Here is a 461,373-nt window from a genome sequence, read left to right as displayed (position 1 = left end):
ACCCGATGAAATTGTCGAAGTCACTATCGCGCCTTTTGCCACCTGTAATTTGTTCAAAAAAGGGCACCGCATTCGCCTGGACATCGCCAGCAGCAATTTCCCGCGCTTTGACTGCAACCCCAACAGCGGCGAACCGGAAGGTCAGGCAAGATTGAAACAGACGGCGACCAATCAGGTATTTGTCGATTCTCTGCGGCCATCGAGACTGATCATCAGCGTTTTGCCCCTCTGATCAGGCAATGGAAAAATTGTGATTGCGCTGAACGAACAACAACCGTGAACCAAGATTGTGCAGGTTTAAAAATCGCCGACTCACGAACACTGCGGGAAGTGAGAAGGATTTCCTGGAATACAGCCCGGATCTACCGGCCCGCCGGGCTGCAGCGGCTGTGTTGGCTGCCGTGGCTGAACTGGTTGTCTTGGCTGGGCCGGTTGATTGGGCAGCGGAGGTTGTGATGGCTGTCTTGGTTGGATTGGCTGCCCCGGCTGGATGGGTTGCCCGGGCTGTTGCGGCTGGTTAGCCATAACCGCAAATGAGGTCAGCAAAAACAATACGCCCAAAATTCTTTTCATAATTCCTCAGCAATTTTTCTTGAAGCAACTTTCCAAAGGTAATTATAGTGCCTTGCAATTTTCTACGCCGAGCTATTGGCTGACAAGGCATGCTTTAGTGGAAATTTTTATTTTAATCATAGACTTAAATTCCGACTTTCAACTAAAAAACTCATACAAAGGTCCTCTATTCATAATAGATAAACTTACTTAAAAAAACTAACCAATTACTTAAAAGTTAATCACAAATAAATTAAAACAAGCCAAATTGATAAATTAATTTCATATGAAATTTAATGGCATTTGTGTTCAATACGCTAATTTTATGGCAATAAGCAATGATTAGAAAACAAAATTCATCTCAATTAGCTTAATAACACTCATCAGTCAGCACAAATATTTATCGGTTGAGGCTCAAGAAAAGGTAAGGATCTCTTAATACAGCGGCGTGTTATAAGGAAATGCTGGTTAATAATTCTCGAAAATAGTGATTACTTATGGAAGCTTAAGGAATTTGGCCCATCCATAAACATCGTGTAATAAAAACTTAACCTTTGTACATTTCACGAGATAAAAACACTCTAGATAATAAAAAAACAACTCAAAATATCGAAAAATAAAAAAACAAGGTTAAGTACTCATTATCCTATCGATTAACATAAGTTTCCTCGCTTTGAAAATAAATAAGGCTATTGTTGATAACACCTTAACTAATAAATTTTGGAGGTTCTGTAGGCATTTAAAAAAAACCAATTAATTGTTTTAAAAAAACCAACAAGATAATTAAATTCAAAACCGTCATAAAAAAATAAATTATTTAATTAGGAAATTCACATGAATAAAAATATAATTTTTAACCTATTGTTATTATTCATTTCATCACCCGTTTTCGCGGCCACAGTCCCACCTTCCGTCACTTGCCTGCCTGAAAATCAAACCAATTTTTCGAATGCTATCCCCTGTTACAGGCAGAATCTGGCTGCAACCCCCCTGAATTATACTTTAACTAGCACTCAGGTTTATGGTGACGTTCAGGTTAATCGGTATCAATTACAATCGCAGTCATGGTCGCCCTCTGGATTGGTGTTACCAGCTCAGTGGGTTGAAAATATTGCCATCGCAATCCCTGCAAACCCAAAGCCAGTACGTGCGTTAATTGCTGCCGATATCAGTGAGGACCTTTTGTACAATGTTGCCGAGGCGACAAGAACGATAACAATTTCAGTCATTTCAATTCCAAGCACCAACCTGATTTACGCAAATGACGGAATACCGCGTAATGAGGATGATAGCGTTTCCCGCAGTTGGCGTTTATTTTTAGATAATCCCGCTCAAAGGCAATTACTGCCACTGCACGTCCCTATGGCTGCCACTATTTCACAGACAATAAGGCTGGCTAAAGAAGAGCTGAAAGAGGAAGGCATTACACAGTTCATAGTAACCGGAGCTTCAAAACGCGGATGGGCTTCATGGTTGACCGCTATATCAGACCCAAGTGTTGTTGCTATAGTACCGTTTGTTGCTGACGTTTTAAATACGCAGCAGATAATGCAGCATATGTATAAAACTTATGGTGGCAACTGGCCTATTGCCTTTCAGGATTATTACAACCAGAACCTTGATACTTTAAGAACCTCCGCCAATTTCACCACATTAATGAAAATAGAAGATCCATTACAATATCTTGGAACACCTTATCAAGCAGGCCTTACTATTCCAAAATATATAATTAATGCAAGTGGCGATGATTTTTTCATTCCTGACAACACAAGATATTTTTATGACCAGTTACCTGGGGTAAAATCTCTTCGGATTGCGCCAAATACTGATCATAATGGGATTTTTAACTTTATCCAACAATCTTTGATAAGCTTTGTTAACCGTATTCAAAATGCTACCGCTTTGCCAATTTTAACCACAACCTATAGCGGGGCTGTTAATAATAAACAAATGACAATAAATTTTTCCGAGAAACCTACACAGGTAGTTCGCTGGACGGCAACCAACACCGCCTCAAGAGATTTTCGATATGCTTGCGGTATTCGTTATCTATCTTCTCCCCTTCAAGTATCCGGAGCTAATACGGTATCTGTTTCATTGACTAATACTAATCCAGGCTGGCAAGCATCGTTTATTGAAGCAACTTTCAGTGATGGTTACGTTGCTACGAGTCAGGTGAACATTGTCCCTGACGCCGTTTATCCAACTGTGGCTCCCCCTTCAGATGGTGCGGCATGCCAAACATTATCCGGTCGATAAATTTAAAATGAAATTAGAGCTACACATAATATTAGCCAAAACTTCAGCAGTTTTGCTCAGCTAAATCCAATACCTAAGTGATTATCCACTGGCTTGCTATTTTGCCATCCTTCGATTTTTTAAAGCTGAAAACTTGGGCCTAAGCAGCATATAATCATCATAAAAGATTAAAAAACCAATAATTGTTTCAACGATTAAAATAATAAGCATTAAAACTCATATTTAACCTTAAAAAGGTAAATTTTCTCGCATTTAAATTTAAGAACAGTCACTCTTATTTGGTTTTTGACTTATCAGGGATGTCCATGATATCTCTCATCAATCTTGAGTTATTCATTCACTACACTGTGAGACTTTTTCTTTAGCATTTCTTTTAATTTTACAGTCCAAATTTAAAACTATTGATTAAGATCTCCATGCATTGATAAAAGAATCTTATAGATGACGAGAGTTAACAATGAGAAATAAAAATGAACAAAGAGCATTTCCTCACAATTCTCTCTTATAAAGGGATCACATTAAAGTTCTTGAACATTATCAAACATGACGATGAACTTTCTGCAGTACTTTTAATTCATTTAATGTTTGAAAAGATTATTGAAGTATGGGTTGAATCAATAACTAATAATCCTAGATTTTTTGCAGGCACTCCGATGACCTTTGCTGCCAAACTGCAAGTGGCACAAAATTTCCAAATGCCAGGGCATATCCTCAACACTTTAATAACGTTAAATAAAATTAGAGACACGTTTGGAAATGAGGGAAGCAAAGAGAATATATCCAACGAAGAAATGATTGAGTTGGGGAAGATTTCAATTACTGTTAAAGCGCATAGCCTTTTCAGAAAGCTGCCAACCTGTAGTGTCATTACTAACGAAGGTAAAAAGATTTATAAGGACTCTGCCAATAATATTAAATTATCAATACTCTTCACTATGCTTTATCAAGAAATAATCATAAATGTAAGAGAATCAGACTAATCGGCCTAAAAGGTAATAGTAACTACATAAACCAACCTTAACATAGAAGATAAAATTGATAATAAATAGGGTTATTATTATGTCTTATAATATGGGTAAAGCTTTAGTTTTCTAATTAATAAATGCTCATTGAACAGTAATTACTTCTGAAGAAACTACCGAATACTTGAAGTATCAAGACAAAATTATTCTTATCAAAGAGCAATATAAAAGCGCGGTAACTAACTCGATTAGCGCGCTTTTAGGTATTTGGACCTAAAAAAAGAGTTCGACCCTTAGCATGATTACTTAGCGTAACCTTCAGTAGAGATAGTCAGGGTGACTGCATCGCCTACGGCTGGAACGAATTTGTCTAGCTTAAAGTCAGAACGCTGGATGGTGGCAGTAGCGTCAAAACCAATCGCCTCTTTCTTCACCATCGGGTGCATGCCCTGCTTGTTCAAGGTAGCATGCAAGGTGACCGGCTTGGTGATACCTTTGATTGTCAGATTACCTTCAACATCAAATTTGTTGCCACCGGCCGCTGTGACTTTAGTGCTGTGGAAAACAGCTGAAGGATATTTAGCTACGTCAAAGTAATCAGCACCCAAGAATTCTTTGGTCAACAAAGGAACGTGGGTATCGATTTTGGTAATTGGCAAGGTCACGTCTACGCGAGACTGCGTAGGATGATCTTTATCAAACACGATAGTACCTTTTGTACCAGGGATATCCGCAGTTGGATGAGATAAACCGAAGTGGTCCCAGGCCACAATGACCGAGGTGTGGTCGGTATCCAGGGAATAGTGCATGGCCGCAGCCTGAGAAAGAGGAGCATACAGACTTGCTGCAGCTAACAATGGCAATGCAATCTTGGTAAAGCTTTTCACTCGGATATCCTTTTTAAAAATAAAACAGTCATTAGACTATGGTTCATATCCTTAGATAGGCATAACGAAAAGTTTTGTCTTTACCCTTCAAATATATTGATAAATACCTATGCGTTATTATTTCAAGAACCAAAAAGTAATTATTAAACTATAACAATCAACACCTTAATAAAAATAATTTAATATTGTTATTATTTCATTTTGATACCTTCTTATAGGAAATAAATACTGTCTATTTATCAGGATAGATAGTATTTCTCCCTACGTGTAGGATCTATATATATTCAAATTAGCTATAAAGATTATCTACTGACCAAATGATGAATGGAAAACACCCAATGGATTGGGACTGCAAAATAACCGTACATAAAAGCCTGTTACAACGCACTCTACAATCCCGCAGTATGATGGCAATCGGCGCACTTTTCACCATGATAATCCTGACCCACTGGACCCTAGATTTTCTGTGTTGGTTTACCAGTGAAGTGGTGTTTAAAGTCTAATATTTTTCTTAGACATCATGTCTCTAAGCTAACTGACAGAATGCTATGAAAATGGGTAATAAAGGGTGGGATATTTTTTCGTTCCGGGAAATGACAAAAGGCCGGGATCCCGGCCTTTTACTAGCAAACAATAACAATTAGTCAGTTGCTTTATTTTTCAGGTCAACAGCGCCCTGCTTGGTTTTGTCCCAAGTTTTCTCTGTACCCTGCTTGGTGCTATGCCACGCTTTCTGAGTGCCTTCGGTAACTTTACTACCTGTTGAATTAGCCTTACCTTCAGCCGCATGCTTAGACTTAAGCTTCATCTCAGAGCCCTTGTCTTGAGCATGATGCAGCTTCTCTTTTGCAGTATCTGCACCTTTGTTTGCCTGAGCAACAGTATCATCGGTCGCTGAACTGGTAGTCGTTGCTGCGAATACAGGAGATGCCAAAAGTAATGCGGACAAAGCCAAAATAGTCTTTTTCATGATTCCCTCATTTTCAGATATGTTAGGTACACGTCATACAGGATGGCACAAATCTGAAAAAAGCTGACTAGGATATAGCTGAAAGATGAAGAAAAATTGAATGTTATAACGAAAAAGTGATCTAGGCAGCTTTGAGAATATAATGTAGTTTACTATGGTGAATTAATGGGTTACGGTTACTTTAGAAAACTCGACTTCCTTCTGGATTAAAATATCAAAACCATTACATTACGCCCAATTTTTGTATTAAAGAATCACCTTTACTCTCACCTTGCATATTTACGCTCATCGGTTGTAGAGAAACCATCTTCAACTTTGTAAGTTTTATTTTCTTGTTAGTCTTTAGCTCAATTCACACCTTTCTAAAATTCCTATTAAGGCTTTTAGCGCCCAGTTATTACCGTCGATTTTTCGTTTAAGATACCCAAAACTTTCTTTTGAAGAAAAAAATAAATCCAGTACAAAATACTTATTTCCAATCCATTAAGTGCAACATTCCTAAGGCAGTTACTTGAATGGCATAGTTTGGGCAGGGGAACTAATTGGCACGATTAGTAATAAAAAGACCAAAATCTTCATATTTACTAAAATAATAAGGTAAAATGCACAATGCTATGCCATGAAGATAAAAAAACGCTTGCAATATATACAGGTCTATCTTTTATTTTTATATACCCTCTTATTTATGCAGGTTTATTTTACCGAGACGATCTGGATAGAGCTATCACTGGTCAATACGGATGGCGAGGTTTAGGAAGGCCGGCAGCTGACATACTGATGCGAATTCTATCTGCCAGTGGCCACTATAATCTTGATCTGTTTCCATACACCACGATTGCGTCGTGCTTTTTTTTAGCTCTCTCAGCTCTAACTTTCAAGAAACACCTCAGTAAGATAGAAGTTCCACATGCAAAATTCGTCGCTTCGCTTTTAATATTCAATCCTTTTTTATTACAAAGTATTTTATATAGATATGACTGCCTAGGTATGGTTTTAGGTTGTCTTCTCTCTGTCGTTGCCTACACCTACAATAATAAGAACACATTCCTAAGAACCGCAGTAATAGTCGTATCTGGTACTCTGTCCTTAATGTTTTATCAGTCATCGTTTAACATTTTCATAGGGTTACTCGCTGTAGATATCATGGTTTCAGGAAGTAAGTCAGAAATAAAAATTCATGATAGTTTAAAATTGATTTTTAAAAAGCTCGTAATTTTTATCTTTATTTATTCTTTATATAGGCTTTTCCTTTTACATAAACATATAGCACGATCGGAGTTAGTTAGCTTTGATATAAATGGTTTAAGGCAGATATTCGATACTATTAGCTCTCTCTACGCCCTTATATCATCTTACTTCTGGGGACCCGTATTTATTTACTTTATAATTCCAATCATTTCCATGGCTTTTTTAGTTATTTTTAAAAGGGGTGTGGAAAATAAAACAAAATTATTATTTTATGCATTTTCATTAATATCTATTCTAATATTTATTTTATCCCTTATGGGACCAATGATACTATTAAAATACTCACCAGTACTTCCAAGAACTCTTTATTCATTTTCAGTGTTACTCATACTCATCGCCATTCCAATTACTTTCTACTTTCCAAAGCTAAGATATTTATCTTTACTGCCTGTAGTCTGTAGCTTTGCATTCAGCGCACAGTTAAGTAGTGCTTTAACCTCACAAAGAAATTATGAGGATTTTATTTTTGGCATGATCGCTAAAGATGTCATAACACACCCTGATATAGTGTCAACCATTACCGTTGGGCAGGTTAATATTAATGAACGAACTCAGTTGATTCTAAATAGTAAGCCGTTGGTAGGTTATTTTTTAAGTCCAGCGACTCAATTTTTGGCATCATTTCAGTTAATAAACAAAGGTCTTACATCGACTACTTATGGGTATGGCGAGGAGGAAAATAACAGCCAAGTCCTGCAAAAATTAATCATTGACGGGGTAAGGCCTGAAATTAAAAATGCAGAGTACTCAATTTACTTCAACAAAAATGTAGCAATTATAAAGTTAGGTTCGACAAAGTAGGATGATCACTGATGCTCTGGGAATTGCTTCTGGAGCGGTGAAGGGAATCGAACCCTCGTATGCAGCTTGGGAAGCTACCGTTCTACCATTGAACTACACCCGCTTCGGTGTGTGATTGGCATTATAACGGGTTACGCGGTGGTGGCAAGGAAGCATCTAGATAAATGTCAGATTTTTAAGCATTTAGATCAAAATAAAGGGATTACCTGCATTGCAGGCAACCCCTTTTAAGTCTATTCAATCAACCTCTACGCTTACTTAAGCGGAAGCAACATTTCGATATTCTGACTGCCCAGCTGTTTTGGATCGGTGATGACGTTTTTATCTTCACGGACCTTTTTAACATCGTCAGCGGTGACCTTATCCCCAGCAGTGTTGCCCCAGCTAGTACGGATAAAGTTCACTACATCAGCAACTTGCTGGTTGTTCAAACGCCAGCCGAATGCAGGCATGGTGACGTTCGACGGGGCACCAATCACGCCCGGCAGAGTGTTACCGGTCAACACGATGTGGATAAGCGAAGCAGGATCTTTCGCCAACACGACCGGGTTGCCCTTAAGCTCAGGGAAGAAGCGTTTGTAACCAGTACCGTCGGTTTTATGGCAAGCGGCGCAGCTGTCTACGTATACCGAAGCACCCGTTTTGCTGTCATCGCCTTTCCACAACGCTTTCGCTTCAGTATCGTCAGGTGTAAAGACAGGCGTGCTGCTGTCTTTAATATCCAATGACTTTAGATACTTAGCGATAGCCGTCGCATCTTCAGGCGTCAGGTATTGCAAGCTGTGCTTAACCACGTCGGTCATGCCACCGAATACGGCGGTGTGGTCATTACGGCCGGTACGCAGGAACTGCACCAGGTCGTCTTCGCTCCAGCGTCCCAATCCGTCACGGTTGTCGCCGCGTAGATTGCTCGCGGTATAGCCGTCAATCGGGGCCGCGCTACCAGACAGGAATTCGTTGCCATCGTCGTTATTCATGGCTTTTTCCTGCATGGTGATGCTGCGAGGCGTGTGGCAAGCGCCACAGTGTCCCAGACCTTCAACCAAGTAGCGTCCACGTGCCAATTGCGGATCTTCATTCATTTTTCCGGCAAAAGGCTGCACTTTTGGAGCAAAAGCGGTTCGCCAGATTGCCAGCGGCCATCTCATCGACAGTGGCCATGGAATATCGCTATCACGGTTTGGTTGCGCCACCGGCTGAACACCGTGCATGAAGTAGGCATACAGCGCCTTCATATCTTCATCGCTGACCACAGAGTAAGAAGGGAAAGGCATCGCCGGATACAGCGTCTGGCCGTTCTTCGCTACCCCTTTTCGCACCGCGTTTTCGAAATCTTCCAGCGTATAGTCACCGATGCCATTAGTTTTATCTGGCGTGATGTTAGTGGAATAAATTGCCCCGATCGGCGTCACCATCTTCAGACCACCAGCGAAAGGTTTTCCGCCTTCCGTGGTGTGACATGCCACGCAGTCACCGGCCTTTGCCAGATATTCACCGCGTTTGATCAAATCAGTACCGGTATTGTCATCGGCCAGCGCGGCAAAGGCCACCGAGCCCAGGAACAAGGCAGAAAGTAATGTTTTCATAGCGATTTCCTTATGCCTGAACCAATGGGCCTGGGTTTTTCAGATAGGTCTCGCGAATTGCTTTTGCAGACCAATAGGTTAACGCAGCAACCATGCCGGTTGGGTTATAGCCCAAACCTTGCGGGAACGCCGACGCGCCTGGAACAAAGACGTTATGCACATCCCAGCTTTGCAGATAGCGGTTGATGGCACTGGTTTTAGGATCTTCACCCATGATGGCGCCGCCATTCATGTGAGTTGTCTGATAAACCGTGCTGTCAAAATGCGTATCGGCAGTTTTAGGCGAGCCAGAGATCAGCTTCGGATTCATCGCAACGGCAATTTTGTGCATTTTGTCGTGCATAAACTGCGACATTTTGATGTCGTTTGGCTGCCAGTCAAAGGTCATACGCAGCAGCGGCTGGCCATAAATGTCTTTGTAGGTTGGATCAAGATCCAAATAGTTCGCGCGATAAGACTGGTGCGCACCGTGGGCGTCCATCGAGACGTTATGGGTGTAAGAGTCCGCTACCGCAGCTTTCCATTTACTGCCCCAGTTCGGCGTGCCCGGAGGAGTCGCCACACCTGAAATTGGTTTTGAACCGGCCTGGTTGACCCAGAATGGTGAACCGCCAACGAAACCGTATTTACCATGGTCAAAGTTGTCGGCGTTAAAATCGTCAACCGCCACACCGTTACCACCGGCACCGATAAAGGTGTTGGTGAACTTGTCGGTCTCAAAGAAGGCTTTGATCGTTGTCAGGTTTTGATAGGCAAAGTTACGGCCTACTACACCTTCATTGGTAACCGGGTCGTAAGGCTTACCGATACCAGACAGCAGCATCAGGTGTACGTTATGGAACTGGAATGCGGAGAGGATCACCAAATCTGCCGGCTGCTCAACCTGCTGGCCAAGTGCGTCAACATAAGTCACGCCAGTAGCGCGTTTTTTATCATCGGTCAGGTTCACGCGCAGCACATAAGAGTTATTGCGCAGCTCAAACTGGGACTCCTGGCGCAGTGAAGGCAGGATGTTGACGTTCGGTGAAGCCTTGGAATACATGTAACACGCGTAACCACTGCAATAACCGCAGAAGTTGCACGGGCCCATTTGCGCGCCATAAGTGTTGGTGTACGGGCCTGAGGTATTGGCAGAAGGCAGGTCGTATGGGTGATAACCCACCGCTTCGGCCGCTTGTGCAAACAGTTGTGCAGAATAGGTACGCTTTTGTGCCGGCAGCGGGAATTTATCAGAGCGGTCGGGAGCAAACGGGTTGCCAGTACCTTGCGCGCCAGGCTGCTGCTGGCCTTTGATGGTCCATGGTGAACCGGAAGTCCCAAACACTTTTTCAGCTTTGTCGAAAAACGGCTCTAACTCGTTGTAGTTAACTCCGAAATCCTGAATAGTCATACCTTCCGGTATAAATTTCTTACCATATCGCTGCTCATAGTGGCTGCGCAGGTTCAATTCGGCTGGATCGACACGGAAATGCACCCCCGACCAGTGTAGACCTGCACCACCGGTACCGGTTCCAGGAAGGAACGCGTTAAGCTGGCGATAAGGCATAGCGGTCTGAGTCATGTTATGACGAATGGTCACGGTGCTTTTGGACAAATCCTGGAACAGCTTTTTACGGATGTTGTAGGTCAGCTCATCCACAACCTGCGGATAGGCGCCGTCTGGATAAGTATCGCGACTTGGTCCACGTTCAAGCGCAACTACGCTCAGACCCGCTTCAGTCAGTTCTTTGGCCATGATCGAGCCTGCCCAACCGAAACCAACGATTACGGCATCCACTTTTTGCATTGTTTTAGACATAGTTACGCTCTTTCACCACTGATAGACACCGGCGGGAACGGATAACGTTCGCCGCGTTCAACCCAGTCCATAAAGTCTGCACGGGCACCGGGGAATCCAATTAACTTCCAGCCGACCATCTGGTGATTGCCACCGTGGATCGGATCGCTGAAGAAGCCTTCTCGAGTGTTTTGCAGTAGGAAAGAGAAGAAAACCTTGCTTGGAACCTGTTTGAACTCGGCTTTACCGCTCTCAAATTCGCCCAGCAGCTGCTCTTGCTGATCATTATTCAAATCTTTGAATACCTTACCGAACTTGTCTTTCGCGTAGTCATTTGCGTCAGCGATACCCAGCTGATAAATGGCGAAAGGCCCCAACGGCAGCTGATAACCGAAGTCGTGCTCGGCCTCCGGGTGGAACGGACCCTGCATATACCAGTTGGCACCGGTTGCGTAAGGCGTATCCATCTGGCGGTCGATAAATTCGGGAACACCGGCTTCCAGCGCGCCAGCGCCGCGATCGTCAGCAGGTATCAAACGCGCGACGGCAGCTTGTAAAAATGCATACTCTTCGGCGGTGAATTTGGTTGGATGATAATCCGGAGCCTTCACGGCAGCCGATGAATCGGACGGTTTCGCATCATTGGCCTGAGCAGGCGCAGACATTGCCATGAAACCGGTTCCATTTAAAGCCACGGCAGGTGCAATTGCAATGGTTTTGAGAAGGAAGTCTCTACGGGAATTTCCAGTATTTTTAGACGACATAGCAGGTGTTGTGATAACCAAAAAGTTGAGGAAATTGTTATACGCCTATTACAAGCGCTATAAGTTGTTAATTTCTTCCTTAGAGAAAAGGAAGAATATGTAAAAATTTTACCACAATGTTAATGAGTGTAATTGGCGATTGATGCCAATAAATGTTTCTTCTTGTAAAATCGTGGTGAGATAATGCAAATTACCTGATAAGTATTACAGATAATTTTTAATGAAATTTGGACATGAAAAGGTTTTCCAGCCGAGCTTGGCCGGTAAAAAACAGATTTACTTCAGAGGGATAGTACGGCAGAAGTGCTCCCCCCTCATTTGCAGAGGAGGGAGTTGCAAAATTATTTCTGTGGGCGCATTGCCGGGAACAGAATAACGTCGCGGATGGTGTGGCTGTTGGTGAACAGCATAACCATACGGTCAATACCAATGCCGAGGCCGGCAGTTGGTGGCATACCGTGTTCAAGCGCAGTTACGTAATCTTCATCGTAGAACATCGCTTCGTCATCGCCTGCATCTTTCGCGGCAACCTGATCGGCGAAACGCTGTGCCTGATCTTCTGCATCGTTCAGCTCGGAGAAGCCGTTACCGATTTCACGTCCACCAATGAAGAACTCGAAGCGATCGGTCACTTCAGGATTTTCGTCATTACGGCGAGCCAGCGGAGAAACCTCTGCCGGATATTCAGTAATGAAGGTCGGCTGAATCAGGTGACTTTCTGCTGTTTCTTCGAAGATTTCACAAACTACGCGGCCCAGACCCCAGCTTTTCTCGATCTTGATACCCAAAGACTCCGCGATAACGGTCGCTTTAGCCATATCGGCCAAGTCTTCCACGTTAGTCTCAGGACGGTATTTCAGAATTGCTTCTGTCATGGTCAGCTTGGTGAACGGCTTGCCGAAGTCGAAGGTCTGATCGCCATACTGCACAACGCTGCTGCCAAGAACAGTTTCAGTCAGGGTGCGGAACAGAGATTCGGTCAACACAATCAGGTCACGGTAATCCGCATACGCCATGTAGAGTTCCATCATGGTGAACTCTGGATTGTGACGCGGAGAGACGCCTTCGTTACGGAAGTTACGGTTAATCTCGAATACGCGATCAAAGCCGCCCACTACCAGGCGCTTGAGGTAAAGCTCTGGCGCAATACGCAGATACATGTCGATGTCCAGCGCATTGTGGTGAGTGATAAACGGACGCGCAGACGCACCGCCCGGGATCACCTGCATCATCGGCGTTTCTACTTCCATAAAGTCCTGCTCAACCATGAACTTGCGGATGCCAGCCATGATTTGTGAACGGATTTTGAAAGTGTTACGCGAATCGTCGTTAGCGATCAGATCAAGGTAACGCTGACGGTAACGGGTTTCCTGATCGGCAAGGCCGTGGAACTTGTCTGGCAACGGACGCAGCGCTTTGGTCAACAGGCGCAATTCAGTCACGTGGATAGAAAGTTCGCCGGTCTTGGTTTTGAACAGCTTGCCGCGAGCGCCGAGGATATCCCCAAGGTCCCACTTCTTGAACTCTTCGTTGTACTGACCTTCAAGCAGATCGTCACGCGAAACATACAGCTGAATGCGACCGCCGACGTCTTGCAGAGTCACGAAGGAGGCTTTGCCCATGATACGACGGGTCATCATACGGCCACCAACGGTAACCTCGATGTTCAGTGCTTCCAGCTCTTCATTTTCTTTATCGCCGTACGCAGCGTGCAGTGCATCGGAAATGCTATCACGACGGAAATCGTTCGGGAAAGCGATGCCTTTATCACGCAAAAGGGCCAGCTTCTCACGACGCGCTTTCAGCTCGTTGTTAAGTTCCTGCGCGTGTTCTGCGCCCTGTGGCTGCTGCCCAGATGGTTGTTGCTCAGACATTTCGGTTCCTTATAACCCGGCTTTCAAACTTGCTTCGATGAATTTATCCAGGTCGCCATCTAATACGGCCTGTGTATTGCGTGTTTCAACACCCGTGCGCAGGTCTTTGATACGAGAGTCATCCAGAACGTATGAACGGATCTGGCTGCCCCAACCGATATCGGACTTGTTGTCTTCGGCCTGTTGTTTATCAGCATTTTTCTTTTGCATCTCAAACTCATAAAGCTTCGCCTTAAGCTGCTTCATGGCCTGATCTTTGTTCTTATGCTGTGAACGGTCGTTTTGACACTGCACCACAATGTTGGTTGGCATGTGGGTAATACGTACCGCAGATTCGGTTTTGTTTACGTGCTGACCACCCGCACCAGAAGCGCGGTATACGTCGATACGCAAATCGGCCGGGTTGATTTCGATATCAATATCGTCGTCAACTTCCGGATAAACGAATACGGAACTGAAAGAGGTATGGCGACGACCACCGGAGTCAAACGGGCTCTTTCGCACCAGGCGGTGAACGCCGGTTTCTGTACGCAGCCAGCCAAACGCGTAGTCGCCAATGATTTTGACGGTGGCAGACTTGGTGCCAGCAACATCGCCATCAGACTCTTCAATGATTTCCGTTTTGAAGCCACGGGAATCAGCCCAGCGCAGGAACATACGCAACAACATGCTGGCCCAATCCTGAGCTTCAGTGCCGCCGGAGCCTGCCTGGATGTCGAGATAGCAGTCGGCGCTGTCGTATTCACCGGAAAACATACGACGGAACTCAAGCTGTTCCAGCTTGGTCATCAGCACGTCGAGTTCGGCTACGGCTTCGTTGAAGGTTTCTTCATCTTCAGCCTCAACGGCCAGTTCCAGCAAACCAGTTACGTCTTCACGACCTTGAGTCAGGTCATCGATGGTATCGACAATGGCTTCCAGCGCCGAGCGCTCTTTGCCCAGCGCCTGCGCGCGTTCAGGTTCGTTCCATACGTCCGGCTGTTCCAGCTCGGCGTTTACTTCTTCGAGACGTTCTTTCTTGGCATCATAGTCAAAGATACCCCCTGATAACCGCGGCTCTTTCGGCCAAGTCCTGAATGCGGTTTTTTACCGGATTAATTTCAAACATGATTTTTTTCGCGTCTTACGTTAAGTCGTTTATGGCACAGCGCCATTCGAACCGCGTATTCTAAAGGAATATGCGGCTGTTTTATACCCTTGTTCCTGCAAAATACCGGACAGTTCCCGCCCGCCAAGTCTGTTAACTTAACGCGGCCACAAATGTTGAATCATCAACTGAACACTGCGATTACCGCGATATTCGTTAATGTCGAGTTTGTAGGCCAGCTGAACTTCGCGCACGCTGCTGTCAGGCCAAAGCGTTGGATCGATATTAAACGCAATGCCATCGAGTAGCGGCCCCCCGCCCAGCGGTTCGATCATCACCTTAAGGTGGCGCTCTTTTAACAGCTTTTGCTGCAAAATACGGAAGGTGCCATCGAAGACAGGTTCAGGAAAAGCCTGTCCCCACGGGCCGCCATCGCGCAGCATTTCTGCTGTTTCCAGCGACATCTGCCCAGACGTGAGTTCACCATCCGACCACACCACGCCTTCAAGATGGGACGGGTCGAGCCATTCACCAACCAGCTCGGCAAAACAATCGCGGAACTGGTCAAACTTGCTTTCTTCCAGCGAAAGCCCCGCTGCCATGGCGTGACCGCCAAATTTCATCATCAGCCCCGGATTCAGCGTATCGATGCGCTCCAGCGCGTCGCGCATGTGCAAACCCTGAATGGAACGCCCGGACCCTTTGAGCACGCCCTCGCCCGCCGGTGCAAAAGCAATGACCGGGCGATTGAAACGTTCTTTCAGCCTCGAGGCCAGAATACCGACCACGCCCTGATGCCATTCCGGGTGATACATCGCCAGCCCCAGCGGTAAATCTTCCGCGCTGGTTTCAAGCTTTTCACACAGCGCCAACGCTTCAACCTGCATGCCTTGTTCAATCTCGCGACGGGTCAGGTTCAACGCGTCCAAATCACTCGCCAACGCTCTGGCCTGTGCCATATCTTCCGAGAGCAGCAGCGCAACGCCAATAGACATATCGTCGAGACGACCCGCCGCGTTGAGCCGTGGGCCAAGCGCAAAACCCAGATCGCTGGCAGTTAGCTGACGCGCGTCGCGCCCGGCAATCTCAAGCAGCGCACGAACGCCGGGACGACACTTGCCGGCGCGGATGCGGTTAAGCCCCTGATAAACCAGAATACGGTTATTGGTATCCAGCGGAACTACGTCGGCGACGGTTCCTAGCGCGACTAAATCTAGCCATTCAGCCAGATTTGGCATTGCCAGTCCGCGTTGTTCAAACCAGCCGCTGTCACGCAGTTTACTGCGCAGCGCCAGCATCAAATAAAACGCGACACCTACCCCGGCCAGCGATTTGGACGGAAACTCACAGCCATGCAGATTAGGATTAATAATCGCTTCTGCGGCGGGCAGCGTGTCGCCAGGCAGGTGGTGATCGGTGATCAGCACCTGAATGCCTTTCTCGTGTGCCAACTCGACGCCCGCGTGTGACGAGATGCCGTTATCTACGGTTAAAATCAGCTGAGCGCCGCGTGCTGCAGCCTGTTCAACCACTTCAGGACTTAGCCCGTAGCCATCTTCAAAACGATTCGGCACCAGGTATTTCACGCTGTCACAACCCATACTGCGCAATGACAATACGGTAAGCGCGGTGCTGGTCGCACCATCAGCATCAAAATCCCCGACGATCATGATTTGCAGCCTTTCGGCCAGCGCAGTTTGTAGCAGGCTGACGGCCGCATCGATGCCATCAAGCTGTTTATAATCGAGCAGGCCGCGCACACCACGCTCGAGTTCCTGACTTTCTTTTACGCCACGCATGGCATATAGACGACGCAGCAAAGGCGACAGGTCGGCAGGTAAATCTGCGCCGTCGTCAACTTCACGGCGTCTGAGCTGGGTCTTCACTGTCACTAAATCAACCTTACAAAGAGTTACCAGAGCGCGCGGCTATCAATCTTCGCGCCCGTAAATTAATTAGGCTTTAATACCAAGCATGGCGGCCATGGCCGCAGGCGGTTGATAGCCCGGAACAAGTGTACCGTCTTCAAGTATCACAGCGGGGGTACCCGTTACGCCAAGCTGCTGGCCCAGCTCAAAATGTTTGGAGATATCAACCTTGCTATCGGCAGTTTTGGCAATCGGCGAAACCTCTTCTCCGCGCATCGCTTCGTCCAATGCCTTATTGCGATTGCCGGTATTCCAGATCGATTGCATCTGTTTTTCGGTTGGCGAATCTAAACCGGCGCGCGGGAATGCCAGATAGCGCACGGTTATGCCGAGATCGTTATAGCCTTTCAGCTGCTGATGCAGGCGATGGCAATAGCCACAGGTAATATCGGTGAAAACCGTGATCACCCTCTGCTCTTTTGCCGCCTTATAAACGATCATCTCATTTTGCAAAGCGTTGAGTTTAGTGATCAATGCCTGATTACTGAGATTCACGGGGCGCTCGCCGCTGACATCGTATAAAGGCCCTTGCAGCACGTACTTACCGTCTTCGCTGACATAAATTACGCCTTGTGGCGTCGTTACTGCCTTCAAACCTTTTACCGGCGAGGCGCTAACTTCAGCATTTTCGAGACCAATCTTGCTAAAAGTCGCCTTCATTGCGGCTTCATCGGCATGGGCAATATTGCTCAGACCGGAGGCTAGCAGGGCCAGCATCATGACACTTTTTTTCATCGTTACGTCCTGTGTTTCCCTCAGGTCAGGCACGAGGGTGATGTTGTTGATGTAGCTGCTTTAAACGCTCCGTTGCTACATGAGTATAAATTTGTGTGGTCGACAGATCGCTGTGACCTAAAAGCATTTGTACCACGCGCAGGTCCGCACCATGGTTCAGTAAATGGGTGGCAAAAGCGTGTCGCAGCACGTGAGGCGACAGTTTTTCGGCGTCAATGCCTGCCAGCACAGCATAATGCTTTATTCGATGCCAGAATGTCTGACGTGTCATTTTTTGGCTGCGATTGCTTGGAAAAACAATGTCTAGTGACTGTCCGTTGAGCAACCAGGGTCTGCCGTGCTCAAAATAGTTTTCGAGCCAGTACACTGCCTCTTCCCCCAGCGGCACTAATCGTTCTTTATCACCTTTACCAATCACGCGGACCACGCCCTGACGTAGGCTGATATCGCTGAGTGTCAATCCCACCAGCTCGGAAACACGCAGACCGGTAGCATAAAGTAGCTCAAGCATCGACTTGTCGCGCAGCTCCAGCGGGATGTCAGTGCTGGGAGCAGCAAGCAGCGACTCCACCTGCGCTTCACTAAGATCCTTTGGCAAGCGCTGTGGCAATTTAGGCGAAGACAACAGCGCGGTCGGATCATCTTCACGCAGCGATTCGCGGTTTAGATACTGGAAAAAACGTCGCATGGCACTCAGCAGGCGCGCTGAACTGCTGGCCTTGTAGCCGCCGTCAACCCGCTCGGCCAGGAACGACTGCAAATCGATAGCCTGCGCCCGAAGCCAGTCGGTATTATGATGTTCAAGCCAGCTTAGCAGCGACTTCAGGTCCAAACGATAGGAAGCCAGAGTGTTTTCGGCGAGGTTTCGTTCCAGCCATAGTGCATCGAGAAACTGCTCGACCAGCATTTGGCCATCGTCTGGTTTAGGCACATTTTCTCCTTTATCCTGTTTCCAGGCATTGCTTACAGTGAAGGTAACACCCGCGCATTATGCCTTAATTTGGCACAAGTCTGGTACACTCAACGCTATTCATTGATTGACTCAGTACGGCAGCAAGAATAATGAAAATCGGTCTTTTCTACGGTTCAAGCACCTGTTACACCGAAATGGCAGCAGAGAAAATTCGCGAAATTTTGGGCGAAGACTTGGTGGAACTGCACAATTTAAAAGATGTCGAGCCATCCAGAATGGAGGATTACGACATACTTATCCTTGGGATTCCTACCTGGGACTTTGGCGAGATTCAGGAAGACTGGGAGGCAGTCTGGGACCAGCTCGCCACCTTGAACCTGCGCGGTAAAATCGTTGCTATGTATGGCATGGGCGACCAGCTCGGTTACGGTGAGTGGTTCCTCGATGCTCTGGGCATGCTCTACGATCGACTGCTTCCTTTAGGCGTGCAATTCATCGGTTTCTGGCCAATTGAAGGCTTCGAGTTCACCAGTCCCAAGCCTCTAAGCGCCGATGGAAAACATTTTGTCGGTCTGGCGCTGGATGAAGTTAATCAGTTCGAAATGAGCGAAGACCGACTGCAAGAGTGGTGCGATCAAATCCTGCTCGAGATGGACGCCCTGCTTTAGTCGCAGCAAATACCTAACTCTGCAAGTTAAAGGCCTTATGAACAAAAGCAAGAACTGCCAGCCGCCTGCGAGAATGCCTAAAGCGGGTGGTGGTGGTTCTTGGCCGGCTCCGAATCGCGCTTGCCGGTAAGCAAAATTTGCCGTAAATGCCGCCATTCAGCCTCGCTCATGCTGTCAGATGCGAGCCACAGTTTCTGTTTGTTGCTGCGAAATATCCGACGCCACCCGCGGCGCTTTTGCTCTCGTGTCAGTGATAACAGTATTCCGCTGTCGATCATCCACACAGGCTGCCTGATACGCCACTCAAGTTTACGCCACAGCAGTCGATCCTGTGCCAACAGTGCTATTTCACCGTGTCTGGCGCTGATGCGGCGTTGACTGCGGATTGCCTGCGAAACCATGATCACCAGCAATACCAACCAGATTATCCAGTCGCCCGGCGGCCACGGCAGCAGCAGAATCAGCAAAATCACCATGCCATGAACAGCCAGCGAAAACAGCTGGCTACGCCACGACACGCGAAGATCACATTGCCACAGGGCCACGGTCTTTATTTCGCGTCTGAATCAGGCTAACAATACGTTTTAACTCGAGATCGTTCGGCTCACCGTAGTTCATCAGCCAGTTAAACAGATCCGGGTCATCACACTCCAGCAGGCGAGCAAACTGCGTTTTATCTTCATCGCTAAGGGTATCAAACTCATACACAAAGAACGGCATGATGGCCATATCCAGCTCTTTCATGCCTCGGCGGCAGGCCCATTGGATGCGGGATTTATTGTTTATATCCATTGTGCGGGTATCCATTTTTGTAGAAATACGGCAAATCTGATTTTTATCATTTCAGGGGGGATTCTATCAGCCCAGGGTCTTGAGGCGTAACTTTTCAGCTCACTGATGCCACAGGATGTTAATTTTTGGACGACATGCCGCAAAAGTTCCGGCATCTCCGGCAACAACTAAGCAATCGATGCGAGACATCCCGTAAAGAGTAGCAATAAGTGTTTTCAAAGCGGGTAAGCTCTTTTACCATGCCTGTATACATCCCTGCATCAGCTGCCCAGGATTAGGACATCACATGACGTACAAGTACCCGTTTCCTCCGCAAAAACCTTCATCTTCGTCGCACCTTCCTCTGACCGTTGTGTCTCTGGAAGACTGGGCGCTGGTCACCATGACCGGGGCCGATACTCTCTCTTATTTGCAGGGTCAGGTTACCGCCGACGTCGAGAAGCTGGCTCCTGAACACCACGTGCTTTGCGCCCACTGCGACGCCAAAGGCAAAATGTGGAGCAATATGCGTCTGTTCAAGCGCGGCGATGGCATGGCGTTTATCGAGCGCCGCAACCTGCGCGATCAGCAGATGACCGAGATGAAGAAGTACGCAGTGTTCTCTAAAATTACCTTCGTTGCCGATGATGACGTGGTCCTGCTTGGCGTCGCCGGTTTCCAGGCTAGCGCGGCGCTGAAAGGTATCTTCGCCACCCTGCCTGACGCAACGACTCAGGTGGTGCAAGAAGATGAATCTACACTGCTTTATCTACCACTGCCTGCCGAGCGCTATCTGATTGTCACTAGCCCGGAGAAAGCGCAGCAGATAACGGAGGAAATCGGCGAACAGGCTCAGTTGAACGATAGCCAACAGTGGCTGGCGCTGGACATTGAAGCCGGATTCCCAATTATCGATACCGTTAATAGTGTGCAGTTTATTCCACAGGCCACTAATATTCAGGCGCTTGAAGGTATCAGTTTTACCAAAGGTTGCTACGCGGGCCAGGAGATGGTTGCACGCGCCAAGTATCGCGGGGCGAACAAGCGAGCACTGTATTGGCTGGCGGGTAAATCCAGCAAAGTTCCGGCCGCGGGAGACGATCTTGAGCTTCAACTTGGCGAGAACTGGCGCAGAACAGGCACAGTATTGGCTGCCGTTCAGCTTAATGATGGCGCAGTGTGGGTTCAGGCGGTGCTAAACAATGATTTAGACACTGACAGTGTGCTGCGCGTGCGTGATGAAGCCAGCAGTACTTTGCGAGTTCAGCCACTGCCGTACTCTCTGGAAGAAGATAAATAATAGGTTAACCAGGCAATCACCCCAGCGCTTCGCCTATGCGCAACGCTGGGGAACAAGTTAGAAGTAGTAATAAATTTTAGACGTAGTAATAAATTGCCAGAAAATGGCAGAAGCACCCGCCCAACACAAAGCCGTGCCAAATTGCATGGCCAAAACGAAAACGCTTGGAAGCATAGAAGATCACGCCAAGCGTATAGATGATGCCCCCGGCTGCCAGCAGGATGACACCTCCTATCGAGAGTTTCATTGCCAGCTGATAAATCACAATCAGCGACAGCCAGCCCATCGTCAGATAAATCACCAATGACAGCACTTCAAAGCGGTGTGCAAAGGCCAGTTTAAAAATCACCCCAAAACCGGCGATGGACCAGATAACGATCATCAGCCCTTTTGCCAACGGGGAATCGAGCCCGACCAACAAGAACGGCGTGTATGTCCCGGCAATCAATAAATAGATTGCGCAGTGATCGAGCTTTTTAAGCCAATATTTGGCCCTTTCATGTGGAATAGCGTGATAAAGCGTAGAGGCAGAGAACAGCAAAATCATGCTGCCGCCGTAAAGGCTGTAGCTGGTAATGGCAGTGACATTGGCATTGACGCCAACAGCCTGAACCAATAACAGCACTAGGCCGACAATGCCTAAAACGATGCCAACGCCATGACTTATGCTATTGGCGATCTCTTCTGCCCACGGATATCGATGTGGTGAAACTTTATCCATTTATTGAGAACCTCGAGACCAGGAAGCTAATAATTACCACGACCAGAAATTAAACAATTTTGTGCATTGGCACTCTAGCTGACAACGATTCCAGTGTACACGTGTAAGCTTAAAAATTGTATATGCCGATGTAACTACCCCTTAAGCAACTTTACAATTTATGTCTGAATGCTGAGGGCTGTGTCTGGGATAATTAGTATCAAATATGCTTAAAGCATGATTTTTTTACTCTTTAGCTTTATCGTATTAACTCAAATGCATTTGAAATGCAGGGTTAAAGGATTTTTCTGAAATAGCCGTCTCTAATGACTAAGGTGTAATTATGTCCGTAGCCTCCCCGGCACTTGATTTCGGCCCGATGACCGAAATTTTTCAATTTCTTATGGAAATCGATAAATTGAAAAGCGTGCAACGCCGTACCAAGGTTCTGGGTACGCAGCGTCAGGAAAACTCGGCGGAGCACAGCTGGCATTTCGCCGTTGCCGCGATGAGTCTGGCACCTTTTGCCGGTAAAGACGTCGATATTCAAAAAGTTATTCGCATGGCGCTGCTGCATGACATCGTAGAGATCGATGCCGGTGACGTGCTTGTCTACGATCTGGCTGCCCGTGAAGCTATTCATTCCAAAGAGGTCGAAGCTGCCTGTCGCCTGTTTGGCCTGCTGCCTGCTCCTTTGAATCAGCAATTTCGCGACCTGTGGGACGAATACGAAGCTGGCGAAACGCCAGAAGCGCGGTTTGCCCTGGTCATTGACCGTGTCTTGCCGGTGGTGATGAACCTTAGCAATCAGGGGCAGAGCTGGGTCGAGAACAACATTCGCCTTGAGCAGGTATTGTCGCGCAACGCCTTTATCAGCGAAATTAACCCGCAACTGTGGGAGCATCTGCTTGTGCACCTCAACCATGCGTATGAGCAGGGCTGGTTAAAGTAATCTCGCTCTAAAAATTTCATTAGACTTTGATTAATAATGAGATTTAAAACGACAAAGCAGCAATTAAAACCCCGGCAGTCTGGAAAATCCAGTAACCGGGGGAAATGTTGAAATATTTATATGGCTGTGGTGCATAAATGACAGCGGATAAATTAAGGCACTTTTAATGCAGTCTGCTGGTTGTATGGCATCATAATTTCATCAGCCTGCTTTTGCGCCGCTGCGGCTGCCGCTTCCGGCGTCAGCTTGGCATCATTCATCAAGGCTCCTAACTGGTTTTCCATTGCCTGACGCACAGCCACTGTTTCATAGGTTGCGTACCACGGTTGAGCATATTTCAGCTGCTGCAAGGCGATTTCCGCGCGCGGATCCCTGGCAAGATAGTCCTTCATTTCCGGCGTGTCGTAAGAAGCGATACGCGGTGAGAAGTAGCCGGTAAATCGACTCCAGCTGCCGTTTACTTTCGGGCTGACAAGGTATTGCAGGAAGGTATACGCTGCCTTTTTCTGATCTTCAGAAATACCTTTAAAGCTCACCAGACTTGCGCCGCCAATGGTCACTGCGTTGCGTACTTCTTTTGGCATCATCGCCACGCCCAGCTCAAAATCCTTGGTATTTTCACGCATAAAGCCCAGCGCACCAGTGCTTAACATCGCCATCCCCAGCTTGCCGGAGAAAAAAGCTGCGCTTATCTGTTTAGAATTCAGCACGCCCTCGGGCATGACTTTGTCGCGATACACTAGATTCTGCCAGAAACGCAACGCGCCAATGGTCGATGGCTGGTTGTAATAGACTTCACCGGGATAATCGGCATTGTAGTAGTTACCGCCATTGGCACGGGTCAGTGCAGACAAAATCCAGGCACCGTAATCATCATTGGTTGAAGGCAGCATCACGCCCCATTGCCCTTTTGACTGGTCGGTCAATTTTTTGGCGTCGGCCAGCAGCTCCGTCCAATCAGTCGGTGGATGATCGATTCCAGCCTTCTTGAACATGTCCTTGTTGTAATAAAGGATTGGCGTCGAGTTATGGAAAGGAATGGCGTAGGTCACGCCATTGACCTGCGCATTTTGACGCATCGCTGGCCAGAAGTTTTCTGTCAGGAACGGCGTGGCTTTTTCATTACCGTATTTGAACAGTTCGTCCATTGGCAGGATTTCATTTTTAATCGCCAGATCGGCAGTAAAGTTGGCAGACATAATCACCAGCGCCGGTGGCTCACCGGATTTCGCCGCTGCTTCGGCCTTGACCTTGGTGGTATCATAGCTGCCAGTAAAAATACCGCGCACCTCGACATCGTTCTGTGACTGGTTGAACTCTTTGATTACTCGAGTCATTTCCATTGTCAGTTTGCCGTCTACCGGCGCGGGAAACATAAAATCGATATTCTGTTTAGCTGATACAGCGCCTGCAGTCATCATGGTGACTGCTAAGGTGAGCGCCTTGATATTACGCATGTGAACTCTCCCGGTGTAAATTTTGCTGGTTTTGGCCTGAAAAAAAGTGAAGGTCTTGCAATGAAAAGCTCAAGCTAACCTGTTGATTGGCCTGTGGTGCATTGCCACGGTTTTCTCTCAGGTAGCGGATTTCGCCGAGCGCCGTTTGTGCATGATTCAGATAATCAGCCCCCAGCAGCTCGCAGTAGGTCAGTGAAGCCTCCAGAATGACCCATTCGTCAGATTGATGAAGTTCCCCGCCGTTGATGCCCACGTTATCGTTGATATGCTCGGGTCTGATGCCCAAATACACCTCGGTCAACTGACGAGCATGAGCAGTATCAGGTAATTTCACTGCCTGATTGGCGACCATCACCACGCCGTCGCGGCAAGGAAGTTTGAAAATGTTCATCGCTGGAGTGCCGATAAATCCGGCAACAAACAGATTGGCGGGATGCGCATACAGCTCCTGCGGCTTGCCTATCTGCTGTAAATGTCCGCCGTTGAGCACCGCAATACGGTCGGCCATGGTCATGGCTTCCATCTGATCGTGCGTCACGTATACGGTGCTGGTTTTTAACTGTTGGTGCAGGACCATAATGCCGTCGCGAACTTCTGTACGGAGACGGGCATCAAGATTCGACAGCGGTTCGTCCATCAAAAACAGTTTCGGGTCCCGAACAATGGCTCGCGCCATGGCCACGCGCTGGCGCTGTCCACCGGAAAGCTTGCCCGGTTTGCGGCCCAGCAGCTCACCCAACTGCAACAAATCTGCGACACGATCCACCCGTGCACGATGCTGTGACTTGGGTTCGTTACGCATGCGCATGCCGAAAGTGATGTTCTGCTCGACGGTCATGTGCGGAAATAGTGCATAGTTCTGGAAAATCATCGAGAAATTACGCTCTCGTGGTTCAAGGTCGGTAATGTCAGTGCCCGCCTGCAAAATCCGCCCTTCACTCACCTGCTCCAGGCCAGCCAGCAGCCGCAGCAGCGTACTCTTGCCGCAGCCGGACGGCCCCACCAGCACCAGAAACTCACCATCGGCGATTTCCAGCGACAAATTATTGACCGCCATGCTGCCTTCAAACTGCTTGCTGATATTTTCCAGACGGATACTCGACATTATTTTTCATCCACCGGGCAGCTGATATTCGCGTCGTAAAGATATGGACCCGCGTACTGCGTCAGGGGATGCAGATAGCTGACCAGACCGGTGTTATTTACCAGGCGATGCATCAGACAGGCGGCGGGCTCGAGGTTGTAATACGGCGCAGGATTTTCGTGGAAGTACGGCACCTGATGCACAGTACCGGGGATGGTAGTGATAATCGCCTGTCGATACTGGGTAAAAATGAGACGATGAGTATGTCCACAAAATACGCGAACCAAAGACGGGAAGCGGTCAATCAGCGCCAGCAGCTGGTCACCATTTTCACAGGCGATGCGGTCCATCTGCGCTGAACCCAGTTTCATGGGTGGATGATGCATAAAAACTGCGGTCGGTTTGTCGCCGCCCTGCTCCAGCTGCGCTTCCAGCCATGACAGCGTTTCCAGCGTCAGCCAGCCTTTGGACTCTCCCGGCAGGCTGGTGTCAATAAACAGCAGGCGCATGTCGAAATCATCGACCGCATAATGCATGTTTTGCGGGTCAGTGCCCAATTGCGGGCACAGCGGGCCCATGGCCTCAAGAAATTGGGCTTTATCGTCGTGATTTCCGGGAATGATATACAGCGGGTAATGCAGATTGCTCAGCGTCTGACGCGCCACCTGATATTCGCTGGCTAAACCGCAGTTAACGATATCGCCGGTAATCACCACCGCATCCGGGCGTTCTTCCAGCGCATTGAGCTGGCTCACCACTTCGGCGTTGCTGCCATTAACGTCAATGAAATCATACAGCTTGCGGCCGTGGCTGCGGAAATGCATATCGGAGATTTGAGCTAGAAACATGTGAAATCCTTATTTGATGCCTGAAAAGCCAAAGCTTTTAAGGAACTGTTTTTGAAAGAGAATAAAAGCCAGCATCAGCGGGAAGCACACCATCAGTGTTCCGGCGGTAATTAATCCCCACTGGCCGCCTGACTCGCCCCCCATGGCAAACGACACCAGACCCACGGTCAGCACCTGCTTGTCCGGATCGTTGAGCACCATCAGCGGCCATAAGTATTCATTCCAGTGATAGGTGATGCTGACGGTGGCGAACGCCATGATCGCCGGCCAAGACATTGGGATCAGTACGCGAAACACCACTTGCCACCAGCGGCAGCCTTCCATCAGCGCGGCCTCTTCAATTTCTTTCGGAATAGCGAGAAATGCCTGCCGCATCAGGAACACGCCAAACGCCGAGGCGAAATACGGCATCATGGTGCCGGTTAGCGTATTCAGCAGGCCTATGTGTTTTAGGATCATCATATTGGGCACCATCATGATTACCGGCATAATCATCAGCTGAATCAATAACAGGTAGAACAGCGTCTGTTTGCCGCGAAATTCGTGATAGGCAAAAACATAACCGGCGGTAGTAATGGTCACCAGTTGAACCAGAAAGGTGCCGAAAGCGAAGAAAATCGTGTTGGCGTAGAGACGCAACCAATCGGCGCTTTCCCAGGCCTGCTTAAAATTGTCTAAAGTCAGCGGAAAACGCGGCAGCATTGAGGCCATATCCGCTGAAAAACTGCTTTCACTAAACGCTGACGACAGCATCCAGATAAACGGCGTTAGCCAAAGCAGCGCGGCACAGCAGAGCAAGATCGGCAGTGTCATACGCGAGCTGCGCCGCAACAGCAGCGAACTTCGACGAGCCGTTGCTCCCACGGCGGCAGACTTCTTCAACAGGGGCTGTGGCGAAGTTTCAACGCTCATGGTGGGCTCCTCTTTCCAGAACGCGCAAATTGAGAACGGAGAAAGCAAACAGCAGCAGCAGGGTGATAAAGGTGGCGGCAGATGCTTTGCCTAAATCGTGGGTGTCATTTGCAAGGCTTTGAATGTAATAGAGCAGCACGGTGGTGGCGTTATTCGGACCGCCCTGAGTCATTACCGCAACGTGGTCAATTTGAGTTATCGAATAGATAAGCGCGATAGTAATTACAAAACTGAGGGTTGGCCGCAGCAGTGGCAGAGTGATATAGAAGAAAACCTGCGTGCGCGTTGCGCCTTCCATCAGCGCGGCTTCGCGGGCTGAAGCAGGAATTGACTGTAATCCGGCGAGGAAAAACAGCATGTAATAACCGGCAAATTTCCACACGCCGATTACGCTCAACGCAATCAGCGCGCTATTGCTCATGCCGAGATAGTTATTGTTTTGCGGACCGAAAAATTTGGCGAGATAATAGTCAAGCAACCCCATGCCGGGCATAAAGATAAACAGCCAAAGTGTCGCGGCACTGACCAGCGGAATAATCATTGGGAAGAAAAAAGCAGTGCGCAGCCAGCGATTCAGGCCGGTGTTTTCCCACAGTGCCACCGCCAGCAGCAAGGCCAGCACGATACCGGGGATCACTGTCATCAGGATATAGGCGATATTGTTGAGCAGCGCGCGCCAAAAGACGCCATCCGCAAACAGGCGTTGATAGTTTTGCAGACCGACAAACGGCGGATTGTCGCTCGCCATGCGGCTGTCGAACAGGCTGTCCATCGCTGACTGCAGCAGCGGGAAGTAGGTAAAAGCTAACAGAAAGACTAGTGTCGGCAGTAAAATCAGATAAGGGAAAATCTTGTGTCGCATCGCTAATTTCCAGCGGGTCTTGATAGGATGCTTACCCTAGTCCTTCTGTATTTCAGTAAAATGTCATTCTGGTGATTATTTACTACCTAAATGTTATTGAACAAGCAGCGGTTGCGCGCTGTTTTGACGCTCCAGGGCTTCTTCATAAGTTGGCATCGATGATGCCGCGCCAGCCCTTTCAACACACACCGAAGCATAAGCCGAGGCAAAAGTTGCCGCCTCAGCCAGCGCTACACCGCTAGAAAGCTGGGCCGCCAATGCGCCGTTAAAGGCGTCACCTGCGCCGGTGGTATCTTTGGGTACTGCCGGGAATGCGGCAACCAGCTGTGTTTCACCCGCCACCGACAACAGCGCGCCCTGCGTGCCCAAAGTAATGATCAGCGCATTAATACCTTTGCCATGTAAAAGCTGCGCCGCCAGCCGGGCAGAAGGCAAATCGTGAACCTGGACTCCGGTCAGCAGCGAACACTCGGTGGCGTTGGGGGTCAGCAAATCGACCTGCCCCAATAGCGCATCGGATACCGGCTGGAAAGGAGCAGGATTGAGAATAATATAAGTCCCCGCCTCTTTGGCGATACCAATGACTTTCTCGATCGCTGGAAGGTTGTTTTCCAGCTGAGTCAGCAGGATATCGGCGGCGGCAATCGCCGGACGACAAGACTCGATCTCTTCTTGCGTGAAAGTCAGATTGGCCCCCGGATCGACAGCGATCATGTTTTCCGCATCGACCCCTGCGACGTAAATCAAAGCATTACCCGTTGGAAAATCACCGGTAGAAAACAGCGTTACCGCGTCAAATCCTGCGCTATCAAGGTGGCGACGGGCAAAGGTACCGAAATCGTCGCGCCCTACCTTGCCGATGTAATGCACCCGAGCTCCGGCGCGCAGCGCGGCGACGGCCTGGTTCGCCCCCTTGCCCCCCGCGCCCATCATGCTGTTATGAGCTATCAATGATTCGCCCGGTTGCGGGAAACGCGACATTCCCGCCACGATATCCAGATTAAATGAGCCAAGAACGCAGACTTTGCCTTTTTTCATGCCTTTCTCCTTACGGGCATTTCTATGCCGGAACCCAATGGTTCACCACGCTGATCGGTGGGCTCAAAACGATGAAAATCTCGCTGCGCCGCCAGACAGGCTCCACGACAGCCGGTCTCGTCAGTCACACCACTGAGCACAATCTTCAGGCCGTTGGCCGGTTGCGGGCCACGCAGATGGCTACGGATCTGCTGCTCCAGCCGCGTCAGCGGGAATCCGGCCATCGACAATACGCCGCCACCGAGGATCAGAATTTGCGGATCGAGAATGTTCATCTCGGTAGCAATCGTCCGCCCCAGTCGCTCCACAAACTCCAACAGATCCGGATGCTCGCCGTAGATAGCAAACACCTGTTCAAAGGCTGTATTGGCAGCATGCTGTCTTTTCCAGCCGGCCAGCCAATTACCCGAAGTCAGAGTCTCGACGCAGCCGGTTTTGCCACAGGGACAAAATGCCGGATTTCCAGCCAGAGGAATGTGACCCAACTCTCCTGCTGCGCCGTGCGCACCGTGATAAAAGTCCCTGTTCAACCACAGACTGTTGCCCATTCCGGTCCCGAGATACAAACCTACTGCCACATCAGGAAGCTGGGGAAGACGGGTTAAATCCCACCACATCAAATGGTTAACGTCTTTATCCATCACTACCGGTAGCCCCAGACGATCGCTGAGCAACACCGCAACCGGCTGGTCATCCAGCGACGGAATAAACGGCAGCGACAGCACAGTCTGCCGGTCGCGCGAAAGGATCCCCGGCAGACCGAGCATAATCCTGGCGACCTGCAGCGTTTTCCCAACCTGATGCAAATAGTCACTGATAAGCTGTTGAAGTCCGTTTAAAGGATCGCTGAGTCCAGCCCAGGACTGCGTCGCGACCTTTTGATATCCTTGAAAATTCTGATTCTCATCCATCAACATCAAACGCGTGTTGGTGCCGCCAATATCTACGCCGAGAAAATGCTGCATACGGCTCTCCTGCCCTTAGGCTGCCTGACGTGCCAGACGCATCTGATCGAGCATTTTGTCCCAGGCTTTATCCAGATCTTTATCCAGATTAAACAGGCCAGAAGTGCCCACGATTAATACCTCTGCGCCTGCGCCCATCAGATCCTGATAAGTGCGCTCGTTGCAGGATCCATCAATTTCGATCAGGTATTTGTAGCCGTGTTTGTTTTTTAGATCACGCAGCTGGCTGACTTTATTAAGCATTTCCGGGATAAATGGCTGCCCGGCATAGCCAGGATCGACAGTCATGATGGTAATTTTATCCAGCAGGTGAATGTAGTGCTGAATGAATTCTACGGGCGTCGCCGGGTTAAGCACGATGCCGACTTTCTTGCCAAACGATCGGATCTGGTTGATCACCCTAAACGCATCGCGATTGATCGTTTCAGCATGCGGACAGATAAAATCGGCACCGGCCTTGGCGATCGCTTCGATGAAATCGGTCGGGTTTTCCACCATCATATGAACATCAAGCACCAGCTGAGTGTGCGGGCGGATCTGCTCGATAAAGAACGGCGACAGTGTGATATTTTTCACGTAATGCCCGTCCATAATGTCGATATGCAACATGTCAGCGCGGCGGTTGAGCACCGATAATTGTTCTTTAATATCAAACAGGCTCATGCACATTAACGAAGGTGAAATTTTATATTCCATGGCGTTTTCCTAAAGGCCCCAGAGGCCGATATACAGGTTAAATGTCGGTAATTTCGATTTAAAGTAAGCTTGCTCGCGCTTTTGCAGCACTGCGGCGACTGGCCCGACGTTGCAAATAGCGGGTGCGGAAGAATTTCACGGCCAAAACCACAATCAGCACCGCGCCCCACATCGCCAGGCTAAAATGCGGGCTGACGTTTAATAGATTTAAACCAGTGGCAATGACCTGCAAAACAATCAGTGACAGCACCACACCACTGACTTTACCGAAGCCGCCAAACGGGTCGGTGCCGCCAAGAATGATCGCCAACACGGTAAGCAGGAGATATGAGTCGCCGTAGCCCATTCGAGCCGAGTTAAAACGAGCCATCATGATCAATCCGGCAATCACGCACAGCATGCTCGACAACACATAAATGGCGATCAATACGCGGTGAGTGTTCACTCCACTAAAGTGAGTAGCGTTGATATTGCTGCCGCTCATATAAATATATTTACCGAGGCGGGTGCGTTCGAGGAACACTGAAATCAGCACCGCAGTGGCGAGAAACACAATCAGTGGGAACGGGATGCCCAGCACGGTTTCGGCACCGATAAAACGCACGATGTCTGGCATACCACTCAGCGCCGCGCCGCGAGACAGGTAAATCCCGATGCCGTTAACCATGGTCATGGTAGCCAGCGTCACCAGAATTGGGTGTGCGCCGATATATGCCACCAGCGCGCCGGTCAAAATGCCAATCGCCAGTGCCAGAATCATTGCTCCAACCAGTGCAATGGTCAGCCACACTGCCTGCATCAGCATGCTGGCATCCGGCGGCAGATAGGTCATAAATACCCAGGCCATCAGCAGACTGGTCAGGTTGGCGGTAGCGATAATGCATAAATTCAGACCGCCGCTGAGGATCGGAATAAACATCGCCAGCGTTAACAGGCCCAGCTCAGGCAGTTGAAACGCCACGCTCATAAAAGTGGCGTCGCTGAAGAAACGTCCCGGCATGGCAATACTGAAACCAATGACCACCAGAACCAGCAGCAGCGACAGCCCCATATTGGTCGGGTCCATTCTGAAGCGCGGGATCTGTGGCAGATTGCCGTCGGTTTTTTGTTTCATATTCAAACTTTTAGATTTGGCAAACATGGTTGCACTCCTTGGAAATCAGGCAAAACCAACGTCGGTTTCTTTGCGTTTTTTGTAGTGCGTAACGGTGATAGCCACCACAATCACGACGCCGATGACCACGTTCATAAAGTAATTGGATACGCCGATCAGGTTGAGTCCGTTTTTCAGGATGCCAATCAGGAACACGCCCATGAGTGTCCCGACTACGCTACCTTTGCCGCCGTTGAGACTGGCTCCGCCGAGCACTGCGGCCGCAAGCACGTCTAGCTCGCCGCCGACCAGCGCGTTTGGCACCACTTCACCAACGCGATAAACCTGAACCAGCCCGCCGATGGCCGCCATCGCGCCAAGATAGCCGTAGGCAAACAGGTGCAGCAGGCCAACGCGAATACCGATACGGCGCGCTGATTCCTGATCTCCGCCAACCGCAAACAGTTGGCGTCCAAGGTGCGTTTTGTTAAGCAGAACCCAGGTCAGCGCCGCGACCGCCAACATCACCACCAGCGGCAATCCTATCTGGTAACTTTGAGTCCCTACGCTAAATGGCAGGATTTTCAGCGGCGTAATCAGCCAGTCGGGCAGGTCATACAGGCTAGTGCCCTTGGTCAGCCACATCAGCATCCCGAACAAAAACGACTGCATACTGATGGTCACAATGATCGATACGATACGCAGGCAGTAAATCAGCACCGCATTCACCATTCCCAGCGTGGTGCCGATGGCGATGGCCAGCACGATGCTGCCCGCTGGATTGCTCATCCCATAGCTTATTGCCAGTGTCGCAATAATGTACTGCACCACCGAAGCCACGGCGGCGAAGGAAATATCAATCCCGCCGGTCACCAGCACGACAAACAGTCCCAATGCGAAAATGCCGCTGACTGCGTAACTTTCGCTGAGATCCAGCAAGTTGCGCAGGGTAAGAAACTGGCTGGTAGATAAAGAGAAAATGATGATTAATACCACCAGCACCCAGGCCAGATAGCCTTCGTTGGTAGAGGGTTTGAATCGATTAAGGCTAAGCATTGACCGCCTCCGCAAGCTGCTGCTGAGTTATCCCGCGAGGGAAATATTCGCCGAGCACGGTGCCTTCGCTAAAGTGCAGCACCCGATCGCAGTTGAAATACACTTCAGGAACCTCATCAGAGATAAGCAAGATTGAGATCCCCTCTGCTGCCAGTTGGTGGATAAGTTGGTAAATACTGGCTTTCGCGCCGACGTCTACGCCCACGGTTGGCGAGTCGAGGATCAGGATCTTCGGCTGTGTCAGGACCCACTTGGCAAGTACGATCTTTTGCTGATTACCGCCGGAAAGCGTCGAGATCGCCTGATTCGGATCCGCGACTTTGACGCCAAGTTTTTCGATCCACTGGTAGACGATCTTGTTTTTGCGATACTCGTCGATCAGGTGAAAACGGCTGCGCAACTGGTCCATGATCGCCAGCACCGTGTTGTCTCCCACTGATTGCTGCTGCACCAGACCCAGCGTCAGGCGATCTTCCGAGACATAGCCGATACCGGATTTGATCGCGTCTTCATGGCCGCGAAAACGCACCGGCTTGCTGTCGAGATAGATTTTGCCGCTATCAGGTTTAGTCATACCAAACAGGCTCAGCGCCAGCTCGGTTCGCCCGGATCCCAACAAACCACAAAGGCCCAGAACTTCACCCTGATACAGTTTGAGATTAACGTTGTGATACTGTCCGGCCCGGCTGAGGTTATCCAGCTCGAGCATGATTCGCTCGTCGTGCTGGTTAGCAGCTTTCAAGGCATAATTTAGCTTGAGGCCGGTCATCAGCTCGGTCAGCCGTTCGCTACTGACTTCGGCGGCCGGGAAAGTGCCGACCTTTTGCCCGTCGCGAATAACCGTGACACTGTCGGAAATCTCCAACACCTCATCCAGGCGGTGACTGACGAACACCACGCTGATACCCTTATTTTTCAAGTAATGCACGGTTCGCAACAGCTGATTGACCTCGGTGCGAGTCAACGATGCGGTCGGTTCGTCCATAATCACCAGACGCGCATCCGCCACCAGCGCACGACAAATTGCCACCTGCTGACGCTGGGCAATCGGCAGTGAAGAGACTTTGCTGTCAAGATTGAGAGTGAAATTCAGCTCTTCAAGAATTCGCTGCGCGGTTTGGCGCAGACGGCCCGGTCGATACCAGCCGAGCAGGCCGTGCAGGTTGTGTTCGAAAGCGATGTTTTCTGCCACGGTCAGATTCGGAAACAGCGACAGATCCTGATAGATCACCTGTATGCCGAAACTACGCGCCTGATCCGGCGTTAAGCGATTAAATGAACGATCGCCCAATGTAATTGTGCAGCCGTTATCTGGCTGATAGACCCCCGAGATAACCTTGATAAGCGTGCTCTTACCGCAGCCGTTGGTTCCGGCCAGGCAGTGCACTTCGCCCGGCATCAGCCGCAAAGAAATATTGTTCAGCGCGCGCTGTCCGCCGAAGGTCACGGAAAGATCCTTGACGTCGATTAACGGCTTCACGCCTGCAACGTCGGTGGTGTCATGCTGGATAATCTCGGAGATCGCCATAATTACAGCCCCATTTTGACCAGTTTCGGCAAGTTTTCTTTGTCGAGACTTTCTGTACGGTTGCCCACAATAGTGTGTGTCGTTTCATCGACTTTCACTTTGCCCATTCCCTCGATATCCATGCCGTCAGTGATTTTCTCGCCTTTGGAAATCATGCCTGCAATACGCACGAAGATTTCGCCTGCCACCATCGGATTCCAGATATAACCGCCGGTAATTGCGCCGCTTTTAACCAGTGAAGACCCCTGACCCGGGCTGAACGGCCCGAATACACAAATATCGCCCGCCTTGCCGCGGTTAAGCACCGCGCGGCCTGCGCCGATGGGGCCTTGCGAACCGATGGCCAAAATACCCTTCAGATCTGGATACTTAGACATCAAATCATTGGTGGTACGAATGGTGTCATCAAGAGATTCGGCAACGCCAAAGCGGTCACCCACCTGATGCATGTTCGGATAATGTTCCTGCTGGTATTTCACCGCTGCGTCGGCCCAAGTCTTGTGGACTGGCACGGTCAGACTGCCGACATAAACTGCATAACTGCCGGTCTCTTTCATACATTTCGCCAGTGCAATCATATGGTTGATGCCGTGCTGCTGTGCATCGACCATTTCAAAATCCCAGTTGGCGTATTTCTGATCCGGTGATTCGTGGGTAATGACTTTGATTCCGGCATCGCGAGCGCGCTTCAGCACTGGCTCCAGCACTTTGGCGTCGTTGGGCACCACGCCGATAATGTCGACTTTCTGCGCAATCAGGTCTTCAATCGCGCGAACCTGCAAGGCTGGATCCGCACCTGTCGGGCCAACCTGCCAGGCATCGATCCCCTCTTTCGCCGCTTCTTGCTTAATGCCGACTTCCATCGCATTGAACCAGGGATTTCCGCCGACTTTAACCACTACCCCCATGCGGATCTTGTCGGCCGCGTGGGCAGACAGAGACAGACATGCCGTGGCAAACAGGCAGGCAAGGACAGTTTTTTTCATGTTATTTACTCCATAAAATGTCAGTTTTTTACCGCAGTCAGTGGATCGCCACGGCTGTTATTGTTGTTGTGACTTATAGGTAAGATGTCATTCAGATGTAGTGGGATTTCCCCGGTGTATCTTGGTGCTGACTTGCTTACTCCTGACCGGCGCAACCTCAATGACGTTGACGTTGCTCCAGGCCAGTTCCTGACGGAATTCGTCGTCTTCCAGCGAATCGGTGATCAGCGTATCTATCTCGCGGTAGTGGCAAATACGAGCGAAAGAGCGGCGACCAAACTTGCTCGAGTCGGCCAGCAAAATCTTGTGCTCTGAAGACAGCAACATTTGCTGTTTAAGCCGCGCATGATGCTCGTTGCTTTCGCGAATTCCGCCTTCATGACTGATGCCATGACAGGAGAAAAACAGTTTGTTAATCACGAACTCTTTTAAAATCTTCTCGGCCAGTACGCCGATAAAGTCTTCATATTTCGCAGAATATTCTCCGCCCAGTCCGATAGTTTTCACGTTGGCCTTGGCGGCCAGAGTCTGGATGATATGCAGCGAGTTGGTCAGCACCACCAGTTGAATATCCGGCAATTGACGCGCCAAAAACCAGCTGGTCGAGCTGCTGTCGAGCAACAGGCAGTCTCCCGGATTAATTAACGACAGCGCTCGTTTGGCGATGCGGGTCTTCTGGTCTGCCGACTGATTGCTACGTTCACGAAATGACTCGCCCTGTTCGATTTGCTCGATATGCGAGGCAACATACAGCTTTTCGCTTTCTTGCTGATTAACAAACACCGCCCCGCCGTGGCTGCGTAACAGCACGCCATGTTTTTCAAGCAACGCCAGGTCGCGGCGCGCGGTTTCCATGGATATTTGGCACATGGCGGCCACTTCCTGCACCAGCACTCGACCACGCTGGCTTAGGACTTCGGTAATAAAGCGATGACGTTCAACAGGCAGCATTTTTTTCCCCTTCCCGATGATTAATAAGATACGCAAGCTGTGACTTTCAGAATGCGCGTTGCCTCAAAGCCGACCGTGCAGTCTTTCTGCTGCACTCATCGTGTGACACACATCTAAATAAAATGAAAAAAGATGAAACGTTAAGCTTGGAAAATGTCGCATCGCACGCATTAGTCAGGAATTATTCTTGCAAGCGGTCATCGTGTTCGCAGCAAACGGTCACAATCCCTCGTGAAACAAAATGACCGTTTATGACCGTTTATGTGGGATTGACCGAATTCGGTCATCATGCAGGGTTCTGTTGAGGAAAAAAGTGACCTGGGTTCGTTAAGACATGTTTAAGATTTATGCCATCGCATTCTCTGCAATGGAAAGAATTAAAAATCGCTCATTTCTTGGCGATGAGCTGTTTTTATAACCAGTGAAACAGAAGGCTGTGATAATGTGTTTATATTGATACGGAGGATGTATGAAATATAAAAAATATCTTGAGAATCGTCACAAGCAACTCTTGGCTTATGCGATATATAAAGCGGACCAGTATTTCCGTTGCCACCTCTCTTTTGGCCGAGTCATTAGCACCTCAAGAGATTGAGCGACGACTTCACCAACTTCATGACTCAATGCTTAACACTCCCGGAATTTAAATTGGGCTGTATTTAAGCGCTGAACAGCTGAGTCATCAGTTAGTTGAAAAGGTTGAAAATAAATTATGGCCCTCTGTAAATTAGCAGAAAAATATCTAAAAACTATTTGATATTAAACCAGAGCCAAATAAATCATTATTACATTCTAATTAAAAAGCGACCTATTAAGGCCGCCTTTAATATTAGAGACACTTTAATGTACTTACATTACTTATAACGGTTTTTTGGCCGTTTCTTTGGCAGCGAATACCGCGAGCAGGGTGATCAGCAGCGTGACCGTGACATACCCAGAAACAGCCAGCGTAGTGCTGTACTCTTTATATAGCGAGGTGATGATCAGTGGCGCAAAGCCGCCGCCAACGATGCCCGAAAGGGTGTAGGCCAACGAAGAGCCAGCGTAACGGACACGGGTTGGAAACTGCTCGGTCACGAAAGCCGCCTGCGGGCCGTACATAATGGCGTGAACCTGTAAACCGCCAATCACCGCCAGGCAAATCAGCACCGGATGCGCACTGTCGAGCAGCATAAAGAATACGAACGACCAGACAATCGCCAGCACGGCTCCCATGATATAGACCGGGCGACGCCCCCATTTGTCTGACAGCGCCCCAAACATCGGCACGGTAATCGCATTACCCAGGGCACCGAGCATGGTTGCAGTCAGCGCCAACGGACGTGGCAAATGCAAAACAGTCGTGACGTAGGTCAGTGTAAAGACTACCACCAGCGCATAAAGCACGTCGGAGCCGATACGCGCGCCACCCGCTACCAGCAACGGGCGAAGATGCTGGGTAAACACTTCTTTAATCGGCGTGTGGGTGGTGTTTTTGCTGCGTTCAAGTTTAAGAAACTCCGGCGTTTCGCCAACGCCACGGCGCAACCATAGGCCAAATAGCACCAGCACCAGGCTCAATACGAATGGGATACGCCAGCCCCATTGCTGGAAATCATCGGCGGAGAGAAACACCGTAGCCAGTGTGATAATACCGGTGCCGATCAGCGTGCCGCATGAAGGGCCGACCTGTGCAAAAGAGGCATTGCGGCCACGTTGCTCGGGCTTGCCGTGTTCCATAGACAACAGTACTGCGCCGGCCCATTCGCCGCCGAGAGCGATGCCCTGAATAAAGCGCAGGGTAACCAACAGCAGCGGGCTCCAGATACCCCAGCTTGCGTAACCTGGCAACAGGCCCATCAGCGCGGTGGTTACGCCCATGATAACCAGTGTGGTAACCAGTACAAATTTTCGACCCAATACGTCGCCTAGATGACCGAATACCATGCCGCCAATTGGCCGTGACACATACCCCACCGCATAGGTAGAGAAAGCCAGAATTGTCCCCACTAGTGGGTCGAACGATGGGAAAAATACGTGGTTGAAGATAAGCGCCGCCATAATGTTATAGACGGTGAAGTCGTACCACTCCAATGCAGTGCCGATGGAACTAGCCGCCGCCAAACGCCCGGTATTAGGCCGTTTATGCCCTACGCTTTCTGCATTTGGGGGCAAAGTTTTGGGATTTTCGGTAGAGGAAAGACTCATGATTTCAACTCCTGTGCGGTAAGTTGCCAGCTGAGGCCGTAATGAATCACGTCAGCCAGTGGGCAGTCGAGAGCGTGACAGGCATGAGCAGCCAGGCGTTGGGAAGCCTCGGCGCTGCTGCTTTCAATCAACATCATCGACAGTAGCTGACGATTGTCTTTAGACTCTTTAGGTAGGGGCGTGCTCAGCGCAGTATCCGGCGTCAGCAGGCTAGAGCTGATAAAACCGGCGTGAGCAAACAGCATTTCACCGAGTTCAGTGATTTGGCTCCCTTCTTTTCCGGCAGTCAGTGTAATAATTGCCAGATGACTGCCGCTGCCAAAACCGACTACGGCATCAATCGCGCAAACCCGGCGCATCGGCGAAATCATTTTTTGCAGATTCGCGACCGACCATGCCGTCTGACGGGTAAAGGCGGCGTGGTAAGCTTCTGAAGTGAAGCTTTCCAACGATTCCGTTTTGTACAGGCCGAGATATTTACGCCCGCCCTGCAAGGACTGATAGCGGGTGCCGGAAAGAAATCCTTCAATACGTACGCGTTCTTCCACGTGCTCGCGGTCGTACCATTGGTTAAAGTCCGCTTCATCCTGAGCGGCCACATTGGTGGCTACAAAAAGCATGCCTGGTTTAGAAGAAGTCATCATCGGTCCTGTATTTATCCAGAGTTGTCGTTACGTGTTGTGTCTTTTTTTTATAAATTTAGGTCTTGAGATTTAAGGCAGCGCTCGATTTCCAGCGCCCAGCTCATTAGCGCTTCGTCCTGCATCGGCAAAGCCGCAACCATTAATCCAACCGGTGCCGCGCCGGATTTCTGGCAGGGTAATGACACCGCACAGCCATCGAGAAAATTGATTACCGAAGGGTTACGCAGTGCTGCACCGTTGACGCGGAAATAGGTCTCCTCGTCGGCTTCCAGCTCGGCAATTGTCGGGGCAATAAACGGCACCGTTGGCATCAGCAGGGCATCATATTGCTGAACTTTACTGCTAATCCGCTGCTGCCAGTCAGCACGCTGTTGCACCAGCTGCACTCGGTCTTTCTCACCTAACGGTTCGCCACGGCAAATACGTGAAACGACGCGAGGATCGTAGCCGTCTGCGCGTGCGGCAATCAGCGGTTTGTGCCAGGCCCAGGACTCCAGCGCGGTAAAGCCGCCGGTGGCATTGATGCTGGCAAGCTCAGAGATTTCGCCAAGTGGGATTTCGCTGATTTTTGCACCGGCCTGTTTCAGGGCAGCAATTGCAGCAGCAAAGGCCGAGCTGACCTGCTCGTCGAGCCCATCCAACACCAGCGTTTGCGGGATAGCGAAATGCGCTGCGGCCAGATCTTTAACGGTGAGTGAAAGAGGTTGCCCGGAGATTGCAGCATCAAGCGCAACGCAGCTGGCTACGTCGTGGGCAATAGTTCCCACCGAATCAAGAGAGGCTGAAAGCGGCAGCACGCCAGCCATCGAGATCCTGCGCGCGGTGGGTTTGAAACCGGTCAATCCGCAGAAAGCGGCGGGAATACGCACCGAACCGCCGGTGTCGCTGCCAACCGCGCCGAAGCTCATCGCGTCACTGACAGACACCGCTGCGCCCGATGAAGATCCGCCCGGAATGCGGCGAGATTCGCGATCCCAGGGGTTTGCAGGCGTGCCGTAATGGGGATTGATCCCTAAACCCGAGTAGGCAAATTCGGTCATATTGGTTTTACCGATAATCACCGCGCCAGCGGCCAACAGGTGGGTCACTATTTCTGCATGGGCTGCCGCAGCGGGGGAATCGGCCAGCACGCGAGATCCCCCTGTCGTGGCCTCGCCCTGCACATCAAACAGGTCTTTAATCGATATCGGCACACCGTCAATCGGCGAAAGCGCCTTATTGGCTGCACGACGAGCGCTAGATGCCGCAGCCTGCTCCCTCGCCCACTGCTCATAAACTTGAGTAAAGGCAAGACTGCCCTCGCCCTCAGTGTCTCGAATATTTTTCAGTGCTGTTTCAGTCAATTGAGCAGAGGTCAGATTGCCTAAAGCCAATTGTTCAATCGCCTGCTGCAAACTTAAAGGAAAAGGAGAAGTCATCACGGTGTTCCTTGCTTCAACTAAATCGGGTTTGATCACCTTTAGGCAACCACGGGCAGTTCAAGGCTTTGGTAGGCATGGCTGATGCTGCGCCCTAAACGCTCATCAACCAGCTCCATACGAAACTCTGTTGCAGGACGAATGCCACCTATGGCTGCGACAGTGCCACAGGTCATACCCAATCCATTCGCCGGAAGCGCTCCCTGATTCAGATAGCGGCTCAGCAAATCCCCTGGTTCGCGCAGAGTGGAAAGTGGTCCTTGTTGATAAAGACGATACTCGCCGTCTTCTTTTATCCATGCGCGCAGAATCAGTTGGTCCCAATGTTCTGCAACGTCGCTCATACGCCAAGCTGTGGTCGCCACGGGTTTAACGCAGAGCTGCTTGGAAAGCGCAACGCTGTGGGATTCCAATTCACGGTCGGTATGGTCGGAAGCTAACGAAACATATAGCTCACCCTGATGAGTAAAAATAAATACTTCGGCTTCGCCAGAGCTGGCAGATCCAATAACTTCTACTGTTTTATTTTGTGTCAGCTGATTTGCAGCTACGCGATAAAACAGCGGCACTGCACTCGGACGGGGCACGCCCAGCGCTTCAAGTTCACTGATATGGTGCATAATCGCTTCAGGATCTCGCCCGGCCCAACCGGCAATCACCAATTGGTCTATATTGACCTCAAGCGTTGCTGCGCTTGGGCTAGCAGGCTGTGTTACCGATAATTCGGCGGGCAGAGTAAAGGTCAGTTTCATGGGATTAGATCCTTGTTTATCGATTCTTTTTAAAAACACAGTGAAATTTCACTATAACTTCATTCATTAAATAAGCGATTTCCGTGCCATGTTTTTGTGTAGAATGTCTAAAAATCTTTTCAGCAGGAGCTGGATGTGAAGACCGATGTCACACAAACGCAGGAAAGACCGGTGGATAAAGCCGCAGGATTATCATTGAACGAGCAGGCTTACCGAGGTTTTAAGCTGGCTCTGGTCACCCTGAGCTATAAGCCGGGTGAATACTTGAATACCGCGCAGGTGATGAATGATTTGTCGATGGGCCGCACGCCTATCAATCAGGCTATTCATCGCTTGGCGAACGAAGGCTTGCTGCAAATCATTCCGCGCAAGGGAGTCATGGTGTCGCCTTTGTCGATCGACGACGCGCTGGAGCTGATTGAAGTTCGTCTGGCAAATGAAATCTTGTGTATGAAGCTGGCCAGTCAGCGTATCTCGCCGCAGGATATCGTCGAGCTTGAAGCCATTAACCAGCAGATTGAGTCGGCCAGTGAGCTGCGCGATCGCAATCAGCTGATGCTGTTGGATAATCAGTTTCATCAGTTGCTGGCGAAAATCACCGGTAATAAAATGCTGATAGATATTCTTAGCGTGCTACACGCACAGGCTCAACGTTTCTGGGCCAGCTCGTTGTCGAAAGAGGGACATATGCAAGAAGTGATCGAGGAGCATCGGGCGATTATCAGCGCGCTGGCGGCTCAGGATGCGCGCTCTGCCGCCGCCGCCGCAGAGGTGCACATTCTTTCATTCCGCAACGCGTTACTGCGCGGGTAACAGTTAACCCGCGCCGGGTAAAACTATCTTCCACCCGCTAAATCGATAAAACTGCCGGTGACGTAGGAAGCAGAGTCGGACAGCAACCAGGCAATGGCCTCTGCGACTTCTTCTGGCTCGCCGCCGCGCTGCATCGGCAGATTGGCTTTCAATCTATCGACTCGGTCAGGCTCTCCGCCGCTGGCGTGGATTTCGGTGTAAATCAAGCCCGGCCTGACACAGTTAACGCGTATTCCGTAGGGAGCTACCTCCAGTGACAGCCCGGTAGTCAGAGTATCAACTGCGCCTTTTGAGGCCGCATAATCGATATATTCACCTGGAGCCCCCAGCCGCGAAGCCGCCGAAGAAACATTGACGATCCCTCCACCCTGCCCGCCATGCTTTTTGGACATCACTTTTACCGCTTCGCGACAGCAGAGAAAATAACCAGTCACGTTAGTACTCATCACTTGATTAATTCGCTCGGCGGTGAGGTTTTCTATCGTTGATTGAGTAAACAGAATGCCTGCATTATTTACCAGCGCGGTCAGCGGCCCGAGTTCACGAGCTATCTGCGTGAACATGGCGACGACTTGCTGTTCATCGGCGATATCAGCCTGAATAGCGATTGCCTGGCTGCCTCTAGCCGTTATCTCGTTAACTACCTTTTGCGCCGCCTGAGCATTATTCAGGTAATTAACCGCGACGCGATACCCCTGTTCAGCCAGCAAAATCGCGGTGGCGCGACCAATTCCACGGCTTCCACCGGTTACTAAAGCAACTTTAATCATCATCTTAAACCTTAAGCTAACGTCATCCATTGATGAATAAAAATAAGGACGTTGTACTGCCCGTTTTTTACCCAATTAAGTATCATGCTTAATGTACTGCCACTAACATAGCCAAAATTAAAGGAATAATTAACAATGAAGCCGATTTATTCTCTGCTCAACTCGCGCGCCATCAACGTACTTTCTGCTTTGACCCGAAAAAATCTTGCTGGCCTGATCCTGGCTTTTACAACTCTCTTCGCAGTAACACTGCACGCGCAAGCCTCTGAAAACGGCAGTCTGCCGGGCCTGATCAACGAGCGGCTTTCTTATATGAAGGACGTGGCAAGCAGCAAAGCCGAGCATCATCAGCCGGTTGAAGCGTTGGAGCAGGAAGAGAAAGTATTACAGGCAACCCAAAAAACCGCCGAAGGTTTGGGACTCGATCCGCAGTCTATAAAACCGTTTATTGTGGCGCAGATGAGTGCAGCGAAGGCGATTCAATACCGCTATCGCGCAGACTGGCTTGCCTCCCCTGAAGATAGCTGGAAACCGCGCCCGCTGGAGGAGATCAGAAAGAGTATTGCTGCGTTGTCGGACCAAATACTACATCGTCTGGCCGACGAGCTGAAGGCCAGCGGTAAGATCTCTCCTGACAGTCAGGCCGAATTTATTGCAGAAATCCAGCAAAAGAATCTTGGTAAAGCCGATAAGGTTCAATTGTTTAAAACATTAGAGCAGGTTCGATTAAAAGATACACATTGATAACAGTAAGTTATGCAATATGAGCAAAAGTTGCTATTTTGTGAGATAACACATTTCGAATCATTTGGTTCAATGTATAATGCGCCGGATTTCTTTCTGCACACCAGGCCTTATATATAATGAAAACCAAATTTTTGACTCTTTCTCCGTTGGCGGCCAGCATTCTGCTCTGGTCTGCGGGGAGCATTGTTCAAGCACAAGCTACTGATTTTCTTAATCAAGATACGTTGACCGGTGACTGGGGTGGCTATCGCACCCAGCTGAAAAACGACGGTGTCACCCTAAGCGGAGAGTATGTTTCTGAAACTGCTGGTATTTTACACGGTGGTATTAGTAACGGCACTCGCTATGCGCAACAGGTAAAAATTGGCGCAACCTTCGATTTGAGCCGCATGTTTGATGTCGAGCATGCAGGTACTTTTCAGCTAACTATTAATGACCGTCGCGGAAAAAGCGCTTCCAACGATCTGGTCGGCAACCGTTTGCCGATGCAGGAAGATTACGGCGGCGAATATACCAGGCTTTCTGAGTTCAGCTATTCCAACTGGCTGCTGACGCCGAAACTGACCTACAAAGTCGGCCTGATGGCGATGGGTAATGATTTTGGCGGTATGCCGATCCTGAGCAACTTTGTGAACGCCGGATTCGATGCTCACCCGCTCAGTTTGTCCGGCGGTAGCGGCTGGGGCAACTATCCGACCGCACATTTTGGCGGTGAAGTCAGATATGACTTTGACTCGGGCTGGTCTATTCATACCGCTATCTTTGATGTTAATCCGCGCACCAATTCGGCCTCTTCAAAAGCCTTCAAGCCGTTCACTCACGGTACGACCGGCGCGATTATTCCTGTCGAAGCGATATATGCCTATCGTGGCGCGTTGCCGGGTCTTTATAAATTTGGCTACTATCACGATACCTCCAAGGTTGCGCGCATTGGCAACAGCAACAGTCGCACCAAAGGCCGTAACGGTGGATACGTATTGGGCGACCAAACCGTTTGGCAATCTGAGACATTAAAATCACAAAACCTGCATGTATTTGGCCAGTGGACCACCGCCGATACTCAGAGCTCGCCTTTCCACCACTGGTATTCTGCCGGTCTGGTACTGAATGGACCTTTCGAGGCGCGTCCTAAAGACTCTATCGCCATCGGCTATGGCAGAGCGGTTTACAACAAGAAAAGCCGCAATGCCGATATTGATAGCATGATTGATGCGGGCAACTATTATGCCGCCGGTGTGGCAGACAATCTGAGCATGGCCGAGAAACTGGTTGAACTGTCTTATAACGTGCAGGCGACGCCTTGGCTTTCTGTTCGCCCAAGCCTGCAATATGACAAGGATCCCGGCGCGTTCTCCAGCAAAAAGATCACTGATGCCTGGGTAGCTGCGGTACAGGTTAAAATCGAACTTTAATCTCGATTCTCCCTGTTGATTTACAGAGATAGATGATTAAAAAAGCAAAAATCCCTGACAGTGATGCCAGGGATTTTTTTATTGCCGACTCTGCTGACTTAAAGCAGGGTTAACTCACGGCGATTATTCGTAATCGCTGATCGGCACGCAAGAACAGAACAGGTTACGGTCGCCGTACACATCATCAAGACGCTTCACGGTTGGCCAGTACTTGTCTTCGGTGCCTGCCGGGAATACCGCCAACTCACGGGTATAATCGTGAGTCCAGTTGCAGACCAGTTCCGCCTGCGTATGCGGTGCGTTAACCAGCGGGTTGTCTTCCAGCGTCCATTTACCCTGCGCGACGTTTTCGATTTCGCCACGGATTGCCAACAGTGCATCGACAAAGCGGTCGATCTCGACTTTGCTTTCAGACTCGGTCGGCTCAACCATCAGCGTACCCGCTACCGGGAAAGACATGGTAGGCGCGTGGAATCCGTAGTCGATAAGACGCTTGGCAATGTCCATTTCGCTGATGCCGGTCGCTTCTTTCAGCGGGCGAATATCCAGAATACATTCGTGCGCAACGCGGCCGTCGCGGCCGGTGTACAGCACTGGGTAAGCATCTTTCAAACGCGTCGCAATATAGTTAGCGTTCAGAATGGCCACCTGGCTCGCCTGCTTCAGACCTTCGGCACCCATCATGCGGATGTACATCCAACTGATTGGCAAAATAGATGCGCTGCCGAACGGCGCCGCAGAAACTGCGCCATTTTGCGTCAGTACGCCATCAATCTGTACCACGCTGTGACCAGGAACGAACGGTGCCAAATGCGCTTTTACGCCGATTGGACCCATGCCCGGGCCGCCACCACCGTGCGGGATACAGAAAGTTTTATGCAGGTTAAGGTGCGAAACGTCGGCGCCGATATAGCCCGGAGTCGTGATACCGACCTGTGCGTTCATGTTGGCGCCGTCGAGGTAAACCTGACCGCCATACTGGTGAACAATCTGGCAAACTTCGCGAATAGTTTCTTCGTAAACGCCGTGAGTCGACGGGTAGGTCACCATGATACAAGACAGCTCGTCGCCAGCCTGCGCCGCTTTCTCACGCAGGTCGCTGAGGTCGATATTGCCCTGTTTATCACAGGCAACGACCACCACGCTCATACTGGCCATCTGTGCCGACGCCGGGTTGGTGCCGTGGGCAGAACTTGGGATCAGGCAGATATGACGGCTGCCTTCATTGCGGCTTTCGTGGTAATGACGAATTGCCAGCAGGCCCGCATATTCGCCCTGCGCGCCAGAGTTAGGCTGCATACAGATTGCGTCGTAACCGGTTAACTGCACCAGCCACTGTGACAGCTGACCGATCATTTGCTGGTAACCGCTGGCCTGCTCAATCGGGCAGAACGGGTGCAGTGCAGCGAATTCAGGCCAGGTGATCGGGATCATTTCTGCCGCGGCATTCAGCTTCATGGTGCAAGAGCCCAATGGGATCATTGCCTGATTTAGCGCCAGATCCTTTTTCTCAAGACGGTGCATATAACGCATCATCTCGGTTTCGCTGTGGTACTTATTGAATACCGGATGAGTCAGGATTGGATCCTGACGCAGCACGGCGGCCGGGATCGAGTTGCTGTCAGTGCTGACAGCCTTGTCCAGCTGTTCGATATCCAAACCGTGATCGTCACCCAGCAGCACGGAGAACAATACTTGCACGTCTTCGCGCGAGGTCGCTTCATCCAGCGTAATGCCTACAGCATGATGAATATCGGTACGGAAGTTCAGACCAAAGCTCAGAGCACGATCCAGCACCGCGGCTTTATCTTGTACTTCGACGCAAAGCGTATCGAACCAGCTGTCGTGACGCAGCGACAGGCCGCCTTTCTTCAGGCCAGCGGCCAGAATATCAGTCAGGCGATGGATGCGACCGGCAATGCGTTTCAGACCTTCAGGTCCGTGGAACACGGCGTACAGGCTGGCAATATTGGCCAACAGCACCTGAGAGGTACAAATGTTGGAGTTAGCTTTTTCGCGACGGATATGCTGCTCGCGGGTTTGCATCGCCATACGCAGCGCGGTGTTGCCTGCGGCATCGCGGGAAACGCCAATGATACGACCCGGCATTGAGCGTTTGAATTCGTCACGGCAGGCAAAGAATGCTGCGTGTGGACCGCCGTACCCCATCGGCACGCCAAAACGCTGTGCAGAGCCGAAGACAACGTCAGCGCCTTGCTTGCCCGGTGCGCCAAGCAGCACCAAAGCCATGATGTCAGCGGCAACGCTGGTGATGATTTTGCGAGATTTCAATTCAGAGAACAGCGCGCTGTAATCGTGGACCTCGCCGGTAGTGCCTACCTGCTGCACCAGCACGCCGAAGATACCTTCGAGATCTAACACTTTTTCTGCTTTATCGACGATTATCTCGAAACCAAAGGTCTCGGCGCGGGTGCGGACCACGTCCAGCGTTTGCGGATGCACATCATCGGCCACGAAGAAGCGGTTAGCATCTTTCAATTTGCTGGCGCGTTTGGCTAACGCCATGGCTTCGGCAGCGGCGGTAGCTTCATCAAGCAAAGAAGCAGATGCCAGATCCAGACCGGTCAGGTCGAGGGTCAGCGTCTGGAAGTTCAGCAGTGCTTCAAGGCGGCCCTGGGAAACTTCAGGCTGATACGGAGTATAAGCGGTATACCAGCCTGGATTTTCCAGCATGTTACGCAGGATAACCGGCGGGGTCAGCACCGCGCTGTAGCCCATACCAATATACGATTTGTAGCACTGGTTCTGGCTGGCAATCGCTTTCAGCTCAGCCAACGCCTGATGTTCGGTAACTGCATCGCCAACAGCCGGAGGGCCAGGTAACTGGATATCCGCCGGAACTATTTGCTGGATTAAGGCGTTCAACGAGCTAGCGCCTACAGTATCCAGCATTTGTTGCTGCTGTGAGGATGAAGGGCCGATGTGGCGACCAATAAAGGCTTCGCTGTGTTCAAGTTGGCTGAGAGTCTGAGTCATTTGCTACGCATTCCTGAAATCTTGCATTGAGGTATCGAGAGCTAACTAAATCTTTATTTAAATCTGCACCTGCTGTTGCGTTTGCAAATGCAACAGCAGCATTTCTCTCTTTCATTGGAGCTACAGCAAGGCAATAAGTCTGAAGAGTCTCCGGGAACTTACTCAAGTAAGTCACCGAGGCCATCAAACGCTGCCAACGCCGCTGCAGCTTCAAGGACGACGAGAAATTTAGTCTTCCAGAGTGGCCTGATATCCGGCTGCATCTAAAAGATTGTCCAGCTCGGCTTCATCGGAAGCTTTAATCTGGAACAGGAAGCCTTCGCCGTAAGGCGCGCTGTTAACCAGCTCAGGTGAGGATTCCAGTTCGCTGTTGATAGCCACAATTTCACCGCTAATTGGCGAATAAATGTCGGATGCGGCTTTAACGGACTCTGCAACTGCGCAGTCTTCGCCCGCGTCAACGGTGCGACCAACCTCTGGCAGATCGACGAATACCATATCGCCCAACAAGCCTTGCGCGTGTTCGGTAATGCCAACGCTATACAGGCCGTTGCCTTCTGAACGAACCCACTCGTGAGAGGTTGCGTATTTCAATTCTGCTGGAACATTGCTCATAAATAATCTCCGAAAAAGTTTGTTCTAAATTTAATAAATATTATTAAATCAAAATTTTAGCTGCGCATTACATCAGGCTTTTACCGTTGCGAACAAAGCCGGCCCTGGTCACTCGAACCGGCATTTCACGATTGCGGATCTGCACAATCGCCTGCTCGCCAATCCCGGCCGGGACACGAGCCAACGCAATGCTATAGCCTAAAGTTGGCGAGAAAGAACCGCTGGTGATCACGCCTTCCTGCACATTACCGGCAGCATCGGTAAAACGCACCGGCAGCTCGTTACGTAATACACCTTTTTCGGTCATGATTAAACCAACCAGCTGTTCGGTGCCAGCGGCGCGCTGTTTTTCCAGCGCATCGCGGCCAATAAACTGACGATCTTCCGGCTGCCAGGCGATAGTCCAGCCCATATTGGCGGCCAGTGGTGAAACGGCTTCGTCCATTTCCTGCCCGTATAAATTCATTCCAGCTTCCAGACGCAGCGTATCGCGAGCGCCCAGTCCGGCAGGCTTCACGCCCGCCGCCAGCAGCTTTTGCCAGAAATCAGCCGCTTCTTCTTGCGGGAGCGCAATTTCATAACCCGCTTCGCCGGTATAACCGGTAGTGGCAATAAACAGAGAACCGGCCTGAACGCCGAAGAATGGCTTCATGCCACTGACGGCCTGTTTTTGCTCGTCGGTAAACAGCGTCTGTGCGCGTTCCTGTGCCTGCGGGCCTTGCACGGCGATCAGCGCCAGGTCGTCACGAACGGTAAGCTCGATTGAATACGGTTTGGCGTGTTCGCTTATCCACGCGAGATCTTTTTCACGGGTCGCGGAGTTAACGACCAGACGGAAGAAATCTTCGTTAAAGAAATAAACAATCAGATCATCGATTACGCCGCCGGACGCATTAAGCATGCCGGTGTAAAGCGCTTTGCCCGGTTGAGTCAATTTTGCCACGTCATTTGCCAGCAGATAACGCAGGAATTCGCGGGTGCGTGCGCCGTGTAAATCGACGATGGTCATATGGGAAACGTCAAACATACCCGCATCGCGACGAACAATATGGTGTTCATCCATTTGGGAGCCGTAATGCAGCGGCATCATCCAGCCGTGAAAGTCGACCATTCGTGCGCCACAGGCAACATGTTGATCATATAACCGAGTCTGCTTTGTCATCTTATTCCTCATTCTTTCCAGAGCGATTTACTCAATTGCGACCCGCCGCTCATCAATGGATGAGTCAAGTGACGGTGCAAGAATTGTGCCGACGCAAACGATACCTTTATCCAGACGTTATCACTGAATGACCCTGCTAACCATAAGTTAAAATATTCGTTGTTCAGGATTTGTCAGAAAATGGCGGAACGTATAATGCAGAGTTTTTCGCTGGAAAAATGCGGTTTATGACGCAATATCTATAATTAAACAGCAAATTGATTGATGTTATATAACGTGAGGGCCAGATTTCGCACCATTTGCAAAGTGAGAAATCCAGCCCCGGATTAGATAAAGTAATGGAAAAAATGCACTGAAATTAGATTATTTCAGCTGAAGTTCTTTGGTTTGTAGATACTCGGGAAGATCGTTCAACCCCATTGCCTGACGCAGCAGTTTTGGCTTCACGCCCGGCAGAGAATCAGCTAGCGTCAAACCAATATCACGCAGTAATTTCTTCGCCGGATTATTGCCGGCAAACAGTTCACGGAAACCTTGCATGCCGGCCAGCATCAACGCCGCGCTGTGTTTACGTTTGCGTTCAAAACGACGCAGGTACATATGCTGACCAAAGTCTTTGCCTTCGCGCTGCAAGCGTTTGATTTCTGAAGCCAACTCGGCAACGTCCATAAATCCGAGATTCACGCCCTGCCCGGCCAAAGGATGCACAGTGTGCGCGGCGTCGCCAATCAAAGCCAAACGCTGGGCGGCAAAACTGCGCGCATAGCGGCCCGTGAGCGGGAAGGTCTGCCGCTCGCTAACCACCTCACAGACACCGAGGCGCAGGTCAAAGGTACTGGCGAGAACTTTGTTAAATTCCGCATCAGACAGTGCCGCCAGTCGCTCAGCCTCTTCAGGCTCGACAGACCACACAATAGAAGACAGATGCGCATCGGACAGCGGCAAAAAGGCCAGAATGCCTTCACCGTGGAACACTTGCCGTGCCACAGATTGGTGCGCTTCGTCGGTGCGAATTGTCGCTACCAGTGCATGATGGCGATAGTCCCAGAAGGTCAGTGGGATATCGGCGTGCTGGCGCAACCACGAATGCGCGCCGTCGGCACCCACCACGAGACGCGTGGTCAGCATGCGGCCATCTTCAAGGGTGATAAAAGCTTCATTCTCGCCCCAGGCGACATTTTTCAACTGCGCAGGTGCCAGAAGCTCGATGTCGTTCAGTTGCTCTGCGCGTTGCCACAGAGCGCGATGAATGACCTGATTTTCGATAATGTGTCCGAGATGGCTAAAGCCGTACTCGTCGCTGCGAAACGCGATTTTGCCAAAGCTGTCGCGATCCCACACTTCCATACCTTGATACGGATTGGCGCGCTGAGCGATGATATTGTCCCAGGCTCCGATATGTTGCAGCAAACGCTCGCTGGCGGCGTTGATTGCCGATACGCGAACGCCGGGAATTTCAGGCAGCGGAGTGTCGTCAGGCTGCTGGTTTTCGAGTACTGCAATACGCAGGCCGCTGCCGCTCAGGCTACAGGCCAGCGCCAGTCCGACCATGCCGCCACCGGCGATAACCACATCAAAAGATTGCATAATTTAATTCATTCCTGTCATTTTCTGCGGTCAGGCTGAGCCTGCGCAAGCGCCTTCAGCGTTCTGTCCAGCCCAAGGTACGGCGGGTAAATGCATCACGCAGCGGAGGGATTCGCTCCATTGCCATCAGGCCAAGATTACGCCCTGCGACCAGCGGCGTATAGCGGTTGGCAAACAAACGCACCAGGCCATCGGTAATGCCGACGGTGGCCCGCTGGTCAGGCTGACGGCGCTGTTGATAGCGGCTTAAAATCTGGTAACTGCCGATGTCCTGCTGTTGCTGCCAGGCTTCGGCGAGCGTTTCGCTCAAGGTCATTACGTCGCGCAGACCAAGGTTGAAGCCTTGACCCGCGATCGGATGCAGCGTTTGCGCCGCATTGCCAACCAGCGCCAGACGATGGCTGATATGCCCGCTGGCGGTTAATAATTGTAGGGGATAACTGTGACGCGCGCCGGTTTGCAGCATTTTCCCAAGACGCCAGCCAAAGGCCTGCTGTAGCTCAAATAAAAACTGTTCGTCGCTCCAGCCCTTCACTTCGGCCTGCTTTTCAATAGGATGGCACCACACCAGTGAACTGCGTCCTTTCGACATTGGCAACAGTGCCAGCGGGCCGTGCTCGGTGAAACGTTCGAAAGCGCGTCCGCCGTGTGGCAAACTCGTGGTGATATTGGCGATCACGCCGACCTGCTGATAGCTCTCGCGCTGCCAACGGATGCCACAGGCCTGCGCCAGTGTAGAGTTTGAGCCGTCAGCGGCCACCAGCAAGCGGGCCTCCAGTGTTTCGCCGTTATCCAGCGTGACGCTGGCGCTGTCCGCGCGGCGGTTCACTGTCACCACGCGAGCCGGACAATGCAAATGCACGCCCGGTGCCTTCGAGAGCAAAGAAAACAGGCGTTGCCCCGCGTCGTGCAGCTCAACGACCTGCCCCAGCGCCTCGACGCCATAATGTTTGGCATTGAGATTTACTGAACCTGCGTGACCGCGATCGCTGACGTGGATATCGGTGATCGGCGTCGCGCAGTTGGCCATAACCGACCAGACGCCAATAGCCGACAGCTGTTGGCAGGTGCCCTGTGCCAGCGCGATCGCTCGGGCATCAAAGCCGGGATGGGTAAAATCTTCCGGTGAGGTCGCTTCAATCAAGTGCACCAGCAGGCGTCCCTGAGTCAGCGAAGAAATCGCCAGCGCCAGAGTCGCACCAGCCATGCCCCCCCCTACAATAATCATGCTCATGCTATTTTCTTGCCGCCGCCATCAGTGCTTCGATATCGTCGGCCTCTTTGACCACGTCGCCAGTCAGGATTTCGATACCCGTTTCAGTAATCACAATGTCGTCTTCAATACGGATACCAATCCCGCGATAGGCTTCCGGCACGTCGGCGTCCGGGGCAATGTACAAGCCCGGCTCAACGGTGAGCACCATGCCCGGCACCAGCGTGCGGCTGCGCTCGACAGTGCCGTAATTACCAACATCGTGGACGTCCAACCCCAGCCAGTGAGATAAACCGTGCATAAAGAACTGGCGGTGGGCCTGCTCGGCAATCAGCTGATCAACGTCACCTTTCATCACGCCAATCTCCACCAATCCCTCAACCATGACACGCACGGCGGCTTCGGTAGCTTCCTGAATGCTGCGGCCCGGTCCAAACACCTCCAGCGCCTTGTATTCGGAGGCCAGCACGATGTCGTAAACCTGACGCTGTGCCGGAGTAAACTTGCCGCTGACCGGGAAGGTGCGAGTGATATCACCGGAATAATTCTGGTACTCGCAGCCGGCGTCGATCAGCACCAGATCGCCATTGCGCAGCTCGCATTCATTTTCGGTGTAATGCAAAATACAGCCGTTTTCTCCACTACCGACAATAGTGTTATAAGACGGCGTGCGCGAACCGTGACGACTGAATTCATAATGAATTTCGCCCTCAAGATGATACTCATACAGACCGGCTCGGCAGGTTTGCATTGCACGGGTATGGCCTTTGGCGGTGATTTCACCAGCGCGGCGCATAATGGCGATTTCCTGCGGAGATTTGATCAGGCGCATCTCATGCACCCACGGACGCCAGTCGGTGACAGTTGCTGGAGCAGAAAGATTCTGGCGAAAACCCTTGCGCAGTTTTTCCATTGCGCAATCGACAATACGGTCAGCGTAAGCGTAATAACCCTGAGCGTGATAAACCACGTCCAGCCCGTTCAAAAGCAGGTGCAGCTGCTCGTTGATATCATCAAACGGCAGCGCGCGGCTAACGCCCAAATGCGCAGGGGCAGCATCCTGACCGAGGCGACGACCAAACCAGATCTCGGCGGTTAAGTCACGTACTCGATTAAATAGCACCGAGTGATTATGATTTTCATCGCTTTTTACCAGCACCAGCGCCGCTTCTGGCTCGTTGAAACCGGTTAGATACCAAAAATCGCTACTTTGACGATACGGATATTCGCTGTCGGCGTTGCGAGTTGCCTCCGGTGCCGCAAAAATAATTGCCGCGCTGCCGGGGGCCATTTTGGCGATAAGTGCCTGACGACGAGCCTCGTATTCCTGCTGAGTAATGGTCACTGTAGTCATCACCTACTCCTGAAATCGGATGTTATCCACGTTAACTGTTTTTATTGTAAGGACTTAAGGCTCAATAGTCTGAGCAATTAATGCAGGGTACGCTGATTCTCGGGTGCCGTCGGATGGCTGCGGCTAAATTCGCCAAAGCAAAGGATTGAAGCCACGCGAACGTATTCGACGACCTCTTCCAGTGACTGAGCCAGCATCTCCTGATCTTCGTCATCATCGTAGCCCAACTGACCAATACTGCGCAGGTCATCAATGGCTTCGCCGACTTCGCCTTTAACTTTGGCAAGCTTGGGCTGCATCATGCCGAGGCCCAGCAGGAAATGGTTGACCCAGCCAGCCAGCGCATCGGCGCGTTCGAAAACGCTGGTATCGTCAGAGGGCATCAGCATCTTAAATTCAAAGCTGTCGTCCTCCAGCGTATCGGCGGTGATTTTTCGCAATTGTTGAAGCATATCGGCCAACTGGTGGCTAAAAGCCATCCCCTCGTTGGTCAGGTCATGCACCATCGTCAGCCAGCTGCCGTCACGGTTGCCGCCGCAAAGTAAACCACTGATAAGCCCGTGCATTTCTGCCGGGGTCAAGGCTACGGACTGCTGTTTCAGGCTTTGATTCAGCGAATCATAGTTTGGATAGGTATTCTCAATAGACATGCGCATTCGCCATCGTTGGCAGGTTAAGTTCGTGTTATGCTACCACCAAGGCAAGTCTCAGTACCAGATTAGCTCGCTATGCTTAAGTGCTTAACGGCGTTGCAAATCAGGAGTGAGGTATATATAGTTGCGCCCGCTTTCGATGTCCTGTGCGTTTCGGCAGTGTTTCAATCGGAGGCCGGCGAATAATATGGCAGGAAGGTGGCATGTCTGCACAACCGGTAGATATACAAATTTTTGGTCGCTCATTAAGAGTAAATTGTCCGCCAGAACAACAAGAAGCGTTGAACATGGCTGCAGAGGATCTTAATCAGCGGTTGCAAGATCTTAAAGTTCGCACTAGAGTCACAAATACAGAGCAACTAGTATTTATCGCGGCATTGAACGTCTGTCACGAACTTGCTCAAGAACGCTTGAAAACTCGCGATTATGCCTCCAATATGGAACAGCGTATTCGGATGTTGCAACAAACCATCGAGCAGGCTTTGCTCGAACAAGGACGCATCACTGAACGTGAAGGGGCGCCTTTCGAATAAGTCAAGCTGTTGATATTTATCTCTTTCTATGAGAGACTGTGTCCACAGTAAGAATACAAAATTTCTCTGAGATGTTTGCCAGCGGGCCCGTCCCCTGAGCCGATAATTAGTACCAACAGAATGTGATGATCCGCAATCGGTGCGCATGCTCGGTCCGCCGAGAAGCCTAAAGATTGTGACTGAACGTTCACCTTGAACCATGGGTTCAAGGGTTACAGCCTGCGGCGGCATCTCGGAGATTCCCCTTTCTCCCCTGCAATATTTTCTCTGGCTTTCTCTATGTCTTTTACAGCTCAACACGCGCTGGTCAGGCAGGCGATTCGTACCGAAGTACGTCAGCGCAGAAAACAACTTACCCAGCAGCAACAGCAAGTCTTTGCCTTTCAGGCAACTCAGCGTATTGCCCGTCATCCCAAAGTTCAGCAAGCTAAAACGCTGTCAGTGTTCCTGTCGTTTGATGGCGAACTCGACACTTCTCCGCTGATCGACCGCCTGTGGCAAGACGGCAAACGACTGTGTCTTCCAGTGCTGCATCCATTCACCGAGGGACATTTACTGTTCTTAAACTACCGTCCTGGCACCAAACTGGTACGGAATCGTCTGAATATTTTCGAGCCGGAGCTGGACGTTCGCGAGATTTTGCCGCTCGGCGAACTGGATATCATCCTGACACCGCTGGTCGCCTTTGACTCAACCGGTCAACGGCTCGGCATGGGCGGTGGCTTTTACGATCGCACCCTGCAAAACTGGCGCGAAAAAGGCCCCTATCCGATCGGCATTGCCCATGACTGTCAACAGGTTGACACACTGCCTAGCGAAGAGTGGGACATTCCGCTACCGGAAATTCTCACCCCAAATCACAGCTGGCAGTGGATAAGCTAAACGCTGGAATGCAAAAAGGGCCTCAATTGAGGCCCTTTTGTTTTGCTTAACAATTTTTAGAACAAGCGTTAAGCAGATTAGTACAGCAGGCGAGCACGAATGGTGCCCGGAATGCCTTTCATCAGCTGCAATGCGGTGTCGACCGTTTCAACGTCGGCTTCAACGTCGATAACCACGTAGCCCACTTCAGGGCTGGTTTGCAGATACTGAGCGGCAATGTTGATACCCTGCTCGGCGAAGATTTTGTTGATGCTGGTCAGCATGCCAGGACGGTTTTCGTGGATGTGCAACAGGCGACTGGCATTTTTGCCGTGCATCGGCAGCGAAGCTTCCGGGAAGTTAACCGCTGACAGCGTTGAACCGTTGTCAGAGTATTTCGCCAGTTTACCCGCCACTTCCAGACCAATACCTTCCTGCGCTTCCATGGTAGAACCACCAATGTGCGGAGTCAGGATCACGTTATCGAATTCACACAATGGTGAAATAAACGGATCGCTGTTAGTCGCTGGCTCTTCAGGGAATACGTCGATAGCCGCGCCAGAAAGATGCTTGCTGCGCAGCGATTCACACAGCGCCGGGATATCAATAACCGTGCCGCGTGAGGCGTTGATCAGCAGTGAGCCCGGTTTCATCTGTGCCAGCTGTTCTACGCTAATCATGTCTTTGGTATTAGCGGTTTCTGGCACGTGCAGGGTCACGACATCGCTGGTATTCAGCAATTCATTCAGTGTCGGGATCTGTTGCGCGTTGCCCAGTGGCAGTTTGCTTTCGGTGTCATAGAAGAAAACGCGCATGCCCAGGCCTTCCGCCAGGATGCCGAGCTGAGTGCCGATGTGGCCGTAACCAATGATGCCCAGACGCTTGCCACGCGCTTCATAAGAACCTACAGCAAGTTTGTTCCAGATACCGCGGTGTGCTTTGGCGTTGGCTGCAGGAATACCACGCATCAGCAGCAGCATTTCACCCAGCACCATTTCTGCTACAGAACGGGTGTTGGAGAACGGCGCGTTGAACACGGGAATACCGCGCTTGGTCGCAGAGTTCAGGCTTACCTGGTTGGTGCCGATACAGAAACAACCGACGGCAACCAGTTTTTCAGCAGCGGCAAAGACTTCTTCGGTCAGTTGGGTACGGGATCGGATCCCTACGAAATGAGCATCACGGATCGACTCTTTCAGCGCTTCGGTATCCAGCGCTCCTTTATGAAATTCAATATTGGTATAACCAGCGGCGTGAAGGGTGTCGATCGCACTTTGGTGAACACCTTCAACCAGCAGAAACTTAATTTTGTCTTTTCCGAGTGATACTTTTGCCATTTCCCGACCCTACTGTTTTATTCATACCGGCAGTAATGCATACCGAAAGTGATTTTCATGCTGAATGCAGACTTCAGAAGTCACTGCTTTATGCAGTTCACAGTCAACATAACAAAATTTTTGCGTGGGGCAATACAAACGATTGCCTGCCCCATAGCACAAGCCCTGAGCGGCTTGGCATTTTTCAGAACTAAACACTCACAATGCAGGCCATGCCGGAGGTAAACATTAAAACTGCGCAGTTATGTGACATAAGTCACCAAATTCGCCGCTTTAAATAAAAGATGATTCAATCTAAAAATTATCATCTTCATAACATTGCATTATGGCTAGCCATCAAGGCAGAGCTTCTGCTTATCGAAAAACGACTATTTAACGATTTTTTTAACGCCGTCCGCCGTACCTACCAGCGCGACATCTGCACCACGATTGGCAAACAGGCCGACGGTTACCACACCGGCAATGCTGTTGATCTTGTTTTCCAGCGCGATGGCGTCGAGGATTTCCAGATTGTGCACGTCGAGGATTACGTTTCCATTGTCAGTGACGACATTCTGTCGATACTCCGGCAAGCCGCCAAGTTTGACCAGTTCACGAGCCACGTAGGAGCGAGCCATCGGAATGACTTCAACCGGCAGCGGGAATTTACCCAGCACGTCGACCTGCTTGGAGGCGTCAACGATGCATACAAACTTGCGCGCGATGGCAGAGATGATTTTTTCACGAGTCAACGCCGCGCCGCCGCCTTTGATCATCTGCATGTGGCCATTGATCTCGTCGGCACCGTCAACGTAAACGTCTAACTCATCGACTTCATTGGTATCAAAAACGTGAATGCCGTAGGCTTTAAGCTTGGCGGTCGAAGCTTCGGAACTCGACACCGCACCTTCAATCTGATGTTTAATCGAAGCCAGCGCGTCGATAAAGTGCGCCGCCGTTGTCCCGGTGCCGACGCCAACAATAGTACCCGGCGTGACATACTCCAGCGCAGCCCAACCTACCGCTTTTTTCAATTCATCTTGAGTCATAATGATTTCTCTCTGGCAAACAACCCGACGTTGTTGAAGTGTGAGTAGTATAAAGCAAGGCTCGAAGGAACGGTGAGCAGACTCTCACAGGAAAAGCATAAGATTTTGTGCGCCACAAATTTAAACAAACTGTGGCATAGTGTCTGAATATGTACTAAATCCCGAACGAGCCAAGGAATAGATTTTCGATGAAACGCCCAGACTATAGAACGCTGCAAGCGCTGGACGCCGTGATCCGTGAACGCGGTTTTGAACGCGCGGCACAAAAGCTGTGCATTACCCAATCCGCGGTTTCGCAACGAATTAAACAGTTGGAAAATTTATTTGGTCAGCCTCTGCTGGTGCGAACCGTGCCGCCTCGACCGACCGAACAGGGTCAAAAGCTGCTGGCGCTGCTGCATCAGGTTGAATTACTCGAAGAAGAGTGGCTCGGCAGTGACAATACGAATGACAGCAATGACACGCCGCTGCTGCTGTCGCTAGCGGTCAATGCCGACAGTCTGGCAACCTGGCTGTTACCGGCGTTGAAATCCGTATTGGTCGACTCGCCAATTCGTTTAAATCTGCAGGTTGAAGACGAAACCCGCACCCAGGAACGCCTGCGTCGTGGTGAAGTGGTAGGTGCAGTCAGTATCCAGCCGCAGCCGTTACCGAGCTGCCTGGTGGATCAACTCGGAGCGCTAGACTACCTGTTTGTAGCCTCAAAAGGTTTCGCCGAACGCTATTTCCCCAACGGCGTCACGCGTTCTGCACTGCTGAAAGCCCCCGCGGTGGCGTTTGACCATCTTGATGATATGCATCAGGCATTTTTACAACAAAACTTCGACCTATCGCCGGGCAGCGTGCCCTGCCATATCGTGAACTCGTCCGAGGCTTTTGTGCAACTGGCGCGCCAAGGCACCACCTGCTGTATGATCCCGCATTTGCAGATTGAGAGAGAGTTGGAAAGCGGTGAGTTAATCGATTTGACGCCGGGATTGTTCCAGCGTCGTATGCTGTTCTGGCACCGATTCGCGCCGGAAAGCCGCATGATGAGAAAAGTCACTGACGCCCTTTTGGCACACGGGCGTCAGGTTTTACGTCAAGACTGATTTACTTTTCGTTCTTCAGCTCGAAAACAACATCGACCTGATCGTCAAAGTGAATGCTTTGCTGCTCGTAGGTTTGAGCGGCATCACTTTGGCCCGCAGCGTCAGCAGTTTTATACATTCTGGCGACCGGCATCGGCTGATAATTGGCGACGTGATAGCGAATGCTGTAAACCTGCCCAAGCTGGCTGTGGAAACCTTCAGCCAGCGCTTTCGCCTGCTGGGTGGCGTTATCAATCGCTTTCTGACGCACCTGATTACGATAGCTGTCTGGATTGGCAACGCCCAACTCTACCGCACGGATCTCGTTCAATCCTGCACTCAATGCCCCGTCCAGCAGTTCGTTAAGTTTATCTAGCTGGCGCAAAGTAACCTGCACTTCACGCACCGCACGATAACCTTTCAGCACGCTGCTACCGTCTTTCAGGTAGTTATAGTCCGGCTGAGTACGCAGGTTGGCGGCATTGATGTCTTTTTTATCGATCCCGTTCTTTTGCAGGAAGGCAAAATACTCGGCAACGCGCTGATCGGCCTGTTTCTTGGCAGAAGCAGCGTCTTTCGCAGAAACATTGACTTCAATAGCCAACGTCGCAATGTCCGGAACGGCATCGACGCTAGCTGTACCTGAAGTTACCACATGCGGTCCCTCTGGAACTTCAGCAGCCTGAAGTGCAGCGGGCAGTGTCCCTAATCCCAACATAGCGGCCATAGCCAATGCTTTCAATTTCACAGTGTTTCCCTCATTCATCTGGTGAGCGACAACCCTAGCATAGTAGTTTGGCAGCGAAATTAAGATTAGTGAGAAATATTTCAAAAATGCAGGTTTTGTAACGCCAGTTGTAGGGCAATTGCCCACATCACAGTGCCGACTACCAGATTAATCGCCCGCTGAGTTTTCCCCTGATTAAGCCACGGTGAAAGCAACGCCGCGAGCACTGCCAGACCAAAGAACCACAGTGTGGAAGACAGCACCGCCCCAAGAGCAAACCATGAACGTTCATCGCTGGCGAGACGCCCGCCAAGACTGCCCAGCACCACAAAAGTGTCGAGATACACGTGTGGATTAAGCCAGGTCACCGCCATCATGCTGGCCACAATGCGCCAGCGACTTTGCCCCATCGCCCTGGCTTCTACCTGCTGCGGGTTAGGAGAAAATGCCGTGCGGAATGCACCCCAGCCAAACCACAGCAGGAAAGCCACGCCACCCCAACTGACGATAAATAACAGTGTCGGATAAGTATCGAGCAGCGCGCTACCACCGAAAATACCGGCGCAAATCAGTGCGATATCGCTAATCGCACACAGTCCGGCAATCATCAGATGATACTGGCGGCGAATGCCCTGATTCATCACAAAAGCATTCTGCGGACCGATGGGTAAAATCATCGCCGCGCTGAGCATCATTCCCTGCAAGAAGATCGAAAACATTGTCGATATGTCCTTAAAACATGTGTCATAGGAGGTAATGATGCAAATTGTAAGGCACGGCCATCATTAGAGGAAATTGATATTTCTAATCGAACATTAGCTGAGCTAATTTCACTCAAGGCCTTTTATATTAAAAAAAAGCAAATTTAATATAAATAAATAATTATGTTTACTGATTAAATAACTTAATTAATAGCTAAAAACACGTCTCCAATTTTAATCAAATAAAGACTTTTAATTGAAAATACATTTGATAACTAACGCTACTGGGGTTTAATAATTTCAGTTAGTTAAATTAGGCCTTCTAAAGAGCTGGCAATATAAACTACGTAAGACAAATATGCCGCCCATCAGCATGATTAATTTTTAGGATAAAAAGGAATATTATGAAATAACTAATTAAACTTTCAGCTATAGCCATTACTATCTGTTCTGTATTCTGCGGTGCAAATGCTTTGGCCACCTATAACAGCAAGGCTTTAACTTCATACCCAGATGAAATAGCAGTAACAGATTCTAGCGCGCTGCCCGTTGCCAATGCAGGTAAAGACCAAATTAAACTTAAGACCAACGGTTGGCCCGGTTCAATGAATTTACTTGACGGTAGATTGAGTAAAAACGCTGTCTCCTATCATTGGGAAATCCTTCACAGCACTGTACCTATGGAGCTAGAATCGGGTGGTTAAGGTCCAATAAAAATCGGTCGCTCGATGGAAGGTAAAACTGTTTTTGCAAATGTTGCAGATGGCACGCAAGATCCGAGGGAAGCTCATCAAAATGAGGCTATTTTCGAATTAACTGTCACCAATAAAGACGGCAAAAAAGCCTCTAGCAGAATGAAAATGATCTTTGTTCCAGCCACGGCCAATATCAAAGGCAGCAGAGTAATTGCTCAAGGTGAACCTTTGAATTTGTCATTTGAAAGCAATATTACCGGCAATGTTAAATATATATGGGAGATTTATGCCAAAGATGTGGACTATTCATTAATTCAATACACAAGTAAAACCCCCGATTTTACGTTCGATACTGCGGCTTTACCTCAGGGTGAATATCAACTGATAGGGTATATTAAGAGAGGTGGAGGCAAGGACTTTCTTGATGCTAAAAAAATCGAAAAGCTGACTATTATAAAAAGAAACATTAAATTAATTTGATGGCACAACCAGGCCGAATCAGCTTGTAACTTATAATTAATAAATAATATAGCAAAAAGCAAAACGCCCTGAGCTCAGGGCGTTTTTCGAACATAGCGGACGTTATTCAGCCTTGGCCAGTGCAGCTTCCTTGGCTTTTGTTTCAGCAGCAATAGTTTCAGCGCTGCGGAACAGATGCACGTCCATTTGCGGATAAGGGATGCCGATGCCGTTAGCATCCAGCGCTTCCTTAAACTGCTCAAGCAGGTCCCAGTTAACGTTCTGGCCATCGGCATTCGTTGTCCAGTAGCGCACGACGAAATCCAGGGTTGAGGCGCCCATGGCGTTCATACGGATCACAATGCCCTTATCTTTCAGAATACGCTCATCGGCATTGGCAATATCACCCAGCACTTGTTTAACTTTAGCGATTTCTGCGTCGTAAGAGACACTGACGATAATATCAGTACGTCGAGTCGGCTCACGGGAGGTGTTGATGATGTTACCGGCGATCACTTTACCATTAGGGATAACAATCACCTTGTTATCAGGGCTCAGCAGCGTAGTTGAAAAAATCTGCACGTGAGTTACGGTACCTGCAACTCCGCCAAGATCGACATATTCACCCACGCGGAACTGGCGGAACATCACCAGTAACACACCGGCGGCGAAGTTTGAAAGTGAGCCTTGCAATGCAAGACCTACGGCCAAACCTGCAGCACCAATAACGGCTATCACCGAGGTAGTCTGCACCCCAATTCGCCCTAAAACAGCGATAATGGTAAAGGCAATAATGGCGTAGCGTACCAGCGCCGCCAGGAAATCAGATACCGTCAGGTCAATATTACGCAAGCGCATTACGCGGCTTACCGTGCCGGAGATAAGCTTCGCAGCCAGCAAGCCGATTACCAGAATAAACACTGCGGCAACGATATTGACCGCATAGTGAATCAGCAATTCCTGATTTTTGGCTAACCACAGTCCCGCACTGTGAAGTCCACCCACTACATTTAAATCTTCCATTTAACACACCCTAGCAAGCAATAATAAAACCAGACATTCGCACTCAATCGCAGGACGAATGATGCCTAAGCCCTTAAGGGTACCCAAGATTTAGCCTGACTGCCAATCGGTGTGGCCGTTATGCAGACTTTTTACACGTTGTTAATTGGCTTTTCGCTGACTCGTTGAACCGTTTTGAATGCTTGTAACGGACCGCGTCCGCTGAGGGTGAAAACTGACACCAGCGTAAACGCCAGCGCAATCAAACCAAGGATAAGATAGGTGCCATGGAAGCCCACTTTGCCATACATATCGCCAGCGAATACTGACATAAAGATCATCGCGATTTGCTTGAAGAAACAGAAACACACCAGATAAATGGTGGCCGAGAAACGCACCTCAAACACCGAGGTAATGTATTTGAAACAGCCGACAATCAGGAACGGGATCTCAAACATGTGCAGCGTTTTCAGTAGCACCACTTCTACCGGCGTGCTGGCGAATGAAGAGCCGATGATGCGCACGGACATAATAGTGCCCGCCAGTAACAGCGCATTCTTGCCGCCGATGCGATTAACGATTGCCGGGGCAAAGAACATGATAAACGCATTGAGCAACTCGCCCAGCGTGGTGATGTAACCGAACACACGCGTCCCCTGATCAACATTGCTGAAGAAAGAGGTAAAGAAGTTGGCGAACTGTTGGTCGAATACTTCATAGGTGCAGGAAACACCAACCACATACAAGCCGAGGAACCACAGTTTTTTATCTTTCAGCAGCTCTGCGGCGAGACGCAGACTAAACGGTTTGGAATTGGCACCCAGCTCGTTGGCGACCTTGGCGGTTGAGCCGACTGCCGGTTTGGCGAGCAACAGCAGGATAGCCAAGATAACCGCACAGCCGGACCCCAACCAGAATACAAACTGGTTGTTAATGGTGAACATAATGCCCACCACCGAGGCGCAAATAGCCCAACCGACGCAGCCAAACATTCGCGCGCGCCCAAACTCGAAGCTGCTACGACGGCTGACCTTCTCGATGTAAGCCTCAATTGCCGGTGCGCCGCCGTTGTAGATGAAGCCGAGGTAAATCCCGCCGACTATCGATCCCATTAGAATATTAGTTTTCAGCAGCGGACCGAACACGTAAATAAAGAACGGCGCAAACAGAACCAGCATGCCGGTGATGATCCACAGCAGATGTTTTTTCAGCCCAAGCTTGTCGGACAACAGACCAAACAGCGGCTGGAATACCAGTGAGAAGAACGAAATACAGGCAAAAATAATGCCGGTATCACTCTGATTGATATGATTAATATCATGCAGCCAAATCGGGAAAAACGGAAAATAGGCACCCATGATGAAAAAGTAGAAAAAGAAAAACAGTCCAAAGGTCCAGAAATTAGTATTTTTTAGATAATTCATTGGTCACTCCTCGGCCGAAACGGCAGCCGTATCCCGCGCTGGAATACGGCAACATGCTTACTTACGCACCCAGATAAGCGAATAGCGATATTCGTTGTCCGTCAGTAAAAAGTCCGGGCTCACACTGGGACTCCACGAATCATCGCCGCCGATACCCATACGGAAGGCGTCGATGTTCAGCCAGGTGCCCTGCTCTTCATGCAGCAGATGGCGATGGCTGGTATCCATCAGCTGGCGCAGGCTGTAACGACTGAGGCCGAAGGCAAAATCGCCCTGCAGCTGCCAGTCACCATAATTTAATTCGTGAGTTCCACCGCGCGAACCGTTTTCAGACGGAAAGACGTAAGGCGTATACAGCTGTTCCAGTGGCAACTGCCAGCGGGAGAACTGTGCCGCCAGTTGGCGATCCGGATAATTTTCGTGCGGCCCCAGTCCCAGCCATTCGACCGTTTCTGCTACCTGGCGCAGCTGGCAACTCAGGCCAATACGCGCCGGAGAAGGCAGGCTGCTGGCAACTTGCACCCGCACGTCAATACGCAACTCTCCCAGTGTGCTGATGTGGTAGTTTTTACGGCTAATCAGCACAATGTTCTGCGCATAGGCAAAGGTGTGCTCAGTTTCAATACTGAAGCCATCGACTAATTGATGAGTTTCGAAACGCAGCAACTGGCTTTCGAGTTCATACATCCCGGCCTTTTTCCAACGCTCGACCCAGGCATTAGGATCGATGCGCGTGGCCTCGCTGACGCCGATGTCATTATCCAGCGGCGCGCGAACAAACTGGTCACGCAGCGGAGAAAGCAGCTGCGCCTCTTCGCCATGCCACCACTGTTCGAGCAGTCCGTTTTGCTTGTTGAACTGCCAGCGCTGATCGCCGACGGCAACCGTGAGCTGATTTTCTGTTGTCGCCAGCTTAGGTGCGCTTGAGTTTTGCTTGACGGCAACAGGCAGTGGAAGCGCGCGCGGAAGTGACCATTGATGCCAGGCAGTACGATGCTCCCTGCCAGACCATTGCGTAGCATCCGGCTGATAAATATCAATATTCAGCCATAGTTGACCCGGTGTTTCGACTGCTGGATAGTCACCGAGCTGAATACGCTGGCGGCCCTGCGGCGGGATATCCAGCGGTTGTTCGCCCTGGCAGACTGCCTGACCATTCAGCTCAACCCGCCAGTTCAGGCGCTCGTTATCGCTATGCCGGAACAGATAATCGCTACGCACCTCAACCACCAGCGGTTCAATGCTGACCAGATCGAAATGGAAAAACTGTTGCGCGCGCTGGGCTTCAAACAGTGCCGGATGCGGCGTGCGATCCTGAAAAACCAGGCCGTTCATGCAGAATTGGCGATCGTTGGGCTTGTCGCCAAAATCACCGCCGTAGGCAGAATAACTGACGCCATCGTCACCGACGCGAGTCAGACTCTGGTCAACCCAATCCCAAATAAAACCGCCCTGCAAACGGGGATAATCGCGAAACGCCTGCCAATATTTGTCAAAACTGCCAAGACTGTTACCCATGGCGTGAGCATATTCACAAAGGATCAGCGGACGGGTTTCGTCAGGCATGCCGATCCATTTTTTGATCGACCATTTAGGCACCGCATCAAACGGCTGATCTTGATCGACGCGGGCATACATCGGGCAAATAATGTCGGTGGCCGCCGAGTTGGCCCCCCCGCCCTCATACTGCACCGGGCGAGTCGGGTCGGTAGATTTTATCCAGCTATATAAAGCATCGTGAGTTGAACCATACCCTGACTCGTTCCCCAAAGACCAGATAATGATGCAAGGATGGTTGCGATCGCGCTGCACCATGCGGGTTACTCGTTCGCTGAAGGCATTGAACCACTGTGGATCGTCGGAAAGGCGGTTCATCGGCTGCATGCCGTGAGTTTCAATATTTGCCTCATCAACTACGTAGAGTCCGTAGCGATCGCAAAGTTTGTACCAAAGCGGATGATTCGGATAATGCGAGCAGCGCACGGCATTGAAATTATGCTGCTTCATCAGCAAGATATCTTGCAGCATGGTCGCCTCGTCGATCGCCTGTCCTTTTTCAGGATGATGTTCGTGACGATTGGTGCCGCGAATCAGTAGCGGTTGCCCATTGAGTTTCAGCAGGCCATTAGAGATTTCAACCTGACGAAATCCCACGTCGTAAGCTTCGGCTTCAATCAATCGATTATCGGCATCGAGCAAGGAAATCACCGCTCTATACAGATGCGGCTGTTCGGCGCTCCATAACAGCGGTTTTGCCAACGGCAGACGCAGCGTCACTTTGTCGAAATAGGCGCCCCGTTCGTCAATAGTTTCGCTGCCAAGTTGCTGCGTTTCATCGGCAACCTTCTGATTACCTTGCCAAAGTGTGACTTGAATTTTGTGCGTACTGGCCTGTACAGGCGTGGCGTTCACCACGATTTTGGCTTCCAGCTCGCCGAGTGTGAAATTGGCATGCAAATGAGTATTTAGCTGGATATCACTGAACTGAACCTCTGGCTTATGCAGCAGGCTGACATCGCGGAAGATGCCGCTCATCCGCCACATGTCCTGGTCTTCGAGGTAGCTGCCGTCGCTCCAGCGCAGCACCATCACCGCAAGGCGGTTATTGCCTGCCTGCAAATAATCGCTGAGGTCAAACTCGGCCGGCAGTCGGCTGTCCTGTGAATATCCGACCCACTCGCCGTTGCACCACAAATAGAACGCAGAATTAACGCCGTCGAAGATAATTCTTGTCTGACCCTGTTTGCGCCAATCCTCTTGAACTTCAAATGTGAGCGAATAACATCCCGTGGGGTTTTCATGGGGTACAAACGGCGGATTTACCGGAATAGGATACTGTACGTTGGTATAAATTGGCGCATCATAGCCCGCCAGCTGCCAGTTGGCAGGAACCTGAATGGTGTCCGACGCGGGCAGATCCTCACTTAGCCACGAAACAGGGACCCTCTCCGGGCTGGTGAAATAACTAAAGGCCCATTCGCCATTTAACAGGTGACGGCTGACGGAATCACGATCTTCTTTAGCTTCTTCAACGCTGCGCCAGCTCTGAAAAGGAGGATGCGCCGCCAGGCGATTAACCTGGGTGCAAACCGGATTCTCCCAATCTCTACGCGCCAGTACCTCGATTAACGGTTTTTTTACCTGATCATTATTACGCTTCATAAATCCACCCAAAAAATGTTATGCGCTCACATTAATGAGTCAAACATGGGGCGATATGAAAATTAAGTAAAGAAAGCAGCGTTCAGAAGGCGACGAGGATCACAAAATCCCCGCCAGATGCGCACGGAAAGGCTTAAAGCTGTTCCAGCTGACGAGCGATTCGTTTGAGCTCTAACGCCAGTGACTTGGCGGAATCGGTCCGCTCACCCGGCGGCGAGGTGGTCTGACGTTCCATCAAAGTGGTATTAAGCAGCAGTGATCCCGGATTGGCCTGCGATGGATTTTCCAGCATCTGCACCAGACGAGTTACACTTTCGCGACCGCTCAGGCGAAAGTCTTGCGCGATAGTAGTTAAAGGAGGTTGAAAATAGGCGCTGTCTTCGGTGTCATCATAGCCAACCACCGAAAGATGCTGCGGTACCGCAATGCCGCACTGATGCGCAGCTCGAAGCACGCCGAGAGCCATCTGATCGTTAGCGACCAGAATCGCCGTCGGCCGCTGCGGCTGGTTAAGCAGAGTCAGAGCCAACTGATAGCCAGAAGCCGAGCTCCAGTCACCGTGCAGCACATTAAAAGGTGTAAGCTGCTGTTCGACCAGTCCGCCAAGCCAGCCCTGATAGCGCAGGCGGGCAGATACTGACTCCAACGGGCCGGTCAACAGGGCAATGTCACGATGGCCCAGCGCCAGCAGATGGTTCAGCCCCTGTCGCGCACCTTCGCTTGGATCAAACAGAATACTCAGCAGATCAGCCTGTGGATCAACATCGAGAAACAGCACTGGCAGATTACCGCAGCACTGCTTCACTTCAAGGGCGTTAGCGGTTTCCAGCGGCACGTTGATCAGAATGCCGTCAACGCGCTGGGCAATCAGTTCGTTTACCGCCGCGCGGCAGGACTGCAACTGCAAATCTTCGACCATCGATATCACCACGTGATAACCGAGCTGGCTGGCCCGGGTTTTAATCGCCGAAGCCCCCTGGGAAGGCGCATTAAGGGCCAGATTAGTACTCGCCAGCCCGAGGGTAAAACTCTGCTTTCCTGCCAGCTGCTGCGCCATGCGGTTCGGCACATAGTTCAGCTCATTCATTGCGGCTTCAACCCGGATGCGCGTTTTCTCAGCCACCTGAGCCGCCTGATTCAGCACGCGCGAAACCGTCTGATAAGAAACACCAGCGTGGCGGGCGACATCCTCGAGCGTAACTGACCTTGGCTTATTCAACGGCGATTTCCTGTCTGGGTTGATAAAAGACAATGGGTCGAGGCGATGTATCCATGCCCCTGACAATGAATTAATGATAACAGATTTCACCGCTGTTCGAAGAGCAGGCGCAGGCAACCCGATGCGTCGCACTAATTTGGTTCAACATTGGTCACTTTCAGAGAGTTTACTGCTCAAATCATGCACCGAATGCCATTTAAAAGCGTAAATCACAGCCTGAGGGGATTATTTACGCATATCCTGCGCATAGCCCTTAAAAATATTTATATAAACATTTCAATATGTTATGAAAATTAAAGTTTTGTGCGTCATGCAATGGCCTGAGAATTGCTTTATCCGCTGCCAATAACAGTTTCTAATTTTGGGGAAAATTAATGGATAAGTTGCAGAAGGATGGTCAGCTGAAAAGAGGGTTAAAAAACCGCCATATACAGCTGATCGCTTTGGGTGGTGCTATCGGCACTGGTCTGTTCCTTGGTATCGCTCAGACGATAAAAATGGCCGGACCCTCAGTACTTTTGGGCTATGCGATTGCAGGGATTATCGCCTTCTTTATCATGCGTCAGCTCGGTGAAATGGTAGTTCAAGAGCCAGTAGCCGGATCGTTCAGCCATTTCGCCAACAAATATTGGGGCAGCCTGGCGGGCTTTATGTCTGGCTGGAACTATTGGGTGCTGTATGTGCTGGTCAGCATGGCGGAACTCACCGCAGTGGGCATTTATGTTCAGTATTGGTGGCCTGAGATCCCGACCTGGGTCTCGGCGGCGGTATTCTTTATCGCGATTAATGTCATCAACATGAGCAGCGTGAAAATTTACGGTGAAGTGGAATTCTGGTTTTCGATCATCAAAGTGGCGGCAATTGTCGGCATGATCGGTTTTGGTGCCTGGCTGTTGGCCAGCGGTCACGGCGGCCCGGAAGCCAGCGTGGCAAACCTGTGGCAATTCGGCGGCTTCTTCCCTCACGGCGTTAAAGGTCTGGTGATGGCGATGGCGGTGATCATGTTCTCGTTCGGCGGCCTGGAACTTATCGGCATCACCGCCGCCGAGGCCGACAATCCGCAGAAAAGCATTCCGAAAGCCACCAATCAGGTGATTTATCGCATTTTACTGTTTTACGTCGGCGCGCTGGCAGTGCTGCTTTCACTCTATCCATGGCAGAAAGTAGTCACCGGCGGCAGCCCATTTGTTCTGATTTTCCATGCGCTTGACAGCAATCTGGTGGCCACTCTGCTCAACGCCGTAGTACTTTCTGCCGCGCTTTCTGTTTATAACAGCTGCGTGTTTAGCAACAGCCGCATGTTGTTTGGTCTAGCTAAACAAGGCAATGCCCCTGCCGCCTTGCTCAAGGTTAACGGTCGCGGTATTCCATTCAATGCGTTGAGCGTTTCGGCAATCACCACCGCGCTATGCGTGCTGCTTAACTATTTGATGCCGGGTCAGGTATTTGAAGTACTGATGTCTCTGGTCGTGGCTGCGCTGGTGATTAACTGGGCGATGATCAGCATTACTCATCTGAAATTCCGTCGCGCGCTGCATATCGCAAAACAGAAAACCAGTTTCCAGAGCCTGGGTTATCCGCTGACTAACTTGCTCTGCCTGCTGTTCCTGGCCGCGATTCTGATCATTATGTATATGACGCCGGGCATGCAGATCTCAGTCTGGCTAATTCCTGTCTGGCTGCTGGTGCTGCTGGTCGGCTATCAGTTCAAGAAAAAGAAAAATACCACTGCGGCGATAAAAGTTGCCTAAAAAATCAATAACCTTGAAACAGGGCTAAAAATGAAAAAGTTATTACCTTGGGTATTGCTGGTCGCCGCCGGGAGCGCCAGTGCAGAATCACATCTTCAAACTGTTATGAAACAAGGCACCTTAAACGTCTGTACCACCGGCGATTACAAGCCTTACACGTTTCTAAAACCTGATGGCAGCTATGAAGGTATAGATGTATCAATGGCCGAGTCATTGGCAAAAAGTCTGGGCGTGAAAGTTAATTTCGTGAAATCCACCTGGAAAACGCTGACACCGGACCTGGTTGCGGGCAAATGCGATATCGCGATGGGCGGCATTTCAGTTACGCTGGCGCGTCAGCAACAGGTGTTCTTTGCCGAAAGAATGGATGTTGATGGAAAAATCCCGTTGGTACGTTGTACTGACGTGAAAAAATATCAAACCCTCGCGCAAATTAATAAGCCAACGGTACGCTTGATTGAACCGGCAGGCGGCACCAATGAGGTGTTTGCACACGCCTTTTTGCCTGAAAGCAACCTAACGTTGTCGCACGATAATGCAGGCATCTTCCAACAACTGGTTGATAAAAGAGCCGATGTGATGATAACCGAGGCTTCCGAAGCGCTTTACCAGAAAAAATCGCACCCGTCCCTGTGTGCGGTAAATCCTGACAAGCCGATGCAGTATGGCGAGAAATCTTACATGCTGCCCACTGACGATATCAGCTGGAAGCTTTATGTTGACCAATGGCTACATCTTGCGCGGGCCACTGGCGAATATCAGAAAATTGTCGCAGGCTGGATGTAATCCGTTTCCGCAGATTTCAGACATAAAAAAGGGGCCGCCTGGCCCCTTTCGTCTGTTTGCACCAAAATGCGCAATTACAGAGTGTTAACGTCGTTCAGCTCTTCGAAAGCCTGTTCCAGACGAGTCACCATAGAGGACTGTGCAGAACGCAGCCATACGCGTGGATCGTAGAATTTCTTGTTCGGCTTGTCTGCGCCTTCCGGGTTACCCAGTTGCGCCTGCAGGTAAGCTTCGTTCTTTTTGTAGAACTGAAGGATACCGTCCCAGTTAGCCCACTGAGTGTCAGTATCGATGTTCATTTTGATAACACCGTAGCTTATAGATTCTTTGATTTCGGCAGCTGAAGAACCTGAACCACCGTGGAACACGAAGTCCAGGGAGTTGTGCGGCAGGTTGTGTTTCTTGCTGACGTAATCCTGAGAATCACGCAGGATAGTTGGGGTCAGTTTAACGTTACCTGGCTTGTAAACGCCGTGAACGTTACCGAATGAAGCCGCGATAGTGAAGCGTGGGCTGATTGCATTCAGTTTTTCGTAAGCGTAATCAACGTCTTCTGGCTGAGTGTACAGCGCAGATGCGTCCATGTGGCTGTTATCAACGCCGTCTTCTTCACCGCCAGTGCAACCCAGTTCGATTTCCAGCGTCATGTCGATCTTGGCCATACGCGCCAGATACTTGCTGCAAATCTCGATGTTTTCTTCCAGCGGCTCTTCTGACAGGTCGATCATGTGAGATGAGAACAGTGGCTTACCGGTAGCTTTAAAGTGTTTTTCACCTTCGTCCAGCAGACCGTCAATCCAAGGCAGCAGTTTCTTCGCACAGTGGTCAGTATGCAGGATAACCGGCACGCCATAGTGTTCAGCCATCAGGTGAACGTGACGCGCACCTGAGATAGCGCCCAGAATCGCGCCGCCCTGTGGAACGTCAGTTTTCAAACCTTTGCCCGCGATAAATGCAGCGCCGCCGTTAGAGAACTGAATAATGATAGGACCTTTGACTTTCGCAGCGGCTTCGAGAGCGGCGTTGATAGAGTCGGTGCCTACGCAGTTAACTGCAGGGAGAGCAAACGCATTTTCTTTAGCTACTGCGAATACTTTCTGAACGTCATCACCAGTGATAACACCAGGTTTTACGAAATCAAAAATTTTAGACATATTACGTTGTCCTGTATCGTCGGTCGTAGATGGATTGAATCGGATTACAAAAATTAGCGTGGGCAGACAAGCAAACTCATCCGCCCTGTATTATTACTTTTTAGCACGCTCTTCCAGCATCACAACGGCTGGCAGCTCTTTTCCTTCAACGAACTCGAGGAATGCGCCACCACCGGTAGAGATGTAGGAGATTTTGTCAGCAATACCGAACAGGTCGATTGCTGCCAGAGTGTCGCCGCCGCCTGCGATGGAGAATGCGTCGCTATCGGCAATGGCGTGCGCCACGATTTCGGTTCCTTTACGGAAGTTAGGGAACTCGAACACGCCAACCGGGCCATTCCACAGAATGGTTTTGGCGTTTTTCAGGATCTCGGCCAGACGCTGTGCAGACACGTCGCCCATATCCAGAATTTGCTCTTCGTCTTTGATATCGCTGGTTGATTTCAGCGTTGCGGTTGCGGTCTCGGAGAATTCGGTCGCTACGCGCACATCAGTTGGAACCGGAATATCGCAGGTTTCCAGCAATTTTTTGGCAGTGCCTACCAGGTCAGCTTCATACAGTGATTTACCCACGTTATGACCCTGAGCGGCCACGAAGGTGTTGGCAATACCACCACCGACGATCAGCTGGTCAGCAATTTTGGACAGCGCGTCAAGCACGGTCAGTTTGGTAGAAACTTTTGAACCACCAACAATTGCAACCATTGGACGAGCCGGGTTACCCAGCGCTTTGCCCAGTGCTTCAAGCTCTGCAGACAGCAGCGGGCCTGCACAGGCGATTGGAGCAAACTTGCCCACGCCGTGAGTCGAGGCCTGTGCGCGGTGCGCGGTGCCGAAAGCGTCCATCACGTAAACGTCGCAGAGGGCAGCATATTTTTTAGACAGCGCTTCGTCGTCTTTCTTTTCGCCTTTGTTAAAGCGAACGTTTTCCAGAACAACCAACTCGCCTTCAGCAATATCAACGCCGTCGAGGTAATCTTTAGCCAGACGAACTTTTGAACCGAGCTTGTCTTTCAGGTAGTTAACAACCGGCAGCAGCGAAAACTCTTCGTTGTACTCGCCTTCGGTAGGACGACCCAGATGCGAGGTCACCATCACGCGCGCACCCTGCTTCAGGGCCGTTTCGATGGTTGGCAAAGAGGCACGAATACGTGCATCAGACGTCACTTTACCGTCTTTAACCGGCACGTTCAGATCCGCACGGATCAGTACACGCTTACCTGCTAAATCCAGGCTGCTCATCTTAATTACAGACATGGTGAATCCTCTCGTTGATTCTTTTAAAGTTGCTGAGGGCGTAACCAGCCGTGGCTGATTTGCCTTACTAGAAACCGCTTGCGGACATGGCCAACGTGGTATCCAACATCCTATTGGCAAAGCCCCACTCATTGTCGCACCAGACCAGAGTTTTGATCAGGCGCTGTCCACTGACCCGCGTCTGGGTGCCATCGACGATGGCGCTGTGCGGGTCATGGTTAAAATCAGTAGAAACTAATGGTAGTTCGGTATAGTCAACAATACCACGAAAAGCACCGTTCGATGCCTTTTGCAGCAGCTGGTTAACCTGCTCAACGTCTACTTTTTTGGAAACAAAAACGCTTAAATCGATAGCAGTTACGTTGATGGTTGGCACACGCACCGAGATCGCTTCAAAGCGGTCACAGAACTTCGGCATAATGCGTGTGATGCCGGCAGACAGCTTGGTATCAACGGGAATAATTGACTGGCTGGCTGCGCGTGTACGGCGTAAATCCGGATGATAAGCATCGATTACCGGCTGGTCATGCATCGCAGAGTGGATGGTGGTGACCGTGCCAAATTCGATGTCGAACGCGTCGTCCAGAAGTTTGATAATCGGAATAATACAGTTGGTGGTGCAGGAAGCGTTGGAGACGATGCGGTGCTCGCGTTTGAGTAGATGGTCATTCACACCATAAACTACGGTGGCGTCCAAATCGTGCCCGCCGGGATGAGCGAAGAGGATCTTCTTTGCTCCGGCGGCAAGTTGGGCTTCACCATCTTCACGACTGCCGAAAACGCCGGTGCAGTCGAGCACCACGTCAATGCTCAGCTCACCCCAAGGTAACAGGCTGGCATCGGGCTGGTGCAGCAAACGGATGGTGTCATCGCCGACTGAAAGCACATCGCCTTCCTGCCGCACGTCCCAGGCGAAGCGGCCATGGCTGGAGTCATACTTCAACAGGTGCGCCATCCCTTCGGGGCTGGCCAGCTCATTGATTGCCACGACGCTGATTTCTGCACGGCGACCAGATTCGTATAAAGCGCGCAATACGCTACGGCCAATGCGACCAAAGCCATTAATTGCGATACGTATTGGCATACTTCTCCCTGTTACACGGTTGTTACCTAATTACGATAACCCTATAGTAATGCAGTGCGCCTTTGCGGTGAATCATCATTGCACCTTATTGGATGCAATTCGGAACTCAACACCCCTTCCAATCTGAACACGTTAACAACCAGCATCGGACGTTCACTAAAATAGCCACAACTGAAACGGTTCAGCTGAGCATAAACCAAACTATAGACAAAGGAAATATTTCGCTGCAATTTGGAGCACTGCCCTTTGCGTTCGCTGAAAAAATCAACAACCCACGCGCTTTTTCCGTTAACAAGATGGCTATTCTATTAAAAAAGAGATTTAAAGGGATTGATGCAAGTCAGGGCACGGGTTTTTTATTCGAATTTAAAACCCAATTTTCAGGCAAAAAAAAGCCCCGATTTTCATCGAGGCTTTTATCACCACGGCGCGTTCAAAGCGCTGTGGCGAGAGTTGATTTTACTTCAACAGTGACTGTGCTTTGGCAACGACGTTATCCACGGTGAAGCCGAACTCTTTGAACAGCAGCTCTGCCGGAGCAGACTCACCGAAGGTGGTCATGCCGACGATAGCACCGTTCAGACCCACGTATTTGTACCAGTAGTCTGCAATGCCGGCTTCCACGGCAACGCGTGCGGAAACCGCTTTCGGCAGCACGGATTCGCGGTAGGCCGCATCCTGCTTGTCGAAGGCGTCGGTCGATGGCAGTGAAACCACCCGCACCTTGGTGCCCGCTGCGGCCAGCTTGTCGGCGGCTTCTACGGTGATGCCGACTTCTGAACCGGTGGCGATCAGAATAACCTCCGGCGTGCCTTCACAGTCTTTAAGAATGTAACCGCCGCGCGCCACGTTGGCCAACTGCTCGGCGGTACGCGGTTGCTGGGTTAGATTCTGACGGGAGAAGATAAGCGTGGTCGGGCCGTCGTTGCGCTCGATAGCGTATTTCCACGCCACCGCAGACTCAACCTGGTCAGCCGGACGCCACAGGCTCATGTTCGGGGTCACGCGCAGGCTGGCCAACTGCTCGACCGGCTGGTGCGTCGGGCCGTCTTCGCCCAGACCAATGGAGTCGTGGGTGTACACGAACACGTTGCGGATTTTCATCAGCGCGGCCATGCGTACTGCGTTGCGCGCATATTCCACGAACATCAGGAAAGTTGCGGAATACGGCAGGAAACCGCCGTGCAGCGCGATACCGTTGGTTATCGCGGTCATGCCGAATTCGCGCACGCCGTAGTGAATGTAGTTACCGGCATTGTCGTCGCCGATGGACTTCGAGCCGGACCACATGGTCAGGTTGCTCGGTGCCAGGTCAGCGGAGCCGCCCAGGAATTCCGGCAGGATTTTACCAAACGCTTCCAGCGTATTTTGCGACGCTTTACGGCTGGCGATGTTTGCTGGTTTGGCCTGCAAACCTTCGATGAATTTCTGCGCCTCGGTTTCCCAGTTCAGCGGCAGCTCGCCGTTGACGCGACGATCAAACTCTTTGGCCAGCTCTGGGTGAGCCTTGGCATAGGCCGCGAACTTGTCGTTCCAGGCGGCTTCTTTCGCTTTACCGGCCTCTTTGGCATCCCACTGCGCGTAGATATCTTGCGGGATTTCAAACGGCGGATAGTTCCAGCCAATCGCTTTACGCGTTGCGGCCACTTCGTCCGCGCCCAGCGCTGCGCCGTGCACTTCGTGAGTACCGGCCTTGTTTGGCGAACCGAAACCGATGATCGTTTTGCACAGGATCAGGGTCGGCTTGTCGGTCACCTTGTGGGATTCTTCGATGGCGGCTTTGATAGCGTCAGGGTTGTGGCCGTCTACGTGGCGGATAACGTGCCAGTTGTAGGCTTCGAAACGTGCCGCGGTGTCATCGGTGAACCAGCCTTCTACGTGGCCGTCGATGGAGATGCCGTTGTCGTCATAAAACGCGGTCAATTTGCCGAGTTTCATGGTACCGGCCAGCGAGCAAACCTCGTGGGAGATGCCTTCCATCATACAGCCGTCGCCCATAAAGGCGTAGGTGTGGTGGTTAACGATGTCGTGACCTTCGCGGTTGAACTGCGCGGCCAGCGTGCGTTCGGCAATCGCGAAGCCGACGGCGTTGGCGATCCCCTGACCCAGCGGGCCGGTGGTGGTTTCAACGCCAGCGGTGTAGCCGTACTCCGGGTGACCCGGAGTTTTTGAGTGCAGCTGACGGAAGTTTTCCAGCTCGGTGATTGGCAAATCGTAGCCGGTGAGGTGCAGCAGGCTGTAAATCAGCATCGAGCCGTGACCGTTTGACAGCACGAAGCGGTCGCGGTCAGCCCAGTGCGGGTTGGTCGGGTTGTGGTTCATATAATCGCGCCACAGGACTTCGGCGATGTCGGCCATGCCCATTGGGGCACCGGGGTGGCCGGAATTTGCTTTCTGCACGGCGTCCATGCTGAGTGCGCGGATAGCGTTCGCAAGCTCTTTACGAGAGGACATGTTCTACTCCAGGTCGGATTAAAAAAGCAGTCGAAAAAATCATTTTCTCAAACTACGGATTAAAACAGCAATCTCTATTACGGCAGGAACACACTTCAGGAAGCGAGCGCTGGGGGTATAGAGTTTTTAGTCTTGCCAACTATATCGCCAGCGCCGACAAAAACCAATCGCGGCACACAGCTTATAAGGAGATGTTGTTTTGGCAACGTTTCCATAAAAATTTTTGCCGCCGTTTTCAGCATTTCACTGCCAAGTTGCCGAATTAACAAACAAAAAAACCCGGCATTGCCGGGTCTCACAAACGTGATATTGAAAACAAGGACGCTTAAGCGCCTTTCTTGTCTGCCTGCACGTGCAGCATTTCAAGAGCCAGCGTTGCCGCTGCCAATGCCGTGATGTCTGACTGATCGTAAGCCGGAGCAACTTCCACGATGTCCATACCGACAATATCGAGGTCCAGATTTTTCAGACCGCGAACCAGTTTCAGGGCGCGATCGGAGGTCAGGCCGCCGATAACCGGAGTGCCGGTGCCAGGCGCGTGAGCCGGGTCCAGACAGTCAATATCAAAGCTCAGATACACCGGCAGATCGCCAACGATTTGCTTAACCTGTGCAAGAATATCGTCAACGGTGCGATCATTAACCTGAGCAGCATCCAGCACGGTGAAGCCGAGATCTTTATCAAACTCAGTGCGGATACCAATTTGTACCGAGTTTTCAGCGGAAATCAGCCCTTCTTTCGGTGCATGATAGAACATGGTGCCGTGGTCGAATTTGCTGCCGTTGGAATAGGTATCGGTGTGGGCATCAAAGTGAACCAGCGCCATCTTGCCGAACTTGCGATGGTGAGCGCGCAGCAGTGGCAGAGTGACAAAGTGGTCACCGCCGAACGACAGCATGCGCTTGCCAGCCGCCAGCAGTTTGTCCGCGTGCTCTTCCAGGTTATCGACCAGAGTTTGTGCGTCGCCGAATTCGTACACCACATCACCGCAGTCCACTACGTTCAGACGCTCGCGCAGGTCGAAATCCCACGGCCAGCGCTTGCCTTCCCACGCCAGATTCACTGACACCTGGCGGATAGCCGCCGGGCCAAGACGCGAACCAGAACGGCCTGAAGTCGCCATATCGAAAGGAATACCGGTAATTACCCACTCGGCATCGCTATCGTAAGGCTCGAAATTCACCGGGAAACGCAGGAACCCAAAAGCGTTGGAAACCAGCGAATTATCAAACTTGTGCCCCAAAGTACTCATCACTTATCCTTTTATAGAAACCTCGCCCGAGCACTGACTCGGCGAGGCTATAGTTCTGTATTGTCTAATCCAGCGAATAGTCTATCGAACAGACTTATTCGTCTTCTAAATAGGTGTAACCGTACAGTCCGCTCTCGAACTCTTCGATAAACTGCGCCTGCAGCTCGGCATCAAGATCGGTTTCTTTAACCTGATCGCGGAAGCGGGCCAACAGCACGTTGGGGTCAAGCTGCACATATTCCAGCATATCGGCAACGGTATCGCCCTCGTCGGACTGCTGTACCTCGATGCTGCCATCAGGGAATACAAACACGTCTACCGCAGCAGTGTCGCCGAACAGGTTATGCATGTTGCCAAGGATTTCCTGATACGCGCCAACCATAAAGAAGCCCAGCGCCGGAGGATTTTCCGGATCATAAGGAGGCATCGGCATGGTAGTTGCTACCCCGTCGCCGTCCACGTAATGATCGATAGTACCGTCTGAGTCACACGTAATGTCGAGCAGCACGGCGCGGCCAACCGGTGGCTTGTCGAGGCCTTCCAGCGGCAACACCGGGAACAGCTGATCGATACCCCAGGCATCCGGCATCGACTGGAACAGCGAGAAGTTGACGTACAGCTTGTCGGCCATACGTTCTTGTAGCTCATCAATGATTGGGCGGTGCGCGCGATTGCTGGGATCAAGCTGCTGCTGGATCACGTTGCAGATATTCAGGTAAATCTCTTCCGCCCAGGCGCGCTGGGTCAAATCGAGAATACCGTGCGCGTACTGAGAATGAACGTCGTGCAGGTCCATCTGACAGTCATGCAGCCACTCACGCAGCGAACGACGGTTTTCTGGATCGTGCATTTCGTTCCAGGTATCCCACAGGCTCAGCAGCGCACGCGGCGCATCTTCGGCAGGGGCAATCGGCGGCGTAAATTCATTGCGCTCAACGCCGATAACATTTGAAACCAGTACCGTGTGGTGTGCCGTTACAGCACGACCAGACTCGGTTATCACTGTTGGATGCGGCAGGCCGTGTTCATTACAGGCATCGCCAATCCCCCAGATCACATTGTTGGCATATTCGTTCAGGCCATAGTTCACCGAGCAGTCAGACTGCGAGCGGGTTCCTTCGTAATCCACACCCAAACCGCCGCCGACGTCGAAACACTGAATGTTTACGCCAAGCTTGTGCAGTTCGACGTAGAAACGCGCCGATTCACGCACACCGGTCGAGATATCTCGAATGTTCGACAGCTGAGATCCAAGGTGGAAGTGCAGCAGCTGCAGGCTGTCTAAACGATCTGCTTTACGCAGCATTTCAACCAGTTGCAATACCTGCGCGGCGGCCAGGCCAAATTTGGATTTCTCGCCACCGCTGGACTGCCATTTGCCAGAACCTTGCGAAGACAAACGCGCACGCACGCCAAGGCGCGGGATCACGTTCAGGCGTTCGGCTTCTTCGAGCACCAGTTTAATCTCGGTCATTTTTTCAATAACCAGATAAACCTTGTGACCGAGCTTTTCGCCGATCAATGCTAGGCGAATGTATTCACGGTCTTTATAGCCGTTACAAACGATCACCGAACGAGTCATGCCCGCGTGCGCCAAAACGGCCATCAGCTCGGCTTTGGAACCTGCTTCAAGACCCAGCGGTTCACCGGATTCAACCAATGACTCAATCACGCGGCGATGCTGGTTAACCTTGATTGGATAAACCAGAAAATAGTCACCCTCGTAGCCGAAAGATTCGCGCGCACGTTTAAAGGCGGCGTTAATCGAGCGCAGACGGTGTTGTAAAATTTGTGGGAAACAGAACAGCGCAGGCAGACGTTGACCATCCTGCTCGCGCAAGTCTTTCACCAGCTGAGCCAGGTCTACGCGGGCCGAAGGTACGTCCGGATCGGGACATACGCTGATGTGACCGAGCTCGTTGATGTCGTAATAGTTATTGCCCCAATAGGCAACGTTATAAGTGCGCAGCATTTTGCTGGCATCACGGTCGTTCACGGCAACCTCCTGCATGGAGCGCAAAGAAACACTGTCGCCCGCATGTGACGGACGGTGGGAATGCATGTCATCAGACATAGTTAATACCCTTTTCTACACTGACAGCATGGCCAGCCACTATTGCAGTAACAACAGGTGAGAACAACCCGGACAAAGCTGATAAACGGCGTGCAAATGCCGGTTGTTCAACCTGGGCGAGAAGTTGATCACTCATATAATTGTAAATCACGTTGTCAGACTCCGTGAAACGAGCCAGTAGAAACCATAGGACATAAGCCCCAAATGGTCGCAGGCTATCTCAATATTTGTGCGGTTGACGGCGTTTAACCGGCCCGAGAATCTTGAGTAGCGCCAAAATGTCTGAACCTGACCTGTCTATAAGCATGCGGCGTTATTACCCGCTGTTTATAACATTGGATAGATGACAGAATTTTTTCACAGTGGTGGGACGCAGAAATAAAATGCGTCTGCTGAGGATGCTGTTGAAATGTAACAAGCGGTAAAAAGTGGGTCATTAACCTAACCACCTCCACAGGTGCCACGCAAAGCCACGGGCATCCGGCCATATAGGGCAAAAAGAGAACAGTAATTACTGGAATACGCTGAGTTAATCCTAGAGTGATGAAACATGCCAGCGCGGGGGCGTTTATACCGATAAGGATGTAAAAATGCAAAATGAAAATGGGGCCAAAAGGGTATTCATCGTTGAATATCACGCTAATTGGGCACGATATGAATACGGGTGCAGTAAAAAAGGGCTGGCAATCACCTCAAAAGCTAGCCTAAAATAGCCATCCAGATGTTAATCCGTCTACTTTTTGCAACCGTCAAACGGCTTCAGGAAGGGCTTCAAATCTGACCTATTTTCATGCTGCCTAGTTTGGTAGCAGTCTCTAACCCGTCGTATGAAAGGTAAAGAAGATAATGGCTAAACACCTCTTTACGTCCGAATCTGTTTCAGAAGGACATCCAGACAAAATCGCTGACCAAATCTCTGATGCCGTTCTCGACGCGATTTTAGAACAAGATCCCAAGGCGCGTGTCGCGTGTGAAACTTACGTTAAAACCGGTATGGTTCTGGTTGGCGGCGAAGTAACCACCAGCGCCTGGGTTGATATCGAAGAAATCACCCGTAACACCATCCGTGAAATTGGCTACGTCAACTCAGAAATGGGCTTTGATGCCAACTCTTGCGCCGTGTTGAGCGCCATTGGCAAACAGTCTCCAGACATCAATCAGGGCGTTGACCGTAGCGACCCACTGGAACAGGGTGCTGGCGACCAGGGCCTGATGTTCGGTTATGCAACCAACGAAACCGACGTTCTGATGCCTGCTCCGGTGACTTACGCTCACCGCCTTGTACAACAACAGGCTGCGGTTCGTAAATCAGGTTCACTGCCCTGGTTGCGTCCAGACGCGAAAAGCCAGATCACCTTCCAGTATGATGAAGGCAAAATCGTCGGTATCGATGCTGTTGTGCTGTCTACTCAGCACTCAGAAGAAGTTAGCCTGAAAGATCTGCAAGAAGCGGTGATGGAAGAGATCATCAAGCCGGTTCTGCCGACCGAATGGCTGAACGCCTCTACCAAATTCCACATCAACCCGACTGGCCGTTTCGTTATCGGTGGTCCAATGGGTGACTGCGGTTTGACTGGTCGTAAAATTATCGTTGATACCTACGGCGGCATGGCTCGTCACGGTGGTGGTGCATTCTCCGGTAAAGATCCATCCAAGGTTGACCGTTCTGCTGCCTACGCTGCACGTTATGTTGCTAAAAATATCGTGGCTGCTGGCCTGGCTGACCGCTGTGAGATTCAGGTTTCTTACGCAATCGGCGTAGCTGAACCGACTTCAATCATGGTTGAAACCTTCGGTACGGGTAAAGTTTCCAACGAGCAGCTGACTCTGCTGGTTCGCGAGTTCTTCGACCTGCGTCCATATGGCCTGATTCAGATGCTTGACCTGCTGCACCCAATCTACAAAGAGACGGCAGCTTACGGTCACTTCGGTCGCGAACATTTCCCTTGGGAAAAAACCGACAAAGCCGCTCAGCTGCGTGAAGCTGCCGGTTTTTAATAGCTTCGCTACTAAAGCCTTCGCTTAGGATAAAAACTGAGCAACAGGTTATGAACCCTGCCTTCGCGGCGGGGTTTTTTTATGTCTGGGATTTGGTCTCGCTTTGATTAAAAACAGACAGAAAATGCCTAAAATGAAAACGGTTACAAGTTATAATCTTTTACGAATTAAGCTATTACACTAATAGTAAATAACAAACGGACAGGAATTGATTGCTTTAAAGCAAGGGATATACTAAAAACTGTAAGCCGCTAACGGCCCACCATAATAAAGTCATAATAAAGCAAGCCCTGACACAGTTACCCGCGCTGGATTAAGTGTAAGCGATTACAACTATGTGATCTGGCGCACTTTTTAGTACTGTAAGGGCCAATAACATAACAGGCTAAGCATTATAGTCATTTTCGGAGGCAGGATGAGTAACTCAACGTCATATAAGGCAGGGAAGCGCTCTAACAAGAGTGTGACTTTTTTTGTCTGTTTTCTCGCTGCATTGGCTGGGCTGCTATTCGGTCTGGACATCGGCGTAATCGCAGGTGCGCTGCCATTTATTAGTCATGATTTCCAGATTTCAAGCCATCAGCAAGAGTGGGTTGTAAGCTCGATGATGTTCGGCGCAGCGGTTGGTGCTGTGGGCAGTGGCTGGATGAACTTCCGCATTGGCCGCAAGTATAGCCTGATGATCGGTGCCGTGCTGTTCGTAATCGGCTCACTGGGTTCATCCCTGGCTCCAAACACTGAAGTTCTGGTTATCGCTCGCGTGCTGCTGGGTCTGGCAGTGGGTGTTGCGTCTTACACTGCCCCGCTGTATCTGTCAGAAATCGCCCCGGAAAAAATTCGCGGCAGCATGATTTCCATGTACCAGTTGATGATTACTATCGGTATTCTGGCGGCTTACCTGTCTGATACCGCGTTCAGCTATAGCGGCGCATGGCGCTGGATGCTGGGTGTGATCACCATTCCAGCCCTGCTGCTGTTGGTTGGCGTGTTCTTCTTGCCAGACAGCCCGCGCTGGTTGGCAGCTCGTGGTAACGATGAAAAAGCCCGTCGCGTGCTGGAAAAACTGCGCGATACCAGTGAGCAAGCGAAAAACGAACTGAATGAAATTCGTGAAAGCCTGAAAGTTAAACAGGGCGGCTGGCAGCTGTTTACCGCCAACAAAAACTTCCGCCGCGCGGTATATCTCGGTGTTGGCCTGCAGGTCATGCAGCAGTTTACCGGTATGAACGTCATCATGTATTACGCGCCAAAAATCTTTGGTCTAGCCGGCTTTGCCAGCAGCGCTGAACAGATGTGGGGCACAGTTATTGTCGGATTGGTCAACGTTCTGGCGACCTTTATCGCTATCGGTCTGGTTGACCGTTGGGGCCGTAAGCCTACTCTGATCCTCGGTTTCCTGGTAATGGCCGTCGGTATGGGCATTCTTGGGACCATGCTGCACATCGGCGTGGAATCAATGGCCGCGAAATACTTCTCGATTGCTATGCTGCTGATGTTTATTGTTGGTTTCGCAATGAGTGCCGGTCCGTTGATCTGGGTACTGTGCTCCGAAATTCAGCCGCTGAAAGGCCGCGATTTTGGTATCACAGTTTCTACTGCGACCAACTGGATTGCCAATATGATCGTCGGTGCAACCTTCCTGACCATGCTGGACAGCCTGGGTAACGCCAATACCTTCTGGGTCTACGGTGCGCTGAACGTGGTGTTTATCTTCATCACGCTGGCACTGATTCCGGAAACCAAAAACGTTTCTCTGGAACATATCGAACGTAATCTGATGAGCGGTAAAGCTCTGAAAGATATCGGCCAGTAATACTCCGCATGCTTGACAAGGCGCTCAATGAGCGCCTTTATTTTTGCCTTGTCAGGCAAGGTAAGAACTTCTTCTATCGCCATTTTTCTTGCCTAAAACCGGCTATCAGATTTATGCTTTACCCATGAAAAGCACTAGAATCCCCATTGCTCTGCAACAAGCCGTCATGCGCTGTATGCGCGAAAAACTTCAGCTTGCCAATCAGAAACTGTCGGCCACGTATCCTGAACCTGAAATCAACTATCAGCAGCGCGGCACCAGTGCGGGCACCGCCTATCTGCAATATTGGCAGATACGCCTCAATCCGGTGTTGTTGATGGAAAATCAGCAGGATTTTATCGATGAAGTCGTGCCGCACGAGTTGGCGCATCTGCTGGTCTATCGCCATTTCGGCCGCGCCGCTGCGCCTCATGGCAAAGAGTGGCGCTGGATGATGGAGTCGGTTCTCGGCGTATCCGCCAGCCGCACGCATCAGTTCACCGTGACCTCGGTGCAAAGCAAAACTTATCCCTATGTCTGCCAGTGTCGCGATCATCAACTGACCGTGCGTCGACACAATAAAGTGATGCGCAAAGAGGCGGAATATCGCTGTAGCCACTGTGGGTCAGTGCTGCATTTTAAGGTTGGGAATACCGGTTAGTCCTCTCGATTAGACCTCTGCCTAACTCGTTAAAATTTATCAAAATTCTCATTGATAGCAAATTTTGCATCCAGTACTCTGCCTGCTTTTGATTATCAGGCTGTCTGGAATATGTCTCGCAAAATTCTGCCGTTGCTGTCTTTGATTATTTTTACTTCTGCCCACGCTTCTAGTGAATCCCTCGATCATCTCAAGATTAACAACTTCAGCCAGGCCAAGGCGGCGGCAGTGAAAATCAACCACGATGCGCCGACGTTTTATTGCGGCTGCAAAGTAAGCTGGAATGGAAAAAAAGGCACGCCTGACCTGCAATCCTGTGGCTACGTGCCGCGTAAAAGCGCCCAGCGCGCCAGCCGTATCGAATGGGAGCACGTCGTTCCTGCCTGGGAATTTGGCCATCAGCGCCAATGCTGGCAAAACGGTGGCAGAAAAAATTGTGCCAAAGATGCTGGCTATCGTCAGATTGAAACTGACCTGCATAATCTTGAACCCTCCATTGGCGAGGTTAATGGCGATCGCAATAATTTCCAGTACAGTCAATGGAATAGCCCGGCGGATCAATACGGTCACTGCGAGATGAAAGTCGATTTCAAAGCCAAGGTAGCCGAACCGCCAGTCCGCGCGCGAGGAGCGATTGCCCGCACCTATTTTTACATGCGTGACCGCTATAACCTGAGCCTGTCGCGCCAGCAAACGCAGCTTTTTAACGCGTGGAACAAGCTTTATCCAGTAACCCCATGGGAATGTGAACGCGACAATCGCATCGCTGTCGTGCAGGGGAATCATAACAACTATGTTCAGCAGGCTTGCCAGCGGGGAAACAGCTAACCTACTATATCTGACTAATACGCCTGTCACGCACGCCCCTGCCCTTTTTGCCTGGCCGGGCGTGCTGCCTAACCGCGCCGAGGCGCTGTTTTTTTATCATAGGATTAAAGCCTCACATGCGAATACCCCGCATTTATCATCCTGAGTTGCTCAGCCCGCATAGCGAAGTCATTCTCGGCGAAGACGCAGCCAATCACGTCGGCCGCGTGCTGCGTATGCAACCAGGGCAGCAAATCCAGCTGTTTGATGGTTCAAATCAGATTTTCACCGCCAGTATTACCGTGGTAGACAAGAAAAGCGTGCGCGTGCAGTTAGCCGAGGGCGAACTGGCTGATAACGAGTCGCCATTGAATCTGCATCTTGGTCAGGTTATTTCTCGCGGCGAGAAGATGGAATTCACCATTCAAAAATCCATCGAATTGGGCGTGAACACTATTACACCGCTGTTTTCTGAACGCTGCGGCGTTAAACTGGACGGCGAGCGGCTGGCCAAAAAACTGCAGCAATGGCAAAAAATCGCCATCGCAGCCTGCGAACAATGCGGGCGTAATCGTGTTCCGGAAATTCGCGAGGCCATGCAGTTGGAACAGTGGTGCGCCGAAGGAGACAACAGCCTGAAGCTAAATTTGCATCCACGGGCCAGCCACAGCATAAATACGCTGCCACTGCCGGTGGAACGTGTGCGATTATTGATTGGTCCAGAAGGCGGGCTTTCCGCCGACGAAATTGCAATGACCACGGGCTATGGATTTACTGATATCCTGTTGGGACCGCGCGTTTTACGCACAGAAACTACAGCGCTCACCGCCATTACCGCCCTGCAGGTGCGATTTGGCGACCTGGGCTAGAAGCCGTCTCTAAAGGAGAGAAGATGATTAAGCTTGGCATCGTGATGGACCCTATTTCATCCATCAATATCAAGAAAGACACCAGCTTCGCCATGTTGCTGGAAGCTCAGCGTCGCGGCTATGAACTGCATTATATGGAGATGAATTCTCTATATCTGCGCGGCGGTGAAGGCCGTGCACACACTCGTAAAGTGCTGGTCAAACAGGATTACGAAAGCTGGTATCAGTTTGGTGACGAGCAGGACATTGCTCTGCAAGACCTCGACGTAATACTGATGCGTAAGGATCCACCGTTTGATACCGAGTTTATCTACGCAACCTATATTCTCGAACGCGCGGAAGAGAAAGGCACGCTGATCGTCAACAAACCGCAAAGCCTGCGCGACTGTAATGAAAAGCTGTTTACCGCCTGGTTCCCCGATCTGACGCCAGACACGCTGGTAACCCGCAATGCCACGCAGCTGAAATCATTCTATAAAGAACATAACGATGTGATCCTCAAGCCGCTCGACGGCATGGGTGGCGCGTCTATTTTCCGTTTGAAGCCGGAAGATGCCAACGTATCAGTGGTGATCGAAACCCTGACCGAACACGGCAGCCGCTACTGTATGGCCCAGAACTACCTGCCTGCGATCAAAGACGGCGACAAACGCGTGCTGGTTGTTGACGGCGAACCCGTGCCTTACTGCCTGGCGCGCATTCCTTCTCAGGGCGAAACCCGTGGCAACCTCGCGGCCGGTGGTCGTGGTGAAGCGCGTCCATTGAGCGAAAGCGATTGGGCGATTGCCCGTGCCGTAGCGCCAACTCTGAAGAAAAAAGGCCTAATCTTTGTCGGCCTCGACATCATCGGCGACCGCCTGACCGAAATTAACGTCACTAGCCCGACCTGTGTCCGTGAAATCGAAGCGGCATTCCCGGATATTTCTATCACCGGAATGCTGATGGACGCGATCGAAGCCCGCCTGGCTGCGCGATAAGCTTAAATCATCATAACTGACTAAAGATCCTTTAGATTTCGTGTTCTGGCAAGACAGCACGCAGAAGCCAACTCAGGTAAGTGACTGCGGCGAGCGAAAGCTACAGCCGGGGCGCGAAATATATTGGATGGACATAAGAAATGAATTTACAGCACCACTTTTTAATTGCCATGCCCGGACTGGAAGAGCCCATGTTCAAACGCTCGGTCATCTACGTGTGCGAACACAACGATGAAGGTGCCATGGGCCTGGTTATCAATAAACTTGTCGATGACTTCACCATTAAAAACGTACTCGACAAGCTGGAAATTGAACCCACTCCACGCGATCCGGCAATTAATCTCGATCGCCCGGTGTTTTCCGGCGGCCCGCTGGCTGACGATCGCGGATTTATCCTGCACACGCCGCGCAAAGGTTTTGGTTCAAGCATTCAGATTTCCGATCAAACCATGATCACCACGTCAAAAGACGTGCTGGAAACTCTTGGCACTCCCGACCAACCGCAAGACGTGCTGGTTGCGCTGGGTTACGCCGCCTGGGAGCAGGGTCAGCTTGAGCAGGAACTGCTAAACAACAGCTGGCTGACTATCGAAGCCAATAGCGATATTATTTTCCGCACGCCGATTGCCGAACGCTGGCGCGAAGCAGCCAAAATGATTGGTATCGAAGTCAGTCAGTTGGCGATTCATGCAGGTCACGCGTAATGGGAAACCGCACGTTATTTGCTTTTGATTTCGGAACGAAAAGTATTGGCCTGGCGATTGGTCAGGAAGTCACCGGCACCGCACGCCCACTGACTTCTTTCAAAGCTCAGGACGGCACTCCAGACTGGCAAAAAATCGAAAAACTGCTTAAAGAGTGGCAGCCTGATTTAGTAATTGTTGGTCTGCCGCTCAATATGGATGGCACCGAGCAGCCGTTGACCGCCAGAGCGCGCAAGTTTGCCAATCGTCTGCACGGCCGTTTTGGCGTTCAGGTCGAGCTGCACGACGAGCGACTCAGTACCGTCGAGGCTCGCGCCGATTTGTTTGAACGCGGAGGTTTTCGCGCGCTGGACAAAGGCAGCGTGGATGCCGCATCGGCAGTGATCATTCTTGAAAGCTGGTTCGAAAATCAGTGGAACAAACCCGAAGCGTAATATTGCCTTACGGTTTCGCTCAACAGGTTATTGCCTAGCCTGCCAGCAACCCGGCGTTGATTCGCTGTTGCCTGCTTTGTTCGAAAGTTTGCATGCCGGCCTCAGCGCCGGTTTGCAGGCTGTCTTGCAACTGATGCGTTTTACCTTCACGAATCAAATTGCACACTGCCGGTGTTGATGTCAGCATTTCGTACAACCCGATTCGACTACCGTGCTGTCCCGGCACCAGCTTTTGGGCCAGAATTCCGCGCAGACTTCCAGCTAGCTGTGCGCGAACATAGGCCTTTTCATCGACAGAGAAAACGTCTACCAGCCGGTCTACCGCCTGCGCAGCATGACGTGCATGCAGCGTTGCCAGCACTAGATGCCCGGTCTCAGCAGCAGTAAGTGCTAAACGAATGGTTTCGCTGTCACGCAGCTCGCCCAGCAATAGCACGTCGGGATCTTCACGCAGTGCCGCGCGAATAGCCTGAGAAAATGACGGCGTGTGCGTACCCAACTCACGCTGCTGAATTAAACAACGCTGGCTGGTGTGCAAGAATTCTATCGGGTCTTCCAACGTGATAATGTGCCGGGGTCGAGTCTGATTGAGATAACCTATCATCGCTGCCAAAGTGGTCGATTTTCCACTGCCTGTGGCACCCGTTATCAATATCAACCCGTCTTCCAGCGCGCTGAGATGCTGCAAAACACTCGGCGTCTGCAAATCCTCAAGGCTGGGGCACGAATGCGGCAAAGGGCGAATCGCCAGTGACAAACCGTTAATCTGCTGGAAAAAATTAACTCTGACTCGACGTCCGTTGACCAGCGTCACCGCAGCGTCAGTTTGTCCCTGCTGCAGTAAATCAATCTGCTGCGCATCGGCAAGCCAGCGCTCGCTAAGGGCTTTAAGCTCTTGGTGCTCAACCAGTGACGAGTCTTGACAGGCAACCAGCTCACCGTCAACGCGTAACATTGGTCGGTGCCCGGTACAAAGGTGCAGATCGGAGGCGTTTTGCTTTACACTAAGCTCCACAAAATTATCGATATCCATTTGAAACACTCCTGAGCCACTATGAATCAACGTCAGCAATCAGCTATTGCAGAAAATCTACAGCAAGTCAGGGATCGTATCGCGTCTTCTGCGGCGCTTTGCGAGCGTTCTCCACAAGAAGTGACTTTACTTGCAGTCAGCAAAACCAAACCTGCGAGCGCTATCGAAGAAGCAATCGCCGCCGGGCAACTGGCCTTTGGTGAAAACTATGTGCAAGAAGGCGTAGAGAAAGTTGCCGCCTTCGCCGATCATCAACCCGCGCTGGTCTGGCACTTTATCGGGCCTTTGCAGTCCAATAAAAGTCGATTGGTGGCTGAGAATTTTGACTGGTGCCATACCCTCGATCGACTGAAGATTGCTCAACGCCTTAACGAACAGCGTCCTGCAGGCAAGGCGCCGTTGCAGGTGCTGATTCAGGTGAATATCAGCGACGAGCAAAGTAAGTCCGGGATTAAACTGAACGACGTTGCGCAGCTGGCGGCAGCTATTGCCGAGATGCCTAACCTCACCCTGCGCGGGCTGATGGCTATCCCGGCGGTAGAGACAGAATATTCGCGCCAGCTGGCAGTTTTCAGTCAAATGAGTGAGGCTTACCAGCAATTGAAGCAGAACTATCCTCAGGTCGATACGCTGTCAATGGGCATGACTGACGATATGCCCGCCGCGATTGCCGCAGGCAGCACGATGGTCCGTATCGGTACTGCTATCTTTGGTGCACGGGATTATTCAGCTTAAAAATTGGAAATTTTAAACGGCTACCCCAACTCACTGGCGTTGTCAGCCGACACATAATGCAGCGACGACCTCAGGTTTGACGGGTATAAAGGAGCAATGATGCAACATCGTAAAATATGCTTTATAGGTGCCGGCAACATGGCAGGCGCCATTATTGCCGGTCTGGTCACCAGTGGATACCCTGCTGATTTGATCACCGTCTGCGCGCCATCAGCCAAAAACCGTGATGCTCTGGCCGAAAAATACGGCATTAACAGCAGCGGCGATAACATTAATGGCGCTAAAGAGGCCGCAGTTGTGGTGCTTTCCGTAAAACCTCAGCTAATGGCTGACGTCTGCACTGAACTGCAAAAGCAGGTCGATTTTGCTGACAAGCTGGTGTTGTCCATCGCCGCTGGCATTAGCGTCGAGCGTTTCTATACACTGCTTGGCAACGGATTGAATATAGTACGTATTATGCCTAACACGCCGTCTCTTGTGGGCAAAGGTATGAGCGGATTATTCGCTCCCGAGCAAGTCAGCAAACAAGATAAAGAATTCAGCGGCGAGCTGATGACCGCAGTCGGCAAGATTTGCTGGGTCGATAGTGAAGCAGGCATCAATCAGGTGATTGCCGCCGCTGGCAGCGCTCCGGCCTATTTCTTCCTGTTTATGGAAGCAATGCAAAAAGAAGCCGAGCGTCAGGGACTGAGTGCCGACAATGCGCGCCTTCTGGTGCAACAGGCGGCGAGCGGTGCAGCCGCGTTGGTCGAGGCTAACCCTGAAACACCACTGTCTACATTACGCGAAAATGTGACCTCTAAGGGCGGTACGACTTTCGAAGCGCTTAAAGTTTTCAACGAACGCCAGCTTCCTGCGATTGTGGCTGAAGCAATGCAGGCGGCCATCACCCGCGCGCAGGAAATGGAAAAGCTTTTTTAGGTTTTGAGATTGAGTTTTAAAGGTTTAGTTTTACATCGGGCCTGCTGCGGCAGGCTTGAAACTAACTAGAGTAAAGCGTCAACGATTCAAAGTGTTGCTTTGAATTTCCGATCACAAGAATAAGGTTATTTATGCTCACGCTGACTTTTCTGGTCAAAACACTGATTGACCTCTACGTCATGGTTTTACTTTTACGCATCTGGATGCAATGGGCGAGAACCGATTTTTACAATCCATTCTCGCAATTTGTTGTTAAAATAACCCAGCCGATTATTGCGCCGCTGCGCCGAATCATTCCACCGCTAGGGCCAATCGACAGCGCCTCGCTGCTGTTGGCATTCCTGCTGATGACAATAAAGTATCCGCTGCTGCTGCTGATTCAGGGAGGAGGGATCGCGCTTAGCCCGTATAACCTGTTGTTCGGCCTGATTGCGCTGGTCAAGTCAGCCGGTTATCTGGTGTTTTGGCTAATCATCATCCGCTCGCTAATGAGCTGGGTGAGCCAAGGTCGCGGCGCGATGGATTACGTGTTAATGCAGCTTACCGAGCCGCTGATGGCACCGATTCGCCGCATTATTCCAGCAATGGGCGGCATCGATTTTTCGGCCATGGTGGTGATCCTTATTCTGTATATGCTGAACTATCTCGGCATGGATTTGTTAGGCGAGCTTTGGTTCCTGTTGTGATCCCCGGCTGCTAAAAACGCCGCGGCCAGGAGCTTTCCTGCTCGCGGCGTTAAATTTTTTAATTCAGGAAGTAGAAATGCAAAAAGTAGTACTGGCCACCGGCAATCCCGGAAAAGTGCGTGAACTCGCGCACTTACTCGCAGACTTTGGTCTCGAAGTCGTGGCGCAAACCGAGCTGGGCGTTGATGACGCAGATGAAACCGGTCTGACCTTTATCGAGAACGCCATTATCAAGGCCCGTCACGCAGCTCAAATAACTGGCTTGCCGGCTGTTGCCGATGATTCGGGGCTGGCGGTAGATTTTCTCGGCGGCGCACCGGGTATTTATTCTGCCCGTTATTCGGGTGAAGGTGCGACCGATCAGAAGAACCTCGAGAAGCTGCTTGATGCCTTGAAAGACGTGCCGGAAGGCCAGCGTCAGGCACAATTTCACTGTGTTCTGGTCTATATGCGCCACGCAGAAGATCCAACGCCGCTGGTGTGTCACGGCAGCTGGGCGGGTGAAATTATTCGCGCTCCGGCCGGTGAAGGCGGCTTTGGCTATGATCCGATATTCTATGTTCCGTCGCTGGGCAAAACTGCCGCAGAGCTGACGCGTGAAGAGAAAAGCGCCGTTTCTCACCGAGGTCTGGCATTGGCTCAGTTACTGCAAGCCATGTCCGGGGCTGCTGAAAAAAATGCGTAAGCTACCGCCGTTAAGCCTTTATCTCCATATTCCGTGGTGTGTCCAGAAATGCCCTTACTGCGATTTTAATTCGCATGCCCTTAAGGGCGAAGTGCCGCATGACGATTATGTCGCCCACCTGCTGGCAGATTTAGATGCCGATGTGCATCTGACTTCAGGTCGCACGATCGACACCATTTTCATTGGCGGCGGGACGCCAAGTCTGTTAAGCAGCGAAGCGATGCAAAACCTGCTCGACGGTGTTCGCGCGCGCCTGCCTGTTTCGCCCAACGCTGAAATTACCATGGAAGCGAACCCTGGCACGGTTGAAGCCGATCGTTTCAGCGGTTACCAGCGCGCCGGGGTGAACCGCATTTCAATCGGCGTGCAAAGTTTCAGTTCTGAGAAGTTAGAGCGTCTGGGTCGTATTCACGGCCCTGATGAAGCTAAACGCGCCGCGCATCTGGCAACCGATTTGGGCCTGCGCAGTTTTAACCTCGACCTGATGCACGGCTTGCCGGATCAGACGCTGGAACAGGCGCTGGACGATTTGCGTCAGGCAATTGCTCTGAATCCTCCCCATCTGTCCTGGTATCAGCTGACCATCGAACCTAACACCCTGTTCGCCTATAAAACGCCGGTTTTACCCGATGACGACGCGCTATGGGACATCTTCGAGCAAGGCGATCAATTGCTCACAGCAGCTGGCTATCAGCAGTACGAAACCTCTGCCTATGCCAAACCGGGTTACCAGTGTCAGCACAATCTGAACTACTGGCGTTTTGGCGATTATCTGGGCGTTGGCTGTGGCGCACACGGCAAACTGACTCAACCGGATGGCAGCATTCTGCGCACGGTAAAAACCAAGCATCCGCGCGGTTATATGCAGGGTCGTTACATGGACAAACAGCATGAAGTTGAGAGTAAAGAATTGCCGTTCGAATTCTTTATGAATCGCTTCCGGCTGCTGGAAGCCGCGCCGCGAGAAGAGTTCGCAATTTACACAGGACTGGAAGAAAACAGCATCCGCTCGCAGCTCGACGAGGCGATAGCCAAAGATTATCTGCTGGAGACGGCGACCCATTGGCAGATTACCGAAAAAGGAAAACTGTTCCTAAATTCACTGCTGGAACTGTTTTTAGCAGACTAAGCGGGTTCACTCCAAAACGGGGGAAGGGATCGCTATCATCCCCTCCCCTATCTTTAATCTAAAACTGCCAATAACAGCCTGCCGTTACAATGCAGCTAACAGAAATTACTTAATATCTGCCAAAAGTTCGCGGCGCTGCTCTTCCAGCGAGGTCACGCGGTTACACACGTTATGACCAAAGCCTTCAAACTCACCCTGCTGACGTTGCCACTCGGCTTTCACTGCCTGCTGCAAGCCGCCAAGGTTGCTCATCATCGCCTGCAACGGATTACCACCGCTGGACAACTGACGGGTGCCCATCTCGTTCATGCTGTCTTGCATTACGCCGCCCATAGTCTGATCAATCAATTGCTGGCCTTGCTGCTGCACCTGATCGATTGCCTGATGGTGGAATACCAGCGAGTCAGGACGTTGCTCGATAATGCGGTTCATCTGCTGTTTGAGTTGGCCATCCAGGGTCTTGAGACGATTACGAACATTGCTTTCAGGGCCTAGCTGCTTGACGATCACGCCGTCCATCGCCACCCGTGCCTTCTCAAGATGCTCTTTGGCGCCTTGATCGATCCACGGTAAATCACGACGCAGCGCTGACTGATAGTCCACAGCCTCCTGACGCTGTTTGGCGTTCAGGGAAATAGATTTGCCGTTCTGGCTTAAATCGCCATTTGGCGAAATCAGCAGGTTTCCGCTAGCCCCCACTACCTGCACGGTATCTTGCTTGATCACTACGTCGTCCTGAGGCTTGGCGCTGCACTGAAATTCAGCATGTGCCTGAAGCGCAGTCAAAGCCAGCAGGCCGATCAGGCCGTTTTTCAATCCCGTTTTTGCTAACATATTTACTCCCTTGAGTACGGACGGCGGCAGGAAATTTTAGCAGCCCTGCCAGCACCCGATTTAGAATATTGAACGGCCAATGCGTTGTGCCAGTATTTCTAAGGCAGCGGTTCCTGCCAAAGAGTTCCCTGCGGCATCAAGTTCAGGTGACCAGACGGCAATACACATCTCTTCTGGCACAACGGCGATAATTCCGCCCCCAACGCCCGACTTGCCCGGCATCCCTACGCGATAGGCGAATTCACCCGCGCCGTCGTACATGCCGCTGGTGACCATGAGTGCATTGATGTGACGCGCCTGACCAGGCTCAAGCAAAGGCTCTTCACTGCCCGGTGCCTGACCTTTGTTGACCAGGTAGAGGAATGTTCGCGCCAGCTCGCAACAACTCATTTTAAGCGAACAGTAGTTAAAATAGGTTTGCAGTACGGTAATAACATCGTTTTCGAAATTACCAAACGACTTCATCAGATAGGCGATGGCCGCATTGCGATCTGAATGCTCGAACTCAGAACGCGCCACCAGCGGATCGTAATGAATATCCTGCTCGCCGGAGAGCTGGCGGACCACTTCCAGCATCCGCTGCTTGGGTGCCGCGAGGCGTGATTGCAGCATGTCGCAAATAACCAGCGCGCCGGGATTGATAAATGGGTTGCGCGGTTTGCCCTTTTCCAATTCCAACTGTACCAAAGAATTAAACGGCTGCCCGGAGGGTTCTTTACCTACGCGCTGCCAAATCTCGTGCTCTTCATAGCGGCCGAGCGCCAGCGTAAGGCTCAGCACTTTGGAAATCGACTGGATGGAAAAACGCGTTTGAGCATCACCGGCAAAAAATTGCTGGCCGTCCACTGTGCAGACCGCAATGCCTAGATTATTGGGATCGACCGAGGCCAGCGCCGGAATGTAGTCCGCCACTTTTCCCTGACCAATCAAAGGCCGCACCTGCAACAGAATTTCTTCCAGCAGCCCGTTATCTAATTCAGTCACCACCGTCGTTCCTTAAGATATTTATAAAATACTTAAAACGATCCCCAAAGTAATTGGAGCGACAGCAAGGCGGCAAACAGACGAAGCCCGATGAGTTTATTTGTAGTTCATAACTACAAGTAAGTGATTCGGGTAAGCAAGAGCAGCCAGCACAGCTGTGGTTTCAAGAACAACGGGGATTAAAATAAAAGCGCCATGAAGGCGCTTTGGATAGCTGCGGATTTAGAAATCAATCCCACCAGATATCGAACAGTTCGCTAACTTCAACGTCCTGCATTTTATGGTCTTCCAACCATTTTTTCACCAGCTCACGATGCTCATCGGTGCAAAGACCGATTTCCTGCAGGCAAACCAGACCTTCCCATTGCAGATAACCGCTGCCGTCAAAAGCCAGTTTGCCTGGCTCGATAGCGCCTTCGATGAATGCGTCCAGAGATTCGTCAATAGTATTAACGTCAGTGCCTTCCGGGAAGCGCCATTTTACTGAGAAACCCAGCTCTTGAAACTCTTCAATGTGTAACTTCTTACGTAAACGACGACTACGGTTCTTAGCCATTATTGCTTCCTCTCAAACATCAGATCCCATACGCCGTGGCCTAAACGCTGACCACGCATTTCGAACTTGGTAACCGGGCGCGACTCTGGGCGTGGCACAAAGTTGCCTTCCGCCGACAGGTTACCGTAAGCCTCAACGCCGCTCATCACTTCGAGCATGTGTTCCGCATAAGGTTCCCAGTCAGTCGCCATGTGGAATACGCCACCCAGCTTTAATTTACGACGCACGAGTTCAACAAACGGGGTCTGAACGATGCGGCGCTTGTTATGACGCGCTTTATGCCACGGGTCAGGAAAGAATAGCTGCACCATGTCGAGTGAGCCATCGGGGATCATGGTTTCGAGAACTTCGACTGCGTCATGGCACATCACGCGCAGGTTCTCGACACCCTCTTCCTTTGCCGTCATCAGGCAGGCACCGACGCCCGGTGAATGGACCTCAATGCCGATAAAGTTATGTTCCGGGTGCTGCTGGGCCATTGTCACCAGCGAAGTCCCCATTCCGAAACCGATTTCCAGCACAGTATGGGCTTCACGGCCAAACAGCGAGGCAATCTCGACAGGCTGCGACTGATACTCAACGCCCATCACCGGCCACAAATTTTCCAGCGCATACTCTTGACCTTTAGTCAGGCGGCCCTGGCGGCGCACAAAACTGCGGATACGGCGCATGGCGCGACCGTTTTCATCAAACTCCGGTGAAATGACGTCATTTTTCATAGTGCTTTCTATCTGTCTGGCGATAAATTTAGGGAAAGGCGCATTATCCAAAGATACCCAGCTTTAGCAAGCGATCGTTTAAAATCGGTCGGGAACATCTGCCATCACCCTTGCATTGCGAAGAATGAAGGTGATAAGGGAAAGTTCCGGTTTACACGCAAACCACTCTATGCTGCAATCCTTAGCTAAATTTTAACCCCGATGGGATCTGTAATACGCCTATGATGGAAGCGCATCGCTTCGCGCCTGCGGTACTCGATTGGTATCAACGTTATGGTCGTAAGACCCTGCCGTGGCAGCTCGAAAAAACACCTTATAAAGTCTGGCTCTCCGAGGTTATGTTGCAACAAACGCAGGTTGCGACGGTAATCCCTTACTTCCAGCGCTTTATGCAACATTTTCCAGACGTCAAAGCGCTGGCCGCTGCCCCGCTGGACGAAGTTCTGCATCTGTGGACCGGACTGGGTTATTACGCCCGCGCCCGCAATTTGCACAAAGCCGCGCAAACTATTGTGGCACAACATAACGGCGAATTCCCGACCACTTTTGAAGAAGTTAACGCATTGCCTGGCGTGGGTCGCTCAACAGCAGGCGCGGTACTTTCTCTGTCGCTTGGTCAGCATCACCCGATCCTCGACGGTAACGTCAAACGCGTGCTGGCTCGCTGCTATGCTATCGACGGCTGGCCGGGAGAGAAAAAGGTTGAAAACCGCCTATGGGAGATCAGCGAAAAAGTGACTCCCGCCGAAGGCGTTCAGCAATTTAACCAGGCAATGATGGACCTTGGCGCGATGGTCTGCACGCGTTCTCGTCCGAAATGCGAGCTGTGTCCTTTGAGTTTTGGCTGCGTTGCCTATGCCAATCATAGCTGGGCGAGTTATCCTGGAAAAAAACCCAAGAAAACTCTGCCAGAGAAAACTGCCTGGATGCTGATGATTCAGCAAGGCGATAAAGTTTGGCTGGAACAGCGCCCGCCGGTAGGACTTTGGGGCGGTCTGTTTTGCTTCCCACAGTTCAGCAATGAAGATGAGTTAATAGGCGCAGGCAAGAAATACGAGGTGCCGCGTAAGTCGATGCAACAAATGGTCGCTTTCCGCCACACTTTTAGCCATTTCCATCTAGATATCGTCCCGATGTGGATAAATATCGACTCGGCAGCAGGTTGCATGGATGAAGGCTCAGGTCTCTGGTATAACTTAGCGCAGCCACAGTCTGTCGGGCTGGCTGCCCCGGTCGAACGCCTGCTGGCGGAGTTGACCAAGGCATTGCCGCGATAGCAATACTTTAACCCAACCTGCTGACAATATTGAATAATTATCCAATCGGCAAGTGGGAAACGGCCCTCGGGGCCAATGACGAGGAATGAGTTATGAGCAGGACAATTTTTTGTACGTTCTTGAATAAAGAAGCTGAAGGCCAGGATTTTCAGCTGTATCCGGGCGAAATCGGCAAACGTATTTATAACGAAATCTCCAAGGAAGCCTGGTCAGAGTGGATGAAGAAACAAACCATGCTCATCAACGAAAAAAAATTAAGCATGATGAATCCTGACGATCGCAAACTGCTGGAGCAGGAAATGGTCAAGTTCCTGTTCGAAGGCCATGATGTCCACATTGAAGGCTATACCCCGCCTTCTGAGTAACATCAATATAATTGGGGCCAGATCCATTTGGATTTGGCCCTATTTTTCATCACGATACGGCTATTAAGATGAAGAAAATTTTAGCGTTGCTAGTGATCGCGCCTTTACTGATTTCCTGCTCGAGCCATAAGAATCAATTTAACGAAGCGTACGTCAAAGATACCAACGGTTTTGATATTTTGATGGGTCAATTTGCCCACAACATCGAAAACATCTGGGGCATTAATGAAGTTCTGATCGCGGGTCCAAAAGATTACGTAAAATATAGCGATCAGTATGAAACCCGCAGCCACATCAACTTTGAGGCGGGTACCATTACTATTGAAACAATTTCAGGTATCGATCCCACTGATAAACTGCGTCAGGCAATCGTCAAAACCTTGCTGGTTGGTGAAGATGCCAGCGGCGTAGACCTTTATTCCGACGCCAACGATATCCAGATCAGCAAAGAGCCGATGCTCTATGGTCAGGTGCTCGACAACACCGGGCAGCCGATCCGCTGGCAGGGTCGCGCCACCAGCTTTGCCGACTATCTGTTGCAATACAAGCTGCAACAGCGCCAGTCTGGCCTGCATATTATTTATTCCGTGACCATTCAGATGGTGCCAAACCACCTTGACAAACGTGCGCACAAATATCTGCCACTGGTGCGCGAAGCAGCAGCCAGATACGGCGTCGATCAATCGTTGATTCTGGCGATTATGCAGACCGAATCGGCATTTAACCCGTATGCGGTCAGTAATGCCGATGCTCTTGGGCTGATGCAGGTGGTGCAACACACTGCCGGTGCCGACGTATTCAGGTCTGAAGGTCACTGGGGTACGCCGAGCCGAAGCTATCTGTTTGATCCGGCTAATAACATTAATACTGGTACCGCCTATTTGGCCATTCTGCAAAACTCTTATCTCGCGGGTATCGCTAACCCTACAGCCAGGCGTTATGCGGTCATTACTGCCTATAACGGCGGTGCGGGAAGTGTGTTACGTGTGTTCTCGAGCGACAAGACTCAGGCATTCAATATTATCAATAACATGTCGGCAGGTGATGTTTACGATACGCTGATCAATCGCCATCCGTCCGCGGAATCGCGCCGTTATCTGTATAAAGTTAACAACACTCAGAGAAGCTATCGTCGGACTGACTAACGAAAATTTCTCGCCTAGTGAAACGGAGACCCTGTGGTCTCCGTTTTTTTTTGCCTCAAGCTCCCCCTTGCAACAGGCCGATGAGATAAATTTATTTTAATTTGGTCGAAATTTGAAAATAGCGGCCGGGAAATCGCTTTATAGTCATTCTGTATGCCTTTAACTAACGTAATGACGTAATTACTTCTTTCAGCTCGCCGATTGCTTCCGTCGGCATTGGTTCATGGATGGATCATGGTCATAAATAAAACCTCATCGCCTGCAATGCTGCGTTCGGTATCTGAATCTTCTATCTATCAATCTACTTGTGACAGTGATTCTACCCATTCGCTGGACTATCTGGATCTCGCGCAAGCCAGCCAACAATTAACCAACAAACTGCTTCTCGCCCTGCAACAGCCCAGTGAAGCTGAAATCACCGCCACGTTAGGAGCATTAAACGAGATTCTCATTGCGGCCGAAAGGCAGGAAAGCGATGATTCGTTTTCCACGTTATCGACTGACGCTCAGCTACTTTGCGACGAACTGAGTCACTATATTTTCGAAAACGAGGCACTGGTTGACTGCGAGTTGTGCAGCAGGCTACGAGATATCAATGACAGTAATCCGCCCCCCAAGAGCCACTACGAGGGATGCTGGATGCGATTAAAAAACGTGCTGTGCATGGCCGCTGACGGTGACGTATGCCGCTATCTGCACAACGCCAGAAATATCGCCGTGCGCACCGTGCTCTGCGTTGCGCTACCTACTCTGTTGCGGCAAATAGTCGCTTATGGAACTGAGTATATATTCAGTGAAGCTTCCCGATTTACTCTGGCGACTTTAGCAGGGACTTTGCCGTTAATCCTGAATCTGGCTGGCGGTGTTCGTGAGTATTTGCAGGGAACCAGTACGGCTGTCAGCACCTTCTCAAGAGCGCTAAATATTGGTGTTTCTGCTGCGGCAATGATTGCGGCAGCCTCGACAGGTGTATTAGCGGGATTAGCCTCAACAATGGTGTCCTTTCAGGCTTATAGCGTGATGCGAGAAGGAGCTCAGTCTTGTATTCGCTTAGACAATCACCTGCCGGTGAAAGCTATCAGTACTTTTGCCACTGCCGGAATGTATATTCCCAATCAGATAGCAACTTCGCTAACCATGTCAGCAATCGCCTCGCCGTCGGGAAGCGCGGCAGCACTGTTGCAGGCCAACTATCGCGACGTCTGGCTCAATGATTTGAGTCGTGCAGCGTTGAATACGCTGGGTGAGGCGGTAGATTTAAGCGTATTTAGTGGATTAAACGCGATGCAAAACAGGATTAAATTACGCAACGAACTAACTATAGGACTGCCGGACAAAAAGCACATGGCTGATACCTTTTTCAATGCCCTGGCCGCACGAATGGCGCTGATGAATACGCCGATCCTGGTCAGTACTGCGCTGAATACTGCTCTGGCCGAATATTTTGACAAGCACACGCTTGGACAGCTCGATGACATAATCTGCGCTGGCGTGCTCGGCTGCCTGTATCCCAGTTTTGTTGCGACCATCGTCGCTCATCCAGATAAACTCGACATATCAGACATATCGGAAGCCTGATTGCCGCATAAAAAAACGGAGCTCGAGAGCTCCGTTTTACTTTTTTAATCAGCCGAAATGCTTTATTCCGCGATGACATAACCCATGACGCGTTTCCAGCCCACGGTTTTTTCAACGTAAACACCCTGCAACTCTGGAGAGAAGCCCGGCAATATGTTGATGCCCTCTTCCAGCGCCATAAAGTAGCGCTGAACCGCGCCGCCCCAGAGTTCTCCCGGCACCACGCAAAGCACGCCCGGAGGATAAGGCAATGCCCCTTCCGCCGCGATACGCCCTTCGGCCTGGCTGATTGGCACCAGCTCAACGTTATCGCGAATAAATTCGCTGTGTGCGTCCTGCGCGTTCATCACAACCTGCGGGAAGCCCTTTTCGCGGAACATCTCTTTTTGCAGCTCTTTCACGTCAAAGCTGACATACAGATTGTGCATTTCCTGACACAGCTGACGAATAGTGTAATCGCGATAACGCTCTTCGTTTTTGCGATACACGGTCGGCAACACTTCGCTCAGCAAGGCATCGTCTTCAATGTAGCGCTCGAAACGGGCAATCTCTGCGACCAGATGCTGCATTTTCGCTGGCGTTTCGGCCGGCGTCAGCAGGAAAAGGATCGAGTTGAGGTCGCATTTTTCAGGAACAATGCCGTTTTCGCGCAAATAGTTGGCCAAAATCGTTGCCGGAATACCAAACTCGGTGTACTTACCGCTGCTGGCGTCAATGCCCGGCGTAGTCAGCAACAGCTTGCAAGGATCGACAAAATACTGCTTCTCGGCATAACCGGCAAAGGCGTGCCAACGCTCGCCAGGCACAAAATCAAAGAAGCGCACGTCGCTGGCCATCTGCTCGGTATCGTGATCTTGCCACGGCTTGCCGTCGATAACCGGCGGCACAAACGGCTGGATCATTTTGCACTGGTCAAGCAGCATTTTGCGGGTATCGATACCCAGTTTCACGCACTCCATCCACATGTGCCTGCCGCTGCCGCCTGCATGCATGCGCGCGTTGACATCCAGCGCGGCAAACAGCGGATAAAACGGGCTGGTCGAGGCGTGCATCATAAAGGCGTTATTGAGTTTTTTATGGCTGCAATGGCGCTTTTGACCCTTGATATGGTTGTCTTTTTTATGGATCTGCGAGGTCTGCGAGAACCCGGCCTGCTGCTTGTGCACCGATTGGGTCACAATAATCCCCGGATCGTTTTCGTTCAGATCCAGCAGCAGCGGCGAGCACTCTTTCATCATCGGAATGAATTGCTCATAGCCGACCCATGCAGAGTCAAACAGGATGTAATCACAAAGGTGGCCAATCTTCTCAACGACCTGACGGGCGTTATAAACCGTGCCGTCGTAGGTGCCAAGCTGGATAATTGCCAGGCGGAACGGGCGCTTTTCTGCCGCACGCTCTGGGGCAACTTCTTGAATTTGCTTGCGAAGGTAGCGCTCATCGAAACAAGCGGCATCAATACCTCCGATGAAACCAAACGGGTTACGCGCGGTTTCAAGATATACCGGCGTCGCACCGGCCTGAAGCAGAGCGCCGTGGTGGTTCGATTTATGGTTATTGCGGTCAAACAGCACCAGATCGCCGCGAGTTAGCAGCGCGTTGGTCACGACCTTGTTGGCAGCCGAGGTGCCATTCAGTACGAAATAGGTCTTGTCGGCGCTGAATACTTTTGCCGCATGCTTCTGCGCATCTTTGGCCGATCCTTCATGGATAAGTAAGTCACCGAGCTTAACGTCAGCGTTGCACATATCGGCACGAAAGATGTTTTCGCCAAAAAATTCAAAGAATTGGCGACCGGCAGGATGACGACGGAAAAATTCGCCCCCCTGATGTCCCGGACAGGCGAAGGTCGAATTTTCCATTTCGACGTATTTTTTAAGCGTGTCGAAAAACGGTGGGAATAATCCCTGCTCGTATTCGTCTGCAGCGGCTTCAAGCTGAGCGGCGTAGAACGCCTGGTTGGCATCGGCCAGCGCAAAAACGCCCTTCAGTGCCGAAAGATAATTTGGGGAAACCTGTTCCGCACCCTGTACTGCAACAAACGCGGGGATGCTGAATCCCAGAGCTTCGACTTCTGCCAGTCTGCCGTTATTAAGGTCATCCACGGAAATCACTATCGCCGCAACGTCGGTATAGTCGGCGTTTTCGAGGGCAACGACGCCGCGCGGTGTGTCGAGATGGGATGCCACGGAGGCGCTTGCTGCTATTTTTAACTGTTTCATATTACAGGACTCTCAAACGGTTAAGTAAGAGGGTGTGCCAACTGGCACGGCAATGAGCAGGTTTGTTTAAAGACACCGGCCCGGCAAAGTGACGTTAGCTAAGTGGTGGAAGTCCAGATTTAATCAGGCAAGGCTTATGATTAAGCCTAACTGTTACAGAACGATGTACCGTCTTAGCTACGTCTGATAGACATCAGTAAAATCAGAGCAACGCTCTATTTTTAATAATGCCTAACAGCAAGCAAAGGGTAGCCTTACCGCATGAAAGGATTTACAACGGGAGAAAAACAGGAAGTCGTGAGGTCACTGCACCCTGGCGTCATCATCAATGTTCTGTGGCACTTGCTGAAAGTGCAATGTGATAAACCGTTCATGTGCCGCAACCCTCTTGAGCTGTCGCGAAGAAAGAAAATAACGCGTCTGATTCAAATAAATCGGCGCAATAATCGCACCTTTTACCCTTGGGTTCAAGCCACAAACTTTATCAAAAAATGATTGGTTTTAAGGTCAAGATTAGCCGTTGAATCTTCAGTGAAAATCCAACGGCCAAGCCGTGTGGCAGGTAATAAAACTTTGCAGAATTAGCCAGATTTTCTCGCCGACTGATCTTTTAACTGGGCCACAAGTCGTTTACGCCTGCAAAGTATCCATATCGATAACGAACCGATATTTCACGTCGCTTTTAATCATCCGTTCATAGGCGTCGTTAATCTCGGGCATTTTGATCATCTCAATATCCGAGACAATGCCGTGCTCGCCGCAGAAATCGAGCATTTCCTGCGTTTCCTTGATGCTGCCAATTGCCGAACCGGTCACCGAGCGACGCCCCATGATCAGTGGCAAAGTGCTCAGCACTGGCGTGATGTCGCCCAGCAGTCCGACAAACACCAGCGTGCCATCCAAGGTCAGCGTTGGCATATACGGATTGATATCATGCTCATACGGAACCGTATCAATAATCAGGTCAAACTGGCCGCTGACGGCTTTCATCTGCTGATCATCGGTGGAGATCACAATATGCTGCGCGCCTAAACGACGAGCGTCATCCTCTTTGCCCGGCGAACGGGTAAAAAGCGTGACATCCGCACCGAGTGCATGGGCGAGTTTCAATGCCATATGCCCCAGCCCGCCAAGCCCGACAACGGCGACCTTACTGCCTTTGCCCACTTTAAAGTGACGCAGCGGCGACCAGGTGGTGATACCGGCACATAACAGCGGTGCCGCCCCTTTCAGATCCAGCCCGTCAGGCATTTTGAGAATGAAATCCTCAGACGCCAGAATAGTTTTGGAATAACCGCCGTAGGTTGGCAGGCCGTCATGACGATCAAAACCGTTGTAAGTCTGCACGCAGCCTTCCTGGCAATATTGTTCAATGCCGTGCTGACAGGGTTGGCAAACGCGGCAGGAATCAACCATACAGCCAATGCCGACGTTATCGCCCGCTTTGAATTTGGTGACGTTTTTCCCCACAGACTTCACACGCCCGACGACTTCGTGACCGGGGATCACCGGATACTGGCTGCCGCCCCAGTCGTTGCGCGCCTGATGCAAATCGGAATGACAGACGCCACAGTATAAAACGTCGACAACCACATCATCGTCTCGCGGACTGCGGCGGGTGAACTCAAACGCAGCCAGAGGAACTTTGGCAGACTGCGCGGCATAACCGAGTACTTTCATCGTCATGTTATTTCTCCTGATTTAGAGGCAACGTTTCAGGCTCGAAGAACCCGAAAGTATTATCACAGCACGTGCTTGTAGGACTTGACTTTTTGACGCAAAACTTGGGAGATGCCGCGTTGTTCGCAGCATAATTAGAGCTTTAAGCAGCAACCTTGTGAATCGCACCTCCACCTAAAATTAATTAAGGCAATGGAAAGGTAGCAGTGATCGGATGCCTGGTACAGGCAACTAGAAAGGTTAAATCTATGAGTTAAACTCATTAATCATGCAGCACCGATTGGCAATCAATTAACACTCCACGTGACGCATCATTGCAGCAATATTCCGTTCTTGATGTTATTAATCAAAAAACAAATCTGAGGATCTCAATGGCTGGTTTATTCTCCACCTTCAAACTGAAAGACGTCACCTTGCGCAACCGCATTGTCATCCCACCAATGTGCCAGTATAGCGCGGTTGACGGCCTGCCGAACGACTGGCACAGCGTGCATTACGCCAGTCTGGCGCGTGGTGGTGCTGGTCTGGTCATTGTCGAGGCAACGGCCGTTTCCCCCGAGGGGCGTATCACCCCCGGATGTCTGGGACTATGGAACGATGAACAGGCTGCACGCCTGGCGAAAATTGCTAAAGAGATCAAGGCTGCCGGTGCCGTACCGGGCATCCAGATTGGTCACGCGGGCCGTAAAGCCAGCGCCAATCTGCCGTGGGAAGGTGACGATCACATTCCTGCCGGTGACAGCCGCGCGTGGGAAACTATTGCCCCTTCAGCGGTCGCCTTTGGTGCCAACCTGCCAAAAGTGCCTCACGAAATGACGCTGGCTGACATTGAGCGCGTCAAGGCCGACTTCGTTGCAGCAACTCGTCGTGCCCGCGATGCCGGTTTTGAGTGGATTGAACTGCACTTTGCCCACGGTTATCTGGCACAGAGTTTCTTCTCGGTACATGCCAATAAACGTCAAGATGCCTATGGTGGCAACGTTGAAGGCCGCAGTCGTTTCCTGTTGGAAACATTGGCCGCTGTGCGCGAAGAATGGCCTGATAATCTGCCGCTGACCGCGCGTTTTGGCGTAATTGAGTATGACGGGCGTGATGAAGAAACCCTGCAAGAGGCGATTGATCTTACCAAAAAATTCCGCGCGGGCGGTCTGGACTTGCTCAGCGTCAGCATTGGCTTCTCGACTCCTGATTCCAATATTCCATGGGCCGCTGGCTTCCTGGCCCCTATCGCCGAGCGCGTCCGCAAAGAAGCACAGATTGCAGTGGCTTCGGCCTGGGGTATCGACTCACCGGTCATTGCCAATGATACAATCGAGAAAGATCAGCTGGACCTGGTGATGGTAGGCCGCGCGCATCTTGCTAATCCTAACTGGCCTTATCAGGCGGCAAAAGCGCTGCAAAAAGAACAGCCTTCATGGGTTCTGCCAGCGCCTTACGCTCACTGGCTTGAGCGTTATAAAACGGCTGAGTAAGCCGCCAGGAAATGAGAAACCCGTCAACTGGCGGGTTTTTTCTATTTAACGCTTAAAGCTCGTCAAACGGCACGCCGCCGCGCGACTTGTTGCTCTTTTTGGTTTCAACAATCGATACCACGACGCGTTCGGCATCAACCTCAAAAGAATCAACCACGGCTTCAGTAATCTTCTTCATCAGCTTTTTTTTCTGCTCATTGGAACGGCCTTCTACGGCATAAACCACGATTTCCAGCATCTTCATCTCCTATGCGCTGACCATTGCGGTCAAATAATAACCCATAAAAAATAATACACTAGCCATTAACCAACACTATTAATTTTAGTAACAATAATTGAACACTTTAACCAAAGGTTATGAAGGGATATTATGGGCAGATTCTAAAATGATTGCGCAAACATTACCCTTTTACGACGCAAGTCGGCTTATGTAACCTGTGGAAAATGCTTTGAATAACGAAAAAAACTCTAACAAAAATCCATCGCGATCCCCAACCCTTGAGGACGTAGCCAAAGCTTCGGGGCTCTCGCCGATGACCGTAAGTCGGGCGTTGAACAACCCTAAAGTCGTTCGCCCCGCAACGATTGCCCGCGTGCTGGAAGCCGTCAATCTCACCGGCTATATCCCCAATATGTTGGCCGGAGGTTTGGCGACCAAACGCACCAAACTGATTGCTGTGGTGGTGCCGCAAATCAATAACAACATGTTTGTTGACACCGTGCAGGCGATTGGCGATGAGCTGGCCTTGCGCGGCTATCACATGCTGCTGTGTATAGTCGGGTATGCCCCTGAATCAGAGACGGAAATTGTCGCAACCTTATTGTCGCGCCGCCCTGACGGCATTGTGCTGACCGGCATCCATCACACTTCCGAACTCAAACGCATTATTTTGAATGCCAATATTCCGGTGGTGGAAATCTGGGATCTCACCCCGACACCGCTGGATATGCTGATTGGATTTTCACATGAAAAAATCGGTCACGCGATTGGTGACTACTTCCTTAAGCAGGGCTTTAGCCGGTTTGGTTTTATTACAGCCAGCGACCGCCGCGCGCAGGTGCGTAATAAAGGTGCAGTTGAAGTCCTGAGCAGAAACTCTGATCACCTGATCCGCGAAATCACCGTGCCAGCCCCGGCGAATATGGCGGTAGGCCGCAGCGCTTTTCGCGAGTTGATTCAACAAGGCCTGCAGTTTGATGCCATTATTTGTACCTCAGATACGTTGGCGCAGGGCGTGATCATGGAAGCCGAAGCTCAGGGGCTAAGCGTGCCTGCGGATCTCAAGGTGATTGGTTTCGCCGACTTAAATTTTGCTGCCCACAATAGACCTGCTATCACCACCGTGAGTGTCGATAAAGAAAAGATAGGCCAGCAGGCCGCCACCATGCTGGCCGATAAAATTGAAGGCTACGAAATATCCGAGAACGTGGTCGATACTGGTTTTACACTCATCGTTCGTGAATCAGCATGAGTCGTTAAGTTTTATCCGCCTGTTCCAACTCAGGAATAGGCGAAGTATTTACCCCCACCTTTAGTAGAATTCCTCCCCTGAATTTAAAATCATCCTGTAGGCTTCCTTATTAATGGTCAATATCATTAATTAACCAGAATACGCCCTCGGTTATTTACCTTTAATTGAAAACCATTCTTATTTGTTTATTTTGTTAGAAATGTTAGCTAACAAAACCAACATTTAATAACAGTGAATTTCATTGTGAAATTATATTAAAGGAAGATAAATCAAAATTAAAATATGTACCAAATGGAACATCATGATACCTGAATACTTTATTTAATACTAAATTCACCAACAAGAGGCATTAAAATAAATCCATATAAAACAATAAAATACAAATAAAAACAGCTTTAATTAAAGCAGGAAGATTTAAGCACCCATAATTAGCATGGAATTTAATAATTTATTTTTAATGTAGCAGTGATATTATAAATTTGTACCCAAACAACAATAAAAACTAACCCCTTTCTAACATTTAAACATGTGAGAGTTGTAATGCTATGCTTCTTCAAAAGAAAACTACTCGTCGTAAATTCTTACTAGGGTCAGTAATGGCTTTGCCTGTGAGTGCAGTCATTATGAAAGGATTCACTGCTGCACAAGCAGCAGAAATGGCAGCACCTGAATTAAGCGATTACAAGCCAGTATTTTTTAGCGCCGATGAATGGCAATTTATTATGGCCGCTGCCGATCGTCTGATCCCGGCTGGCGGTAAAGGTAAAGCCCCGGGCGCACTGGAAACTAACGTGCCTGTTTTTATCGATCAGCAAATGCACGGCGAATTTGGTGAAGAGATCTATATGCAGGGACCTTTTAACGTCCACGCCCCTGCCACTATGGGCTACCAATTACCCTATCGCCCGCAGCAAATCTATAAAATTGGCATCCGACTCGCCAATAGCTGGTGCCAGCAAAATCATCAAAAAGCCTTCCACGAATTGTCTGAAAAAGATAAAGACGACGCCCTGACTCAGTTGCAGAAAAACGGTATTAAATTCGCCGACATGGGCGAGGAGTCTCTGCTGGCTTCGCAATTCTTCAGCGAATTGCTCTCCGATACCAAACATGGCTATCTCGCAGACCCGATTTACGGCGGTAATAAAGGCATGAAAGCCTGGATAGCCATCGGATTCCCAGGGGCGCGAGCCAGCTACACGGAATGGGTCAAGCAGCACAATATCCCTTACCCATTGGGTCCTGTCAGTCTGGCTGGTGCACGCGCCTAACAGACCTGACTGTATTCCAACTTTCCGTTTTTGATGATTTGACAGGATTAATGATGGCACAAGTAACTAAAGAAGAAGTCGACGTCGTTGTTGTCGGCCTGGGCTGGGCTGGCTCGCTGATGAGTATCGAGCTGGCGATGGCAGGACTGAAAGTCCGTGCCTTGGAGCGCGGGGGCGATCGCGGCTATGAAGAGTTCGCCTACCCAAAACCAGCAGATGAATACGCTTACGCGGTCAGAAATAAAGTGATGGCGACTCCGGCAGAGGCCGCAGTTACCGTTCGCTATAATATGAGCGAAACCGCGCTGCCAACCCGAAAATGGGGCGCTTTTGCACCAGGTACCGGCGTTGGTGGATCGGGCCTGCACTGGACGGCGGTACTGATCCGCCCCACACCAACCGATTTGAAACTCAAAACTTATGCCGATCAGGCCTACAAGCCGGGGATCTTGCAGGAAGACATGCGGATCATGGACTTCCCGTTCACCTGGGACGAGATCGAGCCTTATTACACTAAGTTCGAGCACATCTGCGGGCAGTCAGGAAAAACCGGCAACCTGCGCGGGAAAATCATGGAAGGTGGCGATCCGTTTGAAGGCCCACGTTCTGAACCGTTTCCCCTTCCCGCGCTGGAAGATACTCTCAACAGCAGCATGTTTGCTGACGTGGCAAAGAAAATGGGTTATCACCCGTTTCCAAATCCGTCGGCCTGCGTTTCGCGCGCCTGGACCAATCCTTACGGCAACCAGATCGCTCCCTGCAACTATTGCGGCTATTGCAGTAAATATCCTTGCCTGAACTACTCTAAAGCCTCGCCACAAACTGCGGTGATGGACGCACTAAAGCGCATGGAAAACTTCTCTTACGAAGTTCACGCCAACGTACTGAAAGTGGTGCTGCACGACGATAAAAAGACGGCCAAAGGCGTTATCTATATGGACGCACAGGGCAACGAGTGCTTCCAGCCGGCAAAAATTGTGGTGCTGAGCAGCTTCCAATTCTGCAACGTGCGGCTGATGCTGCTGTCCGGGATCGGCAAGCCTTACAACCCGATCACCGAGGAAGGCGTGGTGGGTCGCAACTATGCATTCTTGAGCAACGGCGGCTCGACGCTGTTCTTCAAAGACAAAAACTTCAATCCGTTTGCAACCGCTGGCGCGACCGGGCAAATGATCAACGATATCTCTCCGGGCAACTACGACGGTCCTGGCCTTGGCTTTATCGGCGGTGCAAAGATCCACAGTTCCCAGGCTACCGGCACACCTATCAGCACCGCGTTGCCAAAAGGCACGCCGAGCTGGGGAACCGGCTGGAAAGAAGGGATGGAAGATTGGTACGGCCATTCGATGAAGATAAGTATCACCACTACCTGCCAGTCTTATCGCGATATTTATCTCGACCTGGATCCGAACTACAAAGATGAATACGGCATGCCGCTGCTGCGTATGACTTTCGACTGGAAGCAGAATGAACTCAAACTGCAGCAGTACCTGAAAGGCATCGTCGGCAATATCACCAAAGAGTTAAATCCAGACAGCTACAGCGAAAGCTTCCTGCCGATGGATGCTCACTTTGATCTGACCAAATACGTGTCGACTCACAACGTTGGCGGTGCGGTGATGGGCGATAACCCAAAAACCTCGGCGCTGAATAAGTACCTGCAAAGTTGGGACGTACACAACGTCTTTGTGCCGGGCGGCAATGCTTTCCCGCAAAACTTCCAGGCCAACCCAACCGACACTATCGGAGCGATCACTCTGATGGCCGCACAGGCAATTAAAGATCACTATCTGAAAAATCCCGGCCCACTGGTACAGGTATAAGTGACATGAACATGATGAATTTAAAACGCTTTTTTATTGCTAACGTCGTGTTGATGGGCACGGGCTTTATGGCACATGCGCAGGCCGACGACGCTCAGTTGATTAAACAGGGTGAATACATTTCTCGCCTCGGAGACTGCGGCGCATGCCATACCGTCGCGGGCAAGCCGGCCTTTTCCGGCGGGCTGGCGATTAAGTCAGATTTAGGCACTATTTATTCGACCAATATCACGCCGGACAAAGACCACGGCATCGGAGGTTACAACGAGCAGCAGTTCGCCGATGCGGTGCGCAAAGGCGTATTGCCCGACGGCACCCGCCTTTATCCTGCGATGCCTTATCCTGATTATGCCAAAATCAACGATGAAGATATGCATGCGCTCTACACCTACTTTATGCAGGGCGTGAAACCGAGTGCGGAAGAACCCTCAAAAACCGATTTGAGCTTCCCGTTCAACCAACGTTGGGGGATGCGTTTCTGGAACTGGGCATTTACTTCCGACAAACCATTCAAGCCGATTGAAGGTGCGTCTGCAGAAGTAAATCGCGGAGCCTATCTGGTTGAAGGCCTCGGTCACTGCGGCAGCTGCCACACGCCGCGCGGGCTGGGAATGAACGAAAAAGCCCTCGACAGCAGCGATGCCAAGTTCTTGGCAGGCGGCAGTCTCAACGGTTGGGAAGTGCCCTCTTTGCGCGGTGTTGCTCACTGGAATGAACAAGAAATCGTTGATTATCTTGGTAAAGGCCGCAATGACAAAGCAGCGGTTGGCGGGGAAATGACTTCAGTTGTCGAGAATAGCACCGGTTATATGACTGATGCAGACCTCAAAGCTATCGCGGCTTATGTGAAGTATTTAGGCGGTAATCCACCGGTTCCAGCAGCCAATGTTCAGGCTGCCAGCACGACCGAGGCCAAGCTAACGACAGCCAAAAATCTTAGCGTAGGTGAACGTTTGTATCTCGACAACTGCGGTGCATGCCACTTTGTCACCGGTAAGGGTGCGCCGGGCGTGTTCCCACAGCTGGATCAGGCGACAATCGTCAACGCTCAGGATCCTACCGGCCTAATCCACACAATTCTGGCCGGGGCTCAGCAACCTTCTACCGCGCGGGCACCTTCAACGTTGGCAATGCCAGGCTTTGCGGCTCGGCTATCAGATGATGACGTCGCGCAGCTATCTACCTTTATCCGCCAAGGCTGGAGTAACAAAGCGCCATCAGTTACAGCGGATCAGGTCAGTAAGGTTAGAAAAACTCTGGAAAAATAAGTCCCTAAGCGGATGGAATGAGACTGGTTATAAACTTCAAAAATAGCTCTTGTAAAGTTCGCTGAATTTCTAGCCAGTTTAATTAGCACCTCACGGCCACCTTAACGGGGGCCGTTTTTTTATGCAGCCTCCCCAGCGTGAGATGGCTCACAAAGCTCTCATGCGCAGCAGATTTTTCTATGTTAGCAGCGTCTCTTTACCTCTTTATCAGGATTATTAGCGTTAAATTAAGCCAATAACCCATCGGGGGAAAAGAGGTGGATCGTGCCAAAACTTAATAATAATTATTTCATGTGTTGCCTGTTCTTTTTATTCTTCTTTATTGGCTGGGGAAGTTGTTATCCCTATTTGTCATTATGGCTAACGGATACTATTGGCATAGATTATGCTGATGTAGGGTTAGTTTATTCTTTTACTGCTATTGTTTCTGTCTGCGTGCAGCCTATTTTTGGTTTTATCGCCGACAAGTTGATATTCAGAAAAAATCTAATGTGGATGCTAGCAATAATAGTCACACTTTTTGCACCTTACTGGATCTGGATCTTTGCACCGCTGCTAAAATATAACGTTATTCTCGGTGCATTTGCCGGTGGGGTATATATTGGCTTTGCCTTTGGTGCAGGCTGTGGTGTGTGCGAAGCTTACATTGATAAAGTCAGCCGCATGAGCGGTTTTGAGTTTGGTAAAGCTCGAATGTTTGGCGGTATTGGCGCTGCGATCGCCACATTTCTGGCTGGAATACTCTACGGCATCGATCAGAATTACATTTTCTGGATGGCAAGCCTGGCAGGTGTAGTATTACTGTTTATTGTCTGGAAGACCAACCCAAAGATTTCAATTGCAGATGCCGCGCAAGGCACCAAACGGGCTCCGGTTACTTTACGCGACGTCCGTAATTTACTGAAAATGCGAAAATTCTGGTTCTTCGCACTCTACATGATTGGCGTTGGAGCCGTCTATGAGACCTACGACCAGCAATTCGCTATTTACTATAGCCACTTTTTTTCAACTAAGGCCCGTGGCGCGGAAGTATTCGGTTATCTGTATACGGCGCAAATATTCCTCGACGCCATCGTCATGTTCTTCTCGCCGTGGTTCGTAAACAAAATCGGCCCTAAAAATGCGCTTATTTATTGTGGCTTGATTATGAGTTTACGAATCATTGGCTCTGCTTACGCAGTCGGACCTGTCTCTATCAGCGCGGTTAAAATGCTGCATGGTTTTGAAAGCTCTGTATTTCTGGTTGCCGGATTAAAATATATTTCCAAAAACTTTAATCCCTGGTTATCAGCAACAGTGTATTTAATTGGCTTTCAATTTTCGAAACGATTTAGCGAAATATTTCTGTCCAGCGCCATTGGTCATATGTATAAAAACTTTGGTTTTGCCGACAGCTATCTAGTGCTTGGATTCATTGCATTCTCATTCACACTAATTTCCTATTTTACTCTGGATAAAACACGCGTTTTCATTCATCAAAAGACAATCACTGAATAATATCAGGAGGCAGTATGTCGAAGATTTACTATGGTGTTGCTTATTATGACGAATATATGCCAGAGGACAGGCTGGCAGCAGATATTAGCATGATGAAAGAAGCTGGCATTAACATCGTGCGTATTGCGGAATCAACCTGGAGCACCTTGGAACCGCAGGAAGGGGAATACTGTTTTTATCATATTGATCGGGTACTTAATGCCATGCATGAGGCTGGTATTGCTGTCATCATCGGCACGCCAACCTATGCCATTCCTTCATGGCTGGCCCGTAAACACCCAGAAGTGATGGTCACCACGCTTAAAGGCCAGGAAAAATATGGCCGTCGACAAATCATGGATATCGTCAGTCCGGTATTTCTTCGCTATGCGGAAAATATCATCCGCGTACTGCTGAAACATGTTCATTCTCACCCAGCAATTGTCGGCTATCAGCTAGATAATGAAACCAAGCATTACGATAATGTCGGTCCGGTAATGCAGCAAAAATTTATCGCCAATCTGCGGCAGCGTTATCCCGATTTGAACCAGCTGAATAAAGACTTCGGGCTTGATTACTGGAGTAATCGTATAGATAACTGGGAGGATTTTCCTCCTGTAGAATCAACGATCAATGCTAGCCTTGGCTGTGCGTTTTCAGCCTTTCAGCGTAAAACCGTTACCGAGTATCTGGCATGGCAGAGTCAGATCGTTAGAGAATATTCTCGCCCTGAACAGTTTATTACCCACAATTTCGATTTTGAATGGCGCGGTTTTTCTTACGGCGTTCAGCCTCGCGTCGATCATTTTGAGGCAGCCAAATCATTAACGATTGCCGGGGTAGATATATATCACCCTTCACAGGAGCAGCTTACTGGGCGTGAGATTTCATTTGGTGGCGATATCGCCCGAGCATTAAAAAAGGGAGCCGGATATTTAGTACTTGAAACCGAGGCTCAGGGATTTGCCCAATGGACTCCCTTCCCTGGCCAGCTTCGCCTGCAAGCCTTTAGTCATATTGCTTCAGGCGCGAAAATGGTTTCATACTGGCACTGGCACTCAATCCACAATTCTTTTGAAACCTATTGGAAAGGATTACTCAGCCACGACTTCGCACCCAATCCTACATATCTTGAAGCCAAAACCATTGGGGCAGACCTCGCCAGATTAGCCGACCATTTTGATGGCATGAAAATGAATAACGACGTGGCCATTCTGGTTAGCAATCAAGCGATGGATGCCGTGAACTGGTTCAAGCCCGGTGATGCACAAACTAACGTTTACAACGATGTATTTCGCCGATTTTACGATGCGCTTTATGACAGCAATATCTCGGTAGATATCATCAATGATGTCGATTCAGCCTGTTCACGTTATCGGGTAATTGTCATTCCTGCCCTTTACGCCGCCGATGATGCACTTTTAACACGTATTAATCATTATGTGGAATCTGGCGGCAATGTGCTTATCGGTTTCAAAAGTGGTTTCAGCGATCAGAATGTTAAAGTCAGAACAGTAAAACAGCCCGGTATACTGAATGAAAGTTGCCGAGTGAGCTACAGCCAATTTGTTCTACCTCAGAATGTAGGTTTTAAAAGCTGTGCAGCCGATTTTGAGATAGATGCTGAAGAACGGGCTGAATTATGGATGGAACTATTAACCGCCAATGATTCTGATCAAGTAAAGGTACTTGCAACCTATCAGCATCCTAATTGGGGGAAATATGCCGCAATAACGGAATCACGATACGGAAAAGGTTCAGCAATCTATATAGGCTGCCTGAGCAGTAAAACCGTGATTTCACAGCTGATAATGCGCTTTGGCAAACAGACCACGCTATCATCTTGCCACTCGGCTCACAGTTTTCCAATCATTGTTAAAAAGGCCGTAGCCAAGGATGGTCAAACCCTGACATTCTATTTTAACTATTCTGAAGATGCGCAGCAGATCCAGACGCCCGAGAATGCAGTTTGCCTAATAGGTGACCATATAGCGAATGCCGCCAACTATCAGCAAATTGAACCTTGGGGATTACGTATTTTCCTGTCAGATATTTAGTACTCAATAATTCTCTTACCGGCAACCGAGCAGGACACAATGGAATTAAACCCGCAGGATATGGTGAGCTATTCACCTCTAATGAAAAGCTTTACTTTCAATGCCTATCTGGTTGCCGGTTATACCCCTATTTCGCGAGCCAGCCAGCTCGATTTTTATATTAATCGCCCTGGAGGAATGAAAGGTTATATCCTGCATTTGACGCTAAGGGGAGAAGGAAGGATCAAAGCAGGCAATCGTTATATCACCAGCCGTATAAACGACCTATTCCTTTTCCCACCTGATGTAGCCCACTACTACGGACGTGCAGAAACGAGTGAACACTGGGATCACTTATGGATCTATTTCGATCCACGTCCCTATTGGCTCGATTGGCTACGCTGGGACAGGTTAGAAGATCATATTGGTATAACCCATCTTCATGCCCCTGCATTGTCCGAGATTATTCAGAGCTGTTTTTGGGAAGTTATCCAGCAGAATGCCAGCAATGAATTACTGAGCGAAGCACTGGCAATGAACGCACTCGAACGGCTAATTATATCGTGCTTTAAACTACAACCTTTATCCAACCACCAAAGTCTCGATCCACGAATTAGTACCCTATGCCATTATATCACCGAGCATATAGTCGAGGATCTGAACATTGAACATCTGGCAAAACAGGTTTTTCTCTCTCCCTCACGATTGGCTCATTTGTTTAAAGATCAAATGCAGGAAACTATCTTTGCATGGCGTGAGAAACAGCGTGTTAACCGCGCCAGAAACCTGCTCCAGTCCACGCATCTGACCATCGGCCAAGTTTCTCAGGCGGTAGGTTATGAGGATGCACTTTATTTTTCACGCATTTTCAGGCATCACGTCGGAGTCAGTCCGCGTCAATATAAAAAACGTTATGAACATATGATCTCTATTTAGTAGGATTACTTCTTTGATTTTTTATAAGCTTTTCACATGGGAACCTTTTTCTTGGCATTAAAAATCATAAGTAATCATCACAATAATATACGCAAACAGTTTAACAATTAGGCTAATTATAACGATCTTATATTAACCCCAATAAAACGTTAATTTTAATAAGTTATTTTCGCAGCCTTAATATTAACTTGCTGGTACACTGCTCGCGGGTGCTCTGGATCTTTTTGTCCCGAGCATGATGTCCTGTTTTATACGTTTAGTATTTGCTGTAACCGGTATGCGGAAGACAAAAAGAGAAAAGCCCCGAATTGAAATTAATCAAAACGAGGCCTACTCGATGCGTCAGAAACATCAGGTTAGCCTCTTACCCGCCGAAAGGCAAGGAGTCGGAGTCTATGATGCTGCAAATCCCCAAACTACTTAATCGGATGATCATCTTTATATTGTTCATTATCTTTATATTGGTGGCGAGTAATAGGCTGTGCTTATTACGTATTTCATTAGGCAGCTGCGAGATTGAGGCCATGATGGCCTGCGGTTCTTAACGGTAAGGCAACCCAAAGGCGGGAGTTTTCTCCCGCCCGATGGTGCGAAAGCATGGATTCAAGAGCACCCCTTTTCAGACAATTTGCAGTAAAAAAAGCCCCGACAGTCAATCTGCCGAGGCTTTAATTATTTAACTAACAGCCAAAATCTATTTATTACCCAAGGCATAATTAATAAAACCGTCACTGTAGAGATCATGCCGCTTTTAAAATTAAAAATAATTATCACAATAATATATGCGAACAGTTTAACGATTAGGTTAATTAGAACGATCTTATATTAACCCTAATAAAACGTTAATTTTAATAAGTTATTTTCGCAGCCTTGATATTAACTTGCTGGTACACTGCTCGCGGGTGCTCTGGATCTTTTTGTCCCGAGCATGATGTCCTGTTTTATACGTTTAGTATTTGCTGTAACCGGTATGCGGAAGACAAAAAGAGAAAAGCCCCGAATTGAAATTAATCAAAACGAGGCCTACTCGATGCATGAGAAACATCAGGTTAGCCTCTTACCCGCCGAAAGGCAAGGAGTCGGAGTCTATGATGCTGCAAATCCCCAAACTACTTAATCGGATGATCATCTTTATATTGTTCATTATCTTTATATTAGTAGAAGACAGTTTAACGATTAGGTTAATTAGAACGATCTTATATTAACCCCTATAAAACGTTAATTTTAATAAGTTATTTTCGCAGCCTTGATATTAACTTGCTGGTACACTGCTCTTGGGTGCTCTGGATCTTTTTGTCCCGAGCATGATGTCCTGTTTTATACGTTTAGTATTTGCTGTAACCGGTATGCGGAAGACAAAAAGAGAAAAGCCCCGAATTGAAATTAATCAAAACGAGGCCTACTCGATGCGTCAGAAACATCAGGTTAGCCTCATACCCGCCGAAAGGCAAGGAGTCGGAGTCTATGATGCTGCAAATCCCCAAACTACTTAATCGGATGATCATCTTTATATTGTTAATTATCTTTATATTGGTGGCGAGTAATAGGCTGTGCTTATTACGTATTTCATTAGGCAGCTGCGAGATTGAGGCCATGATGGCCTGCGGTTCTTAACGGTAAGGCAACCCAAAGGCGGGAGTTTTCTCCCGCCCGATGGTGCGAAAGCATGGATTCAAGAGCACCCCTTTTCAGACAATTTGCAGTAAAAAAAAGCCCCGACAGTCAATCTGCCAGGGCTTTAATTATTTAACTAACAGCCAAAATCTATTTATTATCCAGCGAATAGGCAATCACGTAATCACCACGGTCTGGTGACTGACGTGCGCCACCTGCTGAAATAACAATATATTGTTTACCCGTTTTGGGTGAAACATAACTCATCGGGCCGCCGCCGCTGCCTACTGGCAAACGTGCTTTCCAAACTTCTTTGCCTGTTGAAGCATCGAATGCGCGCAGATAATAATCCTGAGTACCCGCGATGAATACCAGGCCGCCCTGAGTTGCCAGAGTACCACCCAGAGTTGGCATACCCACAGGCATCTGCGCCATCATTTTGATCCCGAACGGACCGGTGTCCTGAACAGTACCGGCTGGAACCTGCCAAACGATTTTCTGAGTATTCAGGTCAATCGCAGACAAAGTACCAAATGGTGGTTTCTGGCACGGAATACCCAGCGGAGACATGAAGCGATCTTTATTTACGCCGTACGGAGTTCCTTTAAGTGGAACAGCCCCCATGCCGGTGTTAACAGATTCGCCCCCATTGCTGGCTGCAACTTTGCTGTTGTTCTGCTTGATCATCTGCACCCAAAGGCCCAGACGCATGTCGTTAACAAACATGTAATGGTTGTTCGGGTCTATGGACATACTGCCCCAGTTCATCCCGCCCAGAGAACCTGGGAAGCTCAGAGACTTATCAGTATCTGGCGCGGTGAACAGACCGTCATAACGCATTGATTTGAAGCTAATACGACACATCAGCTGGTCAAATGGAGTAGCACCCCACATGTCCGATTCTGTCAGTTTCTGGTTACCGATTGATGGCATACCGACTGAGAACGGCTGAGTTTTAGAGTACTGTTCGTTAGGGATATCGCGGGTCTTGACCGGCAATTCTTTAACTTCAGTCAACGGTTTGCCAGTGAGGCGATCGAGAACAAAGATCTGACCGGTCTTGGCACCGATAACAACAGCAGGCTTAGTTGTGCCATCTTTAAGCTTGAAATCGATCAAGCTTGGCTGCATAGGCAAGTCAAAATCCCACAGATCGTTATGTACAGTCTGATAAACCCATTTCTCTTTACCAGTAGTCGCATCAACTGCTAGCACGGATGCACCATATTTGTGGTCCAGTGCGTTACGGTTTGCGCCCCAAAGGTCAACAGATGAGCTGCCCATTGGCATGAACACAGTGTTCATTGCCGGGTCATAAGACATTGGTGCCCATGAATTTGGCGTGCTGCGAACAAAAGTCTGGCCCGGTTGCAATTTTGCATTTGGATCAGGATTGCCCGGGTCGAACGCCCAACGCATTTGACCCGTAATGACGTCGAAACCACGGATCACGCCACCCGGCATGTCGGTTTGTACGTTATCCGCTACGCGCCCACCAACAACAACTGTAGTTCCAGCAAGAGTCGGAGCAGAAGTCAGTTGGTATTTAGGATCGGCAGCATCACCCAGGCCAGCCTTGAGATCAACAACACCATTGTTGCCGAAGTCTGCACAGAATTCACCATTATCGGCGTTGATCGCAACCAAACGTGCATCGATGGTGTTCATCAGGATACGACGTTTACAAGTATCACCCGCAGCCAATGAAACCTGAGGTACCGGAGTAGAATTTGGGACTGTTGGTTGTGCAACGGGTTTGGTGGCGTCAAAAAAAGCCAGACCACGACAGCGATTCCAGACTTGTGCCTGTGCGTTGATTTCACGCTTCCAGATTTGCTTGCCAGAATCTACATCAACAGCGATAACGTTGTTGTGCGGAGTACACAGGAAAACTTTGTCGCCGACCTGCAGCGGAGTTTCCTGATCTTCAGCACCGTTGCCCCCCGGGCTGATTGGCGTATCACCAGTATGGAAGGTCCAGGCAACTTTTAAGTCTTTAACATTGTTACGGTTAATCTGATCCAGCGCCACAAAGCGATCGCCACCGGAAGTATTACCCCAGTTACTCCAATCTTTTTGCTGTTTTGCCTTATCAACGGGTATCAAAGGCAGTTCATCGCCTTTGAAAGCAACAGTGGGATGCGGTTGGAACATCTGCGCAAAAGCAGTAACCATGCCTACAACCAATACGGCGGTAAACACGTATGAAAGTTTAGCGAAGCTTGATTTACCCTCTTTTTTTCGCAGTGTTGGCCAGGTCGCGAAACCCAATAGCATAAAGCCTGTCGGAACCATCAGACGAGAAATCAGGGGCCAGAAATCCCAGCCAGCATCGCAGATTGACCAGATGAGCGTGCCGAGGAACACCAGAATGAACAGAACGACAGCGGAGGATTTGGCACGGAAATATTGAATGGCAGAAAGAACCATCACGATGCCGGCAATCAAGAAATACCAGCTACCGCCGAGTGAAACCAACTTCCCACCTTCAATGGCAAAAAACAGGCCACTGACAGTAAGAATAACCCCTAAGATACAACACCATAGCCTGAGTATGGGACTCGACTGGGAATTTAATCCAGACATGCAGGCACTCTCCGAAATTATGTTTTTTGATAGTAATTACAAATGTAATAGTGACGACTAGCCACTCAAGTATGACTAAAATATTATATTTGCGTCAAAACGTGAGCGCGGCATTGTACCACCTGATTCATTTCAGTGTTAACGCTATAACTGTTTAAGAGCAATTTATTAACAACTTTGTACAATACCATCATAAATGTGAGGTTATTCATAAAGTTATCCATGTTAATTGAGGGTTTATCTGTAAGACTAATCGTAGGTAAAACCAGTAACAGAAAAATATTAATGACACAAAATGACAAACTTACCTGCGGTAATAGCATTTTAAAGTTCATTATGAAGGTAAAAGGGCCTAAAAAAATGCCATACGAAACAAAATATTAACCAAACGAACCAACTTAAACGTATTTCTTACACCAGCCCAAACCCTGATGTTTTCACTGGAATTTAGGCTAATATTTATACTTTTTGGCTTGGTACTATTATTGGTCTGGCAGAAGGCATTACGCACATCGGTAACTTAAGCACTGTTAGGGTATGTCTTTAAGAAATTAGGTGTCAGCGCGGTGGCCGTTTTGGGCTTGTTATAATAGGAGAGCTCAGAATGTGTAACAGGCACGCTGTAACTTTTTTGGTAGATGTTTACTGACTAAGCGAGCCAATAAATAATAGAAGATTGATGGGATTTGCTACTAAAGACAATGAGACCCCCTCCCCGAATAACTGAAGGAAATCTCATTAAGCCTTTATTTATAATAATAATTTTAAGTATTAGACTATTTAATCAGGCATTAGCCTGAGGGCTTTCTGAATATTTAGGTACGCTAGACTGTCTGAGCAACGATCTGGTTAGTCAAGGTGCCGATACCGCCGATTTTAACCTCTATGACATCGCCGCTTTTCATAAACAAAGGTGGAGTTCTTTTCTTGCCAACGCCGCCCGGTGAACCTGTGATGATAACATCGCCAGGAGATAGTGGGCTAAAGCGAGAAATATACTCGATAATATCCGATACTGAATGGATCATATTTCCAGTAGTGTCGTTCTGCACACGCATTCCATTCAGGAAAGTCTCGATGGGCAAAGCTTGAGGATCGGTGATCTCGTCGCTGGTCACTAACCATGGGCCGAAGCCACCGGTTTGACGCCAGTTTTTACCCGCCGTAAACCAGGTATGTTGCATATCTCGAACAGTAGCATCCATAAAGCAGCTATAGCCCGCAATATAATCAAGTGCGTTTTCTTTTTTAACTTCGCTGGCATAACGACCAATGATAACGGCTAATTCACCTTCATAATCAAACTCATCGCTACTTGCAGGTTTGATAAGATTGTCTTTGTGCGCGCTGAAAGTGTCTGGAAAACGTATGAATAGAGTGGGTGCATTGTTATTTTCTTCGAACTCTTTTCTTTTATCGGAATAATTCATTCCAACACAAAAGATTTTTCCTGGTGATTCAATAACCGGTAAAAATACAATATCTTCGGTTGGATAATCAACGGGAGAACTAACCAGTTCTTGCAAGATGCTCAACGCATTATCATTCAACAGAGATTGAAGGGTTGAATACTTGTCGCCAAATCGTTTTCCGGCATCAATAATGCCATGTTCAGTAACAATTCCGTATGACTTTTCATTTGACTGTGGGCGATAAAAACTTGCTAATTTCATAAAATTCCTTAGATCTACAGCACAAACAACCTTAATTTCAGTTGCTTATCAGATCTCTTTATTCAGCTAAAATGACCACCTGGTGTAAAAAACCACGAGATGGCGACCGAGCAAATTGCTTCAGCACATCAAGTGTGCGTAATTTTCGCATAGACTTACCCATAATGCACAGTCAAACTTAAGATTATTGATTTATTATTAGTGAAATTAATGGTCTAAACTATTTTTTGTAGAAAATAAATTTCAAAAAGATTAATACAGGCATGCAATTGATTAATTCCATGCCGTGATTATCAGGCATTAAATCTCATCTATTAGACATCCTCTAATTTCACCTCCCTGCATTGAGTCAAGGATACTATTTACCTTAAGAACAAAAAGGCATAATAAAAACTGAGCCACCGCTCTAATGTTTAATTGAGCCAGCAAAAAAAACTCTTAACATAGAGCGCCAAAACCCCACCTCAGAATCAGGGCTATTAGTTTCTGTTATAGTAAAATCAGAGTTAACTTTATATCCTAGACGAGGAATAGTTATAATGAGGTCTTCAAGATTAAGGCTTCTAAGCTCCTTCCTTAACGTATAAATTTTCTGATTAATTGCGGGGGAAAAATCGAAGAGTGCTGCCTTACCCCAAATTATTTGAATCAATAACTCTTTGTTAACGGGTTGCTGCTGCCCATGCATGACAATGAGTTCAAATAACTTCCCCTGAGAATAAGTTAAACGTAAAATAGAACCAGTCTTGTCACAAAAAGCATGTTTTTCCTGACAGTAATAAATATTATTCGTAATGTTTATTCTTTTCATACCCCACCCTCTTCTAATAAATATTTCTAAACTTGGAATTCATCTAAAAAAAAGTTAACCATCAGCTTCCGATGATTTTTAGCCTGATTAACGTTAACTATAAAAAAAGTTAATTAACGTGACTTAAATCAATAGGTTATAATCGATGACATTAGTGAGTGATTTTGAGGTATGATTAGCTTCGTTTACCATCATGCTAGTCGCATACAGCTTGAATCCCTTAATATAAAATAAGATAATTCTTACCAGCACTTCTGGAGTCGTTTTCATTAAAAATAAGAAAAAAAAGTAGTAAATAAGAATAACCAAGACAATCTAAAGAACATTTTTGCAAAAACACCTAAAATAACTCCTTTCAGATAACCTTTATGCTCCTTTATCAGGCTGCCCTACTCTCTATAGCCTCAGGCTATTCAATTGGCAATAAACAAAAGAATAGTAATTTTTTCGATCTACAACCAGATAATTAAAATAGCCAATGTGATTTTTAAACTTTTAGAGTCAATATAATGTTTACCTGATGTAAAGCTTAAAGCATACTTTTAGCCTCAATGGCGGACATCACTTAATCTAAGAAAGGAGTTTCTTATGTCACCACAAATAGGTATAGGAGTTCTTATCTTTCGCGAGGGGAAAATTCTACTAGGTCGACGTAAAGGTAGCCATGGCGCGGGGGATTGGTCTGCGCCGGGAGGCCATCTTGAGTTTGGAGAAACGCCCGAAATCTGTGGGATAAGGGAAGCCTGGGAAGAAACCGGTATTAGCACTGGCAAACTATTAGCAGGACCCTACGTCAGCAATGTATTTCCAGAAATCGACAAGCATTACGTCACACTGTTTATGCTGAGTCTTTGCTCTGAAGGTGAGCCTGTTTTACGGGAACCAGAGAAATGCGAAGGTTGGCAATGGTTTTCTATCGATTCCCTGCCCGAACCGTTATTTGCTCCCTTAAGAACCCTGATTGATCAATACGGCATTCACGGATACAACGGAGTTGTAAACTCATAAAAAATGTTCAATCAATCAATCAATATGATGGGTAACTTATTCTTGAAAACGTACTGGCAGAGTATTTTATAGCTGTCGCGGTCAAAATGTGGGGGCGGGATTTGTAGATCTTTTGCTGCTGCCAACGTTTTGACCGTTCCTAAATAAAACCAGTTATTCAACACGTGAAAATCACTTTGACTACCATTTTTTTCTTCAATCGCAATTCGCCCAGGATAAGGCCAGCTGCGGATTTTTATCGCCTCCAGAGCTTCTTTTAGACGTAATTGATGAACATCAAGGCTCTCCTTTCCACAGCAAACCCCTGCACAACGCCCCAGAGAAAATCGAAAACAGGCTCTATTGGCTGAGAGTTTTTCGAGTCCCAATGCGCCATAGCACAAGCACTTTTCGTCGGCAATTTCTCTCAGTTTTTCAATTGCAGCAAATTTGGTTTTGAATAAGCCATACAAATTTTCGGCGATGGAGAAATCTGTTTCATTACTGAAAATAATATGGGTTTCCCCTGCAGTGACTCTTAGAGAACATAGCTTTCGAGTTATACGCAACCTCTTGTTAAATAAAGGTCGCTGATCTTTTATCATTTTAGACTCAAGAAGTAAGGCCCCAATCTCGCCGACAGTTTCGAAGAAAGCAATACTGCTGGTCATGCGTAGTAATTTGGCCTCGCCAGCCGTTCTAAAATGCGATTGCACACGGCTGCGAATGTTTACACTCTTACCGATATATAGCGGAAAGGTATTATCCTGACCATAAAAAACATAGACCCCACAGCTTGTGGGCAGTGTATCGAGCGTATAGCGTAAATGTTCAGGATATTGATACAGCAGAGACGTGTTTTCGTTTGGCATAGGGTCATTCAAATAACGAGGCGATTACCGAGTGAAAATTAGACAAACATGATAATACTGAATACTCATACAGTATTCAAGATCCACGATGTTCACATCTATTGCAGTTTGATTATCACCAATTTAGAAACACAACTGCTGTGATAAATTTTCAGCTGGGGAAAGGCAAAGTTCTATAAAACTGCCATGCTAATCGGCAAGTAATCCATTTTATTAAGGCAATTCGAGCAACTTTCGAGGGGAAAAACTATGTTTAACGTTTTACGCGCTGAACCAAAATCATCTTTCGAATATGGACCTTTTAAAATTCGCCGCATGAGACCCGGCAGGATTTTCCCTGGCAACGCGGATAATGCACTAGGGCCACTTAGTGTAATCGATCACGCTAACCTGAATATTGGCACAATGGTTAGCATGCATGAACACGTCAATGACGAAATTCTCAGCTATATATGGCAGGGCTCAATGGTCCATGAAGACTCATCAGGAAACCGTACCCCGCTTTCGCCAAAAAAGCTGATGATGATGAACGCAGGCAACAGTTTCTGGCATGAAGAAACTACACCTCTCGTTCCCGTAGAGATGCTACAAATTTTTATTCGGCCACGCGAAGCCAACCTGCCAGGAAGAGTGCAGTTTATGGAACGGCCCAATGGTATTGAAACTGGTGTATGGACCCTCTTAGCCGCGCCCGAAGGTGAAAATACCCCGCTTCAAATCCGTCAGTCAGTTTATATTTATGACACTCGCCTCGAACATAATGACAAAATAGAAGTGCCGCAGCATCAAGGATATGTACAATATTTATATGTTATGGATGGTGAAATAAGTTTCGATAAAACTGTACTTTATAAAGGAGATGCCATTAGCAGCAGTGATATCGCACTGCCAGAAATTGAGTCAACTGGAAATACTACTTTGCTTTGTTTTTTGGTCGATATAGATGCGAAAGCAATCATGGAAGGATCTATTAGTGGACAATAAAAAACTTCATCAGAGACGAACACTTTCATTTAATGACAAAGGCAATTTTTGAAGAACAGTCCTAAAAATTTCAAGGACGGAATTTTTGTTCTAAGCTTTATTCATGTTTAACTCAAAATGGAAGGAGCACCTTATGACCAATAAGCAAAGTCCCCACAAGACATTAATTCAGGACCACGTTGATTCCTATCCTGTTCCACCATTTAAACAGCAAAAACAACCCTTCCCCAGTTTAGTCAGTGAGATGTCACCTGTGCCAGATCATGGAGAAAAAACATATAAAGGCAGCGGCAAGCTTGTAGGCCGTAAAGCACTGATAACGGGCGGTGATTCCGGTATCGGTCGTGCAGTGGCCATCGCCTATGCTCGTGAAGGGGCCGACGTTGCCATTAACTATCTTCCAGAGGAAGAGTCCGATGCAAGACAAGTCATTGCATTGATAAAAGAAGCTGGCTGTAAAGCAGTAGCAATCCCTGGTGATATTACCGAAGAAGCATTTTGTAAAAAATTAGTTAAACAGGCGGCTGAAGAATTAGGCGGTCTGGACATTCTGGTTAATAACGCAGGGCGTCAGCAATTCAGTGAATCAATTAAAGATCTGACGACTGAATCATTCGATGCAACATTTAAGACTAATGTTTACGCAATGTTCTGGATTACCAAGGCTGCCGTAGAATATCTGCCACGTGGTTCATCGATTATTAACACCACGTCAGTACAGGCTTATAAGCCTAGTAATATCCTGCTCGATTATGCATCGACTAAAGCTTCAATAGCTGCTTTCACCAAAGCGCTGGCAAAACAGCTTGGTCCGGATGGTATTCGAGTTAATGCGGTTGCGCCTGGCCCATACTGGACTCCTCTACAAGTATGCGGGGGTCAACCTCAAGAAAAAGTGGAGGTGTTTGGTGAAGAAGCACCACTTGGCCGTCCGGGCCAGCCCGCTGAAATTGCGCCGCTGTATGTAACCTTTGCTGAAACGAACAACAGCTACTCTTCAGGGCAGGTGTGGTGTTCTGACGGTGGCACCGGTACTGTGTAAAGTACTCTTATTTGACTGGAAATTACCTGAATAGCTTGCAGCCTGTATTTCTATTTAGCTTTGATTTATTTGAGCAGCAGTAGTATTTCAGATATGCAACATAAATAATCCTCGGCCTCCATAATGCACATATGCATGCAGTGGCCGAGGATTATTATTTTATAACGTTAGAATTCAAGCTGTATAATTTAAAGATAATAACATAGCCAATTCACATTAGCGGATTTTAATTTGGAGTTACCACCATCACTGATGGTTATTTATTAACAAACCACTTGCGTTAGGAAAAATAAATCAGCTTTGATCTCATGCCATTATTCAATGGCAACGCATTATCATTGTTTTTTTGAGAATCATCAACAGCCTACTGACACATTTATATCATCATATTTGCAAGCACTCTTCAAACTCATTGTTTAGCCTATCATCGAAAGATTTTACCAACATAAGCTCTATTAAATGCCCCTCGAAATTCTTTAAATCCCTTACCACTTTAATTTGTATATATAACACCATTCAATCTTAAATGGCCTCTTTGAACGATATATCGTACTTATAGAATGAATAGGTCCATATTGGGTCCTATAAAATATTGCATGGTTCATTTTAAGACAATTAGACAACCTAGTTGTTAAGATATCCTAAAATCCATATGTTTGAGACATTTAAGTCAAGAAAATCTAAAATTAACGCATCATGATGACTCCCGGTGAGCGCATTAAATTGCGGCGTAAAGAAATGAAACAAACCCAGCGCAACCTTGCTTCCGCTGTGAAGGTTTCTCACGTCACAATTTCACAATGGGAGAGTTGTGATACTACCCCGGGCGGAAAAAACCTCTTCTCTCTCGCTAAAGCGCTCAAATGCTCTCCTACGTGGATTTTATATGGTGATACAGACAATTCACCCGTTCCAGTAGAAGAACTCGCCACCACTTTGTCAGAACGCGAACTTGAGTTGCTGCAACTTTTTGCTTTTCTGCCTGAGTCAGAAAAAGAGCGGCATATGGAAAATCTCAAACACAAAGTCGAAGAATTCAATAAACTTTTTGCTGAGCTGCTTCAGGCCAGGACTGACATTAAAATTTAAAGCGCAATCGCAAAAAAAACTTAAATAATGACTTCAATAAATTTAAAAAAAACTAATAAAATTCCTCCGCAAGTATTTGATACATTTAGCCCGACTTAAAAACAGCTAAAGATAATCTTAGCCCTTATATCCGTTAAGTGCATTGACCTTAAAGGCTGCAAGTCATCCTCTTTCAGTTTATAAATCATTGCTAGTAGCGGATTGTCATATTTAATTTTAATAAACATATAACACTGGGCTTCTAGAAATCACGAATACGACATCATGAGAATATCATTTTAAAAACTCAAAAATTCATTTTTTTAATAAGTGACAAATATTTATAGTGTTATATAAGATGAAAATCCTAAATATTTCAATTTCATTTATTAACTTACCCACGTAATTTAAACAAAAAAACTATAAAACCGTTAACTAAAAGGTTTTATAGTTTTTCTTAACACTGTTCTAAGACGAAGCCAAAGATTAGTTGTTCAACTCACTCATATTAGTGATTTGATCTCGGTTAATCTGCTGAGTTTTACCTGTCTCGGCATCCTGATAAGAAACTAAGCCAGTATCAGAATCAATCTGAGGTTTGCCTTTAGTTACTATGGTTCTACCATCGGTAGTTTTGATGGCCTGGTTGGAAGAACAACCAGCAACAAACAGAACAGATAAGGCTGTTAAAGCCACAGCGGGTAGCCATTTTTTAGTCATACTAATCATCCTATTTTGTAAGCTCAATTTTTGTTAAGTAAACAGTATAGGACAATTTTGACAAATTTCTTGGTTCAAGTTGTTATATCAGTACTTGTTACCTGATCTCCCCCAGCTTTCAGGGCAAAGGTTTTAGCAATTGGCTAAATTTTCAGAAAACACAGTGGTAATTTTAATGGCATTCAGCACATTTACTATCTAAAAAATCGATAGAATTGCGAAGTATTAACCACCTTAGCTTACTAATTATGTGAATTTTGTAGAAATAAGCCAAGATTGGAAGGATGCTTATCTATGTTCAGGATAATATTGTGAAAAATTAATCTTCACATGGCTAATCACTCATTTAACTAAGCAAACTGTGATTATTGAAATTCAGCCACTTTGTATTCTTTATTTTTAATATCGTCTAAAAAAATTATCTTTCTTTAGACGAGTTATCTTGGCAGAAGCTATTAATATAACTTAACACCCACGGGACTTGCATTAGCACCGTCAAATAGTCTTTTATTCAGGCATGGTATTAGAGAGCCAAATAATTTGGCTCTTTGAAAGTTAACGGCGAATCAAAGCTAACCTTATACCTAATCCTATAAAAGTAGTGCCGACAACCCTGTCTAATATTTTCTGAAGCCTGATGCTTTTTGATACAGCCCCTGCTGCTCCCCCAGCTAAAATGGCAAAGGTTACATCGGTAATAAAGGCTATCAATGCATAGATTAAGCCCAGCATCAAGAAAGACAAGGCATGGTTATAACCGTCTGCCGAGACGAATTGTGGAAAAAAAGAAATGAAAAATAACAGTACTTTAGGATTAGTTAACGTCGTGATGAAGCCACGTGAGAGTAAACCAGAAGTACTGATTTTTGTCTCGATCATTTCTGCTCCTGATGACTTTTTACCTAAAAAAGTTCCCAGCAGCATTTTGCTTCCCAGATAAATCAAGTAAGCCGCACCAAGGTATTTGATTACTTGAAACATTATTGGTGATGCCATAATCATTGCGGTTAAACCAACCGCGCTGGCAACAACATGGGTGCAACTACCTAGTGCAACACCAATAGCAGAAATAATGCCTGAACGCTTTCCATTGGCTACACTTTGTCCTACAACATAGGCCAGATCTGGGCCAGGAGTAATACATAAAAAGAAAATAGAAATTAAAAATAGCCCAAAATGAGTGATATCCAGCATCGCAGTCCCTAATAAGTGCCCTAGAATTAAAGTATTTTTCTCAAAAAATTTTTCAACTTACTTTTAATCTATGATTCTAAAATCAAATTTTAAAACATTTTGGACGCAAAAATGCACTCATCTCTCGCTAGGGTGTAATAGATTTCCTAAATAATTTCTATCAGTGATTAACTTGATGTACAGGGTAAAGGGAAACTTTATGACAAGATTTAGCGGCAAAAATATAGTCATTACAGGTGGAACAAGTGGCATCGGCTTTGCTGGGGCAAAACGAATTATTTCGGAAGGCGGTCGAGTTGCCGTTACCGGACTTAATTTAAACAGACTGCTTGCTGCATCTAAAGATCTTTCAGAGCAATCACTAGTATTGAAGAATGATGCAGCTTTGGAAGCAGATATAGAAAATCTGGCTGTGGCATTAGAGCCTTTTGGGAAAATTGACGGCCTCTGGTTAAATGCAGGATATGCTGAAGTCGGCTCTGCAGAATCAGTGACCGCAGAGGCTTTTGATAAAATAATGAACGCCAATGTGCGAGGCCCGATGCTGCAGTTGGCTCGTCTCTCTCAACAGCTTAATAACGGAGCGTCGATTGTTGTGACTTCATCATCATCTACTTATGAAGGTGCAGCAATGACCAGCCTTTATGCAGCAACCAAAGGTGCACTCGTCGCCATGGCTCGAAGTTGGGCTTCAGCCCTGGCCGAAAGAAATATTAGAGTCAACGTGCTGATACCAGGTCCAATCGAAACCAATTTTCGCCACTTTATGCCAGAAGAATCTCGTCAACAGTTTGAAGATTTTGTGGTTAGCCAGATACCTTTAAAGAGAGCCGGTACGCCAGAAGAAGCTGCCGCTGTGGCCCTTTTCTTACTTTCCGACGACTCTTCATACGTTACCGGTAGCCAGTATGCTGTCGATGGCGGGCTCGTACGTTACTGAATTACGATTAAGGATGCTGTGGCGTTTTGCGAATCGCCTCAGGTTCCATAATGCTAACAATCGGCGCATCATAAATTCCGAGGCATACTTTACTATTTCCCCAGCATTCCTCGTATGGATAGCCAATCAACTCCTCCATTACTGCACGAACATCCGGGCGAATGTGATTAATCATTCCGCCCGCTTTTATTCTTGCCACTTCCGCAAGCACCACTAAATGTGATTTTCGATTCAATTTCATCTGATAACTAAAGATCATCCCTACCAAAGCTAAAGCAATTACCCCCACAGAAAAAAGAATGGCAATAGCAGTGACAGCGCTTTCTGGCTGGCTGGATGATTTAGATTGGAAACCATAGAGACTTAAAATTAACCCCATAGAGAAAACAATCACCGAGCGCATTAATTTACCAGAAAAGGTCATTGCCCCGGCATAAATCCCCTCTCGACGCCTGCCAGTAAAGGCTTCATCAATGTCTGCAAGAAAGGTATAAACCGTCCAGGGAATGTAATAAACACCGCCAGTGCCAATACCGAATATTACGGTAATAGCTAGCATAGCTGCAGTTACGTATTGCTGTGATAGGTGTAAAAAATGCAGCAGGCTATAGCAAGCTACTGAAAATATTACAATTCCAAGAGCCATAATATATGGCCTGCTAAAACCTTTTTTCACACAAATACTAATAAAAATTGCTGTTGAGAACAGCTGCAAGATTGAATTTAAACTGTTTAAGCCAGCCACCATTGCAGGATCGTATTGCAATACAAAAATGATGAAGTAGGTAAAGAGTGAAGCAAATAACCATTCGGCACCGAAACCACACAGGTACATTCCCAAATGTTTGCGGAAAACTCGCAAATGAAAGATTGATTTCATATCCCTCATCAGGGTGGTCATATTTTTCACCAACGTCATCTTCGTTTCATCTTTCGGAGCAGTTTCAACCTGAGGTCGCTCCCAAGAAAAAAAGTACAGCATACTGATTGCAATACACAGAATTACTCCATAGGTTAGGGCAGTTAAAAAGAATGGTTCTGCCGAGTTTTTTCCATAAATCAAAATATACTGGCCTGGAATTAATGCTGCGAGAAAGTTTGCCACTTTCCCAAAAATAGCTTTATAACCCGTTAATTTAGAGCGAGCCGAAAAATCTGAGGTCATTTCAGTGGCAAGAGTTTCATATGGAACCATCACCGAGGTGTAAATAAGCTCAAAAATCACATAGGTGGAAAGGTAATACCAGAATCCAAAACCGTTTATCCACAATAAGGGATAAAACATCATTAATGGAATGCCCAGTAAAATAAAGAATCGACGGCGGCCAAATCGTTTTCCGAGACGGGTTTTACCAAAGTTATCAGATAGATACCCCATTATTGGATTGCTTATCGCATCGATAATACTGGCAATTGAAAAAATAGCTGAAGCCTGCAGTAACGAAAGGCCGCAGAAAGTAGTATAGAAGTACAACAGCCAAATACCTGCAATTGCCAGCGCCCCGCTCCCTAGCAGATTTCCACCGCCATAAGCCAGTTTGTGCCTCAATAAAACATTTTTTTCAGCGTTCATTATATGCCTATCGCAAAGTTTATAAAAATGAACCGTCGTTTCATTTTTGTTTGATTTAAGGTTTATATATACATGCCGTGGCAAAAAACGTGAGTGAGTTCAAACTTAAGGCAGAGGGGGATCATTTGTCGCAGAGTTTTGAGATACATGTATCATTCTTAACTATTAAAAATGCAATTATCAGAAAATCTCCTATCGGCTTTTAGCCTGCAAACACCAAAAATTCATATTAAATAATTATATATCAATAAATTACATATAAATAAGTCACCCAAATTTATGCCGTTAACAAGGGCCTTTTAGAGATGCCTTTTCGATAATTATTTAAATACGTGCGTTTATGCTTAACTATTTTACCTCTCGCACGGTCAAAGTTAGGGTGTTTTTTGTGATCAGCTTTGCATTTTCAATAGAACTTAACACATCCCCATTTCACAAATGATAAGTTAATTTTTTTATGAAACATTGTTTCATTTTAATTTTATCGGCTCAAGCTTAGCAGCCCATGAGGTGAGTGATGGCGAAAGGTTCTCAGATACAATTCAAATTCTGCACTGTTCAGGATGCTGACACCGGCGCGCGCATCTGGCGTTTAACACCACCGGATGTGTTGTGCCATCGCAATTATTTTTACCAAAAATGCTTTACCCGTAATGGCGAAAAATTGATTTTTGCGGGTGAGTTCGATGGCAATCGTAACTATTATCTTCTTGATCTAGAGACACAAAAAGCAGTGCAGCTTACTACAGGATCGGGGGATAACACCTTTGGCGGCTTCCTTTCCCCCGACGATCGCTATCTTTTTTACGTCAAAAATGAACGCGAATTGCGCCGTGTATCATTATTAGATTTCAGTGAGGAAACTGTTTATCAGGTACCGGAAGATTGGGTCGGTTATGGTACATGGGTTGCAAATAGCGAATGTACCAGCCTGGTGGGAATCGAGATCCGTCGCGAAGATTGGAAACCGCTCTCTGACTGGAAAATATTCCAGGAGTTTTACCATAGCAATCCGCACTGCCGACTGGTGCGTGTAGATTTGATGAATGGTAAATCTTATGTCATTCATGAAAAAAATGAATGGCTTGGACATCCCCTTTATCGACCGTTTGATGACACCACGGTCGCCTTCTGCCACGAGGGTCCACACGATCTTGTCGATGCACGCATGTGGCTTGTGAATGAAAATGGTAGCAACGTTCGAAAGGTTAAGGAACATGCTGAAGGTGAAAGTTGTACTCACGAATTTTGGGTGCCAGATGGTTCTGCGTTGATCTATGTTTCATATCTCAAAGGCCAACACGATCGTTACATTCGCCGCTTTGATCCTCAAACAGGTCAAGACATTAGCCTGATGGCTATGCCTGCATGCTCACATTTGATGAGTAATGCAAAAGGCACACTGCTGGTCGGCGATGGTTCAGGCACGCCAGTCGATGTAAAAGATACTGCCAACCATACAATCGAAAACGATCCTTGGTTATACATTTTCGATACGAAATCCCGCAGCTATGCCCCTCTTGCGGCTCATAAAAGTTCATGGCGAGTTCTTAATGGAGATCGTCAGGTAACGCATCCGCATCCATCATTCTCACCCGACGACCGCCAGGTTTTATTTACCAGTGATTACGAAGGGCTTCCGGCGCTGTATCTGGCAGAAATTCCAGATGCTTTATTCAGCACGTTACTTAAGGACTAATCCGTGTTCATTTTTAAACAAGATATTCTTCAGCAAGATTTAGGCAAGGGTGTAGGCCGTCGAGTGCTGGCCCACAGTGGATCAATGATGGCGGTTGAGGTCTCTTTTGAGCAAGGCGCAGTTGGCCCGATGCATAATCACGTTCATGAACAGCTGACCTACGTACTTTCCGGGCGCTTTAAATTTACGATCGGTGATGAAACCCATGAAGTGAAAGCGGGTGATACGCTATATAAAAAGCCTTTTATCATGCACGGTTGCATATGCCTTGAGAAAGGGGTTTTGTTAGATACCTTTACGCCACAGAGAGAGGATTTTTTGTAGGGGCAAAAGGCAAAAAACCCGCCATAGGCGGGTTCTTCTAAATATGGTGCCCGGACTCGGAATCGAACCAAGGACACGGGGATTTTCAATCCCCTGCTCTACCGACTGAGCTATCCGGGCAACGGGGCGCATTAAACCGTATTGGCACCTGGTCGTCAACGGCTTTTTAGCAGATTACCCTTCTGCGGCGTTTGAGTGATGTTTTTTAAAGCAAACACTTGCCGAAAAGCCTATTTTACAGTCAAAAATCCCCCAACCGCTATTACCGTCGAGAAAGTTTTACAGCCGAAGTGTTTTACCCACTTCCTGCCCAAGCTGCTGCTTAAGATAATTGATAAATACGCTAATCCGCGCCGGCAGATGTTTACGATAGGTGTAAACGGCATAAATATCCGCCGCGGGGGCCAGATAATCTGTCAATAATGGCACCAGCTCGCCCTGCTGCAAGTTTTTTTGGATATCCCACCATGAGCGCAAAATAATACCGTGCCCGTCACGAGCATAGTTAACTACTGTTTCGCCATCATTGCTGGACAAGTCTCCACTGACCTTTTGCACATACTCTTTGCCCTCTCTGGTGAAACGCCACAGTGAATAATCACTCTCATATTGCCTTAAAACAATACAGTTGTGATGGGCCAGATCGGTCACGCTCTCGGGGATGCCATTTTTATCCAAATACTCTGGGGAAGCACAAACGACTCGTGAGTTACTCATTAGCTTAATGGCAACCAATCGTGAATCAGGAGGCTCACCCACGCGGAGATCAATATCGACACTATTATCCAGAAAATTCAGCGGTTGGCTGGTGAGCTGTATATCAATATCCAGATTAGGATGCAGCCGATGAAATGAAGAAATTAAAGGAGCAATGAAGCGACGGCCAAAACCAAACGAGGCATTAATGCTAAGCCTGCCGGTGAGTAGAGCCTGACTATTTGATACTGCATTCTCAAGTTCGGCCAGCTGGTTAATGATCGGCCGAGCACCCTCGGCGTAACGCTCCCCTTCTACAGTCAAATCTAGCCGACGTGTTGTCCTTAACACCAACTGCACGCCCAAACGCTGTTCAAGCTGAGTTAATCGCTTGCTGACCGCTGGAAGGGTCAACCCCATCTCGCGCGCTACTGCCGTTAGGCTACCGAAGCGGGTAATAAGAGTGAAAAATCTTAGATCGTCGATAGAAGACATCATTATTCACTTTTAGTTAAGAATGCCTTAAATATTTAGCAAATTGTTGCCCGCCTGAGAAGTAATTACACTCAAAAGAATCCAATAATGATAAGAGGCCCTCAAAATGTCTGATAGAACACATAGAATAGCCGTTATTCCTGGTGATGGTATTGGTAAGGAAGTGATGCCAGAAGGCATCAGAGTGATGAAAAAAATCGCTGCCAGACACGGTATTAATATTGAGTGGCAATGGTTTGATTTTGCCAGTGCAGATTATTATCTCGAGCATGGAAAAATGCTGCCAGATGATTGGTATGTCACTCTAAAAGAATTTGATGCAATCTATTTTGGTGCCGTAGGCTGGCCTGATGTCGTTCCCGATCACGTTTCGCTGTGGGGATCATTACTGCAGTTCAGACGAGAATTCGATCAGTATGTTAATTTACGGCCCGTACGCCTGATGCCTGGAGTCAAAGCACCTTTAGCTGGAAGAAAGCCTGGAGACATTGATTTTTACGTCGTTCGGGAAAATACCGAAGGCGAATACTCAAGCGTTGGCGGGATTATGTTCCCTGATACCGCTCGGGAAATTGTAATTCAGGAAACGGTAATGACCCGCACTGGCGTTGACCGCATACTTAAATACGCTTTTGAATTGGCGCAAAAAAGACCCAAAAAGCACCTAACCTCAGCCACAAAATCCAATGGCATCGCTATTACTATGCCTTATTGGGATAAGCGGGTTGTTGAGATGGGTAAAGGTTATCCTGAAGTGAACGTCGATAAGTATCATATAGATATTCTTACCGCGAATTTTGTTCTGCATCCAGATTGGTTTGATGTGGTAGTTGCCAGTAACTTATTCGGCGATATTCTTTCAGACCTCGGCCCTGCTTGCACCGGCACTATTGGCATTGCGCCATCAGCTAATATTAATCCAGAAGGTAAATTCCCTAGTCTGTTTGAGCCGGTGCACGGATCTGCCCCTGATATTGCCGGTAAAGGTATCGCCAATCCAATTGGGCAAATATGGTGCGGTGCAATGATGCTGGAACACTTGGGCTATGAACAGGCAGGCGCAGAAGTGTTGCAGGCTATAGAGAAAGTGCTGAGTCTTGGACCTGATAACGCCCCTCTTACAGGCGATCTTGGGGGAAAAGGCGACACACGTGCCTTGGGGCAGGCCATCGCCGACATGCTGTAAACTTTACAGCTACTCTAACGGCTTAGGGTGCAAGTGAAGTTAAAGTTGTTGAGAAATTCGCTTAAAATATGATTTATCCTAGCCCGAGCGGTGGTGATTTCACTATCGCTCGGCGTCTCCCTGCTGATACAATTCCCACAAGTTACTCGCTAATTTAAACTAAAAATAAGATTAAACTGAGGGAAATCCTATTGTACTGGAATAGCCTGACTTATTTCGGGGACAGTATGCTTTTACTGCCTACCGGAATTATTATTGCCTTTTTTATGGCCTGGAAGGTCACCGGTCGTTTCACGCCACTGGTATGGTTATTTACCTTTGGGATAAGTGGATTCTTAGTCTGCATTTCGAAACTGCTTTTTTTAGGCTGGGGAATTGGCAGCACACGTTATAACTTTACCGGTTTCAGCGGCCATACCACGATGTCAGCCACTATTTGGCCAGTTTTATTATGGCTTTTAAGTGGTGGATTACATAAAAGGTTACGTCAGGTAACGATAGCCGTAGGATTTTTGTTACCCGTACTCATTGGCTACAGTAGAGTAATATTAGGTGCACATTCCCCAAGCGAAGTAATTACTGGATTAATTATAGGGTTGAGTGCTAGCAGCATATTTCTTATTACTCAGCGTCATCAAATAGTTAAAGCTTTCACTTTTTCTCAACTGGCAATAATGCTAATTGTGCCGATTCTATTGGTGAGCAGGGGCAAACAGGCAACGACACAAAATATGATTGAGCAGTTTGCTGAACATATTACTGGCCATCCTGCCTGGACTCGTGAAAAACTACTCAGCCAATTAGGTTAAAAAACTCGACATTGTTATTTATTATACGGTGTCGAAGTTTTAATATTGAGCAACTTTTTTTTCAAGTCCATTTAATGCCCCAAGCCAGAAGCCATTAAGTGAAGGAACCTAGCTGATATGACTGAAGCAATATTCATAAATTATGGAAATGCCGGGATTTTTCCCCGCTTCATCCGTTATCTGCTACTGCCGCTTATTTTATTGATTGTCAGTGGATGTGGCGATAAAGAGCAGGCCCAGCAGCAGGCGTTTACTGACTTTCTACAAACTAGCCTTCTCTCCAGCCAAACGATAAAAGTCCCTGAATTAACTTCAGATCAGCAAATTAAATTTGGGCATTATGCAAAAGACTATAAGATTATTACTGACTTCCATCGCAAGCTCGACACAGAGCTTAATTCATCTTTAGTTCCAGTATTTACCAATATGAATGCAGTGACTTCAGTAAATGCCTTACTGGAACAGCGCAACGATTTACAAAAAATGGCGCAAACCAGTCAGCAATGGCTTGATGAATTAAAGACAATACGTCAGCAGGCTGATGCGCAGCGCGATACATTGAAGCAGCCTGTAGCGGTGAAAAAAGTTTATGACCAGGCCTTTAACAAAGTGGTTTCGCAGCCAGCAGCAGTCGCGGAGAAAATATATACGCTGCTTCCGGAAGTATTAAACCAAATTTTTATCAAGGCCGATTTTATTAAAAGTCAGGGTAAAAATGTCACTATTTCAGGCAGCACACTGCAATTTTCGTCACAGGCTCAACTTGATAAATACGCGGCTATCCAGAAACAATTGGTACCGCTTAATGCTCAGTTGATGGTTCTAAGCCGACAGATGCAGCAGATGGTCAACTAATATTCTTGCGCTGAAAATAGGTAATTCGTTTGGGCGCGACAACTAACCGGTTATTGGCCTATCAAAAAGCTAAACCGATTCTTAGTCAGCCTTGCTTTAATGGCACGCGTGCGCAACCGCTTGATTATTCTCGGCACGACGCCAATCACCCGGCGTTTGCCCAAACTGACGTTTGAAACTGCGGGTGAATGACTGCTGAGAGTCGAAGCCCAGAGAAATGGCTACACTGACGATAGTCTCAGCGCTGCTTGCCAGCATATCTGCCGATTTTTTCATTTTCTGCTGACGAATGTATTCACCCATCGGTAATCCGGTGTGTTCTTTGAACATTCTTTGCAAGTGCCAACGAGAATACCCCGCACGTTTGGCTACGGTTTTAATATCCAGTCGTTCTTCCAGATTGTGATCAATCCAGTCAATAAGATCGTGAATAAAATCTTCAGTTTTCATTTCCGCTCTCCCACTATGGTTTTGCTCCCTCTCAAGGAGAGCATTCGTTAAGGCTGACGCAGTTTTCGATAAAATGCAAGTTTTACTATTGCATTTTAATCGCTTCACGCAGATAGTTACAGCTCCTCACAAAATGGCTTTTCGCTATAGCACATAAAGTGCAACAATAATTCTTGCAGTTTAATAGCGCGCTCCCTACAATCCCCTCGAGTTAATGTATCAGTTATTGATACTTTATTGCACCTATGACAGATGCAAATCCCAAAAAAACGGCGCAGGTGAAGGACGTTCCCCGGTGGACAGGACCGATGGAGTTGCCTGCCGCAGTATTCACTGGAAATAAAAATAATGATTAGCCTGCAAAATTCTTATCTGCGGCCCACTGGTCGTCGCCATGCGGCGCACATTATCGCGCCACTTTCTGGGCTAGCGTTGATGATCGCTTTACTTTCAGGGTGTGATAACAGCGTGGCGCAAAACGCAGCGCCTCCCGCTCCGGCAGTCAGCATGGCCAACGTTTTAATTAAACCTATCAAACAGTGGGACGAATTTACCGGCCGTATCGAAGCAGTACAAATCGTTCAATTGCGGCCACGCGTTTCGGGTTACATCGATAAAGTCAATTATCAGGAAGGCGATGAAGTCAGGAAAGGCCAAGTGCTATTTACCATCGATGACCGTACCTATCGCGCTGCTCAGGAACAGGCGCAGGCCCAACTGGTGCGAGCCAAAAACCAGGCTACTCTGACGCGCAGTGAGTCAGCACGTACAGAAAAACTGGTGAGTTCGGAGGCGATTTCCCGCGAGCTATGGGAACAGCGCCGCTCCGCTGCTGCTCAGGCTCAGTCAGACGTTTTAGCGGCTCAGGCCCAGTTGGATATGGCGCAGCTTAACCTCGACTTTACCCGCGTAATTGCGCCGATTGATGGCAAAGCCAGTCGCGCAATGATAACCGCAGGCAATCTGGTTACCGCGGGTGACAGTGCCAGCGTGCTGACGACTCTGGTTTCACTCGACAAAGTTTACGTCTATTTCGACGTTGATGAGGGCACTTTCCTGCGTTATCAGGCGATTGCGCGGGCGGCCAGGCAGAGCAATGAGCCTCTTCCGGTACACGTCGGTCTAGTCGGTGAAAACGGTTATCCGCATCAGGGCGTGCTTGACTTCACCGACAACCAGTTAACCTCCAGCACCGGTACCATTCGCATGCGTGCCGTGCTCGACAACCACGATCGCAGCTTCACGCCAGGCCTGTTTGCCCGCGTGCAAATGCCGGGCAGTGCCGAATATAACGCCTTGTTAATTGACGATAAAGCCGTACTCACCGATCAAGACCGCAAGTTTGTTTACGTGGTGGATCAGAGCGGAAAAGCGCAGCGCAGAGATATCCAGATAGGTGGCTTGTCAGATGGATTGCGCATTGTGCAGCACGGCTTGCAGGCAGGAGATCGCGTGGTCGTCGATGGCGTACAAAAAGTCTTTATGCCGGGGATGTCAGTCAACGCCAAGAGCGTAGATATGGCTAAAAATCTAACACCCGCTGCCGCTGATCAAGCCCAGTAACAGGATCGACACTCATGGACTTTTCCCGCTTTTTTATCGACCGGCCAATCTTTGCGGCTGTACTGTCGATCCTGATTCTGGTCACTGGGGCTATCGCTATTCCGCTGCTGCCGGTAAGTGAATACCCCGATGTGGTACCGCCCAGCGTTCAAGTTCGTGCCCAATATCCCGGTGCCAACCCGAAAGAGATTGCCGAAACGGTGGCAACGCCGTTGGAAGAAGCAATCAACGGCGTTGAAAATATGATGTATATGAAATCGGTTGCCGGGTCCGACGGCGTGCTGGTCACCACCGTGACCTTCCGCCCGGGTACCGATCCCGATCAGGCACAGGTTCAGGTGCAAAACCGCGTTTCACAGGCCGCGGCTCGACTGCCGGAAGACGTGCAACGTCAAGGCGTGACCACTCAGAAACAGTCCCCCACCATGACTTTGGTGGTGCATCTTTATTCGCCATCAGGCAAGTATGATTCACTGTATCTGCGTAACTACGCCACCCTGAAGGTGAAAGACGAGCTGGCGCGCCTGCCGGGCGTCGGTCAGGTGCAAATTTTTGGTGCTGGTGAATACGCGATGCGCATTTGGCTCGACCCCAACAAGGTCGCTGCTCGCGGGCTGACTGCCGCTGATGTCGTCACCGCGATACGCGAGCAAAACGTTCAGGTCTCGGCGGGTCAATTGGGTGCCGAACCGTTGCCAAAAAACAGCGATTATCTGCTGTCAATTAATGCCCAGGGTCGTCTAAAGGATGAAACCGAATTCGGTAATATTATTCTTAAGACCAGCGAAGATGGTTCGATTGTCCGCCTGCGTGATGTCGCGCGTATTGAAATGGGCTCAGGCAGTTATGCCCTGCGTTCGCAGTTAAATAACAAGGACGCCGTCGGTATTGGTATTTTCCAGGCTCCTGGCGCTAACGCTATTGATTTGTCCAACGCAGTACGCGCCAAGATGGCCGAACTGGCAACTCGCTTCCCTGACGGGCTAACCTGGCGTGCACCTTACGATCCCACCGTATTTGTGCGTGATTCGATAAGCGCCGTGGTGCATACCTTGCTCGAAGCAGTGGTGTTGGTGGTGCTGGTAGTTATTCTGTTCCTGCAAACCTGGCGTGCCTCGATAATCCCACTGCTGGCTGTGCCTATTTCGGTGATAGGTACTTTTAGCATCTTGTATTTGCTCGGCTTTTCACTGAACACCCTTAGCCTGTTTGGGCTAGTGCTGGCGATCGGGATTGTAGTCGATGACGCCATTGTAGTGGTGGAAAACGTCGAGCGTAATATCGAGGAGGGGCTGGCTCCGCGCGATGCAGCCCATCAGGCAATGCGCGAAGTCTCTGGCCCCATCGTGGCGATTGCGCTGGTGTTGTGTGCGGTATTTGTGCCGATGGCCTTTCTTTCCGGGGTAACGGGTCAGTTCTACAAGCAGTTTGCGGTCACTATCGCCATTTCTACGGTTATCTCGGCGATTAACTCGTTAACCCTCTCCCCCGCTCTGGCCGCGCTTTTACTGAAATCTCACGGCTCGCCTAAAGATCTGCCAACGAGATTGATCGACCGCCTGTTCGGCTGGCTATTCCGACCGTTTAACCGCTTTTTCAACGCCAGTTCGCACGGTTATCAGAAAGCAGTTTCTAAAACTTTAGGCCGCCGTGGAGCCGTGTTTGTGGTCTACATTCTACTGTTGGGGGGTGCCGCATTAATGTTCAAAGCCGTGCCAAGTGGATTTATTCCGACTCAGGATAAACTTTATCTGATTGCCGGAGTAAAAATGCCAGAAGGTTCTTCACTGTCACGTACCGATGCCGTTATTCGTAAGATAAGCGCCCTGGGACTACAAACCGACGGCGTGATCGACGCGGTAGCTTTCCCCGGCCTGAACGCCTTACAGTTCACCAATACGCCCAATACCGGTACGGTGTTCTTCGCGCTGAAACCACTGAGTGAACGCACCCGCTCTGCGGCGCAGATCAATGCCGAGATCAATGCCAAGCTTTCGCAGATTCAGGAGGGGTTTGCCTTCTCGATTATGCCACCACCGATCCTTGGGCTAGGTCAAGGTGCCGGTTATTCGCTGTATATTCAGGATCGTGCAGGGTTAGGTTACGGCGCGCTGCAAACGGCGGTCAATACTCTGTCTGGCTCGATCATGCAGACGCCGGGAATGGGCTTCCCGATTTCATCTTATCAGGCCAACGTTCCGCAGTTAGAGGCGAAGGTCGATCGTGATAAGGCCAAGGCACAGGGTGTGTCGCTGGATAACCTTTTCAGCACGCTGCAAACCTATCTGGGCTCGTCTTACATTAACGATTTCAACCGCTTTGGCCGCACCTGGCAGGTGATTGCCCAGGCTGACGGGCCTTTCCGCGAAAGCGTGGAGGACATCGGCAACCTGCGTACCCGCAATGATCAGGGCGAGATGGTGCCTATTGGCAGTATGGTAGACATCACCACCACCTATGGCCCGGACCCGGTAATTCGCTATAACGGTTATCCGGCGGCGGACCTGATTGGTGATGCCGATCCGCGCAAGCTGTCTTCTTCACAGGCAATGACCGAAGTGGCCGCCATGGCAAAAAATCTTCTGCCTAACGGGATGAATATCGAATGGACCGACCTAAGCTATCAGCAATCGACTCAGGGTAATGCGGCGCTTATCGTGTTCCCAATGTCGGTATTGTTGGCGTTTCTGGTGCTGGCGGCGCTGTATGAAAGCTGGACGCTGCCGCTGGCGGTGATTCTCATCGTGCCGATGACCATGCTTTCAGCCTTGTTCGGCGTCTGGCTGACTGGCGGCGACAACAATGTGTTTGTGCAGGTCGGATTGGTAGTGTTGATGGGGCTGGCCTGTAAAAATGCCATTCTAATCGTAGAATTCGCTCGCGAGTTGGAGCTGCAAGGCAAAGGGATTGTCGAAGCCGCGCTGGAAGCCTGTCGCCTGCGTCTGCGCCCCATCGTCATGACATCGATTGCGTTTATTGCCGGGACCGTGCCGCTGATCCTTGGCCACGGAGCCGGTGCCGAAGTCCGGGGGGTAACCGGAATAACCGTTTTTGCGGGCATGCTCGGCGTTACTCTTTTTGGCCTGTTCCTGACGCCGGTATTCTATGTTGCGTTAAGAAAACTGGTCACCCGCAAAGCCGCGCCAGCCGCCGAGCAGGTAACCGCTAGCTAAATCCGCATCTGCCAGAAACAACAAAGGGGACTCGCTATCAGGCAAGTCCCCTTTTTTATTCAGATGTTGTTAATTATTTAACGGACAACTCGGCACCGGTGCAGTTATAGCTGCCATTTTGCTCAAACTCTGCCAGCGCGTCTGCGACGGTATAGCGAGCGAGAACCGCCATCGAAGCCTCTTCGGCCTCATAAACTACCGATTTGAAATAACCACAGGCATTGGCACTTACCAGGCACTTTGCCGACCCTTCCGGTCGAGCGGCCCACAGGCGTTTATCTTCAATGACCGCGGTATAAATATCGCGCAGGGTAATCGCGTCGGCCAGCCGCCCAAGGCGAATGGAACCGGTTCGGCCCAGCGTCGAAACAATAATGCCGTGATGGGTAAGCGGCACCATCAGTTTACGAATAAAGCTGGGATTGGCTTCCAGGCTCGCTGCCAGAGTCGCACTGGTACAGCGCTGTCCTGACTTTTCAGCCAGTGCCACACTAAAAACCATCTGCATTGCTGTCGGAAAGCGAAAATCTAACATGTCGTTATCCTGGGAAAGCGGGATTAAAAATAAACACTTTCGGCAGATAAAAACCTCACTGACGAAGTGCTCAATAATATAACAAAAGCTGGCGTATTTTTGAAGTTTAGGGGCACAGAAAGGCGGTTCGCAGCACAGTTAGTGCAGTTAAATTGCGATAAAACAAGGATTGGGATGCATGGGCTGAATAATTGGGGAATTTTATTTAGGGTGGAGGCATCAGCACCTTCCACCCTGCCCCTCATTCATTGTTGAAAGAGGGATTTTTACGGGATTGGCTCGCGATTACGCGCTCAACCAACCCAATTTGATCACAAACAGAATCGACAGAATAATTAGCGCCGCATTCAGTTCACGACCGCGGCCACTCAACAGTTTTACCAGTGTCCAGGTGATAAAGCCGAAAGCGATACCGTTGGCAATTGAGTAAGTCAGCGGCATAGTCAGTGCAGTGACGGTAACCGGCGCTGCAACAGTGATATCTTTCCAGTCGATTTCAGCCAGACCTGAGGTCATCAGTACCGCAATGAACAACAGGGCCGGTGCGGTTGCAAATGCAGGAACGCTGCCTGCCAGTGGAGCAAAGAACAAACTCAGCAGGAACAGGATACCGACAACGATTGCGGTCAGGCCAGTACGACCGCCCGCCTCGACGCCAGCTGCGGATTCAATATAGCTGGTCGTGGTCGAGGTCCCCAGCAATGAGCCAAACAGTGCTGCAGCGCTGTCGGCAATCAGAGCGCGCCCCATTTTTGGAATATTGCCGTCTGCGTCAGTCAGGCCTGCGCGTTTGGTGACGCCAATCAGGGTACCCGAGTTGTCGAATACGTCGACGAACAGGAAGGCGAATACTACGCTTATCAGGCCAATGTTAAAGGCACCCTTAATATCCAGCTGCAGGAAGGTTGGGGCGATAGAAGGCGGCATCGACATTACGCCACCAAACGGTGAATAACCCAGCGCGATAGACAAAATTGTCACCGCAAGAATACCAATCAGCACGGCACCGGTCACTTTACGGGCTTCCAGCACCACGATGATGATAAAACCGAGGATCGCAAACAGCGGTCCAGGCTTGGTCAGATCGCCAATACCCACCAGCGTGGCCGGATTACCAATCACGATACCCGAGGTTTCAAGCGCGATTAGCGCCAGGAACAGGCCAATACCAGCGGCGATCGCCGAGCGCAGCGGTAGAGGAATACTGCGAATAATCCATTCACGGATTTTGAAAATTGATAACGCGAAGAAAATACAGGCCGAGAGGAACACGGAACCCAGCGCGATATGCCAGTTGTAGCCCATGTGCAGCACAACGGTATAGGTGAAAAAGGCGTTCAGCCCCATACCTGGCGCCAGCGCGATAGGGTAATTGGCAATGAATCCCATTAATGCGGAACCGATTGCGGCAGCCAGACAAGTAGCAACAAATACGGATCCTTTGTCCATACCGGTCGCGCCTAATATAGATGGGTTTACAAACAGGATATAAGCCATTGCCAGGAAAGTGGTCAAGCCTGCCAATATCTCGGTACGCACGTTAGTGCGATGAGCTTTGAGTTTAAAAATTTTCTCTAACATTAGATGTCTCTCGGTCGCGTTGTATGAATTACACGCTTGTTATAAGTTTTGTCTTTCAAAACACGTCCGCGAGCCAAGAGTCAAAATATCAAAGATTCGTCCGACTCTATTTAAAGACACACGGAGTTATGGCGTGTTTTGACGAACCCTGTCATCACTGCTGCTACATTTATAGCCTATTTGTATAAAAAACGTCTGATGTGACTGTTTTACAAAGAACCACCGTACAATCTAGGAAAAATAGGTGATGCAGTCCATAATAGATATCTCACTAATTCACTGCAAAAATTAGTACACCTCTTATGTCACCATTTTCTCGCTTTTCACAATATTTTGTAGAAGTTGCCCGAACGGGAAGTTTACGCAAAGCCGCAGAAACTTTGCACGTTTCCGCATCGGCAATCAACCGGCAAATTTTGCAGGCTGAGCAGACCATGGAAACACCATTATTTGAGCGACTGCCTACCGGTCTTAAGCTGACCTCAGCTGGGGAAGTACTGTTCGATGACATCAAGCGCTGGCGTAAAGAATTCGCCCGAACCCGAGAGCGCTTTGACGAAATGCAGGGCCTGCGCCGCGGACACGTCAGTATCTCGATGATTGCGGCATTGAGCGAAGGTATGGTCGCTCAGCTGATTGCTGACGTTGGCAAAGAATTTCCCTACCTGACCTTTAATATTCGCATCGAGGAAGGGCGCAATATCAGTGAACACGTCAGTTCGGCCGAGGTGGATTTTGGCCTGCTGCTCGACCCGATTGAACATACCGGCCTGGAGGTGCGTGCCTTTGCTGAACTGCCCATTGGTATCGCTTTGCCGATCGGCCATCCTCTGGCCGAAAAAAAGGTCCTCTCTTTCAGTGAAATCACTGAATACCGGCAGATTATTCCGTCGGAACCGCTGATGGTCAACGCCCGCGCCAAGTTGCTTTACAATCGCTATCAACTGCACGAAACGCCGTCGATTGTCTGCAATGATGTGCGCATGATGCGCGAACTAATCCGAATGGGAGCAGGCGTTGGCGTGCTGAGCCTGCTGGATGTGATCCCCGATTTGCAGGAAAAACGCCTGGCGTTTGTGCCGTTGCAGGGGCATAGCGTGAAACCGCTGACCCTTGCCCTGTGCGTTGCACCTCGCCGTCAGCTTTCGCGAGCGGCACAAATCGTGATTCAAAAAGTGATCGTGATGATGGAACAGCTGGTGCTGTAGACCTAAAAAAAGGGCGTAAAGAATCGCCCCTTGGCTTATGGCGGGTTAATCGTCGTCGCGTTTTCGCAAGGCAAACCAGCCCGCAATGGCAGTAAAAATCGCCACCACCAGCACCAGCAACACAAATCCGTGCGGATTGGCAGCCAGTGGAATACCACCGACGTTCATGCCGAAGAAACCGGCCACAATGTTGATCGGCAGCGCCAGCACAGTGATTACGGTCAAGACGTACAGTGAGCGGTTGTTCTGCTCCATCTGACTTGAGGAGATTTCCTCCTGCAACAGGCGAATACGCTCGGTTAGTCCAACCAGGTCGTTAAGTACCACGGTGAATTCTTCGGCAAACTGGCGTAAGTCTCTGACGACTTCAGTGCCAAGCCAGCGTGGCGGTCGATTCATCAGGCGAAACAGCGCAGCCGGTTCCGGTGCCAGCAGACGTTGAAAGCGCAAAAGTTGCCTGCGCATACGACCCAGACGGGTACGATTTTTCTTAACCAACCCGCTGAGTAACCTTTCTTCGATTTGATCGACATAAAGATTAGCCTGGCGAACAATTTGCTCCAGCACGTCTTCCTGCTCTTCAAGCAAATGCACCAACAATGCCGTTGGCGAGCTTGGCGTAAACTGATCCAGCCGTCGAAATAGCCGTTCGATCAATCTTACCGGCTTGTGGCGCGCGGTGATTACCAGTCCGGTGCAACAGTAAAGCCACAGCGTAGCGGTCTCTTCGCCGGAACCGTCCTGATGGAAGTTGGCATCATTGAGCACCGCGAACAGCACATCATTCTGGCTTTCTATCCGCGTGCTGTGCGAGCCTTGGCGTATTTCCTCGAAGAAAAAATCTTCAATCGCAAACTGCTTGCGCAGCCATTTTTCAGATGCAGCGTGATTAAGATTGATATGCAGCCATAAAAAACCGGGAGCATTTTTCTGCTGCTGATATTCATCAAGGATCTGCCCGGAAGTGACTCGCCTTGGGGGCAGATGTTCCTGAAAGACAAAACCATAAATCAGTCCTGTGACTTCGTCGCTAAAGTCTACTTTGTGCGTTTTATCTTCCAGCATATTTTATGGGTAATCTTCGGGAACATTGCTTAATTACGCCAACTGGCAGATAAAAATCAACCTATTTCAGCGCGATTAGATAATATAAATCCCATAATAAATCAGAAACTTAAATGTCATTTTTACTTCATAAAAGTGTCATGTTTATTACCAATAATCCTAGTGGAATTAATTGGCATACAGCAAGACATTTGAGGGAAAGCGTTATGGCTATGCACGAAAACGGTACAGCAGGTGAATTCACCTTTAACCAACGCTTATTACAAGAATTTTATGACAGCTACGATGAAGAGCTGGAAATGGAACTGGACGACCGCCGCCTTGGCGACGGCGAGCCGGATTCAGACGAACAAAAAACCTGGCGCAAACAGTATTTCCGCGAGCTGCTGCGTTTGCAGGGCGAGCTGGTAAAAATGCAAGATTGGGTGATGCGCACCGGTCATCGCATCGTCATTATTTTTGAAGGCCGTGATGCCGCAGGAAAAGGCGGCGTGATTAAACGAATTACTCAGCGGCTAAACCCTCGCACCTGTCGCGTTGCTGCGCTGCCCGCCCCTAACGATCGCGAACGCACGCAGTGGTATTTTCAACGTTATATCGCCCATCTGCCCGCCGCTGGTGAAATAGTCCTTTTTGACCGCAGTTGGTACAACCGCGCAGGTGTTGAAAAGGTGATGGGATTTTGCAGCGACCAGGAATATGAGGAGTTCTTTCGCAGCGTACCCGAATTTGAAAAAATGCTCACCCGCAGCGGTATCCAGATAGTGAAATACTGGTTCTCGATTACCGATGAAGAGCAAGAACTGCGCTTCCTGAGCCGTATTCACGACCCGTTAAAACAGTGGAAACTCAGCCCGATGGATCTTGAGAGCCGTCGACGTTGGGAGAATTATACTGCCGCCAAGGAAGTGATGCTCAAACGTACGCACATTCCAGAAGCGCCCTGGTGGATAGTGCAAGGTGTAGACAAGAAGAAAGCCCGCCTTAATTGCATTAATCATTTGCTGGAACAGGTGCCGTATGAAGAAACAGAGGTGCCAACTATTCAACTGCCGAAACGTACCTATAGCGATGATTATCAAAGAACAATGCTGCCAGAAACCATGATCGTTCCCGATCTTTACGACTGACCCATGTTTTAACGCAGCGCGACAAAATAGGCCGACTCGACGCTGGATGCGCGGTCGGGCTAATTCTCGGTGATCAGCTTTTTTTCGCTCAAAAAGTCGATAAAAACGCGAATTTTTGGCAATAAATGGCGGCTGCTTGGCCAGACTATTGAAAACTTTCCTGCATCATCCAAGTAGTCCTCCAGCACTGAAATTAATTCCCCCGAAGCCAGATACTCTTTCACAATAAACTGCGGCGCATAAGTCAGGCCAATGCCGCGCAGCGAAGCCTGCAACAAACCTTCAAGATTGTTAAACGACAGTGCGGTGGGGATAGTTCCCTGAAATTGGTTATTGAAATCCCAGCTTTGAACATGTCCATTTTTTGGAAAGCGATAACGCAGGCAATGATGCTGCTGCAAATCTTCGGGCACGATAGGCTGCGGGTGGCGTGAAAAGTAATCCGCGCTGCCGACAATCACAAAGCGAAACGGTCCCAGATTTCTCGACATCATTTCCGAATCGGTTAGCTCGCCGCTGCGCATTGCCACGTCAATCCCCTCGGCGATGATATCCACCATACGGTCGCTGAAATCTAATTCCAGCTCGATTTCTGGGTAACGCTGCATAAATTCCGACAAATAAGGCAGCAGTATCCGATACCCTATCGCCGGTAGGCTGACTCGCAGCTTACCGCGTGGTTGAGATGACAGGCGTGAGAGTTCATGTTCTGCCTCCTCTATTTGCGAAACAATTGTCTGGCAGCGTTCAAAAAACAGCTGACCTTCGTCAGTAAGGCTTATGCGCCGCGTGCTGCGATTAAACAGCCTGACGTTAAGTCTAGACTCAAGTCGCGCCACGCTCTTGCCGACAGCCGAGGCGGAGATACCCAGTCGTTCACCCGCTGCTGTAAAACTTTGACACTCGGCGGCGCGCACAAACGCCAGCATACCGTTGATATTATCCATTTAGCTGTTCTCAACGTCCGATTAGAGCGATTTTGTCCTTAATCATCGGACAGATAACCCATTTCAGTCAAATTAAAGACATTTTATCATCATGGGCCTCATCCTCTCTGGAAAATTCTCATGAGTAATCCCACTGTTACCGCCGCGCAGGCGAATAAAACTCCGGTGCTGGTCGCCATCTGCCTGGCGGCGATTATTCTGCCATTGAGCTTCGTTAGCGGTTCCATTGCTACCCCGGTTATCAGCCGCGAACTGGGCGGCAGCGCTCAGGCCCTAAGCTGGATAACCAACGCCTTTATGCTGAGCTTTGGCTGTTTCCTGATGGCCGCTGGAGCGCTGGCCGATGAAATTGGCCGCAAAAAGGTCTTTATCATCGGCGTCTCACTGTTTGCGCTATTTTCTGGACTGATCGGCTTTAGCTCAAGCCTGATATGGATTGACCTGATGCGAGCTGCACAAGGTGTTGCCGCTGCTGCCGCGCTGGCCGGAGGTTCGGCTTCGCTGGCACAAGAATTTGAGGGGCGAGCACAAATGCGCGCCTTCAGTATGCTTGGCACCAGTTTCGGCGTTGGACTGGCGTTTGGACCGTTTCTCGCCGGGCTGCTGATTGCCCATTTCGGCTGGCGCGCGGTGTTTTTATCCTCCATGGTCATCGCCCTGCTTTCACTTTCAGTGGCCGTCACGCGCCTTAATGAGTCGAAAAACCCTAACGCCGCGGGAATCGATTGGCCCGGCACGGTGCTTTTCACCGCTATGTTAGCGTTGCTGACTTGGGGGCTGATGGAAATTCCTTCCAAAGGAACGACCAGTGTCGAGGTGCTGGGCCTGCTCGGCGCAACTGTAGTACTGCTGATTTTATTTGTAGCAGTTGAACGCAAAGTGCGGCATCCGATGCTGGATCTCTCGCTATTTCGTTATGCCCGTTTTATTGGCGTGCAGGCATTGCCACTGTCCACGGCCTTTGCTTTTGTGGTGCTGCTGGTGCTGTTGCCGATGCAGTTTATCGGCATAACGGGTATGAACGAGGAACAGGCCGGACTGATGATGATGGCACTATCGCTGCCGATGCTGATTATTCCAATGTTTGCTGCCTTGCTAACCCACTGGATTTCTGCAGGGCTGGTTTGCACCTTAGGTCTGGTGATTTCAGCGATTGGACTGGGCTGGCTCAGTCAGGCGATTGCCAGTCAGGACATGTTCGCCGCGCTGGCGCCTATGGCGCTCATCGGCATCGGTATTGGTTTGCCGTGGGGCCTGATGGACGGACTGTCGATTAGTGTGGTGCCAAAAGAACGCGCTGGTATGGCAACCGGTATCTTCAGCACCACCCGCGTGGCGGGTGAAGGCATCGCTTTAGCTATCGTAGGTGCAATGCTGGCGGGGTTTGTCGGCCAGGGGATCCAGCAACTTTCTCTTGCAAAAGACAGCCACACGGCAAGCCTGGCCGTGCAGCGCCTGGCAACTGGCGATCTGCATCAGGCGCTGCTGGAATTACCTTCCACCAATGCTTTGCAGCTCACCGCCATTTATGCCAGCGCGTTTCAACACCTGCTACTGTGGCTGGCGGCAATAACGCTAATATCGGCAGCGATTGTTTTTGCGGCACTGTGCCTGAAAACAGTCCCAACCGAGGTTAGTGAAACGCTTTGCGAACCGGATCAGTGAAAACAGTTTAAAAAATTCGCATGCTCCAATCCCATTCGCAACACGAGATCTGCTTGATAATGATTTGAATCTACTCAATAAAGAATTAGATCTCCTTCATAAAGAGTTAGATACGCTGGAGAAACTGCGTCAGGATCTTATTTGCATAGGCGCGGGTAGTTTCGTCCGTTAACTGCCCCTCACTGATCTTTTGGCCCACAAAGGTGATCGCCACTTCCGGCAGCGGATCGAGCTTGCACAGCATTGCGGCCAGCGTTTCACGCAGCTGATACTGCGCTCTGACACCGCCCAGCGCGCCCGGAGAAAGGGTTACGAACATCACAGGCTTGCCGACCATACAGCTGGTAAACGCCGGACGAGAAAGCCAGTCGAGGGTATTTTTCAGCACGCCGGGAATGCCGTGGTTAAATTCAGGCACGACCATCAACACCGCATCGGCGCTGGCGACCAAATCGCGAGCCTGAAGCACATCGACCGGGCCATTTGGCGTGTCAAAATCCTGGTTGTAATAAGGAAGTAAGCCGATGTCCAGATTGGCAAACTCTGACCCGGGCGGCAGCATCTCAGCCAGAGAATTCAAAACAATTTTACAGTAGGAATCGTTACGCAGGCTGCCTGCCATGCCCACAATACGCAAGGGTTTGGTCATGATGTTTTCCTTTTTCAATGGTAATGACCCACTTGTTAACGAATTAGGGGTTGTTAACGAATTAGGGGTTGTTAACAAATAACTACGAGCAGCGAATGAGTGGCATTATGACGCAATCGGTGATAAAAACATTCGCATAAGTGACAACAAGCTTTGAGGTTATGCCATGTTTGTTCACGCCCCGATTGAAGCAAAACGTTTTACCCATTCTGCTGGTACGCAGGTGGCTGAACATTGGCATCCGCAAGGGCAGCTAACCTTCGTCACTCAGGGTACCTCCTCCATTACCACCGCCGAGGGTTGGTGGCTAGCGCCTCCCGGTCGTGCAATCTGGGTCACTCCAGACATGCCGCACACTGCCGCTTACAGCGAGTTTTCGGACGTAATTCAATTGCTAATTCCCCCGTCTCTTTGCGTTACGCTGCCGCAGGCCTGCCGAACATTACAGGTATCGGATTTGTTGCGCGAGCTGGCGCTTGAGGCACTGACCTTTGCAGCACCGGGTCGCAATAACCATGATATTCCGGCTATTTGCCAGCTTATTGTTCATCAGCTTAGCGCTGCGTCGGCAGGGATTGCTCTGTTTATTGCCAAGGGCAAAGATCGCCGACTCAGACAGATAACCAGCCTGTTGCAGCTGGATCCTGGCAAAAATTATTCATTGGAAACGGTTGCCGAGATAGCCGCCTGCAGCCCCCGAACGTTGGCTCGCCTTTTCCAGGCCGAGACCGGCATGAATTTCACTCGCTGGCGCGACCATTTACGAGTCGTCACGGCGGTAGACAGGCTGTCGCGGGGGCAAAATATCACCCAGGTGGCGCTGGAGCTTGGCTATCAAAGCCCCAACAGTTTTTCAACGATGTTCACTCGGCTGCTGGGTGAGCCGCCGAGACGCTTTATGAATAATTTACGCCTGGCGAAAAACCTGCCCGCCCCCAGCTAGAGACTCTTATATTCTTTGATTACTTCAATCACCCGTTGTGCCGCTGGAGACAGCGTATTCTCGGCCAGATAAGTGATACCAAAACTGCGGGTCATAGCCACGTCGTCGTTCAAAACGCGCACCAGTCGAGAGGCAAAAACCTCTTCGGACAGGCTATTCTCAGAAATGAAACTCAGCAATCCACTCTCGGCGATTAGCTCGGGCGCGGCGGCCAGCGAACTTATCTCGATTCGCACATCCAACGCCGGACAATGGTTAGCAAAAAAGTAACGATCGAGCCATTTCCGCATGGCAACACTTTTTGCCGGCAGGATCCAACCGTAGCGACTGAGTTGAGCTGCGCTGGCCTCTTTACCCGCCAAAGGATGATGCCTGCTCGCGGCGACCACCACGCGGTCTTCGGTAACCGGTAGCGTAATGACCGGCCTATCGCCCTTCACAATCGGTCCGAGAATAAAATCCAGCTCATTGCGCCTCAGCATGCCGTAAAGCACGTCATTCATGCCGATTTGTATTTCAAGTTTGATATTCGGGGCCAGCTGCTGCATCACGCGGCATACCGCAGGCAGCAAAAACTGCGTGGCTGAACCAGCACTTCCCAGACGCACTACCCCAGAAAGTCCAGCGCCCATTTCGGCTATCTGGCGAAGGGTTTCATCAAAAGAATTCTGTAATAGCCGACCGCGTTGATAAAGCAATTGCCCCGCTTCGGTCAATTCCAATCCTCGCCCTAGCCGCTTAAAAAGTCGGGTTTGGCACAGCTTTTCGAGTCGAGAAATGGATTTAGACAAGGCTGGTTGAGTTAAATTAAGGTTTTGTGAGGCGTATCCCAAATGCTTGAGTTCCGCCACTTTAAGGAAGTAGATCAAGTCTTTGTTATTCAAATGCTATTCCTTAAATTCATCGGTTTCGTAAAATAATATATTAGACGTAATCAATTCCCACAACAATAATCCAACAACGCCGTGCGCACAACATAACTAATGGACCATACGATTTGATATAAAATGTAACCACCTATTTTTCATAGGCTTAAAAAGTGAAATAAAATAGTGGGTATTGCAAAGCATTAAAGAATAAAAAAGGAAAACTCATGTACCTGGCTCTCATAGGTTATATTCTTATAGCCTTCTTGATGTTTTTCTTGATCAAAGGAAAAGCAGCCCCCATATCTTTATTTATATTTCTTTCAGTTATCGCCGGATTTGTTGCAGGATATTCTCCCGCGTTAATGAATGGTTATATTATTAAAGGCGTGATGCAAACTGCGCCTAATGCGGTCCTATTTACTTTTTCTATTGTATTTTTCAGTATTATGACCGAGGCTGGAGTATTTCAACCGCTAGTTGACTGGCTGACTCGACTGGCTGGAAATAACGTCGTCGCGGTAGTCACCGTGACCGGTATTATTGCGCTGGTCGCACATATTGACGGCTCTTCGGTGCCATCGGTATTGATTACCATCGGCGCCATGCTACCGGTTTACCAGAAGATGAAAATCCGGCCGGTGGTGCTGCTATGCCTGCTTGCCTGCGGAATGGGAGTGACCAACATTACGCCATGGGCCGGGCCGCTGGCGCGCGTTGCTGCGGTTTCCGGGCTGGACGTCAACGAGCTTTATCATCAGCTAATCCCGGTACAGATTATTGGTCTGGTCTGTGTTTTGGCCCTCGGCGTGATATTGGGTTTTCAGGAAAAACGCCGAATTACTAATAATCTGCCTATTCCCGAGACTCTTGAAGAACCCAGTAAAAACGTTGCCGACAGCGAACATGCAACGCTCAATAGCGGCCGCCTGAAGTTCGCTATTAACGTGCTATTAGTTGTTGGTGTCACTGTATTATTACTCGTGACTCACCTACAGGCTTACGTAATATTTATGTGCGCTTTTGCCGCTGCCATGTTACTCAATTACCCATCACTCAAGGGCCAGGAGGCGGTGATGAAAAAATATGCCTACGGTGCTTATATGATTTCAGGCACGGTGATGGCTGCAGGGGTATTTGTCGGTATATTAAGCGGCGGCGGAGATAAATCGATCCTGACTCAAATGGCCAATGTGGTATTAACTGTAATGCCTGATTCTCTCGGCCCGCATTTACATATTATTATGGGTATCGTTGGTGGCCTGATCGGATTTGTCATTGGACCTGATGCCTTCTTTTATGGCATTTATCCATTGGTGGCGAAAGTCGGCACTCATTTCGGCGTTTCGTGGCAGGAGATGGGGCTGACCATGGTGGTAGGCAAAAATATTGCCATGATGATAAGCCCGGTATTTGCGACCACTTATCTGGCGTTAGGTTTGACTGGCGTAGAGTTGCGCGATCATATCCGCTACTCGTTCGTACCTGTGGCAGTAATTTCGCTGATGATGGTATTTTCGCTGGTATTAACCGGGACAGTGCCGCTGTAAATTTGGCATACAAAAAACCCCGGACGAATCAATAAATTGTTCTGTTCGGGGGCAGGTATTTTACAGCGCTTTAAGAATTTTTATCGTCGCGTCAACGTCAATTTCGTCTTCCGAAAACACATAAGTGCTGTTTTGGAAGGTCGTGATCAGCAGCTTTTTGACGGTGCGCGTCGCCGACCTGGTCTCTTCATCTTTCGGCTTGATGCGGTTCATCAACAAGCCTACAGACAATACGGCGTTCTCTTTATCAATTTTTGAATCACCGGGCACTTCTTCGCTAAAGGCCAGGAAAGACTTGATGCTGGTGATTTTGATGCGCTCACCGGCAATATGAATGTGTTTGCTCTCTGGCGCGACTTTCACCGCGAAAGCTGATAGCCCTTTGGTATTGGTGGTCGGCTCAAAGGTCACCACGGCATCTTTTTTGATTAAATCAGGATTGGCGACTTTAATCACATGGAAATAACGGTTATCGCCGTTTTCATCTTTGATAAAGCCAAAACCTTTATCTTCAAACCAGGTTGTGATTACACCGTTCATCGCTCTTACCGCCTAATAAATTCGTTCAAAAATGCCTGCTTTTACCCGTTATGTTTTACGAAACGATGGGGTAAAACAGTGAAGTCGCCTAGTTTAATGCACATTGACCGCGAAGTCCTGCGAATTGCACGTCGATTGCTCGATAAAAATGGCTGTGACTGGCTCATTTAGCGTGCTTTGCGAAAGGTCAGATTAAAGCGGTACTGGCCTGTCAGCGGATGCTCTCCCGCTTTGAGCGGCAAAATACCATGATAACGCAGACGCGCCGGGCCACCCCACACAACAATGTCGCCGTGTGTCAGATTGACTCGTTGCGTTTTATCGCTGCGTTCTAATCCCCCAAACTGAAATACCGCAGGTAGCCCCAGAGAAATCGACACAATTGGCTGGCCCATGTCCTCTTCGTCTTTATCCTGATGCAGAGACATTTTGGCACCAATCTGATAACGATTTATCAGACAGGCATCGGGCATAAAGTCGTTAAATCCGGCATCGCGTGCAGCGTGAATAGCCAGAGTGCGAAAGATATCGGGCATTGCAGGCCATTGACGCTCGGTTTCTGGCGATACGGACTGATAACGATACCCGTGCCTGTCAGTTATCCACCCTAAATCACCACAGTTGGTCATCGCGACCGACATCGCATAACCTCCCGGCGTAGCGCGATACTGAAACGGCACCTCGCTGGCAATGTTATCAATAGCCATCAACAACGCACGATCGTCAGCCAGCGCTGCGCCACGCAAAACGACCGCGCCGGGGCACAGGTCCTCACGCCAGCCTGGATGAAAATCAGGGTGATCGAAAAGATCCAGAGTCATGCAACCTCCTGCAAGAAACGTAGCCTTAAGTATAACAGCCCTGACGGCAGGCAATAAAAAAGCCCGGGACAATGTTATGTTCCGGGCTTCAATTTTTAGCTTATTTAAGCAAACCTTTTAACTGCCGCTTTTCTCTTCGCCGACAAGCCCTACTTTCAAGTAACCGGCTTTACGCAGGTTATCCATCACGCTCATGATAGTCGCGTAGTCCACTGACTTGTCAGCGCGGAAGAAAATAGTCGCCTGTTTGTCGCCGGAGGTTTTCTGATCGAGCATCGAACTCAGATTCGCAGCGGTAATCGCATCATCGCCGAGGAACATCTGGTTGTCCGCTTTTACCGTCAGGAAGATAGGCTTGGGCGGTCGCGGCTGTGCCTGAGCAGTCGAGGCAGGTAAGTTCACCCGCACATCAACCGTCGCCAGAGGTGCTGCAACCATAAAGATGATCAGCAGCACCAGCATAACGTCGATAAACGGCGTGACGTTAATGTCATGCATTTCGCCGCTTTCATCGAGGTCGTCGTTTAAACGAATTGCCATGATTGACTTACCCTACGCGTAACTGATGACCCGACTGAGCGCGCGGTGCTTCTTCAGCACTTGCCGCCAAATCCAGATCACGCCCCTGCAACAGCAGAATTTGTGCTGCCACGTCGCCAACCTGATGGCGGTATGACGCGATGGTACGAGCGAAAATATTGTAAATAACCACGGCCGGGATCGCGGCAATCAGACCTACCGCCGTTGCCAACAGTGCCTCGGCAATCCCTGGCGCCACTACGGCCAGATTGGTGGTTTGCGTTTGAGCAATACCGATAAAACTGTTCATGATGCCCCACACGGTGCCGAACAGGCCGACAAACGGAGAGATGGCACCGATAGTCGCCAAAATTCCGTTACCACGGCCAATATAGCGACCGGCGGCAGTGACTCGGCGCTCAAGGCGGAAACCGGTACGATCCTTGATACCACCGTTGTCGGTAGAACCGGCAGATAGCTCAATCTCGTTTTCGGCATCGCGCAGCATCTGGCTACTGATGCTGTTGTCAGAGAAACTCTCAGACTGTTCCAGCGCTTCCTTCAGAGAACGAACCGGCAGCAGAGCTGATAATTCACGGCGCAAACGACGGCGACCGGCAATAATTTCGGTGCCTTTGCTAAACAGCAGAGTCCAGGTCACCACGGAGGCCAGCAGCAGGCCAATCATGACGATTTTAACTACGATGTCCGCGTGCTGATACATGCCAAGTACTGAGAGATCTTTCGGAATCACAGGCGCTTGGCTGTCTTGAGCCAAAGCTTCACCGTTCATGCTTTGCAGTACTGGCGCTGCGCTACCGTCGGTGGCAGTCGGAGCTGCTGCGCCAGGAGCGGATGAAGAGGTTGACGCCGAAGGAGTCACTGCCTGTGCTGCATTTGAAGAAGGCGTCGCCCAGGCGCTGCCGCTTAACCCTGCCATCAGCACCACTGAGGCCATTACAGTACCGATTTTCGCTGCACCGCTTTTACGCGTACTCATCATCTGTTTTACGTCCGTCAAAAATGACACCGCTTTATTCATCTCAATGCGACACGCTTGCACGTAGCGCCTCCAGCCGTGATCAATAGATTGAATATATTAATAGCGGCAAATGATAACAAATAAAAAGCTATAATTGATAGTGGTTCTCATTATTATTTACATTCCGCATCAGACAGAATAAAAACTACCATGATTATATGAAAAATTTTCACAAATCGCCCAAAACACTGACCCGTAGGAGTGAGCATGTTAACGTTACAAAAACGCCTACTGGCGACGTTAATCAGGTGAAAAAGGCTTATGACATCCAGGAAGATTGAAACTGCGTTGGTGAGCGCAGGGAGAGACAAAAGATTTACTCAAGGTTCAGTCAACGCCGTGATCCAGCGTGCATCTTCGCTGGTATTCGACACGGTTGCCGACAAGAAATTTGCTACCGCCAATCGCGCCAACGGTGAACTTTTTTATGGCCGTCGCGGCACGTTGACCCATTTTTCGTTCCAGGAAGCCATGGTCGAGTTAGAGGGTGGCGCAGGTTGCGCACTCTATCCGTGCGGTGCGGCAGCAGTCAGTAACGCGATTCTGTCCTTTGTGAACAGTGGCGATCACCTGCTGGTCGCAAGCTCAGCCTATGAACCAACACAGGATTTCTGCTCAAAAGTGCTGACCCGTATGAACGTCAGCACCACTTACTATCCTGCTTCGATTGGCGCCGATATTGCTAAACTGATGCAGCCGAATACTCGCATTGTATTTCTGGAATCGCCCGGCTCAATCACCATGGAAGTGCCGGATATTCCCGCCATCGTCAAGGCAGTGCGCGCCGTGTCTCCAGAAGTCATCATTATGATCGACAATACTTGGGCTGCAGGCATTTTATTTAAGGCACTGGAGTTTGATATTGATATCTCGATTCAGGCTGGCACTAAATATATCGTCGGCCACTCTGATGCGATGATTGGCACAGCGGTTTCCAATGCGCGCTGCTGGGAACAATTGCGTGAGCAGTCTTATTTGATGGGGCAGATGGTCGATGCAGATACTGCTTACGTCGCCAGCCGTGGCCTCCGCACTATGGGGATTCGTTTAAAGCAGCATGAGCAAAGCAGCCTGCGCATCGCCGAATGGCTACAAACTCGCCCTGAAGTCGCGCGTATAAATCATCCCGCATTACCCGGCAGTAAGGGGCACGAGTTTTGGAAGCGCGACTTTACCGGCAGCTGCGGTCTTTTCTCATTTATTCTGAACAAACGTCTAACCGATGCTGAACTGGCAAATTATCTCGATCATTTTGAGCATTTCGGCATGGCGTATTCGTGGGGCGGCTTTGAATCGCTGGTGATGGCTAATCAGCCTGAGGAAATTCAGGCTATACGTCCAGGCGAGACGGTGGATTTTAGCGGCACGCTGGTTCGTTTACACATTGGTCTGGAAAACTGCGAAGATCTGATAGCCGATCTCGACGCTGCTTTTGCACGTATTGCCTGAAGAAAAAAATCATTGCGACAGGCCGCGCAAATCCTTACTTATCTGATAGGATTATGTGCGGTTTTTGACCATAATTCGTTAAATACTTATAAAGATTGTAGATACTTATTTTTCCTTTTAATCGTGGCATCAGGTGAATACTGAGGTTTCACGTTTTTGCAGCAACCAGACAGGAAAGCCTATGGCGGTATTCACACAAATTCTTCATGCATTATGGCAACACGATTTTAGTGTCCTGGCCAACCCCAACGTTTTGTGGGTGGTTTACGCTGTCCTGTTTACAACCCTGCTTCTCGAAAACGGCCTGCTTCCGGCTTCTTTTCTTCCGGGTGACAGCCTGCTGCTGCTGACCGGCGCTCTGGTTGCAAAAGGGGTGATGAGCATGTTGCCAACGCTGATTATTCTGGTGGTTGCCTCAAGTCTCGGCTGCTGGCTGAGCTATTTGCAAGGACGGTGGCTGGGACATACACGTATCGTAAAAGGCTGGCTGTTGCATCTACCTGCGCACTACCACGAGCGCGCCCACATATTGTTTACCAAACACGGCTTGGCCGCGCTGCTGGCCGGGCGATTTCTCGCCTTTGTACGCACCTTGCTGCCGACTATCGCTGGCATTTCCGGGTTAGACAATGCACGCTTCCAGCTATTTAACTGGCTGAGCGCACTGTTGTGGGTCGGAGTAATTATGGGCATGGGCTATGCACTGTGTCAGATCCCGCTGGTGCAACGTCATGAAGACAAGGTAATGGCCGGGTTAATGATCCTGCCCGCCCTGCTTTTAGTCACTGGACTTGCCGGCGCCTTGCTGGTGATATGGAAAAACCGCCGCAAAATCGCCTCTTAAAACAGATCTATACCCTATAGATTTCGAGCTGTAGCGCGAATCCACATGAACTTACACAAGTAAGTGATTGGGGTGAATGAGCGCAGAAAGCGCACCTACAGTTTTAAAGATAGGGGTAAATACCCTAAAGATTTCGAGCTGTAGGAAGATTTCAAGTGAGTGAATCCCCATGAGCTTACACAAGTAAGTGATTGGGGTGAATGAGCGCAGAAAGCGCACCTACAGTTTTAAAGATAGGGGTAAATACCCTAAAGATTTCGAGCTGTAGGAAGATTTCAAGTGAGTGAATCCCCATGAGCTTACACAAGTAAGTGATTGGGGTGAATGAGCGCAGAAAGCGCACCTACAGTTTGAAAGATATGGGTATTAGCTGCCAAATACAGTTTCCGTTAACGATAGAGAGCTACTCTCCCGCATACGGGCAATCTCATCGCTTGGCGTCACACCAAAATAGCGTTTAAATTCTCGGCTAAACTGTGACGCACTCTCATAACCCACGCTCAACGCTGCACTGCTGGCCTTTACACCGTCATAAATCATCATAGTCCGCGCTTTGTGCAGTCGATAATTTTTCAAGTATTGCAGCGGCGAGGTGCTAGTTACTGCCTTGAAATTGTGATGAAACGCCGAAACGCTCATGTTTACATCGCTGGCGAGCTGCTCAACGCTGAGCGGCTGGGCATACTGATTTTCAATTTTACGCAGTGCTTTTGCTATCTGGCTGAAATGGGTGTGGCGATTGACCAACGCCTGCAACGCCCCGCCGTTCTCACTGGTCAGAATAAAGAACAGGATTTCGCGGATAATTTGCGGACCTAGCACTTTGGCACGCAGCGGTTTGTCCATCACGTCAAGCAAACGCTCACTGGCGCAGAGAATATCTTCATCAAGCAGTCCCGAGGTGATCCCTGAAGACTGATCCGGCTGATGCGGGAAACCTTCGTCGCCCATTTCAATCAGCAAATCTTGCAACATAACCGGGTCGATACGAATCGACACGCCAGTAACCGGTCGCTCGGGCGTGCCAAACGTCTCACACTCAAACGGCAGTGGAACGGTGAGCATAAGATAATTTTTGGGATCGTAGGAGAAAGTTTTATTGCCCAGATAGCCTATTTTGCTGCCCTGAAAAACAATGGTGACGCTCGGGTTATACATTACCGGTTGGCGAGCATGGTAGCTTGAGTAACACATAAGAGTCGCCTGTGGTACGCTCGACTGAAACTTTTGCGAACTCTCAGTAAGAAGCTCAACTTTTTTTGCCAGCTCGGCGCACAGGCTTTCAACATCTTGCATCACTCTTCTCCGATAAAAAACGAACTGGCAATAATTTTGCCATATTCTCGGATTTTTCTATACCGGCTTACAGGATCAGGCAAGTTTTAAACAGGAATGTGCATCAAACAACAGGATACTTCCTGCCACACTAGGGCATCGAGCTGGTCAATGACGGTTTTCAGATAAATACCTGAAAATGAATCATTAGCAATTTCAGCGGAATGGCTATTCGTTTACTAAACTTACCCAATCAGGCAATAAATGCGTGGATTACGCATTCCCCCAACAGGAGAAATTTATGTCAACGCAATCCATCATAAAGCTTAACGACGGCAACCGGATTCCTCAACTTGGTCTCGGTGTCTGGAAAGCCAGTAACGACGAAGCGACGCATGCAGTAGCAACTGCGCTTAACGCAGGTTATCGCCATATTGATACGGCTGCGGCGTATAAAAATGAGCAAGGCGTCGGTAAAGCCTTGCAGGAAACGAGCATTCCTCGCGACGAGATTTTCGTCACCACCAAGCTGTGGAATGACCAGCAACTGTATGCGCAAAAAGCGCTGGAAGAGAGTCTTGAGAAGCTGAAACTCGACTACGTCGATCTCTATCTTATTCACTGGCCGCTGCCAGATCAGGGCAACTACGTTGAGTCATGGAAACAGCTGTTAAAATTGAAAGAGCAAGGTCTGGCGAAGAGCGTTGGCGTGTGTAATTTCCATATTCCACACCTGCAACGCCTAATTGATGAAACCGGCGTAGCGCCAACGGTTAACCAGATTGAGCTTCACCCTTCACTGGCCCAGCGCCAGCTTCATGCCTGGAATGCCACGCATCGTATTGCTACTGAATCCTGGAGCCCGCTGGCACAGGGCGGCGACGGCTTGTTTGATCAAGAGCTTATCCAGAAATTAGCGAAAAAATACGATAAAACTCCAGCACAGATTGTTATCCGCTGGCATCTAGATAACGGTTTGATTGTTATACCAAAATCGGTTACGCCAAAACGTATCCACGAAAACTTCGAAGTGTTTGATTTCAAGTTAGAGAAAGAAGAACTGGCCGAGTTTACCAAGCTTGATACCGGTAATCGTTTAGGGCCAAATCCTGAAGATAAACTGAATTTCTGATCCAAGAGTCCCCAGAGCATGACACACTGCTATTGTTAATAGTGTGTCATGTTTCAAAGTCGGGGATATCAGCAAAACAAATGCTAATCGCCGCAGATTAGCATTCCATCTGCAATAGCTCTTCCAAACTCACTTTCGCCTGATAATCAACGTCATCAAATCCAAAACCATTCAATGCATTAAACTCTTCGAGATAACCGGCAAAATCGCCTATTTCTTTAAAATTTTCAGCCGTGATTTGCTTTCTATAGGCTTCAACGGCAGTTTGTACATCGCTGCGTAACTCCCAATCGTCAATGCGAATCAAACGTGAAGCATCAGCCACTACCGGCCCAAGTGCAGGGTAAAGTCGAGTAAACATCAAACGATGCATTTGCTCAATGCAGGTTTCGTGCAGACGCTTTTCCTTCATAACCTGATAGAGCAAGGTAATATATAGTGGAAAAACAGGGATATAAGCACTTGCTTTTGTCACTAATGCCTTGCATACGGCAACATACGCCTCGCCATTAATTCTTGTAAGTTGAGTGTTAAGCTGGTCTGCCGTGGCGTGTAAATGCTCTTTGGCCGCACCTAAGGATCCGTCTTTATACAGTGGATAGGTAGATTCTGGGCCGATGTAAGAATAGGCAACAGTCTTAAAACCTTCAGCAAGAACGTCAGCTTGAGTCAGCGTGTCTATCCACAACTTCCAATCCTCTCCACCCATCACTTTTACCGTGTCCTGCAGCTGCTGATCGCTGACTGGAGACAGTGTTTGAGTGCACAGACTCTGCGTTTCAAGATTGAAGCTTTGACCTGAAAACTCGTCGCCCTTCACGCCTAGCGTAGAGCAATATTTAACACCGTCAGGCGCAGTACGGACTCCAGCTGCCAGCGAATAAACAATCATATCAATTTTGCCGCCAAACTCGGCACGAACAAAATCAATGACTTGCTCGCGCATGGTGTCAGAGAATGCATCACCTATAAAATTCTTGGCAATCAAACCTTTTCGCTCGGCTGCTTGCTTAAAGTGAATGTTATTATACCAACCCGCAGTCCCTACCCCTTTTTCGCTCGGCCCTTTCTCGAAAGAAATACCAATCGTGTCAGCTCCACCGCCAAAAGACAGCGCAATGCGCGATGCCAGACCATAGCCAGAGGAAGCACCAATCACCAACACTTTTTTGGGGCCATTAATGGTTTGGGCAGTTTCGATAAAGTCGATTTGTCTTTGAACGGTTTTTTGTAATCCAATCGGGTGGCAATTTTTGGCAATATTTTCTTTAATAATTGGCAAAATAATCATCTTACGCCTCTCTTGAAACAGGTTGAGGCGGCAGCACAGTAGCAATACCTTTTATCACTGCATCACCATGCTGATTAACACAGGTTGTGCTCAAGCGAACCCGTTTTCTCTCAAGATCAATCTCGATTACCTCAATATGAGCAGTGATGGTATCGCCAATGAAGGTTGGTTTTATAAATTTTAGTTCCTGGCCTAAATATATAGTCCCGGCACCAGGCAATTCACTCGCCAAAGCTGCAGATATAAGACCACTGACCAATATACCGTGCACTACTCTATTTTTGAAAACACTTAATTTACCCGCCTCCTCATCAATATGAACGGGATTCATATCACCACTCGCTTTTGCAAAGCTTAACACATCGGCATCAGATATTGTTTTGGTAAAACTCGCTGACTGACCTACAGAAAGCTCTAATATTGTATAAGGCATTTCTTTAAACCATCCATTTAATGTAATCAATTACCATTAAGGTAATCCTTTTTTTGGGGTATTAAAATGGGGTGAGTTAAAAAAATTCATTAATTTAAAAACCATCAATAACAAGAAATTAATTGATAGAGTATTTTTTCAAAAAATAAAACCAACAGCTTACGACTTTCAAGCTCAGCCGCCTTGTGTTAGCTTATCCAATAACTAAAAAGCATAACACCGCTATAATTAAATAAAATTAAAACCTAAATGATGCAACCAAACAATTAATAGGCCAGTAATTGTGAAGTGAGCCCCCATAATAAGCAGTTTTATTTAAATTAAGTAATTTGTATTTTAATAATTTTTAAATTAACGGAGTTATTATTGTGGAAAATATTGAAGTCGTCATTTTAGACGCAGCCAGAACCGCTGTAGGTTCCTTTGCAGGTTCTTTGGCAGGCGTTCCCGCCACCGAGCTTGGCACTACCGTTATCAAAGCATTACTTGAAAAAAACAACATAAGCCCATTAGAAGTGGATGAAGTTATTATAGGTCAGGTTTTAACTGCAGGATGTGGGCAAAATCCGGCTCGCCAAACGTTAATTAACTCCGGCATCCCTGAGTCAGCTTCGGCTCTGACTATCAATAAAGTCTGTGGCTCAGGTCTTAAATCCCTCCAGCTTGCATATCAGGCTTTAAAAAACGGTGACGCAGATTTAATTATTGCGGGTGGTCAGGAAAATATGAGTATGGCACCACATATTCTTCCAGGCTCAAGAAACGGCAAAAAAATGGGTGACTGGACACTGCAAGATACCATGGTTAAAGACGGACTGTGGGAAGCGTTCAATAATTACCATATGGGGATGACGGCCGAGAATATCATTGATAAATATCATATAACGCGCCTGGAACAGGATGAGTTTGCTTTATCTTCGCAGCATAAAGCCGCAAAAGCGCTAGAAACAAATCGCTTTGCCAGTGAAATAATTCCTGTTGAAGTTACAAGGCCGCGTAAAGACCCGCTAATCTTTAAAAGCGATGAATTTCCGCGTCCCCAAACAACCCTTGAAGGGTTATCTGCACTGCGACCGGCCTTTAAAAAAGAAGGAAGCGTGACTGCAGGTAATGCCTCAGGCGTCAATGATGGCGCAGCCATGGTGATTCTCACTACGGCCAAAAAAGCTAAAGAACTCGGTATTACACCTCTTGCCCGCATTGTGGCTTTTGCCAGTGCTGGGGTTAGTCCTGAATTAATGGGAACCGGCCCTATCGCAGCCTCTCGCAAAGTACTCGAAAAATCAAATTGGAGCATCGACGATCTCGACCTGATTGAATCCAATGAGGCTTTTGCAGCCCAGGCCATTTCGGTTAACCGTGAAATGGGTTGGGACACAACGAAAGTCAATGTCAATGGCGGTGCAATTTCACTAGGCCATCCTATCGGCGCATCAGGCACACGGATCTTCGTTTCACTCATACATGAGATGCAGCGTCAGGACCTCAAAAAAGGCCTTGCCACGCTGTGCATCGGTGGTGGTATGGGCATCTCTGTCACCATTGAAAGAGACTGATCTTTTCTTCTGCTTTAAATAAATTAAACATAAAAATCAGGTAATTAATTCATGAAAAAAGTAGCAGTAGTCACCGGTGGCATTCGTGGTATTGGCGCAGCAATATGCAAAAAATTGCTGACTGAAGGTTTTAGTGTAGTTGCTGTTGACATAGATCCGGTCAAAAATGGTGCATGGCTCGACGAGCAAAAAAAAGCAGGCTTTGAAAATGCCGATGTGATGACCTGCAATGTGTCAGATTTTGACCAGTGTCAGGCAGTGGTTAGCGAAATAATTACTAAATATCAACACATTGATGTTTTAGTTAATAATGCTGGAATCACTCGCGATGCCAGTTTTAAAAAAATGAGCCAAGAAAACTGGAATGATGTTATTCAGGTTAACTTGAACAGCCTTTTTAATATGACTAAACCGGTCATTGATAATATGCTGGCCAATGGCAGTGGCCGCATCATTAATATGTCTTCCATCAATGGCCAAAAGGGTCAATTTGGTCAAGCTAATTACTCTGCTGCAAAAGCAGGTGTTCATGGTTTTACCAAAGCTCTCGCCCAGGAAGTCGCGAGAAAAAATATTACTGTAAACACTATTTCTCCGGGTTATATCAATACAGAAATGATGCAAAATATTCCCACTGAAATACTAGATGGGATTAAAGCACAAATTCCCGTTGGCCGTCTTGGTGAGCCAACTGAAATTGCTGAGCTTATTGCATTCCTGATAAATAAAAATTCAGGATACATTACTGGCTCGAACATTTCTATAAACGGTGGTCAACACATGAGTTAAATATCAGGTCCATTTTTAACCTGGTATCAACAATGGCCTTTTGCCTATAAGTACATAGAGTTCACCTGATAGTTTCATTTACTAAATGGCTATCAGGTCCCCATTTAAGGTTTGTCGTAAATGTTGGAATCCCTTGAGTCATTTGTCGAATTAGCAAGAAATAAATCAGGAAAAATAATAGCCGTAGCCGCAGCTGAAGACTCACACGCCCTTGAGGCTATTAAACTAATTATTGAACAACGCTTAGGTAAAGCTATTTTAATCGGTTGTCGTGAAAAAATAGTCAATATTTCAGCGTCTATTTCATTCAATATCGAGAATGTCGAGATTATTGATATACCTGACAAAATGCTCGCCTGTGAAAAAGCTGTAGCTTTAGTCAAACAGGGAAACGCAGACATTTTGATGAAAGGTCTGGTGGATAGCTCAATTTATCTACGTGCCATATTGAACAAAGAACATGGGATTTGCCAATCGAGTCTGGTTACACAGATTGCTTTTATTCAAAGCCCCTATTATCACAAGCTGTTCGCAGCTACCGATGCCGGAATCAACATCGCTCCCACCTTGAGTGATAAAGAAAAAATGCTTAGGCAGTCAGTCGACATATTTCATCTTTTAGGGATAAAAAAACCCAAAGTTGCAGTCATCGCGGCGGTTGAACGCGTCACTAAAGCAATTCCTGCAACTCAGGACGCCGACATGCTTAGCCAAAGTATTTACGCTGACTGCGTGGTCGAAGGTCCGCTGTCCATTGACCTTGCCTTCAGCTTTGAATCCTGTGAACACAAGGGAATATCATCCAAGGTTGGGGGTGATGTTGACCTGATCCTGCTGCCCGAGATCAACAGCGCCAACGTATTTTATAAAACGATGACACAACTTGGCGCTGCAAACAGTGCCAGTTTTTTGACAGGCACCTCGGCCCCAATTGTTTTCACCTCTCGTTCTGATTCAGCCAAAACCAAGTACTTTGCAATTGCCTGTGCTATCGCCCAATGCAAAAGTTAAGTCACAGGAAAATACTATGAATATATTGGTGATTAATCCGGGGTCTACCTCTACAAAATTAGCCGTATATAATAATCTTACTCCCCTTTTCTGCCACTCGATTAACCACAGCGCTTCAGACCTTGCACCCTTCGAAAGTATTGCAGCACAGAAGGATTTTAGAAAGCAGATCATCCTCAACATGCTTAAAGAGCACGGGTATGGGCTGGAGGATATTGAACATTTTGTAGGCAGAGGTGGGTTGGTCAAGAATCTGCAAAGCGGAGTGTATCGTATCAACAAGGCTTACCTTAAAGATGCCAATGAAGGAGTGAATGGTCAGCACGCATCTAACCTGGGCGGGATTTTAGCCTATGAACTGGCTAAAGAAGCTAACGAGAACAACGAGGCCTATACCGTTGATCCTGTTGTGGTCGACGAGTGCGAACCAATCGCCAAAATCTCGGGTATGCCATTGATATCAAGAGTACGAGCTTTTCATGCGCTCAATCATAAAGCTGTAGCTCGTCGCTATGCAACGGAAATAGGCAAACCCTATGAAGAACTCAGTTTGATCGTGGCGCATTTAGGCGGTGGGATCAGCGTGGGCGTACACCAGAAAGGCCGTATCGTTGACGTTAACTCTGCACTTGGCGGAGATGGGGCTTTCTCTCCCGAACGCGCAGGTGGGATCCCGCCTTTAAACCTGCTGGAGATGGCATTTTCCGGTAAATACAGTTATCAGGATCTCTACAAACAACTCATTGGTGAAGGCGGCGTTTACGCTTATCTGGGGACCAAAGATATCCGGGACGTTGAATCAATGATCAGAGATGGCAGCAAACCAGCAAAATTAGTGCTTGAAGCCATGGCTTATCAGATTGCAAAAGATATCGGTGCATCAGCCACAGTATTAAAGGGGAAGGTAGACGCGATAATCATCACCGGTGGAATTTCTTACAGCGTGAAAGTGACGGAGCTTATAAAGCAAAGCATTGATTTTATCACACCTAACGTTGTCATTTACCCGGGCGAGGATGAAATGCTTGCTTTGGCACAGGGAGTCTGTGACACCGTTAACGGTAGTCGCCCTATTTTGACTTATTGATGTGCACAAATTCGGTTATTACCTTGCTTTATAGTCTTTTACTTCGATAAAAATAAGCAAAGTTAAGGAAAATAAATGAAGAACCAAAAAATAACTATTGCTACACAAACCTATTCAACGTCAGAGAAAGGGGTTATTCATCTTTCGTTTAAAAATGAGGCAGTTTCAATTGAAGATGCAACTTTTCAACTTGACCTGCCTTTGGCACAAAAGCTAGTGGCCAACTTACAGTTTTGTATATCAGGATTGTTACTGGAGTCCGAATATAAGTAGTGATGACCAATAAATCGCTTCAAAGAGAGATCATCAAGAACGGCATAGTGTGCCGTTCAACTAAGTCATCGAGCCTCTAAAACACTCGGCTATTTTTAGGGGAATGTGGAGGGTTGTACGACCATTTGCCCCATCGAGCCGCGATCGGCTAGCTCCAGCGTCTGGCTGTAGTAGAAAAACGGGAAATGATCGTAAGAAGGCTGATTCAGGTACACCAGCAGCTCGACTTCGCCGTCTACCCATACCGTGTCCTTGAAACCGGCATCCTCCACCAGCGGGGAAGCGCCGTTAACCGTTTTAACCATAAAGGTTACCCCCTGAACATGGAAAGGTTGCGGCAAATCGGCATGAATAGTCCAACGCTCCCAGGTTCCCTGCATTGCCTGCACGTCAGTTCTGGAAGGGTCAAACACTGCACCGTTGATCCCTGGTTGATTATCGCCCAGACGGAATTCGCGACTGCGCACCACATTACCGGTAATCAGCTGATCGGCCAGCAGGCGCATCGGCAGATTGTCAGTCACCAGCGGCAGCAACCCTGTAGGTTTCAGCGTTAACACGATGGTCGAAACCAGAATGCTCGACGGCTGGAACAGGCCTCGCAGGCGATCCATTATTCCGGCAGCTTCACCGGCAGAAATAGACACTTCATCGCCTTGGGACATATCCACCAGCACTTCCCTTCGCTCACCAGGAGCCAAAGACAGCCGCTGCACGCCAACCGGAGCTGGCAAGAAGCCTTGATCGGAGGCGATAACGTGGAACGGGCGATTGTCGGTCAGCGTTAGTTCATAGCGACGGGCATTGGAGGCATTAAGCAGGCGCAGACGCACCCAGCCGCGCGAAACCTGTACAAACGGGCTTTGCACGCCGTTAACCAGCATGGTGTCGCCAAAAAATCCGCCGCTGGCCGGTGTGTCGTACTGCGGCACGCCGAAGTTATCCAGTCGCTTGTCCTGAATAATGATCGGAAAATCATCTACGCCATAGTGATTTGGCAGTGGCAGACTCTTGCTGACATCATCTTCTACCAGCCACATTCCCGCGAGTCCGTTATAGACCTGCGGTGCCATATGGCCGGGGGTATTGGCGTGATACCAACAGGTTGCCGCAGGCTGGCGAATAGGCAACACCGGAGACCAGTCGCTACCGGCCGACATCAAACGCGCGGCACCGCCCGTAAGTGTTCCGGGAACTTGCAGACCGCTGATGGTCATGGATGCCGGTGACGGCAGGCGGTTACTGTAAATGAGTTTGACGTCGTCGCCGTTGAAAACGCGCACGGTAGGGCCAAGATACATGCCGTTAAATCCCCAGACTGGCGCTTTATTACCGCCCAGGAATGCCCAGTGTGCTTGCTGAAGGGTTAAAAAGAGCGGCTGACCACGGCGAGATTCAATCAGCGGAGGCACAGGTAAAACGGGCTGCGCTCCGCTTGCATTTGCCCTCAGCGGCAACGATCCAGCGGCCAAAGCCATTCCAGATGCCTGTAAAAAACTGCGACGACTGAGGGACATATCTTCTCCATGGGAACAAAATCAAAGCTCAAATTATCCCGCTGACCTTCAATGGTGGCGGACGCTAAATAATCATCGGCTGATGAGAGACAATATATGCTCGCTCATAAAGCAGTGATTAGAATTCCGTTATTTTTTTACTTTCATCTCAGCTTCGCGCCTTGCCACTTCTGCATCTAATTGGGCTATTTTCTCTCCCATTATTTGATGACAGTGTTGCGATAATTCGCGCAGGCGCTCTTTTCCATATTGCGTAGTATCAATCGGCGGCAACATCTCGACAATCGCCAGGCCGTTATTCAAACGGTTCAGCTTTATTTTATTGCTGGTGCTGGATACACAGATCGGCACGATAGGCACGCCCGCAGCAATTGCCGCGTGGAAGGCTCCAGTTTTAAAAGGCATCAAACCACGGCCACGGCTGCGCGTACCTTCCGGGAACATCCAGATTGAGACGTTTTTCTTTTTGATCTGACTGACAACCTGCGAGATGGTGCCATGCGCTTTGGCGCGGTTGTCACGGTCAATAAGCAGATTACCGGCCAGCCAGTACAGCGGACCAAAGAACGGGATCCATATCAGGCTTTTTTTGCCCACGGTCACGGTTCTAGGCTGAACAACCGCCGCCGCCGTCACCATGTCGTAATTGTTCTGGTGATTGGCAATATAAATGCAGTTACCGTAATGCGCCGCTTCTGCAGGAATACGCTTTTCAACCTTGAGGCCAAATATCGGTGCCAGTCCGCCAAAAAGATGGCCGAAAGTCGCTACATGTTTTGGATTTCTTGGGCTGAAAAGGCAGTAAATCGAACCGAAAATGCATAACAGAATTGAGAAAACCACAACATAAATAAAGCGAAAAATAAATAACATAACACCCTCTTAAGCATACAACCGAAGTCAAACAGAGTCTGACCCTGCCGTTCCCTTGCCGCTGGGCTATTCTCGTGCCTCAGCAGTCTCTATACAATATTTATTCTTAACCCGGAGAGGGTTTTTATTAATTCAACCAATGAAGTTTGCAACAAAGATAGTTTATTTGTGTATAAACCCAAAGTCATTAGCCTGGCCGCAAACACAACCAAGACAATTCAGGGCACCTGAGTGCCCTGAATGAATAAACTTACTCTTCACTTTCTCCGACCGATGGACGAGCCGGGCCATCGACTTCAACCCTGTCGATACGCTGCAATCCACGCGGCAACAGGGTGCCCTTACGGCCACGCTCGGCGCGGAATTTCTGCAAATCTTCAGGACGCAGAGTCAGCTTGCGCTTACCAACGTGCAGCGTAATAGAGGTCTGCGGAGCCAGCACCAGCAACCACGCCAGCTTGTCAGCGCCCGACGCCGCGTCAGCAGAAGGGATCGAGACAATCTTGTTGCCTTTGCCTTTCGACAGTTGCGGCAAATCGGCTACCGGGAACAGCAGCATACGTCCTGCACTGGTTATCGACAGCAGCATTTCATCGTCACCCAGCAGCTCGATAGGTGCCAGTGCGGTGGCGTTTTCTGGCAGGCTAATCATGGCCTTACCAGCACGGTTACGTGCGACTAAATCATTGAATGTGCAGACGAAACCATAACCAGCATCGGAAGCCATCAGCAGTTTCTGGTCATCGGCGGCCATCAGTACCTGTTGAATCGTCGCGCCAGGCGGCGGCGTCAACTTGCCGGTCAGCGGCTCGCCCTGCCCTCTGGCAGAAGGTAAGGCGTTGGTGTCCAGCGCATAGCTGCGACCGGTGGAGTCAATAAACACCACTGGCTGGTTGCTTTTGCCTTTTGCGGCGCTGCGGAAACTGTCTCCTGCCTTGTAACTCAGGCCACTCGGATCGATATCATGACCCTTGGCGCTGCGCACCCACCCCATTGCGGACAGCACCACGGTTACGGGTTCCGACGGGATAAAGTCGCTTTCGCTCATCGCCTTGGCTTCGCCACGCTCAATAATTGGCGAACGACGATCGTCACCGTAGGCTTCGGCATCGGCCTGAATTTCTTTGCGAATCAGCGTGCTAAGCTTGCGTTCCGAGGCCAGCAGAGCCTGTAGCTGATCGCGTTCTTTTGCCAATTCGTCCTGTTCGCCGCGAATTTTCATCTCTTCGAGCCTGGCCAAATGACGTAATTTCAATTCCAGAATCGCCTCAGCCTGGGTTTCGCTAAGCGCAAAACGCTCCATCAACACCGGCTTGGGTTCATCTTCACTACGAATAATATGAATGACTTCGTCGATACTGAGGAAGGCAATCAGTAAACCTTCCAGGATATGCAGGCGTTTCAGTACTTTATCGAGTCGGAAATTCAGACGACGGCGAACAGTATCACGGCGATAAGACAACCATTCGGTAAGGATTTCCACCAACCCTTTAACCTGCGGGCGGTTGTCCAGACCGATCATGTTCATATTGATTCGATAGCTGCGCTCGAGATCGGTGGTCGCGAACAGGTGATTCATCACCTGATCCAAATCGACACGATTCGATCGCGGCACGATAACTAGCCGAGTCGGGTTTTCGTGATCCGATTCATCGCGAAGATCTTCCACCATTGGCAGCTTTTTGGCGCGCATCTGGTTGGCAATCTGTTCCAGCACCTTGGCACCGGAAACCTGGTGCGGCAACGCAGTGATTACCGCATCGCCGTCTTCTTTTTTCCACAGCGCACGCATGCGAACCGAGCCTTTGCCGGACTCATAGATTTTACGGATCTCGCTGCGTGGGGTAATGATTTCCGCTTCTGTCGGGAAGTCAGGCCCTTGAACGAATTCCAGCAAATCTTCCAGCGTACTGCCCGGTTTCTCTAGCAAGGCAACTGCGGCATTGGCTACTTCACGCAGGTTATGCGGCGGAATATCGGTCGCCATGCCCACGGCGATACCTGTCGTGCCGTTAAGCAAAATATTTGGCAGGCGTGCAGGCAGCATTTTCGGCTCCTGCATGGTGCCGTCAAAGTTTGGCACCCAATCAGACGTTCCCTGCCCCAGCTCACGCAGCAGCACTTCGGCATATTTTGACAGGCGTGACTCGGTATAACGCATAGCCGCGAACGATTTCGGGTCATCCGGCGCACCCCAGTTCCCCTGTCCGTCAACTAACGGATAGCGATAGGAGAAAGGCTGCGCCATCAGTACCATCGCTTCATAGCAGGCGCTGTCGCCGTGCGGATGGTACTTACCCAACACGTCACCCACGGTACGTGCCGATTTCTTGAATTTAGCGTTATTGCTAAGACCCAGCTCGGACATGGCGTAAATAATGCGGCGCTGTACTGGCTTCAGCCCGTCGCCTATATAAGGCAGTGCCCTGTCCATGATGACGTACATGGAATAGTTCAAATAGGCATTTTCAGTAAACGTATGCAGCGCTAAACGCTCTGTTCCGTCATGAGTCACTTCACTCATTACTTTTTATCCTCAGACTCGCGGCACTGTTGTGCAGGAAAATAAACGTTCTGGAAAATAAGGAGGCCCGCTTGCAGACACGCACGGGCGCTGTCGCACAGGGCGATGATGTCCGCGATAGTACATCATATGGCGTATTGCTGTCACAGATGCTGTGTTCGGGTCGCGCAGGGAATGTGCGAACAGCGGGTAATTAGTCGATAACACCGCCAGATTATTGCTGCATGAGCAACAGTATTGTGCGCTAGCGCACATTTTTCAATGTAATGAACTCAGGTACAATCCTCTCAACAGTTTATTTACGAGGTCTATGCCATGAGCAACATACTGATTATCAATGCCGGAAAAACCTTCGCCCACTCCAAAGGCGCACTTAACATCAGCCTGACTGAAGTTGCCGACACTTTTCTGCGCGATGCAGGCCACGAGGTTCGCGTTACTCACATTGAGCAGGGTTACGACGTTGCGGCCGAAGTGCAAAGCTACCTTTGGGCCGATGCCATCATTTATCAGATGCCCGGCTGGTGGATGGGTGCGCCATGGACGCTGAAAAAATACATCGATGAAGTCTTCACTGAAGGCCACGGCAGCCTGTATGCAAGCGATGGTCGTACCCGTTCGGACGACTCGAAAAAATACGGTTCAGGCGGCCTGATCCAAGGCACTGCCTACATGCTTTCCGTCACCTGGAATGCTCCGCTGGAAGCGTTTGAAGATAAAGATCAGTTCTTCCACGGCGTGGGCGTAGACGGTGTTTATCTGCCGTTCCACAAAGCCAACCAGTTCCTGGGAATGGATACCCTGCCAACCTTTATGTGTAACGACGTGATCAAACAGCCGGACATTGCAGGCTATTTTGCTAACTATCGCGCGCACCTGGAAAACGTATTCGGTCAAGCTGAAAAACCTGAGTAAAACCTGAGTTTGGCAAACCCTGCATTTATTGCCACACTCAGGGTGCACCATTCATGTGAGTAAAGAAGTTTCTAAGGCTCACAAATTTAAAGGGAAATCGAGGTTTTTATGATAACCGTTATCGCTGAAATCATCATTAAGCCGGGCCGTCGCGATGCTGTACTGGAAAAAATTACCCAGTTGCTGCCGAGCGTACTCGAAGAAAAAGGCTGCCATCGCTACGAGCCTTTTCTCGATGTCAAAGGGCAAATCCCCTGGCGTCAAAGTGCGCCAAACTCGATCTTTATGATTGAGGACTGGGAGAGTCTGGCTCATCTGGAAGATCATCAGCAGGCGGCACATATGCACGCACACCGCGAAAATATCAAAAGCGATGTAGTGAATGTGAAGATCAATATTATCGAGAAAGTCTGATTTATTTCTGAGTTTACATTCAGAAGAAACCTTAAAAAAAACCGGAGTCGCTGCGTGCGACTCCGGTTTTTTATGGACTTTATTTCATCCTACTCACAAAGTGGCCCGAGGGATTACAGTGCCATATCGTGTTGTGCAGATGCCGGTGCAGCAGTTTTATCCTGCGATGCAGCTGCGGCCGGAGCCTCGGTGCCCTTCTCTAAAATCTGCAATACCGGTGGCTTGACCAGACCCAGGGTCGCTGCGGTGTCATTCCACACTTGCTGAGTCAACGCCGGATCGTCATTCAGATTCTGGCCAAAGCTTGGAACGATTTTTCGAATCTTGCTCTGCCATGCTGCGGATTTAAACTCTTCAGGGAACAGCTTTTGCATCACGTTCAGAGCAATCGGTGCAGCGGTGGATGCGCCGGGAGAAGCACCCAGCAAAGCAGCTACGGTTTTCTGCTGGTCGGTAACAATCTCGGTACCGAGTTTCAGCACGCCACCTTTACTCTGGTCTTTTTTGATAATCTGCACGCGCTGACCGGCCTGAATCAGCTTCCAGTCTTCTTTTTTGGCATTCGGGAAATATTCCTTCAGTGCTGCAAAACGATCGTCATCACTCAACATAACCTGACCTATCAGATACTTAACCAGGTCGAAGTTATCCAGGCCAACGTGAGACATTGGCAGCAAGTTGTGAGTCGTGGTGGTGCTCAGCAAATCAAACAGTGAACCGTTTTTCAGGAACTTGGTGGAGAACGTAGCAAAAGGCCCGAACAGTACCACGCGCTTGCCGTCCAGGAAGCGGGCATCAAGATGCGGTACAGACATCGGCGGTGCGCCTACGGAAGCCTGTCCATAGACTTTTTCCAGATGACGTTCAGTAATCGCCGGGTTTTCAGTAACCAGGAACGAGCCGCCCACCGGGAAACCAGCGTAATTTTCGCCTTCAGGAATGCCGGTTTTTTGCAGCAGTTTCAAAGCTCCGCCACCGGCCCCAATAAATACATATTTAGCGTCAACTTCGCGCTCGTCACCGCTTTTTGCATCTTTGATGGTGACGTGCCAGGAATTGTCGGCATTGCGCGAGAAATCAGTGACTTCAGACGAGGTTTCTAGCTTGAAATTGTCGTTCTTTTTCAGGCTGCCGATTAGCTGGCGGGTAATTTCACCGTAGTTGACGTCTGTGCCTACCGGCGTCCAGGTTGCCGCAACTTTCTGCTGTGGGTCGCGTCCTTCCATTATCAACGGTGCCCATTGCTGAATCTGGCCGTGGTCGGTTGAGAATTTCATGCCCTGGAACAGCGTGGTTTTTTGCAGAGCCGCGTAACGTTTGGTCAGATACTCAACGTTTTTATCGCCCCACACGAAGCTCATGTGCGGTGTCGAGTTAATAAAGGAGTGCGGATCGTTCAGCACGCCGTTTTTTACCTGTGAAGTCCAGAATTGGCGCGAGATCATAAAGGCTTCATTGATCTCTAACGCCTTGCTGACGTCAATAGTTCCGTCCGGACGCTCCGGGGTATAGTTCAGCTCCATGTTGGCCGAGTGCCCGGTGCCCGCGTTGTTCCAGCCGTTGGAAGATTCCAGCGCCACGCCGTCGAGTTTCTCGACCATGATCTGTTTCCAGCTAGGCTGAAGTTCTTCTAACCAGGTGCCTAGTGAAGCGCTCATAATGCCGCCGCCAATCAGCAGGACATCGGTTTTCTCTGGCGCAGTTTCAGCATGAACGGCTGAACACACGAGCAATGCTGAAAGGGAGAGCGAAGGAAGTAATTTATTGACGTTAATCATTCCGGTTCTACACTTTGTTGTTTGATGACAGTAAAAAAGTGCGTGGAATTTAAGATATTGTTATCGATAAGTTAAAGTATCATTAGTTTTTTAATTAAAAATATTGGTTTATTGTTTCTTTAATTACAAAACCTCGAAGCCAGAACCCACGCCATTTAGCAGGATAATATCGCCCTCCGTGCGCTAATTTTCCATGATAGTCCGCCTTAAATCACCGCGTAGTTTTGCAACAAATACAGTAAACTGCCCTCTTTAAAGAATCTTCAAAGAATCGCCATGACAAGCCAGCAGCCGCAACAAACGCCGGTGCGCAAACGCCCCATTAAACTCAGTACTCTGGTCACGCTAATGATCGGCGCGGTGATTGTCACGGTGCTGCTCAGCGTGCATTTACTGTATTACGTGCAGATTGAAAACTTCACCAAGATGCATCTGCAGGACAAAGCGATGGCGGTAGCGCGCACGCTGGCTTCATCGCCGGAAATCCAGCACGCGCTGTCCCTGCCCGCAGAAAGCAATATTATTCAGCCGATTGCCGCCCAGGTGAAAGATCGCGACTGCCTGCTGTTTGTCACCATCATTAATATGCAAGGTATTCGCTTCTCGCACCCGAATCCACAAAACATCGGTAAGCACTTTGTCGGTGAGGATTTTATTCCAGCGTTAAAGGGACAGGAAAATGTCTCAGTTAATCATGGTGTTCTGGTTGAGGCGCTGCGCGTTTTCACGCCAATTTACAATGCCCGGCGTCAACAAATTGGCGTGGTAGCCGTGGGTATTTCCCTCGATGACGTAACGCAGCAAATCACTCAAAGCCGCTGGAATATTCTCTGGACCGTGCTGTTTGGCGCTCTGGTTGGCCTGCTGGGCATTTTTATTTTGGTTAAAGCCTTGAAACGAATTTTGTTCGGGCTGGAGCCTTACGAAATTTCGACCTTGTTTGAACAGCGACAGGCGATCCTGGAGTCGATCAAAGAAGGGGTGATTGCCGTAGATGAACACTCGCGAGTGACCTTGATCAACAAGGCTGCGCGCCATCTGTTGCAGGAAACAGCAGCGGAAACCCCGCTAACCGGTGATGCGATCCCGGAGTCTTCAATGATGCTTAGCCATCTGCGCGAGGCGCTGCACAACGGAACCGCGTGGCACGATGAAAAAGTAAACGTTGCAGGGCGCGTGCTGATTAGCAATACCGTGCCGGTGCGCAGCGGCCAGCGAATTATTGGCGCGGTGTGTACCTTCAGGGACAAGACTGAGGTCAGTCAACTGATGCAGCGCATGGACGGCATGGTAAACTACGTCGATGCTCTGCGCGAACGCTCGCACGAATTTATGAACAAGCTGCACGTCATTCTTGGCCTGCTGCATATGAAAAACTTTACCCGCCTGGAGGAGTTTATCCTCAAGACCGCCAATAATTATCAGCTTGAAATTGGCGCATTGCAGGGGAAAATTCGCTCGCCTGTCATTGCCGGATTCTTGCTCAGCAAAATTGATCGCGCCAAGAGTTACGGGCATAAACTGCTGCTTAGCGAGGCTTGTGACCTGCCCGATAATGGCAGCGAGCAGCAGACCGCGGTGCTGATTACGGTGTTAGGCAACCTGATCGAGAATGCAATCGAGGCGCTGGACCACCAGCCGCAGGGTGAAATTCACGTTATGCTGCATTACCAGAATGGATGGCTGGCATGTGAAGTCAGTGATGACGGACCGGGCATCGCCGCCGATCGCTTAACGAGCATTTTTGAACGCGGCTTTTCATCTAAAGGCGAGCAGCGTGGTGTAGGACTGTTTCTGGTGGAGCAGCAAATTCACAGCCTGGGCGGCACTGTCACGGTGGAATCAGAACCGGAAGTTTACACTCAATTCCTGGTACAGCTACCGTGGGGAAAAGGAAACCATACCTGATGATTAATGTATTAGTGGTTGACGATGATGCCATGGTCGCCGAATTAAATCGTAGCTACATCGGCCAGGTGCCGGGCTTTAGCTGCTGTGGCGTCGCTGCAACGTTACAGCAGGCGAAAGACCGTTTGCTGCACCATCACCCTGCCGTTGACCTGATTTTGCTGGATATTTATATGCAACAGGAAAACGGGTTGGATTTATTGCCCGAGTTGCGCAGCGCGCAGCACCCTGTCGATGTGATCATCATTTCTTCCGCCGCCGATGCTGCAACGATTAAAAACTCTCTGAACTATGGTGTGGTCGATTATCTGATCAAACCCTTCCAGTTTTCGCGTTTTGAGGAGGCGCTAACCGGCTGGCGACAAAAAAAACGCCTGCTGGAAAATCAGCCGTTTTATCAGCAGGCAGATGTCGATCGCCTGATTCACGGCAATCAGCCTGAAACTGAGCAAAAGAAATTACCCAAAGGATTAACTGCGCAGACGCTGAGAACGCTTTGTCAGTGGATTGATGCTCATCCTGACCAGGAGTTTTCAACGGATGAACTGGCAAACGAAGTGAGCATTTCGCGCGTTTCTTGCCGCAAATACCTGATTTGGCTGGCGCAGATGAACATTTTGTTCACCAGCATTCACTATGGCGTCACCGGCAGGCCGGTTTACCGTTATCGATTACAGTCTGAATATCACGCCTTACTGCAACAATACTGCCTGTAGAAATAGTTGCCAGTAAGGCGTGTTTTGAGAGGTCTATAACAAGAGGCTTAAACCGACAGCTCGGCGGTGTCGCCTTTATCCTGTAGCCAGTTGCGGCGATCTTCCGAGCGCTTTTTGGCTAACAGCATGTCCATCATGCGCAGTGTCTGATCGATATCTGCTTCATCGATAGTCAGCTGTACCAGACGACGAGTGTTTGGATCCAGCGTCGTTTCACGCAGCTGCAGTGGGTTCATCTCACCCAATCCTTTGAATCGCTGGACGTTTGGCTTGCCTTTCTTACGCTTAAGCTGCTCCAGCACGCCGATTTTCTCTTCTTCATCCAGCGCATAGAACACCTCTTTACCCAAGTCGATACGGTACAGAGGCGGCATGGCGACGTAAACGTGGCCACCGCGCACCAAGGAACGGAAGTGACGGACAAACAGTGCGCACAGCAATGTGGCGATGTGTAAGCCATCGGAGTCGGCATCCGCGAGGATACAGATCTTGCCATAGCGCAGCTGGCTCAAGTCTTCACTGTCAGGATCGATGCCAATCGCCACAGAAATATCGTGAACTTCCTGCGAGGCCAACACTTCATCGGAAGAAACTTCCCAGGTGTTGAGGATCTTACCCTTCAACGGCATGATCGCTTGATATTCGCGATCGCGCGCCTGTTTGGCAGAGCCGCCCGCGGAATCCCCTTCCACCAGGAACAGCTCGGTCATTTTCAAATCTTGCGAGGTGCAGTCCGCCAGTTTGCCAGGCAATGCCGGGCCGCTGGTCAGCTTTTTACGCACCACTTTTTTCGCCGCGCGCATGCGTCGCTGCGCGCTGGAAATTGCCAACTCGGCCAGCTGCTCGGCAGCCTGCACGTTCTGGTTCAGCCACAGGCTAAAGGCATCTTTGACTACGCCGGAAACAAAAGCCGCACACTGGCGGGAAGACAGGCGTTCCTTGGTCTGACCGGCAAACTGTGGATCCTGCATCTTCACCGACAGCACGTAGGCGCAGCGTTCCCATATATCTTCGGCAGAGAGTTTGACCCCGCGCGGCAGGATATTTCGGAACTCGCAGAACTCGCGCATTGCGTCGAGCAGGCCCTGACGCAGCCCATTGACGTGGGTACCGCCCTGCATGGTCGGGATCAGATTGACGTAGCTCTCGGTGAGCATTTCACCGCCCTCGGGCAACCACAGCAGCGCCCAGTCGACCGCTTCGGTGTCACCGGCAAAGGCACCGACAAAAGCTTTTTCCGGCAGGGTTATCAGACCGTTGACTGCTTCCATCAGGTAATCGGTCAGGCCGTCCTGATAACACCAACTCTGCTCGGTATTGTTCACCTGATCTTTAAAGGTAATTTCAACGCCAGGACACAGTACCGCTTTGGCCTTCAGCAAATGGCTGAGGCGACTGACCGAAAAACGCGGGCTGTCAAAGAAGCTTACGTCTGGCCAGAAATGTACGCTGGTACCGGTGTTGCGTTTGCCCACGGTGCCGGTCACAGTCAAGTCCTGGACTTTATCGCCGTTTTCAAACGCCATGGAATAGATTTGCCCATCGCGGCGCACAGTCACTTCGACGCGTTTCGACAGGGCATTAACCACCGAGATCCCCACGCCGTGCAGGCCGCCGGAGAACTGATAGTTTTTGTTGGAGAATTTACCGCCCGCGTGCAGGCGACAGAAAATTAGTTCAACTGCCGGAATACCTTCTTCCTGGTGGATATCCACCGGCATGCCGCGACCGTCATCGGTCACTTCAAGTGACTGATCGGCGTGCAGAATAACTTCAATACGACGGGCATGGCCCGCCAGCGCCTCATCGACACTGTTATCGATGACTTCCTGGCCGAGATGGTTCGGCCGCGAGGTATCGGTATACATGCCAGGGCGGCGGCGCACCGGCTCAAGGCCGCTGAGGACCTCAATGGAATCCGCGTTATAAGTAGATTGGCTCATCGTTTATTAATTCGTGGCTCTGGTTGTGAGTGAACGATACTGTTGTTGGCAAAAACTACTCCGCTGCCAACCCCAAGAAATCCACAATCGGTGAGAAATAACGTTCAAACCCGACAAATGCATGATTACCCTCGGGTTCTACGGTCTGGCGGCACGACGTATAATACGACAGGGCCTGACGGTAATCGAGGGTCTCATCGCCGGTTTGCTGGAGTAACCAGAGTAAATCCGGTGACTCTAAAGGCTCGATCTGCATCACTTTGAGATCGTAAACATGGCGAGACTCTAACACATATTGCTGGCCGGTGTAGGGGTTGTGATTCACACCGAGATAGTCGATTAAAAGTTCATAAGGTCTAACCGCCGGGTTAACCACCACCGCGGGTAATGTAAAGCATTGCGACAGCCAGGTAGCGTAAAACCCCCCAAGCGACGAACCGACAATGCCGATCCGCTCGCCGGATTTATCCATCACCAGCTTCTCTAGCTGCTCTGCAGCATCGGCTGGGAATGGCAAAAGCTGCGGCACCAGCATCTCGATGTGCGGGTGATGCTCGGCCAGCCAATTTTTCATCGCCGTAGCCTTGGCAGAATGGGGAGAACTGTTAAAACCGTGCAAATACAGCAAGGTGCTCATTAATAACCTTCCGCATCGGCGTCAGGGCTGAACTCATCGCTTTGCAAACGGCAGACTTCGGTCTCGACGTTTCCGTCAGGATGTAGCGTAAGATACCGCCAGCCGGGTGCCACTGAGTCCAGAGTGAAATTGGTGCAGTGCGGTTTAAACTGCACGCAGGTAGAAGGCGTTGCATACAGTCGCTTGCCGTACCAGTCGAGATCAAGCTCCTGATGGATATGTCCGCAAATCAGCGTCGATACCTTAGGGTAATCTTCCAGCACTGACGCCAGCGTGTGGGCGTTGCGCAGGCTGTGCTGATCCAGCCAGGTACAGCCCGAAGGCAGCGGATGGTGATGGAGCATAATCAGAGTAAAACGCTCGGGGAACTGGTCGAGGCAGCGGGTCATCCATTCAAGCTGATACTCGCTGAGTTCGCCATGAGGCACGCCAAAAACCTGAGTATCGAGCAGCAAAACCTGCCAGTTTTTGCCTAGTAGCACCTGCTTGGACGGCCTGATCTCTGCTTCTGCCAGCGCGTCAACCATCGCCGGTTGAAAATCGTGATTTCCGGGCAACCAGACGCAAGGGGCAGGAAGACGGCTCACGCCCCGGGCAAAATGGTGATAGGCCTCAAGAGACTGATCCTGGGCGAGATCGCCGGTTGCAGCAATCAGGTCAACCTCGCGTTGCTGCGCGCAGATGGCGTCCAGCACGGCTCGATAGCTGCGAAAAGTATTCACGCCCAGCAAAGTCTGGTCTTCACCCGCAAAAAGATGAGTGTCTGTTATCTGCAGTATCCTGACTTTGGCCCCATCTACCAAAGGCAGCTCAAACAGGCTTTCCAAATTCGATCCTTTGTTATCAAAGTCTGTCTAATAAACCGGAACTGGCATAGCTCCATGCGCCAGGCAATAGCGCAACCAATCGGCTAGAAACTGGTTAATTTGATGCTTTTCGTCACGCTGATGCAACTTTTTATTAGGATAATCATAGCGTGCCTTGAAGCGAAAGATCTGTTGGCTCGCACACACTTCAGCAACCATTGCATCATGATAAAGACGCACGCTCATTGAAGGCAGGCTCCAATAGCTGACGGCCGGAACGGTTTGCTTGATCTCGACCAGTGAAGTATAGCGTGTCGATTCCAGAATTTTTAACTGGTAGGTCGCGTTAGTCACCTGATAGGTCACCGTCTGCCCCACTTCATCGTTACGAGGCAGCAAACGGCGCAGCTGTGCAAAGTTGGTTTCGCACAATCGCATCATTTCAGGGAAATCGGGTACATAGCGCTTTATCATTCTTTAGCCCATTCTTTTTTCAAGGATTCATGGTGCAGAGCCAGCCACTGTAAGGCAATCACTGACGCAGCATTATCTATTGCTCCTTCTTCCACCCAGCGGTAAGCCTGTTCCCGGCTAACCACATGCACCTGGATGTCTTCATTTTCAGTTTCCAGACCATGAATTCCTTTTGCCGTTGAGGCATCAACCTCGCCGACCATAATAGAAAGACGCTCACTGGTGCCGCCCGGACTGGCCAGATAACTCAGTGCGGGTTTGCAGCGCCCAACGATGATGCCGGCTTCTTCCGATGCTTCGCGGCGGGCGACATCTTCTACTGATTCACCCTCTTCAATAATACCGGCCACCATCTCGAGTAGCCAGGGGGTGTCGCTGCTTTCCATGGCTGGCAGGCGAATTTGTTCAATCAGCACGACCTCATCGCGGATCGGATCATAAGGAAGCAGCACCGCAGCATGGCCACGTTCGAACACTTCGCGTTCCACCTCGCCGCTCATTTCACCATTAAACAGACGATGGCGAAACCGATACGCGTTAATGGCGAAAAATCCCTGATAGCGGTTCTCAACTGCAATAATCTCGACATCTTTCTTGCCGAGACGCACTGGAGAATGTTTAAAATTACTCATTCGGCCTCGCCCTGTCAGTGGTTAAAGGTAAATTATCTCCAACAGAGATAATTTAGATGAAGACGCGGTAATAATAATCAAGGTTTTTTGTGTTAGATTTGGATTCGCGCGAGTGAGAGGGCACTTAAGGCCACATAATTTGCTCACAGGTCTCTGCTAGTATCCGCGTCGATACCTCAATGGTTAATGACAGCACTAAATAATAACATTGCTGCACTACAAGGAATGCAAATGAAGAAACTGCTCCCTATTCTCATCATGCTGGGCCTCGGCGGCTTCAGCACGGTAAGCCAGGCTGAAAATCTCATGCAGGTATATAAGCAAGCCAGGGAAAGTAACCCGGATTTGCGAGCTTCTGCCGCAACACGCGATGCTGCATTCGAGAAAATTAATGAAGCACGCAGCCCGTTGCTGCCACAGCTCGGATTAGGGCTCGATTATGATTACACCAACGGTTACCGCGATGCCAATGGGGTAAACAGTAAAGTCGCCAGCGGAGCTTTGCAGTTAACGCAGACAATATTTGATATGTCTAAATGGCGCTCGCTGACATTGCAGGAAAAAACTGCCGGCATTGCCGATGTCACCTATCAGACCGCGCAACAGACTCTTATTCTGAACACCGCCACCGCCTATTTCAACGTTTTGAGTGCGATTGATGCACTCACCTATGTCGAAGCTCAGAAACAGGCGGTTTATCGCGAATTGGATCAGACTACCCAGCGTTTTGGCGTTGGCCTGGTTGCCATCACTGATGTGCAAAACGCCCGTTCCTCCTATGACACAGTGTTGGCCAACGAAGTTACTGCCCGTAACGCTTTGGATAATTACATTGAAGTATTGCGTCAGGTTACCGGCGTTTACTATCCACAGCTGGCTTCGTTGAATATCAACACCTTCAATACTCAGCGACCAGAGCCGGTGCAAAAGCTGTTGAAAGAAGGCGAGAATCGCAATCTCACCCTGCTTTCGGCGCGCCTGTCACAGGATTTGGCGCGTGAAGAAATTCGCTATTATGAAGCAGGCCATATGCCAACGCTGGATCTGACAGCGTCGACCGGCCTCACCAACACTAAATATAACGGCAACAGAACCGGTCCGTTAAATGGCTACGATGACTCTATCGCTGGCGATAACAAGGTCGGCCTGAGCCTGACTATCCCAATTTATAGCGGCGGTCAGGTTACTTCGCAGGTCAAGCAGGCGCAGTTGAGCTTCTTGTCCTACAGCGAACAGCTAGAAAGCGCCTACCGTAGTATGGTGCAAACTGTCCGTTCCTCCTTTAACAATATTTCCGCGTCGATCAGCAGCATTAATGCTTATCGGCAGGCTGTGGTTTCTGCGCAAAGCTCTCTCGATGCTTCAGAAGCCGGTTATAAAGTCGGCACGCGTACTATCGTTGACGTGCTCGATGCCACCACGACGCTTTATAACGCCAAGCAGGAACTTTCCAGTGCGCGCTATACCTACCTTATTAATCAGCTTAACGTAAAATCAGCACTCGGCACGCTTAATGAAAATGATTTGCTGGCGCTTAATGGTTTCCTGAGCGTGCCAGTTTCGACCAACCCTGAACAGGTTGCGCCGGAAACGCCACAGCAAAACGCGGCAGCTGACGGCTATGACAATGACGTCACGCCACAGGCCGCGCCACTCCCAACAGCTCCGGTTGTTCGTGCCAGCGATCGAGTTGCTCCTAAAAGTGCTAAAAAGAGCGGTAATCCTTTCCAAAACTAATGTTTATGTCCTTGATAGCCGCTGGCCTGCAGGTATCAAGAATCTAAAAAAACCGCCTTTATGAACTGCACCCCAAAAGTTGGATACCCGACTAAGTAAGGTGCAGTTTTTTATTGGGCGGTTTTTACTTTCTGATTTCGTAAAATAGCCGTTTCGCGAGTTATTTCACGTCTGAACGTAAAGTCTCGTAACGTTTGCCTTTCCTGCTTTAATAGTAAGCATCTTTACCTTATTCTTATTCTGTTACAAATGTAAGTTACTCTGGGAAAGGGCGAAAAAGCCCGTCGATGGGATCTATAAAATGAAACGGACACAAAATATTAATCTGGCTACCTTCCGGAAATCCTGGCGTAGCTCGCGAATTACCCCTGTTGCTGTGGCAATCAGCGCCGTTTTCATGCTCAGCGCCTGCGAAAAAAGCGATGATAAAGTTTCGATGTATCAGAATGCGGATGACTGTTCCAAGGCTAATCCGTCTAACAGCGCGCAATGCACCAAGGCTTTTAGCGACGCAAAAGTTGAAGCTGCTAAAACCGCGCCTAAATATGCCAATCGCGCTGACTGTGTTGCCGAATTCGGTGAAAATCAGTGTACCCAAGCCCCAGCCCAGGCGGGTATGAACGCCGAATCGCAATCGGGCGGCAGCATGTGGATGCCATTGATGGCCGGTTTTATGATGGGTCGCATGATGGGCGGCGGTGGATACGCGCAGCAGCCGTTGTTCACCTCGAAATCAGCGGGCAGCCCGGCGAACGGCAAGTTTGTTGATGCCACAGGTAAAAGCTACGGCCCGGCAACTTCTGGCCGCAGCATGAACGTTCCGCCTTCAGCCATGGCACCAAAACCCGCGACCACCAGCACCGTAACTCGCGGTGGTTTTGGCGAAAGCGTCGCTAAACAAACCTCAATGCAGCGCAGTGCAGCATCGGCAACTCGCACGCCAATGCGCAGTATGGGTGGCTAATAATGAAACGCGTAGCCCTGCAAGAACGCCCGAATTGGCGCGAGAAAGCCACTGAGTTTGGTTTCAATTTTCACACCATGTACGGCGAACCTTACTGGTGTGAGGATGCTTATTATCAATTCACGATGGCCCAGATCGATCAGATTGAAGATGCCACCGCCGAGCTGCACCAGATGTGCCTTAAAGTCGTCGAGCGCGTGGTCAACAGTGATGAATTGATGGCGAAGTTTCAAATTCCCAGGCACGTTTGGGAATTTGTCAGAGCCTCATGGCGCACGCAACAGCCTTCGCTCTACTCGCGGCTAGATCTGGTTTACGACGGCGTTAATCCTCCGAAACTGCTGGAGAACAATGCCGATACGCCAACCTCGCTTTATGAAGCAGCGTTTTTCCAGTGGCTATGGCTTGAAGATCAAATAGCTGCAGGCAATCTTCCGCCGAATGCCGATCAGTTTAATAGCATGCAGGAAAAGCTGATTGAACGTTTTACCGAAGTGAAAAACCAGCACGGTTTTTCGCTGCTGCATTTTGCCTGCTGTCAGGACACCGAGGAAGATCGCGGAACAGTGCAATATTTGCAGGACTGTGCGCTCGAAGCCGGGCTGGCCAGCGAGTTTCTTTATATAGAAGAGATAGGCCTTGGAGAACGCGGGCAGTTTACCGATCCGCAGGATCAGATCATCAGTAATCTGTTCAAGCTCTATCCGTGGGAATTCATGTTTCGTGAGACGTTCTCCACCAAGCTCGAAGATGCCGGTGTGCGCTGGCTTGAGCCAGCATGGAAGGCCATTATTTCCAACAAAGCCTTGCTGCCGCTGTTGTGGGAGATGTTTCCGAATCACCCTAACCTGCTCGAGTCCTACTTTGCCGACGATGCGCATCCGCCGATGAACAGTTATGTAATAAAACCGCTGTTCTCTCGCGAGGGGGCAAACATCCGTATCATTGAAAACGGTAAAGAGCTCGCCAGCGCGGATGGCCCTTACGGTAAAGAAGGAATGATCGTGCAAGAGTATTGCCCGATGCCGCGCTTCAACGACAGCTATACGCTGATCGGCAGTTGGTTAATCAACGACAAACCTTGCGGCATCGGACTGCGTGAAGACAGAGCGCTGATCACCCAGGATCTCTCGCGCTTCTATCCGCACAGCATTATAGATTAGCGATCTTTGACTTAACCAAGCTGCACCGAAAGCATGCTCAGCGAGCTCATCACGATCCCTTCAGTTGGCTTGGTGATGGGCTCTACGCCGTCCCACGATCCCAACAAGTACAGCAAAGGTAAATAGTGATCGGGCGTTGGGTTCGACAGCGCGCCGCCTTCATGCTGCATAAAATTGACCAACGGATGATCCTTCGCTTCACCCTTCCACTCTAAATTATCTTCTACAAACTGCTCGAAGGATTCAGCCCAGGGATAAGGGGCGGCATTGCCTTCCCATTTCACCATCCGCAAATTATGCACCACGTTGCCGCTGGCGACGATCATCACGCCTTCTTCACGAAGTGCTGCCAGCTTTTTGCCCAGTTGATAATGATATTCGGCTGGTTTTGTTCCATCGATGCTGAGCTGGATCATCGGGATATCCGCATCAGGATACATCTTGATCAACACGCCCCAGGATCCGTGGTCGAAGCCCCACTCACCGGTATCAGCAATGACATCAATCGGCTCGAGCAATTCTTGTACCCGTTTCGCCAACGCCGGTGAACCCGGTGCCGGATAACGTTTATCAAACAGCGCCTGCGGAAAAGCGCCAAAGTCGTGAATAGTACGTGGATGTTCCATCGCAGTAACGGCAGTGCCACGGGTGTACCAGTGGGCAGAAACGGCAAGTATGGCTTTCGGACGCGGCAAGTTTTGCCCCAGCGCTTCCCAGGCACGAGTATAAATGTTGTCTTCGAGCACGTTCATCGGGCTACCGTGCCCAAGAAACAGTGCTGGCATGCGTGAGGTGGTCATAAATTTTTCCTTACCGCTCAGATTAGGAGGCAATGGCGCGCTGTCCGGGGTTACACCGCAGCGACCATTCGATAGAAAGAGATTACTCCTTTAGCTTGTCTGAAACAGCCGGATAACTGTGATGAAGATATTCAATAAATTTGAATACTGCTCTCGCATCAGTGTGCTGCCACATCTTCAGGCAGTGATGAAAAGGCCGCCCTCTCAAGATTAAATTTGATCACTGTATCCTGATTTTCACAGCGTGCGTTTGAAAGCATGTCACAAGTGTCATCGATTAACCGATCTTTGATTCCGGTCCATTGTGTAAACAGCGATAAGAAATGCAGTCCGCTTCTGGGTTGGTCAATGACTTTATTCTCACGACTGTCGGAGGAAGTAATAAACATCGGCACTGTGTAATTCTGTTTAAATCGATCATCGTGGTGCAAGCGTGCATAACTCGTATCACTATTTTCAAATGATAGCCCGTGGTCGGCAAAATACATCATTGACCAACGTTCTCCGCTGGCTTTTGCCATTCCCGCAATATCTGAAAGTAATTTATCAGTCTGATTAATACTCTCTATATAACAGGAAATTTCTTTCGATTGGCTAAAAAAAGAGTATTTATTATTCGTTCTGGTGCAAGCTCTGGGATGCGAACCTATAAGATGGATAATAACAAGCTTCAGTGGTCTCTTTTCATTGATTCCGTCGCGAATCCCCGCAAGCATATTACTATCAGGAATGTAGCTATCTTCCTGATAATCTCCTTTTTTCAAGAAAATATTTTTATCTGCATTCATCGCGATAATTGAAACAGGAGTTTCTCCGCTCCCCAACAGTCCTTGATTAGAATACCAATACGTTGCGAATCCAGATTTCTTAGCCAGAGTAATGATATTATTATTGGTTTCATGCTGACCATTTCTGCCTAGAGTCAAGCTATTTAATAACGAAGTCATCGTAGAAGATGCCGCAGAGATGTAGTTCGAGAAAATAACGCCAAATGAGGAACTCATAAACGCTGTGTTATCTGCTTTAAAGCCGTAGGCCTGTAAATAGTCGCTACGAACACTCTCGCCAATAACAAGAATATAAAGCTGATAGGCTGTAGCCCGTGGCTTTGGGTCCCAGCTATCGACTACAGCAACCTGTTGCCTCAGCAAGGTTTGATCTGCGAGCACCTGCCGATAATTTTCAACAGCTTCATTACTGGCTCTGAATATAGGTAAGCCGATATTGAACTCGGATAAGTTCCCATATTTAAAATAGCTTTTAATCCCCGGAGCGCAAAAATACACGATTATAATTAAAACATAGCACCTACTATATTTTAACTTTTCTATTTTAAAACTCAGAGCCGTGATGGTTAACAAAATACCCGGCAAGATCGAAAGAGAGTAAAACCACGGGATAGCTTTTAAAAACTCACCGCTTTCCTGAACACTTGCCTGATAAATGTTCACCACGGCATTAAAATCAGGCTCTCCATAGGTTAATGCCATTGGCATATAGCAAGCAGAAACCAGGCCAATAACCACAACAAAAAATTGATAAATTCTAACGTTTACGTTGCATAAAAAAATCAGAATTAAAAAAAGGCTTAAGGTATGCACTGGCCGAAATTTATAGCCGAAGGAAAGGCATGAAACGACGGAGAATATAAATAAAATAAAAAACGGAAAGTATTTTACCAATGACGTTATAAAGCGCAATTTCACACCAGCATAGGTTATAAGCAATATAATTGACTCTATAGCCTGTATAATTAATAGTCTATTATCCGTTCCTTAAAAACATCAATCATTAGCCATGTAATTTTAATGAATTTTAAAATTGATTAATTGATTTTTATTGTCAACTTAATTGACCTTAACTATCTTATCTGGACGTAAAAAAACCGACGCGCTAACGTCGGCATTTATTAACTGCTCCAGCTCCAGGACTACAGCGACATTTAACCGGCCTGCTGAGTCAGTGCCTCGCGATAGGCAACCAAGTCATCAATGGTAACAACCGGCATATTGTGGCCGTTGGCAAAGCTGATGCATTCTGGCGCGTGGGCCATGGAACCATCGTCGTTAGTCAATTCACACAGCACGCCATACGGACGGAAACCCGCAAGGCTCACCAGATCGATGGTCGCTTCTGTGTGACCACGGCGGGTCAATACGCCGCCATCACGGGCACGCAACGGGAAAACGTGTCCAGGGCGATTAAGGTCTGACGGCTTGGCGTTATCGGCAATCGCCGCACGAATAGTGGTCAAACGGTCGCTCGCGGAAACGCCAGTGGTGACGCCAGCAGCGGCTTCGATAGTTACGGTAAAACCGGTCTGAAAGTGGCTGGAATTGTGCTCAACCATCATCGGCAATTCAAGCTGCTTACGGCGTTCGTCGGTAAGGCACAGGCAAACAATTCCGCTGCCGTGGCGAATAGACAACGCCATCTGTTCAACGGTCATGGTTTCTGCGGCGAAAATCATATCACCTTCGTTTTCGCGGTTTTCGTCGTCCAGTACCATCACACCCTGACCATTGCGCAGTGCTGAAAGCGCACGTTCAACGCGTTCTACGGGTGTACCGAATTCGGAAAGTAAAGTCTGATTCATGGTAAAATAACCTCATTAACACAATGAAAAATAAATGGATTACCAGAATCAGGGCGTCTTGCGGAGTAAGCATAGCCGTACGAATAGCAGGCTATCGCTATAAAATAACGTAGCGGGCAATCAAGCCCGATAAATTCGTTAATCTCTCCCATCCGGACTATAACCGTCGGCCCCGGAATTACACCGGATCTGCTGACCTTGAACTCTCCCTAAAGAGAAACTCAAGCGCTCGCGGGCTTCCACGATGATGAAAGAGTGTTTCACCAATTTACTCTGTGGTTTACCGCCGGTGGGGACTTGCACCCCGCCCTGAGAATAAGCAAAGCAACTATAACGCCAAAAAAACGTCGGGGCAATGACCCCTTTGTGCTATTAAAAGCCAGTACATAGGTTTATAGAATGGCGTTCAGGCATTACACTAAGAGAACGCCACTTTTCTGAAACAGGGTAACGACAATGATCGACACTAAAAAAATTGAACAAATTGCTCGACAGGTGCATGAAGCGCTGCCGAAAGGCATCCGCGATTTTGGGGAAGATACTGAAAAGAAAGTGCGCCAGGTTCTTCAGGCTCAGTTCAGCCGCATGGATCTCGTTAACCGTGAAGAATTCGACGTGCAAACTCAGGTATTGTTGCGCACCCGTGAAAAACTGACCTTGCTGGAACAACGTCTCGCCGAACTGGAAGGTAAGCTGAATACCGCAACGACTGCGCCAGTGCCAAACGTAGCAACCGCGCCAGCTGCGGCTCCAAAAGCAGAGTAATTATACGGTTCGGCAGTATTCAGTCCGTTTAATCCTGCAGAACAAAAAGGCCGGCATCTCGGCTGGCCTTTTTCATTTGTAGAAAATTATTTATTTTTCAGATACTTATAGAAAAATCGTACCAATGGCGACTTAATCTTGCTGCGCTTTGATCTGATTAATGATTTTAGTCGTCGACAAACCGTCCTCGAAGTTCAGCACTTTAACTTCGCCACCGTTCGCCCAAACCTCATCACAGCCTGCAATCTCGTGCGGCTGATAGTCTCCGCCTTTTACCAATAGATCCGGCAAGATACCGGCAATCAGGCGACGTGGCGTATCTTCCTCGAAGCCGACCACCCAATCCACAGCGCCAAGCGCGGCCAATACAGCCATGCGCTGAGCCAGCGGATTCACGGGTCGCGTCTCGCCTTTAAGGCGTTTGGTAGAGGCATCGCTGTTAACGGCGACAATCAGGCGATCGCCCAACTTGCGGGCGTTGGCCAGATATGAAACGTGGCCAGCGTGCAAAATGTCGAAAATGCCGTTAGTCATAACGACGTTCTCACCACGTTTGCGCGCCTGCTCAACCGCAAGCTTTAGCTCTTCTTCGCTCATCACGCCAAAGCCGGTTTCTGAACGGCCGTGGATGGCATTTTCCAACTCGACAGTAGAAACAGTAGACGTCCCGAGCTTGGCGACGACCACACCGGCAGCAACATTGGCCAGGAAGCAGGCATCTTCCAGGCTCGCGCCCGCGGCCAGCACAGTGGCCAGCACGCCGATAACCGTATCGCCAGCGCCGGTCACGTCGAACACTTCCTGCGCCTGCGTCGGCAAATGTAGCGGAGCTTTGCCCGGCTGTAGCAGGGTCATGCCCTGTTCAGAACGCGTGACCAACAGCGCGGAAAGCTCAAAGCCAGCGATGAGCGCCATGCCTTTTTCCACCAGCTGATCTTCGGTTTTGCAAGGGCCAACGACTGCTTCAAATTCGGAAAGATTAGGCGTTAGCAGTGTCGCCCCACGATAGCGCTCGAAATCCGACCCCTTAGGATCGATCAATACGGGAACTCCTGCGGCATTGGCCAGCGCAATCATTTGCTCGATGTCTTTCAGTGCCCCTTTGGCATAGTCTGAAAGCACCAGCGCGCCGGTATGCGGCAGCGCAAGCTTGATTTTTTCAAGCATCGGCTGCAGATCGACATCCTCAAAACCTTCTTCAAAATCAAGGCGAATCAGCTGCTGGTTGCGCGACAAGATGCGTAATTTAGTGATAGTAGGGTGAGTCGGCAAGGCGAGAAAATCACAGGTGACGTTTACTTCGCTCAAACGTTCGTTTAAAGCACGCGCTGCATCATCTGCGCCGGTCAGGCCTATTAGCCGAGAACGCGCACCGAGCGAGGCAATGTTCATCGCCACGTTTGCTGCACCGCCCGGACGCTCTTCAATGGTGTTGACTTTAACCACTGGCACCGGGGCTTCCGGTGAAATACGGCTGGTCGGGCCATACCAGTAGCGGTCTAGCATTACGTCACCAACCACCAAAACACCGGCACGGTGAAACTCAGGCAAAGTTACTTTCATCCCACACTCCAAAACAGATATACCCATCACTCTTGGGCAGAAAACTCGGCAAACAGGCTAACGCAATCAATCGTAGCCAAATACGGATTGTCATCCGCAAAACAATGCGCGCGATAATATCACAGGCCAGATAGTACAGGGCTAAAACCCATTATCCCAGCCAATGCTGCCAGCTCGCCCTGACGTACTCACGCTCGGTGACAAACATATCGACCGCAACTTTTCCATTATGTTCCTGCAATGCAAGATGATGAATTTCATCACGCAATGTCACGTAGGCATGAGTCAGCTGTTCGGCCTCTTGCAGCGGCATAATGTTGTAGCGCGCCATCAGTTCAAAAATACGCACGTTGTCGGACCAGCGCGTCAACTCCGGTTCAATACTGGCGTAACGCAACACTAAATACTGCGCGATAAATTCAATATCCGTAATTCCACCGGGATCCGCTTTGAGGTCAAAAACGTCGCCTTTTTTGCTCGCCAGATGAGTGATCATTTTTTCACGCATTTCGCGCACTTCTTTTTGCAACTGTTCGCCTTCACGCGGTTTGCAGAGAATTTCTCGGCGGATCGCATTGATCTGCCTGGTCATTTCCGGACTGCCGTAAACAACTCGAGCGCGGACTAACGCCTGATGTTCCCAGGTCCAGGCGCTTTCCTGCTGATAATCGTGGAAGGCTGTGATGGTACTGACCAGCATGCCGGAAGCACCGGAAGGCCGCAGGCGATCGTCTACCTCGTAGAGAATGCCTGATGCGGTACGAGTGCTGAACAGGTGCATGATGCGCTGGGCCAGCCGCAGGTAAAACTGACGGCCGTCGATACTGCGCGGTCCGTCGGTCATCACGTCCATCGGGCAATCATGCAGGAACACTAGATCCATATCCGAGCTGTAGCCCAACTCCCAGCCACCCAGTTTTCCATAACCAATGACCGCAAAACCACGCCCTTCGCGCTGCTGTAAATGACCCGGCTGACCATAGCGCATCAGCATGTGATCCCAGGCCTGCTGAATAACCGCCGTAAGAATCGCTTCAGCCAGATAGGTCAGATGATCGCTGACTTTCATCACCGGCAAGACTCCGGCGATGTCTCCTGCGGCAATACGCAGCTGTTGTGACTGCTTAAACTGGCGCAGCGCTTCAATTTGCTGCTCCTCATCGTCCGACGGCACGCGTAGCAGATACTGGCGCAGCTCATCGGGATATGACTCAGGCGCGATGGGATTATAAAGGGTATTAGGATCAAGAAGTTCGTCAAGCAAGATAGGGTGTCGCGCCAGCTGATTGGCCACCATCGGCGAAGCCGCACACAGCCGAATCAGCTGTTTGAGCGCGCCGGGATACTCCACAAGCAGCTCGATATAGGTTGTACGCGTGACGATATTGAGCAGCAAGAGGGTCAGGCGTTGCAGCACCACATCAGCATTGTGGTAAGTACACACTTGCGCCAGCATCCTTGGCATCAGTTGATCAAGCTGGTCACGACCGCGAGGACCGATGGTGCGTTTATCAACATCCTGACGGAACTCGGAAATGGTGCGCAGCAGATTGGTTCGCCCCTGTTCTGGCAGGTCTGCGGCCAAAGTCAGTAAGTCGCTGTCGTCCAGTTGATCGGTCCACAGGCTGTTGAACTGCTCCTGCTGCGGATCGTCCCCGGCATCCGGAGTGTCGTCGCCAATCAGCTCGTCAAACACTGCGCGAACTGCCAGCATGTGCTGCGCTGTATGTTGGCTCAGCTCAGCCCAGGTCTCGAAATTCATGCCCCAGGCCAATCGGGCGCGATTTAGCTCATCTTCTGGCAGTGTTTGCGTTTGCTCATCGGCAATCGCCTGCAACAGGTTTTCCAGTCGGCGTAAAAAGAGATAGCTGTCAGTGAGTTGCCTGACCTGATTCTCAGGCAGTAAATGAAGAGCTTCTATCGCCTGCAGCGTTGGCAAAAGCGATCGCTGCTGAAGCAACGGCTCACGACCACCGCGGATCAGCTGGAATACCTGAACGATAAATTCAATCTCGCGGATGCCGCCCGCTCCCAGCTTGATGTTGTCTTTCAAGCCGCGACGGCGCACCTCTCGAGCGATCATACCTTTCATGTTACGCAACGACTGGATTACGCTGAAATCAATGTAGCGCCGAAACACAAAGGGTTTCAGCATCTTGCGAATTTCCTGACTGCTGGTATCTTCCGCCCCGCCCATCAGCTTGGCCTTGACCATCGCATAGCGTTCCCAGTCGCGGCCCTGCTCTTGATAGTAATCTTCAATCGCCGAAAAACTCATCACCAGCGGACCGCTGTCACCAAACGGCCTCAGCCGCATGTCGACACGATAGACAAAACCGTCGATGGTTGGCTGATCCAGAGCTTTAATCAGCCGCTGGCCGAGACGAGTAAAAAATTGCGCATTTTCAAGCTGACGGCGGCCGCCCTGGGTCTGCCCGTTCTCAGGATAAGAAAAAATCAGATCAATATCAGATGAAAAATTCAGCTCGCCACCGCCCAATTTTCCCATACCGAGGATAAGCAGCCTCTGCGGATCGCCCGCCGCATTGACCGGAGTACCCCATTCGCGGCAGCAAACTTCGTAAAGCCAGTCGCGGGCGCCGACGATCAGTGTTTCAGCCAACACGCTCAATTGTTGCAGCGTTTGCTCACAGCTACTGGTTTGCATCGCCTGAGACCAGCTGATACGCAGCATTTTGGCTTTGCGGAACAGACGCAGCGCCTGCATCAAACCCGGTTCATCGGTAACTTGTGCCAGCACAACTGCCAGCTCGGTTGAATAATGTTGCCATTCGTCAACGCGCGGCGGTTTGGCAAAAATATCCTGCCACCACTGCGGATGAGCGATAAAATTCTCACTAATGAAATCGCTGCTGGCTAATACGCGAAGCGCGCCTTCGTTAAGCGCTGGTGCGTCATTTAACTGCTGTTGTTCGATGCTTTGTTTAAAACGCAGGTGCAACTTTTCGGCCTGAGCTTCAAGCAGCGGAGTGAGAGGCAACATTTTTCGGCTTCCTATAATAATCGGCCTGACATGCAATCAGGCCGGGCTTAACAATTAACGTGGCTGTCCGTTTAGCCAGAATGCTGGCTGAATGACCGCGTGCTGACGAGCCGAGTCTTCCCAGGCGTGCTGTTGCTGAACGATAGCCTGCTGCAGCTCAGTCCATACATTAATGTAGGCCATTGATTCTGCAAGAGGATAAGCACCAGAAAGCAGGTGGAAGGAAATAATCTGCCGTTTCAGGCGGGCAAGCTGATCGCGGAAACCTTCTTCGGTGAGCGACTGGGCAAAGGCTTCTTTCAGATCGGCAGCAGTGCGGCCCAGCATGATGTCAGCAAAACGCTTAAAGGAGCCGTCGAGTTTCTTCTGTGATTTATCATCAACGAATGGCTTCCAGCCTTGATTCGCCAGCCATGAAGTAAGCACTAACTTACACTTCAGATAATCAGCACTCAGGCATACTTCTTGAGCATCCAAACCTTTCTTTTCCAGCTTCTCAGCCAGCTCGGTCAACAATGCGCGGAGCTCGGTGGAGGCTTTACGTGGAATTAGGCCACCAACAATAACCAGCGTCTGACGCACGGCTTCTACCGCTTGCAGAACGGTGATGCGTGCGGTTTTTTCACCGCGAACCCACAGTTCTTCGTGGTATTGCCAGTGGCTCAGCGCCAGCTCAAGCATGCCGCTCAAAGCCTGTTCTACCGTGGTTTTCGCTGCAGGCTGATAGACCGGCAGGCTGCGCGCTTCGCGCAACACATTGCCCTGCGCCAGATGATAGCCACGTGCCGCTTTGCTCAAACCACCAAGACGCAGGCCGCCATTTTTACCCAGCAGTGACGCCAGCTCCAGCAGATCGACCGTGTTGCCTTCCTTGATTTCCAGCTCGATTTCCGCCAACGGTTCATTAAGCTCGCCTGCGGTTACGCTTCCTTGGTCGAGACCAAGCTCAATCTCGCTTTGCTGGTAAGTGATCACCCACTTCTCGCGAACAAAATCAGTGCGGAACAGCGGCGACAGCTCAGCCTGTAACGCGCTGATGTCAAGGCCTTCCGGCCAGATATCCGCCGGGAACAGGCTCAGGTCCAGCTCAGGCTTGTTGATACTGACATTATATTCAGGGCGCTGATGCAAACCCGCGACAACCTTTCCGGCAGTTTTGATTGTCATCTCGTAGCTGTCGTCGAAACCACGAATACGCAGCCCCATATCAAGCTTACGCAGGCGATTATCGGCAGTTTCGTAATAAATATTGGTCAGCTTCTGTGGTGCAGAATGCTGGCTTGAAAACGCAGCCAGCTGTTCTGGCAGTTCGGCAATTGCCGCTGGACTGGCAATAAATTTTAATTCAATTTCTAGGGTCATAAGTCTTGGCACCGGTCTTGGCTGATAAGCCTCTGGGCTTATACGAAAAATTTTTGCGATTCTAGCACACACGCCTGCTGCGAGCCGCATCTCGTGGGATTGTAAGATAGTTCTCATTTAGGTTTATGCGTTGCGTCGTCACACTGTTGCCCTTACTATCGTTCAACTTTAAATTTATCGACAGTCGGGGCACTGATCCGCAGGCCCGCAAACTACGAAGAATGATTAATAATGAATAAACTACGCCTTTTCGGTTTCGCTTTGCTTTCTTTAGGTATTACTTGGGGCGCTCATGCAGATGAAAAGCGCTATATTTCCGACGATCTCATCACCTATATCCACAGTGGCCCAGGAAACCAATTCCGCATCGTTGGCGCACTCAATTCCGGCGATGAAGTGACTTTAAAGAGTGTCAATACCACCACTAACTATGGTCAAATCGTTGATGCCAAAGGCCGTGACGCCTGGATCCCCCTGGACCAGCTGAGCACCGCACCGAGCGTTCGCACCCAAGTACCTGACCTGCAACAGCAGGTGAAAACGCTGACCGACAAGCTTAGCAATATTGATAATAGCTGGAATCAGCGCACCGCAGAGATGCAGCAAAAAGTCTCTTCCAGCGATGGCATTATCAACGGTTTGAAGAAAGAGAATCAGGATCTTAAAAATCAGCTGATTGTGGCGCAGAAAAAAGTTAGCGCCGTTAACGTTCAGTTGGACGACAAACAAAGAACCATTATTTTACAATGGTTTATGTATGGCGGTGGCGTAGCGGGCATCGGCCTGATCCTCGGATTGGTGTTACCACACCTGGTTCCACGCCGTAAGAAGAAAGATCGCTGGATGAGCTGAGGTTTATTCCTCCCCTAATACTGAGCAGATTTAGACCTCCAACGAAAGGCACCTTGGGTGCCTTTTCGTGTTGCTGCTATAAAGGGCCGTAGCGTGTAATAAACCGATAGACAAGAAATGCCATTAACAAATTTGCTACAATAAAGGCTTAAGCCCTATTCCTCTGGTTATATGTTTCAGGAGTTTCCCGTGAAAATCTATCTGGTCGGCGGTGCCGTCCGCGACAGTCTGTTAAACCTTGCCGTTCATGAGCAAGATTGGGTGGTGGTCGGTTCCACGCCCGAGGCAATGCTCGAACTCGGCTATCAACAGGTTGGCAAAGATTTTCCTGTTTTCCTCCACCCTGTCAGCCGTGATGAATATGCCCTCGCCCGCACCGAGCGCAAATCCGGGGCCGGTTACAACGGTTTTACCTGCTACGCTTCGCCCGATGTGACACTCGAGCAGGATCTGATGCGTCGCGACCTCACCATCAACGCCATTGCTCGTAGCGCGGAAGGTGATTTAGTCGACCCCTACCACGGCCAGGGTGATTTAGAAGCGCGCATTCTACGCCACGTTTCCACTGCCTTCGGCGAAGATCCGCTGCGCGTTCTCCGTCTGGCGCGTTTTGCCGCTCGCTTTGCACATCTTGGATTTTCCATTGCCCCTGAAACACAGCAATTGATTACCGAAATGGCCGCCAGCGGCGAACTTGAAGCTCTAACGCCAGAAAGGGTATGGAAAGAGACTGAAAAGGCTCTGCAAACGCAGGATCCGCAAATTTATTTTCAGGTGTTACGTGACTGTGGCGCACTTAAGGTGCTTTTCCCTGAAATCGATGCACTGTTTGGAGTCCCTGCTCCGGCAAAATGGCATCCGGAAATTGATACCGGGATTCATACAATGATGACGCTCAAGCTTGCCGCCGAGCTTAGTGATGACGTTGATATTCGTTTCTCGGCCCTGTGCCATGATCTTGGTAAAGGTCTGACCCCGCCGGAGCATTGGCCAAGTCATCACGGTCACGGTCCTGCCGGGGTTAAATTGGTTGAGGAACTGTGCCAGCGCCTGCGTGTGCCGACTGCAATTCGTGATTTAGCGGTTTTAGTCGCTGAGTTTCATGATCTTATTCACACGGTCGAACGCCTGCGCCCCGAAACACTGCTCAAGTTATTCGATACCATCGACGTTTGGCGCAAGCCGCAGCGTCTTGAGCAAATGATCCTGACCAGCGAGGCTGATGCTCGCGGGCGGACCGGTTTTGAACGCAATCCTTATCCGCAGGGGGATTACTTACGTTCCGCCTTCGATGCAGCCAATAGTGTATCGATTAAAGAAGTCGTCGCGCTGGGCTTGCAGGGAATGGCCATCCGCGAGGAGCTTGGCAAACGCCGTATCGCAGCCATGGCCGAATGGCGAGAAACGCAAAGAATTATGCCGCATTGAAATTGTAGTTTTTAAGCTTTTTGTCATAAAAAAACCCGCCAAGGCGGGTTTTTTTTATTAATCTAACTCATCAGGTCATAAACACCCAGTAAACCAGCCCCGCTACAACGAAGCGATAAATAGCGAAAGGAACAAACGAAATACGTTTGATCACTGCCAGGAAGGTTTTAATGGCGATTAGCGCGACGATGAAAGCAGTAATGAAACCGACGGCAAACATCGGCAAATCTGACCAGCTCAGGATCGAATGATTCTTGTAAAGATCAAGCGCGCTGGCGCCTAACATCATCGGCACAGCCAGCAGGAAAGAGTATTCTGAAGCGGCATATCGGCTGACACCGACGAGTAATCCACCACCAATAGTTGCACCGGAGCGAGAAAAACCAGGCCACAGCGCCAGACACTGCAAACAACCAATCAAGAATGCCTGCAAATAGGTAATATCATCAACACCTACTGCCTTGGGGAATTTCGGCTTTATCCATTCGGCAATTAAAATATAAATACCGCCGACTACCAATGCATACATGACATATTTAGGTTCAAATAGACCTTTGATGTCATGACTAAACAGCAGGCCAATAACTACCGCTGGCAGCATGCCAAGAATAATATGCAGCAGGGTTAAATGACCTTTACCAATGCCTTCGTGTTCGACTTTTTTGCCAAAATGAATGCCTATCAAGCCAAATAAGCGACGCCAGAACATTACAACAACGGCAAGTATGGAACCTAACTGGATGATAACCTCGAAAACTTTCGATTTATCATCTGTGTACCCCATCAGATTACCTGCGATAATTAAGTGCCCGGTAGATGACACCGGCAAGAATTCCGTCAAGCCTTCAACAATACCTAAAATCAGCGCAATTAATAGCTGATGACCTTCAGTTACCATAATATCCCTGCCCCAAATAGAGTGTTCACTTAAAAGCGCAATATGCTCTAACGTCTTAAGGCAAAATTAAGAATTTGCCTACTCTTACTCAAAAAAGACTAATTAATATGATATTAGTAATACATTATTATGACAGCAGTTTTTCAATTATGACTATTTGAATTTAATAATAGTTAAAATTATTGAGTCCTCGTGCCGCGTTCGATAATAACGCCGACATTTGCCGCATGTGCAATGGCACCTGGCTTACTGAGCTTGATCCTCACCCATGGAGTATTAAATCGCGACATCAGCAGGCTGGCGACCTCTTCGGCGACACGTTCAACCAGCGCAAAACTTTGTGAGGTCACGTGCTGGATAACGACGTCACTGACATCTGCATAGCTCAGGCAGTCGTTTACATCATCACTTTTCGCCGATTTACGATTATCCCAGGCAAGCTCAATATCAAACACCAGCTTCTGCTGAATGGTTTGTTCCCACTCAAAAGCGCCTATGGTGGTGATTACATTTAGTTGTTCAATAAATACGATATCCATCACACGATTCTCTGTTTTTGGCCCCGCCAGATTAACCCAAAGGTATACCACTTCCAGCTGAAAGTGCGTATTATCCATGGAAGTAGTGTTTTACACGACCCCCTAATAGACGGAATTGCTTTTATGAGTGCAACCGCGCTTGGAATGATTATTCTCGCCTACCTTTGCGGCTCAATTTCCAGCGCTATTCTGGTCTGTCGCCTGGCGAGATTACCCGACCCCCGAACCCAAGGCTCCGGCAATCCCGGCGCAACCAATGTACTGCGTTTTGGTGGGAAAGCCGCCGCCGCATCGGTTCTGGTATTTGATGTTTTAAAAGGTATGCTGCCTGTATGGCTTGCCTATAAGCTACATGTCAGCCCAATGTATCTTGGCTTGACCGCCATCGCTGCCTGCCTTGGACATATTTACCCGGTATTTTTCCGTTTCCAGGGAGGCAAAGGCGTTGCTACCGCGTTAGGTGCCATCGCTCCTATCGGCTGGGACCTTACCGGCCTGGTGATGGGTACCTGGCTATTAACGGTTCTTTTGAGCGGTTACTCTTCACTGGGCGCAATTGTCAGCGCGCTAATCGCACCGTTTTATGTCTGGTGGTTCAAACCACAGTTTACTTTCCCGGTTGCCATGCTTTCCTGCCTGATATTGCTACGTCATCACGATAATATTCAGCGATTGTGGCGTGGGCAAGAAACCAAAATCTGGACTCGACTCAAGCAAAAGCGCAACGATAAAAAGGCGGCGCAGCAAGTCAAAGACGGCAAATAACAGACATAAAAAAACGACCTCAAAAGGGTCGTTTTTATTTGCTTGCTATAATAGTTTTTTAGAATCCAGCCCGCTTTTAGAATCCAACTTGCTGTTAGAACTCAACATGCTTTTAGAATCCAGCCTGTGTGAGACGTTGCGCGACAAGGCACCAGAAGCTGAGAAAACGCAGCATACATTAGTATGTGAGTATTTCGAAGCGACGCAGTAACGCCGTCATAGCTCGTCTCATACCGGCGTTGTGATATACAAACGCAGTCGTAGCTCACCTCACACGGGCGCGAGCTCGTCCAACGGCCAACGTGGACGAACCGAAATGCCGAGATCCGCTGTTGCGCCCGTTTTCAAACGAACCATTCCAGCATAGGCAATCATGGCACCATTATCGGTACAAAATTCCGGACGCGCATAAAACACTTCGCCACCGCGCTTGCTCATTACTTCTGCCAGTTTGCTGCGCAACGTGCGATTAGCGCTTACGCCGCCTGCCATCACTAGACGTTTAAAACCGGTCTGATCCAGCGCACGTTTACATTTAATGGCCAACGTATCAACAACCGCATCTTCAAAGGCTCGCGCAATATCAGCATGAGTTTGCGGGTCGCTATCATTGCCGCGCACAGTGTTGGCGGCAAAGGTTTTCAGGCCCGAAAAACTGAAATCCAGGCCCGGACGATCGGTCATAGGACGCGGGAAAGTAAAACGCCCTGCAACTCCCTGCTGAGCCATTTTGGAGAGCATCGGCCCGCCAGGATAATCAAGACCCAGCAGTTTTGCTGTTTTATCAAAGGCTTCACCCGCAGCGTCATCCACAGACTCGCCGAGCAGGGTGTATTCACCAATGCCGGTCACGCTGATAAGCTGGGTATGACCACCAGAAACCAGCAGCGCGACGAAAGGAAAATCAGGCGGATTATCTTCCAGCATTGGCGCTAAAAGATGACCTTCCATGTGATGGACGGGAACAGCGGGCACGTTCCAGGCGAATGCCAGCGAGCGGCCAATAGTGGCGCCGACTAATAATGCACCCACCAGCCCCGGACCGGCGGTATAAGCCACGCCATCAATGTCTCGAGCAGTCAGATTCGCCTCTTTCAGCGCTTCCTGAATCAGCGGCAGCGTTTTACGCACGTGGTCACGTGAGGCCAGTTCTGGCACCACACCGCCGTAGTCAGCGTGCACTTTTACCTGACTATACAGTTGGTTAGCCAACAACCCCTTTTCGGTGTCGTAAATTGCAATCCCGGTTTCATCGCAGGACGTTTCTATACCTAGTACTCGCATCACTCTTTCCATCATGTTTTGGCGCCAACTCGCGGCGCGTAGTCTAGCATACAACCTGTCAACGGTAATGCCTGGTCAATGGCGAAGCGGGTGTTAAACAGCCACAATTGCCAGTTTTATGTGCAAAACAATGATTAATATCGAGCAATTCAAGTTGATTGGTATATAATCGCCGGCCGACGCAAAAGCGAACGCACAGTCCCCCGTAATGAGGATTGTAAAACGCCCGTTTCAATTTGCCATTGGGCTTTACAAGGCCAGGCAAAGTGGAGTAAAATTCCGCACCATTTTGAAATGAGCTGGCACAACGCTAGCGAACAAACCGATTTTATCGAGGTGAGAGGCACATGCCTGTAATTAAAGTACGTGAAAACGAGCCGTTCGACGTAGCTCTGCGTCGCTTCAAGCGTTCCTGCGAAAAAGCAGGTGTTCTAGCCGAAGTTCGTCGTCGCGAATTCTATGAAAAACCGACTACCGAACGTAAACGCGCTAAAGCATCTGCTGTAAAACGCCACGCCAAGAAACTGGCTCGCGAAAACGCACGTCGCACTCGTCTGTATTAATTCTTCGGGGGCAACCCCACCCGCGTGATACTGTTTTTTAAAACGCGCAGACCGAGTAGTTGCATACGAAGGCCGTGCTTTCCGAAAGGAATGCGCGGCTTGTTCTCGTTTATAGGCTACCCCCGATAGCTTCAGTAATGCCGCTAATGCTGCAAAACTAAAGATGAAGGGTAAGTGAGTAAGGGGCTTATGGCTGGGAGAATTCCGCGCGTATTTATCAATGACTTGCTGGCTCGCACCGACATCGTCGACTTAATCGATGCTCGTGTGAAGTTAAAAAAGCAAGGCAAGAATTATCACGCGTGCTGCCCATTTCACCATGAGAAAACACCCTCATTCACCGTAAACAGCGATAAGCAGTTTTATCATTGTTTCGGCTGTGGAGCACACGGCAACGCCGTCGACTTCCTGATGAACTACGATCGGCTCGAATTTGTCGAATGCATCGAGGAACTGGCTACCATGCAAGGTTTGGAAGTGCCGTATGAAGTTGGCACCGGCCCGACCCCTATGGAACGCCACCAGCGTCAAAGTCTTTACCAGCTAATGGAACCGCTCAGCGAGTTCTACAAGCAGTCACTTAAGCAGCCTGCCGGTGCACCCGCTCGCGAGTATCTTACGCAGCGCGGTTTAAGCGACGACGTTATCAACCATTTTGCCATTGGTTTCGCCCCTGCGGGCTGGGACAACGCGTTAAAACGCTTTGGCAAATCCGCCGACGACAGAAGCTCTCTGACTGACGCAGGTATGTTGATCACCAATGAACAAGGGCGGAGTTACGACCGTTTTCGCGAACGTGTCATGTTCCCAATCCGTGATAAACGCGGCCGGGTCATTGCGTTTGGTGGGCGAGTACTGGGCGACGCATTACCCAAATATCTCAACTCCCCAGAAACAGAAATTTTCCACAAGGGCCGCCAGCTTTACGGTCTTTATGAAGCACAGGTGAATCACCCAACACCCGCCCGACTTCTGGTGGTTGAAGGCTATATGGACGTCGTTGCGCTGGCGCAATTCGGCGTAGATTACGCCGTCGCCTCGCTGGGAACCTCAACTACGGCTGAACATATTCAGCTGTTGTTCCGCGCGACTGACACCGTGATTTGCTGTTATGACGGCGACCGGGCAGGCAGAGAAGCCGCCTGGCGCGCGCTGGAAACCGCCCTGCCTTATTTGCAGGATGGCCGTCAGCTACGTTTTATGTTTTTACCCGACGGCGAAGACCCCGATACGCTGGTGCGTAAAGAGGGTAAAGAGGCGTTTGAACAACGGATGGAAGAGGCGCATTCAATCTCGACTTTCCTGTTTGACACTCTGATGCCGCAGGTCGATTTAACCAGTCCCGAAGGACGCACTAAACTGAGCATGCTCGCGCTACCGCTGGTGAGCCAGGTTCCAGGCGAGACGCTGCGGCTGTATTTGCGTCAGCAGTTAGGCAACAAGCTTGGGATATTAGATGATAGTCAGCTGGAAAAACTGATGCCGAAGCCGGCGGAAAGTGCAAATAGCTACCAGGCTCCACAGCTAAAACGCACAACCATGCGTATACTGATAGGATTACTGGTACAAAATCCACAACTGGCTACACTTATACCCTCGTTGCAAGGTTTAGAGCAATCAAAACTTCCGGGGTTAGATCTGCTAAAAGAGCTCGCTGACATCTGTAATGCTCAGCCAGGCCTGAAAACTGGCCAGTTGCTGGAGATGTATCGCGATAATAAATTCGGCCCACAGCTTGAAATCCTGGCAATGTGGGACGATATAGCAGATAGGGACATTGCAGAAAAAACATTCCTGGACGCGCTGGATCATTTATTTGACTCGGCATTGGTGCAAAGACTGGAAACATTGATCGCCCGCTCACGAACCGAAGGCTTGAGTGCCGAGGAACGGGAAGAAGTCCGAGCCATTACCGAAGCGCGCAGAAAGCGCTAGAACACAAATTTATACGTTGAGTACCTTTTATTAAAGCTACTTGACGCTACGCAAAGTCATTGAAGTTACAGCAAGGCGGCGAGCGAATGAACCTCTGGAAGCTTACATTAAGTAAGTGACCCGAGTGAATGAACGAAGCTAACAAGGCTGTAGCTTCAAGGACGAAGCGTCACGCAAAGTCATTGAAGTTACAGCAAGGCGGCGAGCGAATGAACCTCTGGGAGCTTACATTAAGTAAGTGACCGGAGTGAATGAACGAAGCCAACAAAGCTGTAGCTTCAAGGACAAAGCGTACAGAACATAACGGCTTAAGTGCCGCAAAATAGCGGGATGCTACCCCGCAAAATGCCGCCATAGTGGGCCGCGGCGAAATCAAATACGCCCCAAATGTTATAGTTGGCGGTTTCGCCGACCGACACCAACCCAATACTCTGAAGTGTGGATACCGTCTTATGGAGCAAAACCCGCAGTCACAGCTTAAGCTACTTGTCACCCGTGGTAAGGAGCAAGGCTATTTGACCTTTGCTGAGGTCAATGACCATCTGCCGGAAGATATCGTCGACTCCGACCAGATCGAAGACATCATCCAGATGATCAACGACATGGGTATACAGGTTCTTGAAGAAGCGCCTGATGCCGATGATTTGATGCTGGCCGAAAATAGACCTGATACCGACGAAGATGCAGCAGAAGCCGCAGCGCAGGTGCTCTCAAGCGTAGAATCTGAAATCGGCCGTACCACCGATCCTGTCCGCATGTATATGCGTGAAATGGGTACCGTAGAACTCTTGACCCGTGAAGGCGAAATCGACATCGCCAAACGTATCGAAGACGGTATCAACCAGGTTCAGTGCTCGGTTGCCGAATATCCTGAAGCTATCACCTATTTGTTAGAGCAATATGACCGTGTTGAAGCAGGCGAAGCTCGTCTGTCAGATTTGATTACCGGTTTTGTTGATCCTAACGCAGAAGAAGAAATTGCACCGACCGCGACTCACGTTGGTTCAGAGTTGTCTAACGAAGAATTAGACGATTCAGACGACGATGAAGACGAAGACGACGATGCCGAAGACGACAACAGCATCGACCCTGAGTTGGCGCGTCAGAAATTTACCGAACTGCGTGAGCAGCACGAAGCGACCCGTTCAGTCATCAAGAAAAACGGCCGCAGCCACAAGAGTTCTGCTGAAGAGATCCTGAAACTGTCTGAAGTTTTCAAACAGTTCCGTCTGGTGCCTAAGCAGTTCGACTTCCTGGTTAACAGCATGCGCTCCATGATGGACCGCGTTCGTGCTCAGGAACGTCTGATCATGAAGCTGTGTGTTGAACAGTGCAAAATGCCGAAGAAAAACTTCGTCAACCTGTTCGCCGGCAACGAAACCAATCAAACCTGGTTCGAAGCGGCACTGGCAATGGCTAAGCCATGGTCTGAAAAACTGAAAGAAGTGACTGAAGATGTACAGCGCGGGCTGCAAAAGCTGCGCCAGATCGAAGAAGAAACCGGTCTGACCATCGAACAGGTTAAAGATATCAACCGTCGCATGTCGATCGGTGAAGCGAAAGCGCGTCGCGCGAAGAAAGAGATGGTGGAAGCCAACTTGCGTCTGGTTATTTCGATCGCCAAGAAATACACCAACCGCGGCTTGCAGTTCCTCGATCTGATTCAGGAAGGTAACATCGGCCTGATGAAAGCTGTTGATAAGTTTGAATATCGCCGTGGTTATAAGTTCTCGACTTATGCGACCTGGTGGATCCGTCAGGCTATCACCCGTTCTATCGCCGACCAGGCGCGTACCATCCGTATCCCGGTACATATGATTGAGACGATCAACAAACTCAACCGTATCTCCCGTCAGATGCTGCAAGAGATGGGCCGCGAGCCAACGCCTGAAGAACTGGCCGAGCGTATGCTGATGCCAGAAGACAAAATCCGTAAAGTGCTGAAGATCGCCAAAGAGCCTATCTCCATGGAAACGCCAATCGGCGACGATGAAGATTCGCATCTGGGTGATTTTATTGAGGATACTACCCTCGAGCTGCCACTGGATTCTGCCACTTCCGAGAGCCTGCGTTCTGCAACACACGACGTACTGGCTGGTCTGACCGCTCGTGAAGCGAAAGTTCTGCGTATGCGTTTTGGTATCGATATGAACACTGACCACACGCTGGAAGAAGTGGGCAAACAGTTTGACGTTACCCGTGAGCGTATCCGTCAGATCGAAGCGAAAGCGTTGCGTAAACTGCGCCACCCAAGCCGTTCTGAAGTACTGCGTAGCTTCCTCGACGATTAATCGATAAGCGATAATGGTTAGTTGAAAACAAAAGCCCCGTCTGGTTATCCCGACGGGGCTTTTTTATGAGCCTCGATCTTAATTCAGCAGGCCAATCTTTTGGCAAGATAGAAAGTGCTGGCTAAATCAGGCCCCAAAATTCGGGTAAATTATTGAATGAGGCTGCCCAATTTAGTTTTAAATTACCAAATAAAGCCCTGCAAAGCCGGTGAGCACTATTTTAGCGCGTCGTATAACTCTTGATAGCTATTTACCAGTGCATCTAATGTCGCGCGATTGAGACCACTTGGATTAGGCAATACCCATACTTGCGTTTCGCCAAGCGTAACAGGTTGCAAACCCCACTCAACCTTGCGAATACCAAACGCACTACTAAATGCCTGCTTGCCCAGCACTGCCAATGCCCGAGGTTGATACTGCATGACCTTGTCTTTCAACGCTTCACCGCCATTGCGCAGCTCGTTGCGCGCCAATTCAGTGGCCTCGACCGTTGGCCGCTCGACCAGCATAGTGATCCCGCAGCCGGTATCCAGCAGATGCTGCTCTTCTTCTGGTTTTAAGAGGCGTTCAGTGAAACCTGCCTGATGAATGACTTTCCAGAAGCGATTGTTAGAGTTAGCAAAATGGAAGCCATGGTGCGCGGTGGAGAGGCCAGGATTGATACCGCAGAAAAGTACGCGAAGATTGTGGTCAATGATGTCTGTGATCATGTTAAGCCTTTAGTAAATTTTAATGTTGCTATCCTAAAAACTCGCAGCAATAACAACAAGCTAAAAGTTGTACATTAATCAGGCATACGGTTGTTTGAGGTGTAGACCTGGAGCAACTAACTGCCGTATAATCTCGCCCCGCGGCCCCTTAGCTCAGTTGGTTAGAGCACGCGACTCATAATCGCTTGGTCACTGGTTCAAGTCCAGTAGGGGCCACCAAATTTTAGCTGTTAAATCAGCATATTAAGCCACTTTCCGAAGTGGCTTTTTTATTGCCTAAGTTTCAAATGGCCACTTAGTGGCGATAGTGAATCTTCATCCACTTTCACGTTGTCAAAAAACCCGCTTTCGCTTCTCTAATAAAATTGTGAGTTTCGTTTTATGCATCAGGGAAAATTTGACGATATTGTTTTGGTTCAAAGATCCTCGTTATACCTCGGTCCAAATAAATAATCAGCCGCCGGTAAAGTGTTCTCGAAGTCTGCAAAAGCGAAAAAATAGGATCTAGCGTGGTGCTAACTTTGGATAAATATCCCCCAAAACCTTCACATGAGTATTTTCTACTTCCCATTGAGCTTCTTTATCAAAATGTACATTTTTAAGCGTAACGCTGAGAGGATGAGCGGGATCATAGCCTCGCATGATCAAGACCCCCGATCCGCCACGGATATTGGCGAGGGTTATATTTTGGAATTGAGGAATTAAATTACCTTTAGCAGCGGGATCATAACGGGTATCGAAATTGATCGGCCAGCGGTTGTGGTGCAATGTAATATTCTCGAAGTCGATATTGTTTACCAATCCTCCCCGGCTGACATCGCTTTTAATCCGCAGGCCAGAAGTAGTCCCGTCCAACGTTAATCCATTAACTAATACATCACTTACTCCGGCTGATGTTTCACTGCCAATCGACATACCATGCCCAGCAAAAAAGTGATTGTCGATAATAGAAATAAAACGGCTGCCGCCTCCACTTCCCGCTTTGATCGCTACATCATCATCCCCTGTACTGATGATGCTGTGTGCGATGGTGACGTCTGTCGCAGCGCCTGGATCAATACCGTCGGTATTTCTCGCCGTGGCAGGCGCGTTGATAGTCACCCCCCAAACTGTAATACCCTCGACGTGGTTCATAGCCATGTGAAAATTAGGGGAGTTCACCAGTCTGATACGATAGAAAACCAAATTTCTGGCGTGTTCAATTTCGATAAGTCGCGGAGTATTCTGTCGGCGATGCTCCTTCTGCGCACGTCGAGCAAGCTGCCACCAAGACTCATTTCGGCCTTTCATAAGTTGACCGCCGCGCCCGTCTATCTCGCCATCGCCAGTAATTCCACCGCCATTATTGCCCTCAAAGGTGATGAATGGCCGACAACCATCTCCGCGGCCAGCTAGTGTTCCGCACAGGCCCTGGCCCCTGTCGTAGGAATGGGGATCGTTCGAGGCCGCCAGGACTGCACCGCTGTCGATCCATAAAGAAACACCAGAACGGATAACTAGTGGCCCACTGATGAAATCTCCCTTGCTAAAACGCACCGCAGCACCTGAGGGGCAGTGGTCAATAGCGGCCTGAATCCTTTGCTGATCGGCGTTTTTATCTTTCATCGGCAACAGTGTTGCGCACACGATTTTAGGCAACTCTGGCTCTAAAACCTTTCTCCTGTCGGCAGCGTGCACGTTGGCAATCAGTAAAAGGCCGATTAGTATAAAAAGAATAGGAGGGAAAACAGTGAGGTCAAAAGCCCGTTTCATAGCTCGTTGCCTTTAAAAAGTCGTCTCTCAGCATGCGGCAAAAAACCGCAACACTAATTAAACACATTTTAAGTAAATCAACACATTCATGCGGTATAAGATAAAAGATTAGGAATCTACTTCAGAGAACAGAGGAACGGATATGCTTGGAAAATGGGTATTCATCGTTTTAGCAGCCGCAGCAATTCTGATTTTCATTAACTGGCAGAAGATTGTCCCTATCGTTGAGCCCTTACTACGGTAATCCGCACCCAATAAAAAAGCCGGACCTGAATCAGGACCGGCTTTGCATAAAACAAGCAGCAGAAGTATTAACTTTTGGTATTAATAAGCGCCATCGCGTTTGAATACTACACCGACAGTTTTGAAAAGAATTGCGATATCATTCCACATTGACCAGTTTTTCACATACCAGGCATCAAAATAGACGCGAGTTTCATAGTCAACGTCACTTCGGCCGCTGACCTGCCAAAGGCCAGTCATTCCAGGCTTGCTTAACAGATAATAATCAACCTGGTCGCGATAACGTTCTAGCTCGGCATGAATAATTGGACGTGGACCTACCAGGCTCATCTCCCCTTTCAACACGTTAAACAGCTGAGGAAGTTCATCCAGACTGGTGCGGCGCAACAGGCTACCAATTTTGGTCACGCGCGGATCGTTTTTAAGCTTAAACGTCTCCTCCCATTCGGCTCGAGCTTCAGCATCTGTTTCCAATAGCTCAGCCAATAATTCTTTTGAATTAATCGCCATGGAGCGGAATTTTAAACACTTAAATGGAATGCCACTCTTGCCGATACGTTCATGGCCATAAAATACGTATATCACCTCCATTATTTTCATCTGTAACTATAAATGCATGCGTTTTACGATGCTATTATCACGCCTCTTGCCATTGGCGTGAATAATCGAATATCTTAATCGAATATCTTTTGACGAAGGCAAGCCCCATCCTAATTAACCATACTGCATACTAATGACTAATGAAGGAATACCCATAATCTAATCTTTGCTTAAAGTAATTCAATATTATTGTGACTAAAATTGAAGTGTATTTCGCCTGCCGTCAGATACGATAAAAGAGCAAAGATTATAAAGTCTGATAAAGACAAGACAAAAATATCATAAATTTACAACACAATTGATCATGTAAAAAATTAAAAGTAAAAAGGGAGAAGGGATGTAATAATAAAAATGCATAAGCTGGAGCTTTCTAATTCGACCCCATATTTAGCACACCCCTCTCTACTTCTGAAACCAATAACTGAAGCATTTACTTTCGGATGTCCAAACTAAACTAATTACATAAATGTTAAAGCAGTGTTTGAAAAGTATAAAAATATAATCCACTCAGTAAATTTTAAAACTACGTTAGTAACAATTCATTACACTTAAAATAAAAAATTAGCACTTAGGAGTTTATATTCTGAATTATTTTTTTGTATACATCTTAAAGTAAGCATTAATTTTATATAGGTCCGCTCATTTTCTGAGTATTTTATCGTACTTACTCTCTCATTGTAGGAAAATTATCATGCACAACACCCGATTTAACAGGCTTGCCCCACCCACTGTCTTTACAATCCCTGAAATGAAATAAATAAAGATTACAGAATGCTAGCTGAATGGAACATTCAACTTAATTATGAGGCATTGGAAATTTGAAGAAAAATTTTGATTATTAGTTTAACCTTAACTGATTCCATTAAATTTCTGCTTTGAAAGAAAGTGCTTTATAATCTGATGGTTGAAATCGTAAAGGTATTTAATAATCCATAATCGCTAATATTTAATGTATTAAAATTTTGGTTTACTTGTCACTTGATGCGGCTATTTTTGTAAATAACTCAAACCTAAATTGTATTAATAAGCAGCTTTATGAATAAATCCTTTAAAAATCGTAAGAAATATAATTTTCAAATCTAAAGCCAAGCTCCAATTATGAATATATTCCAAATCATAATCGACTCTTTTCTCCATTTTTTCCAATGTATCGGTTTCACCGCGCCAGCCGTTAATTTGTGCCCATCCAGTAATACCTGGTTTCATCTTGTGACGTAGCATGTAACCGCGAATCTTCTTACGATACTGCTCATTGTGAGCAACAGCATGAGGTCGAGGCCCAACGATAGACATATCTCCTTTTATCACATTGATAAATTGAGGCAATTCATCAAGTGAGGTTTTTCGTAAAAAGCTCCCTAATTTGGTAATACGTACATCACCTTTGGTAGCCTGAATAACATTATCTCCGTTCTCCATCACGACCATACTTCTAAATTTCCATACAGCAATCCCTTTCCCATCAATGCCATAACGCTGCTGTTTAAATATTATTGGCCCTGGCGAGGTCATTTTAACTAGAAGTGCAATTACAACTAACACAGGTGATATAAATGTCAGTATCATAATTGAGATAATTATGTCTTCTAAACGTTTAACCAACTTATTCACACCAATCATAGGCGTATCAAAAAGAGAAACTACTGGTACACCATTAATTTCTTCTGTTCTTGAATGCAGCAGATTAAATGTAAAGATATCGGGTATCAATACGACCGAACAGGTTGAATCAGATAATTCATCGACAACTTCTTTAATGGTTTTTTCTTGAGTCATAGGCAGGGCGATATAAACCCTGTCAATTTTCCCCATTCTAACGTCAAGAATCAGATCATTATAATTCCCGCATTTAGGAATTTTAGTATCTAAAGGCACATTTTCCTCATCATATATGCCTAATACTTTAAAGCCCATCCAGTGGGCATCTCGTAATGATTCTGCAAGTTTTACACCTGCTGGTAATGAACCCATGATAGCCACATTTCGAGTGTTATATCCCTTGTTACGCAGATAACCAATAGCAAATCTTATAATCAATCTAGAAATTATAAAACCTAAACAAACTATTAAAAACCAGGAACTGCACACATAAATATTCTCATTGACTATGTTGACAAGCGATAACACTCCAAAAGTGATTAGCACTGTTAACACCCAACTTTGCAACACAACTCTCAACTCGAATGTAATTCTGACACCACGCCATGATCGATAAAAATCTGTAAAACCACCTATCATTTGAAATACGATAATTGATGCCAAAACCATAATAATATCTTGCGGCATGAATTTTTCATGGAATAGAATTCGCGTAATATACAACCCTGAAAATATTGTAATAATGTCTGAAAGTCTTTGTATGAGAGATGTGACAGTTGCACTGTAGTGAAACGTTTTTTCACGAAAACTCGTCATGTTTTTTGCCTGTCTGCGAATATGGATACCATGTGCCCATAAAGTGTGATAAGTCAGATCCCAGTCATAAATACAAAACTAGTCTGTGTTATCTTTTCAATCCAATTGATCGAAGTTTTCCCAACCTATCGAGTTCATGGGGCAGTTATAAATTTCAGTACTATAAGATGAAAGTGAGAAAAATAATGCGAAGCATTCATAAGTTAAATAATATCAGACAACCCTCCTTATAAGTAAAGAGCATCTCATTATCTATTTTTTTGGGGAATTTAATATCAAAAATTACTTAGTACGAAAATCCTAGATCAGCAACTACTCAATATTAATAAATTGAAACTCTAACAAATTAAGAATCTATTTCCTTGAAAAAAATATAGGCTAGGATTTTGTCTAAAATTTATAATTTTGCAATTTTTTGTATTTTAAATAATCACATGATAATGCACATTGAGACAACGGACTTATATTAAATATTTAAAAAAATTAATAGCAGGCCGTTGTAATTCAATCGTAAAAATTAATAATATCTTTTATTTTTAACTACTTAACCGCCTAACTTTTTGGACCAACTTAGGCAGGCTTTATCAATTAACTGGTAAACATGTTCAAAAGCCTCACGACTTTTACGATAAGGATCAGGTATCTCTTTTTTTTCTAGCCAGTGGCCTAAAAGCAGAGTTTTACCTCTAGCTTCTATTGCCTGACGTGTCACCTGCTCAATATGTGGCTGCTCCATCACTAAAATTAAATCATACTGACGCGCTAAAGCGGCATTGAACTGCCGCCCTTTATGATCTTCCAGTGAAAGTCCGTGTTTTTCTGCGGTAAATGATGCATCCTGATCGGCCTCATGGTCGACCAAAGCTCCAACACCCGCCGAATCGATCTTCATGTCCGGTAATAACTGGCGCAGTCTTCTTTCAGCAGTAGGAGAACGACAGATATTACCTGTACATACGATTAGCACCGAATTAAACATAAATTATGCCCAGTTGCTTATATTGATTACTGATTCCAATCTCTGATATAACGCATTGACTCGATCTGCAGATTTGCACCGGTAATAGTTGGGACCAACTGTGAAATCACACGGTTCCAACGGTTCAGTGGTGTACTAGTCACATAAACGATATCGTATGGTTGAAGCTGGAACTGTGATGCCATAACCATCGCGGTAGCATCCTTAGCATTGAGCTGATAAATATTGGCTATATGGCCCTGTTTATCCCCACCTTTTATCTGGCGGATAACAAAGACACCGGTAGCATCAGAGCTAATTTGATTAATACCTTCAGCGTTTCCTAATGCCTCAGCAAGTGTCATGCCACTACTGTCGATTTTTTGAGTATTCTGTTTAACAACTTCACCCATAACAAAGACTTTCTGGCTATCATTACGCGGCACATAAAGTATGTCGTCAGGGTAAAGCAAATGGTTTTGGGTCAGGTCGCCTTTCTGCAGTAATGCGGAGAGATCGATATTTTGATCTTTGCCGTTATGCGTCAATATAGCATTACGCCAGTCGGCATCAGCCAGCAATCCACCCGCATCATTTATTGCATCAACCACCGTCAACGGTATGTTCGAAATTGGCAACTGACCAGATTTTGTCACCTCACCTGAAATATAGGCTTTCTGCGAACGGAAAGCGGCAACACTAACGTCAACCTGCGGGCTTTGAATATAAGTCACAAGGCGCTTGGCGACTTCTTGACGAACTTCATCAATAGTTTTACCCACTACGTAAACACTACCAATGTAAGGATAGAAGATATTACCGTCTGCACCGACCCAGTTACCGCTTTCGGCAGCGCTGCGATAAGTGCCCGCGGGAGTAGTTAGCTCGGGGTGATCCCACACAGTAATATTCAAAACATCACCAACACCGATACGATATTGATAACGGCTCAGCAATGCATCTAATTCAGGGTTCGGTCTTGCCACGACAGGCGCTGCACGCAACTTGGCTACCAGTTGCGGTGTCATCGGATAGACATTAATTTTGGAATCCCAGTCTGTTCCGCTGTCAGGTTGCTTAACCTCATTTTTGCCAAGAGTGCTTAAACCCTGACCAGGAATTATCGTACAACCACTGAGAAGTCCTATAAAAACAGCCATCGCTGTCAACTTGAATGCATATTTTTTTGTCATTGAAATTTGTTCAAAGTTAGAGTCAAGTTACGGAAAGGACGCGCTATCACCCATATCCCCTATTTTATTGCCCGACCACGTTACATAACCAGGTAGCTTAGAGGTCTAAAGGTAAATCCAATTTAGCACTGGCCCCAACAATATTACTGTTACTTTTTTCTTCATCGGGTTACCACTGTCGCAGGTTGATTGGCTTACAGCAAGATATAGCTCTATTCAACCAAGCCATGATGCCTTCAGCTTGATTGCCTCATCAAGTCGATAACTTTGACGATAATAACTATTATGATAAATAAGGACAACGCAGCCGTAATTACAAATCTGAAAACTAGTCGTCTCAAAGTAAAAGATAGCTGATCTTTTTTTGACTTCCCACTCTGATCAGCTTCTCACCGATAACACTGATAATCCGTTGCAGGATAATAATGCAGGCGGCTAACCAGGGAAAATTTGTGCGCGAATCATTGATGTGTTGCAGCGATCGGATTGCTGAGGCGCTACCTGTCAACAAGAAGGCAAGGCTGCATATCTCAGAAAAAAGAGTTTTTGAAGGAGCTCGTTTTATCGCCGCTGTTTTTGCCATCAGGTTGCTCTCTTTCCTTTAATGCAGATAAAAGATAGGGCAATTTACGCTGAGTCATTCATCCCGGTCGTCTAAATGGCTAACAAATAGCTCAACGTTTGAAACTTGTAGGTGTCATCGAACTAAATCTTTGCACACGGCCAAGCTGAGACAAAAGAAATCCTGACAATGATAATGCCACAGGCGGGTGATGAGACTACAGATTTTTCAACATACAGTTTTTATTGACGCGTTTTATAAGCACGCTACCGCCATGGCTTAGCAGCAACCATAGCACTGTGGGCTCCTTGCCCGTCAATCGTAGGATAATTGTTCTGGCAATAGAGTAATAAACCAACAAATATCCTAATTTATAGTGTGGTATCGGCCTAAAAAAATCCCTTTTGGCATGAGCCACTATCCTGACCTCTTAACAAACAGCAACACTCGCGAAGAAATCGAAGAAAACAGAAAGACCCATTTTTGATACAATGACTTACTTGCCTATCAGAATATAATGAAACTATCTGAAAATGACATAATTTTTGCCGCAAGCTACGCAAAAACTCTTTCGAGCCCTACATTTCAGACTAGACAATTGTTATCTATTGTCCAAGCACACTCAGTTAACCAAGTTTTAGGATTTTTAACGATAGGATTAAACCGGATTTTCTTATCATCATAAATTTATTATGAAATAACATGATCATCCATTAGCATCAGCCGACAGAAAAACACATTAGCATAAGTAAAATTTAACAGTAAAACGATGTCTATATAACGCGATAATACGCAAGATGTCCTGGATGCCATTAAAAAGGCAGCTCGGTTTGATAGGCAAGCGCAGTCTGATCCGATTTGGAAAAATTATGCCCTTCAAGAGTCAATAAAAAGGCTTTTGCCTCAAGACCACCAGCAAAACCAGTCAATGATCCGCAAGCACCAATCACTCGATGGCAGGGGGCAATAATAGAAATCGGATTCCGGCCGTTGGCAGCCCCCACGGCGCGAACTGACTTGGGATTGCCCAGGGAAAAGGCAATTTGACCGTAACTGCGGGTTTCACCATAAGGAATGTCTAGCAGGGCTTGCCAGACCTGCTTTTGAAATTCAGTGCCTTGAAAATCCAGATCCAGCTGAAACTGAGTCCGAGTTCCGGAAAAATATTCGTTCAGCTGATTTTCGGTTTCAAGCAATATTGGATGGGAGCTGTCTTCTGTTAACACACCAAGCCGGACGCGATTTTTTCGCTCATGTTCCCAAAGCACGGCGGCAAGAGCATTTCCTCGGGCTATCAAAGTTAGCATCCCGACAGGAGACGGCATCAGTTTGAATGTGCATTCCATTTATTCACGTCCTTAAGGCAGCCTGGTCACTTCCCTCAGTATAAGGATTATAGAATGGTGGGGAAACACCCAGGCTGGTGAAGATTACGCAATACTATAATTTAGCCTTGTACTCATAGCCTATTTTTAATAATCCAAAACTATTTCTCGCACCCAATTTTTGCATAACGTTTCTTTTATGCGTTTGTACCGTTTTATAGCTGACGCCAAGATACTCTGATATTTCAATCGGCGTATTGTTATTCAATAATAATGACATCACCCTCAGCTCGCTTGAGGTTAAAGACAGCTGATTATTATCAGCATTAACAACAGCAAGTAAGTTAGAGCTACAGTAATAATCACCCGAAATGCCTTTATCGATAGCGTGCTGAATAGAAGCAATGTCATCTTTTTTAGATATAAGAACGCGGGCCTTACACTTCATTAACTCTTTGATAAGAAAAATATTATCAACATCCGTACAAATAATCAGTGTTACACGATTCCAATGGTGTGCATTGCGTCGTATAAAGTCTATACCATCCATGGGAAATAAATTCGTATCGTATATTTCCATAATGACAATATCGATCATTTCTGCATCAAGCATAGACTGTAGCGGAGGATAACCTTTTAGCGCGCCTCTGATTTTTACATCTTCAGGAATGAGCGTTCTAATAGCCATACAGGTAAAGGAATGCGGTTCCATTAAGACCAAGTTTTTCATAGTTCCCTTAAATATAAAGAGTCATCCTAACGGCCCTTAAAAATATAATTTTAGGCGCACATCATGAATAGGCTTAATTCATTAAATTTGAATTAAGACGTAAACACCCGAAAAAAAGCGCTTATAGCCATTTTTTATATCGACTTTTAATATTTATCAAAACTTCCATCTGGCACTTTAAATCCCGCAGCCAGATATTGCTTAAATTTCATGCAAAAATAGTGACTAAATCCATAAGGTATGACTAGGATTTTTCTTAGTAATTGCGTTGCAACCTAAAACCACTCAAAAAAAACTTATGCTTTATAGTTATAAATTAGTCAAATCCCTTGAATTTGAGACCTAATCGGCTCCATTTCATAAATTTACTTACTCATTCACAAATCTTTGGCCTAAAGAGAATCCAAACTACTGCCACCGATGTTGAGAAAATTCTTAGGCTATCACCCGTAATCAGTTTGACCAACTCAGTTAAATTTTCGTTAAAAAAGTATAAGGTGCATTTTTTAATAACTTTTAGACGATTTATGTCGGTTATTATTCCAGATTGTTTTTTGCACAATTCTAAAAACAGATGATATAATGTGACCTGAATCACACTTTGACACCATTTAACTTTTCCAAACTTCTACCATTACCTATTTAAATTCATGGCTTTGCCATGGAATTATGCCGTTTAGTAAGCGTAAAAGATTGATTGCACTAAGGAATGAGAACCGATGAATACCCTGACTACTGGTTTCATGATGATGCGCTGGGAATTACTGAGCGCCTTTATGATGTTTTTCGCCAGCCAACTCAATGTAGTTTGCCGTCAAACCAGTAAGAATACCCTGGCATTTGTATGCAGTGGCCTTGGCCTGTCGATGACGTTCTGGTTTGTCATGGGATTAATGGGTATGAACTTGAGTATTGAAGCGATGACGCATTTCTGGTTGGCCTCGAAAGACGTATTTATCGATGTGATGAGTAAAACGCCAACCAATTGGCCGATGCCATAACGCAAACCTCTGACGCGTCACTTAGCTATTCCCGCTATTGCCAGACTATTGCGGTATCAAAACACTCGACTGAATGTGTGATACCGTGATTAATCCTATGCTTATCCAATATATACATTGCCATTCCCCCAGCTCCCTATTAAATTCTTCTTCTAATTACCATAAAAAATCTTTCTAAGTTTGCCTGCAATAATTGAGTATTTTTGTCGGTAGGCCGGTGTTTAGATCTAGGATATTTAATGAAAAAGCATTATTTACTCAGTGCAGCATTTTTGATGTTTAGCTCGCCGCTCTATGCTCAAAATATTTCATCAACACCCGCCTCTGCCAATATTCCCCAATTACAGGTGAAACAGCGAGACGCCTTTATCTCCAGTCTGATGAATAAAATGACATTGGACGAAAAGATCGGCCAGCTTAATCTGGTCAGCGTCGGGCCGGATAATCCAAAACAACAGATTATGGCTGACATTCGCGCCGATAAAGTGGGCGGAGTGTTCAACACGGTAACGAAACCCGATATTCGCGCCATGCAGGATCAGGTGCAGTATAGCCGCCTGAAGATCCCACCGTTTTACGCCTATGATGTTGTCCATGGCCAGCGTACCGTGTTCCCCATCAGTTTGGGATTGGCCGCCAGCTGGGATATTAATGCAGTAGCCCTAAGTGCCCGCATCTCGGCAGAAGAAACTGCTGCGGACGGACTCAACATGACTTTCTCACCCATGGTGGATATCACCCGCGATCCCCGCTGGGGCCGCGTGTCGGAAGGTTTTGGCGAAGACACTTATCTGACCTCACTCATGGCTGCCGTTACGGTAAAAGGCTATCAGGGCAATGACCCTTCGGCTCCTGACAACATCATGGCTAACGTTAAACATTACGCCCTGTATGGTGCAGTGGAAGGCGGTCGTGAATACAACACTGTCGATATGAGCCTGTCGCGCATGTTTAACGACTATATGCCGCCTTATAAAGCCGCGCTTGATGCCGGAGCAGGCGGGGTGATGGTCGCTCTGAATTCGGTCAACGGCGTTCCGGCAACCTCCAATACCTGGCTGTTGAAGGATATTTTGCGCGACCAGTGGAAATTCCACGGACTGACAGTCAGCGATCACGGAGCGATTGGCGGGCTGGTTAAACATGGAGTAGCCGAAAACGATCGTCAGGCCGCTGCCATGGCGCTGAAAGCCGGGGTGGATATGGATATGGCCGACAACATGTACGGCAAATATCTTAAAGGGCTCCTCAAGGATGGATTAGTTTCTCGGCAGGATATCGACCGCGCAGTGCGTGATGTATTAACTGCCAAGTGGGATATGGGCCTGTTTGCCGATGCTTATCGCCATCTCGGCCCGGCCTCGAGTGACCCTGCCAATACCAACGCCGAAAGCCGTCTGCATCGTACACAGGCGCGGGAAGTGGCTCGCACCACGCTGGTATTGTTGAAAAACGACAATCACATTTTACCGCTACAAAAGAAAGGCACTATTGCGCTGATTGGCCCACTGGCAGACAGCCAGCGCGACATGATGGGGAGTTGGTCGGCTGCAGGCGTTGCAAAACAGTCGGTTACCGTGCTGAAAGGTATGCAGGATGCACTCGGCAATAAAGCCACCTTGCTGTACGCTCGCGGCTCGAATATTACCAATGACAAAGCGATTTACGATTTCCTGAACTCTTATGACAAAGCGGTCGTCAACGATCCTCGCACGCCACAGCAGATGATTGACGAAGCGGTGAAAACCGCTGACCAGGCCGATGTCATCGTCGCGGTTGTTGGTGAATCTCAGGGCATGTCCAGCGAAGCCTCAAGCCGCACCAATATCGATATTCCGCAAGCACAGCAGGCGCTAATCAAAGCTCTGAAAGCCACCGGTAAGCCGCTGGTGCTGGTGCTGATGAACGGACGCCCGTTGACCCTGAGCTGGGAAAACGACATCTCCAACGCAATGCTGGAAACCTGGTATAGCGGCACAGAAGGCGGCCACGCCATCGCCGATGTGTTGTTTGGCGATTACAATCCTTCGGGCAAGCTACCGATGACTTTCCCGCGCGATGTCGGCCAAATCCCTATCTATAACAGTGAACTCAACACTGGCCGTCCGTTCAATCCGCAAAAACCGGACAAGTACACCTCACGTTATTTTGATACCGCCTACGGCCCGCTATTCCCGTTTGGCTATGGCCTGAGTTATACCGATTTCTCCGTTTCTGATGTCAGCCTGTCCTCCACCACCCTCTCGCGTACCGGCGATATCAAGGCCAGCGTGATGGTGAAAAACACCGGTAAGGTTGCCGGTGCGACTATCGTTCAGTTTTATACCCAAGATGTGACGGCCTCTCTCAGCCGCCCGATTAAAGAGCTGAAAGGTTTCGAGAAAGTCTATCTGCAACCTGGTGAAGAAAAGCGCGTAACCTTTACTCTGCAAGAGAAGGATCTGCGTTTCTTCGACAATCAGCTTAAATGGGCGTCGCAGGCCGGTAAATTTAATGTATTCATCGGACTGGACTCATTGAATGTCAAAGAAAGCAGCTTCCTGCTGCTTTAATGGCCTCCAGCCTCTCAAGCCACCCGTGTTTGAGAGGCCCCCTTTAACAGAATAATTTATGATAGCTGTCACATCCGCAGCGGCCTGTGTTTGAAAGCCACCGCGATGGCGATAGAGTTAACTTCATCTCATCCGACCACTTGGTGATAACTGAGTCTGCGGATCTTTTTGATGGAGTACGTCATGCATAATCAATCCGTCCCCTATCCTCATTTACTGGCTCCTCTCGACCTAGGTTTTACTCAATTAAAAAATCGAGTATTGATGGGGTCAATGCATACCGGACTGGAAGAGCTAAGCGACGGCCCACAGCGCCTGGCCGCTTTCTATGCCGAGCGTGCCGCGGCTGGCGTGGGCCTCATCGTCACCGGCGGCATAGCCCCGAATGAACAGGGTGTGGTCTATCGTGGAGGGTCAGTACTCAATCAGCCAGCGCAAATTGCCCATCATCTGGTGGTCACCGAGGCGGTTCACGCCGCTGGAGGCAAAATCGCGCTGCAAATCCTGCATGCTGGCCGTTACAGCTACCAGCCCGATCCCGTGGCCCCTTCCGCTCTCCAGGCACCGATCAATCGCTTTACTCCCCACGCGCTAAGTGAAAACGAAGTCGAACATACGCTAAATGACTTTGCAGAATGCGCACGCCTCGCGCAATTAGCGGACTATGACGGTGTTGAAATCATGGGATCGGAAGGCTATCTGATTAATGAATTTTTAACCGAACGCACCAACCAGCGCGACGATCAATGGGGAGGCAGCCGCGAGAATCGAATGCGATTTGCGATTGAGGCAGTGCGTCGGGTGCGCCAGGCATGCGGAGCCCACTTTATCATTATTTACCGCCTGTCGATGCTCGACCTGGTTGAACAGGGAAGCAGCTGGCAGGAAACACGACTGTTAGCACAGGCTATTGAAAAAGCAGGCGCGACATTAATCAATACTGGCATCGGCTGGCACGAAGCACGGATCCCGACCATCGCGACCCGGGTTCCTCGCGCGGCTTTCGCCTGGGTCACCAAACGGCTAATGGGCAGTGTGAATATTCCGCTGATTACCACCAATCGGATTAACGATCCGCAGGTAGCTGAAGATTTGCTGGCCGCAGGTTACGCCGACATGGTGTCGATGGCGCGCCCTTTCCTTGCCGATCCAGCCTTTGTGCAAAAGTCCGCCGAGGGACGCGCGGATGAAATTAACACCTGTATCGGCTGTAATCAGGCCTGTCTTGATCAGATATTTGCCGGTGAATTAACCTCTTGCCTGGTCAACCCTCGCGCCTGTCGCGAAACCGAGCTGCCAATTTATCCTACCCGGCAACCCAAAGTTCTAGCGGTGGTCGGCGCTGGTCCTGCCGGTCTGGCATTTGCAACTACCGCAGCATTGCGCGGTCATCGGGTGACACTGTTTGATGCCCAGCCGGAGATCGGCGGGCAGTTCAATATTGCTAAACAGATCCCCGGCAAGGAGGAGTTTTATCAAACGTTGCGCTATTTCTCACGCCAGCTTGCTCTGCTTGACGTGCAGCTAAAACTTGGCGAGCAAGTCGATACCGAGGCGCTGAAAGAGTATGACGAGGTGATCCTCGCCTGCGGAATTTTGCCGCGCCTGCCGGAAATCGAAGGCATCAATCACCCCTGCGTTCTGACCTATCTTGATGTATTGAGAGATAAAAAACCGGTCGGACAGCGAGTCGCCATTATCGGCGCAGGCGGTATTGGCTTTGATACTGCGGAGTATCTCAGCCACGTTGAACCTGCGGCAAGTCTGAACATCGCCGCGTTTAATCAGGAATGGGGCATTGATGAGGATTATCGCCAGCGTGGTGGCCTTGCAGCTCAAGGGGCTGTGCCTCAGCCATCGCCAAGGCAAATCACTTTATTACAGCGCAAGAGCAGCAAAGTCGGGGCGGGTTTAGGCAAAACCACGGGTTGGATACATCGAGCAAGCCTGCTGGCAAGAGGTGTGCAGATGCAAAATGGCGTGAGCTATGAGCGCATTGACGATCGTGGTTTACATATTAACGTTGGCGGCGAAAGCCACTGTCTCGACGTGGATAACGTCATTATTTGTGCCGGGCAAGAATCTCGGCGCAGTCTGTTTGAACCATTGATGCAACAGGGAAAAATCGTCCATTTGATTGGTGGGGCAGATATTGCTGTGGAATTGGATGCCCGTCGCGCAATCGATCAGGGCACCCGTCTGGCGCTGACTATTTAGGATTAATAACCCGCGTTGGTTTTAACCGCACGCAGAATCACAAACTTCTGGTTGGTCGCAATAGTGGTGCAGTTACCGAACAGGCGACGCAATTTCGGATAGTAATCCAGATGGCGGTTGCCCACGATACGCAGTTCACCACCCGGTTGCAGGCAGCGCTTGGCGTCGCAGAACATACGCCATGCCGTGTCATCGCTGATAACTGTACCCTGATGGAACGGCGGGTTGCAAAGCACAGCATGCAGTGATTCGCGCTCAACGCCCGAAAGCATGTTGTTGACTTCAAACTCGCAGCGCTCGAGATCCTGCGGCAGGTTGTTAGCCACGTTGGCGCGACTGGATTCCACCGCCATGTAAGACTCATCGACAAACAGCATCTCAGCATCAGGATTCAGCGCCAACGCGGTGATCCCGATAACGCCGTTGCCACAGCCGAGATCGGCAATACGCCCTTCAATGCCTTCCGGCAGATGCTGCATAAAGAAGCGTGCGCCGATGTCCAGACCGGTGCGTGAAAACACGTTGGCGTGATTGGTGATGCGCAGCTCGCTGTCGTCGAGCGCCCATTCAGTGGTCACCGGCTCGGCAGGCTGTAGATCATTTTCTGGCTGACAGTGGATCAGGCGCGCTTTCTTCCACGCCAGACTGGTACGGGTCGTGCCGAGGATTTTTTCAAACAGTTGCAGCGTCGAGGTATGGATATCGCGCGCCTTGGCACCGGCGATGATTTGCGTATCCGGTGTCACGACTTCGCGCAGCGCTCGCAGTTGTTGTTCCAGCAGCGCCAGCGTTTTAGGGACTTTAATCACCACCAGTCCGGGTGCCTGCGGCAGCGGATCGAGACTGCTCTGGGTAGTAACCATTTCATCGTCCAGAGCATTCAGGCGCAGGTTATAGCGCGTCGCCAGCTGGCTCATGAATGAGTCACCAATGCTAATCGGCGAGAACTCATGCAACGCGCAGGTTAAGGTGCCAAAGCTGTCGTTAAAGATCAGCACAGGACGGCCATTGAGTGTATCGGTGGTCAAGGTCTGCAGCAGATATTCGTCCGCGGCTTCCCACGCCTGCAACGTCGTGGACTCTTCCTGTAACGGATAACGTTCCAACTCAAGTTGCAGTGTACCCAGTTCAAAATGGCTCATTGGCCCTCCTCATATTTCAATTTGCGCTGTTTATCCCTTAAATTGCGCTATCAGTAAAATGTTTTTTCAGTTAAAAAGGGATTATCTGTCACACCTTGCTGCCCGACGGTCGTTCTCGAGCAGATTGCGTGCGGCTTTTACCTCCATTAAAGAGAGCCAAAGCAAACAGTTATGCCAGAATTGACCTATCTGCAAGGATACCCGGAGCATCTTCAAGCTCAGGTGCGCCAGCTAATCGAACAAGAGCGTCTTGGCAGTGTGCTGCTAAGTCGTTACCCCGAGCCTCATGAACTGACCAACGACAAAGCGTTGTATCAGTATACGCTCGACTTGAAGAATCAATATTTGCGCAGTTCGTCGCCGCTGAGCAAGGTGGCTTACGACAACAAAATCCACGTCATGCGTCACGCCCTTGGATTACACACCGCCATTTCGCGCATTCAGGGCGGCAAGCTTAAAGCTAAAGCAGAAATCCGCGTCGCGACGGTATTTAAGAGCGCGCCCGAAGCTTTTCTGCGTATGATTGTGGTTCACGAGTTGGCACATATAAAAGAAAAAGATCACAACAAGGCTTTCTACAGCCTGTGCTGTCATATGACACCCGATTACCATCAGCTCGAGTTCGATACTCGCATGTATCTGACTCATCTTGATTTATTCGGCAAGCTCTACGTCTGATCATCAGATTTTTATCAGTGCTTTTTCACAAATTACTCAGGTCTTTCTCACAAAAATAATAAAGGGAGTAAACCATGATTCGCTTTGCAGTAGTGGGCACCAACTGGATAACCAAAAGCTTTATCGATGCGGCGCATGAAAGCGGCAAACTCAAGCTCACAGCAGTCTATTCACGCACGCTGGAAAATGCCAAGGCACTCGGTCACGACTACCCTGTCCAACACTATTTTGATTCACTGGAAGCGCTGGCCACATCAGAAGAGATTGACGCAGTCTATATTGCCAGCCCAAACTCGCTTCATTGCGAGCAGGCGTTGCTTTTTCTTAGCCATCAAAAGCATGTGATTTGTGAAAAACCACTGGCTTCCAATCAGTTGGAAGCAGAACGCATGATCCGCTGCGCTACAGAAAATCAGGTAGTGCTGTTCGAAGCGTTTAAAACGGCTTATCTGCCCAATTTTCTGCATCTAAAAAGCACCCTAAGCCGCATGGGCACCTTGCGCAAAGCTGTGTTCAATTATTGCCAATATTCTTCACGTTATCAGCGCTATTTAAATGGCGAAAATCCAAATACTTTTAATCCAGCCTTTTCCAACGGCTCGATTATGGATATCGGCTATTACTGCCTGGCGAGCAGCGTTGCCCTATTTGGCGAACCAGATTCGGTGATAGCTACCGCCACTCTGCTTGCCAGCGGTGTCGATGCACAAGGCACGGTGCTGCTGAGCTACGGCAATCATCAGTATGGCGATTTCGAAGTGGTGATTAACCATTCAAAAGTGAGTGATTCCTGGCTGCCTAGCGAGATACAGGGTGAAGACGGTACTTTGCGCATCGAGAAGCTTGCCGAATGCCAAAGCCTGAGTTACACGCCACGCGGCGGGCAGATGCTCGACCTGACGCAGCCACAGCACATCAACAGTATGCTTTATGAAGCCGAAACCTTTGCGACCTTGGTAGAAAGCAAGTTTTACGGTCATCCGGGACTGGAAGTGTCGCGTATTACCGCTAAATTGTTGACTGAAATTCGTCGTCAGACCGGCGTGGTTTTCCCGGCAGATAAATAAACAGTCTACGGATAGACAACCTGTTTTTTGAAGGGCTGCTGAAAAGCCTGTTGATGAAACCATTCGATAAAAAATGTAAGGAGCCAGCATGAGTCAAACCTACCTGAAACCGCTGCTTATTCTGCAAACCGGCCAGGCACCCGAGCCGATCCGCGCGCTGCACGGCAACTTTCCGCAGATGTTTATTCGCCAGGGGAATATGGATAGTCAGCAGGTGGTAATCATCGATTTACAGGCTGGTGAACGCCCGGAGCCACCACAGCATTACGCTGGTGCGGTAATCACGGGCTCACGCAGCATGGTCACCGAGCATCTGGACTGGAGCGAAGACGCCGCCGACTGGATCCGTCAGGCCATGCTGATTGACTTGCCGATGCTGGGTGCCTGCTATGGTCATCAACTGATGGCTTACGCGCTGGGTGGTGAGATCGGCTATCATCCGCAGGGGATCGAAGTCGGAACCGAAGCGATAGAATTATTGCCTGAGGCCGCGAAAGATCCTTTAATTTCAACGCTACCGGCTCACTTCAGCGCAAATTTGATTCATCTACAAACCGTGTTGCAGCCGCCCGCCTGTGCCACCGTATTGGCAAAATCTGCTCACGATCCGCATCAGATCCTGCGCTATGGCCCCAATGCGATTAGCACCCAGTTCCACCCGGAATTTAGTGCGGCAATCATGAAAACTTATTTACCGTGGCTGGACCAACAGGCCGAAGATGACAGCGTTGATTATCAGGGAAAACTGCAAAACATCAGCGACACCCCGCTAAGCCAGAGTCTATTGCTAAACTTTGTCGAGTCTCTTGGTAAACAGCGCGCACTGGCGGGATAACAGGCAAAGTTGTTACAAAATGCTTGACGATAGAAATATTTTGAATTATTTTCGTCGATGCAAAGGGGAGTAACTTCCAAGTCGGCTAATCGTCATTACGGTGATTTTTATCACCCGGTTACCGAGCAACCCGAATTCAGTATTCATGACAATTGGCGTGGTTATCGCGTTAATAAAAAAGAATATTCAGGTTGTGAGTGAGACCTTGCCGGAAGGCGAGGTTGCTTACAATCCAGACAAAAAGTCTGAAAAAGCGGCACACGTCTTCTGACGTTAGCCGTTTTTTTTTGCTTTTTTGAGGGGTAAATAATGATGAATTCCGTGGGAAGTCCGCTGCTGTGGGGATCTTTTGCCGTGGTGGTGGTTGTCATGCTGGCAGTCGACATGCTGCTTCAGGGCCGTAAAGGCGCGCAAACCATGACCATGAAAAGCGCAGCGCTGTGGTCTCTACTGTGGGTTAGCCTCTCTCTGCTATTTAACTTTGCTTTCTGGTGGTATCTGAACGGCGAATTTGGCCGCGAAGTCGCCGATAAACAAGCATTGGCTTTTCTGACCGGTTACCTGATCGAAAAAGCACTGGCGGTCGATAACGTCTTCGTATGGCTGATGCTTTTTAGTTACTTCAGCGTGCCAGCAAGCCTGCAGCGTCGAGTGTTAGTTTACGGCGTTTTAGGCGCGATTGTACTGCGTACTGGAATGATCTTCGCTGGCAGTTGGCTAGTGTCAGAATTCAGCTGGATCCTCTACCTGTTCGGCGCTTTCCTGCTCTTCACCGGTATAAAAATGGCGATCGCCAAAGAGGATGACGGCGCAATCGGTGACAAACCAATCATTCGCTGGCTTCGCGGACACCTGCGCATGACCGATGAACTTTCAGGGGAAAAATTCTTTGTACGCCGCAACGGCCTGCTGTTTGCTACTCCGCTGGTCCTGGTTTTGATCATGGTCGAATTGAGCGACGTCATTTTTGCCGTCGACAGTATTCCAGCCATTTTTGCCGTCACCACCGATCCGTTTATCGTTTTAACGTCTAACCTGTTTGCAATCCTCGGCCTTCGCGCCATGTATTTTCTGTTGGCCAACGTCGCAGAACGCTTCTCAATGCTTAAGTATGGGTTGGCGGTTATTTTGATTTTTATTGGAGCAAAAATGTTGCTTCTCGACCTGGTGCATATCCCGGTGGGGATTTCTCTCGGCGTCGTCGCGAGCATTCTGGCATTGACGTTGATTATCAATGCCTGGGTTAATCATAGAAAAGACAAGCTGCGTCAATCATAAAAATAATAAAAACTTAACAGGCACGTATTTATTACGTGCTTGTTATTATCACTTCAACTATAGCGCCTAAAATAAAAAATCAGAATAATCGATTCCTGACAGTTTCAAACACAGTATTGAGTTATTATCTTGGATTACCCAACCACTTTAATAAGCTAAATTAATGAAACCACTCATAGCCAGTTTATCTTTACGTTCAGCTATATTATTAACAAAAATTGAAGAAAACCCAACCACCAAGAACGTTAATAAATTTATAAAGAATGTCTGTGCGGTTAAAAATAACAACCGATGTTTATTCTCTAAAAAGAATAACAATAACTCTTTTGATTATTCTAAAATACACAGTGATTTGTTAGAGCTAAAACATTGCCAAGCCAACTTTAGCGAAAAGAAATATACTCTAATCAATCAGGCTATAGCCAAAAACCTTAATAGAATAATTAACAGGAAGCTCGATTTCAAGCCGTTATATCACTCTGATTTATCTGTTGGCAGCAATAGCTTCAGTGAATACCTAAATCAGCAAAAGATTGATCCGGCAAACCAAAAAATGAAGATTCCCTACTCAACTTCTACTCTGACAAAAAAGCTGTTTAAAGCGGCGTTCGGTACCGATTCAAATTTGCAAAGTAGCTTTAAACTCATTGAAAAGCACGGCCGTTCAACAGAGTATTACGATTCAATCAGCATCCCAGAGACCCAATCAACCCGCATTGAAGACTCACCGCGCATGCAATATGCCGCAGCAAGGAATGAGAATCTCAAGAAACATCTTGGCGTCACTTTTTATGATCAAGAGGGGAATTGCTACACACACTTCTAAATCAGCGAGTTATGATAGTTAAAAATACCGCCAAAACTTAGGATCTTGAATCAATTTGCCAATATCCAGGGAAATGTAATGAAAGCTATAATGGGCAGTGCAGCAATTCAATCAAGTGTTTTATTTGATCGAGCTGCTGACACGAGAACAGAAAAAAACATAATAAAATATATCAACCATGTCTCAGTTTCAAAAAACAAACCTACTAGTTTACTCGGCAAGCTGGGTCTTAAAAAAGAATTACAATATGACCCAATAGCTTTAGCCAAGTTAAAGGATTTACGAGATCATTTAAGTAAGTATTCTAACCATGATAGCAAACGGCTGAACGCAGCCATTAATAGAATGATGTTCCAGATACCGATTGGCTCAATCAATAATTTTAGTCGTCTGGAAAGATCCGCGCCAAAGCCTGACATTTCTGTTGCTCGGGAAATTTTAGCGCCCAGGGAGGAGGTTATATTTATTAACAGCAACGCTAAGTTAGAAACAAGATTTAATTTTCTTTATCAGAGCGAGACTTATAAAAAAATCAATAGCTTTGAAGAAAAGCGCGCACTGATGAGTAAAAACAACATCATTGTTCATCAAGACAAAGATACCTTAATCGTTGAACCAAAGATAAATCTGTTGGTTAATACGGAAATCCGCACCGCTTCCAACACTCATCACTACAACGTCATCATCAGGCAAGCCTATAATTTTGCTAGTGACTGCCAGCTAAGCATTGATGACACTATCGACCAGATGTATCGAGCGCTGCGGCATAATAGGGTAGAAACAGAAAATCTCGATATTCGATTCGAAGTAAAAGAGAGTGATAAAACCAGCAAGCCAAAAAATAATGCTCGTATGTCTTATAACTCCTATGAAAGCGCATTCGTGGTAACTAAACAAATGGATGCCAAAATCGTTCTTGGCGACGAAAACTATCAACCAACTGACATGCATGAAAATTCTATTTATGGTGATAGCGAGCCACCCGCTTATGATGATATTCAGAGGGAGGAAGGGATTTACGCTAAAATAAATAAGATTGTCCCTCAGGAAAGGAGTTTCGCCTAAAGCGAACGAGTGCCCAAGTCAGTGTTGGTTTAAAATGTAAACACTGCTTTTGAGTGCTCCAATAGCTCTTTATTTGGCCCCAAGAAGCATAACTTCAGGGGCCTAAGGCATATTATACGGCCAGCAGACGAGAATTCTGTACGTCCCAGTTCAGAGAAACACGATCGCCAATTCTCACCGGCGTTTGCGCAGAACTGCGAACAATAAATTTCTCACCACCGGCAAGTGTGACAACGACACGGGTTTCGGATCCCGCATAAACGCTTTCACTTACCAGCCCCTCAAGCACGCCGCTGCCCTGCTCGGCTATGCGCATATGTTCAGGGCGGATCACCAGTGCAGCATTGTCACCGTCACGCAACCCTGAGTTCAATGGAAACACACCGTGGCGAGTATGCAGGCCATCGCCGCGAATCTGACCGTCGAGGATATTCGACAAACCGATAAACTCGGCAACAAAGGTGGTTTGCGGGCGTTCGTAGATTTCCTGTGGCGTGCCAATCTGCGCAATTTTGCCTTCGTTCATCAGGCAGATACGGTCAGACAACGCCAGCGCCTCCTCCTGATCGTGGGTCACGAAAATAATTGTCGCGCCGGACTCGCGATGAATGCGTTTTATCTCCATCTGCATGGTTTCACGTAGCTGGCGGTCCAGCGCGCCCAGTGGCTCATCCATCAGTATCACGCTCGGTTGGTAAACCAGACAGCGGGCCAGCGCGATACGCTGCTGTTGCCCACCGGAAAGTGCGCGAGGCAGGCGAGTCGCTACGTGACCCAGCTCAACCATCTCCAGCACCTGCTTTACCTTTTGATTGATTTCAGCACTGGGCAGATGGCGCATACGCAGCGGAAAAGCAATGTTCTCTTCAACGGTCAAATGTGGGAACAGCGCGTAGTTCTGAAACACTACGCCAATATCTCGCTGGTGAACCGGCGTCCAGGTTTCGTCTTTGCCATCAATCATCAGGCAGCCTGAGGTCGGTTCCACCAGGCCGCAGACTATTTGCAGGAGCGTGGTTTTACCAGACCCCGAAGGGCCAAGCAGAGTCAGCAGCTCACCACTGTGAACGTCGAGATCCAGATCGGCCAATACCTGCGTCTGGCCGTAGCTTTTGGCAATTTTCTGCGCCTGCAGCTTTACTTTTTCATGTTTAAAAGAGGAGGTCGTTGTCATCATCGTTTTCTCATTCTTGTGCATCCGCCTCAGGCGGGATCAGTATCGCGGCGGGCCCTTTCGGCCAGGATGAACAATAGGGTTACAATGGCCAGAATAATCACCGAAGCGGCGGCAAGCGTAGGGGTAACCGATAGCAGCACGTCATCCCACATTTGTTTCGGCAGTGTCTGCTTGACGCCCCCGCCAACAAACATCGCCACCGTCAGCTCTTCAAAAGAGTTGAGGAAACCAAAGATAAATGCCGCCACCAGACTGCCTTTGATAAGCGGCAACGTGACCTCGCGGATCACCCTCCAACGGCTTGCCCCTAGAGTTCCAGCCGCCTGATCCAAGCGCCAGTCGTAGTTTTTGAAGGTGGTCAGGATGATAATAAACACTACCGGAATTGCCATCACAGTGTGGCCGAGCATAATCCCAACGTCAGTTCCCACCAGTCCGATAGTGGCGAACAGATAAAACAGTGCCACGGCGGTGACGATATTCGGGATGATCATCGGCATCAGGAAGGTCATCATAATCAGGCTGCCGCCTTTGCCGCTGTTACGCGCTACGCCAAACGCGGCAATCCCGGCCAGCAGTGTCGCCAGCGCCCCGGAGACCAGAGCAATGCCAAACGAACGCAGCGTCGCGCCGGTCCAGATTGGTGAGTTCAGGTAAGTTTCCATCCAGCGCAGCGAGTAGCCCGGCGGCGGGAATTGCAGGAACGATGAGCTACTGAATGCCATCGGTATGAAAGAAACTACCGGCAGGATCAGCACGGCAATGACCAGCCAGCTAAATAGTGGTAATAACCAGCCAAAACGATGGCCGCGCAAGAGGCTCGCCAGCCCTTCAGTGACTAGATGACTGAGGTAGGCGAAATAGCTTAATAGCGCGTGTCCAACCCGGCGGGTTAAAGCATGGGTATCGATATGTGTTTCACCGCCGGAAATGGCCGACATGCCGAAAATACGGTCATAGAGGAAACAAACCACCAGCGTCGCCAGCAGCAGCAGCATGGCAATCGCACCAGCAAGACGCCAGTTAAGCAATTGTTGCACCTGGGTGATCAGCAACTGGCCAATCACAGAATCCTGCGGGCTGCCGAGCAGCGCGGGAGTAATAAAGAAACCCAGTGAGCCGATAAACACCAGCAGGCACGCCGCAATAGTGCCCGGCATCGACAGCGGGAAGAAAATCCGCCAGAAGGTGTGGCTTGCCGATCCACCCAAGGTTTTACCGGCACGGATTAGGCCACCATCGATGCTGGTCATGCTCGGCAACATGGTGATAATCGCCAGCGGCAGCATGCTATGGGCGATAGCAAACACCACCAGCCCACGGGTATAAAGCACGTCGATTGGATGCGCGGCGCCCATCGACATCAGAATTTCAGACAAAATACCCCGTCGCGACAGCAGCACCATCCAGGCAAAGTTTTTTAGCAGCGCGCTGGTCCAGAACGGCAGCAATACCAGCCACATCAAACGACGGCGCATAGTTTCGCCCTGCTGCGAAAGCCAGTAAGCCACCGGGTAGCCAAACAGCAGGCAGGCAAGCGTGGTTTGCGCGGCAATAACAAAGGTATTCACCATTACCTTAACGTACACGCCCGCGCCAAACATTTGCTGCCAGATGGCCAGCGAGAAATGTCCCTGATCGTCGTTAAAGCTCAGCATCATCAATTTTAACGTCGGATAGGCCAAGAAGATCAGTAAAAAAATCAGGCCCGGCAGCGTAAACCAGGCGGGGTGCAGGCGACGCGTTTTACGGCGTTGCGGTTGTTTAAGCACGGTTGTTTCTAGCAAGCTCAATTCGCCCTCCTCGGGGATCAGGATTAGCGGAGCGCGTTAGCCCCCCGCCGCATGATTTATCCGATAATCCACTTTTCAAAACGTTCTGTGAGAGCAACCTGATTATCACCCCAGTAGTTGGCATCCATTTCACGCAGCCCATTGATGTGATCGGGCGCGGTTGGCAGCAGTGCGGCCTTTTTGGCATCGATAAACTGATAAGCCTTCACGTTGGTCGGTCCACAGGCCAAATCGTTGGTATACATCGACTGACGCTGGGCGTTCATGCAGAACTGAATAAACTGATTAGCCAGCGCTGCCTTTGGATTTCCTTTAGGAATGGTCCAACCGTCAATGTTGTACAGGCCCTGATCCCAGGCGATGGATGCTGGCGCTCCGCCGTCGATAGCGGTTTGCGCGCGGGTGCTCCAGATACTCATCATATCCAGCTCGCCGCTTTGCAGCATTTGCGTAGCCTGCGCGCCGCTGGTCCACCAAACGTCGATATGTTTGCGGATCTTGTCCAGGCTGGCGAAGGCGCGGTCTACGTCCAGCGGGTAAAGTTTGTCAGGCGATACGCCGTCGGCCATCAGGGCCAATTCCAGCGTACACACCGGACTGCGCCACAAACCGCGACGCCCCTGGAATTTGTCTGCGTTCCAGAAATCGATCCAGTTTTTAGGCGCTTTATCTTTATTAAAAGTATCAGTGCGATAAGCCAGCGCCAGCGCATAAATACTCACTCCGGCAAACTGTGGGGTAATCGACCCTTTTACATAGTTCTCCGGGTCGGCAACTTTGATGTCCAGCGTTTCCAGATAGCTCTTCGGCTGCTTGTTCATGCGTACCAGATGTTCTGGATTAAGCAGCGCGACGTCGAACAGGTAAGTTTTGGTGTCCACCGCCATCTGGAACTGAGGAACAGGGTCAGGCCCTAAAACGGTATTAATAATTTTAATGCCGGTAGCTTTTTCGAAAGGCTGATAGAACGCCTTGCCGAAACCTAAGCCATAAGGGCCTCCAACGTCGGCAACCGTTAGTGTCTGCTGCTCGGCCGCCTGAGCACTGCGCGACAAAATTGACGGTGCTGTCAGCATGGTAATGGCCGTGCCTACACCGGCTTTGATCGCATCGCGTCGTGATAAATGACCAATCTTTTTCATTCCCCTGTCCCCTGTATGTGCTGGCTATTGGCTGGTGGTTAATTTAAACAAAAGTTTCAGGCATCTATTTCTTGCTGTTTAATCGCCTGATTGATTTCTTTGATCAGCTGCTCGCAGATTTTACGATCGAAACTCTGGCGTAAACGGCGATCAAAAGTGGTGAAAATTCCGAAGAATGAATTGGCACAGTGTTGCAGAATGCGCTCGGCATCCTGTTCATTGATGCTTAACTCGCGTTGCAGGAACTGGTTGAACATGCCGCGAGCAATAGGATTTTCGAGCACAAATACCGGCTGAGTGTCATGCTGAATCAGGCGATAACGAGCGACTGCCGACTGACATTCCAGCGTGGCCTGAAGCGGCAGGGAACGGGAGTGCGTGCCAACACACAGAGTGATCAGGTCGTGGTCTAGAATCCATTCGCCGCGACCGGTATCGTAATAACGCAAATCATCGGCAGGAAGCTGCAGCGTAATGCGACGGCTTTCACCGGCAGCCAGCTCAACCTTGCAGAAACCCTTCAACTCTTGATGAGGGCGAGCCAAACGCGGCTGATGATAACGGCTGTAAAGCTGGCAAACTTCTTTGCCGCTGCAAGTGCCGCTGTTGGTCAGGGTAAAACTGACAGCTACCGTTTCGCCCGCGCGCAACGTTTGTTTGTCCAGTTCGATATCGCTGTAGGTAAATTCGCTGTAGCTCAGGCCGAAACCGAATGGGAACAGCGGCTCGATTTCGCGGCTGTCGTACCAGCGGTAACCGACAAAAATGCCTTCGCTGTAATAATGTTTGCCGTTCTCACCCGGATATGAGAGCCAAGTCGGGGTATCTTGCAAACGTTTAGGGAAAGTCACGGTCAGCTTGCCGCTTGGATTGGCTTTACCAAACAGCACGTCAGCCAGGCCGCCACCCATTGCCTGACCGGCAAAGAAAGTCTCGACGACTGCGCCAACTTCATCCAGCCACGGCATGACTACCGCGTCAGGATTAGCCAGCACCACGATCACGTTTGGATTAACAGCCGCGACAGCAGAAATCAGCCGATCGTGGCCTGGCGCCAGCGCCAAGGTGGTACGGTCTGAACCTTCGCCGTCGTAGCCGTTTTCAGTGCTGGCGAAAATAACAATTTTGTCGGCCTCTGCAGCAGCGGCACAGGCCTCCTCGATCAGCGCATCACGCAGAGACTCAAGCTCTGAGGTGCCTTGAATCCACCGCACGTTCATCTGGTCTGCAGCCAGTTTGTTCATCTCGTCAAGCGGAATATCAACCTGTGTGGGCACAGTCGTCGCACAGCCAGAACCCTGGATCACCGGCACTGTAGCGCCTTCGCCAATCACCAGCAGGCGTGAACAGCTTTCAGCCTCCAGCGGCAATAGTTTGCGATCGTTTTTGAGCAACACGATAGATTCAGCAACCATACTGCGGGCTAGCTGATGATGCTGATTATAATCAACCTGCGTATCGCGGCGTTCGGCGGCCTTGGCTTTCTGCACCAGCGAAAGAATTCGGCGACAGGACTGCTCGGCAATTTTTCTATCGACGCGGCCATCTTCCAGCGCGGCAAGCAACTGTGCTTTACGGCTTTCACTTTCCGGCATATCGAGATCATTGCCTGCCAACAGCGACTCTGGGCGTTCTTTAATCCCGTGCCAGTCAGCGACTACCACGCCAGTGAATCCCCAGTCATTGCGCAGAACATCAGTCAGCAACCAACGATTTTCGGCGGTATGCACGCCGTTCAGGCGGTTGTAGGAACTCATGACGGTCCATGGCTGACTCTGGCGAACTGCACGTTCGAAGCCGCGAAGATAGATTTCACGCAGCGCGCGCTCGTCGACAATCGAGTCCATCGTCGTGCGCTCGACCTCAGAGTTGTTGCAGGCAAAGTGTTTAAGCGATGCGCCGACACCCTGCTGTTGCAGGCCGTTGATCACCCCTGCAGCGATATCGCCGGAAATCACCGGATCTTCAGAATAGTATTCGTAGCTGCGACCGCCCAGCGGCGTGCGGCGAATGTTGATGCCCGGCCCTAAAAGCAAATGAACGCCCAGATTCTGGCATTCCTGCCCCAGAGCGGTTCCGAGTGTTAGCGCCAGCTCCACATCCCACGAACAGGCGAAGCTGGAGCCGTTAGGAAAACAGGTCGCCGGTTTCATCGTTCCCCAGGCAATTTCAACGTCTTTAGCGCGCTGATTTACCACGTTCAGAAACGCAGCAAAATCCTGACCGCCCTTCTCGTCTTGCTCAATTTGCTGGATTGAATAACGCACGCCATAGGTGCCGTCGGTCATTACAATGTGCGGAACGCCCAGACGATCAATTTTCTCGGTTTTCCACATGCGATGTCCGCTTAACAGCGATGCCTGTTCCTGAGGGGTCATTGTTTCACTCATCGACACTGCGTCCTGTTCGAGGATCTCTTTATTACTCATGCTGTTGACTCCTGAGGATTCGTTTAGGTCCTGCCCAAAGGGGGCGCGAACGTATGACCCTTATCCTGAGCGGGAACCTGTATAGGCGAAATTAGTTAATTAATGGCTAGTGAAGTTAAAAAACCTAATCAGAGGTTAATTCAGTAGGAGCTTCAGAGGTTTTGTTCGGCTCAATAAAGTAAAATAATATTGTTTTTCATTACGTTACCGAGGAATCCGCTGCCTATTTTTCTATTTACAACTCCCTGAAATAGCAGCAGATTCCTCTGTAAACATCAGGCAACGGCGGCGATCGGCGTGAGAATCTGTTGGATGCAGTAATCCACAAACAGTTGTGCTGGCTTGGTGGCCTGCGCGCTTCTCAACTGGGCAATCACCAGCGCAGAAGGGCTTACCTCTTCTGCAAGCTCAACCATTGCCACGCGCTGTCCGTCATAGGTGTAATGAGAATGCGGGCGGGTAACGAGAATAGAGAAACCCAGCCCTTGCCCGACCATGCCGCGCACCATTTCAATCGACGGCGAGGCAAAAGCAATTTGCGGAGACAACCCCTGTTCAGTAAACAGACTGACGAAATAGTGTTTACTCGGCAGCACGTCGAGCAAAATCATCGGTTCCTGGCTCAGTTCGCGCAACGTGACGTGGGATTTTTTAGCCAGCGGATGATCGGCAGGCAGCAACACATAAGGCTTCTGCGGTGCGTTTAATGGATGGGTGATAATGCTGTCGTCGAGATCGTGATGATACATAATCGCTACGTCGAAACGCCCATTGCTCAGGCCCTGTACCAACTCGTTTTGTTCACCGTCATAAATGTGGATCTCGACTCCCGGATAATGGCGGCGAAAGCCGGTCAGCAGGCGTGGCAAATATAGCGGCGCAGCGGTTTCGAAACAGCCAATGGAAATCTGCCCGCAGACCACGTCGTTGTCGGCCAACGCATTCTGCTCGAAGTTATAGGACATCCGCAGCAGTTCCTGCGCCTTGGTGTAGAAACGGCGGCCGCTGGAGGTCAGCGATACACCCTGCGCGTGATGGCGGATAAACAGCTGCACGCCAAAACTCTCTTCCAATCCTTTAATAGCTTGAGAAATAGAGGGTTGCGCGATATGCAGCTGCCGCGAAGCTTCGGCAATACTGCTGCATTCCACTACAGTGACGAAGTATTTAAGCTGACGCAGCGTATAGTGAGCCATGATGATGATGCCTCTAAAAAAAAGATGAACCGAAGTGGTAAGACGAGGAAAAACCTATCTTGCAAGGTTTAAGCAAGCTTTGTACCAACTCACACTTCACTTCCTTCATTTCTCAACTAATTGATAAAAGTCACATTTATATTATTTAGGGCAAGATTTTTCGCAATAATACCTATCCTGATTTTCCTGAAAACCCATCAGCCCGATAAATTGCCCGATTAAGGTGCAACTTAAGTTAACGCTATTTTCTATCGGATCCTCCCCGCATAAAACGAGTTGCCGAAGTCAATTAAGGCGGCTAGTTTGATAACCCAGACAATCAGCATTCACGCGGTTCAATCTCAAGCAAGGTGGCCTATGGCATTACACAAAATTATTCTCGACTGCGATCCGGGCGTAGACGACGCCATCGCCATTCTGCTGGCGCTAGCTTCGCCACAAGAGATTGAATTACTGGGAATTACCACGGTTGCAGGCAATGTGCCGCTGGAGAGAACCGCCTATAATGCGCGACGTATTTTGACTCTCGCGGGGCGGGAAGATATTCCGGTTTATGCTGGATGCAGCCGCCCCATGCTTGAGGCAAAAGGCTGGGAATCCAAGGTTCATGGCAATGACGGGCTGGGTAATGTCTCTCTGCCGGAACCGGGCTTTGGTCTGCAAACACAGCACGCCGTCGACTACATCATTCACACTGTTCACGCCGAGCCGGGGCAGGTCACTTTATGCCCCATCGGTCCGATGACCAATATCGCCCTAGCTATCATTAAAGATCCCAGTATTGTCCCGAAAATCAAGCAGCTGGTGTTTATGGGCGGCGCAGCTTTTTGCCAGGGCAACGTTTCTCCGGTAGCTGAATTTAATATTTACGTCGATCCGTGGGCGGCGCAGGTGGTGTTAAGCGCTGGGATCCCGCAAGTAATGTTTGGTCTCGACGTGACTTTACAAGCCAAGATAAACGCGCCTTATCTTGAAGAATTGCAACAGGTTAGCCCGCTGCTGGAAACAGCGTGTGCAATGATGCGCAGCTACGGTGCCAGCGATCCTTGCCTGCACGATCCGTGCGTTATTGCCTGGCTGATTAACCCTAACCTGTTTACCGGCGTAGCGGGCAGAGTAAGCGTCAGCTATCAGGATGATATCCATCGCGGCCAAACGTTGGTTGCGGTTAAATCGCGCCATCTACAAGACCTTGCAACTAATATCGAGGTAATGACTGACGTAGATAACCCTGCACTGCTGGCGCTGTTGGCAGAACGCCTTTCGCTGCTGCCGTCGTTAATTCTAAGTTATTAATTAAAAAAGCCCTCCCGCGCAGAGTCGCCAGAGGGCTTTGTATTAATGCTAAATCAATGAATTACTGCCAACCGTAGCGGCGAACGAAGTAGCCTTTCACCCCTTGAGTCAGCACCATATACGCCGACAGGATCAGGATGAGCCACGGGAAGTAGCTCAGCGGCAGCGCCTGCAATTGCAGGAATCCAGCCGCAGGAGTGAAAATCAGGCCAATACCGACTACCACCACTAACAGCGTCATTACACACAGCGGCCAGGAGGCGCGGCTCTGAATGAACGGCACTTTACGGGTGCGGATCATATGAACAATCAGCGTCTGCGACAGCAGTCCTTCGATAAACCAGCCGGACTGGAACAAAGTCTGCATTTCAGGCGTATTAGCCTTGAACACCCACCACATCAGCGAAAAAGTCAAAATATCGAACACCGAACTGATCGGGCCAAAAAACACCATAAAGCGACCAATATCACCGGCGTTCCAACGCTGTGGCTTCGCCAACTGCTCTTCATCGACGTTATCAAACGGGATCGCTACCTGCGAGACATCGTAAATCAGGTTCTGCACCAGCAAGTGCAAAGGCAGCATTGGCAGGAATGGCAGGAAGGCGCTGGCTACCAATACGCTGAACACGTTACCGAAGTTGGAGCTGGCGGTCATCTTGATATATTTCAGCATGTTGGCAAAGGTACGACGCCCCTCTGTCACGCCCTGCTCCAGCACCATCAGGCTTTTTTCCAGCAGAATGATATCGGCCGCTTCTTTGGCAATATCCACCGCCGAATCCACGGAAATACCAATATCCGCGGCTCGCAGCGCAGGTGCATCGTTGATGCCGTCGCCCATAAAGCCCACCACGTGACCCTGCTCGCGCAGCACGCGCACAATGCGTTCTTTATGCAGCGGTGCCAGTTTGGCGAACACGCTGGTCGTTTTGGCCACCTCGGCCAACTCGGCATCACTCAATAATTCTACTTCACTGCCAATCAGGATCTTGTCCACTGCCAGACCGACATCCCGACAGACTTTTCTTGCCACCAGCGGATTGTCTCCAGTGAGGATCTTCACGGTCACCCCTTTGGCCTGCAAGGCTTTCAGCGCGGGAGCCGTGCTCTCTTTTGGTGGATCGAGGAAGGCGATATATCCGGCCAGAATCAGGTCAGACTCGTCGGCCACCGCGTAATCGCGGGTTCGGGCCGGCATCGCTTTATGCGCGACAGCGACAACGCGAAGCCCCTGCTGGTTCAGGTCGTCAGTGATACCGCGAATTCTTTGCAGCAGTTCTTCGGTCAATGGCACGGCTACATCATCAAGTTGCACCTGTGAACAAATTGACAGGATCTCTTCCAGCGCGCCTTTGCAGATCAGACGATGATGATCGGTAGATTCGCAAACCACTACCGACATACGACGGCGATCAAAATCAAACGGGATCTCATCGACCTTGCTGTAGCAGTGCATGGTTTGCTGGTTCTGCACCGCCTCGGCGCCTTCGAGCACGGCGACGTCGAGCAGGTTTTTCAGGCCAGTCTGATAATGACTGTTCAGCCACGCCAGATGCAGAACGCGGTCGCTGGTGGTGCCCAAAACGTCGGTATGGCGCTCAAGAATGATTTTATCCTGAGTCAGCGTGCCGGTTTTATCGGTACACAAAATATCCATGGCACCAAAGTTTTGAATCGCGTCCAGATGTTTGACGATAACTTTCTGACGCGACAGTTTCACCGCCCCTTTTGCCAGTGTCGAAGTCACAATCATCGGCAGCATTTCTGGTGTCAGGCCTACCGCAACAGACAGTGAGAACAGCGCCGCTTCCCACCAATCATCTTTGGTATAGCCGTTTATCAGCAACACAATTGGCGTCATCACCATCATAAAACGGATCAACAACCAACTGACTTTGCTGATCCCGCGCTGGAAGGCGTTTGGCTGTTCATCCTGGCGGATCACCCGCTCGGCGAGCTGGCCGAACCAAGTCTGAGCGCCGGTGGAAATCACTATCGCAATCGCCGTCCCGCTAATAACATTGGTGCCCATAAAGCACAGCGTATCCTGCTCAAGGGGATCGCAATCCAACGGCATCCGGCTGTTAGCCTGTTTCTCTACCGGCAGCGATTCGCCGGTCAGCGCCGCCTGACTGATAAACAAGTCTTTGGCAGACAAAATGCGCAGGTCCGCCGGGATCATGTCACCCGCAGACAGCTTGACCAAATCACCCGGCACCAGTTGATTAATCGGTAACTCAATGCTTGCGCTATGGCCAGTTTGCGCGTCGCTGCGCAGCACGGTGGCCGTATTACTGACCATCGCCTTCAGCGCGTCTGCCGCTTTATTCGAACGAGCTTCCTGCACAAAACGCATCAGCGTAGAAATCACCACCATGCTGCCGATCACCAGCGTCGCTTTCATGTCTTCGGTGGCATAAGACACCGCGGCCAGAATGGTCAGCAACAGGTTGAAAGGGTTGCGATAACAGATCCACAGGTGTTGCCACCAGGGCTGAGGCTGCTGGTCGTCGGTCTGATTGGCTCCAACGCGTTCACGGATGGCGTCGGCCTCGGCTTGGGTTAACCCTTCATCGTGGCTGTTAAATTGTGCATAAAGCTGTTGTGCACTGGCGCGGGCACAGGCCTGGCAGTGTTCGACAATAGAGGGCAGCACGTCATGACCTGCTGTCGGCTGGGAATTTTCCAGCATGGGAGAACGACGGATAAGACGACGTGGCAAAGTGCGGCTGAAAACGTTATACAGCCTTTGTGTAATAGTTTTGAACATACTCGTACCCTTCTTGCTCCCACGCGCCGACTCGCCCCGTTAAACGTTTTTTCAAGACGCAGGCGAACGAACGCCATTAACGCTGAAAAAAACGTCAAGCAAGGGTGTCATCAGCCACAGGCTGGCAAGTTTAAAAGGCAGAGCGGGCAATCAAAGAGAGAGCGCGCTGCTGCTTACCTAATGTTATCCGGCAAGCAGCAGCGAAAAAGCGGGTGCTTACCGGATCAAGACGGACCTACTGCATTGGGGTCGGGATCCATAATAATTTCTCGGTAAGTTGAAGGTCGGCGGAATGCATTATGACGCATTCGGCCATGACTGAATCGATCTGGATCAATTTAGCAAGTGTATTGTACGCCATTAATTATTAACCGAATCTAAACCACAACGATGAGTATCAAACAGGCAGGTTTATATTCCCCAGTTATGCTTATCTTTTAACCTAAATATCGAAAATGCTGAAAATATGAGCAAAATAAACCAACAGGACGTTGAGCGCCTGCTCGAATTAGTCGGCGGCAGCGAAAATATCGCCTCCGTGACGCACTGTATTACCCGCCTGCGTTTTGCCCTTAACGATCCCGCCAAGGCCCATCCCAAACAGATTGAAGATCTGCGCATGGTCAAAGGCTGTTTCACCAATGCCGGGCAATTTCAGGTCGTCATCGGTCCAGAAGTTGACGATTATTATCAGGCGCTTATCGCCATTTCCGGGAAAAAAAGTGCCAGCAAGGCCGAGACCAAGGCGGCCGCACGACAAAATATGAATCTCTTTGAACGTGTGATCTCGCACATCGCCGAGATATTTTTCCCGCTGTTGCCAGCATTAATCAGCGGTGGCTTGATTCTCGGCTTTCGCAATCTTATCGGCGACATTCCGTTTGATCACGGGCAATCGCTGGCCAATATCTATCCGCTATGGAAAACCGTCTACGATTTCCTGTGGTTGCTCGGCGAAGCAATTTTTATGTTTCTGCCCGTGGCTGTGTGCTGGTCGACGGTAAAAAAGCTCGGCGGCACCGAGATTCTGGGGATTGTGCTGGGTATTACGCTGGTTTCGCCACAGCTTATGAATGCCTATCAGTTAGGGCAGCAAACGCCTGAAGTGTGGAATTTTGGCTGGTTTACCGTCGAGAAAGTGGGTTATCAGGCACAGGTTATTCCGTCGATGCTGGTCGGAATAGCGCTGGTGTGGATTGAGAACGGTCTAAAGAAAATAGTGCCTAGCTATCTGCAACTCGTGATTGTACCTGTCGTTTCGCTGTTAATTGCCGTTTTTCTGGCGCATACGCTGATTGGACCGTTTGGTCGTACAGTCGGTAATGGCGTAGCCTGGGTGGTGAAAACAGCGATGACCGGCAGCCTCGCGCCCATCGGTGCCACAATATTTGGCTTCTTGTATGCACCGCTGGTGATCACTGGCGTGCATCAAACCACGCTGGCTATCGATATGCAGATGGTGCAAAGCACAGGAGGTACGCCAGTCTGGCCACTAATCGCCCTCTCTAATATGGCGCAGGCCAGCGCGGTGCTCGGCATGGTAATTATCAGCCGTAAACATAACGAACGGGAGATCTCGGTGCCCGCCACCATCTCGGCCTATCTTGGCGTTACTGAACCGGCGCTGTACGGCATTAACCTTAAATATCGTTTCCCTATGCTGTGCGGCATGATCGGATCGGCCCTCGCTGCTCTTCTTTGCGGCTTAAACGGCGTGACCGCCAACGGTATCGGCGTCGGCGGCTTACCGGCAATCCTATCGATCAAGACCCAATTCTGGAGCCTGTATGGCATTGCAATGCTGATAGCCATACTGGTGCCGTTAGTGCTGACTATCGCCGTCTATAAACGCAAGCTTAAACGGGGAGAATTCAATAACTGACTTCTTTGTTTTACATCAATTTTGGCGACATTAATCTCAAGGAGATATCTACATGTAGCGTATATAGTAAGTAACAACGCTACATGTAGTGAGTTAATCTAAAAGGACCTGAATTGTGAAACCTGAAACCTCTGACTTAATCACCATCAAACCCACGATGGGCGGCCGCCTTTATCAGGAAATTCGCGGCTTGATGGAGCAGAGCAATCCGGCGCTGCTAAACGAAAATGCCAACAAAGACAGCAAGGTAATTCCCACTCAGCGGGATTTGCTAGCCGGTATCGTCGCCAAACACTACGCCCGCGAGCACATTTTGCCGGACGATGTCGTGCAGGCACATGAGCGCGGCGATATTCACTATCACGATTTAGATTACTCACCTTTTTTCCCGATGTTCAATTGCATGCTGATCGACCTCAAAGGCATGCTGAATCAGGGATTCAAAATGGGTAACGCTGAAATTGATACACCAAAATCAATCTCGACCGCCACTGCCGTAACCGCGCAGATCATTGCTCAGGTTGCCAGCCACATTTACGGCGGCACCACCATTAATCGCATTGATGAAATCCTCGCGCCGTTCGTGATGCAAAGCTTTGAGAAGCATAAAAAAACGGCTCGACAGTGGGCGATTGCCGATATTGAGTCCTATGCACGCCAGCTCACCGAGAAAGAGTGTTATGACGCTTTCCAGTCGCTGGAATATGAAGTCAACACCCTGCACACTGCCAATGGCCAGACGCCTTTTGTGACCTTTGGTTTTGGGCTTGGAACCGGCTGGGCGTCGCGGCTGATCCAGCAGTCTATTCTGCGCAACCGCATTGCCGGTCTCGGTAAGAACAGTAAAACGGCGGTATTTCCCAAGCTGGTATTTGCCATCCGTGAAGGCCTCAATCACAAGGCCGGAGATGAAAATTACGATATCAAACAGCTGGCATTAGAATGTGCCAGCAAGCGCATGTACCCCGATATTCTCAATTATGATCAGGTGGTTAGAGTTACCGGCTCCTTTAAAACGCCGATGGGATGTCGCAGTTTTCTCGGTGTTTATGAGGAAAATGGTGAGCAGATCCATGAAGGGCGCAACAATATCGGGGTGATCAGCCTGAACCTGCCGCGCATTGCCTTGCAGGCAAAAGGGGACGAAAACGCCTTCTGGGCCTTGCTCGATCAACGCCTGCTGCTGGCTAAAAAAGCCCTTATGACGCGTATCGCCCGGCTCGATGGCGTAAAAGCTCGCGTAGCACCCATCCTCTATATGGAAGGCGCCTGCGGCGTGCGTTTGCGGGCAGATGACGATATCAGCGAGATTTTCAAACACGGTCGTGCCTCGATTTCGCTGGGCTATATTGGCGTCCATGAAACGGTTAATGCCCTGTTTGGAAACGAGATCCACCTGTATGACTCGGCGGCGCTGCGCGATAAGGCCCTGGCGATTGTCGCTCGCCTCAAGGCAGCGACCGAAAGCTGGAAACGTGAAACCGGCTACGGCTTTAGCTTATACAGCACGCCCAGCGAAAATCTCTGCAACCGTTTCTGCCGTCTGGACAGCGCCGAGTTTGGCGTAATACCCGGCGTTACCGACAAAGGTTATTACACCAACAGTTTTCATCTTGACGTCGAGAAGAGGGTCAATCCTTACCAAAAGCTCGATTTTGAAGCGCCCTATCCACCGGTTAGCGACGGCGGATTCATCTGCTACGGCGAGTATCCCAACTTGCAGCATAACCTGCAGGCTTTGGAAGACGTGTGGGACTATAGCTATTCCCGCGTGCCCTACTACGGTACCAATACGCCGATCGATGAATGCTACGAATGCGGATTTACCGGCGAATTTTCCTGTACCAGCAAAGGGTTTACCTGCCCAAAATGCGGCAATCACGACGCCTCGAGAGTCTCGGTGACCCGCCGGGTATGCGGCTATCTCGGCAGCCCTGATGCACGGCCTTTTAATGCCGGCAAACAGGAAGAAGTTAAGCGACGCGTTAAACATCTCAGCGTAGGAAAATTGAGGTAATCTCATGAATTATCATCAGTATCATCCTATCGACGTTGTCAACGGGCCGGGTACGCGCTGCACGCTGTTCGTTTCTGGCTGCGTTCATCAATGTCGCGGGTGCTATAACCAGAGTACCTGGCGGCTAGACTCGGGCCTGCCTTTTACGCTGGCGCTGGAAAACCAGATCATTGCCGATTTACAAGATACGGCCATTCCGCGACAGGGGCTATCACTCTCCGGCGGTGACCCTTTGCATCCGCAAAATCTGTCGGCGGTTAAGCGGCTGGTGCAAAGAATTAATTGTGAATGCCCCGGAAAAGATATTTGGCTATGGACCGGTTACTGCCTGAATGAACTTAGCCTTGAACAATGGAAAATTGTCGGCGAAATAAGCGTATTAATTGATGGAAGGTTTATTCAGGAACTGCGCGACCCGTCGCTTATATGGCGCGGCAGCAGTAATCAGGATATTCACGTTTTGCGTTAGCTTATATCTTAAAAAACCCGTTAATAAAATGGATAAGGATAGGCTTTGCTCCCCCGCTTCCACATTCTCATAAACTGAATATTGCTATTAATAAACACTCTTTCATCCCAACGAGCTGTGGAAGCAAATAGTAATCTTCTGACTTTTCGAGTAAAGCGGCATCGCTTTATTTTACGAGACGTCGCCCAATATTATTCATCTTCCTGCAATCCCCGCTTCACCGAACTGTCATTTATCGTGTTCAAGATGGTGCCAACGTCGAACTGAGGTTGACACTATGCAAACTTTTGGCTCCATCTCCGAGAATCACCCACGCGCCAAACGTCATGTCAGGTGCTCTTTTGCCAACGGTGCTTTATCTGCACAACAGGCAGCGAGGCATTCGTTATGATGGACTTATCTAGACATCCGACCACTTATCCTACCCGCTATCAACAGATTGCTGCCCAGCTGGAACAAGAGCTGCGCAACACCTACCGCTGCGGCGATTATCTGCCACCGGAAAATCAGCTTGCCGATCGTTTTCAGGTTAACCGCCATACCCTGCGTCGCGCGGTTGACGAGCTGGTCGAGCGCGGCTGGCTGCAGCGTCGTCAGGGCGTAGGTACGCTGGTGTTGATGCGCCCATATGATTACCCGCTGCATTCTCAGGCGCGATTCAGCCAGAACCTGCTGGATCAGGGCAGTCATCCTACCAGCGAACGCCTGCTCGGCGTGCTGCGCCCGTGTGTCGAACATGTCGCCAGCGCCATTGGTCGTGAAGAAGGTGACACGGTGATCCACCTGCGCACGCTGCGTCGGGTAAACAATGTGCCGGTCTGCGTGATCGACCATTATCTGCCTGATCTCGACTGGTGGCCCACATTACAGAATTTCCACAGCGGTTCGCTGCACGATTTTATACGTAGCGAGATACATCAGCCGTTGAGCCGCCACACCACCCGCATCAGCGCCCGCCGCGCATTGGCCAAAGAAAGCAAGCTGCTGGAAATAGTGCCGCAGGCACCGCTGCTGTGCGTACGTACCCTCAACACCTGTGATAGCAACGGTAGCGTGGCGGAATATTCCGTCAGTCTCACGCGCGCTGACATGATTGAACTCACCATGGAGCACTAATGGACGCCTTACAAACTCGTCAACGCTGGATGTCGGTGTTGGCTCATAGCCAGCCATCAGAGCTGCTTGAACACTGGCAGCCGTTGAATCTTAGTCCGACTTTTGAATGTTTACGGCCGGCAGAAACCGGTCTGACCCAGCTCCAGGCGCGGATGGGCGGCACCGGAAAACGCTTCGTAATGGGTGATATGACCGTCACCCGTGCCGTGGTGCAACTTGAGTCCGGCGTTTACGGCTACAGCTATGTGCGCGGTCGCGACAAAGCCCACGCCGAACTCTGCGCTGTGATCGATGCCCTGCTGCAAGTGTCCGGTATGGAAGAGTTAATCCACAAACGCGTGATTGCGCCTCTGGCCGCCAGCCAGCAGGCTCGTCGTGAACAACGCGCCCGTGAGATTGCCTCTAGCCGTGTCGATTTCTTCACTCTGGTTCGCGGAGAATAACTATGTCACTTGTTGCCAGTTTTCAAAGTCCGGTTGCCGATGCGCAATACAGTTTTCGTCGTATTCTCAAAGCATTAAGCGAACCAGGCTCAATAGTTACCCTGCCGACCATGCCAGGATTTGGCGTGCTGGGTTCCGCCAGTGCCTGTGTGTTGCTAACCCTTATCGATCAGGATACGCCGCTGTGGATAGGCCCACAGATTAACGACGAGGTTCTGCGCCAGAACCTGCGTTTTCACACCGGTGCCGTGCTAACCGACGATCCGCGCAGTGTCAGTTTTGCGCTGGTCGAAGGATCGCTCGACAGCGCCACTTTGCTAGCCTTCCCCTGCGGCGACGAAATGTCTCCCGAGCTGGCAACTACCGTGATTGTGCAGCTTGAATCACTCGACGGCGGTCAGCCTCTGCGCCTGCGCGGGCCCGGTATCGAGCAGGAACACATCGTTTCTCCGCTGCTGCCCGAATGTGTCTCTCACTATCTTGTCAACCGCCCGCACCGCTTCCCGCTGGGGCTGGATTTTATGTTTACCTGCGGTGAGCAGCTGCTTGCCTTGCCGCGCACCACACGCGTGGAGGCCAGCTAATGTACGTTGCCGTTAAAGGGGGCGAAAAGGCTATCGAGGCCGCCCATGAACTGCTGGCGCACCAACGCCGTGGCGATACGCAGATTTTTGAGATCCAGGCCGATCAGATCGAGCAACAGCTGGGTCTGGCGGTAGATCGAGTGATGAGCGAGGGCGGGATTTACGATCCACAACTGGCCGCGCTGGCTATCAAGCAGTCTTCAGGGGATCTGGTCGAAGCGATTTTTCTGCTGCGTGCCTATCGAACTACCCTGCCGCGCCTCGCTGTCAGTCAGCCGCTGAACACCGCCAATATGCGTCTCGAGCGCCGCGTCTCTGCCATCTACAAAGATTTGCCCGGCGGACAGGTGCTTGGCCCGACCTATGACTATACCCATCGCCTGCTGGACTTTGCGCTACTGGCTGAAGGATTGGACCCGCAGGCGCCGATAGCAGACGAAATGCTGCCCGAATCTTGCAGTCATGTCTTCGAAATGCTGGCGAATCAACAGCTCGCAGCGCGCGAAGAAGATGACGGCAGCGAGCCAGATGATATTACCCGCACGCCGCCAGTTTACCCCGCCAGTCGTGCTGCTCGCCTGCAACAGCTGGTGCGCGGTGACGAAGGCTTCCTGCTGTCGTTGAGTTATTCCACCCAGCGCGGTTATGGCCGTAATCACCCCTTTGCCGGTGAAATTCGTACCGGTTGGCTGACGGTGGAAATCGTGCCGGAAGAGCTGGGTTTTGCCATCGATATTGGCGAGATTCTGTTGACCGAATGCGAAATGGTTAACGGTTTTATCACTCCGCAAGACAAGCCGCCGCACTTCACTCGCGGCTATGGATTAGTGTTTGGTCGTGCAGAGCGCAAGGCGATGTCGATGTCACTGGTAGACCGCGCCCTGCAAGCGCCCGAATACAACGAACAGGTGCGTAGCCCGGCTCAGGACGAAGAATTTGTCTTGTCGCATGCCGACAACGTCGAGGCCGCCGGTTTCGTCTCACACTTGAAACTTCCCCATTACGTCGATTTCCAGGCCGAGCTTGAGCTGTTGCAGCGCTTGCGTGAACAGCGTGCCGCCGCGGACAAGGATATTGCCAATGAAAAATAATAACGCCACGGCGACCGGCTACAACCAAGGTTATCTGGATGAACAAACCAAGCGCATGATCCGACGGGCAATATTGAAAGCGGTAGCGATCCCCGGTTATCAGGTCCCGTTTGCCGGACGTGAAATGCCAATGCCTTACGGCTGGGGCACTGGCGGGATCCAGATTACCGCCAGCGTGATCGGCCAGCAGGACGTGTTGAAAGTTATCGATCAGGGCGCAGACGACACCACCAACGCCGTGTCGATCCGCCGCTTCTTTAAAAATGTCGCCGGTGCCGAGACCACTGAAAAAACCCGTGACGCCACGCTGATCCAGACCCGTCACCGCATTCCCGAAACGCCTCTGGCTGAAGATCAGATCCTGATATTCCAGGTACCAATCCCCGAGCCATTGCGCTTTATCGAGCCGCGCGAAACCGAAACGCGAAAAATGCACGCGCTGGAGGAATACGGTGTGATGCAGGTGAAGCTTTACGAAGACATCGCCCGCTTCGGCCATATCGCCACCACCTATGCCTATCCGGTAAAGGTTAACGATCGCTACGTGATGGATCCTTCGCCGATCCCAAAATTCGACAACCCGAAGATGCACATGATGCCTGCGTTACAACTATTTGGGGCCGGTCGTGAAAAGCGCATCTACGCGCTGCCGCCGTTTACCAAAGTCGAAAGCCTGGATTTTGAAGATCACCCGTTCACGGTGCAGAAATGGGATCAGCCGTGTGCCATCTGCGGATCGCACGACAGCTATCTCGACGAGGTGGTGCTCGACGATCTCGGCAACAGAATGTTTGTCTGTTCCGATACCGACTACTGCGCCGAGCAGGTTGCAACCGCATCTTCACACGAGGTCAATAATCAATGAATCCGGTCAACTCTTCAGCCACGCCGCTGCTCAGCGTAGAAAACCTGACCCATCTTTATGCACCGGGCAAAGGTTTTAGCGACGTGTCTTTCCAGCTTTATCCTGGCGAAGTGCTGGGCATTGTCGGTGAATCCGGCTCGGGTAAAACCACTTTGCTGCAATCGATTTCTGCCCGTCTTGCACCGCAGCAGGGCCAGGTGATTTACAACAACGGCGTGCAGCCTTCGCAGTCTTTATACCAGATGCCGGAAAGCGATCGCCGTCGCCTGCTGCGCACCGACTGGGGCGTAGTTCATCAGCATCCGATGGATGGCTTGCGTCGTCAGGTTTCTGCCGGGGGCAATATCGGCGAACGCCTGATGGCTATCGGTGAACGTAATTACTCGCGCATTCGTCAGGAAGCCAGTCAGTGGCTGGAAGATGTCGAGATCCCGGTTTCACGCCTCGACGATCTGCCGACCACCTTTTCCGGCGGTATGCAGCAGCGCCTGCAAATCGCCCGCAATTTAGTGACCCATCCTCGTTTGGTATTTATGGATGAACCAACCGGTGGGCTGGACGTATCCGTGCAGGCGCGCCTGCTGGATCTGCTGCGCACGCTGGTGGTGGAAATGCAGCTTGCGGTGGTAATTGTGACCCATGATTTAGGCGTAGCGCGACTGCTGGCGCACCGTTTGCTGGTGATGAAACAGGGTCAAGTGGTGGAAAGTGGGCTGACCGATCGGGTTCTCGACGATCCGCATCATCCTTATACCCAGCTGCTCGTTTCTTCCGTTTTGTCCTGAGAACCCCAGAAGAGTGATAAACCAATGACAACCAGACTCCGGGTCGAAAATCTGAGTAAAACCTTTGTTTTACACAACCAGCAGGGGATCAAACTGCCGGTGTTTCATAACGCCAGTCTTGAAGTAAACGCAGGGGAATGCGTGGTGCTGCACGGCCATTCCGGCAGCGGGAAATCCACTCTTTTGCGGTCACTTTACGGTAATTATCTGCCGGACAGCGGCCACATTTGGGTCAAACATCAGGATCAATGGGTCGATATGGTCAACGCCCAGGCTCGCGAAATCCTTGACGTGCGCCGACACAGTGTCGGCTGGGTAAGTCAGTTTCTGCGCGTTATCCCGCGTATCAGCGCGCTGAATCTTGTCATGCAGCCGCTGGTCGAATTGGGTATTGGCAAGCCAGAAGCCGAGCAGCGCGCGGGTGAACTTTTACAACATTTGAACGTGCCGCAGCGCCTGTGGCAGCTCGCGCCTTCAACCTTTTCCGGCGGTGAACAGCAGCGAGTAAACATTGCGCGCGGGTTTATTGTCGACTATCCGGTGTTGCTGCTTGATGAACCCACCGCCTCGCTAGACGCCACCAATCGTGCGGCGGTGGTGACACTGATTGAAAAAGCTAAAGCACGCGGCGCGGCGGTGGTGGGTATTTTCCATGATGAAGACGTTCGTGAGCGCGTGGCCGACCGGCTGCACGTGATGACCCCGGAATTGGCTAACGCGGAGAATCTGGCATGATTATCAATAACGTCAATCTAGTGTTGGCGCATGAAACAGTTAAAGGTTCTATCGAGATAAAAGAGGGGATCATTTCTTCTTTCACTGATAGCTCCAGTCAGTTGCCGCAGGCGGTGAACGCTGAAGGTTCGTGGCTCATGCCCGGTTTTGTCGAGCTGCATACCGATAATCTGGATAAGTTTTTCACCCCGCGTCCCAAGGTTGACTGGCCTGCACATTCGGCCATGAGCAGCCACGATGCGCTGATGGTGGCGAGCGGTATTACCACCGTGCTGGACGCCGTTGCGGTGGGTGACGTTCGCGACGGTGGCCATCGTCTGGAAAACCTGATGAAAATGATCGACGCGGTCATTAATAGCCAAAAAGCCGGTCTTAATCGCGCCGAACATCGCTTGCATCTGCGCTGCGAGCTGCCGCACTCGTCAACGCTGCCGCTGTTTGAAGAATTGATGCACAAGCCGGGCGTTTCGCTGGTTTCGCTGATGGACCATTCCCCGGGCCAGCGCCAGTTTTCGACCCCGCAGAAATATCGCGAATACTATCAGGGCAAATATCAGCTTAACGATGAGCAGATGGAAGAGTTTCAGGCGGCGCAAATCGCCAACTCACTGCGCTGGGCTCAGCCCAATCGTCTGGCCATTGCCACACACTGCCGCCAGTTGGGCATTGCCTTAGCCAGCCACGATGACGCTACCTCGGCGCACGTCGCCGAATCGAAAGAGTTAGGCAGCGTGATTGCCGAATTCCCGACCACCGAAGAAGCGGCACGGGCCTCGCACGCAGAAGGCCTGCAAGTGTTGATGGGCGCACCAAATATCGTGCGCGGCGGCTCGCATTCCGGCAATGTCGCAGCAAAACAGCTGGCATCATTGGGTCTGCTTGATATTCTCTCTTCTGACTATTATCCCGCCAGCTTGCTGGATGCCGTATTCCGCATTGCCAACGATGAAAGCAACGCCTTTAGCCTGTCGCAGGCAGTGGCGCTGGTCACGCGTAATCCGGCAAGCGCATTGGGACTTGAGGATCGCGGTGAGATTGCGGAGGGCAAGCGTGCAGATCTGGTGTTGGCACGCGCGCACGAGCATCATCACTATGTGCAAAATGTCTGGCGTCAGGGAATACAGGTATTCTGATGGCAAAGCTGGTTTACGTTATGGGCGCGTCGGGGTCGGGCAAAGACAGCCTGCTTGATGCACTGCGCAATAAGCTGCCGCAAGGGTTGTTGGTGGCGCATCGTTATATTACCCGCGCGGCCCAGGCTGGCGCGGAAAATCATGTCGCACTTAGCCTCGACGAATTCCAGCTGCGCAAATCTCGCCAGCTGTTTGCCCTCGACTGGCAGGCTCATCAAACCCATTACGCGCTAGGGATCGAGATAGATCTTTGGATGCAGCAAGGGTTTACTGTCGTGGTTAACGGATCTCGTGCTCATCTTGCTCAAGCCGAGGCGCGTTACGGTAGCAGCCTGCTCGCCGTCTGCCTTCATGTCTCCACTGAGGTTCTGGCAGAGCGGCTTGAGGCTCGCGGACGTGAATCACCGTCGGAAATCCAGCAACGCCTGCGCCGCGCCTCGGAATATCAGCATAGCTTGCCCGCAAACTGCCATCGCCTTAATAACGACGGCTGTTTGCAAGAAACGCTGACTGAGTTGCTGAGTTTTTTGGGCGAAAGAGCAACCTGCGCGATACCACTGGACGGTTATCCTCTCGCCATGCCAAGGAATTAAGGGGTAAGACAGCGTAATCGAAGCAATTCAGAAGCTTGCAGGCGTCGCAGGAATAGATTTTTGTAGAGAAGAAGTAGTGGGGAAAATTTGGCGTTTTTGATTATAGATTAGCATAACAAACGCCGAATTTTACTTCGTTCTGGCCCCTTAAATTTGAATAGAATCCGCTAAATTTCCGGCGCTTCTACGACTTAAAGCTTTAACGCCCTCTCAAGCTGATGCAACGCCTTGCTTAACAGAGGTTGGGCGATGAACAACACTTCTGAAGCCGCCGAGATTGACCCGTGTTCATATACGGCTATGAAATAACCTGGCGGCTTCAATTTACTCATGCATCACGCTGCCACAGCAGTTTTTTACCGAAGCCGAGTGTGTTGTCGGTCATTTTGATTTCGTCGAGTTGCAGCTGCCAGATAGGCGCTTTCATTGCGATCGCTACCGGGAAATGTTTGCAGTAGAGCGTGCGGGCCGACTTGTCTTCATGATCTTCTAAAATCGTGGCGCTGCCTCGATACTGAATGCCTTTAATCAGGGCGACAGTCTTGGGCTGAGTGGCGATCGTACCCACAATGTGAGGATTCTTTTGCATTAATGCGCCGTGGCGAGTCTTTAGTTCGGTCATAAAATACAGACACATACGTTCAACATCGGTCACATAAAAACAGTTGGCGCTCCAGATATCACCTTCAGCATGAGCGCATAAAGCAAGCACATGATTTTTATTCAAATAACGACTAATAATCTTTATGTCATCGGGATCGTTCATACCTTTCTCCTGGAGAAAAATTCTTTTTATTTTAGCGCGATACCCAACAAGTTACAGTCTGCGATTGCCTGAGGAGGTGCGTAAGGTGCGCTTTTGCTTCACACAGCCGCTGCATCAGGGGTAATCTGTGGCACACATCTTATTCTTAGAGTCATTCAAATATTGTGGCCTGCTCTTCCTCTGAACCGATTATTACTCTTTGGCATCTCTATATGCTGCGTACCCCGACTGGCATGCTGTATACCGGGATCACCACCGATGTGTTACGTCGCCAGCAACAGCATCAAAGTGGCAAGGGGGCAAAATCCTTACGGGGAAAGGGAGAATTAACGCTGGTCTTTCACTGCCCGGCAGGCGACCGCTCTCAGGCTTCAAAACTCGAATATAAAATCAAACAGCTCAATAAAAAACAAAAAGAGAAATTGGTTAAAGATTATCCTAAAGATATCTTGGAATGGTTGGCTTAGGCTTTTATAAGTATCAGCTTATTTAAGGAATAAAAAAGGGGCGCTCAATGCGCCCCGATTCTATTAATACCGTGTTCTGCTAATTACAGAGCCAGGTTAACCATCACACCGCCGATAAACGCATCTTTAACCTGGCTAACTGCGCCCGGAGAAGAAACGTATTGCAGGTTTGGACGAATAGTCAGCCAATTAGCCACCTGAATACCGTAGTACAGTTCGTAGTTAACTTCTGCACCGCTTTGAATCGGCAAATAAGTTGGGTTGTTGTAGTTATCAACGCCGTTGGCCGCATTCTGCTCACGCTGTGTCTCGGTAACATCTTTGTTCACATGGATACGCGCTACGCCAAAGCCAAGCTCATCTTTAGGACGTGAATCGAAGATACCGCGATAAGTCACAGCGACTTCTTGATAGTTATCGGTTTTTGAAGTTTTCTTGTCGTTCATCACGCCTTGAACGGTCAGTGTCAGGCCGCGATTTTTGTCACCGGCAACTGAAGTCAGCTGTTGTTGAACCAGCAGGTAACCGCCGTAAGCGTGCGCATCACGGTCGTAAACTTCACTACCATTTTGAATCGAGCCGCTGCTGTAAACGTTGCCTTTGGTCGAGCTGTAGTAGGCACCTACAGCATATTTACCTGGAAGCTGTTCTGGTCCAAGTGATGGTTTCCAGCCAAATTCAACCGGAACCAGGTTGCCGACGGTACCTGTGGTATCCAGACGGAAGCCATTGCCAGTGTTGTAGTTTTTAGGGTTCTGGTTATAGATACCAACCTGAGCATAAACTTCTGGTGTGAAGTTCAGCTTGATACGGCCACCCCACTGGGATACAGGCCAGTTGTACCAGCGATCGCCACGCCAGTTACCCGCCTGTCCACTGCCCAATGCCAGGTTCTGGAAGTTGCTGTTCAGTGAGTCGAAATCTTCACCCACGGTCATACGGCCGGCTTTGATATTCAGAGTATCGTTGAAATATCCCTGACTAATCCAGAACTGTGTCAAACGCGTGGTTTGACCACGGCCCCAGACTTCCTGTGAGGAGGAAAGAGTGCCGCTACGTGGATCGCCAACAGCGTCGTTGGAAATGTTTCTACCGTTACGGTTGGTGACGGTGAACTGGAAGATCGTGTCTTTCCAGTTAAGTAATTTATCAAGGTCAAGGGTGGTGCCGGCCTGCCACTGGTCTGAATAACGCGCAGTGGTGTGCTTGTCATAACCACCGGAGAAATTGCTGCCCGTTTCAGAGGTGTAGTTAAGCTGGAAATCGATACCTTCATCTTTCAACGAGCTACGCGTGCCGCCCCAGTCTCCCAACATATAAGTGGAGTCTTCTGAGAACGGTCCTGCTGCATCGGCGGCCAATACGTGGGCTGAGCTAAAAAGCAGTCCAACAGAACATGCCAGATACAACTTTTTAAAACGGAGAGGAGATTTATTGGCCACTTTAGATTCCTTATAATTCTTAAAGTTCAGTTTAAACTTCAGTAAGAACTATATTATTCTTCAACACGTAATATTCTGTGACCTAGATTTGATTATTTAAAACAATATAATTAAAGATGTAACATAACATTGACAGGTATTGATTTAAATAACACCAGTTTAAACTTTTTGTGCTAAATATGTCTTAATTAATTCTGAAATGATAATAATTCACCTACTGAGCACTAATTGTTAACGCAAAAAACAACATGGCGGGACGTAATTATCACTTAAGTGACCGATATTTATTTGCACTTTATTTAACCAATCTTAATTAGCAATTTGAGCTATTCATTTGAATTAGCATTTTTAAGCGAAAAAAAAGCCAACGTAAGAACGTCGGCTTATTGGAAAAGATATTAAGACTTAAATGTGGTCAAAATGTGGAGGATATTCCACCAGCCCATTAGCACCTTCCAAGGCATTATCAGCTAAAACATACAGTTGAAAATGCTGCTCAGTGTCCGGCCATTTACAATGTAAATTGTGTGATGCAGCACGCTTGAAACCGAAGCGCCCGTAGTATTCTGGATCACCCAACACGACGACCGCCGCATAGCCAAATTCATTGAGAGAATCCAGACCTTCGTAAATCAGCTTTTCGCCAATTCCTTGCCGGCGCAATGATTCATCTACCGCCAGTGGCCCCAGCCCGACCCACTGACGATCTTCGCCATGCACATCGACCGGGGTGAAAGCAGCGTAACCCACGACACCGCCTTCATCATCGGTAGCCACCACGCCAAGAGTAAGCAAGCCATCTTCACGCAGGCGCTGGACCAAATCCGCCTCGCCATCGCGGCCAAAAGCCTGGCGCAGTAAATTATCAATGCCTGCGGCATCAACAGGTATTTCGACTCTGATTAACATGATATGGCTGCCGGAGAGAATGACTCGCCGTCCTCTTGTCTGTCAGCTTTACAATGTCTAGCTGCACTATTTGCTGTTTCGCTATTTGCTGCATAAATAAAGGCTGCAAGGCGATTAAGCCCCTCTCGCAATAAAACAGGCATGTTTTCAGGCTCAATGGAATCCATCAGATTTTTTACGTTCAGGCCCAATTCAGTGTCTCCTTCAATACGTAAACGCCTTTTGAAAAACAGCGTGTCAGGATCTTCTTTACGGGCGGCGACCAGTAACAGGTCATTCGCATTGCCAATAAAGCTTACGTCGGCCTCACCCTGCTCGCAAACGCGCAACTTGCCGTTCTCAACGGTCATAAGCCAGTACAGCGAAAGATCGCTTATCTCGATGCCTAGCCAGCGCCCCTCTAAAAAGGCGAGATCGCCGTCGGCAAGCGCCTGTCGAAATTGCCAGCCAAGCACCTGCTCTAAAAGCTGCCGTTTCAGGGCGAAAGGGGTAAATCTCAGCGGTACACTTAACAATGACGGCCCCTGACTCACCACCTGTGCTCGTAATTTTTGCAACACTGGCACTTCTCCTTAAGATGACTGGCTTGTGGACATATTGGACTAAATACAGCCTATTTTGCCATAAAGGAAATTATCCACCGCGGTCTGCATCAATATTCTCCTGTAAAAATAGTGCACCAGAAATACCCCATACACAACCTCTGCCTAAAGACACATTCATTCAAAAGATAATAAGCTGCCTTAAATCAAAATATTGCTACCAAGGCTTCTCTAAAATGAAGGTCGATTTTAGCCGCATATCGCGGGTGAAGCAGGAGAAGACCATGGAGCTACTTTGCCCGGCGGGAAATTTGCCCGCACTAAAAGCAGCCATAGATAACGGTGCAGATGCGGTCTATATCGGCCTGAAAGATGATACCAATGCCCGACACTTTGCCGGTCTCAATTTTACTGAGAAAAAGCTGCATGAGGCAGCAGAATACGCACACCGCCGCCATAGAAAGCTTCATGTTGCCATTAATACCTTTGCGCATCCTGCGGGTTATCAACGCTGGGAGCGCGCGGTGGATATGGCAGCTCAACAAGGCGCAGACGCGTTGATTCTGGCTGACCTGGCAATGCTGGAATATGCCGCCGCGCGATACCCGGACATTGAGCGCCACGTTTCGGTACAGGCATCGGCCACTAATCAGCAGGCGATCGCTTTCTATAAAAATAACTTCGATGTTGCCCGCGTGGTGTTGCCGCGCGTGCTATCGATGCATCAGGTACGCCAGCTTTCCCGCAGCACTTGCGTGCCGCTTGAGGTGTTTGCCTTCGGCAGTTTGTGCATCATGGCCGAGGGGCGTTGTTACCTGTCTTCCTATCTAACGGGTGAATCGCCAAATACTGCCGGCGCCTGTTCACCGGCTCGATTTGTGCGTTGGCAGCAGACCCCTGCGGGCATGGAGTCGCGGCTTAACGATGTGCTGATTGACCGCTACGCGCCGAATGAAAACGCCGGTTATCCCACTTTGTGCAAAGGCCGTTATCTGGTTGATGGCGTGCGTTATCACGCACTGGAAGAGCCTACTAGTCTGAATACTCTGGAATTATTGCCTGAGTTATTTGCCGCCAACGTGGTGTCGGTGAAAATTGAAGGACGCCAGCGCAGTCCTGCCTATGTTAGCCAGGTGACACGCATTTGGCGTGCCGCCATTGACCGCTGCCAGCGTGATCCTCAGAAATTTATCACAGAAAAAAGCTGGGTCAACGAGCTGGGATCGCTGGCCGAAGGCACGCAGACCACGCTCGGTGCCTATCATCGAGAATGGCAGTAATTAAGGTAAAATCATGAAATACTCATTAGGTGCCCTGCTTTATTACTGGTCAAAAACTGAAGTTGAGGCGTTTTATCAGGCAGCAATAAACAGCGCTGCGGATATTATTTATCTTGGCGAGAACGTCTGTAGCAAGCGGCGAGAAATGAAGGTCGCTGACTGGTTGAATTTGGCTAAACAGCTGAACGGCAGTGGCAAGCAGGTGGTGATTTCAACACTGGCGCTGTTACAGGCCCCTTCTGAGCTGACCGAGCTCAAGCGCTATGTCGAAAACGGTGATTTTTTGGTTGAGGCCAATGATATCGGCACCGTTAATATGCTGGCAGAACGCAGGCTGCCGTTTGTCGCAGGCCACGCGCTCAACTGTTATAACGCCGTTACTCTAAACATTTTGCTCAAACAAGGGATGACTCGCTGGTGTATGCCGGTAGAGCTTTCCCGAGACTGGCTGGCTCAGGTGTTGAGCCAATGTCAGGAACTCGGCATTCGCGACAAATTTGAAATTGAAGTGTTGGCTTACGGCCATTTGCCGCTGGCCTACTCGGCGCGCTGCTTTACTGCTCGCGCTGAAAATCGCGCCAAGGATGACTGTGAGACCTGCTGCATAAACTATCCGCTGGGCAGAAAGGTATTATCTCAAGAAAATCAGTCGGTGTTTGTGCTTAACGGCATCCAGACGCAGAGTGGATCCTGCTATAACCTCGGCAACGATCAGCTGACGATGCAAGGGCTGGTGGATATTGTCAGGCTTTCACCGTTGGGATTAAACACGCTCGAGGTACTGGCTGATTTTCGCGCCAATGAGCACGGTCTGCATCCTTTGCCGCTGACTTCGGATCTGGACTGCAACGGCTATTGGCAAAACATTGCCGGGCTGTCGCTGTCGCAGTAGATGCGACTGTCCGCTTTAAGCCGGTGTAACGTTAATCATTTTTCAGCGGTTTTTTACGATGCAGTAGCGAATGTAATTTACCGCTGTCACGCAGGATACCCAGACCGATCCCCGCCAGCGTGTATCCAATGCACAGCACCAGCAGCACAATGACATCGCCACCAACTTCGCTAAACGGTAACCCCATCTGATTGACCCCCGCTATTGCCTTGGTCGCCCATGTCGATGGCAGTAATGATGACACCACGCGCACCCAGCCGGGCTGGGCCTGCAGCGGCCAAATAGTACCGGAAAGATAAAATACCGGCATGGTAATAAATGACAGCGTCAGGTAGATCATTTCAACCGAGCGCAGGCATTCAGTCACAAACTTGCCTACCCCGAGTACTGCCAGTACAAATGGAAAAGTCAGCGCGATAATTTCTGGGATGCTGGCAGTTTGCCGATATCCCAGCATCCACGGCCACAAGACGAACAGCACGATCGACAGAAATAGCCAAATGGGTACTAATGCCGACAGAGCTCCGAAAAATGCCGGTAGTGCCGGTTTGCCCTCTGGCGCGCTTTTCATGGTGATGTTGACCCTGACGCTGGCGATCAGCAGCGAGTGCTGCAACAGCATCACCAACAGCCCGGGGAAAATGATCGCCGCAAAGCTGATCCCCGGATTAAACAGGTCTAACGTCTGGCCAACCATGGGTTGCAGTAGCACGTTGGCCTGTCGGGTACTGAATCCGCTGGCCAGCAACGTTTGGGTATTATATTGCGACAGCAGACTTTGATAGGCGGCCACCACGTCCTGCTGGATCTGCCCGTTAGCCAGTCGATTGGTGGCGTCACCATAAACGGGTATCACAATATCTTCGCCCGCCAGAATCTTCTTCTCGAGATCGATAGGCATGATCACCACGGCAAACAGCTTGCGCTCACCTAGATCACGGCGCGCTGCGGGAATGCTATCGTAAGCTACAGTCGTGATCTTTGAGGTGGCATCAAGATCGCGGGTCAGTAAACGGCTGGCACTGCTGTGATCTTGGTCAATCACCGCGACCGGGAGATCCCATACCGTGCGATTGGCATAAACTGTGCTCATCAGGCAAAGCGAAACCAGCAGCATCATCCACATCGGCTTCTCGAGCATTCCGTGCAGGGTATGTGTGAAGGTATGCCAGTAGATAGAAAATCCTTCGCTACACGTCATTTCCCTGGCTCCTGTTTTTTCAAACGCATATAGAGCTTTTTATGCACTAACAGCCCGGTAATTAGCGGGTAGACCAGCAAAATAGCGCAGACACTTAAAATCTGGCCGCTGGGAACCTGGCGCAGAAAAACGTCAAACATGGCGTTGAGTGCATGAGTTAATGGCTCGATTTCAGAAATGATTCGTGCAGGCAACGGCATCGACAGTTCAGGCACCGCCATACCAGAAAAGGTCAGCGCCAGGCCAACGAAGATAGCCATCATCGTATAGGCAGTAATGGTGGTGCTGGTAAAAGTAAACAGCAGCAATCCGAGGCTTTGTGCGGAGATAACGTAAAAGAAGGCGATGACCAGCATATCCAGCGGATTACCGCTAACACGCGCATCAAACACTCCGACCAGTAAGGCAATTTCTACCATCAACAATGCCGTAAAGCACAGTGTATAAGGCGCAAGTTTGCCCAGCAGCCCGAAGGTAAATGATGGCGCGGCAATTAGCGGCTGGCTGCGAGCCATGACATAAATCATGCAGGTGACGGTAAAAAGTTGCAGCAGATGAATGGTTGCGGCGAACTGTTGATAGTAAATGTAGCTACCGCTGGCGTTAAACAAACTGCCATATGAGAGATCGACGCTGGCCATAGACGGCACGGTTTTACCAATCTCGGCGGCGATGATGCTGCGATAGCTGGTGTTCAGTTCGGTTATTAGTCCACTGAAATCCTGCGTCGAATAGAGGCCCGCGCCATAAAATAAAGCATTGTAATACAGCACGACACTTGGCTGACGACCGGCCAGCACATCGGCCTCGAAACGTGGGGGAATGTAGAGCAACGCGTAGTCTTGAGCAGTGCGCAGGCGATGCTCGGCTTCTGGTAAACCTCCGGCGTAGGCTTCAACGTGAGCGTGCGAACCAGCATCCAGCTTACGGGTCAGTTCTTTGGAGAGTTTACTGTGGTCGTTATCGACCACTGAAACCGGCAAATCCAGCAGCGTACCTTCGGAGAAGTTGCTGGCTATCAGCGCAAACAGGATCAGCGGAAAACACCAGCACAACCAGTGGATCACCGGCTGTCGAAATGCGTGGTTAGCCTCACGGTTGAATGAACGACTGAAACAGCGCCATGCGGCTTTGGCTCGATGAATTGCGTGGGCCATTAGTGGCTCGCTTTCCACAGCCACAGCGCACTCATGCCCTGCCGTAACCCTGCAACGGGCTGCAGCGGATAGAGCCTGACCTCAAAAGTTTTTAAATCGAAATCACCGGTTGCACGTGTTGCCCGTTTAGTCGCGTAGTCTCCGAGGGGCGCAATGTAGCGGATTTCGGCCTGCACCTCTTTGTTGCCAATACCCGGCACTCGCAGGGTAATTTTGTCCCCCTTACGGATGCCAGCCACGATATCTTCACGCATATTAAAGACAAAATAGGCAAGCGGCAGCTGCACCAGAGTCAGTAGCGGGCTATCTGCGCTTTCTAGTTCGCCGACTTCGGTTGGAATCGGCCCCACTTCTCCGTCAACCGGTGCCTTGACTTGCAGATCGTCGGTTTGCGCTTTCAGTTCCAGCAGATTTTCTTCAGCGACGCGCAGCTCGGCGGCATAGACATCGCGCTGCTCAATACGGTCGCCGTTAAGCCCTTCATCGAGATTTGCTTTGGCGACCTGGACCTGTTGGAAGGCACTGTCGCGAGATTCACGCGAGTCTTCCAGATCAGAAGCCGAAATATAGCCTTTAGCGGCAATACTCGCATTTCGATTATACAGATCACGAGCGTTTACATACGCCGCCTGCGACTGGGCCAGCGTAGCTTTCAGATTACGAATGCTCTCCTCACGCGTTCCGTTCAACGAGAGATCCAACTGAGCCTTGGCCTGATCGCGCGAGGCCTGCAGGGATCGCAACTGGGCCATCAGCTCTGGGCTGTCGAGAGTAATCAGCAACTGCCCGGTTTTAACATCATCCCCGCGCTGCACGTGACGCTCTATAATTCTGCCTTTGGCTTTCGACGCGACGATCACCTCAGGGGCATCGACCTCACCCTGCAATAATAAAGACTGATTACTGGCGCGAAACAATACGGCAAGAGAGATAACAACAGCGACCAAAAGTAACGTGAGCAGGACTCTTTTATTCATCTTTCTCTTACCTTTTAACCTATTTAATGTGTCTATTTTTAGCACATAATATAGTAGTCGATAAGGCATTGAATTGTGCATGGTTACTACAGAATTCGCCCATTTAGAACGATCTACCGCTCAAATAGCGTATTCAGGCGGCAACAAATGATTAATACTGATTTTTATCATTAGCTGGCAAAGATTTAACTTTCGTCAGAGATTACAAGGTGAATAAAAATATGTCTGAAGCGAACGCTAATAGCATTGCTGTACCTTTCTCTGTGCTCGATCTCGCCCCGGTCCCTCAGGGCAAGTCCCCGGCAAACGCTTTCCAGTGCTCTCTCGAGCTGGCACAACATGCCGAAAAATGGGGCTACCAGCGTTACTGGTTAGCCGAGCACCATAACATGACCGGTATTGCCAGTGCGGCAACCTCAGTGCTGATTGGCTTTATTGCCGCCGGTACCAAAAGTATTCGCATTGGATCAGGCGGTGTGATGCTGCCAAACCATTCTCCTCTGGTGATCGCCGAGCAGTTCGGCACGCTGGCCACGCTTTATCCTGACCGTATTGATCTCGGTTTGGGTCGCGCGCCGGGTACCGATCAACGCACAATGATTGCTTTGCGCCGGAATATGTCGGGGGAGATTGATAACTTCCCGCAGGACGTGCAGGAGCTGCAATATTATTTCGACGACGTTAAGCCCGAACAGCCGGTGCAAGCCGTGCCTGGTCAGGGACTTCACGTGCCAATCTGGTTACTGGGTTCAAGCCTTTACAGTGCTCAACTGGCCGCCGCGCTGGGCCTGCCTTTTGCCTTCGCTTCACACTTTGCCCCTGACATGCTCTATCAGGCGTTAGCGATTTATCGCAGCAAGTTCAAGCCTTCCGCCCAATTGCAAAAACCGCATGCGATGGTATGTATCAACGCCATTGCCGCCGATACTGACGAAGAAGCACGCCGGATGTTTACCTCCAACCAGCAACAGTTTATCAATCTGCGTCGTGGTAAACCGGGCAAGCTGCCGGCTCCGGTCGACAATATTGAAAGCCTGTGGGCGCCGCAGGAACGTTTTGGCGTCGATCAGGCTCTTCGCCTGTCGGTAGTGGGTAATAAAGAAACTATTCGTCAGGGCCTGCAGGCAATCCTGCGTGAAACTGACGCCGACGAGCTGATGATTAACGGCCAGATTTTTGATCACACAGCGCGTTTGCACTCGTTCGAAATTGTTTCACAGCTGCAGGGTGAAATAGTAAAACCGGCACGCATCGATTAAACGTTGCCGTTTTCAGCGTATAAAAAAACCAGCCCGAAGGCTGGTTTTTTATTGCTCATCTATCACACGCCTCGCGGCCAGATAGATTATGCGTCGGTAGTGCGACGTGGGGTACGGCTTGGTGGACGACGATCGCCCGCTGCCGAGTTACCGCCTTCACGACGCTCACCGTTAAATGGACGGCCACGGCCTGCGCCAGCACCTGCTCCACCTTCACGACGATCACCGCTGAAAGAACGCGGAGCACCGTTACCGCGACGCTCACCTCCAGCACCGGCTGGACGCTCACGACGATCGGATTGTGGTACTGCATCGCCCATCAACTGCATGTTCATCGGCTTGTTCAGGATACGGGTACGGGTGAAATGAGACAGAATTTCGCCCGGCATACCTTTAGGCAGCTCGATAGTTGAGTGGGTACCGAACAGCTTGATGTTACCGATGTAACGGCTGCTGATATCGCCTTCGTTAGCGATAGCGCCAACGATGTGACGAACTTCAACACCATCATCACGGCCAACTTCAATGCGGTAAAGTTCCATTTCGCCAGCGTCACGACGTTCACGACGTGGAGCGCCATCACGCGCAGGACGATCGCCATCACGTGCCGGGCGGTCGCCGCGAGCAGGACGGTCACCACGAGCCGAGCGATCACCACGGTCAGCACGATCTTCAAATTCGCGACGCGGTGGACGGCTTTTGAAGATTGGGTCAGCGGCAACAATCAGAGGACGTTCGCCCTGAGCCATTTTCAGCAGTGCTGCGGCCAGAGTCTCAACATCCAACTCTTCTGCAGGTTGCAGTTGAGCCAACAGCGCACGGTACTGATCCAAATCGCTGCTTTCAAGCTGCTGCTGAACTTTAGCGGCAAACTTGGCCAGACGGCGTTGACCCAGCACTTCTGCAGTTGGCAATTCCACTTCTGGAATAGTCAGCTTCATGGTGCGTTCTACGTTGCGCAGCAGGCGACGTTCGCGGTTCTCTACGAACAGCAAAGCGCGACCAGCACGGCCTGCACGGCCGGTACGGCCGATACGGTGAACGTAAGATTCTGAATCCATTGGGATATCGTAGTTAACAACCAGGCTGATACGTTCAACGTCCAGACCACGTGCTGCCACGTCGGTTGCAATCAGAATATCCAGACGGCCATCTTTCAGACGTTCCAGAGTCTGCTCACGCAGAGCCTGGTTCATGTCGCCGTTCAGTGCTGCAGAGCTATAACCACTACGCTCCAGCGCTTCAGCTACTTCCAGAGTTGCGTTTTTGGTGCGAACAAAGATGATAGCTGCGTCAAAATCTTCTGCTTCCAGGAATCGAACCAGTGCTTCGTTCTTACGCATACCGTGTACAGTCCAGTAACTCTGGCTGATGTCAGGGCGAGTAGTGATGCTCGACTGGATGCGAACTTCCTGTGGATCTTTCATGAAGCGACGAGTAATACGACGAATCGCTTCTGGCATGGTTGCAGAGAACAGCGCGGTCTGATGTTCAGCCGGGATCTGCGCCATGATAGTTTCTACGTCTTCGATGAAGCCCATACGCAGCATTTCATCGGCTTCGTCGAGCACCAGGCCGCTCAGGTTAGAGAGGTTCAGAGTGCCACGTTTCAGGTGGTCAAGCAGACGACCAGGAGTACCCACAACGACCTGTGGACCCTGACGCAGAGCGCGCAGCTGCACGTCATAACGTTGGCCGCCGTATAGTGCAACAACGTTCACGCCGTGCATGTGTTTAGAGAAATCGGTCATCGCCTCAGCAACCTGAACCGCCAGTTCGCGGGTTGGTGCCAAAACAAGAATTTGTGGTGCTTTCAAAGAAGCATCAATGTTGTGCAACAGTGGCAGCGAGAATGCTGCAGTTTTACCGCTACCGGTCTGAGCCATACCCAGAACGTCACGGCCGCTCAACAGGTGAGGAATACACTCAGCCTGGATCGGTGATGGTTTTTCGTAACCCAGATCGGTAAGGGCAGAAATGATCGGAGCAGACAGCCCCAGGTCAGCAAAAGAGGTTTCAAGCTCAGTAGTCATGTACACGTGCCTCATTAATAATGGCAGCCAGTCTACATAACTCGTCGAGAAAATTTTCAGTCATTTTCATTGAAAAGTGTGAACCGGCTCAAATTAGTTTATAAAACGAACAAAGCAACCCTCGCCCGTTAAGGCGATTAAAAATGGCATAGGCCATGGTTAATCAGGCTGATTAGTGTCGTCAGCTATTGCTGGTCCGATTCTGATAGGTCGTCTTGCTCTTGGCCCAATAGCGCCAATTCCAACAATGCATAGCGGTGCTCAACAAAGTTGTGGACATTGTTAGCTACCGTCAGTTTGAACAGAGCAGAAGCGCTGTCCTTGTCCCCCAGACTTAGGTAATGCTTACCTAAATAGAAGTCAGTTTCACTGAGATGCTCAGCGAGCGAAGTGTTATCCGTTGCTTCTGCCTTCAGGCGGTCCATCAGCGTGGATTCGCTGATTTTGCCAAGGTAGAATTCGACGATATTCCATCCCCATTGCCCTCTGTCCGCTTTGTCATAACGCTGCTGGAGCGCTACTTCGGCATTCTTGGGATTGATTTCTCTTTCCACAAGATATAGCCATAACGAACGGAAGGGATCATTTGGATCGTCTCGATAAAACGCCTGCAAATCATCCTGCGCTAGCGGATATCTGCCACCGTAATACAGGGCGATACCGCGATTTAAACGCGCGTAATTGTAAGTTGGATCAAGCTCTAGTACAGAATCAAACGCTTCATAGGCGGCATCGTAGTTGCCGGCCTGCGTTAGGTAAATCCCCAGGTAGTTAAAAACTTCTGGCATATCAGGACGAATAGACAGCGCTTGTGAAAAATCATTTCGCGCCAGTGCTCTTAGCCCAAGACTATCATACAGCACACCGCGCTCATATAATAGCTGTGCGCGCTCATCATCTGTTAATGAACGGCTGGCAAGTATTTGTTCCATTCGAGCCAGGATAACTTCCTGCTGCAAAGTTGGCTGCAGCGGGATCGCCAGCACCTCGTTTTTGCGCCAGTCATGGTTGCTGCATCCTGCCAACAAAAGTGTTGTCGCAACATAACAACAGCGCAAGAAAGGCTTCATTTCAACTCCCGAAGACAAACATTGGACAAACTTCCTGTTATCCGCTTGCTTAGCATAAGTGCTTCCTGCACTCATGATACGAACAGCCCCCGGCAGAAATACCGGGAGACTGTAAACTACAGGTTACAGATTACTCTGCTGCTGGCTCAGCTGAATCTTCAGATGGCGTGGTCGCTTCTTTAATACTCAAGCGCACACGGCCCTGACGATCAACTTCCAGAACCTTAACCGGTACTTCCTGGCCCATGGTCAGATAGTCAGTTACTTTCTCTACGCGTTTGTCAGCGATTTGAGAAATGTGAACCAGACCTTCTTTACCGCCACCAATGGCAACGAATGCGCCAAAGTCAACGATACGGGTAACTTTACCCTGATAGATGCGGCCAACTTCGATTTCAGCAGTGATCTCTTCGATACGACGGATAGCGTGTTTCGCTTTCTCGTTATCGGTTGCAGAGATTTTCACGGTGCCGTCATCTTCGATTTCGATGGTAGTGCCGGTTTCTTCGGTCAGCGCACGGATTACAGAACCACCTTTACCGATGACGTCTTTGATTTTGTCAGCGTTGATTTTGATGGTGTGAATACGTGGAGCAAACTGAGAGATATCGCCGCGAGATTCGCTGATTGCCTGGTTCATCACGCCCAAAATGTGCAAACGTGCACCTTTGGCCTGGCTCAGGGCAGCCTGCATGATTTCGCGGGTGATACCCTCGATTTTAATATCCATTTGCAGAGCAGTGATACCTTCGCTGCTGCCTGCTACTTTGAAGTCCATATCACCCAGGTGGTCTTCGTCACCCAGAATGTCAGACAGAACAACAAAGTTTTCGCCTTCTTTAACCAGACCCATCGCGATACCCGCAACGGCGGCTTTAATCGGCACACCTGCATCCATCAGGGCCAGTGATGCGCCACAAACAGAAGCCATTGAAGATGAACCGTTAGATTCGGTGATTTCAGACACTACACGCACGGTGTACGGGAAATCTTCGAATTTAGGCATTACTGCCAGCACACCACGTTTCGCCAAACGGCCATGACCGATTTCGCGACGCTTCGGTGAACCTACCATGCCGGTTTCACCAACAGAGTATGGAGGGAAGTTGTAGTGGAACAGGAAGGTGTCAGTTTTGGCACCCATCAGTTCGTCAAGGTTCTGTGCATCACGGGTAGTACCCAGAGTTGCAGTAACCAGAGCCTGAGTTTCACCACGGGTGAACAGTGATGAACCGTGAGTACGTGGCAACACGCCAGTACGAACGTCCAGACCACGGATCATGTCTTTTTCACGGCCATCGATACGCGGTGCGCCACTCAGAACACGGCTACGCACAACGTTTTTCTCGATTGAGCCCAGCAAATCAGAGATTTCGCCAGCGTCCAGCGTTTCGTCTTCAGACAGCAGGGAGGCAGTCACTTCGTCTTTGATCACGTTAACGCGAGCGTAACGCTCTTGCTTGTCGGTGATACGGTAAGCGTCGCCCAGCAGCGCTTCAGATTTAGCAGCAATGCGAGCGTGCAGCTCGGCATTAACAACTTCTGGCTGCCAATCCCACTTAGGTTTGCCAACTTCTGCAACCAGTGAGTTGATTTCATTGATAACGATTTGTTGTTGATCGTGACCGAATACGACTGCGCCGAGCATTTGCTCTTCGCTCAGCACTTCAGCTTCGGACTCAACCATCAGAACAGCGCCCTGAGTACCTGCAACGACCAGGTCCAGTTTGCTTTCCAGCAGTTCGTCAGCGGTTGGGTTCAGAACGTATTGGTTATTGATATAACCCACGCGTGCAGCACCGATTGGGCCATTGAATGGAATACCAGACAGGCTCAATGCCGCAGACGCACCAATCATCGCAACGATATCCGGGTTAACCTGTGGGTTCAGGGAAACTACAGTGGCAATAACCTGAACTTCATTCAGGAAGCTATCTGGGAACAGTGGACGGATTGGACGGTCGATCAAACGAGAAGTCAGAGTCTCGCCTTCGCTTGGGCGTGCTTCACGACGGAAGAAACTGCCCGGAATTTTACCGGCAGCGTATGTACGCTCCTGGTAGTTTACAGTCAGAGGGAAGAAACTCTGGCCTGGTTTAGCTTTTTTCTGGCCAACAACGGTAACGAATACCGCGGTGTCATCCATGCTAACCATAACAGCAGCAGTGGCCTGACGAGCCATCATACCGGTTTCGATGGTCACGGTATGTTGACCGTATTGGAACTTACGAACTGTCGCTTTAAGCAATGTAATATCCTTTTCTGGTGACGCGCAGCTGTTATGACAGCAGTTCACGTCAATATATTCTGAACTTCACACTACATCCTCGCGACTAATGACAATCCTTAACCCGCCTATTGGGATTAAAGTCTCTCATTAGCCGCGCGAACCTCTGTAACGGAAGATCTCGCTATCGAACACTTTGTTTTTAAAACTCTACTTTTTTATAAGACGTAATTTATAACACTTCGTTTATAAAACTTCATTTATAAAAAAGTAGCGTAGAAACAACAGTAATGACAACTTTGCAATTTACCGTCGCCTCCTAGAATAAAGGGGCCAACTTGGCCCCTTTACACTGAAACTCGCTAACTTAGCGACGCAGACCAAGACGTTCGATAACGCTGGTGTAACGTGCTACGTCTTTACGCTTCAGGTAATCCAGCAGCTTACGACGCTGAGAAACCATACGCAGCAGACCACGACGGCTGTGGTGATCTTTTTTGTGCTCGGAGAAGTGACCTTGCAGATGGTTAATCTGAGCAGTCAACAGAGCAACCTGAACTTCGGTAGAACCGCTGTCGTTAGTACCACGACCGAAGTCTGCAACGATTTGAGCTTTAGCTTCAACGCTTAGAGACATAATGAACTCCAAAATATTATAGATTAATTAAACGGGCGCCGATCTCTAATTCAGCTACCCCATGCATAAGCTGCGCTATTCTACTCTTTGATATCCCCGATCGCAACATGAGCAACACTGTGTTAACTACGAGTCGGATATCTCCGACATGGGTTCTACTCAGAGTACTCTACAACCAGGCGCTTAGGAGCAACGCGGCCTTGATCATCGATTTCACCTACACCAATGAACTTACGCTCTTCGCCTTCGGTCATACGAACCAGACCGGAAAGCGGTGCGCCAGAAGCCTGTACCGGTTGACCCTGCTTAACGTAGCCAGCGACAACGGGTAACAAATTGACTTCAGGAAAATCTTCACACGGACTATCCATCGGCAATAACAGCGGATCGAGCAGCAAGCGCGGTTCGATACCTTGTTCTTCAGCCTCGGCAATCAACGCGTTAAGCTGATCCATGGTCACCATGCGTTCAAACGGGTAAGTCGCGACCTGCAGGCGTCGCAGGAAAGTCACATGCGCACCGCAACCCAGCTTTTCACCGAGGTCATCAACGATGGTGCGAATATAGGTGCCTTTAGAACAGTGGATCTCCAGCTCGACTTCCTCGCCTTCCCAGCGAATGAACTGTAGTTCATAGACGGTAATGCTGCGCGACTCACGCGGAACTTCTATTCCTTCACGCGCGTACTCGTACAGTTTACGGCCCTGATATTTCAATGCGGAGTACATCGAAGGAATTTGCTGCGTTTCTCCGCGAAAACTTTCCAGCGCGGCATCAAGCTCGGCGGCGTTAAAAGTCACTGCTCGCTCTGAAATGATCTGGCCTTCGGCATCAGAGGTATCAGTACGCTGGCCCATGCGGGCAATCACGCGGTAACGTTTATCGGAGTCGAGCAAAAACCGTGAAAACTTGGTCGCTTCCCCGAGGCACAGCGGCAGCATGCCGGTGGCCAGAGGGTCCAATGCACCGGTATGACCCGCGCGATTGGCGTTGTAAAGGCGTTTTACCTTTTGCAACGCATCATTGGACGACAGACCCAGTGATTTATCCAGTAACAGAACGCCGTGAATGTCACGACCGCGGCGACGTGGACGACTCATTAGGATTCCTCGTCGTCGCCTGCTGCGGAACGACGTTCAGCATCGTTCTTAACAACATTGGTCACCAGGTTAGACATACGCATGCCTTCTACCAGGGAGTTGTCGTAGGCGAAGGTCAACTCAGGAACAACGCGCAGGCGCATTGCTTTACCGATGAGGGTACGAATAAAACCCTGTGCATCTTGCAGGGCCTTGATACCGTTTTTAACGCGGTCAGGATCCTGTGGCTCGCTGGTCAGAACGTCCAGGAAAGTCACGAAAACCTTGGCATAGGCCAGATCACGAGAAACTTCAACACCGGAAACGGTCGCCATGCCAACGCGCGGATCTTTGATTTCACGCTGCAGGATGATGGCGATTTCTTTTTGCATCTCTTGAGAGACGCGCTGGGTACGGCTGAATTCTTTAGCCATAATTTCTTACTCCAAACTTTTTACTTCAACCATGCATCAGACAAATAAGGGGGCGCAAGGCCCCCCAATGGTTCTGACTGTATACCCGACGATCCGGGTTAGATCGAAACGTTAAGCGATAGTACGTTTGATTTCGATGATTTCGAAGACTTCGATCACATCGCCAGGACGTACGTCGTTGTAGTTTTTAACGCCGATACCACATTCCATGCCGTTACGAACTTCGGCAACGTCATCTTTGAAGCGGCGCAGGGATTCCAGCTCGCCTTCATAGATAACCACGTTGTCACGCAGAACGCGGATTGGGTTACTACGTTTGATCATACCTTCAGTAACCATACAGCCTGCGATTGCGCCAAATTTCGGTGACTTGAACACGTCACGAACTTCAGCCAGGCCAATGATTTGCTGTTTGTACTCTGGTGCCAACATACCGCTCATCGCCTGTTTGACTTCATCAATCAGGTTATAGATTACGGAGTAGTAACGCAGATCCAGGCTTTCATTTTCAACGACGCGGCGAGCAGAAGCATCGGCACGAACGTTAAAGCCAAGGATGATAGCGTTAGAAGCAGCAGCCAGCGTTGCGTCGGTTTCGGTGATACCACCTACGCCCATGCCCACAATTTTGACTTTAACTTCAGCAGTTGACAGATTCTGCAGCGCATCGGAGATCGCTTCGCAAGAACCCTGTACGTCTGATTTCAACACGATGTTCAGTTCAGAAACTTCACCTTCGGTCATGTTCGCGAACATGTTCTCCAGTTTAGATTTCTGCTGGCGAGCCAGTTTAACTTCGCGGAATTTGCCTTGACGATACAGCGCAACTTCACGGGCTTTCTTCTCGTCACGTACAACGGTAACTTCGTCACCCGCAGCCGGAACGCTGGACAGACCCAGAACTTCGACAGGGATAGAAGGACCCGCAGAGGTAATGTCGAGACCCATTTCGTCACGCATCGCACGAACACGGCCGTATTCGAAGCCACAAAGGATAATGTCACCTTTGTTCAGCGTACCTTCCTGAACCAGTACGGTAGCCACTGGGCCACGACCTTTATCAAGGAAGGATTCGATAACTACACCGCTTGCCATACCAGTGCGCACAGCTTTCAGTTCGAGAACTTCAGCCTGCAACAGGATGGACTCAAGCAGATCGTCGATACCGGTACCCGCTTTGGCAGAAACGTGGATGAACGGAGATTCACCGCCCCACTCTTCTGGCATAACGTTGTACTGAGACAGCTCGGTTTTAACGCGATCCGGGTCAGCATCTGGCTTGTCGATTTTGTTCACTGCAACCACGATTGGCACGCCGGCAGCTTTCGCATGCTGAACGGCTTCTACGGTCTGTGGCATCACGCCATCGTCCGCAGAAACAACCAAAACAACGATGTCAGTCGCTTTGGCACCACGAGCACGCATTGAAGTAAACGCGGCGTGTCCCGGGGTATCGAGGAAGGTGATCATGCCGTTTTCGGTTTCAACATGATAAGCACCGATGTGCTGAGTAATACCACCTGCTTCGCCAGCCGCTACTTTCGTTGAACGAATATAGTCGAGCAAAGAGGTTTTACCGTGGTCAACGTGGCCCATGATGGTCACGACCGGCGCACGAGGCTCGGCAGCAGCCGAAGCACCGGTATCACGGTCGCTCATCAGCGCTTCTTCCAGCTCGTTTTCACGACGCAGGATAACTTTATGGCCCATTTCTTCAGCAACCAGCTGAGCAGTTTCCTGATCTATAACCTGGTTGATGGTGGCCATAGCGCCCAGTTTCATCATGGTTTTGATGACCTGAGAGCCTTTAACTGCCATTTTATTTGCCAGTTCGGCAACGGTAATGGTTTCGCCAACGACAACGTCGCGGTTAACAGCTACTACAGGCTTGTTGAAGCTCTGTTGCAGGGTGCTTGGCTTACGCTTACCTTTACCACCACGACCAACTGCACGGGCTTCTTCGCGATCGGCTTTGGATTCAGACAGTTTATTGCCTTTCTTCTGCTTAGTCGCTTTGCCACCACGAGTACGGGTGCGGCGCTCGCCTTCAACTTTGGCATCGTTCTCATCTTCTGCAGCACGAGCGTGCTGTGAAGTGGTCACATGATAGTCCGCAGTTTCGGCTTCGCTTGGTGCAGGAGCTTCAGTCCAAACGCCTGAGTCAGCCATTTTACGTGCTTCTTCAGCAACGCGTTTAGCGTTCTCTTCAATTTTACGCTGGGCTTCTTGTTCCGCTTTGCGCTTAAGCTCTGCGGCTTCAGCTTCACGGCGTGCTTTTTCTGCCTGAGCTGGCTTGGTTACTTCGTCGGTATGTTGATTCGTCACTTTATCTTTTTCCGCTGCGTCACGCTTAGCTTTATCAGCGGCCTCACGTTTGGCTTGCTCAGCGGCTTCACGTTTAGCTTTTTCCTGAGCGGCCGCTTGCTGCGCCTGCTCTTGTGCTACACGCTGAGCCTGTTCTTCCGCTTCACGCTTTGCCTGCTCTTCCGCTTCGGCCTGGGCAAGTTCTGCCTCGGTCATATCACGTTTAACATAAGTGCGTTTCTTGCGGACCTCGATTTGCACCGATTTACTCTTCCCGCCGGTGCTCGGAACATTAAGTGTACTACGCGTTTTGCGTTGTAACGTCAGTTTGTTTGTCGCATTCGAATTTCCACCATTCAAATGCGCCAGCAAAGTTTCTTTTTCATGCTGGGTGACAGAGTCAGCTTCCGACTTGTCTATCCCTGCGTCAGCAAATTGCTGTACCAGGCGATCGACCGGAGTTTGAATCTCCGCTGCCAGCGATTTTACGGTTACATCTGTCATGCTGTTCCTTCCTGCTACAGTTTATTACGCATTGTCGCCAAACCAACAGATATTGCGTGCGGCCATGATTAACTCACCAGCCTTTTCGTCATTAAGACCTTCAATATCTGTCAGATCGTCAACACCCTGCTCGGCAAGATCTTCCAGCGTGCAAACACCGATTGCTGCCAGTTTAAACGCCATGCTGCGTTCCAGTCCTGCAAGATTCAGCAGGTCTTCAGCAGGCTTGTTGTCACCGAGACTTTCTTCCTGTGCAAGGGCCAGGGTAGTCAGCGCTTCTTTCGCACGTTCGCGCAGCGCATCTACCGTGTCTTCGTCCAGACCATCGATTTCTAGCAACTCGTTCACCGGCACATAGGCCAGCTCTTCGAGGGTTGAGAAACCTTCTTCAACCAGAACAGTCGCGAAATCTTCGTCGATTGCCAAATACTTGGTGAAGGTTTCGATTGCAGCATGCGCCTCGGCCTGATGTTTGGCCTGCAGATCGTCTGCCGTCATCACGTTCAGTTCCCATTTGTCATCGCCACGATGCTGCTTCAAAAGCTGGGAGGCTAAACGCACGTTTTGGCCGTTGCGGCCAATCGCCTGTGCCAGGTTGCTGGCTTCAACGGCGATATCCATGGTGCACTTGTCTTCATCAACAACGATTGACGCGACATCTGCCGGCGCCATGGCGTTGATAACGAATTGCGCAGGATTGTCATCCCAAAGGATGATATCGATACGTTCACCGCCCAGTTCACTGGAAACGGCCTGAACGCGCGCACCGCGCATACCGACACAAGCACCGACAGGGTCGATACGCTTATCGTTGGTTTTAACTGCAATCTTGGCGCGTGAACCCGGATCGCGGGCAGCGGCTTTGATTTCAATTAATTCTTCGCCGATTTCTGGTACTTCGATGCGGAACAGTTCAACCAGCATCTCGTTACGTGAACGGCTAACAAACAGTTGAGCACCGCGAGCCTCAGGACGCACAGCGTAAAGTACGCCGCGAATACGGTCACCCGAGCGGAAATTCTCACGAGGCAGCATGTCTTCGCGCAGGATAACGGCTTCAGCGTTACTACCTAGATCCAGGGCGATACTGTCACGGTTAACTTTTTTGACTACGCCGGTGACTATCTCGCCTTCCTGTTCGCGGAATGCATCGACCACCATAGCACGCTCGGCTTCACGTACTTTTTGTACGATAACCTGTTTGGCAGTTTGCGTGGTGATACGGTCAAAGGTGACAGATTCGATTTGATCTTCGATGTAGTCACCCAATTCAATGGATGGATCTTCGTATTGAGCAGCTTCGAGCGTGATTTCACGGGTCGGTTGGGTCACTTCATCTACAGCTACCCAGCGGCGGAAGGTGTCAAAGTCGCCGGTTTTACGGTCGATGGTGACGCGAACTTCGATTTCCTGCTCGTATTTCTTTTTGGTTGCTGTCGACAATGCAGTTTCCAGCGCTTCAAAAATTTTCTCGCGCGGGAGGGACTTTTCATTCGAAACTGCTTCAACAACAGCCAGAATTTCTTTATTCATCCTAGTTGCCTCATCCTAACTTTAAAAGTGGGGTACCAGGTTCGCCTTCTGGATGTTGCTCAGTGCGAACACTTCGTCTTTCCCATCCACCGTAACCGTGATCATTTCGCCTTCGACAGCCTTGATTATTCCCTGCCACTTGCGGCGGTTCTGCATAGCCATACGCAATACCACGCTGACTTCATCACCGATGAAACGTTGATAATGTTCTGCGGTGAACATAGGGCGATCGAGGCCCGGGGAGGAAACTTCCAGGTTATATGCAACGGTAATCGGGTCTTCTACTTCGAGTACAGCGCTAACCTGGTGGCTGACATCAGCACAATCATCAACGTTGATCCCGTCTTCACTATCAATATAGATGCGTAGTGTCGATTGGCGAGCTCGAACGAACTCAATACCTACCAGCTCGAAACCTAATGCTTCGACTGGTGCTGAAATCATCTCTGTTAATTTTTGTTCTAATGTGGACAAGTCCACCCCCAAGACATAAAAAAAGGGCCTAATAGCCCAGTGATTCTGTTGCCAAATAACAAAAAACCCCGATAAATCGGGGCTTTATGCAACTGGACCCTATTTGCCGCATGGCGGCTTCGGTGCACTTTCAAAAGGATTTTTTTCAAATGGATACTCGTAAGCACCAGGGAGATACTAGCAGTATATTTGAAAACAAATACTTGAGGAAAGTGGTTGCGGGGGCCGGATTTGAACCGACGACCTTCGGGTTATGAGCCCGACGAGCTACCAGGCTGCTCCACCCCGCGTCCGAAAACAACGTAACGCGTACATATTGTCGCGACTTGATGCCGCAAAATACTACGCTGATAACCGCAAGAATGCAAGTCATCAAAAGATTGGTACCGAGGACGGGACTTGAACCCGTAAGCCCATTCGGGCACTACCACCTCAAGGTAGCGTGTCTACCAATTCCACCACCTCGGCACTCTTTTTTTCACAATCGCGCTTACTGTCCGAGTAATTGCAATTGTTTAAAACTCTTTGCTTCTAACTTACTAATCTACTTCAACTACTGGTCAGCAACTTACTTAGGAATATCGCTGCTTGGGCCTGTTGGTGCGGCCGGTGCAGTTGTCTGCTCAGTTTTTGCTGGCTGACTCAGGTTTTCCCACTCGCTGCCTTTTTGGCTTTTATTGGTGCTCATGTTCCCCAGGATCAAACTAATGACGAAGAACAGCGCCGCCAAAATAGCCGTCATGCGGGTCATAAAGTTACCGGAACCGCTCGAACCGAACAATGTGCCTGATGCACCTGCTCCGAAAGAGGCTCCCATATCTGCACCTTTACCTTGTTGCAGCATAACCAGACCGACAAGGCCGATTGCCACGATAAGGAAAATCACCAGAAGAGCATCGTACATAGTTGTACCTGTATCCTTGCGGGTTCACCGCGTGCTAATTGCTTCTCACCAGCTTCTTACTATGATTAGCCGTAGGTCTTCAAGGACCTACTGAAGCGGGTGTGAATACTAACCAAACCGTTATGCTCGTGCAAGAGCAATTTTCACCTTCGCGTTCGATTGCGGAAAAAAGCGACAAAAGCAGCTATTTAGCACCTTTTCCGGCGAGAACTTGAGCAACACGGTTCCCATTGAGGTAAAGAAAAAACTTCGACGACATGGGACTTCATGCCGTCCTTAACTTATTTAGACTGTTTTAAACCGCTTTTACCGCTTCGGCAATACGATTAGCCAGGCTTTCTACCAGTGCAGCATCTTCGCCCTCTACCATCACGCGAATCAACGGCTCGGTGCCCGATTTACGCAACAGCACACGCCCCTTACCCGCTAGCTGATTTTCTACCTCGGCGGTGATGCGTTTCACCTCGACATCCTGCAAAGGATCGCCCTCGCCGGAGAAGCGCACATTGACCAGAATTTGCGGCAACAGTTTCATACCACTACAAAGGTCATGCAGGCTCATGTGGTTACGCACCATTGCTGTAAGCACTTGCAAACCAGCGACAATGCCGTCACCGGTGGTGGTTTTGTCGAGCAGTATGACGTGTCCGGAGTTTTCTGCGCCAGTTCGCCAGCCTTTTTCCTTCAGCTTCTCAAGCACATAGCGGTCACCTACTTTGGCACGAGCAAATGGAATACCTAACTGCTTAAGTGCCAGTTCCAGCCCCATATTGCTCATTAGCGTGCCGACAACGCCGCCGCGTAGCTGCCCCTGGCGCAGTGCCTCACGAGCAATGATGTAGAGAATTTGGTCGCCATCGACCTTGTTTCCCTGATTGTCGACCATGATGATGCGGTCGCCATCGCCGTCAAATGCCAGGCCGAGATCGGCTTTTTCTTCAAGCACGCGTTGCTGTAGGAGGGTGACATCGGTCGCTCCACAGCCTTCATTAATGTTCATGCCGTCGGGCTCACAGCCGATGGCAATCACCTTCGCCCCCAACTCACGCATTACGCTTGGGGCGATGTGGTAAGTTGCGCCATTGGCACAGTCGACCACAATTTTTAGGCTGCTAAGGCTAAGTTCGGCAGGAAAAGTGCCTTTACAGAATTCGATGTAACGCCCCGCGGCATCGACAATGCGGCTGGCTTTACCCAATTCGGCCGAGTCAACGCAGGTCAGCGGTTTTTCCATCTCGGCTTCGATCGCTTCTTCTACATGGTCAGGCAGCTTGGTGCCGTCAGTGGAGAAGAACTTAATGCCGTTATCGTAAAATGGATTATGCGATGCGGAGATAACGATACCTGCCTCGGCGCGGAAGGTACGGGTCAGATAGGCAATTGCCGGGGTCGGCATAGGGCCTGTAAACGAAGCAGAAAGGCCGGCAGCCGCCAAACCCGCCTCAAGCGCCGACTCCAGCATATAGCCAGAAATACGGGTATCTTTGCCAATAATGACTTTTCCTGAGCTGTGGCGAGCCAGGACTTTACCTGCCGCCCAACCGAGCTTCAGTACAAAATCAGGCGTAATCGGGGTATCGCCAACCTTGCCACGAATGCCGTCTGTACCAAAGTATTTACGGTTGCTCATAATTTTTCTTCATCCCTTCTTAGCTGAAAGTGTTGCTTCGACGATACGCATGGCCTGCACCGTTTCCCTGACGTCATGCACGCGTACAATTTGTGCACCCTGCATGGCGGCAATAACGGCACAGGCTACACTGCCTGCGACGCGTTGTTCAGGAGAAACGTGCAACAGTTGGCCAATCATCGATTTTCTCGACATTCCGACGAGTAGCGGTAAACCAAAATGATGAAACTCAGCCAGTCTGGCTAGTAACTCATAGTTATGATTTAAATTCTTACCGAAACCGAAGCCCGGGTCGAGCAACAATTTCTCTTTCGCAATACCGGCATCAATGCACTGGGCAATATGTTGCACAAAATACTGGTCGACTTCAGCCACTAAATCGCCATATTGCGGCGATTGCTGCATTGTTTTTGGATTGCCCTGCATGTGCATCAGGCAAACTGGAAGCCCGCTCGCAGCCGCTGCCTGCATCGCACCCGGCTCTTGCAGCGAGCGGATATCATTAATCAGATGTGCGCCAGCATGGGCAGATTCGCGAATCACCGACGCCTTTGAAGTATCGACCGACAGCCAGACGTCAAAGCGTTTTGCCAGCGCTTCCACCACCGGAACTACCCGCGATAACTCTTCGTCATCACTCACCTCGGCAGCACCTGGACGCGTCGATTCGCCACCAATGTCGAGAATGGTGGCACCAGCATCGACCATTTCATGGGCATGCTTAATCGCCAGTTCGAGGCTGTTATGGCGTCCGCCGTCAGAGAAGGAGTCAGGTGTGACGTTGAGGATCCCCATAACCTGAGGAAAAGCAAGATTCAGAGTGCTGCCGTTTGCGGTGAGCTGCATGGTGATATTCCTGTCAGTTTGTTCTAATACGCAATGCTTTTTGTTCGCTGTACTGTATCGGATCAGCATAAAAAAACCCCGGTCGAAGCCGGGGTTTTATTTTAGTCAGTACAGACTGCCGAAGCAAAGCCTGTCATCAGCTGCTTACTTGCCGCTGAACTGCTCGCACATCGTATTGCCCGGGTTAGGCGTACGTGGCTCGTCAACTGGCGTTGGCGCTTTAGGCGTACCGTTGTTACTGTCATCTGAACCAGTGCTGGTTGCAGCATCCCAACCTGCTGGCGGACGAACGACATCTTTGCGGGTCATCAGATCGTCGATCTGCGGGGCATCGATGGTTTCGTACGTCATCAGCGCTTTAGTCATGCTATGCAGGATATCCATGTTGGCATCCAGAATCTCACGAGCACGCTTGTAGTTGGTTTCGATTAACGACTTAACTTCCTGGTCGATAATACGCGCAGTTTCATCAGACATGTGCTTGGCTTTCGCCACTGAACGACCCAGGAACACCTCGCCCTCTTCTTCTGCATACAGAAGCGGACCCAGTTTCTCGGAGAAGCCCCACTGAGTGACCATGTTACGGGCAATCGAGGTAGCAACTTTGATATCGTTAGACGCACCGGTAGAAACTTTACCTGCACCGTAGATAATCTCTTCAGCCAAACGACCGCCGTAAAGCGTGGAGATCTGGCTTTCAAGTTTTTCACGGCTTGCGCTGATTGCGTCGCCTTCCGGCAGGAAGAACGTCACACCCAATGCGCGACCACGAGGGATGATGGTTACTTTGTGAACCGGGTCATGACCCTTGTCTTTCAGTAACCAGCCAATAATGGCATGACCCGCTTCGTGATACGCAGTCGATTCTTTCTGCGCTTCGGTCATCACCATGGAGCGACGTTCGGCCCCCATCATGATTTTGTCTTTGGCTTTTTCGAACTCGACCATCGACACCACGCGCTTGTTGCCACGTGCCGAGAACAGCGCCGCTTCGTTGACCAGGTTCGCAAGGTCAGCACCAGAGAAGCCTGGAGTCCCGCGTGCAATTACCGCTGCATCAATATCTGGAGACAGTGGAACGCGACGCATGTGGACTTTCAGGATCTGCTCGCGACCGCGGACATCTGGCAAGCCAACCACAACCTGACGGTCAAAACGACCTGGACGCAGCAGCGCCGGGTCAAGCACGTCTGGACGGTTAGTTGCAGCGATAACGATAATACCTTCGTTACCTTCGAAGCCATCCATCTCTACCAGCATCTGGTTCAGGGTTTGCTCACGCTCATCGTGACCACCGCCCAAACCGGCACCGCGCTGACGACCGACCGCATCGATTTCATCAATAAAGATGATGCACGGTGCAGCTTTCTTGGCCTGTTCGAACATGTCACGCACACGAGATGCACCAACACCTACGAACATTTCAACGAAGTCGGAACCTGAAATGGTAAAGAATGGCACCTTGGCTTCACCGGCAATGGCTTTCGCCAGCAGGGTTTTACCGGTACCTGGCGGGCCCACCATCAGCACGCCTTTAGGAATTTTACCGCCCAGTTTCTGGAAACGGCTTGGCTCGCGAAGGTAATCTACCAGCTCGCTCACCTCTTCCTTGGCTTCGTCACAACCTGCAACGTCGGCAAAAGTGGTCTTGATTTGATCTTCCGTCAGCATGCGGGCTTTGCTCTTGCCAAAGGACATCGCACCCTTGCCACCGCCGCCCTGCATTTGCCTCATAAAGAAGATCCAGACCCCTATCAGCAACAGCATCGGGAACCAGGAAATAAAGATAGATGCCAGCAGGCTCGGCTCTTCAGGCGGCTCACCAACAACTTTCACATTCTTCGTCAACAGGGTATCCAGCAACTTAGGATCGTTGACAGGGATGTAGGTCGTGTATTTGTTACTGTCTTTCTTGGTAACGTCAATCTCACGTCCATTAATGTGTGCTTCACGAATCTGATCTTGGGTCAATTCGGACATGAAGGTAGAATAATCTACCCTACGGCCATTAGACTCGCTGGGCCCAAAGCTCTGAAATACAGACATCAATACAACCGCGATGACTAACCAGAGAATCAGGTTCTTCGCCATGTCACTCAAGGGATTAACCTCATATTACAACTGTGTTAACAAACAGCGTTAGGGTACTACGACTTTCGCCCTGTCGCTACGATGTACACTTCTCGGGAACGAGCTCGGGAAGCGTCTGGCTTACGAATCTTAACCTTCGTAAACAGGGAGCGAATTTCCCGCAGGTATTCATCAAAACCATCTCCCTGGAACACCTTCACCAGGAAACTTCCGCCTGGTGCCAGCACATCTCGACACATATCCAGCGCTAACTCAACCAGATACATCGATTTTGGTATATCGACTGCCGGAGTACCACTCATATTCGGGGCCATATCGGACATGACCACCTGAACTTTGCTTTCTCCTACTCTGTCGAGCAGGGCTTTGAGAACTAACTCATCACGAAAATCGCCCTGAAGGAAATCAACACCTACGATGGGATCCATAGGCAGGAGGTCCAAAGCGATGATACGCCCTTTATTGCCGATTTGCGTCACTACGTACTGTGACCATCCGCCCGGTGCAGCACCTAAATCAACCACGGTCATACCCGGTTTAAACAGCTTGTCGCCTTGCTGTATTTCATCAAGTTTAAACCAGGCACGGGAGCGCAGCCCTTTTTTCTGTGCTGCTATCACATATTTATCGCTAAAGTGTTCCTGCAACCAGCGACTGGAACTTGCAGAACGCTTTTTATTAGACATTATTTAGTAACCATATAGTTTTCAAACTACCCTGAGTAGAGCCCTAACAACAAGCTCTTAGCGTCGTTTAGTCTATGGCTAAGTCGTCTTCGCACTTAACTCGGATGCACACCGAGTTGGTGATATAGATGAGATGGCGGTAGAATGCCCCGTTTTCAATCCCAACTTAAGTAAAAAAAGACGATGAATCTTAACAATAAACAAAAACAGTACCTGAAAGGCTTGGCACATCCGTTAAAACCGGTAGTCATGTTAGGTAATAACGGCCTTACCGAAGGCGTGCTTGCCGAAATCGAACAGGCGCTGCAACATCATGAGCTCATCAAGGTGAAAATTGCCGCCGAAGAGCGTGAAACCAAGACATTGATTGCAGACGCAATTGTGCGTGAAACAAAAGCAGTCAACGTGCAAGTCATCGGCAATATGCTGGTACTGTATCGCCCTTCTACTGAAGACCGCAAAATTATCTTACCGCGTTAAGTTTTAAGAGTTTAACGAAAAGCGCTTTGGATTTAACGAAAAGTTGCTATCTATACGTGGTTTTACAAAAGGCCCTCGCGGGCCTTTTTTCATTTTAACGCCAAAATCCGCGTTAAAAAGAGCGGTAGTCATCACAAAATCCACCGCTGGGTCACCTGTTAAAGATATTCTACTTTCAGAATTTCGAACTCAACATCGCCGCCTGGGGTTTTAATAACCACCACGTCGTCCTGCTCTTTACCAATCAAGCCGCGGGCAATGGGTGAGTTCACAGAAATCAGATTCTGCTTAAAGTCTGCTTCGTCGTCACCAACGATACGGTAAGTCTGCTCTTCGTCGGTATCCAGGTTCATGACTTTTACTGTCGCACCAAAGATAACACGCCCGGTAACCGGCATTTTTTTGATATCAATGATCTGAGCATTGGACAGCTTGGCTTCAATTTCCTGAATACGCCCTTCACAGAACCCCTGCTGTTCACGCGCCGCATGATATTCAGCATTCTCTTTCAGATCGCCATGCTCGCGCGCGGTTGCGATATCAGCAATGATTTTAGGGCGACGAACGCCTTTCAGGTGATCTAATTCTTCACGTAATTTTTCAGCGCCACGCAATGTCATCGGAATTTGGTTCATATTTTATTGCCTCTAACTTTGTCCTTTCGGTAAAACACCGTCCTGAAATAATCAGGTAGAAATCAAGCCGTTAAGGTTGACTCGCTCTGGCGATAAACAAAAAAAACCTCACCCGGAGTAAACACCAGGCCAGGATTGGTTTTTCATTTTGAGTGGTATTTTACCGTAGAGTTCCTTTGGGATCATCGTTTACTTTCACCCACGTTGCACCCCCGTTCGTTGCATCGTAGTATGGCACCACGTCATCCTGTAGTTATCCAGAGCCTATACTCAAAATAATGCGTTTTTTACGAATTGTCAGTGGATTAGCCTGCGCGATTGCTCTTAATGCAAACGCAGCACAGGTAGAAAGCTATACGCAGTACCTCCCGGAGGGCACTAACCTCTCGGTATTGGTACAAAAGATTGGTTCAACCACGCCTGTTGTCGACTACCATGGCGACCAAATGGGCCTGCCTGCCAGTACGATGAAGATATTTACCGCGCTGGCAGCTTTGCTCCAGTTAGGTCCGGATTTCCGTTTCAATACCACTTTTGAAACCAACGGCAGCGTCAGCGGTGGCGTTCTTCATGGCAATCTGGTCGCACGATTTGATGGTGATCCGACTTTTACACGTCAGAATATTCGCAATATGGTCGCCGTGTTGAAAAAACAGGGCGTCAAAGAAATTAGCGGCGATGTGGTCATCGACACCTCTGTTTTTGCCAGTCATGACAAAGCGCCGGGCTGGCCGTGGAACGACATTACCCAGTGCTTCGATGCTCCACCGGCAGCGGCGATTGTCGACCGCAACTGTTTCTCCGTTTCGCTTTATAGCGCGGCGAAACCCGATGAAAACGCGTTTATTCGCGTCGCATCTTATTATCCGGTGCAGATGTTCAGCGAGGTCCGTACGTTAGCCAAAGGTTCACCTGATGCGCAGTACTGCGAGTTGGACGTGATGCCTGGCGAATTCAATCGCTTTACGTTGACTGGCTGCCTGACTCAACGCAGTGAGCCGCTGCCTTTGGCGTTTGCTATCCAGGACGGCGCTGCCTATGCGGGGGAAATCCTCAAAGACGAGCTGACCAAATCTGATATCCAGATCGACGGTCGGTTAAAACGTCAGACCCGCGTGACGCCTGCGGGTACCGTGCTGGCGCAGACGCAATCTGCCCCGCTGCATGATTTGCTGCATACGATGTTGAAAAAGTCTGACAACATGATTGCCGACACCGTATTCCGCACTATTGGCCATCAGCTTTACGGCGTACCCGGCACATGGCGCGCAGGTTCAGATGCCGTGAGGCAGATCCTGCGCCAAAAAGCCGGAATTGACCTTGCCAATAATATTCAGGTAGACGGCTCCGGCCTGTCGCGCCACGATTTGGTATCGCCAAAAACTATGATGCAGGCACTGCAATATATTGCCGAGCACGATAAAGAGCTGGATTTCATCTCGATGCTGCCATTGGCAGGCCATGATGGCACTCTGCAATATCGCGGCGGCCTGCACGAGGCGGGCGTTGACGGTAAAGTTTCGGCCAAGACCGGTTCATTGGCTGGTGTCTATAATCTGGCAGGTTTTATCACCACTGCCAGCGGGCAGCGTCTGGCGTTTGTGCAGTACCTTTCAGGCTATGCCGTACCGCCTGAAGACCAACGCACCCGCCGCGCACCTTTGGTCCGTTTTGAAAGTCGCCTGTATCGGGATATTTACCAGAACAACTAGCAGTAGCTGTTGTCACAGGATAGAGATTAATCAATGCACTGTGATAAAAGCGGTGGTGAAAGGCGGCTATGAAACTACTAATCGTCGAAGATGATGACCTACTGCGCCAGGGGTTGACCCTGGCGCTCAACGGCGAAAGTTATGCCAGCGACAGCGCGTCTACCGCGGCCGAAGCCAATGCGCTTTTACAAAGCAGCCAGTACAGCCTGATTATTCTCGATTTGGGCTTGCCCGACACCGACGGTGCCACACTGCTTCGCCAGTGGCGGCGTCAGAATATTTCTCTGCCGGTGCTGATACTTACTGCCCGTGATGCGCTGGAGGACCGGGTTGAAGGCTTAGACGCTGGTGCCGATGACTATCTCGTCAAACCCTTTGCCCTGGTCGAGCTCATGGCCAGAGTCAGAGCATTGATTCGCCGTTATCAGGGGCACAGCGACAACCTGCTTAGCGTCGGTAATCTGACGCTAAATCTCTCCTCGCAGCAGGTCTACCATCAGGAACAACTGATAGAGATCACCCCAAAAGAGTTCGCCATTCTTACAAGACTCATCATGCGGGCTGGGCAAACGGTGAATCGCGAGCTTTTGCAGCAGGATCTTTACTCTTGGCAGGACGATCTGGGCTCAAATACTCTTGAAGTCCACGTACATAACCTGCGCCGTAAGCTTGGCAAGGATTTGATCCACACGGTGCGCGGAATTGGCTACCGTCTGGACCAGGCTAAATGAACAGCATGCGCCGTCGGCTGCTGGTGATGCTGGCACTAATTTTATTTGTTACTCAGCTCACCAGTGTTTTTTGGCTCTGGCACGAAAGCCAGGAGCAAATTAATTTGCTGGTCAATGACACGTTATCGGCCAAGGTACGTAATGCTCACGTCGAAAAAGAGATTGCCGAAGCGATTGCCTCACTGATTGCCCCGTCGCTAACGATGCTGGCGGTCACCTTGCTGCTGTGTTTTTGGGCTATTAGCTGGATTATCAGGCCTTTGCAACAGTTGCAAAACCGTCTTGAAGCTCGTTCTGCCGACAACCTCTCTCCGCTTCCGCTCAACAGCGAAATTCAGGAGGTGGTTTCCGTAACCAATGCGCTAAATCAACTTTTAGCTCGCCTCTCTCAGACCATCGCTCAGGAAAGATTGTTCACCGCCGATGCCGCCCACGAACTGCGAACGCCTCTGGCCGGATTGCGCCTGCATCTTGAACTAATGGAAAAGAAAGGCGTGGATGGCAGCAACATGCTGATAGGACGTATCGATCAACTGATGCATACCGTGGAACAACTGTTAATGCTTTCCCGCGCCGGTCAGAACTTTGCCGAGGGTCAATATCGGAAAGTTGAACTTATTACCCACGTCATTGAGCCGCTAAGAGCGGAGTTGATTGAGTTGCTGGCAAACCATCAACAGCATTTGATCGTAAAGACTGCCAGTCATACGGCAGTTGAAGGTGATCCTGTCTTGCTCCGCCTGATGCTGAGAAACTTGGTTGAAAATGCTTATCGCTATAGCCCTCACGGCAGTGACGTAACGATTTCGCTCTCAGAACGCGATCAGGGCGTTATGATTCAGGTAGATGACTGCGGACCAGGCATTGATGAGAAAAAGGCTGGAGAGCTGACACAGGCCTATAGACGCGCCGATCAACGCTTCGGTGGCAGTGGATTGGGTCTGAATATTGTTTTACGGATTATTAACCTGCACGGCGGTCATCTGAGATTAACCAATCGCCAGGATGGTAATGGGCTCAGCGCGCAGTGCTGGATACCCCAGCAGGCCTTTACGCAAACCCGTTTGGATCACCAGTTGCTGGAATAGCAGAAACAAAAAAGGTCGCAATTAAGCGACCTTTCATATATTTCTTAATATTCAATCTATTAAGGAACGGGCAACGAGATTAACGCTCGTAAATGATTTCAACGCCTTCGTCGTCTTCATCATCCCAGTCGTCCCAGTCTTCGTCATCATCTTCTTCGACTTCGGCCAGTTGTTCACGGTGATAATCGTCCCACATGAACTCGACTTTCTCTGGTACGGCTTCTTCAACCGACATGTGTTTAGGATTTTCATTGATGAATTTCATCACTTCCCAGCACAGAGCGGTAACGCCTTCGCGGTTGGCAGCAGAAATCAGGAAGTAATCCCCTTCCCAGCCCATACCTTCGGCGATTTCTTTAGCGCGACGCTCGGCTTCTTCCTGACCAATCACGTCAATCTTGTTGAAGACTAACCAACGTGGTTTGTTCGCCAGTTTCTCGTTGTACTGCTGCAGCTCATTGATGATAATTTTGGCATTTTCAACCGGATTTGACTCATCAATTGGCGCGATATCAACCAGATGCAATAGAACACGGCAGCGCTCAAGGTGCTTGAGGAAGCGAATACCCAAACCAGCGCCGTCGTGTGCGCCTTCGATCAGACCGGGGATGTCGGCAACCACAAAGCTCTGCTCGCTATCCATACGTACTACGCCCAGGCTTGGAACCAGGGTGGTAAACGGATAATCGGCAACTTTTGGTTTTGCCGCCGATACGGCACGAATAAAGGTAGATTTACCCGCATTCGGCAAACCCAGCATACCGACGTCGGCAAGCAGCATCAGTTCCAGGGAAAGGTCACGCAGCTCACCTTTAGTGCCCATGGTTTTCTGGCGCGGTGAACGGTTTACCGAAGATTTAAAACGGGTGTTACCCAAACCGTGCCAGCCGCCTTTGGCAACCAGCTGTTGCTGACCGTGGCGAGTCATATCGCCCAGCACTTCGCCAGTTCCCTGATCCAGGATACGGGTACCCACAGGGATTTTAATAACGATGTCTTTACCACGTTTGCCGGTACAGTCACGGCTCTGGCCATTCTCACCGCGCTCTGCACGGAAAGATTTTACAAAACGGTAGTCGATCAGGGTGTTCAGGTTCTCGTCGGCAAGGACATAGACGTCGCCGCCATCTCCGCCGTCGCCGCCGTCTGGGCCACCGTGAGGAATATATTTTTCGCGGCGGAAGCTGACGCAACCATTACCGCCATCGCCTGCTACAACCAGGATCGTTGCTTCATCTACAAACTTCATTTGAACTGTCTCCGTAAATCATTCACCCGGATGCTTGTCTCAGCCATCAGGTCTTGTTCTGTTCCTGGTTGCCACCCACAGGCTCATTGCAGAAAATTTAACTCCTGCAACAACCTCAAGGGCACTATATTAACCGTTCAGGTTAAGTACCGCAGGTCAGAAGACAGGCTACTTGCCAGCATAAAAAAATGTCTCAGGCCTCGCCAAAGGAAGCAGTGCGATAGCACATAAAGTGTACAGCAAAATGAGAATCTGCGTTGAAGTCAGTTTTCCTGACATCCATTTTCTTGCCGGTGTTGGCCAACAGAATGTAAAAAGCCCCGCAACTAATTGCGGGGCTTACATCAGTCTATCAAGACTCAGACAGTAAATTATTCAGCTTCGATGCTGATAAATTTACGGTTGTCTTTGCCTTTAACTTCGAACTTGACTTTACCGTCAGTCAAAGCAAACAGAGTGTGGTCACGACCGCAACCCACGTTGATACCAGCGTGGAATTTGGTGCCGCGCTGACGAACGATGATGCTGCCTGCCAGTACTGCTTCGCCGCCAAAGCGTTTTACGCCCAGACGTTTAGCTTCTGAATCGCGACCGTTGCGGGTGGAGCCGCCAGCCTTCTTGTGTGCCATTGTTCCGCTCTCCTAAACTTAAGCGCTAATGCCGGTGATTTTTACATCAGTGAACCACTGACGGTGGCCCTGCTGCTTACGGTAGTGCTTACGACGACGAAACTTAACGATCTTAATTTTCTCGCCACGACCGTGAGCAACGACTTCTGCTTTGATCACACCGCCAGCAATTAAAGGCAAGCCGATGTTGATTTCTTCACCGTTAGCGATCATCAGAACTTGGTCAAACTCAATTGTTTCACCAGTTGCGATGTCCAGCTTTTCCAAGCGAACAGTTTGACCTTCGCTTACTCGGTGTTGTTTACCACCACTTTGGAAAACCGCGTACATATAAAACTCCGCTTTCCGCGCACTCAACTTTGTATAGTCCAGAGGGCGCTATAAATATTCACAATAGGGCGCGAATTCTACGCAAAAAATCAGCATATGACAAGAGCACAATCACTAGAAAAGAAGAAAAAAAGCGCAGTTCACTACAACGCGTTTATCTCACTCGTTTTTCAAGTACAATCATTACTACAAATTGCATCATGTGCCAATGTGAGCCCGTTCTCATTGCGGTGAAGAGAAATACAGCCGAAAAATCACAATGAACCTAGAACAGATTACCGACCTCACCGAACAGGATATGGCTGCAGTCAATGCGGCAATTCTCGAGCAGTTGAACTCTGATGTCTCGCTCATCAATCAACTCGGATATTACATCATTAGCGGTGGTGGTAAACGAATTCGCCCAATGATTGCCGTTCTTGCTGCCCGTGCGCTCAAGTACACCGGTGACAAGCACGTTACCGTCGCTGCGCTGATAGAGTTTATCCACACGGCAACGTTGTTGCATGACGATGTTGTTGACGAGTCGAACATGCGCAGGGGCAAAGCCACCGCCAATGCCGCTTTTGGCAACGCGGCCAGTGTATTGGTAGGCGACTTCATCTACACCCGCGCGTTTCAGATGATGACTGACCTCGAATCACTCCCGGTGCTGGCTCTGATGTCCAAAGCCGTCAACGTGATTGCCGAGGGTGAAGTACTTCAATTGATGAACTGCAACGATCCGGACATTACCGAAGAAAGTTACATGCAGGTTATCTATAGCAAGACAGCGCGATTGTTTGAAGCGGCTGCTCAGGCTTCAGCCATGCTGGCAGGAGGCACCGAGGAGCAGGTCTGCGCGTTGCAGGACTACGGGCGCTATTTAGGCACCGCTTTCCAGCTGATCGACGATTTGCTTGATTACGACGCAGATGGCGAGACTTTGGGCAAAAACACCGGTGACGATCTCAACGAAGGTAAGCCGACTCTGCCACTGCTTCATGCCATGAAAAACGGCACTGAGCAACAGGCGACCATGATTCGCCAGGCCATCGAACAAGGCAACGGCAGACATTTACTTGAGCCGGTACTGCAAGCCATGCATCAGTGTCATTCTCTGGATTACACTCGCCAACGAGCCGAAGACGAAGCAGACAAAGCAATCAGTGCATTGCAGGCGTTACCAGAATCACCCTATCGACTCGCCCTGGAAGGTCTCGCTCATTTAGCCGTCAAGCGTGATTTCTAAAAGCGATTTAGTAAGCAAGGCGCCGTGTTTTTGGCCGCCTTGCTTATTCTATCTCTTCTTGTGCAGGCATCAGACGTTTAATTACTGCCAGCATTCCTTCGCGTACAATAAATGAGACTATCGTCTCGCGCTCTCTATCATTAAGTTGCTTATAACTTTCAATCCATATAAGTAGAGGGTCGTGATAAGAAGAACAAAGATATTCTGCAGATTTTTCTTGAATGATAAGTGCTGGTTTCATCATTTTAGGCAGGCTGTTAATGTGATATTCCACCGCCTTACCTTGAACACCAAGCCTTCGCCGCGTTTCCCATCCCTGCCGTCTGGCCATGCCATGGATACCCTGAGTCGTGGTGGGTAATCCATTTATTCCAACCAGATCTTTTGCAGCAAACCATTCCTTTTTCATGGCATTCCTTTTATTATTTTAAATCCAAAACAAGAGCAGAATAAAATTCAGCCCGACACTTGCCAACTCAGGCTAATAATATAGGCCAACGTTTTGCTTAAAGGTCACTCACAACGAGAGTTTATAACCAGAATTTACAATTTGGATCTATAACTAAGTTCAACGACTACAGTTAACAAATAAACCTGCTCTTTTAAACAAACCGTTGATATAAAAACTATAGATTTTAAAAGCTTTAATAAATAAATTCGTTCGAAGCCCCTAACCTGTTAATTACTTCAATCATCCCATTGCGAACAATAAAGGTAATCATTTTTTGCCTTTCTCTTTCATCCAATTGTTTATAACTTTCGATCCAGATTAATAAGGGATCTTGGTTGTTGGAATAAAAATATTCGACTGAAGGTTCGTTAAGCACAAGATTTGAATTAGTTTTGATGGGCAGACTATCAATATGATATTCAACTCCACGTCCCTGTACGCCAAATCTGCGTCGTCTGACCCACTTTTGTCGACGGGCCATGCTATGTATCCCCTGAGGTGATGAAGGAAGCCCCGTAAAACCGATCAGTTCTTTGGCGGAAAACCATTCAGGATTCATAAGAATTCTCTCTTATTTATACAAAAATATAATTGATATAAATCATTAACTGTTAAGGCATTAAAAAAGCCATATTTTCACGGCATATTTAGCGAGGCGTTTACATTGAACGCATAAGTTATACCATTAGCGAATGCAAATGTGCATCAATAAATTAAAGCCTGGGTATATTGATGAAACTTTTTTATGGAGAAAAATAAAACTAAAAGAACCATCTAACGTTCAAAAGTAAGTTACGTTAAATCTTTGAGTGAGCTAACAATAGAAAAGCCTGTAAATTCATCTAAGTAACTATATTTAGGATATTGACCAATCACCACCTTTCAGAAAAAATGCATTTTTTGAAAATGTTTGATAACAATTAACTTTTCTTAAAAAAGAAGATTTGCATTAAGAAAAATTTGATAACAACCCAAAGAGTGCTGATAAATTACTTATATTACAAACCATTAGAAGACCAAACATACCCAGTTAGTGGTTCAAATAAAATAGTAGGCTATTAATAAAAAATAAAAATATCTTTTGAGAAACAGGTTTGAACTAAGTTCGGAAATTTGCTCTTATAGCTTCCGAATGAATATGGGTGCTAACCCCTCAAACATATAACAAAACCTGCAAGCCTATTATATAAGGAAGTTTTTCTATGCTTTTACGGAGAACGGATTGGCATCACGCTGATATAATCGCATCGTTACATAAACAGCGTACCACCTTGGCAGCATTGTCCCGATCCGCGGGCCTAAGTTCATCCACACTGGCGAATGCGCTGTCACGTCCGTGGCCAAAAGGAGAGTGGATTATCGCTAATGCACTGAAGTTACATCCGGCAGAAATCTGGCCCAGCCGTTATTATCATCCTGAAACAGATGAACTTCTGGAAAGAAAAATGCGCTGCAAGCTTCCTGATAATCTGGGGCGGGAAAAAGTACCGATTAAGAATATCATTCTGCCTGAAAATTCAACAGGTAAGAGTAAAAATGTAGATAACGCAGACAAGAAGGGGATGTAGATTATTAAATACTGATTGAATTTTATTAAGTTATTTGATCAGTGCATACCGCGAATAATTTTAAAATAAGCACAATAAAAAGCCGCCGGAATTTACCCGGCGGGTTGTTTTAATAATCTTGAGGAATAGATAAAAAGAATATTAAATATTGATAAATTTCTCACCCAGTTCGATATCTTTGTGTAATACGTCCAGCATCGAATTCAGCGAATGTTGTTCAAACTCGCTTAACTGGCCAATGTCTTTGAATTCAGCAATACCATTTCGACCTAATAGCACCGGTTGAGCAAAGAAGCGTGCATGCTCACCGCGCCCCTCAACATAGGCACATTCCACGATCCCGCTTTCTCCCTGCAACGCGCGTACTAAAGAAAGTCCCAGTCTTGCCGCAGCCTGCCCCATGGAAAGGGTTGCCGACCCGCCACCTGCTTTTGCCTCAACCACTTCTGTACCGGCATTTTGAATATGTGTCGTCAGCTGCTGTATTTCACTCTCCGAGAAGCTGAGCCCTTTAACCTGCGATAACAACGGTAATATTGTTACGCCCGAATGACCCCCAATAACCGATACCTCAATTTCTTGCGGAGATTTACCTTTAAGCTCTGCAACAAATGTATTGGCGCGGAGGGTATCAAGCGTAGTGACGCCAAAAAGTTTATTTTTATCATAAACTCCGGCTTTTTTTAAAACCTCTGCCGCAATGGGCACCGTCGTATTTACCGGGTTAGTGATTATCGCAATACACGCCTCGGGACAGGTGGTCGCAATTTGCTGAACTAAATTACGAACAATGCCGGCATTAACATTAAAAAGGTCAGAGCGATCCATACCTGGTTTTCGCGCCACGCCAGCCGAGATAAGTACAACCTCAGCCCCGTACAAAGCGGGCCTCGCGTCTTCACCACAAAATCCTTTGATATTAACAGCTGTAGGGATATGGCTGAGATCCACCGCCACACCTGGAGTAACAGGTGCGATATCATAGAGGGAGAGTTCAGAGCCAGACGGCAATTGAGTCTTGAGTAGTAGAGCGAGGGCCTGGCCGATTCCGCCTGCGGCACCAAGGACTGCAACTTTCATCCTATACTCCTTTTTAAATGACGTTCTTTATAAACGACGATTAAAATACCGCGCATTCATTCACTTAATAACCTTAGTTAACGGGTGTATTAAAAACAAACAACCTATTAATAGATTGGGAGGTAGCGCAGAAATTAAAAGCATCTTTAAATTTTGAGTAAGAAATTACTGCTTATTTTCATTAAGATAAAACTTTAAGTTCAAATAATTAAAAAAATGACTTTATTAAAAAATAAATACATTAATTACCTGGCTGGTTAAATTATCAAATAAAATAATCAGGCTATACATTTTATTTTAAGTTTGAGACAATTCTTCATGCAGATATTTGGCATATTCATTAAAGTCTATGCAGCATCGTTGGGCCTTCCTTCCTAAAATCTAACTCTTTGTTGATCAAACCCGTTATGTTTTATTGCATAAAAATGCAAATATCTGCATAATCAACGCCACACAATTGTGAATCTATGGGTGCAAAATGCGTAATCCTGCTAAACAGGAAGATTTAATCAAAGCTTTCAAGGCCCTCTTGAAGGAAGAGAAGTTCAGCTCTCAGGGTGAAATCGTTGTCGCACTGCAAGATGATGGCTTCGAAAACATCAATCAATCCAAAGTTTCACGCATGCTCACCAAATTTGGCGCGGTTAGAACCCGTAACGCCAAAATGGAAATGGTGTACTGCCTGCCTGCCGAGATCGGCGTTCCAACCACCACCAGCCCGCTGAAGAACCTGGTTCTGGATATTGACTATAACGATGCTGTCGTGGTTATCCGCACCAGTCCTGGTGCTGCACAGCTGATTGCTCGCCTGCTTGATTCACTGGGCAAGTCGGAAGGTATCCTCGGTACAATTGCTGGTGATGACACCATCTTCATTACGCCAGCACGCAAGTTTACTGTCAAACAACTCTATGATGCCATTTTGAGTCTGTTCGAGCAGGAACTTTAGGCAGTATCAAGATCGGCAAGTAACGCGCTTGCTGATCTGCTATTCATGCCGGATCTTGTTCAACCTCCAGATGATCGACCTATAAATCCTTTCATTTCCAAAACGATCCCCTGTTAAATTCCGCACAGAATGCTCATTTATGCCAATCTATTGATTTGAAATATATTTAACAATAAATGAGCAAGTAATCATCATTTTTTATGCTTTTCGGTTATTAAAACCACTCATTCCGGGCAAATAGAGACCTAACAAACTATTAGCAAACTATTAATTTTTACAGTTATTAGATGTATACTCATCTCCATGATGTGAAACACGACAAAGCACCACATCACTGTATTTTAGAAAGAGATATCCCCCGAGAGACGAGATTTGAATACCCATTCAAATGCCGCCGATAAAACGGATTTATCGCTGCGAAAACCGATGCATTTGTTCGCGAGAAATAGGCGACGAGGTTATGCACACCGAATTTTACAGTTTTGATAAATCCATAATGAAACCGCGCCACCGTCCGCCATAGACAGGTTGCATAAGGTAAATTAAGGAAATTATCATGAAAATCATCGCTGCTGTTGCTGCCCTAGGCCTGTTGACCGCTGTTTCATTTGGCTCTTCTGCCGCTCAACTAATCACCAACCAACAGGCTGAAAATCTTCAACCTATGGGGACAATTACCGTTAGTGGGATTGATGGCGTGCCTAGTGATATCCGTCAAGAGTTATCACAAAAAGCCGATAGCCAGGGTGCATCTTCTTATCGTGTAATCGAAGCGCGTAATGACGGTACTTACCACGCCACCGCAGAAATTTATAAATAACTGAACCCGATTTAATCTGTAGTACCGCGAAGTTTTAGCAAAAAATTTGCAAGATATACCAGACCCTCTGTCGTCCTGTCCGACGACACCCTTTTGCCCTCGCTTGCGAGGGCTTTTTTTCGTCGAGGCTTTAAGGGCTGGTATTATTAAGGAAGGGGGTAACTATTTGTTGTTAGCCAACTGAGCTTTTTTATCCAGCGCGCTCAACAGCTTGCCGTGGATGCCACCAAAACCACCGTTGCTCATCACCAGAATGTGATCGCCCGGCTGCGCGGTTTTGACAATCATCTCAACCAGCGCATCAACGTCTGCGTGCCAGTGCGCAGGCTGAATACAACGTTCTGCCACTTCTGAAACCTGCCATGGGATGTTTTGCGGCTGAAGTAGAAACACTTCGTCGGCACGTCCCAGAGAAGGTGCAAGTTCGTTTTTGCTCATCCCCATTTTCATGGTATTCGAACGCGGTTCCAGCACTGCAATAATACGTGCTGTGCCGCCAACTTTACTGCGCAGGGCAGCCAAAGTGGCAAGAATGGCGGTAGGATGGTGTGCAAAATCGTCGTAAACAGTTACACCGTTCGCTTCACCACGAAGCTCGAGCCGACGGCGGGCGTTGATAAATCCGCCGAGCGCCGTACAGGCATCTGCAGGGGTCACGCCGACGTGGCGCGCGGCTGCAACGGCCATCAGTGCGTTGTGCATATTGTGTTCACCCACCAGCGACCATGAAACCTCACCGGCCACTTCACCGTTAAGATATACCTGGAACTTGCTGGCATCTGGCGTCGTCTTTTTGGCATTCCAGGTGCAGCCGTCTCCCGCGTATTCCTGCTCGCTCCAGCAACCCATCGCCATCACTTGCCTGAGTGGAGTGTCATGCTCGGGCAGAATGATTTTGCCCTGACCCGGCACGAGTCTGACCAGATGATGGAACTGTTTCTGGATCGCCTTCAGATCGTCAAAAATATCGGCGTGATCGAATTCGAGATTATTCAGCACCAGTGTACGCGGGCTGTAATGCACGAATTTGGAACGCTTGTCGAAGAAGGCACAATCATACTCATCGGCTTCGAGGACCATAAACGGGCTGTTTCCCAATCGCGCAGAAACGTCGAAATTCCCCGGCACACCGCCAATCACATAGCCCGGCTCATAGCCGCAGGCTTCGAGGATCCAGGTGACCATACCTGAAGTAGTGGTTTTCCCGTGCGTACCGGCAACCGCAATCACCCAGCGACCGGGCAGCACGTGATCGTGCAACCACTGCGGGCCAGAGACATAGGGAATACCCTGCTCGAGCACCGCCTCTACGCAAGGATTGCCTCGCGTCATGGCATTGCCGATCACAACGAGATCGGGCCTGGGATCCAACTGACTTGGCGAATAGCCCTTAATCAGCTCGATCCCCTGATTTTCCAATAGCGTACTCATCGGTGGATAGACGTTGTCATCCGATCCGGTTACCTGATGTCCCTGAGCGCGAGCCAGCATAGCAAGGCCGCCCATAAACGTGCCGCAAATCCCAAGAATATGAATGCGCATAAATTTTCCATTATTGCTCTTTAAGTCAGTGGCTATTCTAACGCTGAGAATCATCTAGAAGAAATGCATTTGGCTATGATTTGCCTATGAAGCGTCCATATATTTGGGCTAAACTGCGATCGCTTCTGTAAAATTTCAATTACAAAACCTTTACTCATCCTAAGATTCAGGGATCGTATCATGAAAACGTTAGGCGAATTTATTGTCGAAAAGCAGCAAGATTTTCCACATGCCACCGGCGAGCTCACTGCGCTACTCTCGGCAATTAAACTTGGTGCTAAGATTATTCATAGGGATATCAACAAGGCGGGACTGGTAGATATACTCGGCACCAGCGGCGTTGAGAACATTCAGGGCGAAGTTCAAATGAAACTCGACCTTTATGCCAACGAAAAATTGAAAGCCGCCATGAAAGCACGTGGCGAAATTGCCGGTATCGCATCTGAAGAAGAAGACGAAATTGTTATTTTCGAAGGCGAACGTGCCAATAATGCGAAATATGTGATTCTGATGGATCCCCTGGACGGCTCGTCAAACATCGACGTCAACGTTTCAGTGGGTACTATTTTTTCAATCTATCGTCGTACTTCACCATTGGGCAAACCCGTTACCGAAGCTGACTTCCTGCAACCAGGCAGTCAACAGGTCGCAGCAGGTTATGTAGTGTATGGTTCCTCTACCATGCTGGTTTACACGACCGGTGCTGGCGTTCACGCCTTTACCTACGACCCTTCCCTCGGCGTTTTCTGCCTGTCTCACGAAAAAGTCATGTATCCAGAAAAAGGCTATATGTACTCTATTAATGAAGGGAACTACATTAAATTCCCTAAAGGCGTGAAGAAATACATCAAGTATTGTCAGGAGCAGGACGAAGAGTCTGGCCGTCCTTACACCTCACGTTACATCGGCTCTCTGGCTGCCGACTTCCATCGCAACCTGCTCAAAGGCGGCATCTACATTTACCCAAGCACTGCAAGCCATCCTCAGGGCAAGCTGCGTCTGCTTTATGAATGTAATCCAATGGCCTTCCTGGCCGAGCAGGCAGGCGGTAAAGCCAGCGACGGTAAAAACCGTATCCTGGACATTGTTCCTCAAAAACTGCACGAGCGCGCACCATTCTTCGTGGGTAATACCAATATGGTTGAAGACGCCGAACGACTTATCAAACAGTATCCTGACGAATAAAAATCCGAGTCAGGCTGTTTGCTAAATTACTTTAAAGTACCCTAATCATGGGGTGGCCCGATGCCACCCCATTTTTTTATTGCAAAAGTTTATAGCCGACGTTTTTTAGGACAAAAGCGCCCCGGAAAAGGCAGGAATTCTTGCCCGAGTTGGCTATAATGTCCGGCAATCCATTTCTGGTTCAATAAAGGGAAACCAACAATGAGCTTAATCAATGTACCGGCTGGTAAAGATCTGCCAGAAGATATCTATGTTGTTATCGAAATCCCGGCAAACGCCGATCCAATCAAATACGAAGTAGATAAAGATACCGGTGCACTTTTTGTTGACCGTTTCATGTCAACGGCGATGTTCTATCCATGCAACTATGGTTATATCAACCACACCCTTTCTCTGGACGGTGACCCGGTAGACGTTCTGGTTCCTACTCCATACCCGCTGCAACCAGGTTCAGTCATTCGCTGCCGTCCGGTTGGCGTTCTGAAAATGACTGACGAATCTGGTGAAGATGCGAAAGTTGTTGCTGTTCCGCACACCAAGCTGAGCAAAGAATACGATCACATCAAAGATGTGAACGATCTGCCAGAACTGCTGCGTGGCCAAATCACCCACTTCTTCGAGCAATACAAAGCGCTGGAAAAAGGCAAATGGGTTAAGGTTGAAGGCTGGGATAACGCTGAAGCTGCCAAAGCTGAAATCGTGACCTCTTTCGAGCGTGCGGCTAAAGCAAAATAAGGCTCTGCCTTTGCTTTGATGCAAAAAAAAACACCGCCAATAAGGCGGTGTTTTTTTCTGGCTTTAAAAATTACTGACTAAGACGACCTTTATTTTATTCTCACTTCTCTTCTAACGTACGTTTAACCCAGTCTCCACCTTCAATACGTTCGACACCTTCCAGCGCGCGAATATACAGGTAAATCCAGGCACTCCCGTACGGCGTAGAGATTAGCTCTCGACGGTAATCTTTGGTGTTACTTTTCAGTTCGTCAAGCTCAGCCATAATGGATGAGTTGATGCGGTAAACTTCGCAGTAGATCTTCCCTTCTCCGGGAATCGCTGCCGGGTAATGCCCCAAATCATACAGGGCATAGCCGTCAAGCTCGTGGTCACCCAACCACTGAGCGTTTGTCATCCAGTGACTATTACCTTGCTTGCGTCGTAAACTGCCGTAGACAATTATTCGCATGGTTAAAACTCAAACTGATAGAGCAAATCTAGTGCCTGATCGACGCCAGACACCGCTTCCAAATACAATTTAGGCATCAAACGATAGCGCAGCGTCAGGGTAGCCAGGGAGTCAAAGATCCCCATGCCGTATTTAACCTGCAGCCCGGGCAGAACATAACCACTGACCACAACCTGAGAACTGTCCCCAACGCCCTCGGTATCCAGTGCCAGATTACTGACACCAAATGCCTCACCGATTTTACCCACAAGTTTGCCACTTTGTGCAACCCCCATACCGATAAGCATGGAAGTCATGGCGCTACTGTCGGCCCCCGAGCTGTCCAGGCCCTGTCCGCGTAACAAATAAGACAGTGCTTCCTCCTGGGACATCACCGGGTCAGAGAAAACCTCCAGCTTCGGCGTATCTGCATCGCCGGTCACACGCACCCCTGCCACTACATCATTCTCGGTTGAATCCGGATTACGGATAGCTTCGATATTCAGCAGCGGCTGGTCCGCCGGACCAGAAAATAACAGCTGGCCTTTTCTGACGATTAAATCTTGTCCGTAGGCGTGGAACCTGCCTGATGGTATATCAATCTGGCCGTTTAATCCTAACCCACGTTTGTCCTGAGCTACTTTAAGTGCGCCCTTGAGACGCGCTTTCAGACCAAAGGCATCGAGACGAACATCATCCCCGATATTCACCACCAGGTTCGTGTTGATCGGAATCGAGGTTGAAGCAGGTGCAATCGGCTGATGCTGATCGTTTAGCATCACTTCATCCGATGATACGCCTACCGCACTCTCCGGAAGTTCCTGAACCGTGATGCGGGCCCAGGGAATATCCACCTTGCCGTTCAACGTGAACGCTTGCGGTGTAGCATCAAACACTAGATCGGGCGAGACATCAAGCCGAACCATTGGTGGAACCGATACCCTGACTTTTTCACCCTTCGCTGCGATGTTCGCATGCCAGTTTTCGGGCTGACTCCAGTCCGCATTACCGTTTAATGCCAGCTGACCGTGAGTGGTCTGAATAACCCCTGCCAGCAGCGAAGACATACCGTTAAAATCGATATTCAGATTGGCATTGGTCACATCAAACGGCATAAACTGCGCGTCAAAATCGACGTTTGACAATGCCAGTTTGCCATAGACCTGCGGCGCTTTTCCGTTGCCCCCCACGCGCAAATTGGCATTCAAAATGCCCGAGGCTTTCTCTCCGTCCATCAGTGCCGGTTGCAACAACCCCATCGAAATACGGGTAATATTGACGTTACCGGAAAGATCTCGACGACCCAGAGGATCGGCAATCTGGATTTTACCGTCAAGCTGGCCATTGTTGGCGATCTTAATTAGCCAATCGAGGTTGGCGCGCCCGTTTTGCAACGCGGCATTAAGGTTTAAGGTATCAAAAGCCACCGGCAGAGGATTGCCCTGCACCAGTTGCTCTACTTTCACGCTTCTGCCCACCAGCGACACACTCGCGTCTGGCAACCCGCCCTTGGCTTTCCAGGCAACGTTCGCCTTGCCGCTGAATTGCCCGCCAAGTTTTGTATCATCGGTCAGGAAAGGTTTGAGCATCGCTAAATCAAAGCGATTCAGCACGATGCTGGCCTGCCCACTGGCACCGGCATTGATCGTGGTCGGCACGCAGACGTCGGCATCCGGGTTCTGCCAGCAGTGTGGCCCAACCGTTACGCGCTGCTCGGTATTGAAATAGGTCAGCGCAATCGGCCGGGTCAGACGCCATTGGCCGACCGGCGTATCAAACAGCGTATTGCTGATATTTCCTTTCCACTGCTGGGTTTTGCGGTCGAAACTACCGCTCAGCACCAGATGGCCTCCCACTGGCTTACCGGTCACGTTCAGCGTCAGTTGATGCTGTTTTTCATTGCCCTTGGCATCGAGGGTGATATCGCTGATGTCCAGCGCGTCTTGTTTGAGCTGCTGCACTTTGACCGCCAGCGTGCCCTGAATCTGGTCACTGGAAGTCACGTCGCCCTTGATATTGACGCGACTCACGCTCAACGCCTGCCAGCGCAGATTGTTGGCGGTAAGATCAGCCAAGACCTGAGGCGCTTTAAGATTTCCGCGCAGCTGGATCATTCCTTTCACAACCCCACCCAAACCCGGCAGAGCACCATCGAGATGCGGAGCATCGACGTTAGCGTCCAGAGCCCATTTGTCGCTAAGCTTACCTTTGACATCGAGATTATTGCGACCCAGTTCCAAATGCAGCTGAGGAATATTCCACTGGCCGTAGCTGTTACCGCTCAAGTTACCGCGCGCCTTGACCAGGTTCTTCTTCACGTTACCGTCAAGTTCCAGTGTTGGCACCTGAAGCTGCCAGGTTCCACCATACAGGCTGCCGCGCATGGCAATTTTGCCCTGTAATTTGGCCGGCCAGTCTGGATATTGTTTCGCAGTATCAATGCCGTTTAGCGTAAGCACGGTATTCCAGCTAACCGCTTTACTCCAGTCCACCACGCCGGTTAAATCAGTGTTGCCCTGAAGAGCAGCCAGTCGCATCAGCTTAAGGTTAAACTGCTCGAGGTTACCTTTGCCATCAAGCGCCAGTGAGGCTGCCGGGATCTGATTGCCGCTAAAGTCCGAATGAAGAGCCAGCGCGTAATCGGTGGCTTTGCCGCTGAATTTGAGGTTTAAACCTTTAACCTGATACTGCGGCGTGCCAGTGAGCGGCCAATGTAGCGCATCACTTTGTACGCTGAGGTCGATCGGCAGGCCAACTTCAGCCAGCCGGGTTTGCAAGGCAAGTTCTGCTCGCACCGGACCTGAAAGATTCACACCGACCTTGAGCTGTTTACGCAACTCACCGCCCACGGTCAGTTTAACCTTCTCGCCTTTTATTGGGTCGATATTCACCGCGGTGTTGATGGTCATGGCCACCGGCCAGCTATCGGTCAACTGTGCCTGACCCATACCGTCTATCGAGCCCTGTGGTGAACGAACCTCAAGCTTATCCAGTTTGACTTGCTGATTTTGCGTGGTGACTTTCAGCAGCAGACGGGTGATCAGCAGATCATTATCGCCAGTAAGATGCAGATTCTCGCCGGTAAGCTGCTGCACGGTGAGGTCCAGCGGTAGCTTGAAGTCTGGCAAATCAGGCAGCAACGGTTTGGCAAACAACGCTTTAAGCGTATCGCCCAATGGGGGTTCTGCGACTTCAGGCTTTGGTGCCTCTGCCGGTTGCCCAGTCACTTTTTCCTTTACCGTGGCAACGGCTTTGTCCTGCGCGGCCTGCACGACGGGTGGCAACGGATGCAGCGGCGTCTTCGGCAATGCTATCAGTAGTCCGGAAATATTGGTCGGCTTCAGCGTTAAAGCACGCTCGCGCCACTCCATGCCGGTGCGGAACTCGGCAAGTGAAATGTTTCGATCGTCGATGGCTACGTTGACGTTGTTCAACGTCAACAGCTTGAGGATGATTGGATACGGCGTGCTGAGATTGGTCAACGGCTCGCTGGACGCGGGCTCCGGCGTAGTCGAAGGCGTCATCTCTTTGGTGTTGACCACCACGTTGACATCTTTCGCCCGCACCGCATTGATGCACAGCTCGGTGTGACGGAAACAGGACAAATCTAGCGAGAGATGAAACTCTCCGGCAGTGACGTCCACGCCCGGCATTTTGTATTTCACGCCCTTGAGCGTCAGACTGCGCCAACCGCCATCAACATTAGCGATCGACAATCCTGGAACAAAGCGCTGGGCACCATTAATGACCAGATGCAGGCCAGTTTGCGTGCCGACCAGAAATACCACTGTGCCCACCAGCAGTAAAACAAGGATCAGGAACGCCAGGCAGATCTTTTTAAACCAACTCATAATTCTGGCCCCAGACCGATATAAAATTGTACTCCGTGGTTGTCCGGGTCGCCCACGGGAGTCGCGATATCAAGCTTGATCGGACCAACCGGCGACGCCCAGCGTACACCCACGCCGGCACCGGTTTTAATATCACTCTTGGCGAGATTATTTACTGCTTCACCGCTGTCGATAAACACTGCGCCCCACCACTTACCGGTCACGTTGTATTGATATTCCGCTGAGCCTGTTGCCATTTTGGAGGCACCGGTCAGTTTATTGTCGCTGTCTCTGGGGGAGATGCCTTCATATTTATAACCGCGAATACTGCGGTCACCACCGGCAAAGAAACGTAGCGATGGCGGTACTTTTTCAAAATCGTTGGTTTCAATCCAGCCCACGTTGCCACGGAAAACGAAACGGTTTCTCTCGCCCAACATCCGGATCCAGACGTTTTGCGCCTGTACAATCGCGAAATCGATATCCGAACCCCAGGTAGTGTCGGAAACTTTGAGAGAGTAGCGTTGGCTATCACCCCAGGTCGGCATCAGGCCACCGCGCGAACGGGTGCGGCTGAAGCTGACTCCGGGATAGATGAGCATGGTGGTGTTGGTCACCGAACCCTGTGTAAAGTGATCCAGGCTCCAGGTCAGATTTAACGCACGCTGCCAGCCGCTGTCACTGTCCCAGTTGCGCGCGATATTAGCGGTACTGGAGTCGGATTTAGTGTCGTTAAGGTTGACGTTTTTGATGCCGCCGCTGATGGTGTAATACTGCTGAATAGGATCTTTGAGCAGCGGGATTTTATAGCTGACATCTACCGTCTGCTCCGGCGCTGAAAGGCTCAGCGAGGTTTCGAGGCTCTGCCCGCGATCGTTCAGCCACGGTTTTTTCCAGTCGGCTTTGACCCTCGGTCCAATGTCGCTCGCATAGCCTCCGCCCAGCTCGAGGCTGTTCCTGGTGCGTGGCGTGACCACAGCATTCAGCGGCAATGTCTTGCTGACTCTAGCGTCTTTATCATCAAAATCAGGAGAAACCACTACCGAGTTGAACCAGCCAGTGGCCGCAAGACGGCGATTGAGCTCTGCCAACTGCGTCGAGCTGTAGTAGTCGCCCTGATGAAAAGGCACCACGTTTTGCAGATATTCCTGACGAATTTGCGATCCCTGAAAATCGACCTTGCCGAAACGATAACGCTGCCCGCTGTCAAAATCGATGTCCCAGAATGCCTGATGCCTGTCTTCAATCACCCCCAACTGGCTTTTAAGCATATTGGCATCAAAATAGCCTTTACGCAGCGCCAGCCCGCTAAGCGAGCTTTTGAAACTGTCATAGGTGCCGTGATTGAGAATCGTGCCGTTAGCCGGGACTTTACTTTTTTTCAGCGCTTCAAACTCGTTATCGTCTTTAGCCTGCCCTTCAATGGAAACGCTGGTTCCGGCTATTTTTACTGGCGTACCGGGTGAAACCTTGGCAATCAGCACCGGGCGACCCGGCGGCGGAGTTTGCACAAAATTAAAATCAATGGTGGGGTTGTAATAACCCAGCGGCCTGAGCCCCAACTGAATAGCGTCACTGACTCTGGCGCGAAAACGCCCGTTCGCTGACACCTCGTCGCTTCCTATCGCGGCAAGACGTACACGAACGTTTTTTTGCATTTCTCCACTCAACCCTTCCAACTGAAGCCGCACTTTAGCAGCTAAGGATAAGGACGGTGCCAGCAGTAAGCCTAACAAACAAAGTTCACGGTATCGTGGCACAAGCTCTCCTGCTATGTTTCATTATCCTGTTAAAATATACATTCAAATCGCCTGAAACAGGTGATGTACATAACGTGCTATTGTGTGCAAAGAAGCGCCGAGATACAACCAACAAACCTTATCGAATAAAATTACTGGAGTCATTCGTGGTTCAACTCTCAGATAAAACACGGGCTATTGGCAAAGCAGACGCGCTGCCAGGCCGTACAACACCCATGCCGGTTGCTACGCTTCATGCCGTTAACGGCCATTCCATGACCCACGTGCCAGACCACATGGAAGTCGCCATTTTTGCCATGGGCTGCTTCTGGGGCGTCGAACGCCTATTTTGGCAGTTGAACGGCGTTCACAGCACTGCTGCGGGCTACGCCGGCGGTTTCACGCCGAATCCAACCTACCGTGAAGTGTGCAGCGGCCAAACTGCTCATGCCGAAGTGGTTCGCGTAGTGTTTGACCCAACAATAGTCAGCTATGAACAGTTACTGCAAACCTTCTGGGAAAATCACGATCCGGCGCAGGGTATGCGTCAGGGCGGCGACATTGGTACCCAGTATCGCTCGGCTATTTACGTTCTCAGTGGCGAACAGCAACTTGCAGCACTGGCCAGCCTGCAACGCTTCCAGGACGCGATGAAAGCAGCTGGCGATGCTCGCGCGGTAACAACCGAAATCAGCGAAGCCATGCCCTTCTACTACGCAGAAGACGATCATCAACAGTACCTTTACAAAAATCCTGAGGGCTATTGTGGCCTTGGCGGTATCGGCGTCTGTCTTCCTCCTCAACGACAAGGCTGACAGACGTTGTTTACTATAGTAGAAGGGTTGAGTTAAGGGATTAAGTTGGCACCATAAAACGGCTAGAGATTCAGCAGTAGCGGTGATATCACTGGCACTGCTATACTATGCGGGCCGCAATCGCGGCCCGGTAAAACGTTTCTTGCTGTTATCTTAGCTTTTATCACCTGCGAGTGATTTTTCTTTTAACAATACCAAACGAATTACCTTTCCCTGTCGGCCTCCGAGCCGGTGTTAAACGGATAGATTATGTTAAACAGTATTTTACTGATTCTTTTATTAATCGCGATCAGTGCCTTTTTCTCTTTATCTGAGATATCGCTGGCTGCATCGCGCAAAATCAAACTCAAACTTTTGGCAGATGAAGGAAACATCAACGCCGTTCGTGTACTCAAGATGCAAGAAACACCAGGATTGTTCTTCACCGTTGTACAAATTGGTCTCAATGCCGTTGCCATTTTAGGCGGTATCGTCGGTGACGCTGCCTTCTCCCCGGCTTTCCAAACCTTTTTCGAAAAGTTCCTGTCTCCGGAACTCGCCGATCAGGTCAGCTTTATCTGCTCCTTTGTTCTGGTCACCAGCCTGTTTATTTTGTTCGCTGACCTTACCCCGAAGCGCATCGGTATGATTTCACCCGAGATTGTTGCCGTCCGGATAGTCAACCCGATGCGTTTCTGCCTGATGATTTGCCGCCCTATGGTCTGGTTCTTTAACGGACTGGCGAACATGATTTTCCGCCTGTTCAAGCTGCCGACCGTGCGTAATGACGACATTACTTCCGACGACATTTATGCCGTGGTTGAAGCCGGTGCGTTGGCTGGCGTGCTGCGCAAGCAGGAACATGAGTTGATTGAAAACGTTTTTGAACTCGAATCGCGCACCGTGCCGTCGTCAATGACCTCGCGTGAAAGCGTCATTTACTTTGACTTGCGCGAAAGCGAAGACAGCATCAAAAATAAAATCTCGACTCATCCCCACTCGAAGTTTCTGGTATGTGACGGGCAAATTGATCAGGTTGTCGGTTATGTCGACTCCAAAGATTTGCTGAATCGCGTATTGGGAAATCAGAGCCTGATGCTGAGCAGCGGGGTGCAAATTCGCTCGGCGCTAATCGTCCCCGACACCTTGACCCTTTCTGAAGCGCTGGAAAGCTTCAAGACTGCCGGTGAAGACTTTGCCGTTATTCTTAATGAATACGCGCTGGTCGTTGGCATCATTACCCTGAACGACGTGATGACTACACTGATGGGCGATCTGGTTGGTCAGGGCATGGAAGAGCAGATTGTTGCCCGTGATGAAAACTCATGGCTGATTGAAGGCGGCACGCCAATTGAAGACGTGATGCGCGTGCTGCATATCGAAGACTTCCCGCAGTCTGGTAATTACGAAACCATTGGCGGCTTCATGATGTTTATGTTGCGTAAAATTCCTAAGCGCACCGACTTTGTGAAATTCGCCGGCTTCAAATTTGAAGTGGTAGATATCGACAGCTACAAAATCGATCAGCTGTTGGTCACTCGAATTACTGACAAACCGGTAGCCTCACTACTTCCAAAATCTGCTGAAGATTCGCTGGCCTCATAGCGGGCTGGTTGCAGGCAGATTCAGAAGATAAAAACTAAAAAGGCCGCTTTGATTTAGCGGCCTTTTTTCAGCATTTTTTAGCTCAGAGAAAACATTCAGCGCCCTTTGTCGCCTGTTATGCTTCGAGCTGCAGATGAACAACCTGTTTGTTCACCTCAGACATTACGCTGAAATGGCGTTTGTCACGAATTTTTGGCAACAGTATCTTGCCCTGATCGAACTCAAATGCACCGACATCTTTGATGTACAAACGGCCTCTGAACAACGTTTTCACATACTTCGCCACGATTAGTGGATTATAACGCTGGAAGATCCTCATCTTATTTCACTTTCCTCCCTTGAGTATTTCGTTGGCCCAGACCCTGCGTTGATTAATGCTATTGATTGCAGATTGTCTGAGTTGTACTGCTATACGCTGAGTAGACCTAAAAGATAGCACTCAGTTCCTTTGCCACCAGTCTATTTCACTACTTTTACACAGACTGACGATACTGAATGTTAATTTATAAACGCTGGGCAGTTTAACCCTTCAATGTGTACCGAATATTACAGCGCATAAATTTTTAACTATTTTACCCCTCCGGGCTATGAGACAAAATCCAAATTTTTGCTAAGGACTGCACATTGTTGACATTCCAACAGGACAGACCACTTAAATCCTGCCTATGATTCATTCAAGTAAAACTGTTGTCTTCATCACAAATCCCTTCCCTTAAAGAAATTGGCAGGAGAATCTATGTCCGTGAAGTATTTATTAATTATAGCCTGCTTATTAGTTCCATTTATGGCTTCAGCCCACAATTTTGAGATCGGCAGCCGCGTTGCCGCCGTCGGCGTGGACGACAAAGGTGAGCTGAGCTATGAAAATGAGCAATTTAGCTATAGCCGCTGGAATAGCGCCAAGCTGCCCGGCAAGGTGCGCATCGTTCAGCACATGGCTGGCAGAACCGCGGCAAAAGAGATGAATGAACCATTGATTGAGGCAATTCGGCAAGATAATCTGCCGCGCGATCGCTACCAAACCACGACTATCGTGAATACTGACGACGCCATTATAGGCACCGGCCTGTTTGTGCGTAACAGCATTGAAAGCGGTAAAAAAGAGTTTCCCTGGTCACAGGTCATCGTCGACAGCAACGGGGAAGTTAAAAAGGCGTGGCAATTACAGAGCAAGAGCTCAGCTATCATCGTGCTGGATAAAAACGGGATGATTCGCTTCGCCAAAGAAGGCACGTTAACATCGCAGGAAGTGCAGAAAGTGATAGATACGGTGAATCAGTTGGTTAAGGAGTAAAAGCCCGAATAGCGCTTTTACTCCCCGCTTAACCTGACAGGTTTATTTAAACAGCTTAAAACAGCGAAACCCTGAATCCAGGATTAAGGAATGATTCTTTCGGAGTATAGGTAAGGGTCTGACCCTGCCAGTCGGTGACGGTAGCACCGGCGGCGCTCGCCACGGCGTGGCCAGCAGCAGTGTCCCACACTGAGGTTGGTCCAAAGCGCGGATAAAGCTGGGCAGCACCTTCTGCGACCAGACAAAACTTCAGGGAGGAACCAATGGTTACCGTCTGATGCTCACCGAGCTGCGCCAGATAATCCTGCAACTCCTGATCGTCGCTGTGTGAGCGACTCACCACCACCAGCGGCGGATGCGCTTCGCGGGCAGTGATCTCGACCCGCTGGCCGTCTTCTTCTTTCCAGGCTTTGCCCTCGGCGGCGGCGTACATTACGCCAGTCACCGGCACGTATACCACGCCAAGCACCGGGTTACCGTTTTCAATCAATGCAATGTTAACGGTAAACTCGCCGTTGCGCTTAAGGAACTCCTTGGTGCCGTCCAAAGGGTCAACCAACCAGAAACGGGTCCAGTTCTGACGTACGGACCACGAAGGCGGATCTTCTTCCGACAGCAGCGGTATCGAAGGATCCAACGCCAGCAACCCTTTTTTGATCACGTTATGCGCGGCAATGTCTGCGGCAGTCACCGGTGAATCATCATTTTTCTGACGGGCGTTGAGCGGCTGTTCTCCGTCGTAGACCTTCAAAATCGCAACGCCTGCATCGCGGGCGAGCTGGCAAATTTGTTCCAACATAGTCACCTCAGTACTTAATTCAGGAATTCATCATATTTAATTAAGCCTAGTTTTTTTTGCCGCTAATAGCCATCCCGTATTTAGATTCTGTTAATGATTTAATTTCAAAGCAATTTATTTGGATAATCTTCCCTACGTCGTCTCGGCTATTAATTCGTCATAGATCACACTTATTAGTGACAGCTGGTTACATTCTCTAATATTTTTGAGATACATGTCTTATTTCCCCTGCAAAACTTCTCTGACGGAGCCTTTATTATGCTTAAGCGTCACCTTCAACTTTCTGCACTGGCAATTTCAATTTTGGCGGTAACAGCACAGGCAGCTACGGTGGATCTGCGCATCATGGAAACCACCGACCTGCACAGCAATATGATGGACTTCGACTATTACAAAGATAAACCTACCGAAAAATTTGGCCTGGTGCGTACCGCCAGCCTGATTGAGGCCGCCCGTAGCGAAGTCAAAAATTCGGTGCTGGTAGACAACGGTGACGTTATTCAAGGCAGTCCATTGGGTGATTATATGGCGGCCAGAGGGCTTAAAACCGGTGATATCCACCCGGTCTACAAGGCAATGAATACCCTCGACTATGCGGTGGGTAATCTGGGGAATCACGAGTTCAACTATGGTCTGGACTATCTGAAAAAAGCCCTGGCCGGAGCAAAATTTCCCTATATCAATGCCAATGTTATTGACGAAAAAACCGGCAAGCCGCTGTTTACGCCGTTTATCATTACCAATAATCAGGTAACCGACAGCGAAGGCAAAACCCACAATCTGCGGATCGGCTATATCGGTTTCGTACCACCGCAAATCATGGTGTGGGACAAAACTAACTTACAGGGCAAGGTCACAGTGGCTGATATCACCGAAACGGCCAAAAAATGGCTGCCGGAAATACGCAAACAAGGTGCCGATATCATTGTTGCTATCCCGCATTCAGGCCTTTCTGCCGAACCTTACAAAACGCTGGCTGAGAACTCGGTCTATTATCTCAGCCAGGTAAAAGGCATCGATGCGATTATGTTTGGCCATGCACACGCGGTGTTCCCAAGCGCGGAGTTTGCCAATATCAAAGGCGCGGATATCCAGCAGGGCACCTTAAACGGCATACCCGCAGTAATGCCGGGCATGTGGGGTGACCATCTTGGCGTGGTGGATCTGGTACTGAATAATGACGATGGCAGTTGGAAAGTCAGCCATGCCAAGGCCCAGGCGCGGCCGATTTACGATCTTGCAGCAAAAAAATCCCTGGCGGCGGAAGATCCCAAGTTAGTGAAAGTACTGGAGGCGGATCATAATGCCACCCGCGAGTTTGTCGGCCAGCCCATCGGCAAGTCTACGGCCAATATGTACAGCTACCTTTCGCTAGTTCAGGACGATCCGACAGTGCAGATCGTCAATAACGCGCAGAAAGCCTACACAGAACACTTTATTCAGGGCGATCCCGATCTGGCAGATCTTCCGGTACTCTCTGCTGCTGCACCTTTCAAAGCCGGTGGGCGTAAAAACGATCCGGCCAGCTTTGTAGAAGTTGAAAAAGGGCCGCTGACCTTTCGCAATGCCGCCGATCTCTATCTTTATCCAAATACTTTGGTCGTCATGAAAGTAACGGGTCAGGAAGTAAAGGACTGGCTGGAATGTTCGGCAGGAGAGTTTAATCAGATTGATGTTAACAGCAGTAAACCTCAGTCATTGATTAACTGGGAAGGTTTTCGTACCTATAATTTCGACGTAATTGACGGCGTTAACTATCAGATCGATGTCACCCAGCCCGCTCGCTTTGACGGCGAGTGCAATCTCATCAGTAAAAATGCTGAACGCATTAAAAACCTGACCTATCAGGGCAAGCCAGTTAAACCCGACGCAGTCTTCCTGGTGGCGACCAATAATTATCGCGCTTACGGCGGTAAATTTGCCGGTACCGGCGACAAGCACGTTGCCTTTGCTTCGCCCGACGAAAACCGTGCGGTGCTCGCGGCTTACATCAGTGCCGAGAGCAAAAAGCATGGGGCGGTTACACCAAGCGCCGACAATAACTGGCGTTTAGCACCGATTCACGCCTCGCAGCCGCTAGATATTCGTTTTGAAACGTCACCGGACGCCAAAGCCGCAGAGTTCATTAAAACTCAGGCCCAATATCCGATGATCGCCATAGGCACTGACGCAGTGGGTTTTGCTCTCTATCAAATAGACTTGCAGTCGCAGCGTCATTAAACGTGATGAGATCGTCGGCAACAAAAAAGGCGCTCAAAGCGCCTTTTCTAAATCACAACTTCTGTGCTTCTTTATGCAATCAATAGATTACAGGATTTCCAGCAGCTCAACTTCGAAAGTCAGCGCGCTGAATGGCGGGATAGATGCACCAGCACCACGCTCACCGTAAGCCAGGTTGTGAGGGATATACAGCTGCCACTTGGAACCCACTGGCATCAGAGTCAGTGCTTCAATCCAGCCAGCAATGACGCCGTTAACCGGGAACTCAGCCGGCTCGCCACGCTGTACAGAGCTGTCGAATACCGTGCCGTCAATCAGTTTGCCGGTATAGTGAACGCGAACGCGGTCCTGACGGCCAGGAATTGGGCCTTCACCCTGAGTGATTACAGAGAATTGCAGGCCTGATTCAGTGCTGGTCACGCCTTCACGCTGTGCATTGGTAGCCAGGAATTCCTGACCTTCAACGGCCAAGGCTTCCTGACGTTGACGACGAACGGCATCAGCACGTTCGTGAACTTCACGCAGCGCACGGTGAACTACGTCAACTGGCACAGCAGGGGTATTCCCTTCCAGCGCATCGCGTAAACCTGCAAGAAGAGCATCAGGCTCAAGGCCTTCTAAACCAGATTCTTGCAACTGTTGACCGACCTGCAAGCCGATACCGTAACTTGCCTGAGCCTCAACGCTGTCAAATGAAGGGGTTGTCATGGAATTTCCTTTAATCATAAAAAGTCGAAGACGCAGCATAACAGCGCAGGACTTTTGGGTAAAATATTACAGCGAAAAACGATAGGTAACACCCCGCTTCACCTTGCACAAATAAGTGACAGAGGTGAACGAAGGCGGCAACTGAACGAATCTTCAGGAGCTGACACAAGTCAGTGACTGGAGTGAACGAAGGCGGCCAACGCTCCTGTATTTCAAAGGATGAAGGGGGGTTCCCCAATAGCATTTGGAATACAGGCAGGCGGCAACTGAGCGAATCTTCAGGAGCTGACACAAGTCAGTGACTGGAGTGAGTGAAGGCAACCAACGCTCCTGTATTTCAAAGGATGAAGGGGGGTTCCCCAATAGCATTTGGAATACAGGCAGGCGGCAACTGAGCGAATCTTCAGGAGCTGACACAAGTCAGTGACTGGAGTGAGTGAAGGCAACCAACGCCCCTGTATTTCAAAGGATGAAGGGGGGTTCCCCAATAGCATTTGGAATACAGGCAGGCGGCAACTGAGCGAATCTTCAGGAGCTGACACAAGTCAGTGACTGGAGTGAGTGAAGGCAACCAACGCCCCTGTATTTCAAAGGATGAAGGGGGGTTCCCCAATAGCATTTGGAATACAGGCAGGCGGCAACTGAGCGAATCTTCAGGAGCTGACACAAGTCAGTGACTGGAGTGAGTGAAGGCGGCCAACGCTCCTGTATTTCAAAGGATGAAGGGGATATCGCGAGAGGCGGTTAAACAGCTATACTAACGTTAGGTTATTTACATCTGATTTCATTAGTAATTGGCGTAACAAGAGAGGTTGTCATGGGCAAATACCCGCCCAGGAGAAGGAAGGCCACCCGCATTTATCAACCGATGTTGAGATCCTGGATTTCGATTATGCAAAGGCCATTGCGCAAGAAAGCCCCAGAGACGGAAAACGAGGCTGGTCTGTCACAAGATTCGGAGTTGGAAGCAGGTGCAATTGAGCGTCCAGTATTAAAACCAAGGGCGCCATCACCGCTGTCAAAAATCTGGCACCTGAGCGACGATTTTCACTGGATGGAGCCACTGCCGCTGTTCCACCGCCGCTGGATTATTGTCAGCATTTTCGTGGTATTGGTGGCAATGCTGTGGCCTTATTCACCCACAAATACCTATGCGCCTTCGGATCAGCCAACCTCGATACCGATGCAGGCCGATTTACGCAACGAACAGGGGCGAACCACTCAGCTTCAACAGAATGACAACTCGCAGCCGGCAACTCAGCAGCCGCAGGGTAATTGGAGAAATTATCAGATTCAGTCAGGTCAGACGCTGGCCCAGCTGTTCCGCGATAACAATCTGATGGTCAATGACGTGTTTGCCATGGCGCAGGTGGAGGGTAATGATAAACCGTTGAGCAATCTGCACGCCGGTCAGCAGGTTAGAATTCAGGTTAATAGCCAAGGGGTCGTGACTGCCTTGCAAGTGACTAACGATCAAAATAATACTGTGACCTTTACTCGCCAGTCAGATGGAAGCTATCAGCGCCAGCGCTAAATCCCCGCTCTTAAAATGCAAAACGCCGGCACAAGGCCGGCGTTTTGACAGACTACTTAAAGCGTAATATTACGCTTCAGCAACCAGTACTACAGTCAGCTTGGCAAACACGTCGCTGTGAACCTGGAAGTCCACTTCGTGCTCACCCAGAGTGCGCAGAACGCCTTCTGGCAGACGAACTTCGCTCTTGGAAACCTTAACACCAGCCGCAGTTACTGCGTCAGCGATGTCACGGGTACCGATAGAGCCGAACAGTTTACCTTCGTCGCCTGCTTTAGACGCGATGGTAACAGAGCCCAGTTCGTTGATGCTGGTTGCGCGAGCTTCAGCGGCGCCCAGAACGTCAGCTAATTTAGCTTCCAGTTCTGCACGACGTGCTTCGAAATACTCAACGTTTTTCTTGGTAGCAGGAACAGCTTTGCCCTGTGGTACCAGGAAGTTACGAGCGTAGCCCGCTTTAACGTTAACTTGATCACCCAGGCTGCCCAGGTTTGCTACTTTATCAAGCAGAATAACTTGCATTACCTTAACCTCTCAAAGTCGTTTATGGACAGTGGCCTATTACTGATGACGATCAGTATATGGCAACAAAGAAAGGTAGCGAGCGCGCTTGATACAACGAGCGAGCTGACGCTGGTATTTTGCACGAGTCCCAGTGATACGGCTCGGTACAATTTTACCGCTTTCGGTAACGTAGTTTTTCAGCGTAGCGATATCTTTATAATCGATCTCTACAACGCCTTCCGCGGTGAAACGGCAGAACTTGCGACGACGGAAATAACGTGCCATTAGGCTAGTCTCCAGAATCTATCAAATCAATCTGCTCGGCATGTAACACCACTTTGTTCAGTCCATTGCGACCTTGATGGCAGCTAATGAATCCGGAAACAGTGAGTTGCGTGCCGACCGTTATACTGTGAGTTAATGCTTGTGACTGGTGTCCACTAACAACCACGGGCATTCTGCACCATGCTTGTCGGTTAAATCCGGCTTCCTGTTGCTGCGAGCGGTGCTCAAGCACAAACTGACAGTGAGGAATACCCGATGGACTGACTTTACGAATGGGGGTCTTGCACACAGTGCCAGACAACTCCAGGCGATTAGTCATCACAATTATTACTCTTCAGAATCCCCAGCTTCGGAATCATCGTTAGCTTCGGCGAAATCTTCACGACGCTCACGGCGTTCGTCTTTCGCTTTAACCATTGGTGAAGCTTCAGTTACCGCGTGTTTAGTGCGCATAACCATGCTACGGATAACGGCGTCGTTGAAGCGGAAGTTAGTTTCCAGCTCATCGATCGCTTCCTGCGGAGCTTCAACGTTCAGCAGAACGTAGTGGGCTTTATGCAGTTTGTTGATCGGATAAGCCAGTTGACGGCGGCCCCAGTCTTCCAGACGGTGAATCTGACCAGCAGCGTTAGTGATGGTTGCACTGTAACGCTCGATCATGCCCGGAACCTGTTCGCTTTGGTCAGGGTGAACCATAAATACGATTTCGTAATGACGCATAGAATTGCTCCTTACGGATTATTCAGCCTCCTGTCAGGGTCAACCGTGGCCCATGGAAGCAAGGAACGTGTTATGTGTACGGCTGAAAAAATGACGCGCAATTATATGACTGGGAGCCAAGAAACTCAAGGACCCAGTCTGATTAATTTTTCGGCGCGGTTCAGTTAGCGAGTTTTGTTTGATCTGTAGACGTTTTTTACAGTGAAATTACAGATGGGCGGCAAAAAAATCGGTCGCATGAATCGATCCGTTGACAGAAACTTTGTGTTTCGCCTCGGGTTCGCTGATAAAAGTCAGGTTAACAGCCTGGTTATATGACTCAAGCGCCTGCTTAAGTTTCAAGCTTTCAATGTAAGGCACCAGATCATCTTTTTCGCCATGCCAGACAAACAGCGGTTTTTTGGCGATTATCGAGGTTTTATTGCTGATATCCAGACTCAGCAACAGCGCCGTTTGGCGTTCAAAATCTTCACGCGACAGTTCGCTGCCGCCGCCATAAGACGGGAAAAGATGGTCTGAAAGTGAAGAGAAGTAGCCTGACCCCATCAAATTAGCCGCCGCTTTCACCCACGGATATTGCACCAGCGCCGCCATGGCAGTCATTCCCCCCATTGACACACCACCGACGCCAAGACGTTTTTCATCGGCCAATCCACGCGCAACAAAGGTTTCTTTCAGCAGGGCAAGCTCGGTGACGTTATTTTGCAGAATTCGCCAAAAGTTTTTCAACAACACACTTTCATCCTGCTCGGCGCGAGCGCCGTGCATTAATGCGTCGGGCAATATCACCCGAAAACCAGCCTTGGCCAAAGTGTAACCAAAGTAGGAATAGATTTCTTTCGAAGAGGTAAATCCGTGATAGAAGAACACAGTCGGCAGTAATTCATGATATTTCCCGGCAGGAACCGCGTGGATTATCTGAATCCCCTCAACGTCTTCCTCGAACAATTCAACCATCTCTCGCTCCTTGGTTTCAGGCCTCAATGAGTCAGGCTGCCTGTAAGTGACGAGTTTCATTTTATCTGCCTGAAAAAATGCCACCACTAACTTTTTGCTATGTTTTATAACCAGCCGACAGGGGTTAAAACAATATCAACTAAAGATAGCGAATTGACACAAGATGCGCCTCGCCAGACTGCGCGCGACAGGTCTACACTGAATAATGACTTCTGGGGAATACCAATATGAAAATCAGACTTGCCGTGATTAAACGAGGCCTCAGTGCACTACTTTTACTGTGCATGCTCAATGCCTGTAGCCTGCTCAAGACTACGCCTGAACCGCCACCGCCGCCAACAGACAAAGCACAGGAAATAGTGCGCGCGCAGGCCACTACACTGACTAAAATCGGCACTGTTTCTGCCGACGTAGTAGGCAGCCCAATGGACGTGGAACGTGCTATCCATCGCAAGGCCAATGAGGCAGGAGCGCATTACTACCAGATACTGCTGATCAGCGACTCGATTCGACCGGGCCGCTGGTATTCAGAAGCCATCCTGTATAAATAAAAGCGGCCAGCTTCAATATCGTGTTCGTTAACATTTTCTTCATAAACAATGTGTCCATGACATAGTTTTTATAAACTTTTATTCACAAATACTGTCTTCACAAACACTGTCTTCATAAACATCGTGTTAAAGCACGCCGATGGCCCGCTCAATGAGTTGCTGGCACAGGCGGTCGTCAATCAGCGTATCGCCACGATCGTCGAGTACCAGCCGACACCAGGCATCAGCCAGCGGCGGTGAAGAAAACTCCAGCATTTCGGCGGCGGCATAGAGGTTAAACAGCTGGCTGGTAATGATTCGCCCCTGCGCCTCTTCGGCCCTTTTCAGTCGCTGCACAAACTGGCGCGCCGCTTTGTCGAACAGCCGATTCTGGCCTCGTACCTCATGCAGGCGTTGCTGAACCATTTCCAGCGATGCAGGAATCTTTTTCAGGCTCCGCAATACGTCCAGACACATCACGTTTCCAGAGCCTTCCCAGATACTGTTAACCGGCATTTCACGATACAGGCGCGGCAACTCGCTTTCCTCGCAATAGCCTATGCCGCCCAACACCTCCATAGCCTCGGCGATAAACGGCATTCCCTGTCGACAGACCTCAAATTTTGCAGCCGGTGTGAGCAAGCGGGCGAGCACCTGTTCCTGGGCATTATCAGTCTCTCCGCGCGCATGAGCCAAGCGGAAAAGTAATGCAGTTTGCCCCTCCAGCCGCAGCGCCATACGGCAAAGCACCTGACGCATCAGAGGCTGTTCAATCAGAGGCTTGCCGAATACTTGCCGCTGAAAGGCATGATACAGCGCGACGGAAAATCCGCGGCGCATCATCCCGTGGCTGCCCAGCGCGCAGTCAAAACGGGTATGTCCCCCCATCTTGAGGATATGCCGCACGCCGTCACCCTCTTCTCCCAGTAGCCAACCTACGGCATCGAAAAATTCGACCTCACTGCTGGCGTTCGAACGATTACCAAGCTTGTCTTTCAGGCGTTGAATACGCACGTGATTGCGATCGCCATCTGGCAAAACTCGTGGCAGGAAGAAGCAGGACAAGCCTCCAGGCGCCTGTGCCAGCACCAGATGCGCGTCACTTTGTGGTACCGAGAAAAACCATTTATGCCCCACCAGCCGATAAGACTCGCCCGACCCACGGCTCTCAATTGGCGTGGCGGTGGTGGTATTGCTCAACACGTCAGAACCGCCCTGCTTCTCGGTCATGCCCATGCCAATCAACAGCCCGCGTTTTTTATCGCCGGGTAATAAATGGGCGTCATAACGGTCTGAAAGTAACGGCGTTAGCCAAGACTGGAATTCATTAGGCAGTGACTGTTGCAACAAAGGGATCGCACCATGTGTCATGGTAATCGGACACAGCGTTCCGGCTTCGACCTGCGCATGCAACAAGAAACGAGCGGCTCGAGCGACATAACTGCCAATGCGCGCATCCTCTTCCCACGACAGATTGTGCACGCGGTTGGCCACGAGTCCCTGCATCAGCAAATGCCAGGCAGGGTGAAAGCGCACGTCGTCCAGCGGTTCACCGGTGGGTTCAAAACGTAAGAGATCGGGAGGATTGGCGTTGGCAAGCCGCCCCAGCTCCAGAGATTCGACCGACCCCAGCTGCTGCCCCAGCGAGGCAAGCACGTCGAGATCCCAGGCCGCATGTTGCCTGGTTACGGCTTCGCGCAACGCGGTATCAGAAAGGAATAAATTGCTGTTGCTCAGAGGTTTGGGCTGATTAAACACCCGGTGAGTTTCCCAGTTCATCGCCATCTCCGTCATCCATAGCATCTGGATTAAGTATGGTAAAAACTGAGTTTTTTACCGCAGAGTGGATCACAAACAATGAAAACGCCCGCAACCGTTGAGGATGCGGGCGAATTTGATATTTACGCCACCGCTAAACGGCCGCGTACAGCGGATACTAGATACTAGATACTAGCCTTTGGCTTTTACCGCACGCTGACGCACGGCTTCAAACAGGCAAACGCCGGTCGCAACAGACACATTCAGAGAGGAAACCGATCCAGCCATTGGAATGCTGATCAGCTCGTCGCAGTGTTCACGAGTCAGACGGCGCATACCTTCGCCTTCCGCGCCCATTACCAGCGCCATCGGGCCGGTCATTTTGCTCTCGAACAGAGTGTGATCGGCTTCGCCGGCAGTTCCAACGATCCAGACATTGTGCTCTTGCAGCACGCGCAAAGTACGCGCCAGATTAGTAACGTTGATCAACGGCACGTTTTCCGCTGCGCCGCTGGCAACTTTTTTCGCCGTCGCATTCAGCTTGGCAGAACGGTCGCGGGGCACGATGACCGCGTGAACGCCGGCCGCATCGGCGGTACGCAGGCAGGCACCAAGGTTGTGCGGATCAGTAACGCCATCGAGTACCAGCAAAAACGGTGACTCCAGGCTTTCGAGCAGCGCAGGAAGATCGTTTTCCTGATACTGACGCCCTTCTTTAACTCGGGCAATGATCCCCTGATGAACCGCGCCTTCAGACTTGTCGTCAAGCCATTGACGGCTGGCAACCTGAAGCACGATGCCGCTGGCTTCCAGCTCATCAATCAGTGGTTTCAGGCGCTTGTCGTCACGGCCTTTAAGAATAAAGACTTCCAGAAAGCGCTGCGGATCGTTGTCGAGTAAGGCTTTAACGGAATGAATACCGTAAATAATTTCGCTCATGAGGCTCTTAATAGTGCTTTTTAAAAAAACATAATGCGGGCAACTTGTGCCCGCATGTGTCATGAATAGCTGTGATGCTTAACGGCGATTCTATCATTGACTGAGGTTGTCATCAGTCAATAAATACGCAGATTAGGATTCAATCTGCTTTTTCTTCGCTCGCTTGGCCTTGGTGGCTGCCGCAATCTTCTGCGTTTTATCGGAAGGCTTTTTAACTTTCTTGGGTTTGCCGTCCTTGCCCACAGCGCTGACAACTTTACCGGCCTTCGCCGCTTCTGGCTTCACTGCGGCCTTGGCAGTTTCAGCTCTACCCGCCCTTTTGGCTTTCGCTGGTTTGGCAGTTTTATCGCCGTCTTTACGAAATGCGCTGTCCGGCTCAAAGTTTACGTTCTTTTTCACTGAACGACGACGCCCCGAATTGGCAGCACCGGCTGGGCGCATTGCGCGCTCGCCTTTTTTGGCACGATCGCGAGCAGTTTTGCCTTCACCACGCGGTTTGCGAGTGCTGGAAACCAGAGCAAAATCGATTTTACGCTCGTCCATGTGTACCGCTTCCACGCGAATTTCTACCGCATCACCGAGGCGGTAAACACTTCCCGAAGACTCGCCCACCAGACGCTGACCAATATTATCGTAGCGATAGTAGTCGTTATCGAGCGATGAAACGTGCACCAGACCGTCAATAAACAGGTCAGCCAGGCGGACGAAGAAACCAAAGCCGGTGACGCTGGAGATAATCCCGTTAAACACTTCGCCGACGTGATCCTGCATGAAGTCACATTTCAGCCAGTCGGCAACATTACGCGTGGCTTCATCGGCGCGACGTTCTGCGGTAGAACAGTGATCGCCCAACACCACCATATCTTCGTAATCGCTGTGGTAACCGCCGGTTGGCGTCCAGCGATCCTTGAGATTACCGTGTTCTTTCGCCAGCACATATTTAATTGCGCGATGCAATGCCAGGTCGGGATAACGACGGATTGGTGAAGTAAAGTGCCCGTACGAGGTGAGTGCCAGACCAAAGTGCCCACGGTTTTCCGGATCGTAAACCGCCTGCTTCATCGAGCGCAGCAGCATGGTTTGCAGCATCTCGCGATCGGGGCGATCTTTCAGCTGGTCCATGATATCGGCATAGTCTTTCGGCTCAGGCTTGAGACCGCCGCCCATGGTCAAACTCAGCTCGCCCAGCACGCTTCTCAGCGCGGAAATATGGTCATCGCTTGGGCGGTCATGCACGCGGAACAGCGCCGGTTCGTTATGTTTTTCAACAAAACGCGCCGCGGCGATGTTCGCCATGATCATACATTCTTCAATCAGCTTGTGCGCGTCGTTACGAACGGTAGCTTCTACGCGTTCAATGCGACGCTCGGCGTTAAAGATAAACTTGGCTTCTTCGGTTTCGAAGGCAATACCGCCGCGTTCGGCACGCGCCTGATCGAGCACTTTGTACATCTTGTGCAGCTCTTCAAGATGCTTGACCAACGGGGCATACTGCTCGCGCAGCTCTGGGTTACCTTCGATAATATGCCAGACTTTGGTATAGGTCAGACGCGCATGCGAGCTCATCACCGCTTCGTAGAACTTGGAAGTGGTCAGCTTACCGGTGGCTGAAATGGTCATTTCACAGACCATACACAGGCGGTCAACCTGAGGATTCAGCGAGCAAAGGCCGTTCGACAGCACTTCAGGCAGCATCGGAACAACCTGCGACGGGAAGTAAACGGAAGTTGCGCGGCTGCGGGCTTCATCGTCCAGCGCAGTGCCAGGACGCACGTAATAACTCACGTCGGCAATAGCAACCCACAGGCGCCAGCCGCCACCGCGCTTGGCTTCGCAGTAAACTGCATCATCGAAGTCTCGCGCATCTTCACCGTCGATAGTGACCAGCGGCAGATTACGCAGGTCAACGCGACCTTTTTTGGCTTCTTCGGGAACTTGCTCACTCAGGCCTGCGACCTGTTTTTCAACCTGTGGTGGCCAGACGTGAGGAATTTCATGGGTGCGCAGCGCGATATCTACCGCCATGCTGGTTCCCATTTTATCGCCGAGTACTTCAACGATTTTACCCACGGCCTTGGTACGGCGCGTCGGGCGCTGAGTCAGCTCGACGACCACCATGTAGCCCATGCGCGCGCCGTTAACGCCGTCTGCCGGGATCAGGATGTCAAAGCTGAGACGGCTGTCGTCCGGCACCACAAAACCTGCACCGGCGTCAGTGAAGTAACGACCGACTATCTGGCTGACCTTAGGCACCACAACGCGAACAATGCGCGCTTCGCGGCGACCTTTACGGTCAGTACCAACCGGCTGAGCCAGCACCACGTCACCGTGGATACACATTTTCATCTGCTCGGCAGAGAGATAAACGTCGTCTTTTTTCACGCCTTCAAGGCGCAGGAAGCCATAACCATCGCGATGGCCAATAACGGTGCCTTTCAGCAAATCCAGACGCTCCGGCAGCGCATAGCACTGACGACGTGTAAATACTAACTGACCATCACGCTCCATGGCGCGCAGTCGACGACGCAGCGCTTCAAGCTGCTCTTCACCAGAAAGATTCAGTTCATTGCCCAGCTCTTCGCGGCTGGCAGGCGTTTCGCGTTTACCAAGATGTTCGAGAATAAATTCACGGCTAGGGATAGGCGATTCGTATTTTTCTGCTTCTCGTTCCAGGAATGGATCTTGTGACATAGCGGTTCCTCCGTTGTCATCAGCAGTTTGTTGAAAGTCTATGTTTCAACAAGCAATAATTTGTAGAGTTGAGCATAATCGCTAACCTTCTTGGTTAACGTGCATTGATCCAACTCATCAATAAAGTGGTCTACGGCGGTAGGCTAACCCTGTTCACCTGTGGGTACTTTACCCCGTTTTTTTCGCATTTATGATGACAGCGCTCCTAATGCGATAATACCCAATAGATTCCAAGATGATGGGCTATTTAAGATTACTCTATTGAGTGGTGTGCCCGCCACAAAAAGAAACCGGGCACAGTGCCCGGTTTTTATTGGATTCGCCGCGGCAAACCCGTGATGAAGCCATTAAGAATTACGCGTCAAACGGGTCTCGCAGGATCATGGTTTCGCTGCGATCCGGTCCCGTAGAGATGATATCGACCGGCACTTCGGTCAACTCTTCTACACGTTTGATATAATCACGCGCAGCCTGTGGCAGTTTTTCCAGCGATTTAACGCCAAACGTGGTTTCCGTCCAGCCCGGCATGGTTTCGTAAATGGGCTCGATACCTTCCCAATTTTCAGCCGCCAGCGGTGTAGTGGTGACTTCTTTACCGTTTGGCAGGCGATATCCCACACACAGCTTGACCTCTTGCAGACCATCCAGCACGTCCAGCTTGGTCATGCAGAAACCGGAAAGGGAGTTAATCTGCACCGCGCGACGCACGGCCACAATATCAAGCCAACCGCAGCGACGACGACGGCCGGTGGTGGCGCCAAATTCGTTACCCTGCCTGCAAAGATATTCACCCACATCATCAAACAGCTCGGTCGGGAATGGACCGGCACCGACGCGAGTTGAGTAGGCTTTCACAATACCCAGCACGTAATCAACGTAACGCGGGCCCATACCAGAACCGGTAGCTACGCCGCCTGCTGTAGTATTTGACGAGGTTACATAGGGATAAGTTCCGTGATCGATGTCCAGCAATGTACCCTGCGCACCTTCAAACATGATCAGCTCGCCCTTTTTGCGTGCGTTATCCAGCAAATCGGAGACGTCGACAACCATAGCGGTAAGAATATCGGCAATTGCCATCACATCATCAAGAACTTTTTGATAATCAACCGCTTCCACTTTGTAGTAGTTCACTAACTGGAAGTTATGATAGTCGACAATTTCTTTCAGCTTGTGGGCGAAAGTTTCTTTATTGAACAGATCACCGACGCGCAATGCACGGCGAGCCACTTTGTCTTCATAGGCTGGGCCAATACCACGGCCAGTGGTGCCGATGGCTTTCGCACCCCGCGCTTTCTCACGCGCCATGTCCAGTGCAACGTGATAGGACAGGATTAGCGGGCAGGCCTCGGAGATCAATAGACGTTCGCGAACCGGGATCCCACGGGCTTCAAGTTCACCCATTTCTTTCATCAACGCGTCAGGCGCCAGAACCACACCGTTGCCGATGATGCTGGTGACGTTTTCACGTAAAATGCCAGAAGGAATCAAATGAAGTACGGTTTTTTCACCGTTGATAACCAGAGTGTGACCGGCATTGTGACCGCCCTGATAGCGCACCACATATTTTGCCCGTTCAGTCAGCAAGTCAACAATCTTGCCCTTGCCTTCATCACCCCATTGAGTGCCAAGTACGACGACGTTCTTACCCATCTCAATAATCACCAGGTTGCGTTAAAAAAAGATACTAACATCCTGACCGGTGGCTTTCAGTACTTTTAGCATCCGATTGGCTGAAAAATTGCCGTTTCGTGCGACAGCTCTCTGATACAAGAATGATGCTCGGAAAAAGCAAAAGGCCCGCAAGGGGCCTTTTGGCAATACTGTCAATCTGTCAGTATCGGCTTATGGTTTAGTCGTCTTGTCCGGTGATTTCATGTAGCGGAAGAAATCATCGTTAGGACTCATCACCATTACGTCGTTACCGCTGCTGAAGCTCTCTCTGTACGCCTGAAGGCTACGGATAAAACCGTAGAAGTCAGGGTCAGCGCTGAATGCATCGGCAAACAGTTTGGCCGCCTGAGCATCACCTTCACCGCGAGTAATACGCGACTGACGTTCAGCTTCGGCAAGAGTCAGAGTAACCTGATAATCGGCAGTGGCACGCAATTTCTCGGCCTCTTCCTGACCTTGCGAACGATGACGACGAGCCACGGCTTCACGCTCTGCACGCATGCGCTGGAAGATGGCATCAGACACCTCGGCCGGCAGGTTGATTTGTTTGATACGCACATCAACCACTTCAATACCCAGAGCAGCCATGCTGTTAGGGTTCACCGCAGGCACTTTGCCATTGGTTTCCTGCTCTACGCGCTTGGCAACAGAGGCGATAGCATCATCGGCTTCGGTTGTAGCAGCAGCGGCGGCATCGTCATCGTCAGTCCCTTTATTCAGGGCATCGCGAACGTCCAGCGTCAAACGACCGCGAGAGTCGGTGACGATATCTTTCACGTCCAGACGACCAATCTCAGAACGCAGACGGTCGCTGAATTTACGTTTCAGCAATACTTCAGCCTGAGACACATCGCCACCACCGGTTGCCAGGTAGTAACGGCTGAAATCGCTGATACGCCATTTCAGGTAAGAGTCGACGATCAGGTCTTTCTTCTCTTTGGTCACAAAGCGGTCGGCCTGATTGTCCATAGTTTGCACACGGGCATCCAGCGTTTTCACTGATTCGACGAATGGCACTTTGAAATGCAGGCCTGGCGCATACACCAACGGCTTGTTGTCACCGTCGCGCAGAACCTTGCCAAAACGCAGCACAATCCCGCGCTGGCCTTCCTGCACCACGAATAGTGAAGCGTAAAGCGCCACCAACACTACAACAACGACAAGTAAAATTGACTTACGCATTGGTTATTCTCTCCCTACGCGAACGGTGTCGTCACGCTGTACATCGGCACGGCGCTGATCCATGACACTGCCAGAAGAACTTGAGCTGTTGCTGGCACTGCTGCTTTTACTGCTGCTCGACGGAGTTGTTGTCTGGCGAAGAGGGATCATGCTGTTGGCATCGCTCTCGCTACCCGTGGCTGCTGCAGTTTTACCCTTCAGAATTTGATCAAGCGGCAATACCATCAAATTGTTGCTTTTATCGTTGATCATAATCTTGCGGGTATGGCTAAGAACGTTTTGCATTGTTTCGATATAAAGACGTTCGCGGGTGATTTGCGGCGCGGCTTTATATTCAGGCAACAGTTCCGAGAAGCGCGCAACTTCACCCTGTGCTTCCAGCACGGTACGATCTTTGTAAGCTTTGGCATTTTCCAATAAACGCTGAGCCTGACCGTTGGCGCGAGGCTGAACTTCGTTGGCGTAGGCTTCCGCTTCGCGAATATACTGCTGCTCGTTTTCACGGGCGGCAATGGCATCGTCAAAAGCAGCCTTCACTTCCTCCGGCGGACGCGCTGTCTGGAAGTTAACGTCTTGAACGGTAATACCCATGTGATAAGGACGAATAGTCTCCTCCAGCACGCGCTGAGTGTCGCTACGAACTGTCGTACGACCTTCAGTGAGGATTTTATCCATGGTGTATTTACCAATCACGCCGCGCAGCGCACTGTCAGTTGCCTGACTCAGGCTGTCATCGGCATCGGCAACGCTATACAGATAGGCGCGAGGATCGGTAACGCGGTACTGCACGTTCATTTCGACGCGCACCACGTTTTCATCAGAAGTCAGCATGATACCGGAGGCTGCAAGCTCGCGAACAGATTCGACGTTAACCGCCTGAACCTGGTCGATAAAGGTCGGTTTCCAGTTCAGGCCAGGCTCAACCAAGTGGCTGAACTTACCGAAACGGGTAACTACACCGCGTTCTGCTTCTTTGATTGTATAAAACCCGCTTGCTGCCCAGATCACCACTACGGCGACCACGGCAAGACCAGCGAACCGACCGCTCAGATTCTTTTGCGGGCCGGTGGTATTTCCGTTGCCGGATCCCTTACCACCAAAACCGCTTAATTTTTTACTGAGCTTACGGAAGATATCATCAAGGTCAGGTGGGCCCTGTTCGCGCCCGCCTTTATTGTTATTTCCACCAGAATTATTTCCACCAGAGTTGCCGCTATTTTTGCTGCTTCCCCAGGGGTCGCGGTCCTGTCCGTTATTACCGGGCTGATTCCACGCCATGTTATAGCTCCATTATTCTATGATTGGTGTTCTTCAGGCTCTATATCAGTCAAGTTATCCCAGTGGTTTTTCTCTTCGAAATCTACCGGGAAGCCGTTACGGACGTATTCGCCCATAGCCGGTTCTTGTTTGCAGAGGCGGCGCCAGTCAACAATGGGCATTCGCACCATTAAACCGATACTTCCATCCTCTTCAATCCATTCTTTTTCAATCGCCTGAAGCTGGTAAAAACGGCTACGAAGGCGGCCGGCATCGGGTGGCAAACACAATTCAACTTGTGCTATTTCACCTGACAGACGCTCCGTTAATGCCTGAAATAACAACGGGATGCCTTCACCTGTCACGGCTGATAACCAGACCCTGATCGGTAAATTCTCTTCGTTGCGGTCAATACGCGGAACAAAATCATCCAGCATATCTATTTTATTCATCACTAACAGCGCAGGAATGTCATCTGCTTCAATCTCTGCCAGCACCGTATTTACCGCGTCGATATTTTCCTCGACGCGAATATCCGCTGCATCAATCACATGTAATAACAGAGATGCCTGTCGGGTTTCCTGCAACGTTGCTTTGAAAGCGGCAACTAAATCATGGGGCAGGTGACGAATAAACCCTACGGTATCCGCCATCACCGTTTCACCTACATCAGCAACCATAATGCGTCGCAAGGTGGGGTCCAGTGTGGCAAACAACTGATCGGCCACGTAAACATCGGCCTCGGTAATACGGTTAAACAGCGTAGACTTTCCGGCGTTGGTGTAACCCACCAGCGAAACTGTCGGAATGTCGGCACGCATTCTGGAACGACGTCCCTGCTCGCGCTGTTTGGAAACGCGTTCAAGGCGACTTAAAATAAGGGTTATTCTGTCACGTAACAGACGGCGGTCAGTTTCAAGCTGGGTTTCGCCTGGACCACGCGCACCAATCCCGCCGCCCTGGCGTTCAAGGTGAGTCCAGCCTCGTACCAGTCGGGTTGCTATATGGCGTAACTGTGCCAATTCTACTTGTAATTTACCTTCGTGAGTACGGGCGCGCTGGGCAAAAATATCTAGAATAAGTCCGGTGCGATCAACCACGCGACATTCACACAAGGCTTCAAGATTACGTTCCTGGCCAGGTGATAATGCGTGATCAAACAGGATTACAGATGCGCCTGTAGCTTTAACGGCATCCGCGATTTCTTGGGCCTTTCCTTCACCGACAAAGTATTTTGGGTGTGGAGCCTTACGGCTACCAGTGATGACTTGTAATGCCTCGACACCTGCTGAAGAGACCAGCGATTCAAATTCGCTTAAATCTTCAGTGACTTTGTCCTGCGAGAAATAGATATGAACCAGTACGGCCTGTTCACCGGCTTCATAACGGTCAAACAAGCGTGTGACCTCTCAATTGAGAAAAAAAATTCAACGAGGGGCACATAAGTGGTATTAAACCCCTTATGAACCCCTTCGAGATTGAATAGCTGTGCGCCTTATTCGGCGTCATCGCCATCCTGCGGCTGCTGTGGAGCAGTCGGTGCGCTACCATGATGATAGTTATTGGTAGTACCACCACCTGGATTATTACTGTGATGAGAAACTGGGCGCGAAGGAACAACGGTGGAGATAGCGTGTTTGTACACCATCTGGCTTACCGTGTTTTTCAAAAGAATCACAAACTGATCGAAAGACTCAATCTGGCCTTGCAGCTTAATACCATTCACCAAGTAAATAGAAACCGGAACACGTTCGCGACGCAATGCGTTCAGGAACGGATCTTGCAAAGATTGCCCCTTAGCCATTCTATCTTTTCCTTATTTGTTTGTTGTTTGTAACTTAGAGCCTAGAAGCTCGAAAATAAATCACATAAAAAATTTGCGCGTTGAGTACTTATCAATTGTACACAATCATCCAACCTATGCACTAACAACCTGAATTACACGGTTTAAAGCTTCTTCTGGCTTCTCTGAATCAAGCCACTCTACGTTCTCCCAACCGCGCAACCAAGTCATTTGGCGTTTGGCCAGCTGCCGTGTCGCACAAACACCACGATAAACCATTTCATCGTAGTCGATTTCACCAGAAAAATATGACCACATCTGGCGGTAACCGACACAACGAACGGAAGGCATGTCCGTATGCAAATCACCTCGAGTGAATAGCGCTCTCGCCTCGTCTTCAAATCCATTGGCAACCATCTGCCGAAAACGCAATTCAATACGATCGTGCAACAATTGGCGACTCGTAGGTGCAATCGCAAATTGATGTACCCGGTAAGGTAGAGCTTCACCCGAAATTTTAACGAGTTCCGTTAAAGTTTTACCCGAAATATAAAAAACTTCCAGTGCTCTGGAGAGTCTCTGAGGATCATTCGGATGAATTCGCATTGCCGAAACCGGATCTATTTCACTTAATTTCTGATGCAGCACTTCCCATCCCTGCTCCGCCGCCTCAGCCTCTATACGCTCACGCACCAGAGGATCCGCCGGAGGAAGGGGAGAAAGCCCTTCCAGCAAGGCCTTGTAATAAAGCATTGTTCCGCCGACCAATAACGGAATTTTCTTACGCGCGGTGATTTCCTGCATTTCACGCAGCGCATCGGCGCGGAAATCAGCTGCCGAATAAGATTGTGCCGGATCGAGGATGTCAATAAGGCGGTGCGGTGCTTCTACCAGTTCTTCGGGCGTCGGCTTAGCGGTGCCAATATCCATGCCCTTGTAGATAAGAGCAGAATCAACGCTGATAAGTTCAACTGGAAGCTGCTGGCGCAGGGCCATCGCCAAGGCAGTTTTGCCCGAAGCCGTAGGGCCCATAATAAAAATTGCAGGAGGAAGTGCTGTATTTTCTGAATCAGTCATGCTTGAAAGCCGCCAAGGCCGGCTGTAAATCAACAGGTTGCAAGAGTCCGGAAGGTGGAGATTTGACCAACTGGGGGCAAAGTCGCTCAACGTCCGTAAGTAATTGTATAGCTTGTGATACCGTCCAGACTTCATGTTCACTGCCAATACTGCGGGCAAACCACATAGCTACCGCATCAGGAGTGATTTCCTGCATGACTGAAACATATGCTAACAGGTCGGGTATCAACTTTTGTAAATTTTGTTGGCGTAATGGTAAAGGTACTGTGCGTAAGGTCCCACGCTGCTGCTCAAGCTGCATCTCAATGCCAAAGTGCTGAAACATAGCTTGATGGCGGGTAAACGCCACGCGTTCCTCTTTACTGAGGTTCAGTTTCACCGGAATAAGCAACGGCTGAGGCTTCAATCCTTCAGAAGTGGGGGTCAGCTGGGCCGTTTTCAACCATCTTTCTGCCACCGGCAGCGATAAAAGCACTAATTTTTGACCACGCTCCAGTAGCGCATAGCTTGATGCGCAAACCGTCATCACTCGACCAAAGCTTTGGCTGTGTCCTTCAAGGGCATTTTCGGCCTTTTGCCCCCCCGCAGCAGTGGGCTTTTGGGCTGCGGTTTCTGCTCCGGAAGCCTTTTCTGCCACCGACGGCAGCGATACCTGATAATCCGGACTTTCAGTTGGCTGCAGCAGACGCTGATAAAGCTCGCCCTGCGGCTTACTGTAAGGATTTCCCTCGGTAAAACGCTGCGCTGGCTCACGTAAATGGGCCGAGCGCGATGTTTCAGGGAAAATGGCTTTGCTCTGAGATGAGACGCCAGAAGACGACGATGATCCGCCCGCATGAGGTTTAGCACGCGCTGATTCGACTTTTGCAGGGTTTTCAGACGGCCGAGCGAAATGATTCCCTCCTGCGGCCTGCCGGTTTTCGGGCTGCCAGCGCGGCGTTTCTTCCTGAGGTTCAGTGGTATCCAGCATTGGCGATCCGGCCTGCTGCAATACTGAGACAACTGCCTGATAGATAAAATCATGCACCAACCGAGACTGATGGAAACGCACCTCATGCTTCGCGGGATGCACGTTGACATCTACCTGATGCGGATCAACATCGAGATACAGAACGTAGGCCGGTTGTTGATCATCTTTAAGCTGATCCTGATAGGCCTGGCGGATCGCGTGATTGATCAGCCGGTCTTTCATCATGCGATTATTCACGTAACAATATTGCATGTCGGTGAGATTACGCGATCCGGCGGGATCGGCCACCCAGCCGTGGATCGCCAAATCACCGTGGCTCCACTCGACTTCCAAAGCATGCTCAACAAAGGTGGTGCTGCAAATACTGGCCAGCCGACGCGAAGTTTGCGCCGGATCTTTCACCGCGCGATACTGCCGCATCAGCTTGCCGTTATGGCTCAGATTGAATGACACATCAAAACGGGCCAGCGCAATGCGCCGCACTACCTCATCAATGTGAGTAAATTCCGTTTTCTCGGTACGCATAAACTTGCGTCGCGCCGGGGTGTTATAAAATAAATCCAGCACTTCAACGGTTGAGCCTTGCGGATGCGCGGCCGGTTTTACCGTTACCGCCATGTCACGCCCCTCGGCGTAGGCCTGCCAGGCTTCATCCTGCGTGGCAGTCCGCGAAGTCAGCATCAGACGAGAAACCGAGCTGATACTGGCCAACGCCTCACCGCGAAAACCCAGACTAAGGATGGCTTCAAGGTCATCAAGCGAGCTGATTTTACTGGTCGCATGCCGCGCCAACGCCAACGCCAACTCGTCTTTACTAATACCACAGCCGTTATCGCGGATGCGGATCAGCTTGGCGCCGCCGCGATCGATATCAATATCAATTCGCGTGGCACCCGCATCGAGACTATTTTCGACCAGCTCTTTAACTACCGACGCGGGCCGTTCAACAACCTCACCTGCGGCTATCTGATTTGCCAGCTGCGGTGGCAGTACCCGAATCGGCATAGCCGCTCCTGTAGTCTCGATAAATGATATTAACGCGCGATCAGGACTGCGGAATCGTCAGCGTTTGCCCCAACTGTACGTCACCGGTTTTCATATGATTAGCAGTTCTGATTTCACTCATGCTAACACCGTAGTGCGAAGCAATCGCCGACAGCGTGTCACCGCGCACCACTTTATGCCTTGCCGCTTTTTTCTTCGCCCCATGAGTGCTGGTGACTTTGGCAGTAGTATTTTGTGATGCCGCCACACTGCCTGCCGGCACTTTCAGCCGTTGCCCGACCCATACGCCATCTTTCTTGAGCTTGTTGAGATCGCGCAGCGTGCCGTTGGTTGTACCGTAATGTGCTGCAATCCCGGTTAGCGTTTCGCCACGTACTACCTTGTGAATCTGCGTCGCGCCGCCAAGTGCTGCCGTGGTTTCAATCGGCCCGGGCTGGCTTAGGGACGCACTGTCAGGCGCTGAGTTATTGACCGCCGTTGCGTTGGCCAGCAACGGTCGGTTTTCGACCTTTGGGCCGGTTTGTAACGGATGCGACAGGAAATAATTGCGCAGGCCTTCATAGATGGCATGAGCAATTTTATCCTGATACGCGCTGCTGCCCAGCAGCCGCTCCCCGCTTGGATTACTGATAAAGCCCGTCTCGACCAACAGAGAAGGGATATCCGGCGAACGCAACACGCCTAGGCTGGCGTGCTCTGGTTTCGCCTTGTGCAACGCGCCAACTTTGCGCAGCTGCTGTAAGACTTTTACCGCGACGTCGTAGCCCACGCGTTGCGAATGGCCGAACTGAAGATCCAATACCGCCTGGCTCAGATAGGGATCAGAGGCGGTGTTGGCCAGCATGTCCCCCGCGCCTCCCAGCAATTCTGACTGCTTCTCGTGCTGCTCCAGCCAGTTACCCATTTCGCTGTTGGCGCGACGGTTGGAAAGTACCCAGACCGAGGCCCCGCTGGCGCTGCGATTTGGTGCGGCATCGGCGTGGATTGATACCAGCAGATTGGCACCTTTTTTACGCGCCACGTCCGAACGGCCCATCACCGAAATGAAATAGTCGCCGTCACGGGTCAGTACCGGCTTGAACATCGGATCCTGCGCCATTTCTGCCTGCAGCTTGCGGGCAATGGCAATAGTCACGTTTTTCTCTTTCAACCCGCCCACGCCCTGGGCGCCTGGATCTTGTCCACCGTGACCTGCATCGATTGCCACGATGATTTGGTTATCAGAGGTGGTGCCCACGGTACGCGGCGTTAAATTGGCCGCAGGAACTTTACCGCTGATCGCCACCGTTGTTTTATCGCCGTCAAACGGATTGGCGCTCGACGAAGGTGCTGGTAACGGCCTGCTGACGGTCTGCACCCGCGAAATCGTTGGCGAGGTATTACGCTGCGCGGTGGCCGCATTTAGCGTAAAGATCACCGTGTATTGGCTGCCATCCTGATGGACCTGAGCATTGGTCCTGACTTTTTGCGTTAACTCAAACACCAGACGCTGCGTTTTGGCCTCCGCTGGCGTACTCGCGCGCACCCGCTTAACCAGATTTTGCCCGCTAAAGTTCAGCGGTAACCCACGCATTACGCCATCTTGCTTGATATCAATAACCACCCGTTCTGGACTGTGCAGCGGGAAGAATGAATAGTCAGGCTTGCCATCAAAATCGATGGTAACGGTAGATTGCGTACTCCCGTTGGAAACATTGATGTTTTTCATCCCTGCGCCAAAAGCAGGAACGGTGAGAGCAGGTATCATCACTGCCACGGCGAGCAACACACTCGTCGCGACGCTTTTCCAAAATCTGTTAACGCATTGAATCATTACAGCATTATCCTTGCTTTTGTAGCATCTGCAGTAAACGGTTACCTGCCTCTGAAACAGCTTTGATGGTCGCCAATCTGCCTTCTGACTGATAGGCAAGCGTCAGTTCCAGGTCGGGATCGGGTAAAACGCCCGCACCTTGCTGAGGCCATTCAACCAGGCAAATCGCGTCTTCGGTGAAGTAGTCGCGAATGCCCATGAACTCAAGCTCCTCGGGGTCGGCGAGACGATACAGGTCAAAATGATAGACCGCCATCGGATGAAGCTGATAAGGCTCGACCAGGGTATAGGTTGGGCTTTTTACATTGCCTTGATGACCGCGAGCCTGCAGAAAACCACGACTAAAGGTGGTTTTTCCGGCACCCAGATCGCCAAAGAGATGAATGACAGTCGCGCCAGTGCAGGCGTTGGCTAAATCAGCCCCAAGCTTCAGGGTGGCAGCTTCATCGGGCAAAGGTAAGTTAATTTGATTCATGGGTGATTTCTATTTTTTAAGGTCAGGATTAACCGTCGGGGCTATCCAATGTAACAAATCCGTTGCCAGCATGCCGCGCGTGCCCTGGCGTTGAGCAATGATATCCGCCGCCGTGCCGTGAACGACTGTTCCAGCGCATGCTGCATTATAAAAAGATAACTTCTGAGCGAGCAGACCGCCAATAATGCCTGAAAGGATATCACCCATTCCGCCGCTGGCCATACCCGCGTTACCGACATCGGCAAGTGCAATTTGCCCCTCTTGCGAGCCAATCAGCGTGCCTGCGCCTTTCAATACCACCACGCCGCCATAGCGCTGCACCAGGCGATGCAATGAAAGTAAGCGATCGCTTTCAATATCTTTGACTGAACAGTCCAAAAGTCGGGCTGCTTCACCGGGATGAGGCGTCAAGACGCGATTTTGCCGTTTCTCGGGAGCTTTTGCCAGCATGTTAAGCGCGTCCGCATCCCACAAAGCGGGTTTATCGCTAGCGGAGAGGAGCTTGAAAGCAGATTTACCCCACTCATTTTGGCCAAGCCCTGGTCCTATTACCACCGCGCTGGCCCATTCAAGCCCGGCTTTAATCGATTCTTCAGTAAGCTCCTGCACCATCAGTTCAGGTCGCGCGGTCAACAGCGGGCCAATATGTTGTTTGTGAGTGAGTACTCGCACCATCCCTGCACCAGCGCGCAGTGCGGATTCTGAAGCCATGCGAATCGCTCCTGCATAACCGATATCTCCACCGACCAGCAGTAAATGCCCGTGCTCGCCCTTGTGGGAGCACGGACGACGCGGATGCAGCCATTCCGGCAACCGCCTGGCATCCAGCCGCTGCAAAAGAGGCCGATGCCCGCTGAGCCAGCTTTGAAGGCCCAGTGCGTCGCAGTGCAACTCGCCGACGTAATCTCTGGCCTGCCCGGTCAGCAAACCCGGTTTCAAGGCGATAAATGTCATCGTCAGCGCCGCACGAACCACCTCTCCCGCCGCAGCACCGGTTTCTGCTGCCAGACCAGAGGGCAGATCCAGCGAAATTACTGGCGCGGAATATTGATTGATGGCCTTGATGTAGCCAGCCAGCGGCTCTCGCGGCGCCGAAGCTAGACCGGTGCCCATCAGCGCATCAACGATAAGCGCGCTGTTCTCAGGCCAGGGAGAGGCGATTGCGCCAATCTGACCGCCTGACGCAATCCACGCGCTTCTGGCCTGCTCTGCTTCAGCGGGAAGCGGCTTTTCACTGTCAACTGCCAATACGGTAACATTCAAACCGGCCAATTTTGCCAGCCGCGCGACTTCATAGCCGTCACCGCCGTTGTTGCCGTGCCCACAAAGCACCAGCCATTCAGTAGCATGGGGAAATTTCGATCGGGCCAGCTGAAAAGCCGCCGCGGCTGCGCGCTGCATCAATGTAAACAGTGAAAGGCCGCTATCGCGGGCAGCATCGGCTTCGGCCTTCCTTAACCAGTCCGCAGAATAGACGGAGTATGGTAAACTTGCCGGGTTCTGTTTTTCAATTTGGTTAGTCATGACACACCTCCTCGATCTCAGTCAATTAGCCCAACATATCAAGCAATGGGGCCAGTCGCTAGGCTTCCAGCAAGTTGGCATCTGCGATACCGACTTGTCGGTAGAAGAGCCAAAGCTGCAAGAGTGGCTTGATAAACAATATCATGGAGAGATGGAGTGGATGGCGCGTCACGGCATGCTGCGCGCCCGTCCTCATGAGCTGCTGCCCGGAACACTGCGGGTGATAAGCGTGCGCATGAACTATCTGCCCGCTAAGGCTGCTTTTGCGAAAACCCTGAATAATCCAACACTTGGTTATGTTAGCCGTTACGCCCTGGGCCGTGATTATCACAAAGTCTTGCGCCAGCGGCTGAAAAAACTCGGCGACATGATTCAGAATTTTTGCAGTGAATCGCAGCCGGATACTGCCCTGACCTTCAGACCGTTTGTCGATTCTGCACCGATTTTGGAACGCCCATTGGCCGAGAAGGCGGGACTTGGCTGGGTTGGTAAGCACTCACTAATTCTAAATCGTGAATCTGGCTCCTGGTTCTTTCTCGGCGAACTGCTGATTGACCTGCCCTTGCCAGTCGACAAACCGCAAGAAGAGCAGTGTGGCCGCTGCGTAGCCTGTATCACTACCTGCCCGACCGGCGCTATTGTCGCGCCTTATCAGGTCGATGCCCGCCGCTGTATCTCTTATATGACTATCGAGCTTGAAGGCGCCATTCCTGAAGAATTTCGTCCGTTAATGGGCAACCGAATCTATGGCTGCGATGATTGCCAGCTGATTTGCCCGTGGAATCGCTATTCGCAATTGACTGACGAAGATGATTTTAGCCCACGCGCAGCGCTGCATGCCCCAGAATTGATTGAGTTATTTAACTGGAAAGAAGAGAAGTTCCTGCGCATCACCGAGGGATCGCCGATTCGACGCATTGGACATCTACGCTGGCTGCGTAATATTTCGGTGGCGCTGGGAAATGCGCCTTACGACGAAAACATAGTTTTAGCGCTGCAAGGTAGAAAAGGAGAAAATAGCATGCTGGATGAACATATCGAGTGGGCTATCGCGCAGCAAACGGCAAGAAGAAGCGAACATCAGATAGAAGTGCAGTCTTCACAGAAGAAACGGCTGATCCGCGCTGTGGAAAAAGGCCTGCCTAGAGACGCATAAAACGCAGGTTTTTCTGTAAAAGCCGGAATTTCTTCGCTGTGCATAAAAATAAAAATGCTTTGCCGATCAACTGCACAAAAAAGCGCAAGAGATCACTATAACGTTTTGAGTTTATTTTTTATCTTTAAAAATCAGCAAGTTATTTTTTGGCAATATTGGAAGATCAAATAAAGAACAGTGCAAAAAACAAACTAAATCTGTGGATAACTCTGTTCACAAAATTAATTCAATCTGTTTTTTTAATAACAGAAAAGTCACGCAAGTGGCGTGGTGACTGGGGTGTTGATTGAATGAATAAAATTGGAGCGGGAAACGAGACTCGAACTCGCGACCCCGACCTTGGCAAGGTCGTGCTCTACCAACTGAGCTATTCCCGCTTAGGAGATGCAATGTGCATCGGTTGTAAATTGTTTCCAGTAAACTCTCTTCGTTTGAAGAGTCATTCACTTTTCATCAAGTACAACATTTGAAAAGTTTGGAGCGGGAAACGAGACTCGAACTCGCGACCCCGACCTTGGCAAGGTCGTGCTCTACCAACTGAGCTATTCCCGCGTCGCATGGTGCTTTTACTACCGTTTTTCTTTACTGCTCTTTTTTCTAAATCTAATCGATTGAAAAACCAATCAAAAAAATTTGGAGCGGGAAACGAGACTCGAACTCGCGACCCCGACCTTGGCAAGGTCGTGCTCTACCAACTGAGCTATTCCCGCTCTGCGTACTAACGAAATTCTTCATCGGTACGGGGTGCGCATTATACGAGAAATCTTCGCTCCCGCAAGCCCCCTTTCCTAAAAAAAACCGTTTTTATTCAAGAAATCGTTCAAGTGCCGATTAAAACAACGATTAGCTCAATTAACCGGCAATTTTGAGGTTTCAGAACGACATAGCGTTCTGAAAAATATTTTTAACTCTTTTACAGCTGGATGAAATGCTCACGATAATAGGCAAGTTCAGCAACCGACTCGCGGATATCGTCCAATGCCTGATGTGTGCCCTGCTTGGTAAAACCGGCAAGAATTTCAGGCTTCCAGCGACGAGCCAGCTCTTTCAATGTACTGACATCGAGATAGCGATAGTGGAAATAGGCTTCCAGCTCCGGCATGTAGTTAAACAGGAAGCGGCGATCCTGACCCACACTGTTGCCACAGATTGGCGATTTACCGGCGGGTACCCACTTTTTAAGGAATTCAATCGTCGCCTGTTGAGCCGCATTTTCATCAAAGGTGCTGGCTTTGACTCGTTCCACCAGCCCGCTGCCGGTATGAGTGCGCACGTTCCACTCGTCCATGAGCCCCAGCTGCGCCTCGGATTGATACACTGCCATCACCGGGCCTTCTGCCAGCACGTTGAGATTGGCATCGGTGACCAGCGTTGCGATTTCGATGATTCGATCGCGTTTTGGATCCAGGCCAGTCATCTCCAAATCGATCCAGATTAAATTGTTCTCACTTGCAGACGGGTTGGTATCAGTTAAAGACAGGTTGGTATCAGTTAAAGACATAGTGACTCCAGTCATGAATAGTCCCACAACGGTTAATTAATACGAAATAGCTGGTATCATAGCCCTTTTGGTCGCAACGAGCGATTGAAGCCAGTCAAGTGAGGCGCAGTGACTAAGATAAAACTGTCAAAAGGGCAACAACGTCGCGTTAAAGCCAACCACGAACGTCGTCTGACCAAGACCGACAAACGTAAAGAGCTGGACGACTCCCTGCACGGTGAACCGCAAGAAGGCGTGGTGATCAGCCGATTCGGGATGCATGCCGACGTTGAAGCTACCGACGGCAGCACGCATCGCTGTAATATCCGTCGGACCATCCGTTCACTGGTAACCGGTGATCGCGTTGTATGGCGCTCGGGCGAAAACGCCGATACCAAGGGCATCGTAGAAGCCGTGCATGAGCGCACGTCGGTACTGACTCGCCCTGATTTCTATGACGGCGTAAAACCCATCGCCGCCAACATTGATCAAATCGTGATTGTCTCGGCTATTTTACCCGAGCTGTCTCTCAACATCATCGATCGCTATCTGGTAGCGTGTGAAACCGTTGAAGTCGAGCCGCTGATTGTTCTGAATAAAATTGATCTGCTCGACGATGAAAGCCGCAAATTCGTGGCAGAAATGATGGATATCTATCGTCGCATCAATTATCGCGTGTTAGAGGTTTCAAGCTACACCGGTGAAGGCATGCCAGAGTTCATTACCGCATTGACCGACCGCATAAGCATTTTTGCCGGTCAGTCGGGCGTGGGTAAATCCAGCCTGCTCAACGCGTTATTGCCGCCTGAAAAGCAGCAGATTGTGGTCAATGACGTGTCCGATAACTCAGGTCTGGGCCAGCACACCACCACCGCCGCTCGCTTGTACCACTTCCAGCACGGCGGTGACGTCATCGATTCACCGGGTGTTCGCGAGTTTGGTTTGTGGCACCTGGCACCTGAGCAAATCACTCAGGGCTTCATCGAATTCAGGCCTTACCTAGGCTACTGCAAGTTCCGCGACTGCAAACACGGCAGCGATCCGGGCTGTGCCATCCGTGAAGCCGTCGACAAAGGCGAAATTGCAGAGGAACGTTTTGATAATTATCACCGCATCCTTGAAAGTATGGCCGATGTAAAAACGCGTAAAAACTTTGATAGCCTCTGATAAAAGTCGTCATTTTGATTAGAATCAGCCGCACACCATTTAGGCTATTTATTTCATTTTTCATAAAATCCGCTGCCAAGAAATAGCGGATATATCCAAAATAGTTCGAGCTGCAGGAAGTCGGTAAACGAGCAAATCCCAAAAGCTTATGCAAATAAGTGGCTGAGGTAAGCGATCGTTATCAACGCTCTGCGGTTCGAAATATGCAGGATATAAATTTACAAGAGGGTTGACTGTGCTGGATAAGCTCAAAATAAAACTTCAATACTTACTTCCTAAACAAGGACTTACTCGACTTGCTGGCTGGGGAGCCGAGCGCCGTGGTGCAATGCTGACCCATTGGGTGATTAAAGCGTTTGCCAGCTATTACAAAGTCGACATGAAAGAAGCGCAGGATCCGAGCTTTACCGCCTATCCGACGTTTAACGAGTTTTTTGTCCGCCCCCTGCGCGCCGGTGCGCGTCCGGTGGTGAGTGGTCTGGATATGCTATGCCTGCCAGCCGATGGCGCTATCAGCCAGCTTGGCCCGATTGCCGACGATAAACTGTTCCAGGCCAAAGGCCATTTTTACACGCTTGAAGCGCTGCTGGCAGGTAACTACGTGCTGGCAGAAAAGTTTAAACAAGGTCAATTCGCCACGATCTATCTGGCTCCTCGCGACTATCATCGCGTGCACATGCCTTGTGACGGCGTGCTGCGCGAAATGATTTACGTGCCGGGCGATTTGTTCTCGGTCAACCCGCTGACTGCGGCCAATGTGCCAAACCTGTTTGCCCGCAACGAACGCGTTATTTGCGTATTCGATACGGAATTTGGCCCAATGGTACAAATCCTGGTGGGCGCGACCATCGTCGGCAGTATTGAAACCGTGTGGGCGGGTCAGGTAACTCCACCGCGCGAGGGTATTATAAAACGTTGGACCTATCCTGCCACTGGCAGTGAAGGCGTTATTGCGCTGGAAAAAGGTCAGGAAATGGGTCGATTCAAGCTGGGATCTACAGTGATCAACCTGTTTGCTGCCGATCAGGTCACGTTTATGCCACAGCTGAAAAACGGCACCGTGACACGTATGGGTGAACCGTTTGCCGAGGCATTGCGTGCTCCTGCTGCTGAGCCAGTAATACCAGAACCAGAAAACGTCGTTTAGCTTTTAGTAAGCTAATCACGATTCTGCAAGAAATTTGTTTTCTAAAAGTTTGTGAAAGGATACTGCCTGTGCGCCTGATCCCCACCCTATTGGTGAGTTTGCTGCTGGCGCTGCCGCTGTATGCCAGCGCAGCGCTCTCAGAAGATCAGCTCCAGCAAGAGCTGAAACAAGCCGAATCCAATAAGGAGGGGGCCAATCAGGCGCAAATCGTTGAATCGCTGCAAAAGGCGATCAACTGGTTGGACGAAGCCAACGCCTCCACGGCGCGATCCGGGCAGTATCAAACCGCCATCGATGATTTTCCACGCCTGTCGCAAAGTCTGCGTCAGGAGCTGAAAACTCAGGCCGATAAGGCGTTGCCTGTTGACGATAGCCTGTCGAGCACCGAGCTTGACCAGCAAATATTGCAGGTCAGTAGCCAACTGCTGGAAGAGGCGCGCCAGCTGCGTCAGGAGCAGGATCGTTCTCGCGATATCAGCGATTCTCTCAGCCAGCTTCCTCAGCAGCAATCTGAAGCACGTAACGCGCTGGCGGATGTCGATCAGCGCCTGCAAAGCTTTAATAATAACAAATCGGCGCTGGCGCAGGCCCAGCTAAAGGCGCTACAGGCGGAATCTAACGCCCGTAAAGCCCGCGTTGACGAGTTAGAGCTGGCGCAGCTTTCTGCCAGCAATCGACAGGAATTATCGCGCATTCGCGCCGAACTGTATAAAACGCGCCACGATCGTCTCGATGAACAGTTGCAGACGCTGCGCAATAATCTCAACAGCCAGCGCCAGCGAGAAGCCGAAACTGCGCTCGAAAAAACCGAGCAGCTGGCCGAGCAAAGTGGCGAATTACCCAAATCGATTACCCAACAGTTGCAGTCCAACCGCGAACTTTCGCTGGCGCTAAACCAGCAGGCACAGCGCATGGATCTGATCTCTTCACAGCAGCGACAGGCTGCGGCGCAAACTCTGCAGGTTCGTCAGGCGCTGAGCACAATCAAAGAGCAGGCGCAGTGGCTCGACGCTTCTCCGCTGTTGGGTGAAACTCTCCGCGCCCAAGTCGCGAAACTGCCTGAAATGCCGAAACCGCAACAGCTTGATGGCGATATGGGCCAGCTGCGCGTGCAGCGTTTGCACTATGAGGATTTACTCGGCAAACAGCAGCAGTATCGCCAGGGCAAGCAAGACGACGGCCAGCCATTAAGCACCGCACAACAGAGGATCTTGCAAGCGCAGCTGAAAACCCAGAGCGATCTACTCAACTCGTTGCTTTCAGGCTGTGACACGCAAATTCTCGAGCTGACCAAGCTGAAAGTCGCCAATACTCAGCTGGTTGATGCTTTGAAAGATATCAATGACGCCGCGCACCGCTATCTGTTCTGGGTGGCCGATGTCAGCCCGATAGGCTTCAACTATCCGCTGCAAACCATGCACGACCTGAATCGCCTACTGTCGCTGGATACCCTGTCGCAGCTGGGCAAAGCCTCGGTAATGATGGTCACCAGCAAGGAAACACTGCTGCCGCTGTTTGGCGCGCTGGTGTTGGTGATTGTCAGTATTAGCTCGCGCCGTCATTATTATAATTTCCTGGATCGAGCCACCAGCCGTGTCGGTAAAGTCACGCAGGATCATTTCTCCCTGACTGCGCGCACCGTGTTTTGGTCGATTCTGGTCGCCCTGCCGCTGCCGGTGCTTTGGGCGGCGCTGGGTTTCGGGCTGCAAAGTGCCTGGCCGTTTCCGATTGCGGTAGCGATCGGCGATGGAGTCACCGCCACGCTGCCGGTACTGTGGTTGTTTATGATCAGCCATTATCTGGCGCATCCCAAAGGGCTGTTCATTACTCACTTTAACTGGCCACAGCGCCGCGTTTCCCGCGCACTTCGCTATTACTCGCTGTCCATCTGGCTGATCGTGCCGCTGATCATGGCACTGATTACCTTCGATAATCTTAATGACCGCGAGTTTTCAAACACCTTGGGACGCCTGTGCTTCATCATCCTTTGCGCCCTGTTGGGTCTGGTAACTCAAAGCCTGAAACGCGCGGGTATTCCTCTGTACCTTGATAAGCAAGGTAACGGCGAAAATCTGGTGAACAGCTCGCTGTGGTGGATGATGCTTGGCGCGCCGCTGATCGCCGCCTTTGCCTCGATACTCGGCTATCTGGCAACCTCGCAGGCACTGCTCGCGCGTCTGGAAACCTCACTGGCTATCTGGTTCCTGCTGCTGGTGATTTACCACATTATTCGTCGTTGGATGCTTATTCAGCGCCGTAAAATTGCTTTCGAGCGTGCCAAGCAGCGACGAGCAGAAATCCTTTCACAGCGCGCCAAAGGTGAAGAAGACACACCTTTGGCTAACAGCAACGAAGGTGCGATAGAGATTGAAGAGCCGGTGGTTGATCTGGATGCCATCAGTTCACAATCGTTAAGACTGGTGCGCTCTTTGCTGGCCCTGGTGGCGCTTCTCTCGGTCATTGTACTGTGGTCAGAGATCCACTCGGCGTTTTCTTTCCTTGAAAACATTAAGCTGTGGGACGTCTCTTCCACCACTCAGGGCGTTGAGAGCATGCAGCCGATTACTCTTGGCCACGTGCTGATCGCCATCCTGGTGTTGATCATCACCACTCAGCTGGTGCGTAATCTGCCTGCCCTGCTCGAACTGGCGCTGTTGCAACATCTCGACCTGACGCCGGGAACCGGCTATGCGGCGTTGACCATCACCAAATACGCCGTATTGCTGATAGGCGGTTTGACGGGGTTCTCAATGCTGGGAATCGAATGGGGCAAACTGCAATGGCTGGTTGCCGCTATGGGCGTCGGATTGGGCTTCGGCTTGCAGGAGATTTTCGCTAACTTTATCTCGGGTTTGATGATCCTGTTTGAAAAGCCGATTCGAATCGGCGATACCGTGACGATTCGCAATCTCACCGGCAGCGTAACTAAAATCAACACCCGCGCGACCACCATTGTCGACTGGGATCGCAAAGAGATTATTGTGCCCAACAAGGCCTTTATCACCGAGCAGTTTATCAACTGGTCACTGTCGGACTCGGTCACTCGCGTGGTATTAACCGTTCCCGCGCCGGTCGAGGCCAACAGTGAAGAAGTGACGTCAATTCTCACCCATGCGGCCCGCAAGTGTTCATTGGTGCTTGATACCCCCGCTCCCGAGGCGTATCTGGTTGATCTGCAACAGGGTATCCAGATATTCGAACTGCGTATGCATGCCGCCGAGATGGCGCACCGTATGCCGCTGCGCCATGAAATCCATCAGCTTATTTTGGCTGGATTCCGCGAGCACGGCATTATTTTGCCATTCCCGCCGTTCCAGGTGCGGATGGAAACTTTGCATCGTGCACAGAATGGCGGCAATGCCACGCTCAGCAGCAGCGGACCGAGAAATCAGGGCGATCTCTGATTAATACGTTCTTTCCTCGAACCAACAGTGGTTCGGGGGAAGAGCGGTCTTAAATATAAATCTTATTTCTTATATAAATTATATTTAATTTAACAGCCAGCTTAAATATAAATATTTTATAAACCGTGCCCTGACTTTCCTGACTAGTACGATATCTCTGCAAGCAAATAACCTTGAAAATAGCCATCACAAAACGAGTTTTAAACTCTCCCAGCGTTGAATTTAATTTACTACAGCGTTGGAATTAGGCTGGATATTTCAAGGATTTCAAATGCGAAACGTAATGCGTCTATCAAAACTTTCTCAGTGTATTTTATTAGCCACCTCATCATTAATGATTGCGGGTAATGCCTCTGCTGCAACACCAGTGCTTAAATTGTCTGAACAGGCCTCGGGTCTTACTCAGACTAAGTCTGGCGCAAATCACGTTACTGAATGGAATCTTGATCACTTAAACGGTAATGCAGCCGTATTGGCAAAGACAGCAGAGAATCATAATGTTTACTTCTCTGGCCCTGGCGTTGCTGACATAAGAGCAAGCGGAGATAAGCAGGAACTGGTAGTTGCCGGTACTGATCTTTCTGGTAGCTATATTAATATGAGCAAAGGCGGTAGTGCGAACCTTTATCTACTACCCGGTAGCAAAGTGGATATGGTCGGAATCGGCGATAGCGGTGCAAAAACGGATGCCACTGTGATTCTGAATAATGCCGCACTGTTAGGCCAAAAAACTTCCCACAAATATGATGATAAATCGTCAACAGCTTACATGCACGGTGCAGCTATCTGGGTTGATAAGCTAGACAACGGTAATATAAATATTATTGCAGACAACCAAAGCATGATTAATGGTAATATTTTCTTAAGGGGCACTGGAGATAAAAACATCACATTAGATAATTCCGTGATGACCAATGGCACTATCGCATCGAGCGGAAAGTCTCTGAATAATGTCATCATTGAGAATAGCCAAATCATCCCTGAAACTTATAACATGGTTGATGAAAATTCAGTTTCTTCAACTCAAATTGATGATGCGATCGAATTAAGAAAAGCGAATGAAAATCACGTAGGCATTATTAATTCTAAAATAAAAGGTGGTAAGGACCTGAGAAGCGAAAGCGACTCAGACTTATTCATCGAAAATAAAAGTATTGATTCAGGATATATTAACATCGCGGCTGGCGGCAAAGCTGCCTTAGATATTAGTGACTCAATTCATAATGGTGACATCACTATTCTCGGCAAGAAAGGAGCTACCGTATTCATTACCGATCATGCCCAATCTACCGGAGACGTATCCTTGGGCAACGGGAATAATTTACTGACTGTTTCCAACAACTCGTTAATGACAGGTAACGTTATTGCAGATAATAAGAGCAAAACATCAATGACTGTCGGCAATAACAGTCAATTTCTGGGCAGCATTGCTGGCGTTAAAAAGCTGTCAATTGTTGATAACAGTCAAATAGTTACGCATGAACTTAAAGACATGCATATTGCCATGAACGATCACGCCAAGCTGCTTGCAACCGATCTCAATCACAGCAATATCGATATGAGCAGCAATAGCCAGTTCAACATCACTCATGCGACTGGCGAAAACACCGTGACGGTGAACAACCTCTCTGCGGACGCTACCGCGGGCATGCATGCCCTAGGTGAGGTTAACGCCTCGAAAGGTGCAACGGTAACCACCAAATTTGCCAACGATAAACAAACCGTTTCTGCACGTAATGGCGCTTACAATAACGATCTTGCGATTCTTGAGGCGAGTAAAAAATCCAAAGCAGGCGCTGATCAACAGAAAACCGTGCTTGTCGTGAAAAGAACTGAACTGGCAAATGATGTACAAAGCAACCTTGCCGGTCTTGATGGAGCAAAACAGTCAGCAGTCGCGGTAACAAACAGCATTGCTAACCGCATGAACACGCTTAATGCCAGCAACCTGTTTAACGGTGTGCATGAAGGCGCGAGCGTTTGGGGCGACTACCTTTATCAGAATGCCAACCTGAAAGGTAATACTGAATCCGCTAGCACATTACAGGGCCTGAATACCGGTGCAGACTGGACATGGAAACTTGCTAACGGCGATAGCCTGACTTCAGGCATGTCATTGGCGCAGGTAAAAAATAAACTGAGCAACGCATCAGCTTACGGCAATTACAACAACCACGTAACCGGCAATTTCTACAGCCTTTACGGCGGATGGCAGCAGGCGCTACAGAATAAAACCTGGAGCCTGTTTACCAATGCCAATCTTAGCTATGGCAAGCTGAGCTATTCTGCTAACAGCAATAACGTAGGCGCTTCAACCTCAGGCATTAAAGAACATCTGAACAGCGCTTATAAAGGCAAGGTGCTTAATGGTGAAGTGCGCTCTGGTATTACTATCATGGCAACTAAAAATATCGCGGTACAGCCTTATGCCATATTGGGTATGAACAAAGCCACCTCTGACGAATATGCTAATACAAATATCAAGTTCAGCAATAATAAGAGCGGTTCATGGTATGCCGGTATCGGAACGCGTGTAACGGGTGATGTTGATGTGAAAAGCATCAAACTGATGCCTTGGGCTGATGTGAGCTACACTCAGGAATTTGCGGATAAAACCAGTATTGCAGCGACCTCGGCCGCGACAAATGGTGATTTCCAATCCACCAAGGGCAAAATGCGTAAAGTCGTTTCTGCCGGTGCAGGCGTTAACGCCGCGGTGACGAATAACCTGAATCTGAATTCAGGCATCTACACCAGCGCGGGTGATACCAGCAAAGATGTCAGCGTTCGTCTGGGCGTGAACTACAACTTCTAAACCTACTGATTTAGTCGTTAAAAAGGGCTGGCGTTTGCCGGCCCTTATACTTTCAATTGCCGATACAAATCAGGCAAAAAGTTTCTTTGCGGCCTGACGGTGTGCTGATATCAGAGATTTTACATCCAGACCGACAATTTCCCCTTCCCGCACGCGCCACTTGCCACCGACCATCACGCTGTCTGCCCGCTCTGCACCACAGAGCAATAGTGCGGCGATGGGATCATGACTGCCGCTAAAACGTAGCTCGTCCAGCTTAAACAAAGCCAAATCCGCCTGTTTACCCACCGCAATCTGCCCGATATCGTCACGACCAATAATTCGAGCCGAACCACGCGTTGCCCAACCCAATATTCTCTCTGGCGTGGCATATTCGGTGCCGTAGCGTAAACGCTGAAGATACAGTGCCTGACGCGCCTCATACATTAAATTTGATGCATCGTTGGAGGCCGAGCCGTCAACACCCAGGCCAATCGGCACACCCGCAGCCTCTAAATCACGCGCAGGGCACATTCCAGACGCCAGCCGCATATTCGAGACCGGGCAATGGCAAATGCCGGTGCCCGCTGCTCCCAGGCGGCGAATCTCTTCATCGTTGAAATGAATACCGTGTGCCAGCCAGGTACGATCGCTCAACCAACCGACGCTGTCGAGATAGTCCACCGTGCGCAGGCCAAAACGTTGCTGGCAAAACTGCTCTTCATCGAGCGTCTCGGCCAGATGAGTATGCAGGCGGACGTCTTCGCGCTCGGCCATCGCAGCGCTTTCACGCATAATATCGGTGGTCACTGAAAACGGTGAACATGGCGCCAGAGCAATCTGCATCCAAGCCCCCTCTCCGCGCTGATGATAACGGTCAATCAACCGCTGACTGTCCAGCAAAATCGCCTCGGCAGACTGCACCGTATGCATCGGCGGCAGTCCACCGTCGTCCTCGCCCAAACTCATCGAACCGCGCGTCAGCAAAGCGCGCATGCCAAGCTCTCGCACCACCTCAACCTGTACGTCGATTGCCTCTTCCATACCCTGCGGAAAAAGATAGTGATGATCCGTGGTGGTGGTGCAGCCTGAAAGCAGCAATTCGGCCATTGCGACGCGGCTTGCCAGCGCCAAAGCCTCGGGTTGCAAGCGCGCCCACACCGGATAAAGCTGCTTGAGCCAGGGAAACAGCGGCGCATTGACCACCGGCCCCCAGGCTCGGGTCAAGGTTTGATAAAAGTGATGATGGGTGTTGATAAGCCCCGGAAGCAAGACGCATTCCGAGGCATCGACGGTACTGTCGACCGGCAGCGCGGGATGCTGCCCGGCAGACAACAGCTCGACGATGCGCGAGCCTTCAATCACAAGGCCGCCATCGGCATTCAGCTCGTTGGCGGTGAAAACGGCGAGCGGGTTTTTGATCCAGGTTCGTTGCGATAACATCACTGGCTCCTTTATGTTAAGAATTTAAGGTTAGCCAGCTCAGTTATGCCCTGTCTGCTGATCCAGGGGCGCCATAGCGCAGTTAATCAGTTTACTTTCAACGGCTCCACGACTGTTTTAGTGTTTTCAATCGGCATCAGGAAATTCAGCAACATAGCGACAATTCCGCCACTGGTGACCGCATGGCCAAAGATGTTTCCTATGACCTGTGGGAACTGTTTCAGCACATCTGGCACAGCCTCAATGCCCAGGCCGATACCAAACGAAATAGCGATAATCAGCATCTCGCGGCGACCCAGCGGTGCCTGAGTCATAATGCGAATACCGGCAGCTACCACGCTGCCAAACATGACCAGCGTCGCACCGCCCAATACCGGTGCCGGGATCTGCTGCAATACGCCGCCAATGACTGGGAACAGGCCCAATACAGCCAGTAATACGCCAATATATAAGCCAACGCGGCGGCTTGCCACGCCGGTCATCTGGATGACTCCGTTGTTTTGCGCAAAGGTGGTATTCGGGAAAGACGAGAACATCGCGGCAATGATGCAGCTCACGCCGTCGGCCAAAATCCCCCCTTTCAGACGTTTGCGGAATGCCTCCCCCTCTATCGGCTGCTGAGAGAGCATGCAGTTGGCGGTTAAATCGCCCACCGCCTCGAGAATGCTGATAAACGACACTAACGCGATAGGCGCGAAGATAGTCCAGTCAAAATGGAAGCCAAAGCGGAACAGGTGAGGCAACTCAAACCAGCTTCCCTGTAGCGGCTTGAAGGTCAGGTGACCAGTCAGTGCTGCGGCCAGACATCCTACGGCAATACCCACCACAATGGCCGACAGGCGCAGAGCGCGAATGGGAATACGGTTAAGGATAACTATCACTAACAGGGTTAACGCGCCAAGCCCGAGATTTGCCGGTGCGCCAAAGTCTGCTGCGCCGTTGCCACCGCCCCAGTCGGTGATGCTGACCTTAATCAGGCTGATGCCGATGAGAACGATCACGGTACCGGTGACCAGCGGCGTAAACACTCGGCGCAGCTGACCGATAAAGCGACTGATCAAAAGAGGGATAAAGGCAGCAACAAAATTGACACCAAAGATCATCGCCATAATATCCTCCGGCGAACCGCCTCGGCTCTTGACCAGGAAGCCTCCCGAGAGTATCACGCCAAGAAAGGCGAAGCTGGTGCCTTGCAGGCAGATCATCCCCGCACCAATTCCCATGATGCGGCGTGCCTGAATAAAGGTGCCGATCCCGGAAGCCAGCAATGACATACTGATAAGATAAGGCAAATAAGCATTCAGCCCGAGTACCGATCCGATAATCAAAGGTGGGGTGATGATCCCGACCACACTTGCCAGCAGGTGTTGCACGGCGGTGAAAAATGCAGTCGTTGGAGCGATGCGTTCTTCAAGTCCGTAGAGCAGCTCTTTTTCATTGGATTCTGACATAAAAAGGTTCCGCAATAAGGGGAGTAATTAATCTTGTTATGCATAAACCAGGCCACCCGAAGGAAAAATTCACTGCACGGCTCGCAACATCGCGAATTATCAGGCTTTGGCGAGATGATTTTTTCCTGAAACTTTAAAATCATGAAATTATCATTTGCATACTTTTGTTTCATAAGGTGCAAAATTAAGCCCAATTCGCACTGTTAATGTGCAATGGGTCAGAGTGAGCATTGAATCAGGATAAAAAAAATCCTGACCGCTTACAGGCCAGGATTATTTTACAGACGCGCAACGTCAATCAGGCACGCGTTACAGGGAATGCCAGCACGTCGCTGAGGTTCTCAGCCCCCAGCGCAATCATAATCAGGCGATCTACGCCTAGTGCAACCCCAGAGCATTCCGGCATGCCGTGCTCGAGAGCCGCTAACAGGTTGTTGTCGATTGGATGCTGTGGCAGGCCACGCGCAGCGCGCTTACGGTTATCCTGCTCAAAGCGCTGACGCTGCTCGCGGCCATCGGTCAATTCGCGGAAGCCGTTTGCCAGTTCAACGCCTTTGTAATACACCTCAAAACGCTCGGCTACGCGGTGATCTTCAGTGCTGATCTCTGCCAGAGAGGCCTGAGTTGCGGGGAAATGATAAACAAAAGTCGGCTTGTCGCGGCCAATATGGGGTTCTACTCCCATCGCAAACAGCAATTGAAGCAAGGTGTCGCGATCTTCTTCTTCGTCGGCGATATTGGAAAGATCCAATTTTGCCGCAGCTTCGCGCAGCTGGGCTTTATCGGCTGACAACGGATCAACCTCAAGATGGCGAATAAATACCTGCTGATAGGACACGGTTTCTGCCGCATTGCAGTCGAGGATCTGCTGTAGCAGGTCATCCACCTCATTCATCAGGCGATACATGTCATAACGCGGACGATACCACTCGAGCATAGTAAATTCCGGATTATGGTAACGACCCGCCTCTTCATTGCGGAAACTGCGCCCCATCTGGTAGATAGGCCCGCTTCCCGCCGCAAGCAGGCGTTTCATGTGATATTCCGGGCTGGTCATCATGTAAAGTGTCATGCCTTCAGCCGCGCCCGGACCGACAAAGCGAGTTTCAAAAGGAAACAGGTGAATGTCGGTAATCGTCGCCTGGCTCATGGTCGGTGTTTCCACCTCCAGAACGCCGCGATCGCTGAAAAAACGCCGAATTTCAGCAAGGATTGCCGCACGCTTCAACAAATTGGCGATAGATGCACTGGGTTGCCAGCTTGCTGTTTCGCTCATGATGACTTACTCCAATATCAGACAGGGCATGCAGTCTACTCGCATCGCGACGGGCAAACAAATTTCCATTAGCTACAATTAAACTTCAACATAAGAAAGGGAAGACTATGCGTATCTGGTCAAAAATGGGTGTTATTGTTTCTGCATTACTTTCAGTCGGCTGCAGCATTACTCCGCCTGACAACGTCAAAGTGGTAAATAATTTTGAATTGAATCGATATCTGGGAAGCTGGTATGAAGTCGCGCGACTCGACCACAGTTTTGAATCCGGCCTACAACAAGTGACAGCTAATTACAGCCTGCGCAACGACGGCGGCGTAAAAGTTATCAATCGCGGATTTAACCCAGAGAAAAACAAATGGCAGCAAAGTGAAGGCAAAGGCTATTTTACCGGCCCAACTTCCAGAGCCGCGCTTAAAGTCTCATTCTTTGGCCCCTTCTACGGAGGCTATAACGTAATCGAGCTGGACAAGGATTATCAGTATGCTTTGGTCTGCGGCCCGGATAAAAGCTACCTGTGGATCCTTTCAAGAACCCCTCAGCTTCAGCCAGGCGTGAAACAGCATTTGCTTGAGACCGCTCAGCATTACGGTTTTGATACCAACAAGCTGGTGTGGGTCGATCAGTCAAAAGCGACGCAGTAATTTGCCAGGGGGTGACACTGCAAAACGGTTGTCACCCTTATACCATCGGCTTTTAAATCAGTGCTAGGCTGCGCGTGAAATTGCACGGCCACCTGACGATATATCCTCGCCCATGCCGCGGAAGGTATTGCAGCCGCTCAGCAGGCTGGCAAGCAGCAACACAGAAATGATGGCAAGAATACTTTTCTTAAACATAAAAAAACCTTCCTATTAGAGAATGTAAAGTAAGACATTTTAGGTGTAGTTAATTCCGCGCCCAGAGAAGACTGATTGAGGGAGTCTTAGGTTCAATAAGAAGTACTGCAGAATATAAAAATTAATCAAAGTAAAACCATACACCAGGCGGAGAACGCCGACTCTGTGGTCAGCCTGCTCTGGAAATAAGCCCCTGCAAAACATCAATGCAGAGGCTCTTTATCATACGTTTGGGCGAAAATTACTTAACGCGAGAAACGTATTCGCCAGAACGGGTGTCAACGCGAACAACTTCACCGATCTGTACGAACAATGGAACCTTAACTACGGCGCCAGTGGACAGAGTAGCAGGCTTGCCGCCGGTACCTGCAGTGTCACCTTTCAGACCTGGGTCAGTTTCAACGATTTCAGCTTCGATGAAATTCGGTGGCTGAACGGCGATAGGACGACCGTCCCACAGAGTCACGATACATTCCGCGTTGTCTTGCAGCCATTTAGCCGCGTCAGAAACGGTTTTCTCTTCAACACCGTGCTGCTCGAAAGTCTCAGGGTGCATGAAGTGGTAGAACTCACCGTCGTTGTACAGGTAGTTCATGTTGGTATCAACAACGTCCGCGCCTTCACAAGAGTCGGTAGACTTGAAGGTTTTCTCGACGCGAGAACCGGTCAGCAGACGACGCATTTTAACACGCGCGAATGCCTGGCCCTTGCCCGGCTTAACAAATTCACTTGATTCGATAGCATAAGGCTCGCTCTCGAACATGATTTTAAGACCCGGACGGAAATCGTTGCTAGAATAAGTCGCCATGATGGCCCTCTTAATTTTAAACTGGTAGCTTAGCCAAAAAAATGGCACACATTGTAACCCTAAATACGCCATTTAGAGAAGATTGGTTGTATCAACTCGGCGATGTAATTACGGACCCGGATGAACTGCTTACTCTTCTGGCACTTAACGATCATGCAGAACTGCAGCAGGGCCACGATGCCCGTCGTTTATTCCCGTTGCGCGTGCCTCGCGCATTTGTTGCACGCATGCAGCCGGGCGATCCACAAGACCCGTTACTTTTGCAGGTACTGACTGCCCGTGAGGAATTCATCACGGCACCTGGCTATAGCACCGACCCGCTGGATGAACAAAAAAGCGTGGTGCCGGGGTTGTTGCACAAGTATCGCAATCGCGCGTTGCTGCTGGTCAAAGGCGGCTGTGCGGTGAACTGTCGCTACTGCTTCAGACGCCATTTCCCCTATCAGGAAAATCAGGGAAACAAAAATAACTGGTCTCAGGCGCTGGAGTATATCCGCACTCAGCCAGAACTGGATGAAATAATTTTCTCCGGTGGTGATCCGCTGATGGCTAAAGACCACGAACTCGACTGGTTAATCACCCGGCTTGAGGAGATACCGCATATAAAACGCCTGCGAATTCATACACGTCTGCCGGTGGTTATCCCTGCACGTATCACTCGGGAACTTTGCCAGCGACTAAGCGAATCACGTCTGCAGGTGTTGTTGGTGACCCATATTAATCACGCCAATGAAATAGATGACGCACTTCGAGACAGCATGACGCGTCTGAAAAAAGCCGGTGTCACGCTGCTCAACCAGAGCGTTTTGCTGCGTGGCGTGAATGACTGTGCCGACAAGCTGGCAATGCTAAGCAATGCGCTGTTCGATGCCGGTATCCTTCCGTACTACATCCACGTTTTGGACAAAGTTCAGGGCGCGGCGCACTTTATGGTCGAAGACGAAGAGGCGCGGATGCTGATAAAAGGTCTGTTGAGTCGCGTTTCGGGCTACCTGGTGCCAACACTGACGCGTGAAATCGGCGGTGAGCCGAGTAAAACACCGCTGGATTTACGCCTGACTCAGTCCTGACTTTTTGTCACTGTGTCATTTAAAAAGAAAGCAAAAGGGATGCCCGTTGGCATCCCTTTTTTATTGGCTAGCGCTATCAGTTCTGGCCGCTTACGGGCACTTATAAACCTGTCCGACCATTTTGCTGTCCAGCGGCGCAAAGCTGGAGAAAACACTCTGCGTTGGGCTATTGGCACCATAAATAGTATTACCGCCCATGTCTGCCGCCTTGTTACGCAGGTCGTTTGCAGCACCGCGCATGGAACTGCCATCACCCGAGGTGCCTGACATCCAGTTACTTTGAGCACCGGTCACGGTTCCCAGTAGCTGACAGTGGCTGCTCGGTTTGTCATCGGTGAATTTCACCTGCTGACCGGCAGAGCTTAATTGGTGTGCTGTGCTGCAACCTGCCAGCAGCATGACTGCCGAAAGGCCAAGCAACATTTTAATCCGCATCTCTTTCCCCATTTGTGTTGAGAAGAACCTAACGCCTATCAGATAACATTTCGCAATCTAAGGCATCCGTTGCCGAGTTTACCCAGAATTCAACGCATTATCTGACACGAACCCGTGGCAGAGCGCGCCACTAGTTTACACGTTATTTGATCTGGACGATGAGACTTATCTTACTTAACAGCGCGGAATAAAGGTACAAATAAAAAAAAACCCGACCTAAAAAGGCCGGGCTTCTTTAACTCCAACGGCATCGAAACGCCGCCGGAATTCAGCAGATAAGCTGCCGGGGGATGATTACATCATGCCGCCCATGCCGCCCATTCCACCCATACCGCCAGCGCCACCCATGTCGACTTTGTCGTCTTTAGGCAGGTCGGTGATCATGCACTCGGTGGTGATCATCAGGCCCGCTACAGAAGACGCGTACTGCAGAGCAGAACGAGTAACTTTAGTTGGATCCAGGATACCCATCGCGATCATGTCGCCGTATTCTTCGCTGTAAGCGTTGTAGCCGTAGCTGCCTTCGCCCGCTTTCACGTTGTTGGCGATAACAGAAGCTTCTTCACCGGCATTGATAACGATCTGACGCAGAGGCGCTTCCATTGCACGCAGTGCAACTTTGATACCTACTGTCTGGTCTTCGTTGTCGCCTTTCAGGCCAGCCAGTTTGTGAGCAACGCGGATCAGCGCAACACCACCACCAGCAACCACGCCTTCTTCAACCGCAGCACGGGTAGCGTGCAGGGCATCTTCAACGCGGGCTTTCTTCTCTTTCATTTCAACTTCAGTCGCTGCGCCAACTTTCAGAACAGCAACGCCGCCTGCCAGTTTAGCCACACGCTCTTGCAGTTTTTCTTTATCGTAATCTGAGGTCGCTTCTTCGATCTGCTGACGAATCTGAGTTACGCGGCTCTGAATCGTGGTTTCGTCGCCAATACCGTCGATGATGATGGTGGTATCTTTGTTGATAACAACACGCTTAGCCTGACCCATGTCTTCAAGAGTCGCTTTTTCCAGCTCCATACCGATCTCTTCAGAGATTACAGTACCGCCGGTCAGAGTTGCGATGTCTTGCAGCATAGCTTTACGACGGTCGCCGAAGCCTGGTGCTTTAACAGCAGCAACTTTAACGATGCCGCGCATGGTGTTAACCACCAGCGTTGCCAGAGCTTCACCTTCAACGTCTTCAGCAATGATCAGCAGTGGTTTACCGGCTTTCGCAACGGCTTCCAGCACTGGCAGCATTTCACGGATGTTGCCGATTTTTTTGTCAGCCAGCAGGATGAACGGGCTTTCGAGTTCGATAGAACCTGTTTCAGGCTTGTTGATGAAGTAAGGAGACAGGTAACCGCGGTCGAACTGCATACCTTCAACAACGTCAAGCTCGTCGATCAGGCCAGTGCCTTCTTCAACGGTGATAACGCCTTCTTTACCCACTTTTTCCATCGCCTGAGCAATCAGTTTGCCCACGGTTTCGTCGGAGTTGGCAGAAATAGTACCAACCTGAGCGATAGCTTTAGAGTCTGAACAAGGAACAGACAGCGTTTTCAGCTCTTCGACAGCAGCGATAACCGCTTTGTCGATGCCGCGTTTGATGTCCATTGGGTTCATGCCGGCAGCAACAGCTTTCAGGCCTTCGATGATGATTGCCTGAGCCAGAACGGTAGCAGTAGTTGTACCGTCACCTGCAGCATCGTTAGCTTTGGACGCAACTTCTTTCACCATCTGAGCGCCCATGTTTTCGAACTTGTCTTCCAGTTCGATTTCACGCGCTACAGAGACGCCATCTTTAGTAATGGTTGGCGCACCAAAAGATTTGTCCAAAACTACGTTACGGCCTTTAGGACCTAAGGTAACTTTAACTGCGTTAGCAAGAATGTTTACGCCGTTCAGCATTTTTACGCGGGCGTCATTACCGAATTTTACATCTTTAGCTGACATTATAATTTCCCTTAAATTCGTTCAGTTCAGAAAAAGTGATATGAGGCGATTAGGCTTCAACGATAGCCAGAATGTCGCTCTCAGACATGATCAACACTTCTTCATTGTCGATCTTCTCAGCTTTGACGCCGTAACCGTCGTTGAAGATGACGATGTCGCCAACTTTAACGTCGAGCGCTTTCACTTCACCGTTTTCCAGAATGCGACCATGACCGACGGCCAGAATCTCACCACGGGTTGATTTACCCGCTGCTGAGCCAGTCAAAACGATGCCGCCAGCAGATTTGGATTCAACTTCTTTACGCTTGACGATAACGCGGTCATGCAATGGACGAATTTTCATTGATAACTCTCCTGTGAGCAGGTCCATATCTAAATAATTTAGGGGTTGAACGCCAGGTAGAAGATCTATCCTGACCTCGTGGTTTGATTAATGGGGGCATTCCGCGCCCCTTCAAGGGCAGAAAAGAAAAATTTTTGTTTTTCCCTGTCTGCCGACTTAATGATCCTTGGGATCGTGTCGATCTTCATCATACGGGCGAATCAAACGCTCGGGGTTTTCATCCTTGCGCTGAAATTCGCCTTCAAAAGTATTGCCTGCCGTTGGGCCGGCACCGCCGGGGCGATAGACCCGTAAATGCGGCAACAGCCTCAGGGTCAGCAATTTTTGCACCGGCGGCAGTAAAAGCAGCAGGCCGAGAATATCAGTGAAGAAGCCAGGTATTACCAGCAAAAAACCGGCCAATACCAAGGAAACACTTTTGACCATTTCAGCCGCCGGGCTTTCACCCAGCGCCATTTTCTGCTGCATCTGGAAAATAGTCTTCATGCCCTGATTTCGCACCAGCGACACCCCGACGCAGGAGGTAAATACCACCAGCAGCAGAGTCATTGCCACGCCTATCGCAGCAGCAACTTTAATGAATATGGTTATTTCTATGTAAGCCAATAGAAATAACACTAAAAGGGGTAACCAGCGCACAGCGCTCTCCTTGTAATAAGAAGTTCTGAAAATATCCTTTACGACATCGATTCAGAACTCTGTAATGGGGTCTCCATAGGCTTATCCTATGAGGACTAACTCCATTGAGATGGTATCGTTAAGGGGAGTTTTCAACCTGTGGGTAAGATTTAAATTGGTCGGAGTGATTTATTGTGAGAAATTTCACAAAACCATAAACCTTTGGTATTTAAGCCACGATGCAATGCACTTAAAGTGTGCATTTCGCGCCAAGCAGCATATGATCCCACCCGCAGCCGCGTCGCATGGTGTAATATTTTATCTAGTCCAGCGTCTGTAACATAACTCTAATCAGCCTGTAACTGTTCAGCACCAAAAAGAAGGTTCTCATGTCAAATACGATACGTATCGAGGAAGATCTGCTGGGTACACGTGAAGTCCCTGCCGATGCTTACTGGGGTATCCATACCCTGCGCGCTGTTGAAAACTTTTATATCAGTAACACTAAAATCAGCGATGTTCCCGAGTTTGTCCGGGGCATGGTGATGGTCAAGAAAGCTGCCGCATTAGCTAATAAAGAGCTGCAGACTATCCCGCGTAAAATAGCCGACATCATTATTCAGGCTTGTGATGAAGTGTTGGACAAAGGGAAATGCATGGATCAGTTCCCGATCGATGTTTTCCAGGGCGGTGCCGGTACCTCCGTTAACATGAACACCAATGAGGTGTTGGCGAACATTGGTCTCGAGCTGATGGGGCACCAGAAAGGTGATTACCAATTCCTCAACCCCAACGACCATCTGAACAAATGCCAGTCCACCAACGATGCCTACCCGACCGGCTTCCGTCTGGCGGTCTACTCTTCACAGTTAAAGCTGATTGACGCCATTGCCCAGCTGGGTGACGGTTTTGAGCGTAAGGCGGTTGAGTTCGCAAAAATTCTTAAGATGGGTCGTACTCAGTTGCAAGACGCAGTGCCGATGACGCTGGGTCAGGAGTTCCACGCCTTCAACGTTCTGCTAAAAGAAGAAACCCGTAATCTGCTGCGTACCGGCGAATTGCTGCTCGAAGTTAACCTCGGCGCGACCGCAATCGGTACTCGTTTGAATACGCCGGAAGGCTATCAGGCGCTGGCGGTACAGAAGCTGGCAGAAGTCAGCAATCTGCCGTGTGTGCCAGCGGAAGACCTGATTGAAGCAACCTCTGACTGTGGCGCTTACGTGATGGTGCACAGCTCGCTAAAACGCCTGGCGGTCAAGCTGTCTAAAATCTGTAACGACCTTCGCCTGCTGTCTTCCGGGCCGCGCGCTGGTCTGAATGAAATCAACCTGCCTGAATTGCAGGCTGGTTCGTCAATCATGCCTGCCAAGGTCAATCCTGTGATCCCCGAAGTGGTGAATCAGGTATGCTTCAAGGTCATCGGCAACGACGTTTGTGTCACGATGGCGGCAGAAGCAGGACAATTGCAGCTTAACGTAATGGAGCCGGTTATCGGCCAGGCAATGTTCGAGTCAATTCATATTCTGACCAACGCCTGCTACAACCTGCTGGAAAAATGCATTAATGGCATTACCGCCAACAAAGAAGTTTGCGAATTCTATGTCTTTAACTCGATCGGCATTGTCACCTATCTGAATCCGTTTATCGGCCACCACAATGGCGACATTGTTGGCAAGATTTGCGCAGAAACCGGTAAAAGCGTGCGCGAAGTGGTGTTGGAACGTGGGTTACTGACCGAGGCCGAGCTGGATGATATTTTCTCTATCGAGAACCTGATGCATCCGGCCTACAAGGCAAAACGCTACACCGACGAAAACGAGCAATAAATTTTTTGGTAACAGCTGAAGGCGCGAGGTTTAAATCTACCTCGCGCCTTTTTTTTCCGCCATATAGGCAGCGGCATCATTCTCTAACAGTTTTGCGGGCACTTATCTCGTTGGTTTGCCTTATTTTCAGTGTAAAGAATCTTAATACCTGGCCCCTACCGTTCTCGTATTCCCCGATGACGGTTATAATCGCGGGTTAAAAAACAGGCGATTGAAATCAGCAACGCCTTATCGACATATATAGAGAAAACGCTCCCGTGACGGATTACCGAGTTTTAAAAAAATTATTCCCGCTTTGCTGTCTGCTGTTATGCAGCCTGTTGCTTTTGACAACCAGCAGCCGGGCATCGCTGTTTGGCGGCTCTGATACGCCACATTTTGTTACTGTCGATCAGGCATTCAACTTTGATTTTTCTCAGAAAGGCTCGGATCTTGCTCTCAACTGGCAAATAAAAGACGGCTACTATCTCTATCGTCAGAAAATCGAAATCGTGCCCGCCAACGCCACATTGGCGGCGTATATTTTGCCAAAAGGTTTGGCGCACCATGACGAATTTTTCGGTGATTCCGAGATCTACAAAAACGCGCTGAATATTTCAATCCCGCTGCGCGAGGTGAAGGCCGATGCCAAAGTCCGCGTAACCTATCAGGGCTGCGCGGCGGCAGGTTTCTGTTATCCACCGGAAACGCGCGAGATCCCGCTTGCCGAGGTGGCGGCTTATACGAATTCAGGCACAGCTGACAATACCAATACCGCCACGGTTACGACGCCAGCAGCCTCGGTTAGCGTGCAAAGCGCAGCACAGAGCACGCCTTTGCCGTTCTCACCGCTGTGGGCTTTGATTATTGGTATCGGTATCGCCTTTACCCCTTGCGTACTGCCGATGTATCCGTTGATTTCGAGCATTATTCTGGGCCGCGAACGCCCACACAGCCTTAAACGTATCTTTTTGCTGGCCATGCTGTATGTGCAGGGTATGGCGCTAACTTACACGCTGCTTGGTGTCATTGTTGCCGCAGCCGGATTGCAGTTTCAGGCAGCCCTGCAAAGCCCGTGGGTGCTGATTGCACTGTCGGTGATGTTTATTGCTCTGGCGCTGTCGATGTTCGGCCTGTTTACACTGCAACTCCCTTCCTCCGTGCAGACACGGCTTGCGCTGATGAGTAATGAGCAAAAAGGCGGATCGCTGATTGGCGTGTTTATCATGGGCGCTCTGGCCGGGCTGATTTGTTCTCCTTGCACCACTGCGCCACTCAGCGCTATTTTGCTTTATATCGCACAAAGCGGAAATCCGTGGGCCGGAGCAGGCACGCTGTATCTGTACGCGCTGGGCATGGGGATCCCTCTGATCGCCGCCACAATGTTTGGTAATCGTCTGCTGCCGCGAAGCGGTCCGTGGATGCACTATGTCAAAGAAGGCTTTGGTTTTGTCATTCTGGCACTGCCGGTGTTTTTGCTGGAAAGAATATTGGGCGATACCTGGGGGCTGCGGCTGTGGAGTATTCTCGGCATCGCCTTCTTCGGCTGGGCATTACAGCTAAGCCTGAAAAGTTCACGCGGGCTGATCAGGCTACTCCAGCTGGTGTTTCTCGCCGCTGCGCTGATTGTTAGTCGCCCGTTGCAGGATTGGGTATTTGGGCAGCCTGATGCCGCCCAGTCAGCCACTCAAAAGCTTAACTTTCAGAAAATTCAGAATGTTGAACAGCTTAATGCTGCATTGCAGCAGGCGCACGGCAAACGCGTGATGCTAGATCTTTACGCTGACTGGTGTGTCGCCTGTAAAGAGTTCGACAAGTACACATTCACGGCTCCCGAGGTGCATAGCGCTCTTGCCAACACCTTGTTATTACAGGCGGATGTCACTCAAAATAGTGCTGAACAGGCTGCACTGCTCAAGCGCCTGAACGTGCTGGGGCTGCCGACTATTTTATTCTTTGGGCCTGAGGGTAAGGAAATCCCACAGTCACGGGTTACCGGTTTTATGGACAGCGCCGAATTCAGCAATCATTTGCACAATACTCAGCCTTAAACGAAACTGAAACCCAGAGTTATTATTACCCATCGGTTAGAGCGGCGATAATAGCATCAAGAAATGCATGTTTTCCGGCGTGGCCGAGCTTAGGATAGCCCACTGATTCAGGGCGCCAGTCATGCAGGAGAGGAGGAACAAAGTGCTACGTGAACAGGTATTAGATCAAACGCTTAACTTTTTAGAACAACGCGGTCTGGCAACCTTGTCGCTAGACTCCGTTGCCGAGTTGGTTGATGTTCCTCTCAACGAGCTAACTCTTTACTGGCCCGATGCCGAAGCGCTGCTTTACGACAGCCTGCGCCATCACGGTGAGCAGATTGAGGTCTGGCGTCGGCAGTTAATGCTTGATGAGACCCTGACGCCGCCGCAAAAACTGCTGGCACGTTATAAGGTTCTTAATGAGCAGGTCAGGCAAGAGCGCTATCCTGGCTGTCTGTTTATTGCAGCATGCAGTTTTTACCCGGATCGCGAATCGCCAATTCACCAGCTTGCCGAGCAGCAGAAACAGGCGTCTTATCACTATACCCTGTCGCTGTTACAAGAGATGGGATCAGACGATGCCGAAATGGTTGCCCACCAAATGGAGCTGATTCTGGAAGGTTGTTTAAGCAGGCTACTGGTAAAACGTCAGTTGCATGATGTCGAAGTTGCTCATCGTCTGGCGGAAGACGTGTTGAACATTGCGCGCTGTCGCGAACATGGCGCGCTTTCCTGAAGACTTAAATTGATGCCAAAACCGTGATTTTTGTCTGAAAAGCCAGCAATCAGTCAGCTTTTAACGGCTTTAATGCATAAATGCGTTGACGACCAAGTGCCAATACGGTTTAATGCGCCCCGTTGCCCGGATAGCTCAGTCGGTAGAGCAGGGGATTGAAAATCCCCGTGTCCTTGGTTCGATTCCGAGTCCGGGCACCATACATCGAAGCACACTGGTTAGGTCTGAGAAGCCTAACGGGTGTCTAAACGAAGATGGTGTTCAAAGCAACGGTGACTGCATTTGCAGATGCATCATCCAAGATTGAACATAAAAACCTTCAAGAAAGGGTATCAGTTCACGCTGATGCCCTTTTCTCGTTGGCGTAAATAATTGCAATCATTGTCGCTGCTGTCAACAAAACCTCATATTTCGATAGATTTAGTAACCCTCTCCAACGATTGCAACTGTAGGCACAAGTTTAAATGTGACTTAGCTTGCCTCTCATACTCCCACCTATAAACACGTCCTTCTATCTTTGAGTCTTTCTGAAAAATGAATTTCCTACGTTCAGCTTATTATTTTTTCTTATTCAATCAACTGAACTAGCCTGCAACATGCCACGCAGTCATGCTCTAAAGATCCTCGGCATCAAACCTTCATTAGAATGCCCTACAGAAGAACTAACACATGACATTTAAGTTATGACATTGATACCCATGACATATAGGTGATGACATTAGGCATTTTCATGCGCGGTTTACCCTATGACATTTGGGTATACTTAAATGTCACATGTAGGCTTCAACAAAAGCGGATAAACAGTTAAGGGAGTCAACAAAATTTTGTTGGCGAAAATTTTGAATGGTCTTATGGCAGTGGCTTAGTAAGCAGTCAGCTAACGTCCGCGAAGAGCGGAAATTTTACGTGGCTGCTATTGAGCAGAGCCTTCTTTGTGGTTATGAATGTATGTTGCCCCCCCTGTCGATTCAGCTGACGGACAGATCGCCAACTCTGACGTTGTTTTCGCTGGTGTGGATAAGCTCATCAGCAAATCCGGTATGGGGAGTATTTACCATGCCGGAATTCTGTTTCTGAACGGCGCAGGATTATGGGCCAGGGTCAATACACTCAATTTAGCTACCTAAACAGAGGTATATGACGTATCCAATTTTTCCATGTTCTGAAAATACTGGTCATGTATTGATATGCGTGGCTACAACCTGTGCAGCTATTTTTGCCGTTTCTACCAGTCTGCGTTGTGGCATGCCCTGATACGCAGCAGCAGATAATCCTTTCAGCGTTACCACGATAAAGTCTATAAGACAGTCTGCTGACTCCGGGCACACGGCCATTAGCCAGTCATTTATGGCTGTAATTCCCGGTCTTGCCAGTTTGCACGCCACTTCACGGGCATCTTTGTCATCTGCCCGCATGCCTTCGGTAACAAGGCATCCTCGCTGATGTTTATGACGGCCATATTGTCTGGCTGCTGCTACCAGCAAACCTTCCACGCCTTTCGCAACAGTTTTATCAGTTGATAATAATTTGTTCAGGGGAAGCGCACTCTCCCGCGCATAACGCTCTAGGCTCCGTTCATACAGTCCAACCTTACTGCCATATGCAGCATAAAAACTTGGCGGCTTTATATTCAGCGCCTCAGTCAGGTCAGCAATACTGACAGCGTCATAGCCATTTTCATGAAAGAGTGCTTGTGCAATTGCTACTCCTGCTTCGCGATCAAAGGCAGGTCGCCGCAGTCTGTTTGCTTGTTTCATCTTGCCTCCAAAATCAGTTTATATAGTAATCGCTAAAAGCATTAGCATCAAATGTTAAATTTATCTTATTGATATAAAAAGACTTGTTAAATGAAGTTTAATTTTCACTTGTGGTAATTTAACTTTACATGTAGTGATCGCTATATACATAACCCACAACAAGCAGGAGAATACACAGTGACTCACTCATTTCAGAACAAAATCGCGGTTGTGACCGGCGCATCATCCGGTATCGGTCTTGGTATCGCACAGGAATTAGCAGCGCTCGGTGCAACTGTGATCATTACCGGGCGGGACAAGAATAAACTTGAATCTGCGCTCAGTACTCTTGGACCGGATGCGAGTCAGTTTCAGGTGGATGTATCCAGCCTCTCTGAACTGGATGATTTTTATCAGCAAATATTGTCCCGGTTTGGTCGCATCGACATCCTGATAGCAAATGCCGGCATGGGAGAATTTGAACCCCTTGGGCAGATTACCCCGGAGAAGTTCGATCGTCAGTTCACAACGAACGTAAGGGGTATCACATTTACCGTTCAGAAAGCCTTACCACTTATGAAATCAGGCAGCAGCATTGTTATTACAGGCTCAACAGCCTCCATTAATCCCGGTCAGGGCCTCAGTGTTTATGGAGGCACCAAGGCTGCTTTACGCGCAATGGTACGCAGCTGGATTCTGGACATAAAAGGTGCCGGCGTTCGCATTAATATTCTCAGCCCCGGACCGGTGGATACTCAATCCTTACACGATTTCCTTCCCGAACCCGTTGACGCCATCCTGCAGTCTTTGCGTGACCGCAGTCCGATTGGTCGCATCGGCCAGACAGACGAAATAGCAAAAGCTGTTGTTTTCCTTGCCAGTGATGATGCCAGTTATATCAACGGCGCGGAAATTTTTGCCGATGGCGGGGCATCTCAGATCTGAACATTGTTACTGAGGAACGAAGATTTTGGGCAACATGACAGTTCTCCCTTCAGGGGGAACCGGCCCTACTGGCACGATGTGGTCCGGCACAGATGCTGCGTGCCGGATCTATTTCCCTCCTGATATGAAGAGAATAAATTATGGTTAATTCAGTTCACGCAGAAAATGAACAACGTTATTTCGATGAATTAAAAATTCAGCGTTTACTTGCTTCCTACGTCCACAACCTGGATGACGGAAAGTTTGCTGAGAATGCCGAGTTATTTAAACATGCTGAATTTATTGTTCTCAGTGATACGGCACATGGTAGTGAAGAGGTCGAGCAGTTTTTTAACCGTGGCGTTCAGCGCCATAAGGATGGAACTCCCCGGACGTGGCATAACGTTTCTAATGTGCTGATAGATGTATCACCATCCGGTAGTTCAGCTACCTGCGTCAGCTATTTCACTGTACATCAGGAACTGGAGGGGTTTCCTTTGCAGCCTATATGTACAGGGCGGTATTACGACAGTTTTGAAAAACATGACGGTCAGTGGCGTTTTAGGTCGCGCAACGTTGTTCCCCGGCTGATGGGCGAACTTCAGTTTCACGTAGGCACGCCCATCGACAGTTCACAGACTGAGGGGGCGTAGTGGAGATAAAAAAGACCGCGCTTGTTACCGGGGGCAATAAAGGGATTGGTTTTGCTATCGTCAGAGGCCTCGCAAGAACGGGTATGTCAGTCTGGTTGGGTGCGCGCGATCGCAGTCGTGGTGAAGAAGCAGTTGCCATCCTGCGCCAGGAAGGTCTTGACGTCAGGCTACTAGAATTGGATGTTGCAGATGAAGCAAGCGTGCAGAACGCGGCTGCAGAACTTGCGCATGAACTGGGTTCTCTCGACGTTCTTGTTAATAATGCGGGCATTCTCAGTGATATCATCACACCTCCGAGCCAGGTCAGTATCAAAGACATGAAAGCGGTTTATGAAGTCAATCTCTTCGGCCCGGTACGCGTGACGCAGGCCTTTCTGTCCCTGCTTAAAGCTTCTGGAGAGGCCCGGATCGTAATGATGGGCAGTGGCGTGGGTTCTCTGACGCTGATTACCGATCCAACTTCGATATATTCAGGCGTTAATCTCCTTGATTATACCTCTTCGAAGGTCGCCCTGAATGCCGTTACGGTTTCATTTGCAAAGGAACTTGAACCCTTTGGGATCAAAGTGAACGCTGTTGAACCCGGCCATGTACGAACCGATTTAAATGCCAACACCGGCTTTCTGACACCGGATGAAGGGGCTGCAACGGCAATAAAAATGGCGTTAACGGGGCCGGACGGACCTACAGGTGGTTTCTTCGGCAGTCACGGACGCCAGCCCTGGTAACAGGGGATGTCCGTTCGCCTGATACAATAACCGGGATGTCGGGAAAACAGACAAGCTACTGACTAAGCCGACAAACTGTCAGCCCGACGTCCCATCATTATCTACTGCGGTACGCAGTAGATTTGACTTTTTTATACCCGTCAGTCATCAGTGCCAGAACGGCAAGCCATATCGGAACATACGTTAACAGTGATGACAGTGTCAGTTTTTCTCCCGGCAGGAAAAGTGATACAAGAAACAATAATAAGGGTTCGACATAAGACAGCATGCCAAACAGCGTAAACGAGAGGCTGCTGCTGGCAAGCAGAAAGCAGAGTAATGCAGAACAACTCAGTAAGCCCAGCCCTGTGACAGTGCGCCACCCACCGGTGGGTAACCAATCATTTCCGCTTCCCTGATAAATCAGAAGAACAACTGCCGGTATCACGAGAAATAAATTTTCTGCTATCACGCTGAAAAAAGCGTCGCTTTTAAGCTGACGTTTGATTATGAAATAGGGCGGATACCCCAGCATAACCACGAGGGCCACAGGAGGAAGTGAACGGACCATGAACACTTCAGCCATAACGCCGCATGCCGCATGCCGCAAGCAGGACAGCAATTTTCTGCCATCCCGACATCATTTCGCCGTACAGGGCTCTGCCGGTTATTACCATGACCAGAGGAAGCAGAAAGTAGCCGAGTGCCAGTGACCGGCTTTGCCCGTTGACGGGAGCCCAGCAGAAAATGATTATCTGCAGGGCAAGAAGCGCAGCGCAGACACACATTGCAGCGAGCAGCCGGGCACTTTTAACCACTGACAAAAAATAGCGCCAGAAAGGCTTCATTTTCTTTCGAAAAGCCAGCGCCAGTATCAGCAACAATGCGGTGGTTACTGCACGCCATCCGGCTATCTGCCATCCGTTCAACGGATACAAAAAAACACTGTAATAACAGAGTACAGAAAACAGTACTGAGGACAGTAATGACAGCGTGATGCCTTTGCGTGCAGACATATTCCCCCCTGGCCGTGTATCAAAATCAAAGCAGTGACATAATGCGAAGCACCGGCCAGCTCATAGCTGAACGGTGCAGCTTATTAACAGAGTCAGGAGAGCTGGAGCCACGTACCCGGAATACTCAGCGCAAACTCACTACCAAAAACGATCGCCGGCGTCTGAAAGCCGGGGAAACTGTCACCGTTCAGGACACGCCTTGCAGCCTCTGTGGCCGCAAGCGGCGTATAGGAATATCCGTTAACCGTCCCGATCACAGCCCGGTGGATCTTCCCGTCAGCCCCGGTAACTTCAGCAACTGCGCGTGCGCGATTTGCATCGCGTTCATCCTGCCCGGGCCCTTCAGGAAGCAGGGACAAATCACCCTGCGGAAAGGCATCCCCTGTGACATGCACAAACATCTCAATATCCGGAATACCGGTTGAATGCCATGCCGTCACCAGATCGCCAAAGGAAAGCGGCGCACAGGCCACAGGGCCTTCACCAAAATCAAACCAGCCGGGCTGCGCATCCTCTTTCGTTATCAGAATACCGTTTACCCGTTCCAGCAGGCCGGCTGAGATTATTTCGCCTGCGCTGACGGCAGACCCCCGGGACATCGTTCCGGCCACCTGTAATGCTATACGCAACCGTCGTGGTTCCGGTACATGTTGTGCAAGGCGAACGGCCAGGCAGTCGGTAGGCACCACGTCCCAGCCCACGCCCGGCAGCAGCATACTCCCGGCCCGCGCCGCTCTTTCTCCCAGGGACTCAGCCAGCCGGTAAACGTTAATTTCCGCTGTGATATCAAGGTAATGAATACCCTGGTCTATACAGGCTTTCATCAGCGGTTCTGCCGTAGCGGCAAACGGCCCGGCACAGTTCAGCACAACGTCGACGCCTGCCAGCTGCAGTGGAGTTTCAGCCGCGTCCTCCAGGCCGAATACCCGCATACTGACGTCAAGTTCACCGGCAAGTGCGGCCAGCCGCTGCCTGTTTCTGCCGGCAATAATAATGTTCAGACCTTTACTTTTAGCCTGTGTGGCTGTCATGCGTCCCGTGTAACCGGTGGCGCCATAAATCAGTAATGTTTTCATGATTGAGGGTGCTGCCATTCTTTATAAACAAATTCCAGGCTGTAGCCATCGGGGTCGAAAACGCCGGCGGCGTAGTAGCGGGGATCGTAGTGAAGCCGGGCACCGGGTGCACCATTGTCAGACGCGCCGGCACGCATGGCTGAAGCATAGGCTTCATTCACCATTGTTTGATTTCGCGCGACAAACCCGACATGTACAGCAGCTGATGCAACAGTTCCTTCGCGGAGCCAGAAAAAGATCCGGCCCTGAGCACCGAACCCTTTCAAATCCGGGTGGCCGGGCGGCCCCTCTTTTCCGTCATAATCATGACGAACCGTGATGCCGAGGGGGGCAAGCGCTTCCGTATAGAAACGGACAGAACGGTCTGTATCGCTGACCGTTAAAAACAGATGATCAAGCATAAAACCTCCGGAAGGATTCAGATTTGGTAGCCGCCGGCAACCTCGATGGATTGTGCGTTAATCCAGACGCTGTCATCAGAGACCAGGCCTGCGATAACCCGGCCGACATCGTCCGGCTCCCCCACGCGTTCCAGCGCGGTCTGTGAGGCGAGTAGCGCCTCAAATTCATCATTCATTCCTCCGCCAAGCGACGTACGGATTGCACCCGGAGAGACTGCGTTTGCCCGGATGCGCCGCGGCCCGAACTCTTTGGCCATATAGCGGGTCAGCACTTCAAGGCCGCCTTTAAAGGCAGCGTAGGGCGCAACACCTGCCGTAGCCACGCGCGTGGTGGCGCTGGTAACGTTGATGATCTGTCCTCCATCACAAATCAGAGGCAGCAGCTTTTGGGTCAGGAAAAAAGGGCCTTTCAGGTGTACGGCAAAAAGAGTGTCGAACTCACTCTCCGTCACCGTTTCAATCGGGTTGAAGAGCCCAAACCCGGCGTTGTTGACTAGCACGTCAATCTGCTCACGTTCCCAGGTGACACTGACTATGTCCAGTAAGGCGTCGCGGAAAGTGCCGAAGGTTTCGGTGCGAGCCACATCCAGATGCAGCGCAACGGCACGGCCGCCTGACGCTTCAATCTCCTTCACAACCCTCAGGGCAGATTCAGGATGGCTGTTATAAGTCACAATCACCCCCATCCCTTTAGCTGCGCACTGCTGCGCCACGCTGGCGCCGATCCCGCCACTGCCACCGGTAATCAGTACAATTTTCATGATTTCATCCTTTCTGTCTGCGATAGAAAAAGGATAAAACTTCCCGGGCAGGTCAGCCTCTGCGTTACTGCTCGATTCTTGCCTTTTTCTGCTTTATGCTCGCTTTAATCACCATACTGAGGAGTATGACTTTGACACTGGCCCCCCTGCTGGACGAGCTGCGTCTTCTGGCCGCTCATGCCCGAAACTGGCGAACCGAAACCGGTATTCCCCGTGTGGCAATGGTGCAGGGTGACGTTCCCGCGCATGCACTGGCTGCGGTCTATGAGCCAATGGTTAATCTCATACTGCGAGGCAGTAAATCCATGACGGTAGGTGACCGGGTATACAACTACAATCCTGCTTCTTACTTTGTCATGTCAGTAGATTTGCCAGCCGTAGGCGAAGTCCATCCAGAGGCCACCGGTGAGCCGTATCTCGCGGTCAGCCTGACCCTGACGCCGGAACAGATTGCGACACTGCTGGCTGATTTACCCCCCGTGAAAGCTGATCCACAGTCGGGTGCTTTTTCCGTTGCTGCCGTCACGCCCGAACTGCTGGATGCCTGGGTAAGAATGCTTCGCCTGATGAAAAGTCCTGAAGATATCCCTGCTCTAGCACCGGTATATGAACGTGAAATCCTTTATCATGTTCTGAAAGGCCCACATGGCTGGATGCTGAGGGATATTGCTTCACCGGGAACCATGCTGGCGCGAATAGGTAATGCGATTCGCTGGATAAGACATAATTTTGCTGATGAATTTGTGGTTGAATCACTGGCCGGACAGGAAGCCATGAGCGTATCGGCCTTTCATCGTCATTTTAAGTCTGTGACAAACATGAGTCCGGTTCAGTATCAGAAGCGCGTCCGTCTTCTTCATGCCAGAACCAAATTACTGGCGCGTCAGCAGAGCGTCACGTCTGTTGCCATGGAGGTGGGTTATCGCAGCGTGCCCCAATTTAATCGTGAGTACGCCCGTTTCTTTGGCCGCTCTCCTTTAAAAGACGCTGCAAGTCTCCGGAACGACGTTAATGATGCAGAAAGCTCTCTGAATCACCACGTTTAATGCGGCAGTGAATTTTGCTGCCGCAACGAGGCAATAACTCACCTCAAGATATTTCACTCCGTGGGTAGCAGCCAGGAAAACCCAACACGCAGTAACTCAGACGTAGTTCAATTTCGCAAAGTGACGGCCGGCACTCTTACTCATCCTTTCTGACAGACGACTTCGATGTTATTACCGTCAGGATCAAGGATGAAAGCTGCATAATAGTGTGAATGATAATGATCGCGAATTCCCGGCGCGCCATTGTCTTTACCGCCTGCCTGTAGAGCGGCACGCCAGAATTCGTCGACTATGGTCCGCTCACTGGCAGCAAAAGCCAGATGTGTTGAAGCGCCTGTTATGTCTTTATCATGAAGCCAGAGCCTCGGATATCCCTCCGGGCCCAGCCCGTACCGGGCACCACCCGATAAAGTACGCTCCGGAGGCACAGAAATAATCAGGCTGAACCCCAGCGGAGCGAGAGCTGCTTCAAAGAATTTGAGCGATACCTGAGCATTTTTTACAGCAATTTCAACATGGTCGATAACAGACATAACTTTTATTTCCTGGTTAAACATTTTTTGGCTCCAGGAGAGCGCTGAATGCCTGACCGGCCAGCTGAGCCACGGCAGTTAACCTGGCTTTTGACAGTCCCGTTACTGCGGCTGCAGAAAAGCCCCGCAGCGTTGTCACGACATAATCAGAAAGCTCGCGGTCCCGTGAAGGTTCATACTGCCGGATATAATTTCTGATGAACTGAATTCCTGCCTCACCATAGCGACTTGCCAGCTCCCGGGCCTGCAGATCGTCGGCACGCATACCTTCAGCCACAAGACAGCCTCGCTGGACCGGGGATCGGGCGTATAAACGTGCAGCAGTCATAAAAAGATCTTCAACCGCCTCATCCAGCGGCCTACCAGGAGTCAGAATTTTGTCAGCCGGCAGGTTTCCTTCTGCAACATAGAGATCCAGGCAGCGTTCAAACAGCCCTGCTTTACTACCGTAAGCGGCGTAAAGGCTGGGAGGATTTATGTTCAGCGTCTTTGTCAGTTCCGTGATACCTACAGCATCATAACCATGCTGATGAAACAGCGCTTTAGCCGTCTGCACGCCAGACTCTCTGTCAAATATCCGCCTGGGTGCTTTTATTGTTTTTTCGGTATCGCTCATAGGTTTTTTCCCTTGCATCAGAAGTATTTCTGAATTCCATCTTAAAACTTTTTTGTAGTGATCGCTACAATCAGTTAGTGACAGCCTGTTCAGAGTTGAATATAGTGACCACTACAATAAAACACAAGGTGCAATTATGAATCAGACATTTAAGAGAAAGGTCGCCGTTATCACTGGCGGCGGAAGCGGTATTGGTCTGGCTATAGCGAAAAATCTGAGCGACGAGGGCGCAGATGTCATTATCACTGGCCGGAATGCACAAACCCTTCAGGAGGCGGTAAAGGCGCTGGGGAAAAATGTAAAAGGTATTGTGGCTGACGTCAGCAGCAAGGTTAGTATTGATGCGCTTTATGAACAGGTTAAAAAGGAATTCGGCCACATTGATATTCTTGTCGCTAATGCCGGCGGTGGGGTCCATGCTCCGCTTGGTGAAATCACTGAAAAACAGATCCACGATCAGTTTGCCACAAATGTTAAAGGTGTTGTGTTAACTCTTCAGCAGGCTATGCCCCTGCTTGGAAAGGGTTCGAGCGTGATTATCATTGGTTCGACGGCGTCAGCAGACCCGGGACCCACCATGAGTATTTATGGTGCGACCAAAGCCGCAGTCAGAAACATGGTGAGAAGCTGGATTACAGAGCTGCACGGGACGGGTATACGCATAAACATTGTCAGCCCGGGTCCTGTGAATACAGCGTCTCTCAGAGCCGCATTTGGCGATAATGCCGAAGAGGGGATCGCCTTCCTCACCGCTAAAAGTCCGTTGGGACGTATCGGAGAGCCGGAAGAAATAGCCTCTGTAGTTTCATTCCTGGCCAGTGATGCCTCAAGTTATGTGAATGGTATAGAGCTGTTCGCAGACGGGGGTGCCTCTCAGACCTGACAGATGACAGGTACGTTCATTTAATACAAAATTACTCTCGCTCTCCCGTTTGTGTTGGCCCAGAACGCAGATGTCCGCTTAAGGCACGAAGCGGACGAGGTAACGGTCCGCTATGAGCGAGGTATAGTCATTCGCACCCTGAGAATTACACTTTGAAATGATTCAGGGTATGCGCTTACTGGTTACGAATATTGAGCGAGAATCATGCGATGATCGCCGCTTTTCTTTCGAGCCAGTAGGTGCTCCACGTTCGCTAACGAATACTCAGGGCATGCAGATAAACTGCTGGCTATATTTCTTTCGAAGAGCATGGAATGCATACCAATCCCCGATGAAGAGGAGTTGGTGATGACCGCGACTAATCAGTTTGCTGCACATGTTGGTCTGGACTAGGCAGATAAAAAACACGATGTCTGTGTTCAGTTTAAAAACGGTGAACGCGTATTCCATGTGATTGAACATACACCAGAAGCGCTTGATGTCTGGCTTACCGAGTTACACCAGAAAGTAAAAGGCAGAATCGCCATAGCTCTCGAGCTGAAGAAGGGCCCCGTGGTATATGCTCTTCAAAAATATCCCTTTATCACCGCTTTCCCCGTCCACGCTTTGTCCCTGGCTCGTTACCGGCAAGCCTTCTCGCCCAGCGGCGCTAAAGATGACCCGCAGGATGCAGAGCTGGCATTAGAGTTAATGCTGCGTTATCCCCAAAAGATAAAAGCTATTGAACCCGACAATGCGGATATTCGCTTACTTCAGCAACTGGTTGAGCAACGTCGTCAACTGGTTGAAGATAAACGCCGTTTTGTGAACCGTATAATCAACACACTTAAACAGTATTATCCTCAGCCCCTGGAGTGGTTCTCACATCGGGGGAGCTTAATGTTGTGTGAACTGATTATACGATAGCCCAGTCTGCAACAACTGAAGCGAGCCAGGCGCGACACGATCCGCAACTTTCTGAATGCCAAAGGTGGTCGCGCAGTGGCCCTTACCGAGCAGCGTGTTTTGAGTATTGATAACGCGATCCCATTGACGACAGACCCGAGTGTTATAGAGGCTAATGCTTTGATGGCAACAGCACTGGCGACACAAATTAAAGTCGTGAGTGAAATCATCAAAACCTATGACGAACGAATCGAAACGCTGTTTGACACGTTGCCAGATGCGGGGCTGTTCAAATCACTTCCGGGCATGGGGCCTTGTATGGGCCCACGAATGCTTGCTGCGCTTGGTGATAACCGCGACCGGTTTAATAGCGCTGAAGAAATTCAAAACTACGCAGGTATTCCACCGGTGACAGAAAGAAGTGGTCAGAAATCCTGGGTTCACTGGAGATGGCAGTGTGCCAAGTTCGTCAGGCAGACCTTTGTTGAATGGGCTGCCAAAACGGTTAACTCATCATACTGGGCCAAGCTGTATTATCAGGGACTGCGAGAAAAAGGAAAATCTCATCAGTCTGCAATCCGTGCTCTTGCCTTCAAATGGATAAGGATCATTTACCGCTGCTGGAAGACCAGAACCCAGTACGATGAAGCGAAGTATTTGCTGACTCTCGAAGCGCGACACTCGCCCTTACTGAAGCCATAAAAGCTTGTCGAATGTCTCAGGGCGTGAAGCGGACACCCGCATTGCGTAAACAGGCGTCCGATATTTTGAATATGGACAGATTACTTAACTCGCTTCCCCGTTTCGTCAATGACCTTCTCGCCATCCTCTTTGGTAAACGCTCCTTTCTGACCTTCCGGAAGAATATCCAGCACGATTTCTGAAGGGCGGCAAAGACGCGTACCAAGCGGCGTTACTACAACCGGTCGATTAATCAAGATCGGATGCTGAAGCATAAAATTAATCAACTGCTCATCAGAAAATTTGTCTTCATCAAGACCCAACTGCTCATAAGGTTCGACGTTCTTACGCAGCAATGCACGTACTGAAATACCCATATCTGAAATCAGTTTGCCAAGTTCATCACGAGTCGGGGGCGTATCGAGATAATAAATAATGGTTGGTTCGTTACCGCTGTTACGGATCATCTCCAGCGTGTTACGTGAAGTGCCACAGGCTGGATTGTGATAGATGGTAATGTTGCTCATATCAGTATCTCATTACAAAGTGATAGAGAGCCGCCACGCCAGCGCGGCCAGAGTGACGAAAAGCACGGGCAGGGTCATGATTATTCCGGTGCGGAAGTAATATCCCCAAGTGATGGTCATATTTTTCTGTGCCAGCACATGAAGCCACAGTAGGGTTGCCAGACTACCTATCGGGGTGATTTTAGGACCTAAATCGCAGCCAATCACATTGGCATAAATCATCGCCTCTCTGACGATGCCGGTCGCATTGCTCCCGTCTATAGACAATGCACCAATAAGTACCGTCGGCATATTGTTCATCACAGACGACAGGAACGCTGTCAGGAAGCCGGTACCGAACGTGGCAGCCCATAAACCTTTGTCTGCCAGTAAATTGAGTACGGCTGAAAGATACTCAGTCAGTCCTGCGTTACGCAGACCGTAGACGACCAGATACATGCCCAGCGAGAAAATTACAATTTGCCATGGCGCACCGCGCAGCACTTTCCCGGTATTTATGGCATGACCACGCTTTGCTACCACGAAAAGCACCGCAGCCCCAACTGCTGCTATCGCACTTACAGGGATCCCCAGCGGCTCCAGAACAAAGAAACCGACCAGCAGGAACAGCAGAACAACCCAACCCGCCCTGAACGTAGCAGGATCTTTAATCGCATTGGCAGGCATCTTGAGTAGCGAAACGTCATATTTGGCGGGGATATCGCGGCGGAAGAAGATATGGAGCATAACCAGCGTGGCAGCTATAGACGCCAGGTTCACAGGGACCATCACGGAGGCGTACTGCGTAAAGCCCAGTCCGAAGAAATCCGCTGAGACAATATTTACCAGGTTGGAAACTATCAGCGGCAGGCTGGCGGTATCAGCAATGAACCCTGCTGCCATGATAAAGGCCAGAGTCGTCGCCTGGCTGAATCCCAAAGCGAGCAGCATCGCAATCACAATCGGCGTCAGAATCAGTGCTGCCCCGTCGTTAGCAAACAGCGCAGCAACCGCAGCGCCAAGCAGTACTATCCAGGTGAACAGCAGGCGCCCACGTCCGTTACCCCAGCGGGAGACGTGCAATGCTGCCCATTCAAAGAAGCCGGACTCATCGAGCAGCAGGCTGATGATGATGACCGCAATAAATGCCGCTGTCGCATTCCAGACGATATTCCAGACAACGGGAATATCAGCGATATGGATGACACCGGTTACCAGCGCCATCACAGCCCCGATACTCGCGCTCCAGCCAATACTCAGACTTCTGGGTTGCCAGATCACCAGTACCAGCGTCAGTAAAAATATACTCCCTGCCAAAAGCATCTCAGACTCCGTTATATATGATTATGTAAATGTGTCTTCTGTCTCAGCAGGAGATGCAAGCTGATTTGTCCAGCCATTCACGCACATCCACTCGCATACATTGCCAGGACGTCGTGACCGTCTCTGCCGCCCATGCTGGCATGTGGGGAGACAGGCGGTAGTAAATCCATTTGCCTTCCCGGCGGTCAAGTACCAGTTCTGCTTCACGAAGAATCGCCATGTGGCGAGAAATCTTGGGCTGTGACTCAGTGGTGGCCGCACAGATATCGCACACGCACAGCTCTCCGGACTCCCGCAGAAGCATGACGATGGCTAGCCGTGTTTCATCCGACAGGATTTTGAAAAGCTGAACAGGTTGTAGCATTTTTCACTCCGTTCCCTTTAGAATACACATATGGTAAATCATATGTGTAAATTATAAAACACCAAAGTATCCCAGAGGAGAAATAATGGAACACTTTCCTGCACTGAACGCTGATTGCTTTGATCATCACATCGCTGAACAATTACACCTGCATGAGCCGCCACGGTTTCTGATCCTGTATGGCTCAGTAAGAGAGCGCTCTTACAGCCGCTTTGCCGCGGAGGAAACAGGCCGCCTGCTGACAGCGATGGGCGCGGAGGTGAAACTCTTTAATCCCTCCGGTTTACCCCTGCCGGATGATGCGCCAGACACGCATCCTAAGGTCACCGAGCTGCGTGGTCTGGTCAGATGGTGTGACGGGATGGTGTGGAGTTCTCCGGAACGGCACGGTGCTATGAGCGCAGTTATGAAGGCACAGATCGACTGGATACCTTTAAGTGAAGGTGCGGTACGCCCTTCGCAGGGCAAAACTCTTGCGGTAATGCAAGTATGTGGCGGCTCGCAGTCCTTTAATGCCGTGAACCAGATGCGTATTCTTGGACGCTGGATGAGGATGTTCACTATTCCCAACCAATCTTCAGTAGCCAAAGCCTGGCAGGAATTCGATGAGAACGGGCGAATGAAACCTTCGTCCTGGTATGATCGTATCGTCGATGTCGCCGAGGAGTTGTTTAAAATCACACTGTTGCTCAAGGGGCAAACCGGTTACCTTGCCGATCGCTACAGTGAACGAAAAGAGAGCCATCAGGAGCTTTCATCTCGCGTCAATCAGGACAAAATATAACGTCCTTGCTTATTGAGCTCAAACGTCCGCTCCTGGCACACAGCGGACATACACTGAAAAGCAGCTCACGAGCGAGCATTAGCGTCTTCCATTGCCGCTTTTACTCTGAGAATGGTCTGCCGTGTGGTGTCAAATTCGCGGGCGATCGCGCTGATACTCTTCCCTTCACTAAGACGCAGGAACACCGCTTTCTTTTGTTCGTCATCCAGAGCCGGCGGGCGGCCGAAACGCTTTCCGGATGCCTTAGCCCGCGCAATACCAGCATGTGTACGTTCAAGTAGCAGATCCCGCTCAAATTCAGCAACGGCAGAGATTACCTGCATTGTCATCTTTCCGGCCGGACTGGTGAGGTCTACCCCGCCCAGCGCCAGGCAGTGTACCCGTATTTCTGACGTGGCGAGCAGCTCAACGGTTTTTCTGATATCCATGGCGTTGCGTCCGAGGCGGTCCAGCTTGGTTACGATTAGAACATCGCCATGTTCCATGCGGTCAAGCAGACGCATAAAACCAGGGCGTTCACCGGCCGCGACTGAACCACTGATATATTCCTCAATCAGCCGCTGCGGTCGGATAGCAAATCCGGCAGCTTCAATCTCCCGACGCTGGTTCTCGGTATTCTGTTCGAGGGTCGATACCCTGCAGTAAGCAAAAACTCGTGACATGGTGTTATTTTGTGTACGAAATAGATGTACCTATTATAAAGCATGTACGAAATAAAAAGCACTAACTTTCGGACATAGATTATATAGCATGTACGAAACCGGTCCTTTTAGTACGGCTTATATATACACATCCTGCAAATTATTGATGTTTGCATCGTTAATGTCGGCTGGACTGATAACCTCTAAGCATCTTTCATATATTGCTTTATGCGGATTATTAGAAGACGTGTGTGGTGAAAAGGTAACAATTTTATTTATCATGGAATGAGCTGGTTTACGTCAAATGCTAAATGGATTTCCCTTACTGCGGACTGTAATCACCAAACAGCCAGCTACATCCTCCTAAGCAACGTGGGGCTACACGTTCCGCTTTGTGTTGTGTGTTTAAAGTGGAAGACATACCCCATTTATTCCTTTTTCAATTTCAAAGATTAAACAGCTACGTCACACATTACAAAATATGTAACGCAGCTGAAATTTTATCTAATTGAATGTTTATCTAAATATAAACCAAGCTCGGACTCTAGCGTTCTACACGTTACGTCCAAATTAATATCGATATATCCCATGGTCGTTGTAATACTCCTATGCCCCAACAAACCTTTTACCATTTGCAAGTTACGGTCGGGAGATTTCATTAACTCAGTTGCTAATGTATGCCTGAAACGGTGGGGAGAAACAGCAAAGCCGCATTCTTTGGATAACCGTCGGAAAAATGATTTTACCGGCTGTAATGTGGCAACGGGAGGTAGGTTTTCCCTTTCTTTTTCAGTCCCAAGAAATCTATAAACATCAAAAAGAGCGCTAACGGAACCTGCACCATTTTCATTTGCTCTGTTAATCAGCAATTGAAGCTGAGGTTTTAATGGACCAACAATCGGAACGCGCCATTCTCTGTGTGTTTTGCTGCCATCAAGACGTAACTCGATCCAGTTTTCTTCGAGATTTATATCCATCAGCCTCACATGCATCAACTGATTCACGCGCATGCCGGTATAGCGCAAAGTATCCAAAACGGTGGTCCAGAACCATGCGGGATGCAATGCGCAGCGCTTCATTTCAGCGATCGAAAGCTCAGAATCCTGATCGGCGCGCTGCTGCATCAGTAGATAGACACGTGTCAATTGTGCTTTTGAGAGCGTTTTTTTTCGCTTGTCATCTGTCGCGACTGAAACATCGTTAAATGGATTTTCAAATTGAAGTATATGCTTCGCTTTCATGGCGTAGTTCATGATGGCTCGCATGTGCGCAACTTTGTTATTCCAGGTGACGGCAGAAGAACCTTCGATATTCATTACGTGACGCCGCCACTGCTGAACATCTCTGCGCGTTACCTCACCTGGCATACGATTAAGCCCATAATACTTTCTAAAACCATTGACGACTTTCCGGTAACTCCATTCCGTATCAGGACGTAGATACTTAGCGTCAAAGTATTCATCCAGCAAAAAATCCCAGCTTGTATTGGTATCAACCTGATTCATAACCTTTCCTTTAATCAGCAAGTAAATTGCCGCCATTTAGGCAGCAGCTCTCCTCCATACACCTTCCAGAAAAGCGTCAGGGAACCACAAGAAACTGACTGTCATCCGGCACATCAGAACTACGGATGATCATCGTGGATTTGACCAGATAGCCTTTCACACGTTTGTAAGGGCCGTTACGGTCGGCACTGTTGTAGAGAGTGGCAAACATAAAACGTTTACCGTTGTTACGCCGATGTCGGTTGAGTCTTTCAAACCCTGCCTGAACGTTTTCACGCTCATCAGCAGACTGACCGGTTTGCTTCAGATATCGATAAAATATGCCCGGTACAAGCAGGAAAACAAAACCAGCGACCAGTTGCACGCGTGAATCTGCTTCATTGCACGCTATCGTTCCATTTTCGAGACCCTCAACTAGCCAGGACCAAAAAACCTCGCCGGTTTGTTTCTTAGAAATCTGTGAGGTAATCCCAGGTGTTACTGGAATCGATTCTGGATCATGTAAATGATTTTGATAACCATTTCTGACGTATTTTTGGTCACTTTCAGATGATCCGTAGGTTGGCTTAACCTCACTATCAGATTTTTTCGTATTATTTCGACTGCCATTCTGGACGTGAATTTCAGCTATATCAGCGCCATGATCGATTTCCTTAAAATCATCGGTGCTGATTTCAATTCCATCGCTGGCCAAGTGACTATTTTTAATAACATCACCCTGACTAAAGTATTCTTCATAAAGGGCATCGTCATACTGTTCTGCGGGGATTTCAGCGGGCAATTCACTCACAACTTTCGGATATAAATTGGCATTAATATTCGCCGCATTATTCACTTCATTTAATTCGCAGGATAATAATTTCCGCTTCGCTTTATTCAGTAATAAATGGATCTGCTTTTCTGAAGAATTAATTCCGGCCAGTTCAAGAAACAGGCAATCCCGCGCATTGGACTGTTTTTCCAGCCAATTTAATGCGCTTTTTGGCAACATTGAGACAGTAAAGGCCAGTCTGATAACGCTGTCTTTAACTGGCGCTTCGGTTTGGCGGTCTATTTTGAAGCGAAATTGCATACCCGGCGCGTTCGAAATTGGCTGCCAGACATGCCCATCTTCCAGCTCCGCTTCGATGTAAAGCAATTCGGGAACGTGCCAGTAAAGTGCCAGCCAGAACACCACGCAGTTCCAGTGGCTGGACTGCGCAGCCTGATCTTCAGGTGCGGCATTGGCAGGAAACACCATGCCTTTAGATAGCTGCAACGTGGTTACAATCTGCTGCAGAGTGAGATCAAGCAATCCGCCAACGTTGTTCCACTCGGCGATGCGCGCGGCAGGCAAATTTTGATAACGTTCGGCGAGGTTTTGCAGCGGCTCCAGGCAAAATTCGTCATAGGCAGATTTGGACAGCAACGAGCTCTGCCAGATCTTCTTGAGCTGTGCCTGGCGTGTTGACGTGCCGAGCAAAGACTGATGATTTTGCGGTGTGAAGTAGCCTTCTCGTTTAGCCGGTAACGAAGGCTGAAAATTGCTGCGTCTGAACTTATTTTGTAATTTTGGGAACATGATTCACCTCCAGATCGGAGGCACTATCGTTCCAGACTGTAAGTAATCACAGCCTAAAATCATTTTTGAAAAATGCGATTAAATTGCCCTGCAAAAAGAAACCATCCCCAAAAGGAGATGGTTTGGTTTCAGGCTGCGTCTTCTTCAGCTGCTTCATGAAGAGGTTTAAGCAAGTGTTCTGAAGCTTCTCGCGCCATACGGCATGCTCGGAACAACGCTTTCTTATCGGACTTCAGTATCTTCAGCCAGTGATCGATATAGCTGTCGTGCTGCACCTCACCATACACGCCTAAATGCGCGCAAAGGAAGGCACTGCCCAGCTCAGCAATCAACTCTTCAAAGGCATAAACCGGATCGCCAAACGTGCGCGATGTCGATGTTATGCCTTCCCGATCAAGTCGGCTGTGATGGCCGGTTGCATGCACTAGCTCATGCAACAAAGTCGAACAAAAGTCTGCTTCGGTAAAAAACTGCTTACGCAGCGGCAAGACGATTTTATCCTTCATCGAATGGTAGTAAGCCCGGTTCTGCTCGGAGTAACTGACGCGAACGCCAGTTTCACCTGCAATGGTCACAATGTCGTTGAAGATTGGCGTGCTCACCGTATCAACGGATTCATCATCCAGGATCTCAGGCACAGCGCCGATGAGTTTTTCCGATAGTCCTTCACATTGCTCGATATTGAACAGCATTATGCTGCGCAACATGATGCGTTGTTCCATCAACGTCTCACCTTGAGCGTTAGTGCGCGGTTGGCCAGATTTATCGGTGGCTTCAACCTCAAACGGCTTAAAGAACACCGCGACAGTCGCTTTCTCGCCTTTACGAACGTTGCCACCGGCAGCTTGTGCCTGCTTCCACGTCAGCCAGCGATTGGAATTAAACCCTTGCTCCTCAGCTGACAGCCACAGCAGCATGATGTTGACGCCGTTGTAGTGCCGACCGGTCGATGCATTAGAGGGTATCGGTGATTCAGCCGTTTTCTTGCTGTCTCGCCAAGGTTTGCGCCAGGGCAACACACCGCGTTCAATCGATGCGACGATTTTGTCGGTGACTTGCTGGTAGAGATCAGTTTGGTTGGTTTGTGACTTACGGGGTTTACGTTTGGTAGGCATAAGATACTCCTCGAAAGGCGCATCTCTCCCCCTAATGGCGAAGAGATGCGCCACAGGTTGGTGGGTGAAATGAAGACGGAATTATTCGTCTTGAAGTGCGATGGAATCAGGGATTGGCCACTTGCCGCCTAAGTTGAGTGATAACCAAACCTGAACGTTGGTCCATTCTTCCAGCGTTCCTCCCCGTTGAATGCGATTGCCGGTTGGCCATCGAGTCCTTCTACGAGTAGATCGCTGGGTTTAAGTAATGGATATTTGCCGTCAGCAGTGCAAAGCACCATTGGGTCCAGATAACCGGGTATATGCCGATTTTGGGTGAGCAAAAAAACGTTGGCGACCTGCGTGGTTAACAGCAGCCACTGATCGTTGGGTACAGATTTCACTTGGTAATATGAGTGAACATAGCCCATGTATAAATCCTCCAGATTGTTGAACGGGGATTTATCCGCTAACGGGAGTAAATCCCCGTTAGGGTGGGTAATGCGAGCCTTGCGGCGATGTGATGAGAGAACCTTAACCATCGTGGATGGCACCCGCTCTATAGGTGTGCGAGTATTGGGACCGCCAGTTGGCGCTTCTTTCAGGTCCGTGAAGCATTACTTCATACATTAAAATTGCCATAGTTCGATTTTATATGAAAGCAATAATCAAGCTTTCGTATCTTCTTCTGTTTCCAAAGCTTCAGTAGCTTCTTGGTTAGAGACTATCCTTTTTTGGAAATAGCGGGTTTTAATGAGTGTTGGAAATAGGTCACTGTTGTTTAGTACGAAGCTTTCGACTGTTTTTTTATCTGCGCTATTCCATTTGCTGAGTGAAAAACTTTGAACGTCAAGCCATTTTGCTAAGAAATTGTAGTCGTTAGAATATGTAAATAATCTTGCTATAGCGCGATTATCACTTTGATTACTTTGATCATATTTAAGATGCTCACCGAAATCTCTAATTACATATATCTGTCTTAAAGAGTCTAGATCTTTTCTCTCCAGCAAATCCATTAATGACTTCAATACTTCATCAAGATCGTCAGCATTTAACAAGGGAATTATTGAAGGAATGTTATTATTTTTAGATAATTGCTTAATATCTTCCTCAGAGTAAAAGTCACTGAATATTCTTGTAAGATTAGAAAATTCAATAGTCCCCCCGTTACTTTCAACTAAACTAATCATTTCGAGATGAACTGCGCTGGCTTGCTTGATGAATTCAATTACAGACGTTTTAGTTGATAACTTATCGCTAATAAATGATTTTATTTTTTCTTTAAATTTAGGAAGCGTATCAACAACTCTTAAATCATAAATGAAATCTTGATTTATCTGATCATGATTTTTCTCACCAATGCTGGAGTCTGAAAAGGAATCCCAATCCTTAAAAAACTCCATTATCTTCTCTACACTCGTAATATCCCTCAATGGGCCATACAATGTTCTAATAAATGTATTAGTATGTAGCCTTTTTACTTTTCCTCTATCGAGAATGAAGTTTAAAGAAGGGGCAATGTATGGTTTTAACTCCTCAATTGCAAGCGCACCAACTATCACATCCAAATTATTCGAGAATAGCAAGTAGTTATAAAGGGTTTCTTTAAAGCTACTCGTTAATTCAAGAGAAGGTATACCAGGTACAGATGATTTATCTCCAATATTAATCTTATGTGCAATCAACGATGCATAATACTCTTCAGGATGATCCTCTAACAGCTTCGCTTGATAGGGGAAATATGAAGTAAGATTTGTTTTTCTCCACCTTTTATCAAGACACAAGATTCTAAGGTCAATGATTGAATTAAGTTCTGCACCAGCCATAAATTTTTTGTATCTTTCTTCAATAGCCGCATACACTTCACCATCAATAAGATCTTCAAAGTTCGCATTATTTATTTTCATCCCTTCAATTACTTGCTCTGAAAATAGATTGAATTCAATTTCATTTTTTAATGAAAACACAATACCATTAACTAACTGAGGCAGGCTTAGTATAAGGTTTTCAATATCTAAGTTCTGATAAAGTTCATTCTTCCCTAATAAGAATTCAAAAAATATTTCTCCGGATATGTCAGAGAAGTTATCACTAAATTTCTCCTCAGTGATGCTTACTAGAGAGTTGAGTTCCTCAAATGTATTCATGCGAGCGACTTCATCTAGATCATAAAAGGCTGAAGGATTTTTAATTCTGTTTTTAAGAGCTGTAACACGCTCTACTAAAAAAAACTCATTGCTGTTTAATTTAACATGATTATTTACATTGACTAAGGCATCGACAATATTCTTAACGTATTCGCCTTTAAGGAGTTTATTCTTGTTTGCTTGGGTAATTATCTCGTCGCATATTTTATGAGCGCGAGACTTATCTGTAGTAGACATTGATTCAAGAAATAATATCAAATCTTCAATTGAGGATTCATGTAATGCTTTTCGCCATGTTTTATCAAATCCATACATTGAAGATAACTCAATATACTCCTTCGGCTTCCTATATTTAATAGAATTTAACAGTGGATCCTCAATTAATTCAGATATGGCAAATTCGGAATTGGTTTGAAAGTGAATGCAAATCAACCCTTTTTTCCAATCATCTGCAGAGTCAAATATTCGATTAAATTGTCTGTGCGTAACTTGCATGCGAACAACTTCAATGATGTCGTCATCTTTCTGTTTTCTTTCATCATAGTTCATAATTAAGCTTTTGAAATCCAACAAACTATAACGACACATTAGTACATAAAAAGAAACTAGGATTCTATCATGCGTAAAGGTAGGGAATGTTAAACTTGTAACCTTTATATCGTTTATAATTCTCTTAATAAAACGTGGGGTAACAGTGCTGTAATTTTTAGGTAGCCATCTCTCAATTAACTCACATATTTCATAACATTCATTTTCATCATATATCTCGAATGTTTCCTTCCAGAATTCAATGAAGCCATTTCTCCAGCCAGCAGAAATTAGTGGAGGGACAAAGAAAGTTACTGGGATTCTTTTTGAAATGAATTCTAAACCTTCATGACCGTCATCAGATAATGCTTGGGCTACATGTTTCCCTGAGTATGGGATTATAATTTTAAGGTTACTTCCAGCAATCTCCGTAATGAGCTCTATATCGCTCCAGATTTCCTTTATTTTTGTTGGTGAGATTCTGTCTAAATTATCAACAATTAGAATCAAACGTGCACTTTCTGGTGTACATTTTACAAATCCTTCAAGAGCAGATTTTAACTCCAATGTCCCGACTTCTTTGTTTATTATTATTTTTTCTGTAATGGTATCTTCACTATTCCTCTTTAAAATATCACCCAGTGATGGCTTTTTTATTTTCTTGGTTCCATTTTCCTCAGAGATATTTTTACCATTTACATAAAACAAACCAATAGCTACTGGTGAAAATACAAGTATGAACTCTAATGCAACCTTAACATAGTATGAAAATGGTAGATGATTTGTTGTGAATAACCCTGATAGATCTGAGATAAAGTAACGAAGAGATTGCAAACTAAGGATGGTTGAACAAATAAATGCCACAGTCCATATGCTTATTTTACTATTGATGATTTTTTTATAATTATAAATGTTACCCAATGCTAGATCTTTACATTTTAAAAGCTCATCTAAATTCACATTGGGAGTTTGTTTAAATCCATCGTACAATATATCAATTAGAGCTTTTTTTGTTGCTCCATAGTGATAAATCTCTGAGTCAAACTTAATGACATGGATGTCATTCCCTTTAATTTTATCAATTGCCATATCGATGATGGTGCTTTTTCCAGAACCTAAGTACCCATCTAAGCCAATTATATTTATATCGTCATCCTGAGCTATTTCAGAAATCTTTTGCGCTAGATTTTCATGGGCCTTTCCTTCAAACATATCTATTTTTGATGGGGCATCCGTGTAAATATTTAGGCTCATATGATCCTCAATCTGATGATTATGGGTGTGTAAAGCAGAAGATTCTGTAATGTTTTAACATGAACATACATTAATTGTATACTTTGCGTACATAATCTCCTCTACCATCACCATGCCCCAAGTCCATAGAAACCATCGCCTCAGCTTCTTTCCTGCTGAGACCATTTTTCATATGCCACTCAGTAGCCTCACGCGAATAGGCATATCTCAGGCTATGTGGCGCTTCTTTCCCGGAGAGTCCTGCATCCTTAGCCACATTTCGGTAGCGATCGATCGCGCTCCTCAGTCCAACTTTATCAACCAACTTTCCACCATGTTCTGTCGAATAAGCCACTGCTGCATTCAAGCTACGAATCAGATCTTCGTGTCTAACGACTGTTGCGTCTCTTGGCCTTCCGCCTTTCGTGCCAAACACCACACGCAATCGCTTATCCCCACGCTCCAGCGCCTGTTGCCACGTCTTAAGCGATTTCGCTGACTGCACCGCTTCTTCTGTTCTCAGCCCAAGATAGCGCGCAATCTCCATCGCCAACGCGACACCTTCGTCTTTGCTACGTACGAGGGCGAGCGCCTCGTGAAAGCGCTCGTCCGTAATCGCCGTCTTTGATCCGGCCCGACTGGCACCTGACAGGTTGAGCGCATCGTTACTCAACTTTTCATGCTTCGGATCGGCCAGTTTTGTTCTGCCTGCAGTGGCCAGAATCGCACGCAGCGCCGCCATTTCGTTCTGCAGCGTGCGTTTTGAAATATCATCCGCCAGGCGGCTACGCACGTAATGCTCGATGTGATGAGTCTTGATATGGTTCACGTCTCTGATCTGGATGTTAAGTTTCAGCATCTGCTCAGCCAGCCGTGCTGCTATGCGCGAACGGTCGGCAACGGTTTTGAAACTGCCGCCAGATTGTCTGGCCAACGTCACTAGTTGTTTGCTGAACTGCTTGTTTCCTCGCGACATACATCCTCCAAAAACATCTCTACCCCGACGGCACGGTTTTAGGTTGCGCTTCCTGCGTCTCAGCGGATATCTGTGCATCGGGGCGGCGAAATGTTGAGTTGTTGCGAGGTCTCCACAACTCTCAGAGCTGATCGCGGCTAATGCCGGTTCCTGATTTCTCAGGACGCCTCCGTCCGTCAGGTTCGCTGACGTCGCCTTGATATCGCGTTGATTTCCTCCTCAGATAAGTTGCCAACGTTCACTGCATGTTGGGGTGGTTGATGGTTGTAATAACGGACTACGTGTTGGTCAGACGGTAAGCGTCGTCGCAGAAGGCCGTATTACGTGGTGTTGACGTATACGCGCTGCGCGCGTCACTTGGTTGTTGCTACGCGCCAACGCAAGTGACGCCGCGCAGCTTCTGCCTGTATTTGCGAGGTTCGTTCGTCGCCAAATGTTCCAAATGGCGGAAACGATCACGCAAACTGGCCGTGCGCAGTAGCTTGTATCGATGAGATGAAGTTGATTGAACCGTAGTGATGTAGTGGAAACCTTGGGCGTTGCTTTTGCCCGCTACTTGCAAAGGTTGAGTAGCATTGCCGGTTATCCCGGATGCAGCCGCCATATGGCGTTTCTCACAGGCTGCTGAAACTTTCGCTGATGACCGCCGCTGAGGTGCCCCTTTCAGGTCATGAGGGCTTTGTTGGTTGCGTAAACAACTAAGGCAACGGTTAAAACACTAGCAATATTGTTAAAAACGGTCAAACTTAAATCAAATGAATCAGCCTGCAGCATTACGCATGCTGTCGTGTTCTTACAGAGATACAGAGCTGAGGAGGGATAGATGAAGAAATCAAAAGCGGAAAAACGAAACGGTTGGTTATCACTACTCTATACGAAAGTCCTAAATGCCTTAAATTCAATATCACAAAGAATCAGCACCAGACTTAATATGAAAGTTAATTGGGTTAGAAATGCCATTTTGGCCTCACTTGCGATGCTGATAGCATGTGTTCTTACAGGCAGTGTTTTCTTTATTGTATTGGCCATATTGATTGGTGCAGCAATTAGTGGCGTTGGTTTATCTCCACCTCACAGTAATAACACTGATGAACGAGGCGGAGATAACCATAATTACGGTTCTAATGGCTCAAATGGTTCTGATGGTTCAACTGGCTCCTAATTATTTGGTGATTTTTGAGCTTATTTTTTCGCCTAAACTGCCAGCCGCACTTTGAACACTAGATGCACCATCACCTGCCATTCGAGCTATTTCACCAATTCTTATTCCTGCCCATGAAAACGCCGCCATCCAAAGTGCAGGCAGCACAATAAACATCGCCCCCATAACAAAGTTCATAATCAAATCATCAGAGCTATTCTGGAACCCAGCAGCATTCCAGCGGCTATGTGTATCAGAACTATAAAGCGCTTCCATCAACCAGCTGTCGAGCCAGCGCGCCAGTTCCCACCAGAACGTCAGGAAATTAAGCGCAAACACCACAAAGCTGACAGTAATAACGGTTTTGAACTCATAACTCCCGAACGCCAATATCAATGGTAGCATCACGTAAATGGCCATCAGTAATAAAGCCTGCACCATCGGTAATGCCTGGCGCATTGCATCAAATGCCGGAAATGCTGCCAAACTTCCCAATGACATTCCCGCAATGCCGCCAATGCGGCTGGCGGAGTTATCCAGCGTGAAATCAGCATTGCCACCATAACCGGCATAGGTGCGGCCATTCTGCGAAACGGTCAAACTCTCCGGGCTCACCAGGCGGCGAACAATGCTCTCTTTATATTCAGCGTTGTCCTTGCCCATCATTTTTAGCGCGGCAGACATGCGCAGCCACATGCCGGGTGATGCCTGATCGACTACGCGCGCCTCAAGCCCGGTATCAGCGCTGGACCACCACTCGCGGCAGGTTGGATAGCCACCGCGCCCGGTGTCCGGTCTGCCGCTGTCACGGCTCTCGTTCCACGGGAATGAGGCGCGCGGTGTCTTGGATTGCAGCTGATCGTAATAGCCGCTGCCGTTCAAAAATGTGCTGCTGCCCAGCCATTCGACATCGCGCAGCGCGTCTTCCTCTTTCGTTTGCCCCTGATCCTGCTGCTTCCATAGATAGAGCGCCAGCGCATAGCAATCGTTGGTGAAATCCTGCAGCTCGGCAGCGAGCGCCGGATTGCTGATGCGGGTGTGCTGCACTTCAAAACGCAGCTGGCGTAAATCCGGGCGGCAGGGAATTGTGGCGACAGCGGCCTGAGTGATGCCTTTGGACAGCTTGTGCATCAACACCCACCAGATTGGTGCTGCTGCCGTTTGCCCGTCCATGCTGCTGATGATCGTCGAATAGCCGCTTTCATCCGGCGCTTTGGGCGTCCAGGTGCCGCAGCTCTTGGAGCGGGATTCATCGTATTGAATGCTGTCGAGGCTGACGTTGATGATGGGCAGGCAGCAAATCAGCATCACAAAAAACGCGCTGTAGAGCGCGTTCTCGATGCGCGGCAGCGACAGCTTGCCTTTGTTGCCCTCGTCATCGCCTTCTTCGCGCACCTTGAGCCAGATCCCCACCACTTTGAATACCAGCGGAAGCGCGAACAGGCCGGTGGCGATCAGCAGATTCCAGATGCCGTTATTGATGATCCAACCCAGCAGAGTGAGGAAAAATTCCAGATAGCTGTTCGTCGTCATCAGTGACCTCCCGTTGAGGCATAGAGCACCCATTCCATAATGGCGATATAGAGCGCACCAATACCGCCGATGCGCAGAATGGCCCGTCGCCACGCAGGATCTGATTTCTTACGCTGCCAGCACTGATAGGTGAAGTAAGCCGTCACCGCATAAATAATCAGCCGCCACGCCAGCCAGAGCACCCATGTTTTCTCAAACCAACGCATCAGCAGTGCCGGTGCATCTGGCGACTGGCTGGCAGAAAGTAACGTCGCGATCACTACGCAGAAAATGGCAGTGAACGACACCATGCAGGCGAGAACCTTCAGGAATTTATGCATCTCACTCCTCCCCGGATGGTGCGGAAAGCTGATTGAAGCGCGAATCGGTGTTTTCATGCGGCTGGCGCTGCGGGTTTGTTGTGGCGCGATTGTTTTCGCGATCGATGATGGTCAGCACGGAGTTACGCGCCAGCTCGCGCTTCAGTTCCATTTCATTCTTGAGCGCATTGATTTCCCGATCGAGCGATTCAACGCGGCGATCGCCTTCCTGCAGCGCTTCAGGCATGGCGGCTGCATTCGGTTCCGATTGGCCGGTCACAATCATCCGGCGCATCAGCAGCGCGGTTTCAACCGTGTCTGCCATCGCCAGTTCACCCGCCAGACGGCCAACCAGCGCCGCGTTGTCCGGATCACGCTGCAGCGCTTTTATCACGCCGCTGGTGATCGCCAGGCTGCCGGTACGCAGTTTTGCCAGGTTCTCGGCGTGGGGCTTCTCCGCGCCATTAACCAGCTTCACCAGTTGCTCGCCGTTGATGCGCGTGGCTTCTTCCAGCATCGGTGAAAAGCCGGTTCCGGCGACGCTGGCGCCAGGTTGCTGATCGATATCGCCATCGGTGCATAGCGCGGCATCTTTACAGGTGCGAATTGAGCGATCGCCAAGCACTTTAACCACCGCTGCTGCCGCTTCTTCGGAGCTGGAGAACTTACCGCAGCTGCCACCCGTGCAGCTGTCGCCGCTGACGCTGCCGGTGCTGTTAACCGGCAGATTATTCATCATGTTATAGCCAGCGGCAGACAGGTCATGAGTCGGGCGAATCGCGCGCTGGCCGCGACCACCGCGCTTCTCACCGCCGACCCAGTTGCTGCCAGATTCGCCCGTCACTTTTTCCCCGGCATCGTTCACACGTACCGCATCCGCATCGCCGCTGTTTACCAGCTTTTTGTACTCATCCATTGCGGCCTGCTGCGTCCATTTGCTGGAGTCCGAGAAATCCACCATGCGTTTGGCCATGTTCTGACAGTTGAGCTGCGCCTTATCGAACGCCACGTTGGCCTGCAGCACGCCGTTGGTGAGCATTTCATACAAGCCCGGATTGGCTCGCTGAATCACCATCGCGGGTAAACTGGCCACCGCGCCGGTTGCGCCCTGAACCACATCGCCCATCAGGTTTTTGAAGCCGTTGGTCATGCCGTTCAGTTGATTGCCAACAGTGGTTTTCAGGTCGAAGTTGCCGCATTGCAGATCCGAGCTCCAGCCAACGTCCAGCCCCAGCTTCTGCATGTTGCTGCGCGTGGCGGGCTGCGAAATTACCGAACCGCCGCCGAGGGTATAAAACAGCTTGTCGGACACCGCGCCGTTGGCGCTTTTGCCGTAGCCCATGGTGCTGTCCTGAACCTGCGGCAGTGAAACGTCAAACGCTTGTGCGCTGGTTGCCAGTAGCAACGTTGACACCGTAAACCAGATACGCGCGATCATAATTCACCTCCAAAATCGGTGCTGTACAGGAAGGTCTGGCCGCGACGCTTGCAGCAGCTGTAAGGTTGCCAGAGCGCGAAAGCTTCATTGCCATCAACGGCTGCAGTGAAGTTGCCATCTGGGAACACGGCGCAGTTTTCGCTGAGCTTCGGAGATAACCGCTGCCATTTGTGGTTTTTGAATCCGGTGTTTTCCTCAACCGGTCCGGGCGGCCAGTAGCCAGGAGAAGGATTGCCTTTGAGGGTTTGATAGACGTGCGGCTGGCCGGTGCGGGTGATGATGTCGGCGACGCGCTGCGCCACCACAGCTGCGGCTTTGTCGTCATCGGTCTGCGTGACGAAGCCCGCTCGCGGATAGACGTTGCTCCACATGTTAGCCGTTGCCTGGCTGCCAATCTCGCGCATGCCTGGCACCAGTGCTTCCGGGTAGAGCGATTCCGGTATGCCGCTGCGCCATGCAAGCGTATCAAGGGTGCTGAGGAAGTAAGGATTTAGTGGCGTTGCCGCGCTCTCACAGGAATAGCCCGAAATGCTGCCGCCAATCATTGACGTGGCCGGATGACCAATCGCGTCGGCGTATTTGAAGTGCAGATTGGTTTTGCGCTTGCCCTGTGCTTTCAACTCCTCATTGCCGCCACCGGCTGGCACGCCGTACATGCCGTTTTCAAGTCCGCCCGCCGTCTGGCTGACGAACGCCATTTCCTTCCAGGGATTCGCACCCGGTTGTGCATATGCCGACACCACGGCCTCCGGGATAAAGTGCGTTACCTTGACCGATGTACGCACCTTGCAGCCCCACGGCGTGCAGAACAACCAGTAACAGATGCCGCTGACGCGCCAGCTGATGCAGGATGGCGAAACCGCGCTTGCGATGATCTGCGCGCTGGTGATCGCGGATTCGGCTGCCGGTTGTATCGCAGCGAACAGCAGCGCGGTAGTTGCCAGTTTCGTGCGCGTCATGGATGGCCACCTTGCGCCCGGATGTTTTTAGCCAGATCCACATCGGTGGTGCCATACACCACATCCACGTCGTCGAAAACTACCGCCGGATATTTTTCTATGCCCAGCTTCCACGCCGCGATTACGCCGCGCCAGGCTTCCACTAACTGCTGCTGTTGATCCGCGCTCATGCGCTGCAGGCCGCTTCTGGCATCCTGCACAGCTGCTGTGGGTTCACTGCTGAGCTGGCCAAACATCGCGTTCTGCTGCCGGTCAGGAGCATCGAGAAACACGGTGCGGGTATCGGCATCAGAATTAACAGCTGGATGGCCAGTCGTAGTGAACACGGTGATGGCGGCAAAACCGGGAGATATTGAGCAAAGGAAAAAGAGTGGGATCAGCGGCTTCATCAGACTTACTCCACAAAATGAGAGAAGCCATAACGGTGCGCCGGATGTGAGCTGAGTACAGCAAACAACTCTGTGTCGGACTGCGGGATTAAATGTCCCCGGCCCGAAGGGGTGCAGAACAACTACGCCTAGTAGGTGTAGCCTTTGGGTCGGGGACGGTGAAGACTATGCAAATTTTGGCACGGCTTCACAAGCAAGAGTGCTCCGAAACAGGCGTCATTTCGTGTGCTTTGATGAAAGTTTATGCGCCAGATAAAGCTGGAGATAAAGCAGGTCAGCGGCATCTACAACGGTCATGTACCAGCGCGGATGATGATAGTCATCTTCCGTTGGCCAGCTCAGATGGCTATTCACTGTAATCAGCAGGTCAATCGAGCTGCACAGCTTACCTTTGAAGTGCAGTGCAAGACAGGAATGACTGCCGACGCGCTGCGGATGGCTGGTGATTTTTACGGGCGGATTCACGCGCGAACGGATTTCATCACACAGCCTGTCGAGCAGCGCCAGATCGCTGGCGAGAATTTCCGGTTCGCCCTGCGGCATCAGCGTGAACAGCGTGCGCGCCGCCTGGCGGGAAATCGTGGTGGTAATGCGGGGAATGGGATATTTGAGTTCCAGCATAAGGCTCCCTGTTTAAATGGCGGCAGACTTGAGGCCGCGCGCTGCATCGAGCTGGCGGGCAACGATAACTGCAGCTTGCAGCTCGCTGCAATTATGCAGTTTCATCAGCTTACGGCGTTCGGCTTTTTCCTCTTTCTCGGTCATGCCAAGCGCGAGGTAAAGGCTGGGCGGCACGGCTCTGAACAGCGCTTCGGTTTTCTTCGACAGCACCACGCCTTCGGTGTAACAGCGCGGCAGCTTACTGGCGGAAAGCAGCACCGATTTTTGCTCATCGCTCAGCTTCTTGAAGCGCGCGATTTGCTCCACTTCATCAGGCGGCATCGTCAGGCACAGCCACCACTCAGCCATGTTCAGCATCTTCTCGGCGATGTCCGGGTAATCCGCCAGGTTCTGCGTCGCCATCCACAGCCAGGCTCCGAGCTTACGCCACATCTTGACTACTTTGGTCATGTACGGCGACAGCAGCGGATTGGTGGTGGTGATGTGCGCTTCATCGATGGCAAAGACGATTTCGCGGTCAAGATACTGATCGCGCTCGGCGATGTTGTTGATGGTGTTCACCAGGGAAACCATCGCCAGCGCCATCTGCGCGCCATAGTTCTCGCGCGCCAGCGTGCCCAAATCGATAAGCGTGACATCGGCTTCCGGCCAAGGTGTACCGGGGCGGTTGAACAGCTCGCCTTCAAATCCGCTGGTAAACATCGACATCGCACCCGCCATCTCATCGGCACGCGCGCGACGGCGTTCGGTCAGCAAAGGCTGGCCGCTGCTGTCCACGCTGTTATCACGCGCGATAGCAAACAGCGCGGTCTGCAGATCTTCAGCAATCATCTGGCGCGACTCGTCGTAGCTGGTCTGCGCCGCCATCATAATGGCTTCACGGATTAGGCCACGGTCAGAGCGCGTTAACCTTTCTTCTTCGCGCTTTTCGCCGCCGGTAATCATCATGCGCGCGGCAATCTCCATTTCACCGAGGATGTCGCGTTGTTCATCGCCATCATCTTCATCGGCGTCCGGGATGTCGGCTTCGTTAAGCTGCAGCTGCTCCGGTTTGAGATCGAGCAACTGATGCGCGTCGGCGAACAGCGCCAGACTGACGCCACAGCCGGGACGGATGCCAATTTTATTCACCGTCAGGCCAAGGCTTTCGCAATAGTCGGCATACAGGCCAAACGAGTTACCGGCTTCAGCAATAAACAGACGTGGGCGGTGAATGGCCATCAACTGGGAAAGCGTTGCACACAGCGTGGCTGACTTGCCCGCGCCGGTTGGTCCGAAAAACAGCATATGTGCGTTCTGCGTGCGGTCCTGCTTATTCATCGGGTCGAAGGTCAGCGGTTCACCGCCGCGATTAAAGAAGCTGAAGCCGGGATGACCGCTGCCGGTGGCGCGGCCAGTCACTGGCAGCAAACCCGCAAGATGCTGCACCCACGTCAGGCGCGTATACCAGTGGCGGCGATCCTTCTGTGGGTTGAAGCACATCGGCAGCGCGCGCAGCCAGGTATTTAGCGGTGAAACGTTGTATTCGGGTCGCACCGGCTGCAGGCCAGCGGTCAGCAGCACCGCCGACATGTTTTGCTGGCGTCGGTTGAGGTCGGCCAGATCGTTGCCGCGCATCATGAAAGTCAGCGCGCCGCGATACAGCTTGTGGCGGCGGCCAAGATACTCTTTCACTTCGCGCACATCCTCGCGCACGCGCCCGGATTCAGTGTTTTCACCCACGGCGTTTTTGGCCAGCTTAATGAAGTCATTTTCCAGCACGTCTTGCGGCTGGGAAACGATGGTCAGTGAAACCACCGTACCTTCGGGCAGCAGATCCATTAGCGCGTTGATATGCTCGCCGCGCGCCATTTCGCCGGTCAGCATGCCGGGTTCAGGCGGGCGGCGCAGACGCTCGATGGCGATGGCGCGATGCGGCTTATCGTCGAACCACCACACGCCGTTTTCCACGTCCGAACGCGGCGGCGTGTACCACAGCGTTTCGGCAAAATCGTTGGTCATCGGCAGCTCGCCCACTTGCGCATCATGATGCTGCGCGGCGGCGTAAAACGCTTCTTTGCTCAGGCCGTGCTGCGGATCGGGATTGAACAGGCGCAGCAGCCATTCATGAATCTGTGCGCCGGTCTGGCGCTGGCAGGCAACGCCAGACGCACCGAGTGATGCCGCCAGCCGGTCACAAACCTGATTAAGCATGGTGACGGGCGGCAGCGCGTGAACATCTTTCACACCCTTGGCGGCACCTGGCACCCAGCGATAAATCACCATGCGCGTGCGGCGCTGCTGCCCGCGCCACAGCTGGCCAGTGACCAGCGTGTCGCGGAACAAACCCGTTGGAATGGCGATGTCCCGCAAATGACGCTCGGTTTCACCCAGCCAGGCGTTGGTGAATTCCGTGCCGCGTGCCCAGGGTTTTACGTACTCTTTGACCGTGTTCAGATAGGGCGATGGATCGTCTTCATCCTGGCAAAAGAACTGCACCACCCACGGCGAGATGTCGTCTTCTTCCAGGCTGTCCTGCAGCGCATCTTCAACCTGGTCGCGGATTTCCTCCAGGCGCGCGGCGGTGCGCCCCTCGGATGAAATCGGCGTGATGGTATAAACCGCGCCGACCGAAATGCCGTCATCAAGCAGCAGGCATTTATCTTCCGGCAGATATTCGGCCCACGGCAGGTAATCAATGATGGAAGGTTTGGCGTGATACAGCGCGGCTTCATCCTGCACCGTCATTTTGCCAGGGCGCGGTAGTGGCTGCGGCTGGTTGCTTTCAGGGATGTTGCTGACTTCTGAGGCGGGCTTTTTAAACAGGGAAAACATCATTACAGATCCTCCGTGCGCTCACCTGGCAAGGCGTACTGCACCTGGCTGTAAAACGGAAACACCGTGCTGTAGCCGGGAACCGGCGAGTTGCCACCGGCAAGATGCGGAAACACGTACATCACCATGTCGGGATTTGGCAGGCGCGGGAACTGCTGCGTGATCTCGCTTTCCTGCGTGCGGCTGTATGAATGGTCGAGTTTGTCGGCACGCTGATCTTCCGTTTCACTCAGCGGGCGGCGCAGCGCTTCACGTCCCTGCGCACCGCGCTGAGCCGAACCGCTCGCGCCTTTGCCTTGCCACAGCTCCAGCATGTTGCTGTCGCCCGCTGGTAGCATCTCATCTTTCGACGTGCTGCAGCCTGAAATGACTGAAACCAGCGCGGCGAACGCGACCGGCATAAATGCTCTGTTCATTCGCTATCCCCTTAGTCCAGTCCGATGCGCGCGGCATTACCCGGCACGCTGAAGTCGTAACGCACCTTGCGGCCCTTATCTTCGTAATCGATTGCCAGCTGCTGCGTGATGTGAACGGCTAGATTCGCGCCGGGCGGCACATACACTGCGTCGAACGTCTGGCCATAACGCTGTTTCACCCATTCAGAAACATCACCGACGCCACCGGCAATCGCTTTGCCCATCGCCGCCTGTCCGGCATCGCCGGTTAGCGTGGAGGTCACGCCGCCGTAGGCGTTGGTTTGTCCGGTACGCTGATTTTCGTTGAGCGCTTCACCGGCAGCGGCTGCACCGGAAAGTGCAAAGAGGGTTGGCAGATACGTTGATGCGTTGGATTTCCGCGTGCCGCTGATGCAGGGAATTCCGGCCTCATCCGAGATCCAGCCAATGCCACCGTCCTGCTTCTTGCCACCATCCTGACCGTTACTCTTGCCGTTGTTATCCGGGCGCGGCAGCGTGCGCACCCGGCCATCGCTGAAGACGAAGGTGATGGAGTTCACCTGGCCACGTACGCAGGAAAGCGTCCAGTCGCCTGACGCGGTGCCGGAAACAATCGCGCCTTCCACGTCGGGCAGCTCGATGCCATTGGCAGTAAGGTTGTCGCGGCCAATCAGCACTTTAAACGGATAGGGATCGGTGACGGTGCCATTAATCGGTACGCGGCCCAGCAGCGCGGTCATGCCTTTGCTACCAATCAGCGTGGAGTTTTCCGGCAGCGTATAAACCGGCTCGGTGCTTTCTTCTTCTTTCTGATTGTTGGAGTAGCCTTTTACCTTCTGCTCGTAGTTACTTTTGCTCTTACTCAGCGCGTTATCACCGAGAAACGATGTCGGGAATCCACCGATTGCCGCTTTGCTGTCGGCGGGAGTTGAACCCGCGTCCGAGCCGCTGCTGCGCTGATCGCTGGGCGAAACCCACATCACGCCATCATTAGTGTTGCCACTGGCAACATCATCCAGGCCAAGCCCCAGCGGAATATCGCTGTTGTTCTGATCCTGCTTATCAGACGCCATACGTTTGGTCAGCTGATTGCTCAGCTCCTGCACTTTGCTGGTCAGGGTCCGCTGTTCCTGCTGCAGCTGCTGGCGGCGGTCTTCGGCAAGTTTCTGGTAATTCGCCACCGCTTCATTAACCTGACCGGCAACGTTCTGGTTACGCGTGCGCAGGCGGTCGTTCTCTTTCACCAGATTGAGGTTCTGGCGGTCGAGCGTTTCCTGCTTACCGCGAATGGTTTTCAGCGTGCCAACCAGCGTACGCAGCGTGTCTTCCGGCGTATCGCCCTCGACGCCCAGCGCCTTGAGTTCGGCAGGCGTCAGATCGGCCAGCGCTTTGGGCTTTTCTGGCGTGGCGCTGGTTTTCTCTGTTTCATTCTTGATGCTGCAACTTTTCATGCCCACCGCGACGCCCGCGAGCAGAAAGACCGGCACCAGCACTTTGACCAGCGTGTTCGATTTAATCTGCATGGTGTTTACCTCGCGCTTTGCGGCTCACCTTCGCTTCAGGAATCAATGCGTTTTCGGGGCGCGAATCCATTACCAGATAGAGCATGGTGGTGTCTTCAGGCGTGCCGACTAAACCGAGGAAACGGTGCTGGAAAGTGGCGGAGACAAACTTGCCCTGCAGTGAGCGGGGATCGAGAACGATTTTACGGCTGGTCATGTTGCGCACGCGAAACGCTACCACGTTCTGACTTTGCACCGCCCATGCCGCGATAGGCTGGATCTCTAAAGGTTCAGCGGGATAAAGCGTGGTGATGCGGCTGGGTAAATGCAACGGCAGTGAACGCACGCCGGGAACCGGCTCAACCGTGCGCAGCGGCGCATACAATCGCTGTGACGCGTAACGCGTGAGCAGCACCGGTAGCGGTGCAGAGTAACTGACTTTCTTCTCTTCTTTGGCTGCGTCAGCGTGCTCAGGACTGGCATCGGCTTCGCTGTCGCCACCTTCATAAACCAGCTTCACCGGCTCGGCTGAACCTTTCTCGCCAGCGGTGACATCGAGCATGATGATCTCGCCGTTCTCCACATCCTGCAGTTGAACGCGGGTCTGGGAAAACGCTTCGTTCGCTTTCAGGTACACCGCGCCGCCGGTGCTTTGCACGCGCAGCTTGCCCTTCAGCGCTGGCGCGATACCGACGCGCACATTTTTATCGACGAATACCACGCGCTCCTGGCCAACCTTGAGCGTGACCTGCAACGGGATGCGCTCCCACTTCATCAACTCAATCGCCTGAACCGGATTCGGCGTAAGTGTTGCCACTGGCAACACCGCGAACATCAGCCTGCAGGCAACATGCAATCTGGTGAGCGTATTCATCAAAACATCCCCTTATGCTCAGGCTTAGGTTCAGGTGGTGCGGCCTCCAGACGCTGCGGCACGCCGTCGTAGCAATCCAGCGCCAGGCCGAACTGATTGGTTTCGGGATCGCCATTCCAGCGCGTAATTTTCATCGGGTAGCGCACCATCGCGCGCTTTACCGGCTCGGTGTGGAAATATTCGTCAGCTACCAAATCCAGCTGCGCGACCCAGTTATCACGATCGCGCACCGTGACGCTTTTGGTGCTGTAGCCGCGCTCGGGGATTTCATACACCACGCGCACGCGGTCAATCAGCTCATTGCGGTTGGTACGCTCGGTGGCATCTCGTTCCAGAAAGTCTTTGCAGCCCGGAGTCAGGTACGGCGACAGCGCGCGAATTTTGGCGGGATAATCCACCTCACCGTTTTTCGGCCAGGCGTTGAGCTGCTGGAAGATATAGAAGGCAAAGGCGTAAACCGATGACGGCGGCACTTCCCACCAGGGGCGCGTGCTACCGGTGCGCAAGTCTGGCGGGTTATGAATGGTCATGCTGCGCGGCGCGAGCATCCAGCCGGATGACGTGATCAGCACCAACAGAATGAGGAAAGCGCAGGCGATGCGCAGCGATTTGATGTGTTGATCGCTGCGTTGAATGGCATTGCGGAACTGGCTCATTTTCCGGCTCCCTTCGGTGTACGGCGCAGAGACCAGCTGTGTGAGCTGATGATGAGAGAGCGATCGCCATAGCCCATCCGGCGCTTCTTCTCCTCCAGCCGCTGCCAGATGTAGTTTTCTGGCTTGCCGCGTTTAAGGCGGGCCATCCAGCGCCCGCCAAACGCAATGAGTAGCAGAGGCATGAGCAGCATCCCGGTCGGGATGATGACCCAGCCAACCAGTGGAAAAAACGGCAGACACACCACACCTCCAACCGCTAATCCAATCAATGCCGCCAGCCCTAATTCCGGCGTGGTGAAACCGCGAAACACGACAGGTTCGGCATTCAGTCGATCGGGCAGGAAACGGATGGTCTGCATGCATATCCCCTTACAGAATGATTTCGGCAGACTGACCGAGCAGCCAGATAGTCGCGACCAGCAACACGACGCCGGTTGCTACGATGGAGCCAAACTTGGTCCAGGTGGCGCGCTCGTTACGCACTTCAACGAACGTGTGTACTGCGCTGGTTGCGACGTTGATAAACGCCACGGCACAGACCAGCAAACCGGCGAAGACAATGAAGTCCTGCGCGTAGCCTTTGATCTGGCCCATCAGCCCCGTGCCGCCGCTGGATTCCGGCGCTTCAACTGAAGGCAGATCGGCCAGTGCCGGTTTGCATGACAACCAGGCCAGAATCAGCCCGGAACACAGACGCATGACCTGACGGTCTTTAAAGCGAGATAAACGAACAAACTTTGATTTCATGGAACATTCCTCTTTGACGGGTAAAGGCACTTCGAAAATGTCTGCGTTAACTGGCGAACATCCAGATGCAGACGATCAGTAAAGCCACAGAACGGATAACAAATCGGGCAAGCGCGGCATCCCTGACTTTGGTATTTGCCCAACCGTGCCAGACATCTACCGCCGCCCAAGCTGCCCAAAGAAACAGCACGCACAGTAGTAGCCCAACGGACACCAGATACAGAACGCTAATATCGATGTTGCCGGATGCCGTTTTAAACGCGTTGATCTGCGCGGCAGTCATCGCCATAGCGGACGTCCACGCGTGTAATCGCCGCTGACCTTGCCGTAATCCAGCGGCTGCGCACGCGAGGGCTGCGTGTAGCGGTCGATGCCAGCACGCATGGTGTTGAGGTCTTCGTTGGCTTTCTTGTAATCGAACAGGTAACGGCGGCGGTTATTGGGGTCAGACTGCGCGGCGACGGTTCGGGCGCGGTCGAGGGAAAGTTGGACTTGGTCTAATAGGCGTTGGGTGGTGGCGAGTTCGTCGAATTCTGAAGCTGAGGCAGACAAACAAACTAATATCAAAATACATGGTGATAGATTCAGTAAGCTAAACATGATTCATCCTCGCAAAAATGAGTTTGAACCATATTTAGCTAGCAAGCATTCACAAACAAATAAATCAAACTCCGCATTAGTTATTATTCTTTACAACAAGTTGACCTTTTCTAAACTCAGCTTGAAACATTCCATTTTGAGATGTCTGGGTAATAACCTGTTGCTCATTGTCAGGAATATCAATTGTGAATGAATCTATTTCTGAGGAGCACCCTTTACGTTTTACAGATACTCGGAGTGTTTTCGTCTTAGAGTTTGCCGAATTGGTAATGATAGTATCTAAGCTATTATTTTTCATTACGTAATTACCGACAGGAACAGCCATTAGCATTTCCTGCCTGTCATCGGATAAAATATAATCCACCTCCATCTGAAAAGTAGCATGCCCACCTCCAGGGCAATTGCCCCATTCTTTGTCCTTGCCTCGAATTATTCCCCCAACCATAGCTGTTTGCCCACTAACCTTACAGCCATCAACCCCTTGAGAGTTGAGATTACTTACACTCATCCATCTGCCTGAACAATTCACATTTCGCGCATTCTCGGGAAGGTTGTAAAAAATCTGTCCGGATTTTGACTCTTCACATCCGACTTCATAGTAGTTCCCTGGAACAACTAAATGTATGCTTTTATTGTTTTCTACATTGGTAACAACATCTTTACTTACATAGAACTCCAATTGCTCAGCAGCAACTAAAGACCGCGAGTTAAATGTAACTTTCTTTTCAATATATTTGTTGAATGGCCAAAATCCAGATTTTTCGCCATAAAAAACATCCATGCTCACAACATAAGGTTTTCGAGGGCTACAAGGCGTTGCTGAAAAAGATAACTTTTTCTTTATCTCCTCTGGTAATGTTATTTGTAATCTATCTTCCTGAATAGATAAGTCTTCGCTTTGTAGTTCATTACCATCGATTCTTATTATGGGGTCCTTAAATTTGATATTAGGGTCCCTGAACATAAATCCCAAGACCTCGATATCGTATGGTTTACTTATTAGCTCTGATAGCAAGTCTTGGCTCAATGCACCATAAAAAACTGGATAGTGATCTGTAAAAGGAAGCTTATTGAGAAGCTGATTAGCGGAACCTTGAGCTTGATAAATAGCGCTCTGGACATTGTTTCCCATGTCTTTTATGACACCGTTACTCAGCCTTTCTAAATCCTTAAATGTATTGGCTTGAGTTGTATTTAACTGATCGAAGGTTTTTTCCATAGAACCTTGATATGCTTTTTCCATTTGATCAACTGTACCTTTTAATATTCCAGCAAGTATCATTTGTTGTTGTGCCAATCCATTGTTGCCTTGCTCAAGCAAAGAAGAAGCAGATTGTTCAACTTGCCTAACTACATCTTTAACTCCATTGATAATTTGGCCAACAGTCATTCCTGCTGCAATTTCTAAAGCAGCATTAGCTTGATGTATAGAAATTGATAATGAAAAAATTATAAGCATAAGCTTTCTTTTCATTTTATTAAATCCTTACCAGAGAAATAGATAGTTAGATAACTAAGTTAAGGGTGAAGTAGTTGGCTTCACTTACAATCTAGCTTTAAATATTTTGTTTTCTATGACTTGGAGGGGGAAATTTATAACTTCAAAGCTTACTATCCATTAGTATTGTAATTTTAGATTCAAATACTACATTTAATAAGCGTTCTAGATGCAATCGCTACATAAGTTTACATTATCTAGTTTTAAGTTTGGGGGGGTGGCACAATTCTTAATTTTTAAATAAAACGATATTAATATCTTGGCAATACAATTAGATATTACTAAATGATAAAATTGATATATATACTGCCGCGCCTACGGCTTGCCTGCTGACGGCAGCGCACAAAGTCGAGCTTTGCACGCTGCCGTCCAGCTTAGAGGTACTTCTTGAATGAAGCCGTCAGCACCGCCAGCGCCATGCCCAGCATCAGCGCCGCAGGAAGCAACAGAAGATTTGGGTACACCGCCGATGGCCACGACAGATACACCATGCAGGGTACATAGAACGCGGGTTTAACGAAGCGTTTGGCATGGTGATAAACAAAGCTGGATTCATAAGCCGCGCCGTATCGCCGCAGATCTCGCCGCCCCAGACCATCAACCACTGCAACCAGCACCACCATCAGAAACAGCGGTATGGATAGCACCAGAATCGTCACGCGAATCAGCGTCACCACAGCGACATACACCGTCGCCAGCAGATATTCCTGCAGCGCCGATGCCAGCCAGCGGCTACCGGCACTTAATCCGGCAGCAACTGCATTCCCGCCGCTTTCCATTGCCTGATTCTGCTGGGCAATCCATCCCTGCAGGCCGCTATCGACAACCAGCCACTGATAAACCTGTGTTACCCAGGCAGTGACCGTCACCGTTGGCTGTGACAGCAGCAGGCTGCGCGTAAACTCAGTGGAGAGATAGCCGCTCTCGATCTGCATCACCTGCTGGCTATGCGCCGCACCTTGATCTGGCCAGAAGAATGCAATGCCGACGTACTCCATTACCAGGCTGAAAAACAGCGATGCCAGCAGCATACCCATCAGCTTCCACGGCCATCCCCATAACAGATTAAACAGAAAGCCATGCTCTTTGGGCTGCTGAACTCGGGCTGGCGGCGCTGAAGTGTTTGGTGGTGGCATTAATCACCTCCCGGCGGTTCTGCGCCAGCAGCACCAGACCACCAGGCTTCGCTAGTGCGGTAATTGCGTCGCATCTCAGCAGCGATCTTCTGCAGGCTTTCCGGCATCAAATCGGATTTATCAGCTGCGGGTAGCGGCATGCGAATCTTCCATAGTTGGCCGCCTTCCAGCAGCGCGAACGCCTGGCCTTTGGGCAGGTTGATGATGTCGGCTGGAGTGAGCATCGACGTTTTCACCATACTCACACGGTCCTGAGTGTTGGAGGTGAAATCAGTGCCTTGCTCCTGGTTGGTGATATCGGTGTAACCCGAAACCAGCGTCTTGGAATAAACATCCACTTCAGGCAGTTGGCTGGTTAGCAGCTCGGCGGTGCGGTTCTCACGCACGCGCAGCATGATCAGCGTATTGAAGTTGCCCGTGACTTGCGCAGCTTTGGCGCTGCTACCAATGCGTGCCTCGATGTCAGAAATTGTTTGGGTGTACGCCGTCACCTCTATGCCCGCGCCGCCGCCTTTGTTAATCAGCGGAATAAACTCATCGCCCATCAGTTCATTGAACTCGTCGCAGTGCAGGCTGATCGGCAGCTTGCCGTCGCCATTTTCCGGCAGGCCGTCATTGATGCCATGCTTATAAATATGCCCCGCGATACTTACCAAATCAGCGAACATGCTGTTGCCAACGGCAGCGCCAACTTCACTGTCAGAGAGCGCATCCAGCCCGACATAAACGATGCCGCGCTGTCGAATCACCTGTTGCCAGTCGAATATCGGGCGCGGATCGTCTAAGTCTTCGTAGTCCGGTGAAAGCAGCGCCGCCGTTTTGCCGGTGGTGAGTTTTTCCAGTAGCGGCAGCAGTGAGGCGACGATTTTATCGAAATAGGTTCGGTCGTAACGCACTGCCGAGCGCAGCCCTTCAAGGATGGGATCATAAAGCTTTTTACCGGCTTCAGAACTCAGCGCCAGCTCCATTGCCCAGATACGCGTGGCGTTTGATTGCCCCTGCATATTGCGTGGCAGATCCTTTTCCTTCAGCACATTGCTGCCGTTCTCAATTTTGCTGCGCAGCTCCGGCAGATGCTTATCAACCAGATGTTCCACGTAGCGCTGATAGAGCTCGCCAATGTTGGTGACGTAGCGAAGGATCAGCGAGTAGTCGGGGCGCTGGCCAAGCGCAACCAGCGCGCGCGTCACGATGTTCACGAACCGCCAGGCGAACTCGCGAAACGCGGCGCTGTTACCTTCAGCGCCTAATTGACCAGCGATGCGCGAAGCCACTTCCGACACCCGCCCGAAGCGGCCAACCGCGTTGTAACGAGCCGAGATCTCTGGCCAGCCAAGGTGGAAAACGTGGAAGTCATCCTGACGACCGGCGCGGTGCGCTTCTGCCCACATGCGTTTTAGCAAATCGGCATCGCCTTTGGGGTCGAAGACAATGGTGATATTGCCTCGTCGAATATCCTGCGTAACCAGCAACTCTTCCAGCCGTGTTTTGCCAACGCGCGTAGTGCCTACGACTAACGTATGCCCAACGCGCTCGCGGAGATCCATCGATACATCGCGCTCGTGCGGTTCGATGCCGTGCAGCGCCGGATTACCGCCAACTGGTGGCAACGGACGAACCGGATTCAGCGGCGTATCAGCTGAAATCAACGATGACAGCCAGGGCAGAGAATGCTCGCTCGCGCGTTCAAGCCTGCGCGCGTACTGATAGAGCTTCGCTGGCTGCACATACTTTTCGACTTCTGGCCGACGCGTATCGAGCAGGCGCTGAGTATGTTTTTGCTGCCACAGAAAACCTTTGCCTAGGAACAGCCGGTGATTGCTCACAGGAACCTGGCGGCTGGTCATCACATAGCGTGGCAAGCGGCGAAGATTTCTGCGATACCTGATCACCTGACATCCCTGACGGGCACGAATGGCGGCCAGCACCGCAAAGCCGGTAGCTGTGACATAACTCACCGATGGCGACAGCGCGACAGCCCAGGGCGCTGCAACGCAAACATAACTGGCGGTGGCGGCTACCAGCGTGGTGTTGAACTCAACTGCGGGACGTAATAGCGCTTCAATAACATATCGATCGCTCATAGCAGTGACTCACTTATGGCAGGATTCAGGAGTGCTGCGCGTGGGGTGATACAGATTGTGCCAGTACCAGTAAGCACGCAGCAGAGCCAGAAAAAGGATGAAGAACAGAGGAAGCGGCATCAGCGCTGCATGGGGCATTTCATGCAATCCGGCGAATCCATCACTGGACTGAAACCTGCTGGCTCAGTGAATGCTCGGTTATGAGCACCGGGTAATGTTCCAACTTAAGGCGACGCGCCAGATCGCTACCTGATACCGGTGCGAGCTGCAGAGCAGGCGCAATCTGACGCAGCTGCTGCAAGGATGCCGAGCTGCTGACGTTTACCACCATCCCAACCGCACCAAGACGGCTGAGCAGTTCAGCGTTACGTGAAAGCCATTCTTGCGATTGAGCATCATCGCCAACCAGAAACAGCGCACCAATTCCCGGCAGTTTCAGCACGCGCGGCTCAATGATGCCGGGAGTGAGTTCAGGTGTTGCCACTGGCAACACTGAACCTTCACTGTAATCAGGTTGGATTGATTGCTGTTGCGGCTGAGGCTCAGCGTTGATTCCCTCATAGAACGGCGCTGCCGATTTGCCGCCGAGATCCGCGATAACGTTGAGTTCTGCATGCGAGAGAAATGGCAACGCGACGATCGCGCCAGCCAGCATCAATTTTTTCATTGCTGCCTCCGTGGTTCTGTCCAGATGATTTCGGTTGAAGATGTCTGGTTACTCGCGAGGTCGGCAGGAGCCTGCGTTGCGATTGGGCGAGGTTGAGTTGGTGAGAGCGACGCCAACTTTTCGCTGACAATCTGCCGATAGCGCGCTGCAGGTTTGCCGCCAGCCGGATGGTGATAGCAGCCAGCCGCTTTTAACCAGCTGCCGGGGATTCGTTCCCAGCACTCGCGAAGAATGCGCGCCGCTGCGTTTAGGTTGATATAAGGATCAAACGCATCCCACGTTGAGTCGAAGCGATGGCCATTCCAGCCGAGATTGATCTGCGCGATGCCGACATCGATTCTCTTAAGCGGATGGATTTTCATAAACTGCTGCAGCGCCTGCCAGGCAGCTTGTCGGCTTTCGTAACGGTAGCCTTTGCCCGCGACGTTGATTGTCCAGGGCCACGGGCGCGTGCCATACGGCAGCTGGCGAGATGATTCAGCCAACGCCAGCGAGTAAAGCGACTCAGCCGGAACGCCATGCTGCAGAGCGACTTTCTGATAACCCGACGGCACGCTTTGCATGCTGGTTGACGCCACAGAGCTGGCGGCACTCAGCAACAACGCGGCGGTTAGAACGCTGCGATATGCCATCCGCTTTCCCCCTGCTGGAGAAGAACCGGCATGATGCCGTTGCCGTATCGCATCCAGCGGCCTGCGTCGTGGTTCAGTGTGATGCGGCGTTCGCGGACTTGTTCGGCGGGAATGCGATGCTGCTGCGCCCAGTTGCGGAGTTTCTGATCGCTGCCTTCGCTATCGACAAGATAGATATCAACAGGACGTTTATCGGCGAGAACAGCGGAAAGACGGGCGTCACAGCGCTGACAATCTGCTTCGCGAACGAATAGCGCAAGGCGACCACCAGAATCATGCGCGATACCTGCGGCGTTGCCCATATTAACTGGTAGCATGTTAGGCATGAGGCGCTTCCAGGCAGCATCAACTTCGCGCTGGAATTTGAGCTCTTTTTCGGTGCGCTCGTACTCCTGTTTTACCCAAAGTTCTGCGTAGTGACGGCGCTCGGCGTCGTTGCGGGCTTCAATTCCCAATGTGCTTAATGGATCTAAATTTGGAGACAAGGTTCCTCTTGTACCGCTTTTAAGCTCTTTAAAGCGCTGATAATCTTGTTGGCTGATTTCCCAATAGCCACCTACATTTTCTTCCGAAATTTTTTCAGTGCTTTTAGTGAAGTCCAAATTATCACTCTCAGCCCCAATGACAAACCTTGAAGGCATTAGTAGCACTGTGGTTATGATGACAAAATATCGCCTCATTGACTCTCCTAAATTACCTTGAAACTATGAGCTGGAAATAAATGGAGAGTGATGGTTAAAGTGAGAGGAATGAATGAAAAAGTAGAAATGTGGGTTATTAAATTAAAGCACCTTGAAATTACTGCCTTTCCAAGATGAGCTAAATAAGTGAGTGCAAATAACTTAAGATGCTTTCAACTCTGTCGAAAGTAATGAACTTTGTGAAATAAATTTGTGTTGATATAAAACTAGGAAGCCAAGCAACAAAAGAAAAAACAATCATCCAAAATTTTAGTTTATTTGCTTGAGATTTAAGCTTTAGTTTTTGACTGCTTATTAAATTAGATAGATCGCTTCCATTATCTGCTTCAGAGTAACTAAACGTACTATCAATAGAGGACTTTATGGCATTTATTATTTTTCTTTGCTCTTGTGTTGTTATAAAAATCAATAGTGATGCAGCGTAAACCCCTAGCAAGAGAAGCAGGGATTCAAAAGAATCCTTTGACTTGAGTATAGCCAAGGGAACAGCCAGTGATACAGGAAGGCCAAATAACTTACCTGATATCCCTGATAAACAGGATGATATTTTCGAAGACAATTCAATATAATTTTCTGACGCAGCCTTCTTTTGCTTTAAGAAAGAAAACTTAGTTAGATAAGCTTCAAAGTTCCCTCTGTAAATACTCAATAAAACATCCCAATTGTTTACGATTTTATCAAAGGGATTCACACCGTTTCGTTCAATATTTAAAAGTTCTAGGATTGAAACCCTAAATAATGAAGATTTTTCTTCTTTGTGCAACCTGTCTGCATCGGAGGACATAATACTGTCAATAACACCAACACTATCAAGTTGTTTTTTTAAATGCTCACTAGTTATCCTCGGGGTGATTACTATTGGGGCACTTGTATCTTTTATCTCTGGATTTGAGTCAATGAAAACCAAATTTAGACATCCAGATATCTTATCATCATAATAGTAAGAGCTTAACAACTTCAACCCATTGATTAATTTAGCTAATTCTAAAGCAGACTTAAGCTCTCCAGTAATATTTTCATCTGATTCTGAGAAGTCATAATCTTCTTCTGATAAATAAACATTATGAGAAGCTTCAGATTTATTTAAATGGTTATCACCTTGAAGATAAGATGATATATTTTTCTTGAAGGTGTAATCACCTGAAGGAAACACAATTGTTAGCTTAACAACATCGCTGGAGTATTGAGGGCATGGATCCCCAAATGCCGTGCTAATCTCATCATCACCATTAAGCAATGTAAACTCTGATAATGAACTACCATTTGACCAAATCTCATTCAAAATGGCATGTGCATCCTGGGCTAAAATGCCATTAAAGGTACACTGATTGTTGTCGAAATCAGGCCTGTTAAGAAGTCTGTAAAGTTTAACTAAAAGCTTGAACTCATTGAAATCAGCCATTTTTCTCTTCCAAGGCTTTTTCAATTTTGGCCTTAGTGTCATCATCTAGATTAGATATGATGATTTTATTTTCAGCTTTAACATATCTAATATCGGCACCATCTCTTGTACCTAATACCCTTTTTTCGAAGACCAATTCCCAGCCATCTGACTTAGTTCTAACACGGGAACGCCTCGTAAGCGTAGCTTGGCTAACGCCAAATTCATTAGGCAATCCGATATCGTCACTATTAAGAAATTCAGATAGATTGTTAATAACATCCCCAAGCTTTGGAGGGACTATGCCACGGACGACATGTTCAATATCATTAATACTCGCAGTTTCCCCATTGGCTTTTTCCTTCAAGTAAGTGAAAACAGCCTCATAGGCTGGTTGTTTAAAGGGCTTAAGATCAACGTTGGCTTCAAAAAACTGTCTTACTCCCGTTAAAGCTAATTCGGTTGCTTTTGAAGGCGGCAAACTATCCGAACATCCTAAAGCCGAGACAAAGTAACCAGAAGCATCAATGTTTGACTTGGGACTTACGAAGGCCAAGTAATTAGGCTTATCTTCATCCTGAGATGTTATATGGTTGAAGTACCTATCATAATTTATTCTTGCTGCCTGATGAATTTTAGATAAATCAATTTCAACAGTTCTAACTGGTATTAAATCATCATTCAAACCTAAAGCATCTTTTTGCTTTATCATTGTTACCAAAAAATAATTAGAACCTTTAACTTCAAAATGAGAGAACACAATAGCTCCACCACTCGCTGCTATTCTGTGAGGGTCTTTTGCTTGCTTGGAAAGCTCATTCATACATGTTTTGGAGAAGGAAATGAAATCTTCACTAGTTGAATTGCTTTCATAATATTTATTAAAAGCTGCAGGTACTTTATAAACATCAATATTAGAATCAAAAGTGCCACGAGCAGCCTGGCTTTCCTTTTTCCCTATAAGGCCATAAAGCTCTTCAATCAAAGTTTGAACATAGATATCATTATTTGGGAGAACTTTAGTTTTAATTTTAGTCTCAACTGCCTGCTTCCCAGACTCTTTAATCAAATCATGGATGACGCAATGACGAAGTTTAAATGACATTCTACTGTCCTTGTGAAAAAGAAATTTATTTTTTGTTTTTATAACACCAAGTTCACTGCTTACATAGTTAAAATTTTCTGAAGAGTAGTGTTTGCTCATTGAAGAAAAACGCCGTGACACATATCACGGCGTTTTGTTTATGCTAAAAGGAATTTTTAGCATATGAGCGATGCTCTTCAGCATAGCTCGGTGGAGTCGTTTCGATTTTTTCTGCCTTATAGACCATCTGCTGGCCGATCTTTATCCAATCGACCTTAATCAGTCTGGCTTTCAAGCTAACCCGCTGTTCGCCTGCATGATCACCTTTGTTGAGCGTGAAAATGTCTGACGTCAGGTTGCTGAGGGTAAACCCAAGCAGCACTTTCTGGTCCTCGTCTACGGCTTTCTGGCAGCGGCTTATAAGGTCCGTTGCTTCCTTACCGGCGACCGTGGCATCAAAGCGTACATAGGTAGGGTTGTCAGTGGGGCCACTCAGAGCATTAATCACCACGCTGAGGAAGCTGCCAGTGAGGGTTTCAATTCTGCGAATATTGCTAAGATAACCCAGGCCCTTGATGTTGAGATTGAAGTATTCAGCTTTAGTAGAAGTGTTGATGGTGTTGTTTGCAGCGTTGTTGGTAGTGGTAGCAGTCATGATGTTTACTCCAGGAGTGGGAAATAGTGACGGAGAAACATTCATCCCTGACGGATAAATGCTTTCCGTCAGGAAGCGCGGATAGCTATGCCGCGCTGGCTGGTCAGTACAAAGAACCTCATCACACAGGTGACATCCGCATTAAGAGGTTGAGCGGATCGACCACTGCAAAAGCAGCACTTCTCTCAGGTCATGAAGTTTTAGATGGCAACCGCCTAAGCGTCTCTCTCAGGCTGCTGAAACATTGGCTGGTTGTTGAGACAACAACAATAATGCCGTTCCAGTGTCCTTCCGCTAAAAGCGGATGTCAGCGATTAAGTAGTTTTGCGGGAATGAAAATAAAAAAGCGCCAGCAATTGCCAGCGCTCAGGGCCTGCACGCAGACCGGTGGTGTATTCGTTACTCCGGGAGTTGAAGCTCCGGCGCGGTTTTCACGGAGGGCGTGCGCCTTACAGACCAAATCGGATGTGCGGTGATTTGCCTGCCGGACTGATGATTTTCTGTCCCCGTAAAAGACATCCAACCATCCCGCAGTCACGGGGTGCTACATCGAAGCCTGTTAACCTTATCAGCATCGCTGAGGACATAAAAGGCTTTGCTGAAGCGCCAGAAAGTTATTCAGAAGCTTCACTATTTTCCGCCAGCTTTTTCAGGTTGGGTGAAAAGGTAGAGAGCATTTTCCCCGTCATCACCTCCGGATAAACATCGCCCAGCAGCTTGACGGCCTCGCTGGCAATCACCGTCTTCTGCTCCAGATCTGCGCGCGTTACGGCGAACGAACGGTAATGCTGCGCAACGCCATACACTTTACGCACCAGATGGCCGCCATTGCTGAGCATTTCATCGCGCTCTTTGCCGCTGATCAGGCCGTAATGAGATGCCTGAAACACCTTCATCGCCAATTGGTCGTAACCAACCAGCAGCCAGACGCAGCGATAACCCAGCGGCGTGCGACTGAAGACGCCAATATTGAGCGGCGACACTGACGAGACATCTGTCAGTGAGATCCGCGCGGGGATAGCTTTGAGCGTCGCCTCCAGCTCATCCACTAACTTCTGGATCTCTGTGGTCGCCAAATCCAGCGCGTTTTCCAGCTTCAACAGCGCCATATCTGCATAAGGATTGTCGCCCTCAGCGTCACGACTCATCAAACCGGCGCGCTGAATCACACGCGGCATGCTGAGGATTTGCGGCCTGCCTCGTTCGCGCAGGTCATCAGGTTGGCGTCTGCGGCCTTCCCATAATCGAATCGCATAATGCGAGTGCAGTTCAATGGTCAAAGAGGAGCGTAACGCGCCCGCTTTGGCCGTATCGGTTTCGTTCTTTTCTTCAGCCATTTCCCACTCCATATAGTTGATGATGCTGCGCCAGTTTTCAGGAGCGTTAAGGCAACATCTATCGTAAAACCATTCACACAACTGCCAGTTATCTGGCTCGTTAGCTGTTCAGACGTTGGCGTATCGATTGCACGATCCCGGCGATGTCAGCGGCGGAGCTGGTTGCTCTCGTCGTTGGTTCAGGTTGTGCCGGTTTGGTCGGTGCGGTGACAGACGGCGAATCAGCAACGTGAGTGAACTGGCCGGTTCTCGCTTTTTTGATGATCGCCAGCAGCCAGCCGGTTGGGTTCTGGATTGAACCGGCATCGAGGTTCTGGCCAAGTTGGTGAAGCAGCTGCTGCGACTGCTCAACGGGCAATGCTGCCAGCCGGTGTTCAAGCATGGCGAGATCTTCCTGGCTGAAGCGCTGCCGGTAGCGTTCGGGGATGATTTCCGATGACGGCGTAGCCGGTGTATACGTGTTTTTTTTCACACCTTGTGTAAAACAACGTACGTTACCGTTCGGATTCCGAACTCCGGGCCGAAGCCTTGGTATCAGCGAGGGTTCGGAAACCGAACTCAGTGAATTTGAATGCGCCGGTATGCTGGGTTCGGCTTCCGAACTCGGTGTTTGTATACCCGGTTCGGAAACCGAATTGGGGTGAGTGAGCTTCCTGGCTGCGGCCATTTCCTGGGGCGTTTGAGGCTTGCCCAGACGACTTTCGATCTGGCTAATATGGCTTTTGCAGTGGCGCATCTGCGGGTCATTTTTAATTTCATCCAGCACCTGCAGCGCGGTTTGCTTGATGGTTTTATTGCCGCTGCGGCACGCTTCAGCGACAGTATCGAGCCACGCCGGGTCCATGATTTCGGCGTCACAGCAGGTTAGCGGTTCGTCGTGTTGCGCATAGATATTGCCGCGCACGCGTCCCTGATCGTCACGAACGCGCTTGCACAGGCTGAGCCAGCCGGTAAGCCGCAACATCAGCAGCACGCGGCTGACCGTTTCGCGCGATGCCTTACCTTTATGCGGGGAAGCAAGCTGCAGCTGCAGCTCGTCATAGCTGGGGAATACTGCGCCGTGGTTTTGCTGCGCGTAGAGCCTGATCATCATCCACGCCATTTTATCGAGCGGTGAGAGCCGCGTATCAAGCAGCAGCTGGCGCGGGTAAGCATCCTGAACATTGCCGAGATAGAGTAAACCGCTGCGCAGCTGCGAGACGCCATCGTCACTGGATTTTTCCGCAAGGCGCGCCTGCATTTTTTCCATCGTGAAAGCGATTAAGCTGTCAGAGGGGAGATTCATGTCATTTCCTTTTGCCGCCGATCGCTACGTGCCATCGGGTGAATGCTGTTATTGCTGCACCCCGCGCGGGATACAGAGTGACAACACTCGCTATTTCCAGATCGCCTTGCTGTATCTCTCATGCGTCATCAGTTCCCAGTCTTTGCCGCTGTTTTTACTTAACAGCCGCCAGAACAGGCCAATGTCGATTTTGAGATAGTCCGCTCCGTTCGCTTTGATGCGCGTGAAGTTGTTCTTACCGCACCGGAACATCGTCAGCTGCCTCACCGCTTTGCGGCGGCAGGGCTCTGGCACGTTGACCGGCGCGACAAGTCCTTCAGTCAGCGTCTGGTTGCGTTGGCTCATGCCATCTTCCGCATTGCTGCGGGCTCTGGCTTTTTGTTGCTGTGCCAGCCATGCACGGCGTGCCAGATAGCGGTTAATGACAGATCCATCTGTTCAGCGCACAACATCATGACGTCGAGGCCATCGGCGCTGTCGATATCGTCAATGCTGGCTTTCTGCCACTTGCGCCAGATCTCGGCGTTGTCTTCATCGTTGAGCACCACGCCGCGCCCCTTACGCACCTCGATACCGGCCATGCGGCGGCGTGCGGCAACTTCTACCGTCGAAAGCCCAAAGTAGTGCTGCATCAATTCGATAGAGCCGTTGAGCGCCAACGCGCGGTCGATGCGCTGCAGGCGTCTTTGCTCGCGCCGTGCCTGCTGCAACATCAGCGACAGGTTTTCGTGATGGATGCGGAAGGTCAGCACCGATACCGGGCTGTTCATCAGGTAGTGCAGATCTTCAATGGTGAGGCCATGAAGCATCTGCATTTCTTCTGGCATCAAACCCAGCGCTTCGCAGCGGCGGATGTAGGCTGACTTGAGTTCCATCACTAACTGGGTAAGCAGGCCGTTGGTGGCCTGAGACAAGCTGTTACTCATCATCGTGATCTCCGGTTTTCAGTAATCTCAATCGACTAAACATGCCGCTCAGCTCTGGCGTTGCAGCTCGCGCAACCGCCGCAACGTGCGGATTAATTTCATAAACGTCTGGGTAAGGGCATTATCAAAGCGCGGTTCGGCATCGCTGCTGCCGATCAGCAGCTCGCGCATCAGGTCAGGTAGGTCTTCATCGCATGCGCCGCCAGCCAGCGAGGAAAGCAGGCATGAAATCGGCGAGGCGCTGAGTTCTTCGTCAATGCGATAGCCCCCCGAATTAGCGCCGTTATCCGGAATGACGGCTTCGCCATCGCTGTCCGAATCGGCTAGTTCAAAGGCAAGGCGAAAGGCGATATTGCGGAGGTGATCGGCGTCATCCTGCAGAGTGGGGATGGACCAGAAATCCGGTGGGGCTGATTGAGTGTTGCCACTGGCAACATCAGAAACTGCCCCGGAAGTGTTGCCAGTGGCAACAGCAGAACCCGGCTCGGAGGTGTTGCCAGTGGCAACAGTGGAATTCGGTTCGGAAGTGTTGCCACTGGCAACACCTGGTGTGGTTGGTGGTGGCGTTGGCTTGCGAACCTGCGCAGGCACGCGCGATGCTGCTTCCGGTTCAGGCTGCTGGTTTTGCTGCTGCAGCTGCGGTGCAACCGGTTCAGGTTCGCCAAACAGCTGGCGACGGTTTTGTTCACTGGGATCAAGCTCAATCAGCCAGCGGTCGTAGTTCAGCGATGGATGTGGCAACGCGCTGACCAGCTCGCCGATAAACTCGTCGCGGAACATCTCCAGCGACCAGCTCTCCGGCGAATTAAAATGCGGGCACACTTTGGTCATCACGTTTTCAAACGTCACTTCCGGTTTGGCTTCAGCCGCGTAATGATTCCACAATTTCTCGGCATCGCTGCGCAGTACCAACAACGCGTTGATCTGCGGACGGCCAAGACCCGACTCCAGCAGCGCCGGTAAATGTGGATAGAGATGACGGACGCAACTGTCCATGCGGCTCAGGCTGGAGTAACTAACCGGATAGCCTTGCTCTGTCAGCGCCGTTGCCAGTTCACGCAGGGAAACCGCTTTGCCCGATTCATCTTCAATGATTTGGCGGGCGTTGCGGATGCCGATCGCTTTCTCGATAAAGCTCAGTTCGCCGCGCAGCTCGTTTTCCGCCAAGTGGCCAATCACGCATTTGATGCGACCAGGCCACGGTTTGAACAGGCAATGCACGCGGTAGAAGTGTTCGCTATGCGTTTCTGCCCACAGTTCACTCAGCGCCTGGTAACGTGTGTTGCCGCCGTCACTGAAGATGTAAGAGCCGGGGTTGTCGGGATCGATTGTGACTTTCGGCACGGTATCGAGGCCGCGCGCGCGAATCGACGCCTTGATGTCATCAAAGCGTGGATTGCGGCTGGTTCGTGGGTTATCTGGATTGGGGCGCAACTGATCCAGCGTCAGCACCATTGGCATTTCGCTGCCAGGCGCATCTGGCGTTGCCACGGTTAGTGTTGCTTCAGCCTGACGACCGCGTTTTAAAAGCGCATCTGTCAGATCGGTTGTGCGCTGTTTTGCCATCGCTGTCATGCCTGAGCCCTCCCATAACCGAAGTGATAAGAGTTGTTTTCAGCATTAGAAAAACGCGTGTAGCGGCCATCATAGGCGGTTTTAACGGTGCCGATAGGGCCCTGGCGCTGCTTGCCAATGATGATTTCGGCGATGCCTTTTTCGGTGGAATTCTCGTTATAAACTTCATCGCGATAGATGAAGAGAATCAGGTCGGCGTCCTGTTCCAGCGCGCCAGAATCGCGCAGATCGCCGTTGTTTGGCCGCTTATTAGGACGCGACTCAACCTGGCGATTGAGCTGGGATAGCGCGACAAGCGGACATTTCAGCTCTTTGGCCAGCGCTTTCAGGCAACGCGAGATCTCTGAAATCTCCTGCGTGCGGTTTTCCTGTTCAGGTACACGCATCAGTTGCAGGTAATCGACCAGAATCAGGCTCGGTTGCCCGTATTTACGGATGTAACGCCGCGCGCGGGCACGTAATAGCGCCGGAGTCTGATCGCTGTTTTCATCTATAATCAGCCGGTCTTTCCAGGCAGTGACGCGCTCCATCGCCATGCTGATTCTGGCCCAGCATTCATCATCGAGCTGGCCGCTGCGCAGCAAATTCAGCTCAACCTGGCCCAGCATTGCAACCAGCCGCATCATCAGCTGCTCGGCGGGCATTTCCAGGCTGAAGCAGAAGACTAAATTGCTCTCCAGCGCATCCAGCGCCGATTCGCACATCGCCAATGCCAGCGCCGTTTTACCCATCGAGGGACGCGCGGCCAGCAGAATTAAATCGCCCGCCTGCAAACCGCAGGTCATCTGGTCTAGCTCTCGAAAACCCGACGGCGTACCGGTGATGCCATTGCCGCCGGTCGTCTCTTCTAGCCGGGTAAGCAGCTGTGACATGCCATCGAGAACGGTGATTTCCTGGTGCTGACGCGCATGGCCTTTCTCGGCAAGGTTGAACAGCTGGCTTTCTGCGACTTCGGTGATGTTGCTGGCGGCAGCGTTGGGAAGCTGCACATCGCGCGTTAGCTGATTGCCAAGCACATACAGCTGACGCAACTGACTCTTTTCGGCAATTATCCGCGCGTAGGCGAGGATATTGGCGGCGCTCGGCGTGTTCTTGCTCAGCTCGGCGAGATAAGCAAATCCACCGCACTGATCGATGATGTTGTGGCGTTCCAGCAGTTCGCTGAGCGTGATTAGGTCGAACGGGCTGTTGCCTTTGGCCAGTTCGTCGATACCTTTGAAAATCGCGCGATGCGGGCCGGAGAAGAAGTCTTCACGATGAATCAGCGTAACCACATCATCCCAGCGATCGTTATCGAGCATTAGCGCACCCAGCACCGCCTGCTCAGCATCGATGGAATGCGGCATATCGATTGGGTAATTGCTGGACTTAGACATGGTTCACCTCCTTAACAGAACGTGAAAGAAGCGCATCAAACTGATCGCGCCATTCCGGGAACAATTCACACGCCAGGTTGTGCATGGTTTGCAGTGCTGAATCACTCTTGCGGCGCGTCTGCGTTTCTAACCGGTGTGCAGGTTCGCCAGCAAAGTGGCCTGCCTTATAGATGTCGAGATCGTAGATTTGGGTATTCAGCAGCGACACAGGGATCTCGTCAGCGTAGGGACTATATTTCCCTTCGCTGACAATCGTCTCAAGTTGGCCCAGCGTGGTTTTGGCCAGCGAGGTGTAATCCATGCAATTCACCAGAATACGAATCGCCGGAAGCGCTATGCCGTAGGAGGAGAGTGAGCGTAGCTGTTCGAACATCGCGATAGCACCGCGCAGGAACTCGCGGATGTCTGGCAGCACCGGCTTCACTATGCCGATGGTGGTGTCGGTGGCGGCAAGTGCAATCAGCTCCAGCATCACCGAACGCGCGCCCTGTGAATCAATGATGATGACGTCGTACTCATTGAACAGCGGATGCTGCAGCACGTTGCGCATACGCAACCGGCCATCCGGCGCGTGCAACATTGCAGTGAGTAAGTGGGCTTGAGGGTCGTTGGAGATGATGACGTCGAGATTAGGGATGAAGCTGTTGGAGATTATGTTGCTGGCATCGCCGAGATCTACCGACTGCATCAGCAGTTCGTATATGCCGCACGGCGCTTCGTAGGTGAGTTGATAGATGCTGCTGGCAGTGGGCTGGCCGAAGTCGCCATCGATTAAAAGCGTCTTCAGTCCTGCATCAGCGAGGAAGCCACAGAGGTTTGCGGCTTGCGTAGATTTGCCTTCTCCACCTTTGGTGGAAATTACGGGAAGTATTTTCATCATGCACATCCGAAGTTAGTTCGGGTGTACACCTGCGTATTCCGTCAATGCCCGTTTACTGCATGAAATCCGGTGAAAAAATCAAACCTAAAGTCTCAGCAAGGGGATTGAAAATCCCCGTGTCCTTGGTTCGATTCCGAGTCCGGGCACCATATTTAGAAGAACCCGCCTATGGCGGGTTTTTTGCTTTCAGAGATCCGGACTCTCCATCGAACTGCGTTCGATTATTCGTCTCATCCATGAGACTCACCCTAACGGGCCAGCGCAAGCGCTGTTCAAAACGTTCCCGACGTTTTTGTCCGAGTCCGGGCACCCTATTTAGAAGAACCCGCCTATGGCGACCGTTCACTCAAAACATCTTAAGTGAACGGTGTTACGCTTCGGCGGGTTTTTTGCTTTCAGATTCTTCCCACCAGTCACTTCTTCGCCCCTACCACTTCAAACGCAACGCCCTGAAAATTTTCACCATTTAAATTTATCTAACGATAAGTCCTGCCTAAATTAATGGCCTCAGCCTGATATTTTTATTAAACATTTGAGAATTGTTTCGGCTTTGTGACATAACCCTCATTGAATTTGCTAAAATAACCCGACAGGCAGTCAGCAACCAGAATGCTAAACTGATTGTTGACGCAGTGGCTCAACCCAAAGTGGTTCCTTTAGCGACTAAGAAATTATATAGATGAAACAATATGACTTGAGTGTAATAGTCACGGCGCATAATTGTGCTCAGCACTTAACATCATGCCTTGACTCAATCAAACTGGCTTTGGGGGATAAATTCTCTCAGTGTGAGATCATGCTTATAAATGACTCTTCCACCGATGCCACCGGCGATATTTACCAGCAGTTCGCCAAGGGCCAAAGCAATGTCATCTTGTATAACGTCGCCTACAAAAATATTGGTAAGGTCAGGAATTTCGGCGTTTCCAAAGCCCAGGGCGAATATATCACCATGGTTGATGGCGATGACCAGCTACAGGCTGGCTCCATGATTGAAGTCATCGATTTTCTTGGCAGCCATCACCCCGACATGCTTATCACTCGCCTGACCGAAGTCAGAAACAATGACGTGCCTGCGGTTAGCCAAGCACTGCAACCCAAACCGATTACTACCAACGCTGCGATAAAAAAATATCTGATTCATCAGGCATTCCAGGCACACTTTATTGGCAAATTTATTAAGCGCAGTATTCTTTTGCACTGCAAATTCCCTAACTATATTTGCTACGAAGATTCTTTCGCTTTCCCTGAGGTATTAAAGAGCTGCAAAAAAATCTACCTTTCTGCAACCGGCCCCTATTTGTACTTCAAGCACGGTAATACGCTGTCTAGCGATATCAGTGAAGAGAAAATACATCTGTGCAGAAAAGGGTTGGATCAAATGTCTTTAGTGCTGCAGGGAGAGTTTCGATTCCTTCAGGTCTGCCATTGGATAGAATTTGTTAATCGCAACCATTTGACGATTTCAAAATGGAAGGATCGAGGCTCGATCAAACAGAATATCGAGGACGTGGATATGCTGCCTTTCCTGCTGCATCCCAATGTTCGGATTAGCTATAAGCGCAAACTGATCAAGGTCAAAAAGTTGATTCGCCACTGGTAGCCCCATAAAAAACTGCACCTTACTTAGTCGGGTATCCAACTTTTGGGGTGCAGTTCATTTCCGTGGGTTTTTTATTGTAAGCCAAAGAGCAGTAATCTATCAGGCAGCGAGAGTCGCACCGCCATCGATCACAATATCCTGCATGGTAATGTGCCCTGCGCGGTCAGAAGCCATAAACAACACAGCATCGGCCACGTCTTGCGGTTTACCCATTTTCCCCAAAGGAATGCCCAGTTTGAACTGTTCCGGGAAACCGTTGATGGTATTCTGCTCACTTTCCGGCGAGGTCCACATGCCGCGCTGCATCGGCGTGTCGGTAGAGCCAGGAGAAATCAGGTTACAGCGCACGCCAAAAGGAGCCATTTCCAATCCCACGCTCAGGCACAAACTACGCAATGCCGCTTTTGAAGCACAATAGGCAGACATGCCAATGCGCGGAACGTGTGCCGCATTGGAGGCGATGCTGACGATGGCACCATGCTGCTGGCGACGAAAAACCGGCAGCGTATGGCGAAACATATTGAAAGCCCCGCCAGCATTGACTGCCAGACAGTCATTCCAGTCATCATCGCTGAGCTCATCGGTGACGCCCATGCGTAAAATACCCGCACCATTGACCAGCACGTCCAGTCGATCGTTTTCAGCCAACACACGCTGACACACTTCGCGCACCGCTTTGACATCGGTGATATCCAGCACTTCAGTGCGAAAAGGATAGTGACTACTACCGAAATGCCGATCAAAGCCTATAACTTCGGCCCCGGCTTTAACGAAGGCCAGCGCGGTCGTGTAACCAATGCCCTGCCCCGCGCCGGTCACCCATACGCGTTTGTTGGCAAACTCCAAACTATTTTCCATCAGGTTTTTTCTCCGGACAGCAGCTGCCACCAGCCATTAAGAGTAGGATTTTTAGCCAGCACGACAAAATCAATATCTTCGCGGATTTTACGCCAGCGGGTTGCCAGCGCCATAATACGTACCGAATCCAGGCCGTAATCGATCAAATTGTCATCATCTTGCAAATCTTCGCTGTCTTCATCCAGCAGCGGCAAAATTTCGTTGCGCAGCTGTTCCTTGCTGGCATAACCAGGCCTGGATTCTGCACCGGTCAAGTCTGCCGTCATCACCACGCGGCCACAGCGGCCAGCGTTATAACGCAGCGCCATCAGGTGTTCATCACGGGAGAAGTCGGCAAGGCCATCGGCAACCATGAACGGCTGGATATTACGCATAAAGCCGTCAATAGCAGTAGTCAGACAGCCAATATGCGCATAGACACCGCAAATAATCAGCTGGTCGCGACCGGTTTCCTGCAAGATTTCTTGTAATGGTGAACGATGAAAGGCGCTGTAACGCCATTTTACCAGCACCTGATCGTCTTCATCCGGGGCAAGCGCCACCACTACTGCCTGCTGCTCTGGATGCTTGTTTAGGCCCGGCCCCCACATATCTTTAAGCAGCGCACGATCCTCATCGCTTTGATTGTTCGGCTGTGCGGTATAAAACACCGGAATGCCCTGCGCTTTGCAGTAGCGGCGCAGATTGGCAATGTTTTCAACCACCTGCTTAATCAGCGGGCTGTCTTCTTCCCAGAAGTTTAAAAAATATTGCTGCATGTCATGGATCAGCAAAGCCGCACGCGTGGGCTCAAGCTCCCACTTCACCTTGTTGGTTGGCAGCTCTGCCACAGTCGGCAAGGCGTAGGATTCAAGTTTTGGAATAGCCATCAATTATTCTCCAGAGGATTGTGCAATTGGCTGCGCTTCAAAAGTTTGGCGCAAAAGTTTTTTATCTATTTTTCCGACCGCAGTGAGCGGCAGTTGATCAACGCGGATAAAGCGGTCAGGCAGTTTGAACTCAGCAATGCCCTGCTCGCGCAGGTGGCGGCGCAACGCAGCGGACTTCAGCTCAGTATCAGTAATAATAAATGCGCAGCTTTTCTCACCCATCAGTTCATCAGGCATGGAAACCAGCGCCGCGTTGATAATCCCGGGATGGCGCAGCAGCAAGTTTTCGATTTCCTCGGCTGCGATTTTTTCACCGCCGCGATTGATCTGATCTTTAAGCCGCCCTTCTACTTTGACGTAGCCGTCTGCGGTCAGTGAAATCAGGTCACCAGAACAGTAGAAGCCGTTTTCGTCAAAGGCCTCTGCATTGTGCTCGGGACTGTTGAAATAACCTCGGAAGGTGTAAGGACCCCGCGTCATCAGCCGCCCAACTTCACCGGCGGGCAGCGGATTACCCTGTTCGTCGGCCACCCAAAGTTCATCGTCTGGCGACATCGGATAACCCTGAGTAGTCAAAATATGCTGCTGGCTATCGTCGAGACGGGTGTAGTTGACCAGCCCTTCCGCCATGCCAAACACCTGCTGCAGCTGACAGCCCATTTCATTCTGGACGCGCGCAGCCAGCGTTTCACCCAGCTTGGCTCCGCCCACCTGCAACAGCCAGAGGCTAGCCAAAGCCTGATTGCTGCCCCATTCTTCAATAGCCTGCAACCAGAGCGTGACCGCAGGCGGAACCAATGCAGTTACATTAACTTTATGCTTTTCAATTAGCTGGAAGCACAACTGTGCGCTTGGGTCAGCAGCCAAAACCATCTGCCCGCCGCCGTAGAACACGCCAAGCGCGCCCGGAGAACTCATTGGATAGTTATGGGCGATGGGCAAAGCACAAAGATAGCGGGTGTCGGTATCGAAATGACACACCTCGACGCTCGCGCGGACGCTGTAGTAATAGTCGTTGTGCGTGCGCGGGATAAGCTTTGGCGTGCCGGTGCTGCCGCCGGAAAGCTGGAAAAAAGCCACCTGATCGGCGGCGGTTGGCGAGGCGATAAAATCGCCCTGCGGCTCGGCGATCCACCCTTTTAATGATTGTTCAGGCTTGTCCTCGTTATGCAGCGCGATTTGGCGTACACAAGAATGCTGGACGAGAAACTCATTCAAAAAGGTGTCATTGCCAAAAAGCGCGTGATTGCGATCGGCGATGACAAGCGACGGTTTTATCTGGCCAGCGTAGGACTGTAGTTCGCTGCGTTGATGACTAAACAGCGCGTTAACCGGCACAATCCCGACTTTCAGCAGTGCAAAAAATACTACGTAGAATTCATTGATGTTACCAAGCTGAACCAATGCGGTATCACCGGAAGCCAGCCCACGGCGACGCAGCGCACCTGCCAGCCGGTCAGATTGTTGATTCAATTCACGATAAGACAGACTGCCAGCAGCATCAATCATCGCGATACTGTCATTGTTGGCCTGGCGCGCAAGTATGTCGGTCAGCGGCTGATCAATCCAATAGCCGCGTTCGCGATAACGTTTGGCTAAATCGGTGGGCCAGGAGTTAAAAGCAATGCTCATAGTTATTCTCTCAAACCTATTTTATTAAGCTCAGTTTTAAAACTTACTTTTCCAGAGGTGTTCTCGAAATTAATGCAAACCGAATGCGCGCAGCATGGTGTTTAATTTGACGCCGGTTTCATGCCATTCAGATTCAGGCGAAGAGTCGGGGACTATGCCCGCACCGGCAAACAGCCGAACTTGATCTTCAACAACGGTGCCGCAGCGGATAGTGACAACCCATTCACCGTTTCCGCGATCGTCACACCAGCCGACGATGCCGCCAAACAGGCCACGATCGAAGGGTTCCAATTGCTCAATCAAATCACGGGCAATATTTGTCGGAGAGCCACACAGCGCCGGTGTCGGATGTAGCAAACAGGCCAGCGACAGCGCGTTTTCTCGCGCATCTCGTGCTTCACCTTTGATAGGCGTCGATAGGTGCCACAGAGTTGGCGTGCTTAATAATTCAGGAGAATCAGGAGACTGCAAAGAATGGCTGCGTTCAGCCAGTACCTTGCGCATGCCCTCAATCACAATGTGATGCTCATAAAGGTCTTTACCCGAGTTCAGCAGTTGGCGGCTGACCTCTTCATCCTTTTGTGGACTGCTTTCGCGCCGCGCCGAGCCGGCAAGAGGATTGGAATAAAACTGATTGCCGTGTTTACGCAGCAACAGCTCTGGGCTGGCGCCGATCAACACCCCCTTTTCAAGAGGTACGTGGAAGTGATAGCCGTTGGGATTCTGCGCCACTACGCGGTTCATCAACGCATCGCGTGACACCGGGTTGCGGGTTTTGATTTCCAGCAATCGTGACAGCACGGCCTTGTCGAGACGCCCTTCATTCATTGCCTGTACGGCATCCCCGACCATCTGCATAAAAATGTTTTGAGCAGGTAGCTCGGTTTTGCTTTCTATTTCAGGCAGCGGGCTATCCGTTCTCATTGCGCTCGCCATTGCGGATGGGCGATCCAGCCACTGAGTTTTCTGTGGCACAAACAGCGCCGAAGGCAGGCGCTTATCAAAAGGAATCGCCCCGCACAGCACTGGATGCTTGATGCCTGCGGCGTGTGCATCGATAAAAGCTGTCTTGATAGCCCGCTGAAACTCACCGTCAATGGCATCGCCATCGGCCGCTGATGCAGTAACTTTTAGCAGGCATCCCTCAGTACTGAGGCTTCGATAGGCAGAGGTAAAGAAAAAGCCCGAGGTAGGTGAAAGTTCGACTGGGTTGACTGACTCTTCGCCCAAGACATCACGTTCTTTCATCACAGTATCCATCTGTAAACTCCCATGCAATATAATGATAATTGGGATGATAATTATTATCATTTGTATTTAATCGCGTTAAAGTACGTGATGCGTTTATCAGTGTCAATGCGTGAAAAATGGGTCTGGCATAATTCATCTGCCATGCATTTGACATTAATCTATTGAAATCGTTAGTAACTTACTTTTAAGGTCTGAACATGAAGTGGATGAAATTTCGCCTGTTTATGGCGTTTTTAGCAGTATTTTGGGGCTTTTTGGCTGCTGCGCACGCCGCTGACGGCTGGCCACGCCAGATTAAAACCTCACACGGGACCCTTATTTTGCAGCATCCGCCACAGCGGATTGTCTCCACCAGCGTGACTGTCACCGGCACTTTGTTGGCGATTAATGCCCCAGTTATTGCCAGCGGAGCCACCAGCCCCAATACCCGCATCGCTGACGATCAGGGCTTTTTCCGTCAATGGGGCAGCGTGGCAAAACAGCGTGGAGTGAAAGCTTTATATATCGGTGAAGCTAACGCCGAAGCGATTGCCGGTGAGGCACCGGATTTAATTGTGATTTCGGCTACGGGTGGGGATTCGGCCATGAAGCTGATGTCTCAGCTTTCGGCAATAGCGCCAGTGATAGTGGTTAACTACGATGATAAAAGCTGGCAGGAATTGGCCGCAGAACTGGGCGAGGCAAGCGGTAAAGAAGCCGATGCCGCTAAAGTCGTGGCCAGCTTTGACCAGCGAGAAAAAACGCTGAAACAAAGCCTGCATTTGCCACCGCAGCCGATTTCTGCGCTGGTTTATCGCCCAGATGGCAAGGCCGCCAATCTTTGGACACCGGCGTCGCCACAGGGGCAAATGCTACAGCAGCTCGGCTTCACGCTGGCGCAACCTCCAGCGAACGCCGCCAGCGGCCACACTCAGGGTATTCGCAAAGACATCATTCAACTATCAGGCGAGAATTTAGCGGCAGGGCTCAACGGTAAATCGCTGCTGCTGTTTGCCGGGGATAAAACTGACGCGCAACGCGTAGAAAGTAACGTTTTCCTTAGCCACCTGCCTGCGGTACAAAACAAACAGGTTTACGCCATGGGTAACGACACCTTCCGGCTGGATTATTACAGCGCCAATAATTTACTGACGCAGCTGGAAACGCAGTTTAGCGGCCATTAATTGGTTTGGTGGGCTGGCGAATCTCCTCTAGCCCACCGTTGCTCAACTCTCGCAGTGCCCGCAGCGAATACACCAGCACCAACCCGACGAGGGCTGCGCCAAATCCAAAGCTGGCCGAACTGATTGCAGGCAGCATCACCGACCCCATCGAGCCCAGCAACAGTGCGCCGATCGCATCGCCGATAACATTCTGCGCCGTCCACAGGCCGTTAACCCTGCCGAGATAATCGTCAGGCGTCAGGCGCTGAATCAGGCCGTATTGCAGTAAAGAGTTAATCGCCGTGAGATAGCCGAACACCACCAAACATAGTAGCGCGGTGCTGTACCACGGCATCAGGCTGAACAGCCCAATGGCGACAAAGGCTGCAATCGCAGTCAACATCATCATCCAACCGGGACGAGCCACGCTGGCCACGCGACCGCTGGTGAAGGCGCCGATGGCAGCTCCCAGCGGCACGGCGGCATACATCAGCCCGAGCCGCGAAGCATCCACCTGCCAGAGACCAGAAAGCGCCGGATAAAGCACGCGCACCGCACTGGCCATTGTCAGCAGGGCGCCAATCAGCGCCACCATGCCAATCACTTTATTACGCAATAAAAAACTAAAGCCGCCAATCAGCGATTTTAACGTGTGCTCGCGTGGCTGCGGAGGAGGCAGTAATTTCGGCAAACGCAGCAGCGGGATTAACGTCAGCAGAGTGCCCAGTGCAGCCAGTCCGTAGTTCCACACTACCCCGCCGCTGGCAATAATCAGACCGCCAATGGCAGGAGAAAGAATTGAGCCGAAACGCACGGTCAGCATGCTTAATGCACCGGCCTGTACCAGATTTTCACGCCCCACCAGCGCAGGCGTAGCGGCTAATAATGCCGTAACGCCAACGGCACCAAAAAATCCGTCCCAAACTGACAGGACGTAAATAGCGAATAAAGATGGCGCAGGCAGTGTGGCGTTAATACACAAGCCGATGAAACCCATACCGCAGGTGGAACGGGCGAACAATATTAAACGACGGCGCTCGTAACGGTCAGCCATCACACCGCCCAGCAGTAATCCGACAAACATGCCGCTACCGGCCAGCGTAACGGCTAAACCGACTAACAACGTCGAGCCGGTAAGCGCCTGGATCTGCACCGGCAAGGCGATGCCAAGCAGGCCAAGAGCCAATATTGAAATAAAGCGCGCGCAGAATACGGAACGAAAAACAGGGTGGGTCTTTAGCAAACTAAAATTCAATAAAATCGAGGGCTTATCCATGGCAAATTCATAATCCAACGGTTACTGGGGTTGCAGCAACAAGATCCCGATTCAAGAGGACTGCAACAGAACATTGAGGCATGCTACCATATACAAATGAAATCAATAACGATAATAAATATCATTAACATTCATACTTTTTTTGATTCGACGGACCGTTTCGATAATGAACATATTCAATAGATTTCAAATCGCAGTCAGGTCTTCAAAGCCGTTGAAGTTTAAAAGATACCTGGTAATAAAAAGGCTGCTATGTCTCGTCTAATCACCTCCTCAGCATCTTCACCCTTCTTTTCTTCTGGTTCACGCCAGATGGGCGGCATGCTGCTCGCGCTCCTCCTGCTGGCGGCGATGGTGGCGCTCAGCCTGTCGATAGGTGAAAAATCCATTCCTCTTGATACCGTGCTGCCCGCCTTGCAAGGCCAGTGTGCCAGCGCCGACTGTGTGATTATTCACGATGCGCGTTTGCCGCGAACGCTGGCGGGCATCCTGGCGGGCATTGCGCTGGGCCTTTCCGGCGCGCTGATGCAAATTCTTACGCGCAATCCGCTGGCCGATCCCGGCATTCTTGGCGTTAATTCCGGGGCCGGATTCTCAGTGGTGCTGGGCATCGCCTTTTTTGGCGCGACTGGCATCGATCAATACTTGTGGTATGCCTTCGGTGGCGCGATGGTCGCCACGCTGCTGGTGGCAATGATTGGCGCGCTGGGTCGCGGAAGGCTAAATCCTGTTCGCCTCACGCTGGCTGGTGTCGCACTCGGCGCAGTGCTTGAAGGGATGTCTTCGGGGATCTCTTTACTTAACCCGCTGGCTTTTGATCAGCTGCGCTTCTGGCAGGCGGGTTCGCTGGATATTCGCAGCCTGTCAGTGATCCATACCGTGGCGCTGCCGATCTTAGTTGCCACAATTTTGACGCTATTGATAAGCCGCGCGCTAAATAATCTAACGATGGGCAGCGAACTTGCCACCGCGCTCGGCACGCGTATTGCTCTAACTCAGTTAGCCGGCCTGCTGGCTATTACCCTGCTTTGTGGCAGTGCGACCGCCGCCGTTGGACCGATTGGTTTCGTCGGACTGATGATGCCGCACATCGCCAGACGTGTTTCACGCGCCACTCCGCGCTGGATGCTGCCATGGACACTAGTGCTCACCCCTTCTCTGCTGCTGGCGGCGGATTTAGCAGGAAGAGTGTTAGTTGTTGGCGAACTTAGAGTTTCGGTTGTCACGGCACTGATCGGTGCGCCGGTGCTGATTTGGCTGGTCCGCCGTCATAACGGACTGAGCCGGGGATGAGCATAAATTCGCTACTTGGCCAATCGTCGTTGGCTGCGAAAAAAAGCCGTCTAACGCGGCCTTTATTTATCGCACTATCACTGGTGTTGTGTTGCTTGGTGCTGGCAGTTTACGCTCTTGGCAGCGGCGCGCTTTCACTTACCGCTCATCAGGTGATCGATGCCCTTCGCGGTGAAGGTCCCCATAATCTATCCATTATTGTGACCCAGTGGCGTTTGCCGAGGGTAACGATAGCGCTGATCGTCGGCGCAGCGCTGGGCATCAGCGGGGCTATTTTTCAATCGCTGATGCGCAACCCGCTGGGTAGCCCAGACGTCATTGGTTTCAACTCCGGCGCTTACACCGGCGTGCTGATAATCATCGTGCTGTTTAACGGCAGCATTAATCAGATCACCGCCGGAGCTATGGCCGGAGGCATTTTTACCGGGTTACTCGTCTATTGGTTGGCGTGGCGCAAAGGGGTAGAAACTTTCAGGCTGATCATTGTCGGCATTGCCATTCGCGCCCTGCTGACGGCAGCCAACACCTGGCTTATTATCAACGCCTCTTTAGAATCGGCCCTGACCGCCGGGTTATGGAGTGCAGGTTCGCTCAACGGCATCAGCTGGCAAAAGAGTCTGCCCGCCATTGCTGTAATGATAGTCGCGGTAGTGTTGGCACAATGGTTATGCCGGAGGATGCGCCTGCTGGAAATGGGGGATGATACTGCCTGCGCTCTGGGCGTGCCGGTGGAACGTGCACGACTACTATTAATGTTGGTCGGCGTTTCCCTCACCGCAGCGGCCACGGCGATAGCAGGTCCAATCTCGTTTATCGCCCTGGTAGCCCCGCAAATTTCCCGCCGCCTGTGTGCCAGTCATCAACAGCCGCTGCTTTTTGCGGCGCTGACCGGGGCCCTGTTGCTGCTTGCCGCCGACGTTCTTGCTCAGCGCATGTTCCTTCCCTATCAATTACCCGTCGGGATATTAACCGTCAGCATTGGCGGTATCTATCTGATTGGGCTGTTAATTCGAGAATCACGACGCTAATGAGCAATCGATCTTTATCCCCTTTACGGGCAGAAAATCTCACCCTCGGCTACGAAAAAAAAGTCGTCGCCCGAGATTTGTCGGTGGCGATCCCCGAAGGCAAGCTGACGGTAATTATCGGCCCGAATGCCTGCGGAAAATCGACATTACTGCGCACGCTTAGCCGTTTGATGCAGCCGCAAACGGGAGCGGTATGGCTGAATGGTAAAATGATTAACGAGGTGCCGACCAAAGAGGTCGCCAAACAGCTAGGATTGTTGCCGCAGAGTTCTATCGCGCCGGGGGATATCAGCGTCGCCGATCTAGTGGCTCGCGGGCGTTATCCTCATCAAAACTTATTTAGCCGCTGGAGTCGCAAAGACTCTGAGGCGGTAGATGAAGCAATGCGCGCAACCGGTGTTTATGAACTGGCCGACAGTCTGGTAGATAATTTATCGGGCGGGCAGCGCCAACGAGTATGGATTGCCATGGTGTTGGCACAACAAACACCTTTATTACTGCTGGACGAACCCACCACTTGGCTAGATATCGCCCATCAAATTGATTTAATGGAATTAATGTGTCGATTAAACCGACAAAACGATCGCACGCTGGTAGTGGTGCTGCACGACCTCAATCACGCCTGTCGCTATGCGGGTCATCTGATCGCCATGAAAGACGGCCAGATTATTGCCGAAGGCGCTCCGGCAGAAATCGTCACGCCGCAGTTGATTGAGCAAGTATTTGGCCTGCGCTGTCACATCATCGATTGCCCAATTTCCCATACCCCGCTGGTGATACCTTTGGGACATCGAGCTTAATTAAAAATTTACCCTCAATAGATTTCACGCTACAGCGAATCAGACTTCGCCGCAGCGTGAAAGATGAAAGGTATTTAGAGTGCGCGCAGGAGCCTGTTGAGCAGCGGTCCTAATACCTTAAACGACGCAGGCGAGACAATATCGACGTGCGCACAGTCCAGCTCGTGAACCTGCAACGCGTTGACATACTCTGACCAAGTCTGCTGCACGTCCATGCCGGCCTGCAGGGTTCTTTTCGCCACAAAAAGCGTCGCCTGCCCGTTAAAATACGCGGTGCGAGTCGCCGACAGCAATCGCACCGAGTCGGCGTAGTTGGCCTCGATTTTATCAAACATGCCACTTTTATCGCCGCTATCGGCGGGGTCCAGCGCCTCTTCTGAAACCGCAATAAATTGCTGCCGCTCGCGCTGGATCTCTTTAAGCACGTTGTCGTCAAGCATCACGTCCCAGTTTTGCGTTTCGGGTGGATAGGTATCGAGCAGGCCGAGGAAAGCAACCTCTTCTCCGCGAGCCTGCAAACGCGCGGCAATTCCCTGCGCCAGCGTCCCGCCCAGGGAGTAGCCGATAAAATGATACGGGCCGTGCGGCTGCACGCTCAACACGGTTTGCAGATGCGCGTCGCACACCTGATCCATGTTTTGACTTGAGCACAGCGGCCCGTCTGGGTGAGGCGACTGAATACCGACCACTGACCATTGCTGGTCGATGTAACGCGGCAACACACTGAACTGCCAGGAAAAACCAGAGGCCGGATGCAAACAGAACAGGACAGGCCCCTTACCACTGCGTAGCGGTAATACCGCCTCGAATCCGCAGTTATCAACCTCGGCCTGACTTTGTTTTTCGCCAAGCAGCGCCGCAAGCTGTTCAACTTTTGATGCCACCATAATTTGCCCGACGCTAACCGGGCGCTCCAGCTCACGACGCAGCTGCGCGGCCAGGCGCATCGCCAATAGCGAATGACCGCCGAGCGCAAAGAAATCGTCGTCGGCATACACAGTCTCACGATTTAGCAAACCCGCAACCGCGCGAGCAATCAGGGTTTCAAGCCCCGCTTCGGGTTCACGGCCTGCCGTCTGCTGCTGCGCCTCGGGCTGAGGTAAGGCTTTACGGTCTAGCTTGCCATTCGCACTCAGCGGCAAATCTGGCAACTCGACCAGCGCCACCGGCACCATGTGCGGAGGGAGAAGATCGGCGAGCTGTCCGCGCAGAGCCGCAGTATCCAAACGGACACCGGGTTGCGCCACCAGATAACCCACCAGCTGACGCGCATCGCCACTGGTCGCCTCTTGCCCGCCATTGCCCAGCGCCATAGCGTGGGTCACCGCCTGAACAATGCCCGGCAGCGAAAGCAGCGCGTGATCGATATCCGCGAGCTCGATGCGCTGGCCGCGGATCTTCAGCTGAAAGTCACTGCGCCCCAGATATTCCACCGCACCGGACGGCAGCCAACGCGCCACGTCACCGGTGCGATACATCCGGCCTCCCTGGCCCAGCGGATCGGCAACAAAACGGCTGGCCGTGAGGTCAGGCCGTGCCAGATAACCGTGCGCCAACTGTACACCGGTCAGGTACAAATCTCCGGCAATACCCGGCGGCACCGGTTGCAGACGTGCGTCGAGAATGCGCAAACCAGTATTCCAGACCGGCAAACCAATAGGCACATTCGCGCCGCGCACTGCGGCTAAAGATTCACTCCAGGCTGGGTGATAGCTCACATCAACCGCCGCCTCGGTCGGACCATAAAGGTTGTGCAAAGCCACACCGGTACGGCGCTGCCACAGGCGGCAAAGTTCAGCGGGCAAGGCTTCACCGCTGCAAAAAACCTGACGCAGCGAGGCACAATTTCTCAAAGATTCAGCCTCTTCCAGCGTGCTGACAAAGGCCGCGAGCATTGATGGGACAAAGTGCAAGGTAGTAACCTGATGGGCGGCGATCAGCTGCTGGAGCTGTTCCGGGTCGCGGTGCGCCTCAGGAGGTGCCATGAATAGTTTCGCGCCGACAACGAGCGGCCAGAAGAATTCCCACACCGAAACATCAAAACTGCTCGGCGTTTTTTGCAGCACTACGTCGTCGCAGCCCAGCGGATACTGGTTTTGCATCCACAGCAGTCGGTTAACGATCGCCTGATGACCCACCACCACGCCTTTCGGCCTGCCGGTCGAACCTGAAGTAAAGATGAGATAAGCCGGATGATTTTCTGAAGGTCCCTTAAATTCCTGAGGTAAATCTGATCTCAGGTCTAATAAACTATCGTAAATCATCACGTTGCCTTTATGAGCGAAACGTGACAGCTGGCTGTTGTCAGTGATGATTAGGCGCGGAGAGGCGTCTTCCAGCATCATCGCCAGGCGATCGTCAGGATAACTGGTGTCCATCGGCAGATAAGCCGCTCCGACCTCGACAATCGCCATCAATGCCAGTGAGAGAAAGACTGAACGAGGCAACGCCACGGCTACGATATCCCCCGCTGCAACGCCCTGCTCAATCAACCGCTGCGCCAGAGCCACAACCTGCTGGCGCGTTTCACGATAATTTAATTGGTGCTGCTCATCAGCCAGCGCCGGGGCGTGCGGCGTCGCCTCAGACTGCTGTTGCAATAACCGATTCAAGGTGTTCTCGGCCAGCGGGAAAGCGGTGTCGTTCACCCGTGTAATCAGTTCACGATCGGCGGCCGTCAACATCTCTGCATCACCCGAGAGCAAAGCGGGATTCGCGGCAAACTGACCAAGCAAGAGTGGCAAACGTTGTAAATGTGCTTCAATCTCCTGCTGCTGATAACGTTCGGCGTTCGCCAGCACATCGACTGTCAGTTGCCCGGACTCATCGATATACAGGGCGATTTCCAGATCACGCACCGGGCCAGACGACAACTCGTGTGTAACACCATTTATGCCATTGAAATCAAGTCGGAAGTCGAACATCTTGAAGTTGAAAACCGTGCCGTACATCGGCTTTTCATCACCCACGCCTCCGACGTCGCGCTGGATCTGTTCCGCGTCGTAGCGCTGATGGCGACGGGCCTTTTTCAGCTCACGAGCCACCTCAATCGCCACTTCTAGCAGCGTATGCTGCGGCTCTACATTAAAGGCCACCGGCAATACGTTAATCACCGGACCCGTGGCACAAAGCGCGACAGAACCCATTCGGCGCATAAAGATAAATCCGGCAGTAAATGCACTTTGCCCGCTCAAACGGGACACCCACAGCGCAACCAGTCCCAGCGCCATATCGGCAGGCGTCAACTTGTGCGCCTCTCCGGCCACAATCAACTGGGCAAACTGTTGGCGATCGCAGCTCTGTGACAGACGGAAAATATGCGTAGTTGGCGTCTGCCCCGCTAACGGAAGCGGACTAAGGCTGGCCGCTGGCGGCGACTGGCGCGCTTTCTCCAGCCAAAACTGTTTATCTCGCTGGCAGGCGGCGGATTGTTCGTACCGCTGATACTCTTCAACCACGTCGCGAAACGCCACGAAAGATGCTGGTTCCGGCATGGTTTGCTGGCAAAGGGCGGTATAAAGGTGGGCAATTCGGCGTGTGATGGCGTTAAAGCTGAACGCATCGACGATAACGTGATGATAACGCTGATACCAAAACCAGCGGTTTTGCGCGACGCGGATCAGAATATGACGCAACAGCGGCCCGCCATCGGCAACGCGTAACTGGCCATTAAGATCCTCATGCATTAACGCCAGCGCGGCGTGATCCTGACTCTGACTTTGTCGATCAGGCTGAGCGGAGATATTCAACGAGGCGCGATCGCAAAGATCGACACACTCCACCGCCGGGATCGCGGTGGCGCGGTCATACCACTGCATCGGCACTCCGTCGTGCTCTTCAAAGCGCATACGCAAAGTATCGGCTTCGGACAGTCCCTGAGCGATAGCTTGCAGCAGAATTTCACGGTCAATCTCGCCGACAAGTTCAATATAGTGGGCCACTGCATAGGCGTTATCGTGGGGAGAAAGCTGATCGGCAACCCAAATGCCCGGCTGTGCGGCCACCAGCGGCATGGCATCGCGGCGGGAGGAAGTATCTTGTGAAGTCCGCGATTTTAAGCTCTGCGGCTGCGATATTTGTAGCTTTGAAGTGATGTCTTGCACCCTGATACTCCTGAAAAATAAACTCTGTGCCGAGGATGATTAGCCTCTGCCGTATCCTTCGGCGGCTATGGCGCAATTATGAAGCGGCGCGCTGCGCGGTTGGCCGCATGTCCCGCCAATGGCTTTCCAGCCAGGCAATACAATCGGCGCGCTCGGCAGGGCCGAAAACCGGCTGCCACCCCGGCGGCACCGTGCTGAAATCGGGCCACAGGCTGTATTGTTGCTGGTCATTTTGCAGTATCAGGCTGCGCTGCTGTTCGTCATCGAAAGGGTTAAGCTTTTCCATCATCGGCTCCTGCCAAGAAATAAGATGGTGAGGTGAATTCATCGGCCCACAGCGCCTGCAGTCCATCGAGCAAACCCCCGCGCCAGCACAAAGCGTCGTGTCCACCTTCAACGACCTGATATTGCAAGCTATGTCGAGAATCACCGAGCATTACGGCCAGGTTGTCATTAACCCGGTGGATCAGCCTTTCGTGGCGACCGGCCTGCATGAAGATTCGCAGCGCACTTTCACGGCCCAATCCCTTTTCTATTTGCTTTGGCAGCCAACAAGCATCTTCGGGGATCTCTTCCAGCTGCAACATATCGCGACGCGGCCACCAAAACGATCCCGACTGCGACAATACGCAGCCGAAACGCTGCGGCCAGTTGAGGCCTGCATAAAGTGAAGACAGGCCACCAAAACTTTGCCCGGCAACTACGGTTTTTGCGGCGTTATCGCTGTGCGGTGCCAGTTTCGCCACTTCGGGCAGCAACTCTTGCTGCACCGCCAACCAGAATTCGGGATTACAGGTCAGCTCCTGGCTGCGATGCTGGCTATCAATCACTTCAATCAACACATATACGGCCTGCGGCAAGTTGCCCTGCGCCGTTTGTTGCAGCAGCGGTTCCCAAAGAGGCATTTTTTGTGACCAGAATTGCCCATCAAGCAAGATAGCCAGCGGACGGGATGACAGCTCAACGCCGTCGCCGGTGGTATAAATCCACACGTCACGCTGGTTGCCTAAACGCGCGCTGTTCCAGGAAAAACGCTGGAGTTTTGCCGGTGGCGCAGGCACGCAGCGCCCGCTGGAGGTGCCATAGCTGTCATAATCACGCCAAGCCGGTTGCGCAGGAGCATCTGGCAAACTGACGCCGGACAGAGCATGGCCTTTCGCCCCTGTCCAGCTGCGGGTGGGGTTAAGCAAATCATGACTGGCGTTGGCGAAATTGCTGCGCCACCAGCTGCGCACGGCAAACATCTGCCCAAAGGCATCGTCGGCCTGTGTGGTGAAAGGTTGACTCTCTTCGCTGGGAATAAAACTGTAGCTGCCGCGCCAGTCTGATTTAAGTTCAATTTGCCAATACCAGACATCAGTGCCATTCAGGCGCTGCAAACTTTGCGGCGGCGAAGACTGATGGTGGTCGGTCAGGCAGTTAATGTTGATCCAGACCCGTTGATATGCGGAGGTGAACTCGCTGCCGTGAGGATCACGCCAAAAAAAGGTGACCTTGCACCGCCCTTTGCCTGAAGATTCAACCCACGGTGTACCCCTACGGGCGACTTCAAGCCACCATCCGTTGCTTCCTGCGTGCTTACTGTTTAACAGCGTATGGCTCGCTGAGAGGGACAGTGTGTCTAAACAATCTGGTTTCAAAACACTTTCTCTTATTGTGGCTACATAGTGATTAACTAAGGCTGGCTATGCCTTGAAGTGGTTAACTTCTTTAAGCGTTTATAACCTCAACGAGGTGGCAAATAAGTGTATTGATAATTATTTTCATTTGCAATAGAGTGAAAACCCTACAAACAGGGCCGACTTTTCCATTTATCCATGAAAACGAGATTCTCTTTTATCGACCTGACATTACCGACTGTGACACAGCGCATTATCGTCACCCATTACGATGTCAATACGCTGGAGTCTGAGGATTTACTGATTTTGCCTCATTATCAGACATTGGTTCGCGCCGTGCCTCAGCGTAAAGCCGAGCATCTCGCGGGCCGGTTGGCCGCCCGGGAAGCCTTGCGCGGACTTAACTGTGAGGCTCGGCTGCTGGCCGTGGGGTCGCATCGCCAGCCGCTGTGGCCGGAGGGAATAATAGGTTCGATTAGCCACACCGCGAATCTGGCATTGGCGGCGGTGGCGAAAGATTCGGGGCGGCTTTGCGGATTAGGAATTGATATTGAATCAGTGCTTTCTTCTAAACAAACCGAAGAAGTAATCGATGGGGTGATACAGCGTGAAGAATATGGACTGCTGCGCCAGGCGACCCTTTCAGTAGAAGAGGCATTGACGATTATCTTCTCGGCCAAAGAGAGTTTGTTTAAAGCGCTGTTCCGCCACGTAGGAGAATACTTTGAATTTTCTACGGCGCACATCACCATGCTCTCCCCGCAGACCCAACGTTTTACTTTACAGCTGGCGCAACCTTTGACGGCCACACTTCCAGCCGGCATGACTTTTAACGGCCAATGGCACTATCTTGACGGCAAAATAGTGACGCTTATTCGCTTTTGATTAGAACAGAAGACGACTCTGAACTTTAAGGGTCCAGAGTCGCAGGGGGATAAAGCTTATTGGCTCATGGCCGATTTTTTCTTCATCATTTCGTCTTTCTTCATTTTGTCTTTGGCCATGCTGTCTTTTGACATGTGGTCTTTTGACATTTTGGTGTCGGTTTTTGACATGCTGTCTTTAGACATCCCCATGGTGTCTTTTTTGGCCATTGGTTTCTTCATGGTATCTTCGGCATGTGCGCCCATCATACCCAGCATCAGCGTTGAAGAGATCATTACAGCGATTAACTTTTTCATGGTAATTCCTCGTTATTATAAGAAGATGCACGATGTGTGCAGGGTCGTTGTCGTTTGTAATTAACTTCCACCAAACCAGTTGTAACCTTGGTCTTCCCAATAACCGCCGGGATAGGCATTGGTGATTTCAATCAGTTTGATATGTTTAGGATTCTTGTAACCGAGCTTGGTCGGCATTCTAAGCTTCATCGGAAAACCATACTTGCGTGGCAAAATTTGCCCATCATAGGTCAGCGCCAGTAGGGTCTGCGGATGTAGCGCGGTTGCCATATCGATGCTGGTGTAATAGTCGTCAGCACATTTAAAACTTACATATTTGGCGCTGAGATCCGCCCCCACAAGCTTTAAAAATTGTGAAAAAGGGATGCCTCCCCACTTACCGATTGCGCTCCAGCCTTCAACACAGATATGCCGCGTGATTTGGCTAACCTGCGCCATCTGATACAGCTGCGGCAGCGACCAGCTAGATTTATCCAATACTTTTCCCGCTAAATGCAGGCGATAAGTTTGTCCGTCAACTTCGGGTGCATCCTCTTCACCATAGAACGCGTTAAAAGGAAACGGCCGGGTGATCATCAATTCTGTATATTCTGGTGCCAGACGATTTGCCCCAAACAGCCATGCCTGTACCCTATCGTTGAATCCAGAAATAGAAACCAGCGCTTTTTCAACACTCTGATTATCGCTGATGTCGCAACCGGTCAGCATCACCATGCCACCCAATGTCAGCCCTTGGCGCAAAAACTGGCGACGGGAGGAGGAATCAAGTCTACGGGCAATCAGAGCCTGCGCCTGCTGCAAAATATCTTGAGCATCGGTTCCAGGAATGATGATTTTGCTGTCTTTTTTCATGTCGAAAGCCTCAACGTCCACGAAGCATGGCGAGCAGTGTTTTCGGAACCATCAACACCATAATCAAATGCACAACGACAAAACCTACCATCGCCGACATCGCAAAAAAGTGCACATAACGGGCTGCATCAAAACCGCCCATTAGCGTACGTAGCAGAGGAAACTGTACTGATTTCCACACCACCAGCCCCGATAGCACCAGCACAATTCCGTCAGCCATAACAAACAGATAGGCAACTCGCTGCACCATGTTGTAATGACGGAGGTCGTCATGGGCTAACTTGCCTTTCAGCGCGGCCAGCAAATCTGCCAGAATTGCCCGAGGAGTGACGGGGAAAAACTTTGCTTTCAGGCGACCAGTCACAATGTTCATCAGCAGATAAAACACCCCATTGATGCCGAACAGCCACATTCCGGCAAAATGCCACTGAATTCCACCGCCTAGCCATCCGCCCAAAGTAAGATTTTCCGAGAAATTAAAAGCAAACAGCGGTGAAGCGTTGTAAATCTGCCAACCGCTGGTGACCATAATCAGTATCGCCAACGCATTGATCCAATGAGTTAAACGCAGCCACAGGGTATGAACGACAAGCGGTTTTTTCGGCCTGCCCGCCGTTTTCAAAGGCTCGGGTGATTCAATATGAGTTGTCATCCACTGCTCCTGTGCCCCACGACTTTCGATGCAAGCAGTATTGAATTGATTTGTTCCCCGAGACATCACGCAAAGTTAAACAAAATGTGATAACTCCGGATGATGACCTTGTGTAGACTGCAAGCTGATCGAACAGGCTTTAACCGGTTCAAGGCGCGACTGATGGAAAAGAATAAAAAGATTCTGATTGTTGAAGACGATAGCAATATTGCCGAGCTGCTGACGCTGCATCTGCGCGATGAAGGCTATGTCATTACCCATGCCGCTGATGGCGATCGGGGTGTCGCGCTGCTTGATAAGGGAGGGTGGGATGCCCTGATACTGGATTTGATGTTGCCCGGCGTCGATGGTTTGGAAATTTGCCGCCGCGCCCGAAACATGACGCGCTATACGCCGATTATCATCATCAGCGCGCGCTCCAGCGAGATCCACCGCGTTCTGGGCCTAGAGCTGGGAGCTGATGACTATCTGGCGAAGCCTTTTTCAATGCTGGAGTTGGTTGCCCGGGTAAAAGCGCTATTCAGGCGACAAGATGCGATGGGCAGAAATCTGCAAATGGATGCCGGAACGCTCAGCTCGGGCGGGCTGGTTATCGATCCTATTTCCCGTGAAGTATTGCTTAACCAGCAGAATATTGAGCTAACGCCCCGTGAATTCGATTTACTGTATTTCTTCGCTAAAAATCCGGGAAAAGTCTTCTCGCGCCTTAGTTTGCTGAATCAGGTTTGGGGGTATCAACATGAAGGCTATGAGCACACGGTTAATACTCATATCAATCGGTTACGCATCAAGATTGAGGCTAATCCGGCAGAACCTGACAGGATTTTGACTGTGTGGGGGAAAGGCTACAAATTTATACTATCCACTGATGAATCTCAGGGGTAATGCAATGAAAAATATGACACTTTCACAGCGACTGACGTTAGTCTTTACCCTCTTGCTGGTCGCCTGCTGCACGATTTCGGGTATTTTACAGGTTCGTTCGAGCAGTCAGTACAGTCAGGCGGTTATCCAGCGGCTGTCGCAAGATATGGCCAAACACATTGCCGACAGCAACCCTTTGCTCGGCCAAAATGGACTGAACACAGCTTCCGTTCATACCCTTTTTGATCAACTGATGGCGGTGAATCCCAGCGTTGAAGTTTATCTTCTAGATAAACAAGGAAAAATTATTGGCGATGCCGCCCCGGCAGGCGCGGTAAAATTGTCGCTGGTGAATCTGCAACCGGTAAAGGCATTGCTCAAGGGAGCAAAAATGCCGGTCTATGGCGATAACCCTCGCCATGCCGATCAAACTTCACATCAGGTATTTAGCGCTGCGCCTTTGCTCGATCACGGACAGTTGCAGGGTTATATCTACATCGTTTTGCTGGGCGATCAATATAGTGCGCTGGACCGCGATGCCCAGCTTCAATCGGCAGTCATGATGGCTGTGCGCTCCATGGGGCTGGTGATTTTATTTGGCCTGGTGGCCGGGGGATTTGCATTCCGCTGGGTCACGCGCCCTATCCGTCGCCTGACTGCGCAAATCAGAAATCTCGACAGTGGTGGCCTGGAGGCGGTACAAGCTTTGTCACAAACGGTTCCTGCCGCCAATGCGCAACGTGACGAGGTATTCCAGCTCCAGCAGACCTTTATCAACATGGCAAAACGCATCGACGAACAGTGGCAGAGACTGACTCGCCAGGACCAGCAGCGGCGTGAATTTATCGCCAATATCTCCCATGATTTACGTACGCCTTTGACTTCGCTGCACGGCTATCTCGAAACTCTGTCGGTGAAATCTGACCAGCTCAGCGATGAAGATCGCCATCGCTATCTGAACATCGCTCTGGTGCAGAGTAAAAAGGTTGGACGATTGGCTCAGGAGTTGTTCGAACTGGCGCGCCTCGAGTACGGCGTGGTGAAACCGCAGAAAGAGCCGTTTTCAATGTCTGAGCTGGTGCAGGACGTCTATCAAAAATTTGAACTCACCGCCGAAACGCGCCATTTAACGTTACAGGCCGATATGACGCAGGGCATTCCTCTGGTCAATGCTGATTTGGCAATGATCGAGCGGGTGATGACCAATCTGCTGGATAACGCGATCAGATTTACTCCCGACCACGGCACGATTGAAATACGCCTGTGGCCACAGCAGGAAAAAGTTATGGTGCAGCTAAACGATAGCGGTCCGGGGATTGCCGCCGAACTCAAGAACGATCTTTTTATTCGCCCGTCAATTTTAAGCACTGGCCGCAAACGCGCGGGAGGGCTGGGCCTGATGATTGTAAAACGCATACTCGAACTGCACGGCAGCGATATCACATTAATTGATCGCCCTGGCAAAGGTGCCTGTTTCGAGTTCTCTGTACCCATTTAAGGATGGCGTTGAATGAGCATGTTTCATTGCGCCACACTATTTTTATTGAGGAAATTTAACGAATAAGCGATGGTAAGGTTCCCCAGTCACAAGGAGTGAACCCTATGGATACTGCCTTTCAAATGCTGTTACCTCAGTCACTTGTGCCAGGACAAACCATTGGTTTTTTCTCGGCATCATCGCCTGTCACCGTTACCGCACCCAATCGCTTTGCTCGTGCCAAACAGTTTTTGCAGGCAAAAGGATTCAAACTTCAGGCCGGAAGTCTGACGCAAAAATCCGATTTTTATCGTTCGGGAAGCATCAAGGAACGCGCCGAAGAGCTTAATCAGCTACTGCGCGACCCCAAAGTTCGCTGCGTGATGTCAACCATTGGTGGTATGAACAGCAATGCGCTGCTGCCTTATATTGACTATGAGGCGATTAAAGCCGATCCAAAAATTATCATCGGTTATTCAGACAGCACCGCTTTGCTGTTGGGTATTTATGCCAAAACCGGGTTAATCACTTTCTACGGCCCGGCGTTGGTCGCCTCTTTCGGCGAGTTTCCTCCCCTGGTCGACACGACCTGGCAATCTTTTTCTGATTTGCTGATAACGCCTCCTGCTCTGCCTTACACCTATCCCCTACCGCCAGTCTGGAGCGATGAAAAGCTTAACTGGGATACCACGTCCCCCGAACGGCCAAAAAAACTCTATGAAAATGACTGCCGGTTTATTGGCTCGGGCTCGGTATCGGGAAGAGTGATTGGTGGCAATCTGAATACTTTATCCGGCATTTGGGGCAGCCCGTACATGCCTGAAATCAGGCGCGGCGATATTTTACTGATTGAAGACAGCCTCCTGGATATCGCCACCATCGAACGTTCATTCAACATGCTTAAACTTAATGGTGTGTTTGATCGCGTCGCTGCCGTCTTGCTGGGTAAACACGAAGGATTTGATGATAAAGGTACGGGTCGCCGTCCTTTCGATGTTCTTCAAGAAGTTCTTAACGGACAGTCTCTGCCAATCGTCGATGGCTTTGACTGTTGTCACACCCATCCAATGTTAACGTTGCCGTTAGGCAGCCAAATCAGAATCGATTTTGAGCGAAAAAGTGTTGAATTAACCGCTCAATTTATAAACAGCAATGACAACTGATTGTCTTGCCGAGACATTGCGTGATCTGCCACCCAAAAGCCAAACAAAGCTGGTCAGCAAACTACAATTAACCTTTGATTGACATAGTATTAACATATTCATAAGGAGAACAATAATGAGCCAATCTCAAAAGCATCCGATTCCTGCTTCAATTGCAGAGCGAGCCTTAATCACACCTGAGAAATATCAGCAATATTATCAACAGTCTGTTGAGGATCCTGAGACGTTCTGGGGTGAGCAGGCCAAGGTGCTCGACTGGATCAAACCGTTCACTAAAGTTAAAAATACTTCCTTTGCACCCGGCAATATTGATATCCGCTGGTTTGAGGATGGCACGCTGAATCTGGCAGCAAACTGCCTGGATCGTCACTTGGCCGATCGTGGGGATCAGGTAGCGATCATTTGGGAAGGCGACGATCCGAATGCAGAAAACAGATTCGTCACCTACAAACAGCTGCACGAAGACGTGTGCAAATTTGCCAACGTATTGAAAGATCACGGTGTGCAAAAAGGTGACGTGGTGGCCATCTATATGCCAATGGTGCCTGAGGCCGCCGTGGCAATGCTGGCCTGCGCGCGTATCGGGGCGGTACATTCGGTAATTTTTGCCGGATTCTCCCCAGAAGCAGTATCTGGCCGTATCATCGATTCCAACGCCAAACTGGTGATCACCGCTGATGAAGGCCTTCGTGCTGGTCGCACCATTCCGCTTAAACAAAACGTTGACGATGCGCTGAAAAACCCCGCAGTCGTTAGCATTACCAATGTCATCGTTTACCAACGCACCGGCAAGAAAGGCGAATGGAAAGAGGGGCGCGATGTTTGGTGGCACGAAGTCATCGCGAACGCTTCTGCCGAATGCCCGCCGACAGAAATGAAAGCCGAAGATCCACTGTTCATTCTTTATACCTCGGGTTCAACCGGCAAGCCTAAGGGCGTGCTGCACACTACTGGCGGCTATCTGGTTTATGCCGCGCTGACCTTTAAATACACCTTCGATTACCATCCTGGCGATGTCTATTGGTGTACCGCCGACGTTGGCTGGGTGACAGGCCACAGCTATTTGCTCTACGGGCCGTTGGCCGTGGGTGCGATTACACTGATGTTCGAAGGGGTACCAAACTATCCGCAAACCAACCGCATGTCGCAGGTTGTAGACAAACATAAAGTTAATATCCTTTATACCGCGCCGACCGCAATCCGTGCTCTGATGGCCGAAGGTGATAAAGCGATTGAAGGCACTACCCGCAGCTCGTTGCGTATTCTGGGATCAGTCGGCGAACCGATTAATCCAGAAGCCTGGGAGTGGTACTACAAAACGATCGGCAATAGTGATTGCCCGATTGTAGATACCTGGTGGCAAACCGAGACCGGCGGTTTCATGATAACCCCGCTGCCGGGCGCTACTGAACTTAAGGCCGGCTCGGCGACATTGCCATTCTTCGGCGTACAGCCTGCGCTGGTCGATAATGAAGGCAATCCGCAGGAAGGGGCGACCGAGGGTAATCTGGTAATTACCGATTCCTGGCCGGGTCAGGCACGTACGCTGTTTGGCGACCACGAACGCTTTGAGCAGACCTATTTCTCGACCTTCAAAAACATGTATTTCAGCGGTGACGGCGCGCGCCGTGACGAAGACGGTTATTACTGGATCACCGGACGCGTGGATGACGTTCTGAATATTTCTGGTCACCGCCTGGGTACTGCCGAAATCGAATCGGCGTTGGTTTCGCATCCAAAGATTGCCGAAGCCGCAGTCGTTGGTTATCCGCACAGCATCAAAGGTCAGGCTATTTACGCCTACGTAACCTTGAATCATGGTGAAGAACCGTCGCCAGAACTCTATACCGAAGTGCGTAACTGGGTACGCAAGGAAATAGGGCCAATCGCGACGCCGGATATCCTTCACTGGACAGATTCATTGCCTAAAACCCGCTCCGGTAAAATCATGCGCCGTATTCTGCGCAAGATCGCCGCGGGCGATACCTCAAACTTTGGAGATACCTCAACCCTCGCCGATCCGGGCGTGGTCGATAAATTGCTGGAAGAAAAACAATCAATGAAAACGTCGTCATAATTTTCACCGCCTGAGCGCGGTGAACTCAATCAATGCCTCATAGGAGTCGTGTAGATGAATGATCTCATTTATCAAAAGGTTGAAAGTAATCCGCGCTTTAAAGAGTTGGTACATAAACGCAGCCGGTTCGCCTGGCTGCTTTCTATCATCACTTTGGTGCTATACGTCGCTTTTATCTTCCTGATAGCCTTTGAGCCTCAATGGCTTGGCACGCCTCTCTATGCTGGCGCAACCATTACGCGAGGCATCCCTGTTGGTGTCGGTTTAATCGTTATATCTTTTGTGCTGACAGGTATTTATGTTTTCCGCGCTAACGGTGAATTTGACCGTTTGACCGCTGATATTATCCGTGAGGTGAAGCCATGAACGCCCGTCGTCTGGGAGTTCTGGCTCTTCTGGCGCTGAGTTCCAGTGCCTGGGCCGCCGAGGGTATTGCCGGAGCTGTGCAACGGCAACCGCTTAATATCGAAGCTATTATCATGTTTGTATTGTTCGTTGGCGCGACACTCTATATCACCTATTGGGCATCAAAACGCACTCGCTCGCGTACGGATTACTACACGGCAGGTGGGCAGATTACCGGGCTACAAAACGGTTTGGCCATTGCGGGAGACTTTATGTCTGCCGCTTCGTTCCTGGGGATCTCGGCACTGGTTTATACCTCGGGCTACGATGGGCTGATTTACTCGATCGGCTTTCTGATTGGCTGGCCGATTATTCTGTTTCTGATTGCCGAGCGATTACGTAACCTGGGTAAATATACCTTTGCCGATGTGGCTTCCTATCGTCTAAAACAGAAACCAATTCGCACTCTGTCAGCCTGCGGCTCATTGGTTGTCGTCGCCTTGTACCTGATTGCGCAGATGGTAGGTGCGGGCAAGCTTATTCAGTTGCTATTCGGGCTGAACTATCTGGTGGCAGTCGTGCTGGTCGGTATTCTGATGGTGCTTTACGTTCTTTTTGGCGGCATGCTGGCGACCACCTGGGTGCAAATCATCAAGGCAGTCCTACTGCTGGCGGGTGCCACCTTTATGGCGATAATGGTGATGAAATCCGTGGGTTTCAACTTCAATACGCTGTTTACTCAAGCCGTGGCCGTGCATCCCAAAGGGCTTGCCATTATGAGTCCCGGAGGGTTGGTATCAGACCCGATATCGGCACTATCGCTGGGGCTGGCACTGATGTTTGGTACAGCCGGTTTGCCACACATTTTGATGCGCTTCTTCACGGTTAACGATGCCAAAGAAGCGCGCAAAAGCGTGTTCTATGCCACTGGTTTTATTGGTTACTTTTATATTCTGACCTTTATTATCGGCTTCGGTGCCATCGTATTGGTCAGTTCTAATCCGGCCTTCAAAGACGCCAGCGGCGCACTGCTAGGTGGAAATAACATGGCTGCCGTTCATCTTGCCAACGCGGTAGGTGGCAGTTTCTTCCTTGGCTTTATCTCGGCAGTTGCCTTCGCGACCATTCTGGCAGTCGTTGCGGGGTTAACGTTGGCGGGCGCGTCTGCTGTTTCGCATGACCTCTATTCCAGCGTGATAAAAGACGGCAAAGCCACAGAGTTAGCCGAGCTTCGCGTATCGAAATCGACGGTCGTGGTGCTGGGCTTTGTAGCAATCGCTCTAGGCATTTTGTTTGAGAAACAGAATATTGCCTTCATGGTTGGTCTGGCATTCTCAATCGCTGCCAGCTGTAACTTCCCTATTATTCTGCTATCTATGTACTGGTCTAAATTGACTACGCGCGGTGCGATGATTGGTGGGTGGTTAGGGCTAATTACAGCGATCGTTTTGATGATCCTCGGCCCGACCATCTGGGTGCAAATTTTGGGTCACGCCAAGCCGATTTACCCGTATGAGTATCCTGCATTGTTCTCAATGATCGTGGCTTTTGTGGGTATTTGGTTCTTCTCAATTACTGATAAATCCCCTTCTGGCGCAGCAGAAAGGAAGCTTTTCTGGCCCCAATTTGTACGCTCTCAAACCGGTATTGGGATTTCACAGAGCAGTAAACACTAATTTATTGCCGATAAAAGAAACAAAAAAGGCCCCAATCGTTAGATTGAGGCCTTTTTATCAAGCATTGACTGATCAAAAATCACTCACCCTTATCAATGAGGTAGAATAAAAAACCGCTTTCACTGAGGTTTTTACTTATTTGATGCTGGCAGTTTATGCATGACGTTGTCATACCCCCTTCGGGCCGTTACAGGCAGCGTTCTCCCGCCTCCGGCAGGAGTCCTGCTCTCTTACTCACGCAGAAAACCGCTCTATAGGAGGAAAACAAAAAAACCCCAGTCTTTCGACTGAGGTTTCTCTGTTTATTTGATGCCTGGCAGTTCCCTACTCTCGCATGGGGAGACCCCACACTACCATCGGCGCTACGGCGTTTCACTTCTGAGTTCGGCATGGGGTCAGGTGGGACCACCGCGCTACTGCCGCCAGGCAAATTCTGTTAATTTACCGAACTCTACGCTTTGTTTCTGGTGCTGATACCCAGAGTCGAACTGGGGACCTCACCCTTACCAAGGGTGCGCTCTACCAACTGAGCCATATCAGCATACTAATCTACTGCAACATCCAACTGGTAAATTCACAATAAGATGTTTAATTTGATGCATGGCAGTTTATGTATGACTCCGTCATACACCCTTCGGGCCGTTGCAAGCAACGTGCTAAAAGCGTTGCTTTTAGTCCTACTCTCTTCTCGAGCAGGCAACCGTCCTACTACTACACAGTACTACTTTTAATTTGATGCCTGGCAGTTCCCTACTCTCGCATGGGGAGACCCCACACTACCATCGGCGCTACGGCGTTTCACTTCTGAGTTCGGCATGGGGTCAGGTGGGACCACCGCGCTACTGCCGCCAGGCAAATTCTGTTTCATTCCAACCGCTTTCCCCATTATTCAGGGCAGCCATCAGAATCAATCTTTGAACAAGCTGAATATCAAAACTTAAGTCTTTGTGTCTCTCTAAAACACCTTCGGTGTTGTAAGGTTAAGCCTCTCGGGTCATTAGTACTGGTTAGCTCAATGCATCGCTGCACTTACACACCCAGCCTATCAACGTCTTAGTCTTAAACGTCCCTTCAGGGGACTCGAAGTCCCAGGGAAGACTCATCTTGAGGCAAGTTTCGCGCTTAGATGCTTTCAGCGCTTATCTTTTCCGCATTTAGCTACCGGGCAATGCCATTGGCATGACAACCCGAACACCAGTGATGCGTCCACTCCGGTCCTCTCGTACTAGGAGCAGCCCCTCTCAATCTTCCAACGCCCACGGCAGATAGGGACCGAACTGTCTCACGACGTTCTAAACCCAGCTCGCGTACCACTTTAAACGGCGAACAGCCGTACCCTTGGGACCTACTTCAGCCCCAGGATGTGATGAGCCGACATCGAGGTGCCAAACACCGCCGTCGATATGAACTCTTGGGCGGTATCAGCCTGTTATCCCCGGAGTACCTTTTATCCGTTGAGCGATGGCCCTTCCATTCAGAACCACCGGATCACTATGACCTACTTTCGTACCTGCTCGAGCCGTCACTCTCGCAGTCAAGCTAGCTTATGCCATTGCACTAACCTCACGATGTCCGACCGTGATTAGCTAACCTTCGTGCTCCTCCGTTACTCTTTAGGAGGAGACCGCCCCAGTCAAACTACCCACCAGACACTGTCCTCACCCCAGATTATGGGGCCGAGTTAGAACATCAAACATTAAAGGGTGGTATTTCAAGGTTGGCTCCACGCAGACTGGCGTCCACGCTTCAAAGCCTCCCACCTATCCTACACATCAAGGCTCAATGTTCAGTGTCAAGCTATAGTAAAGGTTCACGGGGTCTTTCCGTCTTGCCGCGGGTACACTGCATCTTCACAGCGAGTTCAATTTCACTGAGTCTCGGGTGGAGACAGCCTGGCCATCATTACGCCATTCGTGCAGGTCGGAACTTACCCGACAAGGAATTTCGCTACCTTAGGACCGTTATAGTTACGGCCGCCGTTTACCGGGGCTTCGATCAAGAGCTTCTCCTTGCGGATAACCCCATCAATTAACCTTCCGGCACCGGGCAGGCGTCACACCGTATACGTCCACTTTCGTGTTTGCACAGTGCTGTGTTTTTATTAAACAGTTGCAGCCAGCTGGTATCTTCGACTGTCTTCGGCTCGGGAAGCAAGTTCCTCCACCTAGCGACAGCGTGCCTTCTCCCGAAGTTACGGCACCATTTTGCCTAGTTCCTTCACCCGAGTTCTCTCAAGCGCCTGAGTATTCTCTACCTGACCACCTGTGTCGGTTTGGGGTACGATTCAATGTTACCTGATGCTTAGAGGCTTTTCCTGGAAGTGCGGCATCAACTACTTCACCACCGTAGTGGCTCGTCATCACGCCTCAGGGTTAAAGTAAACCGGATTTACCAAGTCTACACCCCTACACGCTTAAACCGGGACAACCGTCGCCCGGCTAGCCTAGCCCTCTCCGTCCCCCCTTCGCAGTAACACCGAGTACAGGAATATTAACCTGTTTCCCATCGACTACGCCTTTCGGCCTCGCCTTAGGGGTCGACTCACCCTGCCCCGATTAACGTTGGACAGGAACCCTTGGTCTTCCGGCGTGCGGGTTTTTCACCCGCATTATCGTTACTTATGTCAGCATTCGCACTTCTGATACCTCCAGCAGCCCTCACAGACCACCTTCAACGGCTTACAGAACGCTCCCCTACCCAACAACGCCTAAGCGTCGCTGCCGCAGCTTCGGTGCATGGTTTAGCCCCGTTACATCTTCCGCGCAGGCCGACTCGACCAGTGAGCTATTACGCTTTCTTTAAATGATGGCTGCTTCTAAGCCAACATCCTGGCTGTCTATGCCTTCCCACATCGTTTCCCACTTAACCATGACTTTGGGACCTTAGCTGGCGGTCTGGGTTGTTTCCCTCTTCACGACGGACGTTAGCACCCGCCGTGTGTCTCCCGTGATAACATTCTTCGGTATTCGGAGTTTGCATCGAGTTGGTAAGCCGGGATGGCCCCCTAGTCGAAACAGTGCTCTACCCCCGAAGATGAGTTCACGAGGCGCTACCTAAATAGCTTTCGGGGAGAACCAGCTATCTCCCGGTTTGATTGGCCTTTCACCCCCAGCCACAAGTCATCCGCTAATTTTTCAACATTAGTCGGTTCGGTCCTCCAGTTAGTGTTACCCAACCTTCAACCTGCCCATGGCTAGATCACCGGGTTTCGGGTCTATACCTTGCAACTTGACGCCCAGTTAAGACTCGGTTTCCCTACGGCTCCCCTATACGGTTAACCTTGCTACAAAATATAAGTCGCTGACCCATTATACAAAAGGTACGCAGTCACCCAACAAAGTAGGCTCCCACTGCTTGTACGTACACGGTTTCAGGTTCTATTTCACTCCCCTCGCCGGGGTTCTTTTCGCCTTTCCCTCACGGTACTGGTTCACTATCGGTCAGTCAGGAGTATTTAGCCTTGGAGGATGGTCCCCCCATATTCAGACAGGATGTCACGTGTCCCGCCCTACTCATCGAACTCACAATCTGTGCATTTTTGTGTACGGGACTATCACCCTGTACCGTGCGACCTTCCAGACGCTTCCACTAACACACAAACTGATTCAGGTTCTGGGCTGTTCCCCGTTCGCTCGCCGCTACTGGGGGAATCTCGGTTGATTTCTTTTCCTCGGGGTACTTAGATGTTTCAGTTCCCCCGGTTCGCCTCGCACGGCTATGTATTCACCATGCGATAATGTGACGTATCACATTGGGTTTCCCCATTCGGGTATCGTCGGGTATAACGGTTCATATCACCTTACCGACGCTTTTCGCAGATTAGCACGCCCTTCATCGCCTCTGACTGCCTAGGCATCCACCGTGTACGCTTAGTCGCTTAACCTCACAACCCGAAGGTGTCTTTTAAACTCGTTAAGAGTGACGCCGTTCGTAGCCGTGATTATTTGAGAGACTCTAATACAGGTGCGCATAACTCAGTACTTCTACGGAGAGTTATGTTCAGCTGTATCATTTCAATTTTTCAGCTTGTTCCAGATTGTTAAAGAGCAATATCGTAAACACGACTCAATAAAGTCATCTTTACGATAGTTTCTGACCCGCGAAGGTACAGAGTGATAATGTCTTTCACACATTATCGGATGGCGTCCCCAAGGGGATTCGAACCCCTGTTACAGCCGTGAAAGGGCAGTGTCCTAGGCCTCTAGACGATGGGGACACGAAAATGCCGTCTCGAATCACTGACTCGACACGTTTTCGTATCAGCGCAGGGTTTCCCCCACTGCATCAACAGGTGCTCTTGCTCGTTAATTTCATCAGACAATCTGTGTGGACACTGCACAATGCGTATCTTTAGGTAAGGAGGTGATCCAACCGCAGGTTCCCCTACGGTTACCTTGTTACGACTTCACCCCAGTCATGAATCACAAAGTGGTAAGCGCCCTCCCGAAGGTTAAGCTACCTACTTCTTTTGCAACCCACTCCCATGGTGTGACGGGCGGTGTGTACAAGGCCCGGGAACGTATTCACCGTAGCATTCTGATCTACGATTACTAGCGATTCCGACTTCATGGAGTCGAGTTGCAGACTCCAATCCGGACTACGACGTACTTTATGAGGTCCGCTTGCTCTCGCGAGTTCGCTTCTCTTTGTATACGCCATTGTAGCACGTGTGTAGCCCTACTCGTAAGGGCCATGATGACTTGACGTCATCCCCACCTTCCTCCGGTTTATCACCGGCAGTCTCCTTTGAGTTCCCGACATTACTCGCTGGCAACAAAGGATAAGGGTTGCGCTCGTTGCGGGACTTAACCCAACATTTCACAACACGAGCTGACGACAGCCATGCAGCACCTGTCTCACGGTTCCCGAAGGCACTAAGCTATCTCTAGCGAATTCCGTGGATGTCAAGAGTAGGTAAGGTTCTTCGCGTTGCATCGAATTAAACCACATGCTCCACCGCTTGTGCGGGCCCCCGTCAATTCATTTGAGTTTTAACCTTGCGGCCGTACTCCCCAGGCGGTCGACTTAACGCGTTAGCTCCGGAAGCCACGCCTCAAGGGCACAACCTCCAAGTCGACATCGTTTACAGCGTGGACTACCAGGGTATCTAATCCTGTTTGCTCCCCACGCTTTCGCACCTGAGCGTCAGTCTTTGTCCAGGGGGCCGCCTTCGCCACCGGTATTCCTCCAGATCTCTACGCATTTCACCGCTACACCTGGAATTCTACCCCCCTCTACAAGACTCTAGCTTGCCAGTTTCAAATGCAGTTCCCAAGTTAAGCTCGGGGATTTCACATCTGACTTAACAAACCGCCTGCGTGCGCTTTACGCCCAGTAATTCCGATTAACGCTTGCACCCTCCGTATTACCGCGGCTGCTGGCACGGAGTTAGCCGGTGCTTCTTCTGCGAGTAACGTCAATCGCTGCTGCTATTAACAACAACGCCTTCCTCCTCGCTGAAAGTGCTTTACAACCCTAAGGCCTTCTTCACACACGCGGCATGGCTGCATCAGGCTTGCGCCCATTGTGCAATATTCCCCACTGCTGCCTCCCGTAGGAGTCTGGACCGTGTCTCAGTTCCAGTGTGGCTGGTCATCCTCTCAGACCAGCTAGGGATCGTCGCCTAGGTGAGCCATTACCCCACCTACTAGCTAATCCCATCTGGGCACATCCGATGGCGTGAGGCCCGAAGGTCCCCCACTTTGGTCTTGCGACATCATGCGGTATTAGCTACCGTTTCCAGTAGTTATCCCCCTCCATCAGGCAGTTTCCCAGACATTACTCACCCGTCCGCCGCTCGTCACCCAGAGAGCAAGCTCTCCCGTGCTACCGCTCGACTTGCATGTGTTAGGCCTGCCGCCAGCGTTCAATCTGAGCCATGATCAAACTCTTCAATTAAAAGTTCGATTTGCTGAAACAAGTTCAGCGGTGCTCAAAGTTTACTTTCGTAATAATTCAAAAATGAATTACTGCTTGGTCACTCTAAGACTTGGCATTGCTGCCTTTGATATTCTGTTGCCACCGAAGTGGCTGATATCGTCTTGTGAGTGCCCACACAGATTGTCTGATAAATTGTTAAAGAGCAGTGAGTTACGCGCTTTCGCTTGCTAACTCGAGGTGGCGTATTCTACGCTTTCCTCTTTTGATGTCAACCGTTTATTTTCGCGGTCATCATCATTTTTAATGCTTTCCGACTTGTTCACACCGCGTTGCTGCTGCGTTGTTCCCTGTCGATGGAGCGGCATTATAGGGAGTTTCTGAGGAGCCGCAAGCGTTTATTGATCTTTTAATTCTGACTGCCTGTTTTTCGTTCCTTTCGCGGAGTTCTTATCCGATCCGCATGTTTTATCAACGATCCTGCAGGGCAAAACTAGGTATTCATTGATCCAACGACTATATTGCGGAAAGCATTAATCTCATCAGAGAGGAATAAGTCATGTCACAAGCATTAAGATCCTATAAAGGAACGCATCCAAAATTGGGCGATCGCGTAATGGTTGATCCCACTAGCGTGATTATCGGCGATGTGGATCTGGCTGATGACGTCAGCGTCTGGCCCCTGGTTGCCATTCGTGGTGACGTTAACGGGGTAGTCATTGGCTGTCGCAGCAATATTCAGGACGGCAGTGTATTGCACGTCACCCATCAGTCTGCTCATAACCCGGAAGGTTTCCCGCTAATTATTGGCGAAGACGTAACGGTAGGACATAAAGCTATGCTGCACGGCTGCACCGTGGGCAATAGAGTATTGGTTGGAATGGGATCGATTGTGCTGGATGGCGCGATTATTGAAGATGACGTAATGATTGGCGCGGGAAGTCTGATACCGCCCGGTAAACGATTAGAGAGCGGCTACCTGTATCTGGGGAGCCCGGTTAAACAGATTCGCGAACTGAGCGCCGAAGAGATTGCTGGTTTAACCTATTCATCTAATAATTACGTTAAATGGAAAGATGAATACTTATCGGGAGAAGATAAGTAACAACCTTCTCCTTCATCTATATATAGAGGGGATTCGAATAAACGATCCCCCTTTAATATCTTAACCTGCCAGATCCTGCTTTAACTGAGTCAAAACCGGTTCAATCTCAGGCATTACGCCGTGCCATAAATAGAAGGCGTGAGCGGCTTGCCCCACCAGCATACCCAAGCCATCTGCCGCGTATTTTGCACCGCATTGTTTTGCCCAGGCAATAAACGGTGTTTCACCCGCCTGATAAAACATATCGTAGATGCGGGTTTCTGCCGTTACGACAGCAACAGGGATCGCGGGTACATCCCCTTTAATTCCTGAAGCCGTGGCATTGATGATTAAATCAAAAGCCAGTCCGTCGAGATCGTTTAGCGCAACGGCGGTAATATCACCCTTGGCTGCAAAGATAGAATGCAGATGCTGGGCGCGCTCAAAAGTACGATTGGTGACTACCACCCGGCAACCGTGAGCTAACAGCGGCAGGATTACGCCACGCGCTGCTCCCCCGGCACCCACCAGCAGAACGCGATCGCCTGATTTGATCATATTCAAACGTTGCAGATCGCTAATCATACCAATGCCGTCGGTGTTATCCCCCAGCAATCGACCATCTTCCAGCTTCTTCAATGTATTAACAGCACCGCTCAGCGCAGCGCGATCCGAGAGTTCATCAGACTCGGCAAAGGCGCGCTCCTTGAATGGAACAGTAATATTTGCTCCGCTTGCGCCATTAGCAAAGAAGCCGCGCAACGTTTCTTCAAACTCATCATGAGGTGCCAAAACAGTACCGTACTGATGGTTGATCCCGGTTTGCTCGGCAAAAAGGGCGTGAATACGCGGTGACTTGCTATGACCGATTGGGTTACCGAAAACAGCGAAAGAAGACATGACAGATTTTCCTTAACCTTGGCGTATAAGTTCGCCGGTAGCAGCATCTTTGATTTCAGACGGGTTTTCGCGCCCACCGACGTTTCCTTCCAGCACAGGGAAATCAGAACCAAACTGCATTCTAACATCATCTGCCGTGCGGCCTGGAGGCTGGCCACTAAGATTCGCACTGGTTGAAACCAGAGGTTTGCCATACTGGCGGCAGAGTTGTTTAACCAATGGATGATCGCTAACACGCACGGCCAGTGAGCTAAAACGCCCGGTAAGCCATTGCGGCGTGGTAGCTTTAGCGGGCATAACCCAAGTCACCGGCCCCGGCCAACTGGCAAAAATCTGCTCTCGACGATCGGCACTTAGCCGAGAATCATCTATATAAGGTAACAGTTGCTCGTAGCTGTCGGCGATTAGGATCAGACCTTTATCGCGCGGTCTCTGTTTAAGCGCCAGCAGCGCCTCGACAGCCTGCTCACTATCGGGATCACAACCCAGACCAAAAACGGCCTCGGTCGGATAGGCAATAACGTGTTGAAGCTCTAATGCCTGCAAGATGGCAGACAGATTGGATTGTTGTGTCGTCATGAGTTTAATCTACTTTTACTACGGCTTTACCGCATAGCTTACTGGCACAGAATAGCTTGATTCCCTGCGCCGTTTTCTTTTCCATCAATAATGGATATTGGCAGAACTCGCAGGTCCCGGCCACTGGAATATTGTTGATTGCAAACTGGCAATCTGGATAGCGGTTGCAGGCATGAAACACTTTACCGAAACGGGATTTGCGTTGCAGCAAATGGCCCTGACCGCACTGCGGGCAAGATAGTGTCGTTTCTTCAGGTTTATCGATAACTTCGGTATGGTCGCATGCCGGATAATCCGAACAGCTGATGAACATGCCATATCGCCCCTGTCGTAAAACCAGCGTAGCCTGGCACTTGGGGCAAAGCTGTCCATCGAGAATTTTAACGATATGGCCATCGGCCTGAGCTTTTAACGGTCGGATGTGCTGACATTCAGGATAGTTGGAACAGCCTAGAAAAGGGCCGTGGCGACCACTACGGATCACCAAACCGGCCCCGCATTCCGGACAAATTTCACTTTGCTTCCCAGCAAAAAGCGTTGCTTTAGTCATACTCTGTGTTTTACCCGTTATCTGACAGGCGAATATTAAATCGCTTTAGTGCAGATAACCTTCATTAACATCAAATAACAGCTCTTCCATTTGCTGGTATGCACTTTCATATCCTGGAATATTAAAGAGAACCATCAGCACGACCCACTTAAGGTCTTCAAGATCGAACTCGTCGGTATCCAGAGCCATAACACGATCGACGACCATCTCCCTGGTGTCGACATTCAACACTTTAATCTGTTCCAGAAATAGCAGGAAGCCCCGGCAGCTGACATCTAAGCGACTCATTTCTTCGTCGGTATAAACTCTCAGAGCAAAAGGATCTGCATCCAGTAAATAGGATGGAGTACCGCCCTCTTGCAGATCAGCAAGTTTTTCAAGCCAATTTAATGCATTGTGGATATCAGTCCGATGAAATCCAGCCTCGGTTAAGTCATCCGTTAAACTATCTTGGTCGACACTCATCTCCGCTTCGTTGTGAATGTAAGTTTCAAATAAGTACATTAGTACGTCGAACATGGCCTGCCCTCCTAATTCGGACATAGCCGCCGGATACAGCTGCGATCCATCCTGCTAACTCCAGCTCGAGCAGTTTACCTACTACCACTGGCACAGGTTGGCCGGCACGTTCAGCGACGACGTCAACAGGTGTCACCTCATATCCTACGTTAGCCAACACATCGACAAATGGCAATTCAAGTTCAGCAACTTCAGCACAAATATTTACTTCGGCAGCAATTTTTTCGCGTAACGAGGCCGAATCGGTGAAAAAAGACGATTTTTCTGCCGATAGCCAGGTCAATCCGCTGCCGATATGCTCGGCGATATCAATCGGGTCTGTCACCAGGTAAGCGCCCTGTTTGATAAGCCAATGAGATCCCTCACTGTTAGGGCTGTCTATTGCTCCGGGCAATGCGAAGACCTCCCTTCCTTGCTCCAGCGCACAACGTGCAGTAATCAGCGAACCGCTGCGTTGGGAGGCTTCCACAATCAATACGCCAACACTCATCCCACTGATAATTCTATTTCTGCGTGGGAAGTTATGCGGTATTGGCGGCATATTGAGTGGAAATTCTGAAACCAGCGCGCCTCCCTGCACGACAATGCGATCCGCCAGCGAACTATGACAGCGTGGATGGATGCGTCGTAGCCCGCTCCCCAACACCGCCACGGTTTTACCCTTGGCTTCCAAAGCCGCGCGGTGGCAGATTCCGTCAATGCCGAGAGCCAGTCCGCTAGTAATAGTAAAACCAGAGTTAACTAATCCGGCAGCAAAATATTGCGCCCAGTGTTCACCATAGCTGCTGCAGTGACGGCTGCCGACCATCGCTAATTGTGGTGAGTTGAGCAGCTCCAGAGGCCCTTTTACGTAAAGCAACCGTGGCGGCGAGGCGATCTGTTTCAACAGCGGAGGATAGTCGGCGCTGTTGAAACAGATCAGATGCTGATCCTCTTCTTCAGTCCATTTCAAAGATGCATTGATATCAATCAACCGAGGATGAAGATAGGCGGTAATCTGAGCCTCGTTTAACCCGAGCGCGGCGAGCAAGGCAAAGGTGTGACGATCGTGATTGATCAGTTCATCGACCAGCTTACACAACCTCGCTGCGCCTAGCCCTCTCACCTCGGATAACCTGAGCCACACTTCCTGTTGTGTCATGGTCGATATTTCCCGTTCAGACGCCACCGCGACGCCGTGCTCAATTGATACACGATGCTGTCAATCAGAGCCGGAAATGTCTAGAATAGAGATTATATATCGTCAATCCTTTGAATAAAGATCCAGAGATTTATGTCCGTATTACAAATATTGCATTTCCCAGACGACAGGCTTCGCATTGTTGCTAAACCAGTCAAAGAAGTTAACGCCGAAATTCAGCAAATCGTCGATGATATGTTCGAAACGATGTATGCCGAAGAAGGTATCGGGCTGGCCGCAACTCAGGTGAACATCCACCAGCGCATTATCGTTATTGATGTTACTGACGATAAGAGCCAACAGTTGGTGCTGATTAACCCTGAACTGCTGGAGCAAAGCGGTGAAACGGGCATCGAAGAAGGCTGCCTGTCTATCCCTGACCAACGCGGTCTCGTGCCTCGTGCAGCAAATGTGAAGATCCGGGCGCTCGACAGAAACGGCAAAAGCTTTGAGCTTGAAGCCGATGAGCTGCTGGCGATTTGCATTCAGCACGAGATGGACCACCTGATTGGCAAACTGTTCGTCGATTACTTATCGCCTCTGAAACGTCAGCGCATCCGTCAGAAGATGGAAAAACTGGCGAAGCTCAACGCTCGCGGCTAATTGCTGCACGTTGCGTTAGTCATCTCAGGCTATTTTTAATAAGCCGATTTTCCCAGGCTCGCTTTACAGCCTCTTTTGTACAGGAAATGTGCTTTGCGAATAATTTTTGCCGGTACCCCTGATTTTGCAGCGCGTCATCTTGACGCGCTTTTAACATCTGAACATCAGATTGTTGGCGTTTTCACGCAGCCCGACCGCCCGGCAGGACGGGGAAATAAATTAACTCCCAGCCCGGTAAAGACCTTGGCTCTGCAACATGACATCCCTGTGTTTCAGCCAAAATCCCTGCGACCTGAAGAAAATCAGCACCTTGTTGCCGATTTACAGGCCGACGTGATGGTGGTGGTTGCCTATGGACTGATTTTACCCAAAGCGGTGTTGGCCATGCCGGAACTGGGTTGCATCAATGTTCACGGTTCTCTGCTGCCTCGCTGGCGCGGTGCGGCGCCTATCCAGCGTTCGCTGTGGGCCGGTGATGCTGAAACCGGCGTGACAATTATGCAAATGGACGTTGGTCTTGATACCGGCGATATGCTGCATAAAATTCACTGCCCGATCGAAGCCGAAGATACCAGTGCGACGCTTTATGCCAAGCTTGCCGAGCTTGGCCCTGTTGGCATGTTAGAAACGCTGCAACAGCTTGAGCAAGGAACCGCCAGCCCTGAAGTTCAGGACGAATCGCTGGTCACCTATGCAGAAAAACTAAGCAAGGAAGAAGCGCGCCTGGATTGGTCACTGAGCGCGGGGCAGCTCGAGCGTTGCATTCGTGCTTTCAATCCGTGGCCGGTAAGCTACTTTGTCATCGATGATCAGCCGGTGAAAGTCTGGCAGGCGCAGGTTATTGATGCCGATAAAAGCGGCCTTGCGCCGGGCACGATACTCGCGGCGGATAAAAAAGGCATTCAGATAGCCACCGCACAAGGCGTGCTAAACATTACCCAACTTCAGCCTGCGGGTAAAAAACCGATGTCTGCTCAGGATCTGCTGAATTCACGCAGTGAATGGTTCACGCCAGGCACCGTTTTAAACTAATAACGCCACCCGGTATCCTCGACTCATTCAAGATGCCGGGTTCTGCTCTCTCCTTTTATTTATGCTGGCTCAGGTCGGCATGCTGACTGAGGTCAGCTTTTTTGACTATGAAAAACACCTATAACCTCCGCAGCATTGCTGCAAAAGCAATCAGCCAGGTTTTGGATCAGGGCCAGTCACTGTCGACCGTCCTTCCAGGCTTGCAGAAAAGTATTGCCGATAAAGACAAGGCGCTGCTGCAAGAACTGTGTTTTGGCACACTCCGCGTTTTACCCGAGCTGGAATGGTGCTTACAGCAGTTGATGGCCAAACCTTTGACAGGTAAACAGCGTACTCTGCACTATCTGCTAATGGTCGGTTTGTATCAAATGCTGCATACCCGCATCCCGCCACACGCCATTCTCGCCGAAACCGTTGAAGGTGCAGTCGCCCTGAAGCGTCCACAGCTAAAAGGGTTAATCAACGGCGTGTTGCGTCAGTTTCAGCGTCAGCAAGTCGATCTTCTGCAACGTATGCAAAACAACGATAGCCGCTACCTGCATCCTAGCTGGTTGTTGAAACGAATCAAAAATGCCTACCCTAAACAGTGGCAGCAAATTCTTGACGCCAACAACCAGCGTCCGCCAATGTGGTTACGCGTAAATCGTCAACATCATACTCGCGATGCGTATCTGGCTCTGTTAATCGAGGCCGGAATCGAAGCTCATCCACATCCCGATTATGCCGATGCCCTGCGTCTGGAAACTCCGTGCGGCGTGACATCCTTACCTGGATTTGATCAAG

At 49.9% G+C, this 461,373-nt stretch carries 406 protein-coding genes, 12 tRNA genes, 4 rRNA genes, 1 other RNA gene, 3 pseudogenes and 1 riboswitch (2 of these 427 running past the window's edge); of the genes and pseudogenes, 164 read left to right on the top strand and 262 right to left on the bottom strand.

Translation table 11 applies throughout. The features are described 5' to 3' along the window. Positions 1-232: the end of a CocE/NonD family hydrolase gene (locus AB3G37_RS04090; RefSeq protein ID WP_369789783.1), read on the top strand. It extends 1,604 nt beyond the left edge of the window; the window shows 232 of its 1,836 coding nt (coding positions 1,605-1,836); its start codon lies beyond the left edge, outside the window; its stop codon occupies positions 230-232. Positions 233-312: 80 nt separating this feature from the next. Here AB3G37_RS04090 and AB3G37_RS04085 read toward each other — a convergent pair whose 3' ends face one another. Beyond that, positions 313-573: a hypothetical protein gene (locus AB3G37_RS04085; RefSeq protein ID WP_369789782.1), complete on the bottom strand. Its 261-nt coding sequence runs from the start codon at positions 571-573 to the stop codon at positions 313-315. An 813-nt stretch (positions 574-1,386) separates the two neighbouring features. Here AB3G37_RS04085 and AB3G37_RS04080 point away from each other — a divergent pair. Beyond that, positions 1,387-2,811: a PhoPQ-activated protein PqaA family protein gene (locus tag AB3G37_RS04080; RefSeq protein WP_369789781.1), complete on the top strand. Its 1,425-nt coding sequence runs from the start codon at positions 1,387-1,389 to the stop codon at positions 2,809-2,811. Positions 2,812-3,281: 470 nt separating this feature from the next. Further along, positions 3,282-3,791, top strand: coding sequence for a hypothetical protein (locus AB3G37_RS04075; protein WP_369789780.1), 510 nt, complete (start codon positions 3,282-3,284; stop codon positions 3,789-3,791). A gap of 284 nt (positions 3,792-4,075) precedes the next feature. Here the strand turns inward: AB3G37_RS04075 and AB3G37_RS04070 are convergent, their stop codons facing one another. Together AB3G37_RS04070 and AB3G37_RS04065 are read right to left on the bottom strand one after the other, a co-directional pair. After that, a complete protein-coding gene (locus AB3G37_RS04070) occupies positions 4,076-4,660 on the bottom strand; it encodes a YceI family protein (protein WP_369789779.1) in 585 nt (194 codons plus the stop codon). A gap of 640 nt (positions 4,661-5,300) precedes the next feature. Then, the gene (locus tag AB3G37_RS04065) at positions 5,301-5,630 is read right to left on the bottom strand and encodes a hypothetical protein (protein WP_009639394.1); all 330 of its coding nucleotides are present in this window, start codon (positions 5,628-5,630) and stop codon (positions 5,301-5,303) included. 609 nt (positions 5,631-6,239) lie between these two features. Here AB3G37_RS04065 and AB3G37_RS04060 point away from each other — a divergent pair. Then, on the top strand, positions 6,240-7,679 hold the full coding sequence (locus tag AB3G37_RS04060; RefSeq protein WP_369789778.1) for a glucosyltransferase domain-containing protein: 1,440 nt from the start codon (positions 6,240-6,242) through the stop codon (positions 7,677-7,679). 30 nt (positions 7,680-7,709) lie between these two features. Here AB3G37_RS04060 and AB3G37_RS04055 read toward each other — a convergent pair. The 9 genes from AB3G37_RS04055 to xerD form a co-directional block, all read right to left on the bottom strand. Beyond that, positions 7,710-7,782 (bottom strand) — tRNA-Gly (locus tag AB3G37_RS04055). A 151-nt stretch (positions 7,783-7,933) separates the two neighbouring features. Continuing rightward, the gene (locus AB3G37_RS04050; RefSeq protein ID WP_369789777.1) at positions 7,934-9,265 is read right to left on the bottom strand and encodes a cytochrome c; all 1,332 of its coding nucleotides are present in this window, start codon (positions 9,263-9,265) and stop codon (positions 7,934-7,936) included. 10 nt (positions 9,266-9,275) lie between these two features. Then, the gene (locus AB3G37_RS04045; protein ID WP_009637954.1) at positions 9,276-11,063 is read right to left on the bottom strand and encodes a GMC family oxidoreductase; all 1,788 of its coding nucleotides are present in this window, start codon (positions 11,061-11,063) and stop codon (positions 9,276-9,278) included. Between the two features lie 2 nt (positions 11,064-11,065). After that, entirely contained in the window at positions 11,066-11,806 is a 741-nt protein-coding gene (locus AB3G37_RS04040) for a gluconate 2-dehydrogenase subunit 3 family protein (protein ID WP_037378908.1), read from the bottom strand. Positions 11,807-12,147: 341 nt separating this feature from the next. Next, positions 12,148-13,680: a lysine--tRNA ligase gene (lysS, locus tag AB3G37_RS04035; protein WP_009637952.1), complete on the bottom strand. Its 1,533-nt coding sequence runs from the start codon at positions 13,678-13,680 to the stop codon at positions 12,148-12,150. Between the two features lie 9 nt (positions 13,681-13,689). Beyond that, positions 13,690-14,788, bottom strand: a protein-coding gene (gene prfB / locus AB3G37_RS04030) for a peptide chain release factor 2 (protein WP_157135320.1) whose coding sequence is annotated in 2 segments (ribosomal slippage) — positions 13,690-14,712 and positions 14,714-14,788 — 1,098 coding nt in all. Because the reading frame shifts where the segments join, the coding sequence is not laid out codon by codon here. 137 nt (positions 14,789-14,925) lie between these two features. Continuing rightward, positions 14,926-16,659 (bottom strand): single-stranded-DNA-specific exonuclease RecJ, encoded by a 1,734-nt coding sequence (gene recJ, locus AB3G37_RS04025; RefSeq protein WP_369789776.1) that lies wholly within the window; start codon positions 16,657-16,659, stop codon positions 14,926-14,928. A gap of 63 nt (positions 16,660-16,722) precedes the next feature. Next, entirely contained in the window at positions 16,723-17,430 is a 708-nt protein-coding gene (gene dsbC / locus AB3G37_RS04020) for a bifunctional protein-disulfide isomerase/oxidoreductase DsbC (protein WP_369789775.1), read from the bottom strand. Between the two features lie 25 nt (positions 17,431-17,455). Beyond that, entirely contained in the window at positions 17,456-18,337 is an 882-nt protein-coding gene (gene xerD / locus AB3G37_RS04015; RefSeq protein ID WP_037378917.1) for a site-specific tyrosine recombinase XerD, read from the bottom strand. A gap of 155 nt (positions 18,338-18,492) precedes the next feature. Here xerD and fldB point away from each other — a divergent pair, with 155 nt between their 5' ends. Then, positions 18,493-19,011, top strand: a complete 519-nt coding sequence (fldB, locus tag AB3G37_RS04010) for a flavodoxin FldB (RefSeq protein WP_009637947.1) — start codon at positions 18,493-18,495, stop codon at positions 19,009-19,011. A gap of 77 nt (positions 19,012-19,088) precedes the next feature. On the opposite strand, the gene AB3G37_RS04005 is transcribed toward fldB, so the two are convergent. Together AB3G37_RS04005 and sdhE are read right to left on the bottom strand one after the other, a co-directional pair. Then, positions 19,089-19,556: a protein YgfX gene (locus AB3G37_RS04005; RefSeq protein WP_369789774.1), complete on the bottom strand. Its 468-nt coding sequence runs from the start codon at positions 19,554-19,556 to the stop codon at positions 19,089-19,091. Continuing rightward, on the bottom strand, positions 19,537-19,803 hold the full coding sequence (gene sdhE / locus AB3G37_RS04000) for an FAD assembly factor SdhE (protein ID WP_009637945.1): 267 nt from the start codon (positions 19,801-19,803) through the stop codon (positions 19,537-19,539). Before sdhE ends, AB3G37_RS04005 begins: the two co-directional genes overlap by 20 nt. A 286-nt stretch (positions 19,804-20,089) precedes the next feature. Between sdhE and ygfZ the strand changes: the two genes are divergently transcribed. After that, positions 20,090-21,082: a tRNA-modifying protein YgfZ gene (gene ygfZ, locus AB3G37_RS03995; RefSeq protein ID WP_009637944.1), complete on the top strand. Its 993-nt coding sequence runs from the start codon at positions 20,090-20,092 to the stop codon at positions 21,080-21,082. A 76-nt stretch (positions 21,083-21,158) separates the two neighbouring features. Here the strand turns inward: ygfZ and AB3G37_RS03990 are convergent, their stop codons facing one another. Then, positions 21,159-21,803, bottom strand: coding sequence for a hemolysin III family protein (locus tag AB3G37_RS03990; RefSeq protein ID WP_369789773.1), 645 nt, complete (start codon positions 21,801-21,803; stop codon positions 21,159-21,161). Between the two features lie 322 nt (positions 21,804-22,125). Here AB3G37_RS03990 and AB3G37_RS03985 point away from each other — a divergent pair, with 322 nt between their 5' ends. Then, positions 22,126-22,734: an HD family hydrolase gene (locus AB3G37_RS03985; RefSeq protein WP_369789772.1), complete on the top strand. Its 609-nt coding sequence runs from the start codon at positions 22,126-22,128 to the stop codon at positions 22,732-22,734. A gap of 152 nt (positions 22,735-22,886) precedes the next feature. On the opposite strand, the gene AB3G37_RS03980 is transcribed toward AB3G37_RS03985, so the two are convergent. The 17 genes from AB3G37_RS03980 to AB3G37_RS03900 form a co-directional block, all read right to left on the bottom strand. Next, positions 22,887-24,191, bottom strand: a complete 1,305-nt coding sequence (locus AB3G37_RS03980; protein ID WP_009637941.1) for an ABC transporter substrate-binding protein — start codon at positions 24,189-24,191, stop codon at positions 22,887-22,889. Further along, positions 24,184-25,296: an ABC transporter ATP-binding protein gene (locus AB3G37_RS03975; protein WP_369789771.1), complete on the bottom strand. Its 1,113-nt coding sequence runs from the start codon at positions 25,294-25,296 to the stop codon at positions 24,184-24,186. Before AB3G37_RS03975 ends, AB3G37_RS03980 begins: the two co-directional genes overlap by 8 nt. After that, complete coding sequence (locus tag AB3G37_RS03970; protein ID WP_369789770.1) at positions 25,296-26,123, bottom strand: phosphodiesterase; 828 nt, start codon at positions 26,121-26,123, stop codon at positions 25,296-25,298. The genes AB3G37_RS03975 and AB3G37_RS03970 overlap by 1 nt, the downstream gene beginning before the upstream one ends. Before the next feature lie 9 nt (positions 26,124-26,132). Continuing rightward, positions 26,133-27,035: a carbohydrate ABC transporter permease gene (locus tag AB3G37_RS03965; protein ID WP_369789769.1), complete on the bottom strand. Its 903-nt coding sequence runs from the start codon at positions 27,033-27,035 to the stop codon at positions 26,133-26,135. Then, positions 27,025-27,897: a carbohydrate ABC transporter permease gene (locus tag AB3G37_RS03960; RefSeq protein WP_369789768.1), complete on the bottom strand. Its 873-nt coding sequence runs from the start codon at positions 27,895-27,897 to the stop codon at positions 27,025-27,027. The genes AB3G37_RS03965 and AB3G37_RS03960 overlap by 11 nt, the downstream gene beginning before the upstream one ends. Before the next feature lie 93 nt (positions 27,898-27,990). Next, positions 27,991-28,935: a ribokinase gene (locus AB3G37_RS03955; RefSeq protein WP_009637936.1), complete on the bottom strand. Its 945-nt coding sequence runs from the start codon at positions 28,933-28,935 to the stop codon at positions 27,991-27,993. Next, positions 28,932-29,900 carry an allose kinase gene (gene alsK, locus AB3G37_RS03950; protein ID WP_369789767.1) on the bottom strand — a complete coding sequence of 323 codons (969 nt, stop codon included), beginning with the start codon at positions 29,898-29,900 and terminating at the stop codon, positions 28,932-28,934. Before alsK ends, AB3G37_RS03955 begins: the two co-directional genes overlap by 4 nt. Before the next feature lie 15 nt (positions 29,901-29,915). Beyond that, positions 29,916-30,596: a D-allulose 6-phosphate 3-epimerase gene (alsE, locus tag AB3G37_RS03945; protein ID WP_369789766.1), complete on the bottom strand. Its 681-nt coding sequence runs from the start codon at positions 30,594-30,596 to the stop codon at positions 29,916-29,918. Positions 30,597-30,654: 58 nt separating this feature from the next. Next, positions 30,655-31,737: an ABC transporter permease gene (locus tag AB3G37_RS03940; RefSeq protein ID WP_009637933.1), complete on the bottom strand. Its 1,083-nt coding sequence runs from the start codon at positions 31,735-31,737 to the stop codon at positions 30,655-30,657. Between the two features lie 18 nt (positions 31,738-31,755). Continuing rightward, positions 31,756-32,745, bottom strand: a complete 990-nt coding sequence (locus AB3G37_RS03935; RefSeq protein ID WP_369789765.1) for an ABC transporter permease — start codon at positions 32,743-32,745, stop codon at positions 31,756-31,758. Continuing rightward, complete coding sequence (locus tag AB3G37_RS03930; protein WP_009637931.1) at positions 32,738-34,273, bottom strand: sugar ABC transporter ATP-binding protein; 1,536 nt, start codon at positions 34,271-34,273, stop codon at positions 32,738-32,740. Before AB3G37_RS03930 ends, AB3G37_RS03935 begins: the two co-directional genes overlap by 8 nt. A 2-nt stretch (positions 34,274-34,275) precedes the next feature. After that, complete coding sequence (locus AB3G37_RS03925) at positions 34,276-35,259, bottom strand: substrate-binding domain-containing protein (RefSeq protein WP_009637930.1); 984 nt, start codon at positions 35,257-35,259, stop codon at positions 34,276-34,278. 87 nt (positions 35,260-35,346) lie between these two features. Then, positions 35,347-36,210: a DeoR/GlpR family DNA-binding transcription regulator gene (locus tag AB3G37_RS03920; RefSeq protein ID WP_009637929.1), complete on the bottom strand. Its 864-nt coding sequence runs from the start codon at positions 36,208-36,210 to the stop codon at positions 35,347-35,349. Positions 36,211-37,068: 858 nt separating this feature from the next. Next, a complete protein-coding gene (locus AB3G37_RS03915) occupies positions 37,069-38,397 on the bottom strand; it encodes an MFS transporter (RefSeq protein ID WP_369789764.1) in 1,329 nt (442 codons plus the stop codon). Next, positions 38,394-39,038 carry a hypothetical protein gene (locus AB3G37_RS03910; protein ID WP_369790890.1) on the bottom strand — a complete coding sequence of 215 codons (645 nt, stop codon included), beginning with the start codon at positions 39,036-39,038 and terminating at the stop codon, positions 38,394-38,396. Before AB3G37_RS03910 ends, AB3G37_RS03915 begins: the two co-directional genes overlap by 4 nt. A 50-nt stretch (positions 39,039-39,088) precedes the next feature. Continuing rightward, complete coding sequence (locus AB3G37_RS03905) at positions 39,089-40,459, bottom strand: amidase (protein ID WP_369789763.1); 1,371 nt, start codon at positions 40,457-40,459, stop codon at positions 39,089-39,091. Between the two features lie 41 nt (positions 40,460-40,500). Beyond that, the gene (locus AB3G37_RS03900; protein WP_369789762.1) at positions 40,501-41,211 is read right to left on the bottom strand and encodes a DUF2848 domain-containing protein; all 711 of its coding nucleotides are present in this window, start codon (positions 41,209-41,211) and stop codon (positions 40,501-40,503) included. 135 nt (positions 41,212-41,346) lie between these two features. On the opposite strand from AB3G37_RS03900, the gene AB3G37_RS03895 reads away from it, so the two are divergent. Next, positions 41,347-42,024 carry a GntR family transcriptional regulator gene (locus AB3G37_RS03895; protein WP_369789761.1) on the top strand — a complete coding sequence of 226 codons (678 nt, stop codon included), beginning with the start codon at positions 41,347-41,349 and terminating at the stop codon, positions 42,022-42,024. A 23-nt stretch (positions 42,025-42,047) separates the two neighbouring features. Here AB3G37_RS03895 and AB3G37_RS03890 read toward each other — a convergent pair whose 3' ends face one another. Continuing rightward, positions 42,048-42,791, bottom strand: coding sequence for an SDR family oxidoreductase (locus AB3G37_RS03890; RefSeq protein ID WP_369790889.1), 744 nt, complete (start codon positions 42,789-42,791; stop codon positions 42,048-42,050). Positions 42,792-42,929: 138 nt separating this feature from the next. Between AB3G37_RS03890 and AB3G37_RS03885 the strand changes: the two genes are divergently transcribed. Then, positions 42,930-43,538 carry a chorismate mutase gene (locus AB3G37_RS03885; RefSeq protein ID WP_369789760.1) on the top strand — a complete coding sequence of 203 codons (609 nt, stop codon included), beginning with the start codon at positions 42,930-42,932 and terminating at the stop codon, positions 43,536-43,538. Between the two features lie 119 nt (positions 43,539-43,657). Next, a complete protein-coding gene (locus tag AB3G37_RS03880; RefSeq protein ID WP_369789759.1) occupies positions 43,658-44,953 on the top strand; it encodes a carbohydrate porin in 1,296 nt (431 codons plus the stop codon). 123 nt (positions 44,954-45,076) lie between these two features. On the opposite strand, the gene gcvP is transcribed toward AB3G37_RS03880, so the two are convergent. The 7 genes from gcvP to AB3G37_RS03845 all read right to left on the bottom strand — a co-directional run bounded on the left by gcvP (position 45,077) and on the right by AB3G37_RS03845 (position 54,531). Further along, positions 45,077-47,950: an aminomethyl-transferring glycine dehydrogenase gene (gene gcvP / locus AB3G37_RS03875; RefSeq protein ID WP_369789758.1), complete on the bottom strand. Its 2,874-nt coding sequence runs from the start codon at positions 47,948-47,950 to the stop codon at positions 45,077-45,079. Between the two features lie 228 nt (positions 47,951-48,178). Beyond that, positions 48,179-48,565: a glycine cleavage system protein GcvH gene (gene gcvH, locus AB3G37_RS03870; RefSeq protein WP_009637919.1), complete on the bottom strand. Its 387-nt coding sequence runs from the start codon at positions 48,563-48,565 to the stop codon at positions 48,179-48,181. 67 nt (positions 48,566-48,632) lie between these two features. After that, the gene (gene gcvT / locus AB3G37_RS03865) at positions 48,633-49,727 is read right to left on the bottom strand and encodes a glycine cleavage system aminomethyltransferase GcvT (protein ID WP_369789757.1); all 1,095 of its coding nucleotides are present in this window, start codon (positions 49,725-49,727) and stop codon (positions 48,633-48,635) included. A gap of 363 nt (positions 49,728-50,090) precedes the next feature. Continuing rightward, positions 50,091-51,314, bottom strand: a complete 1,224-nt coding sequence (gene ubiI, locus AB3G37_RS03860) for an FAD-dependent 2-octaprenylphenol hydroxylase (protein ID WP_369789756.1) — start codon at positions 51,312-51,314, stop codon at positions 50,091-50,093. 55 nt (positions 51,315-51,369) lie between these two features. Then, positions 51,370-52,548: a 2-octaprenyl-6-methoxyphenyl hydroxylase gene (gene ubiH, locus AB3G37_RS03855; RefSeq protein WP_369789755.1), complete on the bottom strand. Its 1,179-nt coding sequence runs from the start codon at positions 52,546-52,548 to the stop codon at positions 51,370-51,372. Position 52,549: 1 nt separating this feature from the next. After that, on the bottom strand, positions 52,550-53,866 hold the full coding sequence (gene pepP / locus AB3G37_RS03850) for a Xaa-Pro aminopeptidase (protein ID WP_369790888.1): 1,317 nt from the start codon (positions 53,864-53,866) through the stop codon (positions 52,550-52,552). Positions 53,867-53,958: 92 nt separating this feature from the next. Beyond that, on the bottom strand, positions 53,959-54,531 hold the full coding sequence (locus tag AB3G37_RS03845; RefSeq protein ID WP_009637914.1) for a YecA family protein: 573 nt from the start codon (positions 54,529-54,531) through the stop codon (positions 53,959-53,961). A gap of 206 nt (positions 54,532-54,737) precedes the next feature. Here AB3G37_RS03845 and zapA point away from each other — a divergent pair, with 206 nt between their 5' ends. The 3 genes from zapA to AB3G37_RS03830 all read left to right on the top strand — a co-directional run bounded on the left by zapA (position 54,738) and on the right by AB3G37_RS03830 (position 55,949). Then, the gene (gene zapA, locus AB3G37_RS03840; RefSeq protein WP_009637913.1) at positions 54,738-55,067 is read left to right on the top strand and encodes a cell division protein ZapA; all 330 of its coding nucleotides are present in this window, start codon (positions 54,738-54,740) and stop codon (positions 55,065-55,067) included. A 60-nt stretch (positions 55,068-55,127) separates the two neighbouring features. Beyond that, positions 55,128-55,310, top strand: a non-coding RNA gene (gene ssrS, locus AB3G37_RS03835) — 6S RNA. 36 nt (positions 55,311-55,346) lie between these two features. Next, a complete protein-coding gene (locus AB3G37_RS03830; protein ID WP_369789754.1) occupies positions 55,347-55,949 on the top strand; it encodes a 5-formyltetrahydrofolate cyclo-ligase in 603 nt (200 codons plus the stop codon). A gap of 77 nt (positions 55,950-56,026) precedes the next feature. On the opposite strand, the gene serA is transcribed toward AB3G37_RS03830, so the two are convergent. Both serA and rpiA read right to left on the bottom strand, forming a co-directional pair. Further along, positions 56,027-57,265 carry a phosphoglycerate dehydrogenase gene (gene serA / locus AB3G37_RS03825; RefSeq protein ID WP_009637911.1) on the bottom strand — a complete coding sequence of 413 codons (1,239 nt, stop codon included), beginning with the start codon at positions 57,263-57,265 and terminating at the stop codon, positions 56,027-56,029. A 368-nt stretch (positions 57,266-57,633) separates the two neighbouring features. Further along, the gene (rpiA, locus tag AB3G37_RS03820; protein ID WP_009637910.1) at positions 57,634-58,293 is read right to left on the bottom strand and encodes a ribose-5-phosphate isomerase RpiA; all 660 of its coding nucleotides are present in this window, start codon (positions 58,291-58,293) and stop codon (positions 57,634-57,636) included. Between the two features lie 188 nt (positions 58,294-58,481). Between rpiA and AB3G37_RS03815 the strand changes: the two genes are divergently transcribed. Beyond that, the gene (locus AB3G37_RS03815) at positions 58,482-59,384 is read left to right on the top strand and encodes a LysR family transcriptional regulator ArgP (RefSeq protein WP_009637909.1); all 903 of its coding nucleotides are present in this window, start codon (positions 58,482-58,484) and stop codon (positions 59,382-59,384) included. A gap of 1 nt (position 59,385) precedes the next feature. On the opposite strand, the gene AB3G37_RS03810 is transcribed toward AB3G37_RS03815, so the two are convergent. Both AB3G37_RS03810 and argO read right to left on the bottom strand, forming a co-directional pair. Beyond that, positions 59,386-60,111: an oxidative stress defense protein gene (locus tag AB3G37_RS03810; protein ID WP_009637908.1), complete on the bottom strand. Its 726-nt coding sequence runs from the start codon at positions 60,109-60,111 to the stop codon at positions 59,386-59,388. A gap of 80 nt (positions 60,112-60,191) precedes the next feature. Next, positions 60,192-60,809: an arginine exporter ArgO gene (argO, locus tag AB3G37_RS03805; RefSeq protein WP_009637907.1), complete on the bottom strand. Its 618-nt coding sequence runs from the start codon at positions 60,807-60,809 to the stop codon at positions 60,192-60,194. Between the two features lie 455 nt (positions 60,810-61,264). Between argO and AB3G37_RS03800 the strand changes: the two genes are divergently transcribed. Together AB3G37_RS03800 and AB3G37_RS03795 are read left to right on the top strand one after the other, a co-directional pair. Continuing rightward, the gene (locus tag AB3G37_RS03800; protein ID WP_369789753.1) at positions 61,265-61,495 is read left to right on the top strand and encodes a hypothetical protein; all 231 of its coding nucleotides are present in this window, start codon (positions 61,265-61,267) and stop codon (positions 61,493-61,495) included. A 24-nt stretch (positions 61,496-61,519) separates the two neighbouring features. Then, positions 61,520-61,966, top strand: a complete 447-nt coding sequence (locus tag AB3G37_RS03795) for a hypothetical protein (protein WP_369789752.1) — start codon at positions 61,520-61,522, stop codon at positions 61,964-61,966. A gap of 102 nt (positions 61,967-62,068) precedes the next feature. Here the strand turns inward: AB3G37_RS03795 and mscS are convergent, their stop codons facing one another. The 4 genes from mscS to AB3G37_RS03775 form a co-directional block, all read right to left on the bottom strand. Beyond that, the gene (gene mscS, locus AB3G37_RS03790) at positions 62,069-62,968 is read right to left on the bottom strand and encodes a small-conductance mechanosensitive channel MscS (RefSeq protein ID WP_369789751.1); all 900 of its coding nucleotides are present in this window, start codon (positions 62,966-62,968) and stop codon (positions 62,069-62,071) included. 131 nt (positions 62,969-63,099) lie between these two features. After that, complete coding sequence (locus AB3G37_RS03785; RefSeq protein WP_369789750.1) at positions 63,100-64,371, bottom strand: MFS transporter; 1,272 nt, start codon at positions 64,369-64,371, stop codon at positions 63,100-63,102. Between the two features lie 57 nt (positions 64,372-64,428). Further along, on the bottom strand, positions 64,429-67,533 hold the full coding sequence (locus AB3G37_RS03780) for a beta-galactosidase (protein WP_369789749.1): 3,105 nt from the start codon (positions 67,531-67,533) through the stop codon (positions 64,429-64,431). A gap of 133 nt (positions 67,534-67,666) precedes the next feature. Then, positions 67,667-68,752, bottom strand: a complete 1,086-nt coding sequence (locus AB3G37_RS03775) for a LacI family DNA-binding transcriptional regulator (protein ID WP_369789748.1) — start codon at positions 68,750-68,752, stop codon at positions 67,667-67,669. Positions 68,753-69,126: 374 nt separating this feature from the next. On the opposite strand from AB3G37_RS03775, the gene AB3G37_RS03770 reads away from it, so the two are divergent. Together AB3G37_RS03770 and AB3G37_RS03765 are read left to right on the top strand one after the other, a co-directional pair. After that, a complete protein-coding gene (locus tag AB3G37_RS03770) occupies positions 69,127-70,503 on the top strand; it encodes an amino acid permease (RefSeq protein WP_369789747.1) in 1,377 nt (458 codons plus the stop codon). Between the two features lie 30 nt (positions 70,504-70,533). Continuing rightward, a complete protein-coding gene (locus AB3G37_RS03765; RefSeq protein WP_369789746.1) occupies positions 70,534-71,289 on the top strand; it encodes a transporter substrate-binding domain-containing protein in 756 nt (251 codons plus the stop codon). A gap of 74 nt (positions 71,290-71,363) precedes the next feature. On the opposite strand, the gene fbaA is transcribed toward AB3G37_RS03765, so the two are convergent. The 7 genes from fbaA to AB3G37_RS03730 form a co-directional block, all read right to left on the bottom strand. Beyond that, positions 71,364-72,443 (bottom strand): class II fructose-bisphosphate aldolase, encoded by a 1,080-nt coding sequence (fbaA, locus tag AB3G37_RS03760; RefSeq protein ID WP_009637899.1) that lies wholly within the window; start codon positions 72,441-72,443, stop codon positions 71,364-71,366. A gap of 93 nt (positions 72,444-72,536) precedes the next feature. After that, positions 72,537-73,700, bottom strand: a complete 1,164-nt coding sequence (gene pgk, locus AB3G37_RS03755) for a phosphoglycerate kinase (RefSeq protein WP_009637898.1) — start codon at positions 73,698-73,700, stop codon at positions 72,537-72,539. Between the two features lie 67 nt (positions 73,701-73,767). Continuing rightward, a complete protein-coding gene (gene epd, locus AB3G37_RS03750) occupies positions 73,768-74,784 on the bottom strand; it encodes an erythrose-4-phosphate dehydrogenase (RefSeq protein ID WP_369789745.1) in 1,017 nt (338 codons plus the stop codon). 459 nt (positions 74,785-75,243) lie between these two features. Beyond that, positions 75,244-77,238, bottom strand: a complete 1,995-nt coding sequence (gene tkt / locus AB3G37_RS03745; RefSeq protein ID WP_369789744.1) for a transketolase — start codon at positions 77,236-77,238, stop codon at positions 75,244-75,246. 325 nt (positions 77,239-77,563) lie between these two features. Continuing rightward, positions 77,564-78,490 (bottom strand): agmatinase, encoded by a 927-nt coding sequence (speB, locus tag AB3G37_RS03740; protein ID WP_009638892.1) that lies wholly within the window; start codon positions 78,488-78,490, stop codon positions 77,564-77,566. Positions 78,491-78,584: 94 nt separating this feature from the next. Next, positions 78,585-80,564: a biosynthetic arginine decarboxylase gene (gene speA / locus AB3G37_RS03735; RefSeq protein ID WP_009638893.1), complete on the bottom strand. Its 1,980-nt coding sequence runs from the start codon at positions 80,562-80,564 to the stop codon at positions 78,585-78,587. Further along, positions 80,557-80,700 (bottom strand): hypothetical protein, encoded by a 144-nt coding sequence (locus AB3G37_RS03730; RefSeq protein ID WP_237713129.1) that lies wholly within the window; start codon positions 80,698-80,700, stop codon positions 80,557-80,559. The genes speA and AB3G37_RS03730 overlap by 8 nt, the downstream gene beginning before the upstream one ends. A 710-nt stretch (positions 80,701-81,410) precedes the next feature. On the opposite strand from AB3G37_RS03730, the gene metK reads away from it, so the two are divergent. The 8 genes from metK to ruvX all read left to right on the top strand — a co-directional run bounded on the left by metK (position 81,411) and on the right by ruvX (position 88,806). Beyond that, the gene (gene metK / locus AB3G37_RS03725; RefSeq protein ID WP_009638894.1) at positions 81,411-82,562 is read left to right on the top strand and encodes a methionine adenosyltransferase; all 1,152 of its coding nucleotides are present in this window, start codon (positions 81,411-81,413) and stop codon (positions 82,560-82,562) included. A 415-nt stretch (positions 82,563-82,977) separates the two neighbouring features. Further along, on the top strand, positions 82,978-84,375 hold the full coding sequence (locus tag AB3G37_RS03720; RefSeq protein ID WP_037379396.1) for a sugar porter family MFS transporter: 1,398 nt from the start codon (positions 82,978-82,980) through the stop codon (positions 84,373-84,375). Positions 84,376-84,499: 124 nt separating this feature from the next. Beyond that, positions 84,500-85,015: a SprT family zinc-dependent metalloprotease gene (locus AB3G37_RS03715; protein WP_009638896.1), complete on the top strand. Its 516-nt coding sequence runs from the start codon at positions 84,500-84,502 to the stop codon at positions 85,013-85,015. Positions 85,016-85,126: 111 nt separating this feature from the next. Beyond that, complete coding sequence (endA, locus tag AB3G37_RS03710) at positions 85,127-85,843, top strand: deoxyribonuclease I (protein WP_369789743.1); 717 nt, start codon at positions 85,127-85,129, stop codon at positions 85,841-85,843. 116 nt (positions 85,844-85,959) lie between these two features. Continuing rightward, a complete protein-coding gene (gene rsmE / locus AB3G37_RS03705; protein ID WP_369789742.1) occupies positions 85,960-86,691 on the top strand; it encodes a 16S rRNA (uracil(1498)-N(3))-methyltransferase in 732 nt (243 codons plus the stop codon). Between the two features lie 23 nt (positions 86,692-86,714). Further along, positions 86,715-87,668, top strand: a complete 954-nt coding sequence (gshB, locus tag AB3G37_RS03700) for a glutathione synthase (protein ID WP_009638899.1) — start codon at positions 86,715-86,717, stop codon at positions 87,666-87,668. A gap of 140 nt (positions 87,669-87,808) precedes the next feature. After that, on the top strand, positions 87,809-88,372 hold the full coding sequence (locus AB3G37_RS03695; protein ID WP_369789741.1) for a YqgE/AlgH family protein: 564 nt from the start codon (positions 87,809-87,811) through the stop codon (positions 88,370-88,372). After that, positions 88,372-88,806, top strand: a complete 435-nt coding sequence (gene ruvX, locus AB3G37_RS03690) for a Holliday junction resolvase RuvX (RefSeq protein ID WP_009638901.1) — start codon at positions 88,372-88,374, stop codon at positions 88,804-88,806. The genes AB3G37_RS03695 and ruvX overlap by 1 nt, the downstream gene beginning before the upstream one ends. A gap of 34 nt (positions 88,807-88,840) precedes the next feature. Here the strand turns inward: ruvX and AB3G37_RS03685 are convergent, their stop codons facing one another. Beyond that, on the bottom strand, positions 88,841-89,839 hold the full coding sequence (locus AB3G37_RS03685; protein WP_369789740.1) for a type IV pilus twitching motility protein PilT: 999 nt from the start codon (positions 89,837-89,839) through the stop codon (positions 88,841-88,843). Positions 89,840-89,860: 21 nt separating this feature from the next. Here AB3G37_RS03685 and AB3G37_RS03680 point away from each other — a divergent pair, with 21 nt between their 5' ends. The 5 genes from AB3G37_RS03680 (at position 89,861) to hemW (ending at position 93,995) form a co-directional block, all read left to right on the top strand. Then, complete coding sequence (locus AB3G37_RS03680) at positions 89,861-90,574, top strand: YggS family pyridoxal phosphate-dependent enzyme (RefSeq protein WP_009638903.1); 714 nt, start codon at positions 89,861-89,863, stop codon at positions 90,572-90,574. 99 nt (positions 90,575-90,673) lie between these two features. After that, positions 90,674-91,495, top strand: coding sequence for a pyrroline-5-carboxylate reductase (proC, locus tag AB3G37_RS03675; protein WP_369790887.1), 822 nt, complete (start codon positions 90,674-90,676; stop codon positions 91,493-91,495). A gap of 131 nt (positions 91,496-91,626) precedes the next feature. Beyond that, positions 91,627-92,181, top strand: a complete 555-nt coding sequence (locus AB3G37_RS03670; protein WP_009638907.1) for a YggT family protein — start codon at positions 91,627-91,629, stop codon at positions 92,179-92,181. A 76-nt stretch (positions 92,182-92,257) separates the two neighbouring features. Continuing rightward, positions 92,258-92,866 carry an XTP/dITP diphosphatase gene (locus AB3G37_RS03665; protein ID WP_009638908.1) on the top strand — a complete coding sequence of 203 codons (609 nt, stop codon included), beginning with the start codon at positions 92,258-92,260 and terminating at the stop codon, positions 92,864-92,866. Then, positions 92,859-93,995, top strand: a complete 1,137-nt coding sequence (hemW, locus tag AB3G37_RS03660) for a radical SAM family heme chaperone HemW (protein ID WP_009638909.1) — start codon at positions 92,859-92,861, stop codon at positions 93,993-93,995. The genes AB3G37_RS03665 and hemW overlap by 8 nt, the downstream gene beginning before the upstream one ends. A 105-nt stretch (positions 93,996-94,100) precedes the next feature. Here the strand turns inward: hemW and AB3G37_RS03655 are convergent, their stop codons facing one another. The 4 genes from AB3G37_RS03655 to trmB form a co-directional block, all read right to left on the bottom strand. Then, positions 94,101-94,829, bottom strand: coding sequence for a DUF2884 family protein (locus AB3G37_RS03655; protein WP_009638910.1), 729 nt, complete (start codon positions 94,827-94,829; stop codon positions 94,101-94,103). Between the two features lie 60 nt (positions 94,830-94,889). Continuing rightward, positions 94,890-95,816 (bottom strand): glutaminase B, encoded by a 927-nt coding sequence (gene glsB / locus AB3G37_RS03650; protein WP_009638911.1) that lies wholly within the window; start codon positions 95,814-95,816, stop codon positions 94,890-94,892. Between the two features lie 226 nt (positions 95,817-96,042). Then, complete coding sequence (locus AB3G37_RS03645; protein WP_009638912.1) at positions 96,043-96,369, bottom strand: YggL family protein; 327 nt, start codon at positions 96,367-96,369, stop codon at positions 96,043-96,045. Next, the gene (trmB, locus tag AB3G37_RS03640) at positions 96,369-97,088 is read right to left on the bottom strand and encodes a tRNA (guanosine(46)-N7)-methyltransferase TrmB (RefSeq protein ID WP_009638913.1); all 720 of its coding nucleotides are present in this window, start codon (positions 97,086-97,088) and stop codon (positions 96,369-96,371) included. Before trmB ends, AB3G37_RS03645 begins: the two co-directional genes overlap by 1 nt. Positions 97,089-97,312: 224 nt before the next feature. Here trmB and mutY point away from each other — a divergent pair, with 224 nt between their 5' ends. The 4 genes from mutY to AB3G37_RS03620 all read left to right on the top strand — a co-directional run bounded on the left by mutY (position 97,313) and on the right by AB3G37_RS03620 (position 101,453). Further along, a complete protein-coding gene (mutY, locus tag AB3G37_RS03635; RefSeq protein ID WP_369790886.1) occupies positions 97,313-98,365 on the top strand; it encodes an A/G-specific adenine glycosylase in 1,053 nt (350 codons plus the stop codon). Positions 98,366-98,457: 92 nt separating this feature from the next. Then, positions 98,458-98,730: an oxidative damage protection protein gene (locus AB3G37_RS03630; RefSeq protein ID WP_369789739.1), complete on the top strand. Its 273-nt coding sequence runs from the start codon at positions 98,458-98,460 to the stop codon at positions 98,728-98,730. A 68-nt stretch (positions 98,731-98,798) separates the two neighbouring features. Beyond that, positions 98,799-99,875 carry a membrane-bound lytic murein transglycosylase MltC gene (mltC, locus tag AB3G37_RS03625; RefSeq protein WP_009638917.1) on the top strand — a complete coding sequence of 359 codons (1,077 nt, stop codon included), beginning with the start codon at positions 98,799-98,801 and terminating at the stop codon, positions 99,873-99,875. Positions 99,876-100,109: 234 nt separating this feature from the next. Beyond that, positions 100,110-101,453 carry a hypothetical protein gene (locus AB3G37_RS03620; protein ID WP_369789738.1) on the top strand — a complete coding sequence of 448 codons (1,344 nt, stop codon included), beginning with the start codon at positions 100,110-100,112 and terminating at the stop codon, positions 101,451-101,453. 62 nt (positions 101,454-101,515) lie between these two features. Here the strand turns inward: AB3G37_RS03620 and speF are convergent, their stop codons facing one another. Both speF and AB3G37_RS03610 read right to left on the bottom strand, forming a co-directional pair. After that, entirely contained in the window at positions 101,516-103,675 is a 2,160-nt protein-coding gene (gene speF, locus AB3G37_RS03615; RefSeq protein ID WP_369789737.1) for an ornithine decarboxylase SpeF, read from the bottom strand. A gap of 630 nt (positions 103,676-104,305) precedes the next feature. Further along, on the bottom strand, positions 104,306-105,361 hold the full coding sequence (locus AB3G37_RS03610; protein WP_369789736.1) for an NAD(P)-dependent alcohol dehydrogenase: 1,056 nt from the start codon (positions 105,359-105,361) through the stop codon (positions 104,306-104,308). A 365-nt stretch (positions 105,362-105,726) separates the two neighbouring features. Between AB3G37_RS03610 and AB3G37_RS03605 the strand changes: the two genes are divergently transcribed. Then, positions 105,727-106,827 carry an NADH:flavin oxidoreductase/NADH oxidase gene (locus AB3G37_RS03605; protein ID WP_009638921.1) on the top strand — a complete coding sequence of 367 codons (1,101 nt, stop codon included), beginning with the start codon at positions 105,727-105,729 and terminating at the stop codon, positions 106,825-106,827. Positions 106,828-106,879: 52 nt separating this feature from the next. On the opposite strand, the gene AB3G37_RS03600 is transcribed toward AB3G37_RS03605, so the two are convergent. Further along, positions 106,880-107,065, bottom strand: a complete 186-nt coding sequence (locus AB3G37_RS03600) for a 4-oxalocrotonate tautomerase family protein (protein WP_369789735.1) — start codon at positions 107,063-107,065, stop codon at positions 106,880-106,882. A 211-nt stretch (positions 107,066-107,276) separates the two neighbouring features. Here AB3G37_RS03600 and AB3G37_RS03595 point away from each other — a divergent pair, with 211 nt between their 5' ends. The 7 genes from AB3G37_RS03595 to araC all read left to right on the top strand — a co-directional run bounded on the left by AB3G37_RS03595 (position 107,277) and on the right by araC (position 117,109). Further along, entirely contained in the window at positions 107,277-108,299 is a 1,023-nt protein-coding gene (locus tag AB3G37_RS03595) for a LacI family DNA-binding transcriptional regulator (RefSeq protein WP_369789734.1), read from the top strand. A 545-nt stretch (positions 108,300-108,844) separates the two neighbouring features. Continuing rightward, positions 108,845-109,570 carry a gluconate 2-dehydrogenase subunit 3 family protein gene (locus AB3G37_RS03590; protein WP_037379403.1) on the top strand — a complete coding sequence of 242 codons (726 nt, stop codon included), beginning with the start codon at positions 108,845-108,847 and terminating at the stop codon, positions 109,568-109,570. A gap of 53 nt (positions 109,571-109,623) precedes the next feature. Beyond that, on the top strand, positions 109,624-111,393 hold the full coding sequence (locus AB3G37_RS03585; protein ID WP_369790885.1) for a GMC family oxidoreductase: 1,770 nt from the start codon (positions 109,624-109,626) through the stop codon (positions 111,391-111,393). A gap of 14 nt (positions 111,394-111,407) precedes the next feature. Then, positions 111,408-112,661: a cytochrome c gene (locus AB3G37_RS03580; protein ID WP_369790884.1), complete on the top strand. Its 1,254-nt coding sequence runs from the start codon at positions 111,408-111,410 to the stop codon at positions 112,659-112,661. Between the two features lie 291 nt (positions 112,662-112,952). Next, positions 112,953-114,158: an oligosaccharide MFS transporter gene (locus AB3G37_RS03575; protein WP_369790883.1), complete on the top strand. Its 1,206-nt coding sequence runs from the start codon at positions 112,953-112,955 to the stop codon at positions 114,156-114,158. 14 nt (positions 114,159-114,172) lie between these two features. Continuing rightward, complete coding sequence (locus AB3G37_RS03570; protein ID WP_369789733.1) at positions 114,173-116,194, top strand: beta-galactosidase; 2,022 nt, start codon at positions 114,173-114,175, stop codon at positions 116,192-116,194. Positions 116,195-116,233: 39 nt separating this feature from the next. Further along, positions 116,234-117,109: an arabinose operon transcriptional regulator AraC gene (gene araC / locus AB3G37_RS03565; RefSeq protein ID WP_369789732.1), complete on the top strand. Its 876-nt coding sequence runs from the start codon at positions 116,234-116,236 to the stop codon at positions 117,107-117,109. A gap of 1,764 nt (positions 117,110-118,873) precedes the next feature. Here the strand turns inward: araC and AB3G37_RS03560 are convergent. The 3 genes from AB3G37_RS03560 to AB3G37_RS03550 all read right to left on the bottom strand — a co-directional run bounded on the left by AB3G37_RS03560 (position 118,874) and on the right by AB3G37_RS03550 (position 123,793). Continuing rightward, positions 118,874-121,309 (bottom strand): glucose/quinate/shikimate family membrane-bound PQQ-dependent dehydrogenase, encoded by a 2,436-nt coding sequence (locus AB3G37_RS03560; protein ID WP_369789731.1) that lies wholly within the window; start codon positions 121,307-121,309, stop codon positions 118,874-118,876. 824 nt (positions 121,310-122,133) lie between these two features. Further along, positions 122,134-122,982 (bottom strand): fumarylacetoacetate hydrolase family protein, encoded by an 849-nt coding sequence (locus AB3G37_RS03555; protein ID WP_009639313.1) that lies wholly within the window; start codon positions 122,980-122,982, stop codon positions 122,134-122,136. A gap of 406 nt (positions 122,983-123,388) precedes the next feature. Then, positions 123,389-123,793 (bottom strand): transcriptional regulator, encoded by a 405-nt coding sequence (locus AB3G37_RS03550; RefSeq protein ID WP_369789730.1) that lies wholly within the window; start codon positions 123,791-123,793, stop codon positions 123,389-123,391. Between the two features lie 588 nt (positions 123,794-124,381). Between AB3G37_RS03550 and AB3G37_RS03545 the strand changes: the two genes are divergently transcribed. After that, the gene (locus AB3G37_RS03545; protein WP_369789729.1) at positions 124,382-124,801 is read left to right on the top strand and encodes an NUDIX hydrolase; all 420 of its coding nucleotides are present in this window, start codon (positions 124,382-124,384) and stop codon (positions 124,799-124,801) included. 11 nt (positions 124,802-124,812) lie between these two features. Here AB3G37_RS03545 and cho read toward each other — a convergent pair whose 3' ends face one another. Beyond that, positions 124,813-125,652, bottom strand: a complete 840-nt coding sequence (gene cho / locus AB3G37_RS03540; RefSeq protein ID WP_369789728.1) for an excinuclease Cho — start codon at positions 125,650-125,652, stop codon at positions 124,813-124,815. A gap of 249 nt (positions 125,653-125,901) precedes the next feature. Here cho and AB3G37_RS03535 point away from each other — a divergent pair, with 249 nt between their 5' ends. The 3 genes from AB3G37_RS03535 (at position 125,902) to AB3G37_RS03525 (ending at position 128,767) form a co-directional block, all read left to right on the top strand. Beyond that, entirely contained in the window at positions 125,902-126,636 is a 735-nt protein-coding gene (locus tag AB3G37_RS03535) for a pirin family protein (protein WP_369789727.1), read from the top strand. Positions 126,637-126,769: 133 nt separating this feature from the next. Further along, positions 126,770-127,678 (top strand): SDR family oxidoreductase, encoded by a 909-nt coding sequence (locus AB3G37_RS03530; RefSeq protein ID WP_369789726.1) that lies wholly within the window; start codon positions 126,770-126,772, stop codon positions 127,676-127,678. 696 nt (positions 127,679-128,374) lie between these two features. Further along, a complete protein-coding gene (locus tag AB3G37_RS03525; RefSeq protein ID WP_369789725.1) occupies positions 128,375-128,767 on the top strand; it encodes a helix-turn-helix domain-containing protein in 393 nt (130 codons plus the stop codon). 465 nt (positions 128,768-129,232) lie between these two features. Here the strand turns inward: AB3G37_RS03525 and AB3G37_RS03520 are convergent, their stop codons facing one another. Beyond that, positions 129,233-129,466 carry a YgdI/YgdR family lipoprotein gene (locus tag AB3G37_RS03520; protein WP_009639320.1) on the bottom strand — a complete coding sequence of 78 codons (234 nt, stop codon included), beginning with the start codon at positions 129,464-129,466 and terminating at the stop codon, positions 129,233-129,235. A gap of 555 nt (positions 129,467-130,021) precedes the next feature. Next, positions 130,022-130,660, bottom strand: a complete 639-nt coding sequence (locus AB3G37_RS03515) for a LysE family translocator (protein ID WP_369789724.1) — start codon at positions 130,658-130,660, stop codon at positions 130,022-130,024. Positions 130,661-130,859: 199 nt separating this feature from the next. Between AB3G37_RS03515 and AB3G37_RS03510 the strand changes: the two genes are divergently transcribed. Then, positions 130,860-131,600 carry an SDR family oxidoreductase gene (locus AB3G37_RS03510; protein ID WP_369789723.1) on the top strand — a complete coding sequence of 247 codons (741 nt, stop codon included), beginning with the start codon at positions 130,860-130,862 and terminating at the stop codon, positions 131,598-131,600. Positions 131,601-131,607: 7 nt separating this feature from the next. Here the strand turns inward: AB3G37_RS03510 and AB3G37_RS03505 are convergent, their stop codons facing one another. Next, complete coding sequence (locus AB3G37_RS03505) at positions 131,608-133,173, bottom strand: MFS transporter (RefSeq protein WP_369789722.1); 1,566 nt, start codon at positions 133,171-133,173, stop codon at positions 131,608-131,610. A 517-nt stretch (positions 133,174-133,690) separates the two neighbouring features. Here AB3G37_RS03505 and AB3G37_RS03500 point away from each other — a divergent pair. Then, complete coding sequence (locus AB3G37_RS03500) at positions 133,691-134,872, top strand: oligogalacturonate lyase family protein (RefSeq protein ID WP_369789721.1); 1,182 nt, start codon at positions 133,691-133,693, stop codon at positions 134,870-134,872. A gap of 3 nt (positions 134,873-134,875) precedes the next feature. Next, complete coding sequence (locus AB3G37_RS03495; protein ID WP_369789720.1) at positions 134,876-135,196, top strand: cupin domain-containing protein; 321 nt, start codon at positions 134,876-134,878, stop codon at positions 135,194-135,196. 44 nt (positions 135,197-135,240) lie between these two features. Here AB3G37_RS03495 and AB3G37_RS03490 read toward each other — a convergent pair. Both AB3G37_RS03490 and AB3G37_RS03485 read right to left on the bottom strand, forming a co-directional pair. After that, positions 135,241-135,316, bottom strand: a tRNA-Phe gene (locus tag AB3G37_RS03490). 159 nt (positions 135,317-135,475) lie between these two features. Beyond that, entirely contained in the window at positions 135,476-136,387 is a 912-nt protein-coding gene (locus AB3G37_RS03485; RefSeq protein ID WP_369790882.1) for a LysR family transcriptional regulator, read from the bottom strand. A 106-nt stretch (positions 136,388-136,493) separates the two neighbouring features. Between AB3G37_RS03485 and AB3G37_RS03480 the strand changes: the two genes are divergently transcribed. The 3 genes from AB3G37_RS03480 to AB3G37_RS03470 all read left to right on the top strand — a co-directional run bounded on the left by AB3G37_RS03480 (position 136,494) and on the right by AB3G37_RS03470 (position 139,237). Further along, positions 136,494-137,573, top strand: coding sequence for a tartrate dehydrogenase (locus tag AB3G37_RS03480; RefSeq protein ID WP_369789719.1), 1,080 nt, complete (start codon positions 136,494-136,496; stop codon positions 137,571-137,573). 191 nt (positions 137,574-137,764) lie between these two features. Then, complete coding sequence (locus AB3G37_RS03475) at positions 137,765-138,382, top strand: phosphatase PAP2 family protein (protein ID WP_369789718.1); 618 nt, start codon at positions 137,765-137,767, stop codon at positions 138,380-138,382. Between the two features lie 117 nt (positions 138,383-138,499). After that, positions 138,500-139,237, top strand: a complete 738-nt coding sequence (locus AB3G37_RS03470) for a DUF3053 family protein (RefSeq protein ID WP_369789717.1) — start codon at positions 138,500-138,502, stop codon at positions 139,235-139,237. A 96-nt stretch (positions 139,238-139,333) separates the two neighbouring features. Here the strand turns inward: AB3G37_RS03470 and AB3G37_RS03465 are convergent, their stop codons facing one another. Further along, positions 139,334-139,687: a helix-turn-helix domain-containing protein gene (locus tag AB3G37_RS03465; RefSeq protein WP_009639166.1), complete on the bottom strand. Its 354-nt coding sequence runs from the start codon at positions 139,685-139,687 to the stop codon at positions 139,334-139,336. Between the two features lie 435 nt (positions 139,688-140,122). Here AB3G37_RS03465 and AB3G37_RS03460 point away from each other — a divergent pair, with 435 nt between their 5' ends. Next, positions 140,123-141,250, top strand: coding sequence for an efflux RND transporter periplasmic adaptor subunit (locus AB3G37_RS03460; protein WP_369790881.1), 1,128 nt, complete (start codon positions 140,123-140,125; stop codon positions 141,248-141,250). A gap of 14 nt (positions 141,251-141,264) precedes the next feature. Then, positions 141,265-144,423 (top strand): efflux RND transporter permease subunit, encoded by a 3,159-nt coding sequence (locus AB3G37_RS03455; RefSeq protein WP_009639164.1) that lies wholly within the window; start codon positions 141,265-141,267, stop codon positions 144,421-144,423. A gap of 73 nt (positions 144,424-144,496) precedes the next feature. Here the strand turns inward: AB3G37_RS03455 and AB3G37_RS03450 are convergent, their stop codons facing one another. After that, entirely contained in the window at positions 144,497-144,958 is a 462-nt protein-coding gene (locus AB3G37_RS03450; RefSeq protein ID WP_009639163.1) for an Rrf2 family transcriptional regulator, read from the bottom strand. A gap of 285 nt (positions 144,959-145,243) precedes the next feature. Beyond that, positions 145,244-146,539 carry an NCS2 family permease gene (locus AB3G37_RS03445; protein WP_009639162.1) on the bottom strand — a complete coding sequence of 432 codons (1,296 nt, stop codon included), beginning with the start codon at positions 146,537-146,539 and terminating at the stop codon, positions 145,244-145,246. A 302-nt stretch (positions 146,540-146,841) separates the two neighbouring features. On the opposite strand from AB3G37_RS03445, the gene AB3G37_RS03440 reads away from it, so the two are divergent. Continuing rightward, positions 146,842-147,747, top strand: a complete 906-nt coding sequence (locus AB3G37_RS03440; RefSeq protein ID WP_009639161.1) for a LysR family transcriptional regulator — start codon at positions 146,842-146,844, stop codon at positions 147,745-147,747. A gap of 45 nt (positions 147,748-147,792) precedes the next feature. On the opposite strand, the gene AB3G37_RS03435 is transcribed toward AB3G37_RS03440, so the two are convergent. After that, the gene (locus AB3G37_RS03435; protein ID WP_369789716.1) at positions 147,793-148,812 is read right to left on the bottom strand and encodes a transporter; all 1,020 of its coding nucleotides are present in this window, start codon (positions 148,810-148,812) and stop codon (positions 147,793-147,795) included. Positions 148,813-149,018: 206 nt separating this feature from the next. Here AB3G37_RS03435 and ppk2 point away from each other — a divergent pair, with 206 nt between their 5' ends. Beyond that, positions 149,019-149,942 carry a polyphosphate kinase 2 gene (gene ppk2 / locus AB3G37_RS03430; protein WP_369789715.1) on the top strand — a complete coding sequence of 308 codons (924 nt, stop codon included), beginning with the start codon at positions 149,019-149,021 and terminating at the stop codon, positions 149,940-149,942. Positions 149,943-150,001: 59 nt separating this feature from the next. Here ppk2 and AB3G37_RS03425 read toward each other — a convergent pair whose 3' ends face one another. After that, positions 150,002-150,889: a LysR family transcriptional regulator gene (locus AB3G37_RS03425; protein WP_369789714.1), complete on the bottom strand. Its 888-nt coding sequence runs from the start codon at positions 150,887-150,889 to the stop codon at positions 150,002-150,004. A gap of 120 nt (positions 150,890-151,009) precedes the next feature. Here AB3G37_RS03425 and AB3G37_RS03420 point away from each other — a divergent pair, with 120 nt between their 5' ends. Further along, positions 151,010-152,554, top strand: coding sequence for an MFS transporter (locus tag AB3G37_RS03420; protein WP_369789713.1), 1,545 nt, complete (start codon positions 151,010-151,012; stop codon positions 152,552-152,554). 106 nt (positions 152,555-152,660) lie between these two features. Here AB3G37_RS03420 and AB3G37_RS03415 read toward each other — a convergent pair whose 3' ends face one another. Beyond that, the gene (locus tag AB3G37_RS03415; RefSeq protein ID WP_009639156.1) at positions 152,661-153,203 is read right to left on the bottom strand and encodes an NADPH-dependent FMN reductase; all 543 of its coding nucleotides are present in this window, start codon (positions 153,201-153,203) and stop codon (positions 152,661-152,663) included. A gap of 166 nt (positions 153,204-153,369) precedes the next feature. Here AB3G37_RS03415 and AB3G37_RS03410 point away from each other — a divergent pair, with 166 nt between their 5' ends. Further along, on the top strand, positions 153,370-154,146 hold the full coding sequence (locus AB3G37_RS03410) for a helix-turn-helix domain-containing protein (protein WP_369789712.1): 777 nt from the start codon (positions 153,370-153,372) through the stop codon (positions 154,144-154,146). Here the strand turns inward: AB3G37_RS03410 and AB3G37_RS03405 are convergent. Further along, on the bottom strand, positions 154,143-155,030 hold the full coding sequence (locus AB3G37_RS03405) for a LysR family transcriptional regulator (protein WP_369789711.1): 888 nt from the start codon (positions 155,028-155,030) through the stop codon (positions 154,143-154,145). The genes AB3G37_RS03410 and AB3G37_RS03405 overlap by 4 nt on opposite strands. A gap of 209 nt (positions 155,031-155,239) precedes the next feature. Here AB3G37_RS03405 and AB3G37_RS03400 point away from each other — a divergent pair, with 209 nt between their 5' ends. Then, the gene (locus AB3G37_RS03400; protein ID WP_369789710.1) at positions 155,240-156,562 is read left to right on the top strand and encodes a CitMHS family transporter; all 1,323 of its coding nucleotides are present in this window, start codon (positions 155,240-155,242) and stop codon (positions 156,560-156,562) included. A 60-nt stretch (positions 156,563-156,622) separates the two neighbouring features. Here AB3G37_RS03400 and AB3G37_RS03395 read toward each other — a convergent pair whose 3' ends face one another. From AB3G37_RS03395 to exbB, 4 genes are all read right to left on the bottom strand, one after another. After that, the gene (locus AB3G37_RS03395) at positions 156,623-157,102 is read right to left on the bottom strand and encodes a cold-shock protein (RefSeq protein WP_009639152.1); all 480 of its coding nucleotides are present in this window, start codon (positions 157,100-157,102) and stop codon (positions 156,623-156,625) included. Between the two features lie 167 nt (positions 157,103-157,269). After that, on the bottom strand, positions 157,270-157,923 hold the full coding sequence (alkB, locus tag AB3G37_RS03390; protein ID WP_369789709.1) for a DNA oxidative demethylase AlkB: 654 nt from the start codon (positions 157,921-157,923) through the stop codon (positions 157,270-157,272). A gap of 117 nt (positions 157,924-158,040) precedes the next feature. Then, complete coding sequence (exbD, locus tag AB3G37_RS03385) at positions 158,041-158,463, bottom strand: TonB system transport protein ExbD (RefSeq protein ID WP_009639150.1); 423 nt, start codon at positions 158,461-158,463, stop codon at positions 158,041-158,043. 7 nt (positions 158,464-158,470) lie between these two features. Continuing rightward, the gene (gene exbB / locus AB3G37_RS03380) at positions 158,471-159,445 is read right to left on the bottom strand and encodes a tonB-system energizer ExbB (RefSeq protein WP_369790880.1); all 975 of its coding nucleotides are present in this window, start codon (positions 159,443-159,445) and stop codon (positions 158,471-158,473) included. A 300-nt stretch (positions 159,446-159,745) separates the two neighbouring features. On the opposite strand from exbB, the gene metC reads away from it, so the two are divergent. Both metC and AB3G37_RS03370 read left to right on the top strand, forming a co-directional pair. Further along, the gene (gene metC / locus AB3G37_RS03375; RefSeq protein ID WP_369789708.1) at positions 159,746-160,933 is read left to right on the top strand and encodes a cystathionine beta-lyase; all 1,188 of its coding nucleotides are present in this window, start codon (positions 159,746-159,748) and stop codon (positions 160,931-160,933) included. Between the two features lie 181 nt (positions 160,934-161,114). Next, positions 161,115-161,777, top strand: coding sequence for a DedA family protein (locus tag AB3G37_RS03370; RefSeq protein ID WP_009639147.1), 663 nt, complete (start codon positions 161,115-161,117; stop codon positions 161,775-161,777). 366 nt (positions 161,778-162,143) lie between these two features. Here the strand turns inward: AB3G37_RS03370 and AB3G37_RS03365 are convergent, their stop codons facing one another. After that, on the bottom strand, positions 162,144-163,073 hold the full coding sequence (locus tag AB3G37_RS03365; protein ID WP_009639299.1) for an AraC family transcriptional regulator: 930 nt from the start codon (positions 163,071-163,073) through the stop codon (positions 162,144-162,146). A 280-nt stretch (positions 163,074-163,353) separates the two neighbouring features. Between AB3G37_RS03365 and dkgA the strand changes: the two genes are divergently transcribed. Next, positions 163,354-164,184, top strand: a complete 831-nt coding sequence (gene dkgA, locus AB3G37_RS03360; RefSeq protein ID WP_369789707.1) for a 2,5-didehydrogluconate reductase DkgA — start codon at positions 163,354-163,356, stop codon at positions 164,182-164,184. A 97-nt stretch (positions 164,185-164,281) separates the two neighbouring features. Here the strand turns inward: dkgA and fabV are convergent, their stop codons facing one another. Both fabV and AB3G37_RS03350 read right to left on the bottom strand, forming a co-directional pair. After that, entirely contained in the window at positions 164,282-165,475 is a 1,194-nt protein-coding gene (gene fabV, locus AB3G37_RS03355) for an enoyl-ACP reductase FabV (protein WP_369789706.1), read from the bottom strand. 1 nt (position 165,476) lies between these two features. Then, on the bottom strand, positions 165,477-165,938 hold the full coding sequence (locus AB3G37_RS03350; RefSeq protein WP_369789705.1) for a MaoC family dehydratase: 462 nt from the start codon (positions 165,936-165,938) through the stop codon (positions 165,477-165,479). Positions 165,939-166,276: 338 nt separating this feature from the next. Between AB3G37_RS03350 and AB3G37_RS03345 the strand changes: the two genes are divergently transcribed. The 5 genes from AB3G37_RS03345 to AB3G37_RS03325 all read left to right on the top strand — a co-directional run bounded on the left by AB3G37_RS03345 (position 166,277) and on the right by AB3G37_RS03325 (position 170,624). Next, a complete protein-coding gene (locus tag AB3G37_RS03345) occupies positions 166,277-167,464 on the top strand; it encodes an acetyl-CoA C-acetyltransferase (protein ID WP_369789704.1) in 1,188 nt (395 codons plus the stop codon). Between the two features lie 51 nt (positions 167,465-167,515). Next, positions 167,516-168,253, top strand: coding sequence for an acetoacetyl-CoA reductase (gene phbB / locus AB3G37_RS03340; protein ID WP_369789703.1), 738 nt, complete (start codon positions 167,516-167,518; stop codon positions 168,251-168,253). A 120-nt stretch (positions 168,254-168,373) separates the two neighbouring features. Then, positions 168,374-169,264, top strand: a complete 891-nt coding sequence (locus AB3G37_RS03335) for a phosphate acyltransferase (protein ID WP_369789702.1) — start codon at positions 168,374-168,376, stop codon at positions 169,262-169,264. A gap of 16 nt (positions 169,265-169,280) precedes the next feature. Next, the gene (buk, locus tag AB3G37_RS03330; RefSeq protein WP_369789701.1) at positions 169,281-170,351 is read left to right on the top strand and encodes a butyrate kinase; all 1,071 of its coding nucleotides are present in this window, start codon (positions 169,281-169,283) and stop codon (positions 170,349-170,351) included. A gap of 75 nt (positions 170,352-170,426) precedes the next feature. Beyond that, positions 170,427-170,624, top strand: coding sequence for a hypothetical protein (locus AB3G37_RS03325; protein ID WP_369789700.1), 198 nt, complete (start codon positions 170,427-170,429; stop codon positions 170,622-170,624). Between the two features lie 95 nt (positions 170,625-170,719). Here AB3G37_RS03325 and ftsP read toward each other — a convergent pair whose 3' ends face one another. From ftsP to parC, 3 genes are all read right to left on the bottom strand, one after another. Further along, a complete protein-coding gene (ftsP, locus tag AB3G37_RS03320; RefSeq protein ID WP_009639308.1) occupies positions 170,720-172,141 on the bottom strand; it encodes a cell division protein FtsP in 1,422 nt (473 codons plus the stop codon). Between the two features lie 129 nt (positions 172,142-172,270). Continuing rightward, positions 172,271-173,014 (bottom strand): 1-acylglycerol-3-phosphate O-acyltransferase, encoded by a 744-nt coding sequence (locus AB3G37_RS03315; protein ID WP_009639309.1) that lies wholly within the window; start codon positions 173,012-173,014, stop codon positions 172,271-172,273. Positions 173,015-173,264: 250 nt separating this feature from the next. After that, complete coding sequence (gene parC / locus AB3G37_RS03310) at positions 173,265-175,538, bottom strand: DNA topoisomerase IV subunit A (RefSeq protein ID WP_369789699.1); 2,274 nt, start codon at positions 175,536-175,538, stop codon at positions 173,265-173,267. A gap of 71 nt (positions 175,539-175,609) precedes the next feature. Here parC and AB3G37_RS03305 point away from each other — a divergent pair, with 71 nt between their 5' ends. The 3 genes from AB3G37_RS03305 (at position 175,610) to AB3G37_RS03295 (ending at position 176,867) form a co-directional block, all read left to right on the top strand. Next, positions 175,610-175,735: a hypothetical protein gene (locus tag AB3G37_RS03305; RefSeq protein ID WP_255346535.1), complete on the top strand. Its 126-nt coding sequence runs from the start codon at positions 175,610-175,612 to the stop codon at positions 175,733-175,735. A 118-nt stretch (positions 175,736-175,853) separates the two neighbouring features. Then, positions 175,854-176,453 (top strand): NAD(P)H-dependent oxidoreductase, encoded by a 600-nt coding sequence (locus tag AB3G37_RS03300; protein WP_369789698.1) that lies wholly within the window; start codon positions 175,854-175,856, stop codon positions 176,451-176,453. 108 nt (positions 176,454-176,561) lie between these two features. Beyond that, a complete protein-coding gene (locus tag AB3G37_RS03295) occupies positions 176,562-176,867 on the top strand; it encodes a putative quinol monooxygenase (protein WP_009639312.1) in 306 nt (101 codons plus the stop codon). A gap of 113 nt (positions 176,868-176,980) precedes the next feature. On the opposite strand, the gene mqo is transcribed toward AB3G37_RS03295, so the two are convergent. Then, the gene (mqo, locus tag AB3G37_RS03290; protein ID WP_369789697.1) at positions 176,981-178,645 is read right to left on the bottom strand and encodes a malate dehydrogenase (quinone); all 1,665 of its coding nucleotides are present in this window, start codon (positions 178,643-178,645) and stop codon (positions 176,981-176,983) included. Between the two features lie 276 nt (positions 178,646-178,921). Between mqo and AB3G37_RS03285 the strand changes: the two genes are divergently transcribed. Both AB3G37_RS03285 and dcuR read left to right on the top strand, forming a co-directional pair. After that, positions 178,922-180,553 carry a sensor histidine kinase gene (locus tag AB3G37_RS03285; protein ID WP_369789696.1) on the top strand — a complete coding sequence of 544 codons (1,632 nt, stop codon included), beginning with the start codon at positions 178,922-178,924 and terminating at the stop codon, positions 180,551-180,553. Then, positions 180,553-181,269, top strand: a complete 717-nt coding sequence (gene dcuR / locus AB3G37_RS03280; protein ID WP_369789695.1) for a two-component system response regulator DcuR — start codon at positions 180,553-180,555, stop codon at positions 181,267-181,269. Before AB3G37_RS03285 ends, dcuR begins: the two co-directional genes overlap by 1 nt. Before the next feature lie 47 nt (positions 181,270-181,316). Here the strand turns inward: dcuR and parE are convergent, their stop codons facing one another. Genes parE through nudF form a run of 5 tightly spaced genes read right to left on the bottom strand, consistent with a single transcriptional unit; the run spans position 181,317 to position 185,761 of the window. Then, positions 181,317-183,212, bottom strand: a complete 1,896-nt coding sequence (gene parE, locus AB3G37_RS03275; protein WP_369789694.1) for a DNA topoisomerase IV subunit B — start codon at positions 183,210-183,212, stop codon at positions 181,317-181,319. Between the two features lie 55 nt (positions 183,213-183,267). Then, the gene (gene yqiA, locus AB3G37_RS03270) at positions 183,268-183,849 is read right to left on the bottom strand and encodes an esterase YqiA (protein WP_009638528.1); all 582 of its coding nucleotides are present in this window, start codon (positions 183,847-183,849) and stop codon (positions 183,268-183,270) included. Further along, positions 183,849-184,676 (bottom strand): 3',5'-cyclic-AMP phosphodiesterase, encoded by an 828-nt coding sequence (cpdA, locus tag AB3G37_RS03265; protein ID WP_369789693.1) that lies wholly within the window; start codon positions 184,674-184,676, stop codon positions 183,849-183,851. Before cpdA ends, yqiA begins: the two co-directional genes overlap by 1 nt. A 27-nt stretch (positions 184,677-184,703) precedes the next feature. After that, on the bottom strand, positions 184,704-185,126 hold the full coding sequence (locus AB3G37_RS03260; protein ID WP_086013240.1) for a DUF1249 family protein: 423 nt from the start codon (positions 185,124-185,126) through the stop codon (positions 184,704-184,706). Further along, positions 185,126-185,761, bottom strand: a complete 636-nt coding sequence (gene nudF / locus AB3G37_RS03255) for an ADP-ribose diphosphatase (protein ID WP_369789692.1) — start codon at positions 185,759-185,761, stop codon at positions 185,126-185,128. The genes AB3G37_RS03260 and nudF overlap by 1 nt, the downstream gene beginning before the upstream one ends. A 231-nt stretch (positions 185,762-185,992) precedes the next feature. Here nudF and tolC point away from each other — a divergent pair, with 231 nt between their 5' ends. The 3 genes from tolC (at position 185,993) to AB3G37_RS03240 (ending at position 189,625) form a co-directional block, all read left to right on the top strand. Further along, positions 185,993-187,498 carry an outer membrane channel protein TolC gene (tolC, locus tag AB3G37_RS03250; protein ID WP_369789691.1) on the top strand — a complete coding sequence of 502 codons (1,506 nt, stop codon included), beginning with the start codon at positions 185,993-185,995 and terminating at the stop codon, positions 187,496-187,498. Positions 187,499-187,799: 301 nt separating this feature from the next. Continuing rightward, positions 187,800-188,462 (top strand): DUF1190 family protein, encoded by a 663-nt coding sequence (locus tag AB3G37_RS03245; RefSeq protein ID WP_009638523.1) that lies wholly within the window; start codon positions 187,800-187,802, stop codon positions 188,460-188,462. A gap of 2 nt (positions 188,463-188,464) precedes the next feature. After that, on the top strand, positions 188,465-189,625 hold the full coding sequence (locus AB3G37_RS03240; protein ID WP_369789690.1) for a glutathionylspermidine synthase family protein: 1,161 nt from the start codon (positions 188,465-188,467) through the stop codon (positions 189,623-189,625). 11 nt (positions 189,626-189,636) lie between these two features. Here AB3G37_RS03240 and ygiD read toward each other — a convergent pair whose 3' ends face one another. The 3 genes from ygiD to ribB all read right to left on the bottom strand — a co-directional run bounded on the left by ygiD (position 189,637) and on the right by ribB (position 193,021). Further along, positions 189,637-190,425, bottom strand: coding sequence for a 4,5-DOPA dioxygenase extradiol (ygiD, locus tag AB3G37_RS03235; RefSeq protein ID WP_009638521.1), 789 nt, complete (start codon positions 190,423-190,425; stop codon positions 189,637-189,639). A gap of 158 nt (positions 190,426-190,583) precedes the next feature. After that, entirely contained in the window at positions 190,584-191,921 is a 1,338-nt protein-coding gene (locus AB3G37_RS03230) for a phosphoethanolamine transferase (protein WP_369789689.1), read from the bottom strand. 446 nt (positions 191,922-192,367) lie between these two features. Beyond that, on the bottom strand, positions 192,368-193,021 hold the full coding sequence (ribB, locus tag AB3G37_RS03225; protein WP_369789688.1) for a 3,4-dihydroxy-2-butanone-4-phosphate synthase: 654 nt from the start codon (positions 193,019-193,021) through the stop codon (positions 192,368-192,370). A 136-nt stretch (positions 193,022-193,157) separates the two neighbouring features. After that, positions 193,158-193,342, bottom strand: a riboswitch (FMN riboswitch). Positions 193,343-193,477: 135 nt separating this feature from the next. On the opposite strand from ribB, the gene AB3G37_RS03220 reads away from it, so the two are divergent. Further along, a complete protein-coding gene (locus AB3G37_RS03220) occupies positions 193,478-193,786 on the top strand; it encodes an accessory factor UbiK family protein (RefSeq protein WP_009638519.1) in 309 nt (102 codons plus the stop codon). Between the two features lie 132 nt (positions 193,787-193,918). On the opposite strand, the gene hldE is transcribed toward AB3G37_RS03220, so the two are convergent. From hldE to AB3G37_RS03205, 3 genes are all read right to left on the bottom strand, one after another. Beyond that, a complete protein-coding gene (gene hldE, locus AB3G37_RS03215) occupies positions 193,919-195,349 on the bottom strand; it encodes a bifunctional D-glycero-beta-D-manno-heptose-7-phosphate kinase/D-glycero-beta-D-manno-heptose 1-phosphate adenylyltransferase HldE (RefSeq protein WP_369789687.1) in 1,431 nt (476 codons plus the stop codon). Between the two features lie 151 nt (positions 195,350-195,500). After that, entirely contained in the window at positions 195,501-198,353 is a 2,853-nt protein-coding gene (gene glnE, locus AB3G37_RS03210) for a bifunctional [glutamate--ammonia ligase]-adenylyl-L-tyrosine phosphorylase/[glutamate--ammonia-ligase] adenylyltransferase (RefSeq protein ID WP_369789686.1), read from the bottom strand. 54 nt (positions 198,354-198,407) lie between these two features. Next, positions 198,408-199,715, bottom strand: a complete 1,308-nt coding sequence (locus AB3G37_RS03205) for an inorganic triphosphatase (protein ID WP_369789685.1) — start codon at positions 199,713-199,715, stop codon at positions 198,408-198,410. Positions 199,716-199,946: 231 nt separating this feature from the next. Between AB3G37_RS03205 and AB3G37_RS03200 the strand changes: the two genes are divergently transcribed. Beyond that, a complete protein-coding gene (locus AB3G37_RS03200) occupies positions 199,947-200,567 on the top strand; it encodes a TIGR04211 family SH3 domain-containing protein (protein WP_009638514.1) in 621 nt (206 codons plus the stop codon). A 189-nt stretch (positions 200,568-200,756) separates the two neighbouring features. Continuing rightward, positions 200,757-201,995 (top strand): multifunctional CCA addition/repair protein, encoded by a 1,239-nt coding sequence (locus AB3G37_RS03195; protein WP_369789684.1) that lies wholly within the window; start codon positions 200,757-200,759, stop codon positions 201,993-201,995. A gap of 70 nt (positions 201,996-202,065) precedes the next feature. Here the strand turns inward: AB3G37_RS03195 and bacA are convergent, their stop codons facing one another. Both bacA and folB read right to left on the bottom strand, forming a co-directional pair. Next, positions 202,066-202,893 (bottom strand): undecaprenyl-diphosphate phosphatase, encoded by an 828-nt coding sequence (gene bacA / locus AB3G37_RS03190; RefSeq protein WP_369789683.1) that lies wholly within the window; start codon positions 202,891-202,893, stop codon positions 202,066-202,068. Positions 202,894-203,072: 179 nt separating this feature from the next. After that, positions 203,073-203,432, bottom strand: coding sequence for a bifunctional dihydroneopterin aldolase/7,8-dihydroneopterin epimerase (folB, locus tag AB3G37_RS03185; RefSeq protein WP_009638511.1), 360 nt, complete (start codon positions 203,430-203,432; stop codon positions 203,073-203,075). 123 nt (positions 203,433-203,555) lie between these two features. Between folB and plsY the strand changes: the two genes are divergently transcribed. Next, positions 203,556-204,197 carry a glycerol-3-phosphate 1-O-acyltransferase PlsY gene (gene plsY, locus AB3G37_RS03180; RefSeq protein ID WP_009638510.1) on the top strand — a complete coding sequence of 214 codons (642 nt, stop codon included), beginning with the start codon at positions 203,556-203,558 and terminating at the stop codon, positions 204,195-204,197. Between the two features lie 270 nt (positions 204,198-204,467). Here the strand turns inward: plsY and tsaD are convergent, their stop codons facing one another. Continuing rightward, positions 204,468-205,481, bottom strand: a complete 1,014-nt coding sequence (gene tsaD, locus AB3G37_RS03175) for a tRNA (adenosine(37)-N6)-threonylcarbamoyltransferase complex transferase subunit TsaD (RefSeq protein WP_009638509.1) — start codon at positions 205,479-205,481, stop codon at positions 204,468-204,470. A gap of 347 nt (positions 205,482-205,828) precedes the next feature. Here tsaD and rpsU point away from each other — a divergent pair, with 347 nt between their 5' ends. The 3 genes from rpsU to rpoD all read left to right on the top strand — a co-directional run bounded on the left by rpsU (position 205,829) and on the right by rpoD (position 210,270). Continuing rightward, positions 205,829-206,044 (top strand): 30S ribosomal protein S21, encoded by a 216-nt coding sequence (rpsU, locus tag AB3G37_RS03170; RefSeq protein ID WP_001144069.1) that lies wholly within the window; start codon positions 205,829-205,831, stop codon positions 206,042-206,044. A 189-nt stretch (positions 206,045-206,233) separates the two neighbouring features. Further along, a complete protein-coding gene (gene dnaG, locus AB3G37_RS03165; RefSeq protein WP_369789682.1) occupies positions 206,234-207,979 on the top strand; it encodes a DNA primase in 1,746 nt (581 codons plus the stop codon). A 452-nt stretch (positions 207,980-208,431) separates the two neighbouring features. Next, complete coding sequence (rpoD, locus tag AB3G37_RS03160) at positions 208,432-210,270, top strand: RNA polymerase sigma factor RpoD (RefSeq protein ID WP_009638507.1); 1,839 nt, start codon at positions 208,432-208,434, stop codon at positions 210,268-210,270. A gap of 215 nt (positions 210,271-210,485) precedes the next feature. Here the strand turns inward: rpoD and mug are convergent, their stop codons facing one another. Next, positions 210,486-210,980: a G/U mismatch-specific DNA glycosylase gene (mug, locus tag AB3G37_RS03155; protein WP_369789681.1), complete on the bottom strand. Its 495-nt coding sequence runs from the start codon at positions 210,978-210,980 to the stop codon at positions 210,486-210,488. Positions 210,981-211,122: 142 nt separating this feature from the next. On the opposite strand from mug, the gene AB3G37_RS03150 reads away from it, so the two are divergent. Beyond that, a tRNA-Ile gene (locus AB3G37_RS03150) sits at positions 211,123-211,199 on the top strand. 285 nt (positions 211,200-211,484) lie between these two features. On the opposite strand, the gene AB3G37_RS03145 is transcribed toward AB3G37_RS03150, so the two are convergent. From AB3G37_RS03145 to AB3G37_RS03125, 5 genes and pseudogenes are all read right to left on the bottom strand, one after another. Beyond that, complete coding sequence (locus tag AB3G37_RS03145; RefSeq protein ID WP_369789680.1) at positions 211,485-212,732, bottom strand: glycoside hydrolase family 28 protein; 1,248 nt, start codon at positions 212,730-212,732, stop codon at positions 211,485-211,487. Between the two features lie 324 nt (positions 212,733-213,056). Beyond that, positions 213,057-213,545: pseudogene (locus AB3G37_RS03140) on the bottom strand (sugar transferase); the annotation flags it as partial. 1,050 nt (positions 213,546-214,595) lie between these two features. Then, positions 214,596-215,990 (bottom strand): undecaprenyl-phosphate glucose phosphotransferase, encoded by a 1,395-nt coding sequence (wcaJ, locus tag AB3G37_RS03135; protein ID WP_369789679.1) that lies wholly within the window; start codon positions 215,988-215,990, stop codon positions 214,596-214,598. Positions 215,991-216,534: 544 nt separating this feature from the next. Then, entirely contained in the window at positions 216,535-216,969 is a 435-nt protein-coding gene (locus AB3G37_RS03130) for a protein tyrosine phosphatase (RefSeq protein WP_369789678.1), read from the bottom strand. Positions 216,970-216,995: 26 nt separating this feature from the next. Beyond that, a complete protein-coding gene (locus AB3G37_RS03125) occupies positions 216,996-218,141 on the bottom strand; it encodes a polysaccharide export protein (protein ID WP_369789677.1) in 1,146 nt (381 codons plus the stop codon). 425 nt (positions 218,142-218,566) lie between these two features. Between AB3G37_RS03125 and AB3G37_RS03120 the strand changes: the two genes are divergently transcribed. Continuing rightward, the gene (locus AB3G37_RS03120; RefSeq protein ID WP_369789676.1) at positions 218,567-218,746 is read left to right on the top strand and encodes a hypothetical protein; all 180 of its coding nucleotides are present in this window, start codon (positions 218,567-218,569) and stop codon (positions 218,744-218,746) included. A gap of 769 nt (positions 218,747-219,515) precedes the next feature. Here the strand turns inward: AB3G37_RS03120 and AB3G37_RS03115 are convergent. Together AB3G37_RS03115 and AB3G37_RS03110 are read right to left on the bottom strand one after the other, a co-directional pair. Next, positions 219,516-220,049 (bottom strand): methylated-DNA--[protein]-cysteine S-methyltransferase, encoded by a 534-nt coding sequence (locus tag AB3G37_RS03115; protein WP_369789675.1) that lies wholly within the window; start codon positions 220,047-220,049, stop codon positions 219,516-219,518. A gap of 94 nt (positions 220,050-220,143) precedes the next feature. Further along, positions 220,144-220,758, bottom strand: a complete 615-nt coding sequence (locus AB3G37_RS03110) for a DNA-binding response regulator (protein ID WP_369789674.1) — start codon at positions 220,756-220,758, stop codon at positions 220,144-220,146. Between the two features lie 719 nt (positions 220,759-221,477). Here AB3G37_RS03110 and AB3G37_RS03105 point away from each other — a divergent pair. The 3 genes from AB3G37_RS03105 (at position 221,478) to AB3G37_RS03095 (ending at position 226,528) form a co-directional block, all read left to right on the top strand. Further along, positions 221,478-221,759 carry a YjcB family protein gene (locus AB3G37_RS03105; protein WP_009638497.1) on the top strand — a complete coding sequence of 94 codons (282 nt, stop codon included), beginning with the start codon at positions 221,478-221,480 and terminating at the stop codon, positions 221,757-221,759. Positions 221,760-221,998: 239 nt separating this feature from the next. Then, entirely contained in the window at positions 221,999-224,311 is a 2,313-nt protein-coding gene (gene bglX / locus AB3G37_RS03100; protein WP_369789673.1) for a beta-glucosidase BglX, read from the top strand. Between the two features lie 183 nt (positions 224,312-224,494). Further along, the gene (locus tag AB3G37_RS03095) at positions 224,495-226,528 is read left to right on the top strand and encodes an FAD-dependent oxidoreductase (RefSeq protein WP_369789672.1); all 2,034 of its coding nucleotides are present in this window, start codon (positions 224,495-224,497) and stop codon (positions 226,526-226,528) included. Positions 226,529-226,530: 2 nt separating this feature from the next. Here the strand turns inward: AB3G37_RS03095 and rlmG are convergent, their stop codons facing one another. Further along, the gene (gene rlmG, locus AB3G37_RS03090) at positions 226,531-227,670 is read right to left on the bottom strand and encodes a 23S rRNA (guanine(1835)-N(2))-methyltransferase RlmG (RefSeq protein WP_369789671.1); all 1,140 of its coding nucleotides are present in this window, start codon (positions 227,668-227,670) and stop codon (positions 226,531-226,533) included. A gap of 171 nt (positions 227,671-227,841) precedes the next feature. Between rlmG and AB3G37_RS03085 the strand changes: the two genes are divergently transcribed. From AB3G37_RS03085 to AB3G37_RS03060, 6 genes are all read left to right on the top strand, one after another. Then, complete coding sequence (locus tag AB3G37_RS03085) at positions 227,842-228,348, top strand: M48 family metallopeptidase (protein ID WP_009638493.1); 507 nt, start codon at positions 227,842-227,844, stop codon at positions 228,346-228,348. 74 nt (positions 228,349-228,422) lie between these two features. Continuing rightward, positions 228,423-229,415, top strand: coding sequence for a Gfo/Idh/MocA family protein (locus AB3G37_RS03080; RefSeq protein WP_369789670.1), 993 nt, complete (start codon positions 228,423-228,425; stop codon positions 229,413-229,415). Between the two features lie 88 nt (positions 229,416-229,503). Beyond that, positions 229,504-230,250: a glutamine amidotransferase gene (locus tag AB3G37_RS03075; RefSeq protein WP_369789669.1), complete on the top strand. Its 747-nt coding sequence runs from the start codon at positions 229,504-229,506 to the stop codon at positions 230,248-230,250. Between the two features lie 309 nt (positions 230,251-230,559). Then, on the top strand, positions 230,560-231,528 hold the full coding sequence (locus AB3G37_RS03070; RefSeq protein ID WP_369789668.1) for a TerC family protein: 969 nt from the start codon (positions 230,560-230,562) through the stop codon (positions 231,526-231,528). Positions 231,529-231,691: 163 nt separating this feature from the next. Continuing rightward, a complete protein-coding gene (locus AB3G37_RS03065) occupies positions 231,692-232,354 on the top strand; it encodes a hypothetical protein (RefSeq protein WP_369789667.1) in 663 nt (220 codons plus the stop codon). Between the two features lie 78 nt (positions 232,355-232,432). Further along, positions 232,433-233,419, top strand: a complete 987-nt coding sequence (locus tag AB3G37_RS03060) for a hypothetical protein (protein WP_369789666.1) — start codon at positions 232,433-232,435, stop codon at positions 233,417-233,419. A 112-nt stretch (positions 233,420-233,531) separates the two neighbouring features. On the opposite strand, the gene AB3G37_RS03055 is transcribed toward AB3G37_RS03060, so the two are convergent. The 5 genes from AB3G37_RS03055 to AB3G37_RS03035 form a co-directional block, all read right to left on the bottom strand. Further along, positions 233,532-234,596: an ABC transporter ATP-binding protein gene (locus AB3G37_RS03055; protein WP_369789665.1), complete on the bottom strand. Its 1,065-nt coding sequence runs from the start codon at positions 234,594-234,596 to the stop codon at positions 233,532-233,534. 26 nt (positions 234,597-234,622) lie between these two features. Continuing rightward, positions 234,623-236,389 (bottom strand): ABC transporter permease subunit, encoded by a 1,767-nt coding sequence (locus AB3G37_RS03050; protein WP_369789664.1) that lies wholly within the window; start codon positions 236,387-236,389, stop codon positions 234,623-234,625. 56 nt (positions 236,390-236,445) lie between these two features. Then, complete coding sequence (locus AB3G37_RS03045) at positions 236,446-237,531, bottom strand: ABC transporter substrate-binding protein (RefSeq protein ID WP_369789663.1); 1,086 nt, start codon at positions 237,529-237,531, stop codon at positions 236,446-236,448. Positions 237,532-237,587: 56 nt separating this feature from the next. Continuing rightward, a complete protein-coding gene (locus AB3G37_RS03040; protein WP_369789662.1) occupies positions 237,588-239,960 on the bottom strand; it encodes a glycoside hydrolase family 3 C-terminal domain-containing protein in 2,373 nt (790 codons plus the stop codon). Positions 239,961-240,235: 275 nt separating this feature from the next. Further along, positions 240,236-241,156: a LysR family transcriptional regulator gene (locus tag AB3G37_RS03035; RefSeq protein ID WP_009636820.1), complete on the bottom strand. Its 921-nt coding sequence runs from the start codon at positions 241,154-241,156 to the stop codon at positions 240,236-240,238. Positions 241,157-241,513: 357 nt separating this feature from the next. Between AB3G37_RS03035 and AB3G37_RS03030 the strand changes: the two genes are divergently transcribed. Further along, positions 241,514-242,452 carry a nucleoside hydrolase gene (locus AB3G37_RS03030; RefSeq protein ID WP_369789661.1) on the top strand — a complete coding sequence of 313 codons (939 nt, stop codon included), beginning with the start codon at positions 241,514-241,516 and terminating at the stop codon, positions 242,450-242,452. Between the two features lie 61 nt (positions 242,453-242,513). Here AB3G37_RS03030 and mgtA read toward each other — a convergent pair whose 3' ends face one another. Beyond that, positions 242,514-245,225: a magnesium-translocating P-type ATPase gene (gene mgtA, locus AB3G37_RS03025; protein ID WP_369789660.1), complete on the bottom strand. Its 2,712-nt coding sequence runs from the start codon at positions 245,223-245,225 to the stop codon at positions 242,514-242,516. A 466-nt stretch (positions 245,226-245,691) separates the two neighbouring features. Here mgtA and treB point away from each other — a divergent pair, with 466 nt between their 5' ends. The 12 genes from treB to phnN all read left to right on the top strand — a co-directional run bounded on the left by treB (position 245,692) and on the right by phnN (position 256,938). Continuing rightward, positions 245,692-247,107: a PTS trehalose transporter subunit IIBC gene (gene treB, locus AB3G37_RS03020; protein ID WP_009636817.1), complete on the top strand. Its 1,416-nt coding sequence runs from the start codon at positions 245,692-245,694 to the stop codon at positions 247,105-247,107. Between the two features lie 157 nt (positions 247,108-247,264). Beyond that, on the top strand, positions 247,265-249,124 hold the full coding sequence (nrdD, locus tag AB3G37_RS03015) for an anaerobic ribonucleoside-triphosphate reductase (RefSeq protein WP_369790879.1): 1,860 nt from the start codon (positions 247,265-247,267) through the stop codon (positions 249,122-249,124). 4 nt (positions 249,125-249,128) lie between these two features. Next, positions 249,129-249,593 carry an anaerobic ribonucleoside-triphosphate reductase-activating protein gene (gene nrdG / locus AB3G37_RS03010; protein WP_369789659.1) on the top strand — a complete coding sequence of 155 codons (465 nt, stop codon included), beginning with the start codon at positions 249,129-249,131 and terminating at the stop codon, positions 249,591-249,593. A 387-nt stretch (positions 249,594-249,980) separates the two neighbouring features. Further along, positions 249,981-250,709: a phosphonate metabolism transcriptional regulator PhnF gene (phnF, locus tag AB3G37_RS03005; protein WP_192807946.1), complete on the top strand. Its 729-nt coding sequence runs from the start codon at positions 249,981-249,983 to the stop codon at positions 250,707-250,709. Beyond that, entirely contained in the window at positions 250,709-251,152 is a 444-nt protein-coding gene (gene phnG, locus AB3G37_RS03000; protein ID WP_009636813.1) for a phosphonate C-P lyase system protein PhnG, read from the top strand. Before phnF ends, phnG begins: the two co-directional genes overlap by 1 nt. A 2-nt stretch (positions 251,153-251,154) precedes the next feature. Continuing rightward, positions 251,155-251,736 (top strand): phosphonate C-P lyase system protein PhnH, encoded by a 582-nt coding sequence (phnH, locus tag AB3G37_RS02995; protein ID WP_369789658.1) that lies wholly within the window; start codon positions 251,155-251,157, stop codon positions 251,734-251,736. After that, positions 251,736-252,827: a carbon-phosphorus lyase complex subunit PhnI gene (locus tag AB3G37_RS02990; RefSeq protein WP_369789657.1), complete on the top strand. Its 1,092-nt coding sequence runs from the start codon at positions 251,736-251,738 to the stop codon at positions 252,825-252,827. Before phnH ends, AB3G37_RS02990 begins: the two co-directional genes overlap by 1 nt. Continuing rightward, the gene (locus tag AB3G37_RS02985) at positions 252,817-253,692 is read left to right on the top strand and encodes an alpha-D-ribose 1-methylphosphonate 5-phosphate C-P-lyase PhnJ (protein ID WP_369789656.1); all 876 of its coding nucleotides are present in this window, start codon (positions 252,817-252,819) and stop codon (positions 253,690-253,692) included. The genes AB3G37_RS02990 and AB3G37_RS02985 overlap by 11 nt, the downstream gene beginning before the upstream one ends. After that, a complete protein-coding gene (gene phnK, locus AB3G37_RS02980; protein WP_009636808.1) occupies positions 253,689-254,477 on the top strand; it encodes a phosphonate C-P lyase system protein PhnK in 789 nt (262 codons plus the stop codon). Before AB3G37_RS02985 ends, phnK begins: the two co-directional genes overlap by 4 nt. A gap of 24 nt (positions 254,478-254,501) precedes the next feature. Further along, positions 254,502-255,212, top strand: a complete 711-nt coding sequence (gene phnL / locus AB3G37_RS02975; RefSeq protein WP_009636807.1) for a phosphonate C-P lyase system protein PhnL — start codon at positions 254,502-254,504, stop codon at positions 255,210-255,212. Continuing rightward, positions 255,209-256,345, top strand: coding sequence for an alpha-D-ribose 1-methylphosphonate 5-triphosphate diphosphatase (phnM, locus tag AB3G37_RS02970; RefSeq protein WP_369789655.1), 1,137 nt, complete (start codon positions 255,209-255,211; stop codon positions 256,343-256,345). The genes phnL and phnM overlap by 4 nt, the downstream gene beginning before the upstream one ends. Continuing rightward, positions 256,345-256,938 (top strand): ribose 1,5-bisphosphokinase, encoded by a 594-nt coding sequence (phnN, locus tag AB3G37_RS02965; RefSeq protein ID WP_009636805.1) that lies wholly within the window; start codon positions 256,345-256,347, stop codon positions 256,936-256,938. Before phnM ends, phnN begins: the two co-directional genes overlap by 1 nt. A 191-nt stretch (positions 256,939-257,129) precedes the next feature. On the opposite strand, the gene AB3G37_RS02960 is transcribed toward phnN, so the two are convergent. Both AB3G37_RS02960 and AB3G37_RS02955 read right to left on the bottom strand, forming a co-directional pair. Continuing rightward, positions 257,130-257,270: a LysR family transcriptional regulator gene (locus tag AB3G37_RS02960; protein ID WP_369789654.1), complete on the bottom strand. Its 141-nt coding sequence runs from the start codon at positions 257,268-257,270 to the stop codon at positions 257,130-257,132. Beyond that, positions 257,267-257,704: a YhbP family protein gene (locus tag AB3G37_RS02955; RefSeq protein ID WP_369789653.1), complete on the bottom strand. Its 438-nt coding sequence runs from the start codon at positions 257,702-257,704 to the stop codon at positions 257,267-257,269. Before AB3G37_RS02955 ends, AB3G37_RS02960 begins: the two co-directional genes overlap by 4 nt. 212 nt (positions 257,705-257,916) lie before the next feature. Here AB3G37_RS02955 and AB3G37_RS02950 point away from each other — a divergent pair, with 212 nt between their 5' ends. Further along, on the top strand, positions 257,917-258,171 hold the full coding sequence (locus AB3G37_RS02950) for a GIY-YIG nuclease family protein (RefSeq protein ID WP_009636803.1): 255 nt from the start codon (positions 257,917-257,919) through the stop codon (positions 258,169-258,171). 83 nt (positions 258,172-258,254) lie between these two features. Here AB3G37_RS02950 and AB3G37_RS02945 read toward each other — a convergent pair whose 3' ends face one another. The 3 genes from AB3G37_RS02945 to AB3G37_RS02935 form a co-directional block, all read right to left on the bottom strand. Next, positions 258,255-259,613 carry a carbohydrate porin gene (locus AB3G37_RS02945; protein WP_369789652.1) on the bottom strand — a complete coding sequence of 453 codons (1,359 nt, stop codon included), beginning with the start codon at positions 259,611-259,613 and terminating at the stop codon, positions 258,255-258,257. Positions 259,614-260,018: 405 nt separating this feature from the next. Next, positions 260,019-260,522: a GNAT family N-acetyltransferase gene (locus AB3G37_RS02940; protein WP_369789651.1), complete on the bottom strand. Its 504-nt coding sequence runs from the start codon at positions 260,520-260,522 to the stop codon at positions 260,019-260,021. Next, positions 260,516-261,082, bottom strand: a complete 567-nt coding sequence (locus tag AB3G37_RS02935) for an SCP2 domain-containing protein (protein WP_369789650.1) — start codon at positions 261,080-261,082, stop codon at positions 260,516-260,518. The genes AB3G37_RS02940 and AB3G37_RS02935 overlap by 7 nt, the downstream gene beginning before the upstream one ends. Before the next feature lie 266 nt (positions 261,083-261,348). Here AB3G37_RS02935 and AB3G37_RS02930 point away from each other — a divergent pair, with 266 nt between their 5' ends. Both AB3G37_RS02930 and AB3G37_RS02925 read left to right on the top strand, forming a co-directional pair. Then, positions 261,349-262,344: a peptidase U32 family protein gene (locus AB3G37_RS02930; protein WP_369789649.1), complete on the top strand. Its 996-nt coding sequence runs from the start codon at positions 261,349-261,351 to the stop codon at positions 262,342-262,344. Between the two features lie 13 nt (positions 262,345-262,357). Beyond that, positions 262,358-263,236, top strand: coding sequence for a U32 family peptidase (locus AB3G37_RS02925; RefSeq protein WP_369789648.1), 879 nt, complete (start codon positions 262,358-262,360; stop codon positions 263,234-263,236). A 31-nt stretch (positions 263,237-263,267) separates the two neighbouring features. Here AB3G37_RS02925 and AB3G37_RS02920 read toward each other — a convergent pair whose 3' ends face one another. Genes AB3G37_RS02920 through AB3G37_RS02910 form a run of 3 tightly spaced genes read right to left on the bottom strand, consistent with a single transcriptional unit; the run spans position 263,268 to position 266,571 of the window. Beyond that, a complete protein-coding gene (locus tag AB3G37_RS02920) occupies positions 263,268-264,437 on the bottom strand; it encodes an ABC transporter permease (RefSeq protein ID WP_369789647.1) in 1,170 nt (389 codons plus the stop codon). After that, positions 264,434-265,594, bottom strand: coding sequence for an ABC transporter permease (locus AB3G37_RS02915; RefSeq protein WP_369789646.1), 1,161 nt, complete (start codon positions 265,592-265,594; stop codon positions 264,434-264,436). Before AB3G37_RS02915 ends, AB3G37_RS02920 begins: the two co-directional genes overlap by 4 nt. Beyond that, complete coding sequence (locus AB3G37_RS02910; protein ID WP_369789645.1) at positions 265,594-266,571, bottom strand: HlyD family secretion protein; 978 nt, start codon at positions 266,569-266,571, stop codon at positions 265,594-265,596. The genes AB3G37_RS02915 and AB3G37_RS02910 overlap by 1 nt, the downstream gene beginning before the upstream one ends. A gap of 221 nt (positions 266,572-266,792) precedes the next feature. Between AB3G37_RS02910 and AB3G37_RS02905 the strand changes: the two genes are divergently transcribed. After that, on the top strand, positions 266,793-267,830 hold the full coding sequence (locus AB3G37_RS02905) for a luciferase-like monooxygenase (protein ID WP_009636794.1): 1,038 nt from the start codon (positions 266,793-266,795) through the stop codon (positions 267,828-267,830). Positions 267,831-267,916: 86 nt separating this feature from the next. Here the strand turns inward: AB3G37_RS02905 and AB3G37_RS02900 are convergent, their stop codons facing one another. The 17 genes from AB3G37_RS02900 to rlmE form a co-directional block, all read right to left on the bottom strand. Further along, a complete protein-coding gene (locus AB3G37_RS02900; protein ID WP_009636793.1) occupies positions 267,917-269,863 on the bottom strand; it encodes a DEAD/DEAH family ATP-dependent RNA helicase in 1,947 nt (648 codons plus the stop codon). Continuing rightward, positions 269,853-269,927, bottom strand: a complete 75-nt coding sequence (gene yrbN, locus AB3G37_RS02895; RefSeq protein WP_223499600.1) for a protein YrbN — start codon at positions 269,925-269,927, stop codon at positions 269,853-269,855. The genes AB3G37_RS02900 and yrbN overlap by 11 nt, the downstream gene beginning before the upstream one ends. A 121-nt stretch (positions 269,928-270,048) precedes the next feature. Beyond that, on the bottom strand, positions 270,049-270,933 hold the full coding sequence (nlpI, locus tag AB3G37_RS02890) for a lipoprotein NlpI (protein WP_009636792.1): 885 nt from the start codon (positions 270,931-270,933) through the stop codon (positions 270,049-270,051). Between the two features lie 130 nt (positions 270,934-271,063). Continuing rightward, positions 271,064-273,181 (bottom strand): polyribonucleotide nucleotidyltransferase, encoded by a 2,118-nt coding sequence (gene pnp, locus AB3G37_RS02885; protein WP_369789644.1) that lies wholly within the window; start codon positions 273,179-273,181, stop codon positions 271,064-271,066. Positions 273,182-273,527: 346 nt separating this feature from the next. Then, on the bottom strand, positions 273,528-273,797 hold the full coding sequence (gene rpsO / locus AB3G37_RS02880) for a 30S ribosomal protein S15 (RefSeq protein ID WP_009636790.1): 270 nt from the start codon (positions 273,795-273,797) through the stop codon (positions 273,528-273,530). Between the two features lie 155 nt (positions 273,798-273,952). Next, positions 273,953-274,897 carry a tRNA pseudouridine(55) synthase TruB gene (gene truB, locus AB3G37_RS02875; RefSeq protein WP_369789643.1) on the bottom strand — a complete coding sequence of 315 codons (945 nt, stop codon included), beginning with the start codon at positions 274,895-274,897 and terminating at the stop codon, positions 273,953-273,955. Beyond that, positions 274,897-275,310, bottom strand: a complete 414-nt coding sequence (gene rbfA / locus AB3G37_RS02870; protein WP_009636788.1) for a 30S ribosome-binding factor RbfA — start codon at positions 275,308-275,310, stop codon at positions 274,897-274,899. Before rbfA ends, truB begins: the two co-directional genes overlap by 1 nt. 111 nt (positions 275,311-275,421) lie before the next feature. Further along, positions 275,422-278,118, bottom strand: coding sequence for a translation initiation factor IF-2 (infB, locus tag AB3G37_RS02865; protein WP_009636787.1), 2,697 nt, complete (start codon positions 278,116-278,118; stop codon positions 275,422-275,424). A 24-nt stretch (positions 278,119-278,142) separates the two neighbouring features. After that, on the bottom strand, positions 278,143-279,651 hold the full coding sequence (gene nusA, locus AB3G37_RS02860) for a transcription termination factor NusA (RefSeq protein WP_369789642.1): 1,509 nt from the start codon (positions 279,649-279,651) through the stop codon (positions 278,143-278,145). A gap of 21 nt (positions 279,652-279,672) precedes the next feature. Next, positions 279,673-280,125 (bottom strand): ribosome maturation factor RimP, encoded by a 453-nt coding sequence (gene rimP / locus AB3G37_RS02855; protein WP_009636785.1) that lies wholly within the window; start codon positions 280,123-280,125, stop codon positions 279,673-279,675. Positions 280,126-280,338: 213 nt separating this feature from the next. Continuing rightward, positions 280,339-280,415 (bottom strand) — tRNA-Met (locus tag AB3G37_RS02850). A 91-nt stretch (positions 280,416-280,506) separates the two neighbouring features. Further along, positions 280,507-280,593, bottom strand: a tRNA-Leu gene (locus tag AB3G37_RS02845). Between the two features lie 100 nt (positions 280,594-280,693). After that, positions 280,694-281,029 carry a preprotein translocase subunit SecG gene (gene secG, locus AB3G37_RS02840; protein WP_009636784.1) on the bottom strand — a complete coding sequence of 112 codons (336 nt, stop codon included), beginning with the start codon at positions 281,027-281,029 and terminating at the stop codon, positions 280,694-280,696. A gap of 295 nt (positions 281,030-281,324) precedes the next feature. Next, positions 281,325-282,659, bottom strand: a complete 1,335-nt coding sequence (gene glmM, locus AB3G37_RS02835) for a phosphoglucosamine mutase (RefSeq protein ID WP_009636783.1) — start codon at positions 282,657-282,659, stop codon at positions 281,325-281,327. 9 nt (positions 282,660-282,668) lie between these two features. Further along, the gene (folP, locus tag AB3G37_RS02830) at positions 282,669-283,505 is read right to left on the bottom strand and encodes a dihydropteroate synthase (protein ID WP_369789641.1); all 837 of its coding nucleotides are present in this window, start codon (positions 283,503-283,505) and stop codon (positions 282,669-282,671) included. 144 nt (positions 283,506-283,649) lie between these two features. Then, positions 283,650-285,596 (bottom strand): ATP-dependent zinc metalloprotease FtsH, encoded by a 1,947-nt coding sequence (gene ftsH / locus AB3G37_RS02825; protein WP_009636781.1) that lies wholly within the window; start codon positions 285,594-285,596, stop codon positions 283,650-283,652. 56 nt (positions 285,597-285,652) lie between these two features. Then, complete coding sequence (rlmE, locus tag AB3G37_RS02820; protein WP_009636780.1) at positions 285,653-286,282, bottom strand: 23S rRNA (uridine(2552)-2'-O)-methyltransferase RlmE; 630 nt, start codon at positions 286,280-286,282, stop codon at positions 285,653-285,655. Positions 286,283-286,465: 183 nt separating this feature from the next. On the opposite strand from rlmE, the gene yhbY reads away from it, so the two are divergent. Beyond that, on the top strand, positions 286,466-286,762 hold the full coding sequence (gene yhbY, locus AB3G37_RS02815) for a ribosome assembly RNA-binding protein YhbY (protein ID WP_009636779.1): 297 nt from the start codon (positions 286,466-286,468) through the stop codon (positions 286,760-286,762). Between the two features lie 158 nt (positions 286,763-286,920). Here the strand turns inward: yhbY and greA are convergent, their stop codons facing one another. Then, a complete protein-coding gene (greA, locus tag AB3G37_RS02810) occupies positions 286,921-287,397 on the bottom strand; it encodes a transcription elongation factor GreA (protein WP_009636778.1) in 477 nt (158 codons plus the stop codon). A 278-nt stretch (positions 287,398-287,675) separates the two neighbouring features. On the opposite strand from greA, the gene dacB reads away from it, so the two are divergent. From dacB to pmrB, 3 genes are all read left to right on the top strand, one after another. Then, a complete protein-coding gene (gene dacB, locus AB3G37_RS02805; RefSeq protein WP_369789640.1) occupies positions 287,676-289,109 on the top strand; it encodes a serine-type D-Ala-D-Ala carboxypeptidase in 1,434 nt (477 codons plus the stop codon). A 68-nt stretch (positions 289,110-289,177) separates the two neighbouring features. Next, positions 289,178-289,840 carry a two-component system response regulator PmrA gene (pmrA, locus tag AB3G37_RS02800; RefSeq protein WP_369789639.1) on the top strand — a complete coding sequence of 221 codons (663 nt, stop codon included), beginning with the start codon at positions 289,178-289,180 and terminating at the stop codon, positions 289,838-289,840. Continuing rightward, positions 289,837-290,928 carry a two-component system sensor histidine kinase PmrB gene (gene pmrB, locus AB3G37_RS02795; protein ID WP_369789638.1) on the top strand — a complete coding sequence of 364 codons (1,092 nt, stop codon included), beginning with the start codon at positions 289,837-289,839 and terminating at the stop codon, positions 290,926-290,928. Before pmrA ends, pmrB begins: the two co-directional genes overlap by 4 nt. A 79-nt stretch (positions 290,929-291,007) precedes the next feature. Here the strand turns inward: pmrB and cgtA are convergent, their stop codons facing one another. The 4 genes and pseudogenes from cgtA to rplU all read right to left on the bottom strand — a co-directional run bounded on the left by cgtA (position 291,008) and on the right by rplU (position 293,136). After that, positions 291,008-292,177, bottom strand: a complete 1,170-nt coding sequence (cgtA, locus tag AB3G37_RS02790) for an Obg family GTPase CgtA (protein WP_009636774.1) — start codon at positions 292,175-292,177, stop codon at positions 291,008-291,010. Between the two features lie 148 nt (positions 292,178-292,325). Next, positions 292,326-292,438: pseudogene (locus AB3G37_RS02785) on the bottom strand (EamA family transporter); the annotation flags it as partial. Positions 292,439-292,548: 110 nt separating this feature from the next. Further along, complete coding sequence (gene rpmA, locus AB3G37_RS02780; protein ID WP_009636773.1) at positions 292,549-292,806, bottom strand: 50S ribosomal protein L27; 258 nt, start codon at positions 292,804-292,806, stop codon at positions 292,549-292,551. Between the two features lie 18 nt (positions 292,807-292,824). Continuing rightward, positions 292,825-293,136: a 50S ribosomal protein L21 gene (gene rplU, locus AB3G37_RS02775; RefSeq protein ID WP_009636772.1), complete on the bottom strand. Its 312-nt coding sequence runs from the start codon at positions 293,134-293,136 to the stop codon at positions 292,825-292,827. 259 nt (positions 293,137-293,395) lie between these two features. On the opposite strand from rplU, the gene ispB reads away from it, so the two are divergent. Beyond that, positions 293,396-294,367, top strand: coding sequence for an octaprenyl diphosphate synthase (gene ispB / locus AB3G37_RS02770; protein WP_009636771.1), 972 nt, complete (start codon positions 293,396-293,398; stop codon positions 294,365-294,367). A 43-nt stretch (positions 294,368-294,410) separates the two neighbouring features. Here the strand turns inward: ispB and AB3G37_RS02765 are convergent, their stop codons facing one another. Further along, positions 294,411-294,776, bottom strand: a complete 366-nt coding sequence (locus AB3G37_RS02765; protein ID WP_369789637.1) for a DNA-binding protein — start codon at positions 294,774-294,776, stop codon at positions 294,411-294,413. 235 nt (positions 294,777-295,011) lie between these two features. Then, on the bottom strand, positions 295,012-295,377 hold the full coding sequence (locus tag AB3G37_RS02760; RefSeq protein WP_369789636.1) for a DNA-binding protein: 366 nt from the start codon (positions 295,375-295,377) through the stop codon (positions 295,012-295,014). Positions 295,378-296,020: 643 nt separating this feature from the next. On the opposite strand from AB3G37_RS02760, the gene AB3G37_RS02755 reads away from it, so the two are divergent. Beyond that, positions 296,021-296,386, top strand: a complete 366-nt coding sequence (locus AB3G37_RS02755; protein ID WP_369789635.1) for a helix-turn-helix domain-containing protein — start codon at positions 296,021-296,023, stop codon at positions 296,384-296,386. Between the two features lie 141 nt (positions 296,387-296,527). On the opposite strand, the gene mdh is transcribed toward AB3G37_RS02755, so the two are convergent. Further along, positions 296,528-297,466 carry a malate dehydrogenase gene (mdh, locus tag AB3G37_RS02750; protein WP_369789634.1) on the bottom strand — a complete coding sequence of 313 codons (939 nt, stop codon included), beginning with the start codon at positions 297,464-297,466 and terminating at the stop codon, positions 296,528-296,530. A gap of 478 nt (positions 297,467-297,944) precedes the next feature. On the opposite strand from mdh, the gene argR reads away from it, so the two are divergent. Together argR and yhcN are read left to right on the top strand one after the other, a co-directional pair. Next, positions 297,945-298,415: a transcriptional regulator ArgR gene (argR, locus tag AB3G37_RS02745; protein WP_009636766.1), complete on the top strand. Its 471-nt coding sequence runs from the start codon at positions 297,945-297,947 to the stop codon at positions 298,413-298,415. A gap of 556 nt (positions 298,416-298,971) precedes the next feature. Further along, positions 298,972-299,235, top strand: coding sequence for a peroxide/acid stress response protein YhcN (gene yhcN / locus AB3G37_RS02740; RefSeq protein WP_009636765.1), 264 nt, complete (start codon positions 298,972-298,974; stop codon positions 299,233-299,235). Between the two features lie 162 nt (positions 299,236-299,397). On the opposite strand, the gene mpl is transcribed toward yhcN, so the two are convergent. Then, positions 299,398-300,777: a UDP-N-acetylmuramate:L-alanyl-gamma-D-glutamyl-meso-diaminopimelate ligase gene (gene mpl / locus AB3G37_RS02735; protein ID WP_369789633.1), complete on the bottom strand. Its 1,380-nt coding sequence runs from the start codon at positions 300,775-300,777 to the stop codon at positions 299,398-299,400. A gap of 180 nt (positions 300,778-300,957) precedes the next feature. Between mpl and fbp the strand changes: the two genes are divergently transcribed. After that, complete coding sequence (fbp, locus tag AB3G37_RS02730) at positions 300,958-301,962, top strand: class 1 fructose-bisphosphatase (protein WP_009636763.1); 1,005 nt, start codon at positions 300,958-300,960, stop codon at positions 301,960-301,962. Positions 301,963-302,163: 201 nt separating this feature from the next. Next, on the top strand, positions 302,164-302,697 hold the full coding sequence (ppa, locus tag AB3G37_RS02725; protein ID WP_009636762.1) for an inorganic diphosphatase: 534 nt from the start codon (positions 302,164-302,166) through the stop codon (positions 302,695-302,697). A 100-nt stretch (positions 302,698-302,797) separates the two neighbouring features. Here ppa and AB3G37_RS02720 read toward each other — a convergent pair whose 3' ends face one another. From AB3G37_RS02720 to AB3G37_RS02710, 3 genes are read right to left on the bottom strand one after another with little or no spacing between them, the layout of a single operon-like run. Next, positions 302,798-303,148 (bottom strand): gamma-glutamylcyclotransferase, encoded by a 351-nt coding sequence (locus tag AB3G37_RS02720; protein WP_009636761.1) that lies wholly within the window; start codon positions 303,146-303,148, stop codon positions 302,798-302,800. Positions 303,149-303,150: 2 nt separating this feature from the next. Continuing rightward, positions 303,151-306,978 carry a translocation/assembly module TamB domain-containing protein gene (locus tag AB3G37_RS02715; protein ID WP_369789632.1) on the bottom strand — a complete coding sequence of 1,276 codons (3,828 nt, stop codon included), beginning with the start codon at positions 306,976-306,978 and terminating at the stop codon, positions 303,151-303,153. Beyond that, on the bottom strand, positions 306,975-308,717 hold the full coding sequence (locus tag AB3G37_RS02710; protein ID WP_369789631.1) for an autotransporter assembly complex family protein: 1,743 nt from the start codon (positions 308,715-308,717) through the stop codon (positions 306,975-306,977). The genes AB3G37_RS02715 and AB3G37_RS02710 overlap by 4 nt, the downstream gene beginning before the upstream one ends. A gap of 146 nt (positions 308,718-308,863) precedes the next feature. On the opposite strand from AB3G37_RS02710, the gene msrA reads away from it, so the two are divergent. Beyond that, a complete protein-coding gene (gene msrA / locus AB3G37_RS02705; protein ID WP_009636758.1) occupies positions 308,864-309,511 on the top strand; it encodes a peptide-methionine (S)-S-oxide reductase MsrA in 648 nt (215 codons plus the stop codon). A gap of 249 nt (positions 309,512-309,760) precedes the next feature. Next, positions 309,761-311,095, top strand: a complete 1,335-nt coding sequence (locus tag AB3G37_RS02700) for a hemolysin family protein (protein WP_009636757.1) — start codon at positions 309,761-309,763, stop codon at positions 311,093-311,095. Between the two features lie 115 nt (positions 311,096-311,210). Here AB3G37_RS02700 and AB3G37_RS02695 read toward each other — a convergent pair whose 3' ends face one another. Next, positions 311,211-311,414, bottom strand: coding sequence for a DUF1107 domain-containing protein (locus tag AB3G37_RS02695; RefSeq protein WP_009636756.1), 204 nt, complete (start codon positions 311,412-311,414; stop codon positions 311,211-311,213). 417 nt (positions 311,415-311,831) lie between these two features. Here AB3G37_RS02695 and AB3G37_RS02690 point away from each other — a divergent pair, with 417 nt between their 5' ends. Next, complete coding sequence (locus AB3G37_RS02690; RefSeq protein ID WP_369789630.1) at positions 311,832-312,389, top strand: YtfJ family protein; 558 nt, start codon at positions 311,832-311,834, stop codon at positions 312,387-312,389. A 55-nt stretch (positions 312,390-312,444) separates the two neighbouring features. Here the strand turns inward: AB3G37_RS02690 and cysQ are convergent, their stop codons facing one another. Beyond that, the gene (gene cysQ, locus AB3G37_RS02685) at positions 312,445-313,188 is read right to left on the bottom strand and encodes a 3'(2'),5'-bisphosphate nucleotidase CysQ (protein ID WP_369789629.1); all 744 of its coding nucleotides are present in this window, start codon (positions 313,186-313,188) and stop codon (positions 312,445-312,447) included. Between the two features lie 258 nt (positions 313,189-313,446). Between cysQ and AB3G37_RS02680 the strand changes: the two genes are divergently transcribed. Further along, the gene (locus AB3G37_RS02680) at positions 313,447-315,408 is read left to right on the top strand and encodes a bifunctional 2',3'-cyclic-nucleotide 2'-phosphodiesterase/3'-nucleotidase (protein ID WP_369789628.1); all 1,962 of its coding nucleotides are present in this window, start codon (positions 313,447-313,449) and stop codon (positions 315,406-315,408) included. A gap of 87 nt (positions 315,409-315,495) precedes the next feature. On the opposite strand, the gene fklB is transcribed toward AB3G37_RS02680, so the two are convergent. Next, positions 315,496-316,116 (bottom strand): FKBP-type peptidyl-prolyl cis-trans isomerase, encoded by a 621-nt coding sequence (gene fklB, locus AB3G37_RS02675; RefSeq protein WP_009636752.1) that lies wholly within the window; start codon positions 316,114-316,116, stop codon positions 315,496-315,498. Between the two features lie 817 nt (positions 316,117-316,933). On the opposite strand from fklB, the gene AB3G37_RS02670 reads away from it, so the two are divergent. Further along, a complete protein-coding gene (locus AB3G37_RS02670) occupies positions 316,934-317,650 on the top strand; it encodes an OapA family protein (protein ID WP_369789627.1) in 717 nt (238 codons plus the stop codon). A gap of 69 nt (positions 317,651-317,719) precedes the next feature. Here AB3G37_RS02670 and rplI read toward each other — a convergent pair whose 3' ends face one another. The 5 genes from rplI to yjfP all read right to left on the bottom strand — a co-directional run bounded on the left by rplI (position 317,720) and on the right by yjfP (position 320,116). Next, positions 317,720-318,172: a 50S ribosomal protein L9 gene (gene rplI / locus AB3G37_RS02665; RefSeq protein ID WP_009636750.1), complete on the bottom strand. Its 453-nt coding sequence runs from the start codon at positions 318,170-318,172 to the stop codon at positions 317,720-317,722. A gap of 39 nt (positions 318,173-318,211) precedes the next feature. Continuing rightward, positions 318,212-318,439, bottom strand: coding sequence for a 30S ribosomal protein S18 (gene rpsR / locus AB3G37_RS02660; RefSeq protein WP_004392491.1), 228 nt, complete (start codon positions 318,437-318,439; stop codon positions 318,212-318,214). 4 nt (positions 318,440-318,443) lie between these two features. Then, complete coding sequence (gene priB, locus AB3G37_RS02655; protein WP_071988424.1) at positions 318,444-318,758, bottom strand: primosomal replication protein N; 315 nt, start codon at positions 318,756-318,758, stop codon at positions 318,444-318,446. Between the two features lie 8 nt (positions 318,759-318,766). After that, positions 318,767-319,159 carry a 30S ribosomal protein S6 gene (gene rpsF / locus AB3G37_RS02650; protein WP_009636749.1) on the bottom strand — a complete coding sequence of 131 codons (393 nt, stop codon included), beginning with the start codon at positions 319,157-319,159 and terminating at the stop codon, positions 318,767-318,769. 207 nt (positions 319,160-319,366) lie between these two features. Continuing rightward, the gene (yjfP, locus tag AB3G37_RS02645) at positions 319,367-320,116 is read right to left on the bottom strand and encodes an esterase (protein WP_369789626.1); all 750 of its coding nucleotides are present in this window, start codon (positions 320,114-320,116) and stop codon (positions 319,367-319,369) included. Positions 320,117-320,343: 227 nt separating this feature from the next. Here yjfP and bsmA point away from each other — a divergent pair, with 227 nt between their 5' ends. Continuing rightward, positions 320,344-320,667: a biofilm peroxide resistance protein BsmA gene (gene bsmA / locus AB3G37_RS02640; protein ID WP_009636747.1), complete on the top strand. Its 324-nt coding sequence runs from the start codon at positions 320,344-320,346 to the stop codon at positions 320,665-320,667. A gap of 126 nt (positions 320,668-320,793) precedes the next feature. Here the strand turns inward: bsmA and AB3G37_RS02635 are convergent, their stop codons facing one another. From AB3G37_RS02635 to nnr, 13 genes are all read right to left on the bottom strand, one after another. Continuing rightward, complete coding sequence (locus tag AB3G37_RS02635) at positions 320,794-322,425, bottom strand: isovaleryl-CoA dehydrogenase (protein WP_369789625.1); 1,632 nt, start codon at positions 322,423-322,425, stop codon at positions 320,794-320,796. Between the two features lie 171 nt (positions 322,426-322,596). After that, positions 322,597-323,343, bottom strand: coding sequence for a 23S rRNA (guanosine(2251)-2'-O)-methyltransferase RlmB (gene rlmB / locus AB3G37_RS02630; protein WP_009636745.1), 747 nt, complete (start codon positions 323,341-323,343; stop codon positions 322,597-322,599). A gap of 132 nt (positions 323,344-323,475) precedes the next feature. Then, entirely contained in the window at positions 323,476-326,034 is a 2,559-nt protein-coding gene (rnr, locus tag AB3G37_RS02625; protein ID WP_009636744.1) for a ribonuclease R, read from the bottom strand. Between the two features lie 354 nt (positions 326,035-326,388). Next, on the bottom strand, positions 326,389-327,687 hold the full coding sequence (locus AB3G37_RS02620) for an adenylosuccinate synthase (RefSeq protein WP_369789624.1): 1,299 nt from the start codon (positions 327,685-327,687) through the stop codon (positions 326,389-326,391). A gap of 192 nt (positions 327,688-327,879) precedes the next feature. Beyond that, positions 327,880-328,890: a protease modulator HflC gene (gene hflC / locus AB3G37_RS02615; RefSeq protein WP_009636742.1), complete on the bottom strand. Its 1,011-nt coding sequence runs from the start codon at positions 328,888-328,890 to the stop codon at positions 327,880-327,882. Between the two features lie 3 nt (positions 328,891-328,893). Beyond that, positions 328,894-330,168 carry an FtsH protease activity modulator HflK gene (gene hflK / locus AB3G37_RS02610; protein ID WP_009636741.1) on the bottom strand — a complete coding sequence of 425 codons (1,275 nt, stop codon included), beginning with the start codon at positions 330,166-330,168 and terminating at the stop codon, positions 328,894-328,896. Between the two features lie 17 nt (positions 330,169-330,185). Continuing rightward, entirely contained in the window at positions 330,186-331,544 is a 1,359-nt protein-coding gene (hflX, locus tag AB3G37_RS02605; RefSeq protein WP_009636740.1) for a ribosome rescue GTPase HflX, read from the bottom strand. Positions 331,545-331,642: 98 nt separating this feature from the next. Further along, positions 331,643-331,951 (bottom strand): RNA chaperone Hfq, encoded by a 309-nt coding sequence (hfq, locus tag AB3G37_RS02600; RefSeq protein WP_009636739.1) that lies wholly within the window; start codon positions 331,949-331,951, stop codon positions 331,643-331,645. A gap of 114 nt (positions 331,952-332,065) precedes the next feature. After that, entirely contained in the window at positions 332,066-333,007 is a 942-nt protein-coding gene (gene miaA / locus AB3G37_RS02595) for a tRNA (adenosine(37)-N6)-dimethylallyltransferase MiaA (protein WP_369789623.1), read from the bottom strand. Further along, positions 333,000-334,982, bottom strand: a complete 1,983-nt coding sequence (gene mutL, locus AB3G37_RS02590; RefSeq protein WP_369789622.1) for a DNA mismatch repair endonuclease MutL — start codon at positions 334,980-334,982, stop codon at positions 333,000-333,002. The genes miaA and mutL overlap by 8 nt, the downstream gene beginning before the upstream one ends. A gap of 40 nt (positions 334,983-335,022) precedes the next feature. Then, entirely contained in the window at positions 335,023-336,729 is a 1,707-nt protein-coding gene (gene amiB / locus AB3G37_RS02585) for an N-acetylmuramoyl-L-alanine amidase AmiB (protein WP_369790878.1), read from the bottom strand. A gap of 73 nt (positions 336,730-336,802) precedes the next feature. Next, entirely contained in the window at positions 336,803-337,270 is a 468-nt protein-coding gene (tsaE, locus tag AB3G37_RS02580) for a tRNA (adenosine(37)-N6)-threonylcarbamoyltransferase complex ATPase subunit type 1 TsaE (protein WP_009636735.1), read from the bottom strand. 9 nt (positions 337,271-337,279) lie between these two features. Then, positions 337,280-338,794: a bifunctional ADP-dependent NAD(P)H-hydrate dehydratase/NAD(P)H-hydrate epimerase gene (gene nnr, locus AB3G37_RS02575; protein WP_369789621.1), complete on the bottom strand. Its 1,515-nt coding sequence runs from the start codon at positions 338,792-338,794 to the stop codon at positions 337,280-337,282. On the opposite strand from nnr, the gene queG reads away from it, so the two are divergent. Then, positions 338,793-339,950: a tRNA epoxyqueuosine(34) reductase QueG gene (gene queG, locus AB3G37_RS02570; RefSeq protein ID WP_369789620.1), complete on the top strand. Its 1,158-nt coding sequence runs from the start codon at positions 338,793-338,795 to the stop codon at positions 339,948-339,950. The genes nnr and queG overlap by 2 nt on opposite strands. Positions 339,951-340,251: 301 nt before the next feature. Here queG and AB3G37_RS02565 read toward each other — a convergent pair. The 4 genes from AB3G37_RS02565 to orn all read right to left on the bottom strand — a co-directional run bounded on the left by AB3G37_RS02565 (position 340,252) and on the right by orn (position 341,451). Then, positions 340,252-340,327 (bottom strand) — tRNA-Gly (locus AB3G37_RS02565). A 99-nt stretch (positions 340,328-340,426) separates the two neighbouring features. After that, positions 340,427-340,502, bottom strand: a tRNA-Gly gene (locus tag AB3G37_RS02560). A gap of 82 nt (positions 340,503-340,584) precedes the next feature. Continuing rightward, positions 340,585-340,660 (bottom strand) — tRNA-Gly (locus tag AB3G37_RS02555). Between the two features lie 203 nt (positions 340,661-340,863). Next, positions 340,864-341,451 carry an oligoribonuclease gene (gene orn, locus AB3G37_RS02550; RefSeq protein ID WP_009636732.1) on the bottom strand — a complete coding sequence of 196 codons (588 nt, stop codon included), beginning with the start codon at positions 341,449-341,451 and terminating at the stop codon, positions 340,864-340,866. 108 nt (positions 341,452-341,559) lie between these two features. On the opposite strand from orn, the gene rsgA reads away from it, so the two are divergent. The 4 genes from rsgA (at position 341,560) to AB3G37_RS02530 (ending at position 349,963) form a co-directional block, all read left to right on the top strand. Beyond that, entirely contained in the window at positions 341,560-342,597 is a 1,038-nt protein-coding gene (gene rsgA, locus AB3G37_RS02545; RefSeq protein WP_009636731.1) for a small ribosomal subunit biogenesis GTPase RsgA, read from the top strand. Between the two features lie 235 nt (positions 342,598-342,832). After that, the gene (gene asd, locus AB3G37_RS02540; RefSeq protein ID WP_369789619.1) at positions 342,833-343,744 is read left to right on the top strand and encodes an archaetidylserine decarboxylase; all 912 of its coding nucleotides are present in this window, start codon (positions 342,833-342,835) and stop codon (positions 343,742-343,744) included. A gap of 68 nt (positions 343,745-343,812) precedes the next feature. Continuing rightward, entirely contained in the window at positions 343,813-347,148 is a 3,336-nt protein-coding gene (gene mscM, locus AB3G37_RS02535) for a miniconductance mechanosensitive channel MscM (protein ID WP_369789618.1), read from the top strand. A 271-nt stretch (positions 347,149-347,419) separates the two neighbouring features. Next, positions 347,420-349,963 carry an autotransporter outer membrane beta-barrel domain-containing protein gene (locus AB3G37_RS02530; RefSeq protein WP_369789617.1) on the top strand — a complete coding sequence of 848 codons (2,544 nt, stop codon included), beginning with the start codon at positions 347,420-347,422 and terminating at the stop codon, positions 349,961-349,963. A 69-nt stretch (positions 349,964-350,032) separates the two neighbouring features. Here the strand turns inward: AB3G37_RS02530 and AB3G37_RS02525 are convergent, their stop codons facing one another. From AB3G37_RS02525 to epmA, 3 genes are all read right to left on the bottom strand, one after another. After that, positions 350,033-351,385, bottom strand: a complete 1,353-nt coding sequence (locus tag AB3G37_RS02525) for an 8-oxoguanine deaminase (protein ID WP_369789616.1) — start codon at positions 351,383-351,385, stop codon at positions 350,033-350,035. Positions 351,386-351,471: 86 nt separating this feature from the next. Beyond that, the gene (locus tag AB3G37_RS02520) at positions 351,472-352,836 is read right to left on the bottom strand and encodes a nucleobase:cation symporter-2 family protein (RefSeq protein ID WP_369789615.1); all 1,365 of its coding nucleotides are present in this window, start codon (positions 352,834-352,836) and stop codon (positions 351,472-351,474) included. 298 nt (positions 352,837-353,134) lie between these two features. After that, positions 353,135-354,112 carry an elongation factor P--(R)-beta-lysine ligase gene (gene epmA, locus AB3G37_RS02515; protein WP_369789614.1) on the bottom strand — a complete coding sequence of 326 codons (978 nt, stop codon included), beginning with the start codon at positions 354,110-354,112 and terminating at the stop codon, positions 353,135-353,137. Between the two features lie 107 nt (positions 354,113-354,219). Here epmA and blc point away from each other — a divergent pair, with 107 nt between their 5' ends. After that, positions 354,220-354,756 carry an outer membrane lipoprotein Blc gene (gene blc / locus AB3G37_RS02510; RefSeq protein WP_009636724.1) on the top strand — a complete coding sequence of 179 codons (537 nt, stop codon included), beginning with the start codon at positions 354,220-354,222 and terminating at the stop codon, positions 354,754-354,756. A 63-nt stretch (positions 354,757-354,819) separates the two neighbouring features. Here blc and AB3G37_RS02505 read toward each other — a convergent pair whose 3' ends face one another. Continuing rightward, on the bottom strand, positions 354,820-354,951 hold the full coding sequence (locus AB3G37_RS02505; RefSeq protein ID WP_009636723.1) for an entericidin A/B family lipoprotein: 132 nt from the start codon (positions 354,949-354,951) through the stop codon (positions 354,820-354,822). A 241-nt stretch (positions 354,952-355,192) separates the two neighbouring features. After that, on the bottom strand, positions 355,193-355,759 hold the full coding sequence (gene efp / locus AB3G37_RS02500; protein ID WP_009636722.1) for an elongation factor P: 567 nt from the start codon (positions 355,757-355,759) through the stop codon (positions 355,193-355,195). A gap of 41 nt (positions 355,760-355,800) precedes the next feature. Here efp and epmB point away from each other — a divergent pair, with 41 nt between their 5' ends. Continuing rightward, positions 355,801-356,829, top strand: coding sequence for an EF-P beta-lysylation protein EpmB (gene epmB, locus AB3G37_RS02495; protein ID WP_369789613.1), 1,029 nt, complete (start codon positions 355,801-355,803; stop codon positions 356,827-356,829). Positions 356,830-356,919: 90 nt separating this feature from the next. Here epmB and AB3G37_RS02490 read toward each other — a convergent pair whose 3' ends face one another. From AB3G37_RS02490 to AB3G37_RS02475, 4 genes are all read right to left on the bottom strand, one after another. After that, positions 356,920-357,264, bottom strand: coding sequence for a DUF4156 domain-containing protein (locus AB3G37_RS02490; RefSeq protein WP_009636720.1), 345 nt, complete (start codon positions 357,262-357,264; stop codon positions 356,920-356,922). A gap of 294 nt (positions 357,265-357,558) precedes the next feature. Further along, a complete protein-coding gene (gene groL, locus AB3G37_RS02485) occupies positions 357,559-359,205 on the bottom strand; it encodes a chaperonin GroEL (RefSeq protein WP_369789612.1) in 1,647 nt (548 codons plus the stop codon). A gap of 49 nt (positions 359,206-359,254) precedes the next feature. After that, positions 359,255-359,548 carry a co-chaperone GroES gene (locus tag AB3G37_RS02480; RefSeq protein WP_009636718.1) on the bottom strand — a complete coding sequence of 98 codons (294 nt, stop codon included), beginning with the start codon at positions 359,546-359,548 and terminating at the stop codon, positions 359,255-359,257. 156 nt (positions 359,549-359,704) lie between these two features. Further along, positions 359,705-360,187, bottom strand: coding sequence for an FxsA family protein (locus AB3G37_RS02475; protein WP_369789611.1), 483 nt, complete (start codon positions 360,185-360,187; stop codon positions 359,705-359,707). Between the two features lie 368 nt (positions 360,188-360,555). On the opposite strand from AB3G37_RS02475, the gene aspA reads away from it, so the two are divergent. From aspA to AB3G37_RS02455, 4 genes are all read left to right on the top strand, one after another. Continuing rightward, positions 360,556-361,992, top strand: a complete 1,437-nt coding sequence (gene aspA / locus AB3G37_RS02470) for an aspartate ammonia-lyase (RefSeq protein ID WP_009636715.1) — start codon at positions 360,556-360,558, stop codon at positions 361,990-361,992. 257 nt (positions 361,993-362,249) lie between these two features. Then, on the top strand, positions 362,250-364,022 hold the full coding sequence (locus tag AB3G37_RS02465; protein ID WP_369789610.1) for a protein-disulfide reductase DsbD: 1,773 nt from the start codon (positions 362,250-362,252) through the stop codon (positions 364,020-364,022). 142 nt (positions 364,023-364,164) lie between these two features. Then, positions 364,165-364,740 carry a transcriptional regulator gene (locus tag AB3G37_RS02460; protein ID WP_369789609.1) on the top strand — a complete coding sequence of 192 codons (576 nt, stop codon included), beginning with the start codon at positions 364,165-364,167 and terminating at the stop codon, positions 364,738-364,740. A gap of 124 nt (positions 364,741-364,864) precedes the next feature. After that, a tRNA-Phe gene (locus AB3G37_RS02455) sits at positions 364,865-364,940 on the top strand. 975 nt (positions 364,941-365,915) lie between these two features. On the opposite strand, the gene AB3G37_RS02450 is transcribed toward AB3G37_RS02455, so the two are convergent. Further along, positions 365,916-366,497 (bottom strand): TetR/AcrR family transcriptional regulator, encoded by a 582-nt coding sequence (locus AB3G37_RS02450; protein WP_369789608.1) that lies wholly within the window; start codon positions 366,495-366,497, stop codon positions 365,916-365,918. Positions 366,498-366,674: 177 nt separating this feature from the next. Between AB3G37_RS02450 and AB3G37_RS02445 the strand changes: the two genes are divergently transcribed. From AB3G37_RS02445 to AB3G37_RS02435, 3 genes are all read left to right on the top strand, one after another. After that, positions 366,675-367,421 carry an SDR family NAD(P)-dependent oxidoreductase gene (locus AB3G37_RS02445; protein WP_369789607.1) on the top strand — a complete coding sequence of 249 codons (747 nt, stop codon included), beginning with the start codon at positions 366,675-366,677 and terminating at the stop codon, positions 367,419-367,421. Positions 367,422-367,561: 140 nt separating this feature from the next. After that, positions 367,562-368,053 (top strand): nuclear transport factor 2 family protein, encoded by a 492-nt coding sequence (locus AB3G37_RS02440; protein WP_369789606.1) that lies wholly within the window; start codon positions 367,562-367,564, stop codon positions 368,051-368,053. Further along, complete coding sequence (locus AB3G37_RS02435) at positions 368,053-368,781, top strand: SDR family oxidoreductase (protein WP_369789605.1); 729 nt, start codon at positions 368,053-368,055, stop codon at positions 368,779-368,781. The genes AB3G37_RS02440 and AB3G37_RS02435 overlap by 1 nt, the downstream gene beginning before the upstream one ends. A gap of 97 nt (positions 368,782-368,878) precedes the next feature. Here the strand turns inward: AB3G37_RS02435 and AB3G37_RS02430 are convergent, their stop codons facing one another. The 5 genes from AB3G37_RS02430 to AB3G37_RS02410 form a co-directional block, all read right to left on the bottom strand. Continuing rightward, a complete protein-coding gene (locus AB3G37_RS02430; RefSeq protein WP_369789604.1) occupies positions 368,879-369,346 on the bottom strand; it encodes a hypothetical protein in 468 nt (155 codons plus the stop codon). Continuing rightward, positions 369,339-369,776 (bottom strand): hypothetical protein, encoded by a 438-nt coding sequence (locus tag AB3G37_RS02425; RefSeq protein ID WP_369789603.1) that lies wholly within the window; start codon positions 369,774-369,776, stop codon positions 369,339-369,341. The genes AB3G37_RS02430 and AB3G37_RS02425 overlap by 8 nt, the downstream gene beginning before the upstream one ends. Positions 369,777-369,868: 92 nt before the next feature. Beyond that, positions 369,869-370,852 carry a trans-acting enoyl reductase family protein gene (locus AB3G37_RS02420; protein WP_369789602.1) on the bottom strand — a complete coding sequence of 328 codons (984 nt, stop codon included), beginning with the start codon at positions 370,850-370,852 and terminating at the stop codon, positions 369,869-369,871. Then, positions 370,849-371,253 carry a VOC family protein gene (locus AB3G37_RS02415; protein WP_369789601.1) on the bottom strand — a complete coding sequence of 135 codons (405 nt, stop codon included), beginning with the start codon at positions 371,251-371,253 and terminating at the stop codon, positions 370,849-370,851. The genes AB3G37_RS02420 and AB3G37_RS02415 overlap by 4 nt, the downstream gene beginning before the upstream one ends. A 17-nt stretch (positions 371,254-371,270) precedes the next feature. Next, a complete protein-coding gene (locus tag AB3G37_RS02410; protein ID WP_369789600.1) occupies positions 371,271-372,014 on the bottom strand; it encodes an SDR family NAD(P)-dependent oxidoreductase in 744 nt (247 codons plus the stop codon). A gap of 125 nt (positions 372,015-372,139) precedes the next feature. On the opposite strand from AB3G37_RS02410, the gene AB3G37_RS02405 reads away from it, so the two are divergent. Beyond that, complete coding sequence (locus tag AB3G37_RS02405) at positions 372,140-373,060, top strand: AraC family transcriptional regulator N-terminal domain-containing protein (protein ID WP_369789599.1); 921 nt, start codon at positions 372,140-372,142, stop codon at positions 373,058-373,060. Between the two features lie 140 nt (positions 373,061-373,200). Here the strand turns inward: AB3G37_RS02405 and AB3G37_RS02400 are convergent, their stop codons facing one another. Both AB3G37_RS02400 and AB3G37_RS02395 read right to left on the bottom strand, forming a co-directional pair. Then, positions 373,201-373,593: a VOC family protein gene (locus tag AB3G37_RS02400; protein WP_369790877.1), complete on the bottom strand. Its 393-nt coding sequence runs from the start codon at positions 373,591-373,593 to the stop codon at positions 373,201-373,203. Between the two features lie 16 nt (positions 373,594-373,609). Then, on the bottom strand, positions 373,610-374,209 hold the full coding sequence (locus tag AB3G37_RS02395) for a TetR/AcrR family transcriptional regulator (RefSeq protein ID WP_369789598.1): 600 nt from the start codon (positions 374,207-374,209) through the stop codon (positions 373,610-373,612). A 136-nt stretch (positions 374,210-374,345) separates the two neighbouring features. On the opposite strand from AB3G37_RS02395, the gene AB3G37_RS02390 reads away from it, so the two are divergent. Beyond that, complete coding sequence (locus tag AB3G37_RS02390) at positions 374,346-375,092, top strand: SDR family NAD(P)-dependent oxidoreductase (protein ID WP_369789597.1); 747 nt, start codon at positions 374,346-374,348, stop codon at positions 375,090-375,092. A 348-nt stretch (positions 375,093-375,440) separates the two neighbouring features. After that, positions 375,441-376,679, top strand: a pseudogene (locus AB3G37_RS02385) (IS110 family transposase). Positions 376,680-376,759: 80 nt separating this feature from the next. Here AB3G37_RS02385 and arsC read toward each other — a convergent pair. From arsC to AB3G37_RS02370, 3 genes are read right to left on the bottom strand one after another with little or no spacing between them, the layout of a single operon-like run. Beyond that, a complete protein-coding gene (gene arsC, locus AB3G37_RS02380; protein ID WP_369789596.1) occupies positions 376,760-377,185 on the bottom strand; it encodes a glutaredoxin-dependent arsenate reductase in 426 nt (141 codons plus the stop codon). 12 nt (positions 377,186-377,197) lie between these two features. Beyond that, positions 377,198-378,487: an arsenic transporter gene (locus tag AB3G37_RS02375; protein ID WP_369789595.1), complete on the bottom strand. Its 1,290-nt coding sequence runs from the start codon at positions 378,485-378,487 to the stop codon at positions 377,198-377,200. A 43-nt stretch (positions 378,488-378,530) separates the two neighbouring features. Further along, on the bottom strand, positions 378,531-378,851 hold the full coding sequence (locus AB3G37_RS02370) for a metalloregulator ArsR/SmtB family transcription factor (RefSeq protein WP_369789594.1): 321 nt from the start codon (positions 378,849-378,851) through the stop codon (positions 378,531-378,533). Between the two features lie 85 nt (positions 378,852-378,936). On the opposite strand from AB3G37_RS02370, the gene arsH reads away from it, so the two are divergent. Next, positions 378,937-379,635 carry an arsenical resistance protein ArsH gene (gene arsH, locus AB3G37_RS02365; protein WP_369789593.1) on the top strand — a complete coding sequence of 233 codons (699 nt, stop codon included), beginning with the start codon at positions 378,937-378,939 and terminating at the stop codon, positions 379,633-379,635. A 65-nt stretch (positions 379,636-379,700) separates the two neighbouring features. Here arsH and AB3G37_RS02360 read toward each other — a convergent pair whose 3' ends face one another. From AB3G37_RS02360 to AB3G37_RS02325, 8 genes are all read right to left on the bottom strand, one after another. Then, entirely contained in the window at positions 379,701-380,297 is a 597-nt protein-coding gene (locus tag AB3G37_RS02360; protein WP_369789592.1) for a recombinase family protein, read from the bottom strand. A gap of 479 nt (positions 380,298-380,776) precedes the next feature. Then, entirely contained in the window at positions 380,777-381,781 is a 1,005-nt protein-coding gene (locus tag AB3G37_RS02355) for a site-specific integrase (protein WP_008103202.1), read from the bottom strand. A gap of 76 nt (positions 381,782-381,857) precedes the next feature. After that, a complete protein-coding gene (locus AB3G37_RS02350; protein WP_008103199.1) occupies positions 381,858-383,342 on the bottom strand; it encodes a TraI domain-containing protein in 1,485 nt (494 codons plus the stop codon). Positions 383,343-383,470: 128 nt separating this feature from the next. Continuing rightward, positions 383,471-384,457: an ArdC family protein gene (locus AB3G37_RS02345; protein WP_008103197.1), complete on the bottom strand. Its 987-nt coding sequence runs from the start codon at positions 384,455-384,457 to the stop codon at positions 383,471-383,473. Positions 384,458-384,585: 128 nt separating this feature from the next. After that, on the bottom strand, positions 384,586-384,978 hold the full coding sequence (locus AB3G37_RS02340) for a hypothetical protein (protein ID WP_157179235.1): 393 nt from the start codon (positions 384,976-384,978) through the stop codon (positions 384,586-384,588). A gap of 126 nt (positions 384,979-385,104) precedes the next feature. Further along, entirely contained in the window at positions 385,105-388,365 is a 3,261-nt protein-coding gene (locus AB3G37_RS02335) for a P-loop NTPase fold protein (RefSeq protein ID WP_369789591.1), read from the bottom strand. Between the two features lie 70 nt (positions 388,366-388,435). Further along, a complete protein-coding gene (locus AB3G37_RS02330) occupies positions 388,436-389,320 on the bottom strand; it encodes an integrase domain-containing protein (protein WP_008103191.1) in 885 nt (294 codons plus the stop codon). Positions 389,321-389,687: 367 nt separating this feature from the next. Further along, positions 389,688-389,924 carry a hypothetical protein gene (locus AB3G37_RS02325; RefSeq protein ID WP_369789590.1) on the bottom strand — a complete coding sequence of 79 codons (237 nt, stop codon included), beginning with the start codon at positions 389,922-389,924 and terminating at the stop codon, positions 389,688-389,690. A 219-nt stretch (positions 389,925-390,143) separates the two neighbouring features. On the opposite strand from AB3G37_RS02325, the gene AB3G37_RS02320 reads away from it, so the two are divergent. After that, positions 390,144-390,482 (top strand): hypothetical protein, encoded by a 339-nt coding sequence (locus AB3G37_RS02320; RefSeq protein ID WP_008103189.1) that lies wholly within the window; start codon positions 390,144-390,146, stop codon positions 390,480-390,482. On the opposite strand, the gene AB3G37_RS02315 is transcribed toward AB3G37_RS02320, so the two are convergent. The 24 genes from AB3G37_RS02315 to AB3G37_RS02200 form a co-directional block, all read right to left on the bottom strand. Then, positions 390,483-391,994, bottom strand: coding sequence for a conjugal transfer protein TraG N-terminal domain-containing protein (locus AB3G37_RS02315; RefSeq protein WP_284155533.1), 1,512 nt, complete (start codon positions 391,992-391,994; stop codon positions 390,483-390,485). Beyond that, entirely contained in the window at positions 391,994-392,314 is a 321-nt protein-coding gene (locus AB3G37_RS02310) for a hypothetical protein (RefSeq protein ID WP_008104486.1), read from the bottom strand. The genes AB3G37_RS02315 and AB3G37_RS02310 overlap by 1 nt, the downstream gene beginning before the upstream one ends. A gap of 1 nt (position 392,315) precedes the next feature. Then, the gene (locus AB3G37_RS02305; RefSeq protein ID WP_369789589.1) at positions 392,316-393,731 is read right to left on the bottom strand and encodes an integrating conjugative element protein; all 1,416 of its coding nucleotides are present in this window, start codon (positions 393,729-393,731) and stop codon (positions 392,316-392,318) included. Next, positions 393,728-394,690 carry a TIGR03756 family integrating conjugative element protein gene (locus AB3G37_RS02300; RefSeq protein WP_008104491.1) on the bottom strand — a complete coding sequence of 321 codons (963 nt, stop codon included), beginning with the start codon at positions 394,688-394,690 and terminating at the stop codon, positions 393,728-393,730. Before AB3G37_RS02300 ends, AB3G37_RS02305 begins: the two co-directional genes overlap by 4 nt. Then, positions 394,687-395,079 (bottom strand): TIGR03757 family integrating conjugative element protein, encoded by a 393-nt coding sequence (locus tag AB3G37_RS02295; protein ID WP_369789588.1) that lies wholly within the window; start codon positions 395,077-395,079, stop codon positions 394,687-394,689. The genes AB3G37_RS02300 and AB3G37_RS02295 overlap by 4 nt, the downstream gene beginning before the upstream one ends. A gap of 216 nt (positions 395,080-395,295) precedes the next feature. Next, complete coding sequence (locus AB3G37_RS02290) at positions 395,296-395,700, bottom strand: hypothetical protein (RefSeq protein ID WP_369789587.1); 405 nt, start codon at positions 395,698-395,700, stop codon at positions 395,296-395,298. Positions 395,701-395,712: 12 nt separating this feature from the next. Beyond that, complete coding sequence (locus AB3G37_RS02285; protein WP_369789586.1) at positions 395,713-398,517, bottom strand: conjugative transfer ATPase; 2,805 nt, start codon at positions 398,515-398,517, stop codon at positions 395,713-395,715. After that, positions 398,517-398,930: a TIGR03751 family conjugal transfer lipoprotein gene (locus tag AB3G37_RS02280; protein WP_336768367.1), complete on the bottom strand. Its 414-nt coding sequence runs from the start codon at positions 398,928-398,930 to the stop codon at positions 398,517-398,519. Before AB3G37_RS02280 ends, AB3G37_RS02285 begins: the two co-directional genes overlap by 1 nt. Positions 398,931-398,941: 11 nt before the next feature. Next, a complete protein-coding gene (locus AB3G37_RS02275; protein WP_369789585.1) occupies positions 398,942-400,432 on the bottom strand; it encodes a TIGR03752 family integrating conjugative element protein in 1,491 nt (496 codons plus the stop codon). Beyond that, on the bottom strand, positions 400,422-401,285 hold the full coding sequence (locus tag AB3G37_RS02270) for a TIGR03749 family integrating conjugative element protein (protein ID WP_369789584.1): 864 nt from the start codon (positions 401,283-401,285) through the stop codon (positions 400,422-400,424). Before AB3G37_RS02270 ends, AB3G37_RS02275 begins: the two co-directional genes overlap by 11 nt. Beyond that, complete coding sequence (locus tag AB3G37_RS02265) at positions 401,285-401,941, bottom strand: PFL_4703 family integrating conjugative element protein (protein WP_200538993.1); 657 nt, start codon at positions 401,939-401,941, stop codon at positions 401,285-401,287. The genes AB3G37_RS02270 and AB3G37_RS02265 overlap by 1 nt, the downstream gene beginning before the upstream one ends. After that, on the bottom strand, positions 401,938-402,300 hold the full coding sequence (locus tag AB3G37_RS02260; protein ID WP_034892368.1) for a TIGR03750 family conjugal transfer protein: 363 nt from the start codon (positions 402,298-402,300) through the stop codon (positions 401,938-401,940). The genes AB3G37_RS02265 and AB3G37_RS02260 overlap by 4 nt, the downstream gene beginning before the upstream one ends. A 10-nt stretch (positions 402,301-402,310) precedes the next feature. Next, a complete protein-coding gene (locus tag AB3G37_RS02255; RefSeq protein ID WP_369789583.1) occupies positions 402,311-402,688 on the bottom strand; it encodes a TIGR03745 family integrating conjugative element membrane protein in 378 nt (125 codons plus the stop codon). 46 nt (positions 402,689-402,734) lie between these two features. Continuing rightward, positions 402,735-402,977 (bottom strand): TIGR03758 family integrating conjugative element protein, encoded by a 243-nt coding sequence (locus tag AB3G37_RS02250; protein WP_008107119.1) that lies wholly within the window; start codon positions 402,975-402,977, stop codon positions 402,735-402,737. Continuing rightward, complete coding sequence (locus tag AB3G37_RS02245) at positions 402,968-403,288, bottom strand: RAQPRD family integrative conjugative element protein (protein WP_369789582.1); 321 nt, start codon at positions 403,286-403,288, stop codon at positions 402,968-402,970. The genes AB3G37_RS02250 and AB3G37_RS02245 overlap by 10 nt, the downstream gene beginning before the upstream one ends. A gap of 76 nt (positions 403,289-403,364) precedes the next feature. Next, positions 403,365-404,762: a hypothetical protein gene (locus tag AB3G37_RS02240; protein WP_369789581.1), complete on the bottom strand. Its 1,398-nt coding sequence runs from the start codon at positions 404,760-404,762 to the stop codon at positions 403,365-403,367. Between the two features lie 398 nt (positions 404,763-405,160). After that, the gene (locus AB3G37_RS02235; RefSeq protein WP_369789580.1) at positions 405,161-405,922 is read right to left on the bottom strand and encodes a TIGR03747 family integrating conjugative element membrane protein; all 762 of its coding nucleotides are present in this window, start codon (positions 405,920-405,922) and stop codon (positions 405,161-405,163) included. After that, positions 405,922-408,006: a type IV conjugative transfer system coupling protein TraD gene (traD, locus tag AB3G37_RS02230; RefSeq protein WP_369789579.1), complete on the bottom strand. Its 2,085-nt coding sequence runs from the start codon at positions 408,004-408,006 to the stop codon at positions 405,922-405,924. The genes AB3G37_RS02235 and traD overlap by 1 nt, the downstream gene beginning before the upstream one ends. 160 nt (positions 408,007-408,166) lie before the next feature. Then, positions 408,167-408,673, bottom strand: coding sequence for an integrating conjugative element protein (locus AB3G37_RS02225; RefSeq protein ID WP_008105897.1), 507 nt, complete (start codon positions 408,671-408,673; stop codon positions 408,167-408,169). Beyond that, positions 408,670-409,305, bottom strand: coding sequence for a transglycosylase SLT domain-containing protein (locus AB3G37_RS02220; protein WP_369789578.1), 636 nt, complete (start codon positions 409,303-409,305; stop codon positions 408,670-408,672). Before AB3G37_RS02220 ends, AB3G37_RS02225 begins: the two co-directional genes overlap by 4 nt. Then, positions 409,284-409,985, bottom strand: coding sequence for a TIGR03759 family integrating conjugative element protein (locus AB3G37_RS02215; RefSeq protein ID WP_369789577.1), 702 nt, complete (start codon positions 409,983-409,985; stop codon positions 409,284-409,286). Before AB3G37_RS02215 ends, AB3G37_RS02220 begins: the two co-directional genes overlap by 22 nt. A 139-nt stretch (positions 409,986-410,124) precedes the next feature. Further along, the gene (locus tag AB3G37_RS02210) at positions 410,125-411,408 is read right to left on the bottom strand and encodes a hypothetical protein (protein WP_369789576.1); all 1,284 of its coding nucleotides are present in this window, start codon (positions 411,406-411,408) and stop codon (positions 410,125-410,127) included. Continuing rightward, the gene (locus AB3G37_RS02205; protein ID WP_369789575.1) at positions 411,401-412,591 is read right to left on the bottom strand and encodes a nucleoid-associated protein; all 1,191 of its coding nucleotides are present in this window, start codon (positions 412,589-412,591) and stop codon (positions 411,401-411,403) included. The genes AB3G37_RS02210 and AB3G37_RS02205 overlap by 8 nt, the downstream gene beginning before the upstream one ends. 43 nt (positions 412,592-412,634) lie before the next feature. Beyond that, the gene (locus tag AB3G37_RS02200; RefSeq protein ID WP_369789574.1) at positions 412,635-413,126 is read right to left on the bottom strand and encodes an STY4534 family ICE replication protein; all 492 of its coding nucleotides are present in this window, start codon (positions 413,124-413,126) and stop codon (positions 412,635-412,637) included. Between the two features lie 26 nt (positions 413,127-413,152). Between AB3G37_RS02200 and AB3G37_RS02195 the strand changes: the two genes are divergently transcribed. After that, a complete protein-coding gene (locus AB3G37_RS02195; RefSeq protein ID WP_369789573.1) occupies positions 413,153-413,602 on the top strand; it encodes a hypothetical protein in 450 nt (149 codons plus the stop codon). A 138-nt stretch (positions 413,603-413,740) separates the two neighbouring features. Here the strand turns inward: AB3G37_RS02195 and AB3G37_RS02190 are convergent, their stop codons facing one another. From AB3G37_RS02190 to AB3G37_RS02160, 7 genes are all read right to left on the bottom strand, one after another. Beyond that, positions 413,741-414,463 (bottom strand): PFL_4669 family integrating conjugative element protein, encoded by a 723-nt coding sequence (locus AB3G37_RS02190; RefSeq protein WP_369789572.1) that lies wholly within the window; start codon positions 414,461-414,463, stop codon positions 413,741-413,743. Positions 414,464-414,563: 100 nt separating this feature from the next. Then, positions 414,564-415,748: an STY4528 family pathogenicity island replication protein gene (locus AB3G37_RS02185; RefSeq protein WP_369789571.1), complete on the bottom strand. Its 1,185-nt coding sequence runs from the start codon at positions 415,746-415,748 to the stop codon at positions 414,564-414,566. Positions 415,749-415,838: 90 nt separating this feature from the next. Further along, positions 415,839-416,093, bottom strand: a complete 255-nt coding sequence (locus tag AB3G37_RS02180; protein ID WP_369789570.1) for a hypothetical protein — start codon at positions 416,091-416,093, stop codon at positions 415,839-415,841. Next, positions 416,090-416,674, bottom strand: coding sequence for a DUF2857 domain-containing protein (locus tag AB3G37_RS02175; protein ID WP_369790876.1), 585 nt, complete (start codon positions 416,672-416,674; stop codon positions 416,090-416,092). Before AB3G37_RS02175 ends, AB3G37_RS02180 begins: the two co-directional genes overlap by 4 nt. 48 nt (positions 416,675-416,722) lie before the next feature. Further along, positions 416,723-418,249 carry a ParB family protein gene (locus AB3G37_RS02170; RefSeq protein ID WP_369789569.1) on the bottom strand — a complete coding sequence of 509 codons (1,527 nt, stop codon included), beginning with the start codon at positions 418,247-418,249 and terminating at the stop codon, positions 416,723-416,725. Beyond that, on the bottom strand, positions 418,246-419,625 hold the full coding sequence (gene dnaB-PI, locus AB3G37_RS02165; protein WP_369789568.1) for an SPI-7-type island replicative DNA helicase: 1,380 nt from the start codon (positions 419,623-419,625) through the stop codon (positions 418,246-418,248). The genes AB3G37_RS02170 and dnaB-PI overlap by 4 nt, the downstream gene beginning before the upstream one ends. Next, positions 419,618-420,502: a ParA family protein gene (locus AB3G37_RS02160; protein WP_369790875.1), complete on the bottom strand. Its 885-nt coding sequence runs from the start codon at positions 420,500-420,502 to the stop codon at positions 419,618-419,620. The genes dnaB-PI and AB3G37_RS02160 overlap by 8 nt, the downstream gene beginning before the upstream one ends. A 49-nt stretch (positions 420,503-420,551) precedes the next feature. Here AB3G37_RS02160 and AB3G37_RS02155 point away from each other — a divergent pair. Together AB3G37_RS02155 and AB3G37_RS02150 are read left to right on the top strand one after the other, a co-directional pair. Further along, positions 420,552-420,654, top strand: a tRNA-Ser gene (locus tag AB3G37_RS02155). Between the two features lie 530 nt (positions 420,655-421,184). Then, a complete protein-coding gene (locus AB3G37_RS02150; protein WP_369789567.1) occupies positions 421,185-422,108 on the top strand; it encodes a glycosyltransferase family 2 protein in 924 nt (307 codons plus the stop codon). A gap of 99 nt (positions 422,109-422,207) precedes the next feature. Here the strand turns inward: AB3G37_RS02150 and dhbA are convergent, their stop codons facing one another. From dhbA to AB3G37_RS02130, 4 genes are all read right to left on the bottom strand, one after another. Next, positions 422,208-422,966, bottom strand: coding sequence for a 2,3-dihydro-2,3-dihydroxybenzoate dehydrogenase (gene dhbA, locus AB3G37_RS02145; RefSeq protein WP_369789566.1), 759 nt, complete (start codon positions 422,964-422,966; stop codon positions 422,208-422,210). After that, positions 422,966-423,835 (bottom strand): isochorismatase family protein, encoded by an 870-nt coding sequence (locus AB3G37_RS02140; RefSeq protein ID WP_369789565.1) that lies wholly within the window; start codon positions 423,833-423,835, stop codon positions 422,966-422,968. The genes dhbA and AB3G37_RS02140 overlap by 1 nt, the downstream gene beginning before the upstream one ends. A 3-nt stretch (positions 423,836-423,838) precedes the next feature. Beyond that, entirely contained in the window at positions 423,839-425,467 is a 1,629-nt protein-coding gene (locus AB3G37_RS02135) for a (2,3-dihydroxybenzoyl)adenylate synthase (protein ID WP_369789564.1), read from the bottom strand. Between the two features lie 69 nt (positions 425,468-425,536). After that, positions 425,537-426,727: an isochorismate synthase gene (locus tag AB3G37_RS02130; protein ID WP_369789563.1), complete on the bottom strand. Its 1,191-nt coding sequence runs from the start codon at positions 426,725-426,727 to the stop codon at positions 425,537-425,539. Between the two features lie 197 nt (positions 426,728-426,924). Here AB3G37_RS02130 and fepB point away from each other — a divergent pair, with 197 nt between their 5' ends. Continuing rightward, positions 426,925-427,881, top strand: coding sequence for a Fe2+-enterobactin ABC transporter substrate-binding protein (gene fepB / locus AB3G37_RS02125; protein WP_369790874.1), 957 nt, complete (start codon positions 426,925-426,927; stop codon positions 427,879-427,881). Here the strand turns inward: fepB and entS are convergent. Further along, the gene (entS, locus tag AB3G37_RS02120) at positions 427,868-429,136 is read right to left on the bottom strand and encodes an enterobactin transporter EntS (protein ID WP_369789562.1); all 1,269 of its coding nucleotides are present in this window, start codon (positions 429,134-429,136) and stop codon (positions 427,868-427,870) included. The genes fepB and entS overlap by 14 nt on opposite strands. Before the next feature lie 321 nt (positions 429,137-429,457). Here entS and fepD point away from each other — a divergent pair, with 321 nt between their 5' ends. From fepD to AB3G37_RS02105, 3 genes are read left to right on the top strand one after another with little or no spacing between them, the layout of a single operon-like run. Then, positions 429,458-430,429 carry a Fe(3+)-siderophore ABC transporter permease gene (fepD, locus tag AB3G37_RS02115; RefSeq protein WP_369790873.1) on the top strand — a complete coding sequence of 324 codons (972 nt, stop codon included), beginning with the start codon at positions 429,458-429,460 and terminating at the stop codon, positions 430,427-430,429. Further along, positions 430,426-431,457 (top strand): iron-enterobactin ABC transporter permease, encoded by a 1,032-nt coding sequence (gene fepG / locus AB3G37_RS02110; RefSeq protein WP_369789561.1) that lies wholly within the window; start codon positions 430,426-430,428, stop codon positions 431,455-431,457. The genes fepD and fepG overlap by 4 nt, the downstream gene beginning before the upstream one ends. Then, positions 431,457-432,257 carry an ATP-binding cassette domain-containing protein gene (locus AB3G37_RS02105; RefSeq protein WP_369789560.1) on the top strand — a complete coding sequence of 267 codons (801 nt, stop codon included), beginning with the start codon at positions 431,457-431,459 and terminating at the stop codon, positions 432,255-432,257. Before fepG ends, AB3G37_RS02105 begins: the two co-directional genes overlap by 1 nt. Positions 432,258-432,331: 74 nt before the next feature. On the opposite strand, the gene AB3G37_RS02100 is transcribed toward AB3G37_RS02105, so the two are convergent. From AB3G37_RS02100 to fes, 3 genes are all read right to left on the bottom strand, one after another. Next, complete coding sequence (locus AB3G37_RS02100; protein ID WP_369790872.1) at positions 432,332-436,270, bottom strand: enterobactin synthase subunit F; 3,939 nt, start codon at positions 436,268-436,270, stop codon at positions 432,332-432,334. A 166-nt stretch (positions 436,271-436,436) separates the two neighbouring features. Then, positions 436,437-436,646, bottom strand: a complete 210-nt coding sequence (locus AB3G37_RS02095) for an MbtH family protein (protein ID WP_369790871.1) — start codon at positions 436,644-436,646, stop codon at positions 436,437-436,439. Further along, positions 436,633-438,000 (bottom strand): enterochelin esterase, encoded by a 1,368-nt coding sequence (gene fes, locus AB3G37_RS02090; protein ID WP_369789559.1) that lies wholly within the window; start codon positions 437,998-438,000, stop codon positions 436,633-436,635. Before fes ends, AB3G37_RS02095 begins: the two co-directional genes overlap by 14 nt. A gap of 177 nt (positions 438,001-438,177) precedes the next feature. Here fes and AB3G37_RS02085 point away from each other — a divergent pair, with 177 nt between their 5' ends. After that, complete coding sequence (locus tag AB3G37_RS02085) at positions 438,178-438,864, top strand: 4'-phosphopantetheinyl transferase (protein ID WP_369789558.1); 687 nt, start codon at positions 438,178-438,180, stop codon at positions 438,862-438,864. Positions 438,865-438,920: 56 nt separating this feature from the next. On the opposite strand, the gene AB3G37_RS02080 is transcribed toward AB3G37_RS02085, so the two are convergent. From AB3G37_RS02080 to AB3G37_RS02070, 3 genes are read right to left on the bottom strand one after another with little or no spacing between them, the layout of a single operon-like run. Continuing rightward, entirely contained in the window at positions 438,921-439,160 is a 240-nt protein-coding gene (locus AB3G37_RS02080; RefSeq protein WP_009636696.1) for a pentapeptide MXKDX repeat protein, read from the bottom strand. Positions 439,161-439,220: 60 nt separating this feature from the next. Then, positions 439,221-440,012, bottom strand: coding sequence for a molybdopterin-dependent oxidoreductase (locus AB3G37_RS02075; protein WP_369789557.1), 792 nt, complete (start codon positions 440,010-440,012; stop codon positions 439,221-439,223). A gap of 10 nt (positions 440,013-440,022) precedes the next feature. Beyond that, positions 440,023-440,664, bottom strand: a complete 642-nt coding sequence (locus AB3G37_RS02070; RefSeq protein WP_369789556.1) for a cytochrome b/b6 domain-containing protein — start codon at positions 440,662-440,664, stop codon at positions 440,023-440,025. A 162-nt stretch (positions 440,665-440,826) separates the two neighbouring features. Here AB3G37_RS02070 and AB3G37_RS02065 point away from each other — a divergent pair, with 162 nt between their 5' ends. The 6 genes from AB3G37_RS02065 to AB3G37_RS02040 all read left to right on the top strand — a co-directional run bounded on the left by AB3G37_RS02065 (position 440,827) and on the right by AB3G37_RS02040 (position 448,266). Next, complete coding sequence (locus AB3G37_RS02065; protein WP_369789555.1) at positions 440,827-441,549, top strand: response regulator transcription factor; 723 nt, start codon at positions 440,827-440,829, stop codon at positions 441,547-441,549. Between the two features lie 4 nt (positions 441,550-441,553). After that, positions 441,554-443,026 carry an ATP-binding protein gene (locus AB3G37_RS02060; RefSeq protein WP_369789554.1) on the top strand — a complete coding sequence of 491 codons (1,473 nt, stop codon included), beginning with the start codon at positions 441,554-441,556 and terminating at the stop codon, positions 443,024-443,026. A 104-nt stretch (positions 443,027-443,130) separates the two neighbouring features. Next, a complete protein-coding gene (locus AB3G37_RS02055) occupies positions 443,131-444,168 on the top strand; it encodes a S66 peptidase family protein (protein WP_369789553.1) in 1,038 nt (345 codons plus the stop codon). 115 nt (positions 444,169-444,283) lie between these two features. Then, complete coding sequence (gene acs / locus AB3G37_RS02050; RefSeq protein ID WP_369789552.1) at positions 444,284-446,245, top strand: acetate--CoA ligase; 1,962 nt, start codon at positions 444,284-444,286, stop codon at positions 446,243-446,245. 54 nt (positions 446,246-446,299) lie between these two features. After that, complete coding sequence (locus AB3G37_RS02045; protein ID WP_369789551.1) at positions 446,300-446,611, top strand: DUF485 domain-containing protein; 312 nt, start codon at positions 446,300-446,302, stop codon at positions 446,609-446,611. Then, on the top strand, positions 446,608-448,266 hold the full coding sequence (locus AB3G37_RS02040; protein ID WP_009636688.1) for a cation acetate symporter: 1,659 nt from the start codon (positions 446,608-446,610) through the stop codon (positions 448,264-448,266). The genes AB3G37_RS02045 and AB3G37_RS02040 overlap by 4 nt, the downstream gene beginning before the upstream one ends. A gap of 311 nt (positions 448,267-448,577) precedes the next feature. Here the strand turns inward: AB3G37_RS02040 and rrf (AB3G37_RS02035) are convergent. The 6 genes from rrf (AB3G37_RS02035) to AB3G37_RS02010 all read right to left on the bottom strand — a co-directional run bounded on the left by rrf (AB3G37_RS02035) (position 448,578) and on the right by AB3G37_RS02010 (position 454,164). Further along, positions 448,578-448,693 (bottom strand): 5S ribosomal RNA (gene rrf, locus AB3G37_RS02035). Positions 448,694-448,731: 38 nt separating this feature from the next. After that, a tRNA-Thr gene (locus AB3G37_RS02030) sits at positions 448,732-448,807 on the bottom strand. Between the two features lie 196 nt (positions 448,808-449,003). Then, positions 449,004-449,119: ribosomal RNA gene (gene rrf, locus AB3G37_RS02025) — 5S ribosomal RNA — on the bottom strand. Positions 449,120-449,242: 123 nt separating this feature from the next. Next, a 23S ribosomal RNA gene (locus tag AB3G37_RS02020) occupies positions 449,243-452,149 on the bottom strand. Between the two features lie 257 nt (positions 452,150-452,406). Beyond that, a tRNA-Glu gene (locus tag AB3G37_RS02015) sits at positions 452,407-452,482 on the bottom strand. Between the two features lie 139 nt (positions 452,483-452,621). Next, positions 452,622-454,164: ribosomal RNA gene (locus AB3G37_RS02010) — 16S ribosomal RNA — on the bottom strand. Together the 16S, 23S and 5S rRNA genes with 2 tRNA genes alongside form the textbook arrangement of a ribosomal RNA operon. A gap of 538 nt (positions 454,165-454,702) precedes the next feature. Here AB3G37_RS02010 and AB3G37_RS02005 point away from each other — a divergent pair. Next, positions 454,703-455,248, top strand: coding sequence for a gamma carbonic anhydrase family protein (locus AB3G37_RS02005; protein ID WP_369789550.1), 546 nt, complete (start codon positions 454,703-454,705; stop codon positions 455,246-455,248). Between the two features lie 60 nt (positions 455,249-455,308). Here the strand turns inward: AB3G37_RS02005 and aroE are convergent, their stop codons facing one another. The 5 genes from aroE to dprA are packed head-to-tail and all read right to left on the bottom strand — an operon-like array spanning position 455,309 to position 458,916. Next, complete coding sequence (gene aroE, locus AB3G37_RS02000; RefSeq protein WP_369789549.1) at positions 455,309-456,127, bottom strand: shikimate dehydrogenase; 819 nt, start codon at positions 456,125-456,127, stop codon at positions 455,309-455,311. Positions 456,128-456,139: 12 nt separating this feature from the next. Further along, a complete protein-coding gene (tsaC, locus tag AB3G37_RS01995; protein ID WP_009639210.1) occupies positions 456,140-456,706 on the bottom strand; it encodes an L-threonylcarbamoyladenylate synthase type 1 TsaC in 567 nt (188 codons plus the stop codon). A gap of 4 nt (positions 456,707-456,710) precedes the next feature. Further along, positions 456,711-457,256: a topoisomerase DNA-binding C4 zinc finger domain-containing protein gene (locus AB3G37_RS01990; RefSeq protein ID WP_369789548.1), complete on the bottom strand. Its 546-nt coding sequence runs from the start codon at positions 457,254-457,256 to the stop codon at positions 456,711-456,713. Positions 457,257-457,301: 45 nt separating this feature from the next. Next, the gene (locus tag AB3G37_RS01985; protein WP_009639208.1) at positions 457,302-457,775 is read right to left on the bottom strand and encodes a DUF494 family protein; all 474 of its coding nucleotides are present in this window, start codon (positions 457,773-457,775) and stop codon (positions 457,302-457,304) included. Continuing rightward, positions 457,747-458,916 (bottom strand): DNA-protecting protein DprA, encoded by a 1,170-nt coding sequence (dprA, locus tag AB3G37_RS01980; RefSeq protein ID WP_369789547.1) that lies wholly within the window; start codon positions 458,914-458,916, stop codon positions 457,747-457,749. Before dprA ends, AB3G37_RS01985 begins: the two co-directional genes overlap by 29 nt. 132 nt (positions 458,917-459,048) lie before the next feature. Between dprA and def the strand changes: the two genes are divergently transcribed. The 3 genes from def to rsmB form a co-directional block, all read left to right on the top strand. Then, on the top strand, positions 459,049-459,558 hold the full coding sequence (gene def / locus AB3G37_RS01975) for a peptide deformylase (RefSeq protein ID WP_009639206.1): 510 nt from the start codon (positions 459,049-459,051) through the stop codon (positions 459,556-459,558). 75 nt (positions 459,559-459,633) lie between these two features. Beyond that, positions 459,634-460,590, top strand: a complete 957-nt coding sequence (gene fmt / locus AB3G37_RS01970; RefSeq protein WP_369789546.1) for a methionyl-tRNA formyltransferase — start codon at positions 459,634-459,636, stop codon at positions 460,588-460,590. Positions 460,591-460,697: 107 nt separating this feature from the next. Further along, positions 460,698-461,373 carry the 5' portion of a 16S rRNA (cytosine(967)-C(5))-methyltransferase RsmB gene (gene rsmB, locus AB3G37_RS01965; RefSeq protein WP_369790870.1) on the top strand. The gene runs 614 nt beyond the window's last position, so the window shows 676 of its 1,290 coding nt (coding positions 1-676); the start codon lies at positions 460,698-460,700; its stop codon lies beyond the right edge, outside the window.

The organism is Rouxiella sp. WC2420 (genome assembly GCF_041200025.1).
Lineage (GTDB): Bacteria > Pseudomonadota > Gammaproteobacteria > Enterobacterales > Enterobacteriaceae > Rouxiella.
This window is presented reverse-complemented; position numbering and strand designations above follow the sequence as displayed.

Excerpts from the sequence above, each read along its gene's own strand:
- AB3G37_RS02210 (WP_369789576.1), bottom strand. The coding sequence starts at position 411,408 with ATGGCTGATTTCAATGAGTTCAAGCTTTTAGTTAAACTTTACAGACTT.
- AB3G37_RS01990 (WP_369789548.1), bottom strand. The coding sequence starts at position 457,256 with ATGACTAAAGCAACGCTTTTTGCTGGGAAGCAAAGTGAAATTTGTCCG.
- hfq (WP_009636739.1), bottom strand. The coding sequence starts at position 331,951 with ATGGCTAAGGGGCAATCTTTGCAAGATCCGTTCCTGAACGCATTGCGT.
- ispB (WP_009636771.1), top strand. The coding sequence starts at position 293,396 with ATGAACCTAGAACAGATTACCGACCTCACCGAACAGGATATGGCTGCA.
- AB3G37_RS02075 (WP_369789557.1), bottom strand. The coding sequence starts at position 440,012 with ATGAAAAAAGACAGCAAAATCATCATTCCTGGAACCGATGCTCAAGAT.
- AB3G37_RS02255 (WP_369789583.1), bottom strand. The coding sequence starts at position 402,688 with ATGAAATCAAAGTTTGTTCGTTTATCTCGCTTTAAAGACCGTCAGGTC.
- tkt (WP_369789744.1), bottom strand. The coding sequence starts at position 77,238 with ATGTCCTCTCGTAAAGAGCTTGCGAACGCTATCCGCGCACTCAGCATG.
- AB3G37_RS03785 (WP_369789750.1), bottom strand. The coding sequence starts at position 64,371 with ATGAATTATCTAAAAAATACTAATTTCTGGACCTTTGGACTGTTTTTC.
- AB3G37_RS03325 (WP_369789700.1), top strand. The coding sequence starts at position 170,427 with ATGAAGAACCAAAAAATAACTATTGCTACACAAACCTATTCAACGTCA.
- hldE (WP_369789687.1), bottom strand. The coding sequence starts at position 195,349 with ATGAAAGTAACTTTGCCTGAGTTTCACCGTGCCGGTGTTTTGGTGGTT.
- AB3G37_RS02310 (WP_008104486.1), bottom strand. The coding sequence starts at position 392,314 with ATGCATAAATTCCTGAAGGTTCTCGCCTGCATGGTGTCGTTCACTGCC.
- gcvH (WP_009637919.1), bottom strand. The coding sequence starts at position 48,565 with ATGAGCAATGTTCCAGCAGAATTGAAATACGCAACCTCTCACGAGTGG.
- AB3G37_RS03730 (WP_237713129.1), bottom strand. The coding sequence starts at position 80,700 with ATGAGTGATCAACTTCTCGCCCAGGTTGAACAACCGGCATTTGCACGC.
- rlmG (WP_369789671.1), bottom strand. The coding sequence starts at position 227,670 with ATGAGCCATTTTGAACTGGGTACACTGCAACTTGAGTTGGAACGTTAT.
- AB3G37_RS03670 (WP_009638907.1), top strand. The coding sequence starts at position 91,627 with ATGCTCACGCTGACTTTTCTGGTCAAAACACTGATTGACCTCTACGTC.
- AB3G37_RS03930 (WP_009637931.1), bottom strand. The coding sequence starts at position 34,273 with ATGGCGATCTCCGAGATTATCCAGCATGACACCACCGACGTTGCAGGC.
- AB3G37_RS03285 (WP_369789696.1), top strand. The coding sequence starts at position 178,922 with ATGACAAGCCAGCAGCCGCAACAAACGCCGGTGCGCAAACGCCCCATT.
- AB3G37_RS02060 (WP_369789554.1), top strand. The coding sequence starts at position 441,554 with ATGAAAAATATGACACTTTCACAGCGACTGACGTTAGTCTTTACCCTC.
- AB3G37_RS02240 (WP_369789581.1), bottom strand. The coding sequence starts at position 404,762 with ATGAAAAGAAAGCTTATGCTTATAATTTTTTCATTATCAATTTCTATA.
- AB3G37_RS04080 (WP_369789781.1), top strand. The coding sequence starts at position 1,387 with ATGAATAAAAATATAATTTTTAACCTATTGTTATTATTCATTTCATCA.
- parE (WP_369789694.1), bottom strand. The coding sequence starts at position 183,212 with ATGAGCCAATCTACTTATAACGCGGATTCCATTGAGGTCCTCAGCGGC.
- alsE (WP_369789766.1), bottom strand. The coding sequence starts at position 30,596 with ATGGAATATAAAATTTCACCTTCGTTAATGTGCATGAGCCTGTTTGAT.
- AB3G37_RS03560 (WP_369789731.1), bottom strand. The coding sequence starts at position 121,309 with ATGTCTGGATTAAATTCCCAGTCGAGTCCCATACTCAGGCTATGGTGT.
- plsY (WP_009638510.1), top strand. The coding sequence starts at position 203,556 with ATGAGTGCAACCGCGCTTGGAATGATTATTCTCGCCTACCTTTGCGGC.
- bglX (WP_369789673.1), top strand. The coding sequence starts at position 221,999 with ATGAAAAAGCATTATTTACTCAGTGCAGCATTTTTGATGTTTAGCTCG.
- hflK (WP_009636741.1), bottom strand. The coding sequence starts at position 330,168 with ATGGCGTGGAATCAGCCCGGTAATAACGGACAGGACCGCGACCCCTGG.
- AB3G37_RS03940 (WP_009637933.1), bottom strand. The coding sequence starts at position 31,737 with ATGTTTGCCAAATCTAAAAGTTTGAATATGAAACAAAAAACCGACGGC.
- mqo (WP_369789697.1), bottom strand. The coding sequence starts at position 178,645 with ATGATTAACGTCAATAAATTACTTCCTTCGCTCTCCCTTTCAGCATTG.
- AB3G37_RS03065 (WP_369789667.1), top strand. The coding sequence starts at position 231,692 with ATGAAACCACTCATAGCCAGTTTATCTTTACGTTCAGCTATATTATTA.
- AB3G37_RS03485 (WP_369790882.1), bottom strand. The coding sequence starts at position 136,387 with ATGTCTTCTATCGACGATCTAAGATTTTTCACTCTTATTACCCGCTTC.
- AB3G37_RS03900 (WP_369789762.1), bottom strand. The coding sequence starts at position 41,211 with ATGAAACTGACCTTTACTCTGCCCGCCGAATTATCGGTAACACAGCCT.
- pmrB (WP_369789638.1), top strand. The coding sequence starts at position 289,837 with ATGAACAGCATGCGCCGTCGGCTGCTGGTGATGCTGGCACTAATTTTA.
- aroE (WP_369789549.1), bottom strand. The coding sequence starts at position 456,127 with ATGTCTTCTTTCGCTGTTTTCGGTAACCCAATCGGTCATAGCAAGTCA.
- mltC (WP_009638917.1), top strand. The coding sequence starts at position 98,799 with ATGAAGAAAATTTTAGCGTTGCTAGTGATCGCGCCTTTACTGATTTCC.
- phnK (WP_009636808.1), top strand. The coding sequence starts at position 253,689 with ATGAATCCGGTCAACTCTTCAGCCACGCCGCTGCTCAGCGTAGAAAAC.
- AB3G37_RS03115 (WP_369789675.1), bottom strand. The coding sequence starts at position 220,049 with ATGGAATGCACATTCAAACTGATGCCGTCTCCTGTCGGGATGCTAACT.
- nrdD (WP_369790879.1), top strand. The coding sequence starts at position 247,265 with ATGGGCGGCCGCCTTTATCAGGAAATTCGCGGCTTGATGGAGCAGAGC.
- AB3G37_RS03500 (WP_369789721.1), top strand. The coding sequence starts at position 133,691 with ATGGCGAAAGGTTCTCAGATACAATTCAAATTCTGCACTGTTCAGGAT.
- AB3G37_RS02720 (WP_009636761.1), bottom strand. The coding sequence starts at position 303,148 with ATGCGAATAATTGTCTACGGCAGTTTACGACGCAAGCAAGGTAATAGT.
- groL (WP_369789612.1), bottom strand. The coding sequence starts at position 359,205 with ATGTCAGCTAAAGATGTAAAATTCGGTAATGACGCCCGCGTAAAAATG.
- AB3G37_RS02525 (WP_369789616.1), bottom strand. The coding sequence starts at position 351,385 with ATGTTATCGCAACGAACCTGGATCAAAAACCCGCTCGCCGTTTTCACC.
- AB3G37_RS03575 (WP_369790883.1), top strand. The coding sequence starts at position 112,953 with ATGTGTTGCCTGTTCTTTTTATTCTTCTTTATTGGCTGGGGAAGTTGT.
- traD (WP_369789579.1), bottom strand. The coding sequence starts at position 408,006 with ATGAGCGATCGATATGTTATTGAAGCGCTATTACGTCCCGCAGTTGAG.
- AB3G37_RS03590 (WP_037379403.1), top strand. The coding sequence starts at position 108,845 with ATGCTTCTTCAAAAGAAAACTACTCGTCGTAAATTCTTACTAGGGTCA.
- AB3G37_RS02235 (WP_369789580.1), bottom strand. The coding sequence starts at position 405,922 with ATGCCACCACCAAACACTTCAGCGCCGCCAGCCCGAGTTCAGCAGCCC.
- AB3G37_RS02440 (WP_369789606.1), top strand. The coding sequence starts at position 367,562 with ATGGTTAATTCAGTTCACGCAGAAAATGAACAACGTTATTTCGATGAA.
- zapA (WP_009637913.1), top strand. The coding sequence starts at position 54,738 with ATGTCTGCACAACCGGTAGATATACAAATTTTTGGTCGCTCATTAAGA.
- proC (WP_369790887.1), top strand. The coding sequence starts at position 90,674 with ATGCAACATCGTAAAATATGCTTTATAGGTGCCGGCAACATGGCAGGC.
- AB3G37_RS03530 (WP_369789726.1), top strand. The coding sequence starts at position 126,770 with ATGACCAATAAGCAAAGTCCCCACAAGACATTAATTCAGGACCACGTT.
- AB3G37_RS03060 (WP_369789666.1), top strand. The coding sequence starts at position 232,433 with ATGAAAGCTATAATGGGCAGTGCAGCAATTCAATCAAGTGTTTTATTT.
- nudF (WP_369789692.1), bottom strand. The coding sequence starts at position 185,761 with ATGAGTAATTTTAAACATTCTCCAGTGCGTCTCGGCAAGAAAGATGTC.
- tsaE (WP_009636735.1), bottom strand. The coding sequence starts at position 337,270 with ATGAATCAAATTAACTTACCTTTGCCCGATGAAGCTGCCACCCTGAAG.
- phnF (WP_192807946.1), top strand. The coding sequence starts at position 249,981 with ATGATGGACTTATCTAGACATCCGACCACTTATCCTACCCGCTATCAA.
- arsH (WP_369789593.1), top strand. The coding sequence starts at position 378,937 with ATGGAACACTTTCCTGCACTGAACGCTGATTGCTTTGATCATCACATC.
- alkB (WP_369789709.1), bottom strand. The coding sequence starts at position 157,923 with ATGACTCTGGATCTTTTCGATCACCCTGATTTTCATCCAGGCTGGCGT.
- dacB (WP_369789640.1), top strand. The coding sequence starts at position 287,676 with ATGCGTTTTTTACGAATTGTCAGTGGATTAGCCTGCGCGATTGCTCTT.
- AB3G37_RS02180 (WP_369789570.1), bottom strand. The coding sequence starts at position 416,093 with ATGAGCCAACGCAACCAGACGCTGACTGAAGGACTTGTCGCGCCGGTC.
- AB3G37_RS03605 (WP_009638921.1), top strand. The coding sequence starts at position 105,727 with ATGGCTGGTTTATTCTCCACCTTCAAACTGAAAGACGTCACCTTGCGC.
- AB3G37_RS03035 (WP_009636820.1), bottom strand. The coding sequence starts at position 241,156 with ATGGCTCACTATACGCTGCGTCAGCTTAAATACTTCGTCACTGTAGTG.
- tolC (WP_369789691.1), top strand. The coding sequence starts at position 185,993 with ATGAAGAAACTGCTCCCTATTCTCATCATGCTGGGCCTCGGCGGCTTC.
- AB3G37_RS02065 (WP_369789555.1), top strand. The coding sequence starts at position 440,827 with ATGGAAAAGAATAAAAAGATTCTGATTGTTGAAGACGATAGCAATATT.
- epd (WP_369789745.1), bottom strand. The coding sequence starts at position 74,784 with ATGCCAATACGTATCGCAATTAATGGCTTTGGTCGCATTGGCCGTAGC.
- gcvT (WP_369789757.1), bottom strand. The coding sequence starts at position 49,727 with ATGACAAAGCAGACTCGGTTATATGATCAACATGTTGCCTGTGGCGCA.
- rpoD (WP_009638507.1), top strand. The coding sequence starts at position 208,432 with ATGGAGCAAAACCCGCAGTCACAGCTTAAGCTACTTGTCACCCGTGGT.
- mgtA (WP_369789660.1), bottom strand. The coding sequence starts at position 245,225 with ATGTTCAAAACTATTACACAAAGGCTGTATAACGTTTTCAGCCGCACT.
- dnaG (WP_369789682.1), top strand. The coding sequence starts at position 206,234 with ATGGCTGGGAGAATTCCGCGCGTATTTATCAATGACTTGCTGGCTCGC.
- folP (WP_369789641.1), bottom strand. The coding sequence starts at position 283,505 with ATGCAGCTCACCGCAAACGGCAGCACTCTGAATCTTGCTTTTCCTCAG.
- AB3G37_RS03505 (WP_369789722.1), bottom strand. The coding sequence starts at position 133,173 with ATGAACGCTGAAAAAAATGTTTTATTGAGGCACAAACTGGCTTATGGC.
- AB3G37_RS03880 (WP_369789759.1), top strand. The coding sequence starts at position 43,658 with ATGAAAACCAAATTTTTGACTCTTTCTCCGTTGGCGGCCAGCATTCTG.
- nrdG (WP_369789659.1), top strand. The coding sequence starts at position 249,129 with ATGAATTATCATCAGTATCATCCTATCGACGTTGTCAACGGGCCGGGT.
- yhbY (WP_009636779.1), top strand. The coding sequence starts at position 286,466 with ATGAATCTTAACAATAAACAAAAACAGTACCTGAAAGGCTTGGCACAT.
- AB3G37_RS03905 (WP_369789763.1), bottom strand. The coding sequence starts at position 40,459 with ATGACTTCTCCTTTTCCTTTAAGTTTGCAGCAGGCGATTGAACAATTG.
- AB3G37_RS02635 (WP_369789625.1), bottom strand. The coding sequence starts at position 322,425 with ATGAACTGGGAAACTCACCGGGTGTTTAATCAGCCCAAACCTCTGAGC.
- AB3G37_RS02450 (WP_369789608.1), bottom strand. The coding sequence starts at position 366,497 with ATGAAACAAGCAAACAGACTGCGGCGACCTGCCTTTGATCGCGAAGCA.
- AB3G37_RS03815 (WP_009637909.1), top strand. The coding sequence starts at position 58,482 with ATGAAACGCCCAGACTATAGAACGCTGCAAGCGCTGGACGCCGTGATC.
- fklB (WP_009636752.1), bottom strand. The coding sequence starts at position 316,116 with ATGACAACCCCTTCATTTGACAGCGTTGAGGCTCAGGCAAGTTACGGT.
- AB3G37_RS02100 (WP_369790872.1), bottom strand. The coding sequence starts at position 436,270 with ATGCCGCTGGTGGCCGCACAGCCGGGCATTTGGGTTGCCGATCAGCTT.
- AB3G37_RS02200 (WP_369789574.1), bottom strand. The coding sequence starts at position 413,126 with ATGACTGCTACCACTACCAACAACGCTGCAAACAACACCATCAACACT.
- greA (WP_009636778.1), bottom strand. The coding sequence starts at position 287,397 with ATGAACCAAATTCCGATGACATTGCGTGGCGCTGAAAAATTACGTGAA.
- AB3G37_RS02950 (WP_009636803.1), top strand. The coding sequence starts at position 257,917 with ATGCTGCGTACCCCGACTGGCATGCTGTATACCGGGATCACCACCGAT.
- ppk2 (WP_369789715.1), top strand. The coding sequence starts at position 149,019 with ATGGCTATGCACGAAAACGGTACAGCAGGTGAATTCACCTTTAACCAA.
- AB3G37_RS03030 (WP_369789661.1), top strand. The coding sequence starts at position 241,514 with ATGGCATTACACAAAATTATTCTCGACTGCGATCCGGGCGTAGACGAC.
- AB3G37_RS03985 (WP_369789772.1), top strand. The coding sequence starts at position 22,126 with ATGTCCGTAGCCTCCCCGGCACTTGATTTCGGCCCGATGACCGAAATT.
- AB3G37_RS02695 (WP_009636756.1), bottom strand. The coding sequence starts at position 311,414 with ATGAGGATCTTCCAGCGTTATAATCCACTAATCGTGGCGAAGTATGTG.
- tsaC (WP_009639210.1), bottom strand. The coding sequence starts at position 456,706 with ATGACGACACAACAATCCAATCTGTCTGCCATCTTGCAGGCATTAGAG.
- epmA (WP_369789614.1), bottom strand. The coding sequence starts at position 354,112 with ATGAGCGAAACAGCAAGCTGGCAACCCAGTGCATCTATCGCCAATTTG.
- rplU (WP_009636772.1), bottom strand. The coding sequence starts at position 293,136 with ATGTACGCGGTTTTCCAAAGTGGTGGTAAACAACACCGAGTAAGCGAA.
- metK (WP_009638894.1), top strand. The coding sequence starts at position 81,411 with ATGGCTAAACACCTCTTTACGTCCGAATCTGTTTCAGAAGGACATCCA.
- AB3G37_RS02085 (WP_369789558.1), top strand. The coding sequence starts at position 438,178 with ATGAAAACGAGATTCTCTTTTATCGACCTGACATTACCGACTGTGACA.
- AB3G37_RS03515 (WP_369789724.1), bottom strand. The coding sequence starts at position 130,660 with ATGCTGGATATCACTCATTTTGGGCTATTTTTAATTTCTATTTTCTTT.
- AB3G37_RS02005 (WP_369789550.1), top strand. The coding sequence starts at position 454,703 with ATGTCACAAGCATTAAGATCCTATAAAGGAACGCATCCAAAATTGGGC.
- AB3G37_RS03535 (WP_369789727.1), top strand. The coding sequence starts at position 125,902 with ATGTTTAACGTTTTACGCGCTGAACCAAAATCATCTTTCGAATATGGA.
- AB3G37_RS02140 (WP_369789565.1), bottom strand. The coding sequence starts at position 423,835 with ATGGCTATTCCAAAACTTGAATCCTACGCCTTGCCGACTGTGGCAGAG.
- AB3G37_RS02320 (WP_008103189.1), top strand. The coding sequence starts at position 390,144 with ATGAAGAAATCAAAAGCGGAAAAACGAAACGGTTGGTTATCACTACTC.
- yqiA (WP_009638528.1), bottom strand. The coding sequence starts at position 183,849 with ATGAGCACCTTGCTGTATTTGCACGGTTTTAACAGTTCTCCCCATTCT.
- AB3G37_RS02275 (WP_369789585.1), bottom strand. The coding sequence starts at position 400,432 with ATGCAGATTAAATCGAACACGCTGGTCAAAGTGCTGGTGCCGGTCTTT.
- AB3G37_RS03990 (WP_369789773.1), bottom strand. The coding sequence starts at position 21,803 with ATGGATAAAGTTTCACCACATCGATATCCGTGGGCAGAAGAGATCGCC.
- AB3G37_RS02175 (WP_369790876.1), bottom strand. The coding sequence starts at position 416,674 with ATGAGTAACAGCTTGTCTCAGGCCACCAACGGCCTGCTTACCCAGTTA.
- AB3G37_RS04045 (WP_009637954.1), bottom strand. The coding sequence starts at position 11,063 with ATGTCTAAAACAATGCAAAAAGTGGATGCCGTAATCGTTGGTTTCGGT.
- AB3G37_RS03075 (WP_369789669.1), top strand. The coding sequence starts at position 229,504 with ATGAGTCAAACCTACCTGAAACCGCTGCTTATTCTGCAAACCGGCCAG.
- AB3G37_RS03955 (WP_009637936.1), bottom strand. The coding sequence starts at position 28,935 with ATGAAAAAAGGCAAAGTCTGCGTTCTTGGCTCATTTAATCTGGATATC.
- ygiD (WP_009638521.1), bottom strand. The coding sequence starts at position 190,425 with ATGACCACCTCACGCATGCCAGCACTGTTTCTTGGGCACGGTAGCCCG.
- bsmA (WP_009636747.1), top strand. The coding sequence starts at position 320,344 with ATGAAAATCAGACTTGCCGTGATTAAACGAGGCCTCAGTGCACTACTT.
- AB3G37_RS02250 (WP_008107119.1), bottom strand. The coding sequence starts at position 402,977 with ATGGCGATGACTGCCGCGCAGATCAACGCGTTTAAAACGGCATCCGGC.
- rpiA (WP_009637910.1), bottom strand. The coding sequence starts at position 58,293 with ATGACTCAAGATGAATTGAAAAAAGCGGTAGGTTGGGCTGCGCTGGAG.
- speA (WP_009638893.1), bottom strand. The coding sequence starts at position 80,564 with ATGTCTGATGACATGCATTCCCACCGTCCGTCACATGCGGGCGACAGT.
- AB3G37_RS03395 (WP_009639152.1), bottom strand. The coding sequence starts at position 157,102 with ATGAACGGTGTAATCACAACCTGGTTTGAAGATAAAGGTTTTGGCTTT.
- AB3G37_RS03435 (WP_369789716.1), bottom strand. The coding sequence starts at position 148,812 with ATGCTGGAAGATAAAACGCACAAAGTAGACTTTAGCGACGAAGTCACA.
- AB3G37_RS03770 (WP_369789747.1), top strand. The coding sequence starts at position 69,127 with ATGGATAAGTTGCAGAAGGATGGTCAGCTGAAAAGAGGGTTAAAAAAC.
- AB3G37_RS02520 (WP_369789615.1), bottom strand. The coding sequence starts at position 352,836 with ATGTCAGAATCCAATGAAAAAGAGCTGCTCTACGGACTTGAAGAACGC.
- AB3G37_RS03315 (WP_009639309.1), bottom strand. The coding sequence starts at position 173,014 with ATGTTATTTATTTTTCGCTTTATTTATGTTGTGGTTTTCTCAATTCTG.
- AB3G37_RS02040 (WP_009636688.1), top strand. The coding sequence starts at position 446,608 with ATGAACGCCCGTCGTCTGGGAGTTCTGGCTCTTCTGGCGCTGAGTTCC.
- mdh (WP_369789634.1), bottom strand. The coding sequence starts at position 297,466 with ATGAAAGTTGCAGTCCTTGGTGCCGCAGGCGGAATCGGCCAGGCCCTC.
- AB3G37_RS04060 (WP_369789778.1), top strand. The coding sequence starts at position 6,240 with ATGCTATGCCATGAAGATAAAAAAACGCTTGCAATATATACAGGTCTA.
- AB3G37_RS03220 (WP_009638519.1), top strand. The coding sequence starts at position 193,478 with ATGATCGACACTAAAAAAATTGAACAAATTGCTCGACAGGTGCATGAA.
- AB3G37_RS02960 (WP_369789654.1), bottom strand. The coding sequence starts at position 257,270 with ATGAGTAAATTGAAGCCGCCAGGTTATTTCATAGCCGTATATGAACAC.
- AB3G37_RS02355 (WP_008103202.1), bottom strand. The coding sequence starts at position 381,781 with ATGAATCAGGTTGATACCAATACAAGCTGGGATTTTTTGCTGGATGAA.
- AB3G37_RS02160 (WP_369790875.1), bottom strand. The coding sequence starts at position 420,502 with ATGAAAATACTTCCCGTAATTTCCACCAAAGGTGGAGAAGGCAAATCT.
- AB3G37_RS03910 (WP_369790890.1), bottom strand. The coding sequence starts at position 39,038 with ATGACTTCTTCTAAACCAGGCATGCTTTTTGTAGCCACCAATGTGGCC.
- AB3G37_RS02505 (WP_009636723.1), bottom strand. The coding sequence starts at position 354,951 with ATGTTTAAGAAAAGTATTCTTGCCATCATTTCTGTGTTGCTGCTTGCC.
- fepB (WP_369790874.1), top strand. The coding sequence starts at position 426,925 with ATGAAATTTCGCCTGTTTATGGCGTTTTTAGCAGTATTTTGGGGCTTT.
- AB3G37_RS03550 (WP_369789730.1), bottom strand. The coding sequence starts at position 123,793 with ATGAAAAGAATAAACATTACGAATAATATTTATTACTGTCAGGAAAAA.
- AB3G37_RS03130 (WP_369789678.1), bottom strand. The coding sequence starts at position 216,969 with ATGTTTAATTCGGTGCTAATCGTATGTACAGGTAATATCTGTCGTTCT.
- miaA (WP_369789623.1), bottom strand. The coding sequence starts at position 333,007 with ATGACTGATTCAGAAAATACAGCACTTCCTCCTGCAATTTTTATTATG.
- trmB (WP_009638913.1), bottom strand. The coding sequence starts at position 97,088 with ATGAAAAATGACGTCATTTCACCGGAGTTTGATGAAAACGGTCGCGCC.
- tsaD (WP_009638509.1), bottom strand. The coding sequence starts at position 205,481 with ATGCGAGTACTAGGTATAGAAACGTCCTGCGATGAAACCGGGATTGCA.
- dkgA (WP_369789707.1), top strand. The coding sequence starts at position 163,354 with ATGTCAACGCAATCCATCATAAAGCTTAACGACGGCAACCGGATTCCT.
- gshB (WP_009638899.1), top strand. The coding sequence starts at position 86,715 with ATGATTAAGCTTGGCATCGTGATGGACCCTATTTCATCCATCAATATC.
- AB3G37_RS03040 (WP_369789662.1), bottom strand. The coding sequence starts at position 239,960 with ATGAGTAATAAAGAGATCCTCGAACAGGACGCAGTGTCGATGAGTGAA.
- rlmE (WP_009636780.1), bottom strand. The coding sequence starts at position 286,282 with ATGTCTAATAAAAAGCGTTCTGCAAGTTCCAGTCGCTGGTTGCAGGAA.
- AB3G37_RS03295 (WP_009639312.1), top strand. The coding sequence starts at position 176,562 with ATGATAACCGTTATCGCTGAAATCATCATTAAGCCGGGCCGTCGCGAT.
- rpsR (WP_004392491.1), bottom strand. The coding sequence starts at position 318,439 with ATGGCACGTTATTTCCGTCGTCGCAAGTTCTGCCGTTTCACCGCGGAA.
- AB3G37_RS02070 (WP_369789556.1), bottom strand. The coding sequence starts at position 440,664 with ATGACAACTCATATTGAATCACCCGAGCCTTTGAAAACGGCGGGCAGG.
- AB3G37_RS02670 (WP_369789627.1), top strand. The coding sequence starts at position 316,934 with ATGGGCAAATACCCGCCCAGGAGAAGGAAGGCCACCCGCATTTATCAA.
- AB3G37_RS02690 (WP_369789630.1), top strand. The coding sequence starts at position 311,832 with ATGTCCGTGAAGTATTTATTAATTATAGCCTGCTTATTAGTTCCATTT.
- AB3G37_RS03365 (WP_009639299.1), bottom strand. The coding sequence starts at position 163,073 with ATGCAAGATGTTGAAAGCCTGTGCGCCGAGCTGGCAAAAAAAGTTGAG.
- AB3G37_RS04065 (WP_009639394.1), bottom strand. The coding sequence starts at position 5,630 with ATGAAAAAGACTATTTTGGCTTTGTCCGCATTACTTTTGGCATCTCCT.
- AB3G37_RS02480 (WP_009636718.1), bottom strand. The coding sequence starts at position 359,548 with ATGAAAATTCGTCCATTGCATGACCGCGTTATCGTCAAGCGTAAAGAA.
- AB3G37_RS02390 (WP_369789597.1), top strand. The coding sequence starts at position 374,346 with ATGAATCAGACATTTAAGAGAAAGGTCGCCGTTATCACTGGCGGCGGA.
- AB3G37_RS03415 (WP_009639156.1), bottom strand. The coding sequence starts at position 153,203 with ATGACCAAACCCTTGCGTATTGTGGGCATGGCAGGCAGCCTGCGTAAC.
- sdhE (WP_009637945.1), bottom strand. The coding sequence starts at position 19,803 with ATGGATATAAACAATAAATCCCGCATCCAATGGGCCTGCCGCCGAGGC.
- wcaJ (WP_369789679.1), bottom strand. The coding sequence starts at position 215,990 with ATGACGAGTTTTCGTGAAAAAACGTTTCACTACAGTGCAACTGTCACA.
- treB (WP_009636817.1), top strand. The coding sequence starts at position 245,692 with ATGAGCAAAATAAACCAACAGGACGTTGAGCGCCTGCTCGAATTAGTC.
- AB3G37_RS03645 (WP_009638912.1), bottom strand. The coding sequence starts at position 96,369 with ATGGCTAAGAACCGTAGTCGTCGTTTACGTAAGAAGTTACACATTGAA.
- arsC (WP_369789596.1), bottom strand. The coding sequence starts at position 377,185 with ATGAGCAACATTACCATCTATCACAATCCAGCCTGTGGCACTTCACGT.
- AB3G37_RS02260 (WP_034892368.1), bottom strand. The coding sequence starts at position 402,300 with ATGCAGACCATCCGTTTCCTGCCCGATCGACTGAATGCCGAACCTGTC.
- AB3G37_RS03245 (WP_009638523.1), top strand. The coding sequence starts at position 187,800 with ATGAAACGGACACAAAATATTAATCTGGCTACCTTCCGGAAATCCTGG.
- amiB (WP_369790878.1), bottom strand. The coding sequence starts at position 336,729 with ATGATACCTGCTCTCACCGTTCCTGCTTTTGGCGCAGGGATGAAAAAC.
- AB3G37_RS02925 (WP_369789648.1), top strand. The coding sequence starts at position 262,358 with ATGAAATACTCATTAGGTGCCCTGCTTTATTACTGGTCAAAAACTGAA.
- serA (WP_009637911.1), bottom strand. The coding sequence starts at position 57,265 with ATGGCAAAAGTATCACTCGGAAAAGACAAAATTAAGTTTCTGCTGGTT.
- AB3G37_RS02530 (WP_369789617.1), top strand. The coding sequence starts at position 347,420 with ATGCGAAACGTAATGCGTCTATCAAAACTTTCTCAGTGTATTTTATTA.
- AB3G37_RS02360 (WP_369789592.1), bottom strand. The coding sequence starts at position 380,297 with ATGTCACGAGTTTTTGCTTACTGCAGGGTATCGACCCTCGAACAGAAT.
- AB3G37_RS02905 (WP_009636794.1), top strand. The coding sequence starts at position 266,793 with ATGTCTGAAGCGAACGCTAATAGCATTGCTGTACCTTTCTCTGTGCTC.
- exbD (WP_009639150.1), bottom strand. The coding sequence starts at position 158,463 with ATGGCAATTCGTTTAAACGACGACCTCGATGAAAGCGGCGAAATGCAT.
- AB3G37_RS02185 (WP_369789571.1), bottom strand. The coding sequence starts at position 415,748 with ATGAATCTCCCCTCTGACAGCTTAATCGCTTTCACGATGGAAAAAATG.
- AB3G37_RS02215 (WP_369789577.1), bottom strand. The coding sequence starts at position 409,985 with ATGAGGCGATATTTTGTCATCATAACCACAGTGCTACTAATGCCTTCA.
- AB3G37_RS02700 (WP_009636757.1), top strand. The coding sequence starts at position 309,761 with ATGTTAAACAGTATTTTACTGATTCTTTTATTAATCGCGATCAGTGCC.
- AB3G37_RS02910 (WP_369789645.1), bottom strand. The coding sequence starts at position 266,571 with ATGAATAAAAGAGTCCTGCTCACGTTACTTTTGGTCGCTGTTGTTATC.
- phnG (WP_009636813.1), top strand. The coding sequence starts at position 250,709 with ATGGACGCCTTACAAACTCGTCAACGCTGGATGTCGGTGTTGGCTCAT.
- AB3G37_RS03620 (WP_369789738.1), top strand. The coding sequence starts at position 100,110 with ATGGTCATAAATAAAACCTCATCGCCTGCAATGCTGCGTTCGGTATCT.
- AB3G37_RS02285 (WP_369789586.1), bottom strand. The coding sequence starts at position 398,517 with ATGATGTTTTCCCTGTTTAAAAAGCCCGCCTCAGAAGTCAGCAACATC.
- secG (WP_009636784.1), bottom strand. The coding sequence starts at position 281,029 with ATGTACGATGCTCTTCTGGTGATTTTCCTTATCGTGGCAATCGGCCTT.
- AB3G37_RS03440 (WP_009639161.1), top strand. The coding sequence starts at position 146,842 with ATGTCACCATTTTCTCGCTTTTCACAATATTTTGTAGAAGTTGCCCGA.
- rpsF (WP_009636749.1), bottom strand. The coding sequence starts at position 319,159 with ATGCGTCATTACGAAATCGTATTTATGGTTCACCCTGACCAAAGCGAA.
- AB3G37_RS02305 (WP_369789589.1), bottom strand. The coding sequence starts at position 393,731 with ATGATCGCGCGTATCTGGTTTACGGTGTCAACGTTGCTACTGGCAACC.
- AB3G37_RS03780 (WP_369789749.1), bottom strand. The coding sequence starts at position 67,533 with ATGAAGCGTAATAATGATCAGGTAAAAAAACCGTTAATCGAGGTACTG.
- AB3G37_RS03425 (WP_369789714.1), bottom strand. The coding sequence starts at position 150,889 with ATGGATAATATCAACGGTATGCTGGCGTTTGTGCGCGCCGCCGAGTGT.
- AB3G37_RS03145 (WP_369789680.1), bottom strand. The coding sequence starts at position 212,732 with ATGAAACGGGCTTTTGACCTCACTGTTTTCCCTCCTATTCTTTTTATA.
- AB3G37_RS03580 (WP_369790884.1), top strand. The coding sequence starts at position 111,408 with ATGAATTTAAAACGCTTTTTTATTGCTAACGTCGTGTTGATGGGCACG.
- AB3G37_RS02765 (WP_369789637.1), bottom strand. The coding sequence starts at position 294,776 with ATGAAAAAGGAATGGTTTGCTGCAAAAGATCTGGTTGGAATAAATGGA.
- AB3G37_RS03085 (WP_009638493.1), top strand. The coding sequence starts at position 227,842 with ATGCCAGAATTGACCTATCTGCAAGGATACCCGGAGCATCTTCAAGCT.
- AB3G37_RS03665 (WP_009638908.1), top strand. The coding sequence starts at position 92,258 with ATGCAAAAAGTAGTACTGGCCACCGGCAATCCCGGAAAAGTGCGTGAA.
- AB3G37_RS02985 (WP_369789656.1), top strand. The coding sequence starts at position 252,817 with ATGAAAAATAATAACGCCACGGCGACCGGCTACAACCAAGGTTATCTG.
- AB3G37_RS03080 (WP_369789670.1), top strand. The coding sequence starts at position 228,423 with ATGATTCGCTTTGCAGTAGTGGGCACCAACTGGATAACCAAAAGCTTT.
- AB3G37_RS03455 (WP_009639164.1), top strand. The coding sequence starts at position 141,265 with ATGGACTTTTCCCGCTTTTTTATCGACCGGCCAATCTTTGCGGCTGTA.
- AB3G37_RS02055 (WP_369789553.1), top strand. The coding sequence starts at position 443,131 with ATGGATACTGCCTTTCAAATGCTGTTACCTCAGTCACTTGTGCCAGGA.
- AB3G37_RS02270 (WP_369789584.1), bottom strand. The coding sequence starts at position 401,285 with ATGAATACGCTCACCAGATTGCATGTTGCCTGCAGGCTGATGTTCGCG.
- rbfA (WP_009636788.1), bottom strand. The coding sequence starts at position 275,310 with ATGGCTAAAGAATTCAGCCGTACCCAGCGCGTCTCTCAAGAGATGCAA.
- AB3G37_RS03965 (WP_369789769.1), bottom strand. The coding sequence starts at position 27,035 with ATGAGCGTTGAAACTTCGCCACAGCCCCTGTTGAAGAAGTCTGCCGCC.
- ubiH (WP_369789755.1), bottom strand. The coding sequence starts at position 52,548 with ATGAGCATGATTATTGTAGGGGGGGGCATGGCTGGTGCGACTCTGGCG.
- alsK (WP_369789767.1), bottom strand. The coding sequence starts at position 29,900 with ATGCAGCATTTTCTCGGCGTAGATATTGGCGGCACCAACACGCGTTTG.
- AB3G37_RS03630 (WP_369789739.1), top strand. The coding sequence starts at position 98,458 with ATGAGCAGGACAATTTTTTGTACGTTCTTGAATAAAGAAGCTGAAGGC.
- dprA (WP_369789547.1), bottom strand. The coding sequence starts at position 458,916 with ATGACACAACAGGAAGTGTGGCTCAGGTTATCCGAGGTGAGAGGGCTA.
- AB3G37_RS03300 (WP_369789698.1), top strand. The coding sequence starts at position 175,854 with ATGAGCAACATACTGATTATCAATGCCGGAAAAACCTTCGCCCACTCC.
- rlmB (WP_009636745.1), bottom strand. The coding sequence starts at position 323,343 with ATGAGCGAAATTATTTACGGTATTCATTCCGTTAAAGCCTTACTCGAC.
- AB3G37_RS02335 (WP_369789591.1), bottom strand. The coding sequence starts at position 388,365 with ATGAGCCTAAATATTTACACGGATGCCCCATCAAAAATAGATATGTTT.
- AB3G37_RS03970 (WP_369789770.1), bottom strand. The coding sequence starts at position 26,123 with ATGTTTCTAGCTCAAATCTCCGATATGCATTTCCGCAGCCACGGCCGC.
- ribB (WP_369789688.1), bottom strand. The coding sequence starts at position 193,021 with ATGAATCAGACTTTACTTTCCGAATTCGGTACACCCGTAGAACGCGTT.
- AB3G37_RS02150 (WP_369789567.1), top strand. The coding sequence starts at position 421,185 with ATGAAACAATATGACTTGAGTGTAATAGTCACGGCGCATAATTGTGCT.
- buk (WP_369789701.1), top strand. The coding sequence starts at position 169,281 with ATGAATATATTGGTGATTAATCCGGGGTCTACCTCTACAAAATTAGCC.
- fepD (WP_369790873.1), top strand. The coding sequence starts at position 429,458 with ATGCTGCTCGCGCTCCTCCTGCTGGCGGCGATGGTGGCGCTCAGCCTG.
- AB3G37_RS03570 (WP_369789733.1), top strand. The coding sequence starts at position 114,173 with ATGTCGAAGATTTACTATGGTGTTGCTTATTATGACGAATATATGCCA.
- AB3G37_RS02370 (WP_369789594.1), bottom strand. The coding sequence starts at position 378,851 with ATGCTACAACCTGTTCAGCTTTTCAAAATCCTGTCGGATGAAACACGG.
- ubiI (WP_369789756.1), bottom strand. The coding sequence starts at position 51,314 with ATGCAATCTTTTGATGTGGTTATCGCCGGTGGCGGCATGGTCGGACTG.
- AB3G37_RS03845 (WP_009637914.1), bottom strand. The coding sequence starts at position 54,531 with ATGTCTATTGAGAATACCTATCCAAACTATGATTCGCTGAATCAAAGC.
- AB3G37_RS03960 (WP_369789768.1), bottom strand. The coding sequence starts at position 27,897 with ATGCGACACAAGATTTTCCCTTATCTGATTTTACTGCCGACACTAGTC.
- AB3G37_RS03240 (WP_369789690.1), top strand. The coding sequence starts at position 188,465 with ATGAAACGCGTAGCCCTGCAAGAACGCCCGAATTGGCGCGAGAAAGCC.
- AB3G37_RS03695 (WP_369789741.1), top strand. The coding sequence starts at position 87,809 with ATGAATTTACAGCACCACTTTTTAATTGCCATGCCCGGACTGGAAGAG.
- truB (WP_369789643.1), bottom strand. The coding sequence starts at position 274,897 with ATGAGTCGTCCACGTCGCCGCGGTCGTGACATTCACGGCGTTCTGTTA.
- AB3G37_RS04050 (WP_369789777.1), bottom strand. The coding sequence starts at position 9,265 with ATGAAAACATTACTTTCTGCCTTGTTCCTGGGCTCGGTGGCCTTTGCC.
- AB3G37_RS02420 (WP_369789602.1), bottom strand. The coding sequence starts at position 370,852 with ATGAAAACATTACTGATTTATGGCGCCACCGGTTACACGGGACGCATG.
- orn (WP_009636732.1), bottom strand. The coding sequence starts at position 341,451 with ATGTCTTTAACTGATACCAACCTGTCTTTAACTGATACCAACCCGTCT.
- glnE (WP_369789686.1), bottom strand. The coding sequence starts at position 198,353 with ATGTTGCCTCTCACTCCGCTGCTTGAAGCTCAGGCCGAAAAGTTGCAC.
- metC (WP_369789708.1), top strand. The coding sequence starts at position 159,746 with ATGACATCCAGGAAGATTGAAACTGCGTTGGTGAGCGCAGGGAGAGAC.
- ftsH (WP_009636781.1), bottom strand. The coding sequence starts at position 285,596 with ATGGCGAAGAACCTGATTCTCTGGTTAGTCATCGCGGTTGTATTGATG.
- AB3G37_RS03450 (WP_009639163.1), bottom strand. The coding sequence starts at position 144,958 with ATGTTAGATTTTCGCTTTCCGACAGCAATGCAGATGGTTTTTAGTGTG.
- AB3G37_RS03915 (WP_369789764.1), bottom strand. The coding sequence starts at position 38,397 with ATGAGTCTTTCCTCTACCGAAAATCCCAAAACTTTGCCCCCAAATGCA.
- AB3G37_RS03410 (WP_369789712.1), top strand. The coding sequence starts at position 153,370 with ATGTTTGTTCACGCCCCGATTGAAGCAAAACGTTTTACCCATTCTGCT.
- AB3G37_RS02715 (WP_369789632.1), bottom strand. The coding sequence starts at position 306,978 with ATGAGTTGGTTTAAAAAGATCTGCCTGGCGTTCCTGATCCTTGTTTTA.
- glmM (WP_009636783.1), bottom strand. The coding sequence starts at position 282,659 with ATGAGCAACCGTAAATACTTTGGTACAGACGGCATTCGTGGCAAGGTT.
- AB3G37_RS03795 (WP_369789752.1), top strand. The coding sequence starts at position 61,520 with ATGGAAGGTAAAACTGTTTTTGCAAATGTTGCAGATGGCACGCAAGAT.
- AB3G37_RS02415 (WP_369789601.1), bottom strand. The coding sequence starts at position 371,253 with ATGCTTGATCATCTGTTTTTAACGGTCAGCGATACAGACCGTTCTGTC.
- phnN (WP_009636805.1), top strand. The coding sequence starts at position 256,345 with ATGGCAAAGCTGGTTTACGTTATGGGCGCGTCGGGGTCGGGCAAAGAC.
- AB3G37_RS03520 (WP_009639320.1), bottom strand. The coding sequence starts at position 129,466 with ATGACTAAAAAATGGCTACCCGCTGTGGCTTTAACAGCCTTATCTGTT.
- AB3G37_RS02095 (WP_369790871.1), bottom strand. The coding sequence starts at position 436,646 with ATGGAAAAGCTTAACCCTTTCGATGACGAACAGCAGCGCAGCCTGATA.
- AB3G37_RS02130 (WP_369789563.1), bottom strand. The coding sequence starts at position 426,727 with ATGGATACTGTGATGAAAGAACGTGATGTCTTGGGCGAAGAGTCAGTC.
- rpsO (WP_009636790.1), bottom strand. The coding sequence starts at position 273,797 with ATGTCTCTAAGCGTTGAAGCTAAAGCTCAAATCGTTGCAGACTTCGGT.
- AB3G37_RS03370 (WP_009639147.1), top strand. The coding sequence starts at position 161,115 with ATGGCGGTATTCACACAAATTCTTCATGCATTATGGCAACACGATTTT.
- AB3G37_RS03525 (WP_369789725.1), top strand. The coding sequence starts at position 128,375 with ATGATGACTCCCGGTGAGCGCATTAAATTGCGGCGTAAAGAAATGAAA.
- dcuR (WP_369789695.1), top strand. The coding sequence starts at position 180,553 with ATGATTAATGTATTAGTGGTTGACGATGATGCCATGGTCGCCGAATTA.
- entS (WP_369789562.1), bottom strand. The coding sequence starts at position 429,136 with ATGGATAAGCCCTCGATTTTATTGAATTTTAGTTTGCTAAAGACCCAC.
- AB3G37_RS03935 (WP_369789765.1), bottom strand. The coding sequence starts at position 32,745 with ATGCTTAGCCTTAATCGATTCAAACCCTCTACCAACGAAGGCTATCTG.
- dnaB-PI (WP_369789568.1), bottom strand. The coding sequence starts at position 419,625 with ATGTCTAAGTCCAGCAATTACCCAATCGATATGCCGCATTCCATCGAT.
- hflC (WP_009636742.1), bottom strand. The coding sequence starts at position 328,890 with ATGCGTAAGTCAATTTTACTTGTCGTTGTTGTAGTGTTGGTGGCGCTT.
- AB3G37_RS02330 (WP_008103191.1), bottom strand. The coding sequence starts at position 389,320 with ATGTCGCGAGGAAACAAGCAGTTCAGCAAACAACTAGTGACGTTGGCC.
- AB3G37_RS03470 (WP_369789717.1), top strand. The coding sequence starts at position 138,500 with ATGACTGAAGCAATATTCATAAATTATGGAAATGCCGGGATTTTTCCC.
- AB3G37_RS02405 (WP_369789599.1), top strand. The coding sequence starts at position 372,140 with ATGACTTTGACACTGGCCCCCCTGCTGGACGAGCTGCGTCTTCTGGCC.
- cgtA (WP_009636774.1), bottom strand. The coding sequence starts at position 292,177 with ATGAAGTTTGTAGATGAAGCAACGATCCTGGTTGTAGCAGGCGATGGC.
- AB3G37_RS02265 (WP_200538993.1), bottom strand. The coding sequence starts at position 401,941 with ATGAGCCAGTTCCGCAATGCCATTCAACGCAGCGATCAACACATCAAA.
- endA (WP_369789743.1), top strand. The coding sequence starts at position 85,127 with ATGTCTCGCAAAATTCTGCCGTTGCTGTCTTTGATTATTTTTACTTCT.
- AB3G37_RS03105 (WP_009638497.1), top strand. The coding sequence starts at position 221,478 with ATGAATACCCTGACTACTGGTTTCATGATGATGCGCTGGGAATTACTG.
- priB (WP_071988424.1), bottom strand. The coding sequence starts at position 318,758 with ATGACTAATCGCCTGGAGTTGTCTGGCACTGTGTGCAAGACCCCCATT.
- AB3G37_RS02760 (WP_369789636.1), bottom strand. The coding sequence starts at position 295,377 with ATGAATCCTGAATGGTTTTCCGCCAAAGAACTGATCGGTTTTACGGGG.
- fldB (WP_009637947.1), top strand. The coding sequence starts at position 18,493 with ATGAAAATCGGTCTTTTCTACGGTTCAAGCACCTGTTACACCGAAATG.
- AB3G37_RS03715 (WP_009638896.1), top strand. The coding sequence starts at position 84,500 with ATGAAAAGCACTAGAATCCCCATTGCTCTGCAACAAGCCGTCATGCGC.
- AB3G37_RS04085 (WP_369789782.1), bottom strand. The coding sequence starts at position 573 with ATGAAAAGAATTTTGGGCGTATTGTTTTTGCTGACCTCATTTGCGGTT.
- AB3G37_RS03480 (WP_369789719.1), top strand. The coding sequence starts at position 136,494 with ATGTCTGATAGAACACATAGAATAGCCGTTATTCCTGGTGATGGTATT.
- AB3G37_RS02170 (WP_369789569.1), bottom strand. The coding sequence starts at position 418,249 with ATGACAGCGATGGCAAAACAGCGCACAACCGATCTGACAGATGCGCTT.
- AB3G37_RS03445 (WP_009639162.1), bottom strand. The coding sequence starts at position 146,539 with ATGTTAGAGAAAATTTTTAAACTCAAAGCTCATCGCACTAACGTGCGT.
- cho (WP_369789728.1), bottom strand. The coding sequence starts at position 125,652 with ATGCCAAACGAAAACACGTCTCTGCTGTATCAATATCCTGAACATTTA.
- dsbC (WP_369789775.1), bottom strand. The coding sequence starts at position 17,430 with ATGAAAAAAAGTGTCATGATGCTGGCCCTGCTAGCCTCCGGTCTGAGC.
- AB3G37_RS03920 (WP_009637929.1), bottom strand. The coding sequence starts at position 36,210 with ATGCTGCCTGTTGAACGTCATCGCTTTATTACCGAAGTCCTAAGCCAG.
- mug (WP_369789681.1), bottom strand. The coding sequence starts at position 210,980 with ATGATCACAGACATCATTGACCACAATCTTCGCGTACTTTTCTGCGGT.
- xerD (WP_037378917.1), bottom strand. The coding sequence starts at position 18,337 with ATGCTGGTCGAGCAGTTTCTCGATGCACTATGGCTGGAACGAAACCTC.
- AB3G37_RS03830 (WP_369789754.1), top strand. The coding sequence starts at position 55,347 with ATGTCTTTTACAGCTCAACACGCGCTGGTCAGGCAGGCGATTCGTACC.
- nlpI (WP_009636792.1), bottom strand. The coding sequence starts at position 270,933 with ATGAAGCCTTTCTTGCGCTGTTGTTATGTTGCGACAACACTTTTGTTG.
- mscS (WP_369789751.1), bottom strand. The coding sequence starts at position 62,968 with ATGGAAGATTTAAATGTAGTGGGTGGACTTCACAGTGCGGGACTGTGG.
- AB3G37_RS02350 (WP_008103199.1), bottom strand. The coding sequence starts at position 383,342 with ATGTTCCCAAAATTACAAAATAAGTTCAGACGCAGCAATTTTCAGCCT.
- AB3G37_RS02325 (WP_369789590.1), bottom strand. The coding sequence starts at position 389,924 with ATGGCGGCTGCATCCGGGATAACCGGCAATGCTACTCAACCTTTGCAA.
- AB3G37_RS02430 (WP_369789604.1), bottom strand. The coding sequence starts at position 369,346 with ATGGCTGAAGTGTTCATGGTCCGTTCACTTCCTCCTGTGGCCCTCGTG.
- AB3G37_RS03685 (WP_369789740.1), bottom strand. The coding sequence starts at position 89,839 with ATGGATATCGATAATTTTGTGGAGCTTAGTGTAAAGCAAAACGCCTCC.
- AB3G37_RS04075 (WP_369789780.1), top strand. The coding sequence starts at position 3,282 with ATGAACAAAGAGCATTTCCTCACAATTCTCTCTTATAAAGGGATCACA.
- rnr (WP_009636744.1), bottom strand. The coding sequence starts at position 326,034 with ATGTCACAAGATCCATTCCTGGAACGAGAAGCAGAAAAATACGAATCG.
- acs (WP_369789552.1), top strand. The coding sequence starts at position 444,284 with ATGAGCCAATCTCAAAAGCATCCGATTCCTGCTTCAATTGCAGAGCGA.
- AB3G37_RS03585 (WP_369790885.1), top strand. The coding sequence starts at position 109,624 with ATGGCACAAGTAACTAAAGAAGAAGTCGACGTCGTTGTTGTCGGCCTG.
- AB3G37_RS03655 (WP_009638910.1), bottom strand. The coding sequence starts at position 94,829 with ATGTTAGCAAAAACGGGATTGAAAAACGGCCTGATCGGCCTGCTGGCT.
- AB3G37_RS02345 (WP_008103197.1), bottom strand. The coding sequence starts at position 384,457 with ATGCCTACCAAACGTAAACCCCGTAAGTCACAAACCAACCAAACTGAT.
- AB3G37_RS03070 (WP_369789668.1), top strand. The coding sequence starts at position 230,560 with ATGATGAATTCCGTGGGAAGTCCGCTGCTGTGGGGATCTTTTGCCGTG.
- aspA (WP_009636715.1), top strand. The coding sequence starts at position 360,556 with ATGTCAAATACGATACGTATCGAGGAAGATCTGCTGGGTACACGTGAA.
- exbB (WP_369790880.1), bottom strand. The coding sequence starts at position 159,445 with ATGATGAGTACGCGTAAAAGCGGTGCAGCGAAAATCGGTACTGTAATG.
- AB3G37_RS02915 (WP_369789646.1), bottom strand. The coding sequence starts at position 265,594 with ATGGCCCACGCAATTCATCGAGCCAAAGCCGCATGGCGCTGTTTCAGT.
- pmrA (WP_369789639.1), top strand. The coding sequence starts at position 289,178 with ATGAAACTACTAATCGTCGAAGATGATGACCTACTGCGCCAGGGGTTG.
- phnH (WP_369789658.1), top strand. The coding sequence starts at position 251,155 with ATGTCACTTGTTGCCAGTTTTCAAAGTCCGGTTGCCGATGCGCAATAC.
- fepG (WP_369789561.1), top strand. The coding sequence starts at position 430,426 with ATGAGCATAAATTCGCTACTTGGCCAATCGTCGTTGGCTGCGAAAAAA.
- rpsU (WP_001144069.1), top strand. The coding sequence starts at position 205,829 with ATGCCTGTAATTAAAGTACGTGAAAACGAGCCGTTCGACGTAGCTCTG.
- lysS (WP_009637952.1), bottom strand. The coding sequence starts at position 13,680 with ATGTCTGAGCAACAACCATCTGGGCAGCAGCCACAGGGCGCAGAACAC.
- AB3G37_RS03200 (WP_009638514.1), top strand. The coding sequence starts at position 199,947 with ATGAATAAACTACGCCTTTTCGGTTTCGCTTTGCTTTCTTTAGGTATT.
- AB3G37_RS02300 (WP_008104491.1), bottom strand. The coding sequence starts at position 394,690 with ATGACGCGCACGAAACTGGCAACTACCGCGCTGCTGTTCGCTGCGATA.
- AB3G37_RS03925 (WP_009637930.1), bottom strand. The coding sequence starts at position 35,259 with ATGAAAAAAACTGTCCTTGCCTGCCTGTTTGCCACGGCATGTCTGTCT.
- folB (WP_009638511.1), bottom strand. The coding sequence starts at position 203,432 with ATGGATATCGTATTTATTGAACAACTAAATGTAATCACCACCATAGGC.
- AB3G37_RS03720 (WP_037379396.1), top strand. The coding sequence starts at position 82,978 with ATGAGTAACTCAACGTCATATAAGGCAGGGAAGCGCTCTAACAAGAGT.
- AB3G37_RS03110 (WP_369789674.1), bottom strand. The coding sequence starts at position 220,758 with ATGAAAAACTTGGTCTTAATGGAACCGCATTCCTTTACCTGTATGGCT.
- AB3G37_RS03400 (WP_369789710.1), top strand. The coding sequence starts at position 155,240 with ATGTACCTGGCTCTCATAGGTTATATTCTTATAGCCTTCTTGATGTTT.
- AB3G37_RS02105 (WP_369789560.1), top strand. The coding sequence starts at position 431,457 with ATGAGCAATCGATCTTTATCCCCTTTACGGGCAGAAAATCTCACCCTC.
- AB3G37_RS03600 (WP_369789735.1), bottom strand. The coding sequence starts at position 107,065 with ATGCTGGAAATCGTGGTTTATGCCGTAGAAGGCCGTTCCAATGAGCAG.
- fbp (WP_009636763.1), top strand. The coding sequence starts at position 300,958 with ATGAAAACGTTAGGCGAATTTATTGTCGAAAAGCAGCAAGATTTTCCA.
- AB3G37_RS02080 (WP_009636696.1), bottom strand. The coding sequence starts at position 439,160 with ATGAAAAAGTTAATCGCTGTAATGATCTCTTCAACGCTGATGCTGGGT.
- mutY (WP_369790886.1), top strand. The coding sequence starts at position 97,313 with ATGGAAGCGCATCGCTTCGCGCCTGCGGTACTCGATTGGTATCAACGT.
- speB (WP_009638892.1), bottom strand. The coding sequence starts at position 78,490 with ATGAGTACTTTGGGGCACAAGTTTGATAATTCGCTGGTTTCCAACGCT.
- AB3G37_RS02290 (WP_369789587.1), bottom strand. The coding sequence starts at position 395,700 with ATGCTGGAACTCAAATATCCCATTCCCCGCATTACCACCACGATTTCC.
- AB3G37_RS02375 (WP_369789595.1), bottom strand. The coding sequence starts at position 378,487 with ATGCTTTTGGCAGGGAGTATATTTTTACTGACGCTGGTACTGGTGATC.
- AB3G37_RS03055 (WP_369789665.1), bottom strand. The coding sequence starts at position 234,596 with ATGATGACAACGACCTCCTCTTTTAAACATGAAAAAGTAAAGCTGCAG.
- parC (WP_369789699.1), bottom strand. The coding sequence starts at position 175,538 with ATGAGTGAAGTGACTCATGACGGAACAGAGCGTTTAGCGCTGCATACG.
- AB3G37_RS02930 (WP_369789649.1), top strand. The coding sequence starts at position 261,349 with ATGGAGCTACTTTGCCCGGCGGGAAATTTGCCCGCACTAAAAGCAGCC.
- pgk (WP_009637898.1), bottom strand. The coding sequence starts at position 73,700 with ATGTCTGTAATTAAGATGAGCAGCCTGGATTTAGCAGGTAAGCGTGTA.
- ppa (WP_009636762.1), top strand. The coding sequence starts at position 302,164 with ATGAGCTTAATCAATGTACCGGCTGGTAAAGATCTGCCAGAAGATATC.
- AB3G37_RS02400 (WP_369790877.1), bottom strand. The coding sequence starts at position 373,593 with ATGTCTGTTATCGACCATGTTGAAATTGCTGTAAAAAATGCTCAGGTA.
- cysQ (WP_369789629.1), bottom strand. The coding sequence starts at position 313,188 with ATGTTGGAACAAATTTGCCAGCTCGCCCGCGATGCAGGCGTTGCGATT.
- AB3G37_RS02280 (WP_336768367.1), bottom strand. The coding sequence starts at position 398,930 with ATGAACAGAGCATTTATGCCGGTCGCGTTCGCCGCGCTGGTTTCAGTC.
- AB3G37_RS03095 (WP_369789672.1), top strand. The coding sequence starts at position 224,495 with ATGCATAATCAATCCGTCCCCTATCCTCATTTACTGGCTCCTCTCGAC.
- AB3G37_RS02045 (WP_369789551.1), top strand. The coding sequence starts at position 446,300 with ATGAATGATCTCATTTATCAAAAGGTTGAAAGTAATCCGCGCTTTAAA.
- AB3G37_RS02955 (WP_369789653.1), bottom strand. The coding sequence starts at position 257,704 with ATGAACGATCCCGATGACATAAAGATTATTAGTCGTTATTTGAATAAA.
- AB3G37_RS03230 (WP_369789689.1), bottom strand. The coding sequence starts at position 191,921 with ATGCCAATGGCATTAACCTATGGAGAGCCTGATTTTAATGCCGTGGTG.
- bacA (WP_369789683.1), bottom strand. The coding sequence starts at position 202,893 with ATGGTAACTGAAGGTCATCAGCTATTAATTGCGCTGATTTTAGGTATT.
- AB3G37_RS03765 (WP_369789746.1), top strand. The coding sequence starts at position 70,534 with ATGAAAAAGTTATTACCTTGGGTATTGCTGGTCGCCGCCGGGAGCGCC.
- rsmE (WP_369789742.1), top strand. The coding sequence starts at position 85,960 with ATGCGAATACCCCGCATTTATCATCCTGAGTTGCTCAGCCCGCATAGC.
- speF (WP_369789737.1), bottom strand. The coding sequence starts at position 103,675 with ATGAAACAGTTAAAAATAGCAGCAAGCGCCTCCGTGGCATCCCATCTC.
- AB3G37_RS01985 (WP_009639208.1), bottom strand. The coding sequence starts at position 457,775 with ATGTTCGACGTACTAATGTACTTATTTGAAACTTACATTCACAACGAA.
- mpl (WP_369789633.1), bottom strand. The coding sequence starts at position 300,777 with ATGCGCATTCATATTCTTGGGATTTGCGGCACGTTTATGGGCGGCCTT.
- nnr (WP_369789621.1), bottom strand. The coding sequence starts at position 338,794 with ATGACTAACCAAATTGAAAAACAGAACCCGGCAAGTTTACCATACTCC.
- rplI (WP_009636750.1), bottom strand. The coding sequence starts at position 318,172 with ATGCAAGTTATTCTGCTTGATAAAGTAGCAAACCTGGGCAGCCTGGGT.
- araC (WP_369789732.1), top strand. The coding sequence starts at position 116,234 with ATGGAATTAAACCCGCAGGATATGGTGAGCTATTCACCTCTAATGAAA.
- AB3G37_RS04040 (WP_037378908.1), bottom strand. The coding sequence starts at position 11,806 with ATGTCGTCTAAAAATACTGGAAATTCCCGTAGAGACTTCCTTCTCAAA.
- AB3G37_RS02900 (WP_009636793.1), bottom strand. The coding sequence starts at position 269,863 with ATGACTACTGAGCTTGAAACCTCTTTTGCTGACCTGGGGCTGTCTGCT.
- AB3G37_RS03335 (WP_369789702.1), top strand. The coding sequence starts at position 168,374 with ATGTTGGAATCCCTTGAGTCATTTGTCGAATTAGCAAGAAATAAATCA.
- AB3G37_RS02315 (WP_284155533.1), bottom strand. The coding sequence starts at position 391,994 with ATGACGACGAACAGCTATCTGGAATTTTTCCTCACTCTGCTGGGTTGG.
- def (WP_009639206.1), top strand. The coding sequence starts at position 459,049 with ATGTCCGTATTACAAATATTGCATTTCCCAGACGACAGGCTTCGCATT.
- argR (WP_009636766.1), top strand. The coding sequence starts at position 297,945 with ATGCGTAATCCTGCTAAACAGGAAGATTTAATCAAAGCTTTCAAGGCC.
- AB3G37_RS02990 (WP_369789657.1), top strand. The coding sequence starts at position 251,736 with ATGTACGTTGCCGTTAAAGGGGGCGAAAAGGCTATCGAGGCCGCCCAT.
- AB3G37_RS03610 (WP_369789736.1), bottom strand. The coding sequence starts at position 105,361 with ATGACGATGAAAGTACTCGGTTATGCCGCGCAGTCTGCCAAAGTTCCT.
- AB3G37_RS03460 (WP_369790881.1), top strand. The coding sequence starts at position 140,123 with ATGATCGCTTTACTTTCAGGGTGTGATAACAGCGTGGCGCAAAACGCA.
- ygfZ (WP_009637944.1), top strand. The coding sequence starts at position 20,090 with ATGACGTACAAGTACCCGTTTCCTCCGCAAAAACCTTCATCTTCGTCG.
- dhbA (WP_369789566.1), bottom strand. The coding sequence starts at position 422,966 with ATGGAAAATAGTTTGGAGTTTGCCAACAAACGCGTATGGGTGACCGGC.
- mutL (WP_369789622.1), bottom strand. The coding sequence starts at position 334,982 with ATGCCGATTCGGGTACTGCCACCGCAGCTGGCAAATCAGATAGCCGCA.
- AB3G37_RS03045 (WP_369789663.1), bottom strand. The coding sequence starts at position 237,531 with ATGAAAAAGATTGGTCATTTATCACGACGCGATGCGATCAAAGCCGGT.
- yjfP (WP_369789626.1), bottom strand. The coding sequence starts at position 320,116 with ATGGTTGAATTGTTCGAGGAAGACGTTGAGGGGATTCAGATAATCCAC.
- phnL (WP_009636807.1), top strand. The coding sequence starts at position 254,502 with ATGACAACCAGACTCCGGGTCGAAAATCTGAGTAAAACCTTTGTTTTA.
- ruvX (WP_009638901.1), top strand. The coding sequence starts at position 88,372 with ATGGGAAACCGCACGTTATTTGCTTTTGATTTCGGAACGAAAAGTATT.
- AB3G37_RS03975 (WP_369789771.1), bottom strand. The coding sequence starts at position 25,296 with ATGTCGAGTATCCGTCTGGAAAATATCAGCAAGCAGTTTGAAGGCAGC.
- AB3G37_RS03980 (WP_009637941.1), bottom strand. The coding sequence starts at position 24,191 with ATGCGTAATATCAAGGCGCTCACCTTAGCAGTCACCATGATGACTGCA.
- AB3G37_RS02205 (WP_369789575.1), bottom strand. The coding sequence starts at position 412,591 with ATGAGCAAACACTACTCTTCAGAAAATTTTAACTATGTAAGCAGTGAA.
- AB3G37_RS03125 (WP_369789677.1), bottom strand. The coding sequence starts at position 218,141 with ATGACAAAAAAATATGCATTCAAGTTGACAGCGATGGCTGTTTTTATA.
- AB3G37_RS02490 (WP_009636720.1), bottom strand. The coding sequence starts at position 357,264 with ATGCGGATTAAAATGTTGCTTGGCCTTTCGGCAGTCATGCTGCTGGCA.
- phbB (WP_369789703.1), top strand. The coding sequence starts at position 167,516 with ATGAAAAAAGTAGCAGTAGTCACCGGTGGCATTCGTGGTATTGGCGCA.
- efp (WP_009636722.1), bottom strand. The coding sequence starts at position 355,759 with ATGGCGACTTATTCTAGCAACGATTTCCGTCCGGGTCTTAAAATCATG.
- rpmA (WP_009636773.1), bottom strand. The coding sequence starts at position 292,806 with ATGGCACACAAGAAGGCTGGCGGCTCCACCCGCAACGGTCGCGATTCA.
- AB3G37_RS02620 (WP_369789624.1), bottom strand. The coding sequence starts at position 327,687 with ATGGGTAAGAACGTCGTCGTACTTGGCACTCAATGGGGTGATGAAGGC.
- AB3G37_RS02755 (WP_369789635.1), top strand. The coding sequence starts at position 296,021 with ATGCTTTTACGGAGAACGGATTGGCATCACGCTGATATAATCGCATCG.
- infB (WP_009636787.1), bottom strand. The coding sequence starts at position 278,118 with ATGACAGATGTAACCGTAAAATCGCTGGCAGCGGAGATTCAAACTCCG.
- hemW (WP_009638909.1), top strand. The coding sequence starts at position 92,859 with ATGCGTAAGCTACCGCCGTTAAGCCTTTATCTCCATATTCCGTGGTGT.
- AB3G37_RS02680 (WP_369789628.1), top strand. The coding sequence starts at position 313,447 with ATGCTTAAGCGTCACCTTCAACTTTCTGCACTGGCAATTTCAATTTTG.
- AB3G37_RS03510 (WP_369789723.1), top strand. The coding sequence starts at position 130,860 with ATGACAAGATTTAGCGGCAAAAATATAGTCATTACAGGTGGAACAAGT.
- ftsP (WP_009639308.1), bottom strand. The coding sequence starts at position 172,141 with ATGTCCCTCAGTCGTCGCAGTTTTTTACAGGCATCTGGAATGGCTTTG.
- AB3G37_RS03205 (WP_369789685.1), bottom strand. The coding sequence starts at position 199,715 with ATGACCCTAGAAATTGAATTAAAATTTATTGCCAGTCCAGCGGCAATT.
- AB3G37_RS03120 (WP_369789676.1), top strand. The coding sequence starts at position 218,567 with ATGCAGGCGGCTAACCAGGGAAAATTTGTGCGCGAATCATTGATGTGT.
- AB3G37_RS03420 (WP_369789713.1), top strand. The coding sequence starts at position 151,010 with ATGAGTAATCCCACTGTTACCGCCGCGCAGGCGAATAAAACTCCGGTG.
- AB3G37_RS03555 (WP_009639313.1), bottom strand. The coding sequence starts at position 122,982 with ATGAAATTAGCAAGTTTTTATCGCCCACAGTCAAATGAAAAGTCATAC.
- AB3G37_RS02135 (WP_369789564.1), bottom strand. The coding sequence starts at position 425,467 with ATGAGCATTGCTTTTAACTCCTGGCCCACCGATTTAGCCAAACGTTAT.
- AB3G37_RS02340 (WP_157179235.1), bottom strand. The coding sequence starts at position 384,978 with ATGGTTAAGGTTCTCTCATCACATCGCCGCAAGGCTCGCATTACCCAC.
- AB3G37_RS02425 (WP_369789603.1), bottom strand. The coding sequence starts at position 369,776 with ATGTCTGCACGCAAAGGCATCACGCTGTCATTACTGTCCTCAGTACTG.
- phnM (WP_369789655.1), top strand. The coding sequence starts at position 255,209 with ATGATTATCAATAACGTCAATCTAGTGTTGGCGCATGAAACAGTTAAA.
- fbaA (WP_009637899.1), bottom strand. The coding sequence starts at position 72,443 with ATGTCTAAAATTTTTGATTTCGTAAAACCTGGTGTTATCACTGGTGAT.
- AB3G37_RS02940 (WP_369789651.1), bottom strand. The coding sequence starts at position 260,522 with ATGTTAATCAGAGTCGAAATACCTGTTGATGCCGCAGGCATTGATAAT.
- AB3G37_RS03465 (WP_009639166.1), bottom strand. The coding sequence starts at position 139,687 with ATGAAAACTGAAGATTTTATTCACGATCTTATTGACTGGATTGATCAC.
- AB3G37_RS02225 (WP_008105897.1), bottom strand. The coding sequence starts at position 408,673 with ATGAAAAAATTGATGCTGGCTGGCGCGATCGTCGCGTTGCCATTTCTC.
- AB3G37_RS03680 (WP_009638903.1), top strand. The coding sequence starts at position 89,861 with ATGAATCAACGTCAGCAATCAGCTATTGCAGAAAATCTACAGCAAGTC.
- blc (WP_009636724.1), top strand. The coding sequence starts at position 354,220 with ATGCGTATCTGGTCAAAAATGGGTGTTATTGTTTCTGCATTACTTTCA.
- argO (WP_009637907.1), bottom strand. The coding sequence starts at position 60,809 with ATGTTTTCGATCTTCTTGCAGGGAATGATGCTCAGCGCGGCGATGATT.
- AB3G37_RS03885 (WP_369789760.1), top strand. The coding sequence starts at position 42,930 with ATGAAGCCGATTTATTCTCTGCTCAACTCGCGCGCCATCAACGTACTT.
- yhcN (WP_009636765.1), top strand. The coding sequence starts at position 298,972 with ATGAAAATCATCGCTGCTGTTGCTGCCCTAGGCCTGTTGACCGCTGTT.
- fabV (WP_369789706.1), bottom strand. The coding sequence starts at position 165,475 with ATGATTATTTTGCCAATTATTAAAGAAAATATTGCCAAAAATTGCCAC.
- AB3G37_RS02395 (WP_369789598.1), bottom strand. The coding sequence starts at position 374,209 with ATGAGCGATACCGAAAAAACAATAAAAGCACCCAGGCGGATATTTGAC.
- AB3G37_RS03545 (WP_369789729.1), top strand. The coding sequence starts at position 124,382 with ATGTCACCACAAATAGGTATAGGAGTTCTTATCTTTCGCGAGGGGAAA.
- AB3G37_RS02220 (WP_369789578.1), bottom strand. The coding sequence starts at position 409,305 with ATGGCATATCGCAGCGTTCTAACCGCCGCGTTGTTGCTGAGTGCCGCC.
- AB3G37_RS02190 (WP_369789572.1), bottom strand. The coding sequence starts at position 414,463 with ATGGCTGAAGAAAAGAACGAAACCGATACGGCCAAAGCGGGCGCGTTA.
- AB3G37_RS02410 (WP_369789600.1), bottom strand. The coding sequence starts at position 372,014 with ATGAAAATTGTACTGATTACCGGTGGCAGTGGCGGGATCGGCGCCAGC.
- AB3G37_RS02920 (WP_369789647.1), bottom strand. The coding sequence starts at position 264,437 with ATGACGTGTAGCGAAGGATTTTCTATCTACTGGCATACCTTCACACAT.
- AB3G37_RS02295 (WP_369789588.1), bottom strand. The coding sequence starts at position 395,079 with ATGAAGCCGCTGATCCCACTCTTTTTCCTTTGCTCAATATCTCCCGGT.
- gcvP (WP_369789758.1), bottom strand. The coding sequence starts at position 47,950 with ATGACTCAGACTCTCAGCCAACTTGAACACAGCGAAGCCTTTATTGGT.
- epmB (WP_369789613.1), top strand. The coding sequence starts at position 355,801 with ATGGCACACATTGTAACCCTAAATACGCCATTTAGAGAAGATTGGTTG.
- queG (WP_369789620.1), top strand. The coding sequence starts at position 338,793 with ATGACACACCTCCTCGATCTCAGTCAATTAGCCCAACATATCAAGCAA.
- nusA (WP_369789642.1), bottom strand. The coding sequence starts at position 279,651 with ATGAATAAAGAAATTCTGGCTGTTGTTGAAGCAGTTTCGAATGAAAAG.
- AB3G37_RS02245 (WP_369789582.1), bottom strand. The coding sequence starts at position 403,288 with ATGTTTAGCTTACTGAATCTATCACCATGTATTTTGATATTAGTTTGT.